398 protein-coding genes, 6 tRNA genes, 1 other RNA gene, 37 pseudogenes and 3 riboswitches (2 of these 445 cut by a window edge) are annotated in these 461,373 nt (G+C 43.6%); of the genes and pseudogenes, 280 read left to right on the top strand and 162 right to left on the bottom strand.

What is annotated here, in order from left to right:
* The 21 genes from flhF to P7F88_RS22850 all read left to right on the top strand — a co-directional run.
* Window positions 1–933, top strand: partial view of a flagellar biosynthesis GTPase FlhF gene (flhF, locus tag P7F88_RS22950; RefSeq protein ID WP_277828610.1) — the 3' portion only. Its footprint begins 573 nt before the window's first position; the window shows 933 of its 1,506 coding nt (coding positions 574–1,506); its start codon lies off the left edge, out of view; the stop codon is at window positions 931–933.
* 14 nt (window positions 934–947) lie between these two features.
* On the top strand, window positions 948–1,835 hold the full coding sequence (locus P7F88_RS22945) for a MinD/ParA family protein (RefSeq protein ID WP_277828608.1): 888 nt from the start codon (window positions 948–950) through the stop codon (window positions 1,833–1,835).
* Window positions 1,828–2,562, top strand: coding sequence for an RNA polymerase sigma factor FliA (locus P7F88_RS22940; protein ID WP_277828606.1), 735 nt, complete (start codon window positions 1,828–1,830; stop codon window positions 2,560–2,562). Before P7F88_RS22945 ends, P7F88_RS22940 begins: the two co-directional genes overlap by 8 nt.
* 44 nt (window positions 2,563–2,606) lie before the next feature.
* Window positions 2,607–2,975 (top strand): chemotaxis response regulator CheY, encoded by a 369-nt coding sequence (gene cheY / locus P7F88_RS22935; RefSeq protein ID WP_232767174.1) that lies wholly within the window; start codon window positions 2,607–2,609, stop codon window positions 2,973–2,975.
* Window positions 2,976–3,018: 43 nt separating this feature from the next.
* Complete coding sequence (locus P7F88_RS22930; RefSeq protein ID WP_277828604.1) at window positions 3,019–3,738, top strand: protein phosphatase CheZ; 720 nt, start codon at window positions 3,019–3,021, stop codon at window positions 3,736–3,738.
* Between the two features lie 9 nt (window positions 3,739–3,747).
* Window positions 3,748–5,982, top strand: coding sequence for a chemotaxis protein CheA (locus tag P7F88_RS22925; RefSeq protein ID WP_277828602.1), 2,235 nt, complete (start codon window positions 3,748–3,750; stop codon window positions 5,980–5,982).
* A gap of 15 nt (window positions 5,983–5,997) precedes the next feature.
* A complete protein-coding gene (locus P7F88_RS22920) occupies window positions 5,998–7,125 on the top strand; it encodes a protein-glutamate methylesterase/protein-glutamine glutaminase (RefSeq protein ID WP_277828600.1) in 1,128 nt (375 codons plus the stop codon).
* A 9-nt stretch (window positions 7,126–7,134) separates the two neighbouring features.
* The gene (locus P7F88_RS22915) at window positions 7,135–7,911 is read left to right on the top strand and encodes a ParA family protein (RefSeq protein WP_277828598.1); all 777 of its coding nucleotides are present in this window, start codon (window positions 7,135–7,137) and stop codon (window positions 7,909–7,911) included.
* Entirely contained in the window at window positions 7,904–8,986 is a 1,083-nt protein-coding gene (locus tag P7F88_RS22910) for a chemotaxis protein CheW (protein WP_277828596.1), read from the top strand. The genes P7F88_RS22915 and P7F88_RS22910 overlap by 8 nt, the downstream gene beginning before the upstream one ends.
* Window positions 8,987–9,020: 34 nt before the next feature.
* The gene (locus P7F88_RS22905) at window positions 9,021–9,515 is read left to right on the top strand and encodes a chemotaxis protein CheW (RefSeq protein WP_277828593.1); all 495 of its coding nucleotides are present in this window, start codon (window positions 9,021–9,023) and stop codon (window positions 9,513–9,515) included.
* Entirely contained in the window at window positions 9,515–10,030 is a 516-nt protein-coding gene (locus tag P7F88_RS22900) for a DUF2802 domain-containing protein (RefSeq protein WP_277828591.1), read from the top strand. Before P7F88_RS22905 ends, P7F88_RS22900 begins: the two co-directional genes overlap by 1 nt.
* Before the next feature lie 210 nt (window positions 10,031–10,240).
* Window positions 10,241–10,858 (top strand): cytochrome c biogenesis heme-transporting ATPase CcmA, encoded by a 618-nt coding sequence (gene ccmA, locus P7F88_RS22895; protein ID WP_277828589.1) that lies wholly within the window; start codon window positions 10,241–10,243, stop codon window positions 10,856–10,858.
* Between the two features lies 1 nt (window position 10,859).
* A complete protein-coding gene (gene ccmB, locus P7F88_RS22890; RefSeq protein WP_277828587.1) occupies window positions 10,860–11,528 on the top strand; it encodes a heme exporter protein CcmB in 669 nt (222 codons plus the stop codon).
* 142 nt (window positions 11,529–11,670) lie between these two features.
* Complete coding sequence (locus P7F88_RS22885; RefSeq protein ID WP_277829259.1) at window positions 11,671–12,408, top strand: heme ABC transporter permease; 738 nt, start codon at window positions 11,671–11,673, stop codon at window positions 12,406–12,408.
* An 18-nt stretch (window positions 12,409–12,426) separates the two neighbouring features.
* Window positions 12,427–12,633 (top strand): heme exporter protein CcmD, encoded by a 207-nt coding sequence (gene ccmD, locus P7F88_RS22880; protein ID WP_277828585.1) that lies wholly within the window; start codon window positions 12,427–12,429, stop codon window positions 12,631–12,633.
* A complete protein-coding gene (gene ccmE / locus P7F88_RS22875) occupies window positions 12,630–13,115 on the top strand; it encodes a cytochrome c maturation protein CcmE (protein ID WP_277828583.1) in 486 nt (161 codons plus the stop codon). The genes ccmD and ccmE overlap by 4 nt, the downstream gene beginning before the upstream one ends.
* Complete coding sequence (locus tag P7F88_RS22870; protein ID WP_277828581.1) at window positions 13,112–15,070, top strand: heme lyase CcmF/NrfE family subunit; 1,959 nt, start codon at window positions 13,112–13,114, stop codon at window positions 15,068–15,070. Before ccmE ends, P7F88_RS22870 begins: the two co-directional genes overlap by 4 nt.
* 3 nt (window positions 15,071–15,073) lie before the next feature.
* Window positions 15,074–15,628, top strand: a complete 555-nt coding sequence (locus tag P7F88_RS22865) for a DsbE family thiol:disulfide interchange protein (RefSeq protein ID WP_277828579.1) — start codon at window positions 15,074–15,076, stop codon at window positions 15,626–15,628.
* Entirely contained in the window at window positions 15,625–16,104 is a 480-nt protein-coding gene (locus P7F88_RS22860; RefSeq protein ID WP_277828577.1) for a cytochrome c-type biogenesis protein, read from the top strand. Before P7F88_RS22865 ends, P7F88_RS22860 begins: the two co-directional genes overlap by 4 nt.
* Window positions 16,104–17,327, top strand: a complete 1,224-nt coding sequence (ccmI, locus tag P7F88_RS22855) for a c-type cytochrome biogenesis protein CcmI (protein ID WP_277828575.1) — start codon at window positions 16,104–16,106, stop codon at window positions 17,325–17,327. The genes P7F88_RS22860 and ccmI overlap by 1 nt, the downstream gene beginning before the upstream one ends.
* Before the next feature lie 70 nt (window positions 17,328–17,397).
* Window positions 17,398–18,174, top strand: coding sequence for an MlaA family lipoprotein (locus tag P7F88_RS22850; protein WP_277828574.1), 777 nt, complete (start codon window positions 17,398–17,400; stop codon window positions 18,172–18,174).
* Window positions 18,175–18,262: 88 nt separating this feature from the next.
* Here P7F88_RS22850 and P7F88_RS22845 read toward each other — a convergent pair whose 3' ends face one another.
* From P7F88_RS22845 to P7F88_RS22830, 4 genes are all read right to left on the bottom strand, one after another.
* Window positions 18,263–19,525 carry an outer membrane protein transport protein gene (locus P7F88_RS22845; protein ID WP_277828572.1) on the bottom strand — a complete coding sequence of 421 codons (1,263 nt, stop codon included), beginning with the start codon at window positions 19,523–19,525 and terminating at the stop codon, window positions 18,263–18,265.
* Window positions 19,526–19,891: 366 nt separating this feature from the next.
* Entirely contained in the window at window positions 19,892–21,148 is a 1,257-nt protein-coding gene (locus tag P7F88_RS22840; protein ID WP_277828570.1) for an outer membrane protein transport protein, read from the bottom strand.
* A 294-nt stretch (window positions 21,149–21,442) separates the two neighbouring features.
* Window positions 21,443–22,159, bottom strand: a complete 717-nt coding sequence (locus P7F88_RS22835; protein WP_277828568.1) for a DUF3379 domain-containing protein — start codon at window positions 22,157–22,159, stop codon at window positions 21,443–21,445.
* Entirely contained in the window at window positions 22,152–22,727 is a 576-nt protein-coding gene (locus P7F88_RS22830) for a sigma-70 family RNA polymerase sigma factor (RefSeq protein WP_277828566.1), read from the bottom strand. Before P7F88_RS22830 ends, P7F88_RS22835 begins: the two co-directional genes overlap by 8 nt.
* A 512-nt stretch (window positions 22,728–23,239) precedes the next feature.
* Here P7F88_RS22830 and fadI point away from each other — a divergent pair.
* Window positions 23,240–24,546 (top strand): annotated as a pseudogene (fadI, locus tag P7F88_RS22825) (acetyl-CoA C-acyltransferase FadI).
* A complete protein-coding gene (gene fadJ / locus P7F88_RS22820; RefSeq protein WP_277828564.1) occupies window positions 24,546–26,654 on the top strand; it encodes a fatty acid oxidation complex subunit alpha FadJ in 2,109 nt (702 codons plus the stop codon). The pseudogene fadI and the gene fadJ overlap by 1 nt, the downstream one beginning before the upstream one ends.
* Before the next feature lie 135 nt (window positions 26,655–26,789).
* Here fadJ and crr read toward each other — a convergent pair whose 3' ends face one another.
* The 5 genes from crr to cysZ form a co-directional block, all read right to left on the bottom strand.
* Entirely contained in the window at window positions 26,790–27,299 is a 510-nt protein-coding gene (crr, locus tag P7F88_RS22815; RefSeq protein WP_277828562.1) for a PTS glucose transporter subunit IIA, read from the bottom strand.
* A gap of 41 nt (window positions 27,300–27,340) precedes the next feature.
* Window positions 27,341–29,068 (bottom strand): phosphoenolpyruvate-protein phosphotransferase PtsI, encoded by a 1,728-nt coding sequence (ptsI, locus tag P7F88_RS22810; RefSeq protein WP_277828560.1) that lies wholly within the window; start codon window positions 29,066–29,068, stop codon window positions 27,341–27,343.
* Window positions 29,069–29,222: 154 nt separating this feature from the next.
* Window positions 29,223–29,480: an HPr family phosphocarrier protein gene (locus tag P7F88_RS22805; RefSeq protein ID WP_275129855.1), complete on the bottom strand. Its 258-nt coding sequence runs from the start codon at window positions 29,478–29,480 to the stop codon at window positions 29,223–29,225.
* A gap of 300 nt (window positions 29,481–29,780) precedes the next feature.
* Entirely contained in the window at window positions 29,781–30,749 is a 969-nt protein-coding gene (cysK, locus tag P7F88_RS22800) for a cysteine synthase A (protein WP_277828558.1), read from the bottom strand.
* A 171-nt stretch (window positions 30,750–30,920) separates the two neighbouring features.
* Window positions 30,921–31,652, bottom strand: coding sequence for a sulfate transporter CysZ (gene cysZ, locus P7F88_RS22795; RefSeq protein ID WP_277828556.1), 732 nt, complete (start codon window positions 31,650–31,652; stop codon window positions 30,921–30,923).
* Between the two features lie 221 nt (window positions 31,653–31,873).
* On the opposite strand from cysZ, the gene zipA reads away from it, so the two are divergent.
* The 5 genes and pseudogenes from zipA to cueR all read left to right on the top strand — a co-directional run bounded on the left by zipA (window position 31,874) and on the right by cueR (window position 37,694).
* The gene (gene zipA, locus P7F88_RS22790) at window positions 31,874–32,734 is read left to right on the top strand and encodes a cell division protein ZipA (RefSeq protein WP_277828554.1); all 861 of its coding nucleotides are present in this window, start codon (window positions 31,874–31,876) and stop codon (window positions 32,732–32,734) included.
* Between the two features lie 133 nt (window positions 32,735–32,867).
* A pseudogene (gene ligA, locus P7F88_RS22785) lies at window positions 32,868–34,888 on the top strand (NAD-dependent DNA ligase LigA).
* Between the two features lie 460 nt (window positions 34,889–35,348).
* Window positions 35,349–36,401, top strand: coding sequence for a porin (locus tag P7F88_RS22780; protein WP_277828552.1), 1,053 nt, complete (start codon window positions 35,349–35,351; stop codon window positions 36,399–36,401).
* 84 nt (window positions 36,402–36,485) lie between these two features.
* Window positions 36,486–37,265, top strand: a complete 780-nt coding sequence (locus tag P7F88_RS22775; RefSeq protein ID WP_277828550.1) for a hypothetical protein — start codon at window positions 36,486–36,488, stop codon at window positions 37,263–37,265.
* 36 nt (window positions 37,266–37,301) lie between these two features.
* Window positions 37,302–37,694, top strand: coding sequence for a Cu(I)-responsive transcriptional regulator (cueR, locus tag P7F88_RS22770; protein ID WP_277829258.1), 393 nt, complete (start codon window positions 37,302–37,304; stop codon window positions 37,692–37,694).
* A gap of 21 nt (window positions 37,695–37,715) precedes the next feature.
* Here the strand turns inward: cueR and P7F88_RS22765 are convergent, their stop codons facing one another.
* From P7F88_RS22765 to P7F88_RS22745, 5 genes and pseudogenes are all read right to left on the bottom strand, one after another.
* Window positions 37,716–38,168, bottom strand: coding sequence for an NfeD family protein (locus P7F88_RS22765; protein WP_277828548.1), 453 nt, complete (start codon window positions 38,166–38,168; stop codon window positions 37,716–37,718).
* Window positions 38,169–38,177: 9 nt separating this feature from the next.
* A complete protein-coding gene (locus P7F88_RS22760; RefSeq protein ID WP_277828546.1) occupies window positions 38,178–39,101 on the bottom strand; it encodes an SPFH domain-containing protein in 924 nt (307 codons plus the stop codon).
* 143 nt (window positions 39,102–39,244) lie between these two features.
* Window positions 39,245–40,099 (bottom strand): thioredoxin family protein, encoded by an 855-nt coding sequence (locus tag P7F88_RS22755; RefSeq protein WP_277828544.1) that lies wholly within the window; start codon window positions 40,097–40,099, stop codon window positions 39,245–39,247.
* Between the two features lie 313 nt (window positions 40,100–40,412).
* Window positions 40,413–41,239, bottom strand: a pseudogene (locus P7F88_RS22750) (SDR family oxidoreductase).
* 1 nt (window position 41,240) lies between these two features.
* Window positions 41,241–42,148: pseudogene (locus P7F88_RS22745) on the bottom strand (TIGR01777 family oxidoreductase).
* Window positions 42,149–42,414: 266 nt separating this feature from the next.
* On the opposite strand from P7F88_RS22745, the gene P7F88_RS22740 reads away from it, so the two are divergent.
* The 5 genes from P7F88_RS22740 (at window position 42,415) to yfcE (ending at window position 45,288) form a co-directional block, all read left to right on the top strand.
* Window positions 42,415–43,149 carry a DUF1538 domain-containing protein gene (locus P7F88_RS22740; protein ID WP_277828542.1) on the top strand — a complete coding sequence of 245 codons (735 nt, stop codon included), beginning with the start codon at window positions 42,415–42,417 and terminating at the stop codon, window positions 43,147–43,149.
* Window positions 43,146–43,940: a DUF1538 domain-containing protein gene (locus tag P7F88_RS22735; RefSeq protein WP_277828540.1), complete on the top strand. Its 795-nt coding sequence runs from the start codon at window positions 43,146–43,148 to the stop codon at window positions 43,938–43,940. Before P7F88_RS22740 ends, P7F88_RS22735 begins: the two co-directional genes overlap by 4 nt.
* Window positions 43,930–44,280: a P-II family nitrogen regulator gene (locus P7F88_RS22730; RefSeq protein ID WP_277829257.1), complete on the top strand. Its 351-nt coding sequence runs from the start codon at window positions 43,930–43,932 to the stop codon at window positions 44,278–44,280. The genes P7F88_RS22735 and P7F88_RS22730 overlap by 11 nt, the downstream gene beginning before the upstream one ends.
* Window positions 44,277–44,678 carry a CBS domain-containing protein gene (locus tag P7F88_RS22725; RefSeq protein ID WP_277828538.1) on the top strand — a complete coding sequence of 134 codons (402 nt, stop codon included), beginning with the start codon at window positions 44,277–44,279 and terminating at the stop codon, window positions 44,676–44,678. Before P7F88_RS22730 ends, P7F88_RS22725 begins: the two co-directional genes overlap by 4 nt.
* 64 nt (window positions 44,679–44,742) lie before the next feature.
* Window positions 44,743–45,288 (top strand): phosphodiesterase, encoded by a 546-nt coding sequence (gene yfcE / locus P7F88_RS22720; protein ID WP_277828536.1) that lies wholly within the window; start codon window positions 44,743–44,745, stop codon window positions 45,286–45,288.
* A 72-nt stretch (window positions 45,289–45,360) separates the two neighbouring features.
* Here the strand turns inward: yfcE and P7F88_RS22715 are convergent, their stop codons facing one another.
* The gene (locus tag P7F88_RS22715; protein WP_277828535.1) at window positions 45,361–45,885 is read right to left on the bottom strand and encodes a regulatory protein ToxS; all 525 of its coding nucleotides are present in this window, start codon (window positions 45,883–45,885) and stop codon (window positions 45,361–45,363) included.
* Between the two features lie 13 nt (window positions 45,886–45,898).
* Window positions 45,899–46,762 carry a winged helix-turn-helix domain-containing protein gene (locus tag P7F88_RS22710; RefSeq protein WP_277828533.1) on the bottom strand — a complete coding sequence of 288 codons (864 nt, stop codon included), beginning with the start codon at window positions 46,760–46,762 and terminating at the stop codon, window positions 45,899–45,901.
* A 290-nt stretch (window positions 46,763–47,052) separates the two neighbouring features.
* On the opposite strand from P7F88_RS22710, the gene htpG reads away from it, so the two are divergent.
* From htpG to rfaH, 4 genes are all read left to right on the top strand, one after another.
* Complete coding sequence (gene htpG, locus P7F88_RS22705) at window positions 47,053–48,957, top strand: molecular chaperone HtpG (protein ID WP_277828531.1); 1,905 nt, start codon at window positions 47,053–47,055, stop codon at window positions 48,955–48,957.
* Window positions 48,958–49,185: 228 nt separating this feature from the next.
* On the top strand, window positions 49,186–49,830 hold the full coding sequence (gene adk, locus P7F88_RS22700; protein ID WP_277828529.1) for an adenylate kinase: 645 nt from the start codon (window positions 49,186–49,188) through the stop codon (window positions 49,828–49,830).
* A gap of 84 nt (window positions 49,831–49,914) precedes the next feature.
* The gene (hemH, locus tag P7F88_RS22695) at window positions 49,915–50,871 is read left to right on the top strand and encodes a ferrochelatase (RefSeq protein WP_277828527.1); all 957 of its coding nucleotides are present in this window, start codon (window positions 49,915–49,917) and stop codon (window positions 50,869–50,871) included.
* Between the two features lie 162 nt (window positions 50,872–51,033).
* A complete protein-coding gene (gene rfaH, locus P7F88_RS22690) occupies window positions 51,034–51,531 on the top strand; it encodes a transcription/translation regulatory transformer protein RfaH (protein ID WP_277829256.1) in 498 nt (165 codons plus the stop codon).
* Window positions 51,532–51,625: 94 nt separating this feature from the next.
* On the opposite strand, the pseudogene asnB reads toward rfaH, so the two are convergent.
* The 5 genes and pseudogenes from asnB to nagB form a co-directional block, all read right to left on the bottom strand.
* Window positions 51,626–53,301 (bottom strand): annotated as a pseudogene (asnB, locus tag P7F88_RS22685) (asparagine synthase B).
* Between the two features lie 224 nt (window positions 53,302–53,525).
* Window positions 53,526–55,104: pseudogene (locus P7F88_RS22680) on the bottom strand (cation:proton antiporter domain-containing protein); the annotation flags it as partial.
* Window positions 55,105–55,250: 146 nt separating this feature from the next.
* A complete protein-coding gene (nagC, locus tag P7F88_RS22675; RefSeq protein ID WP_277828525.1) occupies window positions 55,251–56,468 on the bottom strand; it encodes a DNA-binding transcriptional regulator NagC in 1,218 nt (405 codons plus the stop codon).
* 2 nt (window positions 56,469–56,470) lie between these two features.
* Complete coding sequence (gene nagA, locus P7F88_RS22670) at window positions 56,471–57,607, bottom strand: N-acetylglucosamine-6-phosphate deacetylase (RefSeq protein WP_277828523.1); 1,137 nt, start codon at window positions 57,605–57,607, stop codon at window positions 56,471–56,473.
* A gap of 14 nt (window positions 57,608–57,621) precedes the next feature.
* Entirely contained in the window at window positions 57,622–58,425 is an 804-nt protein-coding gene (gene nagB, locus P7F88_RS22665; protein WP_277828521.1) for a glucosamine-6-phosphate deaminase, read from the bottom strand.
* 252 nt (window positions 58,426–58,677) lie between these two features.
* Here nagB and nagE point away from each other — a divergent pair, with 252 nt between their 5' ends.
* A complete protein-coding gene (gene nagE / locus P7F88_RS22660; protein WP_277828519.1) occupies window positions 58,678–60,129 on the top strand; it encodes an N-acetylglucosamine-specific PTS transporter subunit IIBC in 1,452 nt (483 codons plus the stop codon).
* A gap of 118 nt (window positions 60,130–60,247) precedes the next feature.
* On the opposite strand, the gene P7F88_RS22655 is transcribed toward nagE, so the two are convergent.
* Window positions 60,248–63,025 carry an insulinase family protein gene (locus P7F88_RS22655; protein WP_277828517.1) on the bottom strand — a complete coding sequence of 926 codons (2,778 nt, stop codon included), beginning with the start codon at window positions 63,023–63,025 and terminating at the stop codon, window positions 60,248–60,250.
* Between the two features lie 246 nt (window positions 63,026–63,271).
* On the opposite strand from P7F88_RS22655, the gene sixA reads away from it, so the two are divergent.
* Window positions 63,272–63,736: a phosphohistidine phosphatase SixA gene (sixA, locus tag P7F88_RS22650; protein ID WP_277828515.1), complete on the top strand. Its 465-nt coding sequence runs from the start codon at window positions 63,272–63,274 to the stop codon at window positions 63,734–63,736.
* A gap of 41 nt (window positions 63,737–63,777) precedes the next feature.
* Here sixA and smrB read toward each other — a convergent pair whose 3' ends face one another.
* Window positions 63,778–64,308, bottom strand: coding sequence for an endonuclease SmrB (smrB, locus tag P7F88_RS22645; RefSeq protein WP_277828513.1), 531 nt, complete (start codon window positions 64,306–64,308; stop codon window positions 63,778–63,780).
* A gap of 63 nt (window positions 64,309–64,371) precedes the next feature.
* On the opposite strand from smrB, the gene prmB reads away from it, so the two are divergent.
* From prmB to P7F88_RS22625, 4 genes are all read left to right on the top strand, one after another.
* A complete protein-coding gene (prmB, locus tag P7F88_RS22640) occupies window positions 64,372–65,307 on the top strand; it encodes a 50S ribosomal protein L3 N(5)-glutamine methyltransferase (RefSeq protein ID WP_277828511.1) in 936 nt (311 codons plus the stop codon).
* 161 nt (window positions 65,308–65,468) lie between these two features.
* Window positions 65,469–66,554 (top strand): chorismate synthase, encoded by a 1,086-nt coding sequence (gene aroC / locus P7F88_RS22635; protein ID WP_277828509.1) that lies wholly within the window; start codon window positions 65,469–65,471, stop codon window positions 66,552–66,554.
* Window positions 66,555–66,627: 73 nt separating this feature from the next.
* Entirely contained in the window at window positions 66,628–67,158 is a 531-nt protein-coding gene (locus tag P7F88_RS22630; RefSeq protein ID WP_277828507.1) for an elongation factor P hydroxylase, read from the top strand.
* Window positions 67,159–67,167: 9 nt separating this feature from the next.
* Window positions 67,168–67,431 (top strand): YfcL family protein, encoded by a 264-nt coding sequence (locus P7F88_RS22625; RefSeq protein WP_277828505.1) that lies wholly within the window; start codon window positions 67,168–67,170, stop codon window positions 67,429–67,431.
* 52 nt (window positions 67,432–67,483) lie between these two features.
* Here the strand turns inward: P7F88_RS22625 and mnmC are convergent, their stop codons facing one another.
* Window positions 67,484–69,490 carry a bifunctional tRNA (5-methylaminomethyl-2-thiouridine)(34)-methyltransferase MnmC2/FAD-dependent 5-carboxymethylaminomethyl-2-thiouridine(34) oxidoreductase MnmC1 gene (mnmC, locus tag P7F88_RS22620; protein ID WP_277828503.1) on the bottom strand — a complete coding sequence of 669 codons (2,007 nt, stop codon included), beginning with the start codon at window positions 69,488–69,490 and terminating at the stop codon, window positions 67,484–67,486.
* A 141-nt stretch (window positions 69,491–69,631) separates the two neighbouring features.
* Between mnmC and fabB the strand changes: the two genes are divergently transcribed.
* The 12 genes and pseudogenes from fabB (at window position 69,632) to purF (ending at window position 83,867) form a co-directional block, all read left to right on the top strand.
* Window positions 69,632–70,843 carry a beta-ketoacyl-ACP synthase I gene (gene fabB / locus P7F88_RS22615; RefSeq protein ID WP_277828501.1) on the top strand — a complete coding sequence of 404 codons (1,212 nt, stop codon included), beginning with the start codon at window positions 69,632–69,634 and terminating at the stop codon, window positions 70,841–70,843.
* Window positions 70,844–71,051: 208 nt separating this feature from the next.
* Window positions 71,052–72,182 (top strand): 4-phosphoerythronate dehydrogenase, encoded by a 1,131-nt coding sequence (locus tag P7F88_RS22610; RefSeq protein ID WP_277828499.1) that lies wholly within the window; start codon window positions 71,052–71,054, stop codon window positions 72,180–72,182.
* 3 nt (window positions 72,183–72,185) lie between these two features.
* Window positions 72,186–73,199: an aspartate-semialdehyde dehydrogenase gene (locus tag P7F88_RS22605; RefSeq protein ID WP_277828497.1), complete on the top strand. Its 1,014-nt coding sequence runs from the start codon at window positions 72,186–72,188 to the stop codon at window positions 73,197–73,199.
* A gap of 199 nt (window positions 73,200–73,398) precedes the next feature.
* Complete coding sequence (locus P7F88_RS22600; RefSeq protein ID WP_277828495.1) at window positions 73,399–77,844, top strand: FimV/HubP family polar landmark protein; 4,446 nt, start codon at window positions 73,399–73,401, stop codon at window positions 77,842–77,844.
* 111 nt (window positions 77,845–77,955) lie between these two features.
* Window positions 77,956–78,754 (top strand): annotated as a pseudogene (truA, locus tag P7F88_RS22595) (tRNA pseudouridine(38-40) synthase TruA).
* A gap of 193 nt (window positions 78,755–78,947) precedes the next feature.
* Window positions 78,948–79,916 (top strand): acetyl-CoA carboxylase, carboxyltransferase subunit beta, encoded by a 969-nt coding sequence (gene accD / locus P7F88_RS22590; RefSeq protein ID WP_277828491.1) that lies wholly within the window; start codon window positions 78,948–78,950, stop codon window positions 79,914–79,916.
* Window positions 79,917–79,955: 39 nt separating this feature from the next.
* Window positions 79,956–80,783 (top strand): bifunctional tetrahydrofolate synthase/dihydrofolate synthase, encoded by an 828-nt coding sequence (gene folC / locus P7F88_RS22585; protein WP_277828489.1) that lies wholly within the window; start codon window positions 79,956–79,958, stop codon window positions 80,781–80,783.
* Window positions 80,784–80,823: 40 nt separating this feature from the next.
* A pseudogene (locus P7F88_RS22575) lies at window positions 80,824–81,230 on the top strand (glutamate ligase domain-containing protein).
* Window positions 81,220–81,437 (top strand): annotated as a pseudogene (locus tag P7F88_RS26550) (cell division protein DedD); the annotation flags it as partial. The pseudogenes P7F88_RS22575 and P7F88_RS26550, both read left to right, overlap by 11 nt.
* Window positions 81,438–81,497: 60 nt before the next feature.
* A pseudogene (locus tag P7F88_RS26545) lies at window positions 81,498–81,759 on the top strand (SPOR domain-containing protein); the annotation flags it as partial.
* A 63-nt stretch (window positions 81,760–81,822) separates the two neighbouring features.
* Window positions 81,823–82,314, top strand: a complete 492-nt coding sequence (locus tag P7F88_RS22565; RefSeq protein WP_277828484.1) for a CvpA family protein — start codon at window positions 81,823–81,825, stop codon at window positions 82,312–82,314.
* A gap of 38 nt (window positions 82,315–82,352) precedes the next feature.
* A complete protein-coding gene (gene purF, locus P7F88_RS22560; protein ID WP_277828482.1) occupies window positions 82,353–83,867 on the top strand; it encodes an amidophosphoribosyltransferase in 1,515 nt (504 codons plus the stop codon).
* 98 nt (window positions 83,868–83,965) lie between these two features.
* Here the strand turns inward: purF and P7F88_RS22555 are convergent, their stop codons facing one another.
* Entirely contained in the window at window positions 83,966–84,847 is an 882-nt protein-coding gene (locus tag P7F88_RS22555; RefSeq protein ID WP_277828480.1) for a LysR family transcriptional regulator, read from the bottom strand.
* A 228-nt stretch (window positions 84,848–85,075) separates the two neighbouring features.
* On the opposite strand from P7F88_RS22555, the gene P7F88_RS22550 reads away from it, so the two are divergent.
* The 5 genes and pseudogenes from P7F88_RS22550 to recR all read left to right on the top strand — a co-directional run bounded on the left by P7F88_RS22550 (window position 85,076) and on the right by recR (window position 90,325).
* Window positions 85,076–86,170, top strand: coding sequence for a response regulator (locus P7F88_RS22550; protein WP_422128585.1), 1,095 nt, complete (start codon window positions 85,076–85,078; stop codon window positions 86,168–86,170).
* 270 nt (window positions 86,171–86,440) lie between these two features.
* Window positions 86,441–86,986 carry an adenine phosphoribosyltransferase gene (gene apt, locus P7F88_RS22545; RefSeq protein WP_277828476.1) on the top strand — a complete coding sequence of 182 codons (546 nt, stop codon included), beginning with the start codon at window positions 86,441–86,443 and terminating at the stop codon, window positions 86,984–86,986.
* A gap of 9 nt (window positions 86,987–86,995) precedes the next feature.
* Window positions 86,996–89,217, top strand: a pseudogene (dnaX, locus tag P7F88_RS22540) (DNA polymerase III subunit gamma/tau).
* 159 nt (window positions 89,218–89,376) lie between these two features.
* On the top strand, window positions 89,377–89,709 hold the full coding sequence (locus tag P7F88_RS22535) for a YbaB/EbfC family nucleoid-associated protein (protein ID WP_277828474.1): 333 nt from the start codon (window positions 89,377–89,379) through the stop codon (window positions 89,707–89,709).
* Between the two features lie 16 nt (window positions 89,710–89,725).
* The gene (gene recR, locus P7F88_RS22530; RefSeq protein ID WP_277828472.1) at window positions 89,726–90,325 is read left to right on the top strand and encodes a recombination mediator RecR; all 600 of its coding nucleotides are present in this window, start codon (window positions 89,726–89,728) and stop codon (window positions 90,323–90,325) included.
* 60 nt (window positions 90,326–90,385) lie between these two features.
* Here recR and P7F88_RS22525 read toward each other — a convergent pair whose 3' ends face one another.
* Window positions 90,386–91,990 carry an NAD(P)/FAD-dependent oxidoreductase gene (locus tag P7F88_RS22525; protein WP_277828470.1) on the bottom strand — a complete coding sequence of 535 codons (1,605 nt, stop codon included), beginning with the start codon at window positions 91,988–91,990 and terminating at the stop codon, window positions 90,386–90,388.
* A gap of 173 nt (window positions 91,991–92,163) precedes the next feature.
* Here P7F88_RS22525 and fdxA point away from each other — a divergent pair, with 173 nt between their 5' ends.
* Window positions 92,164–92,487 (top strand): ferredoxin FdxA, encoded by a 324-nt coding sequence (gene fdxA / locus P7F88_RS22520; protein WP_277828468.1) that lies wholly within the window; start codon window positions 92,164–92,166, stop codon window positions 92,485–92,487.
* A gap of 196 nt (window positions 92,488–92,683) precedes the next feature.
* Here the strand turns inward: fdxA and rlmE are convergent, their stop codons facing one another.
* Window positions 92,684–93,304 carry a 23S rRNA (uridine(2552)-2'-O)-methyltransferase RlmE gene (rlmE, locus tag P7F88_RS22515; protein WP_277828466.1) on the bottom strand — a complete coding sequence of 207 codons (621 nt, stop codon included), beginning with the start codon at window positions 93,302–93,304 and terminating at the stop codon, window positions 92,684–92,686.
* A gap of 161 nt (window positions 93,305–93,465) precedes the next feature.
* Here rlmE and P7F88_RS22510 point away from each other — a divergent pair, with 161 nt between their 5' ends.
* Window positions 93,466–94,206, top strand: a complete 741-nt coding sequence (locus P7F88_RS22510; protein WP_277828464.1) for a TrmH family RNA methyltransferase — start codon at window positions 93,466–93,468, stop codon at window positions 94,204–94,206.
* Between the two features lie 124 nt (window positions 94,207–94,330).
* Here the strand turns inward: P7F88_RS22510 and P7F88_RS22505 are convergent, their stop codons facing one another.
* Window positions 94,331–94,798: a YcgN family cysteine cluster protein gene (locus tag P7F88_RS22505; RefSeq protein ID WP_277828462.1), complete on the bottom strand. Its 468-nt coding sequence runs from the start codon at window positions 94,796–94,798 to the stop codon at window positions 94,331–94,333.
* 141 nt (window positions 94,799–94,939) lie between these two features.
* Between P7F88_RS22505 and P7F88_RS22500 the strand changes: the two genes are divergently transcribed.
* Entirely contained in the window at window positions 94,940–95,197 is a 258-nt protein-coding gene (locus P7F88_RS22500; RefSeq protein WP_277828460.1) for a YkgJ family cysteine cluster protein, read from the top strand.
* Between the two features lie 164 nt (window positions 95,198–95,361).
* A pseudogene (locus tag P7F88_RS22495) lies at window positions 95,362–95,538 on the top strand (aquaporin); the annotation flags it as partial.
* 142 nt (window positions 95,539–95,680) lie between these two features.
* Here P7F88_RS22495 and P7F88_RS22490 read toward each other — a convergent pair.
* From P7F88_RS22490 to gap, 5 genes are all read right to left on the bottom strand, one after another.
* On the bottom strand, window positions 95,681–96,031 hold the full coding sequence (locus P7F88_RS22490; RefSeq protein WP_338405575.1) for a hypothetical protein: 351 nt from the start codon (window positions 96,029–96,031) through the stop codon (window positions 95,681–95,683).
* A 174-nt stretch (window positions 96,032–96,205) separates the two neighbouring features.
* Entirely contained in the window at window positions 96,206–97,147 is a 942-nt protein-coding gene (locus tag P7F88_RS22485) for a ChaN family lipoprotein (RefSeq protein ID WP_277828458.1), read from the bottom strand.
* 71 nt (window positions 97,148–97,218) lie between these two features.
* On the bottom strand, window positions 97,219–98,031 hold the full coding sequence (rlmA, locus tag P7F88_RS22480) for a 23S rRNA (guanine(745)-N(1))-methyltransferase (protein ID WP_277828456.1): 813 nt from the start codon (window positions 98,029–98,031) through the stop codon (window positions 97,219–97,221).
* Between the two features lie 157 nt (window positions 98,032–98,188).
* On the bottom strand, window positions 98,189–99,070 hold the full coding sequence (locus tag P7F88_RS22475) for a D-hexose-6-phosphate mutarotase (protein WP_277828454.1): 882 nt from the start codon (window positions 99,068–99,070) through the stop codon (window positions 98,189–98,191).
* A gap of 80 nt (window positions 99,071–99,150) precedes the next feature.
* Window positions 99,151–100,146, bottom strand: coding sequence for a type I glyceraldehyde-3-phosphate dehydrogenase (gap, locus tag P7F88_RS22470; RefSeq protein WP_277828452.1), 996 nt, complete (start codon window positions 100,144–100,146; stop codon window positions 99,151–99,153).
* A gap of 326 nt (window positions 100,147–100,472) precedes the next feature.
* Between gap and msrB the strand changes: the two genes are divergently transcribed.
* Window positions 100,473–100,892: a peptide-methionine (R)-S-oxide reductase MsrB gene (msrB, locus tag P7F88_RS22465; protein ID WP_277828450.1), complete on the top strand. Its 420-nt coding sequence runs from the start codon at window positions 100,473–100,475 to the stop codon at window positions 100,890–100,892.
* A 37-nt stretch (window positions 100,893–100,929) separates the two neighbouring features.
* Here the strand turns inward: msrB and P7F88_RS22460 are convergent, their stop codons facing one another.
* Complete coding sequence (locus P7F88_RS22460; protein WP_277828448.1) at window positions 100,930–101,775, bottom strand: DUF2989 domain-containing protein; 846 nt, start codon at window positions 101,773–101,775, stop codon at window positions 100,930–100,932.
* 107 nt (window positions 101,776–101,882) lie between these two features.
* On the opposite strand from P7F88_RS22460, the gene P7F88_RS22455 reads away from it, so the two are divergent.
* Complete coding sequence (locus P7F88_RS22455) at window positions 101,883–102,158, top strand: YeaC family protein (RefSeq protein ID WP_277828446.1); 276 nt, start codon at window positions 101,883–101,885, stop codon at window positions 102,156–102,158.
* Window positions 102,159–102,245: 87 nt separating this feature from the next.
* On the opposite strand, the gene ansA is transcribed toward P7F88_RS22455, so the two are convergent.
* The 5 genes from ansA to P7F88_RS22430 all read right to left on the bottom strand — a co-directional run bounded on the left by ansA (window position 102,246) and on the right by P7F88_RS22430 (window position 107,485).
* Complete coding sequence (gene ansA / locus P7F88_RS22450) at window positions 102,246–103,265, bottom strand: asparaginase (protein ID WP_277828444.1); 1,020 nt, start codon at window positions 103,263–103,265, stop codon at window positions 102,246–102,248.
* Between the two features lie 96 nt (window positions 103,266–103,361).
* The gene (locus P7F88_RS22445; protein WP_277828443.1) at window positions 103,362–105,590 is read right to left on the bottom strand and encodes a YjbH domain-containing protein; all 2,229 of its coding nucleotides are present in this window, start codon (window positions 105,588–105,590) and stop codon (window positions 103,362–103,364) included.
* Entirely contained in the window at window positions 105,590–106,357 is a 768-nt protein-coding gene (locus P7F88_RS22440) for a capsule biosynthesis GfcC D2 domain-containing protein (RefSeq protein ID WP_277828441.1), read from the bottom strand. The genes P7F88_RS22445 and P7F88_RS22440 overlap by 1 nt, the downstream gene beginning before the upstream one ends.
* A 7-nt stretch (window positions 106,358–106,364) precedes the next feature.
* On the bottom strand, window positions 106,365–107,051 hold the full coding sequence (locus tag P7F88_RS22435) for a YjbF family lipoprotein (RefSeq protein WP_277828439.1): 687 nt from the start codon (window positions 107,049–107,051) through the stop codon (window positions 106,365–106,367).
* Between the two features lie 92 nt (window positions 107,052–107,143).
* The gene (locus tag P7F88_RS22430) at window positions 107,144–107,485 is read right to left on the bottom strand and encodes a hypothetical protein (RefSeq protein ID WP_277828437.1); all 342 of its coding nucleotides are present in this window, start codon (window positions 107,483–107,485) and stop codon (window positions 107,144–107,146) included.
* A gap of 539 nt (window positions 107,486–108,024) precedes the next feature.
* On the opposite strand from P7F88_RS22430, the gene P7F88_RS22425 reads away from it, so the two are divergent.
* The 36 genes and pseudogenes from P7F88_RS22425 to P7F88_RS22250 all read left to right on the top strand — a co-directional run bounded on the left by P7F88_RS22425 (window position 108,025) and on the right by P7F88_RS22250 (window position 143,622).
* On the top strand, window positions 108,025–108,420 hold the full coding sequence (locus P7F88_RS22425) for a hypothetical protein (RefSeq protein WP_277828435.1): 396 nt from the start codon (window positions 108,025–108,027) through the stop codon (window positions 108,418–108,420).
* A 5-nt stretch (window positions 108,421–108,425) separates the two neighbouring features.
* The gene (locus P7F88_RS22420) at window positions 108,426–110,192 is read left to right on the top strand and encodes a polysaccharide biosynthesis/export family protein (RefSeq protein WP_435328353.1); all 1,767 of its coding nucleotides are present in this window, start codon (window positions 108,426–108,428) and stop codon (window positions 110,190–110,192) included.
* Window positions 110,193–110,194: 2 nt separating this feature from the next.
* Window positions 110,195–110,437, top strand: a complete 243-nt coding sequence (locus P7F88_RS22415) for a hypothetical protein (protein ID WP_277828433.1) — start codon at window positions 110,195–110,197, stop codon at window positions 110,435–110,437.
* The gene (locus P7F88_RS25700; protein ID WP_338405582.1) at window positions 110,326–110,844 is read left to right on the top strand and encodes an ABC transporter permease; all 519 of its coding nucleotides are present in this window, start codon (window positions 110,326–110,328) and stop codon (window positions 110,842–110,844) included. The genes P7F88_RS22415 and P7F88_RS25700 overlap by 112 nt, the downstream gene beginning before the upstream one ends.
* Window positions 110,845–111,012: 168 nt before the next feature.
* Window positions 111,013–111,330 carry a hypothetical protein gene (locus P7F88_RS22405; RefSeq protein WP_277828431.1) on the top strand — a complete coding sequence of 106 codons (318 nt, stop codon included), beginning with the start codon at window positions 111,013–111,015 and terminating at the stop codon, window positions 111,328–111,330.
* Window positions 111,297–112,391 (top strand): KpsE/RkpR family capsule polysaccharide export protein, encoded by a 1,095-nt coding sequence (locus tag P7F88_RS22400; RefSeq protein WP_277828429.1) that lies wholly within the window; start codon window positions 111,297–111,299, stop codon window positions 112,389–112,391. Before P7F88_RS22405 ends, P7F88_RS22400 begins: the two co-directional genes overlap by 34 nt.
* Window positions 112,391–113,197 (top strand): glycosyltransferase family 2 protein, encoded by an 807-nt coding sequence (locus tag P7F88_RS22395; RefSeq protein WP_277828427.1) that lies wholly within the window; start codon window positions 112,391–112,393, stop codon window positions 113,195–113,197. Before P7F88_RS22400 ends, P7F88_RS22395 begins: the two co-directional genes overlap by 1 nt.
* A gap of 35 nt (window positions 113,198–113,232) precedes the next feature.
* On the top strand, window positions 113,233–114,171 hold the full coding sequence (locus tag P7F88_RS22390) for a glycosyltransferase family 2 protein (protein WP_277828425.1): 939 nt from the start codon (window positions 113,233–113,235) through the stop codon (window positions 114,169–114,171).
* 63 nt (window positions 114,172–114,234) lie between these two features.
* Window positions 114,235–115,656 carry a mannose-1-phosphate guanylyltransferase/mannose-6-phosphate isomerase gene (locus tag P7F88_RS22385; RefSeq protein WP_277828423.1) on the top strand — a complete coding sequence of 474 codons (1,422 nt, stop codon included), beginning with the start codon at window positions 114,235–114,237 and terminating at the stop codon, window positions 115,654–115,656.
* Window positions 115,656–117,079 (top strand): annotated as a pseudogene (locus P7F88_RS22380) (phosphomannomutase). Before P7F88_RS22385 ends, P7F88_RS22380 begins: the two are co-directional and overlap by 1 nt.
* Before the next feature lie 42 nt (window positions 117,080–117,121).
* Window positions 117,122–118,282 (top strand): hypothetical protein, encoded by a 1,161-nt coding sequence (locus tag P7F88_RS22375; protein WP_277828421.1) that lies wholly within the window; start codon window positions 117,122–117,124, stop codon window positions 118,280–118,282.
* Between the two features lie 2 nt (window positions 118,283–118,284).
* Window positions 118,285–119,466, top strand: coding sequence for a hypothetical protein (locus P7F88_RS22370; RefSeq protein ID WP_277828419.1), 1,182 nt, complete (start codon window positions 118,285–118,287; stop codon window positions 119,464–119,466).
* A gap of 29 nt (window positions 119,467–119,495) precedes the next feature.
* Window positions 119,496–121,022: a coiled-coil domain-containing protein gene (locus P7F88_RS22365; protein WP_277828417.1), complete on the top strand. Its 1,527-nt coding sequence runs from the start codon at window positions 119,496–119,498 to the stop codon at window positions 121,020–121,022.
* A complete protein-coding gene (locus P7F88_RS22360) occupies window positions 121,022–122,017 on the top strand; it encodes a hypothetical protein (RefSeq protein ID WP_277828415.1) in 996 nt (331 codons plus the stop codon). Before P7F88_RS22365 ends, P7F88_RS22360 begins: the two co-directional genes overlap by 1 nt.
* Entirely contained in the window at window positions 121,909–122,280 is a 372-nt protein-coding gene (locus P7F88_RS22355) for an FkbM family methyltransferase (protein ID WP_277828414.1), read from the top strand. Before P7F88_RS22360 ends, P7F88_RS22355 begins: the two co-directional genes overlap by 109 nt.
* A gap of 19 nt (window positions 122,281–122,299) precedes the next feature.
* Window positions 122,300–122,689: a hypothetical protein gene (locus P7F88_RS22350; RefSeq protein ID WP_277828412.1), complete on the top strand. Its 390-nt coding sequence runs from the start codon at window positions 122,300–122,302 to the stop codon at window positions 122,687–122,689.
* 3 nt (window positions 122,690–122,692) lie between these two features.
* The gene (locus tag P7F88_RS22345) at window positions 122,693–124,072 is read left to right on the top strand and encodes a hypothetical protein (protein WP_277828410.1); all 1,380 of its coding nucleotides are present in this window, start codon (window positions 122,693–122,695) and stop codon (window positions 124,070–124,072) included.
* Window positions 124,073–124,083: 11 nt separating this feature from the next.
* Window positions 124,084–125,706, top strand: coding sequence for a glycosyltransferase family protein (locus P7F88_RS22340; RefSeq protein WP_277828408.1), 1,623 nt, complete (start codon window positions 124,084–124,086; stop codon window positions 125,704–125,706).
* An 11-nt stretch (window positions 125,707–125,717) separates the two neighbouring features.
* Entirely contained in the window at window positions 125,718–126,503 is a 786-nt protein-coding gene (locus P7F88_RS22335) for a hypothetical protein (protein ID WP_277828406.1), read from the top strand.
* Between the two features lie 181 nt (window positions 126,504–126,684).
* The gene (gene gmd / locus P7F88_RS22330) at window positions 126,685–127,824 is read left to right on the top strand and encodes a GDP-mannose 4,6-dehydratase (protein ID WP_277828404.1); all 1,140 of its coding nucleotides are present in this window, start codon (window positions 126,685–126,687) and stop codon (window positions 127,822–127,824) included.
* A 31-nt stretch (window positions 127,825–127,855) separates the two neighbouring features.
* Window positions 127,856–128,815, top strand: a complete 960-nt coding sequence (gene fcl / locus P7F88_RS22325; protein ID WP_277828402.1) for a GDP-L-fucose synthase — start codon at window positions 127,856–127,858, stop codon at window positions 128,813–128,815.
* Between the two features lie 62 nt (window positions 128,816–128,877).
* The gene (locus tag P7F88_RS22320) at window positions 128,878–129,333 is read left to right on the top strand and encodes a GDP-mannose mannosyl hydrolase (RefSeq protein ID WP_277828401.1); all 456 of its coding nucleotides are present in this window, start codon (window positions 128,878–128,880) and stop codon (window positions 129,331–129,333) included.
* Between the two features lie 29 nt (window positions 129,334–129,362).
* A complete protein-coding gene (locus P7F88_RS22315; RefSeq protein WP_277828400.1) occupies window positions 129,363–130,127 on the top strand; it encodes a hypothetical protein in 765 nt (254 codons plus the stop codon).
* Window positions 130,128–130,154: 27 nt separating this feature from the next.
* A complete protein-coding gene (locus tag P7F88_RS22310; protein WP_277828398.1) occupies window positions 130,155–132,302 on the top strand; it encodes a glycosyltransferase in 2,148 nt (715 codons plus the stop codon).
* 20 nt (window positions 132,303–132,322) lie between these two features.
* The gene (locus P7F88_RS22305; RefSeq protein WP_277828396.1) at window positions 132,323–133,114 is read left to right on the top strand and encodes a sulfotransferase; all 792 of its coding nucleotides are present in this window, start codon (window positions 132,323–132,325) and stop codon (window positions 133,112–133,114) included.
* Between the two features lie 20 nt (window positions 133,115–133,134).
* Window positions 133,135–133,959 carry a glycosyltransferase family 61 protein gene (locus P7F88_RS22300; RefSeq protein ID WP_277828394.1) on the top strand — a complete coding sequence of 275 codons (825 nt, stop codon included), beginning with the start codon at window positions 133,135–133,137 and terminating at the stop codon, window positions 133,957–133,959.
* 62 nt (window positions 133,960–134,021) lie between these two features.
* The gene (locus tag P7F88_RS22295) at window positions 134,022–134,309 is read left to right on the top strand and encodes a hypothetical protein (RefSeq protein ID WP_277828392.1); all 288 of its coding nucleotides are present in this window, start codon (window positions 134,022–134,024) and stop codon (window positions 134,307–134,309) included.
* Window positions 134,310–134,389: 80 nt separating this feature from the next.
* The gene (locus tag P7F88_RS22290) at window positions 134,390–135,244 is read left to right on the top strand and encodes a GT-D fold domain-containing protein (RefSeq protein ID WP_422128421.1); all 855 of its coding nucleotides are present in this window, start codon (window positions 134,390–134,392) and stop codon (window positions 135,242–135,244) included.
* Between the two features lie 29 nt (window positions 135,245–135,273).
* Window positions 135,274–135,885 (top strand): hypothetical protein, encoded by a 612-nt coding sequence (locus P7F88_RS22285; protein ID WP_277828388.1) that lies wholly within the window; start codon window positions 135,274–135,276, stop codon window positions 135,883–135,885.
* Window positions 135,886–135,895: 10 nt separating this feature from the next.
* Window positions 135,896–136,546, top strand: coding sequence for an ABC transporter ATP-binding protein (locus tag P7F88_RS22280; protein ID WP_277828386.1), 651 nt, complete (start codon window positions 135,896–135,898; stop codon window positions 136,544–136,546).
* 105 nt (window positions 136,547–136,651) lie between these two features.
* Window positions 136,652–137,746, top strand: a complete 1,095-nt coding sequence (gene wecA / locus P7F88_RS22275) for a UDP-N-acetylglucosamine--undecaprenyl-phosphate N-acetylglucosaminephosphotransferase (protein ID WP_277828384.1) — start codon at window positions 136,652–136,654, stop codon at window positions 137,744–137,746.
* 142 nt (window positions 137,747–137,888) lie between these two features.
* A complete protein-coding gene (gene cysD, locus P7F88_RS22270) occupies window positions 137,889–138,797 on the top strand; it encodes a sulfate adenylyltransferase subunit CysD (RefSeq protein ID WP_277828382.1) in 909 nt (302 codons plus the stop codon).
* Window positions 138,797–140,209 (top strand): sulfate adenylyltransferase subunit CysN, encoded by a 1,413-nt coding sequence (gene cysN, locus P7F88_RS22265; RefSeq protein ID WP_277828380.1) that lies wholly within the window; start codon window positions 138,797–138,799, stop codon window positions 140,207–140,209. Before cysD ends, cysN begins: the two co-directional genes overlap by 1 nt.
* 61 nt (window positions 140,210–140,270) lie before the next feature.
* Window positions 140,271–141,998, top strand: coding sequence for an SLC13 family permease (locus P7F88_RS22260; RefSeq protein WP_277828378.1), 1,728 nt, complete (start codon window positions 140,271–140,273; stop codon window positions 141,996–141,998).
* 5 nt (window positions 141,999–142,003) lie between these two features.
* Window positions 142,004–142,642, top strand: coding sequence for an adenylyl-sulfate kinase (gene cysC / locus P7F88_RS22255; protein ID WP_422128417.1), 639 nt, complete (start codon window positions 142,004–142,006; stop codon window positions 142,640–142,642).
* 23 nt (window positions 142,643–142,665) lie between these two features.
* Window positions 142,666–143,622 (top strand): DHH family phosphoesterase, encoded by a 957-nt coding sequence (locus P7F88_RS22250; protein ID WP_277828375.1) that lies wholly within the window; start codon window positions 142,666–142,668, stop codon window positions 143,620–143,622.
* 63 nt (window positions 143,623–143,685) lie between these two features.
* Here the strand turns inward: P7F88_RS22250 and sppA are convergent, their stop codons facing one another.
* Window positions 143,686–145,548: a signal peptide peptidase SppA gene (gene sppA / locus P7F88_RS22245; protein ID WP_277828373.1), complete on the bottom strand. Its 1,863-nt coding sequence runs from the start codon at window positions 145,546–145,548 to the stop codon at window positions 143,686–143,688.
* A 235-nt stretch (window positions 145,549–145,783) separates the two neighbouring features.
* Between sppA and P7F88_RS22240 the strand changes: the two genes are divergently transcribed.
* The 3 genes from P7F88_RS22240 (at window position 145,784) to P7F88_RS22230 (ending at window position 150,444) form a co-directional block, all read left to right on the top strand.
* Window positions 145,784–147,787: an NADPH-dependent 2,4-dienoyl-CoA reductase gene (locus P7F88_RS22240; RefSeq protein ID WP_277829253.1), complete on the top strand. Its 2,004-nt coding sequence runs from the start codon at window positions 145,784–145,786 to the stop codon at window positions 147,785–147,787.
* Between the two features lie 61 nt (window positions 147,788–147,848).
* Entirely contained in the window at window positions 147,849–148,397 is a 549-nt protein-coding gene (locus P7F88_RS22235) for an NAD(P)H nitroreductase (RefSeq protein ID WP_277828371.1), read from the top strand.
* A gap of 115 nt (window positions 148,398–148,512) precedes the next feature.
* Window positions 148,513–150,444 carry a DNA topoisomerase III gene (locus P7F88_RS22230; protein WP_277828369.1) on the top strand — a complete coding sequence of 644 codons (1,932 nt, stop codon included), beginning with the start codon at window positions 148,513–148,515 and terminating at the stop codon, window positions 150,442–150,444.
* A gap of 4 nt (window positions 150,445–150,448) precedes the next feature.
* Here the strand turns inward: P7F88_RS22230 and P7F88_RS22225 are convergent, their stop codons facing one another.
* Window positions 150,449–151,135 carry an SDR family oxidoreductase gene (locus tag P7F88_RS22225; protein WP_277828367.1) on the bottom strand — a complete coding sequence of 229 codons (687 nt, stop codon included), beginning with the start codon at window positions 151,133–151,135 and terminating at the stop codon, window positions 150,449–150,451.
* Window positions 151,136–151,370: 235 nt separating this feature from the next.
* On the opposite strand from P7F88_RS22225, the gene P7F88_RS22220 reads away from it, so the two are divergent.
* Together P7F88_RS22220 and P7F88_RS22215 are read left to right on the top strand one after the other, a co-directional pair.
* Window positions 151,371–152,024, top strand: a complete 654-nt coding sequence (locus P7F88_RS22220; protein ID WP_277828365.1) for an acyltransferase — start codon at window positions 151,371–151,373, stop codon at window positions 152,022–152,024.
* Window positions 152,025–152,121: 97 nt separating this feature from the next.
* Complete coding sequence (locus P7F88_RS22215; RefSeq protein ID WP_277828363.1) at window positions 152,122–154,167, top strand: methyl-accepting chemotaxis protein; 2,046 nt, start codon at window positions 152,122–152,124, stop codon at window positions 154,165–154,167.
* 73 nt (window positions 154,168–154,240) lie between these two features.
* Here the strand turns inward: P7F88_RS22215 and P7F88_RS22210 are convergent, their stop codons facing one another.
* The 3 genes from P7F88_RS22210 to ptsG form a co-directional block, all read right to left on the bottom strand.
* Window positions 154,241–154,912, bottom strand: coding sequence for an HAD family hydrolase (locus P7F88_RS22210; RefSeq protein ID WP_277828362.1), 672 nt, complete (start codon window positions 154,910–154,912; stop codon window positions 154,241–154,243).
* Window positions 154,913–155,242: 330 nt separating this feature from the next.
* Window positions 155,243–155,333 (bottom strand) — tRNA-Ser (locus tag P7F88_RS22205).
* Between the two features lie 210 nt (window positions 155,334–155,543).
* The gene (ptsG, locus tag P7F88_RS22200; RefSeq protein WP_277828360.1) at window positions 155,544–156,938 is read right to left on the bottom strand and encodes a PTS glucose transporter subunit IIBC; all 1,395 of its coding nucleotides are present in this window, start codon (window positions 156,936–156,938) and stop codon (window positions 155,544–155,546) included.
* A 403-nt stretch (window positions 156,939–157,341) separates the two neighbouring features.
* On the opposite strand from ptsG, the gene P7F88_RS22195 reads away from it, so the two are divergent.
* From P7F88_RS22195 to P7F88_RS22185, 3 genes are read left to right on the top strand one after another with little or no spacing between them, the layout of a single operon-like run.
* Window positions 157,342–158,070: a response regulator gene (locus P7F88_RS22195; protein WP_277828358.1), complete on the top strand. Its 729-nt coding sequence runs from the start codon at window positions 157,342–157,344 to the stop codon at window positions 158,068–158,070.
* Entirely contained in the window at window positions 158,063–159,565 is a 1,503-nt protein-coding gene (locus tag P7F88_RS22190) for an ATP-binding protein (protein WP_277828356.1), read from the top strand. Before P7F88_RS22195 ends, P7F88_RS22190 begins: the two co-directional genes overlap by 8 nt.
* Entirely contained in the window at window positions 159,562–160,872 is a 1,311-nt protein-coding gene (locus tag P7F88_RS22185) for an ABC transporter substrate-binding protein (protein ID WP_277828354.1), read from the top strand. Before P7F88_RS22190 ends, P7F88_RS22185 begins: the two co-directional genes overlap by 4 nt.
* A gap of 71 nt (window positions 160,873–160,943) precedes the next feature.
* On the opposite strand, the gene P7F88_RS22180 is transcribed toward P7F88_RS22185, so the two are convergent.
* The 3 genes from P7F88_RS22180 to P7F88_RS22170 form a co-directional block, all read right to left on the bottom strand.
* Window positions 160,944–161,020 (bottom strand) — tRNA-Pro (locus P7F88_RS22180).
* The gene (locus P7F88_RS22175) at window positions 161,021–162,832 is read right to left on the bottom strand and encodes a DUF3413 domain-containing protein (RefSeq protein ID WP_277828352.1); all 1,812 of its coding nucleotides are present in this window, start codon (window positions 162,830–162,832) and stop codon (window positions 161,021–161,023) included.
* Window positions 162,833–162,866: 34 nt separating this feature from the next.
* The gene (locus tag P7F88_RS22170) at window positions 162,867–163,085 is read right to left on the bottom strand and encodes a YejL family protein (RefSeq protein ID WP_277828350.1); all 219 of its coding nucleotides are present in this window, start codon (window positions 163,083–163,085) and stop codon (window positions 162,867–162,869) included.
* An 85-nt stretch (window positions 163,086–163,170) separates the two neighbouring features.
* Between P7F88_RS22170 and yejK the strand changes: the two genes are divergently transcribed.
* The 3 genes from yejK to asd all read left to right on the top strand — a co-directional run bounded on the left by yejK (window position 163,171) and on the right by asd (window position 166,276).
* Window positions 163,171–164,172 (top strand): nucleoid-associated protein YejK, encoded by a 1,002-nt coding sequence (yejK, locus tag P7F88_RS22165; RefSeq protein WP_277828348.1) that lies wholly within the window; start codon window positions 163,171–163,173, stop codon window positions 164,170–164,172.
* Between the two features lie 227 nt (window positions 164,173–164,399).
* On the top strand, window positions 164,400–165,029 hold the full coding sequence (locus P7F88_RS22160; protein WP_277828346.1) for a hypothetical protein: 630 nt from the start codon (window positions 164,400–164,402) through the stop codon (window positions 165,027–165,029).
* A gap of 134 nt (window positions 165,030–165,163) precedes the next feature.
* Entirely contained in the window at window positions 165,164–166,276 is a 1,113-nt protein-coding gene (gene asd / locus P7F88_RS22155) for an aspartate-semialdehyde dehydrogenase (RefSeq protein WP_277829252.1), read from the top strand.
* Window positions 166,277–166,397: 121 nt separating this feature from the next.
* Here the strand turns inward: asd and P7F88_RS22150 are convergent, their stop codons facing one another.
* A complete protein-coding gene (locus P7F88_RS22150) occupies window positions 166,398–167,240 on the bottom strand; it encodes an ion transporter (protein WP_277828344.1) in 843 nt (280 codons plus the stop codon).
* 561 nt (window positions 167,241–167,801) lie between these two features.
* Between P7F88_RS22150 and adhE the strand changes: the two are divergent.
* Window positions 167,802–170,473, top strand: a pseudogene (gene adhE, locus P7F88_RS22145) (bifunctional acetaldehyde-CoA/alcohol dehydrogenase).
* Window positions 170,474–170,592: 119 nt separating this feature from the next.
* Here adhE and P7F88_RS22140 read toward each other — a convergent pair.
* The 4 genes and pseudogenes from P7F88_RS22140 to znuC all read right to left on the bottom strand — a co-directional run bounded on the left by P7F88_RS22140 (window position 170,593) and on the right by znuC (window position 173,657).
* Window positions 170,593–171,273 carry an SDR family oxidoreductase gene (locus P7F88_RS22140; protein WP_277828342.1) on the bottom strand — a complete coding sequence of 227 codons (681 nt, stop codon included), beginning with the start codon at window positions 171,271–171,273 and terminating at the stop codon, window positions 170,593–170,595.
* Between the two features lie 245 nt (window positions 171,274–171,518).
* Window positions 171,519–172,021: pseudogene (locus tag P7F88_RS22135) on the bottom strand (VC2046/SO_2500 family protein).
* A 73-nt stretch (window positions 172,022–172,094) separates the two neighbouring features.
* Window positions 172,095–172,879 (bottom strand): annotated as a pseudogene (gene znuB / locus P7F88_RS22130) (zinc ABC transporter permease subunit ZnuB).
* Entirely contained in the window at window positions 172,872–173,657 is a 786-nt protein-coding gene (gene znuC, locus P7F88_RS22125; protein WP_277828336.1) for a zinc ABC transporter ATP-binding protein ZnuC, read from the bottom strand. Before znuC ends, znuB begins: the two are co-directional and overlap by 8 nt.
* A 75-nt stretch (window positions 173,658–173,732) precedes the next feature.
* Between znuC and P7F88_RS22120 the strand changes: the two genes are divergently transcribed.
* Entirely contained in the window at window positions 173,733–174,617 is an 885-nt protein-coding gene (locus tag P7F88_RS22120; RefSeq protein ID WP_277828334.1) for a zinc ABC transporter substrate-binding protein, read from the top strand.
* Between the two features lie 242 nt (window positions 174,618–174,859).
* A complete protein-coding gene (locus P7F88_RS26540; RefSeq protein WP_422128409.1) occupies window positions 174,860–175,495 on the top strand; it encodes an AraC family transcriptional regulator in 636 nt (211 codons plus the stop codon).
* A 514-nt stretch (window positions 175,496–176,009) separates the two neighbouring features.
* Here the strand turns inward: P7F88_RS26540 and argS are convergent.
* Window positions 176,010–177,743, bottom strand: coding sequence for an arginine--tRNA ligase (gene argS / locus P7F88_RS22110; RefSeq protein WP_277828332.1), 1,734 nt, complete (start codon window positions 177,741–177,743; stop codon window positions 176,010–176,012).
* Window positions 177,744–177,956: 213 nt separating this feature from the next.
* Between argS and P7F88_RS22105 the strand changes: the two genes are divergently transcribed.
* Window positions 177,957–178,550, top strand: a complete 594-nt coding sequence (locus P7F88_RS22105; protein WP_277828330.1) for a VOC family protein — start codon at window positions 177,957–177,959, stop codon at window positions 178,548–178,550.
* A 178-nt stretch (window positions 178,551–178,728) separates the two neighbouring features.
* On the opposite strand, the gene gloA is transcribed toward P7F88_RS22105, so the two are convergent.
* The 9 genes and pseudogenes from gloA to P7F88_RS22060 all read right to left on the bottom strand — a co-directional run bounded on the left by gloA (window position 178,729) and on the right by P7F88_RS22060 (window position 186,118).
* Window positions 178,729–179,145, bottom strand: a complete 417-nt coding sequence (gene gloA / locus P7F88_RS22100; RefSeq protein WP_277828328.1) for a lactoylglutathione lyase — start codon at window positions 179,143–179,145, stop codon at window positions 178,729–178,731.
* Between the two features lie 14 nt (window positions 179,146–179,159).
* On the bottom strand, window positions 179,160–179,798 hold the full coding sequence (nth, locus tag P7F88_RS22095; RefSeq protein ID WP_277828325.1) for an endonuclease III: 639 nt from the start codon (window positions 179,796–179,798) through the stop codon (window positions 179,160–179,162).
* A 39-nt stretch (window positions 179,799–179,837) separates the two neighbouring features.
* Complete coding sequence (locus P7F88_RS22090) at window positions 179,838–180,530, bottom strand: electron transport complex subunit E (RefSeq protein ID WP_277828323.1); 693 nt, start codon at window positions 180,528–180,530, stop codon at window positions 179,838–179,840.
* On the bottom strand, window positions 180,523–181,158 hold the full coding sequence (rsxG, locus tag P7F88_RS22085; RefSeq protein WP_277828322.1) for an electron transport complex subunit RsxG: 636 nt from the start codon (window positions 181,156–181,158) through the stop codon (window positions 180,523–180,525). Before rsxG ends, P7F88_RS22090 begins: the two co-directional genes overlap by 8 nt.
* 9 nt (window positions 181,159–181,167) lie before the next feature.
* Entirely contained in the window at window positions 181,168–182,214 is a 1,047-nt protein-coding gene (rsxD, locus tag P7F88_RS22080) for an electron transport complex subunit RsxD (RefSeq protein WP_277828320.1), read from the bottom strand.
* Window positions 182,214–184,579 (bottom strand): annotated as a pseudogene (rsxC, locus tag P7F88_RS22075) (electron transport complex subunit RsxC). The gene rsxD and the pseudogene rsxC overlap by 1 nt, the downstream one beginning before the upstream one ends.
* 8 nt (window positions 184,580–184,587) lie before the next feature.
* Window positions 184,588–185,165, bottom strand: a pseudogene (gene rsxB, locus P7F88_RS22070) (electron transport complex subunit RsxB).
* Window positions 185,165–185,746 carry an electron transport complex subunit RsxA gene (rsxA, locus tag P7F88_RS22065; RefSeq protein ID WP_277828318.1) on the bottom strand — a complete coding sequence of 194 codons (582 nt, stop codon included), beginning with the start codon at window positions 185,744–185,746 and terminating at the stop codon, window positions 185,165–185,167. The pseudogene rsxB and the gene rsxA overlap by 1 nt, the downstream one beginning before the upstream one ends.
* 297 nt (window positions 185,747–186,043) lie before the next feature.
* A tRNA-Asn gene (locus P7F88_RS22060) sits at window positions 186,044–186,118 on the bottom strand.
* A 511-nt stretch (window positions 186,119–186,629) separates the two neighbouring features.
* Here P7F88_RS22060 and uvrB point away from each other — a divergent pair.
* The 3 genes from uvrB to P7F88_RS22045 all read left to right on the top strand — a co-directional run bounded on the left by uvrB (window position 186,630) and on the right by P7F88_RS22045 (window position 190,725).
* Window positions 186,630–188,660, top strand: coding sequence for an excinuclease ABC subunit UvrB (gene uvrB / locus P7F88_RS22055; RefSeq protein WP_277828316.1), 2,031 nt, complete (start codon window positions 186,630–186,632; stop codon window positions 188,658–188,660).
* Window positions 188,661–188,933: 273 nt separating this feature from the next.
* Window positions 188,934–190,358, top strand: a complete 1,425-nt coding sequence (luxO, locus tag P7F88_RS22050) for a quorum-sensing sigma-54 dependent transcriptional regulator LuxO (RefSeq protein ID WP_277828314.1) — start codon at window positions 188,934–188,936, stop codon at window positions 190,356–190,358.
* Between the two features lie 25 nt (window positions 190,359–190,383).
* Window positions 190,384–190,725 carry an Hpt domain-containing protein gene (locus P7F88_RS22045; protein ID WP_277828312.1) on the top strand — a complete coding sequence of 114 codons (342 nt, stop codon included), beginning with the start codon at window positions 190,384–190,386 and terminating at the stop codon, window positions 190,723–190,725.
* On the opposite strand, the gene yvcK is transcribed toward P7F88_RS22045, so the two are convergent.
* Window positions 190,714–191,601 carry a uridine diphosphate-N-acetylglucosamine-binding protein YvcK gene (yvcK, locus tag P7F88_RS22040; protein ID WP_277828311.1) on the bottom strand — a complete coding sequence of 296 codons (888 nt, stop codon included), beginning with the start codon at window positions 191,599–191,601 and terminating at the stop codon, window positions 190,714–190,716. The two genes, P7F88_RS22045 and yvcK, sit on opposite strands and share 12 nt — an antisense overlap.
* Before the next feature lie 173 nt (window positions 191,602–191,774).
* A riboswitch (molybdenum cofactor riboswitch) is annotated at window positions 191,775–191,907 on the top strand.
* Between yvcK and moaA the strand changes: the two genes are divergently transcribed.
* The 11 genes and pseudogenes from moaA to P7F88_RS21985 all read left to right on the top strand — a co-directional run bounded on the left by moaA (window position 191,896) and on the right by P7F88_RS21985 (window position 202,798).
* Window positions 191,896–192,885, top strand: coding sequence for a GTP 3',8-cyclase MoaA (gene moaA, locus P7F88_RS22035; protein ID WP_277828309.1), 990 nt, complete (start codon window positions 191,896–191,898; stop codon window positions 192,883–192,885). It overlaps the preceding riboswitch by 12 nt.
* A gap of 49 nt (window positions 192,886–192,934) precedes the next feature.
* Window positions 192,935–193,447 (top strand): molybdenum cofactor biosynthesis protein B, encoded by a 513-nt coding sequence (moaB, locus tag P7F88_RS22030; RefSeq protein WP_277828307.1) that lies wholly within the window; start codon window positions 192,935–192,937, stop codon window positions 193,445–193,447.
* Window positions 193,448–193,452: 5 nt separating this feature from the next.
* Window positions 193,453–193,932, top strand: coding sequence for a cyclic pyranopterin monophosphate synthase MoaC (gene moaC, locus P7F88_RS22025; RefSeq protein WP_277828305.1), 480 nt, complete (start codon window positions 193,453–193,455; stop codon window positions 193,930–193,932).
* Window positions 193,929–194,174: a molybdopterin synthase sulfur carrier subunit gene (gene moaD / locus P7F88_RS22020; protein ID WP_277828303.1), complete on the top strand. Its 246-nt coding sequence runs from the start codon at window positions 193,929–193,931 to the stop codon at window positions 194,172–194,174. Before moaC ends, moaD begins: the two co-directional genes overlap by 4 nt.
* Window position 194,175: 1 nt before the next feature.
* On the top strand, window positions 194,176–194,640 hold the full coding sequence (gene moaE / locus P7F88_RS22015; RefSeq protein ID WP_277828301.1) for a molybdopterin synthase catalytic subunit MoaE: 465 nt from the start codon (window positions 194,176–194,178) through the stop codon (window positions 194,638–194,640).
* Window positions 194,641–195,441: 801 nt separating this feature from the next.
* Window positions 195,442–197,073, top strand: a complete 1,632-nt coding sequence (locus P7F88_RS22010; RefSeq protein ID WP_277828299.1) for an ABC transporter substrate-binding protein — start codon at window positions 195,442–195,444, stop codon at window positions 197,071–197,073.
* A 168-nt stretch (window positions 197,074–197,241) separates the two neighbouring features.
* Window positions 197,242–198,162, top strand: coding sequence for an oligopeptide ABC transporter permease OppB (oppB, locus tag P7F88_RS22005; RefSeq protein ID WP_277828297.1), 921 nt, complete (start codon window positions 197,242–197,244; stop codon window positions 198,160–198,162).
* Window positions 198,163–198,177: 15 nt separating this feature from the next.
* Window positions 198,178–199,080, top strand: a complete 903-nt coding sequence (gene oppC, locus P7F88_RS22000; protein ID WP_277828295.1) for an oligopeptide ABC transporter permease OppC — start codon at window positions 198,178–198,180, stop codon at window positions 199,078–199,080.
* A 15-nt stretch (window positions 199,081–199,095) separates the two neighbouring features.
* Window positions 199,096–200,067, top strand: a complete 972-nt coding sequence (gene oppD / locus P7F88_RS21995) for an ABC transporter ATP-binding protein (protein WP_277828293.1) — start codon at window positions 199,096–199,098, stop codon at window positions 200,065–200,067.
* Window positions 200,064–201,074 (top strand): annotated as a pseudogene (gene oppF, locus P7F88_RS21990) (murein tripeptide/oligopeptide ABC transporter ATP binding protein OppF). Before oppD ends, oppF begins: the two are co-directional and overlap by 4 nt.
* A gap of 251 nt (window positions 201,075–201,325) precedes the next feature.
* Window positions 201,326–202,798 carry an oligopeptide:H+ symporter gene (locus P7F88_RS21985; protein WP_277828291.1) on the top strand — a complete coding sequence of 491 codons (1,473 nt, stop codon included), beginning with the start codon at window positions 201,326–201,328 and terminating at the stop codon, window positions 202,796–202,798.
* 56 nt (window positions 202,799–202,854) lie between these two features.
* On the opposite strand, the gene P7F88_RS21980 is transcribed toward P7F88_RS21985, so the two are convergent.
* The 4 genes from P7F88_RS21980 to P7F88_RS21965 form a co-directional block, all read right to left on the bottom strand.
* On the bottom strand, window positions 202,855–204,330 hold the full coding sequence (locus P7F88_RS21980) for a peptide MFS transporter (RefSeq protein ID WP_277828289.1): 1,476 nt from the start codon (window positions 204,328–204,330) through the stop codon (window positions 202,855–202,857).
* Window positions 204,331–204,614: 284 nt separating this feature from the next.
* Window positions 204,615–204,699, bottom strand: a tRNA-Tyr gene (locus tag P7F88_RS21975).
* 89 nt (window positions 204,700–204,788) lie between these two features.
* A tRNA-Tyr gene (locus P7F88_RS21970) sits at window positions 204,789–204,873 on the bottom strand.
* Between the two features lie 89 nt (window positions 204,874–204,962).
* A tRNA-Tyr gene (locus P7F88_RS21965) sits at window positions 204,963–205,047 on the bottom strand.
* 318 nt (window positions 205,048–205,365) lie between these two features.
* Between P7F88_RS21965 and P7F88_RS21960 the strand changes: the two genes are divergently transcribed.
* From P7F88_RS21960 to P7F88_RS21950, 3 genes are all read left to right on the top strand, one after another.
* Window positions 205,366–206,463, top strand: a complete 1,098-nt coding sequence (locus P7F88_RS21960; RefSeq protein ID WP_277828287.1) for an efflux RND transporter periplasmic adaptor subunit — start codon at window positions 205,366–205,368, stop codon at window positions 206,461–206,463.
* On the top strand, window positions 206,463–209,576 hold the full coding sequence (gene vexH / locus P7F88_RS21955) for a vibriobactin export RND transporter permease subunit VexH (protein WP_277828285.1): 3,114 nt from the start codon (window positions 206,463–206,465) through the stop codon (window positions 209,574–209,576). The genes P7F88_RS21960 and vexH overlap by 1 nt, the downstream gene beginning before the upstream one ends.
* 164 nt (window positions 209,577–209,740) lie before the next feature.
* Complete coding sequence (locus P7F88_RS21950) at window positions 209,741–210,202, top strand: Lrp/AsnC family transcriptional regulator (RefSeq protein WP_277828283.1); 462 nt, start codon at window positions 209,741–209,743, stop codon at window positions 210,200–210,202.
* A 29-nt stretch (window positions 210,203–210,231) separates the two neighbouring features.
* On the opposite strand, the gene P7F88_RS21945 is transcribed toward P7F88_RS21950, so the two are convergent.
* Together P7F88_RS21945 and tesB are read right to left on the bottom strand one after the other, a co-directional pair.
* Window positions 210,232–211,539 carry an L-cysteine desulfidase family protein gene (locus tag P7F88_RS21945; protein ID WP_277828282.1) on the bottom strand — a complete coding sequence of 436 codons (1,308 nt, stop codon included), beginning with the start codon at window positions 211,537–211,539 and terminating at the stop codon, window positions 210,232–210,234.
* Window positions 211,540–211,649: 110 nt separating this feature from the next.
* Entirely contained in the window at window positions 211,650–212,510 is an 861-nt protein-coding gene (gene tesB, locus P7F88_RS21940) for an acyl-CoA thioesterase II (RefSeq protein WP_277828280.1), read from the bottom strand.
* Between the two features lie 119 nt (window positions 212,511–212,629).
* On the opposite strand from tesB, the gene P7F88_RS21935 reads away from it, so the two are divergent.
* Entirely contained in the window at window positions 212,630–213,088 is a 459-nt protein-coding gene (locus P7F88_RS21935; protein WP_277828278.1) for a YbaY family lipoprotein, read from the top strand.
* 23 nt (window positions 213,089–213,111) lie between these two features.
* On the opposite strand, the gene P7F88_RS21930 is transcribed toward P7F88_RS21935, so the two are convergent.
* Complete coding sequence (locus tag P7F88_RS21930; protein ID WP_277828276.1) at window positions 213,112–213,414, bottom strand: MGMT family protein; 303 nt, start codon at window positions 213,412–213,414, stop codon at window positions 213,112–213,114.
* A gap of 196 nt (window positions 213,415–213,610) precedes the next feature.
* Between P7F88_RS21930 and P7F88_RS21925 the strand changes: the two genes are divergently transcribed.
* From P7F88_RS21925 to P7F88_RS21910, 4 genes are all read left to right on the top strand, one after another.
* Entirely contained in the window at window positions 213,611–214,342 is a 732-nt protein-coding gene (locus P7F88_RS21925; protein ID WP_277828274.1) for a VP0952 family biofilm-associated protein, read from the top strand.
* 128 nt (window positions 214,343–214,470) lie between these two features.
* Window positions 214,471–214,567: signal recognition particle sRNA small type (ffs, locus tag P7F88_RS21920), an RNA gene on the top strand.
* 262 nt (window positions 214,568–214,829) lie between these two features.
* Window positions 214,830–215,207 carry a hypothetical protein gene (locus tag P7F88_RS21915; RefSeq protein ID WP_277828272.1) on the top strand — a complete coding sequence of 126 codons (378 nt, stop codon included), beginning with the start codon at window positions 214,830–214,832 and terminating at the stop codon, window positions 215,205–215,207.
* Between the two features lie 254 nt (window positions 215,208–215,461).
* Window positions 215,462–216,478, top strand: a complete 1,017-nt coding sequence (locus P7F88_RS21910; protein ID WP_225460373.1) for an IS110 family RNA-guided transposase — start codon at window positions 215,462–215,464, stop codon at window positions 216,476–216,478.
* Window positions 216,479–216,908: 430 nt separating this feature from the next.
* Here the strand turns inward: P7F88_RS21910 and P7F88_RS21905 are convergent, their stop codons facing one another.
* A complete protein-coding gene (locus P7F88_RS21905) occupies window positions 216,909–217,943 on the bottom strand; it encodes an IS110 family RNA-guided transposase (protein WP_277828270.1) in 1,035 nt (344 codons plus the stop codon).
* A gap of 265 nt (window positions 217,944–218,208) precedes the next feature.
* Entirely contained in the window at window positions 218,209–219,078 is an 870-nt protein-coding gene (locus P7F88_RS21900) for a LysR substrate-binding domain-containing protein (RefSeq protein ID WP_277828268.1), read from the bottom strand.
* 189 nt (window positions 219,079–219,267) lie between these two features.
* Between P7F88_RS21900 and P7F88_RS21895 the strand changes: the two genes are divergently transcribed.
* The 5 genes from P7F88_RS21895 to P7F88_RS21875 all read left to right on the top strand — a co-directional run bounded on the left by P7F88_RS21895 (window position 219,268) and on the right by P7F88_RS21875 (window position 224,941).
* The gene (locus P7F88_RS21895) at window positions 219,268–220,416 is read left to right on the top strand and encodes an S-(hydroxymethyl)glutathione dehydrogenase/class III alcohol dehydrogenase (RefSeq protein WP_277828266.1); all 1,149 of its coding nucleotides are present in this window, start codon (window positions 219,268–219,270) and stop codon (window positions 220,414–220,416) included.
* 82 nt (window positions 220,417–220,498) lie between these two features.
* Window positions 220,499–221,338: an S-formylglutathione hydrolase gene (gene fghA / locus P7F88_RS21890; protein ID WP_277828264.1), complete on the top strand. Its 840-nt coding sequence runs from the start codon at window positions 220,499–220,501 to the stop codon at window positions 221,336–221,338.
* A gap of 111 nt (window positions 221,339–221,449) precedes the next feature.
* Complete coding sequence (gene gshA / locus P7F88_RS21885; protein ID WP_277828262.1) at window positions 221,450–223,000, top strand: glutamate--cysteine ligase; 1,551 nt, start codon at window positions 221,450–221,452, stop codon at window positions 222,998–223,000.
* A 52-nt stretch (window positions 223,001–223,052) separates the two neighbouring features.
* The gene (gene gshB, locus P7F88_RS21880; RefSeq protein ID WP_277828260.1) at window positions 223,053–224,006 is read left to right on the top strand and encodes a glutathione synthase; all 954 of its coding nucleotides are present in this window, start codon (window positions 223,053–223,055) and stop codon (window positions 224,004–224,006) included.
* 194 nt (window positions 224,007–224,200) lie between these two features.
* Entirely contained in the window at window positions 224,201–224,941 is a 741-nt protein-coding gene (locus tag P7F88_RS21875) for a sulfite exporter TauE/SafE family protein (protein WP_277828258.1), read from the top strand.
* A 61-nt stretch (window positions 224,942–225,002) separates the two neighbouring features.
* Here the strand turns inward: P7F88_RS21875 and P7F88_RS21870 are convergent, their stop codons facing one another.
* The 3 genes from P7F88_RS21870 to P7F88_RS21860 all read right to left on the bottom strand — a co-directional run bounded on the left by P7F88_RS21870 (window position 225,003) and on the right by P7F88_RS21860 (window position 227,593).
* Window positions 225,003–225,923 carry a LysR family transcriptional regulator gene (locus P7F88_RS21870; protein ID WP_277828256.1) on the bottom strand — a complete coding sequence of 307 codons (921 nt, stop codon included), beginning with the start codon at window positions 225,921–225,923 and terminating at the stop codon, window positions 225,003–225,005.
* A 106-nt stretch (window positions 225,924–226,029) separates the two neighbouring features.
* A complete protein-coding gene (locus P7F88_RS21865; protein WP_277828254.1) occupies window positions 226,030–226,320 on the bottom strand; it encodes a putative quinol monooxygenase in 291 nt (96 codons plus the stop codon).
* A 175-nt stretch (window positions 226,321–226,495) separates the two neighbouring features.
* Entirely contained in the window at window positions 226,496–227,593 is a 1,098-nt protein-coding gene (locus tag P7F88_RS21860) for an L-dopachrome tautomerase-related protein (RefSeq protein ID WP_277828252.1), read from the bottom strand.
* Window positions 227,594–227,822: 229 nt separating this feature from the next.
* Between P7F88_RS21860 and grxB the strand changes: the two genes are divergently transcribed.
* Together grxB and P7F88_RS21850 are read left to right on the top strand one after the other, a co-directional pair.
* Complete coding sequence (gene grxB, locus P7F88_RS21855) at window positions 227,823–228,227, top strand: glutaredoxin 2 (RefSeq protein WP_277828250.1); 405 nt, start codon at window positions 227,823–227,825, stop codon at window positions 228,225–228,227.
* A 113-nt stretch (window positions 228,228–228,340) separates the two neighbouring features.
* On the top strand, window positions 228,341–229,132 hold the full coding sequence (locus P7F88_RS21850; RefSeq protein WP_277828248.1) for a glycine betaine ABC transporter substrate-binding protein: 792 nt from the start codon (window positions 228,341–228,343) through the stop codon (window positions 229,130–229,132).
* A gap of 242 nt (window positions 229,133–229,374) precedes the next feature.
* On the opposite strand, the gene P7F88_RS21845 is transcribed toward P7F88_RS21850, so the two are convergent.
* Window positions 229,375–230,079 (bottom strand): helix-turn-helix domain-containing protein, encoded by a 705-nt coding sequence (locus tag P7F88_RS21845; RefSeq protein ID WP_277828246.1) that lies wholly within the window; start codon window positions 230,077–230,079, stop codon window positions 229,375–229,377.
* A 326-nt stretch (window positions 230,080–230,405) separates the two neighbouring features.
* Between P7F88_RS21845 and P7F88_RS21840 the strand changes: the two genes are divergently transcribed.
* The 4 genes and pseudogenes from P7F88_RS21840 (at window position 230,406) to P7F88_RS21825 (ending at window position 232,538) form a co-directional block, all read left to right on the top strand.
* Window positions 230,406–231,290, top strand: coding sequence for a transketolase (locus tag P7F88_RS21840; RefSeq protein WP_277828244.1), 885 nt, complete (start codon window positions 230,406–230,408; stop codon window positions 231,288–231,290).
* Between the two features lie 30 nt (window positions 231,291–231,320).
* A pseudogene (locus tag P7F88_RS21835) lies at window positions 231,321–231,776 on the top strand (transketolase family protein); the annotation flags it as partial.
* Complete coding sequence (locus P7F88_RS21830) at window positions 231,768–232,223, top strand: transketolase C-terminal domain-containing protein (RefSeq protein WP_277829251.1); 456 nt, start codon at window positions 231,768–231,770, stop codon at window positions 232,221–232,223. The pseudogene P7F88_RS21835 and the gene P7F88_RS21830, both read left to right, overlap by 9 nt.
* A 24-nt stretch (window positions 232,224–232,247) precedes the next feature.
* Window positions 232,248–232,538: a putative quinol monooxygenase gene (locus tag P7F88_RS21825; protein WP_277828242.1), complete on the top strand. Its 291-nt coding sequence runs from the start codon at window positions 232,248–232,250 to the stop codon at window positions 232,536–232,538.
* An 85-nt stretch (window positions 232,539–232,623) separates the two neighbouring features.
* On the opposite strand, the gene P7F88_RS21820 is transcribed toward P7F88_RS21825, so the two are convergent.
* On the bottom strand, window positions 232,624–234,405 hold the full coding sequence (locus P7F88_RS21820; RefSeq protein WP_277828240.1) for a methyl-accepting chemotaxis protein: 1,782 nt from the start codon (window positions 234,403–234,405) through the stop codon (window positions 232,624–232,626).
* Window positions 234,406–235,042: 637 nt separating this feature from the next.
* On the opposite strand from P7F88_RS21820, the gene P7F88_RS21815 reads away from it, so the two are divergent.
* Window positions 235,043–235,972, top strand: a complete 930-nt coding sequence (locus tag P7F88_RS21815) for a patatin-like phospholipase family protein (RefSeq protein ID WP_277828238.1) — start codon at window positions 235,043–235,045, stop codon at window positions 235,970–235,972.
* Here the strand turns inward: P7F88_RS21815 and P7F88_RS21810 are convergent.
* Window positions 235,967–236,854, bottom strand: a complete 888-nt coding sequence (locus P7F88_RS21810; RefSeq protein WP_277828236.1) for a LysR family transcriptional regulator — start codon at window positions 236,852–236,854, stop codon at window positions 235,967–235,969. The two genes, P7F88_RS21815 and P7F88_RS21810, sit on opposite strands and share 6 nt — an antisense overlap.
* A gap of 230 nt (window positions 236,855–237,084) precedes the next feature.
* Between P7F88_RS21810 and P7F88_RS21805 the strand changes: the two genes are divergently transcribed.
* From P7F88_RS21805 to P7F88_RS21775, 7 genes are all read left to right on the top strand, one after another.
* A complete protein-coding gene (locus P7F88_RS21805) occupies window positions 237,085–238,272 on the top strand; it encodes an MFS transporter (protein WP_277828234.1) in 1,188 nt (395 codons plus the stop codon).
* An 83-nt stretch (window positions 238,273–238,355) separates the two neighbouring features.
* Window positions 238,356–238,955 carry an SDR family oxidoreductase gene (locus P7F88_RS21800; RefSeq protein ID WP_277828232.1) on the top strand — a complete coding sequence of 200 codons (600 nt, stop codon included), beginning with the start codon at window positions 238,356–238,358 and terminating at the stop codon, window positions 238,953–238,955.
* Window positions 238,956–239,107: 152 nt separating this feature from the next.
* Entirely contained in the window at window positions 239,108–239,986 is an 879-nt protein-coding gene (locus P7F88_RS21795; protein WP_277828230.1) for a radical SAM protein, read from the top strand.
* Window positions 239,987–240,299: 313 nt separating this feature from the next.
* Window positions 240,300–241,415, top strand: coding sequence for an alkene reductase (locus tag P7F88_RS21790; protein WP_277828228.1), 1,116 nt, complete (start codon window positions 240,300–240,302; stop codon window positions 241,413–241,415).
* 14 nt (window positions 241,416–241,429) lie between these two features.
* Window positions 241,430–242,521, top strand: coding sequence for an alkene reductase (locus tag P7F88_RS21785; RefSeq protein ID WP_277828226.1), 1,092 nt, complete (start codon window positions 241,430–241,432; stop codon window positions 242,519–242,521).
* 869 nt (window positions 242,522–243,390) lie between these two features.
* On the top strand, window positions 243,391–244,863 hold the full coding sequence (gene ltrA, locus P7F88_RS21780; RefSeq protein ID WP_277822935.1) for a group II intron reverse transcriptase/maturase: 1,473 nt from the start codon (window positions 243,391–243,393) through the stop codon (window positions 244,861–244,863).
* Window positions 244,864–245,429: 566 nt separating this feature from the next.
* Window positions 245,430–245,720, top strand: coding sequence for a hypothetical protein (locus tag P7F88_RS21775; RefSeq protein ID WP_277828224.1), 291 nt, complete (start codon window positions 245,430–245,432; stop codon window positions 245,718–245,720).
* 37 nt (window positions 245,721–245,757) lie between these two features.
* Here the strand turns inward: P7F88_RS21775 and P7F88_RS25695 are convergent.
* Window positions 245,758–246,244: pseudogene (locus P7F88_RS25695) on the bottom strand (GNAT family N-acetyltransferase).
* Between the two features lie 2 nt (window positions 246,245–246,246).
* Between P7F88_RS25695 and P7F88_RS21760 the strand changes: the two are divergent.
* The 8 genes and pseudogenes from P7F88_RS21760 to P7F88_RS21725 all read left to right on the top strand — a co-directional run.
* A pseudogene (locus P7F88_RS21760) lies at window positions 246,247–246,342 on the top strand (IS5/IS1182 family transposase); the annotation flags it as partial.
* 245 nt (window positions 246,343–246,587) lie between these two features.
* The gene (locus P7F88_RS21755; protein ID WP_277828218.1) at window positions 246,588–247,649 is read left to right on the top strand and encodes a sulfatase-like hydrolase/transferase; all 1,062 of its coding nucleotides are present in this window, start codon (window positions 246,588–246,590) and stop codon (window positions 247,647–247,649) included.
* Entirely contained in the window at window positions 247,597–248,073 is a 477-nt protein-coding gene (locus tag P7F88_RS21750) for a sulfatase/phosphatase domain-containing protein (RefSeq protein WP_277828216.1), read from the top strand. The genes P7F88_RS21755 and P7F88_RS21750 overlap by 53 nt, the downstream gene beginning before the upstream one ends.
* Window positions 248,074–248,130: 57 nt before the next feature.
* Window positions 248,131–249,033 carry a SphA family protein gene (locus tag P7F88_RS21745; RefSeq protein ID WP_277828214.1) on the top strand — a complete coding sequence of 301 codons (903 nt, stop codon included), beginning with the start codon at window positions 248,131–248,133 and terminating at the stop codon, window positions 249,031–249,033.
* Between the two features lie 152 nt (window positions 249,034–249,185).
* Complete coding sequence (locus P7F88_RS21740) at window positions 249,186–250,493, top strand: anaerobic sulfatase maturase (RefSeq protein WP_422128582.1); 1,308 nt, start codon at window positions 249,186–249,188, stop codon at window positions 250,491–250,493.
* Window positions 250,494–250,678: 185 nt separating this feature from the next.
* The gene (locus P7F88_RS21735; protein ID WP_277828211.1) at window positions 250,679–250,894 is read left to right on the top strand and encodes a hypothetical protein; all 216 of its coding nucleotides are present in this window, start codon (window positions 250,679–250,681) and stop codon (window positions 250,892–250,894) included.
* A gap of 174 nt (window positions 250,895–251,068) precedes the next feature.
* On the top strand, window positions 251,069–251,719 hold the full coding sequence (locus P7F88_RS21730) for a glutathione S-transferase family protein (protein WP_277828209.1): 651 nt from the start codon (window positions 251,069–251,071) through the stop codon (window positions 251,717–251,719).
* A gap of 104 nt (window positions 251,720–251,823) precedes the next feature.
* Window positions 251,824–252,135 (top strand): hypothetical protein, encoded by a 312-nt coding sequence (locus tag P7F88_RS21725; RefSeq protein WP_277828207.1) that lies wholly within the window; start codon window positions 251,824–251,826, stop codon window positions 252,133–252,135.
* A 33-nt stretch (window positions 252,136–252,168) separates the two neighbouring features.
* On the opposite strand, the gene P7F88_RS21720 is transcribed toward P7F88_RS21725, so the two are convergent.
* The 3 genes from P7F88_RS21720 to P7F88_RS21710 all read right to left on the bottom strand — a co-directional run bounded on the left by P7F88_RS21720 (window position 252,169) and on the right by P7F88_RS21710 (window position 256,728).
* Window positions 252,169–253,566 carry a glycoside hydrolase family 1 protein gene (locus P7F88_RS21720; RefSeq protein ID WP_277828205.1) on the bottom strand — a complete coding sequence of 466 codons (1,398 nt, stop codon included), beginning with the start codon at window positions 253,564–253,566 and terminating at the stop codon, window positions 252,169–252,171.
* A gap of 1 nt (window position 253,567) precedes the next feature.
* On the bottom strand, window positions 253,568–254,464 hold the full coding sequence (locus P7F88_RS21715) for an ROK family protein (RefSeq protein WP_277828203.1): 897 nt from the start codon (window positions 254,462–254,464) through the stop codon (window positions 253,568–253,570).
* Between the two features lie 758 nt (window positions 254,465–255,222).
* Window positions 255,223–256,728 (bottom strand): alanine/glycine:cation symporter family protein, encoded by a 1,506-nt coding sequence (locus P7F88_RS21710; protein ID WP_277828201.1) that lies wholly within the window; start codon window positions 256,726–256,728, stop codon window positions 255,223–255,225.
* A gap of 446 nt (window positions 256,729–257,174) precedes the next feature.
* Here P7F88_RS21710 and P7F88_RS21705 point away from each other — a divergent pair, with 446 nt between their 5' ends.
* Complete coding sequence (locus P7F88_RS21705) at window positions 257,175–257,567, top strand: hypothetical protein (RefSeq protein WP_277828199.1); 393 nt, start codon at window positions 257,175–257,177, stop codon at window positions 257,565–257,567.
* A gap of 106 nt (window positions 257,568–257,673) precedes the next feature.
* Here P7F88_RS21705 and P7F88_RS21700 read toward each other — a convergent pair whose 3' ends face one another.
* Entirely contained in the window at window positions 257,674–260,328 is a 2,655-nt protein-coding gene (locus P7F88_RS21700) for a cation-translocating P-type ATPase (RefSeq protein WP_277828197.1), read from the bottom strand.
* Between the two features lie 190 nt (window positions 260,329–260,518).
* Here P7F88_RS21700 and P7F88_RS21695 point away from each other — a divergent pair, with 190 nt between their 5' ends.
* The 4 genes and pseudogenes from P7F88_RS21695 to P7F88_RS21680 form a co-directional block, all read left to right on the top strand.
* A complete protein-coding gene (locus tag P7F88_RS21695; RefSeq protein ID WP_277828195.1) occupies window positions 260,519–261,709 on the top strand; it encodes a 4Fe-4S dicluster domain-containing protein in 1,191 nt (396 codons plus the stop codon).
* Window positions 261,702–262,526: an FAD/NAD(P)-binding protein gene (locus tag P7F88_RS21690; RefSeq protein WP_277828193.1), complete on the top strand. Its 825-nt coding sequence runs from the start codon at window positions 261,702–261,704 to the stop codon at window positions 262,524–262,526. Before P7F88_RS21695 ends, P7F88_RS21690 begins: the two co-directional genes overlap by 8 nt.
* Complete coding sequence (locus P7F88_RS21685) at window positions 262,526–263,362, top strand: NADH-quinone oxidoreductase subunit B family protein (RefSeq protein ID WP_277828192.1); 837 nt, start codon at window positions 262,526–262,528, stop codon at window positions 263,360–263,362. The genes P7F88_RS21690 and P7F88_RS21685 overlap by 1 nt, the downstream gene beginning before the upstream one ends.
* Window positions 263,346–264,548 (top strand): annotated as a pseudogene (locus P7F88_RS21680) (Ni/Fe hydrogenase subunit alpha); the annotation flags it as partial. The gene P7F88_RS21685 and the pseudogene P7F88_RS21680, both read left to right, overlap by 17 nt.
* A gap of 170 nt (window positions 264,549–264,718) precedes the next feature.
* Here the strand turns inward: P7F88_RS21680 and ppsA are convergent.
* The 4 genes from ppsA to P7F88_RS21660 all read right to left on the bottom strand — a co-directional run bounded on the left by ppsA (window position 264,719) and on the right by P7F88_RS21660 (window position 270,314).
* Window positions 264,719–267,124: a phosphoenolpyruvate synthase gene (gene ppsA, locus P7F88_RS21675; protein ID WP_277828190.1), complete on the bottom strand. Its 2,406-nt coding sequence runs from the start codon at window positions 267,122–267,124 to the stop codon at window positions 264,719–264,721.
* 220 nt (window positions 267,125–267,344) lie between these two features.
* On the bottom strand, window positions 267,345–268,340 hold the full coding sequence (locus P7F88_RS21670; protein ID WP_277828188.1) for a succinylglutamate desuccinylase/aspartoacylase family protein: 996 nt from the start codon (window positions 268,338–268,340) through the stop codon (window positions 267,345–267,347).
* A gap of 102 nt (window positions 268,341–268,442) precedes the next feature.
* Window positions 268,443–269,918: a putative basic amino acid antiporter YfcC gene (gene yfcC / locus P7F88_RS21665; protein ID WP_422128580.1), complete on the bottom strand. Its 1,476-nt coding sequence runs from the start codon at window positions 269,916–269,918 to the stop codon at window positions 268,443–268,445.
* A 207-nt stretch (window positions 269,919–270,125) separates the two neighbouring features.
* Window positions 270,126–270,314 carry a DUF2986 domain-containing protein gene (locus P7F88_RS21660; protein WP_277828184.1) on the bottom strand — a complete coding sequence of 63 codons (189 nt, stop codon included), beginning with the start codon at window positions 270,312–270,314 and terminating at the stop codon, window positions 270,126–270,128.
* Between the two features lie 74 nt (window positions 270,315–270,388).
* Between P7F88_RS21660 and P7F88_RS21655 the strand changes: the two genes are divergently transcribed.
* From P7F88_RS21655 to P7F88_RS21635, 5 genes are all read left to right on the top strand, one after another.
* Window positions 270,389–270,529, top strand: coding sequence for a hypothetical protein (locus P7F88_RS21655; protein ID WP_277828182.1), 141 nt, complete (start codon window positions 270,389–270,391; stop codon window positions 270,527–270,529).
* 416 nt (window positions 270,530–270,945) lie between these two features.
* Window positions 270,946–272,310, top strand: a complete 1,365-nt coding sequence (melB, locus tag P7F88_RS21650; protein ID WP_277828180.1) for a melibiose:sodium transporter MelB — start codon at window positions 270,946–270,948, stop codon at window positions 272,308–272,310.
* A gap of 84 nt (window positions 272,311–272,394) precedes the next feature.
* Entirely contained in the window at window positions 272,395–275,493 is a 3,099-nt protein-coding gene (gene lacZ, locus P7F88_RS21645; protein WP_277828179.1) for a beta-galactosidase, LacZ type, read from the top strand.
* Window positions 275,494–275,561: 68 nt separating this feature from the next.
* Window positions 275,562–277,676 (top strand): alpha-galactosidase, encoded by a 2,115-nt coding sequence (locus P7F88_RS21640; RefSeq protein ID WP_277828177.1) that lies wholly within the window; start codon window positions 275,562–275,564, stop codon window positions 277,674–277,676.
* A gap of 151 nt (window positions 277,677–277,827) precedes the next feature.
* Window positions 277,828–278,106 (top strand): hypothetical protein, encoded by a 279-nt coding sequence (locus P7F88_RS21635; RefSeq protein WP_277828175.1) that lies wholly within the window; start codon window positions 277,828–277,830, stop codon window positions 278,104–278,106.
* On the opposite strand, the gene P7F88_RS21630 is transcribed toward P7F88_RS21635, so the two are convergent.
* The 3 genes from P7F88_RS21630 to P7F88_RS21620 all read right to left on the bottom strand — a co-directional run bounded on the left by P7F88_RS21630 (window position 278,096) and on the right by P7F88_RS21620 (window position 279,461).
* Entirely contained in the window at window positions 278,096–278,653 is a 558-nt protein-coding gene (locus P7F88_RS21630) for a gamma-glutamylcyclotransferase family protein (RefSeq protein ID WP_277828173.1), read from the bottom strand. The genes P7F88_RS21635 and P7F88_RS21630 overlap by 11 nt on opposite strands.
* A 243-nt stretch (window positions 278,654–278,896) precedes the next feature.
* The gene (locus tag P7F88_RS21625; RefSeq protein ID WP_277828171.1) at window positions 278,897–279,037 is read right to left on the bottom strand and encodes a hypothetical protein; all 141 of its coding nucleotides are present in this window, start codon (window positions 279,035–279,037) and stop codon (window positions 278,897–278,899) included.
* A 202-nt stretch (window positions 279,038–279,239) separates the two neighbouring features.
* Complete coding sequence (locus P7F88_RS21620) at window positions 279,240–279,461, bottom strand: hypothetical protein (protein WP_277828169.1); 222 nt, start codon at window positions 279,459–279,461, stop codon at window positions 279,240–279,242.
* 220 nt (window positions 279,462–279,681) lie between these two features.
* On the opposite strand from P7F88_RS21620, the gene P7F88_RS21615 reads away from it, so the two are divergent.
* Window positions 279,682–279,858 (top strand): hypothetical protein, encoded by a 177-nt coding sequence (locus tag P7F88_RS21615; protein ID WP_277828167.1) that lies wholly within the window; start codon window positions 279,682–279,684, stop codon window positions 279,856–279,858.
* Between the two features lie 82 nt (window positions 279,859–279,940).
* On the opposite strand, the gene P7F88_RS21610 is transcribed toward P7F88_RS21615, so the two are convergent.
* On the bottom strand, window positions 279,941–280,084 hold the full coding sequence (locus tag P7F88_RS21610; RefSeq protein ID WP_277828165.1) for a hypothetical protein: 144 nt from the start codon (window positions 280,082–280,084) through the stop codon (window positions 279,941–279,943).
* Window positions 280,085–280,459: 375 nt separating this feature from the next.
* Between P7F88_RS21610 and P7F88_RS21605 the strand changes: the two genes are divergently transcribed.
* Window positions 280,460–282,460 carry a putative bifunctional diguanylate cyclase/phosphodiesterase gene (locus P7F88_RS21605; protein ID WP_277828163.1) on the top strand — a complete coding sequence of 667 codons (2,001 nt, stop codon included), beginning with the start codon at window positions 280,460–280,462 and terminating at the stop codon, window positions 282,458–282,460.
* A 131-nt stretch (window positions 282,461–282,591) separates the two neighbouring features.
* On the top strand, window positions 282,592–282,804 hold the full coding sequence (locus P7F88_RS21600; protein ID WP_277828161.1) for a hypothetical protein: 213 nt from the start codon (window positions 282,592–282,594) through the stop codon (window positions 282,802–282,804).
* On the opposite strand, the gene P7F88_RS21595 is transcribed toward P7F88_RS21600, so the two are convergent.
* Window positions 282,801–283,409, bottom strand: a complete 609-nt coding sequence (locus tag P7F88_RS21595) for a TetR/AcrR family transcriptional regulator C-terminal domain-containing protein (RefSeq protein ID WP_338405574.1) — start codon at window positions 283,407–283,409, stop codon at window positions 282,801–282,803. The two genes, P7F88_RS21600 and P7F88_RS21595, sit on opposite strands and share 4 nt — an antisense overlap.
* Window positions 283,410–283,547: 138 nt before the next feature.
* Here P7F88_RS21595 and P7F88_RS21590 point away from each other — a divergent pair, with 138 nt between their 5' ends.
* On the top strand, window positions 283,548–284,603 hold the full coding sequence (locus P7F88_RS21590) for an MBL fold metallo-hydrolase (RefSeq protein ID WP_277829249.1): 1,056 nt from the start codon (window positions 283,548–283,550) through the stop codon (window positions 284,601–284,603).
* Window positions 284,604–284,660: 57 nt separating this feature from the next.
* On the opposite strand, the gene P7F88_RS21585 is transcribed toward P7F88_RS21590, so the two are convergent.
* Together P7F88_RS21585 and P7F88_RS21580 are read right to left on the bottom strand one after the other, a co-directional pair.
* Window positions 284,661–285,632, bottom strand: a complete 972-nt coding sequence (locus P7F88_RS21585; RefSeq protein ID WP_277828159.1) for an SLAC1 anion channel family protein — start codon at window positions 285,630–285,632, stop codon at window positions 284,661–284,663.
* A gap of 109 nt (window positions 285,633–285,741) precedes the next feature.
* The gene (locus P7F88_RS21580) at window positions 285,742–286,365 is read right to left on the bottom strand and encodes a cytochrome b/b6 domain-containing protein (RefSeq protein ID WP_277828157.1); all 624 of its coding nucleotides are present in this window, start codon (window positions 286,363–286,365) and stop codon (window positions 285,742–285,744) included.
* Window positions 286,366–286,518: 153 nt separating this feature from the next.
* Between P7F88_RS21580 and P7F88_RS21575 the strand changes: the two genes are divergently transcribed.
* From P7F88_RS21575 to P7F88_RS21530, 11 genes and pseudogenes are all read left to right on the top strand, one after another.
* Window positions 286,519–286,950 (top strand): c-type cytochrome, encoded by a 432-nt coding sequence (locus P7F88_RS21575; RefSeq protein WP_277828155.1) that lies wholly within the window; start codon window positions 286,519–286,521, stop codon window positions 286,948–286,950.
* A 125-nt stretch (window positions 286,951–287,075) separates the two neighbouring features.
* Window positions 287,076–288,044: a glycosyl transferase family protein gene (locus P7F88_RS21570; RefSeq protein WP_277828153.1), complete on the top strand. Its 969-nt coding sequence runs from the start codon at window positions 287,076–287,078 to the stop codon at window positions 288,042–288,044.
* Window positions 288,045–288,463: 419 nt separating this feature from the next.
* Window positions 288,464–290,356, top strand: coding sequence for a methyl-accepting chemotaxis protein (locus tag P7F88_RS21565; protein ID WP_277828151.1), 1,893 nt, complete (start codon window positions 288,464–288,466; stop codon window positions 290,354–290,356).
* Window positions 290,357–290,493: 137 nt separating this feature from the next.
* On the top strand, window positions 290,494–290,892 hold the full coding sequence (locus tag P7F88_RS21560) for an ATP-binding cassette domain-containing protein (protein WP_277828149.1): 399 nt from the start codon (window positions 290,494–290,496) through the stop codon (window positions 290,890–290,892).
* Window positions 290,880–290,963: pseudogene (locus P7F88_RS26535) on the top strand (energy-coupling factor ABC transporter ATP-binding protein); the annotation flags it as partial. The gene P7F88_RS21560 and the pseudogene P7F88_RS26535, both read left to right, overlap by 13 nt.
* A gap of 6 nt (window positions 290,964–290,969) precedes the next feature.
* Window positions 290,970–291,254, top strand: coding sequence for an ATP-binding cassette domain-containing protein (locus P7F88_RS21555; protein WP_277828147.1), 285 nt, complete (start codon window positions 290,970–290,972; stop codon window positions 291,252–291,254).
* Window positions 291,229–291,843: an energy-coupling factor transporter transmembrane component T family protein gene (locus P7F88_RS21550; RefSeq protein ID WP_277828145.1), complete on the top strand. Its 615-nt coding sequence runs from the start codon at window positions 291,229–291,231 to the stop codon at window positions 291,841–291,843. The genes P7F88_RS21555 and P7F88_RS21550 overlap by 26 nt, the downstream gene beginning before the upstream one ends.
* Window positions 291,844–292,392, top strand: a complete 549-nt coding sequence (locus P7F88_RS21545) for a biotin transporter BioY (RefSeq protein WP_277828143.1) — start codon at window positions 291,844–291,846, stop codon at window positions 292,390–292,392.
* 19 nt (window positions 292,393–292,411) lie between these two features.
* Complete coding sequence (locus tag P7F88_RS21540; RefSeq protein ID WP_277828141.1) at window positions 292,412–292,885, top strand: peptide-methionine (S)-S-oxide reductase; 474 nt, start codon at window positions 292,412–292,414, stop codon at window positions 292,883–292,885.
* A 168-nt stretch (window positions 292,886–293,053) separates the two neighbouring features.
* Window positions 293,054–293,362, top strand: coding sequence for a hypothetical protein (locus tag P7F88_RS21535; RefSeq protein ID WP_277828139.1), 309 nt, complete (start codon window positions 293,054–293,056; stop codon window positions 293,360–293,362).
* Window positions 293,316–294,239, top strand: coding sequence for a C45 family peptidase (locus P7F88_RS21530; RefSeq protein ID WP_277828137.1), 924 nt, complete (start codon window positions 293,316–293,318; stop codon window positions 294,237–294,239). Before P7F88_RS21535 ends, P7F88_RS21530 begins: the two co-directional genes overlap by 47 nt.
* Before the next feature lie 68 nt (window positions 294,240–294,307).
* Here P7F88_RS21530 and P7F88_RS21525 read toward each other — a convergent pair whose 3' ends face one another.
* Window positions 294,308–294,859, bottom strand: coding sequence for a helix-turn-helix domain-containing protein (locus P7F88_RS21525; RefSeq protein WP_277828136.1), 552 nt, complete (start codon window positions 294,857–294,859; stop codon window positions 294,308–294,310).
* Window positions 294,860–295,128: 269 nt separating this feature from the next.
* On the opposite strand from P7F88_RS21525, the gene P7F88_RS21520 reads away from it, so the two are divergent.
* The 11 genes and pseudogenes from P7F88_RS21520 to P7F88_RS21470 all read left to right on the top strand — a co-directional run bounded on the left by P7F88_RS21520 (window position 295,129) and on the right by P7F88_RS21470 (window position 308,141).
* A complete protein-coding gene (locus P7F88_RS21520) occupies window positions 295,129–296,217 on the top strand; it encodes a NapC/NirT family cytochrome c (RefSeq protein ID WP_277828134.1) in 1,089 nt (362 codons plus the stop codon).
* A 31-nt stretch (window positions 296,218–296,248) separates the two neighbouring features.
* Complete coding sequence (locus P7F88_RS21515; protein WP_277828132.1) at window positions 296,249–298,693, top strand: molybdopterin guanine dinucleotide-containing S/N-oxide reductase; 2,445 nt, start codon at window positions 296,249–296,251, stop codon at window positions 298,691–298,693.
* A gap of 214 nt (window positions 298,694–298,907) precedes the next feature.
* Window positions 298,908–299,591, top strand: coding sequence for a response regulator transcription factor (locus P7F88_RS21510; RefSeq protein WP_277828130.1), 684 nt, complete (start codon window positions 298,908–298,910; stop codon window positions 299,589–299,591).
* 9 nt (window positions 299,592–299,600) lie between these two features.
* Window positions 299,601–301,004 carry an ATP-binding protein gene (locus tag P7F88_RS21505; RefSeq protein ID WP_277828128.1) on the top strand — a complete coding sequence of 468 codons (1,404 nt, stop codon included), beginning with the start codon at window positions 299,601–299,603 and terminating at the stop codon, window positions 301,002–301,004.
* Window positions 301,005–301,093: 89 nt separating this feature from the next.
* Window positions 301,094–301,738 (top strand): YbhB/YbcL family Raf kinase inhibitor-like protein, encoded by a 645-nt coding sequence (locus tag P7F88_RS21500; protein ID WP_277828126.1) that lies wholly within the window; start codon window positions 301,094–301,096, stop codon window positions 301,736–301,738.
* Window positions 301,725–302,963 (top strand): efflux RND transporter periplasmic adaptor subunit, encoded by a 1,239-nt coding sequence (locus P7F88_RS21495; protein ID WP_422128578.1) that lies wholly within the window; start codon window positions 301,725–301,727, stop codon window positions 302,961–302,963. The genes P7F88_RS21500 and P7F88_RS21495 overlap by 14 nt, the downstream gene beginning before the upstream one ends.
* 4 nt (window positions 302,964–302,967) lie before the next feature.
* Window positions 302,968–304,924, top strand: a pseudogene (locus P7F88_RS21490) (MacB family efflux pump subunit).
* 15 nt (window positions 304,925–304,939) lie between these two features.
* Entirely contained in the window at window positions 304,940–306,349 is a 1,410-nt protein-coding gene (locus P7F88_RS21485) for a TolC family protein (protein ID WP_277828122.1), read from the top strand.
* Between the two features lie 202 nt (window positions 306,350–306,551).
* The gene (locus P7F88_RS21480) at window positions 306,552–307,145 is read left to right on the top strand and encodes a patatin-like phospholipase family protein (protein ID WP_277828120.1); all 594 of its coding nucleotides are present in this window, start codon (window positions 306,552–306,554) and stop codon (window positions 307,143–307,145) included.
* A 122-nt stretch (window positions 307,146–307,267) separates the two neighbouring features.
* Window positions 307,268–307,726, top strand: coding sequence for a hypothetical protein (locus tag P7F88_RS21475; RefSeq protein ID WP_277828118.1), 459 nt, complete (start codon window positions 307,268–307,270; stop codon window positions 307,724–307,726).
* Window positions 307,727–307,895: 169 nt separating this feature from the next.
* The gene (locus tag P7F88_RS21470; protein WP_277828116.1) at window positions 307,896–308,141 is read left to right on the top strand and encodes a hypothetical protein; all 246 of its coding nucleotides are present in this window, start codon (window positions 307,896–307,898) and stop codon (window positions 308,139–308,141) included.
* A gap of 75 nt (window positions 308,142–308,216) precedes the next feature.
* On the opposite strand, the gene P7F88_RS21465 is transcribed toward P7F88_RS21470, so the two are convergent.
* A complete protein-coding gene (locus P7F88_RS21465) occupies window positions 308,217–308,966 on the bottom strand; it encodes a DUF481 domain-containing protein (RefSeq protein WP_277828113.1) in 750 nt (249 codons plus the stop codon).
* A 336-nt stretch (window positions 308,967–309,302) separates the two neighbouring features.
* Here P7F88_RS21465 and P7F88_RS21460 point away from each other — a divergent pair, with 336 nt between their 5' ends.
* From P7F88_RS21460 to P7F88_RS21445, 4 genes are all read left to right on the top strand, one after another.
* A complete protein-coding gene (locus P7F88_RS21460; RefSeq protein WP_277828111.1) occupies window positions 309,303–311,570 on the top strand; it encodes a CHAT domain-containing protein in 2,268 nt (755 codons plus the stop codon).
* A gap of 10 nt (window positions 311,571–311,580) precedes the next feature.
* Window positions 311,581–312,975: a hypothetical protein gene (locus tag P7F88_RS21455; protein WP_277828109.1), complete on the top strand. Its 1,395-nt coding sequence runs from the start codon at window positions 311,581–311,583 to the stop codon at window positions 312,973–312,975.
* A 35-nt stretch (window positions 312,976–313,010) separates the two neighbouring features.
* The gene (locus P7F88_RS21450) at window positions 313,011–313,631 is read left to right on the top strand and encodes an LPP20 family lipoprotein (RefSeq protein WP_277828107.1); all 621 of its coding nucleotides are present in this window, start codon (window positions 313,011–313,013) and stop codon (window positions 313,629–313,631) included.
* An 88-nt stretch (window positions 313,632–313,719) separates the two neighbouring features.
* A complete protein-coding gene (locus tag P7F88_RS21445; protein WP_277828105.1) occupies window positions 313,720–315,165 on the top strand; it encodes a hypothetical protein in 1,446 nt (481 codons plus the stop codon).
* Between the two features lie 80 nt (window positions 315,166–315,245).
* Here the strand turns inward: P7F88_RS21445 and cyoE are convergent, their stop codons facing one another.
* Genes cyoE through P7F88_RS21425 form a run of 4 tightly spaced genes read right to left on the bottom strand, consistent with a single transcriptional unit; the run spans window position 315,246 to window position 318,665 of the window.
* A complete protein-coding gene (gene cyoE / locus P7F88_RS21440; protein ID WP_277828103.1) occupies window positions 315,246–316,148 on the bottom strand; it encodes a heme o synthase in 903 nt (300 codons plus the stop codon).
* Window positions 316,141–317,199: a COX15/CtaA family protein gene (locus P7F88_RS21435; RefSeq protein WP_277828101.1), complete on the bottom strand. Its 1,059-nt coding sequence runs from the start codon at window positions 317,197–317,199 to the stop codon at window positions 316,141–316,143. Before P7F88_RS21435 ends, cyoE begins: the two co-directional genes overlap by 8 nt.
* Before the next feature lie 24 nt (window positions 317,200–317,223).
* The gene (locus P7F88_RS21430; protein ID WP_277828099.1) at window positions 317,224–317,811 is read right to left on the bottom strand and encodes a hypothetical protein; all 588 of its coding nucleotides are present in this window, start codon (window positions 317,809–317,811) and stop codon (window positions 317,224–317,226) included.
* Window positions 317,808–318,665 carry an SURF1 family protein gene (locus P7F88_RS21425; protein ID WP_277828097.1) on the bottom strand — a complete coding sequence of 286 codons (858 nt, stop codon included), beginning with the start codon at window positions 318,663–318,665 and terminating at the stop codon, window positions 317,808–317,810. The genes P7F88_RS21430 and P7F88_RS21425 overlap by 4 nt, the downstream gene beginning before the upstream one ends.
* Here P7F88_RS21425 and P7F88_RS21420 point away from each other — a divergent pair.
* A complete protein-coding gene (locus P7F88_RS21420; RefSeq protein WP_277828096.1) occupies window positions 318,562–318,783 on the top strand; it encodes a DUF2909 domain-containing protein in 222 nt (73 codons plus the stop codon). The genes P7F88_RS21425 and P7F88_RS21420 overlap by 104 nt on opposite strands.
* 3 nt (window positions 318,784–318,786) lie before the next feature.
* Here the strand turns inward: P7F88_RS21420 and P7F88_RS21415 are convergent, their stop codons facing one another.
* The 6 genes from P7F88_RS21415 to P7F88_RS26530 are packed head-to-tail and all read right to left on the bottom strand — an operon-like array spanning window position 318,787 to window position 323,439.
* Window positions 318,787–319,107, bottom strand: coding sequence for a YciI family protein (locus P7F88_RS21415; RefSeq protein ID WP_277828094.1), 321 nt, complete (start codon window positions 319,105–319,107; stop codon window positions 318,787–318,789).
* Between the two features lie 14 nt (window positions 319,108–319,121).
* Window positions 319,122–320,021 (bottom strand): cytochrome c oxidase subunit 3, encoded by a 900-nt coding sequence (locus P7F88_RS21410; RefSeq protein WP_277828092.1) that lies wholly within the window; start codon window positions 320,019–320,021, stop codon window positions 319,122–319,124.
* A complete protein-coding gene (locus P7F88_RS21405) occupies window positions 320,018–320,605 on the bottom strand; it encodes a cytochrome c oxidase assembly protein (RefSeq protein ID WP_277828090.1) in 588 nt (195 codons plus the stop codon). The genes P7F88_RS21410 and P7F88_RS21405 overlap by 4 nt, the downstream gene beginning before the upstream one ends.
* A 23-nt stretch (window positions 320,606–320,628) precedes the next feature.
* A complete protein-coding gene (gene ctaD, locus P7F88_RS21400; RefSeq protein WP_422128576.1) occupies window positions 320,629–322,230 on the bottom strand; it encodes a cytochrome c oxidase subunit I in 1,602 nt (533 codons plus the stop codon).
* Window positions 322,231–322,256: 26 nt separating this feature from the next.
* Window positions 322,257–323,207 carry a cytochrome c oxidase subunit II gene (coxB, locus tag P7F88_RS21395; protein WP_422128374.1) on the bottom strand — a complete coding sequence of 317 codons (951 nt, stop codon included), beginning with the start codon at window positions 323,205–323,207 and terminating at the stop codon, window positions 322,257–322,259.
* Window positions 323,188–323,439, bottom strand: a complete 252-nt coding sequence (locus tag P7F88_RS26530; RefSeq protein WP_422128372.1) for a cytochrome c oxidase subunit II — start codon at window positions 323,437–323,439, stop codon at window positions 323,188–323,190. The genes coxB and P7F88_RS26530 overlap by 20 nt, the downstream gene beginning before the upstream one ends.
* A 453-nt stretch (window positions 323,440–323,892) precedes the next feature.
* Here P7F88_RS26530 and P7F88_RS21390 point away from each other — a divergent pair, with 453 nt between their 5' ends.
* The gene (locus tag P7F88_RS21390; RefSeq protein WP_277828086.1) at window positions 323,893–324,693 is read left to right on the top strand and encodes a DUF2189 domain-containing protein; all 801 of its coding nucleotides are present in this window, start codon (window positions 323,893–323,895) and stop codon (window positions 324,691–324,693) included.
* A 78-nt stretch (window positions 324,694–324,771) separates the two neighbouring features.
* Here P7F88_RS21390 and P7F88_RS21385 read toward each other — a convergent pair whose 3' ends face one another.
* Complete coding sequence (locus P7F88_RS21385) at window positions 324,772–325,200, bottom strand: universal stress protein (protein ID WP_277828083.1); 429 nt, start codon at window positions 325,198–325,200, stop codon at window positions 324,772–324,774.
* Window positions 325,201–325,401: 201 nt separating this feature from the next.
* Between P7F88_RS21385 and P7F88_RS21380 the strand changes: the two genes are divergently transcribed.
* The 6 genes from P7F88_RS21380 (at window position 325,402) to P7F88_RS21350 (ending at window position 332,963) form a co-directional block, all read left to right on the top strand.
* A complete protein-coding gene (locus P7F88_RS21380) occupies window positions 325,402–327,174 on the top strand; it encodes an alpha-amylase family protein (RefSeq protein WP_277828081.1) in 1,773 nt (590 codons plus the stop codon).
* A gap of 311 nt (window positions 327,175–327,485) precedes the next feature.
* Entirely contained in the window at window positions 327,486–328,340 is an 855-nt protein-coding gene (locus P7F88_RS21375; protein WP_277828079.1) for a tyrosine-type recombinase/integrase, read from the top strand.
* Window positions 328,337–329,428: an IS91 family transposase gene (locus tag P7F88_RS21370; protein ID WP_277828077.1), complete on the top strand. Its 1,092-nt coding sequence runs from the start codon at window positions 328,337–328,339 to the stop codon at window positions 329,426–329,428. The genes P7F88_RS21375 and P7F88_RS21370 overlap by 4 nt, the downstream gene beginning before the upstream one ends.
* 291 nt (window positions 329,429–329,719) lie before the next feature.
* Entirely contained in the window at window positions 329,720–330,793 is a 1,074-nt protein-coding gene (locus P7F88_RS21365; protein WP_277828075.1) for a hypothetical protein, read from the top strand.
* Between the two features lie 150 nt (window positions 330,794–330,943).
* Window positions 330,944–331,810, top strand: a complete 867-nt coding sequence (locus P7F88_RS21355; protein ID WP_277828073.1) for a DUF6602 domain-containing protein — start codon at window positions 330,944–330,946, stop codon at window positions 331,808–331,810.
* A 625-nt stretch (window positions 331,811–332,435) separates the two neighbouring features.
* A complete protein-coding gene (locus tag P7F88_RS21350) occupies window positions 332,436–332,963 on the top strand; it encodes a hypothetical protein (protein WP_277828072.1) in 528 nt (175 codons plus the stop codon).
* A 350-nt stretch (window positions 332,964–333,313) separates the two neighbouring features.
* Here the strand turns inward: P7F88_RS21350 and P7F88_RS21345 are convergent, their stop codons facing one another.
* Window positions 333,314–334,342, bottom strand: a complete 1,029-nt coding sequence (locus tag P7F88_RS21345; protein ID WP_277828070.1) for an IS110 family RNA-guided transposase — start codon at window positions 334,340–334,342, stop codon at window positions 333,314–333,316.
* 109 nt (window positions 334,343–334,451) lie between these two features.
* Here P7F88_RS21345 and P7F88_RS21340 point away from each other — a divergent pair, with 109 nt between their 5' ends.
* Window positions 334,452–335,357 (top strand): AbiTii domain-containing protein, encoded by a 906-nt coding sequence (locus tag P7F88_RS21340; RefSeq protein WP_277828068.1) that lies wholly within the window; start codon window positions 334,452–334,454, stop codon window positions 335,355–335,357.
* A gap of 393 nt (window positions 335,358–335,750) precedes the next feature.
* On the opposite strand, the pseudogene P7F88_RS21335 reads toward P7F88_RS21340, so the two are convergent.
* A pseudogene (locus P7F88_RS21335) lies at window positions 335,751–336,679 on the bottom strand (IS110 family RNA-guided transposase).
* 100 nt (window positions 336,680–336,779) lie between these two features.
* Between P7F88_RS21335 and P7F88_RS21330 the strand changes: the two are divergent.
* The 3 genes from P7F88_RS21330 (at window position 336,780) to P7F88_RS21320 (ending at window position 338,638) form a co-directional block, all read left to right on the top strand.
* Window positions 336,780–337,316, top strand: a complete 537-nt coding sequence (locus P7F88_RS21330; protein WP_277828066.1) for a GNAT family N-acetyltransferase — start codon at window positions 336,780–336,782, stop codon at window positions 337,314–337,316.
* A 206-nt stretch (window positions 337,317–337,522) separates the two neighbouring features.
* On the top strand, window positions 337,523–337,843 hold the full coding sequence (locus P7F88_RS21325; protein ID WP_277828065.1) for a heavy metal-binding domain-containing protein: 321 nt from the start codon (window positions 337,523–337,525) through the stop codon (window positions 337,841–337,843).
* 12 nt (window positions 337,844–337,855) lie between these two features.
* Window positions 337,856–338,638, top strand: coding sequence for a phosphotransferase (locus P7F88_RS21320; protein ID WP_277828063.1), 783 nt, complete (start codon window positions 337,856–337,858; stop codon window positions 338,636–338,638).
* A gap of 27 nt (window positions 338,639–338,665) precedes the next feature.
* Here P7F88_RS21320 and P7F88_RS21315 read toward each other — a convergent pair.
* Window positions 338,666–338,785 (bottom strand): annotated as a pseudogene (locus tag P7F88_RS21315) (type II toxin-antitoxin system RelE/ParE family toxin); the annotation flags it as partial.
* Between the two features lie 173 nt (window positions 338,786–338,958).
* Here P7F88_RS21315 and P7F88_RS21310 point away from each other — a divergent pair.
* From P7F88_RS21310 to malE, 6 genes are all read left to right on the top strand, one after another.
* Window positions 338,959–339,588: a DUF1349 domain-containing protein gene (locus tag P7F88_RS21310; protein ID WP_277828059.1), complete on the top strand. Its 630-nt coding sequence runs from the start codon at window positions 338,959–338,961 to the stop codon at window positions 339,586–339,588.
* A 49-nt stretch (window positions 339,589–339,637) separates the two neighbouring features.
* Window positions 339,638–340,033, top strand: a complete 396-nt coding sequence (locus P7F88_RS21305) for an ACT domain-containing protein (RefSeq protein WP_277828057.1) — start codon at window positions 339,638–339,640, stop codon at window positions 340,031–340,033.
* A 40-nt stretch (window positions 340,034–340,073) separates the two neighbouring features.
* A complete protein-coding gene (locus P7F88_RS21300) occupies window positions 340,074–340,568 on the top strand; it encodes a GNAT family N-acetyltransferase (RefSeq protein ID WP_277828055.1) in 495 nt (164 codons plus the stop codon).
* 35 nt (window positions 340,569–340,603) lie between these two features.
* Entirely contained in the window at window positions 340,604–340,879 is a 276-nt protein-coding gene (locus tag P7F88_RS21295) for a putative quinol monooxygenase (protein WP_277828053.1), read from the top strand.
* A 16-nt stretch (window positions 340,880–340,895) separates the two neighbouring features.
* Window positions 340,896–341,477, top strand: coding sequence for an SDR family NAD(P)-dependent oxidoreductase (locus P7F88_RS21290; protein WP_277828051.1), 582 nt, complete (start codon window positions 340,896–340,898; stop codon window positions 341,475–341,477).
* A gap of 281 nt (window positions 341,478–341,758) precedes the next feature.
* Entirely contained in the window at window positions 341,759–342,937 is a 1,179-nt protein-coding gene (gene malE, locus P7F88_RS21285; RefSeq protein ID WP_277828049.1) for a maltose/maltodextrin ABC transporter substrate-binding protein MalE, read from the top strand.
* A gap of 36 nt (window positions 342,938–342,973) precedes the next feature.
* Here the strand turns inward: malE and P7F88_RS21280 are convergent, their stop codons facing one another.
* Entirely contained in the window at window positions 342,974–343,870 is an 897-nt protein-coding gene (locus P7F88_RS21280) for a LysR family transcriptional regulator (RefSeq protein ID WP_277828047.1), read from the bottom strand.
* 146 nt (window positions 343,871–344,016) lie between these two features.
* Between P7F88_RS21280 and P7F88_RS21275 the strand changes: the two genes are divergently transcribed.
* From P7F88_RS21275 to P7F88_RS21265, 3 genes are all read left to right on the top strand, one after another.
* Window positions 344,017–345,651, top strand: a complete 1,635-nt coding sequence (locus tag P7F88_RS21275; RefSeq protein ID WP_277828045.1) for a glycoside hydrolase family 13 protein — start codon at window positions 344,017–344,019, stop codon at window positions 345,649–345,651.
* Between the two features lie 121 nt (window positions 345,652–345,772).
* Window positions 345,773–346,990, top strand: coding sequence for a cyclic di-GMP phosphodiesterase (locus P7F88_RS21270; RefSeq protein ID WP_277828043.1), 1,218 nt, complete (start codon window positions 345,773–345,775; stop codon window positions 346,988–346,990).
* A 365-nt stretch (window positions 346,991–347,355) separates the two neighbouring features.
* Window positions 347,356–347,547 carry a hypothetical protein gene (locus P7F88_RS21265; RefSeq protein WP_277828041.1) on the top strand — a complete coding sequence of 64 codons (192 nt, stop codon included), beginning with the start codon at window positions 347,356–347,358 and terminating at the stop codon, window positions 347,545–347,547.
* A 38-nt stretch (window positions 347,548–347,585) separates the two neighbouring features.
* Here P7F88_RS21265 and P7F88_RS21260 read toward each other — a convergent pair whose 3' ends face one another.
* The 4 genes from P7F88_RS21260 to P7F88_RS21245 all read right to left on the bottom strand — a co-directional run bounded on the left by P7F88_RS21260 (window position 347,586) and on the right by P7F88_RS21245 (window position 350,489).
* Window positions 347,586–348,485 (bottom strand): AraC family transcriptional regulator, encoded by a 900-nt coding sequence (locus P7F88_RS21260; RefSeq protein WP_277828039.1) that lies wholly within the window; start codon window positions 348,483–348,485, stop codon window positions 347,586–347,588.
* A gap of 19 nt (window positions 348,486–348,504) precedes the next feature.
* On the bottom strand, window positions 348,505–348,996 hold the full coding sequence (locus tag P7F88_RS21255) for a GNAT family N-acetyltransferase (protein ID WP_277828037.1): 492 nt from the start codon (window positions 348,994–348,996) through the stop codon (window positions 348,505–348,507).
* Complete coding sequence (locus P7F88_RS21250) at window positions 348,971–349,522, bottom strand: GNAT family N-acetyltransferase (RefSeq protein ID WP_277828035.1); 552 nt, start codon at window positions 349,520–349,522, stop codon at window positions 348,971–348,973. Before P7F88_RS21250 ends, P7F88_RS21255 begins: the two co-directional genes overlap by 26 nt.
* Window positions 349,523–349,601: 79 nt before the next feature.
* Window positions 349,602–350,489, bottom strand: coding sequence for a DMT family transporter (locus P7F88_RS21245; protein WP_277828033.1), 888 nt, complete (start codon window positions 350,487–350,489; stop codon window positions 349,602–349,604).
* A gap of 196 nt (window positions 350,490–350,685) precedes the next feature.
* Between P7F88_RS21245 and P7F88_RS21240 the strand changes: the two genes are divergently transcribed.
* Window positions 350,686–350,853 (top strand): hypothetical protein, encoded by a 168-nt coding sequence (locus P7F88_RS21240; protein WP_277828031.1) that lies wholly within the window; start codon window positions 350,686–350,688, stop codon window positions 350,851–350,853.
* A 167-nt stretch (window positions 350,854–351,020) separates the two neighbouring features.
* Here the strand turns inward: P7F88_RS21240 and P7F88_RS21235 are convergent, their stop codons facing one another.
* From P7F88_RS21235 to P7F88_RS21225, 3 genes are all read right to left on the bottom strand, one after another.
* A complete protein-coding gene (locus P7F88_RS21235; protein ID WP_277828029.1) occupies window positions 351,021–351,836 on the bottom strand; it encodes a hypothetical protein in 816 nt (271 codons plus the stop codon).
* A gap of 54 nt (window positions 351,837–351,890) precedes the next feature.
* Window positions 351,891–351,997: riboswitch (cyclic di-GMP riboswitch) on the bottom strand.
* A gap of 99 nt (window positions 351,998–352,096) precedes the next feature.
* Window positions 352,097–353,356, bottom strand: coding sequence for a hydroxymethylglutaryl-CoA reductase (locus P7F88_RS21230; RefSeq protein ID WP_277828027.1), 1,260 nt, complete (start codon window positions 353,354–353,356; stop codon window positions 352,097–352,099).
* Between the two features lie 98 nt (window positions 353,357–353,454).
* Window positions 353,455–354,135: a glutathione S-transferase gene (locus tag P7F88_RS21225; RefSeq protein ID WP_277828025.1), complete on the bottom strand. Its 681-nt coding sequence runs from the start codon at window positions 354,133–354,135 to the stop codon at window positions 353,455–353,457.
* A gap of 153 nt (window positions 354,136–354,288) precedes the next feature.
* Here P7F88_RS21225 and P7F88_RS21220 point away from each other — a divergent pair, with 153 nt between their 5' ends.
* Window positions 354,289–354,597 carry a hypothetical protein gene (locus tag P7F88_RS21220; protein ID WP_277828023.1) on the top strand — a complete coding sequence of 103 codons (309 nt, stop codon included), beginning with the start codon at window positions 354,289–354,291 and terminating at the stop codon, window positions 354,595–354,597.
* Between the two features lie 87 nt (window positions 354,598–354,684).
* Here P7F88_RS21220 and napF read toward each other — a convergent pair whose 3' ends face one another.
* Window positions 354,685–355,197 (bottom strand): ferredoxin-type protein NapF, encoded by a 513-nt coding sequence (napF, locus tag P7F88_RS21215; RefSeq protein ID WP_277828021.1) that lies wholly within the window; start codon window positions 355,195–355,197, stop codon window positions 354,685–354,687.
* A 2-nt stretch (window positions 355,198–355,199) separates the two neighbouring features.
* Window positions 355,200–355,790 (bottom strand): molecular chaperone TorD family protein, encoded by a 591-nt coding sequence (locus P7F88_RS21210; RefSeq protein ID WP_277828019.1) that lies wholly within the window; start codon window positions 355,788–355,790, stop codon window positions 355,200–355,202.
* 201 nt (window positions 355,791–355,991) lie between these two features.
* On the opposite strand from P7F88_RS21210, the gene P7F88_RS21205 reads away from it, so the two are divergent.
* Genes P7F88_RS21205 through P7F88_RS21195 form a run of 3 tightly spaced genes read left to right on the top strand, consistent with a single transcriptional unit; the run spans window position 355,992 to window position 359,912 of the window.
* A complete protein-coding gene (locus P7F88_RS21205; RefSeq protein WP_277828017.1) occupies window positions 355,992–358,433 on the top strand; it encodes a DmsA/YnfE/YnfF family dimethyl sulfoxide reductase in 2,442 nt (813 codons plus the stop codon).
* An 11-nt stretch (window positions 358,434–358,444) separates the two neighbouring features.
* On the top strand, window positions 358,445–359,065 hold the full coding sequence (locus P7F88_RS21200) for a DMSO/selenate family reductase complex B subunit (protein ID WP_277828016.1): 621 nt from the start codon (window positions 358,445–358,447) through the stop codon (window positions 359,063–359,065).
* Window position 359,066: 1 nt separating this feature from the next.
* On the top strand, window positions 359,067–359,912 hold the full coding sequence (locus P7F88_RS21195; protein WP_277828014.1) for a dimethyl sulfoxide reductase anchor subunit family protein: 846 nt from the start codon (window positions 359,067–359,069) through the stop codon (window positions 359,910–359,912).
* A 135-nt stretch (window positions 359,913–360,047) separates the two neighbouring features.
* Here P7F88_RS21195 and P7F88_RS21190 read toward each other — a convergent pair whose 3' ends face one another.
* The 6 genes from P7F88_RS21190 to P7F88_RS21165 all read right to left on the bottom strand — a co-directional run bounded on the left by P7F88_RS21190 (window position 360,048) and on the right by P7F88_RS21165 (window position 363,776).
* Window positions 360,048–360,779 carry a substrate-binding periplasmic protein gene (locus P7F88_RS21190; RefSeq protein WP_277828012.1) on the bottom strand — a complete coding sequence of 244 codons (732 nt, stop codon included), beginning with the start codon at window positions 360,777–360,779 and terminating at the stop codon, window positions 360,048–360,050.
* Between the two features lie 364 nt (window positions 360,780–361,143).
* Window positions 361,144–362,109: a sensor domain-containing diguanylate cyclase gene (locus tag P7F88_RS21185; protein WP_277828010.1), complete on the bottom strand. Its 966-nt coding sequence runs from the start codon at window positions 362,107–362,109 to the stop codon at window positions 361,144–361,146.
* Window positions 362,110–362,275: 166 nt separating this feature from the next.
* Window positions 362,276–362,788 carry a BCCT family transporter gene (locus P7F88_RS21180; protein WP_277829247.1) on the bottom strand — a complete coding sequence of 171 codons (513 nt, stop codon included), beginning with the start codon at window positions 362,786–362,788 and terminating at the stop codon, window positions 362,276–362,278.
* Entirely contained in the window at window positions 362,752–363,303 is a 552-nt protein-coding gene (locus P7F88_RS21175; protein WP_277828008.1) for a BCCT family transporter, read from the bottom strand. The genes P7F88_RS21180 and P7F88_RS21175 overlap by 37 nt, the downstream gene beginning before the upstream one ends.
* On the bottom strand, window positions 363,284–363,553 hold the full coding sequence (locus P7F88_RS21170) for a BCCT family transporter (RefSeq protein ID WP_277828006.1): 270 nt from the start codon (window positions 363,551–363,553) through the stop codon (window positions 363,284–363,286). Before P7F88_RS21170 ends, P7F88_RS21175 begins: the two co-directional genes overlap by 20 nt.
* A complete protein-coding gene (locus P7F88_RS21165; RefSeq protein WP_277828004.1) occupies window positions 363,450–363,776 on the bottom strand; it encodes a BCCT family transporter in 327 nt (108 codons plus the stop codon). Before P7F88_RS21165 ends, P7F88_RS21170 begins: the two co-directional genes overlap by 104 nt.
* A gap of 414 nt (window positions 363,777–364,190) precedes the next feature.
* Here P7F88_RS21165 and yddG point away from each other — a divergent pair, with 414 nt between their 5' ends.
* The gene (yddG, locus tag P7F88_RS21160) at window positions 364,191–365,069 is read left to right on the top strand and encodes an aromatic amino acid DMT transporter YddG (RefSeq protein ID WP_277828002.1); all 879 of its coding nucleotides are present in this window, start codon (window positions 364,191–364,193) and stop codon (window positions 365,067–365,069) included.
* A 44-nt stretch (window positions 365,070–365,113) separates the two neighbouring features.
* Here yddG and P7F88_RS21155 read toward each other — a convergent pair whose 3' ends face one another.
* The gene (locus P7F88_RS21155; RefSeq protein WP_277828000.1) at window positions 365,114–366,262 is read right to left on the bottom strand and encodes an iron-containing alcohol dehydrogenase; all 1,149 of its coding nucleotides are present in this window, start codon (window positions 366,260–366,262) and stop codon (window positions 365,114–365,116) included.
* A 163-nt stretch (window positions 366,263–366,425) separates the two neighbouring features.
* On the opposite strand from P7F88_RS21155, the gene P7F88_RS21150 reads away from it, so the two are divergent.
* Window positions 366,426–367,316 carry an AraC family transcriptional regulator gene (locus tag P7F88_RS21150; RefSeq protein WP_277827998.1) on the top strand — a complete coding sequence of 297 codons (891 nt, stop codon included), beginning with the start codon at window positions 366,426–366,428 and terminating at the stop codon, window positions 367,314–367,316.
* A gap of 84 nt (window positions 367,317–367,400) precedes the next feature.
* Here the strand turns inward: P7F88_RS21150 and P7F88_RS21145 are convergent, their stop codons facing one another.
* From P7F88_RS21145 to P7F88_RS21135, 3 genes are all read right to left on the bottom strand, one after another.
* Complete coding sequence (locus P7F88_RS21145; RefSeq protein ID WP_277827996.1) at window positions 367,401–368,315, bottom strand: pseudouridine-5'-phosphate glycosidase; 915 nt, start codon at window positions 368,313–368,315, stop codon at window positions 367,401–367,403.
* Window positions 368,316–368,326: 11 nt separating this feature from the next.
* A complete protein-coding gene (locus P7F88_RS21140; RefSeq protein ID WP_277827994.1) occupies window positions 368,327–369,424 on the bottom strand; it encodes a PfkB family carbohydrate kinase in 1,098 nt (365 codons plus the stop codon).
* 102 nt (window positions 369,425–369,526) lie between these two features.
* Window positions 369,527–370,759: a patatin-like phospholipase family protein gene (locus P7F88_RS21135; protein ID WP_277827992.1), complete on the bottom strand. Its 1,233-nt coding sequence runs from the start codon at window positions 370,757–370,759 to the stop codon at window positions 369,527–369,529.
* Window positions 370,760–371,057: 298 nt separating this feature from the next.
* On the opposite strand from P7F88_RS21135, the gene P7F88_RS21130 reads away from it, so the two are divergent.
* From P7F88_RS21130 to udp, 6 genes and pseudogenes are all read left to right on the top strand, one after another.
* On the top strand, window positions 371,058–371,474 hold the full coding sequence (locus P7F88_RS21130; RefSeq protein ID WP_277827991.1) for a CBS domain-containing protein: 417 nt from the start codon (window positions 371,058–371,060) through the stop codon (window positions 371,472–371,474).
* Between the two features lie 61 nt (window positions 371,475–371,535).
* Window positions 371,536–373,002, top strand: coding sequence for an MATE family efflux transporter (locus tag P7F88_RS21125; RefSeq protein WP_277827989.1), 1,467 nt, complete (start codon window positions 371,536–371,538; stop codon window positions 373,000–373,002).
* Between the two features lie 197 nt (window positions 373,003–373,199).
* Window positions 373,200–374,618, top strand: coding sequence for an SLC13 family permease (locus P7F88_RS21120; protein ID WP_277829246.1), 1,419 nt, complete (start codon window positions 373,200–373,202; stop codon window positions 374,616–374,618).
* A gap of 19 nt (window positions 374,619–374,637) precedes the next feature.
* Window positions 374,638–375,960, top strand: a pseudogene (locus P7F88_RS21115) (ATP-binding protein).
* A gap of 1 nt (window position 375,961) precedes the next feature.
* Window positions 375,962–376,434: pseudogene (locus P7F88_RS21110) on the top strand (response regulator).
* A gap of 285 nt (window positions 376,435–376,719) precedes the next feature.
* Complete coding sequence (udp, locus tag P7F88_RS21105) at window positions 376,720–377,478, top strand: uridine phosphorylase (protein ID WP_277827987.1); 759 nt, start codon at window positions 376,720–376,722, stop codon at window positions 377,476–377,478.
* A gap of 62 nt (window positions 377,479–377,540) precedes the next feature.
* Here udp and P7F88_RS21100 read toward each other — a convergent pair whose 3' ends face one another.
* The 5 genes from P7F88_RS21100 to P7F88_RS21080 all read right to left on the bottom strand — a co-directional run bounded on the left by P7F88_RS21100 (window position 377,541) and on the right by P7F88_RS21080 (window position 383,993).
* A complete protein-coding gene (locus tag P7F88_RS21100; RefSeq protein ID WP_277827985.1) occupies window positions 377,541–378,101 on the bottom strand; it encodes a regulatory protein ToxS in 561 nt (186 codons plus the stop codon).
* Entirely contained in the window at window positions 378,088–378,939 is an 852-nt protein-coding gene (locus P7F88_RS21095) for a winged helix-turn-helix domain-containing protein (RefSeq protein WP_277827983.1), read from the bottom strand. Before P7F88_RS21095 ends, P7F88_RS21100 begins: the two co-directional genes overlap by 14 nt.
* A gap of 247 nt (window positions 378,940–379,186) precedes the next feature.
* Complete coding sequence (locus P7F88_RS21090; protein WP_277827981.1) at window positions 379,187–380,290, bottom strand: carbohydrate porin; 1,104 nt, start codon at window positions 380,288–380,290, stop codon at window positions 379,187–379,189.
* Between the two features lie 392 nt (window positions 380,291–380,682).
* Window positions 380,683–381,843, bottom strand: coding sequence for a Card1-like endonuclease domain-containing protein (locus P7F88_RS21085; RefSeq protein ID WP_277827979.1), 1,161 nt, complete (start codon window positions 381,841–381,843; stop codon window positions 380,683–380,685).
* Window positions 381,844–382,001: 158 nt separating this feature from the next.
* On the bottom strand, window positions 382,002–383,993 hold the full coding sequence (locus P7F88_RS21080; protein WP_277827977.1) for a methyl-accepting chemotaxis protein: 1,992 nt from the start codon (window positions 383,991–383,993) through the stop codon (window positions 382,002–382,004).
* A 254-nt stretch (window positions 383,994–384,247) separates the two neighbouring features.
* Between P7F88_RS21080 and hinT the strand changes: the two genes are divergently transcribed.
* The 7 genes from hinT to P7F88_RS21045 all read left to right on the top strand — a co-directional run bounded on the left by hinT (window position 384,248) and on the right by P7F88_RS21045 (window position 390,284).
* Window positions 384,248–384,598, top strand: a complete 351-nt coding sequence (hinT, locus tag P7F88_RS21075; protein WP_277827976.1) for a purine nucleoside phosphoramidase — start codon at window positions 384,248–384,250, stop codon at window positions 384,596–384,598.
* A 54-nt stretch (window positions 384,599–384,652) separates the two neighbouring features.
* Window positions 384,653–386,053, top strand: coding sequence for a COG3014 family protein (locus tag P7F88_RS21070; protein WP_277827974.1), 1,401 nt, complete (start codon window positions 384,653–384,655; stop codon window positions 386,051–386,053).
* Window positions 386,053–386,442, top strand: coding sequence for a YcfL family putative periplasmic lipoprotein (locus P7F88_RS21065; protein WP_277827972.1), 390 nt, complete (start codon window positions 386,053–386,055; stop codon window positions 386,440–386,442). Before P7F88_RS21070 ends, P7F88_RS21065 begins: the two co-directional genes overlap by 1 nt.
* A 12-nt stretch (window positions 386,443–386,454) precedes the next feature.
* Window positions 386,455–387,045, top strand: coding sequence for a penicillin-binding protein activator LpoB (lpoB, locus tag P7F88_RS21060; RefSeq protein WP_277827970.1), 591 nt, complete (start codon window positions 386,455–386,457; stop codon window positions 387,043–387,045).
* Window positions 387,046–387,083: 38 nt separating this feature from the next.
* Complete coding sequence (locus tag P7F88_RS21055; RefSeq protein ID WP_338405581.1) at window positions 387,084–387,932, top strand: phosphotransferase; 849 nt, start codon at window positions 387,084–387,086, stop codon at window positions 387,930–387,932.
* Between the two features lie 182 nt (window positions 387,933–388,114).
* Window positions 388,115–388,675 carry an alpha/beta hydrolase YcfP gene (gene ycfP / locus P7F88_RS21050; RefSeq protein ID WP_277827966.1) on the top strand — a complete coding sequence of 187 codons (561 nt, stop codon included), beginning with the start codon at window positions 388,115–388,117 and terminating at the stop codon, window positions 388,673–388,675.
* Between the two features lie 319 nt (window positions 388,676–388,994).
* Window positions 388,995–390,284, top strand: coding sequence for an NAD(P)/FAD-dependent oxidoreductase (locus tag P7F88_RS21045; protein WP_277827964.1), 1,290 nt, complete (start codon window positions 388,995–388,997; stop codon window positions 390,282–390,284).
* A gap of 44 nt (window positions 390,285–390,328) precedes the next feature.
* Here P7F88_RS21045 and P7F88_RS21040 read toward each other — a convergent pair whose 3' ends face one another.
* The 4 genes from P7F88_RS21040 to P7F88_RS21025 are packed head-to-tail and all read right to left on the bottom strand — an operon-like array spanning window position 390,329 to window position 395,849.
* Entirely contained in the window at window positions 390,329–390,880 is a 552-nt protein-coding gene (locus P7F88_RS21040) for a GNAT family N-acetyltransferase (protein ID WP_277827962.1), read from the bottom strand.
* 37 nt (window positions 390,881–390,917) lie between these two features.
* Window positions 390,918–391,754 carry a peptidoglycan binding protein CsiV gene (locus tag P7F88_RS21035; protein ID WP_277827961.1) on the bottom strand — a complete coding sequence of 279 codons (837 nt, stop codon included), beginning with the start codon at window positions 391,752–391,754 and terminating at the stop codon, window positions 390,918–390,920.
* Between the two features lie 51 nt (window positions 391,755–391,805).
* Entirely contained in the window at window positions 391,806–395,273 is a 3,468-nt protein-coding gene (gene mfd / locus P7F88_RS21030; protein ID WP_277827959.1) for a transcription-repair coupling factor, read from the bottom strand.
* A 6-nt stretch (window positions 395,274–395,279) separates the two neighbouring features.
* The gene (locus P7F88_RS21025) at window positions 395,280–395,849 is read right to left on the bottom strand and encodes a PilZ domain-containing protein (protein ID WP_277827957.1); all 570 of its coding nucleotides are present in this window, start codon (window positions 395,847–395,849) and stop codon (window positions 395,280–395,282) included.
* A gap of 193 nt (window positions 395,850–396,042) precedes the next feature.
* Between P7F88_RS21025 and lolC the strand changes: the two genes are divergently transcribed.
* The 6 genes from lolC to lolE all read left to right on the top strand — a co-directional run bounded on the left by lolC (window position 396,043) and on the right by lolE (window position 401,014).
* On the top strand, window positions 396,043–397,251 hold the full coding sequence (lolC, locus tag P7F88_RS21020) for a lipoprotein-releasing ABC transporter permease subunit LolC (protein WP_277827955.1): 1,209 nt from the start codon (window positions 396,043–396,045) through the stop codon (window positions 397,249–397,251).
* A gap of 75 nt (window positions 397,252–397,326) precedes the next feature.
* The gene (locus P7F88_RS21015; protein WP_277827953.1) at window positions 397,327–398,139 is read left to right on the top strand and encodes a GGDEF domain-containing protein; all 813 of its coding nucleotides are present in this window, start codon (window positions 397,327–397,329) and stop codon (window positions 398,137–398,139) included.
* Window positions 398,140–398,236: 97 nt separating this feature from the next.
* Window positions 398,237–398,653 (top strand): hypothetical protein, encoded by a 417-nt coding sequence (locus P7F88_RS21010; protein WP_277827951.1) that lies wholly within the window; start codon window positions 398,237–398,239, stop codon window positions 398,651–398,653.
* A complete protein-coding gene (locus P7F88_RS21005; protein WP_277827949.1) occupies window positions 398,650–398,901 on the top strand; it encodes a hypothetical protein in 252 nt (83 codons plus the stop codon). Before P7F88_RS21010 ends, P7F88_RS21005 begins: the two co-directional genes overlap by 4 nt.
* A 167-nt stretch (window positions 398,902–399,068) precedes the next feature.
* Window positions 399,069–399,764, top strand: coding sequence for a lipoprotein-releasing ABC transporter ATP-binding protein LolD (lolD, locus tag P7F88_RS21000; RefSeq protein WP_277827947.1), 696 nt, complete (start codon window positions 399,069–399,071; stop codon window positions 399,762–399,764).
* A 2-nt stretch (window positions 399,765–399,766) separates the two neighbouring features.
* Complete coding sequence (gene lolE, locus P7F88_RS20995; protein WP_277827945.1) at window positions 399,767–401,014, top strand: lipoprotein-releasing ABC transporter permease subunit LolE; 1,248 nt, start codon at window positions 399,767–399,769, stop codon at window positions 401,012–401,014.
* Window positions 401,015–401,158: 144 nt separating this feature from the next.
* On the opposite strand, the gene P7F88_RS20990 is transcribed toward lolE, so the two are convergent.
* Window positions 401,159–401,668: a DUF2062 domain-containing protein gene (locus P7F88_RS20990; RefSeq protein WP_277827943.1), complete on the bottom strand. Its 510-nt coding sequence runs from the start codon at window positions 401,666–401,668 to the stop codon at window positions 401,159–401,161.
* Window positions 401,669–401,670: 2 nt separating this feature from the next.
* Between P7F88_RS20990 and P7F88_RS20985 the strand changes: the two genes are divergently transcribed.
* The 4 genes from P7F88_RS20985 to P7F88_RS20970 are packed head-to-tail and all read left to right on the top strand — an operon-like array spanning window position 401,671 to window position 406,881.
* On the top strand, window positions 401,671–403,926 hold the full coding sequence (locus tag P7F88_RS20985; protein ID WP_338405573.1) for a DNA internalization-related competence protein ComEC/Rec2: 2,256 nt from the start codon (window positions 401,671–401,673) through the stop codon (window positions 403,924–403,926).
* 30 nt (window positions 403,927–403,956) lie between these two features.
* Window positions 403,957–405,708, top strand: a complete 1,752-nt coding sequence (gene msbA / locus P7F88_RS20980; RefSeq protein ID WP_277827939.1) for a lipid A ABC transporter ATP-binding protein/permease MsbA — start codon at window positions 403,957–403,959, stop codon at window positions 405,706–405,708.
* Between the two features lie 5 nt (window positions 405,709–405,713).
* Window positions 405,714–406,721, top strand: coding sequence for a tetraacyldisaccharide 4'-kinase (gene lpxK / locus P7F88_RS20975; protein ID WP_277827937.1), 1,008 nt, complete (start codon window positions 405,714–405,716; stop codon window positions 406,719–406,721).
* Window positions 406,702–406,881, top strand: a complete 180-nt coding sequence (locus P7F88_RS20970; protein ID WP_277827935.1) for a Trm112 family protein — start codon at window positions 406,702–406,704, stop codon at window positions 406,879–406,881. Before lpxK ends, P7F88_RS20970 begins: the two co-directional genes overlap by 20 nt.
* Window positions 406,882–407,028: 147 nt before the next feature.
* Here P7F88_RS20970 and P7F88_RS20965 read toward each other — a convergent pair whose 3' ends face one another.
* From P7F88_RS20965 to pflA, 6 genes are all read right to left on the bottom strand, one after another.
* Window positions 407,029–408,540: a SpoVR family protein gene (locus tag P7F88_RS20965; RefSeq protein WP_277829245.1), complete on the bottom strand. Its 1,512-nt coding sequence runs from the start codon at window positions 408,538–408,540 to the stop codon at window positions 407,029–407,031.
* A 35-nt stretch (window positions 408,541–408,575) separates the two neighbouring features.
* Window positions 408,576–409,847, bottom strand: a complete 1,272-nt coding sequence (locus P7F88_RS20960) for a YeaH/YhbH family protein (protein WP_277827933.1) — start codon at window positions 409,845–409,847, stop codon at window positions 408,576–408,578.
* 98 nt (window positions 409,848–409,945) lie between these two features.
* Window positions 409,946–411,880, bottom strand: a complete 1,935-nt coding sequence (locus P7F88_RS20955; RefSeq protein ID WP_277827931.1) for a PrkA family serine protein kinase — start codon at window positions 411,878–411,880, stop codon at window positions 409,946–409,948.
* 258 nt (window positions 411,881–412,138) lie between these two features.
* A complete protein-coding gene (locus P7F88_RS20950; protein ID WP_277827929.1) occupies window positions 412,139–412,639 on the bottom strand; it encodes a YfbU family protein in 501 nt (166 codons plus the stop codon).
* Window positions 412,640–412,778: 139 nt separating this feature from the next.
* Window positions 412,779–413,444: an energy-coupling factor ABC transporter permease gene (locus P7F88_RS20945; RefSeq protein WP_277827927.1), complete on the bottom strand. Its 666-nt coding sequence runs from the start codon at window positions 413,442–413,444 to the stop codon at window positions 412,779–412,781.
* Between the two features lie 78 nt (window positions 413,445–413,522).
* Complete coding sequence (pflA, locus tag P7F88_RS20940) at window positions 413,523–414,263, bottom strand: pyruvate formate lyase 1-activating protein (protein WP_277827925.1); 741 nt, start codon at window positions 414,261–414,263, stop codon at window positions 413,523–413,525.
* A 237-nt stretch (window positions 414,264–414,500) separates the two neighbouring features.
* On the opposite strand from pflA, the gene P7F88_RS20935 reads away from it, so the two are divergent.
* A complete protein-coding gene (locus P7F88_RS20935; protein ID WP_277827923.1) occupies window positions 414,501–416,381 on the top strand; it encodes a methyl-accepting chemotaxis protein in 1,881 nt (626 codons plus the stop codon).
* Window positions 416,382–416,412: 31 nt separating this feature from the next.
* Here P7F88_RS20935 and P7F88_RS20930 read toward each other — a convergent pair whose 3' ends face one another.
* From P7F88_RS20930 to P7F88_RS20920, 3 genes are all read right to left on the bottom strand, one after another.
* A complete protein-coding gene (locus P7F88_RS20930) occupies window positions 416,413–417,345 on the bottom strand; it encodes a lipid A deacylase LpxR family protein (RefSeq protein ID WP_277827921.1) in 933 nt (310 codons plus the stop codon).
* Window positions 417,346–417,483: 138 nt separating this feature from the next.
* Window positions 417,484–419,760 (bottom strand): formate C-acetyltransferase, encoded by a 2,277-nt coding sequence (gene pflB / locus P7F88_RS20925; RefSeq protein WP_277827919.1) that lies wholly within the window; start codon window positions 419,758–419,760, stop codon window positions 417,484–417,486.
* Between the two features lie 252 nt (window positions 419,761–420,012).
* Window positions 420,013–421,560 carry a DUF3360 family protein gene (locus P7F88_RS20920; RefSeq protein ID WP_277827917.1) on the bottom strand — a complete coding sequence of 516 codons (1,548 nt, stop codon included), beginning with the start codon at window positions 421,558–421,560 and terminating at the stop codon, window positions 420,013–420,015.
* Window positions 421,561–422,405: 845 nt separating this feature from the next.
* Here P7F88_RS20920 and P7F88_RS20915 point away from each other — a divergent pair.
* The 4 genes and pseudogenes from P7F88_RS20915 to P7F88_RS20900 all read left to right on the top strand — a co-directional run bounded on the left by P7F88_RS20915 (window position 422,406) and on the right by P7F88_RS20900 (window position 425,619).
* Window positions 422,406–423,175: pseudogene (locus tag P7F88_RS20915) on the top strand (ABC transporter ATP-binding protein).
* Between the two features lie 72 nt (window positions 423,176–423,247).
* The gene (locus P7F88_RS20910; protein WP_338405572.1) at window positions 423,248–424,015 is read left to right on the top strand and encodes an ABC transporter substrate-binding protein; all 768 of its coding nucleotides are present in this window, start codon (window positions 423,248–423,250) and stop codon (window positions 424,013–424,015) included.
* A gap of 183 nt (window positions 424,016–424,198) precedes the next feature.
* Window positions 424,199–424,939 (top strand): ABC transporter permease, encoded by a 741-nt coding sequence (locus P7F88_RS20905; RefSeq protein WP_277827913.1) that lies wholly within the window; start codon window positions 424,199–424,201, stop codon window positions 424,937–424,939.
* A gap of 2 nt (window positions 424,940–424,941) precedes the next feature.
* The gene (locus tag P7F88_RS20900; RefSeq protein ID WP_277827911.1) at window positions 424,942–425,619 is read left to right on the top strand and encodes an ABC transporter permease; all 678 of its coding nucleotides are present in this window, start codon (window positions 424,942–424,944) and stop codon (window positions 425,617–425,619) included.
* Window positions 425,620–425,750: 131 nt separating this feature from the next.
* Here the strand turns inward: P7F88_RS20900 and xthA are convergent, their stop codons facing one another.
* Window positions 425,751–426,557, bottom strand: a complete 807-nt coding sequence (gene xthA / locus P7F88_RS20895; RefSeq protein ID WP_277827909.1) for an exodeoxyribonuclease III — start codon at window positions 426,555–426,557, stop codon at window positions 425,751–425,753.
* Between the two features lie 285 nt (window positions 426,558–426,842).
* On the opposite strand from xthA, the gene P7F88_RS20890 reads away from it, so the two are divergent.
* The gene (locus tag P7F88_RS20890) at window positions 426,843–428,960 is read left to right on the top strand and encodes a methyl-accepting chemotaxis protein (RefSeq protein ID WP_277827907.1); all 2,118 of its coding nucleotides are present in this window, start codon (window positions 426,843–426,845) and stop codon (window positions 428,958–428,960) included.
* Between the two features lie 84 nt (window positions 428,961–429,044).
* Here P7F88_RS20890 and P7F88_RS20885 read toward each other — a convergent pair whose 3' ends face one another.
* On the bottom strand, window positions 429,045–429,722 hold the full coding sequence (locus P7F88_RS20885; protein ID WP_277827905.1) for a pseudouridine synthase: 678 nt from the start codon (window positions 429,720–429,722) through the stop codon (window positions 429,045–429,047).
* 340 nt (window positions 429,723–430,062) lie between these two features.
* On the opposite strand from P7F88_RS20885, the gene P7F88_RS26525 reads away from it, so the two are divergent.
* The 4 genes and pseudogenes from P7F88_RS26525 to P7F88_RS26510 all read left to right on the top strand — a co-directional run bounded on the left by P7F88_RS26525 (window position 430,063) and on the right by P7F88_RS26510 (window position 432,292).
* The gene (locus P7F88_RS26525) at window positions 430,063–431,175 is read left to right on the top strand and encodes an NADP-dependent isocitrate dehydrogenase (RefSeq protein WP_422128341.1); all 1,113 of its coding nucleotides are present in this window, start codon (window positions 430,063–430,065) and stop codon (window positions 431,173–431,175) included.
* On the top strand, window positions 431,156–431,743 hold the full coding sequence (locus P7F88_RS26520) for an NADP-dependent isocitrate dehydrogenase (RefSeq protein WP_422128339.1): 588 nt from the start codon (window positions 431,156–431,158) through the stop codon (window positions 431,741–431,743). The genes P7F88_RS26525 and P7F88_RS26520 overlap by 20 nt, the downstream gene beginning before the upstream one ends.
* 19 nt (window positions 431,744–431,762) lie before the next feature.
* Window positions 431,763–432,019 (top strand): annotated as a pseudogene (locus P7F88_RS26515) (NADP-dependent isocitrate dehydrogenase).
* Window positions 431,973–432,292 (top strand): annotated as a pseudogene (locus tag P7F88_RS26510) (NADP-dependent isocitrate dehydrogenase). The pseudogenes P7F88_RS26515 and P7F88_RS26510 overlap by 47 nt, the downstream one beginning before the upstream one ends.
* Window positions 432,293–432,392: 100 nt before the next feature.
* Here the strand turns inward: P7F88_RS26510 and cspD are convergent.
* Window positions 432,393–432,614: a cold shock domain-containing protein CspD gene (cspD, locus tag P7F88_RS20875; protein ID WP_277827903.1), complete on the bottom strand. Its 222-nt coding sequence runs from the start codon at window positions 432,612–432,614 to the stop codon at window positions 432,393–432,395.
* Between the two features lie 442 nt (window positions 432,615–433,056).
* Between cspD and clpS the strand changes: the two are divergent.
* Window positions 433,057–433,379 (top strand): annotated as a pseudogene (gene clpS / locus P7F88_RS20870) (ATP-dependent Clp protease adapter ClpS).
* A gap of 42 nt (window positions 433,380–433,421) precedes the next feature.
* A pseudogene (clpA, locus tag P7F88_RS20865) lies at window positions 433,422–435,697 on the top strand (ATP-dependent Clp protease ATP-binding subunit ClpA).
* 85 nt (window positions 435,698–435,782) lie between these two features.
* Here the strand turns inward: clpA and infA are convergent.
* The 3 genes and pseudogenes from infA to aat form a co-directional block, all read right to left on the bottom strand.
* Window positions 435,783–436,001: a translation initiation factor IF-1 gene (infA, locus tag P7F88_RS20860; RefSeq protein ID WP_001040192.1), complete on the bottom strand. Its 219-nt coding sequence runs from the start codon at window positions 435,999–436,001 to the stop codon at window positions 435,783–435,785.
* Between the two features lie 79 nt (window positions 436,002–436,080).
* A pseudogene (locus P7F88_RS20855) lies at window positions 436,081–436,778 on the bottom strand (arginyltransferase).
* A 1-nt stretch (window position 436,779) separates the two neighbouring features.
* A complete protein-coding gene (gene aat, locus P7F88_RS20850) occupies window positions 436,780–437,496 on the bottom strand; it encodes a leucyl/phenylalanyl-tRNA--protein transferase (RefSeq protein ID WP_277827901.1) in 717 nt (238 codons plus the stop codon).
* Between the two features lie 180 nt (window positions 437,497–437,676).
* Between aat and aroA the strand changes: the two genes are divergently transcribed.
* Window positions 437,677–438,957: a 3-phosphoshikimate 1-carboxyvinyltransferase gene (gene aroA / locus P7F88_RS20845; protein ID WP_277827900.1), complete on the top strand. Its 1,281-nt coding sequence runs from the start codon at window positions 437,677–437,679 to the stop codon at window positions 438,955–438,957.
* Between the two features lie 186 nt (window positions 438,958–439,143).
* Here aroA and P7F88_RS20840 read toward each other — a convergent pair whose 3' ends face one another.
* Complete coding sequence (locus P7F88_RS20840; protein ID WP_277827898.1) at window positions 439,144–439,392, bottom strand: YciN family protein; 249 nt, start codon at window positions 439,390–439,392, stop codon at window positions 439,144–439,146.
* 325 nt (window positions 439,393–439,717) lie between these two features.
* Between P7F88_RS20840 and topA the strand changes: the two are divergent.
* Together topA and P7F88_RS20830 are read left to right on the top strand one after the other, a co-directional pair.
* Window positions 439,718–442,349 (top strand): annotated as a pseudogene (gene topA, locus P7F88_RS20835) (type I DNA topoisomerase).
* Window positions 442,350–442,495: 146 nt separating this feature from the next.
* The gene (locus P7F88_RS20830) at window positions 442,496–443,296 is read left to right on the top strand and encodes an alpha/beta fold hydrolase (protein ID WP_277827896.1); all 801 of its coding nucleotides are present in this window, start codon (window positions 442,496–442,498) and stop codon (window positions 443,294–443,296) included.
* Window positions 443,297–443,298: 2 nt separating this feature from the next.
* Here the strand turns inward: P7F88_RS20830 and P7F88_RS20825 are convergent, their stop codons facing one another.
* The 5 genes from P7F88_RS20825 to torD all read right to left on the bottom strand — a co-directional run bounded on the left by P7F88_RS20825 (window position 443,299) and on the right by torD (window position 447,345).
* Window positions 443,299–443,634, bottom strand: a complete 336-nt coding sequence (locus P7F88_RS20825; protein ID WP_422128336.1) for a putative signal transducing protein — start codon at window positions 443,632–443,634, stop codon at window positions 443,299–443,301.
* 6 nt (window positions 443,635–443,640) lie between these two features.
* Window positions 443,641–444,327 carry a TVP38/TMEM64 family protein gene (locus P7F88_RS20820; RefSeq protein WP_277827894.1) on the bottom strand — a complete coding sequence of 229 codons (687 nt, stop codon included), beginning with the start codon at window positions 444,325–444,327 and terminating at the stop codon, window positions 443,641–443,643.
* A gap of 193 nt (window positions 444,328–444,520) precedes the next feature.
* Window positions 444,521–445,108, bottom strand: coding sequence for a TfoX/Sxy family DNA transformation protein (locus P7F88_RS20815; protein ID WP_277827892.1), 588 nt, complete (start codon window positions 445,106–445,108; stop codon window positions 444,521–444,523).
* A gap of 117 nt (window positions 445,109–445,225) precedes the next feature.
* Window positions 445,226–445,308, bottom strand: a riboswitch (cyclic di-GMP riboswitch).
* A gap of 154 nt (window positions 445,309–445,462) precedes the next feature.
* The gene (gene purR / locus P7F88_RS20810) at window positions 445,463–446,470 is read right to left on the bottom strand and encodes an HTH-type transcriptional repressor PurR (protein WP_277827890.1); all 1,008 of its coding nucleotides are present in this window, start codon (window positions 446,468–446,470) and stop codon (window positions 445,463–445,465) included.
* A 227-nt stretch (window positions 446,471–446,697) separates the two neighbouring features.
* Window positions 446,698–447,345 carry a molecular chaperone TorD gene (gene torD / locus P7F88_RS20805; protein WP_277827888.1) on the bottom strand — a complete coding sequence of 216 codons (648 nt, stop codon included), beginning with the start codon at window positions 447,343–447,345 and terminating at the stop codon, window positions 446,698–446,700.
* Window positions 447,346–447,605: 260 nt separating this feature from the next.
* Between torD and torR the strand changes: the two genes are divergently transcribed.
* Window positions 447,606–448,319, top strand: coding sequence for a two-component system response regulator TorR (gene torR, locus P7F88_RS20800; protein WP_277827886.1), 714 nt, complete (start codon window positions 447,606–447,608; stop codon window positions 448,317–448,319).
* A 71-nt stretch (window positions 448,320–448,390) separates the two neighbouring features.
* Here torR and elyC read toward each other — a convergent pair whose 3' ends face one another.
* Window positions 448,391–449,293: an envelope biogenesis factor ElyC gene (gene elyC / locus P7F88_RS20795; protein WP_277827884.1), complete on the bottom strand. Its 903-nt coding sequence runs from the start codon at window positions 449,291–449,293 to the stop codon at window positions 448,391–448,393.
* A gap of 16 nt (window positions 449,294–449,309) precedes the next feature.
* Between elyC and cmoM the strand changes: the two are divergent.
* The 7 genes and pseudogenes from cmoM to trpB form a co-directional block, all read left to right on the top strand.
* A pseudogene (cmoM, locus tag P7F88_RS20790) lies at window positions 449,310–450,091 on the top strand (tRNA uridine 5-oxyacetic acid(34) methyltransferase CmoM).
* A gap of 30 nt (window positions 450,092–450,121) precedes the next feature.
* Entirely contained in the window at window positions 450,122–451,459 is a 1,338-nt protein-coding gene (mukF, locus tag P7F88_RS20785) for a chromosome partition protein MukF (RefSeq protein ID WP_277827882.1), read from the top strand.
* Window positions 451,440–452,147: a chromosome partition protein MukE gene (mukE, locus tag P7F88_RS20780; RefSeq protein ID WP_277827880.1), complete on the top strand. Its 708-nt coding sequence runs from the start codon at window positions 451,440–451,442 to the stop codon at window positions 452,145–452,147. The genes mukF and mukE overlap by 20 nt, the downstream gene beginning before the upstream one ends.
* Complete coding sequence (gene mukB / locus P7F88_RS20775; RefSeq protein WP_277827878.1) at window positions 452,144–456,631, top strand: chromosome partition protein MukB; 4,488 nt, start codon at window positions 452,144–452,146, stop codon at window positions 456,629–456,631. Before mukE ends, mukB begins: the two co-directional genes overlap by 4 nt.
* Window positions 456,632–456,897: 266 nt before the next feature.
* Window positions 456,898–458,652, top strand: coding sequence for a sodium:solute symporter family protein (locus tag P7F88_RS20770; protein ID WP_277827876.1), 1,755 nt, complete (start codon window positions 456,898–456,900; stop codon window positions 458,650–458,652).
* Between the two features lie 125 nt (window positions 458,653–458,777).
* On the top strand, window positions 458,778–460,127 hold the full coding sequence (locus P7F88_RS20765) for a transporter substrate-binding domain-containing diguanylate cyclase (protein ID WP_277827874.1): 1,350 nt from the start codon (window positions 458,778–458,780) through the stop codon (window positions 460,125–460,127).
* Window positions 460,128–460,251: 124 nt separating this feature from the next.
* Window positions 460,252–461,373, top strand: partial view of a tryptophan synthase subunit beta gene (gene trpB / locus P7F88_RS20760; protein ID WP_277827872.1) — the 5' portion only. 102 nt of this gene lie beyond the right edge of the window; the window shows 1,122 of its 1,224 coding nt (coding positions 1–1,122); its start codon is at window positions 460,252–460,254; its stop codon lies beyond the right edge, outside the window.

The following is a 461,373-nucleotide window of genomic DNA, read 5'->3' as shown; positions in this document are numbered from 1 at the left end:
GAGTCAGAATCAACACAAGAGCTCGAATCTATGCGCGAAGAGATGAATTCAATTCGTCGCTTGTTGGAGCATCAGGTGTCAGGCCTTATGTGGCAAGAAGTTGAACGCCGTGAGCCACTACGAGCCATGCTGATAAAACGCCTTGAAAGAATGGGGCTTTCTTCGGAACTGTCTGATCAGCTCGCCTGTTACATACCCGAAGACACCAAACCAGCCCAGGCCTGGAAAGCGTTGCTTGGGCTTATCTCTGATCAGATTGTTGTCACAAAGACCGATATCCTGAAAAAAGGCGGTGTGGTTGCGCTTCTTGGGCCGACTGGTGTGGGTAAGACCACCACAATTGCCAAATTAGCGGCAAGGGCTGCAATGGAGTACGGCTCCGATAATGTCGCATTGGTAACTACGGATACCTATCGAATTGGTGCACATGAACAACTGGCAATTTACGGTCGGATTATGGGCTGCCCGGTAAGAGTTGCTAAAGATACCGTCGAGTTGGCCGAAGTAATATATCAGCTTAGAAATCGGCGACTGGTTCTTGTTGATACTGCCGGTATGGGTCAGAGAGATGTAAGGCTTTCCGAACAGCTAGATACACTGATGCAAAATAGCGGGGAAGCCATTAGCAGCTATTTGGTGCTTCCTGCTACAGCACAAAGAAAGGTGCTACAGGAAACCATTGAACATTTTAAACGCATCCCATTGTCGGGGTGTGTACTTACAAAAATCGATGAGTCATTAAGCCTGGGTGAGTTCATCAGCGTTGTTATCGAAAATTCATTGCCTGTTTCTTATATCGCAAACGGACAGCGAGTACCGGAAGATATCGTTATCGCTCAGCCAAGATATATGGTCGCAAAAGCAAACGAATTGCTTGAAAAATCAACAGAAAGCGAACCTCATTATTGGAACAGCGATTCTGAAGGATTCTAGCGGCGGACAAATTTATGACAAATAATATGATAAATGATCAAGCAAGCGGCCTCCGTCGCTTAACACAGCCTACACTTACTAAAGTTATTGCGGTAACTGGTGGTAAGGGCGGTGTTGGTAAGTCAAACGTTACGCTAGGTCTAGCGATTGCCATTGCCCGTCAGGGGAAAAAGGTAATGGTACTGGATGCCGATTTAGGATTAGCCAATGTCGATGTGATGCTAGGTATCAAGAGTAAAAGAAACCTTGGGCATGTTTTGGCAGGCGAGTGTGAATTAAAAGACGCTATTGTAGAGGGGCCGTATGGAATAAGAATTATTCCAGCGACATCCGGCACGCAAAGTATGACAGAGTTATCCCATGCACAACATGCAGGACTGATTCGTGCTTTCGGTTCTCTTGAAGAGGAGATGGATGTCCTTCTTATCGATACAGCGGCGGGTATTTCTGACATGGTGGTTAGCTTTTCAAGGGCTGCCCAGGACGTGTTAGTCGTGGTGTGTGATGAGCCGACGTCGATCACTGATGCATATGCGCTAATCAAGTTATTAAGCAGGGAACATCAGGTTCAACGCTTCAAAATTGTTGCAAATATGGTCAGAAGCTACCGTGAAGGCAGAGAATTATTCGCAAAGTTGACCTTGGTCACAGAGCGCTTCTTGAATGTGAGCCTCGAACTCGTAGCATGTATTCCATTGGATGATAAAGTTCGTCAGGCAGTTAAAAAACAAAAGATTGTGGTAGATGCATTTCCTCGTTCGCCAGCGGCACTTGCTTTGAGTTCTCTTGCAAATAAAGTGTTAACCTGGCCGATACCGAAGAGCCCAAGTGGTCATCTCGAGTTTTTTGTGGAAAGATTACTGATGAAAAGAGAATCGGTAGGAGAGCCTTTTGGTGAATAAGGCGCTAACATATGACCAAAAAGCGAACCTCACAAGTCAGAGGTCGTTTCTGGAACAGTATTCAGATTTGGTTAAAAGAATCGCCCACCACTTATTGGGGCGGTTGCCTCCTAGTGTCCTGGTTGACGACCTTATTCAGGCTGGAATGATTGGCCTGATAGAAGCACAGCAGAATTATGATGGCTCAAAAGGAGCCAGCTTTGAAACTTATGCAGGTATCCGTATTCGTGGCGCAATGTTAGATGAAGTGCGCAAAGGCGATTGGGTTCCTCGTTCCGTTCACAAAAACAACAGAACGATAAGTCAGGCAATTAATGAGCTGGAGGCAGCACTAAAAAGAGATCCGACAGACGCGGAAGTTGCCGCACATCTAAATTTAACACTTGAACAGTATCACTCGGCACTATCTGATATAAACTGCTCTCGTCTGGTTGGTATTGAAGATTTAGGGGTATCGGAAGACGTCATCACTCATGGAGACGATCTTAATGAGAATACGCCATTTCAGGGAGTAGCGGATGAGAACTTTCGACAAGCTTTAGTCGACTCGATCAAAAGTCTGCCTGAAAGAGAAGCATTAGTTCTTTCACTTTATTACGATGAAGAGCTAAATTTAAAAGAAATAGGTGAAGTTTTGGGTGTTAGCGAATCTCGCGTTAGCCAAATACTTAGCCAATCAATGCAACGACTACGTATTAAACTTAGTGCGTGGACCCAAAACGATTAATAACACTGACTTGAAACTCAGTGGAGGCAATTTTGAATAAAAACATGAAGATCCTCATTGTTGATGATTTCTCAACAATGCGCAGAATTGTAAAGAACTTACTACGTGACTTGGGGTTCAATAACACCCAGGAAGCGGACGATGGTTTGACGGCGCTGCCAATGTTGAAGAAAGGGGAGTTCGACTTTGTGGTGACCGACTGGAACATGCCAGGGATGCAGGGAATTGATTTGCTTAAGAACATTCGAGCAGATGAAGAGCTAAAACACCTGCCGGTTTTAATGATTACTGCGGAAGCTAAGCGAGAGCAGATTATTGAAGCAGCTCAGGCTGGTGTTAACGGGTACATCGTTAAGCCATTTACTGCAGCAACGCTAAAAGAAAAGCTTGATAAGATTTTCGAACGCTTATAACGCCATAGCGAGTAATCAATAAGCGTTGAAAGGGCTTATTTAGATGATTTCTTTAGAGCAAGCAAAACAATTGGTAGAACTGCTGGAAAATGACCAGCAGGAAGAAGCTGATCAACTTGTTTTATCACTACAAAAAGAGCAAGCAAATCCAATGCTAAAAGAGGTTGGTGAGCTAACTCGTGAGCTGCATAATTCGCTGGCAGAATTCAAATTTGACCCTCGAATGAGTCAAATTGCCAATGAAGAAATACCGGATGCCAGAGATAGGCTTGAATATGTGATAGCCAAAACAGAACAAGCCGCAAACAAAACCATGGATTCGGTGGATGCGATGCTTCCTATTGCCGACAAACTCCATGAAAGCCTTCTTTTGATTCGTCCAACGTGGAATCAGCTGATGGCAGGTAAAATTAACCTGTCTGAATTTAAAGAGCTTTGCCATAAGGTTGATGATCTTTTGTCTCAGGTAGAAGGCGATAGTTCAGAGCTTCGGGGGCAACTCACCGAAATTTTGATGGCCCAGGACTTCCAGGATTTGACCGGACAGATTATTACCAGGGTTATTACCCTTGTTCGGGAAGTGGAAGATCGCTTAGTCGAGATATTGACGACATTCGGTGTTGAACAAATAGAGAATAATACAGAAACAGCACAAGATGAGTCCACAAAGGCAGAAGGACCTATCCTGAACCCGCACGAAAGAGAAGATGCTGTTTCCTCACAGGACGACGTCGATGATTTGTTGTCTAGTCTAGGATTCTAGAGGTAAAGTATGAGCTACGAATTAGATGAAGATATCCTTCAGGACTTTCTGGTTGAAGCTGGTGAGATCTTAGAGCTGTTATCAGAGCAGCTTATTGAACTCGAGAATAACCCAGAAGATGCCGATCTGTTAAACGCAATTTTCCGTGGTTTCCATACTGTAAAAGGTGGAGCCGGTTTCCTTTCATTAACAGAGTTAGTCGACGCCTGTCACGGTGCTGAAAACGTTTTCGATATTCTTCGTAATGGCCAACGCAGTGTTACCGCTGATCTTATGGATACAATTCTTCAGGCTTTAGATGCTGTAAATGTAATGTTTGCGGCGGTTCAGGAAAGAGAGCCACTAACGCCAGCAGACCCAGCTCTACTAGAAGAGTTGCACCGCCTGAGTAAGCCAGAAAGTGCAGACGAGAAAGCTGCCGTTGCGGAACCTGAGCCAGAGCCAGTAATTGAACCAGAGGTCGAAGCTCCAGTTCCTGCTGCGGCGCCTTCAAGTGATGCTATTGATGCTGGTTCGATAGATGACATTACACAGGATGAATTCGAGAAACTGCTGGATCAGTTACATGGTAAAGGCGCTGCACCGGGTGCTACCACTCCTTCAGAGCCAGCTACGCCAAAAGCAGATACCCCTCAGCCTGCTGCACCAGCGGTCACCGATAGCGGTGATATTACCGACGACGAATTTGAGAAACTGCTAGATCAGTTGCATGGTAAAGGTGGCGCACCTGGTGGCCAGGCAGCCTCCGCACCTACACCTCCTCCGGTAGCCAAAGCGCCTGTAAATAATCCGGGTTCTGATGAAGACTTAATGACGGATGATGAGTTTGAGAAACTCCTCGATCAGTTGCATGGTACAGGCAAAGGGCCAAGCGTCGAAGAGTTAGACGCGGCAACCAAACCTGTTTCTGCAAACGCTGCCCCTGCTGCTCCAGCAGCACCAAAACCTGTAGAGCCTAAACCTTCAGCTCCAGCAGCTAAAAAACCAGCTGCATCAGCACAGGCTAAACCAGCGGCAGAAAAACCTGCAGCAACTAAACAACAAGCCCAACAGCCTAAGCCACAGGCAGAAGCAACTGTACGTGTAGATACCTCGACGCTGGATACCATCATGAATATGGTTGGTGAGCTAGTGTTGGTGAGAAACCGTCTGGTTAGCCTTGGCCTGAACCGCAACGATGAGGAAATGTCTAAGGCTGTAGCTAACCTGGACATTGTTACCGCAGATCTTCAGGGCGCGGTAATGAAAACCCGAATGCAGCCAATCAAGAAGGTGTTTGGCCGGTTCCCTCGAGTTGTCCGCGACCTGGCCAGGACGCTGAAAAAAGATATTGTTCTTGAGATGCGCGGTGAAGAGACCGACCTGGATAAGAACCTGGTAGAAGCACTAGCCGATCCGCTGATCCACCTGGTTCGTAACTCGGTAGACCACGGTATTGAGATGCCGGATATTCGTGAAAAAGCAGGCAAATCACGTACTGGTAAAGTGATTCTGTCTGCTTCTCAGGAAGGTGACCACATCGAGCTGGCCATCGTTGATGATGGTGGTGGTATGGATCCTGACAAGTTGCGTGGCATCGCGGTAAAACGTGGTCTTATGGATACTGAAGCGGCTACACGCCTGACAGACAAAGAGTGTTTTAACCTAATCTTTGCTCCTGGCTTCTCAAGTAAAGAGAATATTTCGGATATTTCTGGTCGTGGTGTTGGTATGGACGTTGTGAAAACAGCGATCAATACACTTAATGGTTCGGTTGATGTCGACTCTGAAATGGGTAAGGGCACGAAGATTACTATTAAAGTTCCTCTGACACTTGCGATTCTGCCTACGCTAATGGTTGGTGTTTGTGAGCAGCCATTTGCACTACCACTAGCTAGTGTGAACGAAATCTTCAACCTTGATTTAAGCAAAACAAACGTGGTTGATGGCCAGTTAACAATCATTGTCCGTGAAAAATCAATTCCTCTGTTCTATCTACAAAACTGGTTAGTGCCTAAAGCAGGCATGGTTGATCAGCGTAAAGGGCATGGTCACGTAGTTATTGTTCAGATTGGCAGCCAACGTGTTGGTTTCGTTGTTGACTCGCTTATCGGTCAAGAAGAGGTGGTGATCAAGCCGCTGGATGAATTATTACAGGGAACTCCGGGAATGGCTGGTGCAACTATCACAAGTGATGGTCATATTGCACTTATTCTGGATGTACCAAACCTATTAAAAGAGTACGCGACACGTTCTCGTATGTAATTGAAGAAGGGATTTATGGCAGTAAGAGTACTGGTTGTTGATGACTCAAGTTTTTTCAGACGCAGAGTAAGTGAGATTATTAACTCTGACGCTCGTCTTGAAGTCGTGGATGTCGCAACTAACGGTAAAGAGGCGGTGCAGAAGGCTAAAGAGATTAAGCCTGATGTCATTACGATGGACATCGAAATGCCAGTTATGGATGGCATTACTGCTGTTCGGAAAATAATGAAAACTCAGCCTACGCCAATATTGATGTTTTCTTCTCTTACTCATGATGGAGCCAGAGCGACACTTGATGCGCTGGACGCAGGAGCTTTGGACTTCTTACCTAAGAAGTTTGAAGATATTGCAAGAAACAGAGATGAAGCGACTCAGTTGCTGCAGCAGAGAGTGGCAGAGATAGCTCGTAAACGTGCATTTATGCGCAGAGCGCCTGTCACTTCGACTGCTACTACGGCAAGACGAACAACGACAACGAGCTCGTTGCGAACAACACCAGGTTCTGCGACCAGAGCGGCAAAACCAGAGCCTGTTGTTAACAATGCAAAGTTTCGTGCTAGTGGTAAGAAATATCAGTTAACAGCGATAGGCACTTCGACCGGGGGGCCTGTCGCGTTACAAAAGATACTGACTAAGTTACCAACGAACTACCCTCATCCTATCGTGCTGATTCAGCATATGCCGGCGACGTTTACGGCAGCTTTTGCTAGCAGACTTAACTCTTTATGTAAGATCCAGGTAAAAGAAGCAGAAGATGGCGATGTTCTTAAACCAGGTGTTGCTTATCTGGCTCCTGGTGGTATGCAGATGATGGTAGATGGCCGACCTGGAAGCGCGAGACTCAAGGTTCTCGATGGTGGTGACCGAATGAACTATAAACCATGTGTTGATGTAACTTTTGGTTCAGCAGCCAAGATTTATGGTGACAAGGTTCTTTCAATGGTATTAACCGGAATGGGAGCTGATGGCCGAGAAGGTGCCCGTATGTTGAAATCAGCGGGTGCGACAATCTGGGCTCAAGATGAAGAGAGCTGCGTGGTTTATGGTATGCCTCAGGCTGTGGCAAAAGCTGGGATCTCTACTGAAGATCTTCCGCTGGAGCGCATTTCCGAGCGAATGCTTGTTGAAGTTGGTCTGGCGTAGGAGTTTTTGATGATAGTCTGGAGCGTTGCAAACCAGAAAGGGGGCGTCGGTAAAACAACAACAACTGTTACTTTAGCAGGACTGTTGGCGAAAAAAGGCCATAGAGTGCTTTTAGTCGATACCGACCCGCATGGCTCATTGACGACCTATCTCGGGTTTGATTCTGATGCTGTGGCAAACAGTTTATTTGATCTTTTCCAACTGCCAGAGCTGAATCGAGAAAGTGTTCAACCACTCATCTTAAAAACTGAAATAGAGAACATTGATCTCGTACCGGCACACATGTCTCTGGCGACACTCGACCGTGTTATGGGGAATCGCAGTGGCATGGGGCTTATTCTGAAAAGAGCTCTGCTATCGGTACACAATGACTACGATTATGTGTTGATCGATTGCCCGCCTATTCTTGGTGTTATGATGGTGAATGCTCTGGCTGCAAGTGACCGTATTTTGATCCCGGTGCAGACTGAGTTCCTGGCGATGAAAGGCCTGGAAAGAATGGTTCGTACCTTAGCCATTATGCAGAAATCGCGTAATCGGGAATTTAAAACCACGATTGTGCCTACCATGTATGACAAGCGTACCAGGGCGTCACTACAGACCTTGACCCAGTTGAAGAAGGACTATCCAGACCAGGTCTGGGCTTCAGCGGTACCAATTGATACCAAATTTCGTGATGCGAGTTTAAAAAACCTTCCGGCTTCTCATTTCGCAGAGGGTAGCAGAGGGGTCTTTGCGTATAAACAGTTGCTAATTTACCTCGAGAGGCTGGCGGTTGATGGATAAAAAAGATCACGTCCTTTCCGGTGAACAGGCGCTGGATGAGTACTTCACTGCACTGCTTGAGGAAGAGCTGGTTGAGGATTTTGCACTTGCACAATCTTCTCCTGAGCAATCCTCTTCTGAACAGTTGCCTTCTGAGCAAGTGGCTGTACTCGAACCTCCTCATGAAGAAGTTGTTGAAGTGCAGGAGCCTGAAGTCGCTCTTGAAACTTCGGGTGCTTATGAAAAAGAACAAACATTTGTTCCGGAAGCAAAATTACAACCTGACTTTCATTCGTCCTATACTGAACTAGAGTATAACGAATTTGAGGTACCGGCCCTCGAAGATGTACAACGTTTGCTTGATAAGCTCGAAAGCACCGACTTTGCAGCTGATGTTTCAGGCATCATGGAGAAGAATACTGACGATATTGCTAAATCGGTAACCGAGGTTGAAGAGATTCAGGAATGGGATATTCCCGTTGTTGAACAGCTTGCTGAAGAGGTGATTAAAGAAGCGACTCCCGAGGTTGAAATATCTGAGGTACCGCAAACAGAGATAGTCGAAGAAGTTGTCGAAGAGCAGGAAGTAGAACTCGAAACTCAGACCGGTGGAATGGATACATACGACTGGCAGAGTACAGAACGCAGCGAAGATTTTCAGGTACTTTACTTTGAGGTAACTGGCGTTACTTTTGCGGTGCCATTGGACGAGCTTGGTGGTATTCACCGAATCGGAGATATGAGTCATCTTATTGGCAGACCAGGGTGGTACCTGGGATTGCAGACCAACAAAGAAGATCAGTTGGATGTTGTCGATACCGCTAAGTGGGTTATGGCCGAGAGATTATCCGATGATAGCCACAAAGAGGGTTACCAATACGTAGTTATGTTAGGCCTCAGTAATTGGGGGTTAGCAAGTACGGAACTAAAAGGTACCGAAACCTTAAACGCCGACAAGGTTAACTGGCGTACGCAGGCAGGAAAAAGACCATGGCTTGCGGGTATGGTAAGAGAGAAAATGTGTGCTTTAATTCATGTTGAAGCACTTATAAAAATGTTAAATGCTGGTCTGGACGTAAAATCTCTAGACAGTTGATAAATTTGTCCGCAGGACACAAAGAGGGAAAACCATGTCTCAAGTTAATGAAGTAGAAGCTAAAAAAGATCAGGCTAATGACGAAGTACTTCAGTGGGTAACTTTCCAGCTGGAAGAGGAGACCTACGGCATTAACGTAATGCAAGTGCGCGAGGTTCTGCGTTATTCAGAAATCGCTCCAGTCCCAGGAGCTCCGGATTACGTACTGGGTATTATCAACTTACGTGGCAACGTAGTTACTGTTATTGACACCCGCTCGCGTTTTGGTTTGATGGAAGGCGAAGTGACAGACAATACTCGTATTATTGTGATTGAGTCTGAGCGCCAGGTTATCGGTATTCTTGTTGATAGCGTAGCCGAAGTTGTTTACCTGCGTGCTTCTGAAATTGATACCACGCCAAGCGTCGGTACCGACGAGAGTGCTAAGTTTATCCAGGGCGTTAGCAACCGCGACGGTAAGTTGTTAATTCTTGTTGACCTGAATAAGCTACTTACTGACGAAGAATGGGCTGAAATGGCGCACCTGTAATGGTTGAGCTAGTTAACGCAAATACGGTACCGCTTATCATTGGTGGTGTCGTATTTGTAGTGTTTGTGCTTTTTATTTGGTTTAAAGGGCGCAATCATGCCCAACAACAGGCTGACAGGTTACGACAAGCTAACAGGCATATGGAGAAAGAGCTCCAAAAGGTCAACAATCAGCTCCTTGAAGTACGTTCAGTTGTGGTAGGACTTGGTCAAAAAGTCACTGAGCAGCAAGATGTTATTAAACATCTGTCTGAAAGAGTCACTGAACTAGAACATGTCGATTCGGACAGCAGGCTTTACTCCAGAGCAAGCAAAATGGTGCAGCTAGGCGCTGGCTTAGATGAGCTGATAGAAGAGTGCGAGTTACCAAAAGCAGAAGCTGAACTGATGATGTCACTGCAAAACAAAATTGCGGGTAAAGAAAGTGTCCCTCCGCTAAGTCGTCAGACGGCGGGTAAGATGAAAAGAGCTGCAGGTTCGCAATCAAATCACCGCCGAGAGCCGGTAAAAAGATAACTCCATGTTATCATGCGGTTAACAAAAAGAGCGTTTATGCTCTTTTTTTGTAACTACCCCTAAAGTATTATGTGCTCATACTTTTTTGTAATTTTGTGATAGCGCATGACATCAAAGAAAAAATATTTAAGTTTCCCGCTGCTTACGCACTGTTTGGGCTCTTTCGCACTATGTTAAGATAGCCGTCTTGCTTAATAAAATTTTACATACATGTTAGAAGTATCAAATCTTACGGCGATCAGGGATGAAAGGGTCCTTTTCGAAGACCTTTCCTTTACAGTTAATTCCGGAGAAATTGTCCAGATAGAAGGACGAAATGGTACCGGAAAAACCACCATGCTCCGAATTATAGCCGGGCTGGGTGATAAGGATGGCGGAGAGGTGTTTTGGAAACAGCTTTCGACTCAGGCTGATAGAGACGCCTTTCATCAGGATCTGCTGTTTCTCGGACACCAGACAGGTGTAAAACGGGAGCTGACAGGATTTGAAAACCTCTCTTTCTATCAGTCTATCCATCAAAAACACTCTGACAAAGAAGTTTTATGGCAGGCACTTGCTCAGGTTGGCCTTGCAGGTCGGGAAGATGTGCCTGTCGCCCAGTTATCCGCCGGTCAGCAGAGAAGGGTAGCACTGGCACGACTGTGGATTAGCGAGCAGCCTTTATGGATTCTTGATGAACCACTTACTGCTATCGATAAGCAGGGTGTTAAGGTTCTGGAGAACCTTTTCTTAGAACATGCAGAGAAAGGCGGCATTGTGCTTCTGACGACCCATCAGGATATGTTTGAAGACTCACCGAAACTCAGAAAAATAAAATTGGGTGAATAGTATGCTTAGTTCTATGGTGTCAATTATCCGTCGCGAGTTACTGATAGCATTTCGTCGTCAGGCCGACATACTTAACCCATTATGGTTTTTTATTATTGTTATTACTCTTTTTCCGCTAAGTATCGGCCCGGAACCTAACCTATTAGCTCGTATTGCTGCTGGTATTATCTGGGTGGCAGCTCTATTATCAGTGCTGTTATCAATGGAACGCTTGTTCCGAGATGATTTTGCCGATGGTGCCCTCGAACAGATGATGCTGTTTCCCGTGCCGCTGCCAATTGTGGTTATTTCAAAAGTAATTGCACACTGGCTGCTAACAGGTCTGCCACTTATACTGATCAGTCCGCTACTCGCAGTATTGCTTTCTCTCGATTTTACTACCTGGAAAACCGTCGTGCTGACGCTGTTAGTGGGTACTCCAACACTAAGCTTTATTGGTGCTATTGGTGTAGCGCTGACAGTAGGGTTGCAAAAAGGCGGAGTACTGCTTAGTTTGCTGATCCTGCCGTTATTTATTCCTGTACTGATATTTGCAACGTCAGCGATAGATGCGGCTAGCCTTGGTATGGCATATAACGGGCAACTGGCGATTATGGCTGCGATGCTGGTTGGCTCGATGACTCTGACGCCATTTGCGATTAGTGCGGCGCTTCGCGTTAGTGTGAATTAGTACTCCCAAACAATACCTTGGGGGTATTGCTACGACTAAAGTATTAGGATTAACCTTTAGCCTTAGCATAAATAAATTTATATCAGCATCATAACTATTATCAGGCTGGTATTGTGTTAATGAAGCAAGAGTGAGATTGACAATGTGGAAATGGCTCCATCCATATTCTAAACCTGAGACCACATACCGCTTATGTGGGAAACTTCTACCCTGGTTTTCTATTCTGACACTGGTCTGTCTGGGAACAGGAACCATCTGGGGGCTTGCATTTGCCCCTTCAGATTATCAGCAAGGAGATAGTTTTAGAATTATCTATATCCATGTCCCATCAGCAATCTGGTCTATGGGCGCTTACATGTCCATGGCGATCGCGGCGTTTATCGGGCTTGTTTGGCAACTGAGGCTATCTAATATGGCTGCAGCAGCAATGGCTCCGATAGGTGCAGTTTTCACATTTATCGCTTTGTTAACAGGTGCCATCTGGGGCAAGCCTATGTGGGGTGCCTGGTGGGTATGGGATGCGCGATTAACTTCAGAGCTGATTCTTCTTTTCCTATATCTTGGTGTTATTGCGCTCTACCATGCGTTTGATGACCAAAAAACGGCTGCAAAAGCTGCTGGCATCCTTGCGATAGTTGGTGTTGTGAACCTTCCAATTATCCATTTCTCTGTAGAGTGGTGGAATACCCTGCACCAAGGGGCCACTATTACGAAATTTGAAAAGCCATCTATATCCGGTGATATGTTGTGGCCGCTGCTATTAAACATTTTTGGTTTCGCATTCTTTTTTGCGAGTGTCACCCTGGTCAGATTCCGAAATGAAATTCTATCAAAAGAGAGCCACAGACCTTGGGTACAACAGTTGATAGCAAACAGATAGTGAGTGGGAGATAAGACTATGCATTTTGAAAACTTTTCTGATCTGTTGGCGATGGGCGGCTATGGCGCTTATGTCTGGAGCGCCTTTGGCATCACTTTTCTTGCTCTTTTCATTCTGTTGTGGAACAGCGTTTCTACAAGCAAGAAAATAACGAAAGAGATTAAAGCTAAACAGGCGCGTCAAGCTAGAATCGACGCGGCTAAAAATCTGGAGAACACCCTATGAACCCAAGACGTAAAAAGAGGCTGGGGCTTCTTCTTGCCCTGTTTTTTGGCGTAAGTGCAACAGTTGGACTTATCATCTACGCGCTAAATCAGAACATGGATCTTTTCTATACCCCAACTGAGATGGTTTATGGCAAGCCTGATGGTAGTAAACCAGAAGTAGGCCAGCGCTTGAGGATTGGCGGCATGGTTGTGGAGGGAACGGTAAAGCGTGATCCTTCATCTCTGAAAGTAAGCTTTGATCTAGCGGATGTTGGTCCGGCAGTGACGATTGTCTATGAAGGTATTCTTCCTGATTTGTTCCGTGAAGGTCAGGGTATTGTTGCTCAGGGCGTTATGACAGATGAGAAAACGATTGAAGCGTTCGAAGTTCTTGCTAAACATGACGAAGATTATATGCCACCGGAAGTGGCTGAAGCGATGGATAAGATTCATACACCACTTGAGTATTCCGAAGAGCAGACAAAAGGAACTGGTCAATGATTGCTGAGATTGGTCACTTTGCGCTGATTATTGCTTTAGGCATGTCGGTGTTGCTTAGCTTCCTTCCTCTTGTAGGTGCGAACCAGCGTTCTTCTATGCTGATGAGTACGGCTCGGCCGTTATCCTGGGGCATGTTCTTGATGCTCCTGTTTTCATTTGCAGTCCTGTTGTGGGCTTTTTATACCAACGACTTTACTGTGAGCTATGTTGCGAGTAACTCGAACACTGAGCTTCCCTGGTATTACCGCTTAACGGCTGTATGGGGAGCACACGAAGGTTCGTTGCTACTTTGGGCTTTGATCCAGGCTGGCTGGACTGTTGCGGTAGCAACATTTAGCCGTGGTATGCCACAGGAATCTGTAGCGCGAGTGCTGGCTGTTATGGGTATGATAACGGTAGGTTTCCTGCTGTTTATTATCATCACATCTAACCCGTTTGAAAGAACACTGCCATTCTTCCCAATCGATGGCCGCGATCTGAACCCACTACTTCAGGATCCGGGTCTTATTATCCACCCTCCAATGTTGTATATGGGCTATGTAGGGTTCTCGGTTGCCTTTGCATTTGCTATCGCTTCACTTATGTCGGGCCGATTGGATACCGCATGGGCACGCTGGTCGCGTCCGTGGACAATTGCAGCATGGCTGTTCCTGACTCTGGGTATCGCACTTGGATCATGGTGGGCTTATTACGAATTAGGCTGGGGCGGCTGGTGGTTCTGGGATCCGGTAGAAAACGCATCCTTTATGCCATGGCTGGCGGGCACAGCGCTAATGCACTCACTGGCAGTGACTGAAAAGCGGGGTACTTTTAAGGCCTGGACTGTGTTACTGGCAATTTCGGCATTCTCACTAAGCTTGCTTGGCACATTCCTGGTTCGTTCCGGTATTCTGGTTTCGGTTCACGCGTTTGCGTCGGATCCAGCTCGAGGTATGTTCATTCTGGGCTTCCTTGTGTTTGTTATTGGTGGTTCGCTGCTACTGTTTGCTCTGAAAGGTTCTTCAGTACGAGTGCGCAGCAACTTCGAACTGTTTTCTCGTGAGAATGCGCTGTTAGCAAACAATGTATTGTTGGTTGCAGCACTTGTTGTAGTACTTATTGGTACGCTATTGCCGCTTGTTCACAAACAAATTGGACTTGGTTCGGTTTCGATCGGTGCACCGTTCTTTAATACCTTGTTTACCTGGCTAATGATCCCGTTTTCGTTCTTGCTGGGTATTGGTCCTCTTATTCGCTGGAAGCGGGATAAGATTGGTCCACTTGTGAAGCCAATGGTAATTTCTGGCGTAGTGTCAGTGGTGCTTGGCGGCTTGATGGTAGTTCTACTGGGAGACGGATTTAAAGGTCTTGCCTTCCTTGGCTGGATAATGGCTATCTGGATCATCGTTCTGCACGGTTATGAAGTGTACCAACGAGCTACACACAGGCACAGTTTCAGTGTTGGTATCAAGAAGCTTCAGCGCAGCCATTGGGCGATGATGCTTGGCCATATTGGTCTTGCTGTATCAGTAATTGGTATAGCGATGGTACAGAACTATAGTATCGAGAAAGACGTACGTCTTGCTCCGGGAGAACACTTCCAGTTGCAGGAATATGATTTCTACTTTGCTGGCTTACGGGATAAAGATGGCCCTAACTACGACGGTTATATTGCTGATTTTGAAATCACTAAGAATGGTAAAGCGGTCACCACGCTTCATGCTGAAAAGCGCTTCTACCGTCACGCAGGTTCAATGATGACCGAAGCGGCTCTTGACCCTGGTATTACCCGTGATCTATATATCGCAATGGGTGAACGACTTGGTGAAGACAACGCCTGGGCGGTAAGGCTCTATTATAAGCCGTTTGTTCGTTGGATCTGGGCGGGTAGTTTACTAATGGCTCTGGGTGGAGCAATTGCTATCAGTGACAAGCGATATCGCTTCCGCAAAAAAGCGAAAGAAGTGGAGGCTTAAGAGATGAATAAAAAAATTCTATTTATTCCATTAGCTCTGTTTTTGGCCATGACCATACCTCTGCTTACTCAGCTGTTCAAAAACGCAGAGGGTGATGACCCGACGAAGCTGGAATCGGTTCTGGTTGGTAAAACGGTACCTGTATTTAAGCTTGAAGATCTGGCTGAGCCGGGCAAGTTTTATGATCAGTCGATCTTCAAAGGTGAACCGCTATTACTTAATGTTTGGGCTACGTGGTGTCCAACTTGTTACGCAGAGCACCAATATCTAAATGAGTTGGCTACCCGGGGTGTTAAGATCATCGGACTCAACTACAAAGATGAGCGTAACAAAGCGGTGGGCTGGCTAAATGATTTAGGTAACCCATACCTGATTAGCTTGTTTGATGGTGACGGCATGCTAGGGTTGGATCTTGGAGTTTACGGAGCGCCAGAAACTTATCTTATCGACGCAGACGGTGTTATTCGCTACCGCCATGTAGGTGATGTAAACCCAAGAAACTGGGCTGAAACACTAGAGCCAATGTATCAGAAAATGGTGAAAGGAGCGGCTAAATGAAAAAGTTCTTTTTAGTAGTATTGAGTTGCTTTTTTCTTTCTTCAGTGGCAATTGCTGCAATTGATGTTTACGAGTTTGATACCGAAGAGCAAGAGCAGCAGTTTAAAGATCTGAGTAACACGCTTCGCTGCCCTAAATGTCAAAACAACACTATCGCGGACTCTAACGCCGAACTGGCTCAGGATCTTCGCAAAAAAGTGTATGAGATGACGAAGGATGGTAAAAGCTCTGATGAAATTGTTGACTACATGATCGATCGCTACGGTAACTTTGTGACTTACAAACCGCCATTTACTGTTGCAACTTCAGTACTTTGGCTGAGTCCATTAGTTGTGGTTTTACTTGGTTTTGGCATCATTGTTATGCGTGGTAAAAAGAAAAAGGCTCAGGCTGCAACAAACGACGAGTGGAATGAAGACAAAGAAGCGCGTTTAAAAGCACTGCTTGAAGAAGACCAGAATGGAGATAAGAAGTAATGACAGTTTTTTGGTTTTCAACTGCAGTATTGATTGTTGCCAGCGCAATACTAATTGGTTTACCTCTATTTAAAACCAAAAGGTTTGACGATGCTGAGCGACGCGATGAACTGAACAAGGCATTGTTCAAAGACAGACTTACTGAGCTCGAAGAAGAAGCTTCAGAAGGTATTGCTACAGACTCTCAAGAGTTGGTAGCTGACTTAAAGCAATCTTTGCTAGACGATATACCACAGGATCAAGCTGAAGTACGTCAGGCTGAAACAGACTACAAACCTCTACATGTGTTTGTTCCTTCCATTCTGCTTCTTGCGGCGATTAGTTATGGAATGTACTCATCCTTTGGTAACCTCGATAAGGTGACTGATTGGCAGGATACGCTGTCAGAGCTTCCAAAACTAACGCAGAAATTAATGTCACCTAGTGATGAGCGACCTCTAACAGATGAAGAGATGGATGCGCTTACCCTAGGTCTACGTACGCAATTGCATAAGTCGCCTGAAGATGCGAATGGCTGGCTTCTGTTAGGACGAATCGCATTGGCGAATCAAGATGGCGGTACAGCTGAAGGTGCTTTTGGTAAAGCCTACAAGCTTGACCCGGAAAACCCGGACATTCGTCTTGGGTATGCCCAATCTAAAATGATGTCTCAGGATGAACAAGAGCGTGCTATGGCTCGTTCTATGTTGATTGGGTTACTCCAGGATAGCTATGTTGATCTTCGTATCTACTCACTGCTCGCGTTTGATTCTTATCAGAACAACCAGTTCGAAGCTGCTATTCGCTATTGGCGCATGATGCAGAAAATGATTGGGCCTGAAGATAGCCGTTATTCCATGCTGGAGCGCAGCATTCAGAATGCAGAAAATCAGCTTGGTAAGTCAGTTTCGACAACAAGTGTCCCGGTGATGATTAAACTGGGTGAGGGTATTCAACCAGGAAGCCAGGGTGTACTGATTGTTTCCGTACATGATGGAGCAGGTTCACCGATCCCTGTAGCTGCTGCCCGTTACCCTGTGGGTTCATTCCCTCGCACGGTTGTGTTAGATGATGGAAATGTGATGATGGAAGGGCAGTCAATTTCATCTCTTGAATCTATTATCGTACGTGCGCGCATTGATACGGATGGCAATGTTGCTAGTAAAGGTGGCGATTGGTTCGGCGAGAGCGTAGTAACGAAATTAGGTGAACAGGTTGAAATTACGATAGATAAGCAGTATTAATGCGTCTATGGATATAAATAAGGCTGGTAAAATCCAGCCTTATCTGTTTTTGGGATATATAAAAAATATAATGAACAGCGCATTTGGCAAATATATTCTTTCGTTACTTTTGGCTGGCTTTTTGGTGGGGTGTTCATCTGCGCCTTATGACGAACCAGAGCAACTGACAAACGAGGAAGTCCAGGAGGATGTCTACGACCCGTTTGAAGGCTTTAACCGGGCTATGTGGGCGTTTAACTATGACTATCTGGATCCGTACCTGGTTAAACCCGTATCGTTAACTTACGTAAATTACACTCCTACCTTCATCCGTTCCGGTATTTCCAACTTTTTATCTAACCTTGATGAGCCGGCCAGCATGATAAACGATGCCCTGATGGGTAACGGAGAACTTGCAGTAACCCACTTTAATCGTTTCTGGATAAACTCTACATTCGGCATACTAGGCCTGTTTGATGTTGCAGGGGCAGCAGGCATTACCAAAGAAGCTGAACGAGAATTTAGTGATGTGGCCGGGCATTATGGCGTAGGCAATGGTCCTTACGTGATGGTGCCAGGTTATGGTCCGGCGACAGTAAGAGATGTCGCAGATCAGGTAGACACTCTATATGTCCCACTTTCTCTTCTGAATTTCTGGGGGGCCGTCGGTAAGTGGGCTCTTGAAGGAATGGAAACCCGCGCTGCGTTGGTTTCTCAGGAGCCACTGCTAGAAGCTTCGCCAGATCCATATATCTTCACGAGAGACGCGTATATTCAGCATCAGGACTTTAAGGCTCAGATAGAGTCAGAGGATTATGATGAAGAAGATGAAGCGCTGTTAGATGAGTATCTGGATGAATTTGAATAAACAAAAAAGGCTGATTTCTCAGCCTTTTTTAGTATGGAACATTCCGTGATGAGCTAAAGCAAATGTCCGGAATCTAACTACTCGCTACTTAGAACTTATAGCTTGCCTGTGCGCCGAAGATCCAAACGTGGCTTGAAGTTGTGCCTTCGAATGTACCTAATGTAGACTCTTCTGTTACGCTCGCTTTCTTACCAATAATGTAAGTCACACCAGTGTCTAAAGTTAATTTTTCAGACCAGTCATAACCAGCTCCCACGCTCAACCATGTACGGTTAGTGTCCGGTATTGTGATGCTTCGTGTTTCATCTGTTACTGCTTCCATATCGTAAGCGATGCCTGAACGTAGCCTTAACTTTTTATTCAGTTGGTATGTTGTACCTATAGCAAAGCGGTAGTTATCGTCCCAGTTCTCTTCTTTAATTAGAACCGAACCAATCGCATCAACCTCTGCTTGTAGCTTCTTGAATGAACTCCAGTCTGTCCAGTTAATGCTACCATGTACGGCTAAACGATCACTTAGTTGATGATAACTAGCAAGTTCGGCTGTAGCTGGTAAGGTTAGAGGGAGGTATCCGCCAGAACTTACAGTAGTGTTCAGCTGGTTAACGTATACAGTTGCATTACCTTCAAGCTTAAGATCGACAGCAGACTTATAGGCAAAGCCAACACGGTTATCGTCATTGATCTGCCAGGCGACGCCCGCTTGCCATCCCCAATCAGTAGTATCTCCTTCAACAAAAGCCATAGTACCTGTGTAATTAGGGTTGACAGCTGCTGCGTAATTAGGGAAAGAAGAGCCTATTTTGCCTTCTGCCATAACGTAGCGAACACCAAAACCTGCACTAATTGCTGATGTGACCTGATAAGCCGTGTTTAGGTTCACTTCGCTAGTGGTGATTTGAGCCTGGTCACCATGATGGCTGCTCTCAAAATTTACGCCCAGGTTGGTCTCCATCGCATAGTTAGTACCAATTGCCAGGCCAATAGCGAACTTATCGTTATACCTGTGGGAAATATATGCGTTCGGGATCAGCCCATCTTCAGCATAGTCACTTGAAGAGGTAGCAATGCTGCCAACTCCGGGAATCGTCTCTGTACCCTCGATATCTACATTTGGGTCTACGTAAACCGCACCAACAGATACCTGTGTACCCTCAAGATACGTTAGCATCGCAGGGTTACGCCATTGAGCGCCAGCGTTATCCGCCATAGCGGCTTCGCCAGCGTAGGCACGTCCTAGGCCGGTAGCGGAGTATTCCGCTAACTGAAAACCAGCCGCGTTAGAGTGAGTAGAAACTGTGAGTAAGCTACAAGCGATAGAAGTAGCCAGAATAGACTTGTTAATTTTCATTATTGTATTCGCTGAAATTCCGTTTTTGCTTCTTTAAGCAGATTTATCCCATTTTTTAAGAAACCTTGCCAAGAAGCTTAATTAATAGGGGTTTAGTACGGGGAAGATTCTAAGGTTGGAGTATTTACTTTAAAAATACTATGAAACAATTTTGTAAAAAATGAAACAATGTGCTGTAAAAAAGACTAGTGGTAAAACATATGCCTAGAGCATATGCTCTAAAAAATTAATTTCAGCTAACAAATGTGCGGTAGAAAGGGAGTTACGGCTTACAGTCGTAAGTTTAAATGTGTGGTTTGGTGTACGCTGAAAATTAAAAGGGCTGATAAAATCAGCCCTTTATGACAGTCTATGTTTTAGCTATTCTTAGAAAGAACGGCTGTACTGTAGACCAATCAGGATAGCGTCAGCGTGTGTGGTACCTTCCATTGTTGATAGGTTAGGTATAGAGCCTAAAGTTGGATGTCCGCTACCGTAATATGGATTTGGTGTAGACTCACTTACATTTACATCTTTACCTACTAGGTAGGTGAAACCAAAGTCAATATCCGACTTCTCATTGATATGGTATGAGAAGCCGGCAGAGAACCAATGTCTGTCTGAATCAGGCACTGAGAACGAAGTAGTTTCGTCTTGGGCTGATTCGTCAAACATATAACCAGCTCGCAAAGTCCAGTCCTGATTCAAGTAGTATGTTGTACCAAGAGACAAGTGGTATGCATTTTTCCAGTTGTACTCTTTTAGAGTACTACCGTTAAGGGTTACAACATCAAACTCACTCCAGCGAATGAACTGAGCACTATAGTGTACTGCCCACTTTGAGTCTTCGATTCGGTGGTAACCAGAGAACTCTGCCATATCTGGTAAAGGAAGGGTAATTTCTTGATTACCATCTTTAGCATCTACATCTGGACTGTATCTATAAGCAAAGCCATAACGATTGTTCTCATTTGCTTCGTAAACAGTACCAACATTGAATCCAACACCCCAACCATCAGCACCGTCAACGTTTACGATACTAGAACCACCTACTGTAGGCAGGTTGTTGCTTAGAGAGCGTTTTAGTGTTCCTTGCCCATAAATGAAATCAATACCAGCACCAAGGCTCCATTTATCATCTATGCGGTATGAACCAGCAAGGCCTAGGTTCATGCTCAGGATTTCTGTCTCACCACCGTATTCAGAACCTACAAAGCTGCTACCAAACTCAGTTTTCGTACCAAAATTTGAATAAGCGTTAACACCCCAGGCAAACTTATCGTTGACTGGCACTACTAGGTGGATGTTTGGCGCGTAAGAGGTTGCACCTGCATCGTCATAGTTAGAAGATGTAGCCATAGCATCTGAGCCAAATGGCTTGTATTGGGCATCTTTAACTTCAATCATGGAAGTAATAGAAACAACACCAAGCGACAAAGATGTTTCATCAAAAAGTGCCATTGTTGCTGGGTTACGGGCCATAGAAGATGCGTTATCAGCAATAACTGCATCACCAGCAAATGCGCGGCCTAGGCCAGTCGCTGATTGAGAGTTAAGCTGGAATCCGGCTGCTAGCGCTTGCTGAGAGCTAAGAGCGATAACAGTAGCGATAATTGTTTTTTTAAACAGACGCGTATTACTCATTAGGTTATTTCCTTTTGTTTTCGCCTCTTTTAGCGGGCGTTTTTTGAGTTTTCACTCGATTTGGTGGCTGATACTAGACTGTAGTATATGCAGAAGAAATCCGACCATTGTCTAATTTGTTAACAAAATGCTAAAAGTGGTGGCTATGTAGCAGGAAAAGTGTGATAAATCGCACTTTTTAGAGCGTAAGCTCTAAACGGTTGTTTTAAAGAGATGATTAAAAAACCCTCAAATTGAGGGTTTTTGATGCTAAAACACGTGAAGTTCGTGCAACTATCAATATAAATGCGGCTTTCAATGCATTGGTTGGATGATAGGTGTCAGTGTTGAGGCAATTTTTTGTATATCCTCTCCTTCGCTACCAACCAGAATCATGCTGGAGTCTTTTACCGGGATCACAACACCGGACATTCCATCCTTATTGAAGTCGATTTCCTTCTCAGAGCCGATATTGGTTACAAACAGAGTAATCCTGCCTTTTTCTCCCTCAAACACCATATGTAGAGCATTAGAGGCGCCAAAACCGCAATGGTTAAGGTAGTAAACGTGATATGGAAACTCTTCTGTAAACTGATAAGAAAACGGAGCAAGCTTCATGTTTACTTGTTTCGATGTTACTTGTTCGTCCAGCCTATCAGTAAATGGCGACTCATGTTCCACATGCTCTATAGCTGTGTCTGCCAGGCTGGCGTATGCCGGGCTAACCAATAATGGAGACCAGTTCACCTGCCCAATAAGTACACCTGCAGTAAATGCTACTGTCGCAGCTATTGCCAGTGCGCGTTTGGTGAACGATGATTTCACTGGCTCAGATGTCTGATTGAATAGTATTCGATCTGCTAAATCATCCGGCACATCTACTTTAAAAGCATCTTCTAGTTTTGCATCGAGTTTAAAGACATCGTCAGCAAAACGTGCGTTTGCTTCACTGTTTTCTATCGCACTCAGTAGTTCTTTATCTCTGAACTTTGGCTCCGATAATATGCGACGACGAAATTCTAAATCATCCATTTTGAAGCCCCCTTACGTTTTCGTTGCTGTCCATCATTTCTTTGAGCTGGTTTCTAGCTCGAAATAGTCTTGTCATAACGGTGTTCTTGTTCAGATCCAGGATATCGCCTATCTCTTCTCCGCTAAAGCCACCGATTACTTGCAGAAATAATGGTTCCCGATATTCAATATCGAGTTTCATTATCTGCGCTTGTAACCATTCTTGCTGGTGATGGGCATCGTCGCTGACCTTAGTTTCTGCACTATGGTCATCGATATCTACCAGCTCCAACTGTTTCCTTTCGAAACGTCTTGCATTTTCCCTTCTGAGAATGGTGATCAGCCAGGATTTTGCGGCTTTATCATCCTGAAGACTATCAAGAGATTTCCATGCACGCAGGCATGTTTCCTGAACCAAATCTTCTGCGACCATTTTATCTTTACATAACCAGTATGCATATCGATAAAGATCTCTGTGATAAGCCCGTACAAGAGCTTCGTATTTTCTTTGCTTGTCCATATCAGAGTTGACCGGACTAGTCTTACTTTTCTTTCCGAAAAGATTAATAATCGACACCTGAGCCTCCATTTGCCCTTCAGTCGTCCCCGGTTTAATGCAAGATCACTTGTGGTAAATCGACCTAAAATTGATCTACTTCAAAATCTCACATCTCTATAGCGTTATAGTTAGTCATGTCATCTAGCTAGCTTTCGGGCTAGTATGTTGAGCAAGATGACACTTCCTTTTGAAGGCTGACTTTACTTTCTCCTAATCAGGAAACTGATTATTTCAATTGGCGTAAGTTAATTGTTTTATAGAAATTCCAACCACACAGATTCGTGTGGTTTTTTTTGCTTTATTTTCTTACTTTATAACATTTTAGCCATTTATTCACATGCTGTATCGTATCCGATTTAAACGCAGTGGTTAACATTTCACATCTCGCCTTTTTCTTTTTCTCTAATTTTAAGTTTATATTTTTCATTTGGTTACGATCGTCAATGAAATTAATCTCACGTTTATTTAAACGGATGTTTGAATAAATTAACAATTTCGTTACAATGCGTTCAGGTCAGACCTCTTTAGGTAAAGGAGAAGAAATGCGCAGACAAGAAGTCAAAACTCGTTCTGGTGAACGAATTGCGGTCGTTGCTGGTTTAAGAACGCCGTTTGCCAGGCAGAGTACAGAGTTTGGACAAGTTCCCGCTGTGGATCTTGGTAAAATGGTGGTGAGTGAGCTGCTTGCCCGTACTGAAGTTGATCCCGCTTTAATTGAACAGGTTGTGTATGGTCAGGTAATTCAGATGCCTGCTGCACCGAATATTGCCCGTGAAATTGTTTTGGGTACGGGGATGAACATTAACACGGATGCTTACAGTGTTACCCGAGCTTGTGCTACCAGCTTCCAGTCTGCCGTGAATGTCACCGAGAGCATTATGGCTGGTAATATTGATATAGGTATCGCTGGTGGAGCAGATTCTACGTCAGTGCTGCCAATTACTGTTTCTAGAAAACTTGCTTCTAGCTTGCTAGCGCTAAGCAAGGCTAAAACGTTGGGTCAAAAACTCAAGATCGCTCGCAAGTTATCACTAAGAGATCTGGCTCCAGTGCCTCCCGCTGTAGCTGAGTATTCGACGGGCTTAACCATGGGGCAAACAGCCGAACAGATGGCTAAATCTTATGGTATCACTCGTCAGGAGCAGGATGAGTTAGCTCACCGTTCTCATAGCAACGCGTCAAAAGCCTGGAAAGAAGGGCTGGTTCGCGATGAGGTAATGACTGCTTTCCCTGAACCTTACACCAAGTGGATCGGTGAAGATAACAATATACGTCACGACTCTCAGCTGGAAAGCTACGCTAAGCTGCGACCTGCATTTGACAGGAAGTTTGGAACGGTGACAGCTGCAAACAGTACGCCACTTACAGATGGTGCCGCAGCTGTTATGTTGATGCGTGAAGGGCGCGCAAAAGAGCTGGGATTAGATGTTCTGGGATACATTCGTTCCTATGCATTTTCTGCTATCCAGGTTGAGTACGACCTATTGATGGGGCCTTCATACGCCACTCCTATGGCTCTCGACAGGGCCGGAATTGAACTAAGTGACCTGGATCTGATTGAGATGCATGAGGCGTTTGCCGCACAAACTCTGGCGAACGTTAAAATGTTTGCCAGTGATAAATTTGCTCAGGAGCAGCTAGGACGCTCTAAAGCGATAGGCGAAATTGATATGGACAAGTTTAATGTTCTTGGAAGCTCAATTGCTTATGGTCATCCATTTGCCGCAACGGGTGCGAGGATGATGGTTCAGACACTTCGCGAACTAAAAGAAGAGGAGGCGGCTTAGCTCTTAATACTGCGTGTGCTGCTGGTGGATTAGGCGCGGCAATGGTATTGGAGGTTGAGTAATGAGCGAGATGAAATCACTAAGCTTTAGTATTGATGAAGATAAGGTTGGCTGGCTGTCACTTGATGTTGCTGACGAAAAAATGAATGTGCTTCGCGGTGACCTTATTGAGGAGATGGAGCTAATTCTTTCTGAGCTAGAAGCGGGTATGACCGACATCAAAGGGTTAGTTATCTGCTCTGGAAAGCCGGATAGCTTTATCGCTGGTGCTGATGTAAAGATGCTTGATGCTTGTGAGAGCGCTAAAGAAGCAGAAGAGTTGGCTGCAAGAGGCCAACAGGTTTTTGGTCGAGTTTCTGCGCTTAAGTTCCCAGTAGTATCTGCTATTCATGGCGTTTGTTTAGGCGGTGGTCTGGAAATGGCGCTCTCCTGCGATTACCGAATCTGTTCGGATGATGATAAAACCCGCTTAGGTCTACCGGAAGTTCAGTTAGGTTTGCTCCCCGGTTCTGGTGGTACTCAGCGCCTGCCTAGGCTGATCGGTTTGCTTCCGTCCCTAGGTGTTATTCTTACGGGTAAACAGCTAAGAGCTAAGAAGGCTAAGAAGCTAGGTCTGGTTGAAGAATCAGTACCCGAAAGCATATTGCTGGATGTAGCTAAAAAATATGCGTTAAAGAACAAGCGGAAGGTTAAGACCACCAATAAAGAGCGCATGATTTCCCGTAATGGCCTGGGTCGAAAGGTTATTTTTGATCAGGCATCAAAGAAGGCAAAGCAGAAAACTCGGGGAAACTATCCTGCTGCGGATGCCATTTTAGATGTGATCGAATATGGTCTGAAAAATGGTATGAAAAAAGGTCTGGCATACGAAGCTCAGGAGTTTGGTAAGTTGGTTATGACGTCTGAGTCAAAAGCTCTGCGCTCTATCTTCTTTGCTACGACAGAGATGAAAAAAGATCATGGTTCAGATGCTATGCCTAAAACTGTCTCTAAAGCCGCCGTGTTGGGCGGTGGACTGATGGGAGCGGGTATAAGCCATGTAAGTATCGCAAAGGCCAAAGTACCCGTGCGGATTAAGGACATTTCCAATGACGGTGTCCTAAATGCAATGAAGTACAATTACAAGCTGTTTGAAAAACAGAGAAAACGCCGAATTCTATCGAAAGCACAGGTACAGGCGAAGATGCTCTCTCTGTCAGGTGGAACGGACTTTACGAGTTTCAATAATACAGACGTTGTAATAGAGGCGGTGTTTGAAGATCTCAATCTTAAGCAGAAGATGGTTGCAGATATAGAATATAACGCCAAGAAAGAGACCATTTTCGCAACCAATACATCCTCTCTTCCTATCCATAAAATTGCAGAAAAAGCAGAGCGTCCGGAAAATGTAGTAGGTCTGCACTATTTTAGCCCGGCAGAGAAGATGCCGTTAGTGGAAGTGATTCCACATGAAACGACGTCTGATGAGACTATCGCGACAGTTGTTGAGTTTGCTCGCAAGCAAGGTAAGACGCCAATTGTGGTAAAAGACACCGCTGGTTTCTACGTAAATCGCATTCTCGCTCCTTACATGAACGAATCGGCGGAGATCTTGTTAAGTGGAGAACCAATCGAAGTGTTGGACGATTCGCTACTTAACTTCGGCTTCCCTGTTGGGCCAATCACCCTTCTTGATGAGGTAGGTGTGGATATCGGCGCCAAGATAATTCCTATTTTGGTTAATGAGCTTGGAGAAAGATTCCAGGGGCCGGACGTTTTTGACATTCTGTTAAACGACGATCGAAAAGGGCGTAAGAGTGGAAAAGGTTTCTATACCTATAAAGGTAAAAAGAAAGAAGTGGATAAGTCTGTCTACAAGCTTCTTAACCTAACTCCTGAGAAGAAACTATCAGAAGAGGACATAGCGTTACGCTGCATTCTCCCAATGCTAAATGAAGCCGTACGTTGCCTGGATGAAGGTATTATCCGCTCTGCTCGTGATGGTGATATCGGCGCTATTTTTGGTATTGGCTTCCCTCCATTCCTGGGTGGACCATTCCGATTTATGGATCAGTACGGGATCGAGAATCTGGTAAATAAAATGAACGAATTTGCTGAGAAGTACGGTGATCGTTTCGCTCCATGCGATGGTTTATTGACCCGAGCAGGAGTGGGGGAGGGGTTTTATTAGTCTGGGTGACAGGTGACAGGTGACAGGTGAGGCCTGTTACCTGTAAGACGAAGTCCGTCCTGTTACCTACAACCTAAATACAAAAATGCCCGCAAAAGCGGGCATTTTCAATCTTACTGATTACAAAGAGTAATCTTACTTAGTAACACGAAGAACTGGAGTTTCACCAACAGTTACAGAACCAGCAAGTTTGTTCAGCTCTTTGATTTCGTCCATGTTAGAAATAACAACTGGAGTAAGAGTTGATTTCGCTTTCTCTTCTAAGAATGCTAGATCGAATTCGATGATAGTGTCACCAGCTTTAACGGACTGACCTTCTTCAGCGATGCGAGTAAAACCTTCACCTTTTAGTTCTACTGTATCGATACCGAAGTGAACAAATAGTTCAATACCATCGTCAGACTCGATAGAGAATGCGTGGTTAGTTTCGAAAATCTTACCAATAGTACCGTTAACTGGAGCTACCATCTTGTCACCCGCAGGTTTGATTGCGATACCATCACCAACAATCTTTTCTGCGAAAACAACATCTGGCACATCTTCAATATTAACAATCTCACCAGATAGTGGTGCGATGATTTCAATTGCTCCTGCATCAGCGCTGTCGTCAGATACTAGCTTCTTCAGTTTGTCAAACAGACCCATGTCGTGCTCCTAAACGTTTAACTTTATTCTAATGAATTATATTAGCAGTTTGTTTTTTCTGCGATAAATTTTTCAACGTGCGCTTCAATTTCTGCAGCAGTTGCCATTTGCAGAGCTTCATCTGCCATTGCCTTAACTTCTGCGTAGTTCGCATTACGGATAACTTTCTTAATGCGAGGAATTGAAATACCGCTCATACTAAACTCATCTAGCCCCATACCTAGAAGAAGTAGAGTAGCGCGCTCGTCACCAGCCAGCTCACCACACATGCCTGTCCACTTACCTTCTTTATGAGAAGCGTCAATCACTTGCTTGATAACTGTAAGTACAGCAGGTGATAGTGGATTGTACAAGTGAGAAATTAGCTCGTTACCACGGTCAACCGCTAGAGTATACTGGGTTAAGTCGTTTGTACCAATACTAAAGAAAGAAACTTCTTTTGCAAGGTGGTGTGCAATAGCAGCAGCAGCCGGAGTTTCAACCATAACACCGATTTCGATTTCTTCGTCGAATGCCAGGCCTTCTGCGCGAAGTTCTGCTTTATATTCTTCAATTGCTTTCTTCAGTTCGCGAATCTCTTCTACAGAGATAATCATTGGGAACATGATGCGAAGCTTACCGTGAGCAGATGCACGTAGGATACCACGTAGCTGATCACGAAGGATTTCACGGCGGTCAAGGCTGATACGAACAGCACGCCAGCCCAGGAATGGGTTCATTTCCTGAGGAAGGTCCATATATGGTAGATCTTTGTCACCACCGATATCCATAGTACGGATAATTACAGACTGGCCATTCATTGCTTCAGCAACTTCTTTGTATGCCTGGTACTGTTCTTCTTCAGTAGGTAGTGCAGTACGGTCCATGAATAGGAATTCAGTACGGTAAAGGCCAACACCCTCACCACCGTTACGGTTGATGCCGTCACAGTCTTTAACTGTACCGATGTTGCCGCACACTTCTACGTGGTGATCATCAAGTGTTACTGCAGGAAGATCTTTCAGCTTAGCCAGTTCTTCTTTTTCTGCAAGGAACTCATCACGAATGCTCTTAGCTTCAGCTAGTTCTGCTTCAGAAGGGTTTACAATCAGTTTGTTGTTGATTGCGTCAAGAACTAGTGTATCGCCGTTTTTAACTTGCTTAGTGATGTCGTTAGTACCAACAATCGCAGGAAGCTCTAGAGAGCGAGCCATGATTGATGTGTGAGAAGTACGACCACCGATGTCACATGCAAAACCAAGAACGTAGTCTAGGTTGATCTGAGCAGTTTCAGATGGAGTCAGGTCGTAAGCAACCAGAATTACTTCTTCATCAATATCTGCCAGAGAAACGATGGTGATACCCAGAGCATTTTTAACAAAGCGCTTGCCGATATCACGGATATCCGTAGCACGCTCTTTTAGGTATTCGTCGTCAAGAGATTCAAGAGCAGAAGCTTGCTCTTCAATCACTGTGTGAATTGCGTTGTCAGCGTATAGCTTGTCATTTTTAATCAGAGAAAGAATCTCTTCTTCAAGCTCTTCATCTTCTAAAAGCATGATGTGGCCTTCGAAGATAGCTTCTTTCTCTTCACCTAGAGACTCAAGAGCTTTTTGTTTTACAACTTCTAGTTGCTGTGATGACTTGTTACGAGCGTCAAAGAAGCGCTGTACTTCAGCTTCAACCTGATCGTCTGCAACAGTGCCTGTGTTAAGTATAATTTCGTCTTCTTGAAGTAGCAGTGCCTTACCGAAAGCAACACCTGGGGATGCTAGAATGCCTGAAATCATCGCCGTACCTTAAACTGATATATTTGATGGAAGAGTGGTTGTACTTTTTGCCTTAGGTGATAAACCATTCAGCTCGTACATATTTCTATATGCTCAATCCAAACAAAGCCATTTTGTCGAACAACAAAATGGCTTTGTTAAGGATTTGGCGATATTAGTCTAGCTTGTCCATTAGAGCTACTAGGTGATCAACAGCCTGCTGAGCCTGAGGACCTTCTGCTGAAATAGTTACAACAGTACCTTTTACCAGGCCAAGAGTCTGAAGCTTGAATAGGCTCTTCGCACTTGCGCTCTTACCATTAGAAGTAACGTTGATGTCCGCGTCAAAAGACTTAGCTTCTTTTACGAACTGAGCTGCTGGACGAGTGTGTAGGCCGTTCTCTGCAGTGATTTCTACTTGCTTCTGATACATGTGATATACCCCAATATTGATTTGATTGTATTTTTTAAAGTATTAACCGACAACGTTTGCTGTTTGTATTGATCCTGCCACTATTTGGGTCTCAGATCATGGAATTTTAGCACTATGTCAGTCTTAACCTGGTTATAAGCATCATGTGCTTATAACGGAATATTATGTAGTTGTTTTATTTTGATGCTAGAAATAAAACAAGGCTGATATTACCAAAGGTGGGAGTAGCGTCAATAAAAAAAGCCCCATAAAGGGGCTTTTTAATTCAAAATTTGATTTCAACACATATTTGTTACGAAATTATTGCTCTGTTTCTTTTTCAGTAAATAGACCTGAGAATAGTGCTGTACTTAGGTATCGTTCACCTGAGCTAGGTAGAACTGTAACAATTGTTTTACCTTCAAACTCTGGTAATGCTGCGATACGATTTGCAGCAACAACCGCTGCACCTGAAGAAATGCCTGCCAGAATACCTTCTTCTTCCATTAGGCGGCGAGCCATTTCAATTGCTTCATCAGAAGTTACTGTTTCAACGCGATCCAGTAGTTCTAAATCCAGGTTACCAGGAATGAAACCGGCACCGATACCCTGAATTTTGTGTGGAGCTGGCTGAACATCATCACCCGCAAGCACCTGACTAATTACCGGAGATTCGGCTGGTTCTACAGCAACAGCGGTGATTGCTTTGCCTTTAGTGTTTTTAATGTAGCGCGCTGTACCTGTGATAGTACCGCCTGTACCAACACCAGCGATAAATACATCCACTTCACCATCTGTCGCTTCCCATACTTCAGGGCCGGTAGTTTGCTCGTGAATAGCTGGGTTAGCCGGGTTTTCAAACTGCTGAAGCAGGATATATTTAGTAGGGTCGCTTGCAACGATCTCTTCTGCTTTCGCAATTGCGCCTTTCATGCCTTTCGCTGCTTCTGTCAGCTCAAGGTTTGCGCCCAGTGCTTTTAGAAGCTTACGACGCTCAAGACTCATTGATTCAGGCATGGTCAGAGTGAGTTTGTAGCCACGAGCCGCTGCAACAAACGCAAGAGCAATACCCGTGTTACCACTTGTTGGTTCAACAATTTCAACGCCAGGCTTAAGTTTGCCAGACTTTTCTGCTTCCCAAATCATGTTCGCGCCAATACGGTCTTTTACCGAGAAGCTTGGGTTGCGTGCTTCAATTTTAGCCAGAACATTACCGTTACTGACTTTATTCAGGCGTACAAGTGGAGTGTTACCAATAGTTAGTGAATTGTCTTCGTAGATCTTGCTCATGTCTGAAATTCCTTTCGTTTTCGGTGGCGAGGTTTTACTTCTCTCGTGCTATGGATACAGAATAAGCGGGAACGAAAAATCAGGAAAGGATCAAAAGGTTATAAGTTATGGAGATCTGGTTATCGTCAGTGAAATCAACAACCAGATCTTATATCTGACAGGGTAAATTGATTATTTGTGGTTTAACTTAAACTCATTTACCCACATTGCTGTTGCGCCACAAACAGCTACAGGCATGACTATTAGGTTAAGGATTGGTACTGCAGTGAAAATAGCGACCATTGCTCCAAATCCATAAGCTTTTGATTGATTCTGTTTTAAATCATCTCGCATCAATCGAAATGGCACTTTGTGATTATCAAACGGATAATCACAATACTGAATCGCTAACACCCAGGATGAGAACACAAACCATAGCACTGGGCCTACAGTCTGACCTAAAGCAGGTATCAAGAGCAGGACAAAAAGACCAATGGCCTTTGGTGCAAAATACATTAACTTCTGCCACTCTCGTGCAAGGATTCTGGGTGTATCTTTTAACAGATCCAGTACGCCTGAGCTTGTGTCTGGTTTGCCACAAAGCTTTTCTTCTACCTTTTCTGCCAATAAGCCATTAAAAGGCGCGGCTATAAAGTTCGCGATGGTACTAAAAAAATAAGAGAAGGTACCAAGAATCGTAATCGTAAGGATTGGCCAAAGTAAGTAAGAGAGCCATGATAGCCAGTCCGGAACATAACCCATCCAGCCGGTAATCCAATCATTCAGATTGGAAAACAGGTAGAACATCGCCCCACCGAGCAATAAAATGTTTGCCAGTAAAGGAAATATGACAAAGCGGCGGATGCCGGGTGTCATTGCGATGCTAAATCCCTGGAAAAAATAACCAACTCCACTTTGTTTCATTAAACCGCCCTAAAATTTCTTTGTTGACCGAGGTAATCTGAGTATCCGGCTATTGTACTTGTATTGAAAAAGAAAAAAGCGTGCAGCGAATCACAAGGTTTCTTGAACATCTTGCATTAATTTGTTCAAAAACTTCATAGAGTTTTGGTAAAGTACGTTGATTAGCTAATAAAAATGATGTTCAGCGTCTGATAATGCTGGATCGATATGAGAAGTGAATAATGCAGGAATTGCGATTAGTACTCATTGTTGTAGGCGGCCTGGCCATCCTGGCGCTTTTGATTCACGGCCTGTGGTCAAATAAAAAGGAAGGCAAAACAAAGTTTGGCTCAAAAGCTGTAGAGTTAGATGATGACTTGCCAATGGATAGTCATCAGGAAATGCCGCTTGATGATTATGAAATCATCCGTAAACCAAAAGGTGAGCCAGGTTTTGGCGCCAAAAGAACTTTCGCTGACGACCCGCTGGAAGACCCTCTCGATTCACACCAGCGCTTTGAAGAACAACCTCTTGAAGAAGAGTTGCCTACGGTTAATATCTCTTCAGATAGCATTTTGGATGATCCAATTGTTATCTCTGAAGTAGATGTGCAGGAAGCGCCGGGGATTGATGTTGAAGGTGAAACACCTGCGGTATCAGAACCAGAAGAACCTGCTGAACCTGAAATGGAAGTTATCGTTCTGAATGTTCATACCTCGGATGATATTCCGTTTGTTGGAACCAGGCTGTTTGACAGTATGGAGCAGAACGGTCTGAAATACGGTGAGATGGATATATTCCATCGTCATAATGACCTTTCTGGCTCTGGGAAAGTACTGTTTAGTGTTGCTAACATGATGCATCCAGGAACATTAAAACATGATGATCCTGAAACCTTTACTACCATGGGTATCTCCTTCTTTATGACGTTACCTTGCTTTGGCGAAGCCGATCAAAACTTTAAATTAATGCTGAAAACAGCGCAGCAGATTGCAGATGACATGGGTGGCAATGTTCTGGACGATCAACGCCATCTGATGACACCAGACAGACTATCTGACTACCGCGCGCAGATCAGAGCCTTTAACGATCGAACAAAGTAACATCGATCAACATTAAAAAGTGTTAATACAAGGGCTCCTAAAGACGGGAGCCCTTGAAGTTTCTACTAATTAGTATAACCATCAATAAGAGCCACCCCGATGGCAACCTATTTCAAGATATAAGTGTATTGATATGTCCATAACCGCTAAAGAGAAAATCAGTCAACTCCGAGAATCTATTCATTATCACGGAGTGAAGTACTATGTTGAAGATAACCCTGAGATCCCGGATGCGGAATATGACCGTTTGATGCGGGAACTTTTAGAGCTGGAAGGTGAGCATCCTGAGTTAGTGACGATGGATTCTCCAAGTCAGCGAGTGGGTGGAGCGCCATTAGATGGTTTTTCTCAGGTATCTCATGAAATTCCGATGTTGTCTCTAGACAATGCTTTTAGTGATGAAGAGCTGGAAGCGTTCCAGAAAAGAGCTCAAGATCGCCTTATCGGTAGCGAAATTTCGCAATATTGCTGCGAACCTAAACTTGATGGTTTAGCTGTAAGCTTGTTGTATGAAAACGGTACACTTGTACAGGCGGCTACCCGAGGTGATGGTACTACAGGCGAAAATATCACCGAAAATGTACGCACGATCAATGCTATTCCACTCAAATTGCAGGGTGATGACTGGCCAGAAAGAATAGAAGTGCGTGGCGAAGTATTTATGCCTAAAGCGGGATTCGAAAAGCTGAATGATAAGGCTCGCGCGAATGGACAAAAAGTATTTGCAAACCCTCGAAACGCAGCAGCGGGAAGCTTAAGGCAGCTGGATTCTAAGATTACAGCATCACGACCGCTCAGCTTTTATGCATATAGTGTTGGTGTTGTCGAAGGTGTTGAATTACCGGGCAGCCACTATAATCGATTCCTGAAGCTGAAAAGCTGGGGATTACCTATGTGCCCTGAGACCAAGTTGGTTGATTCTTTAATCGATGTGAAGAGCTACTATCAGGACATACTAACTCGTCGTGATGGGTTAGCTTATGAGATTGATGGAGTGGTCATCAAGGTTGACGATGTTGAAATTCAGGAATCTTTAGGGTTTGTTGCCAGAGCACCGCGCTGGGCAATCGCCTATAAGTTCCCGGCTCAGGAAGAAATTACAACCCTTAATGACGTTGAATTTCAGGTAGGAAGAACAGGCGCGATTACGCCAGTCGCTAAATTAGAACCTGTGTTTGTCGGGGGGTTACAGTAAGCAACGCTACTTTACATAATGCTGATGAAATAGAGCGATTAGGCGTGAAAATCGGCGATACGGTAGTGATTAGGCGAGCTGGTGACGTTATTCCGCAAATTACTGGAGTTGTGCTAGAGCGCAGAACAGAAGATGCAAGAGAGATCGAGTTTCCAACCCGATGCCCGGTTTGTGAGTCTGAAGTTGAGCGTATCGAAGGCGAAGCAGTTACTCGCTGTACTGGTGGTTTAGTGTGCCAGGCTCAACGAAAAGAGGCATTAAAACACTTCGTTTCCAGAAAGGCGCTTGATGTCGACGGCCTTGGAGTAAAGGTTATAGAACAACTGGTTGACAAAGAAATGGTCGAAACACCAGCCGACCTGTTTAAGCTCTCTCCTGGGGTTCTTACTGCTCTTGATCGCATGGGGCCTAAATCCGCACAGAATGTTGTAGATGCTTTAAATAAATCTAAACAAACGACATTGCCGCGATTTTTATACTCTCTGGGAATTCGCGAAGTTGGTGAGGCAACGGCTGCTAACCTGGCTATGCACTTTAAGTCTCTCGACTGCATTGAATCAGCAACTCACGATCAGCTTATTAAGGTGCAAGATGTAGGTGAGATTGTTGCAAGCCATGTCGTGAGCTTTTTTCACCAGGATAAAAATCAATCTGTTATTCGTGATTTGATAGAACAAGGCATTCACTGGCCTGAAATTGAAGAGTTGTCTGAAGAAACACCTCAACCTTTAGCAGGGAAAGTCGTTGTTTTAACGGGCTCCTTATCACAGCTAAACCGAAGTGAGGCAAAGGCTGAACTGCAAGCATTAGGAGCTAAGGTTACAGGCAGTGTTTCTAAAAAGACAGATATCTTATTTGCTGGTGAAGCTGCTGGTTCAAAACTTACTAAAGCTCAGGAGCTGGGAGTTGAAGTAAGAGATGAACAAGCACTCGTTGACTTAATTAACTCCGTTAAATAAATCCATCCATATTTGCTAAAAAAGCACTCTTTTATGAGTGCTTTTTTATTGTCTATTCGATTCAAATTTCTTTTCGTTAATATGCGAGACATGTCTGATTAATTATCGGAAGGCGTTTTTCACTTCCAGTTAAACGGATTACTCATTAAAAATACTTATAAAACATGCACTAAAAATTACATTCGCATCAAAAATAAAAATAATCGAATGCATTTAATGTGTGTATGTGATTCGGATCAATGTTCTGTAAAAACTTTGCAGGCCATCATATTTTTTTAAAAGAAAAATAAGTTTTTGTTGGATATTTTGTTACGTAAATTTAGTCTATTTTACATACCGGAAGGTGGTAAAGCTTGATTTTTAAGACTTATCTCTGGGTATAAAAATAGTTTTTCTCTACGGCGGCCAACTAAAGAGAAAAAACTAAAAAACAGCTTTATAAATTTTTAGGAGTTATTCCATGGAAAAAATGTTTCGACGCACCCTTGTGGGTGCAGCAGTGGCAATGGTGTCTTCAGGTTCATTCGCAAATGAAACTGGTCAGGTTGGCATCATTTCAGATTTCAATGTTTCAGCGTATGGTGTTGCAGCTATTTCTGCGTTTTATCAGGAAGATGGCACGGGCTATGATTACGAGAACGAGTCTCGTATTGGATTTCGTGCTAATAAAGATATGTTCGATAACGTGAACGTATTTATGCAGATTGAGTCTGGCTATGTTGGTGATGATGGAGCCAATGGTAAGCTGGGCGCACGTGATACTTTTCTTGGTTTAAGTGGTGACTGGGGTAAAGTGCGTTTTGGTCGTATGTTGACACCTTTGTATGAAATCGTTGACTGGCCATATTCTAACCCTGGCTTAGGACGTGTATTTGACTGGGGTGGTGATGTTAAGGCTCATTACGACCGTAAAAGTGATATCGCTCGTTATGATTCACCAGCATTTGGCGGGTTTACTTATAGTCTTTCTGTTGGCCGTGGTGATACAGGTACCGATGGCTCACATCATGTTGGTGCTTCTATGCACTACACGGTAGCTGAGACTGTAACACTTCATGGCGGATATGAGTCGAATTCTAAGTATGGTGGTTCAGAAATCGACTCTACAGCTTATATTGCTGGTTTTGAAATTCCTCTACCAGGTGGTTTTGGTATCGCGGGTGCTTATAAGTACAACGAAGGTGAGTCCAAGCATGATGGTAAAGGTGCGGATGGCCACGGAGCAGCGGATTACAGTGGTCAGGAAGCAAAACAGTCTCAATACTCTATTATCGGCCAGTACTGGAATGGTCCATGGGGCTTCAAGCTAGGTTACGCATTTAACGAAGAGTCAGAAGTAAATGGCGTGAAGCTAAATGATGACGAATCTGTAATTTCGGGTCAGCTAATGTATGTGAAAAATGGCTTTGTTCCATACCTTCGTGTAGGTTCACACAATGCTTACAACGACGGTACTGATGGCAAAGACAAGGACAAAATGTTTGCACGTGTTGGTCTAGAATACGGCTTCTAATCTAGTTAATACACTTTGCCTTTTATTTGACGCTGGCATAGTACCAGCGTCTTTCTTATTTAACCAAAAGGAGTTTTAGGGCATATGCAAAAAGTTCTGACTGTTCTTTCTACTGTTTTGTTTGTCGGTTGTACTACTTTAGATTCCGACAGTAACTTTGATGATGCTATTGCGGCGGTTAACACGAAGCACAATTATAAACAGATAGTAGCCAAGCCTTTATCCCCAGTAGTAGAGACTCTTTTCGGAGCCAATTTGGTTGACTCAAAACTCACGTTGGTGGGGAACTACTCGCAGACGCATACCAATATACCGAGTTCATACGTAAAACTGGATGTAACTACGTTTAAATCATACACAAACTACAGCACAGTAAAATATAAAGAGGGAGTTGTCTCTGTTGAAGAATATGCTCCAACCGCAGAAACGTGTTCCGATAATTGTACTACGACCCAGTTTTTAAAATTTCCCGTAGATAACAGCGTACTAACTGAAGTTGGCGAGGATGGGCTTAATTTCGAGCTGAATAACGCCAACAATACAGCTAGGTATAACTTCCATATACCTGGTGGTTACATCAATGCAGTAACTGAACTTTTTGATCATGGTGCAGGTCAACCTGTAGTCACGACAGTTGCTGAAAAAGAGAGCAAGTCGAAACCAATAGATATGGTTGAATATTGGTATCATGAAGCTAGCTCCGAAAGCCAGTCACGTTTCACTAGCTGGGCGTTTGAGAACCGGGCGTCGATTTCACTACCGTTTTCTGCAACTAATAAACCTGAAGAAATGATGGAGTACTGGTTCGGCAAGGCATCAGTTGATGAAAGAAAGACTATTTTATCCTGGTTGGTAGTACAATAAGCGTATTGTCGAATATATGTGACTCCAACAAAAAAGATGAACATCAGCGAAATCGCAAAACTTACCAACCTGTCCTCAAAGTCGATTCGCTTATATGAAGACAAAGGCATTATCAGTGCGCCAATGCGTGCTGATAATGGATACCGCCAATATAGCCAGCAACATATTGACGAACTTATAATTGTTGCTCGAGCCAAAAGGGCGGGTTTTTCTCTTGATGAATGTAAAGCATTAGTAGAGCTGGCTCAGGACAACCAAAGAACAAGTGCTGCGGTTAAACAGAAAGCAGCGGATAAGCTTGTTGAAGTGGAACAGAAATTGACTGAGTTAAACGAAATTAAAGCGCAGTTAGAGAAGTGGATATCAGAGTGCCCTGGAAACTCTGAGTCTGAATGTCCAATTATCGATGACTTGAAAAAGGGGAGCTGACCCGGCTTCCCCTTCTAATTATTACTCGACAGGTTCAATGGTTAATACGATACCATCCACATCGACAACTTTAACCAGAGTCCCGGCTTTGATGTCCTGATGACATTTGGCTGACCAGGTAGTGTCACCTATACGAACCCGACAGCTTCCCTGAAGTACGTCGGCTTCAACACGTGTGGTTTTGCCAATCATCTGCTTCTCTCTTTGGTTGAGAAAACTATCCTTTTCAGAATCCTGGTCTTTTTTATGCTGATAACGCCACCACAACCAGGTGGTAAACAGTGAAAAACAAGCAAAGCTAACCCACTGTATCTGCCATCCTAAAGGCAAAACCGCCAGAATAAGCCCAACCACTATTGAAGATATACCAAGCCAGAGGAAGTATCCTGCAGTGCCCAATAATTCACCAGATAATAGCAACAGGCCAAACGCTAGCCAGTGCCAATGATTAACCTGCTGTAGTAACTCTATCAAAGCGGCATCCTATTTATTGTTGGTGTGTTGATCTTTAAACATTTCGGCAATGCCGGCGACAGAACCCATCAAACCAGCGGCATCCAGTGGAAGCATAATGATTTTGCCGTTTTCAGCCTGACCAATAGATTTCAGCGCATCAGTATAGCCTTGTGCAATAAAGTAGTTAACTGCCTGCATATCACCTTTGGCTATTGCGTTAGAGACCATTTCAGTTGCTTTAGCTTCTGCTTGAGCCTGACGTTCACGAGCTTCTGCCTGTAAAATAGCAGCCTGTTTATCACCTTCTGCTTTTAGAATTTCTGATTGTTTTTGACCCTCTGCTCTCAGGATTTCAGCCTGTCGAACGCCTTCTGCTTCTAGTACTTCCGCTCGCTTATTACGTTCCGCTTTCATCTGCGCATTCATTGCAGCGGTTAGGTCAGAAGGTGGCTGTACATCTTTAATCTCGATACGGGTAACCTTTACACCCCAAGGGTTTGTTGCTTCATCAACAATGGAGAGAAGTTTAGTGTTTATCATGTCACGCTGACTTAGCATCTCATCCAGTTCCATCGATCCAAGTACGGTACGAATATTGGTAAGTGTCAGGTTGCGAATGGCGTGTTCCAGATCATTCACTTCATAAGCTGCTTTCGATGCATCGACCACCTGTACAAAACATACCGCGTCAATCACAACGTTGGCATTATCCTTTGAGATCACTTCCTGAGCCGGAATATCAAGCACCCTTTCCATCATATTGATTTTTGATCCGATACGATCGATAAAAGGAATAATAAGGTTTAAACCTGGTTTTAGGGTCTGGGTATAGCGACCAAAACGTTCTACGGTCCAGTTATTTCCTTGCGGGACGGTTTTTACACCCGCAGCAATAAAGGCGACAGCGACAAAAATAAAAATCCCTATCGTAATGAGTGTATCTATAGCCATAAGACGTTCCTTCAAATTATTGATATTTAATATACTTAGGACAGAACTATTGTGGAACAGTTCCTGCGAACAGGCAAAAAAAAGCAGCACCAATTTACTTTAATTGGAGCTGCATAACATTTGTCGATTTACATAAATTTTAATCAGTACAATAGTGAGTAAAGCTGACGGCGATACTTACCTGCTACCGGATTGCCCTGACCAAGCGCTGTCAGTATATCCATAAATGATTTCTTAACTTCACCATCCAGAGCATTCAGATCTTTCATCAGATAACCCCAAAGTAGCTCTAGCGCCTCTTCGCTTCTTCCTGTCTGGTTGTACTGCAATGCAAGCTCACAAGCGACATTGGCGTTATCAGGTTCAGCGTTTAGTTTAGCCTCTAGAGCCTGAATTTCAGGGCTGTCTTTCGCTTGTTCATGAAGTTCTAATTTTGCGATTAAGCCTTTGTAATAGTTATCCTGATACTCTAATGGGATATTTTCTAGCAATGCTTTTGCAGCTTCGAACAGCTGTGTCTCGAGTAAACAATCTGCCTTTATAAGCTTAACTTCCGCTTTGTTTGAAAACTCTTCAGAAATACCCTCAAGCAGAGCCAAAGCTTCAGCATGAAAACCTTCTTTCATTTTAGTATGAGCCGCGCTGAAAGTAAGTTCGTCCTGACTTGGTAAGTGCTTAGTAAGCATCTCCGAAATAGCTTCAATAGTTTGTGGACCACCAAGGCCGTCTACAGGTTGACCATTAGAAAACAGTGCGATGGTTGGTAGTGCCTGTACACCAAACTGACCAGCGATCATTTGTTCTTGCTCACAGTTTAGTAGGGCGAGGGTAAATGCACCTGCGTACTGTTGAGCCAGTGTTTGTAACTGAGGAATAACGTCTGAGCTTTCAGGTACTGCTGGTGCCCAAAAATGGATCAGAACGGGTTTTTCCATTGAGCTTTCAAGGACAGGTCGAAAGTTTTGCTCGTTTAACTCAACGATGAATTCGGGCTGCATTTGGTTTTCCTTATTAAGTTCTTTCCTGTACTAAATAAGGTCTAAAGGAATAATAATCAAGTAGAAACAAAAAATGCTCCGTGATGGGAGCATCATTTTGTTGGTGCTACAGCGCCATAATCCATATGAGCGCAACACATACACCAATCCAGTTCAGTTGGTTTAATGTCATTCTACTTTCCGAGTTACGCTTTATTTCAAGAGTGATTTGGAGTTTTAGCCACGGGGGAGTTAGCTATTGGACGCATAATAATCGATATATATGATATTTTGATTACAAAGCGCCCACATTTATGACATTAATTCTCAGGGGTTACGCAGCCTTGTCTAGCACTCTATCCAGCACTCGTTCTGGAAGGATCCTCTTCAATATTGCAAACACTTTTGTTGGTGTGGTGATTCTGTATCTAAGCTTTGGTTTGTCCGATTCAAGAGCATGAACAAGTGGCTTGATGATAGATTCTGAAGGAAGAACAAACCGGTTGTTGGATTTTTCTTTGCTTAATCTTTCTAGCTGTTGTTTATAAGCCGCTTTATGAACGCTTGAATCGACATTTATCCACTGATGAAATTTTTCCAACGCGTTTGCACGAAACTGGCTTTCTATTGGCCCCGGCTCAATAAGGCTAATATGAATGCCTGAGCCTCTCAGTTCTAACCTGAGCGTGTCAGTATAGCCCTCTATTGCAAATTTGGATGCGTTATAAGCCCCTCGATATTTCATCGCTGCGAAGCCGAGTACGGAGCTGTTCTGAACGATTCTGCCTTCGCCTTTTTTCTCATATACGGAAGAATCTCTGCAACTAATTGATGCCAGCCAAAAAAGTTAGTTTCGAACTGTTCTCTTAAAGCCTGAATAGGTAAATCTTCTAATGCTCCGGTTTGACCATAGGCACCATTGTTAAAAAGGCCATATAAGTTGCCTTCAGAGATACGTACTGCTTCTCTGACACCTTGCGAAATACTCTCGTTACTTGATAAATCGAGCTGAATACATGTTAGGCCTTCTGCCTGTAATCTTGTTACATCTTCTTCCTTTCGACAGGAGGCGATAACTTTGTATCCACGTTTGTTGAGGGCGTGAGCACAAGTGTGCCCAATACCGGTAGAACAACCGGTAATCAAAACGAATTTATCCATTCTAGTTGTGGTCCATTATATTTTTTAGGGCAGGCTCTAATCTTGAGTAGGTGAAGTTGAAGCCTAATTCTGTCAAGTGTTTTGGTTTAGCCCTGATGCTATCGAATAATAAACAGCTTGCTTCACCCATTGCAAGGTTGAAGCACCACTTTGGTGTGTATAGGAATACGGGTTTTTTTAAGACTTTGCCGAGCGTTTTACTAAATTCGTAATTGCTGACCGGGTGAGGCGCACAAAAATTAAACTCGCCCTTGGCGTGAGGGGTTTCCAACAGATAGATAATACCTTTAACCATATCCTGAATGTGGATCCAGGGCATATACTGTTTCCCGTTGCCCAGAATGCTGCCAAAACCCACCTTAAAAGCGGGAAGCATCATTTTTAACGCGCCATTTTTTCCCAATACAATTCCGGTTCTGAGTAAGCAGACTCTGGTGTCATCATGTTCCGCTTTTTTTGCTATAGATTCCCAGATAGAGCAAGTTTGGTGGGTGAAACCTTCGTGATAGGTATGGAGACTCTCATCAAAAGGGTGCTCTTGTTGATCGCCATATATACCTACAGCAGAGCCACTGATGAATGTAGCGGGAGGTTTGGTACTTGCGTGGAACAGGTCAACAAGCTTTTCCGTGGTTTTCCATCTGCTATCACATATTTTTTCTTTTGGCCTTGTGTCCACCTTTTTCCTGCTATTGGCTCTCCTGCCAGATTGATTACTGCATCAAAGTGATTAAGGTCATGAAGCTCATCGAGGGTGGACAGGTATTGGATATTACCATTGTCTGCAAATTGAAGAGATTGTTTGGCCTTAGCGGGAGAACGTGTTAATAGAACAATTTTGTGCGTTATCAGGTGCTTGATCAGCTCAGAGCCAATAAAACCTGTTCCTCCCGTTATCAATATTTGCATATTACCTCCACAACTATAACGGTATAAGTATATACGTGTTTTTGTTGTCGTGAGTGGAATAAATACGTGTAGTTTGAGTGTGTAGAACGATCTTGTGTTAATCAATTAGGGGTAAATGTCTCATTATTGTAAATAAATGTGACTAAAAAACTGCTTCGCGTAGGATGAATCACACATTTATCCGGTGATATTTGCCACCATAAGTATTGTGAATATAAAGATTTCTTTCTGGCGTAAGGAAGCGCTATGACTTTGGGAGGAAGTGAATGGGGGCATTAGTCGCTTTATTTAAAGCTATGCTTGGTAGTTTAAGAGACCTCTTGCCTATCGTATGTGTCATTGGTTTTTTTCAGCTTGTTGTGCTTCAGGAACCACTTCCTAACATTCTTTCCATCCTCTTTGGTCTTCTTTTGGTTGTCCTTGGCTTGACGTTTTTTATCTTCGGTCTGGAGATGGGGTTGTTTCCAATTGGTGAGTCGATGGCACAGTCCTTTGCCCGTAAAGGGAGTGTTTTCTGGTTAATCCTATTTGCGTTTTGTCTCGGATTTGGTACTACCATCGCAGAACCCGCATTGACAGCGGTTGCCGCAGAAGCCGCTGAAGTGGCTGCAGAGGGAGGGCTGATACCTCATACAGAAGCGGAAATGGACGATTATGCTAATGGTTTACGAATTACAGTGGCTCTGTCGGTAGGAATTGCCATTGTCCTGGGGGTTATCCGAATCCTTAAGGGATGGCCAATACATGTAATGATCATATCCGGATACATAGGGGTCGTGATTCTTACCTGGTTTGCGCCACAAACGATAATCGGTATTGCTTATGATTCTGGTGGGGTGACCACGTCTACGATTACTGTACCGTTAGTAACTGCTCTGGGAGTAGGGCTTGCGTCAGCAATCAAGGGGCGTAACCCCATGATAGATGGATTCGGACTTATCGCGTTTGCATCTCTGTTACCTATGATGTTTGTAATGGTTTACGGGATGGTGCTGGCATGATCGGTTTTACTCAGCTTCTTGATACCTTTCTGGCAACAGTTCGGGATGTCGTGCCTATCGCGACCATTATTTTTGGTTTTCAGATTGCTGTGCTGAAAAAGCCGGTAGCGAACCTTCCAAGAGTCTTACTTGGCTTCTTCTACGTGATTTTAGGCCTTTCATTGTTTCTTCTCGGATTGGAATTGGCGCTTTTCCCTTTAGGCGAGACAATGGCCGCTCAGTTAACCGCCCCGGAGTTCCTGTATCAGTTTAAAGACAGTCTCACAGAATCTCTTAACTGGATTGATTATTATTGGGTGTACATATTTGCCTTTGCCATTGGTTTTAGCACCACTATTGCTGAGCCATCTCTTATTGCCGTAGCAATAAAAGCGAATCAGGTATCAGGCGGCGCTATAAGCGTTAACGGATTACGTATCGCGGTGGCACTAGGGGTTGCAGTTGGCATATCACTAGGTAGCTATCGAATTGTTGTCGGTGATCCGATTCATTACTACATCATCGTCGGTTATGTTGTCGTTGTGATTCAGACCTATTTTGCACCGAAACTGATTGTTCCATTGGCTTATGATTCCGGTGGGGTAACAACGTCTACAGTGACAGTACCGCTGGTTACAGCTCTGGGGCTAGGACTGGCATCTACTGTACCGGGAAGAAACCCTGTCATCGACGGGTTTGGACTTATCGCGTTTGCCAGTCTTTTCCCGATTATCTCTGTAATGGCTTACGCCCAGATAACTCAATGGCTTAATGATAAATCAGCCTCAAAGGAGAGTAATGATGCGCTTTAAATTAATTCTGGCCTTTGTTGAAGACGCAAAAACCGATGCCGTTATGGATGCTGCCAGAGAAGCTGGCGCAACAGGTGCGACGGTGATTAACAACGCCAGAGGCGAAGGCCTTAAGCAGAAGAGAACCTTCTTTGGGCTAACTCTTGACGTTCAGAAAGATGTGCTTTTGTTTGTAGTGGAAGAGCACCTTTCGCGCCATATCCTTGAGAAGATTAATGAAGTTGGAGAGTTTGACTCTGCGTCCGGGCAGGGTATCGCTATTCAGATAGATATTGAAGATGCCGTAGGTGTTGCGCATCAGGTCGAGACATTAACTAAAGTGGTAGAGGACGAGCTATGAAACACGAGGTCATTCGGGTTCGGGATGTAATGGCAAACACATATGTAATGGTCGATGGATTAACTACAGTGCAGGAAGGTATTCGTCTTGCTCGTCAGCATGTGGTGAAAGCACTCATTGTTGATAAGCGTAATAACGACGATGAGTTTGGTATTGTGTTGATGAACGATATTGCGAAAAAAGTGCTGGCAAAAAATCGATCACCGGAACGAACAAATATCTACGAGATCATGACCAAACCTGCGCTGTCGGTATCACCTGATATGAACGTCAAATATTGCGCACGCCTGTTTGAGCGTTTTGGTGTAAGCCGGGCACCAGTGATAGAAGGCGGAAAAGTTATCGGTATGGTGAGCTACAACAATATTGTAGTGAACGGTATGGCGCTAGAAAGCTGATTTCGGGCTGACAATCTTTAGGTTAAAATGCGAGTCAGGCTTTTAATTAATATAGGAATTGCGCATGAAGCTTTTTATTGCGTCTGACTTGCATGGCTGTCTACCAACCACTCTTGAAACCATCACTAAATATAGAGAGTCTGGGGCAGATCATCTGATTCTGCTTGGCGATATTCTTAATCACGGCCCCCGTAATCCGGTGCCGGATGGTTATCAACCAGCTCAGGTTGCCGAGCTTCTCAACGAGTATAAAGATCAAATTATTGCTGTCAGAGGTAATTGCGATAGCGAAGTAGATCAAATGCTGCTCGATTTTCCAATGATGATGGATGCCAGTTGGATTATTCTGGAAAGCGGTCAACGTATATTCCTGACACACGGGCATTTATACAATAGCGACAATCGTCCGATGCTCCGGAGTGGCGATATTATCGCACATGGACATACCCACCTTCCCGTAGCAGAGAAAGATGGCGAGCAGTTTATTTTTAATCCGGGGTCGGTGACTTTCCCTAAAGGTGGATTTGTCAGAAGTTATGGTCTTCTGGAAGATAACCAATTGAAAGTCGTTGCTTTTACCGGTGAAACACTAAAATCAGTCATGATTTAGAGTTAGCAAGTTGCTTATACAAAAATGCCTCTGTTTAAGCTGAACAGAGGCATTTTTTTATCGAAACTTTTCTTAGTTGGAAAAAAGTATTCTGGAGCCGTGATTCAGGCTAGTCAGGAGTATCGTGCGCCCATTTACTACGTCAATTCGTCGGCTCTGCTCTGCGTCAATGATAAACAACTCTTTCACTGCTTTTACGTGAGCATCTGTAAACACACCATCGTTTGGTGGAGAGATATCTTTAAATTCAGTTGGGTTGACCAGCAGATAGTCATCAGATAACTCCCAGGTGCCGGTTTCTGAGATCGTAAGTGCTTTGGTTTCAGTCCAATCATCGTTAAAAAGCTCAACATAAGAGACACGTATGTATGTGCCGTTAGGTAAGTATTTGCTGTTACTGTTAACACTGACTTTAGCCAGCGGTCCCATTCTATCTTGGGTTTCGTGCTGCACATCTTCAGACAGGTAAGTTTGCATTGTTGATTGCCACTCTCTCGACGAGAGAACCTGCTCTACTTTTACGTCGGAGCCCCAGTACAACCACGCGCTAAACGCAACGGACAGAGCCAGAATACCGAATGCTAATTTCTGTTTCATTTCTCTCTCCCGATTAATCGCACAACTGCGCAAGATCTTGTTGGCTCGCGACTAATTGTATTGTGACACTTTCGCTCGCGAACTCCTCTGAATGCACAACATTTAGCATCAAGTTATTTCGCGGACCTGCGGTAACGATCATTTTTTGAGGTCTACGCTCGTTTTCATGATTCTTCAAGTAAACGGTAACACACTGTTTTATCTGGTCGTGCCAGCTATCAAGCGGTGGGTGTCCTTCCGTTGTCATCAGCGGAACGTCTTCAATAGTATCTATTAATCTAAAACGTGCTTTGGCAGGCTCTAAAGTTAAGTAAACCGTTAACGGAATAATGATTGCCAGGACTAAAGCTATTTTTGCTAGCAGCGTTAGCGGCTCCTTGGCGTTAAAGGTTGCTGTTTTGCTTTCTAACGAAGCACCTTGCGAGGACGCAAGGCCAGCTGAGTTGTTTTCGGACAGCGAATGAGCAGAGACGCTTTTGTCTGAAGGTTCATCTTCAGTTACTTCTTCACTATACGCTTCAGGTTTAGCTGTTTCTGCAACTGAAACACTAGCAATAAACTGGTAACCTCTTTTCGGAACGGTTTTCACGAATGCCGGAGATTTAGTTGAATCGCCAAGCATCTTTCTCAAAGTAGAGATAGCCTGGGTCAGGCTGGAGTCGTCGACCTGAAAGCCTTGCTCTCGCCAAACAAATTCGTGCAGTTGATCGCGGCTTATCACCTGATTTGGTCTTTCGGCTAACATCAATAAGATACGACTCTCATTGCTTCCTAAGCGTGTGATTTCATTGTTTTTTGTTTGATCTGTCAAAGAGTTGTTGTTTGGATCAAAAACAAATCTTTGTGCAAGAATGTATTTAGTGCCTATCTGATTCATTGAAATCTTCTTTTTTAACCCTATATACCTATAACAGTGTGTAACCTGGTAAACAGAAAAAGCGGCTGTTTCAGTCGTTTTTACCTTCTTTGAGGTTATCAGCCGGAAGGATAATGAATTTTTACCATAAATGAATTCATTTTTAGTTATATTTACACGGAATTTACACAGAACAAGGTTATTTTACTATCCATGCGTGCAGTATACAACAAGTCGCCGCATGTATTGATGAAAATTATATTCATTTAGAAAATTTAACCGTCATAAAAAGCATAGTTTATGGAGCTAAAATGACTGAGACAGCAACTCAAAATAAAGAAACTCTTGGCTTTCAAACGGAAGTGAAGCAACTGCTTCATCTCATGATCCATTCGTTGTATTCAAACAAAGAAATATTCCTGCGTGAGCTAATCTCAAACGCATCAGATGCATCTGACAAGCTACGTTTTCAGGCTCTATCTCAGCCGGATTTATACCAGGGTGATGCAGATTTAGGGGTTAAGCTGACGTTTGATGCTGAAGCGAAAACACTAACGGTATCAGACAATGGTATCGGTATGAGCCGCGAAGATGTGATTGAGCATCTGGGTAAAATTGCTAAATCTGGCACAGCTGAATTTTTCTCAAAGTTGTCAGAAGATCAAAGTAAAGATTCTCAGCTGATCGGTCAGTTTGGTGTTGGCTTTTATTCTGCATTTATTGTTGCTGATGCAGTTACAGTAAGAACCCGCGCAGCTGGTCTTGACGTCAATAAGGGTGTTCAGTGGCACTCAGGCGGTGAAGGTGAATACACCATCGAAGATATCACTAAAGAGTCACGTGGTACTGATATCATCCTTCATATGCGTGAAGAAGGCGAAGAGTTCCTGTCTGAATGGCGTATCCGTGATGTTATCAGCAAATATTCTGATCATATCGGTATCCCAGTTTCTATCTGGACAGTAGAGAAAGACGAAGAAGGTAATGATAAAGGCGAAGGTAAGTGGGAGCAGATCAACAAAGCTCAGGCACTTTGGACTCGCAATAAGTCTGATATCTCTGAAGATGAATATAAAGAGTTCTATAAGCACGTATCACATGACTTCACCGATCCTCTTCTTTGGAGCCACAACCGCGTAGAAGGTAAAAACGACTACACAAGCCTGCTTTATATTCCTTCTAAAGCGCCTTGGGATATGATGAACCGCGATCATAAGAGCGGCCTTAAGTTGTATGTTCAGCGTGTTTTCATCATGGATGACGCTGAGCAGTTTATGCCGACTTATCTTCGTTTTGTGAAGGGCCTGATAGACTCAAATGACCTCCCTCTGAACGTTTCTCGTGAAATTCTTCAGGATAACAAGGTCACTCAGTCACTACGTAATGCATGTACTAAGCGAGTACTTACTATGCTTGAGCGTATGGCAAAAAATGACGATGAGAAATTCCTGTCATTCTGGAAAGAGTTTGGTCAGGTAATAAAAGAGGGCTTGGCAGAAGATTTCTCAAACAAAGAGAAGATTGCAGGGCTACTACGCTTTGCATCGACAGAGAAAGATTCAGCAGAACAGACCATCTCGCTGGCTTCTTACGTTGAACGTATGAAAGAAGAGCAGGATAAGATCTACTACCTGACAGCAGACAGTTACGCTGCGGCTAAGAACAGTCCGCACCTGGAGCAGTTCAAGGCTAAAGGTATCGAAGTTATCCTGATGATTGATCGTATCGACGAGTGGATGATGAGCTACCTGACAGAGTTTGATGGTAAGCAACTTCAGTCTATTACTAAAGCGGGTCTTGATCTAAGCAAGTTCGAAGACGAAGCAGAGAAAGAGAAACAAAAAGAGACGGAAGAAGAGTTCAAATCTGTAGTCGAGCGTACTAAAGAATATCTTGGCGAACGTGTGAAAGAAGTTCGTACAACCTTTAAGCTGGCAACAACACCAGCAGTCGTTGTAACAGACGACTACGAAATGGGTACGCAAATGGCTAAGCTACTTGAAGCGGCTGGTCAGGAAGCTCCAGAGGTTAAGTACATCTTCGAAATCAATCCGGAACACGAACTTGTTAAGCGTATGGCTGATGAAGCTGACGAAGAAGAGTTTGGCCGTTGGGTGGAACTGCTGCTTGGTCAGGCAATGCTTGCTGAGCGTGGTTCAATGGAAGACCCAAGCCAGTTCCTGAGTGCGGTGAACAAGCTTTTGACTAAGGTTTAAGAGCTTAAAACTTGTACAGATGATATAAATGCTAAGCAACAGGCCCGCATTCTGTGTTAGAATCGCGGGCCTGAATGTGAATGTATTTAAATTTACCAATAACAGCAATGCGTTAACGCTATAGCTGTGTTGGCAATGTCAATCTTATACCGAAACTTACCGTTGGCTTGGTAGCTTGCTGCTTTGATTGTGAGCTTCGGTATAAATATAAAATAAAGAGGATATAACATGCGCATCATTCTTCTAGGTGCTCCAGGTGCAGGTAAAGGCACACAAGCAAACTTCATCATGGATAAATACGGTATTCCACAAATCTCTACTGGTGATATGCTTCGTGCTGCTATCAAAGCAGGTACAGAGCTTGGTAAACAAGCTAAAGCTGTTATCGACGCTGGTCAGCTAGTTTCTGATGAAATCATCCTTGGTCTAATCAAAGAACGTATTGCTCAAGACGATTGCGAAAAAGGTTTCCTACTTGATGGTTTCCCTCGCACTATCCCTCAGGCTGATGGCCTAAAAGAAATGGGTGTTGACGTAGATTACGTTATCGAATTCGACGTAGCTGACGATGTAATCGTTGAGCGTATGGCTGGTCGTCGTGCTCACCTTGCTTCTGGTCGTACTTACCACGTTGTTTACAACCCGCCTAAGGTTGAAGGTAAAGATGACGTAACTGGTGAAGACCTTGTTGTTCGTGATGACGACAAAGAAGAAACCGTACGTGCGCGCCTTGGTGTTTACCATGAGCAGACTGCTCCGCTTATCAGCTACTACGGTAAAGAAGCTGAAGCAGGTAACACTAAGTACCTTAAATTTGATGGTACTAAGCAAGTTGCTGAAGTTAGTGCAGATATTGAGAAAGCACTAGCATAATTAACGGCTAAGTTTGCTATAGTAAAAGCGACCTAATAAGGTCGCTTTTTTTGTACCTGCTGATAATGGAAGCCAAGAAAAAAGATGGAACAGAAGAATAACAAGGGTGTTCTATTGGTGAATCTGGGGACGCCAGATGAGCCAACGCCTCAGGCGGTGAAACGATTTTTGTCCCAGTTTTTACATGATAAGAGGGTAGTGGATACCTCTCGCTGGATCTGGTGTCCGGTATTACATGGAATTATCCTGCCCAAACGCTCTCCCAAAGTAGCCAGGCTTTATCAAAGCATTTGGATGGATGAGGGCTCGCCTTTGATGGTTTATTCAAAGAGACAGGCACAAAAACTGGAGAAAGAATCTGGTTTACCTGTTGAGTTAGGAATGACTTACGGCAACCCAAGCATGCTAAGTGGTGTGCAAAAATTATTAGACAGGGACGTTGAGCAAGTAGTCGTGCTTCCTCTGTACCCTCAGTATTCCGGCACAACTACCGGAGCGGTTGAAGATGCGCTGGAAGGTGCTTTCGCTAAGTTAGAAAAAAGGCTGGAGCATACACTGGTTAAAGGCTATTTCGACCATGAACTGTATATCAAAGCGCTGGCGGAATCTGTTCGCAAGCACTGGAATGAAAACGGACAGGCTGATTATCTGCTCTGTTCTTATCACGGTATCCCTCAGCGATATGCCGATAATGGTGACGACTATCCAAAGGAATGTAAGCGAACAACTGAACTTTTAGCGCAGGAGTTAGGCTTAACGGATGCTCAGATTGGCATGAGTTTTCAGTCTCGCTTTGGTAAAGAAGAGTGGGTTAAGCCATACACTGATGCCACTCTTGAGTCATTGCCGGACCAGGGCATAGGTTCTCTGGATATTATTACCCCCGCGTTTTCTGCGGATTGTTTAGAGACACTTGAAGAGATCTCAGAAGAGTGCAGGGAAATATTCCAATCCGCTGGTGGAGGAGACTACCGATATATTCCTTGCCTTAATGACGATGACGTTCATATTCAAATGATGGCCGAATTGGTTTCTGTTTAACCTAATTGCTGGTTTACTAATCGTATATAACTGGTTTTATACGATTGAAATGTCGTTCACTTTATAAAGTGCTAACATATATATACTCAAGTGACCTCAAGATTCAGAGCTGCATCTTGAGGTCACTTGAATATAACAAGAACCATGGAAGTTGAAGAAAATATGAAACGTTGGTATTTGCTTTATTGCAAAAGAGGTGATCAGGCGAGAGCAACCGTACACCTAGAAAATCAAGGGGTAGAGTGCTATTACCCTGTCGTTGAGATCGAGAAAGTCATCCGGGGAAAACGTCAGGTGGTTAAAGAGCCTCTTTTCCCTTCATATATGTTTGTTTACTTTGACTATGAACAGGGGCCAAGTTTCACTACTGTGCGCTCTACTCGTGGTGTTGCTGATTTTATTCGTAAGGGAAAATACCCTAAAGAGGTTGCAGAGTCGCTGGTGGAAGAACTTCAAAACTTAGAAGAGAGTAGTGAGGCAATGCGCTGCGATACTCTGCCGGAGCAAGGGCAATCAGTTAAGATCAAATCTGGTCAGTTTGCGGGTATTGAGGCGATCTACCATGAGCCTGATGGTGAAAAACGCTCAATTTTGTTGGTGAACTTAATTAGCCAGACAGTGCCGGTAGCTGTTGAGAATAAAGATATAGAGCTTAAGTGATTATGATAGTTGCTTAGGTGCACTAGTGCTAAGGTATATATACAATCCATAGCAAAAGGGCTACCCGGTGGTAGCCCTTTTCGTATTTATAAACTTACAGCGTTTCGTAAGAGTCGTTGTGCACGGTTTTAACCGCTCGGCCTGATGGGTCAGCCATGTTCTTGAATGCTTCATCCCACTCAATTGCTTTTGCAGAAGAACAAGCGATTGATGGACCACCAGGAACACATTCCGCCGCTGATGGTAGCGGGAATAGCTCTTCAAAGATCTCACGGTACATATACGCTTCTTTGGTTTGAGGCGTGTTGTATGGGAAGCGGTAAGACGCCGTTTCCATCTGCTGATCGGTCACTTTTGCTTCCGCTGTGTCACGCAGAGCGTCAATCCAGCCATAACCTACACCATCAGAGAACTGCTCTTTCTGACGCCATGCAATAGATTCTGGTAGGTAGTGCTCAAAACATTCACGCAGGATGTGTTTTTCCATCTTACCGTTTGTTCCACACATCTTATCTTTAGGGTTTACGCGCATCGCTACGTCGATAAATTCTTTGTCAAGGAAAGGTACTCGACCTTCTACACCCTAGCTGCAAGTGATTTGTTCGCGCGAGCACAGTCAAACATGTTAAGGGCCAGAAGTTTACGAACCAGTTCTTCGTGCATCTCTTTATCGTTTGGCGCCTTATGGAAATACAGGTAGCCACCAAAGATTTCATCGGCGCCTTCACCAGAAAGAACCATCTTGATACCCATCGCTTTAATCTTACGAGCCATCAGATACATAGGTGTTGAAGCACGGATAGTCGTCACATCGTATGTTTCAATGTGATAGATAACATCACGAATCGCATCCAGACCTTCCTGAATGGTGTAGGTCATCTCGTGGTGAACCGTACCTAATTTGTCAGCAACTTCGCGTGAAGCTTTAAGATCCGGAGCGCCTTCAAGACCAACAGCGAAAGAGTGAAGCTGAGGCCACCATGCCGCTGACTTGTCGTCATCTTCTACGCGCATTGCAGCAAATTTCTTCGCTACCGCTGAAGTGATTGAGGAATCAAGGCCACCAGAAAGAAGTACGCCGTATGGTACGTCAGTCATTAGCTGGCGTTTAACAGCATCTTCAAGCGCTTTTGTTAGCTCTTCTTTGCTTGTTGTGTTGCCTTTAACCTCGTTGTACTCCATCCAGTCACGTACGTAGTAACGCTGTGGTTCAGAGTCTGCGCTGCCGTAGTAGCTACCCGGAGGGAACTCGCTGATAGTTTTACAAACAGGCGTTAGTGCTTTCATCTCTGAAGCTACATAGTAGTTGCCGTGTTCGTCGTAACCCTGGTACATAGGAATAATACCGATATGGTCACGGCCAACCAGGTATTGATCTTTTTCTTCATCGTAAAGAATGAATGCAAAGATACCGTTTAGTTCTTCCAGCAGGTCAGCGCCGTAATCACGGTAAAGTGCCAGGATTACTTCACAGTCAGAGTCTGTCTGAAAATCGTATTTGTCTGCGTATCTTTCACGGATCTCTTTGTGGTTATATATCTCGCCGTTTACAGCCAGAATAAGCTTCTTGTCAGGGCTGTAAATAGGCTGAGCACCACTATTCAGGCCAACGATAGCCAGGCGCTCGTGGGCAAGAATTGCTTTGTCAGAAGCGTAAACACCTGACCAGTCTGGTCCACGGTGACGAAGTTTTTTTGACATTTCCAGTGCGGTTGGACGCAAAGCTGAAGCGTCACTCTTGATGTCTAAGATGCCGAAAATTGAACACATACGATACAAATCCCAATATTATTCTGTCTGAATGTTTTTTCTTTATATGCTTTCAATTTGCCATCTCAACAAAAAAAGCAACCTTTGATAAAGAAAAAGATGACAATAACGCTTGTTAATTAGAAAATATTTAATAAAAATGCCATTTTATGAATAATATCTATGTGCTGTTCTGTTTTTTGTTCCGATTTGTTTGCTGAATGAGTCTCTCTAACCGCTGGAATCAAGTCTGGTTCTAGCCGTTCAAATACATGTCGGGCGAAACCACTACCTGCTTCTCGGTAGATATTAAATGCGGCGTTGATACCTTCGTCATATAAGCTTTCAACCTGATCCTGGTACTCAGCAATAGCTGCTGTCTGCCCCTGATAGCCGATATTTTTAAGCATATTCAATGCAAGTTGATTTCCCTGGTGGTGGGGCATTGCGAGCAATACAAGTTTTACATTTGCGGTATCAAGGATTCTTTCCCAAAAATCTGGGTCAGTAGCATCTTCGCAAATCACATTTCGTTGTTCATGAATGTGAAGGGCGGCGGCATCTTTGTGAACCTCTATGCCTAAGCATATTGGTCCGAAGCGCTCGGTTATTTCGTCGTACGCTCCCGCTCCAATCCTGCCCATCCCCAGAATCAGTACCTGAGCGTTGCCCGGGTTGATAAGTTGATCCCGTTGGTTCAGTGCTTCCGCAGAGTGCTCTTTCAACCAACGAGACGAGCGTTGGTAAATCTTGTTACTGAAGTTGTTTAATGGTGCTGCAAGGATAAATGATATTGATACTGCTAAGGCGATAGAAACCAGGATACTGCCATCTAACCAGCCCAATTTGTATGCAAGGCCGCCGACAATCAGTCCAAATTCGCTGTAATTAAATAGTGAGAACGCGGCAAGAAGTGAAGTACGTACACGGAATTTAAATGCGTTTAGTACCGCGAAATAGAGGAACCCTTTCACTGGCAACAACAACATAAAGAGAACAGCCATCGCCAGGCCGGCCCAGGTTGGTTGCTCTGCCAGGCCTATGTTTAGGAAAAAACAAACCAGAAAAAGCTCTTTAAGGTTAAACAGGGACTTTGAAAGTTCAGAGGCTTTTTTATGTCCGGCCAGAAGCATACCTAATATTAGTGCACCTAAATCCGGCTTCATACCGGTCAGGTTGAACAATCCAGCTCCCAATACTAATGCAGAGAAGACGCCAAATAACACCAGCATTTCGCCGTGTCCTGCTTTACTGAGCAGTTTGAATAAAAATGGCCTGATTAAGGGTAGAGCGAATAAACAAATCGCGTACCACTCAGGAAGCTTGCCCGTTGATACGGTAAGGAACAGCACAGCGAAGATATCTTGCATAACCAGGATGCCTATAGCTAGCGTGCCATAAGTTGAGTTCATCTCCCCCTTTTCCTGAAGAGACTTAACTGCAAAAACGGTACTAGAAAAAGAGAGTGCAAAGCCCAGCAATATTATCTGGTCGACACTCATATCGCCCAGAAACTGAACCCCAAAGCTTTCAGAACAATAAAAGAGATGGTGAAAAATGCGGTTGAAAGAAGGTTGTGTATTGTTGCTCCAGCCCAGATCTCTTTTGACAACAGGGTTTTTATGTCCAGCTTAAGACCGATAGTGAAAAGCAGCAGAGTGACCCCTAAATCCGCTAAAAGAACAATGCTATCGTTGCTTTGATATCCAAGAAAATTCAGGGAAAACCCGGCTAACAGAAAGCCAACCAGAGGGGAAGATTTAGTTTCAGGGCTATAAATCCTGAAATAAATGCAGCAGATATCAGGGTAACTTCTAAGGGCATTCCTTTATCTCCGAAGTTGTTTTAATTCATAAGATCGCACTAATTTGTGTGGAGAATGATATTAAAAAGGGTTGTTACTGTCCAAGTACAACCCTTTAAAAATTATATCAATTTTTGTGTTCAGCCAGTAAGCTAAGTATGGTGTATTACTCGTCTTCTAGCAGTTTTTGTAATAAAGCGCCATTTAGCATTGCTCTTTTTATCATAGCAAATGCTCCCATGGTAGGTTGGCTTTCCAGTTCGGATGCGACGATAGGCAAATCTTTATGAAAATCTTTTAAAGATTGAGTCTCCACATTTTTCTGTATTGCGGGAAAAATAATATCTCTGGCTAGAGTGATATCGCCTGCGATAACTATTTTTTGCGGGTTAAATAGGTTCACAGTGATTGCTATGGCCTTTCCTAGCATATTTCCGACTCTTACCAGGCTCTCTTTTGCAAGCTCGTCTCCTTTCAACGCGTGCTCGCAAACATCCCGCATAGTTATTACTTCAAGTCCGGCGAGTGATGAGTTGTAGCCTCTGGCGATAAGTTTCTTAATCCTTGAGATAACAGCAGGGTTGGAGGCAACGGTTTCAAGGCAGCCGAAGTTTCCGCACTGGCACTGTTCACCCAAAGGATCGATTTGAATATGGCCAATCTCACCGACGTTCCGGTTAAATCCTAAGAACACCTGGCCATTGACGATAATTCCCGAACCGGTTCCTCTGTGAACGCTGACCAGAATAGAATCCTGACAATCTCGGCTTGCCCCAAAATAATGTTCAGCAAGGGCTCGACCACGAATGTCGTTTCCGACGAAACATTCTACCTTGAACTGTTCTCTCACTTTATCAGCTAGCTCAAGGCTATCGATATCAGTGTTCGGCATGTATTCAACGATGCCGGTTTCTGGATTTACCAACCCCGGAAGGACGATACCTATAGCGATGAAATTCATAAGAATTTCCCGGTTTTCTTCTAGGAATACTTTTAGATGAGAGATTAAGCCCTCTAAAAGTTCGCCTTGATGTTCGTAGTGAAATTCGGCACTACCATCAGCAAGAACAGTCCCGCCAAGGTCAACCAGGCTGTAGTGAAGATAATCGCGACCGATACGAACTGCGATTGAGTGAAAGGGTTCGACTTCAGTCGTTAAAGAAATTGCTCGTCGACCGCCTGTAGAGGCTTGTTGGGCGACTTCTTTGATTAACCCGTGGGCAAGGAGCTGACGAGTAATTTTGGTAACACTCGCTGGCGCCAGTTGGCTGACGTCAGCGACCTGTATGCGGGAGATAGGGCCTTCTTGATCTATCAAGCGGTACACCGCTGCGCTGTTAAGCTGTTTGACTAAGTCTACGTTTCCTATCTGTCCGCTTGTCATATTTAAGTTTGCTCGTATTTACCGTTTACTACTGTCGCCTGAACGTTAAAGCTGTTATCAAATATAGTCAGGTTAGCAACCAGGCCATTCTTAATACGGCCAAGTTTGTTGTCTACGCCAATCGCTTTAGCGGGGTAGAGCGTTGCCATTCTGATAGCTTCGTCCAGTGCGATACCAACGTGCTCTACACAGTTTTGAATAGATTCTATCATCGTAACTGCTGAGCCACCTAGAGTGCCGTTTTCATCAACGCACTTTCCATCTCGGTAATATACTTTCTTCCCAACAAAAATAAAGTATTCCATACTGGCCCCGGCCGGAGCTGTGGCGTCCGTCACTAATACCAGCTTTTCACCTTTAATTTTATGGGCCAATCGAATATTGGCGTAATCCACATGGTAGCCATCTGCGATAATACCGGCATAAACATCAGGAGAGTCCAGCACTGCTCCAACAACACCTGGTTCACGACCAACCATAGGCGTCATTGCATTGAAAAGGTGCGTAGCGAAGGTAATACCCGCTTCGATACCCTTGCGAGCCTGGGCATAAGTTGCGTTTGTGTGGCCGATAGAAACGACAATACCTGCTTCATTAAGACGTGCGATATGCTCAGGGTCATTTTGTTCCGGAGCCAAAGTAACCTTAGTAATCAGGTCACTATTTTCACACATGAAGTCGACCATTTCTTTATCCGAACGGCGAATATAGTCAGGGTTGTGGATACCCTTTTTCATTACATTCAGATACGGACCTTCTAGATGCAGGCCTAGAGATTGATTTGGATTACGACTTTGGTATTCACGTTCTGCTTCAACTGCTTTGCGCATATCTTCATCAGATGAAGTGATCAGGGTGGGTAGATAGCTTGTACAGCCCGACTTCAGGTTCGCCTGGTGCATTGTCTGAAGCGTATCGGCAGTGATTTCGTCATTAAACATAACGCCACCACAACCGTTAAGTTGCAGATCTATAAAACCGGGACTTAGGTATGCACCATTCAGATCTTTGATTTCGATGTCTGATGGTACTTCATCTGCAGGGCATACTGACTTGATGTTCATGCCGTCAACAATAACGGCATGATTGTCCAGTACATCGCTACCCGTGAAGATTCGACAATTGGTTAGCGCATACATGCTTTTGTCCTCACTTATTTCAAGTCTTTAATATTTTCTGCTTCAAGCTCGGTGAAGTATTTAACCGTTTTCACTTTTAGTTCTTGTGTCGCAGGTTCGTCAGCAACAATTACTGCTTTTGTATGCAGCTGAAGGGCAGATACTGTCCATAGGTGATTTACTGAACCTTCGACAGCAGCTTCAAGAGCAAGTGCTTTATTGTGGCCCATAACCAGAATCATAACTTCTTCGGCATCTAAAAGAGTACCAACGCCAATAGTCAGTGCGTATTTAGGCACCTGAGAAATATCGTTGTCAAAGAAGCGAGAGTTAGCGATACGGGTATCTTCTGTCAGCGTTTTGATGCGAGTTCTTGAAGAAAGCGAAGATGCTGGTTCGTTAAATGCGATATGACCATCGTTACCAACACCACCCATAAATAGGTTGATTTTGCCATATGACTTAATTTTTTCTTCGTAACGACGACACTCTTCTTCGTGGCTTTCTGCATTACCATTCAGGAGGTTAATGTTTTTTTCCTGAATATCAACATGATTGAAGAAATTATTGTACATGAATGAACGGTATGACTCAGGGTGGTCTGCCGGGATGCCGATATACTCATCCATGTTAAAAGTAACAACGTGTTTGAAGCTTACTTCACCCTCATTATAAAGTTCAATAAGTCTCTTGTATGTGTTAAGAGGCGTCCCGCCTGTAGGCAAGCCTAATACAAAAGGGCGGTCTTCTGTTGGGTTAAATGCATTGATTCTATTAACAATATGTCGTGCCGACCAAAGGCCCACATCTTGTGCGGAATTTAATGGAATAAGTCTCACGATAACACCTCGAATTAAGTAAGTGAACGATTAAATATTAAGCGCTAAATTTTGTTATTTCGAATTATAAAATAAGTTTTATGATCCAGCTAGCAAAAATACGCAAATTCTCACCTTTGAGGTGATAAAAGTCACATTTAAGTTGCTTTTAATTTGCGGAGAGAATTTATCTGCCTAAACTGATAATAACTAAATTGGAGAGCAAAAATAAGTTTTCCAGATATAAACAATGTCCTATAGGGGGAACATACGGTGAATATTCTTGGTTATTTCCAAAAGGTAGGTAAGGCACTCATGGTGCCGGTAGCAACGCTACCAGCGGCAGCAATATTAATGGGTATTGGTTACTGGCTTGACCCAACGGGTTGGGGTGGCAACAATGCTCTTGCAGCATTCCTTATAAAGGCAGGCGCAGCAATTATCGATAACATGTCTGTACTGTTCGCAATTGGTGTTGCTTACGGTATGTCTAAAGATAAAGACGGTGCAGCGGCACTAGCTGGTTTCGTAGGTTATATGGTTATTACAACACTATGTAGCCCGGCTTCTGTAGAGTCTATTGGCCTTGTAACTATCGATGAAGAGTCTAAGTTAGCATTTGGTCGAATTGGTAACCAGTTTGTTGGTATTCTGTCTGGTATTGTTGCTGCTGAGCTATATAACCGTTACTACCAGGTTGAACTGCATAAAGCTCTTGCATTCTTTAGTGGTAAGCGTCTTGTTCCTATCCTAACTTCTTTTGCCGCAATCGCTATCTCTTTTGTACTGATGTTCGCATGGCCTGTTATCTTTAGCGGTCTTATCGGCTTCGGTGAGTCAATCGTTGGTCTTGGTGAAGTAGGTTCTGGTCTGTATGGCTTCTTCAACCGTCTTCTAATCCCTGTAGGTCTGCACCACGCACTTAACTCTGTGTTCTGGTTTGACATGGCTGGTATCAACGACCTTGGTAACTGGTGGACGCCAAACGCAATTGAAGCAGGTGTAGGTGTTGTTGGTGAAACAGGTCGCTACATGGCTGGTTTCTTCCCAATCATGATGTTTGGTCTTCCTGGTGCGGCTCTTGCTATCTATCACACTGCGAAGCCTGAACACAAAGCTCGCGTAGCATCAATCATGATTGCAGCTGGTTTTGCATCATTCTTCACAGGTGTAACAGAACCACTAGAATTCTCGTTCATGTTCCTTGCTCCAATGCTATACGTTCTACACGCAGCGCTAACAGGTCTATCTCTGTTCATCGCTGACATCATGAACTGGACTGCAGGCTTCGGTTTCTCTGCTGGTCTTGTGGATATGGTTCTATCTGCACAGAACCCACTAGCTAACAAGTGGTGGATGCTACTGGTACAAGGTGTTGTGTTCTTTGGTATCTACTACGCACTGTTCCGCACTGTAATCGTTAAGTTTGGTCTTAAGACTCCAGGCCGTGAAGACGAAGACACTGTTGAAGCAGCTGAAGCGGGCGATTCTAGCGAGTTAGCTAAACAGTACCTTGAAGTACTAGGCGGTCACGAAAACCTGGAAAACATCGATGCATGTATCACTCGTCTACGTCTGACAGTGAAAAACATTGAAGTAATCGACGAGTCTAAGCTGAAAGCTCTGGGTGCAATGGGTGTTGTTAAACTAGGTGAGAATAACCTTCAGGTTATCCTGGGTCCACTGGCTGAAATCATCGCAGGCGAAATGAAAAAAACTGCGTAGCCACTCCTAAAGCTATAAATTAATACTGAAAGCAAAACTAAAGAGCCTTCCATTCGGAAGGCTCTTTTTGGATCCGGATACTCGTTTAGGCTCACTTGGGACTGACGAGTTGAGTGCGTTAGCCCAGATCGGTATCCTTCGGTCTTAGCTGAAACTCTTCAATCGAACCAATCTCGTGACCCAACTCTAGTGGTTCTGATGCTTCGTGGGCACTCCCTTTAGTGTGCATGATCAATCGAGTGGCTGTTCGAGGTTTAAGGATATCAACGACAAAACGAATCATATCTGCACGTGTGAGAGTTTTAAGTTCCTGTAGCACTTTCTCTCTATGATTAAACTCGTAGTCTTTGTTCCCTATGGCAACCCAATAACGTTGTGCACGGCTACGCAAATTACTATCAGGAGCCGCTATCTGGTGCCAAAGTCCTTTTTTACTGCTGTGCCACTGATACTCGTTGAGTTCAAGAAGCACCATATAAAAGGCATTCAGAAACTCATCGATAGCCTTAAGTAATTCTTTTGGCGCTGCTTTTGGAGATTGCACATATGCAACTAGCCCGGGATGGCGGTTCAAAGGCATGTTACCTGTGCCAACCATATAGCCAAGTTGCTGTTTAGTCCGGATTTCGTGGAAGAAGGTTGCGGACATTAAGTGATTTGCCAATGTATAAAGGGCGACACTTCTGGGTTCCGTATCCGGTGATTGATGATAAACGACTATTGCTGAATCATCCTGATCACAGAAAACCTCACGCTGAAATGTACCCGCATCACCCAGAGTTACCAGAGGTCTCAGGGATTCTTCATATTGCTGATTATGAACCCTTAGTGCATCTTTTGTGATCTCTGCGACTTTGAGCGCATCTTCTTTTTGCCAGTCACCATAAACAAACATCTCTACATGCAATTCAGCTAACAATGCTTCGACAAAGCTCGCCAACTCATCCATTTCAATTGATTCAATGGCTTCAATCAATGCAGGGTAGGGAGGGTTGTTTGGCTGCAAAATCCCCGTCATCGCATTAAACAGCTGGGAGATAGGCCTATCCTGCGAGGCGTTATTCCAGTTTCTCAACATTTGCTGTTTGATATTGTCAAAGCGTTCCTGGCTGAAATCTCGTTCACCAAATCGCGTTAATATCATTTTTAGTAGCTCTGGTTGTTTCTGACTAAAACCGGAGATGGTGAGAGTAATGCCGCCCTGATGCGCGTAAATGTTGTAACCCATTCCTGCGATTTCAGCCTGATAGGTGCGCTTGGCCAAAGAATCAAGGAACATCTCAACGCATAAACGCATTTTGACTATCTTGCGAGGAGTAGATACCGCGTGCGGGCTGTCGATGGCAATATACACAACGCCTTTAGGAACCCGGAACTCTTTCTCCTGAAGGTACCAAAGCCTGAATCCAGGCAGTTCCTGAATCATTTCCGGGTGCTGAGCTTCATCCTGTATGGGTTTTGGATCCAGGTCATAACAGATAAACGGATTAATCTCAGGCAGTTGTAAAGCCTCATTGAGTTCCATTTGGCTCCAGCTTTCGATCTGTTCACTGGTTAACTTAGCGACAGAATAAGGCGTGAAATACCATTTAGCCTCTCGATCATAATGTTGATTTTTAGCGATCAAGGTTATTCGGCTATTTTTCGCTGTCAGCTGCTCCAACAGTGATTCCAGCAATGGCTGCTCATAACCGGCCATTTTGTAATCGCCAAAGATGATATCTTCCTCCGGATAATGTTGGAGGTTGATGACCAGATGGCTAACGAGATCTAAAGGTTTAGTGCTTTCCTGAAATCGAAATGCTGACTCGAGAACGGCCTGTTTTTCCTTGTAGCGCCATTCATCCAGCCCCTGTTGCTTTATCAGCTGAATATATTGGAATACGGCTTTAACCACGTTGTCGACATTCTCTACACCTGATGGTGTCAATGTCAGATTAACTGTGAACTCACGAAAATTACTGCCACTCACACCACCACCAGCTCCAAGTGACGTAATCCAGCCCGTATCCTTAAGGTAGAGCATGAGGCTCCCCTGGCCTTCATAGCCTATTAGATGGGCGATATACGACAGTGGCTTTGTATCGTAGTGCTGGTCCATGCAAGGCAGATTAAAAGAGACGACAAGTTTTCGTGTCTCTTTAACGGGCTCTATCTGGACATAAATACCGGATTCTTTATCGGTAACTATTGGTATATCAATCGCCTTATCATTTCGGTTGATATTGGTTATTGGAGCAAACATCTGATTTACCCACTGCTCCTGAATATCGAGCGGTTCAGAAGAGGCGATAGCCAGTGTCATAATATCCGCAGAATATTCTGACTGATAAAAATCAATGATCTCATCTCGGATAGAGCTTTCATCCCGGTCACCTAGTGTCTCCAGATTGCCAACAGAAAATTTTGCAAAAGGGTGAGCCTGATTAACGACTTCTTTGTGAACCTGATACAGGCGTCTCATATCATCATTTAGCTTTAGGCGATACTCGGAATCGACGGCTTGCCTTTCTTTGTCTAATGCTTCTGAATTGAATAACGGAGCTACGAAAAACTGGCTAAATCGGTCTAAAGCTTGTTCAAATGCTTTTGGAGTAATATCGAAGAAAAAGCAGGTGTTTTCTGTTCCGGTCCAGGCGTTGTTGGTACCACCATGCTGTGAAATAAATGCTTGAAATTCGCCAGTCTTCGGGTATTTTTCTGTGCCAAGAAAAAGCATGTGCTCTAAGTAGTGAGCAAGACCCTGGCGGTCGGATGGGTCATCAAAGTGGCCTACGCGAACAGCTAACGCAGCCGCAGACTTGGTTGCTGCACTATCTTGTATTAATAGTGTACGTAACCCATTGCTCAATGTTAGATATCGATACTGATTGGTGTCATTTGGGCTTAAGTGCACAGTGCTCTCCAGCGTTAGGTGATAGTCTAGGGTTGGAACTAAGCAACCTGATGTGTACAAAATCAGGTAATAGTTGTTGTTTTTCAAATAATAACAGTAATGCCTGACTTTATGGCATTGTTGATAGAATTATTTAAGTATTGAGTTTGTATATCAGCGCCAGCTATCAATTGTACGCAAAACGTATAACGATTGTATTAGTATAGTGTTTTCTCATCAAGCTGATGAAATTAAGGGTGAAATAATATGAAAGTTCTCATAATGCGCCACGGCGAGGCAGAACATTTTGCGGCAAGCGATGCAGAGAGAGAATTAACGGAAAGAGGCAGAGTCAACTCGCGTGCTGTTGCTAGAGCAGTGGTTTCACAAGGTATCAACCAGTTTGATTACGCTTTGGTTAGCCCTTATGTCAGAGCGAATCAGACCTGGGACAGCATCATTGAGAGTTTTTCTGCTAAAGAAGTAGAAACCTATGAGGAAATCACGCCATACGGTCAGTCTGACAATGCATATCAGTATATCTCTGCTCTTATCGAAACTAAGGGGCTGGAGAGCGTTATTATCGTCTCTCACTTGCCGTTAGTGGGTTATCTGACTTCAGAGTTTGTTACCGGTATGACGCCACCGATGTTTCCGACTTCAGGTCTGGTTTGTATTGAGTATGACCCGGAAAGTCGCAAGGGTGAGTTTCTTTGGCATGTTCACCCATAACTCTTCCCCATCGTGTTCCGGTCTGCCAAAAGGCAGGCCGTTTACTTTTCCGGGATAGAAAGCAGTACTAGCAGGGCACCATCTCCGCCAAACTCCAATGGTGCCTGGTGATAAGCCATCACGTCCGGGTGTTGAGCTAGCCACAAAGGCACCTTCTGTTTCAGTATGTGTTTTCCAATGCCATGCATTACGCAGGCACAGTGAACATTCTCTTTTACGCAGTGCGCAATCATGGCTCCTAGTTCCATCTTTGCTTCTTGTTGCGTCATTCCGTGCATATCCAGATAGACATCTGGCACATACACCCCGCGTCTCAATCTTTTTACTTCAAACTTGGATACATCGTCACGTGCGTAACGCGTTGGTCCTTCTTCATTAAGGTGAGGAACAAACTCATCAGAGAAGAAAAATTCGTTGTCTTTCGCTTCTCTGAAAGATCGTTGAATTTCTTTTGTTTTTGAATTTCTTTTTGGCTTCTGGATTATGGTATCCTGTTGCAACTTTTTTACGCCCTTTACTGCATCTTTAAACAGGGAAAAGTCATCTTCGAAGCTTTCGTCTTTGTTACTCATTTTACATCTTAAAATAGGTTTAAATCTTATTTGCAGTATTGTAGCGCTTTTTTGGAGGCAATTTTGGACAAAATTTTTGTGGAAGAAGTGGTATCAGAGCTCTATACCCTTCAGGATATGGTTCGCTGGACGGTGAGCCGCTTTAACGCAGCCGGACTTTTTTATGGTCACGGAACTGATAACGCGTGGGATGAAGCCGTTCAACTGATATTGCCAACACTTTATCTTCCTATTGATGTGCCTCCACATGTCCTTAACTCAAGATTGACGACCAGCGAGCGCCAGCGAATCGTAAATCGAGTTGTAAAGCGAATTAATGAAAGAACGCCTACTGCGTACCTGACCAATAAAGCCTGGTTCTGCGGATTAGAGTTTTATGTAGACGAGCGTGTACTTGTGCCACGTTCTCCAATCGGTGAGCTTATCGAGGCGCAGTTCCAGCCATGGTTAATCCAAGAACCTCAGCGCATTATGGATCTTTGTACCGGTAGTGGTTGTATCGCTATCGCATGTGCTCACGCCTTCCCTGATGCTGAAGTGGATGCGATAGATATCTCCACCGACGCGTTAGAAGTGGCAGAACAAAATATTCAGGATCACGGCATGGAACAACAAGTTTTCCCTGTGCGTTCTGATCTGTTCCGCGACCTGCCTGACGGTGATAAGTACGATATTATCGTGTCTAACCCACCTTATGTAGATGAAGAAGACATGAACAGCCTGCCAGAAGAGTTTACTCATGAACCTGAGCTTGGTCTTGCTGCTGGCACGGATGGTCTGAAACTGGTTCGTCGTATCCTGGCTAACGCTCCGGACTATCTGAATGAAAACGGCATTCTTATCTGCGAAGTGGGTAACTCAATGGTTCATATGATGGATCAATACCCTCAGATTCCTTTCACCTGGATTGAGTTTGAAAATGGTGGTCATGGGGTGTTTATGCTAACTCGCGAACAGATGCTGGAACATGCCGACGAGTTTAGCCTTTACAAAAATTAAATTCAGACTCCAACCTAAGACTACAAAATCACCAGCCTCGCGCTGGTGATTTTTTATGTTAATAGGGCTTTACATCGTTTGTTGATAAAGCGACTATGTCTGGCACGAAAAACAGAAAATTTAAGCTCGATATGTAAACCGAGCTTTACAATGAGGATGTAATGGCAGGAAATAGCATTGGACAACTTTTTAAGGTAACTACTTTCGGTGAAAGTCACGGTATTGCACTGGGATGTATCGTCGATGGTTGCCCTCCTGGATTGCAAATTGAAGAGTCTGATCTACAGAAAGATCTGGATCGTCGCAGACCGGGTACTTCCCGCTATACCACCGCACGTAGAGAACCAGATGAGGTCAAGATTCTTTCTGGTGTTTTTGAAGGCCAGACAACCGGTACTTCAATTGGTTTGTTGATCGAAAACACAGACCAGCGCTCAAAAGATTACTCTGAGATCAAAGATAAGTTTCGCCCAGGTCACGCTGACTACACCTACCACCAAAAGTACGGTGTTCGTGATTATCGTGGTGGTGGTCGCTCTTCTGCACGTGAAACTGCGATGCGTGTGGCAGCAGGTGCTATTGCTAAAAAGTACCTGAAACAAGAATTTGGTATTGAAGTAAGAGCTTATCTATCACAAATGGGTGATGTCGCTATTGATAAAGTTGACTGGGACGAAATCGAAAACAACCCATTCTTCTGCCCGGATGTAGATAAAGTAGAAGCATTTGACGAGCTAATCAGAGAACTGAAAAAAGAAGGCGACTCAATCGGAGCTAAATTGCAGGTTGTTGCAACTAATGTTCCTGTTGGTCTTGGTGAGCCAGTATTTGATCGCTTGGATGCTGATATTGCTCACGCTCTGATGGGGATTAATGCTGTTAAAGGTGTTGAGATTGGTGATGGTTTTGATGTCGTTAAACAAAAAGGCAGCCAGCACAGAGATCCGCTAACGCCGGAAGGCTTCACCAGCAACCATGCTGGCGGTATTCTGGGCGGTATTTCTTCTGGTCAGGATATTATTGCGAATATTGCGCTTAAGCCTACGTCCAGTATTACTGTACCAGGTGACACGATCACCAAAAAAGGTGAGCCAACCCAACTGATTACTAAAGGTCGTCATGACCCTTGTGTTGGTATCCGTGCAGTGCCAATTGCAGAAGCGATGTTGGCCATTGTTCTGATGGACCACCTTCTAAGACATCGTGGCCAAAACCAGGGTGTAACGACAGAAACACCAAAAATCTAAGTTTAGTGCTCTCTTCTTATCGGAAGAGAGCGTTTTCCCTTCTTGCTCAATCATTATTAAGATCGACGCTTAAATGCCACATCAATATCAAGACCTTATAACCATATTCAACCAGACATTTTATGAAGAGTTTAATACCCGGCTTGAACTGGGTGGCGATGAGCCCATCTACCTTCCTGCTGATGATAAGGTGAACTACCATCGGATCATTTTTGCGCGTGGCTTTTATGCCTCAGCTCTGCATGAAATCGCTCATTGGTGTGTCGCAGGTCCAAAAAGAAGGCTATTAGAAGATTTCGGGTACTGGTATGAACCAGATGGTCGAACTGAGCAGGTTCAGTCAGAGTTTGAGAAGGTCGAAATAAGACCTCAAGCCTACGAATGGATACTATCAGTGAGTGCCGGGTTTCCGTTCAACGTAAGCTGTGACAACCTTCATGGCGATTTTGAACCTGATAGGTTAGCTTTTATGACCAAAGTGCACTCTGAAATTACAGGCATTTTGGAAAAAGGTTTGCCGTCACGGGTCAAAGCGTTATCCGATGCATTGAGAGCTTATTACAACCAACCCGAATTGAACATTACTCAGTTTGAAGTCAAATAGAGAGTTAAAATGATTTTAGAATACGAAGAAAAACTGCTTGAGATAATTGACTCATCTGTAGAGTCGGCATCTGATGATGAACTCTTTGCTGGTGGCTATCTCAGAGGACATATCTCTCTGGCTGCGGCAGATTGTGAATCAGAAGGCACTGATGATATCGATGTTCTAAAGCAGAAAATAATTCAGAGCTTAGATGATGCTCGCTCTGAGTTATCTCCGGCAGACAGAATAGTGGTGAACGACTTGTGGGAAAAGCTTCAGTTAGAAGCTTAATGTTGTATTAAAGTTCCGAGCCCCAGATTTCTGGGGCTCGTTCGAAAAGTCACTATGCAACGGGCTTTCCTTTCAACAGCCTGCGCACCCACATTCTACCTGTATGAAGTTCCTCAAGCACATCTACCGGAAGAGGTAGTGGGTCATTACATATCTGTGAAGCTAACAATTCAGCAAGTAAAGGTGCAGAACTCAGCCCGCGAGAACCCAAGCCGATAAATCCAAATAAGTTGTCATATACCGGGATTGTTTTAGCGTTTTCCTGTTCGTTACGAAGGTTTGCATATTGAGCCAGCGTATCCTCATAGCGGCAAATGTTTCCGACAAATGGTAAGTGATCGCGGGTTACACAACGTATCCCTTGTCTGGAGTGATTTCCGCTGGTGTCTATTTCTTTAGGCCAGCTCAGTTCAGGCAAACACCTGGTAACTTTCTGACCGTTATCGATTTGTGCATCCTGATCAAAGTCTTGATCAATATTCTCGCGATCGTAACTTGCGCCAACACAGTGGTGTCCATTGACCGGATTTTGCGGTGTCAGATAGCCGTCATAGCAGAGAACGGTTTTCAGTTTTGATAGCGTTTCTGTTGTTGGGATATGGCTAACCTGGCCTTTAACGCTTGAAGCTGCAATACGTTTTGCCTGTTCAAACTGGCTGAACTTGTGACCATTAGCAATAACTACTGCCTGGTGAGTTTTTGCTTCACCGCTAATTGAGAGCGACCAGCTATTGTCTGCTGCCTGTTCAAGGCTCTCAACTGGGCTCTCAAACTGAACATCAAGTTGATCAGATTCAGACAGCTCTCTGATTAACCCTTGTGTAAGCTGTTTCGGACACAGCCACCCTCCCAGAGGGTAACTCACAGACTCGGTTCCTGTTTCCAGACCCACAGTTTCGGTAGTTTCATCAACAGAAAGCTTTTTAATCAGTTGCTCTACAAAGCCGCCATCCAACATTTTATCGAGCTTGTCGCCAGATTTTTCATTCCATGCCAGTTGGGTTACGCCGCACCAGTCGTGATCAAACTCGATTCGTTCCGCCGCTTGTTCAATGAACTGTCTGGCGAATATAAACGCAGGGGCAAAAACTCTGGATAATCCTGAGTGTGAACCATTTAGAAGAGGGTACACCGCACCCTGTCGGTTTCCCGATGCATTCATTGCGGCTTCTGAGTCTTCGCAATAAAGCGTCACCTTAACACCGCGTTTGGCTAATGTTGCTGCAAGGGTAGCGCTTGCAATACCTCCGCCGATAATTGCGACATCCTGAATATCGCCGTTGTTTGGTCTTGCATACCATGGTGCATTGTTGGTAAATGGCGTTTTAGCTGGAATGTGTCCGACGATCATATCCCGCTTAGTGCCAAAACCTTTTACTTTCTTCATCTCGAAGCCTGCTTCAATCAAGCCTCTGCGAACAAAGCCCGCTGCGGTAAAGGTAGCACAGGTACAATCTTGCTTCGCCAGTTTCGCCATATTGTTGAATAGCTCCTGATTCCACATTTCAGGGTTTTTACTTGGCGCAAAACCATCGAGGAACCACGCGTCTATGATTCCGCCATCATTAGTCGGAACCTTAGGCATGCAGTCTTTTATATCACCAAACCACAGGTCGAGCGTAATCGCACCGTCTGCCAGTACAATCCTGTGGCATTCGGGTACCGCTATTGGATAGTGTTTCTGAAGTTGAGCTGCATATTCAGCAAGTTCCGGCCATGCTTCGTGAGCTTTGATTAAATCTTCTTGTTTTAAGGGGAATTTCTCAAAACTGATGAAATGTAGCTCTTTTAACTCGGAATTCGGGTTATTTAGTCGAAATTTTTCAAACCACTGCCATACTGCTAAGAAGTTTAAGCCCGTACCAAAACCTGTTTCGCCAATAACAAAGCGACGCTGGTCATACGTTTGCCATCTTTCTGGCAGATGATTCTGCTTAAGGAATACGTACCGGGTCTCTTCCAGGCCATTGACGTTTGAGAAGTAGACGTCGTCAAAATGTTCAGAAACAGGGGTGCCGGATTCATTCCAGCCCAGATCAGCATTGGTGATAGAAGTCATAGGATTTGTGTACGGGTATAGTTAATCAGGGGATAGTTTAACGAAATTGGCTGGAATTGTACGGCTTTCAAGGAAAGCTGACCACTTTTACCTGACAACTTCGTTATTATCTAACGGTTTATGTATTTATAGGAATGTGAAATGAAACGCGCAGTCATCACTGGTATGGGTATTATTTCTAGTATCGGTAATAACGTTGAAGAAGTATTAGAGTCTCTAAAAGCAGGTAAATCAGGCATTAATTCGTCTGAGCAGTTCAAAGAAATGGGGCTTCGTTCTCAAGTTTGGGGTGATCTGAAAATTAACCCATCTGAGCATATCGATCGTAAAAAAATGCGCTTTATGGGTGATGCTGCGGCATTTGCATACCTTTCAATGGAACAGGCAATTGCTGATTCTGGTCTGACTGAAGATCAAGTATCAAATGAGCGCACAGGCCTTGTTGCTGGTTCTGGTGGTGCGTCTGCACTTAACCAAACGCTGGCAGTTGACACTATCCGTGAGCGTGGCGTTCGCAGAGTAGGCCCTTACATGGTGCCTCGTACCATGTCTTCAACGGTTTCTGCGTGTCTTGCAACGCCATTTAAAATCCGTGGCGTGAACTACACAATGAGCTCTGCTTGTGCAACATCTGCACACTGTATCGGTCACGCGCTTGAGCTTATCCAGCTTGGTAAACAAGACGTGATATTCGCTGGTGGTGGTGAAGAGCTTGACTGGACTCAGACCATGATGTTTGACGCGATGGGCGCTCTATCCACTAAGTACAACGAAACTCCTGATAAGGCTTCTCGTACTTACGATGCAAACCGTGACGGTTTTGTTATCTCTGGTGGTGGCGGTATCGTTGTTATCGAAGAGCTAGAACACGCACTAGCACGTGGTGCTAAGATTTATGGTGAAGTTGTTGGTTATGGTGCAACTTCTGACGGCTACGATATGACAGCTCCTTCAGGTGAAGGCGCAGTACGTTGTATGAAGATGGCGATGCAGGATGTAGACGGCGTTGATTACGTGAATACTCACGGTACTTCAACACCAGTTGGTGATGGTGCAGAGCTTAAAGCTATTCAGGAAGTGTTTGGTGGCAACAGCCCTGCGATTTCCGCAACAAAGGCGATGACAGGTCACGCTCTGGGTGCGGCAGGTGTGCATGAAGCTATCTACTCTACACTTATGATGGAGCACGACTTCATCGCTCCAAGTATCAATATCGAAACTCTGGATGAAGCAGCGGAAGGTTTGGATATTGTTACAGAGCGTCGTGATCAGAAGCTGACAACTATCATGTCAAACAGCTTTGGTTTCGGTGGTACAAACGCAACACTGGTTATCAAAAAATACGAAGGTTAATTCTCAGGGAAGTGACCTTTTGGGTTTCCAGAATCGATCAGGGAACTGATCAAACAGACGCAACCATATTCCTTTGAGAGCGGAATATGACCTTTTGTTCTGGATCTTGCCCGGTTGAGTATTCAACCGGGCATTTTTATATGGCGAATTACGGCGCTTTGCTGCACAATTCCATTCATCTCTTCCAAATCCAACAATAAGTATCCACATGAAAATTTTTATCGATGAGGCCATGCCCTACGCGGTAGACCTGTTTTCTCAGCTAGGAGAAGTCACCACAAAACCAGGACGGCAGATAACGGCAGACGATCTGTCAGATATCGACGCTTTAATGATTCGCTCTGTGACTAAAGTGAATGAAGCATTGCTGACCAAAGCAAACAAGCTGAAATTTGTCGGTACTGCGACGGCTGGTATGGATCATGTTGACCAGGCACTTCTGAAAGAGCGTGAGATCTTTTTTACTGCTGCTCCCGGTTGTAACAAGGTTGGTGTCGCGGAGTATGTTATCAGCGTATTGATGGTTTTAGCGCAGCAACAAGGCTTTTCCATTTTTGACAAAACCGTTGGGATTGTTGGAGCCGGACAGGTGGGTACTTATCTGTCTGAGTGTCTGTCCGGTATTGGCATTAATGTTTTGCTTAATGATCCTCCTAAACAAGCTGAAGGCGATAAGCGAAACTTTGTAGAGCTAGAGTACCTGCTGGAAAAGGCGGATGTTATTACTCTGCATACTCCTATTACCAAACAGGGCGACTATCCGACTCATCACCTGCTTGATAAGCAGAGGTTAGAGAGCCTTCGAGCAGACCAAATCCTGATTAACGCGGCCAGAGGGCCGATTGTAGATAACCAGGCGTTAAAAGAAAGATTAGCAAAGCAGGATGGCTTTAGCGCATCGCTGGATGTATTTGAGTATGAACCTATAGTTGATATGGAGCTTCTGCCTCTGTTAGACTTCGCGACCCCTCACATTGCCGGTTATGGCCTGGAAGGGAAGGCTCGTGGAACAACCATGATCTTCAACTTCTTCTGTGAGTTTTTAAATCGTGAACAGCGAGCCAGTGCATCCGAGCTTCTTCCTGTTGCACCAATTCCGGAAGTCACGCTGGAAAGAGAGTGGAATGAATCCACGCTGCACAATCTTATTCAGCTGATTTACGATGTGCGCCAGGACGATGCCATCTTCCGCAGAAAAATAGGTCCGGAAGGCGCATTCGATGAGATGCGTAAAAACTACTGGGATCGAAGAGAATACAGTGCTATCAAGCTAAAGGGTGGTAAGAGCTGTAACTTGTCACCATTGGCTAAGTTAGGTTTTCAAATTGAGGTTAAATAAAATATGAGTCAGGAATTCAATATCGCAGTTTTTGGCGCTACAGGCGCTGTTGGCGAAACCATGATTGAAGTACTTCAGGAGCGAAAGTTTCCTGTAGGCGAAATTTTCCTGCTAGCCAGCGAGCGAAGTGAAGGGAAAACCTATCGATTCAATGGCAAGACTGTCAAAGTTCAGAATGTAGAGAACTTTGACTGGTCTCAGTGTCATATCGCACTGTTCTCTGCTGGTGGTGAGCTATCCGAGAAGTGGGCTCCGATTGCTGCTGACGAAGGTGTGGTGGTTATCGACAATACATCACAGTTCCGCTACGAGTACGATATCCCATTGGTAGTGCCGGAAGTAAACCCAGAAGCAGTAGCTGAATTTCGCAACCGCAATATTATCGCCAACCCTAACTGTTCAACTATTCAGATGCTGGTCGCGCTTAAACCTATCTACGATGCTGTTGGTATCGAACGTATTAACGTTTCTACTTACCAGTCTGTATCAGGCGCAGGTAAATCAGGCGTTGATGAACTGGCGGGTCAAACAGCTAAACTGCTGAATGGTCGTCCGGCGGAACCTGAGAAGTTCAGTCAGCAAATCGCTTTCAACTGTATTCCACAGATCGATCAGTTTATGGATAACGGCTACACCAAAGAAGAGATGAAGATGGTTTGGGAAACTCAGAAAATCTTCAACGATTCAGCAATTACCGTTAACCCGACATGTGTGCGTGTGCCAGTGTTCTATGGTCATGCAGAGTCTGTTCATATTGAAACTAGCTCTCCGATTGATGCCGATCAGGTTGCGCAGCTTCTGGAACAGACAGAAGGGGTGGAAGTTTTCTACGGTGAAGAGTTCCCGACACAAGTACGCGATGCTGGTGGTAAAGATACGGTAATGGTTGGCCGAATCCGAAACGATATCAGCCACCATAGTGGCATTAACCTTTGGGTGGTTGCCGATAACGTGCGCAAAGGTGCTGCAACAAATGCCGTACAGATTGCCGAAGTTTTGATAAGAGATTACTTCTAAGCTTTAAACCAATCTACATAAGGAGCTCCAACAATCGGGGCTTCTTTTTTATTCAATCCTGTGAAATATGGTACAAAAAAACAAATAATTTGCCTTACAAGGCACATTTTTTCTGCCATCCCCTATAGTTTTATCGTATTGATCCGATATATTTAGCAGATCTCTATAATTTTTTAGAAAGCACATAGCCGAGTCTTATATGCACCATATTCTAAAGCGTCTTATCACGCCTTTAGCTATCTTACTGACGTCCCATGTCTCATTGGTCGGTGCGGAAACAATCCGCTTAGTTGGGCCAGATGGTAATATTCAGTCTTCTCCTCAGTTTGCTCAACCTGTTCCCCAGCGTTCATCAACTAATACTGAAAATCGCCTTTACGGACCAACTAGTGCAGATGAAACTTTATGGTCAATCGCAACTCGTTTAAGGCCTGACAACTCTGTCACGATTCAACAAACATTATTAGCTATTTATCAAATCAACCCTCAGGCATTTGATGATCAAAACATTCATGAGCTAATTCCGGGCAGTCGTCTTCGCATTCCTTCTCTGACACAGGTTCAGGCTGAAAGTACCGAAGAAGCAAGGCGCGTACTAGAACAACATCGACTTAAGCTACAACAGGTGCAAACAACACCACCCGTTACTACTGTCACTCCGGCAGCGGAACAAGATATCCAACAACCTGTTGTTCAGCAGCAATCAGTTGTAGAAGAAAAACAGGCAGAGGTTCCAGAAACTGTTGCACCAGCTGTAGAGGAACAGAATGACGTTAAGCCGTCAGTAGACAATGGTGTAGTAAAAAATCTTAAAGATAAACTGAGCAATTCAGAGGGTGAATTAGTCGCGCTTGAGGAGAAAAACCACAAGCTAAGATTGATGCTATCTGAGCTTCAGGGTGAAGTTGGCGTACTTAAAGATGAACTTGGTGACGAGAGTCGTATTCGCGAAGAGGTAGAGAAGCTTCTACAAGAAGAACGACTGAAACAGGCGGAAATGAAAGCGCTGGAACCAAGTGCGCTTGATAAACTTCTAGCAAACAAGATGTTGGTTGGGGTGCTTGCCCTTATCCCTGGATTACTTCTTGTTCTGATTATTGTTCTTCTGGTTACAAAACGTAAGTCTTCTGACGACGTGGCTAGCAAAGAGCCAGAAGAGTCTAATGTCATCAATCTGATGGATGATGACGATGACGAGATTAATCTGGATGAGAACATCGATGATGACCTTACCATTGAAGATGACCTGTTTGGCGAAGATTCGGATGACAATATCTTTGACCTTGAGGACGAAACACAAGAAGAAGCGTCTTCCGATGACATATTCGCCAACCTGGATGACAGCGATCTCGATTTCAATTTGGATGAAGGTGGTGATGAAGACCCATTCGCCAGCATTGATGACAACGGTGATCTGGACAATGTTGATACTGAGCTCGCAGATCTGGATGAAAGTGCCAATGGTATCGCGGTAAATGGTGATGATAAAGCTCTGAGCCTTGAAGAGATGGAACGTGCGCTGGATGAAGAGCCGCCAGCCACGGCCTCAGATACGTCAGGGCTTGGTGATTTTGATTTGTCTGATGAGGATGAAATATCTCAGGACGATCTGAATGAACTTCTTGCTACAGAAGATCCGGATGAAGCGCTGGATGGTGACGCACTTGATCAGTCTATGCTTGATGACTTATTTAGCAATGTTTCAGAAACGAGCGAATCTGACAGCGACGAAACAGAGTCCAACCTGGACTTTGACTCTCTTCTGAGTGAAGAGATGGATGAGGCAGACTTCGAGCTTTCTGATGCAGATGAGCTTACAGCAGAGCCAGTTCTTACAGATGACACAGATATCGATGACCTCCTCGCCGAGTTCGAGCCCAAAGAAGAGTCAACAGAAGAGCTAAAAGATGAAACAACAGACGACATTGATGATCTGTTGTCTGAGTTCGGCACTTCTGATATCGCGAGTCCGGATGATAGCAGTACTGATTTCCCTGATGAGATAAGCCTTCTTGATGAAGAACTGTCAGAGTTAGCAGAAGATAGTACCGCTCTTCTTGATGAGTTTATCGACGATGAAATCAGGCTAGATGACGATCTGGAACCAGAAATTAAAGAAGATAGCACTGAATTACTCGATGAATTGCTTGATGATGTAAGTAGCGAAGATGAGTCGTTTAACCTAGATACTGATAGTACTGAGTTACTTGATGAACTGATTACAGACGAAGAGTTAACAGAGCCTGATTTAGAAGACTTTAGTCTGGATGAAAGCAGTACCGATCTTCTGGATGATTTCATCACTGACGACGATTTTAAAGACGTAGAATCGGATGAGATTCGTTTAGACGAAGATAGTACGGACTTATTGGATGATCTTCTCAATGATGAAGAGCTTACCGACCCTGAGCTAGAAGCAAGTTTGGATGAAAGTGATTCAGCAGACCCTCTGGATGAGCCGATTACTCTGGATGAACCTGAAGGGCAGGATGTTGTTGAGGAAGAAACCCCAGAGGGACAAGATGAGCTGCTAGAGCCTTCTGAACTAAGTGAACTTAGCAAAAGTGACGAAGATATACCGGATGTGTTATTGGACGGCACCAGCCAGTTTGAGCAGTCTGATGATTCAGTAGCAACACCTCTATCCGATGAGTCTCTTGAGCCGATAGCCTCACCGGGAGAGCATGAAGAAGTTATAGAAGACTGGCAGGAACAAGCATACTCAAATGATCAGACAGTAGAGTCAGTTGAAGATGAGTTCGAGTTCAATCCGCAAATTGAGGGTGCAGAATACCTTGACGAGCTTGAGGAGATGGAACAACTCTCTGAAGAGCCAGAGCCAGAGCCAGAGCCAGAGCCAGAGCCAGAGCCAGAGCCAGAGCCAGAGCCAGAGCCAGAGCCAGAGCCAGAGCCAGAGCCAGAGCCAGAGCCAGAGCCAGAGCCAGAGCCAGAGCCAGAGCCAGAGCCAGAGCCAGAGCCAGAGCCAGAGCCAGAGCCAGAGCCAGAGCCAGAGCCAGAGCCAGAGCCAGAGCCAGAGCCAGAGCCAGAGCCAGAGCCAGAGCCAGAGCCAGAGCCAGAGCCAGAGCCAGAGCCAGAGCCAGCTAATGAATTTGGTGTTCCGCAAGATGATGATTGGTTGATAGATGAGCCAGAAGAATCAATGGCTGCGGAACAACCCGCAGAGTTCGATGAAGCTGCTCCTGAAATTAATGAAAACAGTGAAGAAGCGCACGAACCAGTAGAGGATGTACTGGATGGCATTAGCGACGAGGAGCTTGGTGAGTTTGACGAGCAAGCAGCGCTAGATGCATTCGATTTTGATAAGCCAGAACTTGAAACGCCTGACTTAGAAAATGTTCAGTCTGAAGAGCCAGTTGTCGAAGACGCAACTGAGGAAGAATTAGCGCCTCAGGAAGATGAGCTGCTGGAAATCAGCGATGAAGAACTTGGTGAGTTTGACGAGCAAGCAGCGCTAGATGCATTCGATTTTGATGAGCCAGAAGTTGAAACCCCAGATTTAGATGGTGTTCAGTCTGAAGAACCAGTTATCGAAGACGTAGCTGAGGAAGAATTAGCGCCTCAGGAAGATGAGCTGCTGGAAATCAGCGACGAAGAGCTTGGTGAGTTTGACGAGCAGGCCGCTCTGGAGGCGTTTGATTTTGATGAGCCAGAAGTTGAAACACCTGACCTAGATGATGTTCAGCCTGAAGACCCAGTTGTTGAATCAGAATTCGAGCCTCAGCTAGATGAGTTGCTGGAAATCAGCGACGAAGAGCTTGGAGAGTTTGACGAGCAAGCCGCACTAGATGCGTTTGATTTCGATGAACTAGAAGTTGGAACGCCTGACCTGGATGATATTCAGCCTGAAGAGCCAGTTGTTGAATCAGAATTCGAGCCGCAGCTAGATGAGTTGCTGGAAATCAGTGACGAAGAGCTTGGTGAGTTTAACGAGCAAGCAGCGCTGGATGCATTCGATTTTGATGAGCCAGAAGTTGAAACACCTGACCTAGATGATGTTCATCCTGAAAAAACCGTTGTACTGGACGAGTCGGCTAATTTAGCCGAACTTCTGGAAGACGGTGATGAGCAACTGTCAGCCCCAATGGCTGAACAGACACTCGACTCAGAAACCATAGACAGCGCCGGTATGGATATTGGCACTATGCTGGAAATGGGAGAAGATTGGGATGGCTTCAACCTGCCGGATGATAATCTCTCGGCGAGTGATGACATTCCAGAGGATCAGTCAGATGTTTGGGAAAACGAAGCTGAGCAGGCAAGCGCCAGTGACGAAAACTGGGGAGAGCAAGATGATCTCGGTAGCACGCCGGATTCAGATACTCAGTTTATGAGCGTTGAAGAACTAATGGCACAAGTTTCTGAAGGTGATGAGGTTGACCCGGATGAGGAGGAGTTAAACCTCGATGTAGGGCTGAACGAGTTCCCGGATGTAATAGGGGAGATCGAGCAGTTTGATGTTGATACTGACTCTGAAGGAGCTGGTAAGCTTGATCTGGCTAAAATCTATATCGAGATGAATGATGTGGAAGGTGCAATCAAGTTGCTTGAAGAGGCGATTGTCTATGGCGAGGATGAGACTCGAAAAGAGGCAAAAGATCCGATAGACAAATTGACTCAAGGCTAACCACTATATTTGGATATACACTTAACAAAGAGCGGCTTTTTAGTCGCTCTTTTTTCTTATATACTCTGCGACCTTCACATTCAGCGGCATTTATTTTTCAGGAAAACAGATATGCGGATAGCGCTAGGCATTGAATACGATGGTACCAAATATTCGGGTTGGCAAAGGCAGAGCCATGCCAATAGTGTTCAGGGTGAGCTGGAGAAAGCGTTATCCATCGTTGCTAATAAGCGTGTAGAAGTTCAGTGTGCCGGTCGAACGGACGCTGGCGTGCATGGTACCGGACAGGTAGTTCACTTTGATACTGACGTGATTAGAAAGCCTGTAGCCTGGACAATGGGTGTGAATGCCAATATGCCTAGGGATATCGCTGTTCGCTGGGCAAAAGAGGTGCCAGAGGAGTTTCATGCCCGATTTTCTGCCACAGCTCGTCGGTACCGATACATTATTTATAATCACTCTTTAAGGCCGGGTATTCTTCACTCTGGTATCAGCCACTACCATAATCCGCTGGATGCAGAAAAAATGCATGAAGCGGGGCAGTATCTGCTTGGCGAAAATGACTTTACTTCATTTCGTGCGGCTTATTGTCAGTCCCGTAGTCCGTGGCGAAATGCAATGCACCTTAATGTCACAAGACATGGGAACTATATTGTTGTCGATATTAAGGCAAATGCTTTCGTGCATCATATGGTGAGAAATATAGTGGGTAGCCTGATAGTCGTAGGGCAGGGCGATCAGAAACCAGAGTGGATTGAGTGGTTACTTGCGCAAAAAGACCGCTCGCTTGCAGGAGCTACCGCCAAAGCGGAAGGTTTATATCTGGTTGATGTTGATTACCCCGAAGAGTTTGCTTTACCGAGAATGCCGATTGGCCCACTATTTTTGAAATGATAATTTGAACTTATAGTCGTTAAAGATCTCAAAACCTTGAACAATATACATAAATTTTTACGGACTTTAGTATAAGTTCTAGCTGGATGAAATATAGGTACAACCAGTTTTTGATCCACAGTTCGTATAATTTGTGGTTTAATCCATCGGCTAAAACTGAATAACATTTCCTACGCGGATTGCGGAGGAAGAATAGAAAAAGGTCTTCCATGAGCTGGCTTGAAAAAATTTTAACAAAAAGCAGTATTGTAAGTTCTCGCAAAGCGTCGATCCCTGAAGGGGTTTGGACGAAGTGTACTTCTTGCGAGCAGGTGCTATATCACGCTGAACTAGAGCGTAATCTGGAAGTATGTCCTAAGTGTGGACACCATATGCGAATGAAAGCTCGCCGTCGTCTGGAAGCTTTCCTTGATGAAAACAATCGTGTGGAACTAGCGAATGACCTGGAACCACAAGATAAACTGAAGTTTAAAGACTCAAAGCGTTACAAAGAACGTATTGCGACAGCGCAGAAGAACAGCGGTGAAAAAGACGCTCTTGTTGTGATGCAGGGTGAACTGATGGGTATGCCAATTGTGGCGTGTGCGTTTGAGTTCTCCTTTATGGGTGGTTCTATGGGTTCTGTTGTTGGTGCTCGCTTTGTAAAAGCAGTTGAAGCAGCAATGGAAAACAACTGTGGTCTGGTTTGTTTCTCTGCAAGTGGCGGTGCACGTATGCAGGAAGCATTAATGTCTCTGATGCAGATGGCAAAAACCAGTGCAGCACTAGAGCGCCTTTCTGAAAAAGGACTACCTTTTGTTTCTGTAATGACAGACCCAACAATGGGTGGCGTTTCAGCAAGTCTGGCGATGCTAGGTGATATCAATATCGGTGAACCTAATGCACTGATTGGCTTTGCTGGTCGTCGTGTTATTGAACAGACAGTACGTGAAGACCTGCCAGAAGGCTTCCAGCGCAGTGAGTTCCTGCTTGAACATGGTGCTATCGACATGATTGTTGATCGCAGGGAGATGCGCCAGCGTGTTGCTAGCCTTGTTGCGAAGATGACAAATCAGCCATCTCCACTTGTTGTATCGGTTGACTCTGCACCACCAGCGGAAGAAAAATCTGCTGAGTCTGAAGCAGAATCAGGGGATGGTTATAAAGTACCAGTCGCACCCGACCAGGAAAAAGAGTAAAGTATTCATTAACAACCAATTCAATACAGTTTTGAGTTAATGAGTAAACACAATATTCCACAAGCCACATCGTCACTACCGATGTGGCTTGATTATTTAGAAAATATCCACACTAGTGCAATTGACCTCGGCTTAGATCGTGTAGAGGTAGTTGCTGATAAAGCCAATCTAAGAAAGCCCGCTCAAACTATCATTACCGTTGCTGGTACCAATGGCAAAGGTTCTACCTGCAGCATTATGGAAGCTATCCTGCTAGATGCCGGATACAAAGTTGGTGTCTACAGTTCGCCCCACTTGATTCGTTACAATGAAAGGGTTCGTATCGACGGTCAGGTTCTGCCTGATCAACGCCACTCACAAGCTTTTGCGTTTGTTGAAGAGCAGCGTGGTGAAACTAGCCTTAGCTTTTTCGAGTTCGGTACACTGGCTGCGTTAAAGCTATTTCAGGAAGAATCCGTTGATGTTGTCTTACTTGAAGTCGGTCTTGGTGGGCGCCTGGACGCAACCAATATCGTTCATCACGACGTTTCCATCATTACCAGTTTGGCTGTTGACCATGTGGACTGGCTTGGTGATGACATAGAAGTCATCGGTTACGAAAAAGCGGGAATATTCCGCTCAGACAAACCTGCGATATGTGGTCAACCTGAGGCTCCTGCGTCCGTAGCGGCTCATGCTGATGATATCGGAGCTAAGCTGTATCAGGTAGGTTATCAGTTCCAGTATCAAGAGCATATTGAATCCTGGGATTGGTACTGTGGTGCCTTTGATATGAAGAACCTTCCTAAGCCGTCTTTGCCATTACCTAATCGCAGCAACAGCATTAACAGCGCTGGGTGTTTCTGGACTGGAAATTACCGATGTTAATGTGGTTAACGGCTTAAAGAACGCCAAACTGGCAGGAAGAATGCAAAAGGTCTCTGGCTCTCCGGTAACGATTCTTGATGTGGCCCACAACCCTCACTCCGCTGGGTATCTGGCAGAGCAACTTCAAAAGCAATACCCTAATAAAGGATCCATTGTGTATTGGGGATGCTAAAAGATAAAGATATTGAAGCGACAATATCAGTTTTAAAAGAGGTGGTCAGTTTCTGGTATCTGGGTTCACTCGAGGGGCCAAGGGCAGCCACGGCAGATGAGTTAAAACAGTACACACCGTCAGACGCACAAGTATTTGGTTCGCCAACATTCGCTTACAAAGAAGCGCTTATAACAGCAGCAAAAGACGACATTATTATTGTTGCTGGCTCTTTCTACACTGTGGCGGAAATTTTGGTTTACCTTCAGTTACAAAGGAGTTCCGGTGGCAAGTAAATTCCAAAGTCGATTAGTTGGGACCATCATTTTGGTAGCGATAGGTGTTATCGTGCTGCCTGACGTATTAGATGGTCAAAAGCTTCACTACAAGAAGAGTTCGCTGCTATTCCCATAAAACCTGAAATTGATAACGGTAGTGAAACCTTTGAAGTGCTTGAGCCAATTGAAGTGGAAACGGAGCTACCAGAAGCCCCGGTGTTAGCTGAGGTGACTATCGGAGAAGAACAGTCTGAATCAGACACTGTTGTAGTCACTGAGAAACCAGTGCCTGGTAAGAATGAATACCAGGATAGCGCCTGGATTATCCAGCTTATGGCGTTAAAAAATGCAAAAAACGCGGAAACTCTGGTAGAGGATCTTACAGAAGCGTGGTTTTAGAGCATTCACAAAAAATGAGAATGGTTTTACGCGAGTTATTGTTGGGCCTGATGTATCTAAGGTAAAACTTGAGAGACAGATAAAAGAGCTGCAAAAAATTACTGGCTCGAAAGGTCAATTGCAAAAATTTAAACCACTAAATCCTTAAGAAAACGTTTGCGTCGCGCGATTTTCTGTTAAAATGCGCGCCAACTTTAAGATGTACTAAAAAATGAATTGGATAGATTTCGTCATATTAGGGGTGATAGGGCTCTCTGCTCTTATCAGTTTGATTCGCGGTTTTGTGAAAGAAGCTTTGTCTCTGGTTATCTGGGCAAGTGCTATATTTATCTCAAATCAGTATTACGAGAAGTTAGCAGTATATTTCACAAAAATTGAAGATGATTTATTCCGTAAAGGTGCGGCAGTACTGGTTCTTATCATATCTACATTAATTGTAGGTGCATTATTGAACTATGTTATTTCGCAGCTGGTCCAGAAAACCGGACTGTCCGGCACTGACCGGATACTGGGAATTGTCTTTGGCGCACTCAGAGGTGTTCTGATTGTTGCAGCGGCGCTCTTCTTTGTTGACGTGTTTACCACTATTCCGGGTGCAGACTGGTGGCGGGAGTCCGTTTTGATTCCTGAGTTCAGCAGAATAATTGAACCGTTTTTCGAACACTTAAAGGAAACATCAAGCTTTTTAACTAACACTATCTAACGGATAGTGTAAGCGTTCTTAGAATCGAGGATTTAGACATGTGTGGTATTGTTGGAATCGTGGGCACATCGCCGGTGAACCAGTCAATTTATGATGCGTTGACTGTTTTACAGCACCGTGGCCAAGATGCCGCGGGTATTGTTACCATAGATAGCAATCGTTTTCGTCTTAGAAAGGCGAATGGTCTTGTAAAAGATGTATTTGAAGCAAAACACATGCAGCGCCTGCAAGGTACAGTAGGTATCGGTCACGTTAGATACCCAACCGCTGGCAGTTCAAGTGCCTCGGAAGCGCAGCCGTTTTATGTAAACTCTCCGTTCGGTATTACTCTGGCGCACAACGGCAACTTAACTAATGCTGCTGAGATCAGAGAGAAGCTATTTGAGAAAGATCGTCGCCATGTGAACACCACGTCAGACTCTGAAGTTCTGCTAAACGTGCTGGCTCACGAGATTGACACGGTAAAAGGCAATGTGACTTCTGAAGACGTGTTCAGAGCGGTTACAAACGTACACAGAACCGTACGTGGTGCATATGCAGTGGCTGCAATGATTATCGGTCACGGCATGATCGCTTTTCGTGACCCTCACGGCATCCGTCCGTTATGTCTGGGTAAACGTCAGATTAACGGTAAGTTCGAGTACATGGTTGCTTCTGAATCCGTTGCTCTGGACGCGGTTGGCTTTGATTTTGTCCGTGATGTCGCGCCGGGTGAAGCGGTTTACGCAACGTTCGAAGGCGAACTGTTTACACAGCAGTGTGCTGATAATCCTCAGCTTAATCCATGTATCTTTGAATACGTATACTTCGCACGTCCAGACTCATTTATCGACAAGATCTCTGTTTACAGTGCTCGTGTTGAGATGGGCAAAAAGCTTGGTGATAAGATTCAAAACGAATGGGCTAACCTTGATATTGATGTGGTTATCCCTATTCCGGAAACTTCGAACGACATCGCCCTGCAAATTGCACAGAAACTTGATTTGCCATACCGTCAGGGTTTTGTGAAAAACCGCTATGTTGGCCGTACCTTTATCATGCCAGGGCAGCAATTGCGTAAGAAGTCAGTTCGACGCAAGCTAAATGCGATTCGCTCTGAGTTTAAAGGCAAAAATGTTCTTCTGGTTGATGATTCAATCGTACGTGGTACGACATCAGAGCAGATCATTGAAATGGCTCGTGATGCAGGTGCTAAGAAGGTATACATGGTATCGGCAGCGCCTGAGATTCGCTTCCCTAATGTATACGGTATAGACATGCCAACAGCCAACGAGCTGATTGCTCATGGTCGTGATGCTGACGAGATTGCCAAGCTTATTGGCGCTGATGCACTTATCTTCCAAAGCCTGGAAGATCTTGTAGCTGCTGTCGGTGAAGGGAACAAAGATATTACTCAGTTTGAAACGTCTGTATTCAATGGGGAATATGTAACAGGCGATATTGATCAAACATACCTCGATTTCCTCGATAAGCTTCGTAACGATGATGCGAAACTTCAAAAGGATATCCAGGCGGATCTGGCTAGCCTGGAGTTATACAACGAGGGTGCGTAAGGTCATCAGGCCATCGCAGCTTTCGAAGAAGTTAAAAAAGGCTTGGTTGATGTTCAACCAAGCCTTTTACGTATCTAATAGGCGAAAACCTGGGACGGCTATTTTTGTTCGTGATAATGGGTGACAAAGTCAATCAGCAAGCGAACCTTTTCTGGTTGATGGTCTTTGTGGTTGTACACCATATAAATATCACGAGGGTTGGCGCTCCAGTCTTCAAGGACACGGACCAGAGTCCCATGATCAAAGTATTCCTGGAGCATAATATCGGGCATTAATGTTACACCTAACCCGCTTGCCGCAGAACGCCTTACAACGTTGAGCTGATTCGCTTCAAAGCGGCCTTTGTCGGTATTGATGACGGTTTCACCATTAGAGTTTGTCAGGTGCCACTTTAGCAGTGGGTCACCTTTCAAAAGCGCATGGCGTGAGAGGTCTTCTGCGTGGTTAAGAGGGGCTGTTGACTGGCTCAGGTATTCTGGGCTAGCAACGAGAATGTCTTTCACTTCATTAATCTTACGGGCAATAAGGCTTGAGTCACGCTGGGGGCCCACGCGGAACATCACATCCCATTCGGTCGGGTCAATCTCTTCTGCCTGATTGCTCATATACAGTTCAATATTGATCTCAGGGTACTCCGCCATAAACCTGGTTAGCATTGGCAGGATTAAGCGCTTGGTAAGGTTAGATGGAGAACAGACCTTGACCTTTCCTGCGGCACCCTTACAGTCATCTGCAATTTCTTCTGACGTTGACGTTAGCCTTTTTAGAAGAGGGGAGCATTCCTGATAAAAACGCTCACCGGCTTCAGTAAGAGTCAGTTTTCTTGCATGTCGGTTCAGGAGCCTGAGATCCAGAGAGTCTTCAAGAGCCTGAATTCGCCTGGTAATGGTTGCCACTGGAATTAACGTTTTTCTTGATGTCGCTGTGTAGCTTCCATTTTCGACAACGAGTCGGAAAAGGTTTAAATCGTCAAATTTCATTAAAGTTCTTACACCATCTTTTTAAGTCCAGACAATTTACCGCTAACTCTTAATGAGTAGTTTGCTCAATATCAAAATGTGGCTCGGTTTCACAGGTTTACGTATTGACAGGTTAGAAAGCAGAAATCCATATGTTGTATATTTCGTGTTTCAAGGCTACTTTTTATAGGGGGAGTTGGGAAAGGTACATAAACGCAGTCTTGCTAATTCTGGTTTAATGAGGTTTCAATTATGAGTAGCTACGCAGGCTCTTCAGTTGCATCCAAGGATGTTTGTATTGATAAGCCTAACATTTTACTGGTCGATGATGATCCGGTTTTCCGTCGCTTCATAAAGGTGCTGCTTGAAAAAAGTAACTATGAAGTAACCGAAGCCGAACATGGGCTAGATGCTCTTAAGGAATTAAACGTTCGGGTTCCTGACCTTATTGTTTGTGATATCGCTATGCCGATTCTTAATGGTATCGAGTTTGCTGAAGAGGTGAGTTGGGAATATCCCGACACGCCAATGATAGTGGTGTCAGCAACGGAAGACATGAGCGATGTCGCAAAGGCGCTGCGTTTTGGTATCAAAGATTTCCTGACCAAGCCAATTACTTCTCCTCAACATCTTATTTCTGCTATTTCAAATGTTCTGGAAGAAGAAACGGATACCTCTTTAGCGCCTAAAGACTTTTCCAGCCAGTGGTTCCGCCTTGGAGATAAAGGAGAAATCCCTGCTGACAAAGAGCTTCACTGGCATTTGGAGTACCTCAAAAATAATCCGAGTGCGGCAAGGGATCTGTTAACTGCACTATTGCCAGATCGAGACGCCCGTCAGGGGAACTGGGTGTGCAGCTACAATCTATTGCAATCTTCAGAATCACTACCTTTAGTGTTTGATTATGCCTGGTTAATGGATGGGCAGTTTGCCTTTTATATTATTGATTCTGCATCCGACCATGGAAATGGAGTTGCTACGTCACTACTTGTTAGGGCTCTATTCAATGATAGTCTGCGCCGACAAACCATGAGGGTAGACAAGCTCAAAGAGTTCGTTGAAAACGTTGAAAAGGGAATTGAGTGTCTGGACAGCGTTTCATCCGTGAATGCTTTAGTAGGTATTGTTGATATGACAGATAGCACGGTAAGGATTTTACCTGCGGGTCTGGATGCGATTTGGAGTGAAGGTAAGCAGAATGTGCACGTAAAGGCAGGCAAACGTCTGGGTGAAGGTTTGGCAAACGTTGCGACAATAGAAGAGCTGAATATCACCAGCGGTGGCAAACTTAATCTTGCCAATCTGGGCGTCAGTCATTTTTCGTTGGATATTCGGCCAACATGAGTTGGTAAAAATTTGTCTTCAAGCAAAGTTTTACCATTTTATTAATAATTTGAACGTTTGCTTTTGTTAAGCTGGTTGCTCATTAAAACGAAAGACACTAACATAGCAGGGTTGTGCCCACTCTATTGAGTATAGAGTGGGCGTTTACTTTTATGCGCAGGATGAAAGTTCTACTTTCTGAGGCTTTGACGCTAAGAATCCACGCTTGTAATGCCAGAATAAAAACAATCAAAACTCAGGGACACAAGCCAACAACTGAATCTAAGAATCATGACTACACAAACAATTTCTTTAATTAAATCAAGCATCAAATCAATTCAAGACTACCCGAAACCAGGCATTTTGTTCCGTGATGTGACAAGCCTGATGGAAGACTCAAAAGCTTACCAGGCAACCATTCAGCTGCTGGTTGAAAAATACAAAGACATGGGCTTTACCAAGGTTGTTGGTACAGAGGCTCGTGGTTTCTTGTTTGGTGCTCCTCTTGCACTTGAGCTTGGTTTAGGTTTTGTTCCTGTTCGTAAACCAGGAAAGCTACCACGTGAAACGGTTGCAGAGTCTTACGAACTTGAGTACGGCATGGACACTCTTGAGATTCATGTAGATGCTATCCAGCCTGGCGACAAAGTACTTGTAGTAGATGACCTGCTGGCAACCGGCGGTACTATTGAAGCAACGACTAAGCTTATCCGTGGTTTGGGTGGTGTAGTAGAGCACGCCGCGTTTGTTATCAATCTGCCTGAGATTGGCGGTGACAAACGTCTGGAAGGTTTGGGCCTGGAAGTTTACAGTATCTGTGAATTTGAAGGTCACTAAAGGAAATTAATGAGTTATCTAGCATTAGCGCGTAAGTGGCGTCCTTCCCAGTTTGATCAAGTAGTAGGGCAGGCACATGTCCTAACTGCTTTAGAGAACGCCCTTAATCAAAACAAGTTACACCATGCCTATCTGTTTAGTGGCACCCGAGGAGTTGGTAAAACCACCATCGGAAGATTGCTGGCAAAAGGGCTCAACTGTGAAACAGGTATTACATCGACACCTTGCGGACAGTGCTCCACGTGTCGTGAAATCGATGAAGGCAGATTTGTTGACCTGCTAGAGATTGATGCCGCTTCCCGAACAAAAGTTGAAGATACCCGCGAACTGCTGGATAACGTTCAATACAAGCCTGCCCGTGGCAGGTTTAAAGTTTATCTTATTGACGAGGTGCATATGCTCTCTCGTCATAGCTTTAACGCACTCCTTAAAACGCTTGAAGAGCCACCGGAGTACGTAAAATTCCTCCTGGCAACAACCGATCCACAAAAGCTTCCGGTAACGATTCTTTCCCGTTGTTTGCAGTTCCATCTGAAGCCAATCAGTGCTGATGATATCCACGAACAGCTCGATTTTATTCTTAAAAAAGAAAACGTTTCCGCTGAGCCGCGCGCACTTGGCATGCTGTCTCATGCCGCCGATGGAAGTATGCGCGATGCACTAAGTTTAACCGACCAAGCGATAGCTTTGGGTAATGGTGATGTCTCGGTAGCTACCGTATCCACCATGTTGGGTAGTTTAGATACGGATCAAGCCATTCATCTTCTGGAAGCTATAAGCACTAAACAGGTTCAGACAGCGATGTCTGCACTAAATGAGTTTTCTAACAACGGTGTTGATTGGGAAGGGTTGCTTAAAGAGCTTGCTACTCAACTGCACCGGGTTGCTATGTATCAGGCACTACCGGGCTCATTGGATAAGTCACGACCTGATGCGGAAAAGATAGAGTTACTGAGTGGCCACTTAAGCCCACAAGATGTCCAGTTGTGTTATCAAATTGCGACTAAAGGGCGCGAAGAGCTGGCTCTGGCTCCGACGGAAAGAATTGGCCTGGAAATGGTTGTGCTTCGAATGATGGCTTTCCGACCTGCGGTGACCTCCGGTGCAACCAAATTTATAAATACATCTGCGCAGCAAGAGCCAGATACAGAACAAGCTATACCGGTAAAACCAACTCCTGAGCAGCCTGAAACACTACATAAGCCAGCGGTCGAAGCTGCGCCTGCTCAGCCAAATAAGGCTCCGGTGGATGTAAAACCGGCGGCAGAGATAATTCAACCTGTTCAGGCTCCTACTCAGCATCCAAAGGCACCTGTCGTTGAGGTTTCTGGTCCAAGTTATGACGATCTTCCTACTTATGATGAAGAAGACTATCAGCCAGTTCCGGAACAGTATCAGGATGTGCCCGCGCAGAGTGCTCTGGTATCGCAGCCAGCACAAGGTCAGTCGTCGCCAGTTCATCAACAACAGGCCAGTCAGCAGCAAGTCAATCAGCAACAAGTTCCATCAGAAGCCACCAGGCCTTCCTCAGTAGGTGGATTGCGACATCAGTTGCGTTCGCGCAGGGCGTCTTCAGGTCAGGCAGGTACAAGCACAGGTCGACCTGAAAAAAGTCTAAAGCGGCATCTCCGTCGTCAGTTCTTGAGCGGGTAGCTCAAAAGCATGGTACGTCTGGGGCTATGCCGCAAAATCCGATAACAGAGGTTCAACCAAAGGCTGATAATGAGCCTTATCAATGGAAGCCAACACAACCGACAGTTACTGAGCAAAAACAAGAACTGACACCGACAGAGATAAAGCAAGCGCTTGAGCATACTAAGACACCGGAAATGGTGGAGAAGCTGGTAAAAGAGTCGGTAGAAGCGGACAAGTGGTCTGCACTGATTCAACGCTTAAATACGGCAAAGCTTGTTGAGCAGTTAGCGCTAAACTCGGCGTTTAGTAAGCAGGGCAATACAATAGCTCTATCTTTAAGAGCCCAACAAGCCCACCTGAACACAGATAAGGCTCAGAGTGAGTTGTTGGAAGCACTTAACCAGGCTTTAGGTGAAGAGTGTACACTTACTATTGAGGTTGGTACTCAAGGGAAGACACCGCTGGAGATCCGCGAGGAGCTTTATCAGGGCAAACTTCAGTCAGCGCACCAGAGCCTGGCTCAAGATCCTAACGTGGAATTTATTGTAAAACGTTTCGCGGCCGAGCTGGACAGCGATAGCGTGCGCCCAATTTAGCAATTGAATAGAATACCGGGGTTGAAGAAGTGCTTTTCAGTCCACATATTTCAGGGATAGCGACCCTATAACGAACATCGCAAGAGTTAGGTCATTTACTAATCATGTACTGACCTGCGCAGTATTAACCATTTATTGAAACAAACAGAGAGATTACACATGTTTGGTGGCAAAGGCGGAATGGGCAACCTGATGAAGCAGGCCCAGCAGATGCAAGAGCGTATGCAAAAGCTTCAGGAAGAAATCGCAAATATGGAGATAACTGGTGAATCAGGCGCTGGTCTGGTTAAAGTTACTATCACAGGTAGCCACAGTGTACGTCGTGTTGATATCGATGAAAGCCTGATGGAAGATGACAAAGAGATGCTGGAAGATCTGATCGCAGCAGCGTTCAACGATGCTGCTCGTCGTGTTGAAGAAACTCAGAAAGAGAAAATGGCTTCTGTAACTGGCGGTATGCAACTACCACCAGGTATGAAGATGCCTTTCTAAGCAAGACTAAAAATTTATGCGTACCAGCCATATGCTGGAACAATTGATGGAGGCTTTACGTTGTCTGCCTGGGGTTGGCCCCAAGTCGGCTCAGCGTATGGCCTTTCATTTGTTGCAGCGAGACCGAAAAGGTGGTCTGCAGCTAGCGGATGCTCTGACAAAGGCAATGACGGAGATCGGTCATTGTGAAGAGTGCAGAACGTTCACTGAAGAAGAAGTCTGCCATATCTGTAACAACCCTAAGCGCCAGGAAAACGGCATGCTTTGTGTGGTAGAAAGCCCAGCGGATATCGCTGCGGTAGAAGCTACGGGGCAGTACTCTGGCCGTTATTTCGTGCTGATGGGGCACTTATCTCCGCTTGATGGAATTGGCCCTAGTGATATCGGGCTAGACAAGCTGGACTTCCGGCTAGAGCGAGGCGATATTAAAGAAGTGATTCTGGCAACCAACCCAACCGTTGAGGGTGAAGCAACAGCACATTACATTGCTGAGCTTTGCCATGCTCATAACGTTTCTGCCAGTCGAATTGCTCACGGGGTTCCCGTTGGTGGCGAACTCGAACTGGTTGATGGAACGACCTTGTCGCACTCCCTGCTAGGGCGACAAAAACTGTAAATAAAAAAAGCGCCACGCAGGCGCTTTTTTGTGTTAGTTAATGATTGTGTCAGTTACTAGCTATTTCTCAGTCATCGCACGAGCGACGGCTTCAGCTACTTTGATGCCATCAATACCCGCCGACAGAATACCACCTGCATAGCCAGCACCCTCACCAGCTGGATACAAACCTGGGGTACTGATACTCTGACAATCTTTACCTCGCTTGATACAGATAGGAGAAGAAGTACGAGTTTCAACGCCCGTCAACATACCATCTGGTTTAGAGAACCCTTTGATTTTCTTCTCGAAAGCAGGAATCGCTTCACGGATTGCTTCAGTGACATAATCTGGTACCACATTACTCAGATCGGCAAGTGTTATACCTGGTGTATAAGATGGTTGAACTTCGCCAAGTTCTTTACTTGACTTCCCTGCCAGAAAGTCACCAATAAGCTGAGCTGGCGCATGGTAGTTTTCACCACCTTCTTTAAATGCCAACGATTCTAACTTACGTTGAAATTCAATCCCTGCTAATGGATGGCCTGGGTAGTCCTCCTCTGGAGATATCCCGACCACAATGGCGCTGTTGGCATTACGTTCGTGTCGAGAGTATTGGCTCATGCCGTTGGTCACCACACGTCCCTCTTCTGAAGTAGCCGCTACCACGGTTCCTCCTGGGCACATACAGAAGCTATAAACACTGCGGCCATTTTTACAGTGATGAACCAATTTGTAGTCAGCCGCGCCTAGTAAAGGGTGCCCGGCATTGTCACCAAAGCGACAACGGTCGATAGCGCTCTGCTCATGCTCAATACGGAAGCCAACTGAAAACGGCTTTGCTTCCATATAGATACCCTGGTCATAAAGTGTTTCGAAAGTATCACGTGCACTATGGCCAACCGCCAGGATCACATGTTGGCTTTTCAGGTACTCACCATTTGCTAGATGTACCCCTTTCACCTGGTTATCGACAAGATCGAGTTTATCCACACGGGCACTGAAACGTATTTCACCACCAAGTTCGATGATTTTTGCGCGCATCTTTTCAATCATACCGACCAGCTTGAAGGTGCCAATATGAGGCTTACTGACATATTGGATTTCTTCTGGCGCACCTGCTTCAACAAACTCGTTGATCACTTTACGACCATAATGGTTAGGATCTTTGATCTGAGTATATAGCTTGCCGTCTGAGAAGGTTCCTGCGCCACCTTCACCAAACTGCACATTTGACTCAGGATTTAACGGCTGTTTACGCCAGAAGCCAAAAGTATCTTTTGTACGCTCACGTACAGCTTTACCACGCTCAAGCACAATCGGTTTAAAGCCCATCTGAGCCAAAATAAGCGCTGAGAACAGTCCGCTTGGACCAAAGCCGATCACAACTGGTCGTTCTTCTAAATCTTCTGGTGCCTGCGCAACAAACTTATAGCTCATGTCTGGCGTTTCTTTTACGCGGTGATCGTTAGCAAACTTTTCAAGCAACTGCGCCTGGTTCTCTGCTTCAATATCGAGCGTATAGATGAGCTGAATATTTTTGTTGTTGCGGGCATCATAGCCACGTCTAAACATTGTAAAAGACAACAGTTGCGCTTTTTTAATTTTAAGCTTTTCCAAAATGGCTTTTTCGAGCGCAAGCTCATCGTGATCGAGGGGCAGTTTGATGTCTGTTAAACGTAGCATAGTTAAATTACTCTTTGTATTTGCCGGACGGCCTTTCCGTCAGGGCAGGATAAGATCGAAATACGAAATTATGGGCGGAATTTTACACGAATTCATTCACAAAGAAACTTGTGTTTTGAAGGTTATTCTCTAGAATTACGCCACACTCGATGAATGAAAATATAGCGTTTTAAATGACTTTTGTAGTGACCGAAAACTGCATCAAATGCAAGTACTCAGACTGTGTGGCGGTTTGCCCAGTCGATGCCTTTTTTGAAGGCCCTAACTTTTTAGCAATCGATCCAGATATTTGCATCGATTGCTCATTATGTGCACCAGAATGTGCAGCTGCGGCTATTTATCAGGATACAGAAGTTCCTGCCGACCAGATTGAGTTTATCGAGCTTAACGCAGAGCTGTGTAAGATCTGGCCAAATATTACAGAGGTTATACCACCACCTGAAGATGCAGATGAGTGGAATGGCGTGGAAAACAAACGTCCGTTGTTGGAAAGGTAATAGATGCAATCTCAGGCTGATGACAAACCTTAATACCGTCATTCCGCTAGCCACGCGAACCTAAACAAATCAAAATCTTAGATCCCTGCCTCCGCAGGGATGACGAACTTTTTCAATAAACTCATCTATCCCTTTGCATTTTTATTAAGCTACCATTCTTTAAACTACAAAGGGGAGGGGAGTTAAATAACTTGGGCTAGCCTTTAAATCCTTTACCTACGACATATACCTCTCGAGAGCGTGGGCGCGAAGCGGCAGGTTTGCGAATAATGACCTTGTTAAAGGACGTTCGTACATCTTTAACATACTCGTCGTACCCAACCCCCTGGAATACCTTGGCACAGAAGTTACCGCCCGGTTTTAGCACATTACGCGCCATATCGAGAGCCAGCTCAACAAGATACATAGAGCTGTATTGGTCGGTGGTTTTTACTCCGCTCATGTTGGGTGCCATATCCGAGATCACCACATCAACCCCCTGGCCATCAATGGTTTGCAAGATACGTTCATAGACAGCTTCATCAGTAAAATCACCCTGAATAAAGGTGACACCCACCATGCCGTCCATATGCAAAATATCAGAGGCGATCACTTTACCATTATCCCCAACGATTGGAGCGACAATCTGCGACCAACCACCTGGCGCCGAACCAAGGTCCATAGCGATGTCTCCCGGCTTGATAAGTTGATCTTTCTCATTAATCTCAATCAGTTTGTAGCTTGCTCTAGATCGATAACCATCAACTTGCGCTTTTTTTACATAAGGATCGTTTACGTGTTCATCGAGCCATTTTTTGCTGGTTTTTGAGCGTGCCATAGATTGTTCGCCATGTTGGTAAAGTATAGGGAGCGCTATTGTAATCATGTCCGGTTGTTTTGCAAATATCCCCTGACTTTCAGTAGTGACATTTTACCAAACAAAAGAGTACAATCGCCGCGACGATTTGGTAAGGCACAACATATGAAACAGGGCCATTTATGAAACTGGATAATGCAAAGAAACTGCATCAAAAAAAATACCGTGAGAAATTTGGTCACTATTTAGTTGAAGGGGAGCACCTGATCCTCGAACTGGATAAAGCAGCACTGTCTCAGCCTTATCTAAAAAACACTCTCTTATATGTGACGGAAGAGTATCAAGATTGGGCACAGCAGCTCAATCACCCTTACACGATCACCACTATTAGTAAAAAACAGATGGCTGGGCTGAGTGATACCAAAACACCACAAGGTATCATCGCCTGTGTCCCTTTACCTACTCAGACAGAGAGAGCACCTTTGCAAGAAGGTGAGCGCTGTATCTACTTACATGAAGTGCAAGACCCCGGCAACCTAGGCACTATTTTGCGTAGCCTGGCGTGGTTTGGTCACTTTCGTTTGTTATTAAGTGACAACAGTGTCGACCCTTACAATCCAAAAGTAGTGCGCTCAAGTATGGGAGCTATTTTTCATATGCCTATTGAGCAAGGCGTTGAGCTATCTGAGTTAAATCAACGCTTTAAGCGTTTTGCCTATCTTGATATGCAGGGTGATAAGGTGAACTCGCCTCAGTTTTCTGACTATGATTGCTACCTATTTGGAAACGAAGCTCGAGGTGTGCCTAAGCAATCCTTAGCAGATTGTAATGCGCAGCCTTTTACTATCACAGGTAGCGGCAAGATTGATTCATTGAACCTGGCGAGCGCTGTCAATATATGCGCTTATCAGTTGTCGATATAAAAAGTTTCCTAAAAAGGAGGCTGAGTTTGTTGGCCAAGTCCGTCATCCCTGCGGAGGCAGGGATCTAAGGTTTGTCAATAAAATCAAAAAATTGGTTCAATAATGCAGCCGCTCAATACTATCACTAACCCTCGTCACGACTGATTTCCAGATACTCGCGATCGGGATGATTTAGGATGTGGTCCTCCCAATTTACGACATCAATCTCATAAACCACTTTATTACGCACGCTTTCGCCTGCAGCATGCATCGCGGATTTAGAGCCTGTGATTAGTGGATGCCATTCTGGGAGTTGCTGGCCTTCAGCAAGCAGACGATATGCGCAGGTGTCTGGTAGCCAGTGGAACTCGGGGATCTTATCTCGGCTGAGCTTCAGACACTCTTCGCCTGACTCAAAACGGTTAGGGTAGTCTTTACAGCTACAGGTTTTGCTGTTTAGCCAGCTACACGCGACATTGGTGTAATATACCTCGTCGGTATCTTCGTCCATTAATTTGTGCAGGCAGCATTTACCACAACCGTCACACAGAGATTCCCACTCGGTTTCAGTCATCTCTTCTAAAGGTTTTTCTTGCCAGAATGCTTGGTTCATTATTACTGCCTAACTATGGTGAAGATGGGCTGAGATTTATACTCTTCTACTGGTTAAAGTTCAAGCCCAATTCTGCTAAGATTGCCGCCCCTCGTTTTTAGGGGGCTTTCGAGTTGTTTTATAGGTTAGTTGAGGTTGTTTATGGATTGTCGTCTGGGTTGTGGTGCATGTTGTATTGCCCCAAGTATTACGTCTAGCTTTCCGCTGCATCCTAACGGGAAAAAGGCAGGTGAGCGCTGCAAACAACTTGATGAAAATAACCTTTGTAAACTATTCGGTAATCCGAAAAGGCCAGACGTCTGCCACAACTTTCAGGCTGCTGAATGGGTTTGTGGAGAAAGCAATAAGCAAGCCTTATCTATTCTAACTGAACTTGAAATTATCACCATTTCAGATTGATCGGTCTGAAGTATTTTTCACGTAATTTGAATACTTCTGTTTTTGTTGATAGTTGCCTGAAATCTAACCCTCTTTTCTAAAAAAACATCTTTTTACACTCATTTGTTAGTGCCTCTTTGTACCATGTGCGCCATGTTTCTTATGTAACCTTGGGTTAATGGATTATGAAAAAATATATGGCGGAACTGGTAGGCACTTTTTGGTTGGTGTTAGGTGGTTGTGGTAGCGCAGTATTGGCCGCAGCTTTTCCTGATGTTGGTATCGGCCTATTGGGTGTCTCGCTGGCATTTGGTTTGACGGTTCTAACCATGGCGTATGCGATTGGACGATGTCTCAGTTGTGGCTATTCTGGGTTGCACCGATTGTAGGTGCAGTTATTGGTGCGGTGATTTACAGAGTTATCGGTGCAGAAGAATAAGCACAACGACTTGAGGGAAGCAGTTTGCCTGCTTCCCTAAAATAGTTAACACTTACTGGCAGGTATTAAACGATAGCCAGTAACAAAGCTCCGATTGTCGCTGCACCTTTAAGGTAACTGCCTGCGGTATAGCTGCTATCATCTTTCTCTTCGATTTTGTCCGGGTGTTCCATACCCAGGGCACCATAAGTAAAAGATTTTACACTCGATTCCTCAGACTTCGCTTCTTTATCGATCTCAGAAAGCGCGGCAAGAAGCGCCTTTCCTTCTTCTGTCAGGACAAGTCCGCTTTTTTCTTGTTGCGCAGCCTTCTCTGTACCTTCTTCCGGGTTTTTTACCGGTTGAGAAGGCGCTTGAGTACTATTCGGTTGCGCTGAAATAGGCTTAGTAGCGCTATTCATTCCTACTGGCGTCATATTCGGCCCCAATGATTTTTGCTTACTACTTACATCAAAAGAGATACCGTTATCTCTTTTGATATCTATTTATCGGATAGAGATGGCAAAACTTTAGTCGCTTTACCCACTTTTCTACGCAATAACACTTGCTAGCTTACAAGCAAAAAACAGACCAGTGCTGGAATTGTGGGGTCATAGATTACAGGTGTTATCCTTTTTTCTTTCCATGATTTTATGAATGGCTTTGATTTTATTATCTTTTTTTACGTATCTGACCGGTGGTGTTAATACGTGTAACTGGTAATCAGGTGAGTCATGAGAAACAGTTTCAACCGGAGTAATAACGGCAATAGAGGTTTCTGGACGAATTCTTTTTATCGAGGCGGCAATTCCTAACCCCTCTTCAGTATGAAATTTACCTGCAATATGTAGAACCTTAGACCCTGATTCTTTATTCAGGTAGAGGGTGATGCTCTCTGCCATCGTTTCATCCCAGGTAACCTGAGCCGCATAGTTATTGATATTGTCTTCAGGTTTTCCGTGATGAAGTGAAGCCATAAACTTCTCTTTATAGGGAGTATCTGATGTATCTATATTGATAGCTACCTGTTCCCGCTTGTTCGCCGGGAGCGTATCAAGCCAGGGTAAGCCTTTTTGACCGATACATCGGACGATAGGTTTAGGTGCGTTTGCTGCAATAACATCAAGCTGTTGTGCTTTGGCGTACTCTATCAGTGGTCGATAGTCGCTCTCATAATTCGGCCATCCATTGGCTTTGGAGATTAGTGTTTGTTCACCGATATTCCCCGCCAGATAGTCATCTAATGTACTCTGCTTATCGCGGCTAAACTGTTCCATTGAAAGCGCCCAGTCTGGAGATTCTTCATGAAGTTGTTGTAATAAACGAGTCTGGAATGAATGAATAGCAGGGTGGGTGTGCCACTCACCAACAAGGACGACATCAAACTGGCTTAGCTCTTCTATTGTCCGGGATTCAGACAAAGGTTGACCATTGCCGTTATAAAGATGGTAATCATAATAGGTTTCCGGTTGTGCCTTGTTGATACCAGAGGGGCTATTGAAGCCAGTACAACCCGCTAATAAGGTGAGTCCTAATATTGAAATTGCCCGCATGGCTTACTCTCTACGGTGGTTAGCGACTCTTTTATACTAGAGCATAAACCGATGCGTGCTCAACTGGGAACTTAGTTACTTTTTTGATATACCCGAATCATAAAGTCGGATTCGCATTGGAAAAGCTCGACTGTCTTTAGTTCTTCACGAAACTCATCTGACGCTTTCCAGGCAAAAGGGGTCATTTGTAGCAAGTCGAACGCGAGTGGTCCTGATAATGACATCTGATAGTTGAGTTTTTCTTCATGAATTAGAGTAAAACCATCCAGATCTTCAGGTGATTCATCATGCAGGCGAACATCATCATAGATACGCTCTCTTAGCTGGTAGAGATGGCGAGCGGCAGGGGTAACGGTGATTACGGTGCCACTATCTTTTAAGCAGCGAGACATCTCTTCAGCTTTGCATGGCGCATAGATGCGTAAGATAGTATCAAGTGATTGATCTGCAAAAGGTAATCGGTGGCTGGATGCCACTGAAAAATGGCAGTTTGCATAGCGCTTAGAAGCATATCTTATGGCAACCTTAGAAATGTCGAGTCCATAGACCTCTGCCTGAGGTTTACTTTCGCTTATATGCAGTTGAACTTTATTTGTGTAGTAGCCTTCGCCGCAGCCAATATCAAGCAGGCTCTTGGCTGTATATTGGTTACAAATCTCTGCGACCCGGTTTGCCAGTGTTTCGTAGTGATGACTGTTTAGGAAATTACGTCTGGCCTGCATCATTTCCTTATTATCACCCGGATTCTTTGAACGTTTCTGGTTCGCAGGCATCAGGTTGACGTAGCCCTCTTTTGCCATATCGAACTGGTGGTTGTTTTCACACTGAAAGTTCGAATTTTTACTGATTAAAGGAGAGTGGCAAAGGGGACATTGATAGTACATATCTGTATTCTGTATTCCGGTGATGTGATTCTTTTTTCTATCGAGGACTATTCTCTCGTTCCCACGCTCTTGCGTGGTAATGCATACCAAAGCAAGCGGCATCAGCAAAAGCTAATGCATTCCGACGCAGGAGCGCCGGAACGAGATCGGGCTAGAGCTATTTTACCGAAATCTCGGTGATAAGTTGATAAGATTCTTCCGGCTGAAGTACCTTGCCTTCTTCAATGCTGTTAGCGTGCAGCGTTGACTCGACACACAGCATGGTTTCATAGCCATTGTCAGCCATATCACCCATGCCCTGAGCACCTTCAGCCCACGGATTCCAGATAACCGCGGAGTTATCTCCGCTATTACGAACTTCAATAGTACGCTCGTTTTTCGGGTCACGGATAGAAATAAGTTCTTCTGGTTGAGTATAAACACGGTCGACAGTATCGGTCAGCTGAAGCTCCGCACCGCCCTGGCAGATTTTACCGTCTTGTAGGCTATCGACATACTCTGCGCCCATACCCGTAGTCACTGTTTCGCGAATGTCTGCTACGTTGAAGTAGGTGTGTAGTGCGCCAGAGAACTTCCACTCTTTGTCGTCGGTATTAGTGACTTCAAGAGTGACCTTCAGCTTTTCAGAAACTTCAACATATAGGCGAGCTTCAAATGAGTTTGGCCATACAGCGCGTGTTTCATCGCTTTCATCAAGACCAAGGCACACAATAACGCCTTCTTCATTTTCTCTGTGTTCTACAACATACCATTCACTGGTACGTGCAAAACCATGAGCTGGTGCAGCCACACGGCCAAACCATGGCCAGCAGACAGGAATGCCACCTCGAATTGCTTTTTCCGGGCTAAAGTCAGCTTTTTCACTTAGCCAGATCACATCTTCCTGATCTGTTGGCTTAAATGAAAGAACGTGAGCGCCATGAAGGGCAACTTCGGCGTAAGCTTTGTCGTGAGCGATGCGAACGATTTTTGCGCCTTCGCGTTCTACGATAGTGACGCAATCAGCTAATGCGTTAACAACAGAGTTGAAATTTTCCATATTTGAACCTTAAGATAAACAAAAAGGCGACACAATGGTCGCCTTTTCTATAGCCTTTCAAAGAAAGTCTAAACTAATGCTTACTTAGAGATGTGAGCGATTAGGTCTAGAACTTTGTTTGAGTAACCGATTTCGTTGTCGTACCAAGATACAACTTTAACGAATTTGTCAGTTAGTGCGATACCAGCAGCTGCATCGAATACAGATGTGCAAGTTTCGCCGATGAAGTCTTGAGAAACTACTGCGTCTTCAGTGTAACCTAGAACGCCAGCCATTTCGCCTTCAGAAGCTTCTTTCATTGCTGCACAGATAGCTTCGTAAGAAGCAGCTTCTTTTAGGTTAACTGTTAGGTCAACAACAGAAACGTTTGCAGTTGGAACGCGGAAAGCCATACCAGTTAGAAGGCCTTTAACTTCTGGAAGTACAACGCCTACAGCTTTAGCAGCACCAGTTGAAGATGGGATGATGTTCTGAGAAGCACCACGACCACCACGCCAGTCTTTAGCAGAAGGACCGTCAACAGTCTTCTGAGTAGCAGTAGTAGCGTGAACTGTAGTCATAAGACCAGACTCGATACCGAACTTGTCGTTAAGTACTTTAGCGATAGGTGCAAGACAGTTAGTAGTACAAGAAGCGTTAGATACGATATCTTGACCAGCGTAAGTGTCGAAGTTTACACCGTTAACGAACATTGGAGTTGCGTCTTTAGAAGGACCAGTAAGAACAACTTTCTTAGCACCAGCAGTGATGTGCTGACGTGCAGTTTCGTCAGTTAGGAAGATACCAGTTGCTTCAGCAACAACGTCAACACCGATTTCGTCCCACTTAAGGTCAGTTGGGTTGCGCTCTGCAGTTACACGTACAGTGTTGCCGTTAACGATTAGGTTACCGTCTTTAACTTCAACAGTACCGTTGAAACGGCCGTGAGTTGAGTCGTACTTAAGCATGTACGCCATGTATTCTACGTCGATAAGGTCGTTGATACCTACAACTTCGATGTCAGCACGCTCTACAGATGCACGAAATACGAAACGGCCGATACGGCCAAAACCGTTAATACCTACTTTGATAGTCATTATAGTTGCTCCACAACTTAATTTTCTGATGAAAGATAAACTGGTAGTAAAATTACAAAACCCAGCAATTGACTGCAACAAATAATCGGTCTTTACTTGTTTAAAGTCAAAAAAATTCAGTACATTTTTTTTACTACTCGTAATAAACGATTGTTTTTTGTTCTTTGTTGGGGGATATGTAATCCAGCTACCTGTTTTTGGCTCTTGTTAAGGAACAAAAACCGAGAATCCAATCCGGCTCAAAGTATGTGCTACAAACCCTTATATATGCAAGCCTTTGTGCCATAATATCTGAATAATAATTGAGAATAGTACGTTAATTTTATATGACCATTAGTAATGAGAAAGTAGTAAAGTCCGATCAGAAGTGGCGAGAGCAGCTTAGTGAAGAAGAGTACAGAGTATGCCGGCAGAGTGGTACGGAAGCGCCATTTACAGGAAAGTTATTGCATAACAAGGAGTCTGGTGAATATCTATGTACCTGTTGTCAAGCGCCGTTATTTCATCATAGTAACAAGTATGATTCTGGTTGTGGGTGGCCAAGCTTTGATGCTCCGATTTCGAAGAATTCCATCCGATATATAGAGGACCGTAGTCACGGCATGATCCGTACGGAAATACGATGCAACGTATGTGATAGCCATCTAGGTCACGTTTTCCCTGATGGGCCGAAGACCACAGGCGAACGCTTCTGCGTCAACTCGGTGTCGTTAATTTTTAACAAAACTGAAAAAGAAGGCCAATAATTGGCCTTCTTTGTATTTTGATTACATATGGGGTTCGTTATTGTAAAGATTGTAAAGATTGTAAAGATTGTAATGATGGAATCATAGAGCTTCTGAATTTTTTCTTTTCTATAGACTCCAGAACGGATTCTGAAATATCCTGCAGGCGTTCGCGTTTCTGCTTATCAAAATTGTACAGTACGTTCAGGTTCCTGTCGGGAGCAACGGGTAAATCAAGCTCTTTCGCAACCATCACCCAGATGTAAGCGTGTTCGTTTCTCTCTAGACTCTGATTTACACTTGCAAGCGACTCTACAACATTGTTGATTAGAGTTTCATCTGTCGGCCCAAAGCTTAGCGCTTTGTGCAATATATTAACGGTTTTCTCTTTGTCCCGGACAATATAATAAGTCGCTAGTGCATACTGAAGTTCCGGAGTATCAAGCTGTTTTGTATTCTCATATTTTAAGAAACGACGTATTGCGCGGGAATCTCCCTGGGTCCACATAAAATAGAGGGCGGTTGGTGAGTCGTAGCTGCCAATCTCTTTAAGTAGCCGTTTCTGGTCGTCATAAGTATGCATTAGCGCGTTAAAACGGCGCTCTTTTTTATCCGCAACTTTGGTTGGTTCAATTTGAGCCACCAGGTCCAGACATTTTTGGTACTCAGAAACCAGATGAAACTCTTTTACCTTGTTTTGGACGATGGGATCATCAAGTACCTTTTTGCGATGCCAAATTAAATCGGTTCTGGCAACGCGGCATTGGCCGTCGTTCATATTGAGTTTGGCACAGTTGAGTTCAGGATATTTTTCGCAGAGTTGTTCTGTATTCAGTCTTGGTTCGAAACACCCTGATAATAGTAGGGTTGACGCAATCAAAGTTGTAAGCTTTATATCTATCATTATTGCCACTTGTGATCGGAGGCTCTATTTTCTTAGCCATATCTTGAATAAAGTGTAATTGCTGGTTACGTTCATGAAAAGAATTAGAACGATATTTAGGTGAAAGAGTGGAAGTAGAACAACTTATTGCGTCAATTACTCCTGAAGCGTATGAAAGACTGCAGTATGCAGTGGAAACCGGGCGCTGGCCCGAAGGAACAGAGCTGACACAGGAGCAGCGAGACTATTGCATGCAGGCAGTAATGCTGTATCAGTCCAAACATAACGACAATGCAGAGCATATGAGTGTTGAAAAGGGTGGAGAAATTAAATTTAAGTCGAAAGCTGAATTGAAAAGGGATTTCTCTCCGGAGCAGGCGGAGATTGCTAGGAATAAGGTTTAGATATGAATTCCCACGCAGGAGCGTGGGAACTAGTCTTATGGACTGCGTGGGAGCTAGATTTATGGAGCAAACAAGCTACGAAGCATTCTATAAACTCATTTCTCCGCGCAGGACTTTTTGCATTTCTGTTTTAATCTCGGTGTAAGAAAGGTCTTTACTCAACAGATAGTGCAACTTGGCAAGTGCAGCCTCGTGAGTCATATCGTATCCACTGATTACCCCTGATTCGGCAAGAGCACACCCGGTTGCATAACCTCCCATATTAACCTTACCCGCAAGGCATTGAGTCAGGTTTACAACGATAACGCCCCTTTTTGAAGCTTCTTTTAGGTGTGCGAGTAATTCTGGATTCTGAGGCGCGTTACCGACACCGAAAGTAAGCAGGATCATTGCGTTGACTGGCTGCCGAAGTGTGTTTCGTATTACCTCATGAGAAATTCCAGGATACATGGTGATCACACCGATAGGTTGTGGTGTTATCTCATGAACCTTGAACTCGCCATCTGGCTTTTTGTCCACTTCAACATTACTGTTTACCTGAATGTTAATACCCGCCTCAAGCAAAGGAGGAAGGTTTGGTGAGGTAAATGCGTTAAAGCCGTCTGCATGGGATTTGGTACTGCGATTTCCGCGCATCAACTGGTTGTTGAAGAACAGTGTCACTTCGTTTATCGGATAGTTAGCTGCAATATGCAGGGCATTTAACAGGTTTGCTTGTCCGTCGGAGCGCAGTTCCGCAAGAGGGATTTGCGAGCCCGTCACAATTACCGGCTTACCCAGATTTTCAAACATAAATGATAGTGCGGCTGCAGTGTAGGCCATGGTATCTGTGCCGTGTAGGATCACAAAACCATCGTACTTGTCATAATTCGCTTTTATATCGTCGGCGATTTGCTGCCAGTCTTTCGGGCTCATATCAGAAGAGTCGATCAATGGGTCATATTCATGAATCGTGTAGTCCGGCATCTCTGGCCTATGAAACTCTGGCATGTTAGCAAGCTGGCTTTCCATAAAGCCTGCAACAGGCACATACCCATTTTCTGACTTTTGCATTCCGATAGTACCGCCGGTGTAGGCGATATAGATGTGTTTTTTAGTGTTTGTCATTGGCGCTTTAACAACGTGAGGGGGATAACTGGCGAGATTATATATAAATTAAAGCGGTAAGCGACGTTGGTACGTGCTTACCGCTTAAGGTTATGACTAATTGATCGTTACGGGTCTTGTAAACCAAGGGGAGCGGCTATCGGTTACGTCAAATAACTCGTACTTTCTGTTTAGAATCTGGCCACCATCACGGGTTATTGGTTGCCAGTTAAACTCCGCTCTGGAGCGGCTAGGTTTTATCGTCAACATGTCCAATGGTAATGATATATAAAATCCTTTGGTGAAGCTGCCTTCACCAAACTCGTCAGCAGACAGATTAGTTATACTCGCATATGCGCCAGTAATCACACCCGAATCAAACTGTTTAGAAAAGTCGAACCTGCCACCTACGTCTTGGCCAAGGAATTTACCCAGGCTAACTTTGAAACGAGTGTTTCTAAGAAGTTCAAATTGAGGCATGTAGTAAACACTAACAAAGCCGGTTTCGCCTCTGCTCAAGACATAAGCGGCGCAACTTGGTGTCGGAACGCCATTCGGACATCCACCATCATACTCAAAATAGTCTTCGTTATAGATGGAGAACCAGTTGTCTGGGTCGCGTTGAGATATCAGGTTTGCATCGGCACTTACCGCCCAGTTTGAGCCTTCAGGACGATAAAGGATTTCACCACCGACACCGGCGAACATACTTTCAAGATAACCGCCATAGCCTTGTATGTAGATGCTATCGCTTAGCTGCTCGAACCAGGTTAATTGCAGATTACTCATACGCACAGGGTTGTCGTGAACGTAGTGCCTGAATAGTGTTCTTACTCGTGGTGTTGAAAAGTTGTTGATGTGAGGTGAGTCTTCGATATAGTTAAACTTATCGTAGTTATCCGCGAGATTAAAATAAAGAGCGCCCGATAACTCTAGGTTATTCGTTAAGCGATAACTCGCACTTGTGTTTACACCTATTGCATAAAGATAGAAGCTCTCTGGGCCACCAAAACTCTGGGATAGGCTTGGAGAGAAGCCGTAATCAAATCTATCGTATGTATTTCCGACTTGCTTTCCGTTATCCGAACTTGAGGCATCGGGGGCGCTAATTCTGGCGTCATCCAGTGAAGCGCCGATATAGCCATTGTTTGCTACCTCGTCAAAAGCGTCAGCATCATATTTGGTTTCTTTAAGCTTTAAATCGTAGTTACTTTCGACAAAGGTGTAGGTGTCAACAGTATCAGCTCTGTTTTGGGATAGTATCAGCGCTCCACGTTCATGGGCTAAATCGAGATCCCTATATTTGGTTTGCTCACCAACAACAGTGATCTCATTTTCAGAGACAATAACCTTGTTTTGCTTATAACCTGCATTCGATTCAAGCTGCTGTGCTACTTTCTCCCAATTCGGAGAGGAGTTTGACTTAGGTTTATAGTCAGGCTTAGGTGTATCGCGCCAAACCGAACTCATTGTATTAAAGTTGGTTTTGGCAGTTACTCCCAGAGTTAGCGTGTCGCCTCTTTGATAGCTCACTCTAATGTCTGCCCAATCCGAAGGTCTGTACACAATACCGAAGTTCCAGGGGGTATGTTGGGTCATATCAACATCGGCTTGCTGAACAGGAAAATCTTCCGAATAGTCGTTTCCTTCGTATTCAACCTTAAGAACCAAGGGTTGATAAGGAGTCTGATACTCTATTCCGCCAAAGATAGCTGCAGGTCCTTTAAACCATCTGGCGTAATCAACGGATCCTCCATTTCCTTTAAAGCTGTTATCCCGAACACAAAACTCGTCTCGTACCTTACAAAATGGGTTTGTAACTGTTCCTCTTTGGCCTAAGTATCCCCAGCCCATGCCTAGCGTAAAGTCGATGTTACCAAAGCGTTTTGTAGCAGCGACAAACTCGCCATCGAATAAGCCTGTACCGCCGAAGTCACGAACACCGACAGAAGTTTCTGGTAACCAGTAGCTCTCTTCCCAAAGCCTAACCTTAAAGTCGATGCCCTTATCCGTATATTTTGTGTCGCCACTGAAATCAGAATCCTGACTATAGAGCAGATCAGGAGCCTGAGTATATCTGATGGTTGTTTCGAACCAGGGCATTAATTGGAGAGAGACCGTTGCGTGGTGATAGTTATCATTGAATGTAGCCCCAAAACTAAACTCACCTTCAGGCGCAACCCGTCCAGAGGGTACCTGCATGAGGCCTACACCACCGAAGTCAGTTTGCGAGGTTTTTAGTGTCGGTGACTCAAAAGATTGAGCTATAGCCAATGAAGGGCTGATTGCAACCCCGATAGAAAGTAACTTAACTGATTTTGCGATAGTGGAAGTCTTTATACTCATTATTGAAAACTTCCTTTTTCAGGGTATTCCATATAGCTTAATAACTTTGCAACTTGTTGGTTTAAATTAGCATGCTCACTCGGAAGCGATTTGAATCCAGTATATAAAATACTTCCTGGTGCAAGGTAAATACTACCTGGACGCCAATACTCCTGCGCATAACTTGTTATGCTTCCATCTGGCTGAATAACGAATAGCTGCTCGGTATCGCTGTTTTTTGGTAGCGAGTGATCGATGAAATAGTCTGCAGGTTTAAGTTCAGGATTTAAAGGCTCACTTGCCAACGGCTGTATTGTTCCAACAAGAAGTACATCGTTTTCTCGGTTCGGAATAACTAACCTATATTTTCCTGACAGAATTGGGTCAAGCTCTGGCTCCAATCTAACCAGGTCGTTATCTAGCGAAATAAAGTGACGGTAGCCAAAGTTTGCTTTTTTAAGCAAAGAGGTGAGTAAATCAGCTTTAAAAGTGGATTCAGGATAGTATTTTGCCAAATACTCTAATTTCTCGAGAACGATTGTCTTTAGTCGCTTGATCTCTTCGTTTTGTGATGGTTCAAATAGTTGAGCGCCTAACCAATAGGGAGTTACCTTTCCTTGCTTTAACACAACCAAATTTGAGTCTGTTAGAACCTGGCTTAGTCGAACAGGTTGTTCATAGCTCAGTTTTAAAGACGAATTAGGTAGATTTACCTCTAGTGAAGTTGCATTTCCCATGAATGGCAGTAGTGAGATTAATACCAATATGGACTTAAACTTGAATCTCATTTGCATATCATCCATTAAAAGGTTTGAGAACGGTTATGGTGATTTTTTCCATTCCAGGGCCGATGTGTTGAATTGAGTGAACGACTTGATGCGTTTCTTTGTCCAGCCAAAAATGGTTTGTAAATTTGCGATCTAGTTCGGGAAGCAGGACGTGCTCCTGATAGTAATTAGTTTCTTTATTCCAGGCGGTGGATGAAATGTCCTGTTCTGATACAAACTGCCAACTAACGTTTGCTGAGAATCCATAGCGAAAATTTGGCTGCCAGGCATAGTTTGCTTCCCAATTGTACTGTCCTGGTTTTGCTCCCGGCATGGCTAATGGGTCGGCATTATTATCTTTTGGGGTTATTTCAGCCAGATTATCGCCGGGTAGTTTTAGAGTTTTAACCAGACGACCATTTTCCGTTACTAGCATCCCGTAATCTTGTGTAACCCACTTTAGTTGAGTTTGATTTAACGGCGAAGGTTCTGCTAACGCAAGCACCACAAAAATTTCTGCGCCATCACCAATAACTACATTACTGCTAGCGTAAGGTATGGATAGTATTTCCTCTTTCGATTTATTGGCATCTTCAAAACCGAATACGGCTTCTTTTATAGTGGCGTTTACGTCTTGATATTTTTGAGTACAGGCTATCGCTGATAAACACAATGCTGCTGTAGTGATGTTCCTGATAATTTGAATTAAATTCATTTTGTGATCTTGCTTCACTGCTAGAGATTTTGTCTCGGCTGTTAAAAAAAACCACCGACGGATGTCGATGGTTTTTATTGATAGTTACTAACTTAGTTTGTAGTACCAGTAGTACCAGTAGTACCGTCGTTACTATCAGCTGCAACAGCTACAACAGCACCAGCTACAACAACACCAGCAACAACCGTAGAGGCTGCTACACCAGTAGCCACACCTGCAGCCGCTGCGGTACCACCTGCAGCAGCACCGCCACCTGCAGCAGCACCGCCACCTGCAGCAGCACCACCAGTGCTACCACCTGCCGCTGTGCTAGTTGCAGTTGTGCTACCTGCTGTACCACCTGAGCCTGCTGAACCTGCCGTTGTTTCTTCGACTGCTGCCATTGCTGAGCCTGCAAACAAAGCTAGAACTAGAGCGGTTAAACTCTTTTTCATAGTTATTTCCTTATTAAACATCGATGTTTATACCAGTATAAATACTAGCTCATAAAATATAACAAACGATTTATTAAAAGATAAAGTAATTTTTATTATTAATTATTTAGTTAGCTAGATTCATATGTAACCATTCGACTTATCACGCCCTTGCTGACCGACCAGTAGCGTGTTAAATTAATCCCCGCTATTGCTGGTGCAAGTTGTGATCTGAATTTATATATAAAAATTAGATCGTTACAGTAAATTCATGGTTGGGTTTTATTTATATTGTAACAACTTACACATCAACAGCATGAGCACAAATGAAGTAATTCTTAGCTATAGCTAGGCTTGTGTCACATCAGTGCAACTAAACTGATTGACACCAAAGCATGCAATGAATTGGTGGCTATTAATTTATAATTTATCGCTTGTAAGGGATGTGAAAACTTAAGGGCGGTAGCGTGTTACGATGGATGAAATTGCTTAATTAGCTCATATCATCTGTCTCGGCTTTTTTATCTTACTTAGTACAGTAAGTTTATACGGTTATAATTGTGTCAATAAACGGACTTAAACTGCTTTTTGTTTCTATTCTTTTAACGTCAGTAACTGCTTGTTCAAGCGCTCCACGTATTGTTGAGGCCAGCCTGCCTTTAGTCACGGAACAAAATAATTTTGATGGTGCAGATTTGTTGCCTCAAAATTACTGGCCCCTTCTTGATGATGACTCCTCCCAAACTCTTTCCCACGAGCAATACCAAATAAAAATAGGCTCTAAATATACATCAGCTATGGGATTAGAGTGCCGGCCTCTTTATATTTCACATGAACTCACGACCAGAACACGAATCACCTGTGCTCAGATCCACAAAGACAACAGAGGCAAATCGATAAAAGCGTGGTACCTAACCAGAAATATCCTTCAAGACCCACAAGAAGTTGAGTTGTAATCATTATGTCGAACAAAATTAAGAACAGCTCGTTCACCTCTATTTTCTCGGTTGCAACAGTTATCACAGCTTCGTTGTTGTTTATTCAGACTTCGAATGCTGCACTATCTTTAAATGAGCAGCAGATCCCGGCTAATGCTACTCCTGCTCAAATACAGCAAGCTGCAAATATGGGAATGATACCGAATCAATCCCTTGAAACGGGAAGTTACACTCAAGAAAACCGCAATAACACTTTGTTACCAGGTGAAGTCGATGTCAGGCAACTGCTCCCGACGTCTGGCGAGGAATTACCACCACCTTACGGTGCAAATCTATTTGCTGGTGGCTATGAAACTGAACGGACAGATGGTTTAAACGACAACTACCTGATTGCGCCCGGTGATAAGATAAACATTTGGTTATGGGGCGCGGTGAATTACTCGGATATCACCACCGTTGATAACCAGGGCAATATATTTATTCCTAATATTGGGCCGATTAAAGTAAGTGATGTTCCTGCTAGCCAGGTGAACTCGTTAGTGACGGGTGAAATTAAAAAAATCTACACCAATAACGTAAATGTTTACGTTAACTTACTGACAGCAACCCCAGTGAGTGTTTACCTATCAGGCCCTGTTATCAGGCCAGGCCAATACGCTGGTATGGCGTCGGATAGTGTTCTTTATTATTTAAAGCGGGCAGGGGGCATTGATTCTGAGCGAGGAAGCTACCGGGAGATTGACATCATCCGTGATGGAGAAGTGTTTAAAACCATCGACCTGTACGATTTTATTCGATCCGGCAAGCTGCCTAGAATCAGTTTTAAAGATAGAGATGTGATTCTTGTTAAACCGCAAAAATCAGCGGTTGTTGTTTCTGGTGGTGTAAGGAATCCATTCCGATTTGAACTGCTGGAAACTGTCTCAAAAGGAAGTCAGCTAACCGATTACTCAAGACCACTTGCAAAGGTGAGCCATGTTGGCGTTATCGGCAACAGAGAAGATGGCCCATTCTCGGTATACATTACCTATTACAAGTTCAAAGACTTTGATCTCCAGGATGGCGATAAGGTTATTTTTAATGATGACTTACATGCACAAATCATCGATATTCAGGTATCCGGTAGTTATTTAGGCCCTTCTTATTTTGCTGTTAAGAATACGGCGCATCTGCATGACCTTTTACACTACATTCCAATAGACAAACACTTAGCTGATTTCGATTCAATATATATTCTCCGCGAGAGTGTTGCTCAAAGGCAAAAGGAGTTGATCGAAGACTCCCTTAACAGATTAGAGCGAACAGTACTTACAGCGCCGGCTTCTTCAGACGGTGAAGCTGCAATCCGGGTTCAGGAAGCGCAGCTTATTTTGCAATTTACAGAGCGAGCAAGGCAGATAGAGCCCCTTGGTAAAGTAATCGTTTCTGAAAACGGTAATACCGCAAACATTCTGCTGGAACAGGGCGACCAGATTGTAATACCGCCAAAAACGGATCTAATCCAGATTAGTGGTGAAGTGTTAATGCCTCAAGCTGTGGTTTACAACCCTAATGCTACCATTGATGACTATATCGCCTGGGCAGGTGGCTTTAGTGATAGAGCAAACGACACGCGTATCGCTATAGTACGAGCTAATGGGTTAGTTGAATTTACTGATGGTAAAGATATCCGTAAAGGTGACCAGATAATGGTGTTACCGAAAGTTGATTCTAAGACCATGCAGGCAGTTAAAGATATTACCCAAATTATCTACCAGATCGCTGTTGCGGCAAACGTGGTACTAGACTAACTGTGGCTGTAGTTAAAAAACGTTCAACCCTTCAGGTTTGGGGAGATGTAATATTTGCTATTTTCTTACGGGAAGTCAAAAGCAAATCAGATGATAAGTTTGGGGTCGCCTGGAGTGTAATATCTCCGGTCTCATTTATATTTATGCTCTCGTTTATCAGAGGAAGGATGGATGGTGGGGAAACTCATGGCATACCAACATTCTTTTTCATGGTTTTTGGCATGATGATGGTGCAGTTTTTTTAGGCACCATAGGCTCTGTTTCTAGAGCGATACAAAAAAATAAACCACTATATGCTTTTCGTCAGGTACAACCAATTAGTTCGGTAATCGCAATTTCTGGCTTTGAGTTATTAGTTAAGCTATTTGTAATTTTATTCATTATCGCGATCTCATATTTACTCAAGTTTAAGGGACAGATAAGTGACCCTTTGGAAGTTATTCTTGTTTTAATTAGGATTTGGCTTATTGCCACAAGTATTGGTGTCCTTTTTTCACTAGCGACGTGTTTTATCCCGGAAGTTAACAAGGTCAAAGAGATTTTGATGAGGCCTATTTTCTTTATCTCAGGTATCTTCTTTAGTTTGCAAGACATACCAATGGAGTGGTGGCCTTACCTTACCTGGAACCCCTGCTACACGCAGTTGAGTTAATACGATTTTCAGCATACCCACAATATGGCGATGCTGGTGTTAGCTTTTACTTTTTAGATTTGTGTACATTAGTTCTGACTTTTTTCGCACTGGCTTGTTATCAGATAAGCTGGAAACAAGCGATTAGCCGTTGAAATTAATAAGTAGTCGCGAGTTAAGATATATAGAATGGAAAATAATTTAGTTGAACAACGGTTTAATCAATTTAAGCAACAGGTTCGGGCCGAGGACTTCGATAGTATAGAGTTTTTAAAGGCCAAGGCGGAGCAACTGGAACATAAAGATCCGCAATTATCTCAACGAATTCTCGTTAGGGTAAAAAACCTTTCAAAAAATAGCGTTACAAATTCTGCCCCTGTTATTGAAAGAAGTGACAGTAAGCCAGAAGCCTTATTGGTATCGCGTGAAGCCGAATCAAAAAACACTAGTAAGCCGTCTGAAAAAAACGAAGCTTGTTTAAAGCAATTATATCCCCTTTCTTTCTGATGGTTGTACTACCTACCTTTTTATTCTCTTTTTACCAAATCCTCTGGGCAACTGAGCGGTATGAAAGTCAGGCTCAGGTTATCGTGCAACAACCTGACAGTATGGCAACTATGGATGCTTCCATGGCTGTGTTAACTGGCCTTGGTGTGCCAAGTGTTGGGGTATCTGATACCGAGTTAGTAAAGGCTTATATACTTTCTAACGATATGCTGAAGTACTTAGATGAAACACTCGATCTAAAAGCTCATTACAGTGATTCTAATATTGATGTATTTAGCAGCATGAAACCCGACGATTCCTGGGAAGATTTTCTGGATTACTACCAGAAACATATCGAGGTATATGTCGATTCCAACTCCAGTATTGTGCACATATATAGTCAGGCGTTTAATGCAGAGTATTCGCATAAGCTGACAGAAACGATTGTAGAAAGAGCAGAATGGTTTATTAACTCAATTGGTCACCAACTTGCAGAAGCGCAACTAGAGTTTATCAAAGGAGAGCATAAAAATACTGAACAACAGTTGGAGCTCGCACAAACCAACTTGTTGAGTTTTCAACAGCGATATAACCTTCTTGATCCTACTGCGGAAGGTTTGGCGATTCAGCAAATTACTTATGCACTAGAAGGGCAAATATCCGCAAAAGAAGCGGAGCTGAAGGGCTTATTGAGCATGATGAGTCTTGACGCCCCTCAGGTAGTTTCTGCTAGAAACGAACTAGAAGCTTTAAAGGCTCAGCTTAATAAAGAAAGAGCCAAATTATCCGATGACAATGAAAAAAATATACCAGTTAGCGAGATTCTAGCGAAATTTACCGACCTGAAAGTCAAGATGGAGCTCGCATTACAAGCTTATACCGCATCACAGATATCGTTAGAAAAGTCGCGCATTGAAGCTTATAGGCAATTAAAATACTTAGTGGTAGTTGAATCGGCAACGAAACCTGAAGACAGCAAATATCCTGACGCTCTCTATAACATCACCTTGTTTGCTGTTATTGCAGCGATGATTTTTGCAATCGGTAAGATCGTCATATCTACTATTCGAGAATTAAAGTGATGAGCTTACGCGAAGAGCTTCCGCATGATAAATCTATTTTGAGCACGCTCGACATTAAAATGAAAAAAAGCAGAGCAATTTCATTTGTAACGATTTCTCATGGTCATTTTGACTATGTGTCCGAGCTAGTTGAATCTATGATGCAGCATTGGTCTTCGCCTTTCGAGCTAATCATCGTTGATAACTTAAATAGTGATAAGTTTGAGTTGTTAATACAACAGCACTCTAAACAGCTCGATATAAGAAGATCGTCGATAAGGCTCTATAAGCATAAAAAACCAAGATCTTTTGGGGTTGGCAACAACTTTGCGATTAGAAAGGCTTCTAACGAGCACATATTTATAATTAACCCAGATACACGTTTTGTCGACTCGTCAATTCACGATTGGTTTCAGGAACAAGAGGATAAGCTTGAAGGGAGGCTTATTTATCCTCGACTTCTAAACGCAGATGGGACGGGGCAACAGCACTATAACGAGTGGCCCCATTTGGCTAATCAATTTGTTCGTTTAATTAAAGCTAAAGCTGGTCGATCCACGGCTCAAAGGCAAAGATCTAAGGATTGGTTTTTTGCTTCCGCGATCATCACAACAAAAAGAACATTTTCTCGGCTCAATGGATTTGAAGAACTGTTTCCCCTGTATTGTGAGGATGTAGATTTATGTTACAAGGCAAAATTGCTGAATATTCCTTGTGAGCATATTACCTATATTAAAATGATTCACCATCTTGGCGGTGAAGCAAAAACACAAGCACCTGACCAAAGCTATTGTATCCAATGTTTTATGGAGATATGTCCGGGTTAGAAACTTCATAAATATCAAACTTCTTAAAAATAGATATGACTCTGCCAAGTATTGATATCGTACTAGCGACATACAACGGTGCGGAGTTTATTGAGCAGCAAGTTCAATCTATACAAAATAATCGAAACTATGCACAGCTGATATCTAGTTTGATTGTTGTGGATGACGGCTCGAGCGATAATACACCAGAGATTATTGCTCGATTGATGAGCTATGATGAGAGGATTAAGTGGTTTGTTAATCCAAACCCTAATAGTGGGCCAAAAAACAATTTCGCTTACGGGCTGACTTTTACGACTTCAGAATTCGTTATGTTGTCAGATCAAGATGATGTTTGGCACCGAGACAAAATATATAAGTCTTATCTTGCCATAACCAGCGTACACCAAGATATTCCAGCTTTAGTGTTCACTGATAAAAGGGTTGTCGATAAGCACCTGAATACCATAGAGCCTAGCTATCTCAAAATGAGAAATTTTCCTACCAATTGGCATGAAAACACCTCGCAACTTATACAAGAGAATGTGGCATCAGGCTGTACGATGCTGTTTAACAGGGCTCTACTAAATAAAGCGACGCCGATAAATGAAAAGTGCTTTATGCATGACTGGTGGCTGGTGCTTGTGGCAAAAATAACCGGAAACGTTGTTTTTGTTAACGAATCACTTATTGACTACCGTCAACATGGTAAAAATGAGATAGGGGTTCGTGATTATAAAGTCTGGTATTTAGCTAAAAACTTCTTCTACTTTTTGAACAAGTTTGAGCGGAACTTCTGGTTAACGGTAGATCAGGCTGAGTTATTAAGGCAATACTTTAATACCGAAGAGTTAAACCAAATCTCTTTTACAAGGTGTAATCAGTACAGCTACATTAAGCGCTTAGAATTATTTTTCCGGGGGCAGATAAAACAACATACCTGGAAGGGGCAAATAGCTTTGCTGTGTACACTTTTACGTTCATATAAAAAATAAGGGTGAGATAACCTTAACTCTCATCCAATAACGGATATATAAATTATAAATCGGACATCTATTATGATACTTCCTGTAATTATGTCAGGTGGTAGTGGTTCCCGACTATGGCCATTATCTCGCAAGAAACACCCAAAACAATTCCTTCCCTTAGTAAGTAATAACACCATGTTGCAGGACACGGTTCTTCGATTAGAGGGATTAGACTGTCTGCAACCCACTATTATTTGTAACGAAGGTCACAGGTTTATTGTTGCCGAGCAACTTGATGAAATAAATAAGCTAGGTGGTGAAATTATACTTGAGCCTCAAGGGCGTAATACCGCTCCCGCTATTGCGTTAGCAGCCATTAACGCTATTTCTCACGGAAAAGACCCTTATCTTCTCGTATTAGCTGCCGATCATGTTATACGTGACATAGAAGCATTCCAATCTTCAGTGCTCAAGGCTTTAGAGTGTGCCGAGCAAGGCAAACTAGTTACATTCGGCATAGTGCCAGATAAACCAGAAACTGGTTACGGTTATATAAAGTCTGGAGAGCAGTGCCCCAATACTGAATGCTTTAACGTTGAGCAGTTTGTGGAGAAGCCTAACTTAGAAACGGCGTGCCAGTATTTAGAATCGGGTCAATATTACTGGAACAGCGGTATGTTTTTGTTTAAAGCAAGTGCCTATTTGTCTGAACTGAAAGAAAATTGCCCCGAGATAGTGAGTTCATGCCAAAAAGCGATTGATGGCTCTATTAGAGAATCGGACTTCACTCGCCTGGATAACGATGCTTTCTTATCTAGCCCTGATGATTCAATTGATTACGCTATTATGGAGCACACTCATCGTGCAGCAATGGTACCGCTTGATGCTGGTTGGAGTGATGTAGGATCCTGGTCATCAATATGGGAAGTTTCAGAAAAAGACGAATATGGATGCAGTGTTCGTGGTGATGTAAAAACTATTGATGTAAATAACAGCCTTATCGATGCAAGAGACAAAATGGTCGCTGCGATTGGCGTTGATAATTTAGTTATCGTAGAAACCAGTGATGCAGTGGTTGTAGCAGATCAATCTCGTGTCCAGGATATAAAAAAAGTAGTTGAAGAGTTACAGGCTGAAAAGCGTAGTGAGTCTATCGAACATCGAACAATCTATCGCCCCTGGGGGCATATCGACTTACTTCAGCAAGGTGAGAGATATAAATCCAAACAGGTAACCATTAAGCCGGGCTGCCGCCTGTCACTCCAAAAGCATTATCACCGCGCGGAACACTGGGTAGTTGTTTCTGGTACCGCAAAAGTGGAATGTGATAACCAGGAAAAAATTATCACGGAAAATCAATCTACTTATATTCCAGTTGGCTCTGCGCATATGATCGAAAACCCAGGCAGTATTCCGTTGGTTATGATTGAAGTTCAGACTGGTTCTTACATTGGATTGGACGATATTGTTCGTTTAGAAGATCTTTACGGTTTCGAGAAGGACAAATTTTAATGTCAGTAATAACAAACAATACTGCCGATGTGATCAAAGCGAGTAACATCGCATTCGGAACAAGTGGTGCTCGTGGCTTGGTTGTTGATTTTACGCCAGAGGTATGTGCGGCTTTTTCTCATGCCTTTATTGCTCTGATGAAAAGTGGCTTTAAATTTGAGTCTATTGCGTTGGCGATAGATAACCGCCCTAGCAGTTATAGTATGGCAATGGCTTGCGCTAAAGCGGCGGAGCAGGCAGGAGTAAGGGTTCAATACTACGGGGTGATACCAACACCGGCCCTGGCATACTACGCGATGCAGAAAAACATCCCCTCGATCATGGTAACGGGAAGCCATATACCTTTTGACCGTAATGGGCTTAAGTTCTATCGACCTGATGGCGAGATAACAAAACAAGACGAGCGTTCTATACTGACTGCTGATATCGCATTCGAACCTGTGACTGAACTGCCTAAACTTGAAGCGCGGGAAGATGCAGCTCAGGCATATATTCAGAGAAATACAGAGATTGTAAACAATAATGCATTATCTGGTAAGCGAATAGGGATTTATGAGCACTCAAGTGCAGGTCGTGATTTGTATGCAAATATCTTCTCTGCGTTAGGAGCGGAAGTTATCTCTTTAGAACGCACAGATTTGTTTGTTCCTATCGATACGGAAGCCGTTGGTGAAGCGGACAAAGAAAAAGCGCGTAATTGGTCTCGTGAGTACAACCTGGATGCTATTTTTTCAACCGATGGAGATGGCGACAGACCATTGGTGGCAGATGAGAATGGCGAATGGTTGAGGGGGATATTTTAGGTTTACTTTGCTCGGATATCCTTAGAGTGGAAGCACTTGCCGTGCCAGTTAGTTGTAACACAGCAATTGAATTATCAGAGAAATTTAAGCATGTAAGCCGTACTAAAATAGGCTCTCCATATGTAATCGCAGAGTTCTCGGCGTTGAATAAGGACTACAAAAAAGTAGCTGGCTTCGAGGCTAATGGTGGGTATTTAACAGGAAGTGATATCGATTTCGAAGGTAAAACAATTAAAGCTCTGCCGACTCGTGACGCAGTATTACCCGCTATATTACTTTTCGCCAATACCGACAGCATTGCGGGCATAGTTGAACAACTACCGGAACGTTATACTGCGAGCGATAGAATTAAAGAGTTTGAAACCGAACGAAGTAAAAAAATCATCGAGTTCGGTAAGCGCAATCCACAAGATTTAGTGGACAGTTTAGGCGTATCTAGCCTAAGCGTCGTGGATGTAAACGACCTTGATGGGCTTAGAATGACCATGCAAAATGGAGACATCATTCACTTGAGGCCATCTGGGAATGCACCTGAGCTACGTTGTTATGCTGAAGCGAGTTCACAACAACTAACGGAAAAATATGTGGCAGGTACTCTTAGCTCTGTCACAAGGCTGTAACGTCTCTTTCTAATGGGAATATCTCTAAGCGAGAAATAAATAATGGATCCAATCTTAGTCGTTGGCTTTAGCCAGAACAGCTGGAAAAAGAGCATCAATAATCTATTTACTACTGAACAACTAACAATAATGGATTTTGCCAATGATGCAGATCCGGCAAGTTTAACTAAAGCGGCAAGCAGTGCAAATAAAATATTAGTGCTAGCTAGTTTACCCGAAAATACTATCGCGAAAGAGCTGGCAAGCGCGAGCGAATCTGATTCTCTTGAAAAAACATTTCAGACTTCTGTTCAAAAATGGACAGACCAAAGCCAGCAACTGATTGAACTTGTTTTAGAGAATAGAGAAAAGTGTTTTGTTATTGCTGAAGAACTCTTGCAAGAGCTAGATGGCAATACAATTCAGCAGTTGGAAAATTTCTTTTCCTGCAAGATCTCCGAGAGCGAAATTAGTTATGAAGCTCCGATACCCGCGTATCAGCTAATTGCTTCTGCACTTTTGGGAGAAGGGCACTTTATATTTGATAATTACGAAGAGTTATCAGCCTTGTCCAACGTAGGGCAGTCAATTGAAGAGCACCATTCGCGGACAATAACGTTGGCTGAAAAAACAATTGCTCGTAAAAAACAGTTTTATAGCCAAATCTCGGAGTTGCATGGCACAAATAAAAGAGTAGAAGCTGATTTTACTCAAGTTAGTTCGGAGAATGAATTAGCTCTGTTACAGATTCAACAGCTACAAGAAGAACTAGAGCAAGTCGTTGTAGCTAAACAAAAACTGGACGCTACTGTTTTAGAGCAGGAAAGCTCAGAAGAGTTGTTGCAATTACAGGTTCAACAGTTGCAAGAAGAACTAGAACAAACATATATGGCTTTATCACAAAGTAATAAAGAAGCTGCAGCGCTAAAATCTGAACTGTCAGTGCTCCAGTCGAATCTAAAAACCAACGTTGATAACGAGGAAAAAGAGCAATGGCAAGCCAAGAGATCAGAGCTTGAGTCAGCCCAGTTGGATATTGAATCAGAAAATGAGCTTTTGCTTCTGCAGGTCCATCAGTTACAGGAAGAGCTCGAACATTACTATTTGAAAGCGAAAGAAGCAGAAAGTAAAAATGAGCAGCTCGAACATTTGCAATACAGCACTGATGTTCCGCCAACCACAGTTGAATTGTTGCGTGCATTAAGTTCTCCCTTATCAAGCTAATGATGAGCCCTCAAACAAGCAAAAAGCTTATCGTCGCGGATCCTGGACTAGAAAGTCTAAGCGGGCATCATGCAGCGGTGCTTGATGTGTTGAAAGAGCCGGGCAATAAAAATCTTGAGGTTGATATCTGGTGTAGCAATAGAGCAAGCCAGGAAGTTCAGGACTATGTTTCAAAAAGTGGCTACAGTGTTACGCCTTTTTTTAGTACCGAGTTTTATGGTTATTATTTTCAGCCTGCAAAGCTAGCTGAGCGACAGGTCGAGATAAGGCTATTAGCTTCTGAATACCACCGGATGTTAACAGCAGACCAAAATAACAGCTCAACTACTATTCTGTTTCACACAATGGATTGGTTCCACCTTTGGGCTTTATCATTGGCTGTGAAGCAGCATTCAATTAGTAAGAATGAATTACCGAACATGCTGGTATTGCTTATGTTCAACCCTCTTATCAAGTTGGGTGATGAAGTAACAACTCCGCTTTATAGTTCAGCTTGCCGTTATCTATTTCAGCACCCAACGATAAAAATGTACGCAGGAGATTATGAAACGGCTTCTCAGGTATCCAAGCTACTTGATATAAATGAATGTTTACCAGTTCACCCTTGCTTGATCTCAGGGGAAATAACCTACAGCCCAGCCTCGAAAACCAATAAATGTTTGCTCTATTGTGGTGATGCAAAAGCTAATAAAGGCTTTAATCAGCTTCCGGAGATCCTTGATACAATTTTAGGTGGTGGTGTCGATGAAAGCATTGAGTACGTCATTCACTATACCAACACTAGCATTGATCCAGAGTTAAAGAATACGGAGTCCAGGTTATTCCGCATTGCACAAGCATATAAAAGTTTGACGTTGGTTAAAGGCTTTATCTCACAATCAGAACTGGAAACTTTAATTAGTTCGAGTTCTTCAATGGTGATGAACTATGATCCGGTGGTATATCAACATAAAAGCTCTGGAATGGTTTGGCTAGCGGCGAAATACGGCACAGCCCTGATTTGTTTAACGGATTCGTGGCTAAACAGAGAAGCTGATCGGTTGGGTTTAGAAAATGTTCAAATATCACCAGAACATCTTGAAGGTGCACTCTCTTTTTTAAGTAAGAAAAAGCAGTTACCAACAACATATTACCGACAACTCTTTCAACCTTTTTCGCATTGGTTAAATGAACAGATAGGTTAATTGAGCGACAGTTTAACAGGCAAATTAATATGGATAATGAGAAGCTAAAACAAGTTAAGAGTTTAGATGACCTTCTTACATCGCTTACAAAGTGCTCTTCAAAATCTCAGGTAGGAAAGGTATTGTGGCTGGGAGTTGGTCAAGCACGTGAAGCTGAACAAATACTGGAGCTAAATCCAGAGAAGTTAGTTGTTGTAGAAGCGCTCACAGAGATATCAAAAAAATTAAAGCGTAAGTTCTCGAACAACCAGTCAGTTGACGTTGTTAATGACATAATAAGTAAAGACGGCAAATCGAATACATTTTATAAAGTAACACCTGCGAAGTTTTCTGGCTTAGTTGAACAAGCTAACCTAACCGCGTTATATCCTAATGCGAAAGTAGAAGTTTTTACTGAGCATCAAACAACCTCAGTCAATGATTTTATTGGTAGTTATGAGTTTGATGTCTCCAGGCTCAATATCCTTATTATGGAACTCAATGGCTATGAAACTGAGCTTGTTAAGAGTTGCAATAAAAGACTGATAAAGAGCTTTGATATCATTATTATTGGCAACGGAAATCATATTAACTCTGAAGTTCAAGCTAAGATATCAGAACGTTTAGAGGAATCATGTTTTTCTTCGTATGAAAGTGATAAGTACCTTGTATACAAGAAAGATTCCAAGCTAGTTGCACTTGGTGAATTTAGAAAGCAAATAGCCGACTTGCAAAACGAAAATCTGGATCTTAGGCAGATCAATGAAAACGCAGTTCAGCAGTTTTTTGTGCTTCAGCAAACGAATGAGCAGGTATTGAAAGAGAAACTCACAGCACAAGATCGCAGTCAGCACTTACAAACTAATCTTGAACAACTCAGAGTAGAAGTTACTAGCTTGCAAACGGCTAATAAAGATCTTCAAGAAATAAATGAGCACTCAATTGTACAGTTTCAGAAGTTAAAAGCTGAATGCGACCAATTGTTATCAGACAAGAATAAAGCTATTGAAGAGTGCTCTCTTCTACAAAACGAGCTGGAAGAAAATAGTCAGAACTTTGAGATAATTCATACTGACTTAAAAGCAACGAATGCAAAGTTAAGTCAGAAAAATACCGAACTTTGTTCAACTATTTCTGACATACAGGCTCATTTGGAGCATGAGGAAATAGAACACAATGATAAGCTTGCCCTTCTAGAGAGCCAATTAGCACAGCAAATAAAACGAACTGATGAAGAGCAACAAAGTCATCAAGCGCAAAAGAAGTTAGCAGAATCACTGAAGTTGCAATTGGATAGTATTCAAAAAGAAAAAAACGCTAACATCAACGACCTTAAAAAACAACTTGAAGAGCGAACAAAGCAGCGAGATGCAGAAATTCATTGGCATCAGGAAAACAAGAAATGGGCTGAGTCATTGCAGAAAGAAAACGAAAAATTGAAAAATGCACTGGAAGATAAAAAGACTAAATCCAAGGAAATGGAATTTAGGAAAGTAGAGTTACAGAATGAAATCACTATTTTTGAGGCGCAGTTAGAATTGATCAAAGATGTGGTTTTAAAAGATAGAGGGCTCTAATGATAGAACCTGAAAATAAACAGTTGACGTTATCCGATGTTAAAGTAAATTGGTATAAAGCCAACTGGAACTCATTAATTAAAATAGATGTATCTGACCATGCATTAAACCCCGATATAGCACAGATAGCCGCGCTAGTAGCGTACGCCTATCAACAGATTGGCGATACTAAGAACTGCAAAGATACCATAGAGCTTGCAATACAATATGGTTGTGACAGAAATCTGTTAAATCGGTTACTAATCTCCAGTTTGCACAATTCGATAGCTAAATTGTATGCAATTTCTGGTGAGGATGAAGCAAGTCTAGAACACTTTAAAAAATCGATAGAGATGATCAGTGAGAAAAGTCTATCAGGGCTTGAGTATCATGTGAGGGCTGTAAGCGAGATGGCTTCGATTGGTTTGTTACCTCAGGCTTCCTCCTTGTTAGAGACGGAATTCAAAAATATCAGCAACCCTGCTATAAAACAAAAGAATATTGAAGCTAAACTGAAAATTTTGGCTACTGAGGTTGAGCTAATTAACCACGAGATTTCTTTGGCTCATCAGAAAAAACAATTATATAACTATCTCGTTGATAATGAAGAGTTATATCTCAAAACAAAAAGTATAATTGACACTTCTAGGCTAAAAGAACGATCTCCTTCCCAATTGGGACAGGATTTGTGGGTGTTAGAGCAACTTGGTTACAAAGAAGGAGGGTTCTTTGTAGAGTTTGGTGCAACAGATGGCGTTTTACTTAGCAATAGCTACTTACTTGAAAAAGAATTTAATTGGCAAGGGCTGTGTGCAGAGCCAAACCCCAAATTTTATGAAAAGCTGAAGAATAACCGATCGTGTAAAGTAAGTTCAGCATGTATATCCGGCAAGAGTAACGAAAGAGTATGCTTTGTATTGGGGGAGAATATGGAGGGATTGAGGAATATGCCTCAAAAGGAACACATAAAGATAAGGTTGAAGCATATAAAGAAAACAATGAAACAATCGAACTGACGACTCAATCACTACACGATTTTTTGACAGAAAACCATGCGCCAAAAAATATCGACTATATCAGCATTGACACAGAAGGTTCGGAATATCAAATCTTGAAAGAATTTCCATTTCATAAGTGGGAAGTGAAGTTATTTACAATTGAACATAATTATGAGCCTCATCGAATTAAAATAAGAGAATTACTAGTTGGTAATGGATACGAAGTAATAGAACGAGAATGGGATGATTGGTATATAAATCATCGATTTATAAGTGCGTAAAGTTAATTAATGGATGGGTATGAAATACAAACATTTCGATGAATTAGTAAATTTAAACAGGATAGATGGGGTAAATGTTGAAGAGGTGCAGTATCATATCCATGGTCTGGTTCAAAAGATAGTGCTAGAACCATCTAGCCCTTCTATTAAGCTCTTTGTTCATATTGTAGGAAAAATAAAAAGCAAACAAAAAGTATCAGTTTTTTCAAACGATTCATTCAAATGGTTGGAATCTGAGTATAGAAAAGACCCCTCCAATTTCATGTTGGTTTTTATTTACGCTATGTCACTAAAAGAGCAAGGCGATGGAATCCGCTCACAGCATCTTTTGAAAAAACTGAATTATAGTGGCTGGAAAGATAAAGAATTAATAAATGATTGTTTGGAAAGTATTGATAAGGCTGGTTAATTAATGAATATAGTTACTTCATTTGCTTACTTCGATGGTGTTGATATTGAACCGATAAGAAAGGCTTTGATAGGGCATGTAGACAATCCTTTGGTGGAGAAGATTCATGTTTTATCTGAATCAGATGAAAGTGAATTACTTGATGAGTTAAATGAACTAGATAGCCATAAAGTGACCTTAGTTAAGTTTGATAGCAGACCAACATTTAATGATATTCTAGGTTATGCCAACAGCCTTTTTTCTCGTAATATAGGTTTGACTGTTTCTGTTATGAATGGTGATGTTAGTTTTAGTTGTTCCGAAGATATCGAACGCGCTAAGGCAGCATTGAGTAATATTAATGTAGGAAGTAATACTGTTTTAGCTTTGAGTCGATATGAAGCTTCGTTAGATAAAAAGGAAATTTGTCTATATACGGACGATGGTTTGCCAAATAGCTTATCGGTTGATGCTTGGGTTTTTAAGAAACCTATACATTTAGATAATGAAGCATTTTATTATATGGGTCAAATGAACTGTGATATGATGCTTAACTATGATTTGATTGATGCTGGTTACAATGTTATTAATCCTTGTCTAGATGTAATTGTGCTACATCATGAATCTGTTGCTAAAGATAATAGTTATTATTGTCTCCAAAACTCTAAAGAAAATACATTGCAGGCTGGTTTAAAACATCAGGCTAGTAGGGCCAACTTTAGTATGACTCATTATGGTATTCCATGGATTTTAGAGAGTGGAATACGTTATGGTTATATACCAAGACCATATAATTGGACTTTAAAAAACAGCATTGTAATCTTTCTGCCAGAAGGCGATACTACTAATATACTTAAATGCTTTGACATTATTGCTAAAAGCTATAATAAGAGTGTGTTTATTTTAGTAGAAGGAATTGTAGAATTAAAGCATATTGAAAAATTTAGAGAGGTACTTAGTAAAAACCATAATATATATATTATAGGTGTTGAAAGTTATGAGAAAATATTAAGAAGTAGCATTAATGGCAATTTGGGGGAACTAGATTCTTCTATTTTGATTAGTTCTACGCTTGCTCTGACAAAAAATATACTAGACTATTTTGATTGTGTGCTAGTAGATTTGCGGTATGTGAATTCAGATAATATTTGTTTTCTAGATAAGAAATTTCTTGGTTTAGATTTACATTGGTTTATGTTAGAACGTTATCAGGACTCAATTCATATTTTACCTGAAGATCAATATACTAAAGAGTATAAGTGCTCTTTAGTTACGTCTGTGTTTAAGTGTGAAGAGTTTATTCGTACGTTCGTTGATAATTGTGAAAGCTTAGAGAACTATTTATACACTGAACATTACTATATAACGTCTGAGTTAAATGGTAATGAATTGGATGTTTTTTAGAAGCGCATAAAATGAGTAATGTTAGAATAGCTTGGTTGCGTAAAGATCCTGGACTTTACGAGTGCTGGAATTTGGGAATTAAGCTAACTAATACCACATACATTTCAAATGCAAATGTAGATGATTTGCGCGATTGTCGTCATGTAACTAGTTTGGTAAGCCGCTTAGAACAAAACGAGAATTATAGCTTTGCTGCTTCAGGTTTGTATCCATTTTATGAATTTTCTGGTGATGTAATAAATCAAAGCGAAGGAGCTCCGTGGTATAGCGATCAAGTAGGAGATATCAGTTATCAAAGCTTGGGTAGCGTAGAGCTAAAAGATAATAAACCCACACTAACTCCACATAATATGCCCCACTGTATGCCTGTTTGGAAGCGCGAGCTTCACGAAAAATACGGATATTTTGATGAGTTAAAGTATGGCACCTATGCTGATTGGGCTTTTTGGTTGAAAGTTACTTTAAATGGTGAGCTTGGCTATATGTCTGGTGAAGGACTTGGGTATTATTACGTAAACCTTGAGTCTCATAACCGGCGGGGAACCAAGTTAGAAGAGCTTCATAAAAAAATAGAATTTGAATTTATGCCTTACTTTGTTGCTGGTTGTGATAACGAAAATCATAAACTTTTAACAAATATTGTCGACCCAAAACGCGAAGTTGGTGAGTGGGTATCAGGTGTACATAAAAAATTAAATATACATGGAGTCGATCTATCATATGGTGACCACAGAAATAGCTTCAACAATTTGATTGATGCCCTTTTACCTTTACACACAGATAAGGAAGCTATAATTTTTCTTCCATTCTTAGAACGATATTTCGTTTGGGGTGATTACCCTGGGGAGGCAGCTTCAGAGTCTCCCAAACCACTTGAGCGAGATTGGATTGGTATTCTTCACGTTCCATTTGATGCACCAGAGTGGTTCCATACTAATGTGTCCCCTGAAACTATTTTTGAATCTGAACTGTGGAAAGCATCGTTATCTAAATGTCGAGGGTTAGTTACTTTAAGTGAAGATTTAGCGAGAGACATTAACTTTAAATATCCGAATTTACCGACAGTTGCCGTTAAGCACCCTACAGAGTTTGATCGAGTGAAAGAGTTTGATCTAAGCCAGTTCAGGCTAAATCCGACTATTGTTCAGGCTGGTGATTGGCTGCGTAATCTCCAGGCTATTCACAAAATACAGCCAAAGGGATATAGAAGGGTAATGCTAAAGAAAAGGTTTTCAGATGCTTATTTAAGTAATGAAATAGAAGTGTTTGGAGATCATCAGGATGAAAATGTTGAAGTTTACACCATGATTCCTAACGATGAGTATGATGTGTTGCTAAGTCAATCGATAGTGATTTGTTGGTTGTATGCTACCGCTGCTAATAATCTAGTGTTGGAGTGTATTGCTAGGAAAACTCCAATTTTGATAAATCCTTTGCCTAGTGTAGTTGAATACTTGGGTGTAGATTACCCACTCTATATAAATGATTTGAGTGAGGTTGATGAGTTGCTTTCCCAAGACGGTATTATAGAGCAGACATACAACTATTTGGCAGGAAGAGATTTCTCTAACGAGCTATCCTATTCAAGTTTTTATAATAGTTTTAAAGAATCTGATTTTTACAAAAATTTATAAGGTTTTTAATTATGATGTATTTTATGTTTCACTTCGGTCGCTCAGGTAGTACGGTATTGACTAACTGTATTGGACAATCAGAAGACGTTTTCTGGCATGGTGAAATATTTTCAAGAAATGTGCATATTGGCTCTGGATTTGACGGTTCCCAATATAAATCTAAGCAAGGAGGTGGAAGTTTTAGCTTAGATGAATTTATAGATTACATTAAGGCTTGTAAAAAATATGCTCGTCCTTCTGAGGATATAGAGTATGGTTGTGAGATAAAAAGTTACCATTTTGAGTTGGGGTTATTTAAGTTTACACTTGATGAATGCTTAGAAAGATTAAGGGTAGAATTTGATTGTAAATTTATTTTTCTCGAGAGAAAAAATTCGTTAAGAAGAATATTATCATGCCTGATGGCGAATGAAACCAATGTTTGGCACAAATCTTCTAACAATGACAACGAAATATCGAAAAAATTGACATTAGATATAAACGCACTTCCAGATGCTGACCTAGGGTTTAAATCAGATTTGCATTCCACTTTATCTCATTCGGAAAAAGTAAATCGTAAGTACAAAGAATCTATACTAGAAATGCAAGGTATGTGCTTATCTTATGAGTTCGATTTAAAGAGTGATGTAATGATTGGAGTGGATAAGTTATCTAGTTTTATGAATCTGCCTGAATACAAGCCTGAGGTTAAATATAAAAAAACTAACCCTCAGGAAATAAGCTCCCTAATCACTAATTTCATAGATGTTAAGAAAGTATTGGAGTCGAGTCGGTTTGACTGGATGCTTCGCGATTAAAAACGAACAGATTATGTCAAGTTCGAAACGTCGTATAAATGGGGGCCTGTGTTGGGTTTGGCTAGCAGGTGTTATTTTAAGAAAATTCAATGCGATTATTTTGACTAAAACTATAATGTTGTCGCATTAATCCAAGAACTTAACCATGTAATTGCTATAATGTTTGGAGCGTAAGTAGCTAATGAAAAAAGCTTTAATAACAGGTGTAACAGGCCAGGATGGTTCCTATCTAGCAGAATTCTTGTTAGAAAAAGGTTACGAAGTACACGGAATTAAGCGTCGTTCTTCTTCTTTTAATACAGAACGTGTAGATCATATTTATCAGGATCCACATGTAGATAATCCAAACTTTGTTCTTCATTATGGTGATCTTACGGATACATCAAATTTGACTCGTATTCTTAAAGAAGTACAGCCAGATGAAGTTTACAACTTAGGCGCACAGTCTCATGTTGCGGTTTCCTTTGAGTCACCTGAGTATACAGCGGATGTAGACGCGATTGGTACACTGCGTTTGCTGGAAGCGATTCGCTTTTTGGGATTAGAGAAGAAGACACGTTTCTACCAGGCATCTACTTCCGAGTTGTATGGTTTAGTGCAGGAAATTCCTCAAAAAGAAACAACACCATTCCACCCTCGCTCTCCTTATGCTGTAGCGAAAATGTACGCATACTGGATTACAGTAAACTACCGAGAAGCGTATGGAATGTATGCGTGTAACGGTATTCTATTTAATCACGAGTCACCGCGTCGTGGTGAGACCTTTGTGACCCGTAAAATAACGCGAGCAATTGCTAACATCGCACAAGGACTCGAGGCTTGCCTGTACCTAGGTAATATGGACGCACTTCGAGACTGGGGCCATGCGAAAGACTATGTTCGTATGCAATGGATGATGCTTCAGCAAGAGCAAGCAGAGGATTTTGTTATTGCTACCGGTAAGCAGATCTCCGTACGCGAGTTTGTTCGACTTTCTGCTAAAGAGGCGGGCATAACGCTCGAATTCAGTGGTGAAGGCGTAGGTGAAATAGGTACCGTAGTGGCTGTAGAGGGTACTAACGCACCGGGTGTTAAGATAGGCGATGTCATTGTTAAAGTGGACCCTCGCTACTTCCGTCCAGCAGAGGTGGAAACGCTTCTTGGTGACCCTACAAAAGCAAAAGAAAAACTTGGTTGGGTGCCAGAAAACACAGTAGAAGAAATGTGTTCAGAAATGGTTGCTAGCGATTTGGATAAAGCTAAACAACACGCGCTTCTAAAAGAGCACGGATACACGGTGGCAGTTGCGAAAGAGAACACGCCAAACATTAAAATGGCTTAATTAATCAAATCTAAAAAGTTAAGTGACATTTATGAAAAAAGTATTTATTGCTGGTCACCGCGGAATGGTTGGATCAGCAATTGTGCGTCAGTTAGAAAAACGTAGCGATATTGAAATTGTTACGCGCGCTCGCAATGAGTTAGATTTAACCAATCAACAGGCTGTCTCTGAGTTTTTTACAGGTGAGGGTATCGATCAGGTTTATTTAGCTGCGGCTAAGGTTGGCGGTATTCATGCCAATAACACATATCCAGCCGAGTTTATTTATGAAAACCTGATGATTGAGTGCAATATTATCCATTCTGCTTACCAAAGTGGCGTGAAAAAACTGCTCTTCTTAGGGTCATCCTGTATTTATCCAAAAATGGCACCGCAGCCAATGCAGGAGGCAGCATTGCTAACGGACACGTTAGAAGAAACGAACGAGCCATACGCTATAGCTAAAATTGCTGGTATTAAGCTTTGCGAATCGTATAACCGTCAGTATGGTGTTGATTACCGCAGTGTGATGCCTACCAACCTGTACGGCCCACATGATAATTTTCATCCGGAAAACTCTCACGTGATACCAGCTCTATTGCGTCGATTCCATGAAGCAGCCCAGCGTGGAGACTCTGAAGTTGTCGCATGGGGGAGTGGTAAGCCAATGCGAGAGTTCCTTCATGTTGATGATATGGCATCGGCATCTATTCATGTGATGGAGTTAGATAAGGCGACATATGAATCCAATACCGAGCCGATGTTAAGTCATATTAACGTAGGTACTGGGGTGGATTGTACCATTCGTGAATTGGTTGAAACCGTTGCTAAGGTAACGGGCTTTAAAGGGGAAATAGTCTGGGATACAACAAAACCAGATGGAACACCTCGTAAGCTGATGAATGTTGAAAGGCTGGCTTCTCTTGGCTGGAGATACAGCTACAGCTTGGAAGAAGGCCTGAAAGATGCCTATCAGTGGTTTATCAATAATCAGGATAACTTCCGTAGTTAAAATCTAAATGGCTCCATTGTAAAGGTGGAGCCTTTATCCCTTCCTATTTACCATAAGCACATATGTTTCTAGATAAAACTACCTTTACTACTGTAATAGACTCAACACCACTTGTTTCTATCGATCTGGTTGTTGAAAATTCAAAAGGACAGATATTACTTGGGTTAAGGAACAATCGACCAGCTCAGGGCTATTGGTTTGTCCCTGGTGGTCGAATACGTAAAAATGAAACCCTTGATAATGCATTTGAAAGGCTGTGTCAGGAGGAGCTTTCTATTAACGTAACTCGTGAAGAGGCAGAATGCCTTGGTCCGTTTGAGCACTTCTATTCTGATTATGTATTTGGAAAGGATGTATCAACGCATTACGTAGTTATTGGCTATAAGGTGTTTGCTGATATCAATATAGAGCAATTGCCAGATGCACAGCACAACCAATACTGTTGGTTAGATAAAGAGCAAATGCTGTTACGAGACGATGTACATAAGCACAGCAAATGGTACATTGAGAAAAATTAAATATTAAGAATTAAATACAAGGAATTACCATGAGTCGCGCGAACAAAGATAGCGAACGTATTTTATCTGATATTCGTCACTTTCAGGCGATGGTTTCTAATGAAACGGCAAAAATCAAACAAGACATAACCCAGCATATCGCCAGAAGGGGAAGTGAAGAAACGGCAACAGAAGCATTGGTTGACCGAGTTGCTGAGCATTTAGCCAAACTCAATGCACGTATGCAGGTGGTAGAAACCGTATTGGCATCAGAGATTCCACTAAAAAGGGAAATTGCTGATTCAATGACGAAGACAATTCAGGCAAAACCAGCGGTTGCTCAACTACCATCTCTTCCAAAGAAATTAATTCTTAATACTCAGTCCTTTGCAACCAACACTAATATGGGGGAATCTGAGCTTACGGATACGGGGCTTAGTTACTGCTGGACTATGCAGGAGCCTACTACTCGTTTTAGAGCTAAGGTTTCTCGCGCTCAGAAGATGCAGGCTCGAATTCGCCTTGTTAGCGTTGTGAAAGAAGATTTAAAGTCGGATATCAAAGTACTTGTTGATGGTGAAACGGTACCGAGCCGTATTATGTTTGATGGCACTCTGGATTGCTTGATTGCAGACATCCCTGTCGCTAAAAACAAGGCCGATGAAACTTTGCTAGCGATACAGTTACCTGCTACATACTCACCAAAAGAGTTGGGTTCTTCTTCAGATGAGCGCAAACTAGGTATAGCAATCAATACTATTGAGTTTACGGAGCCTCAAAAGAAAGGGCTCAGCCGTATGTTTTCTCGTCGATAATATCGAGTAAGGTTTTATTTTTTCCTTATGTCATCTGCTTTATTTCAGAAAGTTCGATTTTTCTTACGAATTGTTTCGTTTGGACGTCTAAAAACTTTATATCGATTACTTAAGAACGAACCACCAAGCCATGTTTTAAAACAAGTAACTACTTATCTTTCTGCAAAAGGAAAGATCGACGGATACCTGTTCTCATCCTCGGTATTTGATAACAGCCATTATATTGTGGATTTGGAGCAGCCTGTTGACCTCCCGATAGTCGCTCCCAAGCATGACAGGGTACAGGTCTCTATTATTATCCCGGTTTACAATCAGTGGGAATATACTGCTCGCTGCGTTGAGTCTGTTGTTAATAGCGTTAAAGGGGTAAGTTACGAAATTATCCTTGCAGATGACTGTTCTGATGATGAAACAAGAAACGCGGCTAAGTTGCTCGAAAATGTGAATATCATAAGAGCAGAGAGTAATCAGGGTTTTTTACTTAACTGCAATAATGCAGCAAAGCAAGCCAGGGGCGATTATATTGTTTTTTTAAACAATGATACCTATGTGCATGAAGGTTGGCTGGAAGCTTTGGTTGATGTGGCTGAAAAAGATACCTCAGTTGGACTCGTAGGTTCAAAGCTGGTTTATGAAGACGGTACGCTTCAAGAGGCCGGAGGTATTGTTTGGCGAGATGCATCTGCCTGGAACTATGGCAATGGCGATAATCCCGGTAAGCCTGAATACAATTATCTGAAATCGGTTGATTATGTTTCCGGTGCCAGTATTTTAGTTCGCCGTTCTTGCTGGGAAGAGCTGGAGGGATTTGATACAAGATATGTTCCAGCGTATTACGAAGATACGGATTTTGCTTTTGCATTGGCAGATAAAGGCTATAAAGTTATCTATCAGCCTAAATCCGTAGTTACGCATTTCGAAGGTAAAAGTCATGGAACGTCGACCACATCTGGTCTAAAAGCATATCAAAAGGTGAACCAGAAAAAGTTTCGTAGCAAGTGGCAGCATAAGCTTAGTCATGCTCATATGCCGCATGGTCAGAATATTTTTCAGGCGCGGGATAGAAGTACAGATAGTCGAACAATCTTGATTATTGACCATTATGTCCCTTGGTTTGATCAGGATGCAGGCTCCCGTTCTACTTTTATGTATATTCAGTTTTTTTTAAATCAGGGATATCACATAAAGTTTATTGGCGACAATTTTTATCCGCATCAACCCTATACCGACATTCTCGAGCAAATGGGGGTAGAGGTGCTTTATGGCAATGAGTATGCGAATAACTGGCAAGGGTGGTTTTTGGCTAATCACTCGTGTATTGATGTTGTATATTTGCACCGTCCACACATCGCCCCTAATTATCTCGACTTCATAAAAGAAAACAGTTCAGCAAAGGTACTGTATCAGTGCCATGATCTGCACCATTGGCGCTTTGAACGTGCAGCGGAAGTAGACGATTGTGATGAAACCAGAGAGAAAGCAAAAGAGTGGTACGAAAAAGAACTAGCTCTTTTTGATAGTGTTGATGTTGGTTTAACCTTCTCTATGGATGAAAAACACTACCTTGAGGAGCAAGGGCTTAGTTGTGCTATAGAGCAGATTCCGTTATTTCTTTACGATAAGCCAATGATTAAGGACTGTATTCCTAACTTTAACGAACGTTCAGACTTTATGTTCGTGGGAGGGTTCAACCATTCACCTAACAGTGACGGAGTGCTATGGTTCTTGAACGAAGTTTTTCCACAAGTGCTTGAAGTAATTCCTGATATAAAGTTCCATATCATAGGCAGTAAAATGCCTGATTCGATTAAAAAATTTGAGTCTGAGAATGTGGTCATTCATGGATATGTGTCCGACCAGGCATTAGAACAGCTGTATCGAACTGTGAAGGTTAATATTGTTCCTCTTCGCCATGGTGCTGGTGTAAAGGGTAAGCTTATTGAGTCTTTTTATTTCGGTACTCCAACAGTTTCGACGGCAGTAGGTGTAGAAGGCATTGATGCAGAACGTTTTGGTTTAATAGGTTTTGATAAACCAGATACGTTTGCGTGCGAACTCATTAACTTATTGTCTGAAGAAAAGAGCTGGGTTCAACACCAAACAAAGCAGTCACAACTTTTCGAACAATCATTCCTGACGTCTAGTCAGGCTGAACGCCTAAAAAGCGTATTTTAATAATCAATTAGAGAGTATCTGTGAGTCAGGTTTTTATTTTTTCCGCGTGTTGGCGTACAGGTAGTACATTGGTTCAACGCTTCTTTAATACCTCAGATGATCTACTTATCTGGGGTGAACCCAATTTTCTTCTACCTTTTGGTAACGCATTTGACAAGTCGGTAGGGCACTTTAAATCAGTAGCGTGGCAACAAGAGGTTGTTGAGAAGCAAGGCTTCCAAAAAGCCTGGAGCCCGGTGTTAAATCCTAAGGTTGAAACTTTGTTAGAAGGGTATCGGGCTTTTTTTAACACAACTTATGGGTTGGAACTAACCAAGTTTGGTAAATCTCGTTGGGGATTCAAAGAGGTGAGACAAAATGCTTATCAGCATGCCTCAATGATGAAGCAGCTATTTCCAGATAGTAAAATTATATTCCACTACCGCAACCCTTATGACGTTTACGAATCGCTTTTAGGTACGGATTTCCACAAAAACTTCCAGGGGCCTTTTCAACCAATGCGCTTTTGGGCCAAAAATATGAGGGATTTTCTTGATTCAGAAAAAGTTGAAAAATTGGATGCGCTAGTCATATCACATGAAGAATTTGTAGCAGAAGCAACTTCCCAACAAGTTATGCAAGAGCTAGCTAATTTCACTAATACAAAACTAACCGAAAAGATGAAGGCGACTATACAGCTAAAAGTAGGGGCTACATCTCAACAGAGTGGATTAGATAAGCCAACGATAAATCGCTTAAATCAGGTCTTGCTTGAAGAGTTAGGTGAACAAGACAGAGAAAGAGTGATGAGTTTGTTTGGTGGCTTAAAGTAAACAGGTATCTTATGTCCTGGTTGAGCAGATTTCTAAAAATCAATGTTCACAAGAGTATTTCGCAAAACGGAAACAATAGCCGTCTAGAAGTAAAGAAACTGCAAAATGTAGTGGTTGCTCCCTATCAATATTTGCTTTCAGGAAAAGGGAAAATACATCAGGGAGGCCCGGTGTTCCCTGACTGGAACACGTCGCCGTATAGACATTACCGATGTGGCAAGCCAGTTGATAATTTGCCCGTAGTGCCTCTACAAGGGAATCCAACAATAAAAGAACCCGTATTTTGGTGTGGCGCTATATACCAACATTTCGGCCATCAGGTAAGTGAGTTTTCTAGCAGGATTCTAGTTTATAAATACTTTGCTAAAAAGATGAGGCTTAACGGTAAGTACTGCTTTGCTATTTCGGAATCAAGCCATTGGAAAGTAGTTGATGATCTTCCTACATTTTTTTTAGATATATTGGATTGGTTCAACATTCCGTATGAACAAGTATTATTGGTTCGTTCTCCTCTGTACGTTGAGCAACTATATGTCTGCCCGCAACAGGAACACCTAGGAGAGCCTTCTCCAACAAAAAGTGACTATATTGAGCTGTTAACTACTCATGCAGAACAGTCTTCGCCTGTCAGTAGGGTAAGTGAAGGTGGTGTGTTTGTTTCCAAAGCTGGCCTGCCAGATGCCCGTTTTGCAGCTGAAAAATACTTAGAAGAGTGCTTTATTAAAGCTGGGATTTCGGTAATAAAACCTGAAACTCTATCGTTAAAAGAGCAAATAAACGCCTATCTAGCACATGAAGATCTTTTTTTACAGAAGGGTCGGCTATTCATGGCCTCCAATTGTTAGGCAAAAACGTAAAAAATGTCCATGTATTGATGAGGCATAAAGGAACGTTCGCTGCAAATAGATTGATTCCGCGCAGTATCTCGGTAAATCATATCGCTCCTTTGGGCTTTGTGCATAAGTTTAATGGTACAGATGCGTTAGAGCATACAGGTTTGTCATTTGTTGACACTGTGGGTGTTGAGGGCTACGTACGCAGTTTAGGGTATGTAGACTTTAAGCTGGATTCTGAAGAGTATCGACGTTTAGCGATAGAAGATTTGCAAAAGTGGATGCAGCAGTATAATCAGGAGCCCGAGTCCATTAACAACCAATTACATACTTTTAGCGATTTAAGAAACCTTGTTGTATAAGAGGTAGCGGTGTTTAATATTAGTAATCCGTTAAGAAAAAAACAAAGAAACAAGAAAGGCTCAGCCTTACACAATATCAGATGATCCAAAGAGGTCGCCTCCTTTCTGTAAAGCTTTTTCCCAGTCGTCCTCATGAGCATGCTAATGAATTAAAAGAGCTAATTGTGCAAAAAATAGACCATGCGGAGCCATTTTCTATAGTTAGGCTGGGAGATGGAGAGGGTAGAATATTAGCGTATCCGGAATATCTGCATGAAGATACGATGAAGAGTGAAGTTTTGTTGTATCAGTTTGGGAAGCAAGTTAAACCTGCGCTTAGAAGAAAGTTTGGCAGGAGCTGGGTTAAGGAATCCATTGCCATTTTGTCCGAACACATGAACATTGCGATTTCATCTGCCGACGTAATCGGAGCACCAAGTCATTTACACCATAGTAAGCCTTTAAGCACCAGTAACCTTAATGCTAGATTGGCGAATTCAGTTGCAATTGAGTTTGCTAATAAGTCAGCTATTGAACATCCAAATAAACAAATTTTCGATGTGTTTATATTTAGAGCCTTCCAGAAACAAGGTCTATTTTTTGATGTTTTGAATAACTTAGACTTCTTAGGTGTAATTTCTCATACTGATAACTCTTCAATACTCATGAAGACGTTCCAGATTAAGCAATGTAAACATATAAAAATTCCAGGCCACCAGACATTTATGAAGTCTAAGAAGCTACATTTCCCTACAGAATATAAAACTGTTATTGATCAGATTTCGGTTCCTTATAAAGGTGCGGTTTTTTTAGTGGCAGCGGGTTATCTTGGGAAGCTATATTGCCATGAAATTAAATTGCGGGGCGGAATAGCATTAGATATCGGTTCAGTGTTTGACAGTTGGACTGGATTAGGTAGGCTTGATGCCATAAAAGATGAGTCCATGAGACTTTGAATTAAATACTCGAATATTAAGATTTATGTATGAACAATAAACTACTGCTAGCGGCTTTGACGATCATACCAAAGCGATTTCAAATCAAGGCGTTAAGTAAGTCCATCCAGTTTTTATTTAAGGATGAGCTTAAACAGATCGAATCTGGCTCTATTTCGTTATATCTGAAGGATATTGATAAGAGCTGGACCGTAGAGCTGTTTCCTGAACAAAAGGGGAAACAATCGGTAATTAAAGTAAATACCAGTTTTGAATCAGTTGTTCGTATGCAACGAAAAGCAGAGTTGATTCGTGCTTTAGAGAATGGTGAGTTGGAAATATCTACTTCAGTTCAGGATAGAGAAGTTTTAGTGAGTGCACTATATGCTTTAGAACAGGCTAAAATAGAAGCTTTGATAGACAAATGCTACTCGTTTTTACATATCAAACGCCCGCCAAGGTTGGATATTTACAAAGTTGTACCAGAAGATATTAAAGACGACTTAGATATCGACTTTTTACGTGATGAAGCTTTGAGAATGGAAGCTTCCGATAAGACACTTGCTTTGCGCTTAATGGAGCTGGCCCTTGAAGCAAGACCTAACGGCCCTTTGATTAGGAAAAAAGTTCTTCAATATCGTGCTGAACTAGCAGAAGTATAAGCTAGCCGTAATGATAGAGTTACAAAACCTAACCAAATACTACCCATCCGAACTTGGTAACCAATACGTTTTCCAGGATGTTAACTTTTGCTTTCCCGAAGGGCATAGCATCGCGTTACTTGGCTCAAACGGAGCAGGTAAGTCGACACTGTTTCGTATTATTGCAGGCAGTGAGTACCCCAATAAGGGACGTGTTATTACCAGTAAATCGATCTCTTGGCCAGTGGCTTTGGCTACAGGTATTCATCCGCAGATGACGGGGCGTGAAAATACACGTTTTATCGGTCGAGTAAATGGTGTGGCGGATCTCGATGAGTACGAAGAGAAGGTAAAAGATTTCGCTGAACTTGGTATTAAGTATGACTTGCCAGTTAAAAGCTATTCCAGCGGTATGCGATCTCGTCTGGCGTTTGGTACCTGTGTTGCTATTGATTTTGATGTCTATCTTATTGATGAAGCTACATCTGTAGGAGATCAAAAGTTCCGGAAAAAAGCAAAGCAAGCTTTATTGGATAAGAGCCGTAATGCCAGTGTCATTATGGTGAGTCACGATATAAAGGAGATAAAAGAGTTCTGCAATAGTGCAATTATTCTTCATCAGGGTGAACTAACCTTTTATCCTGATCTGGAAGAAGCTCTCGATATTTACAGTAAGCTTTAGGCTTATTATCTACTATTATTAATTGAAATATCTTATAGACTGCCATGTGCAAATAATTGTATGGTGTATTTGGCTAGGTGTACCTATAGAGAATAAAAAATATACATGTTGACTATTACGGCTTTAACTTTCATTTTGTCGACAATGTTTGTGTTAGGTTTAAGAAAAGCAGCGGTAAAACACGGATATGTTGATAGGCCAACGGCCAGAAAGGTTCATACTGGAGATATTCCGCTAGTTGGTGGTATATCTCTATTCTTTACTATACTTGCAGTTCTTGCTACCCATCCTGAGTTTTTGCCTCGTTCTGGAAACTACCTCTTCTGTTCAGCAGTTTTGGTCACCGTTGGTGCACTAGACGATAAGATTGAACTAGGTGCTAAGTTTCGCCTTCTGATATTAACCCTACTATCGGTGTGGCTAACATTTAGTCACAAAGCAAACCTTGTTCATTTAGGTGACCTTTTTGGTTTTGGGGATATATTTATTCCCAACGGTAAAGAGTTGTTCACGATCCTTGCTGTTATCGCAGCGATAACAGCTTTCAATATGTCCGATGGGTTGGATGGGCTATTAGGTGGTCTTTCTGCAGTAACATTTGGCAGTCTGGGTTATTTCTTTTTTCACGCCGGTCAAACGAACTTAGGCGCCTTCTGTATTTTATTCGTTGTCGCGATGTTGCCATACATTTTGTGTAATCTGGACATTGTCCCTCATCGCACTTTAAAGGTGTTTATGGGTGACTCCGGCAGTTATTTTATTGGTTTTACGATCATTTGGCTCCTTGTCGAAAGCACCCAATTTGCGGCTCCTATGACCAAAGAGGTGTCACTAAGGCCTGTCACTGCCCTATGGATAACGGCGGTACCCGTTATGGATATGGTCATGGTTATGCTACGGCGAATTGGTAAGAGACAATCGCCTTTAAAGGCAGACAAATTGCACCTGCATCATATTTTTCAAAGGCTAGGGTTCTCGTCCTCCAAAACTCTAATCACAATTGTCTCTTTCAGTATCCTCTGTGCTGCGTTTGGCATTTATGGAGAACTTACAGCGGTCCATGAGTATGTAATGCTGTACCTGTTCGTTGCGCTGTTCTTTGTATATTTTGTTGCAATGAGACATATCTGGAAGATAGTCACGACACTAAGAAGCTGGAAAAAGAAGAGAGAACTCCATCAGAAGAAGTTGATGAGATAAACGCTATTACTAAAGAATTGCTATAAGTTATAAACGATTCGCATTGGAGTTTATTGGGCTCGATGTTAGCCTTGTAACCGTATTCTTAATTCATGATGAAAATCATAGGTAATCCGTCGATTACTAAAGGCAAATAAAAACTATGGACAAAAAAAGATTAACTCACCTCAAAGCACTGGAAGCTGAGTCTATCCAGATTATGCGTGAAGTGGCAGCAGAGTTTGATAACCCTGTAATGCTTTACTCGGTTGGTAAAGATTCATCCGTGCTACTTCATTTGGCACGCAAAGCCTTCTATCCTGGAAAAATTCCGTTTCCGCTGATGCATGTGGATACCAATTGGAAGTTTAAAGAGATGATCGCGTTCCGTGATCGCCTTGCAAAAGAGTACGATTTCGATTTGATTGTTCACAAGAACCCACGTGGCCTTGAAATGAACATCAACCCGTTTGTTCATGGCAGTGCTAAGCATACCGATATTATGAAAACCGAGGGTTTGAAGCAGGCGCTAGACAAGTACGGTTTTGATGCTGCATTTGGTGGTGCACGTCGTGATGAAGAGAAGTCTCGTGCAAAAGAACGTGTGTATTCTTTCCGTGATAAAAACCACCGCTGGGATCCTAAAAACCAGCGTCCTGAGCTGTGGAACATCTATAACTCGAAAGTAGAGAAGGGAGAAAGCATTCGCGTATTCCCACTATCTAACTGGACGGAACTGGATATCTGGCAGTATATCTATCTGGAAAATATCGAGATTGTGCCACTGTACCTTTCTGAAAAGCGCCCAGTCGTTGAGCGCGATGGTACGCTAATCATGGTTGATGATGAGCGCATGCCTTTAGAAGAAGGCGAAGTGCCTGAAATGAAGATGGTTCGATTTAGAACTCTTGGCTGTTATCCGCTTACGGGTGCGGTAGAGTCTGAAGCGCAAACTCTGCCTGAAGTAATTCAGGAAATGTTGCTATGTACCACTTCAGAGCGTCAAGGTCGTGTGATCGACCACGACTCAGCGGGTTCTATGGAGAAGAAGAAGATGGAGGGGTACTTCTAATGTCTCACAGTTCAAATTTGATTGCCTCAGATATCGAGGAATACCTAAAGGTTCACGAGAACAAAGATCTGCTGCGTTTTCTTACATGTGGCAGTGTAGATGATGGTAAATCGACATTAATTGGCCGTCTGCTTTATGATAGCAAGATGATTTTTGAAGATCAGATGTCTGCTATCGAGAAAGATTCCAAGCGTTTTAATACGACGGATGAAGAATTCGATTTAGCTCTATTGGTTGATGGCCTGCAGTCCGAGCGTGAGCAAGGCATCACTATCGATGTCGCTTACCGTTATTTCTCGACCGAGCAGCGCAAGTTTATCATCGCGGATACTCCGGGGCATGAGCAGTACACTCGTAACATGGCGACTGGTGCCTCAACTTGTGACTTGGCGATTATCCTGATTGATGCCCGATATGGTGTTCAGGTTCAGACTCGTCGCCACAGCTATATCTGCTCGCTACTGGGTATTAAACATATCATTGTTGCTGTAAACAAAATGGATATCGTCGATTACGATCAGGAAGTGTATAAGAAGATCAAAGACGATTATCGTGAGTTTTCTAAAGAGCTTGCTTTTGATGATATCCGCTTTGTTCCAATTTCAGCACTTAAGGGCGATAACGTTGTAAACGAAAGCGAGAATATGACCTGGTACCCAGGCTCTCCGCTGATGAAACTACTGAACTCAGTAAACATTCGTAGAGACGACTTCCAGTCTTTCCGATTCCCGGTGCAGTATGTGAATCGTCCAAATCTGGATTTCCGAGGCTTTGCTGGCACTATTGCCGCTGGTGATATCCGTGTTGGTGATACCGTTATGGCCCTGCCTTCTGGAAAAGAAAGCAAAGTTGAATCGATAGTGACCTTTGATGGTGACTTGGAAACGGCCTCTACTGATATGGCGGTTACCATTACGTTGGAAGATGAAATCGATATCAGCCGTGGCGATATGATTGTTCGCCCACACGACAAGCCAGAATCGAGCGCAAACGTGATTGCGGATGTGGTTTGGATGACAGAAGAGCCTATGCATTTGGACAGGCAGTATCAAATTAAAGTCGGTTCGAAGTCTGTATATGGTGAAGCTCAGGCGATTGACTATAAAGTTAACGTCAACACCATGGAAAAAGAGGCGACTCAGCAGCTTGACCTAAATGAAATTGGCCGCTGCCAGTTCCACTTCACGGAGGAAGTTCAGTTTGATGCTTACGAGAAGAACCGTCACACAGGTGCGTTTATCATTATAGACAGGCTTACCAACGTGACTGTTGGAGCCGGTATGATTCGTGGCGCAGCTGAAGGTGGCTTGGTAAGTGCTAAAGCTCCTGCTGAATATAGCGAGTTCGAGTTAGAGCTAAATGCGCTTGTCTGTAAGCACTTCCCACACTGGGGCGCTAAAAAGCTAGGCTAATGCTCCATTGTCAGCCATCTTTACGGGTGGCTGACTGCTTACTGCTGACTACTCTTCACTTATGTCTTTCGAATCTATTTTTGTTATTACCGTCTTTCTTGCCACGATAGCCGGATTGATTAAATTTCAGCATCGCCCCGCCGCCGTTTTTGGTTGCGCTATGGTGCTGTTATTTGCATCTGGTGTTGTGTCAACGGGGGATGTTATTTCAAGCGCTTCTAACGAGGGCTTGCTTACTTTGATTTTGCTGATGACATGTTCATTGGCTTTAGAAAAAACCCGCCTTTTACGCTCAGTCGCCACCACGATTATTCGTGAGAAATACTCTGGAACCTGGCTACGATTGTTTGGTATGACAGCCATTACGTCGGCGTTTTTGAATAATACGGCAGTGGTTTCAACCATGTTGGCACCTATCCGAAGCAATCCCTATCACGCATCAAGCAAACTTTTACTACCTCTTTCTTATGCTGCCATTCTTGGTGGTACGCTAACGCTTGTTGGTACTTCAACCAACCTTATCGTGAATAGTTTGGTGATTGAAACGAGCCTGGAGCCTCTCCACTTTTTTGACTTCACAGCCGTTGGTGCATGCGTTGTGTTGGCCAGTGGTTTTGTACTGTGGTTAGTGAGTCGTTTTCTTCCTGAAAGAAATACTGAGCAGGAAAGCTACAGAGAATACTTTATTGATGCCAAGGTGTTACCTGGCTCTTCTTTGATTGGAAAAAGTATCGAAAAGAATGGATTACGACATCTGGAATCTCTGTTTTTAGTTGAGATTATTCGTGCTTCTTCTCCGATATCGCCAGTGTCACCGACAGAAGTGATTCAGGAAGGTGACAGGCTGGTATTTACCGGGGATATCACCAAGGTGATGCAACTTAACCAATTTGAAGGGCTGAGTATTTTTGCAGACCAAAATGGACTACCTATGGATAACCTTTCTGAGGTGGTTATCAGACCAGAAAGTGTGCTGGTAGGTAAAACGTTAAAAACCGTTGGCTTCCGGGCTCTTTTTGATGCGGGTGTGGTTGCCATCAGGCGAGATGGCGAACGCGTTTCGGGCAAGCTCGGTGAAGTTGAACTTTTGGCAGGTGATTATCTGGTGTTAGCGGCGGGTAACGACTTTAAGTCTCGCCACAATATCTATAAAAACTTTATTTTGCTATCGGGTGTTGAACCTGAATCGAAGCTAAGTGGCGCAAAAGAAACCTTAGTAGCGGTTGGCTTTGTTGGTACCTTAGTTCTTGCGGCTATTGGTGCGTTGTCACTGTTTAAAGGTATGTTTTTGTTGCTTGGTGCTTTGATTCTTTCGGGTACTCTGACTTCGCGAGAAATCATCAGACGTTTCCCAAGCGACCTATGGCTAATTATTGCATCAGCATTGCTACTTTCTAAGGCGCTTACAAATAGTGGTGTGCTGGATGGGTTACACGTTTTTCAGGAATCTTACCTAACGGAAATGACCCCAATAGGCGCGCTAATCGTAGTGTATGTGATGACCTGGCTCCTAACGGAATTAGTGACCAATAATGCCGCGGCAGCTCTGAGCTTTCCTATCGCTTATAGCCTCGCATTAAGCCTCGATGCCAACCCTATGGCATTTATTATGGCGGTTGCGTTCGGTGCCAGTGCTAGCTTTATCAGTCCTTACGGATATCAAACCAATCTAATGGTATTTAACGCAGGTTGTTATAAGATTTCTGATTTTGTGAAAATCGGTCTTCCGGTTAGCCTTGTGTATGGAATTACAGCGGTGAGTGCCATCGTCTGGGTATATGGAGTTTAATGGGTATGTCACCATATAAAGAAATTGAAACAGGACAAGAAAAATCATCGGATGTTGTTTGGCATCTGGCGAGTGTCTCTCATAACGAGCGAGCTAAGCTTAATGGGCATAAACCAGCAGTATTATGGTTTACCGGGTTAAGTGGCTCCGGGAAATCGACGGTGGCAAATGCTGTCGATAAAATGCTTTACGACCTGGGTTGTAAAACCTACGTGCTTGATGGCGACAATGTTCGTCATGGTCTAAATGGCGATTTGGGCTTTTCAGATGAAGACCGAATTGAGAATATTCGCCGAATTGGAGAAGTATCAAAGCTGTTTGTTGATGCAGGGTTATTGGTCTCGACGGCCTTTATTTCCCCGTTCACTAATGACCGCACTATGGTTCGAGATACATTGTCTGACGGCCAGTTTATAGAAGTCTTTGTCGATACTCCGCTGGAGATTTGTGAACAGCGCGACCCTAAGGGGCTATACAAAAAAGCGCGAGCAGGTGAGATTAAAAACTTCACGGGAATTGACTCGGCTTATGAGTTACCAGAAAAGCCCGAAGTTCATATAAAAACAGCCGACAAATCTGTTGAAGAGTGCGCTAGAGAAGTCATTAGTTACTTACTTGCGAATGGCTACGTGAAAGCCGCTTAACCAGAAAAGCAAAGGAATAAGCTTTGAATTACGATCTTTTTAACGGTGATGCGGATGGCATCGTTGCATTACTTCAATTGCGTTTAGATAAGCCGGTCGAAGCAGAATTAGTTACCGGTGTTAAGCGTGATATCAATCTGCTGGCAAAAGTTTCTCCTAAAAGCGGAGATAAGTTAACGGTTCTTGATGTCTCCATGCTTAAGAACAGCAAAGCTCTAGAAGAGGCACTGATTTCTGGCGCGAAAGTGTTTTATGCAGACCACCACCAATCTGGTGATATTCCAACGAGTTCGAACCTTGAAGCGCATATCGATCTGGATGCAAACTGCTGTACCGCATTGATTATAGATAGCTTGCTTGAGGGAAGGTATCACGATTGGGCCATCACCGCTGCATATGGTGATAACCTGATTGCGAAAGCGGATCAGTTAGCAGATAAAGCCGGATACGACGCAGAGCAAAAGGCACTGCTTAAAGAGTTGGGAACGCTGATTAACTACAATGGTTATGGCGAAAAAGTGGAAGACCTTCACTTTCATCCAGCTGATCTTTACAAAGCGCTCCTAAAATACCCGTCTCCATTTGATGCGATTGCAGACAAAGCATCTCCTTACTACCAATTGCAAGAAGCGTATCGGGAAGATATGGATTTGGCGCTATCAGTGAAACCGATGCACGAAAGCGACAAGTTAAAAGTTTTCGAGCTTCCAAATAGTGCGGCTTCACGCCGTATAAGTGGCGTATTTGGTAACTATCTGGCGAACCAGACACCGGATTCCGCGCATGCTGTTTTTACTCTGAACAAAGATGAAACCTATACCGTTTCATTGCGAGCACCTTTAAATAATAAAAAAGGTGCAGGGGAGATATGTGGTAGCTTCCCCACAGGTGGTGGCCGCGAGGCAGCAGCTGGTGTAAACGCACTACCACAAGATGAAGTTGAGAAATTTATTCAGATTGTAGAAAGTTACTATTTGTAGCTTCTAAAAGAGAGATAAACAAAAAGGGCGCAGATGCGCCCTTTGTCGTTTCATAGGAAACGATCAATCAACCGCACAATTTAAGCAAAACGCGTAATAACCTTTTGGATCGTTAAAGCTGCTAAGCAACTCCGCATCTTGTATTACTTTTTCCGTTATTGGCTGGAAAGCTTTAGGAATCATCGAAGAAACATCAATACCAACCGATGCTTCGACTCTATCCATTAACTGCTGAATAAACTCTTCTGTTGGTGTTAGTGATTCTTCTACCCAGTAGATATTGTAGTCTTCCAGTCCTGCAAGGTTTGCTGCGATTTCGATAGCATCATCAAAATCGCCCATCTGATCAACTAATCCGGCTTTCATCGCATCCTGACCAGTCCATACGCGGCCCTGTGCGACCTTATCTACATTTTCTACGCTGATATCTCTGTTCTCACTAACCAATCCGATAAAGCGGTTGTAGCCATTTTCAATGCCTAGCTGGATTGCTTCGCCAGCTTTGTCAGATATCCCTCTGGTAATGCCCATACCAGAGAAAGGCGTAGTACCAACACCATCACTGTAGATACCGTGCTTGTTAAGCCCTTTCTCAAAGGTAGTGATAACACTGAATATCCCTATCGAACCAGTAAGCGTAGTCGGTTGGGCTACGATCTTATCAGCGCTCATTGAAATCCAGTAACCGCCAGATGCTGCAAGGCTAGACATCGATACCACGACAGGTTTACCTGCATCTCGTAGCGCCTGAACTTCGTTTCGAATTACCTCCGACGCAAATGCACTACCGCCAGGGCTGTCTACTCGAAGCACTACAGCCTTAACCTTGTCATCTTTACGTGCTTTACGAAGAAGAGCGGAAGTAGTATCGCCGCCAACGGTGCCGCGTGGCTGGCTTCCATCAAGAATCGTTCCGCTTGCTACGATAACAGCAATGTCGTCTGAACTGCCGTTGAAGTCGCCTCGCACACGGGTTAAGTATTCGTAATAACTTACAGCTCTGTAGCTATCTTTATCCTTCACACCGAATGTTTCACCCATTGCCTTTCTGAACTGCTGCCTAGTGACTAACTCGTCTACAAGTCCAAGGTTTTTCGAAAGTAGCGCCAGATCGCCATTCACTTCTCTCAGTTTTGCCAGGAAATCATCCATTGACGGGTTAATTGCATTGGCCTCGATGTTTCGGTTTTCAGCAACATCGCTAATGTAAGCACCCCAAAGCTGACTTAGCCATGTACTAGCCGACTCTTTCGCTTCCTGTGACATATCATCGCGAATGAAGGGTTCGATGGCTGATTTATATGTCCCAACGCGGAACACATGAGTATTTACATCAAGCTTTTCTAGCAGAGACTTATAGTAAAGCGGGTACGAGCTATAACCTCGTAACATTATTGCGCCGTCAGGTGCCATGTAGATCTTATCTGCGTAACTGGCTAGGTAGTACTGACTTTGGTTATAAAGCTCGCCCACAGCAAAAACCGGCTTTCCTGTTGCTTTAAATTCTTTGATAGCTTTTGCAATGTATCTAAGCTTTGTCAGGTTGGTTTCTGACATCTCTCCGGTTGCCAAAATAAGCCCGGAAACTTGCTCATCCTCTGCTGCATGGCGAATAGTATCAACGATATCGAAAAGTACATTTTCTCGTGGAAGCTCTCGTCCAAACAGTGAGCCTGTAAATGAATCCATCGGATTAACGTAGGTTCTCTGCTCTACAATTGGACCTGAGAGGTTGAGCACCAGTGCAGAAGCCTCTTTGACTGGTTGAGGAGCAGCAGGCTTTTCTATTTGAGTATGGGTATAACCGATATAGATAGCAGCGAGTATCCCAAGAAAGATCAGGTTATAAACCGCGAGGCGGATGAAATTTATTAACATCCATATAAATTTAAAAAACTTACCAATGATTCGAAATACAGTTTTCATTCTATTTCCTGCAGACAGTGATTAGTGCCTGTTAATAAAGCGGTAATCAGATGGGACAATCCTACGACATTCTGAATCATCCAACAAATTTCTTATTCGATGCTCATGCATTTTGATACGCAAACACAGACAAAATTGATCAATGTTGCACAAATGTAAACAGTTGTTTGATTTTTGATCTCTAAGTGCCTATTCTGGTCTGACCATAAGTATAACGATGAAAGTGAAGTCTGCTATGTATCCAAATTTAATGAAGCCCCTGGATTTAGGTTTTACCCAGTTAAGAAACAGAGTACTGATGGGTTCCATGCACACGGGACTGGAAGAACATAAAGAAGGAATGGGGCGTCTAGCGGCGTTTTATGAAGAACGTGCCAAAGGCGGCGTGGGTTTGATAGTCACTGGTGGGTTTTCACCAAATCTACGTGGGCGTCTGCATCCGTTAAGCGCAGAATTTAGTAAACCAAAACATGCCAAAGAGCATAAAGTTATAACCGAAGCTGTCCATAAACACGGTGGCAAAATCGCGCTGCAGATACTTCACGCCGGGCGTTATGCGATGCATCCGTTCTCCCAGAGTGCTTCAGGGATCAAAGCGCCTATTTCAAAATTTGCTCCGAGTGAAATGAGTGAGCGTCAGATTAGGAAAACCATCGACGCGTTTGCTAATAGTGCCTCTCTAGCGCAGCTTGCTGGTTACGATGGCGTCGAGGTGATGGGTTCTGAAGGCTATCTGCTGAATCAGTTTATCTGTAAACGAACCAATATGCGTTATGACGAGTGGGGCGGTACCTATAAGAAACGCATTCGCTTCCCGCTAGAGGTGGTAAAAGCCATCAGAAAAGCGGTCGGCGAAGAGTTCATAATCATATTCCGACTTTCGATGCTGGATTTGGTTGAAGAAGGCAGCACATTTGAAGAAGTGGTGATGCTGGCTAAGGCGCTGGAAGATGCAGGCGTAACTATTATTAATACTGGTATCGGTTGGCACGAAGCGCGTGTCCCTACTATCGCTACTCAGGTTCCAAGAGCTGCATTTACCTGGGTAACCGAGAAAGTGAAGCCGCATGTCAACGTACCAATCGTTACTTGTAACCGAATCAATACTCCTGAAGAAGCCGAGTCCATTTTGGAATCAGGAAAAGCGGATATGGTCTCTATGGCAAGGCCTTTCCTTGCTGATCCGTATTTTGTAGAAAAGGCATCTAACGATAACGCAAATCTAATAAACACATGTATCGGGTGTAATCAGGCTTGTCTGGACAACATTTTTCAGGGTAAACGAGCGAGTTGCCTTGTAAACCCAAGAGCGTGTTACGAAACAGAATTAGAAGTGCAACCAGCTCAAATTAAGAAAAAAGTAGCTGTTGTTGGGGCTGGTCCGGCAGGCCTTTCTGCTGCTACGACAGCAGCGGAGCGTGGCCATCAGGTTGACCTGTTTGAAAAACAAGATCGAATAGGTGGCCAGTTCAGGCTTGCAATGCAGATCCCCGGCAAAGAAGAGTTCAGGGAAACCATTCGATATTTTGCCAACCGACTTGATGAAACCGGAGTAAACCTCAAACTCAATACCGAAGCCAGTCTTGATGTATTGAAAGATTATGATGAAGTCATCATGGCATCGGGTGTTGCGCCTAGAAAAGTTGATATTAAGGGGATTGATAACCCGAAAAAAGTCATCGACTACCAAACTCTGATTAAAGATAAGACGTATGTTGGCGAAAAAGTTGCTGTAGTTGGAGCTGGTGGGATCGGTATTGATATTGCGACCATGATAACCGAGCCAAACGGTCATCAACTTGTCGACTGGCTGCATGAGTGGGGAATCGACCCTGAGATGGCACATCCCGGTGGTTTATATCCATATCCAGATATGATCAGCGATAAAACCGTGTGGGTGCTACAGCGACGCAAAAGTCGGGTAGGTAAGGGGCCGGGTAAAACTACCGGTTGGATTCACAAACGCACACTTGAAAAGCGCGGTGTAAACCTGATGGGTGGAGTGAGTTATGAAAGTATCGATGATGATGGTTTGCACATAAAATTCAAAGGCAAGCAGCAGCTTCTGGATGCAGATAAAGTGGTGATATGTGCAGGTCAGGAGTCAGTGCGTCCTTTTGAAAGCGAATGGAAATCCTTTGGAGATAAGCTGCATGTCATTGGTGGTGCAGACAAAGCAGGCGAACTGGACGCAGTGAGAGCGATAAGACAAGGACTAGAGTTGGGAATTAAGATCTAAATAAGCTATATTGATAATTATTCTCATATAACTGTTGTCATCATATCTTAGAGGATTCCGAATGGATGCGCTGGATCTATTATTAAATCGTCGTTCAATTGCTAAGTTATCAGAGCCTGCACCTCAAGGTCAGGCTCTGGAAAATATTCTTAAAGCAGGCTTAAGAGCCCCAGACCATGGGGGGTTAACCCCGTGGAGATTTGTTATTTCTGAAGGAGATGGACTGGAAAAATTGTCTGATATCCTCGTTCGTGCCGCTGAATCTGAAAACAGCGATGAAGCTGTCGTCGAGAAATTGCGTAAAGCACCATTTAGAGCGCCAATGGTTATCACTGTTATCGCTAAAGTAAAACCGCACGACAAAATCCCGCCTCTCGAGCAGCACTTATCTGCTGGTTGTGCGGCTCAGGCAATGCAAATGGCTGCGGTAGCTCAGGGTTATCAGGGATTCTGGCGTTCTGGTTCATGGATGTTTCACCCTGAAGTTCATAAGGCATTTGGTCTGGGGGAGCAAGATGAAATCGTTGGCTTTCTCTATCTCGGAACACCAGGTTGTACTCCAATGAAAGTGCCTGAGCGTGATCTGACCCGATTTGTTGAATATCTCTAGCGTTGAAAATCTTGTACATTTAAATACAACTGTATAAATAACCAGTTTTTACTTGCATTTCTATGGCCGCATTCGATAATGTGGCCTTTCTATTGTTTGCCTTGTTAAATTCTTTATGTCACGACTGTTTATCGCAGAAAAACCGAGCCTAGGTCGCGCAATAGCGTCTGCTCTGCCTAATCCTCAAAAAAAGGATCAGGGATTTATTCGTTGTGGTAACGGTGATGTCGTGACCTGGTGTATTGGCCACTTGCTGGAGCAGGTCGAGCCAGACGCTTACGATGAGCGTTATAAAAAATGGAACATGGCCGATCTGCCCATTGTTCCAGAGCAGTGGCAGTTAAGGCCAAGAAAAAGCTCAAGCAAGCAATTAACCGTTATACGCAAGTTGCTTAAAGAGACAAACCAGATAATCCATGCTGGCGACCCGGATCGTGAAGGCCAACTTCTGGTCGATGAGGTGATCGACTATCTTAAAGTAAGCAAGACAAAAAAGGCCAGTATCGAGCGGTTGCTTATCAGCGACCTTAACTTGCCCGCAGTAAAGAGAGCGCTCAGTAAAATGCGCAGTAATCGCGAGTTCGTTTCTCTATCCGTTTCTGCGCTTGCGAGATCACGAGCTGATTGGCTGTATGGTATGAATATGTCTCGGGCATACACACTGCTTGGACAAAAAGCAGGTTATGGAGGAGTACTTTCTGTAGGTCGGGTTCAAACGCCAGTACTTGGCCTTGTTGTTAGAAGGGACGAAGAGATAGAGAACTTTGTCCCTAAAGACTACTTCACCCTGCATGCACTTATTCCTTATCAGGATGGCGCTGACTCTTTTGATATCAGGGCACGTTGGAAACCCAGCGAGGCATGTAAGCCATGGCAGGATGAAGAAGGTAGGGTGTTAAACAGAAAACTAGTTGAGAATGTTGCAGGGCGGATTAAAGGCCAGCCTGCAACGGTGACAGATTCAGAACAGAAAGAAACCAAGCAATACGCTCCGTTACCTTATTCGCTATCTGCGCTGCAAATAGACGCGGCCAAGCGTTATGGTATGAGTGCTCAGGATGTACTGAATGTCTGCCAGGCGCTTTATGAAAAGCACAAGCTGATTACGTATCCTCGTTCGGATAGCCGTTATCTCCCGAAAGAACATTATGCTCAGGCGGCATCTGTTTTAGGTGCGATCGAGAACAATGCCAAAGAGATGCAACAAGTGGTTTCTGGCGCTGATACCAATATTAAGTCTAAAGCGTGGAATGATAAAAAAGTGGATGCGCACCACGCCATTATTCCAACGCCTAAGAAAGCGTCGGTAAATGCGTTATCGGGTAATGAGATGAAAATCTATCAGCTTATTGCCCGGCAATACATCATTCAGTTTTATCCTCCGGCGGTATATGCAGAAGCCAGATTGGTGTTCGATATTGCTGGTGGAACATTTATCGCTAAAGGGCGGCAGTTAACGAATCCAGGCTGGAAAGTGGTCACAGGCAATAAACAGCAAAATGATGAAGGGATAGATGCTGTGCCGCCGCTGAAAAAAGGTACTGTGCTTACCTGCCGCGAAGGGGAAATCAAGGACAGAAAAACGGAACCACCAAAGCACTTCACTGAAGCCACTTTGTTGCAGGCAATGACGGGAATAGCCCGATTTGTTAACGATAAAGAGCTAAAGAAAATTTTACGAGAAACCGATGGTTTAGGCACTGAAGCAACCAGAGCCGGCATTCTTGATACGCTTTTCAAACGAAAGCTATTGAATCGACAGGGTAAAACCGTGCTGAGCACGGAGGCTGGACGAGGACTAATCCATGCTCTTCCAGCAGAGTCGACTTATCCTGATATGACAGCACACTGGGAGCACCAGCTCCAGTTAATGGTAGAGAAAAAACAGAGTTACCAACCCTTTATCGACACTCTTACAACCAGCGTTCAAGGGCTTATTGAACAGGTTAAAGTGTCGCCTGTTCCTGACTCTTTACGTTCGTTACCGCCGGTGCAGCGTAAGCCCTACCAGAAAAGAAAAAAGTTCACAAAAAAGAGTAAGTCATAATTATTTACCAGGGTAACTCGGTTCCATCATAATTCAGGAAACGGCCTGTATCTGAGCCAGTCAGGTTTTCGATAACATTGGCTAACCCATTTGCACTAGCTTGAGTGCTGATAAGTGCTCGTGGCCCACCCATTTCAGTTTGTACCCAACCAGGATGCAGGGCAACAGCCGTAAATCCTTCTGGTGAAAGATCATTGCTTAAGCTTTTTACCACCGAGTTTAATGCCGCTTTTGAAGAGCGGTAAATGTAGCCACCACCAGAGGTGTTTTCAGCCATACTACCTACTTTAGAAGAGATACATGCGATGCGTTTTTGGTCGCCTTTCATCAGCAAGGGATAGAACGCTTCCACTAATTTTAGTGGAGCGATGGTGTTGATCTCAAATACCTTACGCCATTCGTCTATATCGGTATTACCAAAACCATACCCTTTGGGTCCATAGTAGCCTGCATTGTTAATCAACAAGTCTATTGCCGGCAGTGTCGCAACTAAGTTGCTAAGTGCTTCGTAGTCGGTTACCTCCAACTGATAGCATGTCAAATTGGACTCATGCTCTGAGAGGCTAAGTAGCTCGGATGAAGAGTCTGTTGAACGAAACGTAGCGTGTACTACGTAATCTAACGATAAATATTCTTTAACCAAGGCAAGACCGATGCCACGATTAGCTCCGGTGATAAATACAGTAGGCATATTGAATCTCTATAGTGTTGAATCTACTCGATTTAGTATAGCGACTCCTTCGATTTAAGCTAGTTCTTACAGTAGGTTAGGAAAAATAAAATTACAAACTTCTAACGGTACGTAAGGTGCGAATAAGTATAATCAAAACCAGCTATAGGTGTATTTTAGTGTTAATTCATAGCTTATATGAATGATGTAAAAGGCTCCTCTTTGATCGGTGATTACTTTTGATGGATAAAGTATTTTGAAACATAAAATCAGGCTCATGACGGCGATTGGCATTAGCCTTTTGCCTACCAACAGGTTAAGAGTTTTCCTATATAAACTGCTACTCAACTACAGGATCTCTGATGCACATATCTCCTGGCTAACGCTCATTTGTGTAGAAAGTGCTGAGCTGAATGGTTGCAAAATCGGTATGTTCAACAAGTTTTCGGGCCCTATGTTATTAACCATTGGTCACGACACTGCAATAGATAACTTCAATACCTTTACTTGCGGGCGGTGGACTAAAGATCCAGAGTTTGCGGATGATGGCTATGAAAGAAAGCTTACCATCGGAAGTTCAGTTTTAATTACATCCCATCACTTCTTTGATATAGCTGGTAATATCACTATTGGAGACAACACCTGGATTGCAGGCAGATACTCTCAGTTCTGGACACACGGAGCAGGCAAGCTCGATAAAGATATCAATATTGGGGAGCGGTGTTATGTTGGCAGCTCCGTTAAGTTCGCTACTGGTTCTGGTGTAGGGGACAACTGCATTGTTGGGCTGGGTAGTGTTGTTACCAAGTATGTGAATGTCGACAATGCCATGGTTGCTGGTAATCCCGCACGAGTAATCAAAAGTAATTTCGACTGGAAGGCTGGTACTTATCTGATAGAGAAAAAATGAATTGGAAAATTCGCCAAGAATATAATTTTAATTAAAGTACTATCTGAGCTTATGTTAATATTTGTGGATAAAAGGAAATTATCTACTTGGTGGTAGCATGCTATTTAACAAACTTCGTCTGAGCACCAAACTTCTTGTTGGTTTTGCCATTCCTATTCTTGCAATATTATTGCTTTCTTTCCTTTCCAACTCATCGGTTCAGAACCTTTTGAAAGTTAATACTTCACTGACCGATGAGATGTCGATGGTGACGCGAGTAAACGCTATTCGCACTGAAATGCTCGAGATGGAATCGGGTATGCGGGGTTTTTTGATATCCGGTAAAGAAGGTTTCCTAAGCCGCTACACCCAAAGTTTGAGTGACTTTGAGCAACAGATTACTGAACTTAAAACCGCATATAGAAATGACCCACTACAGTTAGAACGTGTCGAAAAGATAGAAGAACTTCAAAAGATATGGCTACGTGAAGCTGCTGAACCACAAATAGAAATGCGGAAAGAAATTGCTCAGGGAGAGGCCGCAACTGAGCTTTATTTTAAACTGTCTGGACGCGATATCGGACCTAAGACAATATCGGAATTCCGCACAATTTTGGACGAAATGTTCACAGAGTTTGATGAACGATATGATCGTGATGGTTATGAATTACTCAACACAGTTTTGATTGCAGTGATAAACCAGGAAACTGGCCAGCGGGGCTTTTTGTTGTCTGGAGATGAAAAAGCACTAGAACCATATACGGAAGGTCAAAAAGCATTTGCTCAACAGGTTTCTGCGTTAAAAGAGCATCTGGCGGGTGCATATTACGATGGCAGTGAACTACTTAAAAAATTGGAGCAAGCTGAGTTGGTAGCTGAGAAGTGGCATAAAGAGTCTGCCGAGCCGGAAATAGATGCCAGGCATGCGATGAATCAAGTGAAATTAACTTTGAGTGACTTGACGGTGTTTATCGAGCAGGGGGCGGGTGAAAGGAATATGCTAGCTATCGCTCAGGTAATCGACCAGTTAGTGGATGCTGAAAACAGTAATGTTAATCAAGAGATCGAACACGCCCATGAATCTGCGAAATCGGCTTCAACGCATAGTATGTTGGTTGCCACAGTATCATTAATATTAGCGGTATATATGAGCTACTGGATCGTACGAGAGGTACTTCACATGGTAGGCGGAGAGCCATCAGAAATAGCGTCAATTACCAAACGAGTTGCTCAGGGTGACCTTTCCAATCAGGTTGAAGTCAAAAAGTATCCAAACAGTATTTTTGCATCAATAGTAATGATGACTACCCAATTACGCTCTACTATTTCTCAGGTAGTGAGTGCTACGCAATCACAATCTACAGCCGCCGAATCTTTAGCGACCATAGCAGAACAGACCAACAGTAATGTTCAAAACCAGATTCATTCTGTTGATCAGGTAACGGTTGCCATTGATGAAATGCAGGTAACAGCTTCATCGGTAGCTGACAGTGCTGCTAATGCTGCCAGTTCGGCAAATCAGGCAGATCAACTGGTTAAGCTTGGCTCAGAGAAAGCTGAGACAGCCGCCGGAGGCGTATCTCAGTTAGCGGATAGCTTGAACTCAACGTCTACCCAGATTGAGGATCTTGCCTCAAGTGCTGAAGATATTACCAACATTTTGAATGTTATTAAGGGAATTGCGGATCAAACCAACCTTTTGGCTCTCAACGCTGCCATAGAAGCGGCCCGAGCAGGAGAGCAAGGCCGTGGTTTTGCTGTTGTGGCAGATGAGGTGCGTGCATTGGCTAAGAGTACTCAGGAATCGACAGTCGAGATTGAGGGAATGATTTCGAAAGTACAACAGCAAGCACAGAGATCCGTTGAGTCGATGAACCAAGGCCAGAGCCAGGCTGGACAAATTGTCGCTGTTACTCATGAAGTGAATAACGCCCTGACGGATATTGAAAAAATGGTGGCAGATATTACAGATTTAACGAATCAAATTGCCAGCGCAGCTGAAGAGCAGAGCATTGCATCTAAAGAAGTGGGTAACCTTTCTGAAGAAATTCGTTCTCAGTCTATTCAAACAGGTCAGGGAGCAGAGGCAATAGCTAAATCAACACAAGACCTTAAAGGGCTGTCTGCTCAACTGCAACAAGAGATGAGTTACTTTAAGATTTAACTCCTTACCCGGATAAATAGAGACAAAACACCCCGACATTAAGTTTTGCCGGGGCTATAAATAGATAGTGATTTTAAACTGCCTTAGTAACGTCTATATATTGAGAGACTATCTCAGGTACTTCATTCAAATTAGTGACATGATAGTCTGCGATAGCAAACTCTGGCGTTAATTTTTCGGGAATCGCTATGGTCGTGATTTTTGCATTAACGGCAGCAGTCACTCCCGTTAGGCTATCCTCCAGAGCCATTGTGTCTTCTGGTTGGACTCCTAATCTACGGCAAACCTCTAGATAAACGTCAGGAAAGGGCTTGCCGTTTTCCACACTATCAGCACTCAATGCTAGCTCGAAGGTGTTGCTCAAGTTAAGTTTATCTAATACTGCGGTAATAATTGGTGGACTTGAAGATGTCGCTAGTGCAACTCTCATATTATTGTGATTTAGAAATTCGATAAGTTGATAAAGGCCTTCTCGTGCTTCAGCTACTGAGCTTATCAATGAAGCAGTTTCATTTAATAGCAAATCCGAGAAACTTTTATGTGAAACATCCAGGTCAAAACGATTTATCCAAAATGAAGAGATATCGTCTATCCGCTTTCCCATCGTATAACGAATGCAATCTTGTTCTGTAATGGTAACTTCAAACCTACTCAATAAGTCGATTTGGGCCGCACGCCAATGAGGCTCCGAATCAAGCAATACGCCATCCATGTCAAAAATAAACAGTTTTTTTCTATATAACATGATAACAACCTAAAATATCAGACTATACCGTGGTTAATTTGAGTATTTTACTGTGCCCTAAACGGAATGGCATGTTAATAAGTTTTACCAAATATGAATGGAAGCTCTTTACGAGAAACAGACAGTTAGTTTATGTATAAGCAGCTTGAAAGCTAACCACAAATCAGTTTCTACTGGCTCGATGGTGAGTGTACTGCTTGCCCAGTCGAAACAATGGGATGTGCAAGCTTACATAACATTGACTAAGTACAATTGTCTCACCTCATCGGTGTGGGTGATCTGCCGTACTTTAGATACGAAAAAGCCCTTGATTTCTCAAGGGCTTAAATGTGGCGGAGAGATAGGGATTTGAACCCTAGATACGCTATTAACGTATGCCGGTTTTCAAGACCGGTGCTTTCAACCACTCAGCCATCTCTCCGTGTGCGGGGCATAATATAAGGCTATGAAAACATTGTAAAGCCCTGTTAGTACTGTTTGATGAATTTATGTGCAGAAAAGCAGGAAAATTTTTTTAATTGAATAGGGAACAGAGCATATAGGGCTAACAAGCTAGAACAATAGTCTTTATTGGAGGCAACAAAAAAGCCGGGCTAAAAAGCCCGGCTTGATATTTCTAAAGGTTGTGGAATTAAGCTAATGCTTCCATCTGACCTTTGATGATTTCAGAGTGAGTACCAAATACGGCCTGGAAGTTGTCACCCTTAGCAAATACACCTGCCGCACCTAGTGCTTTCAGTTTATCAGTATCTACTTTAGCGCCATCGTTAACTGTTACACGTAGACGAGTGATACATGCGTCTAGGTCTTTGATGTTAGCTTTGCCGCCGAACGCTGCAGTGATTTCTTCTGCTAGTTCGCTGCTGTCAGTTTTAACTTCAACTTTAGACTCAGACTCGTCTTCACGACCTGGAGTTTTAAGGTCGAACGCTTTGATTAGCGCTACGAAAACGAAGAAGTAGATAGCTGCGTATACAAGACCGATTACTGGTAGCATCCAACCGTTAGTTGAGTTACCGAACAGTAGCGTGAAGTCGAATAGACCGTGGCTGAATGTAGTACCGTGCTTAATACCTAGCATAATCATTACTACGAATGCAGAACCAGCTAGTAGAGCGTGAACTACGTATAGTAGTGGAGCAACGAATAGGAATGCGAATTCGATTGGCTCAGTGATACCTGTTAGGAACGAAGTCAGTGCTGCAGAACCTAGGATAGAAGCTACTAGTTTTTGCTTGTCGCTCTTAGCAGTTACATACATTGCAAGACACGCCGCAGGTAGACCGAACATCTTGAACATGTAGCCACCAGCTAGGTTACCAGCAGTTGGGTCACCAGCAAGGTAACGTGGGATTTCACCAGTTACAACTTCACCAGCAGCTGTTGTGAATGAACCAACTTCGTAGAAGAATGGTGCGTTCCAGATGTGGTGTAGACCGAATGGAATTAGAGAACGTTCAACGATACCGTAGATACCGAACGCTAGCTCTGGAGACTGGTACGCTGCCCAGTGAGAGAACGCTGCGATACCAGCACCGATTGGTTGCCATACGATAGCAAGGATAGCTGCAACCACACACGCTGCCAAAGACGTTACGATAGGTACGAAACGCTTACCGCCGAAGAAGCCAAGGTATGTTGGTAGCTTGATAGTGTGGTAACGGTTAAAGAGTTCCGCTGCAACAAGACCCATGATAACACCACCGAATACACCAGTGTCTGTGCCAGGAGCCACAACACCAAGTACGCGTGTCATTGTTAGGTAACCAAGTGCTGCTGCTAGTGCTGCTACACCGTCGTTTTTAGAGAAACCAAGCGCTACACCGATTGCGAATAGTAGAGCCATGTTTGCAAACACACCAAGACCAGCCTCGGTCATGATCTGTGCAACGATCTCTGGAAGGAACTTAGCAACTTCTGAGTTACCACCGATACCTAGCAAGATACCTGCTGCAGGCATACATGCTACAGGGAGCATCAAGCTGCGTCCCATTTTTTGCATTGTACTAAAAACGTTCATTTTCAACCCCGATTGATTTTATAAATGTAATTTTTTACTAGTAACTAGTAGAAAATAAGAAACCAGCTCTAAAAGAGATGATTTAAAATCTAATGACAAAACCTACATCAGCAGAAGCATCTTCTGGAGTAAGTAGTTTTATCGAACGGTTATATATTAATTTGTTGAGATTTCAGTTAACGAGGGCAGGGTCACGCCCAATGTAACATAACGTAACAGAGTGCAATGCTACGTAATGGGTCGGTAAAATCATGGTAGACTTGAGTTACAAACACCCCCTATAGGTGTTACATAACGTGTATAAATGCACTATGTTTCATCTTGAGGTTACTTGAGTATACATATGTACTACTACATTTAACTATGCATAAAAAATAACAACAATATCAAAGTGGAATAGGATCAATTTATGTCTGTAAGAAAGCAAATTCTCGTGGTTGATGACGACCGGGAGATTCGTGAACTGCTTGATGAATATCTAACCAAAGCAGGTTACGCAGTTGTACTTGCTTCCGAAGGTGAGGAGATGAAGCGGCACCTTTTAGTCAGAGAACCCGATCTCATTCTTCTGGACATTATGTTGCCCGGAGATGATGGTTTCACGCTTTGTCAGTACATACGAAAATCATCTAATGTACCCATTATTATGCTAACGGCGGTTTCTGACGAGACCGACCAAATTGTGGGTCTTGAAATTGGTGCGGATGATTATATAGCAAAACCTTTCAGCCCTAGACAGCTGGTTGCTCGCATTAAGGCAATGCTACGTAGAACAAGAAGTCCGGAAGTTGAAGAAGATAAGCCAAAACCCAAAATCATCGAGTTCGCTCAGTGGAAGTTAAATACTATTACTCACCTTTTATCTAATACTGAAACTGGCGAAGAAGTAGAATTATCGGGTAAAGACTATTCTCTGTTGTTGTTATTCCTTGAAAGCCCGAATCAGGTTCTCGACAGGGATACAATTACCCAGGCAACGAAAGGTCGAAACGCCTTACCGACTGAAAGAGGTTTGGATGTTCAGTTGTCACGTTTACGCCAGCGTTTAGGTGACAGTGGCAAACATCCAAAGCTGATAAAGACGATGCGTGGTGATGGTTATATCTTATCTGCGGAAGTGAAGTATTACGATGATTAATAAAGAGGGTCAGGAATCAACGCCGTTACTTGTAGCCTTACGTAAATGGCTGTCCCCTCTTGTTCCGCGTTCGCTGGTATCACGAACACTTTGGCTCAGCCTACTCCCTGTTCTCCTGGCTCAGTTAGTGGCGACTAACATATGGTACAACAACTCTAAGTACCGGGATCTTCAGGGTTTAGACTCTACAGCGACCAGTATGGCGAGTAACTTTGTGTCAACGGCAAACTTTTTCCAGTCGTTGCCTTTGCAATACCGGCATGTTGTTTTAAATCAGTTGCGTAACATCGGTGGTACGCGTTTTTTTGTTTCCTTCAATGAAGAAGAGATTCAAATTGATCCGGCTAAAGATACCGAAATGCGTACGGTTGCAAAAAACGTTGTTCGAAGGGTGTTAGAGCAAAAATTGGAAAAGACCCCTTCGGCGGAACAGCTGAAAGTAGAGTTTTCAAGGCCAGAGACACTTCGCGTATTAACTAACGACACACTACTCAGAGATCTTCCTAAATCATGGGCTCACTACACGCTAACGCTAGAGCCACTTAATCCGCCTATTCTTGTGGTACAGATTCAACTCGCAGAGAATGAATGGCTGTACATTGCGGCATTATTGCCAGCGCCATATACCACGCTGGAAGACGAAGTGATTTCGAATCAGCAGATGTTTTTCATCTTCTTTATCACGGGAGTCTTGATGTTGCTTACCTATTTCATGATTCGTAAGCAAGTAAAACCGCTTAAACGACTAGCGCAGGCCGCTAACTCGCTTAGCCGCGATATCGATCAGCCGGCGCTCAAAGAAGAGGGCGCTTATGAGTTGGTTACGGCGACTCAGGCGTTTAACCATATGCAGAAAGCGTTGAAGCGGCATATTGATGATAGAGAGCGTTTGTTTAGCGCCATTTCTCACGACTTAAAAACGCCAATCACCCGTTTGCGTATTCGTTCTGAGTTAATTGAGGATGAGCAAAGAGAGCTGAAGTTTAATAAAGATCTCGATGAGCTCGAACTGATGGTGAAGGGCGCTCTTCAGATTGTGAAAGACACCGATATCCACGAGAACCTTGTCTTGGTTGATGTTATGGACATGCTCCATAACATTGCTGAGGTGCACAACACTCATCAAACTAAAGTCGTTTTTGATGGGACTGACATCGAACCATTACTGTGTAAACCCCTTGCGCTTAAGCGTTGTTTATCAAACCTGATAGATAACGGTGTGAAATACGGTAACAGGGTTACGGTTGTCGCTCAAGATACAAAAGAATGTCTGGAACTCACTATTATAGATGAGGGGCCAGGTATCCCAGAAAACAGGCTCGAAGATGTGTTCAAGCCATATTTCCGATTATCGGATGACAATACTGGTCATGGACTAGGGATGGGGATCGCAAGAAGTATTATCCACGCACACGGAGGAAAGTTGAGCATTTGTAATCATCAGGCTGGTGGGTTACAGGCCAACGTGCGATTGCCAAGAGATACAATTAAATGAAACAAAGAACAATGAAGCTATTCAGTATAAAAAGAGCTCCAACAGCCGCGCTATCGTTGATAGCAGCGTTGGTAAGTGGTTACTGTTTGGCGAGCGATGACTTTCCCCCATATACCAGTGAAAACGAAGTAGAGGTCCTTCACTGGTGGACTTCTGGAGGTGAAGCTCGATCCGCTGAAATATTGAAAAATGCTGTCGAAAAAAGAGGGTACGACTGGAAAGATTTTTCTGTCGCTGGTGGTGGTGGTGAAAGTGCCATGATGGTGCTAAAAGCCAGAGCTGTATCAGGGAACCCTCCTACATCTGCTCAGATCAAAGGTTACGATATTCAGGAGTGGAGTCAGCTTAACTTTCTGAGCAATGTCGATGATGTTGCAAAGAAAGAGAATTGGGACTCACTATTGCCGAAGTTTGTCGCTGATATCATGAAGTACAAAGGGCAGTACGTCGCAGCACCTGCAAACATCCACCGTGTAAACCTGCTATGGGCGAATAAAGGTATCTTTAATGAGCTGAACCTTGCTGTACCAAAGACGCTAGATGAGTTTTTCGAAGCAGCAGAAGTGATAAAACAAGCCGGATATATCCCTCTGGCACACGGTAGTCAGCCATGGCAGGATGCGACACTGTTCGAGGCAGTTGCTATTGCAGTGCTTGGTTCTGAAGACTACTACAAAGCCTTTGTGAAACACTATATGGATGTTTTGCAGGGTGATAAAATGGTAAAAGTCTTCGAAGCATTTAAGAAGATGCGTAGTTATACCGATGATAAGATCCTAGGTCGTGACTGGAACGTGGCGACCAATATGGTAATTAATGGCGAAGCAGCCATGCAGATCATGGGAGACTGGGCAAAAGGTGAATTTACTGTTGCAGGCAAATTTCCCGGTGAAGATTATGTATGTACTGCTGCCCCAGGTACTGCTGGCAAGTTTGCCTACAACATAGATAGTTTTGTGTTTTTTAAGTCTCACGATCCATCGCGTGGAATTGGTCAAAGAGAAGTAGCAAGCGCGGTAATGTCTAAGCAGTTCCAACAAGATTTCAATTTCAGCAAAGGATCTCTTCCAGCGCGTAACGATGTATCGATAGAAAAGTTTGATCAATGCGCTAAGTCGTCGATGAAGGCTTTCAAGCAAGCTGAGGGAAGTCCGGACATGCTACCAAGCATGTCAGCAGATATGTCGACAACCAGCTTTGTCAGAGCTGCAATTTTAGATGTTGTGAATGAGTTCTTTATGGATGCTGATGCTGATCCGGAGAAGGCAGCAAAACGATTAGCGAGAGCGATTAAAGCTGCTATGTAACATCACGTAACGTAAGCGTATATAAGAATGATAAAAGCCGCTATATCAATATGATAAGCGGCTTTTTTGTATGGTCGGGATGACAGGATTTGAACCTGCGACCACCGCGCCCCCAGCACGGTGCGCTACCAAACTGCGCTACATCCCGCTAATTTTGTTCTCTGGTATAGAATCTTTTCAGTTCAGATAATCCTTGCATCAGGATTGATAGCTTAGGTTTAGCTTCGCGCTGACGTTTATAATGCTTGTCATACACTTTGTAATTACCGAACTGATCGACCACAGTGGTGCTCTTGTCTGTCACCAACGCAATTTCACGGTTGTCACCAGCCAGAATCCACATGCGAGAAGAGTTGTTAAATAAGCTTCGGCCGCTGCTAAATTCTCTTGGCTTTGATGTTACACCCATCAAGTCCTGTAACAGTGTAGTCGATACATCAAAGTGACTAGACTTGTGTGAATACATGGTTGCCATTTTGCCCGGCCAGTGCATTACAAACGGTACTTTAAGTTGATAATCACTATAGTTAGTGTTTGAACCCCAGCTATTGGTATTAGTTTCATTAAACTCAGTACCATGATTTGAGGTGATAATGACTATGGTATCTTCCATCAGGTCATTTCCCATTAGGGTAAATAAGATATCACCGATATATTCGTCGGCTATTGTCGCGGCTTTCTGGTATGCACGGCTCAATCGTTGCTTAGGTGTACCCGCCAGGTCTTCAATTTCGTAGTCTTCGTACTTCTCAACGGTAGTAAGTTCAATATAACTAAACCACGGTTTACCCGGATTGCCCTCAATCCAGTTAGTCCAGTCTGTAATTGCTTTTGCATCTGAAGAATTAAGGCGATCTTCTTTCTCAGCAGTGACCTCTCGGGATTTAAAGATAGCCTCATAATAAAGGTCATCTTCAAACCCACTGCCGCTAAACAAGCCAAAGTCGTACCCTTTGTCTTGCATCGCTTCCAGAATTAACGGTGATGAGCCTTGAGACTTGATGCTACCCGCATAACTATTTGGTATGCCATAGAACAATCCAAATACACCGTAGCTGTCGTTGCTGGCGCTGTAATGGTTGTTGAATTTCTGGTTATTGTTCGCGAAGTTATAAGTTTCTGGCATAACTTCTGGAGTCATGGTATCTGAGCGAAGGTTGTTCACCATCACCATCAGTACATTTAGCTTTTGAGGGCGACTGCTAAATACTAAAGGTTCGGTTGGGTAACTGACGAGATCAACTTGTCCTTCGCTCTCTTCCATTCGCTTCAGGTACTCCTCTCTATCAAGAAGGCCGTGCTTCTCCATGAAGGTTTTTGCCGTCATAGGGTAAGAGAGAGGGAAGTTCGCTTTCTGGCTGGTTATCGGACCGTAGAAATAAGCATCAGCCCAAATGTAGACGAGGTGACTAGTAATAAAACAGACAAAAAACAACGCTGTAATAGGGCGTCCTACATGTTTATGGGATAGCTTACGCTGCTTACGCCAAACCCATTCGGAGAGCGCGAGTTGCAGAAGGAATATAATAGGAACGACAACAAAAAGTTGCTGTAACTCGATAGTGACCGAAGAGCTCGCTTCGCCTTCAAGTAAAAGTTCCCAAACCACGGGGTTCAGGTGCAGGTGTATTTGCTGGTAGGCTTCTGTGTCCAGCAGCAAAACGGTAAGCCCGATGGTCGCGAAGATAACCGCAATAAAACGATAAAGCTTGCGAGAAAGTACAATAAAGGTGAGCGGAAACAGTATCAACAGATACAGAGCAAACACCAGAAAGCCAAAGTGGCCAATCCAGGACAATGCGAGATAGCTTTGACCTAACAAAGTATCTGGCCACGGTGACTGAGTGATATATCGAGTACCAATTAGCATTGTGGCAATAATATTGAAGAAGGTGAACCAGTGCCCCCAACTTACTAACCTTGATACTTTGTCGCCGTACGAGTTTCCGCTATCTACCATTTATTCTACGTTCTTGATTTATTCTTTATGGAGTCTACTCATCTTCTACTGAAGAGAGTAAAGCCTGTGCAAATTTTTCGGCAATTGTTTTGCGCTGTCCAGCTGGTACTTTGCTATTAAGTACATTAGTTGCAATATTACCCGCGATCATAAGTGAAAGCTCTGAATTTGCGCCATGTTTGTCTAAAACGGCTGCAATCTCAGTAAGGATAAGTTCGATTTGGTCATCGCTATATTTTGAAGTAATCGGCATAGTGACTCTAATTAATGATAGTGAAAGCGGCTTATGATAACCTACTCTACCTCACAACTGAAACCCAAGCAGTGATTTTATAGCTATGAGCCTTAAACTTTCTAACGTTATCCTTCATCAGTTAGTAAAAAACGATCAGGATGAGCTAGTCGTTAAATACCGAAATGATGCCCTCGAACTTGATACCTTTTCTGAAAACCTGGTAGCGGAGCTACACAGAGTATTCAGCGCAAAAGCCGGTAAAGGCTTTGGTACTTTCAATTCTGACAGCGAATTTAAGTTGTGGTTGCAAGAACTTCGCCAGAACGATCACACTTTTTATGATTTCTCCCAAAAAAGTGCCCAAAGATTAAAAGACGAGCTTAAAAAATACCCATTTGCTGAAGAAGGCATCCTTGTACTTGCTGAATATCAGTCACTTGCAACAGATTATTTGTTTATCGCTTTGCTTCCATCCATGCAGAGTTTGAAGGTGAACGAAGAGCTAGATATTAGTGCAACAGACTATCTAGACATCAGCAAAATGGACATCGCGGCAAGAATTGACCTTTCTACTTATGAAACGGATTCTGACTCCAACCGTTATTTGTCTTATATAAAAGGTCGAGTAGGGCGAAAAGTCGCAGATTTCTTCCTCGATTTCCTTCAGGCCGAAGTAGGGCTGGACACGAAAGCTCAGAACCAGGTGCTGATGCAAGCTGTTGAAGACTTCTGTTCTGATTCACAGTTAAATAAAGAAGAGACGAACAGCTACAAGAAGCAAGTATTCGAGTACTGCAGCGATCAAATTAAAGCCAATGAAGAAGTTGAAGTAAAAGAGCTATCAGGAGAATTGCCAGCTGCTGATGACGGAACAAGCTTCTTTGATTACACCCAGGAGAGAGGCTATGAACTTGAAGATAGCTTCCCTGCGGATCGTACAACGGTAAGAAAGCTGGCTAAATATGTCGGTTCAGGTGGTGGCTTAAGCATCAACTTTGACAGTATGTTGTTGGGTGAGCGTATATTTTATGACCCGGAAACAGATACGCTGACTATTAAAGGTACGCCACCAAACTTGAAAGATCAGTTAACCCGCAATAGTTGATTCCGGTTTAAACATTTACGACTTAGATTAAAGAAGGTGAATATTTCACCTTCTTTTCGTTTCTCATTCAAAAAACACCAAACACGAACAGTCATCTAACATTCACTCTCTTTCTCTCAGTATCCTCTGAATATCTTAACTGGACGATCTATTGAGGTGTCTTTGTGGACCTAGTTCTAAAACCTAAGCAAATTTTAAAATTTTTCCTGCTTATCATAGGGTTACTCGTGGTGGCAAACATTTTCGGTGTTATCGCAAAACACTTTTTTAGTTTCCCTCATGTCAAGAGTTTTGTTCGTTTGGTTGATGTTGATACCGAAATGAGCATCCCTAGTTTTTACTCTTCGTGCGCTATGTTAGTTGCCGCTCTAGGGCTCTATTTTATTGGGTACATGCACTGTAAAAGAGGAGAAAAGTTTATTGCCTGGTTCGGGCTGGCGTCGATTTTTATCTACATGGCCATTGATGAAACCACAGCATTTCATGAGATGTTTGTACCTTCCGTAAGGCAATCCTTGGGTACTTCAGGAATATTTTATTTTGCGTGGGTTATCCCATATAGCGCTTTAGTACTGGTGTTTGGGGTAATTTACTTGAGATTTTACATGAGCTTACCTTGTGAAAGTAAAAAGTTGTTTGGTATAGCCGCGGCTACTTTTCTTACAGGTGCGCTAGGCTTCGAGATGATAGGCGGAGCGATTGCGTCCTCATCTGGCGAAAGCACCTTGTTGTACGCTGTGTGCTATACCATCGAAGAAACCTTGGAGATGCTTGGGATAGCAGCATTAATATATGCAATCTGTTCTTACATCGTAGCGACATTCCCAACAATCAGCTTATCGTTAGATAGTGACTGAACAGTAAACTACTGAAAACAGGCGTTTCAGCTAAAAAAATTATTTTTTAGCTGAAAAAAGCTTGTTTTCTTATCGGTAATTTATTAAAGATGGGGATACATTACTTATAAATTTACATGGAGCGAAGAAGTATGATGAGAGTAGGATTAGTTGGTTGGCGTGGTATGGTTGGTTCTGTACTGATGCAGCGTATGGTTGAAGAAAAAGATTTCGATCATATCGAACCAGTTTTTTATAGTACTTCTCAAGTGGGTATACCTGCTCCCAACCTTGGAAAAGATGCTGGCATGTTGCAGGACGCTTTTGATATCGAAAGCCTAAAGCAACTTGATGCTGTTATCACATGCCAGGGTGGTGGCTACACAGAGAAAGTTTTCCCAGCACTACGTCAGGCTGGTTGGAAGGGCTATTGGATTGATGCCGCTTCAACTTTACGTATGAAAGATGACGCCATTATCACTCTTGATCCGGTAAACCTTGCTCAGATTCAGCAAGGCATTCACTCGGGCACTAACACTTTTGTTGGCGGTAACTGCACGGTAAGTCTGATGCTTATGGGGCTTGGTGGTCTGTATGAAAAAGGCCTAATCGAGTGGATGAGTGCGATGACTTATCAGGCGGCTTCTGGTGCCGGTGCTAAGAACATGCGCGAGCTAATCTCTCAGATGGGTGTGATCCGAGACTCTGTTGCTGATGAGTTGGCTGATCCAGCAAGCTCTATTCTTGATATCGATAGGAAAGTGGCAGAAACAATGCGTTCTGGCGATTTCCCGACAGATCAATTTGGAGTCCCTCTTGCTGGCTCTTTGATTCCGTGGATCGATGTTAAACGCGAAAACGGACAGAGCAAAGAAGAATGGAAAGGCACTGTTGAGACTAACAAGATTCTTGGTCTTTCTGATAATCCTGTACCAATCGATGGTACTTGTGTTCGTATTGGTGCAATGCGCTGCCACTCTCAGGCGCTGACTATCAAGCTTAAGCAAGATGTGCCAATGGATGAGATCGAAGATATTATCGCTTCTCACAACGAGTGGGTTAAAGTGATTCCAAATGATCGCGACATCACATCTCAGGAACTAAGTCCGACTAAAGTAACAGGCACTCTTTCTGTTCCTGTCGGCCGCCTGCGTAAGATGGCTATGGGTAACGACTTCTTGAATGCATTTACTGTTGGCGACCAGCTACTATGGGGTGCTGCGGAACCACTACGTCGTACACTGCGTATTATTCTTAATGAGAAGTAAATAAGGCTACAGGACGGACTTCGTCCTACTGGCAGTAGGTAAAAAGCGTGAGGATTTAATTCTTGCGCTTTTTTTAGACTTCCGTAACCCGTAACCCGTAACCCGTAACCCGTAACCCCGTTCAATCCTCCACCGGCACCACTCTTTTATCTGGCTCTGCTAACTCACTACCACAGTGTTTGCAATGCATAGCATCTGACTCATGACCCGCTTTCATGCAGTTTGGACATTTCACCAGACTTTTATGTGAGTTCATCTCCTGGTTTAGCTCTGCAGTGATTATCCCTGTTGGAACAGCAAGAATTGAATAACCTAATAACATCGTCAATGCAGCGATTCCTTTTCCCAAAGCGGTTTGAGGAACCACATCGCCGTAGCCAACAGTAGTTATGGTTACAATTGCCCAATAAATACTCTGGGGAATACTGGTAAATCCATTCTCCGGTCCTTCCACCACATACACAATTGAGCCAAAAATCGTTACCAAAATGGCCACTGTGCTAAAGAAGATAAATATCTTACGGCGTGCCAGCAGCATAGAGCGCAACAAAATGTTTGAATCCTGAAGATAGCGAACCAGCTTTAGAATTCTGAAAATCCTCAATACGCGTAGTAAACGTATCACCCCCATATAGGTTGCAGACGGGAAGAACAGAGTTAAATAGGTTGGCAAAATTGATAAAAAATCGACAATTCCGTAAAAACTACGCGCATAAGCTTTGGGCTGTGGGGAACACCACAGCCTAACCAGGTACTCAATAGTAAATAGCCCGGTGAAGGTATATTCGATGTAGAGAAATGTGGACGACCAGCGATTACTGATGGAGGATATTGAGTCTAGTAACAGAACGACCAAAGAAGCCAATATGGCGATGATAAGTAAAATATCGAAAGCCTTGCCTGCTTTTGTATGGGTGCCAAAAATGATGACATATAACTGGTGTTTTAAAGGCCCGCTTGCCATTTTATCAAGTCCTGATTGAAGGTGTTACGAGGCATTATAACGGCAAATCAACACATCGGAATGGTATTCGATGACCTAACTTTTGGGTAAAAAGAGTGCGCTATTACCCAAAAGTGTTATCTGCAACACGCTTTTTCAAAAAACACATTTTGAGATCTGGTGATCTTAGTCACAATGACTATACTGCTTGTGGCACGAGAAAGTGGTGTTATTTGTATTAAATTTGTATAAACATGAAAGTTTTTTACACGATCTGTTGTAAATTGAATTAATAATAATCTCAATAAGTGCTTTTTGTTTGTAGTTTTGATGTCAGTAAAAACGCTTTAAATACAGCTGGTTGGCTATGTACCTGGTGCGTAACTAACCCAAAGGGATTAAATAAATTTTCATAACTGATCTGCGTCAATTTTTTTCATTGCGTGAAATATTATACTCAGTCCTGAAAACAATTTACTAAGTTTGTAGGGTTCTTTCATTTTTTATCAAAAGGTTATGAACTCAGTGACCTTACTAAATAGTTTTTAATTTTTAATTTTTTAATATTTATGGAGATTCATTATGCCTGTAACTAATATGGCTGAACTTGATGCTCTAGTAGCTCGCGTTAAAGCGGCTCAAGCAGAATTTGCTACATACTCTCAGGAGCAAGTAGACAAAATTTTCCGTGCAGCATCTCTTGCAGCTAACCAAGCTCGTATTCCTCTTGCAATGCAAGCGGTTGAAGAGTCTGGCATGGGTATTGTTGAAGATAAGGTAATCAAAAACCACTTCGCATCAGAATTCATCTACAACAAGTACAAAGATGAGCAAACTTGTGGCGTACTTGAAGAAGACGAAAACCTAGGCACAATCACTATCGCAGAACCTGTAGGTATCATCTGTGGTATCGTACCAACAACTAACCCTACTTCTACTGCGATCTTTAAGTCTCTTATCTCTTAAAGACTCGTAACGGTATCATCTTCTCACCACACCCACGTGCTAAGAACTCTACTAACGACGCAGCTAAACTAGTTCTTGATGCAGCAGTAGCAGCTGGTGCTCCAAAAGACATCATCGGTTGGATCGACCAACCTTCAGTTGAGCTTTCAAATGGCCTAATGAAGCACGATGACATCGCTCTTATCCTTGCAACTGGTGGCCCAGGCATGGTTAAAGCTGCATACTCTTCTGGTAAGCCAGCAATCGGTGTAGGTGCAGGTAACGTTCCTGTAGTTATCGATGAAACAGCTGACGTTAAGCGCGCTGTAGCATCTGTTCTTATGTCTAAGACTTTCGATAACGGTGTAGTTTGTGCTTCTGAGCAGGCTGTAATCGTACACAAAGACGTATACGAAGAAGTTAAAGAGCGTTTCGCTTCTCACAAAGCTCACGTTCTTTCTAAAGCTGAAGCGAAAAAAGTTCGCGACATCATTCTTATTGAAGGCGCACTTAACGCTAAGATCGTTGGCCAGCCAGCTCCAGCAATCGCTGAAATGGCAGGCGTTAAAGTTCCAGCTGATACTAAAGTACTAGTTGGTGAAGGTCTGGGTAAAGTTGCTTACGATGACGCATTCGCTCACGAGAAACTATCTCCACTTCTAGGTATGTTTAAAGCTGACGATTTCGAAGATGCAGTTGCTCAGGCAGTAACTATGGTTGAAATCGGTGGTATCGGTCACACATCTGGTCTTTACACTAACCAGGACACTAACGCAGACCGCATCAAGTACTTCGGTGACAAGATGAAGACTGCTCGTATCCTAATCAACATCCCTACTACTCACGGTGGTATCGGTGACCTGTACAACTTCAACGTTGCACCATCTCTGACTCTAGGTTGTGGTTCTTGGGGTGGTAACTCTATCTCTGAGAACGTTGGTCCTAAGCACCTAATCAACAAGAAAACTGTAGCTAAGCGAGCTGAAAACATGTTGTGGCACAAACTACCTAAGTCTATCTACTTCCGTCGTGGTAGCCTTCCAATCGCTCTTGGCGACCTAGAAGGTAAGAAACGCGCATTCCTTGTAACTGACCGTTTCCTATTCAACAACGGTTACGCTGACGATGTAGTTAGCCTGCTTAAAGCACAAGGCATGGAAGTTCAGGTATTCTTCGACGTAGAAGCAGATCCAACTCTATCTGTTGTACGTAAAGGTGCTGAAATGATGCAGAGCTACCAGCCAGATGTAATCCTTGCTCTAGGTGGTGGTTCACCTATGGATGCTGCTAAGATCATGTGGGTAATGTACGAGCACCCAGAAACAGCGTTCGAAGAACTAGCGATGCGATTCATGGATATCCGTAAGCGTATCTTCAAGTTCCCTAAAATGGGTCAGAAAGCTGAGCTTGTATGTATCACAACTACTTCAGGTACTGGTTCAGAAGTTACGCCATTCGCTGTTGTTACAGACGACGAAACTGGTGCTAAGTACCCACTAGCTGACTACGAGCTAACTCCTCAGATGGCTATCGTTGATGCTAACCTAGTAATGAACATGCCTAAGTCTCTAACAGCGTTCGGTGGTTACGATGCAGTAACTCACGCACTAGAAGCTTACGTTTCAGTTCTTGCTAACGAATACTCTGACGGTCAGGCTCTACAAGCTCTTAAGATGCTTAAAGAATACCTACCTTCAAGCTATGCAAACGGTGCTAACGACCCAATCGCTCGTGAAAAAGTACACAACGCAGCAACTATCGCTGGTGTAGCATTTGCGAACGCATTCCTGGGTGTGTGTCACTCAATGGCTCACAAGATTGGTAACGCGTTCCACTTACCTCACGGTCTTGCTAACGCACTACTTATCTCTAACGTTGTACGTTACAACGCGAACGATAACCCAACTAAGCAAACTGCGTTCTCTCAGTACGACCGCCCACAAGCACGTCGTCGTTACGCTGAAGTTGCTGACCACCTAGGCCTATCTCAGGCTGGTGACCGTACTGCTCAGAAGATTGAACGTCTTCTAGGTTGGTTGGACGAGCTTAAGACTAACCTGGACATTCCTAAGTCTATCCAGGAAGCGGGTGTAGCAGAAGCTGACTTCCTAGCACAGGTTGACGAGCTATCTGTAGAAGCGTTCGATGACCAGTGTACTGGTGCGAACCCTCGTTACCCTCTAATCTCTGAGCTTAAGGAAGTTCTGATTGCTTCTTACTTCGGTAAGCCGTACGTTGAAGGTGAAACTTTCGAAGGTACTACAGTAATCAAGAAAAAAGCTGACCAGAAGTCAGCAGAGAAGAAGTAATTCGAACTCAATAGAGTAAGAATGAAGTTATGAGATTTTTTCGCTAGCACGAACATCTCATAAATTAAAAGCCCTATCATCGCGATAGGGCTTTTTGACATTTTAGGGAAGTAAAAAGGTTAAACTTCTGCAGAGACGATTCGGCCGTTGAAGTAATCGTTGGAAACGATGTACTCGGTATTGCGGATTAACTCGTCATTGAGAATTGACCAATGGAACGATTCGTCATTCGCTGAATGAGAGAAAGATGGTACAACACCGCCGACACGAATATTGAACTGGTTTAGCTCCTTAGCCCAACTCTTTGTCATTCCTGACACGATCGATGATGCGTTATCAATCCCCAGCAGTTCTTTACTATCGGACAATGATAGGATATTCACTATAACCCCATTTTTTGCACGATCTCTCATCTGAGCGGAACAGGCTTGTCCATAGTTAAACAGCGAAGAAGCAAACGTTGCGTATTTTTTTGAGAAATCTTGCCCACTCACATCGCTAGTGAGTGCAGGAAATGGATTACTTGGCCAATAGTTGATAAGGATGTCGATCCCGTTTGCGAAGCTATCAGATATGAAAGTAAGCAATTCCTTCACACTGTGTTCGGAATGGTCAGGCAGCAGAAAATCGTGAATATTATCTGACATCATTTTACAGCGGGTAGTGACCTCTTCGAGCTTACTTGCGTCTGTATCGGACAAAACAATATGTGCGCCCAACTGGGCGAAATGACCAGCAAGTACACCTCCTAACGGTGAACCTGCTGATGTAATAAGAACGACAGAGTTTTTAATATCCATATACAGTACCAAGTCTGAAGACGACTAACCGAGCTAAAAAGAGCCTGAATTAACGGTCAAATAGAACATAATATTTTTCTTTATGTTCAATATAGGTACTGATCTGCTATTTAAGTTGTGAATAACATCATGAAAGAGCAATTGTAGGGTCGACTAAAGTGGTAGAGTTAGGGCTGCTTCACATTTGGTTGGTGGAATAAGAAACATATTCGCACAAATTATGGATGCTGGTAGGGTTAAGCGAGTCAAACTTGTGCCTGGATCTGGTAGGTTCTGTTTGCGACAACCAGTTTATTGTACAAATCGTTAGAATCCATTAAGGAGACAGTCTCTTTTGCTGCCAGTTTTTGCTCTCGGAGAGACAGGTTACGATAAACATCTTCACCAAGCCCTTCTGTGTATTCTGCTATGTAGGCTAATGCATCTGGACGTAGCCCGTTTTGCAGCTTGGCACTAGAGATTCCCGCGGAATGAAATGGCGGGATACAGCTGCACCACTTAAATAGGTTTCACTATCTGAGTTTAGAGGAGCTGTAGGGTTAACGCCTAATCGAATTCGTATATCATTTTCTGATTCTGAGGTTGTATCTAAGGATTGAAGTGGCTCGATTTCTCGTGCATCACCAGATAACATAGCCAAAAGCAAAGCAAAATCTGCTCTGTTCCCAAATTCAACAGCCTGGTTTATATGGCTGCCAAACTTGAGCTCGTTAACCTGTAAGTTGGCTGTACTTTCCTGAACTTGCATCACTAAAAAATCCGGTGGAGATAACTATGTATCGTCGCACCGGCCTGTTTCTTTAGCTTATTTTTCCGAGTTATTAGATTTTTTGCGGCTTAATCTGACTCAGGATAAAAATCCAGCGGCACTGATTACAACGGATGGCCCGGCTGGAGTGTCGAACTCCCAAGAGAGAGCGATACCACATAACACAGACATCGCACCTATTGCTGAGGCTATCGCGACCATTTGTTCTGGTGTGTTTGCAAAACGCCTCGCGGTGGCAGGAGGAATTATTAACAACGATGTAATGATTAATGCGCCAACAAACTTCATTCCTACCGCGATAACGACTCCGACCAATAGCATAAGTATCAGTCTAATCAGATCGACATTGATACCTTCTACTGCGGCTAGTTCTTCGTTAACGCTTGAGGATAGCAGTGGTATCCATAGCAGATACAGAATTGTCGAAACAACAAGGACACCCACGTAAATAAAATAGAGATCTTCTGGAGTAACAGCCAGCAAATCCCCAAAGAGATAACTCATCAAATCGATGCGCACGTTGTCCAGTAAGCTAATTGCCACCATACCTAGTGAAAGCGAGCTATGCGCTAAAATCCCAAGTAGGGTATCTGTTCCGACAACAGATTTCTTTTGTAATGCTACGAGAATCACCGCTATTGCCAGGCAACACACTACGAGAGCAACATATAAGTTCACGTCGAGTAGAAAGCCCAGAGAGATGCCAAGCAGTGATGCGTGTGCAAGCGTGTCACCAAAATAGGCCATTTTTCGCCACACCACAAAAGAACCAAGCGGACCAGATATAATCGCAATGCCCAAGCCAGCAAAAATAGCAGGAAGTAAAAACTCAATCATGATGGTGATGTCCGTGATCATGGTGGGAGCAAGACTCTAGGTCACCATCAACAGGGTTTCCCGACAAATCGTGATGGTGTTCGTGCCCGTGACGATAGAAAGCAAGGGAGCGATTAGCTATTGCACCGAACAATGATGTGTAGGATGGGTGTGAAGTAACATGTTCAGGTGTACCAGAACAGCAGATATGATGATGGATACAAACTACTTTGTCTGTTTTTGCCATGACAAGATGTAAATCATGCGAAACCATCAAGATTGCGCAATTAAATCTGTGTCTTATAGAATCAATCAAGTTGTATAGGTCTATCTGTCCCTGAACATCGACTCCCTGAGCAGGCTCGTCTAGAACCAGAAGAGAAGGGCGTCTTAATAAGGCTCTTGCAATGAGAACTCTTTGACTTTCTCCACCTGACAGCGAGTGCATGTTGGATTTTAAAAGATGTTCAGCGCCAACAAGTTTCAGAGAATCAACACGCTCCTGTTCACTAAACTTTCCTGCAAGCTTCAGGAATCTATCGACATTTAAGGGTAGTGACTCATTTAAAGTCAGCTTCTGAGGGACATAACCAATTGAAAGGCTATGAGTTTTCTCGACACTACCGGAATAGCTTTTGTTAAGCCCCAGCAGAACTTTTATTAAGGTGGATTTACCCGCACCATTGGGCCCTATAAGCGTGGTAATTTCGCCCTGATGGAGCTCAAGGCTTATCGCATCCAGTACCTTACGGTCACCAAAGGTAACATTGATATCAGTCATTCTGACTAACGCAGTCATGAATAAATCTCATTTACAAACACAAGCGTTATAATATAACATTCATGCGCTTTTGATACTACCTGGAGTTTTACGTTGAAAAGATTAACTAAACTGATGTTGGCACTTATGCTTGTCCCTGCTTTTGCTCATGCAAATCCAATCAATGTAACCGTGAGTGTTAAGCCTATTCAGCTTATTGTGAAAGAGATTACACAAGATACTACAAATTTGGATCTATTAGTTTCTACTAATGCTTCTCCCCATGATTATGCGCTGAAGCCTTCAGACATCAAAAAAATCAAAGGTTCAGATCTGGTTATCTGGTTCGGACCCGAGCTAGAACCATTTTTGGAGAAAGTACTACAGAATAATCAAAGTGCATTACCGCTTAGCTCAGATAAAAGATTAGTTTTGAGAGAGTTTGGTAGCGACCATGTGGATGATGGACATAACCACGGAACACACGATCCTCACGTTTGGCTAGGGCCAGATCAGGCAAAACAGATAGCCAGAATCGTCACCGATAAATTGTCTGAACTTGATACTAAGAATCAGGGAACATATGAGAAAAATTACAAGAAATTTGTAACCAATCTTGATCAAGTGTTGGAAGATATTTCAAATAAACTTGAGCCTGTTAAAAACAAAGGCTATTACGTTTTCCATGATGCTTACGGTTACTTTGAAGAATATTTCTCCCTGAACCATTTAGGGAAGTTTACGGTATCTCCGGAGAGGAAACCGGGTGCTAAGACATTGATAAAAATTAAAACAACGCTTCGTAGTGGTGATGTTCAGTGTGTGTTCTCTGAGCCACAGTTTAAGCCTACAGTGATTGCGTCTGTGACGCGAGGTAGTGATGTAAATGTGGGCCAACTCGATCCACTGGCAACGGATATTGTGGTTAAAAAATCCAGCTACTTTACTTTTCTGAATCAGCTGTCAGATAGTTTTTATGAATGTTTATCTGCTGAATAATAAGTAAGCTTAAGAAGAAAGAAGCATTTTATTCTTCTATTATATGGAGTTGAGCCGATGTATTCGCGCTCAACTATATGATTGATATAAATTTACTTTACGTTACTTTTTCACTCTTTGAACTTGTTGTTTATTGTCATACTCTTTGCTCGGATGATTACATTAGGGCTACCTGCCCTAATGCAGGCTCTTCTTTTTTAGTCCGGGGTTGCAAGTTGCGTAGGAACTGGTTGATCATATCGTTGGCAATTCTTATTGGTTTGATCTATGTGTTTTTTGCCATGACTCATCCCAGTAAAAACGCAGTGTTGCTTGTTTCCGCTACCCTGGTTGTCCTTTGCTTTTCTTTGTCTGCTTTTTATGTGAGTAGAACACTTAAACTGTATAAAGAGCTTGAGGAACAGTTAAAAGCTAAGGACTTGCAACTGTTACAGCAAACAGAACGCTTATCTAACTACGTAGGTTCGCCTCATCATTCACGCTATCCTGTGGATGACGAAAAAGAAAGTTCTGCTGATGATATTGATGCCTGGTTAAATAAGGTACTTGATCTTGTCGGTACTCGTTATCAGGATCCAGAGTTTGGCACATCTAGCGCATCAAAATGTCTGTTTTTATCCGAAAGAACTCTCCAGCGAAAGTTCAAGAATTTAACTAACCAAACTTTCACTGAGTATCTTACAGAGGTGCGTCTTAAAAGCTCATGCCCGCTATTAAAGCGAGGTGAGAAAGTGAGTGATGTGGCGCTTAACTCTGGATTTAACGATCCTTCCTATTTCAGCCAAAAATTTAAAAACCGCTTTGGCATTTCTCCTTCAAAATACGCTTTAACAAGCGATTCTAAATCAGAGTTAGATCCCTTAGAACATAGTGCCTGAGTTGGTGTTCTGCTTCTCTGATAACAAAATCTTGAAAAAGTAATAAACCATTCAGCTGAAGGTGGCCGCAGGCGTCCGCTTTTCCTTTGACAACTAAAAAGGTGAGAAAACAGACACGTTTGGTTAATGGGGATGTAGCAAAAAAAACGTGGTATAGCCGGGGGACCATACCACGGGTGTCAATGACACCTTCGCTTGCTGCCGGAGTGACATAGCTTAAGGCCATGCCACTTCTGGAATTCGGTATGAAAGGATGTTCTTTCGTATGCCGTTTACTATATGCGTATCGGTTTGGCTTCTCTATAAGATATGCGCCAACCCTGCATGACAAACACGACACGTCGCGCATTGTGCAATAGATGCACATAGCTAAATGGTTTGACGCATTTAATGTTTGTGTTTTTGACGATTTTGACTGAGGGAAAGGTTATGGATACGGAAGTAGACATGATTCACTTTAGTAGTGATGAAAAAAAGCATCCACGAAGGATGCTTTTTTAAACTTTAGCTGCAATTACATGCGCTCAAGAGTATCAATGCCTAGTAGAGACAGACCTTGCTTGATGGTTTTCGCCGTTAGCGCCGCTAGTTTCAGGCGGCTTTGCTTCACTGATTCTTCTTCAGCAACCAGAATAGGGCATGCTTCGTAGAAGCTTGAGAACTGGCCTGCAAGTTCAAACAGGTAGCCACACATGATATGAGGTTGGCCTTCGCGTGCAACCGCTTGTACTGCTTCTTCAAATTGCAACAACTTAGCGATAAGTGCTTTTTCTTTCTCATCGGTAATCTGTATATCACCTGTAAGCTCATCCATTGAGATGCCCGCTTTTGCGAATACAGACGCAACACGAGTATAAGCATATTGCATATATGGCGCAGTGTTACCTTCAAACGCCAGCATGTTATCCCAATCGAAGATGTAGTCGGTTGTACGGTGTTTAGATAGGTCTGCGTATTTTACAGCAGCCATCGCAACAGTATTTGCGATGTTCTTTTTCTCTTCTGAATCTAGTTCCGGGTTTTTGCTTTCAATCAGTTTCTGTGCACGGTCTTCAGCCTCATCAAGTAGATCTGCAAGACGAACAGTACCGCCAGCACGAGTTTTAAACGGACGACCATCTTTGCCAAGCATCATTCCAAATGCGTGGTGTTCCAGAGTTACTTCTTCAGGTACATAGCCAGCTTTGCGTACGATTGTCCACGCTTGCATTAGGTGTTGGTGCTGACGCGAATCGATAAAGTAAAGTACTCGGTCTGCGCCTATTGTTTCATAACGGTACTTTGCACAAGCTATATCTGTAGTTGTGTACAGGAAGCCACCATCACGCTTCTGGATGATAACGCCCATTGGCTCACCGTCTTTGTTTTTGTACTCATCTAGGAATACAACCTGAGCGCCATCGTCTTCCTGTGCCAGACCTTTCTCTTTCAGATCCGCTACGATACCTGGCAGCATGTCGTTATACATGCTTTCGCCCATCACGTCGTCACGAGTTAGAGATACATTCAGACGGTCGTAGTTACGCTGGTTTTGAATCATTGTGATATCAACCAGTTTCTTCCACATTTCAGCGCAGTATTCATCTCCGCCTTGTAGTTTCACTACGTAGTTACGAGCACGCTCTGCGAAAACTTCGTCTTCGTCATATAGCTTTTTAGACTCGCGGTAGAAAGCTTCCAGATCAGAAAGCTCCATTGATACTTCACCAGACTCTTGCTGAACACGCTCAAGGTTAGCGATTAACATCCCGAACTGAGTACCCCAGTCACCGATATGGTTTGCGCGGACAACTTTGTGACCCAAGAACTCAAGTGTGCGAACGACTGCATCACCAATGATGGTTGAGCGAAGGTGACCAACATGCATTTCTTTCGCTACGTTTGGTGCTGAATAGTCAGCAACGATGGTTTTAGTTTCTTCTTTAGCCACACCAAGGCGCTCGTCGGCAAGTGAAGCTTCAGCTGCTTTTGCCAGAAACTCTTCACTCAGGAAAATGTTGATAAAGCCTGGGCCTGCAATTTCGGTTTTGCTTGCGATCCCTTCTAAATCCAGAACATCCAGTACTTTTTGTGCAAATTCTCGGGGATTAGTACCTAGCTTTTTCGCTACTCCCATAACACCATTAGCCTGGTAGTCACCAAACTGTGGCTTTGCAGATTGACGAACAGCAGCAGGGCTTCCTGCTGGTGCGCCTGCGGCTTCGAGAGCCTGAGATACTTTGTCATTAATAAGCGCTTGGATATTCACTCGTTTTTCCTTCAATTTCTGGAAATGTATAGCTATGCAATAAAGTGGCTCTTAAATAAGGCCTTATGCACGCCTACTGTAATTTTGTTCATAAAAATGGGGCTAATAATATCAAGTTACGAAAGCTACTAACAGATGATATAAAGTAATTTTTCCACTTTTTTCGGCGTTATTGGTACTATCTGCTTCAAATGCTTTCGGTGGACAAAAATAATGTGTGATTTACTTTCTGAAAAACGTTTGAACCCAAAACAAATGCTATCGGATTTAATGAGTTTTAGCATGAGGATAGAAGGGCTTGCTCGTGATGTTGGAATTGATATCGAAGGGCTTGTCCCTGACCATATCGCCTTAAGAATCAATGATCAGAGCGTCGCAGAGCTAGCCCATAAGGAGTGGCTGAATTTCGGCGATGAAATATCGAATGCTGTAATCAACGGCCGACCAATTATTGTTATTGAACTTGCGGATAAACCCCTGTTCCTGGGGCAGACAATTGAGTGTCTGGAACTTCCGTATCCCGCTCCGGGGAAATCTTATCCTCAGGAGGGGTGGGAGCATGTTGAGCTTGTAGTACCTTCGGGTGCCGAAAGTGCGTCAGATTTTCTCGAAGAGTTGAAGCAGACATTTCCGAAAATGGCTGAGCGTTGGGATACCTATACTCGAGCAGGAATTAAGACAAAATTGTCGAGTCCAAAAGGGGAAGGGGAGCGTTTACCTAATCCTACCGTTGCATTTAAGAAGGACGGTATTTGCATAAAGCTTCACCCGTGGTCATTGAAGCAGATTGTAGAATCAGAGAAGTAATATAAATAAAAAGGCTACAAACTGTAGGCTTGAATAAACGCGTGATTCCCGCACTAGCCATGCGCCTTGGCGGGAATCTAGACAAATCAAAATCTTAGATCCCTGCCTTCGCAGGGATGACGAACTTTGTCAATAAACTCAGGCTACAGCTGCAGCTTTTTTACCTCGAAATACTCGCTTAGCCTTCAAGACCTGCAGATGCAGACTTATTCTGGATCAGCTCAATCATGTAACCATCTGGGTCTTTAACGAAGGCAATCTCAGTTGTGCCACCTTTTACCGGTCCCGGCTCACGAGTCACAATACCACCTGCTGCTTTGATTGCATCACAAGTTGCATAGATATCATCAAACCCAAGCGCGACATGGCCAAATGCATTACCCAGGTCGTATTCAGATGTACCCCAGTTATAGGTCAGTTCGATAACCGCACCATCAGATTCATCACCAAAACCAACAAACGCAAGAGTGTATTCGTACTGTTTGTTTTCATTGGTTCTTAGCAAGTTCATACCCATTACTTTGGTATAAAACTCGATAGATTTTTCCAAATTTCCCACGCGCAGCATGGTATGTAATACACGACCCTTAGACATATTTGATTCTCCCTTTAACTCTCTGGATAGACTTTATCTTTAAATTCACATAAATCTTCAATAATGCAGCTACCACAACGCGGCTTTCTTGCTACACAGGTATAGCGCCCGTGAAGAATAAGCCAGTGATGCACATCTAACTTGAACTCTTTAGGAACAACTTTCAGTAGTTTTTGTTCTACATCGTCGACCGTTTTACCCATGGCAAACTTAGTTCTATTTGATACCCGGTAGATGTGGGTATCTGCTATGGTTGGCCAACCAAATGCCGTGTTTAGAACAACATTCGCTGTTTTTCTGCCAACACCCGGTAATGCTTCAAGCGCTTCCCTGTTTTCAGGAACTTCTCCACCATGCTTATCAATAAGTATTTGGCAGGTTTTTATTACATTTTCAGCTTTAGAGTTAAATAGGCCAATCGTCTTGATGTACTCCTTTACCCCGTCGACACCAAGTTCCAGTATGCTCTTTGGTGTGTTTGCAACTGGATAAAGTTTGTCTGTCGCTTTGTTAACGCTAATGTCTGTTGCCTGGGCTGACAACAAAACTGCGATCAACAACTCGAATGGTGTATCCCAGTTTAGTTCAGTCTCTGGGTTCGGGTTGTTTTCCCTGAGCCGCTGGAGTATCTCAACTCTTTTTGTATTGTTCATTAAAGACTGCGTCCTGCATTTATACTGAGTATATTTTATTTAATTTGTAACTCGGGCTCGCTCAATAGCTGGCTTTTCTTCTTTTGGCTTACGCGACGCCATTTTGGAATCGATGATGTTTTTTAAAGCAATCAAGAAACCGACACCGATAAATGCTCCTGGCGGTAGTAGTGCCAATAAAAAGTTATTAGTGACTTCGAATACTTCAACTCTTAATACTGAAGCCCATTCACCCAACAGTAAATCTGCGCCATCAAACAGTGTGCCGTTACCTAAAATCTCACGCATCGCTCCAAGAGTAACCAGCACAGAAGTCATACCTAACCCCATCCAAAGGCCATCAAGAACAGCAGGTAGAGGTTCATTACTTGCCGCATAAGCTTCTGCACGGCCTAAAATAATACAGTTGGTCACGATAAGGGGAACGAAGATACCAAGCGATAAGTACAAGCCATATGCGTAGGCGTTCATCAGTAATTGAACGCACGTTACTAGTGCGGCAATGATCATTACGAAAACCGGAAGGCGAATTTCCTTTGGTACGTAATCCCGGACAAGAGACACTGTCAGGTTTGAAAACACCAGCACAAGGGTTGATGCTATGCCAAGTCCCATCGCATTTGTTACTGTAGAAGATACCGCCAGCAAAGGACACAGCCCTAGTAGCTGAACCAGAGCGGGGTTGTTTTTCCACAACCCATTAATAATTAGTTCTTTTTGTTCACTAGTCATTGCTCTCTCCACAGTCCAGTGGTTGACTAAAGATCCCGGTTTGGTTGGCTTTATAATAGTTGACGGTTTGTTTTACTGCTTTTACAACAGCCCTGGGGGTAATGGTAGCACCCGTGAACTGATCGAAGGAACCACCGTCTTTTTTCACCTGCCAGTCTTGTTGGTTGTCATCAGTAACTGTTTTACCGTTGAAACCAAATATCCAGTCAGTGATTCGGGTGTCGATCTTATCCCCAAGCCCTGGAGTTTCGTTATGTGTTAATACTCGCGAACCCGTAATAATACCGTTTACATCCATGCCAACAAGAAGCTTTATCGAGCCGTTATAGCCATCAGGCGCAATCGCCTCAATAGCTATGCCACTAGGCTCGCTATTAAGCGTTGCAATATAGGCAGGCATAGGCTCATTTGACCCGAGTAATTCAGACTTCACCAAAGTACACGCTTTATACAACTCATTATCATGCAGAGATGTTGGGATTACCTCGTTAAGTTGCGCCTTTAGCTGATTCCGCTCTTGCTCTGCTATCTTGTCTGCGGTGAGATAATTCGTCACAGCGACCAGACCAGTACAGGCACATGCAAACATTGCTAACGTAGCACCGTTATTTTTCATTGCGGTTAACATAAACTACCCTCAGTGCCCATAAGTTCTTGGTTTTGTGTAATGGTCGATCAAAGGAACCGCCATGTTTGCGATAAGCACTGAAAATGCGACGCCATCCGGGAATCCACCCCAACTTCTGATGATATAGACTAATACACCAATCAGAGCACCAAAAATGATTCGCCCCCTTACTGTCGTTGCTGCAGTCACCGGATCGGTTGCTATAAAAAACGCACCTAGCATTGTTGCTCCGGAAAACAGATGGAACAACGGTGACGCAGATACATCTGGTAGCACGATATAAAATACAGTGCTGATGATTAGCAATCCGCCAAGCACGCCAGCAGGTATGTACCACTGGATAATTTTGTTTTTGATCAGCAGTAGACCACCCAAAAGATAAGCCAGGTTTACTACGTTCCAGCCCAGTCCACCGATAAAGCCAAATTGTGCTCCGGATGAAACTTCACTTGGTGATATTCCCTGGCTAACCCCTGTTTTAAATGCATCAAGCGGAGTGGCCATGGTAATACCGTCGATACTGGTTCGAACTTGTTGCAGCGAGAATCCATCATCATCAAAACCTGTAAAAATCAGCTTCCATGCATCATAGAGGCCGCTATCACCCGGGCTTATAGACTCTGGTGACATCCAACTAGTCATCTGTACCGGAAAAGAGATAAGTAGCACAACATACGCGATCATGGCCGGGTTAAATGGATTTTGCCCCAATCCACCATACAGATGTTTTGCTATCACGATAGCGAAAAACAAGCCGATAACCATAATCCACCATGGGGAAAGGGGTGGAATAGCAACAGCTAAGAGAAGTGCGGTAACAAATACACTGACATCATTCAGCGCGGTCATGGGATTACGCTTGCGAAGTAGCATAACGCAACCCTCCATTAGAGCTGCTACAACAACTGCCAGTAGGATCTGTATTAAAGTACCCCAGCCAAAGTAGTAAGTCTGTGCTGCAATGCCTGGTATCGCTGCCAGAATTACCCACTTCATCAGATCCACAGTGCTTTTTCTATTATGAGCATGTGGAGAACTGGCGATAAAAAATGCCACTAGTTATTCTCCTCGTTCGCTTGCTTGTTTTGTTCTGCTGCTAGTTTTTTAGCTTTCGCTCTTGCAATAGCAGCAGCTACAGCTGCTTTTTTCTTGTCTACAGGGGACTCTGTACTTTCAGTTACTTCTGTTACAACAGTTTCCGGTTGTTCTGCCTGCTCTTGTTGTTTAGCTTGTTTTTTTGCCTTAGCTCGTGCGATAGCCGCAGCAACGGCGGCTTTCTTCTTGTCTACAGGAGATTCAGTAGGTTCTTCAGTATCTACTTTTTCAGCTTCAACTTGCTCATTAGATTGAGCCTGTTTTCTCGCTTTAGCCCTCGCGATAGCAGCGGCAATGGCGGCTTTCTTCTTGTCTACAGGAGTTTCAGAAGGTTCTTCAGTGTCTGCTTTTTCAGCTTCTACTTGTTCGTTACTTTTAGCCTGTTTTTTGGCTTTAGCCACTCGCGATAGCGGCGGCAACGGCGGCTTTTTTCTTGTCTGCAGGAGTTTCTGTAGTTTCTTCAGTATCTACTTTTTCAGTTCCAACTTGTTCGTTGTTTTGAGCCTGTTTTTTGGCTTTAGCCCTAGCAATAGCAGCTGCAACCGCATCTTTCTTATTGGCGGTTTCACTGCTTTCACTTGCGCTGGAGTCAGCTTCCGATAACGCTTTTTCAGCTTTACGTTCTCTGGCCTGACGTTTCCTCTCTTCTCGCAACCTGGCCATTTCAGAGTTGTCTGGTTCCGATGATCCCCCTGATTTAGCGGCAGCTTGTTTCGCCTTAGCTCTTGCAATAGCAGCTGCTACTGCTGGCTTAGGTGAATCTTTTTCAGGTTCAAGAGACGCTTGTTGTGCTTTTACGCGGGCGATAGCGGCAGCGACAGCATCGCCATCGCCTGACTTCTGCATGTTTTTACGTCGGTCGTCTGCAGCTTTCTTAAACTTGTTTTCTCTTTCTGCTTTGTCGCGCTCCAGACGAGCTTTCTTCTCTTCGAATCGTTGTTTTGCTCTTTCTGCTGCTTCTGCTTCTTCTTTTGCTGAGCGAATTTCAGCTTTTGCTTGTCGGTAATACTGAACCAGAGGAATTTCACTAGGGCACACGTAGGCACATGCGCCACACTCGATACAGTCAGAGATATTCAGCTCTTCACACTTGTCGTAATCTTTATCTTTTGAGTACCACAACATTTGTTGAGGAAGTAGAGAGGCCGGGCAAACTTCCGCACACTGTCCGCAGCGGATGCATGCCATTTCATTTCGCTGTGCCGGGATCTCTTTACGGGTCGGAGCTAAGATACAGTTGGAAATCTTAGTAATCGGGACCTCATCCGTCGGCAGAGTAAAGCCCATCATTGGACCACCGAGAATTAAGCGAGGATGTCTCTTTTCCGCATGGTAATCGAACTGTTTCAGTAGTGCTTTAACGGGTGTGCCGATTCGAGCCCAGACATTACGTGGTTGCCTGAACGCATTACCGGTTAGTGTCACAACACGCTCGATCAGTGGTTCATGGTTTATAACTGCTCTTTTTATCGCATAGAGAGAACCAACGTTTTGTACGAGTACGCCAACATCAGCAGGGATTCCACCTTTTGGCACTTCTCGGTTGGTCAAAATCTTGATTAGTTGTTTTTCGCCACCAGAAGGGTATTTGGTTGGTATAGCGCGAATAACCAGATTGTTTTGATTGATAGACGCTTCCTTAAGTGCCTTTAATGCTTCAGGTTTATTCTCCTCAATACCAATAACGACCAGCTTTGGTGTCAGGATACTTTCAACGACTTGAATACCCTGAATCAGCTCTTGTGCATGCTCTCGCATCAGCATATCGTCGGCTGTGATATAAGGTTCACACTCCGCGGCATTAACGATAAGGATTTTCTGTTTTTGCAAGTCCAGATTGTATCTTCCTTGCTGTAGGGAAGCCCGCGCCTCCCATTCCTGCTATCCCAGCATGGCGGATGATCTCAATGACTTCGTCGCTGGATAGATCGCTAAGCGTTCGCTCGTCTGCGTTTGCAATGGAGTCGTCCCAACGATCTTCACCATCCGATTGCAGAACGATGCTTACTTCTTTTAAACCAGAAGGGTGGGCTGTAACCCGAGGTTCAATCGCTGTAATAGTACCAGATGTCGGTGCGTGTAAAGGCAACATAAAACTAGCTGTGAAACGAGTTAGTTCCTGGCCTTTTTGAACTTTGTCACCGACCTTGACGGTTAAATCACCAGGGCGTCCGATATGTTGCTTTACCGGTAAGATTAGCTCTGTAGGTACATCTGCACGAGCAATACTATTAACGGTGGATTGGCGTTTGTTTTCTGGTGGATGAACACCGCCATGAAAATCCCAAAGTGAGCCGTGACGAATTTGTTGAATAAGTGTCGACATATTTCTTCCTATTCTCCGTCTTTACTATTTTGGCTATCGGTTACGTTCACGACAGGGATCATGTCCAGTTTCCACTTCCAGTTATCGATGGTGGTTTCCACCTCAATCATTTCAATACAATCTGTTGGACAAGGCGCGACGCATAGATCACATCCGGTACACTCATTTTTAATAACGGTATGCAGTGCCTTGGTTCCACCTACGATGGCATCAACCGGACAAGCCTGAATGCATTTAGTGCAGCCGATGCACATATCTTCGTGGATAAAAGCGACTTTTTTGACAGGCTCTTCAGCTTGATCAGATAAGTCGGGCTCAACACCCATAAGATCAGCAATCTTTTCAATGGCGGCCTGACCCCCGGAGTACACTTGGTGATGCTGTCACCGTTGGCGATGGCTTCTGCATAAGGACGGCAACCAGGGTAACCACATTGACCGCACTGGGTTTGGGGTAAAATTTCATCGATTTTGTCTACTATAGGGTCTGCTTCTACTTTGAATCGAATAGAAGCAAAACCTAATAGTCCACCAAAAAAGGCTGCTAATGCGACGATAGCAAGGATAGCGATTAGAATTGTACTCATTACAGTTTCACCAACCCTGTAAAGCCCATAAATGCTAATGACATTAATCCGGCGGTAATCATGGCAATAGATGCACCTCTAAAAGGCGTAGGCACATCGGCAGCAGCGATACGTTCACGAAGCGATGCGAAAAGAATCAGTACTAGTGAAAAACCAACTGCTGCGCCAAATCCATAGATAATAGATTCAACAAAGTTATGATTCTCATTGATATTAAGTAGAGCTACACCAAGCACGGCACAGTTAGTTGTAATCAACGGGATAAAAATACCAAGCAGGCGGTAAAGTGTCGGGCTGGTTTTATGAACCACCATCTCTGTAAACTGCACCACGACAGCGATTACGAGAATAAAACTCATGGTCCTCAAGTAGCCTATTCCCAAAGGCTGCAAGATGTATGTTTCTACCAGGTAAGCACAAACAGATGCCAGTGTAAGAACAAAAGTGGTAGCCAGGCTCATGCCTATAGCGGTTTCTAGTTTTTTAGAAACCCCCATAAATGGGCACAAACCAAGAAATTTAACGAGTACAAAGTTGTTAACCAGCACAGTGCCAACTAACAACAACAAATATTCGGTCATGATGATGTATGTTCGGGAATTTTGATCCCTCTATTATCGGGTTTTGAATCGCTAATAACAACCGAGGTTTAGCAGGGTTTTTAATTATTTGCGGGAAATTTACCCTTTAGGATAGTGTTTTATGATCGTGGATAACAGGTAGATGAGAATTAATATTGTTTAAAGAGTGTTTACTCAATTTAAATGAATCTAAATTAAAAACCATCAGAAATGAGAACCGGAACCACCAAAGATGAGAATTCGGTAGCCTATCGATACGAAAAAGCCGCAACAAATGCTGCGGCTTTTTCTGGAATTTGGCTCCCCTGCGGGACTCGAACCTGCGACATACGGATTAACAGTCCGCCGTTCTACCAACTGAACTAAGGGGGAATAGAGTAGGTGCGCATCTTAGCGATCTGAGTTATGCCTGTCAACGATCTTGAAGCAAGAAATTCCAAAAAAAGTACGAAAAAAGGATTGATATTTTTGGAGGCCACAGCAGAAAAAGGCTTGTGGTACTTATCCACGAATTTTGTGGATAAGTGTGTTAATGCTTTATTGATAAAGTTTTGATTGTAACAATTTAGAGTTATAGTACTAAAATAATCAATTGTAAGTATTTGTAAAGTAAAGATTAATCTTTGGTTGAATGAGTGTTTTAGGTGTGTGGTTAACTTATCATTGTCATCAAAACTAAGCCTATTTGCACCAAACTGGGGAAAACTAGTGGATGAATTAATTAGAAAGAACTGATGAATTTCAACTGAAGGACAAAAACTCTAACAGAAGTAAAAAACTAAATCCAACATTTGATTTATTTAGGTATATACTCTTGTAATTATCTGTATAGATACCCAGTAATATGGTGTTACGCTCAACAACGGAAGACTGCGATTAAATTATGAGTAAAGAGTACGAATTAGTTTCTGATTATCAGCCATCCGGCGACCAGCCTGCTGCGATTGACCAACTTCTTGATGGTTTAGACTCTGGGTTAGCTCACCAGACCTTACTTGGGGTAACTGGCTCTGGTAAAACATTCTCCCTTGCCAATGTTATCGCTAAGGCCAAACGCCCGGCTATATTGCTAGCGCCGAATAAAACGTTGGCAGCTCAGTTATATGGAGAGATGAAAGCCTTTTTCCCGAATAACGCTGTTGAGTATTTTGTCTCTTACTATGATTACTACCAGCCAGAAGCTTATGTACCTACTACTGACACATTCATCGAAAAGGATGCTTCTGTAAATGCGCATATTGAGCAGATGCGTCTTTCTGCTACTAAAGCGCTTATTGAACGCAAAGATGCGATCATTGTAGCCTCTGTTTCTGCAATCTATGGCTTGGGCGACCCGGACTCTTACCTGAAAATGATGCTTCATGTAACGCGGGGTGATTTCATCAATCAACGAGACATTCTTCGTCGTTTAGCAGAGTTGCAGTACAGCAGAAACGATATCACCTTTGAGCGTGGCCAGTTTCGTGTTCGGGGTGAGGTTATTGATATCTTCCCGGCTGAATCCGATCAGGATGCGGTTCGTATAGAAATGTTCGATGATGAAGTGGAATGTATAAGTTTGTTTGACCCACTAACAGGCGCGGTGTCTCAGCGCGATCTTCCCCGCTACACGGTTTACCCTAAAACACACTATGTAACGCCACGCGAACGAATTCTGGAGGCGGTTGAGAATATCAAAGACGAACTTAGGGACAGACAAACGTACTTAAAGGACAACAATAAGCTGCTGGAAGAGCAGCGTATTTCTCAACGTACCCAGTTTGATATCGAGATGATGAACGAGTTGGGCTTTTGTTCCGGGATAGAGAACTACTCTCGTTATTTAAGTGGACGTGCTGAGGGTGAGCCGCCACCGACACTGTTTGATTACCTTCCGCATGATGGCTTGCTGATCATTGATGAGTCACACGTAACGGTGCCTCAAATAGGAGCTATGTACAAAGGGGATAGGTCAAGAAAAGAGACGCTGGTTGAGTTTGGATTCAGACTGCCTTCTGCTCTGGATAACCGACCTTTGAAGTTTGAAGAGTTTGAAGCGCTTGCGCCACAAACTATCTTTGTATCGGCTACACCAGGTAACTATGAGCTAGAGAAATCAGATGGTGAAGTGGTCGATCAAGTCGTTAGGCCGACAGGGTTACTTGATCCTGAATTGGAAGTGCGCCCAGTAGCTACTCAGGTTGACGACCTATTGTCTGAGATTCGTATTCGGGCAGCGAAAGACGAACGAGTATTGGTAACCACGCTGACTAAGCGTATGGCGGAAGACCTTACTGAGTATCTTCATGAGCACGATGTAAAAGTCCGTTATCTGCATTCTGATATCGATACAGTGGAGCGAGTTGAGATTATTCGAGATTTGAGGCTGGGTGAGTTCGATGTGTTAGTGGGTATTAACTTACTCCGAGAAGGACTGGATATGCCAGAGGTGTCACTGGTAGCTATCCTTGATGCAGATAAAGAAGGTTTCTTACGTTCGGAGCGTTCATTAATTCAGACTATCGGCCGGGCTGCGCGAAATCTACAGGGAAAAGCTATACTTTATGCTGATTCTATTACCGGTTCGATGAAGCGGGCGATGGATGAAACAAACCGTAGGCGAGAAAAACAGAAAGCCCATAATGAAAAACTTGGCATTGAACCTCAGGCGCTTAAGCGGAATATCAAAGACATCATGGAAATTGGTGATATTGCCAAATCCCGTAAGCAACGTACCAGTAAAGCTGTTCCTCTGTCCAAAGTGGCTGAATCATCTAACAGTTACGATGTGCTTTCTCCACAGCAGTTAGAAAAAGAGATAATGAAGCTTGAAAGTGAGATGTACCAGCACGCTCAAAACCTTGAGTTTGAGCTCGCGGCTGAAAAGCGTGACAGGATAGAAAACTTAAAAAATCAGTTTATCCAGAATAGTTAAAGGTTAACTATTAACAACTTAAGTGAAAAAAAGCCAACCGAAAATTCGTTCGATTGGCTATATTCTGTGAATAATCTTTATTCACTAACAACGTCAGTTGGCTAGGTGACCCGTTAGGGTCATTTATATAACTGCATGATGCATGCCAACTTATTCACACTAAAAATAGGTCTGTGTACTCGATTTTCTAGATTTTCACTCCATAAAGTTGCAAAATGCAATGCAAGCTGCAATCATTTCGTAAAATGCAATAAAATTATATGTTGGCTATCGATGAATACTTCTGCAAATAACAAACGCACTAAACGCCTTTTAATGGTGGAAGATACCGCTTCAGTTGCTGCGCTTTATCGTTCTTTCTTAATGCCTTTGGGTATCGATATCGAAATTGTTGGTACAGGTAAAGATGCTATAGAAAGTGTAAACAGCAAAATCCCGGACCTTATATTACTGGACTTACGTCTCCCTGATATGACAGGGATGGATGTATTGAATCAGGTTAAGCAAGGCAACCCAGACGTACCAGTTATTTTTATGACCGCGCACGGTTCGATAGATACTGCAGTAGAAGCGATGCAGCATGGTGCTCAGGATTTCCTAATAAAACCATGCGAAGCAGACCGCCTGAGGGTTACGGTCAACAATGCGATGCGAAAAGCCGCGAAGCTGAAAACCGATGGTGATAGTAAAGTCAAAGGCAACAATAATTATCAGGGATTTATCGGAAGTAGTCAGACAATGCAGTCGGTGTATAAAACCATTGACTCAGCGGCTGCAAGTAAGGCGAGTATATTCATTACAGGAGAGAGTGGTACTGGTAAGGAAGTATGTGCTGAAGCTATCCACGCAGCTAGCAAGAGGCGCGATAAGCCATTTATTGCTATTAACTGTGCTGCCATCCCAAAAGACCTCATCGAGAGTGAGTTGTTCGGGCATGTAAAAGGGGCATTCACCGGTGCGGCAACTGAGCGTGAAGGCGCTGCAGAACTGGCAAATGGTGGCACTTTGTTTCTGGATGAACTGTGCGAGATGGACCTGGAGTTGCAGACCAAACTTCTTAGGTTTATTCAGACAGGTACTTTCCAGAAAGTGGGCTCCTCTCATATGAAGAGTGTCGATGTTCGGTTTGTTTGTGCAACAAACAGAGATCCCTGGACGGAGGTTCAGGAGGGGCGATTCCGTGAAGACTTATACTACAGGCTCTATGTCATTCCATTACACCTGCCGCCTCTTAGAGAGCGGGGAGAAGATGTTGTTGAGATCGCCTATTCGCTTCTCGGCTTTATGTCGTTGGAAGAAGGAAAAGACTTTGCTCGTTTTTCTGAAGAGGTTGTCAAAAGGTTTGTTAACTATGAATGGCCAGGTAATGTTCGTCAGTTGCAAAATGTTCTGAGAAATGCGGTGGTACTCAATCATGGAAAGGAGATCACACTTAACATGTTGCCACCGCCGTTGAACCAACCTAGCACAAAAATTGCATCGCTTAACACAATAAGTTCAGCAAATGGGAAATCAGATGAAGTGCTTACTGAGTTGTCGCCTTCGGATGTTTCCCCGTTGTGGTTGGTAGAAAAAAATACGATAGAACAGGCTATTGACGCATTTGACGGAAATATCCCCAAAGCGGCAAACGCACTAGAAGTCAGCCCATCGACGATTTATAGAAAAATTCAAAGCTGGACAAAACTCTCAGGATGATGAAGGGAAAGAAGTGACTTGTTATTTGAATTCTCATAAAGTTAACGATTTATGCCATGAGATAGGAAAAGATAATCTGCCCGTTTTGCTTGAAATATTTTTGAGTGAACTGGATGGATATCAGAGTGTTCTATCCGGTGAGTTGAAGGATCTGCAATCACCTTTGCAGGAAATTAGTCATGCGCTAAAAAGTAGTGCCGCTAGTTTTGGTGCTGATAACCTTTGTGAGTTAGCAAAAGACCTTGATGACAGAGCCAAAGCTGGGGAGAAAATTAATACTGCTGAGTACCGCGAATCGATTCTGGAATCTATCCGAGAAACAATTCGCGTATATCATTCACTAACGGATGATGGTTCAGCTTACTAGCTGCTCAAGAATAGCATCGTATAACTTATTTCTGTCGTGTCGCCAGTTTCTGTTTGGCGACGCGAGCTCTCTAACTGCTACGTTCCAGTCGCTGTTGAGTTCGGGGTGTTCAAACGCCGTCAACACGGTATCGACTTTTCTGCCCCGGCATGCTCTTTCGCACCATTCCAGCTTTTCTTTGAAACTCATTCTGCCGGCTGGTCCGTATTCCGGTGATAGATTTTCAATCATCACAATTTTTGCATTGGTGTTTTGGTTTATTGCGCCGCAAACCTCTGGCAATAGAAGTGGTGGCATGATGCTAGTTAGAAAGCTTCCTGGGCCAAGTATGATGCAGTCAGCGTCCTCAATTGCGGTTAATGCTTCTTTTGTTGCTGGTACTTCTGGATCCAGGCCTAGACGTTGAAGATCCTGTTCCATTTCGTCAACACTGGTTTCTCCATGCACCCATGTCCCGTCTACAGACAAAGCTTTCAGATCAGACGGATGCTCTGACATAGGCACAATATTAACATCTACGCTTAAAAGGTTTCTTATCAGTTGGATTGCTTCTAAGGGCCTAACTGAAAGGTTGTCTAATGCAGTTAGCATTAGGTTACCAAGGTTGTGTCCCGCGAGCTCTCCTGAACCTTTAAATCGGTATTCAAACATCATTGAACCAGTCGAAGGTTGAGTAATTAGCTGGTTGATGCAGTTGCGAGTATCGCCCCAGGCGATCCCCTGACAACTGCGTATGCGGCCGGTGGAACCACCATTGTCCGTCGTTGCGACAATACCTGTTGCGTTTTCGCCAAACTCACTAAGTGCAGCAAGCACACGTCCCAAGCCGTGTCCGCCACCGATGGCAACGATCTTTTTCTGTTTATAAATTGTCATTTAATTTAATAGTTCTATATTTGTTTTTAATCTGTAGGGATTCCCCATTCACAATTAATAAAAAATAAAATTGAAATGTGGGAAACACAACGTTTTTGCCACAAAACTCTGGCAGATAGCAAGTAAATCTATTACCTTTGTAACCAGCTGCTGTATTGATTACGTAAATCTTATAGCTGCCATAACTCCGAGCTTTTAGCGCTAAGTTGAAGAATATGTGTTAAGAGCCGTGGCATGTTGCCACCAGGGTTGATTTAGAAATGAGTCAGCCTCCCGTGTTTGGAAAGGTGTTCCGTGGCGAGACAATTCGAAGATAGTTTTAATCGCAAATTTTATTATTTGCGTCTTTCAGTTACAGATGTATGTAACTTTAAATGTACTTATTGCTTACCAGATGGCTATAAACCGTCTGGTCGTAAGAACTCATCATTTTTATCATTACCAGAGATCAAACGTGTTGTTAAAGCGTTTGCGGACTGTGGTACGTCCAAAGTTCGTATTACTGGTGGTGAGCCTACTTTACGCAAAGATTTCACCGAAATAGTTCATACCATTGCCTCGACTGAAGGTATTAAAAAGGTCGCGATGACCACCAACGGCTATCGCATGGAGAAGCACGTCCATGAGTGGCATGAGGCTGGACTGAGCAATATCAATATTAGCCTGGATAGCCTTGACCCAAGAATGTTTTACCAGATCACTGGTGAAAACAAGTTCAGTGAGGTAATGGCAGGGGTTGATAGAGCCTTTGAAGTCGGGTATCAGCAAATCAAGGCAAATGTGGTCCTGATGAAGGATCTCAATGCACAAGAACTACCCGCATTTATGAACTGGATTAAGGATCGCCCGATTCAGCTTCGATTTATCGAACTGATGCAAACCGGGGAAATGGATTCTTTGTTCCGCAAGCATCACCAGTCTGGTGTTAGCATCCAAAACAAACTTATTGCGGAAGGTTGGGTACAAAAAGTAAGAGAAGCCAACGATGGGCCTGCAAAAGTCTTTGTTCATCCTGATTATAAGGGTGAAATCGGACTGATTATGCCGTACGAAAAAAGCTTCTGTGAAAGCTGTAACCGACTGCGTATCTCTGCATTGGGTAAGCTCCATATGTGCCTGTTCGGGGAGCAGGGCATAGAGTTGCGCGAGTTGCTACAAGAAGACGAGCAACACGAAGAGCTTATTGCACGCATCCAACACGAATTACAGAACAAGTCCGTAAGCCACTTCTTGCATGATGGCAACTCGGGCATGACACCACATCTGGCATCCATCGGCGGCTAACTACCGCTGGATAACGTATACCAAAAAAGTTAAGAACATAGGTGAACTTATGGGACACGCTGTAAGCGAATTTAAGCCTGCAAATGTTGCAGTATTAACCGTATCTGATACCCGCACAGAAGAAAACGATACTTCTGGTCACTACTTTGTAGAACAGCTGAAAGAAGCAGGCCACAACCTGATAGACAAAAAAATTGTCATTGATGATGTATATCAACTGAGAGCCGCACTTTCGCAGTGGATCGCAGACGACAGCATTCAGGCTGTGTTAATGACTGGCGGTACGGGATTTACTTCTAGGGATAACACTCCTGAAGCGATTCTCCCTCTTTTCGATAAAGAAGTTGAAGGTTTTGGTGAGCTGTTCCGTATGCTCTCTTTTGAAGAGATCGGTACATCGGCTATTCAGTCTCGCGCTTTTGCTGGAATGGCAAATAAAACGGTGATTTTTGCTGTACCTGGCTCTCCGGGCGCTTGCAAAACAGCATGGACAAAAATCATTAAGCAGCAGTTGGATGCATCGCACCGCCCTTGTAACTTTATGCCACATCTAAAAGGTTAATCTCGATGTCAGAATTTACTCATATTAATGCCTCTGGCGAAGCGAATATGGTCGACGTTTCAGCTAAAACAGAAACTGTACGTGAGGCGAGAGCAGAAGCTTTCGTAAAAATGGCACCAGAGACGCTTCAACTCATTGTTTCCGGTAGCCATCACAAAGGTGACGTGTTCGCAACAGCAAGAATTGCCGGTATCCAGGCTGCTAAGAAAACCTGGGATCTTATTCCGCTTTGTCACCCGTTACTTCTTTCTAAGGTTGAAGTTCAACTTGAAGCAATAGAAGAGGAAAACAAAGTTCGTATCGAGTCTGTATGTAAATTAGCAGGTAAGACCGGTGTTGAGATGGAAGCGTTAACTGCTGCGTCAGTTGCTGCTCTTACTATCTACGACATGTGTAAAGCCGTGCAGAAAGATATGGTGATTGAAAATGTACGCCTGCTTGAAAAGAAAGGCGGGAAATCAGGACATTTTAAGGTGGAATCATGATTAAAGTTCTTTTTTTCGCTCAAACCCGAGAGCTCGTTGGGCAAGATGGCGTTGAGGTAGAATCAACTTATGCTACCGCTGAAGAGTTAAGAGCTGAGTTGGCCCAAAAAGGTGACAAATGGTCGCTTGCTCTGGAACCTGGAAAACTTCTTGTTGCTATTAACCAAACTATTTCTCCCTTAGATACACCAGTCAATGATGGGGATGAAGTTGCATTCTTCCCACCGGTTACCGGGGGCTGATATGTCGATAAGTATTACGGTTACTGAAGACGATTTTTCTGTTGGTGAAGAATATGGATTGCTTGCTGAAGGCTCAGAAGCTGGTGCGGTCGCGATGTTTTCTGGCAAAGTTCGCGATATGAACCTCGGAGACAGTGTTTTAGGACTAAGGTTAGAACACTACCCAGGAATGACAGAAAAGGCTCTATCTGAAATCTGTGAAGAAGCGATGAAGCGTTGGCCATTATTGAAGCTCAGAGTAATACACCGAGTAGGGGATCTGGACATCGGCGATCAGATTGTGTTTGTGGGTGTAACCAGTGCGCATCGCGGTGCTTCGTTCGAAGCTTGTGAGTTTGTGATGGATTACTTAAAAACCAAAGCACCTTTCTGGAAAAAAGAGCGAACGACAGAAAATACCCGTTGGGTGGAATCAAGAGACTCAGATCATTTAGCCGCGTCTCGCTGGGATAAGTCGGACAGCTAATAAACGTCACACGCTAAACTGGTATTATTATTTATTGAGCCTGCATATTTATGCGGGCTTTTTTATTAATTAATATAACGCAAGTTAATTGAATAAATATTAATCAACGTAACTTTGAGTATGAAAATATGAATAACGGCTTAAATAAAACCTCATCGAAATAGCCCTCATTTATTAATAAGCGCATAATTAATTACTGGGTTCAATATAATGTTAACAAGTTCGAATAATGACTATCAGTACTTTGATGTTTAGCTAACAGTATTTTTAACCGTATGATATGTAGTAAGTTTGAGGCAATTTGAAATACAAGCATCATTACATAAAGTTTACTTATGTAAGGTTATGTTTACATCTTGTGCCCTATAAAATTTATTATATTCGTGTGATTTGCCCATTGACGGTAATTTAAAAGTACAATATTTGAGTAGTTGAGAATTTATTTCATTAACACTTACATCAATAAGTTAATGATTCTATGAGAGTTGATTGCATTCGGTTGTCAAAAAATGTGATTTAGATCTCTTTATATTCTGCAAATTATGGAATGATTAGAACTTAATCGTGAATAAAACAGATCGTAGAGAATGTAACCAAAATATTGACCAGCTCTAAAATTTAAATGTTTATTTACTACAATTTTATGGCAAATTCCTTCGATTGTTGATAGCTTGTCACGCAATCTTCGATGAGCTTATGTGTTTTTGGAAAAAGATTAATCTAAAAACTTATAAATTCCCTGCCGTTCGGGGCTCGTTGAAGCGTCATGGATGCAAACAAAAATTACTTGGAGTTAATTGCATGTACAAAAACAAAATTACACAAGCCCTTTTATTAGGTGCGAGCTTAACTGTTGCAGCAACTTCTTTTTCTACTCTTGCTGCAGATGTTCCTGCTGGAACAAAGCTAGCAAAAGCTCAGGAATTGGTTCGTGGTAACGGTACAGAAGTAGCGTCTATCGACCCGCATAAAACGGAAGGTGTGCCAGAGTCACACGTAATCCGTGACCTACTAGAAGGTCTTGTAAACCAGGATGCTGATGGTAACACTATTCCCGGTGTTGCTAAGTCTTGGGAAACTGCAGACAACAAAACATTCGTATTCCACCTACGCGAAGACGCTAAGTGGTCTAACGGTGATCCAGTAACTGCTGAAGATTTCGTATACAGTTTCCAGCGTGCTGTAGATCCAAACACTGCTTCTCCATACTCGTGGTACCTGGAAATGACTCAGATGGTCAACGCTGCTGAGATCATTGCTGGTAAAGCAGACAAAGAAACTCTGGGTGTTAAAGCATTAGATGCTCAAACTCTAGAAGTTAAACTGACTACTCCTCTTCCTTACTTCGTAATGATGATGGGTCACACTACAGTTAAGCCTGTACATAAAGCGACTGTAGAGAAGTTCGGTGATCAGTGGACTAAACCTGGTAACTTCGTTGGTAACGGTGCATTCGTTATGGACAAGTGGGTTGTGAACGAGCGTATCGAAATGGTTCCTAATAAGCAGTACTGGGACAACGCTAAAACTGTTCTAACTAAGGTTACTTACCTTCCAATCGAAAACCAGGTAGCTGAGATGAACCGCTTCCTATCTGGTGAAATCGACTTCACAAACGAACTTCCTAACGAACACTTCCGTCGTCTGCAGAAAGATCACAAAGAGTCAGTCTCTATCCAGGGTAACCTGTGTTCATACTACTACGGCTTCAACAACGCGAAAGCACCGTTTGATGACGTACGTGTACGTAAAGCACTTTCTTACGCTATCGACCGTGACATCATCACTAAAGCACTGCTAGGTCAAGGCCAGAAGCCAGCATACTTCCTAACTCCGGAAATCACTGCAAACTTCAACCCAGAGCTACCTGCTTACGGTCAGCTGTCTCAGAAAGAGCGTAACGAAGAAGCAGCACGCCTACTGGCTGAAGCTGGTTTCGATAAAGGCAACCCACTGAAGTTCACTCTTCTTTACAACACGTCTGAAAACCACAAGAAGATTGCTGCTGCAATCCAGTCTATGTGGAAGAAGACTCTGGGTGTAGATGTCCAGCTAGAGAACCAGGAGTGGAAAACTTACCTGGATACACGTCGTCAGGGTAACTTTGACGTAACTCGTGCTGGTTGGTGTGGTGACTACAACGAAGCGTCTTCATTCCTGTCTCTAATGCAGAGCAATAACAGCTCTAACGATCCTAAGTACTTCAACGATGAGTACGACGCGATTATGGATAAAGCGCTACTGTCAACTAACGACGCAGAACGTGCTCAGCTTTACATTGATGCAGAGCAGAAGCTAGCGGCGGATATGCCAATAGCTCCTATCTATCAGTACGTTAAAGCACGTCTTGTTAACCCTCGCGTAGGTGGTTTCCCGGTTAACAACGCAGAAGATAAGATTTTCTCAAAAGACCTATACATCAAAGCTGAGTAATTCTTAACTACAATAAAACTATAATTTTCAGACACTGCATGTGGAAACACATGCAGCGTCTTTTTGTTTACTATTAATTTATTGCCTGACTGATTGAATTAAGTGTTTGTATACAAATAGTTTATTTAACCAGGCGGCATACGTCACAGACTGAACAAGAGTGAGTTTATGTTTAAATTCATTGCAAAAAGGATATTAGAAGCGATTCCAACGATGTTGGTATTGATTACGGTATCTTTCTTCCTGATGCGTTTTGCACCGGGTAACCCTTTTTCTACAGAACGCCCACTTCCTCCGGAAGTAATGGCGAACATTAATGCAAAGTATGGCCTTGATAAGCCGGTACATGAGCAGTACCTGACTTACCTGACTAACATTATTCAAGGCGACTTTGGTCCTTCATTTAAGTATAAAGATTTTACCGTAAATGAGCTGATTTCCGGTGCTCTTCCAGTATCTGCCAAAGTAGGTGCGGTTGCGTTTATCTTTACGGTGATAATGGGGGTATTTGTCGGAACCATTGCCGCACTCCGGCAAAATACATGGTTCGACTATATAGTGATGGCCACCGCCATGGTGGGGGTAGTAATGCCATCCTTCGTATTTGCGCCTGTACTTATCTATATTTTTGCGCTGAATCTCGGGTGGCTGCCTGCTGGTGGCTGGCATGATGGTTCTCTTTACTATATGGCGCTGCCTGTATTGGCGATGTCGTTCCTATACATCGCAACATTTGCACGTATTACCCGTGGTAGCATGATTGAAACGCTTAACAGTAACTTTATTCGTACTGCTCGTGCGAAAGGGTTGAGCTACCACTACATCATCGTTAAACACGCACTTAAGCCAGCGATGCTTCCGGTTGTTTCTTATATGGGACCAGCCTTCGTAGGTATCATCACTGGTTCTGTTGTTATCGAAACTATTTTTGGTTTGCCGGGCATCGGTAAACTATTCGTTAACGCTGCATTTAACCGCGACTACTCGCTAGTAATGGGTGTAACCATTTTGATTGGTTTCCTATTCATTTTATTCAACACTATTGTTGATATTCTGCTGGCGACAATCGACCCGAAAATTCGTTATTAATTGGGAGCGGATGACATGTTAACGAAAAAAGACAATCTTGAAGCGGTCGAGAAGTTTGCTGAAAACTTAGAAATCGAAGGCCGTAGCCTATGGCAAGATGCTCGTATCCGCTTTATGCGTAACAAAGCGGCGATGGTGAGCCTGGCTATTTTATTTTTGATGACACTTGGTGTTATCTTCCTGCCGATGATGGCAGAGTTTGCATACGATGATACGGACTGGTACGCCTTGCATGCAGCGCCTTCCGCTGAGCATTGGTTTGGTACTGACAGCCTGGGTCGTGACCTCTATGTACGTACTCTTGTTGGTGGGCGTATCTCACTAATGGTTGGTGTACTTGGTGCATTTGTAGCGGTACTTATCGGTACGCTATACGGTGCAACATCTGGCTTTATCGGTGGTCGTGTTGACCGCATTATGATGCGTGTTCTGGAAATCCTGTACGCTGTGCCATTTATGTTCCTGGTAATCGTACTGGTTACTTTCTTCGGTCGTAATATCGTACTGATGTTTGTGGCAATCGGTGCTATCGCATGGCTGGATATGGCGCGTATTGTACGTGGTCAGACACTGAGTTTGCGTAGTAAAGAGTTTATCGAAGCGGCACACGTTTGTGGTGTGAGCAAGTGGAATATCATCACTCGTCACATCGTTCCAAACGTACTGGGTATCGTTGCGGTTTATTCAACACTGCTTATCCCAAGTATGATTCTTACCGAGTCATTCCTTTCTTTCCTTGGTCTTGGTGTGCAAGAGCCGATGACCAGCTGGGGCGCACTGCTTCAGGAAGGTTCGCAAACAATGGAAGTGGCAATCTGGCAGCTTATGTTCCCAGCTGCGTTTATGGTTGTAACGCTATTTTGCTTTAACTATGTAGGTGACGGTCTTCGTGACGCGTTGGATCCAAAAGATAGATAAGAACTGGAAAGAATAATGAGCTTATTAGATGTCAAAGATCTGCGCGTAGAATTTACCACTCAAGATGGTATCGTAACCGCAGTTAACGATTTAAATTTCTCACTGAATCAAGGTGAAACCCTTGGTATCGTAGGTGAGTCAGGTTCGGGTAAATCCCAGACCGTATTTGCAATCATGGGCCTTTTGGCGAAGAACGGTATTATCAAAGGTAGTGCTAAGTTCGAAGGCAGAGAGATTCTTAATCTGCCTGAAAAAGAACTGAACAAGGTTCGTTCAGAGCAGATTGCGATGATCTTCCAGGATCCGATGACTTCACTTAACCCGTACATGAAAGTTAGCGACCAGCTAATGGAAGTACTGATGCTTCACAAAGGCATGGGCAAAGCGGAAGCGTTCGAAGAGTCTGTACGCATGCTTGAGGCTGTTAAGATCCCTGAAGCGCGTAAGCGTATCACTATGTACCCGCACGAGTTCTCTGGCGGTATGCGTCAGCGTGTAATGATTGCAATGGCGCTTCTGTGTCGTCCAAAACTACTGATTGCTGATGAACCAACGACTGCTTTGGACGTAACGGTTCAGGCACAGATCATGGACCTGCTGAACGAGCTTAAGAGTGAGTTCAACACTGCGATCATTATGATTACCCACGATCTGGGTGTAGTTGCTGGTTCTTGTGACAAAGTACTGGTTATGTACGCTGGTCGTACAATGGAATACGGCACGGTTGACGAAATCTTCTATAACCCAAGCCACCCGTATGCGGAAGGCCTTCTGAAGGCGATTCCTCGTCTTGATACTGAAGGTGAAATTCTTCCAACTATTCCGGGTAACCCACCAAACTTATTACACCTTCCACCGGGCTGTCCTTACCAGGAGCGTTGCCACCGTGTAACGGATCGCTGTAAGAAAGACGCTCCGATCCTGACGCCATTTGGCGATGGTCGTCAGCGTGCATGTTTTTCTGACTGGGAGGCTTGGAACAAATGAGTTTAGAAGCAAAATCAAACAACAAAAATCTGCTGCTTGATGTAAAAAATCTTAAAGTACATTTCAGCATCGCATCCAAGTCTGCCTGGCCTTGGTCTAAGCCTTCTAACCTGAAAGCGGTTGATGGCGTGAATGTACACCTTTACGAAGGTGAAACTCTGGGTGTAGTAGGTGAGTCTGGTTGTGGTAAGTCTACGTTTGCTCGCGCTATTATCGGCCTGGTAGAAGCGACAGACGGTGAGGTAGTTTGGCCTGGTCAGGATCTGACCAAGATGAACGAGGTGAAGCGTCGTGAAACTCGTAAAGAGATTCAGATGATATTTCAGGATCCTCTGGCGTCTCTGAACCCTCGTATGACAGTCGGTGATATCATCGCAGAACCACTTCAGACGTTCTACCCTGAACTTTCTAAAACGGAAGTGAAGGCAACCGCGTTAAGGAAATGATGGCGAAGGTAGGCTTGCTACCGAACGTTATCAACCGTTACCCGCATGAGTTCTCTGGTGGTCAGTGTCAGCGTATCGGTATCGCACGTGCGCTTATCCTTAAACCTAAGATGATCATCTGTGACGAACCAGTATCAGCATTAGATGTATCGATTCAGGCACAGGTGGTTAACCTGCTAAAAGAGCTTCAGGATGAACTTGGTCTGAGCCTTGTGTTTATTGCGCACGACCTTTCTGTTGTGAAACATATCTCTGATCGCGTACTGGTTATGTATCTTGGTAATGCGGTTGAGTTAGGTGAAGCAGAAGCGCTGTTTGCCAATCCTAAGCACCCGTATACAACGGCTCTGATGTCAGCAGTACCGATTCCTGATCCTAAGATTGAACGTACTAAAGAGATTCAAATGCTGGAAGGCGACTTTGCCTTCACCAATCAGCCCTCCATCTGGCTGTGTATTCAGAACGCGTTGTCCTAAGGCAACCGATCTTTGTGCACAACAGAAACCCCAGATTAAGGGTACAGACGTTCACGCAGTTTCCTGTTTGCACGTCGAAGTATAAATTCAGCCTGTGACGGGCTAGAGCGCGGCAGCTTCTAAAGTGTCGCGCTTTTTTTGTCCCTGAAAATCATCCGCTTTCCCAGAAATAACTCGATAAACATAATCTCCGCATATCGTATTGTTAAGTGACGCATTCATGAGAGCTATGTAAGTACTCAAATACGTGCCAATTATTCATTTTTTTTAAACCCTTCCCGGTGCTAGTATGCGCGCCCTGAAATTCTCACTAACTGAGTTTATTAAAGGTTTAATATGTGGAATAGACTTAATACGTCTTTGATGTTCTGTCAGTCGATGTACGGCCTGTCGTTTTACGGCGTAATGGTGGTTCTGACTCGCTTTTTTTTGGAAGAGCTAAATTACAGTGAAGCAGATACAATGATGGTCGTGGGGGCTTTTTCTGCTATTGGCCCTCTGTTTGCGATTGCTGGTGGCTTTATTGCAGATAAGTTCCTTGGTGCTTATCGCTCTCTTACTATCAGTTATGTAGGCTTTACTTTGGGGTACATACTACTCGTCTTTGGGTCGTCCGTACTGAATGTCCCTTTAAGCCTTTCAGGGATAGCATTAGCAAGCTACTCAGCTGGTTTGATGGCGCCTTCATTCCCAAGCCTTTATAGAAACACATTTGCATCCCAGGCAGATTTCGAAAATGGTTTTCCTGTTAACTATTCGATCAAGAATCTTGGAGCTGTTATAGGACAGTATACGTACCCGATGTTTATCTTTGTTCTTGGTTACAAAGGTAGCTTTATGATGTCGGCGGTAATGGCTTCTCTTGGCCTGCTAATTCTGGTGGTGTTCAGAGGTTCACTAGTAAAAGTTTCAGGTGATAAAGATCAGTCGCCAGTAGGTGTTAAGAATTGGGTGCTATTTTTGCTAACCTCTACGGCAATGATCGCACTAGTATTCTTTATGTTCTCGAATATGGATATTGGTAAAAACATTGTTTATGCCATTAGCCTGACGGCGATTCTTTACTTCGTATCCTTGATATTTAAAGCATCGAAAGCTGAGAAGATAAAGTTGGGTACTATCCTAATCATGATAGCGTTAACAACGGTATTTCTTGTTTATTACGGCCAGATCATGACCTCAATGAACATGGTTACTATGAACACTATGCGTGGTGATCTATTTGGATTTATTCCGATTGCACCAGAAGCGGCTATGGCTATGAATCCTCTTTGGTGCATGGTGGCTGGCCCTGTTATTGCCTACGTTTTTTCAAGCTTAGAAAAGCGAGGTGTGAACTTCACAACAGCAACTAAAGTTGCGATGGCATTCGTGTTAACAGCGATTGCATTTGGTGTGTTAACCGCATCAGTTCTTACCATTGGCGAAGACGTAGTACTTCAACCGGAAGTTTTCCTGGCTGTCCATTTCTTCCAGTCATTTGCTGAAGTAATAGTAGGCACGATGGTTGTTGCCTTTATTCTTTCTGTAGCACCTAAGCGAATCGAGAGTTTTTCAGTAAGTTTATATTCCGTAGCGATAGCGCTAAGCGGCATTATAGGTGCGGTTTTCTCAACATCGATAGCGATGGATGAAGAGCAGGTGGTTACTCAGCGGTTTGTACAAGAAGTGTATGGCGGTTATTTTAGCAAGCTAACGTTAGCAGCATTGGTTATGGTTGTTGTTGCTTTGGTGTGTTCTGCCATTATCCGAAGGCTGCTGAACAAAGCTAATCTTGAAGAGCACGAATTAGAAACCTCAGAAGCTTAAAATAGAAAAGGTCATCATCCTCGGGATTGATGACCTTTTATTTTGATATCAAGTGATTAATGCGCTTCAGATAGCTCCGGCTGCTCCGAATCATCATCTGCTTTCTCAAGCATTTTACGAATAACCACAGATGCAAGCAGTGCTATAGCGACCATTACAACAGCAAGGATAGTCAGCAGCTTAAAGTAATCACCATAAACAGTCTGTACGATTTCCTGAGTGATCTCCTGACCTTTTTCAAGTGCAATAGACGTTGAAAAAACAGCGCCTACGATGCCACTAAGCGCGATAGCTACAGAGAACAAGCTCACGGAGAAGTTTTCAATATGCTTCGGTGTTACCGATAGAATAAACGCAACAACCATGCTTCCCACAATAACTTCAGCAAACGCCTGGAAGAAATGAATAGCCAGGAATACTTCAGGACGAATAACCACATCTTCACCTACAGCCAGTACTGCAACAGTTAAGATACCAAAGGCAATTGCCGTAAGGATGAATGCAATTGCAATCTTAGTTGCTGTAGAAAGGCTGATGCCACGTTTCTCTAGAGATGAGAACGAGTAAGCAATGATTGGTCCTGCTACCATACACCAAAGAGGGTTCATCGCCATGGATGCCTCTGGCGCGATAGGGATGATGCCAAACAAATCACCGCGCATGGTATTAATGGTTACCATTGTCATAGAAGTCATCATCTGACCGTAATAAACAAAGAACGCGGTGGTTAATGCAACCACGATAAGGATGGTACCCATCTTGAGTGCATCAGATCTCTGTACCTTAAACATCAGTGAGATGAAGTAAAGAATCGCTGCAGCGCCGATGGCGTAAACGATGTTTTTACCGATCTCCATGTTCGAGAACATAAAGAATACCAGGCCGATCATGGCAGCAGATGTTATTGCAAACAATATCCAGTTTTTGTTGCTAACGGGTGCCTGGTCGAGCTCTGCCGCTGCATTAACGAGTGGCTTGCGGAAAGTCACTAGTGTGAAAAGCGCCAAACCTGCAAGGATTCCTGATAAAGCAAAGCTGCCGTTGAAACCAAGCACAAGAACAAGAAGTGGGAAGGCATACTGACCGATCAGAGCGCCGACATTGTTCACAGAGTAGTTTACCGGATAGCCATTTTCAAAATCTTCTTGCGATGAGAATGTGCGTTTGAAAAGACTAGGGTAGGAAGGGGACATCAACCCTCGGGAATAACTAGCCAGAGCAATACCACAAAGTGCCATTGGAACGTTTTTAGTAGAAGCGCCTAAGAAAAGGAGCGCATAACCTGAAGCAAAGCCAAGGTATGCTATTGTTAGTGAGCGGTACGCTCCAAGGAATTTATCAGCAATAAAACCACCGGCGATAGCAAACAGTGGGCCGATGGAAGAAAATGCACCAACTACCATCATGGTATCGGCTTCGTTGTACCCCAGCTCTTCAAGGAAGAATCGCGTTAGTATCACCATTACCCCGTAGAAGGATAATCCGAACATGGCCTGACAGAACATCATTGAGCCATTTAGTCTATTCCACATAATATTATCTCGTTGTTAAATTTATAGACAGAATAATAGTTATGAAATAGTACCATTTGGTGGTGATTAATAATTTATAGTATTTGATATTAATTATTATATAAAGCATTAGTTTTTCTAATGCTCTTGTAACTATCTGATTTTATGAGGATGTTTTTGAAGCGTATGGTGTTCCAAATATGAAATGTAAGATATCTATCGGTAGGATGAAAGGTTGGCGCGTTTTATAGATGATTAAATCTAATGAAAACAAAAAAGCCAGCTCGATGAGCTGGCTTTAAATATGGTGGAGGGGGACGGATTCGAACCATCGAAGGCGGAGCCGGCAGATTTACAGTCTGCTCCCTTTGGCCACTCGGGAACCCCTCCAGGGTATTTTTTCATGCTATAAAAAGCATACTTAACAACTGTTTTCCCAACACAAGCTATCAAGTGTTACCTATTAGATAGGTAGAAAATGGTGGAGGGGGACGGATTCGAACCATCGAAGGCGGAGCCGGCAGATTTACAGTCTGCTCCCTTTGGCCACTCGGGAACCCCTCCAGGGTGTATTTTCATGCTATAAAAAGCATACTTAATAACTGTTTTCCCAACACAAGCTATCAAGTGTTACCTATTGAATAGGTAGAAAATGGTGGAGGGGGACGGATTCGAACCATCGAAGGCGGAGCCGGCAGATTTACAGTCTGCTCCCTTTGGCCACTCGGGAACCCCTCCAGGGTGTTTTTCATGTTTTAAAAACATGCTTAATAAGCGCTTTCCCAACCTGCTCATCAAGTGTGGAGCGCATAATAGCAAACTCGACTGAGCTGTAAAGTGTTTTATTACAATTTTGGCTCGACTGCTTTAAATTTGGGCAAAGATGCTGAAAAGTGAACATTTACTCGTCGACATGCCAGTTAAAGCGTCACTTTTACCAATCGACTTTTTCGTTTTAGTAAGAAAAGTCCTGTATTTGATCACATTTACATTCCTTTACGTACAAAAGAATAATTGTTGATAGAATGGTGTTAGGAACAAAAAGAGTATAAGAATATGAAAAAACAAACTTTATTGGCTTTATGTTTGTCAGCCGCCATGGTTACCTCTTTTCCCACTAGCGTCATGGCTAACGGACCGGGAAAGCCATCAGGAGCTCGCTCAACGCTCGTTGTAACGGAAAAAGTAGATATCCATGAAATCTCTCAGTCACTCACGCTTATAGGCAAGCTTGAAGCGAAAGAGTCAGTGGTTATTTCTCCGGAAGTCTCCGGAATAATCTCTTCGATTAAGGTTTCTGCAAACCAAAATGTCACTCGTGGTCAACTTCTGGTTCAACTTAACGACGATAAAGTTCGAGCAGCACTTGCAGAAGCGGATGCCTATTTACGGGATGAAAAACGTAAGCTTGCAGAATTTAAGCGTCTTGCTAAAAGAGGGGCGATTACTCAGACAGAAATCGACGCTCAACAAGCAAGTGTTGATATTGCCAACGCCAGGCTAGAAGCTGAAAAAGCGAATCTCCAGGATATGAATATAGCCGCTCCATTTGCGGGAACAGTGGGCTTTGTTGATTTTAGCCGCGGTAAAATGGTCAGCCCAGGTGCAGAGCTACTCACTTTAGATAACCTATCTGTGATGCGCCTCGATTTGAATGTCCCAGAGCGTTACCTACCAATGATACAAGAAGGGATGCAAGTACAAGCAGCTTCTAATGCTTGGGGTGGTGAGTTGTTTACAGGTGAAGTGGTAGGTATCGATACCCGTATTAATAGCGAAACACTAAGCCTTCGAGTCCGTATTAACTTTAATAACTCTGGCTCAAAGCTCAAGCCAGGCATGCTAATGTCTGCGTTGTTAGAGTTCCCACCAATCAAAGCACCTATCATACCAGTACAAGCGTTACAGTATTCCGGTACAAAGCGTTACGTCTATATTGTTGATGAGAACAACAAGGCGAAAAGATCTGAAGTAATTTTAGGTGCCAGAGTAGGCAATGAGGTGGTCATAGAGAAGGGGCTGGATATTGGTGAACGTATCGTTGTACAAGGTCTTGTAAATATGCGTGACGGTGCAACAGTTCGGGAACTGAGCGCCAATAAAGCGAAATCTCAGGGTGACAAAACAGGTCAAAATAATAAGGACAATTCGTAATGTGGTTATCGGATACTTCTGTTAAAAGACCGGTTGCTGCGCTTGTACTGAGTATGCTGCTGGTTGTGTTCGGTATTGTCTCTTTTGATCGGTTAGCGGTAAGGGAGATGCCGGATATCGAAAGCCCTGTTGTTACCGTATCTACGCGGTACGAAGGTGCTTCAGCAACGATTATAGAAAGCCAGATAACTTCTGCTATCGAAGAAAGGCTTTCAGGGATCAGTGGCATCGATGAAATTTCTTCGACGACCAGAAATAGCATGTCGAGGATAAAAGTTACTTTTGAGCTTGGTTACGATTTGAACACCGGGGTCAGTGATGTGCGAGACGCAGTTGCCCGAGCCCAACGTTCCTTACCAGACGAAGCTGACGATCCAATTGTCTATAAGGACAACGGCTCGGGAGAAGCGTCTTTATACGTTAACTTGAGTTCATCAGAGATGGACCGAACCCAGCTTACTGACTATATCGACCGCGTATTAATGGATCGCTTCAGCCTACTTACTGGTGTTAGTTCCATTACGGTAACTGGCGGCTTGAACAAAGTGATGTATGTGAAGCTTAAACCCGAGCTCATGGCTGGGCGGGGTGTGACCTCTTCAGATATTACTACTGCATTGCGTGCTGAAAACCTGGAAAGCCCGGGAGGGGAAGTTCGAAATGACGCCATCGTGATGTCGGTACGAACAGCTCGCAGCTACAACCAACCTGAAGATTTCGATTATTTAGTAGTAAGACGTGCCAGCGACGGTTCTCCGATATATCTGAAGGATGTTGCGGATGTTTATTTGGGGGCAGAAAACGAAAGCTCTACCTTTAAAAGTGACGGTGTCGTTAACGTAAGTATGGGCGTTGTTCCTCAGTCAGATGCCAACCCGTTGGACGTTGCGAAAGCTGTTCGCCATGAAGTAGAAGAGATACAGAAGTTTTTGCCCGAAGGCACCCGATTAGCGATCGATTACGATTCAACGGTATTTATCGAGCGTTCAATTAGCGAGGTTTACAACACGCTGTTTATTACTGGCGGTTTAGTTGTTCTCGTTCTCTATATCTTTATTGGTCAGGCTAGGGCAACGTTGATCCCGGCTGTCACCGTACCGGTATCTTTGATATCTGCGTTTATCTCTGCCTACTTCTTTGGCTTTTCTATCAACCTGATTACCTTAATGGCACTAATTCTTGCCATTGGTCTGGTCGTAGATGATGCCATCGTTGTAGTGGAGAATATCTACCACCACATTGAGCAGGGTGAACCTCCGTTGTTAGCGGCCTACAAAGGTACCCGAGAAGTGGGCTTTGCAGTAATTGCAACAACTCTTGTTCTTGTAATGGTATTTCTGCCAATCTCCTTTATGGAAGGCATGGTAGGGCTGCTGTTTACAGAGTTCTCAGTGCTGTTGGCGATGTCAGTTATCTTCTCATCTTTGGTGGCGTTGACTCTGACCCCTGTTCTGGGGAGTAAGATTCTTAAAGCCAATGTAAAGCCAAATGTATTCAATCGTTTTGTAGACAAAATGTTTGGAGCTTTGGAAAGAGGCTATCGATTCCTGCTATCTAAAGCGATGCGAGTTCGTATCATCGCGCCACTAATCATACTTGGCTGTATTGGTGGCAGTTATCAGGTGATGAATATGGTTCCTTCACAATTGGCTCCTTCCGAAGACCGTGGTGTAGTGTTTGCGTTTGTACGTGGTGCCGATGCGACAAGTTACAACCGTATGGCGGGCAATATGGACCTGGTGGAACAGAAGCTGATTCCATTGCTGGGCCAAGGAATACTAAAGTCTTTTAGCATTCAGAGTCCGGCTTTTGGTGGTAATGCGGGTGATCAGACCGGATTCGTTATTATGATCCTGGAAGACTGGAACGATAGGACGGTAACAGCTCAGGAAGCGTTAGGAGTGGTTAGAAAAGCGCTAACTGGTATACCAGACGCTCGTGTTTTTCCATTTACACCCGGTTTTAGACGGGGCTCAAGTGAACCAGTCCAGTTTGTTTTAGGTGGTTCTAACTATGAAGAGTTGAGAAGTTGGGCTGAGGTATTAAAACTGGATGCCGAAGAAAGCCCAATGATGGAAGGTGCAGAGATCGATTACTCCGAGAAAACCCCAGAGTTGCTGGTAACAGTGGATAAGCAACGTGCGGCTGAGCTAGGGATTCCTATCAGTGATGTTTCCGACACTTTGGAAATCATGTTAGGCGGTAAGAGCGAGACGACATACGTTGAGCGAGGAGAAGAGTATGACGTTTATCTCCGAGGTGATGAAAATAGCTTTAACAACGCCACAGACTTAAGCCAGATCTACTTGAGGGCTGCGAATGGTGAGCTGGTTACAATGGATGCGCTAACGCAAATCGAGGAAGTGGCATCAGCAAACAGGCTATCTCACTACAATAAGCAAAAATCGATTACGGTAACCGCGAACGTTGTTGATGGGTATACGCTAGGAGAAGCTCTGGACTATCTCGATCAAAAAGCCATTGAACACTTACCGGGAGACATATCGGTAAGCTATTCCGGTGAGTCTAAAGACTACAAAGAGAACCAGTCTAGTGTGTTGGTAGTATTTGCTTTGGCATTGCTGGTGGCTTACTTAGTTCTTGCTGCTCAGTTCGAAAGCTTTATTAACCCGCTGGTTGTGATGTTTACTGTACCTATGGGCGTGTTTGGTGGCTTCCTTGGCTTATTTATCATGCAGCAAGGGATGAATATCTACAGCCAGATAGGCATGATCATGCTAATTGGTATGGTGACCAAAAACGGTATTCTTATCGTAGAGTTTGCTAACCAGTTACGTGACCGGGGAGTTGAATTTGAGAAGGCGATCATTGATGCTTCTGCACGAAGATTAAGACCAATACTGATGACAGCATTTACTACCCTTGCTGGTTCTATCCCACTGATCACTTCATCTGGAGCTGGTTATGAAAGTCGGGTAGCGGTTGGTACGGTAATTTTCTTTGGAATGGCATTCGCTACGTTAGTTACTCTGTTTGTTATTCCGGCTATGTATCGTCTGATATCTGGTTCAACTCAAGCCCCGGGCCATGTCGAAGCTGAACTGGACAAGCACTTGTCGCACGACAATAAAGGGCGCGCTAGTCATGGTTAATATCTAGTTCGATAATTACAGTTGTATAGGCGACACATTACTTACCCCACTTTTATAGAAGTGGGGTATTTTTATTCCTGCCCTTTTTAAGAATGAAATTTTTCTACTAAATAGTTAGTATGTGGTAATTGTTTCTAGTGTGCAAAAGGGCCAAAGAGGTAGCAATGAAGCTAGATAAAACGGATAGACAACTGCTTTCCATGCTGCAAAAGGACGGTACAATCTCATTGAATGAGTTAGCGGATGCTGTAAACCTAACCACAACACCTTGCTGGAAGCGGTTAAAACGCCTCGAAGAGAGCGGTGTTATTCGCAAGCGGGTTGCACTGCTAAATTCAGAGTTACTTGATCTCTCTTTTACCGCGTTTGTGATGATCAAAACAAGTAATCACTCCCACGAGTGGTATAGCCAATTTGTCGAAACCGTTACTCAGTTTACCGAAGTCATGGAGTTTTATCGGATGGCGGGCGAATACGACTATATGATGAAAGTTCAGGTCGCTGACATGAAACGTTTTGATGAGTTTTATAAGAAGTTGGTCAATAGCGTGGATGGCATCTCAGATGTGACTTCGACGTTTGCGATGGAGCCGCTGAAATATACAACGGCTCTTCCATTAGAGTGATTAATTTGTGGTTAGTATGTAGCAATTAGTTAGTTGCAGTGTTTGTTAACCATAATATCCAGGATCTGGACATCGGTTTGTGCCATTGAGCCGTTAGCCAGTGCACATAGGTTGCGAATAGAAGTGTCTACATCGTCACTTACGATGCCTTCACTGCCCGTCACATACACGCCATTTCTAGCCATTAAGCTCGCTTTTACCGCAGCGCCCGCAGAAGACGATACTTTCATTGCACATGCTGTTTTCGCACCGTCACAAATAATGCCGGAAATATCGCCGATCATGCTACAGATAGCGTTGCTTACCTGTTTGAAGTCTCCGCCAAGCAACCATGTCATACCCGCCGCTGAACCCATTGCAGCAGTGGTAGCTGCACATAAAGCAGAAAGCTTATTTTGATGACTTTTGATATAGATGGCCATCAGGTTAGAGAGCATTAATGCACGAATTTTTTGCTCTTTCGTTACCTTCAGAAAATCTGCGGTAACAACGACTGGCATAGTCGCTGCAATGCCCTGGTTGCCAGAACCTGAGTTACTCATTGCCGGTTTCATTGCGCCATCCATTCTTGCATCAGAAGCAGAAGATGTACGGGTGATCACTTCCGTTAACAATCCGCCTGATAGCAAGCCCTGTTCAACGTTTTTTTGGAAGGTGCTACCAATTTTTAAGCCATACTCTTTTTCTAAGCCTTCTACAGAAAGTGCATCGTTCAAATCGCCTGCTTGTTCGATAAAGCTGATATCCTCAATAGGAGCATTCAATGCAAAATCGTACACGTCCTGGGCATCAGCATTTTCAAAAGGATTATCGTGAACTGGGGCAACGTAGTGACAGGTTTCGGAGAAGGTGGTTATGCCGTTCTCTTCGATAGAGACAACTTTAGTATGGCTATCTGCAATGGTAACGGTGACGAACGAAGTGCCTTTTTTCACTGTCACTTTTGCATAAAGTATGTTGCTTACTTCAGCGACATCAACAGAAACACGGCCGCTGTCAATAATAGACTTCGCTTCGACAACATCGGCATCGGTGATGTTTTTCAGAACTTCTAATCCAGCATGGGCATCACCTGCAATAGCGCCAACAGAGGCTGCGATTGGCATACCAACCATACCTGTGCCAGGAACGCCGACACCCATGCCATTTTTCATCAGGTTAGGAGAAATAGACGCAGAGATAGTAACGTCGGATAAGTCCTCTTTGGACAAGCCGCCAAGCTTTTCGACGGCAATTGAAGCAGCCAAAGCAACAGATACAGGTTCAGTACACCCTAGTGCAGGCACAACCTCTCTCTTTACTACCTCAACAAACCCTTTCCACAATTGCTTATTCATCGAAACCTCTCAAATTCTTGCATTTCATCTTATGATGTAAATATATGTCGAATCTGAGAGGATTTTTTCGCTATTTTTGCTCTGATTTATTGCTCTTGGAGAAAAATTTTCTAATCAGTGAATCTCATAACACCTTCTTGTATTGCAGAAGCAACAAGATGGCCTTCTTTGTCGAAAATTTCACCACGAACCAAACCACGTCCGTTACTGGCAGTAGGGCTTTCTATAACATAGAGTAACCATTCGTCCATCTTAAAAGGACGGTGGAACCACATTGAGTGGTCGATGGTCGCCACCTGGAATTTTGGTGTCATCAGTGTCACTTTATGCGGGTGAAGCGCGGTCACCAGAAAACCCCAGTCAGAGGCGTAGGCCATAAGATATTGGTGGATAAGCTGATTATCAGGCACTTGTCCGTTCGCTTTTATCCAAAGGTACTGTTTTGGTTCAGCTTTAACGGGCTTGAGCGGATTTACGACATTAACCGGACGCACTTCAATAGGCTTTTCACCACAGAAAATCTCTTTAATTTTGTCTGGCAGGAAATCGGCTATCTGGCCTGCAAGCTCAGACTCTGAGGCGTAGTTTTCAGGACCTGGGATTTCTGGCATGGCATTTTGGTGCTCAAATCCTGGAGTTGAGCCGTGATAAGACGCAGTAAGGTAGAAGATAGGTCTGCCGTTCTGAATCGCTTTTACTCTTCGAGTGCTTAAACTACGCCCGTCGCGAAGATTCTCAACATCATAGACAATCGGTTTTTCTGGGTCACCCGGATACAGGAAGTAGCTATGGAAAGAGTGTACCGTTCTTTCATTGTCGACCGTATAACGAGCAGCGGAAAGGGCTTGTCCCAATACCTGGCCGCCATATACCTGAGGCAATCCTAGGTGTTCACTTTGCCCTCTGAATAGTCCTTTTTCTAGTTGTTCTAGTTTTAGCAGATCTAGTAACTCGTTAAGTGCTCGGCTCATCAGACCTCCGTTAATTTGGAAGCAAATAAATACTCTTAATGTGACTTAATTGCAATATACTGTTTCTTATTGATTGTGTTCATTGAACAAATTCAAATGATAGTACAAAGGGAATAGGGATGAAAAAAACACTTATTTGGTTTGCTTCGGTACTGCTTGCGATGGCTTTGGTTGGCTGTGAATCGACAAAACAGGAACAGCCTGTAACACCAGTAGAACCGGTGGTCGAACACAAAGAACCGATGATGAAAGCAGTAAAAGGGATGATTGCTTATCGGGAGCGTATTGCACTCCCGGACACCGCCGTGGTGATAATTACTTTAGAAGATGTTTCGTTGATGGATGCTCCGGCTAAAGTGCTGGCAAAGCAAACCTTCACAACTGAAGGGGAACAGGTTCCCTTTGATTTTGAGCTTAGCTACGATGCAAATGAAATTGAGAAAGGTCATCACTACAACATACGAGCATCGATAAAAATAGACGGTAAGTTACGGTTTACGACAGATACAGAGAATCTTGTGATAACAGATAAAAAACAGACAACCGAAGTGTCTCTGATGCTAATCGGTGTTCGCTAACCAAACTCCATTTAGTTTGAGGTTTATCCGTTCCAGCGATACAATCTCAAGCTTATCTTTCCATTAGCGTTAACGCCTATGCCTTCAGATTCCAGTAGAGATTTTTGGCGAAGGAAATCATCGCCTTTTAGAGATATCTCCCCCTTACTGTTAATGACTCTATGCCAGGGTAGTTTAGAACCTTCGGGAAGGTTTCCCAGAGCTTTTCCTACGTGCCTGGCATAACCTGGGTATCCGGCTAGCCTTGCTATCTCACCATAGGTTGTGACTTTGCCATGAGGAATCTGGTAGATAACAGCGTAAATCTGAGGCAGAAAGTTTTCCATAACACCATAAAGTTGTTCGTAGTTGCATGAATAATACATAGGCAATGGTAACGAAAGCAATGGCGGGTTGTGAGCAGAGTTAATTTAAAATTCACTCTTTTTTAACAACTAGTGAGATAAATCCAATCTTTGTTCCAAAAAGTTGCTTATTATAAAAATAGGTATTTCTGACAATTAAGTACAGTGGAGGTATTTAATGGTAATGTCTGTTATCCGATTTTTAACGACTGTACTTTTAACAGTTGTAGGCATCTATTCCCTGAGTTCTGTTCAGGGTGACCTTCCGCTTATCGCACTTCTTATTCCTGCGTTATGGTTGTATCCGCAGAGTGGCGTATATGGAATTCTTCTTATTGTGGCTATGAGTGCTTATGGTTTGGCACTCCCGCTTCAGGAACTGGCGCTCTCCATTAGTACCTGGATCCTTTTCCCTATTTTGATGGTGGCGTTTGACTCTAAGAGCACTAAAGTTGTCAAAATACTGCTCGGTATATGCGTGATGGCAATGTATACGGGGATAATCCTGGCGCAAGTAGATGGCAAAGTTACTGGTAGTGCAGGGGCTACAGTCGTCCAACTGCTTTCGGTTACATTAATCTGGTATGTTGCAATGAACTGGAGGTCTTCGCCCGCACACAGTTGGGGCGCGTTACTGTTTATTATACCGATGTGGATAGCCGGGTTGCAGTTTGCGGCAATGGTAGCTCTATCCGTTACCGGAATTATTTCGGTGTCTGAGTCTCTTAAGAAAATCGGAGAACTGGACTGGAGCAAGCTTATATATTGGGCGCTTCCTACCGTTGGCTTCGCGGCGTTAATTCTTAATCCTGAAGTTGAAATACCGGATCAGGTGCTGGTGGCCTGGATCTTCATGCTAGGCGCAGCATGGGCTACTGATTACTTTTTGAGTATGGAAACTCTGGAATAAGGACAAATATTAAGCGTTTGAACTTCAATATAGAAAATCGAGAGCTGAATAGCTTGCATTGGCGAAGGGGATGACAGATAATCCCCGCACTCTTTGGTCGTAGGCCATTGAAAAAGAATCTATGGAGGCTCTGGTCCTCCCGCAACAATACTCCGTTTAATTGGTCAGGTCCGGAAGGAAGCAGCCAGGGTGGACGACTTGTGTGCCGGGATGTGGCTGGGGCTTCCACCCATGAGAAAAGCCGCTTTTATCGCCTGATAGAAGCGGCTTTTTGCTATCTAAATCCTATCAATATCCTAAATATTTATTGTTTAGTACTAATTAGTGGTACTAAGAATTCGGAAATTTGTCGTAGTTCTACCCCGCGCCTCTTTGTCGATTCACATATCAGGTGGTACCTTCGGAGTTTCATAGTGAATGATGGCAACATAGGTGGAATGCAAATATGGGTTCCTTCTTCTATAAGCGTTACGGAGCACGGAGGCATATGAGACAACAATATCACTTTAGAGACTCGGCAAAGGGCTTACTTGCTTGGGACATATTTCGGCTAATTGAGCTTTCTCGTGAGTTACCTACCGTAGAAATACAGCTATCCGATATCAAAGAACTCGAGGAAGAGTTTTGGTACGACTTGGGTGGTGCACGCCCAACGTGCAAAAATGTTTTAGAGCATGCATCGCTAATCCAAAATGCAGACTTGTCGTATCCCATTATTTTGTGTCATGAAGGGCGAGTGATGGATGGTATGCATAGGGTTTGCAAAGCAGTGATGTTAGGGCACAGTTCAATTAGTGCGGTTCAGTTCCAGACATACTTAGAGCCAGACTATGTTGGTATTGCAGCAGATGACCTACCTTACTGATGCGCTGGATAACCGACGATTAAGGCATGGCTTTGCTTTACTCAGAGCAATCCGCAAATAACTAAATGGGCAGATTCACTGACACGGAATTGCCCCATTACGTTTCAGCGAGGTTTTGAACCGATAAATCCTGTCAGAATTTGCCCTACATTTCCTAATGCCAGGTCAAAATCGGGGCGCGCACGTTAATTAGATGGTACGCCCCACACCTAAACTACACTCAGCATAGTCGCTGAACTTCGGGAGGTGCCATCATGTCAGCTATCAAAACAATCGGTATCGATCTTGGTAAATCTACCTTTCACTTGGTAGGTCACGACCATTCTGGTCAAGAGCTATATCGACATAAATTTTCTAGGGCAAAACTAATTCAATTTATCTCTGTACATGAACCTGTAACCATAGCAATGGAAGCTTGTTGTGGTGCAAACTGGCTAGCTAGACGCTGCCAGGAATTTGGCCATGAGGTTAAGCTCATTCCACCTCAATACGTTAAGCCGTATGTTAAAAGCCACAAGAATGACTTCATTGACGCTGACGCTATAGCCGAAGCTGCGACAAGACCTAAAATGAGGTTTGTAACGCCTAAATCTGAGCAAGCGCAATTAGGAAGTGTGATTCGTCGAATTCGAACTGGCTACATTAGGGAAAGGACGGCTGTGATGAACCGAATTTCTTCAATTCTTGTCGAGTTTGGCTTTAGTTTCCCTCGTGGTCATGCAAATATGAAACGGCTTTTTCAGTGGCTTGCTGACACTGGGCAATCAGTTCCTCCACTACTTGTTTTTGAGTTACGAGAACAATTAGATCATTACAATCTCCTCAATGAGAAGATTAAAGAACAAGATAAGAAGATTGAAACGCTTAATGATGACAATGAGCTGTTTACTTTGCTGCAATCTATTCCTGGTATCGGGCCAATGACTGCTGCCTGTTGTCTGTCAGCAGTATCCAATCCAAAAGATTTTTCTAACGGTCGTAACTTTGCTGCTTGGATAGGATTGGTTCCATTCCAATACTCAACAGGTGGAAAATCGAGGCTTCTTGGTATATCGAAGCGGGGTAACAAAGAGCTTCGCGAACTGTTTGTTCACGCAGCTAGATCAGTGCTGTGGCGAGATGCAACTGCGGAGAAATATTTTGGTACATGGTTACTAGACTTGAAGCGTCGGAAGCCTTTCAATGTAGCTTTGGTTGCTTTGGCGAATAAGCTAGCCAGAATCGCTTGGTCAGTCATGGCAACTCATAAAACTTTCGAGATCAGAACATAAATCAAGTTTGCATATGAAAATGAAAGATGACAAAACGGTTAGACCACCAGATTGAAAACCTGTTGTCCAGAACAGCAACTAGAGTGCTTTCACATTTTTGAGGACAATCTGGCGCGGATCTCATCGTGGAGCTGGGGCTAAAGCAAAAAGTCTCAATTAGACTCCGAATACATATATGGTCTCCCCGTTTGCGCAAGTAGCATTTCGATGATAGGGACAGGTTAGCGGTCATATATTCGGTCTTTCATATTGAAGTGATAACTTCGGACCTTGATGAATCATTCGCACGTACCATCCTACTAATCATTGGCTCGGACTTAATATCCGATGTATTCGTCAGGTTTTGGGTACGTCGGTTTGACCTGTGTTTCATCTTAAATGCTAATCACACAAATTCGGTGATATTGAAAATTTCTAATTAATTAAATGGTTAGCAACAAACTAGCTTTTCAATAGGTTTATACTCCTGTTTTTTAGTCACAATTACCCATGCCATCCGTATCATTTTATTAGCGAATGCGATAACAGCTCGGTTAAAGCCCCTTTGCTCAACTAAGCGGTTAATCCAGATACTGAGTTTATCGGTCTTATTCTTGGCGTGTGCAACCACAGCTCTCGCCCCGTTAACAACTAAAGAACGGAGGTGGGAGTCACCCCGTTTACTAATACCCAGTAAGACATTTTTTCCTCCAGTGCTGTTTTGACGAGGGATTAGTCCTAAAGCTGCGGATGCATCTCTGCCGCGCTTAAACTGATGCCCATCTCCCATCCAGGAGGTTAAGGAAATGCTCACGATAGAACCGACACCAGGCATCGTTATCAAACGCTGACAAGTATCATTAGATTTAACAGTGGCTTCTATATAATCCTGATATTCACTCAGCTCCTTCTCGATGTCGAGTAATCGTAAATACTGGCGGTTAAGAAACTGGCGGAACACATCAGTTAACTCATTCTCAGCGTCTTCCAATATTCGAGGCACTTCGCTTCTGACTGTAGCTGCTCGCTGTGCCAGAACAATACCGTACTCGCTTAATAGGCCCCGCATATGGTTAATCAGTCTGGTACGTTCTACGTTTAAGAGGCGCCGCATATGCAAAATACTTTGCCGATCTTGCTGTTCAATCGTTTTAATTTCGACGGTACGTATAGCGCCATGCTGGGAAGCTTCCGCTATAGCTTGAGCATCGTTGTAATCATTTTTCTGGCCACGTAGATACCCTTTCACATGCTGAGGTGGCAGAAGTTGTACTTTGTGGCCTAGTTTTCTAATTTCCCGCCCCCAATAGTGTGCAGAGGAACATGCTTCCATGGCTATGACCGACTGCTCCAGGTTTGCAAAGTAAGGCAGAACCTGCTTTCGACTAAGCTTCTTTCGCGTAATTCGTTTTCCGAATTCATTCAAAACAACAAAATAGAAACTGTTTTTTGCTAAATCAAGGCCTATTGTCTTATGCTTAGTCATGGTCTTCCCCTTATGTCCATTCAAATAGAATTATTTCTATTTTGGCGCATTGCGACGCCGTTAGTGGGAGGGGGAGACCATTCCATCATTAGCGCAAACCAACTCCGTTATTTTGAATTTTTACTTGCAAAACGGGGCGTACCATACATTCTGGACAGAAACTGTAACTCACAACCTATGTTACTAAAAATTTCATATGCAGAATTTGCCGTTTGTTTGAAAACATGCAGTTCTGGCTCACCTTTTTAGGCGTCATTTTTTGGAATTAGCTCAGTTTTTCTGCCAGAAAGTCAACTAACAACCGAGCTTTGGGTGATAGATTTCTGTTGTGCGGATACAGTGCCCAGATACCCTCTTTTTCATCCCGGTAATCACTTAATACTTCAATTAACTTCCCGGAATCTAAAGCTTCCTGAACATAATATTCCGGTAGTTGAACCAACCCCAAACCACGAGTGGCCGCATTTAACAGTGCAAATCCTGAGTTACAGTGGATACGTCCTGTCACTTTAACGGATTTTTCGGTTTTATTTTCTCTAAAGCGCCAGTGCTGCGAAGAGCCGACTAAACAATTATGGTTTTCTAGTTCAGACAGGGTATAGGGGATACCATATTTCTCGAGATAATCCTGTGTGGCGCAGACAAACAATTGCCTCGACGCTAACCTCTTCGCGATTAGGCTAGAGTCTTTAAGACGGCCCAGGCGAATGGCTATATCCATTCCGGACTCGATAAGATCAATGGTCTGATTGGTTAAGTTAAGATCAAGGTCCACCTGAGGATAGAGCTCCAGAAAGTCATTAAGTAAAGGAGCGATATGGGACTCACCATAAGCGACAGGGGCTGTGACTTTTAGCAGTCCTTTCGGCGTCGATTGCATCTGAGTTACAGCCAGTTCTGCTGTTTCAAGCCCCTCGACCAAACTACGGCAGTGAAGATAGTAGATTTGCCCCGCCTCGGTGACGGATACTTTTCTGGTTGTTCTTAGCAACAACTTTACCGCCAGCCTTTCTTCCAGCATTGCAACTCGTCTGCTTATCTGAGCAACAGAGGTCTTCAGCTTTTTCGCGGCTTTAGTAAACGATTGTGTATCTGCCACAGCGACAAATTCTGTGACACCTTCCCAGTTTGCCATTTCTTACTCTCATTAAGGTACTCGCCGTTAGTCTAGCTATTATTACATATACGTAAAAGACATTTTTAATTTCACTGGATTATCAATCATCAGGAAAGATTTAAAATACGCCTAAATTAAAAGTTCACGAGTTCTAAGTGCTTTTCATCATTAGAACTTTATCTCGTTTTGAATTCGAAGGAATTAAGCATGTCATTAGATATCAAACCTGGTCAGGAATTTATCAAATCAAAAGCAGCCGTTGCATGGGCGGCGGGTGAGCCATTAAAAATGGAAGAGGTGGATGTTCAGCTACCTAAGAAAGGTGAGGTGTTGGTTCGCATCCTTGCAACTGGCGTGTGTCACACCGATGCTTTCACCCTTTCCGGTGATGATCCGGAAGGTATTTTCCCTTCGATTCTTGGACATGAAGGTGGCGGTATCGTCGAAATGGTCGGCGAAGGCGTGACAAGCGTTGAAGTTGGCGATCATGTTATTCCACTTTATACCGCTGAATGTGGTGAGTGTAAGTTCTGTAAGTCTGGCAAAACCAACCTTTGTCAGGCGGTACGAGAAACTCAGGGTAAAGGTCTGATGCCGGATGGTACAACTCGTTTTTATAAAGACGGCGAGCCTATCTATCACTACATGGGCTGTTCTACTTTCTCTGAATACACTGTTCTGCCGGAAATTTCTCTGGCAAAAGTAAACAAAGATGCGCCGCTTGAAGAGGTTTGCCTGCTAGGTTGTGGTGTGACAACGGGTATGGGCGCGGTTCTTAATACTGCAAAAGTACAAGAAGGTGATACAGTAGCTATCTTTGGTTTGGGTGGTATTGGCCTGTCGGCAATCATCGGCGCTCGTATGGCTGGTGCAAGCCGAATCATTGGTATTGATATTAACGAAAGTAAGTTTGAGCTGGCAGAGCAGTTAGGCGCTACAGATGTTATCAACCCTCAAAAATTCGATAAGCCAATTCAGGAAGTGATCGTTGAGATGACAGATGGTGGTGTGGATTATTCATTTGAATGTATCGGTAACGTGAATGTTATGCGTCAGGCGCTTGAGTGCTGCCATAAAGGCTGGGGCGAATCTGTCATCATCGGTGTTGCCGGTGCTGGCCAGGAAATCTCCACCCGTCCATTCCAACTGGTAACTGGTCGTGTATGGCGTGGCAGTGCATTCGGTGGTGTTAAAGGACGCTCTGAGCTGCCTGAAATCGTAGAGCGTTACATGGCGGGTGAGTTTGGTCTGCAAGAGTTTATTACTCACACCATGGGACTGGAAGATATCAACGACGCTTTTGACCTGATGCATGAAGGTAAGAGCATTCGTACTGTTATCCACATGGATAAGTAATATCAATAAAACGACAGACAATCGCTGCGTCGCACTCGCTAACACAGCGATTGTCACTACCAATTTTTAAGAGCCAGATACTATGACACTTGTAAATGTAAGCCAGCATAAGGTTGCCGGAGGCTGGCACAAGCAGTATACCCACGACTCCCGCTCTTTAGACTGCAATATGCGCTTCGCGATATTTTTACCTTCAGGCGCTTCAAAGACAAATCCTGTACCAGTCTTGTACTGGCTGTCAGGCCTGACATGCACCGATGAAAACTTTATGCAAAAGGCCGGAGCCTTTAAAAAAGCAGCAGAGCTGGGTATTGCCATTGTTGCACCTGATACCAGTCCTCGTGGTGATCATGTTGCTGATGCTGAAGGATATGACCTCGGGAAGGGAGCTGGGTTTTATGTCAACTCGACTCAAAAGCCCTGGTCAGAGCATTACCATATGTACTCCTACGTTCTGAAAGAACTTCCAAAACTTATTGAAGAGAATTTCCCTGTATCGGGTATCAAGTCTATCTCGGGCCATAGTATGGGTGGACATGGTGCTCTTGTAGTTGGACTCAATAACACTGAAAGATATCAATCTATTTCAGCCTTTAGCCCTATTACCAATCCGATGCAGTGTCCATGGGGAAAGAAAGCATTCACAGAATATCTGGGCAATGACTTTTCAACCTGGAAAACTTACGACGCATCCGAGCTATTGATGCTGAAAAAGTCTGACTTACCAATCCTGGTGGACCAGGGGGACGCAGACGAATTTATGGTGGAACAACTCAAACCAGAGCAACTGCTCAAAGCTGCAGAAACCAACGGTTCTGTACTTAATCTGAGAATGCAGCCCGGTTATGACCATAGCTATTTTTTTATCTCAACGTTTATAGATGACCATCTGGAATTTCATGCTAAGCATCTGAACACTTAGCCAGCTCTACCAGGCTCGGTTTGTTGAGTAATTAACAATAATGCGACTGCTAACTTTACAAAATCAACCCAAGTACATGGCACTTGGGTTATACCTATATGTATTTTCTTTATGACTAGTTTTTCTTTGAGATTGGCTCAGGTATGCCAAAATCCCAGTGTATTTAATAACCTCAAGCGTGGCATTGAAAGAGAGGCGCTGCGTTACAGTAAACAAAGCAGGCTTGCGAAAACACGGCATCCGGAAGCGCTGGGCTCTGCCTACGCAAATAAATGGATCACTACCGATTTTTCTGAGTCTCAACTTGAAATAGTCACACCAGTGTCGAGAGATATCAATACGTTATTCGCACAGTTGGAAGATATTCATCATTTTACCCAAGCCAATTTAGGCTCTGAATATATGTGGCCAATGTCGATGCCTTACAATGTGAGTGAAAGTGACATCGTCCTTGGGCAGTATGGTGCATGCAATGCCGGAAGGCTTAAGACTCTTTATAGAAAAGGGCTTAAGAGCAGGTATGGTAGTAAGATGCAGATCATTTCTGGTGTCCATTACAATTTCTCATTGCCTGAGTCCTTCTGGGATGAGCTTTTTGGCAAGCAATGCAAAGAGCAACGGCAAGAAGCTAAGTCTGATGCCTATCTGGGCCTGATCAGAAATTACTATCGCTTTGGGTGGCTGATCCCTTATTTTTTTGGTGCGTCTCCGGCAGTGTGCTCTTCATACGTAAACGAACAGGAGACGGACAAAGCGTTTCTTAAAGTTGAAGATACACTATATCTACCTTATTCCACTTCCTTACGTTTAAGCGATATAGGTTATTCAAATAACACTCAAGAGCAGCTTAACATCAGTCTGAGCAGCCTGGATGACTATTTGTCTGGTTTGCAAAATGCAACGCGCACATCTTCGTCAGCATTTGAGCAGATAGGTGTAAAGGTTGGCGGAGAATACCAACAGCTCAACAGCAATATTCTGCAACTGGAAAATGAGTTTTATGCACCGATTAGACCTAAGCGGGTTCCAAACAAAGATGAAAAAGTCTATGAGGCCTTAAGTCAACGGGGGGTTGAGTATATTGAAGTTCGCGCACTGGATATTAACCCATATAGCTCTGTAGGTATTAGTGAGGAACAGGTTCGGTTTTTGGACTTATTTTTGATTTGGGCGGTATTAAAAGACTCAGATTTAATGACAGAGCGCGAAAGAGAAAACTGCCTAAGTAACTGGAAAAAAGTGACTCATCAAGGCAGGAAACCGGGATTAAAGCTTCAGTGTGGAACTTATGGGAAAACTAAGACGCTACAGGAGTGGGCAACTTTGATAATCGGGGAAATAACCCATCTCGCCGAGGCTATGGATAAAGCAAACGGACAAACAGATTATCAATCTGTTTGTCACAGGCTAACCGAGGTAATTAACCATCCTGAATTGACAATAGCGGGTCAGTTACAGGCAGATATCGAAAAGGCAGGGGGAATCAAAGCATTTGGTTATGAAATGGGGACTAAACACGTAAATACACATTTAAGCCATCGCTACCGCTTCTATAGCGCGAAAGATATGGAAAATGAAGTCACCCGTTCATGGTATGAGCAAGAAGAGTCGGAAAAATCAGATCGGTTAGATTTTGATACTTTTCTCGTTGCAAATTTTTAAGGTGTAGTACTACAAGTTCGCTCTAGTGATCTTAGTTAATCGGGAGTAAATAATGATTAAACTCGGCATTGTAATGGACCCAATTTCATCCATTAACATCAAAAAAGATTCAAGTTTCGCCATGCTGCTTGAAGCGCAAAAGCGCGGTTATGAAATCCATTATATGGAAATGCAGGATCTTAGTCTGGAACAAGGCGTTGCCATGGCTGAGACAAAGATCGTAGAGCTAAAGGAAGATCCAAACGGCTGGTATGAATTCAAGTCAGAACAGACTATTGAGCTTTCTGAGCTGGATGCCGTATTAATGCGTAAAGATCCTCCGTTCGATACGGAATATATCTACGCAACTTACATTCTTGAGCGCGCCGAAGAGAAAGGCACACTAATCGTTAATAAACCTCAGAGCCTGCGTGACTGTAACGAAAAGCTGTTTACAGCCTGGTTCCCGGAACTGACTCCGACAACCATAGTTACCCGCAAAGCAAAAAGAATCCGCGAATTTCAGGATGAGCATGGCGATATTATCCTTAAGCCGCTTGATGGCATGGGTGGTGCGTCTATCTTCCGCGTAAAACAGGGCGATCCAAATGTTTCTGTTATCATTGAAGCGCTGACTAACAACGGCGAATACTACGCCATGGCACAGACTTTTGTTTCGGATATCAGCAACGGCGATAAGCGAATTCTGGTGGTTGATGGCGAGCCTATGCCTTACTGTCTGGCTCGAATTCCTGCCGAAGGTGAAACCCGGGGCAACCTTGCTGCGGGAGGTACAGGCGAACCAAGGCCATTAAGTGAGACCGATCTTAAGATTGCAAACGCAGTTGCCCCCACACTTAAGAAAAAGGGGCTTATCTTTGTCGGGCTGGATGTGATTGGTGACAAACTCACCGAAATTAACGTAACCAGCCCTACCTGTATCCGTGAGATAGAGGCAGCATTTGATATTTCCATCACGGGGAATCTGATGGATTCTATTGAAAAAAAGTTAAAAGATATTAGATAAATTCCCGCGACTTCACACTTGTGTTCTTATTATCAAACCATATTTGAAAGCGATTCAATTCATATAGTGTTTATCACTCTCTGAGATCACATTACCATTCACTAGGCATCCATCGGGGCTTCGCGAGGATGCCCCATTTCAGGCAGTTCAGAGCTACCTTTTTGTTCCCCCAGCTCTTTTTATGTGAGTAAAAAATGATTACAGATATTTGGTTTTATATTACTGCTATTCCGGCAGTGTTCTTTTATGGCATGGGTAAAGGTGGCGTTGGTGGTATTTTGGGTATGCTTTCTGTTCCACTTATGGCGATGAGTGTTTCGCCAGTGCAAGCCGCTGCCATACTGCTTCCCCTGCTATGTATCATGGATCTTATGGCGCTTATCTACCATCGACAAAACTGCAACTATGGTGAGCTAAAGTCCATGCTACCATTTGCTATTTTGGGCGTTATTATCGCTTCGTACTTTATGGGGAGTTTGCCCTCGTATATCGTTGAATTGATCATTGGTGGGCTGGCATTGACTTTTCTGGGGCAAAAGTTTTTACTTGGCCAGACTCAAGCGAGTTCGGCAATAAGAGGTTACGCTCTGAGTGTGCTTTCTGGGTTTTCTAGTACGCTGGTTCATGCGGGTGGACCTCCCGCCAGTATGTACCTGCTACCTAAGCAATTGCCTAAAGAGCAATTAATCGGTACCAGTGTTGTTTTCTTTGCCTTGCTCAACTTTATCAAGTTAGTTCCATATAGTTACATGGGACAGTTGGATGCACAAAACCTATTAACTTCATTCACTCTGATACCGATTGCTTTTTTGGGGGTTAGAACAGGTGTCTGGCTGGTAAAAATCATCTCACAAGAAATGATATATAAAATCAGTTATGCCGTTTTGTTTATTACAGGTTGTAAGATGCTCTACTCAGGCTTAGAAGCGATTTAACCTCAGCTCGGGCTAAGCGGTACTCCTCAGTACCGCACATTCTCTCTGGCTTCCAGTTGGGTTAATCCAGAATTCCTTTAGAAGACAACTGATTCAGAATACTCTCGGTCTTCTCTCTGAACAAATCACGCAGTTGCCTCACGCTGGGCGTGATTGATTGTCTGCTGGGGCAAATCAACCAAAGTTCGGTTGAAGTCGGCTTATACTCCGGCATCACATTTATCACTGTGCCGGAAAGCAGATCTGGTGCCATATCCAAACAAGACTTGATAGCCAGTCCGCTCCCAGAAGCGCACCAGCGTCTGACCAGGTCACCATCATTAGAAGCCCGGTTTCCTTTCAGCTTTATTTTGTAATCCTGTTTTTCATCAGAGAACTTCCATGTGTCCTGTAACGTATCTTGCAATTGGTAAAGCAGCGCATTGTGCGACAAGAGATCATTTGGCTGATCGGGAGTCCCATACTCCTTCAAATAATCAGGCGTTGCACATAGTAGCCGGGGCACATCGCAGATTTTGAAACCATACATACTTGAATCGCTTGGAGAACCATAGCGAAGGGCCATATCAACGGAATCACGGTAGAAATCGATGTTGCTGTCGCTGATATGACTTCTGAGAGTTACCTTCGGATTTGTAGCCATAAACTCATCAAGCCAGGGCGCCACCAGGTTCCGACCTAAATCAGAGGAAAGGGCGATGCGAATTTCACCATCAATATCGTCCTGGTCGTCCCGCATATTCTGCTTTGCCCGTTCAAGCATCTGCATTGCTTTTTCGCACTCAGGTAGATAGCGCTCTCCTGCACTAGATAATCTCAGTCGCCGGGTTGTACGAACAAAGAGCTCAGCTCCTAGTGTTGCTTCAACACGTTTTACTGCTGCACTGGCCGTTGCCGTGTGCATATCAAGGGCTGTCGCAGCAGCGGTGATACTGCGAAATTCTGCGACTGTAAGTACAACCTGCAAATCTTCAAGCTGCATATCTACTCTCTCTTATTAAAAATAACAAACCCAAGAGGGCCGACTATCAAATAGTCGGCCCTTGGTTCTCAATCAGTTGTAACGACTGTATATAACTTTAACTTATTTAAGCGATATGGTTCATTTCTTGTACAGTGAACAGTTCAACCTTACCATCTGTAGCTTCAATATAGTCTTTTAGGTGCTGGTTACCCATATGGATTTGCCACAACTCACGAGATTCCCAGTTTTCATAGAATACAAAATGCTTTGGGTTCTCGTTGTCTTGGTGAAGGTCGTAGTTGATGCAACCTTCTTCTGCACGAGTGATATCGATAAGCTTAAGTAGCTCAGTTTTTACCAGTTCAATGTTGTCTTCTTTTGCAACGATATTTGCAACGATAGTCAGTTTAGCCATTGTTCATTCCTCTGTAATAAAATTGTTTAACGTGACAACGGAGTTGATGGTAGCTCTGCCATCATTCGTTATAAAGAGTCTAACGATGGAATCATTTTCAAACATTATTTGATAATAGTTTTGGTGTAAAAAAGCCAGCAGGAATGTGCTGGCTATTAGTGTTATTCGTTTCTGATTACTTAGATAGTTTAATGCGAAGGATATGATATGGCTTGCTGCTACCTTCCTCGCCCTCATTTAAGGCAGGGTGAAGATGTAGCTGGTTCTGAGTCATATACAGATAGCCATTCTTCTTATCAATTGAAAAACCGTCAGCCCAATCAAGAAGTTTCTTATCCTGAGCCAGGATGCGGTAGCCATCTTGGTTTGAAACAGCAATAGCGTTTTTCTCAAGGTCACCCACATAAATATTGCCTTTAGGACCAATCATCATGCCATCACTTGGTTTCTTATTGCTGAAGTACTCAATACTGTCAGCTTGCTTTTTAACAGAAGCTTTTTCATCTGCCAGTACCGCAGCCGGGATACGGTATACCTTGTCACCGTTTACTGTGCCGAAGTAAACCCACTCGTTTTGCTCATCGATAGTAATCGGGTTAAGGCCAAGATACAGCGCCTCTTTGCTACCGTCCTTACGTTTTGTTCCCATAACTGAACCGTTGATCACGACTTTATGTTCAGGCGACATTAGTTCAGCCTGAGACTCCAGTACACGACGCGCTTTACCTGTTTCTAAATCGACAACAACAAATGCAGATTTTGATTCACCAACCAGGTTACCTAGTGTTGTATCAGCGATATACATCATATTGCGTTTGGTATCTAATGCGAAATCTTGAAGGAAGGAGTTTGCTACCGTCACACTTTTATCGATTTCGATAGCTTTAACCAGTTTGTTGTTTACGCTGTCCCACGCAACAATTTGCGCTGGAGTGGTTTGGCTACCCATATCAAGGATATATACGACACCATCTGCTGTGGTATCCACACCGATAACCGATGCAAGACCAACTTTACCTTTCTCCGGTCCGTCTGCCCAATCAACGGTAGGGAAGGGCTTTAGGTCACCATTTGCCATCAGCTCTACAACACGAAACTCAGGTGCATCCAGTGGTTGCATAGAAAGAATGATGCGACCTTCTGGCGTTACAGTCGGATTTCCTGGGCGGGTTCCATCTAGTTTTGCTACCACTTCTAAATTGCCTGTTGCGGCAGTTGCTGTGTTTAAAATCATTGCAGTGCTTAATGCAAGCAGAGTCTTAAGAGGTTTCATTGTATCGCGTCCTTTTTGGGTTAACTTTTGAGTTGACGCAATCGTAGAGTGCTAGGGGCAACAGAAAAACAGCTTCTTATTTGAAATATTATCCAACCAAATTTGATAATTGTTCCTACCTATAAAAATCACGTTCAGCCGTGCCTTTATTACGCTCCTTTTTTCAATTGAGAAAAGAAAGTGTTTCAAATAACCTGACCTACTTAGTTCAAGATATATGGAGTACCGTATGAAATTATATATCTATGAGCACTGTCCTTTTTGCTCGCGTGTCCTGTATATTGCCCGCAAGCTGGGAGTTAATTTAGAAGAAGTCGTTGTTGGATATGATGATGTTGAAACACCTACCACTCTTATAGGGAAAAAGAAGGTTCCTATCCTCGTTAAGGATAACGGCGAAGTAATGGCGGAAAGCGGTGATATCATTACCTGCTTATTAGACATAAAGATGAGCAATGAGGTTCGAACCCCAAGCAAACAAGCACTAGACTGGCAGTCACGGGCGTTTTATACATTAATTAGGATAGGTTATCCTCGCTGGTCTCAGTTTAAGCTAGAAGAGTTCTCGACAAAAGAAAGTCGCGCAGCATGGATAGAGAGAAAGCAGTCAGACACAATGTTTTGTATCCGGTAGTGATTGTCAAATCAGCTTTGAAAATAATTCAATTTTGAAACTGTTTTTTGCTCTACTTATTAGCAGTAGCATCGTTCCAACGTTAGCAAGTTGCTAAATATGAGGAACAATAAATGGCAAAAAAAATCACTATTGGTGTAACTGATCTCTCATTTCATCACACTACAGCGTCACTGGTTGCAAATGTATTAACTGATATGGGCTTTGAGGTTGAACAAGTCTTCTCTCCTCACCAGGAAAACTTTAAAAAGCTAAAATCGGGAGAGGTTGATATGCTCTCTTCCGCCTGGCTTCCATCAAGTCACGGCATTTATAAAGCAGATGTTGAGGAAAAGGTATCACTCATTGAACTTGGCCTACACTATGAACCTTATGCCCACTGGGGTGTACCAGGCTATGTTCCTGAAGATGAAGTGTCTGAAGTCGCAGACCTGGTAAAACCAGAAGTCGCTGACAAGATGATTTCGAAAATTCAGGGAATTAACTCGGGAGCTGGTATTACCCGCTTCTCTATTAAAATGATGGAAGAATACGGCTTAAGTGATGCCGGGTATGAGTTTTTTACCGGTACGGAAGATGACTGCTTCAACGCCTTCGAAAATGCGGTAGCAAATGAAGAATGGGTGATTGTTCCTTTGTGGAAGCCACAATTTTTACATTATCGATATGATATTCGCGAGATTAAAGAGCCTAAAGGCCTGTTGGGTATCGTAGACAGAGCGGTATTGCTTCTTAGAGAAGACAAAAAGGATCTGTTTACGGATGAGCAGGTTCGAAAATTGGATTCACTTCGTTTCTCAAACGACATCATAGCTGAACTGGACTATAAAGTTTGTCGTGAAGGGCAAGCGCGAGGTGATGTGACCCGTGATTGGCTAAAGGCTAATGGTTTCATCACAAAATAGAAACACTGCCATGATTAGTTCATGGCATTCAGACTGCTGAAAACATATACAAAGGTCTAGCTTTCAAGCTAGACCTTTGATCTAATAGGGGAACAGGAAGTAGTAGTATCCTGACATGCTCCAAGAACCGTCCCTCAACTGGGCATACTCAATGAAGATGTTATTTAGGAAACGGAATTTGAAGGTAAAAAGCCTCAAGGCTTCATTTATCTGGATTATCATTATCGAGCAGATTGAAGAGGTTATGAGTGCCGAACGTGGAGTAAAGATGTCCCTTGTAATATCCCAAGGTGATGTAAGAGAGGTCTTTTTTTTAGCTGCTCTCTGGTTCCAACCAAAGAAATCGCAGCAATGGCCTCACCTTTGTCGTACAGAGGTGCTGAGATATGGTATATGTCTGCGTCTTTCTCAAAGATATTTGTTGCAAAGCCTTCGTTATGAATTTTATTTATTTCTCTATAGAACTCAGAATTTAACTGACTGATATTATCCGTATTATTTTTATGACAAAATGCCTGAATTACTTTTCCGGTTGGGGTTTTGGTTGTTTTTTCTTTTATTCCTACAAAATCTTTTCTATTTAAACTATTGTTTTTACCTAACCCTTCAATACAAATGTACTCATTTAATCCACATGGGAGTGATAAAAGAACCAAATCAGGTGTCATTTTGGAAACCGCATCCAAGTGGTAGAAAAACTTGTTTTTAATTTTCTCATAGCAAGTATCAATATAGGGATGGAAACCGAAAACCCCGGTTCCTACGGTGTAGAGGTGATGTTGGCTATCGACATATCCCAAACTCGACAACGTGTTCAATATGCCGTGTAATGTACTCTTTTTCAACGATAGCTTTTGAGCAAGATAGGATAAGCTCAAAGGGGCGTTAGCAGCTGATAGTTCTTCCAATACCAGCATTGCTCGCTCTATCGATTGGATATGTTTCATATCACCCCTTTAGTTCAATCTGAGCCCCAGTTTTCTCCATAAACATGAATAAACTAACACTAAACTAAAGTTGTTAGCCATAACTATAAATACAAAATAGTTTTGTTATTTTAACAAAAATCCACACCATCTAATAAATAACATGTCAATGCTATAATTCGACATTACCGAATTTCAAAGGCTAAATAAATTATTCGTGATAAGCAAATTAAATATAGAATAGGAAGCTTTATTAATTAGCCGGAGTTAGTTCATTATTTTTATCGAATCAAGTTCATTAGCTTAATATGAACGCAAAAATAGAACTAATTTAGAGGTTATGAAATATGGATGAAAAGCAGCTTCTTGAGCTAGAAGATAAAGCCTACGAGTTACGTAAGCATCTTCTGACTCTGTGCAACCAGACATTAATGCACATTGGTGGTGATTTCTCCGTCGTGGAAGTTATGACTGTATTATGGCAATACGCGATCAAATACGACGCCAATAACCCGCAATGGGAACAACGAGATCGCTTTGTACTCAGCAAAGGGCATGCGGCAGCAGTTACCAGTTTCTCTCAGGCAATTCGTGGTTGTTACGATGCAGAAGACATTTATAAAGAGTACGCATCAGATAACGGTCGCTTTGGTATGCACTCGTGCAACCTGATTAACCCTTACGTTGATGTTTCCACCGGTTCACTCGGACATGGATTACCTGTTGCGGTAGGCCGGGCCAAAGCACTGCGAGACAAAGCCAGTGATAGCCGGGTTTACGTTGTTATTGGTGACGGTGAGCTGAACGAAGGCTCTATGTGGGAAGGCATTATGACTGCTGCACACTATAAACTTGGTAATGTAGTTGCCTTCCTTGATTACAACAAACTTCAGTTTGATGGTTTCACTAAAGATGTAATGGGAATGGATCCTATGACGGATAAGTGGAAGGCATTTGGCTGGAACGTTATTGAAGTTGACGGCCACGATATTAAAGCCCTGGTCGATGTCGTTGATCACCTACCTTCACCTCAGAGTGATGCACCTACTCTGGTTCTGTGCAACACAGTAAAAGGTAACGGCATTAGTTACATGGCAAACAGCAAAAAATGGCATGCAGGTCAGCTAAGTGATGCTGATTATCAACAGGCAATGAAAGATATTGAGCAGAACTATAAAGAAAAAGAGGAGAAGCGTAATGGCAGATCAGGCAAAAACTATGGATGTGCTTGAGTTTTTGCAGAAAGCGCAAGGGACGTTGCTGGTAAACATATCGTCGAGATGGGTGATAAATACGAAGACTTTGTCGTCGTAAATGCTGACTTAGGTGGTTCAACCCGCAGCACTGGTTTTATAGAGAAATACCCTGAACGCTCCTTTAATGTCGGTATCGCAGAACAAAACCTGGCAAGTTTCGCGGCAGGACTCGCTCATGAGGGACAGCATCCGTTGATAACCGGTATGGCTCCATTTCTTTCCATGCGTGCTTGTGAGCAGGTTCGAACGGATATCTGCTATGGAAAGCTGCCTGCTATTTTAATGGGGACAGGTGCTGGTTATTCTGCGGGGGACATGGGAGCCACCCACTGTGCTCTTGAAGACTGTGCCATCATGAGCAGCATGAACGGAATGACTGTACTTGAGCCTGGTGACCCATGGATGGTAAAGAAAATGCTTGATGCGGCCTACAAATTAAAGTCACCGGTTTACATCCGTATTGGCAGGGAATCAGCCGAACCTATTTATCAGGATGACTATGAATACGAAATTGGCAAAGCGCTTGTTCCTAAAGAGGGTGAAGACGGGGCGTTTATCGTCAGTGGTGTCTGTGTTCAGATGGCTTTGGATGCAGCTAATCGTCTGGAAGAAGAAGGAATTCGCGTGCGAGTTGTTGATATGCACACTATCAAACCTCTGGATACTGAAGCTGTTCGTAAAGCAGCACTTACTGGTCGGGTAGTAACCGCACAGGATCACAATCTGAGCGGTGGACTGACGGCTATGGTTGGTTCTGCCATAGCAGAGACAGGTATTGCTTGCCAGTTCAAACGTCTGGGCTGTCCGGATGAGTTTGTACCTATTGCAACCACACCATATCTGTACAGTAAAAACGGCTACGATACCGAAGGTTTGTATCAGAGCATGAAAGCAATGTTTACTAAATAACAAGGTTATTAAGGAACGAATAAGATGACGAATAAGACCGTAGTGGCAAGAATCCATGCTAGTAGTGAGCATTCAGCATCAGTGGAAAATTCACTAAAAAAACTGGCTCAGGAAGTACTTGATAAAGAGCCTGGCGTACTGGGATATAGCTTGCATCAGGATAATGAACTTCCGAACCTTTATATGATGATTGAATTGTATGAAAACGAGGATGCTTTTCAATATCACCTGAATACTGATCACCTTAAAGTCTTTCAGAAGGAAACTGACGGAAAGCTGGAAGAACTAAGCTGGAGGGAGTTAACACCCGTTTAACTTACCGACATTTTTCATTGTAGTTTAGCTTTGGCTCATTCATTACAGAGGGGGGAATCTCCCCTCTGATAGTATTTCTGCTAATCTAATCGATTTGAAACTCTGCTACCATTGATGAAAGTTGGCTATACATACTGGCGATAGTGTCTACATTTTTAGCGGAATGCTCGACGTTATCTCTCACTACATTAGCCATTTCACTGATCTTAAAGATATTTTTAGCAACCTCTCCCGTAACTCTTGTTTGTTCACTAGCTGCCGTAGCTATCTCTGAAGATAGGGAGTTCATTTCATTAATATGGTCAGTGAGGGAAGTCAGGCTAAGTGTAACTACTTCTGTTTCGCTGACAGCTGACTCTCCGGCCTGACGGGTCAACTCCATATTTGATACTATGCTATCGCTACTTGCCAGAAGGTTTTTTACCGCTTCATCTATTTCAACAGTGCTGGACTGTGTCCGGCTTGCTAAATGACGTACTTCATCGGCAACAACAGCAAAGCCCCGTCCCTGTTCACCGGCTCTGGCTGCTTCGATTGCTGCATTCAAAGCTAATAAGTTAGTCTGACCCGCAATCCCACCAATAACTTCCGTAATCGAACCAATGTTTTCTGTTTTGTCATTCATTGCAGAAACACTTTCTGCTGATTGTTGAACGTCCTTTACGAGTGACAATACATAATTCTGAGCACCAAGCACGATCTCTCTGGATTCACGACCTGTTTTATTAGCAGAATGAGCCAACTCTGCTGCATTATAAGCATTCAGAGATACATTTTTCGATGTAACACTCAGTTCCTCTATTGCACTAACGACTAACTCGGTCTGCTTTACATGTAAGGATAGAGCCTCCTGATTAGATAGCGCAGTTTCACTAACTTCGTTTATTACGACGCCTAAAGCTTCAGAAACAGACCGTATCTCCTGCATCATGTGTTGGTTGTTCTCGATCCACTGATTTATATGAATAGTAATGATACCCAAATCATCATGTTCATTGACTACGGATAACCGCTGAGTCAAATCACCCCTACCAGACGCCAGTTCAGCTAACTTGTTCCTCAACTGGATCACTGGTCGGTATAAAAAATGTAAGAGCAACAACATAGTACCAACTGCGACTATCGTTGACACAATAATAGATACAATCGCGTCACGCCTTACTGAACCAAGGAGAGCATAAGCATCGCGTTCTAATACTGCTATAGCCAGATACCAAGTATTGTTGCGAACAATTAACTTCTTTGTTAGCACAATTTCATTTTGTCCATCATATATCTGCTCAAAAGAGTCGATATCATGGGCTGCCAAAATGGATTGATAAAGCTTTGGTGCGAATTGCTGTGTCTTATCACCAGGTTTCACTGCACTTACATTTGAATATATTGCCGTGCCGTCTGCCTGAACGACAATACCATTTTTGGCAGAAGCAGCAGCACGATCGACCATTTCTTTAAGTAGCTCCATTTTGACAGTCGCCACAACTACTCCATCCGAAAAACGTTTGGCAATGCTAAATACCATCTCGCCATTTGCCATTGAAATAAAAGGGTCAGATACAGTCACTTGCTCAGTCAACTTAGCGCTTCTGTACCAAGAACGGTTTGTAACCTGATAGCTAGTTGGTGCTAGCTGATTTTTCCAGTGGGATCCAAAAGCCACATTATCATCAAACCCTACAACTACTGAATCTGCATTAATCAAGTTAGCCATTACAGCCACTGAACTTGCCATTTCATTACGGCTTTTCTGGCTTTCTACTAGTTTGGCAAACTCCGTGACACTATGACTTATATCATCGATTCTTTGTTGGAACATTTCAGCTTCGGTGACTAATGCGGTCTGCATTTGATTTTGAACTCTTTTCATAAGCAATTGCTCAGTATTGGAATAGGAAATATAATTACTAATAGCAACAGCTATTCCAACTAAAGTCATTGAAAATATTATTAACGACTTTCTGAAATTAAGTTTCAATGTCATGCGTAGTTCTCTGATATGCATTATAAATATTGCTTAACACTATCCTGTCACAAGCTGAACTCATAGTGGAAAGCATTGATTATATATATCGTAAAGATAATTAGAAATTGATAAACCACTTAATTGACAAAACACTTTTTTAAATAATACAAAGGCGCATTATATTTGCCGTTTTTACAAAAAACTTTTTCAGATATTGCTCTTTTTCATTTGAACAAAATAAAGATAATACGCTACGTATTCTTTGAACACACAATGTTAATGATTTACAAAAAAGCCCAAAGAAGTGATTCTGATTGCTAGCGCAAAAAATCTACAGGCTTGTTTGTTAATACTTATGTCGGGAAAAGGCATATAGTGACTTGTCTTCCTTGTCACTAACTTTCTACAGGTGACCTTGTGTCACCTCTTTTTTTAGGGGATATAAGAGAAGCGTGAAATTGGTCATTTTCAGTAATCTCACATAGGAATTAATGGCTAAAACTTGTTTCTTCTTAAGAAGAATTTTTTAAAAGAAAACGATATGAATACAAAGAAAATCAATACTGATCGAACTTCAGCTTTAGTTGTGGAAGGTGGTGCTATGAGGGGGATCTTTGCTGCCGGTGTACTGGACTATTTTATGGATTCTGATCATACCAAATTTGATATGGCTATTGGCGTTTCAGCTGGAGCATTAAACCTTGCTTCTTGGTTGGCGGGTCAAAGAGGCCGGGCATATGAGGTCATAACCAATTTTTGTAGACGGCCTGACTTTTTAAAATTCTCAAAATTGTTAAAAAATCAAAGTGCTATGAACCTGAATTGGTTGTGGAATATTAGTGAAACACATACTCCTTTAAATAAAGAAGCTCTGTTTAACAATGAGACCGAGTTTTATGCTGTTGCAACTTCCGTATTCACGGGTATGCCTATGTACGTAAAGGCAACACCAACAAATATTAAAGACTTACTTATTGCTACCAGTTCTCTACCAGTGTTGTTCAAAGATTGTCATAAGATAAATCAACAACTCGTCGCTGATGGTGGCTTAGCTGATTCGATTCCGGTGAAAAAAGCTTATGAGATGGGGGCTAGAGACATCACGGTTATATTGTCCAGACATTGGGGGTATTGTATGAAGCCTTCTAAAGCCCCCTGGGTTGTACGTTCTTTATTCCGACAGAATAAGGAGTTAGCGGATACAGTGCTTAACCGCTATCATTCTTATAATGAGGCTATCGAGTTTCTTATTAATCCACCCGAAGATGTTCATGTCACAGTGATTTCTCCACCTGAAGAGTTTGCTGTAAGCCGCTTAACGATGAATATCGATAAGCTGGAAGAGGGATATATCATGGGTCTTAAAGAAGCCAAAAAAGCACTGCGCCAAAACACGCATCAATTATGTCATGAAGGCAGCCCATTACCCATCTTGACTAATAATTTTTCACAACAAAATATACGGCTATAAGCTGATATTTTTTCTGAGAAAATCTATGAAAACGGACACTCTACATGCAACTGAGGAGGATTTATAAAAAACCGCGCTAATTTGCTCTCGATCAGGCACAGGAGTCCGCTCATTGACTAAAAGTGGCACCAAAGATCCTTGCTCAATATCTTTGTGAACCATGAAATTTGATAAACACGCAATCCCAATACTTGTTAGAGCCAATTTACGAACAGCTTCTCCGTTGCTCGCAGATATAGAAGGATCTACATAATTGCACTCTTTTAGCCCCCATTGATTCAAAACCTTTGGCCCACTAAATCCGATGATTGTATGCGTACTTAGGTCTTTAACTGATTTAGGTATCCCATTTTTTGCCAGATAGTCCGGAGACGCTACAATATGAAGCGGGCTTTTCCCTAAACTTCTCGCACTCAAAGTGGAATCAGGCATCTTACCAATTCTAATAGCAATATCAGTCTTGTTTTCAAGTAAATCAACGAACTCTTCATGAGAGGTAAGCTCCAATGTAATCTGCGGGTACTCTCGTTTGAACTTGTCTACCAGAGGTATAATTTGATGGATAATAAAGGGGCTTGCCGCATCAATTCTTAACTTACCTTTTGGGGTATCTCCACGGGTAAGTAGAGACTCTTCGGTTTGCTCGATTTCTAATAGGAATTTTCTAATAGAGCCTACAAAGTAATGGCCTTCATCTGTCAGTTGAAGTCGCCTTGTAGTCCTATTTAGCAAGGTCACACCAAGCTTTTGTTCAATTTTGTTGATGACTCGTGATACCTTTGCGACCTGGATATTCATCGCTGCCGCAGCAGCAGAAAAGCTCCCGTGATCAACTACCGCAACAAGGATTTCCAGCTCATCGAGATCGAGTCTGCATCTCAACTTCCTTACAAAAACATTCTGTTTAATATTTCAACAATAGTAACATTTGGACAGATAAGTTAAGTACCGTAAATTTTACAAAAGAATATTGTAAATTTTGCAAAAATCCCTTGGATGAAATTAATTATTTTTACAAAAGTCATTTGTAAAAATGGCTGTTTTTGCCTTTTATTTTTTTGTGAATAATAGCCCTCGAACTAAAAACATATCAGTATTTTTGAGAGGATTATATGCCTATAGCACTATTTGCACTGACGCTCAGCGCCTTTGCAATCGGTACGACTGAATTTGTTATTGTTGGTTTGATCCCAACAATGGCAACAGACCTTAATGTATCTCTGCCTTCTGCGGGGCTTTTAGTGAGTCTTTATGCATTAGGTGTTGCAGTTGGTGCGCCGGTATTAACGGCACTAACAGGAAACTGGAAACGAAAAACCGTACTTCTTGCCGTTATGGCCCTTTTTGTTCTGGGTAACTTGCTTGCCTGGCAGGCACCTGGGTACAGTACACTGGTTACTGCCCGCATATTAACGGGACTGGCTCATGGTGTGTTCTTTTCTATTGGCTCCACTATTGCCACCGGCCTGGTCTCTAAAGATAAAGCAGCAAGTGCCATCGCAATTATGTTTACTGGCCTGACTGTTGCTCTGGTAACCGGTGTTCCTTTAGGTACTTGGATTGGTCAGTCATTTGGCTGGCAGGCCACTTTTCTTATCGTTGCTTTACTGGGCCTGATTGCTCTTATTGGTAGTGCTTTTCTGGTACCTGGCAACCTGAAGCAGCCACCTGCGACCAAACTTTCTTCCCAGCTTAAAGTATTGACTAAACCACGCCTTCTGCTCGTTTATGCAATCACAGCTTTAGGTTACGGCGGTACATTTACGGCGTTTACTTATCTGGCTCCAATCCTTGAAAATGTAACAGGCTTTGAGTCAAGTGCGATTGGCCTAATCATGCTTGTTTACGGTGTATCTGTTGCTGTAGGTAATATCTGGGGTGGCAAGATGGCTGACAAGATGGGACCAACAAAAGCACTGACTTTTATCTTCCTTGCTTTGACTGCAATTCTATTGATTTTCAATGTAGCGGCAGTAAACAAGTTTACTGCTGTAGCAACCATCCTTATTTGGGGGGCCTTCGCTTTCGGTAACGTACCTGGTTTGCAGGTTTACGTTGTGAAACTAGCAGAAAAATACGCTCCTGACGCTGTTGATGTTGCTTCTGGGCTGAACATTGCTGCATTCAACGTTGGTATTGCTTTGGGCTCATGGGGTGGTGGTCTGGTAGTCGAACAGGCTGGTCTAATGCACACGCCATGGATTGGTGCTGTAGTTGTTTTTGTTGCTCTTCTGCTTACTCGTTTGAGTGCAAGGTTGGATAGTCGCACTCCTGTTGCCGCACCTGCCATGAGTTGGTAGGACGCAACAACTTCAATTTTATTACTTGGGTAGCCCTATAATTGGGCTACCTTTCTTTCCTGTTAGAACCCATGGAGTTCAAAGTGCCAACTTTATTTATTACCGGAGCTAATCGCGGCATTGGATTTGAATTCGTGAAGCAATATGCACATATGTCCTGGAATATAATTGCATGTTTCCGTAATCATAAATCAGCTAAAGAACTGGTTAAGCTTAGTGAACATTATCCTAATATCACTCTACATCAGCTAGATGTCAGTGACGAAAAGCAAATCCACTCACTCACCAGCAAGTTTAGCGGTAAACCGATAGATGTATTGATTCACAACGCTGGCGTTGATGGTGCTACGTGTGAAGAGCTGGGGAGTTTGACACAGAAAAACTTACAAGATGTATTTATGGTAAACACCGTCTCACCAGTTCTAATTACTCAGGCTTTATTATCAAACCTGCTAATTGGTACATACAAGACTATTGCAGGGCTTACCTCAATCCTGTCCAGTATCGATGACAACCATTCAGGAGGGAGACTTGGTTATAGAACATCAAAGGCCGCGCTAAATCAAACAATTAAAACGTTAGCATCTGATCTTTCGGAACTAAAAATTAAAGCCTTGGCTATTCACCCTGGCTGGGTAAAAACCAGTATGGGGGGAATGATGCCAAAATCACACCTGAAGTAAGTATCAAAGGAATGATTCGGTTGATTAATGATTATAGGCTGGATAATTCAGGCTCTTTTCTGACTTACGAAGGCAAACAACTCCCCTGGTAAGCCAAATTTAAAAAACTGCATTTAGAGAATAAATGGCACTATAACCTATGGAACAATAATATGAAGTATACCGGTCCCGTATATCGCCCGCCACTTGAAGGCCAAACTCCGCTTTTACAAGTGACTGTCGGATGTGCTCACAATAAGTGTACATATTGCAATATGTATAAAGAGGTTCAGTTTTCAGCAGAAAATAATGGGCAGATTGAACAAGATATTATTGAGCTTAAACGGATGTATGGCTATATCCCCAGAATGTTTCTGGTCAATGGTGATGCGTTTGTTTTAAGAGCTAATAAGCTACTCGATATTGCATCCTTGATAAGAAAACATGCACCGGAATGTAAAACAATAACGATGTATGCCTCTATCGATAATATCAAGTCTAAGTCAGATGAAGACCTAAAGTTGCTAAGGGATGCCGGAATTAATGACCTATATATAGGCATTGAAAGTGGTTGGGATGAGGTACTGGATAAAATAAATAAAGGCCATACCAGAGAAGAAGCTTATTCTCAACTTCAACGGTTAAATCGTATTGGGATGAATCATATTACCCTTCTTATGATTGGTGTTGCTGGGGCAGGTAAAGGTATAAAGAATGCCAGAGTAACAGCAGAATTTATTAACAAGACTCAGCCAGTAATAATCGCATTCAGTACTTTGGGTGTGTTTGAAGGCACTGAACTATGGCAAGAGCGTGAACAGGGGTTATTTACTGAAGCCACTGAACTGGAAAAACTGGAAGAAGAGATGGAGTTAATCGAAAATATCAATCTTGATGATGTCGGTTTCTTCGGAACACATCCGACAAATACAGTGCCACTTATTGGCAGAATTCCAGAAAACAAAAATGAAATGATTAGTGCCATTAAAAATACTATCACCAATGATATTGATGGAAACCTGAACAGTATAAAAGTAAGAACTGTACTTTAACTACTCTTCGAGATTAGGAAACAAAATGAATTTGCCAGGACTAATCATTTCATGCTCTATTATTTCATTGATTTGTGGAGTAATACTTATGTTCATTAACGTAAGCTTGGACATGAAGGATATTTACTTTGATTGGGGAAATGATGATGCAGAACATTTGAACGATATACTGATATATTCGTATTTCAAATCTACTACTGAGCGTTCCGATCTATTTTTGTAGTTACAACAAAATTGAATTGTAATTTTTGCTCTAAATGCCTGTTAAACATCTTGATATTATGTAGTTAACTTACATTAAAAGGCATTTATTATGACCACACCTCTGTTCCAGCCTATGAAGCTTGGAAAAATTACCCTTCAAAACCGTATTGTTATGCCACCAATGACTCGCTCTCGTGCGAGTCAGCCTGGTGATGTAGCCAATGATCTGATGGCAACTTATTATGCTCAACGCGCAACGGCTGGTTTAATCGTATCCGAAGGCACGCAGATTTCAGCAACCGCTAAAGGCTATGCATGGACTCCGGGTATCTATACTGCTGAGCAGATAGCAGGCTGGAAAAAAGTAACAGATGCAGTTCACGCAGAAGGTGGCGCTATTTTTGCCCAGTTATGGCACGTGGGTCGAGTGACTCATCCGGAAAATATTGGCGGTCAGCAACCAGTCTCTTCATCTGCTATCAAAGCCGAAAATGTTAAGGTTTTTCTTGATAATGGCACCGATGAGCCAGGTTTTGTTGATGTGGTTGAGCCTCGAGCAATGACTACCGAAGACATTAAGCAGGTTGTAGCGGATTATCGCCAGGCGGCACTTAATGCTGTTGAAGCAGGTTTCGACGGTATTGAGCTTCATGCGGCTAACGGTTATCTGATTAATCAGTTTATTGATTCTGAAGCGAACAATCGTACGGATGAATATGGCGGTATTCTGAAAAACAGACTGCGTTTCCTTGATGAAGTGGTAGCAGCCATGGTGGATGCAATTGGCGCTGATCGAGTCGGTGTTCGCTTGGCTCCGCTAACAACTCTTAATGGTACAGTGGATGCCAATCCTATCGAAACATATACCGCAGCAGCTGCATTATTGAATAAACACAATATCGTTTACCTGCACATTGCTGAAGTTGACTGGGATGATGCACCGGACACACCTATTTCATTTAAACAGGCTCTTCGCGATACTTACGAGGGTGTCCTTATCTATGCAGGTCGTTACAACGGTGAAAAAGCTGAACAAGCCATTAGTGATGGGCTGGCGGATATGATCGGTTTTGGCCGTCCATTTGTATCTAATCCGGATTTACCAGAACGTATCCAGAATGGCTACCCGCTAGCAGATCACGATCCAAGCACGCTATTTGGTGGTGCCGAAAAAGGCCTGACTGACTATCCAACATACAACGAACAGCCAACCTATTCAAAATAACGGGAGACATAAAGATGTTATTTGATTCTTTCAAATCCGGTAATTTCGCTGTTGATAATCGTATTGCAATGGCGCCAATGACTCGTTCACGTACATCTCAGCCAGGTGATGTGCCAAACGACATAATGGCTACTTATTATCAACAGAGAGCTACGGCAGGGCTGATAGTTACTGAAGGTGCACCTATTTCAGCTGTCGGTCGTGGTTATTCTATGACTCCAGGCATTTATACTAAAGAGCATATTGAGGGCTGGAAAAAAGTAACCAAAGCGGTACATGACAAGGGAAGTAAGATCTTTATCCAGTTATGGCATGTTGGCCGCAGAAGCCATTCTTCTATTTCTGGTGCACAACCAGTGTCTGCTTCTGCTATCAAGGTTCCGGATCAGGTGTTTGGTCCTCTTCCTGAAGGCGGCTTTGGTATGATCGAAACCGAAGCACCACGCGAGATGACGCTGGAGGATATCCAAAGTACAATTGCTGACTTTGTACAGGCTGCAAAAAATGCTGTGGATGCTGGTTTTGATGGTGTAGAGGTTCATGCTGCACACGGTTATTTGCTCGATACCTTTATGCGTCAGGAAAGCAATCACCGCCAAGATCAATACGGTGGCAGTCAGGAAAATCGTATGCGCTTTATGCTGGAAACCCTCCAGGCGATATCAGACGAAATCGGTAGTGACAAAGTTGCTGTTCGTGTATCACCTCATGTGATTGAAGGTTTTACTGAAGAAGATCCGGAAATTGTGGATGTGACGCTTAAGGCCCTTGAGAAAATGGCAGTAATGAATCTTGGTTATGTGCATTTTTCAGAGCGAATTTCCCGTTACGTAGAGGTTCCTGAGTCCTTCCGTGCGCAAGTGCGTAAGGTCTACCCGAATCCAATTATGATTGCAGGTAAACTGACGGCTGACGATGCTCAGGATCTAATTAAAAAAGGTTACTGTGACCTCGCAGCCTTTGGTACCCCATATGTTACCAATCCTGATCTGGTTGAACGTTTCAAGAACAACTGGCCACTTACTGAGTTTGATGCTGATGCTCGGTTAACCTTGTATGGTGGTGATGAAAAAGGTTTTATCGACTATCCTGCCTATTCTGAGTAATTTCAGCCAAGTTACACAAGCTTATCTAAATCAGCCAGAGCTATTCGCTCTGGCTGATTTGCGGCTTTGTACCTAACTCTAGCAACAGGCACTGCCAACTAATAACTAAAGATATGGCTGGCTAGTACACATCTAATCATTTTACGTTTCTCGGAAGTTTAGGAAGTTTTTCTCCGTTCTATCCATTCCATCTCAGGCACTGCGATCAGCGATACCTGATTGCGTTTGGGATACCAGAAGTTATCTGATGGATAGATTTAGGCCAAAGCGCGTAACTCAGAACTGTCCGTGCGACCTGAAGTCGTATGAAGCGTTGTTCACCACGATAAGAGTGAACCATCTGTATCACCAGATGACCCTAGGATTCTGAATAAAGCAGCGAATCCGACAATGTAACGATACTTGGTTGCGCTAGACCGAGTGGGAACTGAATCGTGAGAGGAGGTTCTTCCTGATAACCACAAATCGGGTAAGTGCTAGGGTGTCAGTATGATGAACGTAAGTGAATCCACGTAAGGCGCGTTATATGATGAAGCAGCGGAAGTGGTTAATACGCTGTGGCCAAAACGGCAATGAGAGTCGGAAAGAAGTTGGACAGTACTCTTTCGTGATCGCAGTACTCTCCGCACTATAGTGGGCATCTAAGCTGACATTTTACGTGACATATGGAACAGGGTAAGCCTGTATCACTCCCTTTGGGGAAAGCCGCTGTGGCCGATAGTGGTGCAGGTATAGGAGGTCGGAGAAAGCAAAGGCTGCATTGTAATGATGTTGATACAGGGTTGTCCCTGATCACGAAAGTGAGCCCACTTCCGACTGGTCTCCCTTTGCGAGAGAATTTGAAGAACTTTATTTAAGAGGAAAAGCAAATGGTGGTCTCGCAAGAGATTAGTGCATCTTCTGACGGTGCCCAATGGCAGTCTATCGACTGGAAACCCATTGAAGCGCACGTATTAAAGCTTCAAATGCGTATCGCAAAAGCAACTAGAGAAAAGAAATATCGTAAGGTGAAGTCTTTACAGTGGCTCTTGACTCATTCTCGCTCTGCTAAACTCCTAGCGGTTAGGCGAGTATCTCAAAATAAAGGCAGTAAAACGCCTGGAATAGATGGTGTCATCTGGAATACGGATGCACGCCGCATGAAAGCAGTGAATCAATTGAGTCGAAAGGCTTATCAAGCCAGACCACTCAAGCGTATCTATATCCCCAAAAAGAATGGCAAACTTCGACCACTGGGTATCCCATGTATGATAGACCGAGCGCAACAAGCACTTCACCTATTAGCATTAGAGCCAGTGTCAGAAAGTCTTGCCGACCCTAACAGCTACGGCTTTCGACCAAGACGCAGCTCCGCTGACGCAATCGGGCAGTGTTTTATCTGCTTGAGCCAAAAACAGTCAGCACAATGGGTTCTTGAAGGTGACATCAAAGCCTGCTTTGACAAAATCGGGCATCAATGGCTTATGGACAATGTCGCTATTGATAAGCGTATGTTGGAGCAATGGTTAAAGTCTGGCTTTGTAGAGAAAGGGCTGTTTTACGATACTGATGAAGGCACGCCTCAAGGTGGGATTATATCCCCAACCTTGATGTTAATGACGCTCTCTGGTCTCGAACGGCGTATTAAGTCTACCGCTCTTAAAAAGGGTACAAGAGCCAACTTTATTGGATATGCCGACGATTTTGTCGTCACCTGCGCCTCAAAGGAAGTGCTAGTGAACGACATCAAACCGTTGATTGCTGACTTTCTGGCAGAAAGAGGGTTAACCCTATCCGAAGAGAAAACGAAGATTACTCATATTGATGATGGCTTTGACTTTCTGGGTTTCAACCACAGGAAGTACAAAGGGAAATTGCTCATCAAACCGAGCAAATCCAACACGCTGTTATTCTTGAGAAATCTACGTGAACTTATCAAGAAGCACGCAACCATTCCTGTTAACGATCTTATCAGATTGATAAATCCAAAACTTAGGGGATGGGCGAATTACTATCGTCATTGCGTTGCCAAACAAGTATTCGGGTACATCGGCCACAGACTATTCCAAGCGCTATGGCACTGGGCAGTTAGACGTCATCCAACCAAGCCCAAAGACTGGGTTGTTCATAAGTACTTTCTCAATCGTAAAGGCCAGTGGCAATTTCACGGTTGGCAGAAAATCATGAACATGGACTGTCATTTCAATCTGTTCCAAATAGCTAAAGTGCCTATCGAACGACATGTGAAAATCAGGAGTGCAGCGACCCCTTTTGACCCCGAGTACCAAGAATACTTGGCTAAGCGAAAGTCAAAAAGGCGAGCTCGTAACTCTTGGATCGAACCTGTTCCTACTGCTTTATGAGTTGTTGGGTATCAAACGATGCCTTAGTGGAGGCTTGAGCCGTATGCAGTGAAAGTTGCACGTACGGTTCTTAGAGGGGCGGCACTTGGTAACAAGTGTCGTCTACTCGACAGAAACGATTTACATACGTTTGAGCTAAATTTGTGATCACCAAGCGATTCTGTCTAACTAGCTAACAGCAGCTATAGAACTACAGTTTGGTGTAATTTTCTTTCAGTACCACGCCTAATTTAACCCCGGATTAAGATTGTGACACTTTATGGTTTCAATTTGGGACACAATATAGTTTTAATGAACTGCTAACTTGTTGATTTTTAATTAGGTTGGTAGATGTCTTTTGGTTGCAACAACACCTTAGAAAAGCCGCTTTTATCTCCTGATAGAAGCGGCTTTTTGCTATCTAAATCCTGTCAATATCCTGAAGATTGATTGTTTGGTACTAATTAGTGGTACTAAGTTTGCGGAAACTTGTCGTAGTTCTACCCCGCGCCTCTGTGTCGATTCACGTAACAGGGATACCTTCAGAGTTTCATAGTGAATGATGGAAACACGGACGGAATGCAAACATGGTTGTAGAAATACAGCTATCCGATATCAAAGAACTCGACGAAGAGTTTTGGTACGATTTAGGTGGAGCACGCCCAACGTGCAAAAATGTTTTAGAGCATGCATCGCTAATCCAAAATGCAGACTTGTCGTATCCCATTATTTTATGTCACGAAGGGCGAGTGATGGATGGTATGCATAGAGTTTGCAAAGCAGTGATGCTAGGGCACAGTACAATTAGTGCGGTTCAGTTTCTGACATACTTAGAGCCAGACTATGTTGGTATTGAAGCAGATGACCTACCTTACTGACACACCTCAAAGTAAGAGCCTATGAGATGGTCGCGATTTAAGATACTTGCTCGTTAGGATGTCCCCACATTAAAGGAGAAGCATAAGGCCTGTTGATTCGCCTATACCATCAAGAGCCCCAGACGTTAGCTCACGAGCAAACCAACACTCTAAAGGAACTAATGTTTTCACTAGTAGTACGTTATGTGGTGTGTTGTAACGATTTCCATAGTGGAATGGTTCACCCATTACAAATATCACATCGGCATCTAACTCCTTTTTAGCCTGTACCATTAATCGTGTTGCGTAACCTTTTCTTTGATACTCAGGTAAAGCGGGGCTAGAACATAGCATTTTAGATGTGGTGCCTTATCAATCGTTATAGGCGCATAGCAAGCATGAGCAACCCCCTTATACACAGTTGAGTAACTGCCGTCTGCTATTAGATCATCGGCAAACTGAGCATATAGCTTTGCATGTCTTTCATCGTAAAGACCTCCTGCTTTAGAAAATGCTTCGTACTGAATTTGGTATGGTGTGTTCATTTCTGAGAAACCACAATGCTCAAATTGGGGAGAGCTACGCCAAGATTAAAGTACTCAATAAGCTTACAGGACTAGGCATGCCTAAAACTCGGTGTATTGCCTGGATATTAGGCAATTTGGGGATGTTCCGTTTGCCGTTGGAATTATGCCACATAGTCACTTTTACGAAACCATTTGGCTACCCTTGGGTTTTGTAAATGATTGAATAACAAGTTATTTTTTAGAATTATGTATGGTAAGAATATGTTGTTAATGTGATTCCCATTATGTAATGTTGCAAACTAAAATGCTTAGAAAATTTGATTCGAAGTTTAAATTATCTAAATAACAGAGGAATAGTTTAATGAAATATCTGGCTTATACCATTTCAGCTGTACTTGCAGTAGGAGCGTCTGCAATATCAACTAATGCTATGGCTGAGAGCAATAACGTACAACCCAATGTACTGTTAGTCTTAACCGACAATACGGGGTGGGGAGATTGGGGACCGTACAACGGAGGAGCTTTACGTGGAGCACCCTCCCCAAATGTAAATGCTCTAGCTAAACAAGGCATGACGCTACAAAACTTTAATACTGAAGCACAGTGCACGCCAAGTCGTTCCGCTTTGATGACGGGGCGTTTAGCCGTTAGGAGTGGCACACAATCAGTCCCTATTGGAGTCAAAGAATACGGTTTGTTGCCATGGGAAGTAACAATGGCTGAGCTCCTCTCTGATAAAGGGTATAGCACCGCGATCTATGGGAAATGGCACCTTGGCCGAACAGAAGGGCGTTGGCCTACTCAGCAAGGTTTTGACGATTATTATGGTGTTCCTAATAGTACCGATGATATTTTCCTTTCTGACACTGAAATATCTAAAAAAAATAGGATTCAACAAGATCACCAAAAAGAGTGGGAAGAAGTTGTTGCTGTTGACCCTGATAATATAACGTGGGTAATGAAAGGAACTCGAGATAAAACACCTGAAAGAGATATCCCGTTTGATATTAATGAGCGTAAACTCATTGATAATCGGCTGACTGAAAAAACATTAGCATTTATGGAAAAAAGTGTAAAAGAAAATAAACCATTTTTTGCTTACGTTCCTTTAACCTCAACTCATTTCCCCAGTCTTCCCTCCCCTGAATTTGAAGGAAAGTCTGGCCATGGGGATTATACAGACAAATTGATGGAAATAGATCATCATTTGGGTCAGATGATGCAGAAATTGGATGACTTAAAAGTAGCCGATAATACTATCGTCATTTTTGCATCAGATAATGGACCTGAATCACCTCATAATGGAGCTGGTCAATATAATGGTAGTCCAGGCCCATGGGCCGGAACTTATTTTACGGCAATGGAGGGGGTTGAGAGCGCCTTTCATCATTCGTTGGCCAGGAAAAATTCCACAAGACGTTAAATCAAATGAAATTGTTCATATTGTTGATGTTATGCCTACAATCATGGGAATGGTTAAGGGTGATATACCCAAAGATCGTATTATAGATGGCATCGATATGACGAATTTCTTTACTGGTAAACAGACGGAGTCTGGTCGTAAAGGGTTTGTTATTTATGTTGGTGATGACTTACGAGCAATCAAATATGGTAATTGGAAAGTGCACTTTGCTTGGGCAGAGGATAAATATGCCCCAGTTCAGCGCTTTTCGACTGTACCGAAAGTTGTTAATTTAATTCGAGATCAGAAAGAACAGATACAAGCGGCAGAACCTTATAACACATGGATTGCTTTTGCGGTTGAAAATGTCATAGGTGGTTATAAAGAATCGTTGAAAACAGAACCCAATATCCCCCCAGGTTCTTCAAATGATTTCAGACAGTAAATTAAACACTCCCACTTAGGGAGTGTTTGCATTTTAACCACTATTAGGGCAGGTAAAATGAACAGATATATAAAGCTAGCTCTCTCAATTTATGTACTTAGTAGCTCATCTGCTTTTGCAGATGGTTATATTGGAGGTGGAATGTATTTACCCGGTGCTGCCAATATCCGAGACATGGCTGTTCCTAGAGATCCTGGTTTTGTGTTCGAACTGTATAACATTTTCTACCAAGCTGACGAGGCTGATGGATTGCATGCTGGCGATACAGACTTATCTGTAGATACTACCGTTTTTGCAACAAATCCAGTCTTCTTATGGACAACAGACAAAGAGGTATTAGGGGCCAGATATTCTGCCTATATCGCTCCAGTCTATACTCATCAAGATATTAACAGTAATACATCGTCAGGAAATGGGAATACGTTCATACAGCCATTATGGCTTGGGTGGCAAGCGGATGAATATGATATTAGTGCAGGTTTAGGGGTTTATCTTCCTCACGGCGACAGTGATGTTGCTATGGATTTTTGGACAACACAAGCACAATTGGCTGGCTATTACTATTTTATGGACCAAGCTGGCGCACTAATGCTATCAGGGACTTATGAATGGCATACTAAAAATAACGCTAACGGTGTTACGCATGGCGACCATTTTAGCTTAGAGTACGGCTATAGCCAGTATTTATCGGCAAAATTTGAAATTGGTATTAAAGGTTACAGTCAATGGCAAACCGAGAGCGATAAACTACCTGAAGGCATTCAAGCTCTTAATGATAAATGGGGAATCAAGATAGGCAATCGTTCCAGAGTGCATGGGATCGGTTTTCAGGCTGGGTACTGGCTATCACAAAACTGGAATCTAGCAATTAACTATATGCTTGAATATGGTGCCAAGTCGCGAATGGAGGGGGATTTGGTTAGTCTGAATCTCACCTATTCTGGTGCCGCTGTGTACTAACTTCTCTTTATACTAAAGCTCGTCTCAGGTTTTTAAGGGGGACGAGCAGTTCCAACCCGATTTCGTTACTATAATTCGACACTTTTCCAATCATTGTCGCACCATTAGATGTAATGATATACCAATCAACAGGAATAACCATGTCAGAACAGTTGCCAGTTATTAACAGTTGTCGAGTGATGGCAAAACCATCGAGCAGTGTTTGTAATCTCGATTGTGAGTACTGTTTTTATTTAGAAAAAGAACATCTTTACCCAGAAAGAAAAGACGGCTGGAAAATGTCTGATGAAACATTAGAGGCTTATATAAAGCAACATATAGAGGCTCAGCATATCAATGAGGTGACATTTTCTTGGCAAGGTGGAGAGCCAACTTTATTAGGGTTAGATTTCTTTGAGAGAGTAATTGAGTTACAAGTAAAGTATGCTGTAGGAAAGACAATTAAAAACGCATTTCAAACCAATGGTATTCTACTTAATGATGCGTGGTGTGAGTTCTTTAAAAAACATCAGTTTCTTGTAGGACTTTCTGTTGATGGCCCACAAAGCCTTCATGATAAATATCGAGTTAATCGCTCAGGCAAGCCGACTCACGATCGAGTTCATGCGGCATTAAATTTACTAAAAAGGCACAAAGTAGACTTTAACACCTTAACGGTTATTAACGCTGAAAATGCCAAACACCCTGAAATTGTTTATGATTACCTGGTCTCAAATGGAGTTGAGTATATTCAGTTTATCCCTTTAGTTGAGCAGAAAGGAAATGAAACGACCTCAGATGGCTTGACGTTAATACATCCAAATTTGAATGTAGACTCCTACGTCACAGAGTGGTCTGTACCCTCAAAACAGTATGGAGACTTTCTCAATCGTGTGTTTGATATCTGGGTGAAAAGAGATGTTGGGCGAGTCTTTGTCAACATGTTTGATAGCACACTATCTACATGGTGTGGGCAAGGGGCTGGATTTTGTGTTTTAGCACCTACGTGTGGTCATGCCTTTGCCCTGGAGTCTAATGGTGATTTGTACAACTGCGACCATTATGTTTATCCTGAATACTTACTTGGCAATATTCATGACACATCAATCACTGAGATGAATAATAGCCGCCAGGCGATTAAGTTTGGGCAGGACAAGCATGATAAGCTGACATCTCAATGTAAAAAATGTGATTTTAGGTTTGCTTGTAATGGCGGTTGCCCTAAACATAGATTTATCAAGTCGGCTAGTGGTGAACCTCAGCATAACTATTTTTGCGAAGGGTATGAGGCGTTTTTCAAACATAGCTCAGAATATATGCAGATCATGCGGGAGCTCATCAACAGAGGCCAAGCACCCTCAGATATTATGTACTTAATCCATCAGAGAAAAATACAAGCCAGAACAAACTCGGTAGGAAGAAATGAACCTTGTCCTTGTGGTAGCGGTAAAAAATTTAAACGATGCTGTGCTTCCGTATAACGTAGCGTGTCATAAGCTCCATATTTAATTAAGCCTGTTCTATTTTTCTGGGAAGGAAAAACTGGCTATTCGCTCCTTTACAACCCTCAATCTTTGGGAATCCCCTTTGCATGGGTAGGGTTCTATTCGTTTGTTTATTTCAAGTACATTTTGGGTGGTTAAGGTTAAATGTTGGAGAAAATGAATTGACAACTCAGCTAACAAAACGAGCTGTAATGCTGCTGGATAATACATCAGACAACTTTGTTGTTACTCTCGAAAATGGTGAGCACAAACTAATGCATGAGTCTGAATTATCGGGAATTCTAAAGGACGGCCACCCTAAAGAACGGTATGGTTATGCTGATATTGAAAGGTGTTGGGATGGAGAAAATCTAGCTGGTTGTGACGATTATTGCTAGCCGCTGATTGCGGGATATTAATAACAGATTATGGTGCATCTTCCATATCAAAGTTCTATCCATCGTTTTTGTTGAAGTATTCCATCAAAACTATCCGTTAGTCTGGCGGAAAATAATCAGATATTGTATTTTCCAACCATAGGTAATTACAACACAAACAGCATGGAGGCTGCAATGCAACTGTTTATTGGCAACCAAAATTATTCAAGCTGGTCACTTCGTGCGTGGCTGATCTTCTCTCAATATAACCTGGATGTAGAAGTAACCAAACTGAAGCTATTTACCAAGGAATTTTACCAAACACTACACGGCATAACGCCAACTGCTAAAGTGCCAACCCTTGCGGATAATGGCGTCACAGTGTGGGATTCGCTTGCGATTTTGGAATATGTGAATGAACAACTCCTACAAGGTAATGCATGGCCAGCGGATGTAGCTGAAAGGGCTAAAGCCCGTGCGATTTCAGCGGAAATGCACTCCGGCTTTTTTGACTTAAGAAATGAGCTACCAATGAACATCAGAGCTCGCAGAAAGGTAGAGCTGAGTGAAGGCGCATTGAAAGACATCAAGCGTATCGACACTATTTGGTCGGAGCAAGCAGAACTCTACCCAGATGGTTGGTTATTTGGTGAGTGGTCAATAGCCGATGCGATGTACGCACCTGTCGCATTGCGTTTTTTAACCTATGGGATTGAGTTATCTGAGGGTGCGCGAGCATATCAACAAAAGGTCTTAGCGAGTGCTTCATTGCAACAGTGGCTGAAGGAGGCGAGCTTAGAGAGCGATATTGTTGAAGAAGATGAAGCTGGTGAAGAGCTTGGCTAGCAAGGCTTTCGTGGTTTATGAATACCTAGTTCCAACTAAGATATTTGTAAATCACGCTCTTTTACGGTAGGTTATGCAGCTTATGCTGTATGCGAGGAATCGCTATGACTACATATCAAGAGTTTAAGTCTGGCCTGATCGAAGTGTTAGATGAATATTGCTTTTATGAGTTGATAGAAGACACTGTCACCGACAAGTGTGGATCTACCTACTCAATGTATTCTAATGGGCAAATTCGCTATATGTTGCATTGGGACGCGGAAGAGGCTACAGGGCTCGTTGAGCGCTGGCAGGACTCAAAATGGAAAGCATTTAAAGCGACTGTCCCCAATACAAATAGCCTGCATTTCGAACAATCGCTGAATAAACTGCGCAAAAAACTAAGAAAACACATAGTTAAAACTACGCTGAACTAAAACGTGCCAGTGGTTTATTTATTCTAATTCAGTTTATTCGTGGAATGTCCCAGTCTTTGCCAAATCTTTAAACCAGAGACCATGCTTTTTCGGTATTCGGTTTCCGGTTTCAAGATCTAGGCGGAAGAAGCCATAACGGCGCTTAAATGAGTTAATCCACGACCAATTGTCGATAAACGTCCACTGATGAACTCCAAAACAGTTTGCACCTTCTTCAATCGCTTTGTGTAGTTGTACAAGGTGTTCTTTCATCAGGTCAGTACGAAAACTGTCATCAATAACCCCGTTTCCATCTGGCTCACCTTCAGAAACGATATCCATCGCGATACCGATTTCAGCTAAAAACCAGGGTATATTCCCGTAATTCTCTTTTACATTTATCGCGATGTCGTATATCGCTTTGGGCAGAATTTCGTTGTTATCCCGGTAAGGGTTAAAGCGCCCGTCGGGGTTTATATAGTTCTCGAAATATACTTCTGGAGTGAAATAATCCAACTCATATTTGGCTTCGCGCGCTTTAACCCTGCGAGGAACATAGTAGTTCACGCCGAGAAACTGAACTTTAGCTGAAGTAATAACTTCTATTTCTTCGGCAGTTGTTTCAGGGATTATTCGCTGTTCGTTCAATACTTCACAAAGTTCCTGTGGGATTTGGTTTTTCACCATAGGATCCAGAAAGCTACGGTTAAACAGCAAATCGGCGTACCAGGCCGCTTTATTGTCTTCTTCGCTGTCACTACGAGTGTAAGATGGAGTCAGATTCAGAACGATACCGATTTTCGAGTCTTTCAGTGCCAGTTTATGGAATGCGTGTACCGCCTTTGCGTGTGCCAGAATGATGTTGTAGCCAACTTGAACGGCGAGCTTACCGTCCTTTTTGCATGGGTAGTGGAAATCGTACAGATAGCCACCTTCAACCGGAACAATGGGTTCATTAAAGGTGATCCAGTATTTAACTTTGTGACCAAATAGTTCAAATGCTTTGACAGCGTACTTCACATATAGATCAACGACTTTCTTTGATTCGAACCCACCGTACTTCTCTTGAAGTTCTGCTGGCATATCGAAGTGATAAAGGTTGATCATTGGCTCGATACCATTGGCGATCATCTCATCAAGATAGTTGTTGTAAAACTCAACGGCATCCGGGCAAACCTCAGCGGTTTCAAAATCCTTTATAAGACGTGACCACTGAAAAGAGGTGCGAAAAGAGTTAAAGCCAAGCTGCTTCATTAACTGCACGTCTTCTTTGTATCGGCTGTAAGTATCGTTTACTAGCTGAGAACCAATACCGTTATAAAACCGATCTGGTGAAAGGCGGTGCCATAAGTCCCAAATAGACTCGTTGGCTTTGTTTGTTGCGCCTTCAGTCTGGGTTCCTGACGCGGCGGCGCCCCATAGGAAGTTCTCCGGAAACGTATAGGTTGTCATTTTACTTTCCCTGTCTGTTTAAAAAGTGTTTCAGTGCGCCAATTAGGTTTGCATCGTTGCCATATTTAGCAATGTTTATCACTGGTCGTACTCTCGAAATAGGAAGAGCTAACATCAATGCATCTAACTTTTCGTTTAACTTTGATATAAAACATGGTTGTTTGCTTACTGCGCCGCCAATCAGGATAAGCTCGGGGTCGACGGAGTATTGAATATTGTAGATACAATCAGCCAGGTACCGGAACCACTCTTCCACGATGGGAGATACAGTAGTGTGGTCGTCAGAATACATATCAAAAACAGCAATACCATTTAGCTGGTCTGAGGGTATAGATAGGGCATGTGAAACCTTCTGAACCAAAGCTCTGGTAGAGGCGACTTCTCCGAATATAATCGGTTTACCATCCTGATATTCGGCAAGCATAAAACCAAATTCTCCACCATGAAGGTTATGGCCTTTTTCAACTTGCTTGTTTGTTACGATAGCTCCACCAATTCCAGAGCCGATGACAAGAGTACAAAAATGTTTAGATTCTCGGCCTGCTCCGAGCCAGGATTCGGCCAACGCGGCACAACATGCATCATTTTCAAGCTCTATAGGCAGGTTAAATCTGTTCTGAAAAAGAGATCTAACATCAATATCATGGATATAGGGGAGTGAGCTTGAGCCATGTATGATCCCTGAATCAACGTCGACTGCGCCACATGTACTGATGGCGATTCCTGAAACATTGTATTTTGTGTTGTATGCATCAAATACCGGAGAGAACCGTTCAATCCACTCTGTATATGAACTCGCCTGGCTCTCAACGCTAAATTGCTCAAGGATATCCGCGTTTTCAGTCATAACGGCACACTTCACTGAGCTGCCGCCAAAATCTAAAACTAGATAGTTCAATTTCAATTCCGCCTTAACCGTTATGATTGTACGTTCAGTAAAAAGTATAACGATTTAAGTAGGAGCGAACTTTGGGGTGGTTAGCAAAAGAGTGGTTAATAAAAGAAAAGCCCCGATACTCGCGTATCGGGGCTATAGTCTTACTCGCAGCAATCCGGCTACTAAAAGTGCTCCATGCATCTAATCCATGATAGTGCGCTGATTTCCTTCAGCTTAATCCTTTCGTCGCCTTCCTAGCGGTGTCCTTGATCTTATCCTGATCAGCTAACAATCCTCGTTAGCTCACATCACTTACTTCCTGAGTGGTGTCCTTTACATCATCCTGATGTTCAGTCCCTGCCTCTTCCTGAGGTGTCCAGTTTGCTTTCCTTGCCGATCATTCATCCTGAATAACCGATTCTTCTTCCTGAAGATAACCTTTCCGTGGTGTTTTCCTTTTCCTGTGTCTGCGTCCTGCTGACACTATAAATATTACTCACACAGGCGATTTCGGCAAGGTAGGTGAGAAGGATTACTCTGGTGTAAATATTAAGAGAGTATCTTAAGTTATTGATATTTATTCATATTATTGCGTTTCTGTAATGAATTCTTATGCAAAGAAACTAGATTAACTTACACTTTTGTGAGAGATCTCGCACAAAGCAATTTGCTATTTTCCTAGTCAAAAACTGACATCAAATCGAAAAAAATGGCCACTACTTTTAATTATTAGTAGTGGCCATGTATTTAATACACTGTGAGCGTATTACCGTCGGTTGTTAGCTTACTTCAGAAGCGAGATCAGATTTACCTTCGGCTTTCGTACCACCTTTGGCTGCTTCTTCATTGCGCTTTTTAATTTCTTTCCAAAGATCAGCGTTCTTTATACCAAGCTTCTCTGGATCAAATATTGGGTTTAGTCCCGCTTTTTTCTGGGCTTCATAATCCTTAAGGCAAGCCAGAGCAGGTTTTTGCAGGATAAGTATTGCAACAATGTTTAGCCAAGCCATAAGGCCTACACCAACATCCCCTAAGCCCCATGCAACACCTGCGCTATGGACTGTACCGTATGCCACTGACACAAGGAACAGCACTTTCATGACCATGGTTAACCACGGACGGTGAGTTGTGCGGTTGATATAGGCGATATTGGAATCTGCCATATAGTAGTAAGCCAGCATCGTTGTGAATGAGAAGAACAACAGTGCCAGTGCAACAAAGCTCGCTCCAAAACCAGGCAGGGCAGATTCAACGGCTGCCTGAGTAAAACCAGGGCCAGCGCTTATTCCAGCTAATCCTTCTACTAACATTGTTCCATCGGTGCCATGCACGTTGTAGCTGTTAGTCGCTAACAACATAAATGCGGTTGCAGTACAAACAAATAGGGTGTCGATATAAACAGAGAAAGCCTGCACATAACCCTGCTTAGCCGGATGCGATACCTCAGCGGCGGCCGCAGGGTGTGGACCTGTACCTTGACCAGCTTCGTTTGAGTATACACCACGCTTAACGCCCCACTGGATTGCCATACCGATCATCGCGCCAAAGCCAGCATCGAAACCGAAAGCGCTCTTGATGATTAGGGCGATCATATCTGGAATCATCGAAGCGTTCATAGCAACGATAAAGACGGCAATCAGAATGTATGCCAGCGCCATAAAAGGAACAACGATTTCAGCAAATGCAGCGATTCGTCTTACGCCACCAAAGATGATAAAGCCAAGCCCAACGACAATGATTGCTGCTGTGATTTCAGGAGCAACTCCCCAGGCGTTTTCCATCCCAGAAGCGATACTGTTTGCCTGTACACCAGGAAGAAACAGGCCTGTAGCAACGGCTGTCGCTAAAGCAAAGATCCAGGCATACCACTTTTGTCCCATCGCTTTTTCTATGTAGTAAGCGGGACCACCACGATATTGTCCGCTCTCATCTTTTTCTTTATAGATCTGGCCGAGAGTAGACTCGATATACGCTGTTGATGCACCCAGGAATGCGACCATCCACATCCAGAAAACGGCACCCGGACCGCCAAAAGCAATGGCTGTTGCAACACCAGCGATGTTACCTGTACCCACTCGGCCAGAAAGCGACATTGCAAGTGCCTGGAATGAGGAGATACCCGAAGGTGACTTCTCACCTTTGAACATCAGGTTTAGCATTTCTTTAAAGCCACGGACTTGCATAAAACGGGTTCGAATAGAAAAGTAAAGTCCGGCACCTAAGCACAAGTAAATCAGAGCGGGGCTCCAGATTATACTATTTAAAAAATCAATAATTGCTGCCATATTGTTACGCCTTGATTGATAGTTTGTTATTTCAGTTTTGATGTTTAAAACATTGCAAATATGACGCCATTACGAGCGTTTGAATGTATATTCTTTGGTTTTATGCTTGAAAGGTAATTAATTTCACCTATATTTAAATTCTATGTTTTCAGTAGAATATTCTGCTAAATCTGCATTGTGTGATATTTAGCCGATGCACTATTTTGGGGCGTGTGTGCACTTTTGCACCGTGTGCGCTCTACAACTAGTTCTGATTATATGCTCTCTCGTGTGGGGAAGAAGCTACGAGTTAGTTCCGGTGATTGGTACTTGCCTAGCTTGATTTGAATCAATCAATTTGCTAATTGTTCAAGTGGTTGATTTTTGGAAGCAATATCACTATTGATTTGAAAGTAATAGTATATACACTCTCGTGTATATAAATATCGAATACTGTAGGTATTAACTTGAAACACTCACTGTCCAGAAGTTACGTTTTTAGAAAAATTACACCTTTATTTTGTGCTGTCATAGTAATGGGAATAATGGGTTGCGGTGAGGAACTTGTCCCTTTTGAGGGTGACTATAGTAATCAGAAGTTCACGTACTTTCTCTCCTTTAAAAATAGTGAAGTAACGATAAGCACGCCGGAGGGCAGTATCACCAAGCCATTTACTCAAAATAAAGATAATTTAGAAGTGCTTTATTGGGATCCCCTAGGTGAGGATACCAAACTGTATTTCGTTCAAGATGAGCTTAAGATGCGGTTGAGCTGTAATGAGTGTGCGAAATACAACCTACCGTCTAAGTGGGAGTTAGATGTGATGGGAATAGGCCGCGACAGATACAGCAAAAACTAGGCGCAATCGGGCAGAACTTGTATGGATTCTACGCTATTTAGCCGCGAATCTGATACTAAGCTTTGGGGGCGATGAAGCATAGCGTTTATCGTCCCTAATATGTTTCTCAGTGTCGCCTACGCCACCACTTATAAACCTCTTCTACCACCAATAAGCTTGACGCAATAAGCAGTAGTTCCATCGCCTGTGCCCATGACACTGGCTGAATTTCTAATACAGTGCTTAATCCGGGCACGTGCAGGGATGCTATGTGAATCAGCAGCGCACCGGGTACGGCGAGCATCAGGAATGGATTAGCATTGATTGGTTGTGAAAACAGTGAACGGGTTTCAGAGCGGGCATTTAATGCGCGGATGTTGCCAAAAAGCACCATCAATAACAAGGTCAGGTTTCTGGCACTTTCTACCGATTCGCCAGACTCTAGCGCTAAATAGTAGTTCACAAACGCCAGACCTCCCATCACCATTCCGGATAGCAGTACATGCTCAACCAGCTTTCTGTCGAATACAGGTTCGGCGGGATCGCGTGGCTTACAGGTGAGTTCATCGCCCTCTTTAGGTTCAAAGGCTAGTGCTACGTCTTGCAGTCCGTTGGCAATAAGGTTTAGCCATAAAAGTTGTACCGCTATCATCGGCATTGGCAAGCCAGCGAGCACCGTCAGGAAGAAAAGCAAGATAGCGGAAAAGCCAGTTGCGATGAGCAGAGCTATCACCTTGCGGATATTGTTGTAGACCACGCGACCTTGCTCGATGCCTGCAACAATTGAAGCAAAGTTATCGTCGGTGATAATCAGGTCAGCGGTCTCTTTGGCAACATCGGTTCCTCGTTTTCCCATCGCAATACCAGTATTGGCCCGGCGCATTGCTGGTGCGTCGTTGATCCCATCTCCGGTAACCGCAACAAAGTGATTCTGGCGCATAAAGCTATCCACAATCTGTTCTTTTTGCTGAGGTTCAATACGGGCAAACACCCTGGCGTTGCGTATCAAGGCGTCGGCTTGCGAAGCTCCGGTTTTATATGCCTTATGCAGCATCGGTCCGGTGACTACTTTGGCATCTTCGTCACACAGTTCCAGTTCTATAGCGATAGATTTAGCGGTTGATGGATGGTCTCCGGTAATCATGGCGACTTCGATACCGGCGGTGCGACATGAAGAGATCGCTGAATGCGCTTCGCTACGTACCGGATCGATCATCGCAACCATACCCAGAAAACACATCTCTTCAAGCTGGTGGTGACCTTCTACGACGACTTCCCTTTTTGCCAGAGCGATCAGCCGATAGCCCTGACTTGCCAGTTGCTCAAACTGGTTTTCGATAAGGGCTTTGTCAATCTCTACCGGGCCGTCGGGTGTTGCCATCTGATGACACATGGACAGCATTTTTTCTGGGCTTCCTTTTGCGTAGAGCCAATGAGTATCACCGTCTGAATTTACGCTTCCGCAATAGGCTTTTTCCGGCTCATAGGGGATCAATTCTAGCTGGAACTGCTGTTTGCGCAGTTCGGAAATAGAGAGCCCGACTTTCTTAGCAAGAACCAGAAAAGCAATATCGACGATATCACCATCGGATACCCATTCGCCTCCGGCATAATCAAGATGGCTTTCGTTAGCCAGAACACCGGCTATACATAGCTCTTGTAGCTGAGTCATCTCATTATGACCACGAATTTCACCTCCCGGTGCAACCCCTTCACCGGAAATACTAAAGTTTTTTCCATCTGGCAATACTGCCTTGCGGATAGTAAGCTCATTCACCGTTAGCGTACCGGTTTTATCGGAGCAGATGAATGTGCAGGAGCCGAGAGCTTCTACAGCAACCAGCTTACGGATAATGACGTTGTTTTTTGCCATACGTCTCATACCATTAGCCAGTGCAACGGTCAGCGCCACCGGCAATCCTTCAGGAATAACCGACACGGCCAGGCCAATGGTCATCAGTACAATGGCCTCGGCGTTGTAACCACCTTTCAGCAACATCATGACAGTCAAAGCCAGAATAGCGACAAATATTCCGCCAGCCACCTGATAGGTGAAGTTTTTGATGCGAATCATCAGTGGCGGTTCGGAGGTTCGTTCACGAGTGACGTGGCTGGCAATCTTCCCGATCTCTGTGTCGGTGGCTGTAGCGGTTACCATTGCCTGAGCACGGCCGTGCGTTACGATACTGCTGGCGAAACATTGATTCAATCGTTCAGGAAGCGGTGCATCTTCTGCAACCTCTGCAAGTGCATTTTTGCTGACTGCCAGAGACTCGCCTGTAAGCAGGGATTCATCGAGAGCAAGATTGTGGCTGCTGAGCAGCCGGACATCGGCAGGGACTTTATCGCCAGACGAGAGCAAAACCAGATCACCGGGAACCACTTCTTCTACATCTATGGTCATTCCAAGTCCGTCGCGCACAACATGGGTTTCACCTTTTACCATATTTCTTAGTGCGGCGGCTGAGCGTTGAGCCGAGTATTCCTGAATGGTGCCAATCACGGCATTTAAGAAAAGAACCGCCAGAATAAAGATTGCGCCTGAATATTCACGCAGGAAAAATGAAACCACTGCAGCGATAAGCAGGATATAGATAAAAGGGCTCAGGAACTGGCGTAATAGAATCTGTATGGGGCCAGCCATAGGTGGTTCCGGCAGCCGGTTAGGACCGTATTCTTTTAACCTTTTTTCCGCTTCTACCTGGGTTAATCCGGTGTATTGCTCTGCATCAGAAGCAGATGATTCCATATGTTTGTTTAACGAATCGGACGCCATATCCATAACTTCCTTTCCCACAAAAACAGCTTGCTCCCTTTTGTAATAATAGAAGTTGTTTTCTTCGACCCGGCGTAAATCACAGTCTTGTTTTTAATAAGATAAATCGATTTTTGAGTACCGGGGATTGCTCGTTGTTGCATGTCTTATACTGATAAATAGAACCTCTGTTTATATTTAACCGGAGTATCTTTTTATGAACTCTGATACGGATAACAGGAGAAGACCGAGCAAGCTTTGGCTGGCGCGGCAGAACTTTAGTTTGCTGTTCGAGGCGTTGGGCTCTCTGGGCTACAAAATTATTGCGCCAGTTATCCGCAATGGCGCAATCTTGTTTGATTCAGTTACGTCCCCGGGCGAATTGGCATGCGGGGTTAGAGAGAGACAGGCTCCCGGCAAATATTCACTTGATTCAGATTCTTCGGGGCACTTTTTTAGCTGGAATACCGGCCTACAGGGATTGAAGCCATTGCTTTTTAAACCTGAGCAGACGTTGTGGTCCTGTCGTGCTGAAGATTCTGGATTGTCATTTCATCAAGCACCGTTAGGTGCTGAAAAAATCGCGGTTATTGGCGTTAGAGCATGTGACCTTGCGGCGCTGGCATTGCAGGATAAACACTTTCTGTTTGGTCCATACCAGGATGAGTTTTATAAAGCGCAGCGAGAGAAGTTATTACTAGTAGCGGTCAATTGTAGTGCTAGCGGCGAGCAATGTTTTTGTGTTTCTACAGGAACGGGGCCGGAAGCAAAATTTTATTATGACCTTGTTCTGGATGAACTGGATGACGGCTTTTTGTTAGAGCAGGGCAGTGATAAAGGGCTGGCGGTACTCGATGCGCTCTCGCTAGAGCCTGCATCAGCAGAGCGATGTGCAATGGCTAAAGTACAGGTCAATGCAGCTGCAAAAAATCAGAACAAACAGATGCCGGATGAACGGAAATTGCAGCAACTCACGGAGCTGCTGGCAGACAGGCACTGGGAATCTATCGCTGAGCGGTGTCTCTCCTGTGGTAACTGTACTCTGGTATGTCCGACTTGTTTCTGTAGTAAGCAGGAATCAAAGCGCCATCTTTTTCCGGACGCTGAAGGTGGTGTGATCTCGGAGCAGGTCCGTTTGTGGGATTCTTGTTTCAGCGTTGAGCATTCACATATCTTTGGCAAGAACTTCCGGCCAACCATTTCATCTCGTTACCGGCAGTGGGTGACTCATAAACTGGCGAACTGGCAAAGTCAGTATGGACGCTCAGGCTGTGTTGGATGTGGCCGTTGTATCACCTGGTGTCCAGCTGCTATTGATTTAGTAGAAGAGGTACAGGATCTGCTAAAACAACTTCCTGATAGCGAGCATGAGAAAGCTGGTGGTGGTAAGGAGCAACATTATGAGTGATATGGTTCCTGTTCCTGCGACGCTGATTGCTAAGACCGAAGAAGTCGCAGATATAGTCACACTGTCTCTGCGCCTTGAAGGCGTTACACATTTTCCGTTTCAGTTTGGTCAGTTCAATATGCTTTCGGTGCCCGGAGTAGGTGAAGTGGCTATCTCAATAATGGGCTGGAAGGACAACTGTTTGCTGCATACGGTGCGTTCGGTAGGTCGGGTCACTCAAATTCTGACCAGTATTAAACTGGGACAGCAAATTGGTGTCAGGGGGCCCTTTGGCAAAGGGTGGCCTCTGGACTCAGCTATCGGTAAGGATTTGATTTTTATCACTGCGGGTCTGGGATGCGCGCCAGCGGTCGCTGCGATCAGTTATGCGGTGGAGCACAGGCAAAACTACAAGGATATTGTGATTTTGCAGGGAGTGAAACATCATCAGGATCTGCTTTGGCAGGATCAATACCAAACTTGGCGTGACAGAGATAACTGTCAGGTATTACTAGCTGCCAGTGAAGAGCAAAGAGACAAGAAGAAACGACATTGGCGCTTTGGCGTGGTTACCGAATTTATCAAAGAAGCCGTGTTTGACCGTCAGCATTGCGTAGTAATGATGTGTGGTCCGGAAATTATGATGAAGGCTGCAATACGAGATCTGGCCGAAATTGGCGTGAGCGATGAATCACTCTATCTCAGTATGGAGCGTAATTTTCAGTGTGGTCAGGGGTTCTGCGGTCATTGTCAGATTGGCCCTTTTTATGTCTGTAAAGATGGTCCTGTATTCCACTTTCCTCAGATCAAACCCTGGTTTGGTAAGGAAGGTTTCTGATGTCAAAGCTAACGATTTCCATTCATAAATTTACCTCGTGTTCCGGCTGCCAGCTGGGGTTTGTCAATTTGGGTGAGGCGTTGCTGACACTGCTGGATTACATTGAAATTACTCATTTTGTTGAAGGTGGTATCTACTGCCCGGATTGCACCACCGATATTGCATTTGTCGAGGGCAGTATTACGACTAAAGAAGACATTGAACGTCTGAAGTTAGTCAGGGATAACAGCCAGATTCTGGTTACGATCGGGGCTTGTGCGACCTCCGGTGGTGTTCAGGCTTTGCGAAATCTGACCCAGGTTTATGGCGAAGTATCTGCGGTAAAGCAGCAGGTTTATGCTTCACCACAGTTTATCGAGGCGCTTGGGCGCTCCGAGCCAGTTGCTAAGTTCGTTAAGGTGGATTATGAAATCTGGGGATGTCCGGTTTCTGGGGAGCAGGTTTTAGGCTTTCTGTCGCAAATACTTACCTTTTTCCGGTATAACCGGGGCGGGAATATAGCTCCTGAAAAAGAGAAGCTATGCCTGGAATGTAAACGTCGCGGTAACGTCTGTGTTTTGATAACAAAACAGTCTCCATGTCTCGGCGCTGTAACCAGAACGGGGTGTGGCGCGATTTGTCCTTCCTACGGTAAAGCCTGCTATAGCTGCTACGGCCCGTCAGAGCAGCCAAACTGTCGTGGCCTTGCTAATCGGCTACAGGGAATCGGCCTGCTTGAAAAAGAGATCGTTGACCGATTTGCTCAGTTTCATAGCAATGGCAGCGAGTTTAATCAGGAGATTGAGTACTGGCTGAATCAGGGACAAGAGGGAGGTCAGCATGAGCAGAACTCTTAAGATTAAGGTGCCGTTTATCACTCGGCTAGAGGGAGAAGCATCGCTTGAGTTGAACGCGAAAGGTGACCAGATAGAAACCCTGTTGCTCAGAATTGTTGAGCCACCACGATTTTTTGAACAGCTGCTGGTGGGTAAGAGTTATCTGGATGCACCTGCTTTGAGCGCCAGAATATGCGGTATCTGCCCGATGGCGTACGAACTGACCTCTATTCTGGCATTTGAAAAACTGTTCGACGCAGATATCCCGCAACCTATCACTCAGCTACGTCGTGTAATGAACCTTGCCGAATGGATTCAGAGTCACTCTTTGCATATCCACTTTCTCGCCCTGCCTGATTTCCTTGGATTCGGAAATGGACTGGGGATGGGCAAAGCACATCCCGAAGTATTTACCCGCGGCGTTAGAATTCAGGGATTCGGCAATCAGATAATGTCCTTGCTTGGCGGCCGAAGCGTTCATCCGATTGGCCTGAGAGTCGGCGGTTTTGAAGCTTTACCTGACCAAAAGCAGTTGACTGAGTTAAGTCAAAAGGCAACGGAAACACGCCTGCTGGCAGAACAACTGGTCTGCTATTGTTCTGCGCTTAACCGCCCTGATTATACAGATAGCTTTAACTATGTGAGCCTGAAATCCAACCATGAGTACCCGATAAACAGTGGCTGGATAGCCTCGGCATCGGATATGAATATAGAGGCAGAAGAGTATCAGGACTACTTTAGCGAACATCAGGAACCTCACTCCACGGCGCTCTACTCCACGTTAAATGGTCAGGAGTATTTGGTGGGGCCACTGGCTCGCTTTAATAATAACTATCGCCATCTGGACAGTGTGACGCTGAATCTGGCAAAGCAGGCTGGTATAGAGGGCGAATGCCTGAACATGTTTGACAGCATTCTTATCCGCGCTTTGGAAATTCACTATGCCTGTTATGAAATAGAGCGGATATTGAGTGGGTTAGAACTGCCGGAGCAACCGTATGTTGAAGTGACGCCCAGAGCAGGTAGTTGCTGCTACGCAACTGAAGCGCCACGCGGACTTATCTATCATGGTTATCATCTGGATGAAGAAGGGCGAATCCAGTCGTGTACCATTATTCCACCAACCAGCCAGAATCAGGCCCGGATAGAAAAAGATCTTAAGTCCTCTGTCGAGCAGTTCGGATTAAATCATAGTGACCAGGAACTCACGACATTTTGTGAGCAGGTGATTCGCAATTACGATCCCTGCATTTCCTGTTCGACTCATTTCTTAAAATTAAAGGTAAACAGGAAGTAGAGGGCGGGTGAAAAACAGCTATCCCGGAAATTGCCTAAGCGCTATTTTTCAGGCAATTACCCGGGATCTAACGTTGCTGATTAACGATCAGCCTCCAAATCCATCACTAGTTCTGTCATCGCGATAACACTATCCGGGTTAAGTGAGATAGAGCTGATGCCCTGCTCAACCAGCCAGCGAGTAATATCCGGGAAGTCAGACGGTGCCTGTCCACAGATACCGACATACTTATCCGCCTTCTGACATGCTTCAATCGCCATTTTCAGCATACGGGTTACCGCTTCATGGCGTTCATCGTATTGGGTTAGTAAACCGGAATCCCGGTCTACCCCAAGTGTCAGTTGAGTCAGGTCGTTTGAACCGATAGAGAAACCATCGCAGTGTTCAAGGAAGCGTTCTGCCAGAATAACATTGGATGGAATTTCGCACATGGTATACAGCTTGAGTCCGTTTTCCCCCCTGATAACGCCGTGTTTGGCCATTAACTCCTGAACTGATAACAGGTCTTCCGGAGTTCGTACAAATGGCAGCATCACAGCTAGGTTTGTCAATCCCTGAACTTCGCGAACATACTTAACAGCTGCGCACTCAAGAGCAAAGCAGTCGGCGAAGCTGGAATCGAAGTAACGTCCGGTACCACGGAAGCCTATCATTGGGTTTTCTTCATCCGGTTCGTAGGCAGCACCGCCCAGTAATGAACGGTATTCGTTAGATTTGAAGTCACTGAAACGGATAATGACCTGTTTTGGATAGAAGGCAGCACAGATTGCGCCGATACCCTCAGCCAGTCGATCCACATAGTACTGAGTAGGAGAAGGATATCCGGATATTTTCTCAGATAACTTCTGCTTCAGCTCGCCTTCCTGAGCATCAAATTCTATCAAGGCTTGTGGGTGAGTGCCTATCATGTTGTTGATTATAAACTCAAGCCGAGCAAGGCCAATACCGTCATTTGGTAGTTGGGCAAATTCAAATGCCATATGCGGATCGGCCACATTCAGCATCATCTTAGTTTCAGGCCGCTTACTGAAATCAATCTGATGTTCTGTAACCTCAAATGGTAGCAATCCCGAATAGACGAATCCTGCATCACCTTCGGCGCAACAGACGGTAATTTCGTCACCAGATTTGATTTTTTCAGTCGCATCAGCGGTACCCACCACCGCAGGAATGCCAAGTTCTCGGGCGATTATTGCAGCATGGCAAACTCGTCCGCCTCGGTTGGTAACGATGGCAGACGCTTTTTTCATGATAGGCTCCCAGTCGGGATCGGTAATATCGGATACCAGTACGTCACCCGGTTGCAACTTATCCATTTCTGATTTGTTGGCAATAATAGTGGCTTTACCAGATGCGATTTTCTTACCGACACTTTTACCTTTAACAATAGGTTTAATGCCGTCTTTGTTATCAAGTTTAAAGTTTGCGATAACGTTTTTGGATTGTTGTGAGTGAACCGTTTCCGGGCGAGCCTGAAGAATAAACAACTGGCCTGTCTGACCGTCTTTGGCCCATTCAATATCCATTGGCATATCCCGGCCAGCTTTTTCTGAGTAGTGTTGCTCAATAAGCATACCTGTTCCGGCAAGCGCCAGTACATCGTCATCAGAGATAGAGAACTGTCCGCGATCCTGCTCATCAACAGGAATGTTCATGGTGGTGGTGTGTTTGATATCTTCGTTCTGATACACCATTTTTATCGTTTTTTCACCCAGATGGCGTTTAACGATAGGACGGAACTGTTCCCGCAGTAGTGGTTTAAACACAAAGAACTCATCCGGTGACACGGCACCCTGAACAATATTTTCGCCAAGGCCATATGCGGAATTGATCAATACCAGATCCCGGAAGCCAGATTCGGTATCCAGAGTGAACATCACCCCCGCAGCGCCTAAGTCTGAGCGAACCATCTTCTGCACGCCGACAGAAAGGGCGACCTGACGGTGTTCAAACCCCTGATCGATGCGGTAGCTAATAGCACGATCGGTAAACAGAGAAGCCAACACTTTTTTACTGTAAGAAAGCAGTTCATCGATGCCAGTAACATTCAGATAGGTTTCCTGCTGTCCGGCAAACGAAGCGTTAGGCAGATCTTCCGCTGTAGCACTGCTGCGCACGGCTACATCTGTATTTTCGCCATATTCCTTTTCAAGGACAGCGTAAGCATCGGCGATTTGTTTTTTCATCTCTGGAGTAAAGTCACCGTTAAGAATTAACTGACGTACACGTGCCGCAACACTTTGAAGGGCATCAAGGTCAGTTTTATCCAGATTATCTAACAGTGGGTAGATTTTATCTTCCAGCTGGTTGTAGCGAAGGTATTCCCGGTATGCATCAGCGGTTAAGGCAAATCCATTTGGTAGTTGAATTGGGCTGGATTCCAGCAGTGCAGAAAGCTCACCCAGAGAGGCATTTTTGCCGCCGACCAGAGGGACATCGTCGATAGTCAGCTGATTAAACCAGTATATATATTGGTAGTTATCCATAATCTCTTCCTTAAAGTGGATATCACTATTTTCTAAAGGATTATCGAGTACTTCCGGTAATCAACGTTGCTTGGTACATCTACTTTAATTGTAGATTTGGCAGGAGTTACAGGCAGGTTAAAGAGAGATTTTTTTAGGGTTTTATCAATAGAGAGAAATGTGAAAGCGTGCTGAATAAAAAGCTTCTTACCTGTGTAAGAAGCTCTATATGTCTAGGCGTTTATTTGATTAAACGAACAACCAATGACCCCGGAGCGCGAACCGACTCAATATTGTGGCTTAAGACGGTACCTGATTCCGGAGCAAGGTAACGGTGAATTTCATCGCCAAATCCATCATGTTGAATAGCCAGTAAGTCACCTTCGTTTACCACATCCAAAAGATTCACCTGAGGTAATACGAAACCACCAACTTCCGCACGAATACTGATGGTTTTATTTCCTTCTAAGCAACTTACCTGAGCCTCAGGGCTTTCATCGATAACGTTGTGGTGTTTTAGAATATTGAAGATACCAGCGACCGCTCTGTCAATAAGATCTTGCTGAGTGTAACGTCCCATACCTATCTCGACGGTAATACATGGAATGGCATTTTTGTTAAATACGGTTTCCAGAACGCCACTATCACCAGGATCATTTAAGATAACGTCTGGATTCATCAGGCGTGCCATTTGCAAACACTGTTCTATTCGGTAATCAGCGAATACATAGAGTGGGTATGTTGTGCCACTGGTTTGAGTGTGCAAATCAATGACAAAGTCTGCATTAGGCTTGAGAAGGTTACCCCAAAGTGAGTGCAGGTATCGGTCTGTTTCGTTCCCCGACGCTTTGCCCGGAAAGTAGCGATTCAGGTTGGATGGCGAAGTATCCGGATCGGCCGGGAAGAAGTCACGGCTGTGATGAAGCATTCCGGTAGGGTTGATCCCCGGAACAATGGTTACGGTTCCTGCAAGCTCTTTCCCAACCAGATCGCGAGCCACTTTTTGAGCTGTCAGAATGCCGTTGTACTCGTCTCCGTGAACGCCAGCGGTAACCAGTATTTTTTTACCTGGCTTTGTGCCCTTGAAAACCATCACAGGCAAATGGTCCCACTGCGAAATAGCGTTGGTTGCAATGCGAAACCATAGTTTGTGTTCCCCTGGAGCTAAATCATCCACGTCAAGAGATTGGATAGTGTTATAACCCTGAATTACATCATCAAGAACTTGTGTTGCCATAAACTGTTCACTCCAAAGCGTTGTATGAGTTGTAAGTACATCTGTCTGGTAAATAAGAAAAGGTGAGAATCTATCCCACCTTTTTTCAAATTATTAAGTTAGCTAGGCGAATCCCATCATATGAGCCGCAATAACAACAATGCTCGATAGAGTAACCAGCAATAGGATAAATCGCCAACAGAACTTCGCCCAGTCTCCCCAATCTATGCGACACACTCCAAGCGTTGCCATCAAGGATGCCGAAGTAGGTACGATTACGTTGGTAAAACCATCGCCCAGCTGGAATGCTAAAACTGCAACCTGACGGGTTACACCTGCAATATCGGCGAGTGGTGACAACAGAGGCATTGTCAAAGCTGCCTGACCTGAGCCAGAAGTCACAAAGAAGTTAAAGATTGACTGGAACGCATACATCAACCAGGCTGCCACAACATCTGGCACACCGCTGATAAATCCACCAGCACTGTTAAGAATGGTGTTCAGAACGCTGGCTTCATCTGTGGTGCCGCCACCAAGTATCAGCATTACGCCTTTGGCGCAGCCTACAAGCAGAGCAGGAGCCAGCATGACACTTGCACCTTCTTTGAATGCGTCAGCTGCATCATTTAGTGTCATGCCATTTAAGCGGAATATCGCACCCAGAATGGCAACAACAAAACCCATAGTAAAGAATTGAGAAGCGATTTCCGGAATATACCATGCGTGTGCAACAACACCCCAAACCACCCAGATGGTTGTGGCTAGAACGGTAAGAATTACGAGTGTGTCGCCAAGGTTCCAGCGAGAGTCGTGATTATCCAGCTCTTTTTGACGAAAGTGATCATCGGTTTTGTAGCTGTAGGAAAGTTTTGGATTTGCTTTGACACGTGCAGCATAAAGCATGGTAAATGCGATACCTATCAGGGTAAATCCAAGCCACAAAGCCATACGAACAGTCATACCAGACAGTACAGGTATACCAGCAATGCCCTGTGCGATAGCGACTGAGAACGGGTTCATCCAGGAAGTAGCAAAACCTATTTGAGTAGCAACATAAGTGACCATCACGGTTGTGATGCCATCATAACCAAGACGTACCATCAATGGAGCGATAATGATAGCAAAGGCAACCGCTTCTTCGCCCATACCAAATACGGCACCACCCAAAGAGAACAAGAAAAACAGAGCAGGAATAAATAAAGATTCGTTACCTTTGGTTTTATCAATCAAACGTAAGATGCCGTTATCGATGGTTCCTGTGCGCATTACCACACCAAATGCGCCACCGATAACCAACATAAACATGATAACGCCGATAGCGCTGCCCCATTTGGAGCCGGATACCAGGCCTTCGAAAGGGAAGTTCATCAAACCAATACCGCCACCAGAGGCGAAAAGCCCAACGCTGTTATAGACTAATTTGCCGTTTTCATCCGTTGCATACGAAAAAGAGTTGGGATCGATAACCGTACGTGTTTTCTCAGCGCCATCAACCATATAAGTGACTTGTTGACTATCGAAGTGTCCGGCCGGGACAAAGTAGGTAACTGCGGCGGCAAGGATACCAATAATAAAGATTAAAATTAGGGTATCAGGCATTTGCCAGGATTGTTTCTCTGTAGCCGAATTTATTGGCTGAGAGTCTGCGTATAACATAAAGTATTCCGGTTAAAAAAGTTAACTGGAATAAAATATCTTTAAAACAGCATAAAATGTCAAATATAACCGATATATTGATACTAATTATTTAGAATTAATCATGTGTTGGTATATTAATCGATCTTAACTAATCATCTGAGTGATAATTCACTGTGCGTTATCGACTGTGTTAACGTCTTCACTCTGACCTTCCGTTTCTTGTTGTGCTGCTTCTAATTCCATTTTTTCACGCTCTGCTTTCGAAATGTATTTCGGCTTGTTGCTTTTGTGTAACTTAGCATTTCGCTTCTTCTGTTTGTTTTTTAAGATCTGGTTGATTTTCTTTTTTCTGTTCATTGGAATCTACTCTGGGCGACAAGGGAAGGGAGGATACCAGCTTCTTTCCGTTTGGCAAACTCAGATCCGTTGCTATGGATATCTGTAAAACTATTGACACTATCGGGCAGACTTCCGGTAACAATCTTTCTCACCTCGAGAATATTGCAAAAAAAGCCAATAAAATCGAACAGCAATCTGACAACCTGATGTCCCTAGGTAAGAGCTTCGGCTAAGATTTGGCCGGGCTTCATCATTCGCCCGTCGATTACATATGATAACGTTTCCAAAATTACCTCATCCATGCCATTCCCTTTATAAATAATGCTCTACCACCATATATAAGTAGCAGTTATAGGCGTGTGTAACCGTTTACACTGGCATGTGTGCGCAAACATTACTTGTAGGGGTGTAACAAAGTATCTTTTTGCGTACAAGTGTGAGAGTGTTCGCATTAACTAGCATTTTTGCCAATTAATGGGTTAGGAAAGGGGTAATTTAGGTGACTAGGATCACATCCCTGTTGTTATGTTTCGGTGTTGCTGGTGTAAACGTTTCCAAATGAGATCTGATTCACGGAATGTTAAGCTGAGTTGTACGAGTATGCTGACCACTTAGTAAGTATTACTCTAATTATAAGGTAGAAACATTTATGTCCGATTCGGCAATCACCCTTAAAACCAAACTTTCATATGGCCTTGGGGCATTAGGTAAAGATTTTGCCTGTGCGCCTATTTATATTTTCCTTATGTTCTATTTCACGGATGTTGCCGGTTTACCAGCAGCATTCGTTGGTACCATCTTCCTTGCTGCTCGTATTATCGACGCAATTACTGACCCGATGATGGGCATGATTGTAGATAACACCCGCTCTAAATTTGGTAAATTCCGCCCGTGGATTGTTATCGGTACTATCCTGAACGCGGTTGTTCTTGTGGCACTTTTCAGTACCCATATGTTTGAGGGCACGGCGCTTTATGTTTACGCGGCTGCGGCATATATTCTGTGGGGTTTAACTTACACCATTATGGATATTCCATACTGGTCAATGATTCCTGCACTGTCTGACTCTCGTCAGGAGCGTGAGAAACTGGTTGTATGGCCTCGTCTATTCGCAAGCCTTGCATGGTTTGTTACTGGTACTTACGGCCTGCATATCGTAGGTGAGCTAGGCAATGGCGATCAAGGTCAGGGTTTCTTCAACGTTGCTATGCTAATTGCTGTTCTGTTCGTAATGAGTGCATTCCTTATCGCTCGTAACGTAAAAGAAAAAGCGGCTCCGGCTCCAACAACTGAAAAATTCAATATTAAAGATGTGCTTGCAATCATCGGTCAGAACGACCAGCTAAAAGCTCTGATTGGTACCGTTCTTTCTTTCCAGATTGCTAACATGCTGGTGGGTGGTTTCGCAATTTACTACTTCACTTACGCATTGGGTAACGCTGAACTGTTCCCTGTATACATGATGGTTGCGGGTGCGGCTGAAGTTGCTGGTGTATTCCTGTTCCCTCACATCGCAGGTCGCCTGCCTCGTAAGCACCTATGGATGATCGCTTGTGGCTTCCCAATTGTTTCTTGCCTGATCCTTGTATTCATGGGTATGGCGGCTCCGGGTAACGCACTACTAATCGGTCTTTCTGGTGCAGCAATCAAGTTTGGTGTGGGTATTGCGAATGCGCTTCAGACAGTAATGCTTGCAGACGTAGTTGACTACGGTGAGCACAAAACAGGTCGTCGTAGTGAGAGTGTTATCTTCTCTATTCAGACAATGCTGGTTAAATTTGCAGGTGCGGCTGGTGGTTTCATCACAGGTGTTGGTCTGTCGGCTATCGGTTATGTACCAAACGTTGAACAGTCAGAAAGCACTATCTTTGGCCTTCAGGTGATGATGCTGGTAATCCCAGCGGTAATGATGACCATCAGTGGCATTATCTATAAACGCTTCTACCGCCTACACGAAGGCTTCAAGAAAGAAGACGTTGCACAAGAAGAATCACTGGAAGCTGTTAAGGCTTAATAAAAATTGATGTTGTTCTGACTCCATAATTGCCTGTCGGTTATGGAGTCATTTTGTTTAGTAGAGCTGTTTTTGGTAGTAAAGATGAGAACATTCGAAGATATTATTCGTGCGAGAGACTGGGAAAACCATCAGGTAATTAGCGCAAACAAGCTGACTCCTCACTCGCCACTAAATGCATATGCAAATGAGAAAGAAGCACTGACGGATAAGGGCTCAAAACACAAGATGTCATTGAATGGTGAATGGAAGTTTTCACTGTTTAATAAACCGGAAGATGTGCCAGCAGAGGCTATCGAAAGCGCGTTTGACGATGGTAGCTGGGAGAGCATTAAGGTTCCGGCAAACTGGCAAATGCAAGGGTATGACAAGGCGATTTATACCAACATCAAATACCCGTTTGATGATAAGCCACCGTTTGTTCCTTCTGAAAATCCAACCGGCTGTTACCGCACGACATTTAAGTTAGGTCGTGGCTGGGAAGCACGCAGTACAAGAATCGTGTTTGACGGTGTTAACTCTGCGATGCACCTATGGTGTAACGGCCATTGGGTAGGGTATTCTCAGGACAGCCGCCTTCCCGCAGAGTTTGACCTGTCGCCATATCTTCAAAGTGGTGAAAACCAGTTAATGGTAATGGTGATGCGCTGGTCTGACGGCTCCTATCTTGAAGATCAGGATATGTGGTGGCTGAGTGGCATTTTCCGCGATGTGACTCTAATTAGTAAGCCGGATGTATGCCTTGAAGACATCACTATCGAAACTGATCTGGACAAAACCTACCGGGATGCAACATTAAAACTTCGTACTCGCCTGAGTACAAAAACCACTTCGCATAAAGTGGTTGTAAAGCTATTTGATTCAGAGAAGAAGGTGGTTGGCGATAAGTCGGGCTACCTTAGCCAATGCGGTGAAAAAGTTATTGATGAAAAAGGCACATGGGAAGACATCTGTTTCCATGAAATCGACGTAAAAGAGCCACAAAAGTGGAGTGCTGAATCGCCTAACCTGTATCACTGTGTGGTTTCTCTTCTGGATGAAGATGACAACCTTGTCGATTGCGAGTCATACAGAATCGGTTTCCGCAGTGTAGAAATTACCGATGGCCTGCTTAAAGTAAACGGTCAGGCTGTACTGATTCGTGGTGTTAACCGTCACGAGCATCACCCGGAAGACGGGCATGCAGTAAGCATTGAAAGCATGCGTGAAGACGTATTGTTGCTTAAACAAAACAACTTCAACGCTGTTCGAACAGCTCACTATCCAAACCATCCGGCATTTTACGAACTGTGTGATGAATATGGCCTCTATGTAGTTGATGAAGCGAATATCGAGACTCATGGCCAGTTCCCGATGAGCCGTTTGTCGAACGATTCACAATGGATGGATGCATACATGCAGCGCATGATTGGAATGGTTGAGCGCGATAAGAACCACGCCTCGATCATTATCTGGTCACTGGGTAACGAGTCAGGTATCGGCTTTAATCATCACGCTATGTACCAATGGACGAAACAGCGCGACCCTAGCCGTCCGGTACAATATGAAGGTGGCGGTTCCGATACCGCAGCGACAGATATTATTTGTCCTATGTATGCTCGTGTCGATCAGGATCAGCCATTTGAAGCTGTGCCTAAATGGGCAATTAAAGGCTGGATCACTCGCCCGGGAGAAAACCGTCCTCTTATTCTGTGTGAATATTCCCATGCAATGGGCAACAGCTCTGGCAGTTTCAATAAGTACTGGGATACATTTCGTCAATATCCAAGGCTACAAGGTGGCTTTATTTGGGATTGGGTTGATCAGGGCTTAAGCAAAACTGATGAAGAAGGTAACCATTATTGGGGTTACGGTGGCGATTTCGGTGATGAAATTAACGACCGCCAGTTCTGTATTAATGGCTTGTTATTCCCGGACCGCACACCGCACCCATCACTGTTTGAGGTGAAAAAAGCGCAGCAGTTCTATCAGTTCGAGCTGGCAACAGAAGAAGCGCTGGCGATTAAGGTAACCAGTGAACATCTATTCACAACCAGCGATTATGAAACTCTGAAGTGGCAGGTGTGTGAAGAGGGTGAAGTGTTGCTTGATGGTGAACTTGAACTCGATATTGCCCCTCAAACGACATCGTTGCTTAAGCTGGCAGACAATATGCCAGAAGTGAGCAACGGCAAAGAGGCTTACCTGAATATCGAAATTGTATTGAACCGCGACGTTGCATGGGCAGCAAAAGGCCATGTAACTACAGAAGAACAGTTATCTCTTGCTGGTTCACTGTCTCTTAATGATGTGACGGAAAAGCAGCCCGAAGAAAAACCAGTGGTAGAAGAAAGCGAGCAATACATCCATGTTTCAATGGCTGATAGCAAGCTTACCTTTGATAAAGCTAGTGGTTCGGTATCTGAGTGGACGAATCAGGGTGAAGCCGTTCTGCTAAGACCAATGCGCGATAATTTTTATCGAGCACCGTTGGACAACGACATCGGTACCAGTGAAGCAGATTTTGTTGATCCAAACTCTTGGATTAGTAAGTGGGGCAGAGCAGGCCTTGATGTGCTAATGCGAGAGTGCCAGTCTGTTGAAGTAGAAGAGACGAGTCATAGCGTCGTTATTAAGGCTCAACACCACCATATTGCGAACGGAGAGGTGGTACTAATCTCTAACCGTTGTTACCAGATTACAGGTGACGGTAAAGTGAGCATTAATGTTTCTGTTGATGTCGCTGAAGGTCTGCCTTCATTACCGCGAGTAGGTACAGAGTTTGCGCTTCCGGTTCCTGCTTCAGAAGTTCAATGGTACGGAAGAGGTCCTCACGAGAACTACCCAGATCGCAAAACATCCGCTCATGTGAATGAGTATTCGTTGCCATATGAGGAGATGCACACTAACTACATCTTCCCGACAGATAATGGCCTGCGCTGTGATGTGAAGCGCGTTCAGATTGGTCGTGTTCTGGTAGAAGGTAACTTTAACTTCTCTGTAAGTCGCTATAGTCAGTCTAATCTTACTGAAGCAAAACACACCAATGAGCTGCGAGCGGACAATTGCCTGTATGTTCGCCTTGATGGTTTCTCTATGGGGATAGGTGGTGATGACTCATGGAGTCCGAGTGTGCATAGCGAGTTTCTTCTTGAAGCCTCACGTTATGAGTACGCTTATAGTGTTTCGATTACTGACAAATAAACTCTTACCCAATTTGCTCCGTGTTATTTGAGTAGATCACGCGGAGCTAAAAAATAAGTGAAAACAATATGGAACAAAAAGTACTTACCCTGAAAGGGACTGATACTGAAGTTGTGTTGAAAATCGCGGACTGTACTGAAATTCTTTACTGGGGAGAGGCTTTTGAAAGTCACTCAGAGAACGAAGAACAAACCCTTTCCAGAGCGATTCCTTATGGCCGTCTGGATACTGATATCCCTATGACGCTAAGCCCTGAGCTGGGTCGGGGTCTGTTTAGCAGCCCGGCACTGGAAGGGCACAGAAATGGTCAGCACTGGGCTCCGGTTTTTGTTAATCAGTCAGTAGAGCAGGAAGGTGACCTTCTGACGATTGAAGCGACGGACGCACAAGCGGGTCTGAAGCTGATAAGTGAGCTTAGTCTGGATAAAAATGATGTCGTTAAGGTTCGTCATACCCTGAAAAATGAAATGTCCGGCCCTTACTCTGTGAATCGTCTGGCAAGTACACTTCCCCTGCCAGAGCGGGCAAAAGAACTCCTGACTTATTATGGTCGCTGGGTGAATGAGTTTCAGCAGACGCGTACACTGTTAACTCAGGGCGGTTATCAGCAGGAAAACCGTCGTGGCCGTACTTCACATGAGCACTATCCAGCATTCATTGCTGGCACAAAAGGCTTCGATGAACTGCATGGTGAGAGCTGGGGCTTCCATCTGGCGTGGAGTGGAAACCATCGCATGCGTGTAGATGTAAAAGCGGATGGTCGTAGGTTTATGCAGGCAGAAGCACTATACCTTCCAGGCGAAATTGTTCTGGAGCAAGGTGAGAGCATCTCAACGCCTTGGCTGTATGCGACATACAGTGAAAACGGTCTGAACCAGATGAGTCATCACTTCCATCAACATGTGAGAGACAGCATCCTGGGTGACAGAATGGCTGATAAGCCAAGACCGGTTCACCTGAATACCTGGGAGGGCATCTACTTCGAGCACGATCCTGCCTACATTATGGATATGGCAACTCAGTCGGCCGAAATGGGTGTAGAGCGCTTTATTATCGACGATGGTTGGTTCCGAAACCGAAATGGTGATAAAGCAGCTTTAGGGGATTGGTATCTTGATGAAGGCAAATACCCAGAAGGTCTGGACAAGATCGTTGAGCATGTAAATGATTCTGGAATGGAGTTTGGTCTTTGGTTTGAACCAGAGATGATCAACAAAGACTCTGACCTGTATCGCGCTCATCCGGAATGGCTGTTAGCCGTGGATGGTTATGAGCAGCCAACTGGTCGCAACCAGTACGCGATTAACCTTCAAATAGATGAAGCTTTTGATTATTTGTTTGAGCGTCTGGATCATTTCCTTAGTGCCTACAATATTGCTTACATCAAATGGGATATGAACCGTGAGATAGTGCAGCCGGGTCACAACGGTTTTGCATCCGGGCACCGCCAAATCGAAAGGTACTACGAGTTGGTGGATAAGCTAATGGCTAAGCACCCGCAAGTAGAAATCGAGTCTTGCGCTGCTGGTGGCGGTCGAATCGATTACGAAGTGTTGAAGCGTACCATGAGATTCTGGGCATCGGACAACAACGATGCGTTAGAGCGTCAACAAATCCAGCGTGGTATGAGTTACTTTTTCCCGCCAGAAGTCATGGGCTGTCATATCGGTGCTAGACACTGTCACAGTACACGCCGTACTCACGACATCAATTTCCGTGGCCTGACGGCGCTGTTCGGACATATGGGTATCGAGCTTGACCCGGTAAAAGAGTCTGAACATGAGAAAGGGGGCTTCGTTAAGTACATTGAACTGCATAAACAACTGCGCCCATTATTACATAGTGGAAAAGGTGTAAGGTTTGAAACCGATGATGAAGCTCATCTGGCCTACGGTGTGATTGGTACTGATCAGCAAGAGGCTGTCATTATGATTGCTCAGCTTGCGATGCCAACTAACTCTCTAAGTAGTACATTGCGGATACCTGGGTTATTAGCTGGTGCTCATTACAAGATTACACTGTTGGATAGTCCGGAAAACTTTAACGATATTGTTAACAGGCAGCCATTATGGACGGAACAACCAGTGATATGCTCTGGTGACTGGTTAGCTAAGGCTGGGATAGCGGTTCCGGTTCTGGATCCTGAAACCGCAGTGTTGATCAAGCTGGAAAAAATAAGCTAAGTAATAGTTCTCAACAAAGCAGTTTCTCAAATCATAAAATGTAACAGGTCGGGCATTGGTTCCGGCCTGTTTTTTTATTGGATTTGCTTATTCTGTGCTATCTTTACCGCCACCGTAAGAAGCGCTTAACATGAATATCGTGGAGTATTAGATGTTGTTAGAGCAAGCACTAGAAGTAATTGAATATACCGATTCAGACCACTACGCAGAGGCTATCGATGTATTTAATAGGAATCATCTTGTTAATGGAAACATGCTTCCTTTTCTGGACGTGATTTTTGATATTGCACCAGTTCAACTGTGTCAGCAGCTAAAAAGCGTTGGTTTTAACGGCGAAGTTGCTATTTCGAAAGCGACTAGTGGTAGTTACGTTGTATATAACGCTCAACAGATTACCGAGCAAGAAGCCGTTGATAAGGTTAGTCTGTAATCCAGCAGGCTATCAACTCATCTATGCGTTCCTGGTGGTGGGATTCAACGCCCGCCACTCTCGAATAAACCGGATTATCCCTGTCATTCTTTAGCGGATGATGCCAGCCTTGGGTATGTTCCACAAAGTGGCGTGCAAAGGTATCTGAAATCTCTAAACATCCAGCCAGAACCGTATCAACATAGCTCATTACAATTGGAGAGTTAGTGCAAGGAGCATTGGCCTCTTCAACGATATAAATCCATACCGGCCCTTGTGGTTCATACCTATCTAGACATTCAATTTGCTCTGAACGCAACTCAACTCTATGGTAACCCGCCTCACGAATATCAAACTCTTTAAGCGCCATATCATCCACTTCAAGCAGCACTCCGTTAACTTCGCCATCACCACGAACCACCGCTACAGGCGAAGCCTTATAAGTGTCATCGATTTTGCTCCAGCTCCTTATCATACCGTGAACAACGGCAGGAACGGATCGACCAGTATGTCCTGTCAGAGTGCGAGAGGCTTCATTCATTAAGCTGCCATAACCAAATATGTACATAACAATCCTATAGAGCTGATTACGCATTTTGAGCGCTAATTAGTCAATAGTGCCATTTATTTTAAGAACTGCAATGGTGGATAGAGGTATGTTAAGAGGAGTTTGACAATAAGGGTTTGATAACAATAGGTAAATATTTACATATTTATAACAATAGTTGATGATTTTGAGTGTTTTATTGGTGCTAAAAATAGAAAGGGCGCTTAACGCGCCCATTTCCTATCTGCTATCTAGTTCCTTGGCTTAGATAACTGAAATCGCTGCAAGAAGGGAAACGATAGCTAAACCAACGATTCTGAACGCTAGTGGCGCTTCGCTAAATTCTTTTACGTCTTTTCTGCTCCAGTTGTAAAGTGCAGATTTTACTTCTTTGCGTGTTGCCATATGACTCTCCCCATGTAATCTCAATGTCTAGTGGAAACATATACATGGTATATACAATGTAATTTGAAAGCAATACATTTATTGAAATAAAAGTGAAATATAAGTGAAATATTAATGCTAGGGTAAATTCATGGAGGAAAGATCACATTTCACTCCATGAATTTATCTATATCCAATTGAAAACTGCTTAAAATTTGGTCAGTTAATGATGGGAGTCGGCTGGGTTAACAGAGAAATTAGATTCTCGATAAACGTCTGCAAACGTCTTTTGCTTCTGTTTTTTACGAGCAGATTTGCTGTAATGGGGTTGATGACCCTGGATCGCTTGTTCGTGAGCTCTGGCCGATTGTATAAATTCTGGGTCAGACAGGGCCTGCTTACGTAACTTGTTTATCTGCTCAAGTCTTTCAGTCAGCGATAACATATGTACCTCCTTTCTGCTTACCAATTAATACTGGCTATGTATACAGTATGGATCTGATGTTATGTTCTGTCAATAAATTACTGTTCATGCATACAGTAAGTTAGAATTTATTAACAATCCTAAATAAATCGGCGTCTCATTTATTAAGCAGTGTTACTTATGCGCAAAAGGTTGGGTGAAACTATATTTAAGATGAGCAAACGATGGATGGGAGCAGACTATGGAATTGCGTAATAAGCGTGGTGAAACGGCTCAACTTGCAGACAACCTGACTTTGAAAGAAGTCGTGGACATGGGTTTTTCAGTGGATATCTGTGATAAAGCGTTTGATCCGGAAGAGCACTGGCAAGCAGAAGGCAAAGAAAACAAGGTTAAAGGAGAGTTTCCTGAAAACTAGTAACGACAACAAAGCCAGCATATCGCTGGCTTTTGACTAGTGGTGAAATTGAAACGAGGTGAAGAAGTTCGATCAGAAAGCGTTAATCACTCGTTTCAAGACCTGTCATCATCAACAAATCTGCCGCAATGGCACCAGTAGAAATAGATAATCCAGCTAATATTACAACCACTGCATACTTGCATGCGAACAGTGATACAGCAATAGCATTTACTATGTTGTCCATACGTTTTACCCTCAATAATGTGTATGAGGGCATTTTATTGAATAAATAGCAGCTATTTTTTGATGTAAATTCGTATATTACGAATATTATTTTAGAAAATTACGAAAAAGTAGCACGTGATGTATTTTTACAATTGATTACACATTATTTTAATTTATATTGTTCGGTATAAAAAGGTAATAAGTCTAAAGTGGATATTTATCGTACTTTTAGTGATATTTATATTAACAGTCTGATATTGAAAGGAAATCAATTATCAATAGCGGCTAAATTATAAGTCTGAGGCCGTAATTCAATATTTGAATATCTAATGAAGCATTAAATATAGGCTAGACTTAATTACTGGCTCGTAGGAAATCTGGCAGTTTCAATGGAATGAAATTCACTTCTTTAAAGGTTCAGTTGGTATTAGCCATAGCTTTTGCATCAACATTGCTTTTTGCAATGGTGGGGCTTTATTCCCTCGGCAATAGCCTCCTTATTAAACGAACGCCAATCCTTGAAGCAACCGAGAAAATCAAAATTCACACTACGACCGCTCACCTTTGGTTTGAAGAGATCTTATCTGGTGATAATAATGTAGATATTAAAGCGGTGTGGGGGCACCTTGACAACGCTGATTGGTACATTGATGCCTTGCTAGATGGTGGAACAAATACTCAAGGGACATACTTTCCAGTCTACAATCAAATGCTGCGTGATCGGGTATTGTCAATAAAAGCCAAGAGTGCAGATTTCAGTAAAATAGAAAAAGTTAGGTATCAGAATGCCGATATGCCTTCAACTGATATTATTCTTGACGAGCAATCGGATAAAATATTTTTGGACTTAATTAAAGAAATAAATGAATTATCAAATGTAGTAAAAAATGATTACTACAAAAATACAATTAAATATCAATCCATTAGCTACCTGATTATAGGAATTGCGATCGCGGGAAGTATATTGTTGTTGTATGTTCTTTATATAAAACAGACAGCCTACCTGAGGTTATTCCGATCATTAAAATCGGCTAAAGAAGCGATAGAGCAAAAGAATGAAGACCTGCACAAACAGGCGCATTTTGATGCATTGACTGGATTACCAAATAGAGTGTTGCTTATCGATCGCTTAGAGCGAACTATTCAGCGAGCAAAACGATCATCCAACGCTTTTGCTGTTATTTTTATCGATCTGGACCATTTCAAAGAGGTCAATGATACCTTTGGTCATCATGCAGGTGATCTGTTGTTGCAGATGGTATCAAAAAGAATTCAGAGCACGATTCGTAGCGCAGACACAGCGGCGCGTATTAGTGGAGATGAGTTTATTGTTATTCTCGATGGTTTGCAGGACGCTGACGTTGCGATGCAGGCTTCCAGTAAAGTCGCAGGGCAATTAGTCCGTACGATTTCAAATGCCTACCGAATAGAAGAAAATACCGCATTGATTTCTGCCAGTATTGGTGTGGCAATATATCCAGAGGATTCAAAGTCAGCAGATGAGCTGATCAAGTGTTCAGATAATGCCATGTATTACGCTAAGTCATTGGGCAAGAATAATTTTCAGTTCTATTCAGGCGAGCTAAATCTTCGCTCGATTCGACATTCGGGAATTGAGAACGAGCTGAGAAGCGCAATTTTGAATGATGACTTTGTTGTACATTACCAACCAAGATGGTCATTCGATACATCAGAGCTTGTGGGTGTAGAGGCACTAGTAAGATGGAAGCACCCAGAGAGAGGTGTTATTCAGCCAGACGAGTTTCTTCCATTTGCAGAAACGGGTGGTGTGATCGATAAGATCGATTTAGCCGTAACCAACAAAGTCATTCAACAACTGGTTAAGTGGAAAGCAATCAGTTTCGAAGTTGGTTTCGTATCGATAAACCTTTCTAAATCGAGTTTTAAGCAGAAGTCTTTTATCTCTGACTTATGTAAGTTAATCAGTGAATCCGACATTGATCCTAGCCGGTTGGAAATTGAGGTGAAGGAACAGATTCTCGAGGATGACAAGTATATTCGGCATGTGTTTAGTCGTTTGAAAAGCTTAGGTGTTCGACTATCTCTGGATGATTATGGAACGGATACGGTTTCTATTAACAGTCTGAAGGACTACCAGTTTAATACGCTGAAAATAGATAGAAGCTATATTCACGAACAGGCAAAAAACCCAACTCTGGCTATTGTTCTGCAGAACATAATTAAGATGGCGGCGGATCTAGGTATTGAGGTTGTCGCGGAAGGAGTTGAAACGGAAGAACAGAAGAAACAGATGCAGGCATTTGGCTGTCGCTCTGGTCAAGGCTATGTCCTGACCAGACCTATGGACGCTGATTCTCTTGAATCGACCTTTTCTAAGCCGAAAAATAATGTGGTTCACCTTAGGCGGCGTTAAACAACTCGAGTAATCACAGGCGAACAAAAACACAAAATGCTACGAGTAGATTAAATTTTTATTATTGCATATACAAAATCACTCAATGATATATCATATGTATATACTTCAATTAAACTACTCGAAACTCAATGAACATAACAAATATTGATGGCAGTACCGTTGGTACCTTTGATGGTAAGGTTATAAAAAGTGTGGATGGTCATCAGTTATTTAAAATAAAGGACAACCATATCTACACAACAGAGTTCCCATCCAGACTGGTAGGAGAACTCGAGCAGGACGTTGCTTTAGATTTATGGGGCAACTATATGTTTAGCGTTTCCGATAAACCAGCTGGTTAGTCTAAAGAATAGTGACTTAGAAACATTGCTGCGCTTTCGTTCGCAAGCTTTGTCAGATCGCTCTCGCCAACACTACATTGCGTTCCCAAAAGAAGAGGCCAGAAACAGCTCCCTTTAAGAAGGTTGTGTAATTGGCTATTTGCAAATTCGAAGTCCATCTCCTTTAGCCTTCCGTCACTTACTGCGGCCTCTAGCCACTTATACAAAGCTGTTTCCCTCGCGGAGTACTTGACCATTTCTTTTTTTAGCGCTTCAGGGTTGTAGAAAAAATGCCCAAAAGCAACTCGGGACAACTCTATGTTTTCACGAGAAGAGATAATATTAGCTTCAGCCAACAGGATATCACTCAACTGAGCCTGGAGGGGGATATCTGAGTTATAGATTATGTCGATATCGATTGTCGCCTTTTGCCATAGCTCACTCAATATGTGCATTACCAGAACTTCTTTTGTTTCGAAGTGGTTGTAGACCGTTCTTTTCGAAACCTGTGCCATCTCAGATAGCTTATCCATGCTGGTTCCCTGAACGCCATATTCAGTAAATGCTTGTTTTGCTGCGCTTATTATCGCTTCTCGCTTAAGTTCACTTCTGGTCTTCTTAGACATTTCAATACCGCTATAACTTGTCGTTATTTTCATTTTACACTGAGGGGTTTACTTTTCAAATTTTAAATGTAAACTATTTAGTGTACTTTGAGTAAGAGTAAACGAATGAAAAAGTTAATCCTGTTAGGAGCATTTATTATGTCAGCTGCCATTGTTACTTCATGTGCTACGGATAAAGGTGCAGAACAAGCAAAAGGAAAATTTGTAAATACCGAGATCCGCTATGAGCCTTCAATGGGAAATATGTGGGACATCGCAAAGCAATATTTTGTCGTTAAGCGTGAAGCAGCGCAGCCGAATGGTGAGATCCCAGTCTATAAACTATCCAAAGAAGTTCTGGAGAGCCATTCTGAAGATGCGATCTACAGGCTCGGGCATTCGACTATTTTGATGAGACTTGGCGGCGAGTATGTTATGACTGACCCTGTGTTCAGTGACAGGGCGTCCCCGGTGCAATGGGCAGGGCCGAAACGCTTTCATCAGCCACCAATTTCGATTGATGAACTACCGGACATTAAAGTCGTTGTTATTAGCCATGACCACTACGATCACCTTGATAAAGCGGCCATTAAAAAGCTGGCAAATAAAGTAGAGCACTTCGTGACTCCTTTGAAAGTGGGTGACTATCTGATTGAGTGGGGAGTCGATAGCGACAAAGTAACCCAGCTCGACTGGTGGCAGGAAAAGCAGATCGATGACTTAAAACTGGTTGCCACACCTGCTCAGCATTTTTCTGGCAGAGGGCTGTTTAATCGTGATGAAACACTGTGGGCTAGTTGGGTAATTCAAAATGAGAACACCAACTTATTCTTTAGTGGTGATGGCGGTTACTTTGAAGGATTTAAGGAGATCGGTGAAAGATTTGGGCCATTCGATCTCACTATGGTGGAGTCCGGTGCATACAATGAACTATGGGCTGACATCCATATGCTTCCGGAACAAAGTGTTCAGGCACATATCGATCTAAAGGGTAAAGCTATGTTGCCTATTCACAATGGTACTTTCGACTTATCTATGCACGAATGGTACGACCCGTTTGAGGTTATTTCCGAAATTGCTTTGGAGCGAAATGTTCACCTTGTGACACCTAAGTTTGGTGAGTTGGTTTCGATAAAAGAGCCACAGGCAAGCTACGCCTGGTGGAGAGATGTTGAAGCTGAACTAAGTATGAAAGATCTGGTATTAGAAAAATAGCGGCAACTTAAGTCTACAAACACTGCTTTCGGCTACTGAAGTCTCAGTAGCCGTTTTTTATTCTGGCTTAAAGATCTGATCGTTCATGATGCCTACAATGGTTCGGTATACCAGCCAAATCAGCAGCAGCGTCACCAAAGCAAGTAAGATAATAGATAGTGATTGATAAAACAAATTAGGAAAGAAGCCTTTCATTTTCGCCGTTGCAGCGGTGAGTGCTGCTACCGGGAACGAATAGGCCCAGGACGAGATAAAAAAGGGCACTTTAATAAATCGGATAATGTTAGAAAACAGCACCATACTCATAAATAAAGCCGAGTAATAAAGCACCCTGGCAAATACATCCACTTCGCCAATAAGGTTTGTATAGGAAATAAATCCAACAGACGGTGGTGCCAAAAGAATAAACAGCATAGGTGTCATTCTTTCAGGTAAGGGCTCATGGAAAAACAGCCGATACATCACGATAGTCAGCAGCACGATCCAGAAAACAATCCCGATACTAAAGAAGAACCAGCTCACTTCGATGTAACCAAGGTGGCTGCCACCTAACGGAACAATGATGTTACCAACTACAGGAATAAACCAGCTAGGGTTGGCGTGAGCCAGATTATAGTGAGTATGATGTATCCAACTGCTGATTACATACACCGTCATACAGAGTTGAAGCGTCACGCCTATCAGCCATAACGTGTGGCTTAAAGCCAGGCTGGATTGCCAAACCGCAGAAAGCAAAAGAAAACTGATAGAGAATGCGGGGAAGAAGTTCAGTTTTACCGGGTGTTGTGTTTCTTTGATGACTGCTTGCGGATGCCGGATAATTTTAAAAGCATACACTGCGGTGATCGCAATCATAGCTAATGTCGCGATAGAACCAAACCACTGATAGGCATCCGGAGCAAAGTCTTGAGCACCTGCTTTCCAGGCCAATGTTAACCCACTCAAACCCATTACAATTGCAAAAAACGAAATAGGTAAGTAAACCAGTTTTGGCTGTTCAGTTTCACCCTCAGGACCCAAAAAACTCATAATTCCTCTCTAACAAAATATATATTAGTTATTTCTAAATAATAAGCCAGCTTGATATTTTAGTAAATGCTAAATTAATACATTGCTTAACTGAGACAGGTAACGTCTGTCACAGATGATAATAGTAGAACAGGTAGCTAATAATCAGCGTTACAACAAGAATTACCAGAGCAAGTAGATTCGATGCAAAGGTGACTGGCGGAAATGTACTGCCTTCCTGGATGCCAGTGAACATCGCTTTTACCAATGGTTTTGACTTCAGTTTGTAGACAAGGATGGCGAGAACATGCAGTACCGAGAATGCGATTAGTACTTTAAACAGATTCTCATGCACCAAAACGAAGACATCGAATAACTCTTCAGTTAGCCAGAGTTCCGAGTTCGGTAATGGGTCAAGCATGCCGGCCAAAGCTAATCCAGTAAAGCATTGTGCTAGCAAAAGAGCAACCAAGGCCAGAACCATAAGAGCGCCAGCTGGATTATGCCCCGGAGCCTCTGGGTAGTTTCCTTTCAGATACTGAATAACAACGCGTGGTGACTTTAAGAACTGAGAGAATCGGCTGGTCTCACTGCCAACAAATCCCCAGGTGATACGCCATAATAATAGGGAGAATAACAGTAGCCCTGCTATAACATGAGGCCCTTCTTCGGTAATCCCTGACACGATCAGTCCGATAAAAAGTACCAATTGTACCCAGTGGTATAAACGAGTAGGCAGGTCCCATACTTTCATAGCGATTTCCAATAGCTGACGTTACGTAAATTTTTGTAAACAATATCTTAATTGTGACTACATAATTTACATTACCATAAACTTTGTGTAACTATATTTATGATGTGAGCAAATAACAATCAGTCAGTTAATGGCATCATGGAGGAAGACATTGTGAAAAAACTACTAGTAAGCCTGTTAATTCCCTTTTCAATGACCAGCTTCGCTGCCGATTTTACGAAGGAGATCGAAGCGAGACAAGATGGATTTCAAATAGTTAAAGACAACGTTGAAATGGCTGGTGAGATGTTTGAAAGTGGAGCGATAGACTGGGCTTTACTTGCAACATATGGAAAGAATCTTTCAAACGCCTCAGGTTCGTTAAAAAACTTTTTTCCGGAAGGTAGTCAGGAAGGCAGTAACGCAAAATCTGCGGTTTGGAAAAGTAACGATAAGTTTATGATGGGCCTGGATAAACTAAATACAAGCTTTGAGCAGTTTTACGCAGCAGCTCAGAATCAGGACAAAGGCGCTGCTATGGCAGCATTTGATGAAGCTACTGGCACATGTAAAGCATGCCATCGTAAATTCCGAGTGAAAAAATAGACTGCTCTATATTCTCAAACAATATCAGTTATATAAAACGCCTCTAACCTTGATGTGGTTAAGAGGCGTTTTTTAATTTGGTATATGTTACATTCAAACAAAGTCAATAAATTAGCAGGAAGCGTATGACTGAGCCAAACAACAAAACAAGTACTATTCTGGATTGTATTCGTACCGTAGGTAGAGGAGAAAGAGGCAGAAAGCCACTAACATTCGACCAGGCATATCAGGTTATGGATGAATACCTGGATGGGGCTATAGGCGACGATCAGATGGCTATGCTGATGATGCTTATTCGTGTACAAAACGAAACCCACGATGAGATCGCTGGATTTGTAAAAGCTTTTCAGAACCGAGTGCCACAGATTGGAGCCGATATAGATTGGCCTTGTTATGCGGGTAAACGCCAGAGTGCAGGCCAGCCATGGCACCTGATTTCAGCGCGGCTACTGGCCGATAATGGCTATAAGGTTCTTTTGCATGGTTATTATGATAAGCAAAGTGGCCGGGATCATGCAGAAAACTATCTGGAAGAGCTCTCTATTCCCATTGCTAAAGATGCAACCGAAGCCAAAGCACTGTTAGATTCGGGGAATATTGCTTACTTACCTTTATCAAACTTTGCGCCTCAGGCGGTTACTATGCTCGGTTGGAAGAATAGGTATGGTTTAAGAACACCGATTAATACTGTTGTTCGAGCGCTTAATCCCGGAGATGCTAAGTATGGTTTACGTGGTAGCTTTCACCCTGGCTTTCAACAGTTACATGCAGAAGTGGAGCAGAGTGTCGGAAAAACCAGTCATGCCGTGATTTCTTTTAAAGGTGCGTCAGGAGAATCTGAGTACAATCCAAAAGTCAGTCAGACTGTATGGCGAAGTGATAGTGAAGGCGTCACTTCTCACTACTGGGCAGAGATGATGCTGTCTGATATCCCGCTACCAAAAAATACGCCAATGAAGACTAAACCGGAAGATAAGGTTTTGATGGCGAATACTGTTGTATCGACAACCGCGGCTGTGTTGTATACAGAAACAAACAACAGAGACAAAGCGTTTGAAAAAGCCTTCAAGTTTTGGAAAGCTTGGGTAGCTTGATACTCACTCCTAAATAATCAATGTATCAATATATCAATGTTGTCATTTGACAACATTGAACATTTAAATATGAACCATTTTGCTCATTTCGTTCCATAAATGCTCACATTTCAACATAAAATTTAAAGCGTTCTACCGCCTGGTGATGTTTGCTTATCTTTATTAATTTGCTGTTAAGTAGTTGTTGTTGCTGAATAACAAATAGCATACAGAACTTTACGAATCTGAAACCTTGCTTGTGCCAACTTGTAAGAAATCAAACTCTCAACAAGAAAGATAAATAATTTGTTGCATAAATATACTGCCCATGTTGTATTTGCCAAATAAATAACACAAATCAGATTGTCAATATTGATTTGTGTAATAAAAAATCCAGAAAAGCTCAACATCGATAAATAATTGGTTGGTAGGTAATAAATATGACAGAGCAGCGTTCTTTATCCATACGGGTAAAGCTATTCTTACTGTTGACAATAAGCGCCGTATTAGTCGGTGGTGTCGTAGCAAGTTTGAGCTTTACAAAAATTAATCAAATCTCTGAAGAAAGTAGTCTTTCTAAACTTGTGGACAGCAACAGGGAGATAACGTCTTCTGTTAATGCTTATGCAAACTCGATAAAAACATCTCTAAACTTTTCAGTAAAAGTTTACGATGAAAGTAAGTCTTATGCTGAACAGGGAGAGTTTTTTAAATCTTTGAACTCCAGTACCAACTCGATAGTGTCTTACGCTGGTCTGGTTGGTATAGGAATAGCGAATATAACCGGTGAGTTGATTCCACTGGACAAACTGGATATCACAAAAAGGGAGTGGTATCAGTGTGTTATGAATACACGAAGCTTCTGTATCACGACACCGTATAAATCTATAAATGGCAACATGGTTATTGCATGGGCGCATCCTATCGAACGTAATGGTCAGATCATTGGCATGTTGAACGTAAACAAAGAAATGAATGACCTTTCTGAGTTAGTAATCGGTACTATTCATGACTCTGCATACCATACATCGGCTTTCCGAAAAGATGGATTCATTATCGGCAGTAGTACCAAAGAAGATGTGGGTCAAAACCTCTTTGAGTTAACGGGTAGTTCAGAATCTGAGCTTAAGTCTCGCCTAAACCAAATTGTTTTAGTTGACGGATTTTATACCTATATCACTTTTGCTGAAGACGCAGAACTCTATGTGGGCGTTCGAGTTCCGGAAGCTTATATTAGAGAAGCAGCAACAAGTGCAGCGTTTACATCTGTTATTGCGGCGGTGATTGTGATTGTCATTACTCTACTGTTTGCAACTATCTTCCTTAGACGAGCCTTTGGCCTGCCATTAGCGCAAATGACAAAAGTGGCTCAGAGCATTTCATCTGGCAACCTGAACAATGAGATAGATTTAAGCAAGTACAAAAATGATGAAATTGGTACGCTTGCCCGATCATTCTCTGACATGCAAAAGTCTCTGAGCGAGACTGTGCATTTGCTTAACCACTCTGCTGAAGAATTAGAAAGCGCATCTGGCCTGGTGGTTGGTGCGTCTCAGCAAAATTCTTCGAGCATGCAAAGTCAGCAGCATGAACTATCAGCACTCGTCGCTTCGATGGAGCAGATGCAAGCGAGTGTTAACGAAATTGCAGAAAGTGCCGCCGAGACTCAGTCTGTTACTCAGGGAGTAACAGAAGTTTCTCAACAGTCCTACTCTTTGGTGGAGAAAACGATCGAATCGATTCGTTCGGTAGAAGCTGAAAATGAAAGCATAAAGGGTAAAATAGAAGCACTGAAAGGTGATAGCGCGAAGATCAGTACTATCCTGGACGTAATTGTCGGTATCTCTGAGCAGACTAACTTGTTGGCTTTGAACGCAGCAATTGAAGCAGCAAGGGCAGGGGAACATGGTCGTGGCTTTGCGGTTGTTGCAGACGAAGTTCGAAATCTGGCGCAAAAGACTCAGGTTTCTTCTGAAGAGATCAACACAATGATCAAAACTATTCAGGAACGCAGTGATGACCTCACCAATGCGATTGAGGGTAGTGCGAACATAATAAGTCGTACTGTAGAGATGTCGGATCAGGTTGGCCAGTCAATAGGGCAGGTGAACGAATCAATTCAGAATACCTACAATATGAATGCTCAGATAGCCAGTGCGGCAGAAGAGCAGAATATTGTTACGCGAGAACTGAATAACAACATTACCGCGATTAACGATTCTTCTATGGCTGTAACAAGCGAATCAGAACAGACGGTGGAAACTGCATCGTCACTTAATGACGTTACCACTAGGCTGACAGAGCTAACCAGACGATTTAACGTGAGCGCATAGCGTTTTCTTACTGGGTCGCTGTTTTTGCTGTGACCCTTTATCCCCTCCATATTCTTCTTTTCTAATTGGTTTACCGACCAATATCAAGTTGATACTATGCGGCGCTATAAGCCTTTAGTAGTTTCGAAAAATATTATATGAACAGTATTAGCAGCGGTGAAATACATACAGATTCTGATGGCAGTTCCATCAAGTTGCATCAGGTCACCCTAGAAATAGAAGGGAAGAAAATTCTGAATGGAATGTCTTTCGAAACAGGGGTTAAGCGTCTTGGTGTTATTGGACGAAACGGCTCGGGGAAATCGACGTTATCAAGAGCGCTGTCTGGGTTGATCGAAGTGAAATCTGGCTTGCTTGAAGTTGCGGGTATTAACCCATACAAAGATCGAAAAGCGGCATTACAGGAAATTGGCCTGTTGTTCCAGAATCCTGACCACCAAATAATCTTTCCTACCGTACTTGAAGAAGTCGTGTTTGGACTTCGCCAGTCAGGACAAAAAAAGCCGAAGCAGAAAAAAATGCACTGGACATTCTGACTACCTTTGGCAAAGAGCACTGGAAGAATGTTCACACGTCTACTTTGTCTCAGGGGCAAAAGCATTTAGTATGCCTTATGGCTGTTGTAGCAATGAAGCCCAACCTGATTATCCTCGACGAACCTTTTGCCGGGCTTGATATCCCAACCAAAAAGCAGCTGCAGCGGTATCTGGATAAGTTTCCAGGTAGTCTGATTCATATCAGCCATGACCCTGCAGATTTAAACGCTTACGAGCAACTATTGTGGATTGAAGCCGGAGAGGTGGCTGCATTGGGAGATCCCGATGAAGTATTACCAATGTATTTAGAAGAAATGCATAAAATTGGAGACAGTGATGATATCTCTAACCTCTCCCATTGAGACAAGGGCTCATCATTGGAAGGCAGGATATAAACTCTGCGCTCTATGCCTGACAACTCTTGGGCTATTTTTTGTTGAGAATCCGGCTTTTCACGGCGTGTTCTTAGCTGTAGTTATTTCGCTCTACGCTCTACCAGGGAAGGTATTTTTTAGAACTGGCTTGCGCCACCTGAGTGTTCTTTGGCCATTTATTGCAATTGTCGCTGTCTGGCACCTGTGGACTTTAGAATTAGAGCAAGGAGCTGTCATTATTTTGCGTCTGTTATCCACCGTTGCTTTAGCGAATCTGGTAACGATGACGACTCGATTGTCTGACATGATTGATGTTGTTCGTTTTCTGGCTACCCCTTTTCAACGACTCGGGCTCAATACACGAGCTTTAGAGCTTTCCATTGCTCTGGTTATCAGAATGACTCCTGTTTTGATTTCTAAGGGGCAAAACCTTTCATGGGCCTGGCGCGCACGCTCAAATCGTCGTTCAGGCTGGCGAATTATATTACCTTTTACGGTTCTTGCTCTGGATGATGCAGACCATGTTGCTGAAGCGCTTCGTGCTCGCGGTGGCATTAATACTATGGAGAATAAATAGATGGAAAAAAATGTTGCTTATGCCGCTTTGTTTGCTGCTTTGATTGCTGCGCTTGGGTTGATTCCGAAAATAACACTGGCATTTGGGGTTCCAATCACTGCTCAGAGCATGGGTGTGATGCTATGTGGAACGATATTGGGCGGTAGGCGTGGTGGTTTGGCAGTGTTGCTTTTCTTGCTGCTGGTTGCTATCGGACTACCGTTATTGTCTGGTGGACGAGGTGGCTTAGGCCTGTTTTTTTCTGCTGGCGGTGGCTTCCTGATTGGATGGCCTGTATCGGCATTTATTACCGGGTTAATCGTTGAAAAGTGGCGTAGTGGTTCTCTTGCTGTTGTCGCTACAGTCGCTTCAGTTATTGGCTGTATTATTGTTATGTACATGTTTGGTATTGCTGGTATGGCAATCGTGCTTGAGAAAACACTGCTTGAATCAGCGGCTCTTGTAACGGTGTTTATACCTGGCGATATTATTAAAGCTGTGATTGCTGGCGTTCTGACTGCTGCTATCGGCCGAGCTCGTCCAGCAAGCCTGCTATCCAGAGCTGGTTAACTTGTACTGGGATAAAGAGATGGAAGAAGTTTACTTTGCTGGTGGATGTCTTTGGGGCGTTCAGGAGTTTATGCGCCATTTACCAGGCGTTATCTCTACTGAAGCAGGTAGAGCGAATGGCTCATCAAATACAACCAAAGGTGAGTATGACGGCTATGCAGAATGTGTACGCACGCAGTTTGATCCAGAGCAAGTTTCTCTGGATCGCCTGATGGATTACTTCTTTGAGATCATCGACCCCTATAGCGTAAATAAGCAGGGAGAAGATGTCGGAGAGAAGTACAGAACCGGTGTTTATAGCGCTCAGAAAAAGCACCTGGAGACCGCGAAAGCGTATATATCCAGAAGGAGTGACGCGGACAAAATTGCTGTGGAAGTGCTGCCTTTGCGTAACTACGTTAAGAGCGATGATGAGCATCAGGACCGCTTAACACTTCATCCCAATGACTACTGTCATATTCCACTAGATATTCTTCATAAATATAAGTGCTAGCTTATCTATGTATTTGGCTTTGTAGTTGTGTTCCATAAATGATTTAATATCATTTCTAATGATCATAATCGATAAATTGTTTTGATTTGGTTTCGAGTTTGAGTATATTGGTCGTCATTGAGAACACATTGTTTTGATGATTAACGAAACTTTATTTGAGATAAAATTATGAAAAAAACTCTACTAGCTTCACTACTGTCAGTAATTGCTCTAAATGCTAATGCAGAACTTATCCAACACACTGATCAAATCGGTGAGGTTCAATTTACAGGTTCTACTTATGAGCTTGGTAAGCACGTAGGTGAAGTGGCTGGCGATCAGGTTGAAAATGCTATCGAGCGCTTCAGCGACACTCTAGGTCAAATGCTTCCTGGGCTGAGCGCAGAGTCTCTATCCAAGTCTTTCGATGAGCAGAAAGTGTTCACGAAACTTGAAAAAGCAAGCCCAGAATCAGCTTTACATCCGTGGTCTTGCTGACCAACTAAACACAAATCCTAACTTGCTTCTGGCGGTAGCGATGTCTGACGAAGCTATCCTTGAATCTCAGCGCAACGGTGGCATGGGTTTCCTGCAGGCTGAAAAGCCAGCACATGATCCAAGTGCTCCAGCTAAGTGTACTTCTATGTCTGTTGCGGCTGTTGGCGACAAAGCATGGGCTGCATCTAACTTCGACTACATGGGCGTGAATTACACTGGTCTGTTAATGCTTAAGCACACAGACACAGATGGTAAAACTCGCTTGATCCAGACTTGGGCTGGACTAATCCCTTACGGTGGTGTGACAAAAGGCGCTCAGGTTATGACTATGAATACTATGGCTGACCAGGGTACTCTGCGTGAAAAAGACGGTGGCGAGATCCTAAGTGATACTGCGACTCCTTCTTTCTACCTAAGCTGGGATGTATACAACACCGAAGATTACGCTGGTATCAAGTCTGTATTCGATAAGTACCCAGAGTACACGGCGTTCTTCACATACACTGTAGCTTCTGCTAACCAGCCTGCGATGAACATCGAGAACACTTACGGCGGTAAAGTTAATTACTCTGAAGGTGAGTATAAAGCACACGCTAACCACTCTATCTACAGTGAGCCAGCAAGCTTTGTTGACGAAGCATTCGCAGCACATTCTCTTGCTCGCCAAGACGCAGTTAGCAAGTTCATGGCGAACGCAACAGTGGATACTCCAGAGTCAGAAGTACGTGAGCTTCTTCAAAGCAAACCACTTTGGAAAGGTCGTGGTGAGATGATGGGTACAGTAACAAACACTTACTACAAAGTAGATGGCAAGAAAGTTGACGTATACTTCCAGACTGACAACGAGCACGCACCAGTACACATGACTAACTACTAAGCCATAGTTAGACACAAAAAACGTTAAAGCCAGAGGTGATTTGCCTCTGGCTTTTTTCTTAATTGGCTTTATTCATAATTCACTATGATCATCACATGTGCATCAACATCTTTAGAGTTGATGTAGGTGTGAGTATCTTTAGAGTCAAACGTTAACGAACTGCCTGACGTTAAAACGTAGCTTTTACCACTCACTACCATCTCTAGTTCACCATCGGTAACAAATAACTGCTCGGTGGTGCTCGTTTTATGACTGTTTGGGTCGGAGTAGTTGCATCCTGGTTTAAAAGTGCCATAGAACACTTCGTATCCGCTAGTTGGGGAGAATGGAAAGACACTGTGGATGATAAATTGATTGTTATCATCCGTTAGTGGGATCATGTCGTCGATGTGTTTTACATCGTAAGTTTTGTTTGAGTTATCCAGCAGGGTTTCCAGCTTGATTTTCAAACCATTAGCAATTTTCCATATCGTTGCGATAGTCGGCATCGACTCGGAACGCTCAATCTGGCTGAGCATGGTTTTACTTACCCCTGTGCGTGAAGAAACTTCACTCAGGCTAAGACCCATTTTATTTCGTATATTTTTGAGTTTTTCGCCCAATGCTGAAAAATCTTCCATAATATTTACCCGGCATAATTCGTACAGCGTTCAATATAGTGAACGTTTGTATTTACTTCAAAGCTTCCAAATGAAGTGGCGTTGTTTTCTACTCGAGCTTTAATTATTCGACAAAAACAATACCTCAACAGGGTAAAAATTCACCTTATCAATAAAAAGATGTGATCCGTGATATTGATCATTTTGTCCGCTATGACGTACAATCCGTTCGTCATATGGATACGCTGTACGTAATAGGGAACGAAAAAACTAACCATGGTGAAGCAAACATGAAAAAAACATTAGTAATTCTGTTGATTGGTCTGGCAATTGGCTGGGTTACGCTCGGCGGCACACAAGTAATAATGCACACGACCTCAGATACCGAGTTCTGCCTTTCCTGTCACTCTATGCAGATACCCTATGAGGAATATCAGGGCTCTAAACATTTCTCGAATGCGAAAGGTATTAGGGCTGAGTGTTCCGATTGCCATATCCCTAAAGATCCAATTGATTATGTCTGGACTAAAGTTCGTGCTTCGAAAGATATTTATCACGAGTTTGTGACGGGCAAGATCGATACAGAAGATAAGTTCGAAGAGCACCGTATGGCAATGGCTCAAACAGTGTGGGATCAGATGAAATCGAACGACTCTGCTACATGTCGCTCTTGTCATGATTTTGGTGCAATGGATACCTACGAGCAATCAGATAACGCAGTAAAAATGCATGAGTACGGAAAAGAGAATGGCCTAACCTGTATTGATTGCCATAAAGGTGTTGCTCACTTCCCGCCAGTTGCAGAGATGGATTCAGAAGCATACGACAACCTGAAGGCAGAAGCTGAAAACACATCAGAATCAGCGAAGCATGTTTACACGGTAAGCAGTGCTGAAATGGGTGAACTTGGTCGTATTAATCCAGCGGTAGCGCTTGATGTGATAAGTGCAAATGGTAACGAACGTCAGGTTCTTCTCAATGGTTATCAGATGCAAGGTGCCGAGCAGGTTCTCTACATGGGAGAAGGGCAGCGTTCAATTATCGCATCGCTGACTGAGGCGGGTCAGAGTGCACTGAAAGTTGGTGAGTTCAAAGAAGATGAATACGGAAACAAATGGCGTAGCGCTGAACTTACTGCAACGATAGACGCTCCGGTATTACCGTCTTCGGATCCCCTATGGGCTTATGCAGAAGAGCTGGACAATGTTTATTGCTCTGCTTGTCATGCAAAGATTTCGGCTTCCCATTTTACGGTTAACGCCTGGGGGCCGGTAGCAAAAGGTATGGGAGACCGTACTGATATCTCTGAACTTGATTTAGAAATCCTAACGAAATACTTCCAGAACCATGCGAAAGATATCGCTGGAGCTGCTCACTAATTTTGATTATTAAAACAAAAGGAACAATACTATGGACAATATTACTCGCCGTAGTTTTCTGAAAGGTACAGGTGCCACAGCAGGTGCATTGGCGATTTCCTCGCTCGTTCCTATGAGCGTAAACGCGAAGACAAAAGGAAAGGGTGTGCTTACTGCCTCTCGCATGGGACCGTTGTATGCGGTTGTTAAAGATGGAAAGCTGATTTCGACAGAAGGTGCACTTCCAAAGACGGTACCAAATAGCCTGCAGCTCACTGGTCCGGATCAGGTTCATACTAAAGCGCGTATCAAGTACCCAATGGTACGTAAAAGCTATCTGGAGAATCCTGAAAATCCAGCTAAACCGCGTGGCAAGGATGAGTATGTACGTGTTTCTTGGGATGAAGCGCTTAAGCTTATCCACGATCAGCATATGCGTATTCGAGGTAAGTACGGTGACGAATCTGTATTTGCCGGTTCTTATGGTTGGCGTTCTTCTGGTGTCCTTCATAAAGGACGCGAATTACTTCGTCGCTATATGAGCCTGGCTGGTGGTTACACAAGTCACCTGGGCGACTACTCGACAGGTGCTTCTCAGATCATCATGCCTCACGTAATGGGTTCGATTGAAGTATACGAGCAGCAGACTACGCATCCTGTTGTTATGGAAAATTCAGACGTTGTTGTTCTTTGGGGCATGAACCCGATGAACACCCTTCGTATCGCGTGGACGTCTACAGAAAACTCAGGCATTGAGTTCTTCCATCAGCTTAAGAAGTCGGGCAAAACATTAATCTGTATCGATCCAATGCGCTCTGAAACCATCGATTTCTTCGGTGATGCAGCACAGTGGATTGCACCTCACCCATATACAGATACTGCGATGATGATGGGCATTGCGTACTCACTTGTTGAACGCAACAAACACGATAAAGCGTTCCTGGATAAGTACACTGTTGGTTATGACAAGTTCGAAGAATATTTGTTAGGTAAAACTGATGGCACTCCAAAAACTCCAGCGTGGGCGGAATCGATCTGTGGTGTACCTGCGAAACAGATGGAAGTGCTGGCGGATATCTTTAGTGCCAACCGCACTATGTTGATGTCTGGTTGGTCGATGCAGCGTCAGCAAAACGGTGAGCAGCGCCACTGGATGTTGGCAACGCTTGCGGCAATGCTTGGTCAGATTGGTCTGCCGGGTGGTGGTTTCGGTCTTTCTTATCATTACTCAAATGGCGGTAATCCAACTCGAGATGGTGGTGTGCTTCCTGCAATGGGAGCGACGGTTGGTAAGTCTGCTAAATCGGGTGCTCGTTCAGAGTCAAAAGAAGCCGTAAACGCTGTTCCAGCTGCTCGTATTATTGAAGCCATTGAAAATCCGGGCATGAAGTACATGCACAATGGTCATGAAATGACGTTCCCTAATCTGAAGCTAGTATGGTGGACTGGTGGTGGTAACTTTACCCATCATCAGGATACCAACCGCCTGATTAAAGCATGGCAGACACTAGAGCTTTCCGTAGTATCGGAAATCTACTGGACAGCGGCAGCGAAACACGCGGATGTGGTTCTTCCTATTACCACTTCGTTCGAGCGTAACGACCTCACCATGACTGGTGATTACTCGAAGCAGCATATTGTACCAATGCCGAAAGTGGTAGAACCTCAGTTCGAAGCATTGAATGACTTTGAAGTATTCGCTCGTATGTCTGAACTTCTGATGCCAGGCAAGGGTCGCGCTATCTTTACTGAAGATAAAGAAGAGATGGATTGGCTGAAGTACTTTTACGACGAAGCGGCGAAAGGCGCAAAACGTGCCCGTGTACGTATGCCTAAGTTCCAGCAGTTCTGGGAGAAGAATGAACTGATCGAGATGAAGCCGAACAAGAAGAACGCTAAGTTTGTTCGCCACGAGAAGTTCCGTAAAGATCCGGTAATGAATCCGCTGGGTACGCCTTCAGGTAAGATTGAGATCTACTCGAAAACTATCGAAGGCTTTGGTCTAGAAGATTGTCCTCCACACCCAACCTGGATGGTACCGGGAGAGTGGGCAGGTAACGCGAAGAAAGATGAGCTAACACTGATTACTTCACACTCGGCACACCGTCTGCATAGCCAGTTTAACTACGCAAAACTGCGTGATGAGTATGCTATTGCAAACCGTGAACCGATAACTATTAATACCGAAGATGCGAAGGCTCGTGGTATTAAACATGGCGATTTGGTCCGTGCTTACAACGACCGTGGTCAGATTCTGGTTGGTGCTCAGGTTACTGATGGTATTAAACCAGGAACAGTATGTGTGCACGAAGGCGCATGGCCAGATATGGATGAAAAAGGACTTTGTCGTAACGGTGGACCAAACGTTCTGACTCGCGATATCCCGGCATCACGCTTGTCCAATGGTTGTGCAGCAAACTCTTCTCTGGTTCGTATTGAGAAATACACTGGTGAAGCGCCAAAACTAATGGCGTTTACACCACCTAAAAATGCTTAATGGCTAGCTGAGATTTTCTCAGGTGTTTCAAGGGAGCGAAAGCTCCCTTTTTTTGTTCGGCTTATATCTTACGTTAGAATTTTCCCCATTCTGTCTAGTGACACACTAGAGCTTCTATTTGTTAAATACTCAAAAATGACAAATTTGTCATACTTGTTGCGAGTCTTGAGCTTCCAATGACATACTTTCAGTATTGGTCAGAGGATTGAGCTCTATGAACATTTTACTTGTTGAAGATGAACAGAAAATCGCAGATTTTGTGTGCGAAGGTTTGCGTGCAAAAAATATGAGTGTTACTCACTGTGCTGATGGCAATCAGGGCTATGAGGTTGCATGCCAAAACAACCATGATGCAATTGTCCTCGATATCATGCTCCCGGGGCGTGACGGGTTGGATATCCTTCGCTCTCTTCGCCAATCAGGTATTGATACTCCGGTTATCTTGCTTACCGCTCGTAATGAACTGGGTGATCGAGTGCAGGGGCTCGAATTGGGAGCCGATGATTACCTGGCAAAGCCATTCTATGTCGAAGAGTTAATTGCCCGAATCCATGCGTTGCTAAGGCGGCGTGAAGGTACTCAGCAACATGTGGTTAAGGTAGGTTCACTGCAACTGGATTGTATTAGTCGAAGTCTCAATTGTAATGAACAATCTATAGAGCTCACTAGCCGGGAATTTACTCTGCTAGAGTATCTGATGCGTTCTCCGAATCAGGTTTTTACCCGAGGGCAGCTTTTAGAGCACGTGTGGGGATATGATTTTGATCCTTGTACTAATGTTGTCGATGTTTGCATCAAACGAATTCGCCGTAAGATGGCTTCTTTGGAGAGCGCCGGAAAAATGGTTGGTGCAATTGAGTCTGTCCGTGGCACGGGTTATCGATTGAGTCCCCGGTAAGGTAATCCTATGTCTTTTCTCACCCGTATTTTTTCCATATCAATTTTTACTGTCTGTGTGGTGCTCTCTATAGTGATCACTTTAGGCTGGTCTCGCATTATGAAGGTAGAGCATGAGCACCTTGATTTTCGCCTCTGTATGGAAGCAAAACGAATGGTGCCGCGACAAGGTCTGGATAAGTTTGAACTCGTAGGCAACCGTCCGATTAATGACCTGGTAGATAAGCTTCGTATCAGTTCTCCCAGCCAGCTGATGCTGCTGGTTCAATCTAGTGACAGTGACATCCTGATGAAATCGGATGGCTCTGAACCTCAGCGACTGATAAATAAATTTGAACGAAGTGATAACGATACAGCTGCATTAGCATCAAAAGATGATAATCAACCCAGTCGTCGCTGTGAGTTTATCTCCTTCGAACATGATAGTAGTGAGTGGCGGGCCAGTTATTTTTCAGCCCCTGAAGCAGAAAGCCTTGTTGCTGTCGATGTAGAAGCAACAACCAGCGAATTGAGAGAAACTCTACAAACTGCGCTTATCTTTGTCATTCCCTTCTCCTTGCTACTCAGTATTCTGGGTGCATGGTTTATTGCGACCAATACCATCAGGCCGATAGATCGACTGCAAAAGTCGATGAGTAAAGTGACACAAAAAGATCTGAGCCACCGTCTGCCTGAGTATAAAGAAGACAAAGAGTTCAAGGTGTTAATCGACGCATACAACACAATGCTGGATCGACTTGAAGAGAGCTTTCAGCAAACCTCGCGTTTTACCGCAGATGCCGCTCATGAACTGAAAACACCGCTTACTGTTCTGAGAGGGAAACTTGAACAGGCGGTTATTACTGAAGACTCATCTCAAGTTGACCTCAATGCCATTTTGGATGAAGTCGGTCATTTGTCTGCAATCACTCGCAAACTGCTGCTCCTGTCACAGGCTGATGCCGGTTCTATGGCGCTTCACCTCGAAGCAATAAACTTGACTGAGTTGCTAGAAGAACTTACTGCCGATATGGAGTTATTCTCGGAAGAGTTGGTACTGGAATGCTCGATTGAACAGGGATTAATTCTTAAGGCAGATACCGTTTTGTTGAGGCAATTGTTTAATAACCTTCTGACTAATGCAATGCGTTATAGCCTTCAAGAGAAAGGCGTCACCATTAGCGCCAACCGAAGTGATTCCGCCATAGAGGTGGTGATAAGCAACTTTTGTCAACCAATGTCAGAACAGGTCAGAGAGCAACTTTTCGAACGATTCTATCGTGGCGAATTGGAGCACACCCAAGGTATATCCGGTAGCGGTTTGGGGTTAGGTCTGGCTCGTGAAATTGCCCGGGCTCATGGCGGTGACCTCATTCTGGAACCTAGCCAGGCAGATATCGTAACTATGCGGTTATTTCTTCCAATCGTTAAATGACAGCATTGTCATACATAGCCAGCTCCTAATCGATAGACTGAAAGTAACTCACCAGATAGTTATTATTTATCGATAAGGAGATTGAGCTTATGAACGCCAATATCATGGTTCCCGTTGTAAGTTTGATGTTATTGACTCCAATGGTAACTCAGGCCAACGAGTCCCTTACGCTGACCAGCACAGCATTTACAGATGGCGGTGAATATCCGGTTCAGTTTACCTGCGAAGGTGAGAGTATCTCACCACCTTTAAGTTGGAGCGGTTTACCTGACGGTGCACGGTCATTGGTTGTCATTATGGATCATAAGCCAGGTCCCAAACCAAAACCGAAGGACAGAAAGGAACACAAGCCAGAGCCTTCCAGCAATGCAGTAAACACACCACCACCTCCGCCACCAAAACCAAATGAGCCGGATGGCCTTCATTGGTACTGGACTATGTACAACATTCCTGTGGATGTTTCGGGTACACCAGCCGGGAAATCTGTGGGAGTAGCTGGCAGCAATGGTGTTAACCATCAAAATGAATATGCTCCACCATGTTCCAGAGGCCCAGGCCCAAAAGACTATACCTTTCATCTCTATGCGCTTTCTGAGCCATTAGTTTTGGCACAAACGGACAACGTTTCTGAAGCCACTCTAAGGGAAAAAATGCAAGGTGTGGTATTAGCTTCTGACTCACTAACAGTCAGCTTCGAAAGAAAACAGAGAGTCTTAAATGATAAAAAGCATTAAAAATACATTAATAGCCTGTCTTATTCTTGGCGGTGTCGCTGCAGGTTTTGGTTATAACTCTACGTTTGCTAAGCAGGCTCAACCCCAACTGGTCACCGACTTTGTTAGGCGTGGCAATATTGAAAGTGTTGTGTTGACAAACGGGGTGTTATATCCGTCAAAGCTGGTTAGTGTTGGTGCCCAGATTTCTGGGTTGATAGAAAAATTGGATGTACAGCTAGGCGATGAAATTGAGCAGGGTGATTCCATTGCACAAATCGACAGTTTGGCGCAACAAAACACCCTGAAGGAAGCAGAGGCTTCCCTCAAGAGTATCAATGCCCAATACCGTGCGAAGCAGGCTCAAATTAAAGGAGCTCTGTCTGAATTTAAACGAAAGAAACAAATGCTGGCAGATGGTGCCACTTCTCAGTCGGAATATGATACCGCTGAGTCAACACTGGCGGTCTATCGTGCCGAGCTGGAACAGCTGAGCGCGGAAAAGGAGAAGTCGCTTATTAGCGTAGACGATGCCAAGCTAGATCTTAGTTATACCACCATTAATTCACCGATTGATGGCACCGTGATTTATGTCTCGGTTGAAGAGGGGCAGACGGTTAACAACAACCAAGGCACACCAAGCATTATTGAACTCGCTCAGTTGGATGTGATGACCGTAAAAGCACAGGTTTCGGAAGCAGATATCATCAACATAAGAGCCGGACAAGAAGTCTATTTCACCATTTTGGGGTCTACTGGAAAGAAATTTCGTGGAACCTTGCGTGCCATTGAACCTGGGCCGACATTGCTTACTGGTGACGACAGTGATCTGAAAATCGGTGACGATGAAGCTATCTATTTTAATGCACTGTTTGATGTAGAAAACCCGGATAAGTTACTGCGCATAGGAATGACCGCTCAGGTATCTATTGTTCTTGAAAGCGCAGAAAACACACTGCTTGTGCCTTCGCAGATACTCACTCAGAAACCCGGCCCAGCCACCGCTTATCAGGTTCCGGTGAAAAGTGGTGAACAGGTTGAGTACCGTGATGTTGAGGTTGGGATCAACAACAAAATATACGCTCAGGTACTGTCTGGGTTAAACGATGGTGACGAGATTGTCCTTAGTCAATCAATGAACAAAGAAGTGTCAGGCTCAGGGTTTTCCTTAAGCGGTTCGAGTGGTTTACCAAGACAAGGTGGGCCGGGCGGGGGTGGACCTGGTCTGGGAAAAGGTATGAGGTGATGGCATGAGTGAGACACTATTGAGAGTCGAGAGCGTCACCCGATCTTTTGCCGCTGGAGAGCAGGAGTTAACGGTTCTAAAAGATATCGATCTTGAAATACAACGTGGAGAGCTGGTGGCAATTATCGGCGCGTCCGGTTCTGGTAAATCAACCCTTATGAATATCCTCGGCTGCCTGGATAAGCCAAGTAGTGGTCGTTATTTCATCAACGGTCAAGATACTTCCTCTATGAGTGAGGATGAGCTAGCCGCACTGAGGCGTGAGCACTTCGGGTTTATTTTCCAGCGTTACCATTTGTTGGGTGATTTAACCGCTGTCGGAAATGTAGAGGTTCCGGCCCTATATGCCAATGAAGACAAAAGTTCTAGGCAGGAAAAAGCAATAAAGCTGCTAACTCGTCTTGGGCTGGAAGACCGGTTAGACCATAAACCAAGCCAGCTCAGTGGTGGGCAACAACAGCGTGTCAGTGTCGCGCGAGCACTGGTTAATGGTGGTGATGTCATTCTTGCTGATGAACCTACAGGTGCGTTAGATAGTAGCAGTGGCGAAGAAATGATGAAGCTGATTCAGGAGCTTCATCACGATGGGCACACGATTATTTTAGTGACACACGACCCACATGTCGCGAGCTTTGCTGACCGTATCATCGAGGTGAAAGATGGTGAAATCATTGGTGACAAGAAGAACTGTGCGAAAGCGGCTAGTCATTCGGATGCTGATTCTAGAAGTTTCGACAGAGGAATCAAACACTCGTCGTGGAATTAATTGGAACCGTTATTTTGAAGCTTTGAAGATGGCATTGGTGGCGATGTCTAATCACCGCCTGCGTACATTTCTGACCATGCTTGGCATCATCATTGGTATTGCTTCTGTAGTATCTGTAGTCGCCCTTGGTACAGGATCGCAGCAAGCAATTCTGGATAATATCGCTTCTATGGGGACCAACACCATCGAGATAAAACCCGGAACCGGACGCGGAGATCGCCGTTCAGGTCGGGTTCGAACGCTTACTGCTGAAGATGCCAACGCGCTTAAGACGCTCCCTTTTGTTGATAGTGTGACGCCAACTGTCCGGGCGAATGTTGCTATCCGTTATGCCAGTGAAACCGTATCGGGCTCTGTTCAGGGGGTTGGTACAGAGTACTTCCGGGTTCGGGGTTACACCTTAGCCGAAGGTCAGTACTTTGGTGAGGAGAGTGTCGATTCGCTTGAGCAGGTTGCTATTATCGATGCAAACACCAAAGAAGAGCTTTTTTCTGACGGTGAAGCATTAGGCAGTGTTATTTTCCTTGGCCGCCTGCCAGTTAGAGTCATCGGGGTCACTGACCCGATTGAAAGTGTGTCTGATAACAGTGAAGAACTGAATATCTGGCTACCTTACACAACAGTGTCCGGGCGTATTTTTAGGCAAAACTACGTGAGCGATATTACGGTAAGAATTGAGGATAATGTCTCCAGTGATGCCGCCGAACAAGGGATTATCAGTCTTCTAACAATGCGTCACGGTATCGTCGATTTTTTTACCATTAACACAGATACCGTGCGTAAAAGCATAGAGAAAACATCCGAGACAATGACATTGCTTATCTCTGCTATCGCTTTTATTTCACTGGTCGTAGGCGGCATTGGCGTGATGAACATCATGCTGGTTTCGGTGACAGAGCGAACCAGGGAGATCGGTATTCGGATGGCGGTTGGTGCTAGGCAGACGGATATTATGCGTCAGTTTTTAATTGAGGCGGTTTTGGTCTGTTTTTGTGGTGGAGCCATGGGTATCGCACTTGCTTACTTTGTCGGTATGGTCTTTACCTACACAAACTCTGAGTTTCAGATGATCTACTCCGCTTCTTCTATCGTTGCAGCTTTTGCCTGTTCTACATTAATTGGTGTGCTGTTTGGTTATCTTCCTGCACGAAATGCCGCAAAGTTAAACCCTGTTGATGCGCTTTCCAGAGACTAGGGTAAGGAACATATTATGAAAACAAGATTAAAAAACCCCTTAGCTTTGGTGCTTTGTTCAGTATCGCTTTTTGGGTGCAGTACTATGCGTAGTGACTTTGAGCAGCCAGAACTAGCAATCCCGGAAAACTGGTCTCAAGATCGTCTTCAATCACAACAGACGTCAGCTACGGCAGTAGAGCAGCTGGATAAATGGTGGGAGTTGTTTGACGATCCACAATTAGATGACTTGATTGAGCAGGTATTGCAGTCAAATAGTGACCCGGCTAAAGCCACGCTGACTCTTAAAAAAGCAAGACTGGAAGCCGGGTTGAGTGAAAACAACAAAATACCCGAACTTGGCTTTTCACACACTTCATCGTTCGAACATGATATAGATGATAACTCTTCCGATACCAGTTTTAGTTCCAGTTTATCCTTGAGCTATGAGCTGGATTTATGGGGGCGTGTTGATGCAGCAGCTGATGCGGACGATTGGAATGCGAAGGCTAGTTACGAAGACAGAGAAAGCACAGCTCAGAGCCTTGCAGTGACCGCTGCAACACTTTATTGGAAATTAGGTTATCTCAATCAAATGATCGCGCTAACCGAACAGAACATCGAAGGTACTGAAAGAGTCGCAACACTGACCAGGCGTAAGTTTGATACAGGCTCCGCAACTCGATTAGAGGTGCTCGAATCAACACAGAGTCTATATGGTCAGCGGGTACAGCTCAGCCAGTTACAGCAAGAGCTATCCGAGACAAAACTTTCGATTTCGATGCTGTTAAATCAGCCGTTACAAGAATCTGGCTTTAATATCGAACAACTTTCCACATTACCAGTGCCGGATATTGCACCAGGAGTACCTTCAGAGCTATTACTTCGCAGGCCAGATATCAAGGCTGCCCTGTACGCACTGAAATCATCACTTGCAACAACAGATTCAGTAAACGCAGGTTATATGCCCACTTTAACCTTAACCAGTTCACTGAGTACTTCTTCATCTGATTTACTGGAATTACTGGAAAATCCTATAGCTAAATTGGGAAGTGGGCTTGTTTTACCCTTTTTGGAATGGAACGAGATGGAATTAAACAAAAATATCTCTGAGCTCGATTATCAAATGGCGGTAATAAACTACAGAGATACCGTGTATTCAGCAATGGAGGAGACGGCGAACCTGCTTAGCGCAAAACAGCACTATCGTTACAAAGGCGGGATATATAAAGAGCAATACACTAATGCCAAGGAGATAGAGGCCATATATTCCAGCAGATATCAATACGGAGCTAGCGACATGATTGACTGGATTATAGCGATGGAATCTAGGCGCAGTATTGAATCTTCGTTTTTGGAAAACAGATACAACCAGTTTGTGATTCAAGCAAAGCTTTATCAGTCGCTTGGTGGGAGTGATATTGCGCCTAAAACTTTTACTCAATAGATATATACTTGTAGCAAGAAACGATATCTTTTTTGATATAGGTGCTCACTTGCGACTAATCATTGCTTTCATATTAATTATATTTATCTCAGGGTGTGCCACTTATGGTACCCCTGTAAATAAACCGTTAGAAGCTACTCAATATCCTTCTAGCCGATATTCATATGCTAACTCCGTAAATAGATATAATTCTGGTGAGTTTATGATTGTCGTATCAATATCTGGTGGAGGAACCCGAGCGGCCGCTTTTTCATATGGTGTAATGAAGGCTCTTAATGAACAGCTGGTAGACAAAAATGGCGAGTATGTCACTGTTCTTGAAGAAGTTGATAAAATTAGTTCTGTATCCGGGGGAAGCTTTACAGCTGCTTACTATGGTTTGTATGGTGATAAACTGTTTACTGACTTCGAAGACGAATTTCTTTATGACAATGTCAGTAGTTCATTAATATGGCGTTTAATGAACCCGCGCCTTTGGCTTTCAACCTCCGGTATAACACAAGAAGCGGTCTCCTATTATGAGAATAAGTTATTTAAGGGAGCGACGTTCGCTGATATCAATCAGGATGAGCGACCATTAATAGTTATAAATGCTTCAGACCTGGGTGGAGGTGTTCGTTTTTCATTTATTCAAGAGTACTTCGATCTGCTTTGTTCTGATTTGTCCAGTTATCCGATATCCCAAGCTATCGCGGCATCTTCGGCTGTTCCAATCGTGTTTAATCCAGTTGTGCTAGAAAACTATTCAGGATGCGGTGACCAGAGTATTTTGACGTTCACCGACCAAAAAAATTAAACTCGGTTACAAAATCGACTTTAAAAGGATTAGAAGGGTACTCTGATAAGTCTCGAAATAAATATATTCATCTTGTAGATGGAGGGATAACAGATAACCTCGGACTATTGTCACTTTACGATATGATGGCAATAAGAGGTGGTAGAGCCAGTTTTTTTGAACAAATTAACGCGGAAGTAATGCCTTTTGTTGTATTTATTTCCATAGATGCTTCTGTGAATTCGGATACTTCGTTAGGGAAGTCAACCAAAGAGCCGGGAATAGTCGATACCCTTAATTACATGAGCGATATTCAGATTCACCGTTATAACGATATAACAAAAAATCTTATGCTGAGTACGCTCAACCAGCGTTCTGAATATGCTATGTCAGATAATACTCCGGTAAGCAGTTACTTTGTTGATATCAACTTAACCAATATTAAAGATATAGAGAAGAGATATTATTTAAACAATATACCTACAGATCTAAATCTTGAAAATGAACAAGTTGATGCACTAATTTCGGAAGGCTATCACCAGATATTAAGTAATCCAGAATTTAATCGATTTTTAGATGACGCAAAAATCGGTGAAGTGTAGCTCTCATTGGTTCAAGCAATACAGTTAAAGATAAGTCTTAATCACAGGCCAGATACCACCAGTCTATGGCTGGCGGTAATTACTAGGTATCCTCGGGTTACTGTATTTTCCGTCGCTTTTTGTGGTTACAATGCGGTATGGCAAAACGACAAAATTATAAATACTTACTATGAATGTTGATATCAATGCATTGAAACACCACCAACTGGTCGAAGATGGCGAGCTGGAGGGGTGTTACATTCATCAGCCTGTACAAGGTAGCCGAGAAGACGACGAGCCGGTTTTGGCAGAGCGTCAGGCACTGGAAAGGATGGGATATAAGGTAATACAGGTTCGGGCTAAAAGTGGGACAACAACGTTTGCAGAGGCTATGCAAAAGCTTGCGAAGAAGATTGGTCACCAGCCCAAGGGATAGGTGAAAACTTATCCCTTGTTTGATCTAACTAAGGCGAAAAGGGCAGTGCTAGTTTAACGCAAAACCATACAACTGCTAGAAATCGTAACTTAAACTCATAGTGGTATAGATTTCATCGTGATCTTTATCGGATGCGACATTGGTGTTGTAGATGTATTTTGCGTCTAAGACCAGAGAAAGATCCTCCATCAGTTTATTCTTAATACACGCATCGGTAGTATATTTAGTGTTTGAATCACCATATTCCACTTTGCTGCCACCACCAATTGAGAAGCTCTTGCTCAGTTCTTTGGAGCCTTTTATATAAGCGGAGCCAATCATCTCACTGACTTCGTCGTATGGATAATCTGGGTCATCTGCTTGACGTTTGGTATAGCGGAAACCAGGGCCTACACCTAATTCAAGTTTAGTTTTCTTTTCATCGAATAGCTTGTAAGCCAGACCAGTATTTAAAGTGTACGTTTGACGGTAGGTTTCATATTGATTATAGATGTATTCGTTTTCGATATATCCAGACCATTCATCACCCAAATCATAGCTCGCTTTGTAATACAGCGAATACTTGTTCGTACCTTCGTCGCCTTCTTCGTTGGTATAGTAGCTGCTAAATTTAAAATCCTGGGTTAATTTATTTGGTTTGTAAGTTAACCAGAATGCTGAGTTAAAAGACATGGATGTGTTGCTGGTTTCCGAATAAAACAGGCCAACTTTAGCTCCAGCTTTTAATGTATCGTCTTTTTTATCTTGACCGTTTGAGTTATCTGCGAATACACATCTTGAGGAGAGAGTAAGTAGGACAGTGGCGGTAAATAGTTTTAATTTCATTAGGTTAACTCCAATTTCCCCCGAACTTTAATACAAAATCTGCCTCTGGTGTCAGATGAAAGCAAAATATTAGTGGAATATGCTGCGGTGAATTCGCAGTGGAAATAAATCAGCTTTGTTGATCTCGGTCTAGTTATTTTCTGTTTATCCCCCGTTCGGGGGATGAGATTTTCCTCGATAAGAGGACACTAAAGCATTATATGGCTGCTTCAATTATTTATTCTCATTGGATGTTATGTGAGAGGCTCTATGCGCTATCTAAAGATCATTTCAATCTTATCTATTTTGCTTCTTACAGGGTGTACTAGTTTGACGGTCATCCAGGGAGCATTTGCAATGAAAAACGGAACTCAGTCCGAAATGATTGAAAAAATGGGAGGGAGGGCTGCGTTTGAGAAACTTGATGCGCTTGAGCTTTCAATGTTGTGTGGAATGTACGCTACCAGCGGTAAAATTAACACTTATATAGATTGTGCTGAGGTATTTGTACGGCGCTTCAAAGATAGTACTGATGCTGCAACTCACTTTATGGTAGTCAATACACATGAAGGTTTAGCTCTATCTCTGAATGGACTTGGTCGTTACTCAGATGCTAACCAGGCTATCGATAGGGGCTTAGAAATTCTCGAAGAAAAAAATCTTCGTGATCACTCTATGTATGGCGAGATGATTCGTACCGCTGAAATCGAGTTACACGGATTTAAGGCTGTTATAGCACGTCAACTTGGAGACGCCAGGACAGAGCAAGAGTCGTTACAATTTGTAGATAACTCAATGCCTTGGCTTGATGATCAAGTCGTGGAACTCCGTCAAAAGACCAGAAAAATACTCGCCCAAGTCTATTTCTCTCTGGAAGACTATGACAAAGCAGCAGATCTAGCCAAAAAGCTGCCACCGGATCCCGAGGTTGAATCCGGTTGGGATAAAGTGACAGATGGTGTCGATGCTGTACTAACCTTAGGACTATCTGTGGCCCTGGATGCTTATGAAGAAAAGAAAATGGAGGAGCTCGAAGAAGAGCTGGATCTAGCGTTTGATACAAGTTTGTATTTTCAGGGTAGGGCCGACCTTGAGGGGGGTAGATATGAAGAGGCGCTAGTTAACTTTAAGAGGCTAGAAGGATACACATCAATATCTAAAGACTTCAACCTGCACTGGATGTACTGGTTTGATTATGCCAGAACGTATTTAAACTTAGGTGATCAAGAGCAGGCTATCACGACACTGAGAAAATCGATCGAAGTGATTGAGTCTCAACGCACCGATTTCAATAGTGAAATGGGTAAGATGGGGTTCTCAAGAGGGAAGCAACAGCCATATGAGTATATGGTTAACTATCTGATTGAACAGGGTGACTTTGCTGAAGCCTTTGCTTATGTCGAGCGAGCTAAAGCCAGAGCGCTTGTTGATTTGATGGCATCACGCGAGGACATAAGCTTTGGAGAAAGCGATGAAGCCGAACAGTATTTAGCTCAACTCAATCAATTTGAGTCTCGTATTCAGATGGGGGCAGAGTCGGCTCCAACGAACGATACGAGAGGATTAGTACCAAAGAAACAATTGAAGAAAAAGTATCCTGAACTTGCCTCGCTGATTAGTGTTGATACGTTGTCCAGTGACGAGGTAGGGAACCTCCTCAAAGACGGAGAAGTACTTGTTGAATATTATTTATCCGAAGATAAGTTGTATGCATTTGTTCTGGATGGAGCGCAGTTAAACGTATATCCACTCGATAGTCGCAATCTAGACCAGAATATCAGGGATTTTCGCACAGCTCTAAATAAACCAGGTAAAGAGTGGATTAAACCTTCCAAAGCGTTGTACCGACAACTTCTCAGGCCTTTTGGAAAAAGAATTCACAATAAAGATCTGATCATTGTTCCCCACGGTCCTTTGCATTACCTTCCGTTTGCCGCCCTACACGATGGGAGACGCTTTGTTGTCGACAAAGCCAGAATCCGATTTATGCCAAGCGCATCTGTAATGAAGTATGTGGGTCACAACCAAAACATTTCGGATAAGATTTTGATTCTGGGTAACCCGGATCTAAATAACCCTGAAACTGATTTGCCTGGAGCTGAAATTGAAGCTCAGGCTATAGCAGGGTTGTGGTCAAGTGCTGATGTTAAGTTGAGAAGTGAGGCGACTGAAACCACAATCAAAAACGATGCTGCCAATTACGGAATATTCCACCTGGCAAGTCACGGCATTTTCAATGCAGAAACACCATTAGAGTCCAGCTTATTGTTGGCTCCGGATAGCTATAACGACGGGCATCTCACCGTGGCTGAAATCTATGGCATGAGCTTAAATGCAGATCTGGTGACACTATCAGCTTGTGAAACCGGGCTGGGCGATATTGTTAGTGGTGATGATGTCGTTGGGCTAAATCGCGGGTTCCTATATGCAGGCGCAGACTCTATTCTTTCCAGCCTCTGGCCTGTTGAAGATAAACCAACCGCTTACTTTATGACTTCTTTTTATGGTTACCTTAAAGAGAATGAAAAAGTTAAAGCGTTACAGTTAGCTCAAATCAAAACGCGTAAAAAGTACCCACATCCGTCACGCTGGGCTGCATTCCAGTTGACGGGAGCATCTGACTAATAGGAATGGTATGAATCGAGCTTTATTATCCTCTATTCCACTTGTTTTGTGTTTAGTAGCCGCTGGCCTTAACGCCCGAGTTTTAGAGGGAGAGGGCTATGGGAAGACTGTTGATAGTGCCAAAGTTGCAGCGGTGTCTGCGCTTGCTAACAGCATCTACGTTGACGTAGAAAGTAAGTCTTCTGTTTATCAGGATAGCAAAGGAACGGATGACTTTAGTTTTCAGGCAAATCTAACCACCAATATTCCCATCATCGGGGTAAAGTATCGCTGTAATCAGGATAGAGGTGAACATTTTTGTTCTGCGTTGCTATATGAGAGAACGGCATTGCCTCTGTATCAAACTCAGATCGCGAATCACGCTAAACTCATAAATAGTAAGTACGCTTCGTTACCATCTTTAGATCAGAATGCTCAACTTGATACCTTATATTCAATCCTTGCGGAGCTAAATCAATATGGAAAGCTCAGTCTTGTTGAGCGATTTTTGTCGGGTCGGGAAACAAATTTAACCACACCTTCAGTTAGTATCGAGCAAATCAACGCTACGATCGATGACCTGGAAGGCTCGGTATCCAGCCTTGAAGTTGCTGCAAAGCTAATAGGCAGAAGGTTAAAGTACGAGAAAATCTATGTAACCCCCATCACGCTATCTAACTCACGAGAAGTGACTCCGTTTTCATCTGCTCTTACCGAGCAGTTAAAGACAAAAATAAACTCGGTTCACAAAAGAAACCTGGCTAACTATTTTCTCAATGGAAGGTATCAGCAAAGCAAAAGCGGAATTAGAGTCAGCTACAATCTTTCGGACCAGGAGGGGAATACTGTCGAGGCGATTGTAGTTAGTATGCTGCCGCAAAGCTATAAAGACTACAGAACCACTCCTCTTGCACCTGACTTTGATCAGCTACTGCATCATGGCTATGCGGTTTCAAGTGAATTTAAGACGAGCCTCGCAACCAACAAGGGGATGCGTAATCTGGTTTTTCACAATGGTGAAGAAGTAGAACTCCTAATGAAAATGAATAAGCCAGGCTATTTCTACCTGGTGGGGCATACAAAAAACACGGAGAGTGAACAGTCCTACCTAATTGAACTAAATGAAGCCCATGGTGACAGGCGATTTATAGGGTATACGAATGCTGATGATGTCAATAAGTGGGTATCTTTGGGTGAGTTCGTCGTTGAAAAGCCTTTCGGCTTAGAAAGTATTCAGTTGCTAGCATCTACGAACGATTTGGTAGGAGCTCTACCATCATACAAGTATGTATCTAACAGTGGCTACTACGTGATCTCCTACAAGATAGAGCAAGGAGTAAGGATGACTCGTGGACTCAAGAAAGTTAAAAAAAGTGAGTCCAGCAGTACGGAATCAGTTTTGATGTTTACGACAGAAAACAAATAATCAAATTTAACAATAGAGTTAAAAAGGTGGTCAAAATGAAAGTAAGTAAGTCTATTATCGCCCTAGTTTGTGCTGGTGCATTAGGGGCTTGTAGCAGTACATCTAATGAACCTCAGGGTCAGGTTTCAACTAACCAACCTGTAGAAAAAAGCTGGTGTACCTTTGACGACGGAAAAACAGAAGCTCCCGAGTTCTTTTGCACAGGTGCTATCGACAACTTTGCCGTAACTGGTCGAGGCTCCTCCCCTAAATCTGATGCTGGTATGAATTATATGATGCAGCAGGCAGCGCTCGCCGCTCGAGTAGAACTTGCGCAAAACGTCCGGACTCAGGTTAGCAATATGGTTAAGAATTATCTCGGTACTACTGGTGTAGCAAAGAGTGAGACTATTGATGCTGCTGCCTCTAGTACCTCAGAATCTATCACTGATGAGTCTTTGATGGGATCTCGTATTGTTCGACGTATTATTGGCCCAGAAGGTGAAGTTTATGTCTGGGTCGCAATAGATGAAAATAACCTTGTTGCAACCGCTCAAAATGCGATTCGAACAAGTATGGCTAACGATGAAGCTGCATGGCAGAAATTCCAGGCTGAAAAATCTCATGAAGAGATGGCAAAAAAAATCGCTGATCTAAGAAACCTGAACAACAACTAAGGCTGGGTTCTGGTACGACTGACAAGCATCTTTGCCAGTCGTACCAGAGTGTTACTTCCATTGCACGGTTTGCTGTAGGAGTACTGTTATGAAAAATAAAGGTTTGGTTTCTGCGACGCTAACAATGGCTCTGTTGTGTTTGAGTAAAGCATGTTTCGCTAATGAAGAGTTTGAAACGTGGAAGAAAAATCAAAGCAGCGACTTTAACTCTTACCTTAGTGCAGAGCAGTCAGCGTTTAAAAAGGCACTTGAATCTGAATGGGAAAGTTTTCTGCTATCTCAACCAGAACAGCTATATGAGCAGCCAAAGTTAGACGAGCCACCTATAGCTAAGGATACTCCAGATGAGAAAAAAGAAGATAATCAGGAACCAAGTATTTCCCCACCGTCAATTGACACGCCTGAGCCGTCGCAGCCACAACAAAATCCGTCTTCACCGCCAGTTGCTCCTGACTACGAGGATATCGCTTATTTAGGCAAGGTCTACCAGCTACCAAAAATCAGCCTTAGTTATCTTCCATTAAGTGCTGAGGCTATAGATATATCAAACGCATGGGAAAGCTTATATCCCGATATCATGAAAGTAGTGAGTCATATTAGCGAGGCTTCAGAGACGAAAGCACTTTCTGATTGGGGGCTTATATCGTTGCTTGATCTATACTCGGAAAGTCAATCTCATGGTGATGAAAACGGACAAAAACTTCTGCTCTGGGCATTGCTGATGGAACTGGGCTTTGATTGTAGAATCGCGTACAACCAAACCAACCTGTTTGTTTTGATGCCAAGTATGCAAAAAATATATGGTAAAGCTGCATTAAACATGGATGGACGAGACTTCTATATTTTGAAAGGCGGTAGCCCTGAAGGCTCACTGTACACGCACACTACGACGTTAGATAACCCGAAGAGTTTTGACTTTTCATTTCAGAATCAGCCTGCTGTATATGAGTTCTCATCGCAAGCGAAGACGTTATACGACGCCTATAGTGGTCTAGCAGTAACTTACCAATCATATTCGCAATTGGCTTCCTATTATCGCTCTCATCCTTCTCTCGATTTTGTCTGGTACTTTCGGGCTCAGCCGAGTGGTCGTCATTACGAATCCTTGGTAGCAGACTTAGAGCGAGAGCTTGAAGGGCTTTCAGAGCTTAGTAAAGTGAATAAGCTTCTCAGCCTTGTTCAGCATGGTTTTGAATACCTGCGCGATGATGAACAGTGGGGAGAAGAATACTATGCGACTCCGATGCATACCTTGATGCTTGATGCTGTTGATTGCGAAGACCGCTCCTTTTTATTTGCATTTCTTGTAGAGCAAGTCGTTGGATTAAAAACTGTAGGCCTCAAGTATCCCGGCCACCTCGCGGTAGCTGTCGAACTAAATGAGAACCACCCAAACCCCGAGGCTGATTATGTCGATGTAGACGGGCACAAATTTTATGTTTCAGACCCAACCTACATAGGAGCAAGTGTCGGTCAGGCTATGACGATATTCGATGGTATTGCGCCTTCTGTGATCGACAAAAACATTTTATGACAAGCCTTACTACTGGGCTGCATTCCAGTTAACGGGTACGCCTGATTAAAGTAATGGGCAACAGTAGTAGCCTAACGGAATCAATACACATAGTGATCCGTCAACAACGCCACAAACAGCAGCATCAGGTGATAGATGGAAAACTTAAACGTCTGGATAGCTGTTTTTTCATCACTACGATACTTGAGTTTCCAGGCGTGGTAGATAAATCCTCCGCTAAGAACGATGGTTGAAGCGAGGTAGATCATTCCGCTCATACCAACTAATACAGGGAATAGGCAAACCAGAAATAGCAAAATTGTGTATAGCAGGATACTGGTTTTGGTGTATTCAACACCATGAGTCACGGGGAGCATCGGGATGTCAGCTTTTGCATAGTCATCTTTGCGGTGAATAGCGAGCGCCCAGAAGTGAGGCGGTGTCCAGGTAAATATCAACATCACTAACAGCCACGCATTCGGATGAAGCTCCCCGGTAACGGCCGTCCAGCCTAATAGCGGTGGCATTGCGCCTGCGATGCCTGCAATCACAATATTCTGAGGCGTCGCGCGTTTTAAGTACATGGTATAAACTACTGCGTAGCCCAGCAAACTCACAAATGTAAGCCATGCAGTAAGCTCATTAACCCCAGCAAAAAGAATGGCGAAACCCAAGGCACCTATTGCGGAAGCAAACAGAAAAACATCGACTGAATTTAAGTCACCAGAGGGCAGTGGTCGTTTGTGCGTTCGAACCATCATGGCATCGATTCTGCGGTCAATTAGGTGGTTGTATGCCGCTGCGGAGCCAGCCATTAGGCCAATACCAATTAGTCCCAAAATGGTTTCCTGAAGTGGTAGCGCCGCTGGTACGGCTAAACACATTCCTACTACTGCAGTTAGCAACATCAATGCGACCACTTTAGGTTTGGTTAGTGTTAAATAGAGCCGCCAGCGGGAGACTTCGAGCAGTTCGGCGTTTTGTGTCGATAGGATTTTACTCATTGGAGCCTCCGGTATTTCTGACTAGATATTTATTTAGTGTTTCCGTTCGTTGCTTGGAGTTTGATGTGGCAAAAATCAGATAATTGATCTGTACAGTGCATGCCAGTAGCAACGCACCACCAAGGTTATGCAGTACCGCAACGCTAAGCGGCAGGTTAAATACAATATTGCTGACACCCAGGCTGAGTTGGATAAGAAGCAACCCCAGCAGTAGAGCGGAGATGCGCTGGAATCCATCTTTTTTGGCCAGTTTCCAGCACAATATCCCTACGGTGAAAAATGTCACGATGGCACCGAAGCGGTGGGTAACGTGAATGGTCATCCTTGCCGGGTATTCCAGAACGCCAAACTCATAGTTTTCGTAGCCCGGTTGGTAAAGCGTAAAAGCGTTCCGGAAATCGAGAAAACTGATCCAGTCGCCCTGACAAATTGGCAGGGTAGTGCACATCAACGCGGCATAATTTGAGGATGTCCATCCTCCAAGAAAGATCTGGATTATTACAACAAGCAGAGCAAAAGGTGCCAGAAAACGAAGGGAGATTTCGGTTGTTGTTATTGTTGTTGTCGGCACCGTTGTAGTGAACCTTGCATGGAGTAACACCAGAAGGCAGAGGAGCGTGAAACCCCCAAATAGATGAGCCAGTACGATAATTGGCATTAGCTTTAGGGTCACCGTCCACATACCAAGCAGTGCTTGTGCAATGACAAGTGTGCTCAAAGACACTGGCAGCAAGATTCCTGCGGTTTTTGCTTTTAACGCCAGGTAAGTAATCGCAAATATCAGCAGACCTAAAGAACCAGCAAAATACCTATGAACCATCTCTGCCCAGGCTTTGGACTGATCAACCGGGGTGGAAGGGAAAAGTTCCGTAGCCTTTTGTATTTCTCCGGTGCTGTTTGGAACCGTTAGTTGTCCATAACAGCCAGGCCAGTCTGGGCAGCCTAAACCAGCATCGGTTAGCCGGGTGTAGGCACCAAGTACGATAACACCCAGGGTAAATACAACCGCGAACCTCACCAGCCAGACTAAACGCATTTCCTTTACACCCATATTTAACTCCTGAACTTTTAGCCCTTACCCCACACGTGAAAGTTTGAGAAGCTTACGCAAGTCTGAAAGCAAATCTTTGCTCTGCGCCTGCAACTCGTTTTCGCTGTTGATAGCCGGATACTTCATAACAAGCTGACCAAGCGGATCGGTAATAAGGTACTCAGAGGTACTCACTTTGTTTAAAAGTTCTGTATTGACCTCGATGGTTGTCAGCCCTGAGGTATCAACAGCCTTATCGCTGCTATTGGTAACTAAGACAACAGGAGAAACGCGTGGCTGATATTTACCGAGTGCGACATGACTCTGTTTAAGGATGTGGAGCTGTCGTTGGCAAAACGTGTCACAGTGTTCTGGTAAAACAAAACCGAGATGCCAGTTGTGTTCAACCTGGCTGGGGATGGAAATCTCTAAATCAGAATAGGTCAGCCTTGGTTCAATCAGTTCTCCTTTGTTGGTTACACCAGACTGATACCAGTCCTGTACAAGGATGACTTTGGCAATGATCGCTGGAAGCGCAAACAGCATTATCAATGCCATTAGTATAAAGCGTCCTCTGTTGCGAGTTCTCTGCTCGCGACCGTTGGATTGTGTATCGGTAATCGAAGCGTTCATGCGTTGCTCCCTGTCTTTTTGCGTGTAGTCCTGATAAACAGAATGACCATCAGAAGTAACCAAACCGCAGCCATCGAGAACCACTGGAAGGCATATCCATAATGCTTGGCTGATGCCATAGGTAATGGTTTCCATGGTTGTGGAAGTGGCCAGGTACCTATTGAGATTGGTTGAAGAACATAAGGTAATAATGGTAAACCTAACTCTTTCTCTAGCTGCTTGAGGTTCAGATTCTGGATGCGAAAGTGCGAAAGGTTTTCCAGCATCAGGTCAAAACTCAAAGGGTTGGCCATACGTGAATAAAGCCGCCCCTGAATTTCACCATTGGGGATACTAAGTGAGACTTCTGGTAGAACCCGCCTGTCCACATTACCGGCAATAAAGCCGATCTCTGCTAAGAGATAATCGGAAGAAAACGCAGTCTGCACTACCTGATACACCAGATACCCGGCCTTGCCATCGTGTACCTGATTATCAAGATAGATTCTGTAATCGTCAGGTTTACTGTACACAGTAGTCGTAACTCGGAGTCCAGTAATATTGTTGTAGTTACCTGCTATAGATTCTAACGGTACAAACGGTGCATCAGCTCTATGTGCCAGCTGCTTTTCAATCGCGGTTTTTTCCTCACCTCTGCTTACTTGCCATAAACCCAGTTTGACCAACGCTGTAAATACAACCAAAGTTAACAGAGTCAAAACAACAAAAGATGCACGTCCCGCAACTGAGGTCGTGACAGGAGAAGCAGATATGTCTCTGGTGCTAAAAGTCGTTCTTGTATTGCTGTTACTTTTCATCATATTCAATTTGGTAAAAGCGCTTATCCAAATGGTCAGGGAGTCGGAATCCGACAATCAACCCCCTATGAGCCACTATCTTGGCAGGAGGCTGATGCTTTCGGCCCTGGTCGTTATCCTGCTTATCATTGCTCTAACCTCCGGTTGGATTGCCCCTAACCCGAGACCTTATTAATTATTACTGTATGTTCATCTCCACCAATTCCGACACTTCCATAGAGCCGCACATTTCCAGAAACGGACATAAAGATGCATGAACAAGAGCATGTTCGATAGATTCGGCTTCGATGATGGTGTAGCCGGACATTCCGGTTTTACCACCTTCTCTTACTGAACCATCTGGGCTTACTATGTGAGTATTAGTCACTGGATTGGCTGGGCTAACAACAGAATCACCAAGCGAAGCAAGCCACTCTTTGTATCTCTTCATCTGCTTTTTGCTCTCTTCATGTGAAGCTGGTGGATTCCCGTCAATGTATACAAGCAAATATCGAGGCATAACGTCTTCCTCTGTCAGAGAACATAAACAAAGACAAACAGGCACAGCCAGACGACATCGACAAAATGCCAGTACCAGCTACCAGCCTGAAAGGCGAAGTGATTGGTCGAGGTAAAGTGATCGTAAGCAATTCGCCCCAAAAGAACCGTTAGAATGATGGTGCCAAGCAAGACGTGCATTCCATGAAACCCGGTCAACATAAAGAAGGTATTACCGTAAATGCCTGACTGCAAAGTCAGGTTCATTTCCTGATAAGCATGAATGTATTCTTCCGCCTGATAGAACAGGAACAGGCCAGCCAGAACGATAGTTATCTCAAGCCAGAAAACCAATGCGGTACGGCGATCTTTCTCCAGACTCACATGAGCGAAGTGCAAAGTAACCGATGAGGTAAGAAGAATAATGGTGTTCATCAGTGGCAAACCTTGCCAAGGCATTGCTTCAGTTGTGATACCGGAAGGCGTTAAGGTTAATGGCCAGATAGCTTCGAAGGCAGGCCATAAAACTTCATGGGTCATCGCATTGTTATCTGCACCACCGAGCCAGGGAACAGCAAATATACGTGCATAAAACAGTGCGCCAAAAAACGCGCCAAAAAACATCACTTCAGAGAAGATAAACCAGCTCATTCCTTGTTTGAAGGAACGGTTTATCTGCCTTGAATACAAACCAGAAAGGGATTCGGCAATTACGCTGCGAAACCAACCAGCGAACATATAGAGCAAGACAAAAAAGCCGATAGTTAGAATCCACTTCCCGACAATACCCGTGGCACCGTCAGATGCTGTTCCTTGCACGGTTAAGCCGGCTCCGACAGCAATAAGGAATAAAGCGATAGCGCCAACTATAGGCCAGCTACTTTGTGCGGGTACGTAATAGGTTGGGTGTTTAGAATCAGAAGTATGAATACTCATTTGATTCTCCTTTCGTTTAGCACTTGATTAAATGCCAGTTGTTCGGTGTCGGTGACCTTGTCACTTATGTCGAATAGCGTGTATGAAAGCGTCAGGGTATTTACTGAATCGGGAATATCGGGTTCGATATAAAAGATCAGCGCCAGTTCAGTACTTTCCCCGGCTGCTAATGGTTGTCGATTGAAGCAGAAACACTCCATCTTATTGAAGTAGGTTGCTGCCTGACCCGGGGAAACAGAAGGAACTGCCTGTCCGACAACAGCGTGATCCGAAAGATTCTCAATCAGGTATGCGGTCTGAATCACTTCACCGGGGTGGACGGATAAAATCTTCTCTTTTGGTTTTAGCTTCCAGGGCATACCTGGTGGAATATGAGCCATTAGTTCGACCGTAATAGAGCGAGACATATCAACCGGCATACCGTGAGGCTGAACCGCTGCGACTTCGCTGGTTTTCCCGTTGATACCTAAAACATCACACATCACGTCGTAAAGTGGCACTAACGCAAAACCAAAGCCAAACATCGCAATGGTCGTTGCAATGAGCTTTAGGGTTAGCTTGTGGTTTGCCTTTTTGGTATCCATAACGTGGCCTTGATTGTCACTCGTTAATCAATCTTGGGCGGCTTTTCGAAGGTATGATGCGGAGCCGGGCTTGGCACCGACCACTCCAAACCTTCTGCTCTTTCCCACGGTTTAGCGCTGGCTTTTTTGCCACCACGAATACACTTAATAACAACCCAAAGGAACAGCAGTTGTGATACTCCAAATGCGAATCCACCAATAGAGACTATCTGGTTAACATCTGCAAATTGAATGGCATAATCGGGGATGCGCCTTGGCATACCTGCCAGCCCCAGGAAGTGCATAGGGAAGAACAAAATGTTGACCGAGATAACCGACGTCCAGAAATGCCACAAGCTTAGGCGTTCGTCATACATATGCCCCGTCCACTTCGGCAGCCAGTAATAAGCCGCCGCCATTATTGAGAACACTGCGCCGGACACCAGAACATAGTGGAAATGGGCAACCACAAAGTAGGTGTCGTGGTACTGGAAGTCGGCTGGGGCAATTGCCAGCATCAGACCAGAAAATCCGCCGATTGTGAACAAAACGATAAAGGCGATGGAGAATAGCATCGGTGTTTCGAAGGTCAGAGAACCCCTCCACATTGTTGCTACCCAGTTAAACACCTTAACGCCAGTCGGAACTGATATCAGCATGGTGCAGTACATGAAAAAGAGTTCAGCAAACACCGGCATGCCAGTAGTGAACATATGGTGCGCCCATACAAAGAAAGAGAGTAGGGCGATACTCGCTGTGGCATAAACCATAGAGTGATAGCCGAAAAGTTTTTTACCAGAAAACGCTGGGATGATTGCTGACATAATTCCGAATGAAGGTAGGATCATGATGTACACTTCCGGGTGACCAAAGAACCAGAATATATGCTGGAACATTACTGGGTCGCCCCCTCCGGCAGCGTCAAAGAAGCTGGTACCAAAGTATTTATCGGTAAGCACCATGGTTACCGCTCCTGCCAGCACTGGCATCACAGCAATCAACAAAAATGCGGTAATTAGCCAGGTCCAGACAAACATTGGCATCTTCATCCAGGTCATACCCGGCGCACGCATATTAACAATGGTCACGATAACGTTTATTGCTCCCATGATGGAGCTGATACCCATGATATGAACCGAGAACACAAAAAGGGCAGTACTGTCAGGGGCATAAGTGGTGGAAAGCGGTGCATAGAAGGTCCAGCCGAAATTGGGGCCGCCACCTTCAGTAAACAGCGAAGCGAGTAGAATTAAAAAGGCGAACGGAAGAATCCAGAAGCTCAGGTTATTCATCCTCGGCAGTGCCATATCAGGCGCACCAATCATCATAGGAATCATCCAGTTAGCCAGCCCGGTAAAGGCGGGCATCACTGCCCCAAAGACCATGATTAAGCCATGTACTGTTGTCATCTGGTTGAAGAAGTTTGGGTCAACGAGCTGAAGCCCTGGTTGGAACAACTCTGCCCGGATGACCATTGCCATCGCACCGCCTGTAAAGAACATCGCCAGACTGAATAACAGGTAGAGAGTGCCTATGTCCTTGTGGTTTGTTGAATATACCCAACGAGCCCAACCCTTAGGCGTGTGATGTTCGTGATCGTTCGCGATGGTTCCTGCGGTAACCGATTCAGACTCGGCAGCAGCCATTTTCTCTTTGTGGTCAATGGAAGGTTTCATTGAGCATCCTCCGGATTATTACTCTCCAGACTATTAGCACCGGCATTTTTGAACTCGTTAATATCAGAGGCTTGTACCAGGTCTCCGGTTTTGTTGTCCCACGCATTACGCTGATAGGTAATGACCGCAGCAATTTCTTTTTCGCTGATCTGATCGACAAAGGCTTGCATTGCAGTACCCGGTCTGCCATTTACGATAGTGTCGATGTGGAGCGATACATCTCCCGTCGCAATGGCACTTCTGTTAATCGCAGGAAATACGCTCGGTAATCCTTCACCATTTACCTGATGGCATACAGCGCAACGTTCTGTGTAGATAGTCTCACCAAGAGTCATTAACTCTTCCATCGACATAGTGCTCGTTAATGCCGCCTGTGCCTGAGCGCGTATTTCGGCTAGCTCTTGCTTCTTATCAATGAGCCACCGATCGTAGTCGCTTTGGGTCATTGCGTGTACAACGATAGGCATAAACCCATGCGCTCTGCCGCAAAGTTCCGCACACTGTCCCCGGTAAATTCCAGGCTTGTCTATCCGGGTCCAGGCCTCATTAATAAATCCGGGAATGGTGTCTTTTTTAACGGCGAAGTCCGGCACCCACCATGAATGAATTACATCGTCAGAAGTGAGCAGGAAACGGATTTTTTTATTGATCGGCAATACAAGGGGGTTATCCACCTCAAGCAAATAGTGCTCACCTTTTTCGGCATCGCCTTCAATTTGCTCTGGCTTAGTGCTTAGCAAGCTCAGGAACTCTATATCTTCGTTAAAGTAGCTGTAATGCCACTTCCATTGAGAGCCGGTAACTTTGACAGTAATGTCCGATTGAGAGGTGTCTTCCATAGCAAGAAGTGTTTTTGTCGCCGGTATAGCCATACCTATAAGAATAAGAACAGGGATGATGGTCCAGATAACTTCCACTTTGGTATTTTCAGTGGAAATCAGCAGCAACCGCGCCTTTGGATTTTCTGTGTTTGAAAATGGAATAGAACATAATGCCGAATACAACAGCAGCGATGGCGCAGCAGATATAAAAGATGAGCATGTGAAGCTCATAAACTTTTTCACTGATATCAGTCACGCCTTTGGTAAGGTTTAGCTCTGATTCTGCATGTACTGTTGACGTTGTTATCGCGAATACGGCATAAGCGAACAACAGCCGGATGGTCGGTTTCTGGTGCACTCGGTCTCTCCCTGACACTCAAATCCATCTTTTTTAAGTTCACTCCTTAACGGGATTGCCGAAAAGAAGTAATCTCACGTAGTTAGCTGATTGTTATTTTTATGTTAATTAAGGCTAGGTGCGAAATGGGAATTGTTCAAGAAACTGATAAAAATGTTAATGTTGAAAAATATAACTTATTGAATATTATGGCTGGGGATTAATAAAAGTAATGTTGTATTTGATCTTGGTGTTTATTTGAACAATAGTTAAATAAATGTTAATGCGAACTGGTGATCGTGATCCCAAGTATAGTCAGTTTCGTACTAACGACTAATGTTGATGCACTGCTATATAAGATAACAACAAGAAAATGTCGTAGGCCGAGCATCGAATCGACTGTGACGCGCTTTGTTCAATGTTCTTTGTTCAATACTGGCGCTTCACTTAACGAGAATCGATCAAGGAGGATATATGCCTCGTACGGTACATCCATCAGACTTACACAGTAAGAAAAAAGAGTCGTCTACGCATGCAGAATATGCAAAGACAATCCCATGTAACCAACTCAGTGTCTCTGCTCCTTTCCATTGGTTGTCACTGGCACTTCATGACCTGATCCGAATGCCTTTGATAAGCGCGTTTTACGGACTCTGCTTTATGGCAGCGGCAGTAGCTATTGTCCTGCTTATACAATGGCAGGGTACCCATCTGGTTGTATTGCCCGCTCTTGTAGTGTTTATGTTGATTGGCCCATTCCTGGCGCTCGGCTTGTACGATGCAAGTTGGGAGCGTGAGCAAGGGCATGATGCAAGTCTATTCCACTCTATGAAAGCGATAGGCCGAAACTCATCTTCTCAGTGGGCATTTGCCGTTCTGCTCGCCGTAGCGATGATCTTCTGGATGCGAATTGCAGCACTTTTACATGCTGTATACCCATCCGTTCAGGGAGCACCGCTTGCTGACTTCGTTCCATTCCTTGTAATTGGTTCTGTGGTCGGATTTATTCTGGCTTGTGTCGTCTTTAGTATTTCCGCATTTTCAATGCCATTAATGCTCGAACGTCAGGTAGATATGATGAGCGCCGTATTTACTAGCTTCAACGCGGTGAAATCCAATATTCCAGCGATGATTGTTTGGGCGGCACTTATCTGTGGAGGTGTGTTACTCGGATTTGCTACATATGGAATCGGAATGCTGGTTACGATCCCTCTGTTAGGTTTTGCGACATGGCACGGTTACAGAGAAACCATCAAACACGATCATCATGTATAACCAATAAGTTGTTTAAAGTAAGTGCCCCGGCTTGATTCCGGGGCATTTACTTTTCTATTTTTAGTTAAGTGGGAAGAGTCAACTTAGTGGGATAACTAACATATCGACAGGAATAGACTTGAGCATTCTTTTGGCAGAAGAATTTACGGTATGCCAAAAGTCCTGATGGTGTCCGGATACGATAAGATCAATATCGTAAGCCTCAACAACACGCTCTAGTTCTTCAGATAGTCCACCACAACTTATCAATGTATTTTCAACGTCGCACGATACATTGTTTTTAAGTGCGGTTAGCTGGGCGTGTAATTTCTTCATCAACGGATTGTCATCGTTTTCTGCTACTAATGAATTAACGATCTGGCGAGTAAAGTCGTCGTCTTGTACAACATCGACGTGGATAAGAGAGAGTTTTGCACCTACAGCAGAAGCAAGCCCGGCTGCTTTATCAACCAATATGCTACTTTCATCACTTAGATCGACTGCAACAAGTATATGTTTATAAGTCATTAGATTTTATCCTTATTGTTATTGTCTATACATTTAATTCTAGATAAGCAGAAATAATATGCCGAGAGCTTGGTTCGATAATTGTTATATCAAGATCACATATTCAGTATCTACGCCCTTAAATTGACGTTGTAGGGATGAGTTTCCTGAAAATTACTTAAATTAACCTAAGAGCACGTTGGTATGTAAGGCTAGATCATAATGAAAAAGAAGAACGTTTATCAGGTATTTACTCGCTTGTTCGGAAACTCAAATCAAAGCAATGTACCTTGGGGAACCATTGAGCAAAATGGTGTTGGTAAATTTAGTGACTTCACCGTAAAAGCATTAGCAGAAATTCGCAATTTGGGCATCACGCATATTTGGTATACGGGGGTACCACATCACGCAGTGATTAATGATTATCAAGAGTTTGGAATAGAGAATGACCATCCTGCTGTAGTGAAGGGGCGGGCTGGTTCACCTTATGCAGTCAAAGACTATTATTCGGTTAATCCTGACCTTGCGGATAACCCGGCGAAGCGAAATCAGGAGTTCGACGAATTAATCGAAAGAACACATAACGCTGGAATGAAGGTGATCATTGATATCGTTCCTAACCATGTCGCGCGTGTCTATAAAGGGTTGAATAATCCTGAAGGTATCAGTGACTTCGGTGTGGAGGACGATACCGGGTTTGAATATCATAAAGACAACAATTTCTACTACATTCCGCGGCAGGAATTTGAGCTACCAGATGCTCTAACTAATGAACCACCTCTTGGAGGGGAGGCTCATCCATCATTATCTGAACCATACACTGAGTTTCCGGCGAAATGGACGGGCAACGGCTCCCGACTGGCAAAACCAAATCACGATGACTGGTATGAAACAGTTAAGGTTAATTACGGTGTAAGACCGGATGGGACTAAGGATTTCGATAGCCTATCCGAGGAATATAGATTCAAACCTTTTAGCGAACATTATGATTTCTGGCTAGATAAAACGGTTCCTGATTCCTGGGTTAAGTTTCGGGATATTGCCTTATATTGGATTGATAAAGGTGTCGACGGTTTCCGCTACGACATGGCCGAGATGGTGCCGGTTGAGTTCTGGAGCTACATGAACTCGTCGATTAAGCAGAAGAATCCAGATGCCTTTTTGATGGCGGAAGTTTATCAGCCGCATTTGTATCGGGATTATATTCAGCTTGGCAAAATGGACTATCTGTACGATAAGGTGGATCTTTACGACAGCCTTAAAGAAGTGATGCAAGGGCATGGTTCAACCCGAGAGATCGGCAGGATTCAGCACGAGATGCGTGATATTGAACATCATATGCTCCACTTCCTTGATAACCATGATGAGCAAAGAGTCGCGTCACCGGAATTCGCTGGCAGCGCAGAAAAAGGAAAACCAGCGATGTTGGTGTCTGCTTGTTTGTCCTCCTCTCCAACCATGATCTACTTCGGGCAGGAAGTCGGTGAGCCGGGAGCTGGGGCCGGTGGTTTTGGCAAGCCTTCGCGAACATCGATCTTTGACTATGTTGGAGTGCCACATCACCAACGTTGGATGAATGGTGGCAAGTTTGATGGCGGACAGTTATCAGATTCTGAAAAAGAGTTGAGAGATTTTTACCAGAAGTTACTTAACCTAACGTTAGAAAGCCCTGCATTGAGTGGTGAGTACCACGACCTATACGGAGCAAACTTCGATAACTTCGGTGATATGCAAGATAGTCTTTTTGCATTTGCACGTTCTAACGCCGATCAAAAGCTTATGTTTGTCGCGAACTTTAGTGCAAACAAGGAGACAGAACTTAACTTAATGATACCTCAAGAACTGATAGAAAAATGGCTCCTGAATGAAGGCGAACACCGAGTTGTGGATCTCCTGAATGACAAAGCCTACACGCTAATTGTTGATAATCAGGGAGCCAGGCTACTTATCAATATTGAACCATTAGCGGCTATGTATTTGAGTTTGGCTATTTAGCAGCTTTATGACGGTAAAGCAGGCATAGCTTGCCTGCTTTGCTTGTAAATTCATACAGTAGAAGGCTGTTAGTAAATATTAGTGTGATAGACGGACTGTTTCCGTATTTGTTCTCTTGGCTTCACTATCTTAACTCTTAATAATTAATTGGTTATATAGCAAACTCTTTCCTCTATTTGTGTGATAGATTGATGAGATAGACGGAAAGAAACCGTTTAGAAAGCGTTGAACTAAACCGCTTCGCGGAGAACGATACGTAACCCCGAATACTGTCCACACTTATGGTGTATCCATTGAATGAGGAATACACCATGACCCCTTTAAGACAACAGTTTCTCGATGAAATGGCGGTTCGCCGTTTCTCTCCTAAAACACAGAAATGCTACCTGCATTGGGTAGTTGAACTCTCCAAAACTTACGCCATGTCACCAGACCTTTTGAGTGATGAACAGATAAGCTCGTACTTACGCTCCTTGTCTAAGGACAGGAAACTAAGTGGCAGCACTTGTTCTCAGGCACTCAATGCCGTCATGTTTTTCTACCAAAAGGTGCTGAAACGAGAGTTTCAAGAAAGACTGGTTCCACCAATGAAGCGAGCCTGCACAATACCTGAGCTACTCAACCGTAAAGAAGTCAGAGACATCATCAGTCACTGCCGAAGCCTGAAGTATCAGAGTGCATTAGAAGTATGCTATGGCTGTGGATTGCGAGTGAGTGAAGTCGTTAACCTTGGTGTTAGAGATATCGATGGAGAGGCAAAGCGTTTGCACATTCACCAGGGCAAAGGAAATAAAGATCGGTTCGTTCCCCTCAGTGACAGTCAGTTGAATCACCTTCGTAACTATTGGCGTCACTACCATCCTACAGTGGCGCTGTTTCCTAGTCGGGAGCCAGAAAGACCGATGGACATCAGTGCTCTGCAAAAGTGCTTTAAATCAGCTAAAGCCTCAGCAAGGGTTGATAAACGAGGAGGAATTCATGCGTTACGACATGCGTATGCCACCCATCAATTAGAGGCAGGAATGCCATTGAATATTCTTCAACGTTACCTTGGGCATTCAAGCATAAAAACGACGTTAAGGTACACGCACTGGATAGGTCACTACCACGAGCAGTCAGATGGAAATGAGTTTGACTTAGTCGGCAGACTTTGGGAGGTCGAATGAACATGTTATCTCCCTATCAAACGATATTAAGCCAAGGTCTGGATGAGCTAGACAAAACTTCCATTACCCCAAGGCAATGGCAAGTTCTTCATCATCTTCGAGATTGTCGAACGGAAAGGATGGGAAGCTACGATTGGCGGTGCAACTACTGTGGTTATGAAACCACATGGTACTGTTCATGCCGGGACAGACACTGTCCAAACTGTCAGGAGCAGATGAGACAACGATGGTTGCTAAAACGAAGTAAGGATATTTTACCTGTGGCCTATCATCATTTGGTTTTTACCTTGCCTCATGAGTTTAATGCTCTGGTAAAGGTTTATCCGAAAGTGGTTTACCAATGTCTGTTTCACTCGGCTTGGGCAACGTTAACTGCTTTTGCGAATAAACGTCATCACCTTGCAGGGCAACTTGGTGCCTTGATGGTTCTGCATACATGGGGAAGGAATCTTAGCCAGCATACGCACATACATTGCTTGTTACCAAGCGGAGTCTTGACTAAGGAGGAGCGGTGGCAACCTACAAAGAAAGATCATTATCTGTTCCCCGTTAAGGCTCTCTCAGTTCGTTTTAAGAAGGAGATGTTGCAACGGATGCATTCAGCGCTGACGACCCATTTAAACTTATTGTCAGATGTCAGGAAGAAAGCATGGGTTGTTTATAGCAAACCCGTGCTGAAAAGAGCGGAGTCGGTAGTGGGTTATCTCTCCCGATATTGCAATCGAATAGGGTTAAACCCTAACCAGTTGAGCTATCAAAGTGATGGTCGTGTTGGTATGCATTATAAGGATTATCGCAGTGGAGAAATGAAAAAGATGTCTTGTACCGCAGGGGAAATGTTGAGGCGGTTGCTTCTGCATGTGCTACCTAAAGGGATGATGCGCATTCGTTATTATGGGTTCCTGGCGAATGCTGTGAGGGTAAAAGCGATAGCGACGATCAGACAGAGTTTACATGATAGAACAGTAGAAGCTTCGGAACCTGAAAGAGAGTTACCTTGCTGTCCAGTCTGTAAGCGGAAAAGCATGATGATGACGAGCATCATAGTCAGACCGTCGATGAACGTACTACACTATCGAACGGGCTAGGCTATTGATAAATTGGGTGTTTATATGCGCGTTGTTATCGTGACAGAGGGGCATGGTTCGCTTTAATATTAATGGTATAACGAGTATAGTCATTACGGTTTAGAGGAGAAAAGTGACCCAAAATATACTCTGTAACCGTTATCTGTGGCAGCTAACAGGCACTGCAAAAAGTTAATCCAGAAAAGCAAATTCCATAGATAGTAGAGGTTCAGTTCAACAGGTATTTATCCAGTGTGCTACGACACTGGATAAATACTTAAGCGTTAGCCCACTTATTTGAGTTTGATATATATGAAAAGAATAAAAAGAAACCCAGAGAAATTTGAACCAATTGATCTTTTTAGTTCCATTGGCTTGGAATATAACTACAATTTGCAGAACCCAGAAGATAGGGACGATTTCGTTCAAAGAGTTTCGGATTCTTTGACTTCAGCTCAAAGCAATGAAAGGGTGCTGTTCGGGAAAAGAGTCGAGTCTTCTTTTCCTATTGTTGTAGGTGCTCTAGGTAAAGTATCGTTTATCAAACAAGAAGACTCTGGTACTAGTTTCTCGACAAATGAGAAAATTAAGCTTCCTGATTACAGAGTTACAACTGCGACCGGTGAGCAATACCTTGTTGAAGTAAAGAACTGTCATTCTGAAAATGTTAATTACGAATATCCATTCCGCAATGATTATCTTGCGGAGCTGCAAGCATATGCTGAAATGAACAAAGTACCTCTAAAGTTGGCTATATACTTTTCAAAATATAATCAATGGGTTCTGCTTGACCCTAGCTCTTTGATTAAGCAATCAAAGCGTTATGTAACTACTTTCATTAATTCAATTGCTAAAAATGAAATGGGTACATTTGGAGATGTATTAATCGGTGCCAAGCCAAAACTAGAGTTTGTCATTGTCAATGATACTGATAACACAGATCCAATAGGAGATGATGGTCAAACAGTAATTTTGATAAAAGAAGTAAGGCTCAAGTGTGCAGGTGTTGAGCTTAAAGAAGAGTTAGACAAGAGTATTGCGTTTTATCTCACTCGATATGGTGACTGGATTGAGTCTTCAGTTACCCCAGTAGTGAGTGATAATAAAGTTGAATCTATCATTTTTACATTTGAGCCTGAGCATCCTTCTGATAATTATGGGTTTGATATGATTGGCTATTTAAGCTCTATGATAAGTGCTGCTTACCGAGAGCGGACAATCAGAGACGACAAGATTGTTGCAATTGATGCGAACGTAGATCCCGCTCAGTTTAATATTGGATTTCCTGATGATTATAAAAGTGACGAACTACCGTTATGGCGCTTCCATATTCAACCAAACTTTGAAAAGGAAATAGAGAAAATTTCTTTGGAATCAGTTGGCTAACAAACAATTTAAGAGTGATTCAGCACGCTTGGCATTTTTGGTTTGGATTGAGTTTTGTGTTTACTATGGTCAAATTAAGTTTCGTGGTAGCGTGCTTCACACCTTAATTGGGCGTTAGGCTATTAACTATAATCAACGGGAGGAGTGATATTGGCTCATCATATTTTTGAAAAATTAATGGATAAAAAAATCAGTGACTTTGTACATTCAATGAAAGAACTAGCGAATGAATGTTTTTACGATCCTGAAAATGACTCGTTAATTCACCCTGGGGAGTATGGTGTATTCAAAGAGCAGATTTGTGCTGGTTTATTAAGTTTATTTATTCCTGAAAACTATGGGTTCGGAAGTGGATTTATTATTACACCAAATGGTTCGACAAGTACTCAATGTGATTTGGTGATTTATGATAAAAGTAAGATGTTAAATATCAAAGCGTCCAATGAACATCGATTTTTTCCGGTTGATCCTGTTTTAGGTGTCGTGGAAGTAAAAAGTACACTTTCTAAAACTGATTTCAAGAAAGCTATAAATAAACTTTCTAACATCAAGAAACTAAGGGAAGAGTGCGATGGAATGACAACTTTTGGTTCCAATGCGGATTTTAATCCTGAATTAAATTTCAAAGATCAGATTTTCTCAGTTTTGATTTGCAATAAACTAAATTTCAATCTCGAAAATATATCTAATGAAATTTCTGACTTGTATGACTCTGATGTGAATTTAAATCATAGGCACAATCTGATACTAAGTATTGAAGATGGCATTATTTATTACCATATGAGAAAGAACATAGCAGATGAATTTAAAACAATACCTCAAAGTTGGTCATATCCTACTCTCTGTGGATTCGGCTTAAAAAATCGTTTTGATCCATCATATGAAGAGTCAAACTATCATTTCAAAACATTCTTAACCTACTTTTCACAAGCTATGCATGAACACAATTCATTTATGACATATTTACCTTCTTATTTCGTTGATGAAAGTGTAGAACGCGGAAAGATTGAAGATTAGCCTAACAAACAATTTAAGAGTGATTCAGCACGCTTGGCATTTTTGGTTTGGGTCTAGTTCAGTGATTACGGTGGTCATAACAAGTGTTGTGGTTGCGTGCTTCACACTTTAATTGGGCGTTAATAGGCTACTGAAAAACATAAAGTTTGTGGCTAGGTGGTTCTGTGTTTGTGGTGAGTGTTTGGGCTTTTAGGTAGCCAAGCAATCGCTTTGGTTCAGGTTGGTTCTTTGGTGCTTTCGCCATTTTAAGTCATCGAAAGGGCTAATATGCCACCAACCATTTTCGGTCTTTCCACATCACCAAGTGGCAATTAGCGTTGCCGATACTTTTGTGGGTGGCGGTTCCTCGGCAAATTTGTTTTTTGCGCGAGCTTCAATTCGGTTTCTGGTTATTTCAGGTGGTCAGTAGCCTGCATGTATTTAGCTTCTCCGCCGTTTCGGGTGTTGTGCAGTAGTGAACACCAGTAGCGAGGTAAGTCCTTTATTAACAAGGCGCTTAACGGGACAAAAAACGTTTGGCATTTTTGGTTCTGGTTGGTTTTGGTGTTATCGTTGTTTTTATTGAGGTTATTGGGTGTTTTTTGCCCATTAGCTAAGCGTTAGCAATCCCATGTAGGAGGTGGTATTGGAAAGTGTAATTGTTGCTTTGGTGTCGGTGTGTCTAGGTTGGTTGTTGTCTCAAGGTACGGAGTTAGTAAAATCTCGCAGGAAAGTTGCTAGGATCAAGAAAGCAATTTTGGCTGAACTCTGCGATATTAAGAAGTATTCAGATATAGCAATTGAACAGTGCTGTGAGTTTAGAGATAGTCTTGGGTCAAACAAATATGGAGTCATTGTTCCTCAGCCAATTAAGTCAGTAATTTTTGATGAGCATTATGTTTCTGTATATGCGGATTTTTCGTCAGAAGAAAGGTTCGCTTTAGGGATTGTTTATGGACATGTAGAGAACTTTAATTCAATCTTGCCAAAAATTACCGAAGACAATGTAATAACTTGTTTTGGTGATCTGTATTCTGCATCTCTTTGGTTGCAAGCGAGCATAAATCAGTTTCAATTACACCCGAAAGTTCATATTTCCCTAGACGAATCTGAAGTCACAAGAATCAATAGTGAGCTAGGAAAGTACCTAAAGGCGGTTGGTCTGTTAAAGTGAATTGCTAACAAACTGCTCAAGATGGACTGTCAACGCTCGGCAATTTTGATGCTAGTTTGGTACAGTGTTTACGGTGGTTTGTTCAAGCGCGGAGGCTATGCGTTGTCAGCCACTTAGCAAGGGCTACATGGACTCCCTCTTTTGTCAACAATAGCTACCGCTGACAACAGTGGATCGGACAGCAGCTCTACATTCGGTGTTTCATCGGATTTTACCCGTCACCCTGATGATATTCGCTTGATGCTGGCCTCATCCGTTAGACAGTGTTTTCCACTTTCTTGCTAAACAGGCTTTAGCATCTCGGTCTGACCATATTGTCATCAATGGCTATTGCTTTGACTCGGTAAGGGCTAACCGCTTATATAGTTAGCGTTATACTCGTTGTCTGTTGTTAATAGTGCCCAAATTATTCGAGCGTTTTTGGCTGCTAGGGCGACAGCCGCTCGTTTGTATCCTCGTCTTTCAACGAGCTGTTGTATCCATAAACTGTTTCTATCGGTTTTCTCTTTACAGCGGGCAATGACAGCTCTCGCACCATGAATAAGCAGAGTACGAATGTGCTTTTCGCCTCTTTTACTGATACGACCAAGATGTACATTACCACCTGTCGAATATTGCCTTGGTACTAATCCTATCCACGCCGCGAATTGGCGACTGGTACCAAACTGTTTGCCATCACTGACGGTTGCGACTATAGCTGTTGCGCTGTGCTCCCCAACCCCAGGGACGGCCATGAGCTTGGCTGCTTGCTTCATTTCCTTACTCAGGTGATAGACTTTTCTATCATAGCGAAGGATTTCTTCGTTAAGGTGGCGGATGTTGTTTACTAAATCACTCAGTAGTTCCCGAGCAAGAAAAGGAATGCCATTTTCGGCATCTTCGAGAATATCGGGCACCATTTTCTGAAGTGGATAGCGACCTTGAGGAATGATGATGCCAAACTCGGACAGTAAGCCACGAAGTTGATTAATGGTCGCGGTTCGACTTTTTACTAGACTATGCCGTATTCGATGTAGGCAAAGTACGGCTTGCTGCTCTTCGCTTTTAACCGAGACAAATCGAGTTTTTGGCTTAGAGACAGCTTCACAAATGGCTTCTGCATCATTCGGGTCGTTCTTCTCGTTTTGTCGGTATGGAATGACAAACTTAGACGCCATAATTTTAGGCGTATGACCCAGCTTTTTAAGTTCTCGTGACCAGTGATGAGCACCTGAGCAGGCTTCCATCCCAATAATACACGGTGGAATATTGGCTAATGTGTCTAAGAGTTTGTTTCTTTTAACAGTTTTGCGTAAGACGCACTTGCCATATGCATCTACGCCATGAATACTGAATACATTCTTGGCAAGATCAACGCCAATAGTTTGAATGGTGGACATAGTAACCTCCAGATTCTAAGCGTATCCATAGTTAACTATGGCACGCTGCGGCTCGGGTAGAGGGAGTCCATATCATTCGTTATGCATTAAATTTGAGTTTGGTAAGTAAATGAAGTTAATCGAAGAAATTATCCAGCTGTTAAGCTCTGGAGAAAGTAACTTAAAAGTAGCATTGTTAAAAACAAAAGTACTACTTCATCAGTTAGGCGAGAAAGAGCTTCTAGATTGGGTTGATAGTGAGCTCAGAGGATATGGAAATCGTGAGTCTGTCCCCTCCTATAGGAAGCTGCATCTTACAGTTAAAGGCAATTTGAGTAATTCTGTATACAGATACCAGAATCAAACTCTGCCTTTAATGCACTTAGATGATGAAATACGTGAAAGGCTAGACACTAAGTACTTGATGGACAGCATTGCTGTTGTCGAGCAGTATTCAACTCAGGAAAATTTACAGGTAAGTATCGCACCTGAGTTCTATCCACTCCTGTCTGAGGGTTTTGATGATAGCTATGGTGTAGAAACCGCTTGGGCTGTTCATTCTGCTGGTGCGATGACGCAAATATTGACAGAGGTTACGACTCGACTTTTGGATTTCGTTTTGGAGTTGTCTGAAAAATTTCCAAATGAAATGGAGTTGAGTGATATGAAAACAAGAGCGAAAGAGGTTGGTGTGTCAGATTTATTTAACAATGCAGTTTTTGGTGATAATGCCACTATCGTAGTTGGTGATTCAAATACTCAAACTATTCGTAATACTGTAAGCAAAAATGATATGGCTTCCTTAATCGAAGTCCTCAAACAAAATAAAGTTAGTGATGAGGATATAGAGTCACTTCAAGTTGCAATAGAAACCGACAAAGGTAGTGCGGAAGTAGAATCTGGTAACTTTGGTTCAGCCGTATCGGGCTGGATGGGCACAATGGTTTCTAAAGCAGCATCGACATTATGGGATGTTAAGGTTGGTGCTGCTGGTAGTCTATTGGCCACAGCTATCGGCAAGTACTATGGGTTTTAATGCATAACAAACAATTTAAGAGTGATTCAGCACGCTCGGCAATTTTGGTTTGGGTCAGGTTTCGCGTTTACGGCGTTCCAGTTGAGCGCCTTGGTTGCGTGCTTCACACCTTAATTGGGCGACATGGATTCCCCCGGTTGTCAAACGTCCGCTAAACTTCAAGTGATGGGTTTTGGACTGCCGCTCTACATTCGGCCTACTTATCGACGATTTGCATACGTCGTGGCCCTGATGACTTTGCGCGACTGCGGTGCCTTATTCGTTAGATGACATCAAAATGTGTCCGCCGCATTAACAGGCTCTCCGCTAGTGGTCTTAACCTATCTCCATCCATTGCGTCCGCTATGACCCGGTGGGTGTGACTCTTGTTACGCTGCTTAAGACGAAAAGATTTTAGGCAGCGTAATTTTTATATTCTGTTTGATTGTGTAGTAGTGACCAGATGATACGAGAGTTTTTAGCAGCCAGTGCAACAATGGCTCGATTCATCCCCCTTCGCTCTAATATGCCTCTACACCATTGGCTCAACCTGTCTTGTTTATCTCCCAGATTGGAGATAACTGTTCTCGCTCCATGAACTAAAAGTGTTCGAAGGTACTTGTCGCCATGTTTGGTTATTCTGCCAAGTCGTGGTTTTCCGCCTGTGGAGTATTGCTTGGGTACTAAACCTAACCATGCTGAGAAGTCCCGACTTTTATCGAACTGGGAGCCATTGCCTATTGATGCCAATATTGCGGTTGCTGATTGAGTATATCGAGATGCTGATAGGCATCATGAAGTACAGCTCTTGCCAGTTGAGGAAGTTCATTTTCAGCATCTTCAAGCATTAGCGGTACTTGTTTCATTAAGGATGAACGACCGACAGGTATAACTAAGCCGAACTCAGAAAGCAGTGCTCTAATACGATTCATGATAGCGGTTCGTTCACGAACCCAATGCTCCCGCATTCGGTGAACAGACAATATGGCTTGTTGCTCGGGCGATTTAACCGGAACAAATCGAGTAGAGAGGCGCTGAACCGCTTCGCAGATAGCAACGGCATCATTGAGGTCGTTCTTGCCCTTAGTTCGATAAGGCGCGACATACTTGGCAGCCATGATGCGTGGTTCATGTCCGAGTTTTCGAAGTGTCCTCGCCCAATAATGTGTACCACCACACGCTTCAAGTCCTATACGCATAGGTGGCATATTTGCTATTGTAGTCAGCAAGTTAGAGCGGTTAACGGATTTGCGGATTAGAACTTTACCATTCTGGTCGACAGCATGAAGACTGAAGTGGTTTTTAGCTAAGTCGATACCGCAGAAAAAAGAATAATCAGACATGGTGCCTCCGGTTTTAATAATGACCACATAAGTGTGGCTGATCCTCGGGAGGGGGAATCCATGTCATTCGTTATACCTCACAAAGGAAAAGGAACTTTCGATGTTTAAAATCGAGACTAAACGTCTGATTATTTGGGATATGACTCCGAACGATGAAGATGCTTTTGTTGCTATGTCTCAGGATGCTAAATATCAGCGTTTCTATGATGAAAGCGACTGTGACCCTAATAAATACCGAGAGTTAACAAGCTTGTTTATCGCTCAGGCTTCTGAGAAACCAAGAAAATCATACCAACTAGCCGTTGAATGTAAGATGTCAGGTGAGTTCATTGGGACTGTCTGTTTACGCCTAGAGGATAATCAGCAGGCTTCAATGGGATGTGCATTTTCCAGAGTCTCTCAAGGGAGCAAGTTAAGTTATGAAGCAGCCTTAGCTCTGGCAGATTTTGGTTTTTCGGAGTTGGAAGTTCATCGTATATATGCGGAGACAATCAGTAAAAACTTACCTGCAATTAAGCTCTGTAAGTCTCTAGGTATGCGCCAAGAAGCGCAATTTAGAGAGCACCGTTTTTTCAAAGAGCAGTGGTGGGATACAGTGGTTTTGGCAGTCCTTCGAACAGAGTGGAGCAAGGCATAACAAACGACTATGGCGTCAATAATTAATTTTTCGCGATGTTTTTATTCCACAATTCCACACGACACCGCCTTTCCATCTTGTCACTTTCTTCAGCTGTTCTACCGCAAGAAAATGTTCATAAGTAACTCTAAAAACCGGGTCACATTGCTGGTATTTTTGCTATTGTAGTCAGTAGGATATTGCTCATTATGCTCTAAGGGGGAAGTATGATTTATACAACAACTGAAACGGTTCCAGGAAAAGAAATCGAGGCTGTATTGGGTATTGTTAACGGGAATGTCGTTCAGTCTAAACACGTTGGCCGAGATATCATGGCAGGTTTGAAAGGCATTGTCGGAGGCGAACTTAAAGGCTATACCGAAATGTTGATGGAAGCCAGAAATATAGCGGTAGAACGATTAATACAAGACGCTCAAAAGTTAAATGCAGATGCGATAGTGGGAATACGATTTACAACCAGCTCTGTTACCGATGGCGCATCAGAAATATTGGTTTTTGGTACGGCGGTTAAGCTACGAACAGCTTAAATAAGGATATCGATGGAAGAACTTCAAGGTGGGCGAGAAGGTCAGATATTTCGTTCCGAAAACAAGATTTATCGGCCAAGCGGCAAATGGTCTGAAACGATTCACCGCTTGTTGTCGCATATTGCCGAAAATGGCTTTGATGCAGCGCCTAAGCCTTATGGTTTCGACGAGGAAGGTAACGAAATATTGTCTTATGTCGAAGGGGATGTGTTTAATTATCCGCTGAAGGGTGATATCGCTACAAATGAAGCGCTGACATCTGCGGCTAAACTAATTCGCTTATACCATGATGCATCTAGCTCGTTTCTATCAAAATATTCGAACGAACCTCTGGAGTGGATGCTTCCCAGTCGAGAGCCTGCCGAAGTTATCTGTCACGGCGACTATGCTCCTTACAATGTTTCTCTTATTGGCCCCGAAGTTGTGGGTATTATTGATTTTGATACTGCCCACCCAGCGCCGAGAGTTTGGGATATCGCTTATGCGGTGTACTGCTGGGCTCCATTCAAAACCGATAATGTTGATGCGCTGGGAGACATAGAATCTCAGTCAAAGCGAGCTAAGCAGTTTTGTGATGCTTATGGATTGCCAGAAATAGACCGTTCGGATTTAGTAAAAGCAATGACTGACAGAATTCAAGCTTTGGTAGATCACATGCACAATGAAGCCAGTAATGGTAACCGGGCTTTCATCGAAAATATCAAAGATGGGCATCATTTAGCTTATCTGGCCGACATCAAATACCTTCGGAGTCATGAACAGTATATTACTGATGTTTTGGTGGGGGATAGATAACCATAGACAATTTTGTCTTGAGTAAAATCAGTAGAACCTTTTCACATCTCGATAGAAGTTCTCGTGAGAGCCTAGGGTGATAAGCTCTAGGGTTAGGGTTCCATCTTCATAGCTGTAACCAAGTAAGGTCAGTTGTTTTACCGATTTTAACACTAGGAGTTTGGAGTACAGCTGTGATTTTACTCAAAACTGTATGCCTTAAGCTTGCCCGATTCTTTTTCAGCCTTGAGCCTAGAGTCCTGCTTAGGGGTATTTGTAGCTTTTATCGGCTTTAAATTGATGCTACGTATATAAAAACGAATAACAACAGGAATAAAACAATGATAGATTTTACAGTTGGCAAGTGGATCTTTGAGCCGAAAGTTAGTGAAGTAACCAAAGATTCAGTATCGATAACAACCGAGCCAGAAACTGATTTTTGGCAGCGTTCTTACTATGGATTCCGCAATGATAATGCGCCGGCTTTGCAGGTTGAATCTGATGAAAACTTTACCTTTAGTACGAAAGTGAGTTTTGACTATCAAGCCCAGTTTGATCAGTGTGGGGTGATTATCTATCTTGACAATGAAAACTGGTTTAAAGCATCCATAGAGTATGAAAACGAGGCGTTCTCAAGGTTAGGTAGTGTTGTGACGAACTCTGGTTACTCCGATTGGGCAACGTCAGATATCCCATTACCGAAAGAAATTTGGTATCGCTTAAGCCGCCGCGGACCTGACTTTTTAATTGAGTCTTCGTTCGATGGTGTTAACTTCAAACAGATGCGAATCTTCCACCTGCACAAGCTTGGTGAGACGACCATGGAGATGGGTAGATCCAATCCGCCTTTACCAGCTACAAATAAGGTGAGCTTTGGTGTGTACGCATGCAGCCCTTTGAAGTCATCATTTACCGCTACGTTTACGGATATGAGCCTGGAGCCTTGTAAGTGGCTAGCGCACGCCGTTTAACCTCCATGCGAAGTAGTTAAGAGTGTTTGAAATATAAGGAAGTATCAAGATGTCAGGGATTACCGATTTAGATGAGCTACTTCGCTCAATGAGCCCAAAGTTAGTCGAATCTGAGTTTGTATTTTGTACTGTTTCTGGATCGCTTACGGAGTATACCGAGTTAAATCCAGTTGCTACATTTATTGAGCCTGAAGGGCTAACACTGGTTATCGAAAGGTCAGTTGCAGAAAAGCATGGCTTACCTTTTGAAGGGGCATATAGCCAAATTACACTAACGGTTCATTCGAGTTTGGAAGCGGTTGGTCTTACAGCTGCTGTTTCAAGTAAGTTGGCTGAAAAGGGCATCAGCGCAAATGTAATTGCAGCTTACTATCACGACCATATCTTTGTTCAAACCAGTAAAGCTCAGGCGGCAATGTCAGCTTTGAACCAATTTAGTTGTTGAATAAGTGCTTGAATAAGTTGTTAAGCGTCAAGGAGGACGAATGAAAATCAGGACGGTTAGAGATAGCGACTTAGGCGCGATTACCGAGATATATAATCATTTTATTCAAGAGTCGACGGCGACTTTTGAGGAGCAGCCACTAGTTACGAATGACTTATCTCAACGAGTGCAAGAAACTCTTGCTTCCGGCTTCCCCTGGATAGTGCTGGAAGTAGAAGGTGATGTTATTGGCTATGCATACGCAAAACCCTGGCACACCCGTTCGGCTTATCGGTTTACTGCTGAGTCTACGATTTATATGGCTTCCAATACGGGAGGTAAGGGATACGGGCGCAAGTTATACCAGGAGCTAATGAGTCTTCTGGAAGCTAAGGGAATTAAGAATGTTATGGGCGTGATAACTCAGCCAAATCCAGCCAGTGTCCACTTGCACGAGTCGATCGGATTTAGAAAAGCCGGCGAGTTCAAAAACATTGGTTTCAAGTTTGGTCGCCAGCTTTCAGTAGGGTATTGGCAGCTAGAAATGGGCTGCTAGCTAGAAAAAGTAGCAAACAATATATAAGGGCAGTAATGACCAAAGTTATTCTCAAAGGGCATATTATTGTGCCCGAAAACGAACTAGATGCTGTAAAAGCCGAGCTAGTAACACATAAAAGACTCACCAAAGAAGAGCCCGGCTGTCTTATATTTAACGTTACTGAAAGCCCTGATAATCCGCTTCGGTTCGATGTGTATGAAGAGTTCGTAGATAAAGCCGCTTTTGAAGCTCATCAAAAGCGTGTAAGTTCATCGCGTTGGGGCAAGGTAACGGTCAATGTTGAGCGTTACTACAGAATCTTCGAGTAAATATAGAAGGGTTGATATGAAAAAACGAGCAATAGTTACCGGCGGTAATTCCGGACTAGGGTATGCCATTGCGCAGGAGCTTTTGGCTTTAGACCTGGAAGTAATCCTTACAGGAAGAGATGATGAGAAACTAATTCAAGCGAAAACTAGCCTTGGCAGTGATTCTGTATCATACGCTGCATTTAATGTGGCAGATGAGTCCGCTATCGACAACTTTTTCAAAAATTTAGATTATCCAGTAACTTATTTGTTCAATGTTGCTGGGGTAGGAGTATTTGGAAGTATAGAAGAGATTAATCGGGCTGATATTGATAGGTTACTTGAATCAAATCTTATCGGCCTTATGCTGATGACCTCTGGGTTCATTAAAAAGTTTGGAAATGAAGAGATTCGAATCATTAATGTTATGTCAACTGCGGCTCAGGTAGGAAAGAAGAGTGAAGCGATGTATTGCGCTGCTAAGTGGGGGGCAAGAGGTTTTACTGAAGCCTTGAAAACAACTTACAAGGGTTCAAATATATCAGTGCTTGGTGTTTACCCTGGGGGATGGATACAGCCTTTTGGCAAAACGATGGCAGAGACGTGTCCTCTTTCATGAAACCATCTGATGTGGCTCAGCAGATAGCAGTTAACGCAGTACACAGCAAGTCAATTAACATTACTGATTTGGTAATTGAGAGAGCTTGATTGCATGTAAGTCACACTTCTTTGATCTTTACGCTATAGCTCAGTTTATTAAATAAGCCCTAATTTTGAAATCTGGCACATTTCTATCAAGTGTTATAGTTTTTCTCTATACAAGAGTTTTGATTTTCTATTTTTTTATCCGTCATGCAATGGGTAGATTGAATTCATGATTAATATCCATGGATTGTAAAAATGAAAAAGTTAGTGAAATCTATATCTGTGTGTGCCCTCGCCGCGCTTACAGTGACACCCGTTGCCGCAATGACTGAAGGCGAGTTAATGATCTGGATTAATGGTGATAAGAGTTATGAAGGCCTGGCTGAAATCGGTAAGCAGTTTGAAGCGGACACAGGTATTAAAGTCATCGTTCAGCATCCGGAGTCCCCTGAAGAACGATTTGAAAAGGCAGCGGCTCAGGGAATGGGACCCGATATCATTTTTTGGGCACATGATCGTTTTGGTGGATATGCAGAAGCGGGTCTTCTGAAAGAAGTAAAACCTTCCAAAGACTTTAAAGAAAAGTTAGTTGATTTTAGCTGGGATGCAGTGACGGTAAACGGCAAACTGGTAGGCTATCCAATCTCTGTAGAAACTCCATCTCTGATCTATAACAAGGATCTGTTACCAAATCCTCCGAAAACATGGGAGGAGCTGGCATCTATCCATGAAAAAATGCAAGCCCAGGGCAAGCAGTCCATTATGTGGGATGTTAAGAATGCTTACTTTACATGGCCAATGATTTCTTCAGGTGGCGCTTATGCTTTCGCGCCTGTTGAAGGTGGTTACGATGCAACTAAAACTGGAGTAAATAATGAAGCCGGCGTTTCAGGGTTACAGTTCCTTGTTGATATGGTTAATAAAGGGGTGGTAAACCCGGATATGGATTATTCTGTATCTGAAGCTGCTTTTAGCCGCGGAGAAGTTGCAATGACCATTAATGGCCCTTGGGCATGGGGCAACCTTGATAAACTAGGCGTGAATTACGGCGTTGCAGAGTTGCCAACACTAAACGGTGGTAAAGGCAATCCGTTTGTTGGTGTACTGTCGGCAGGTATCAACTCAAGTAGTCCGAACGAGGATTTGGCGGTCGAGTTCTTAGAAAACTATTTGTTGGTTGATGACGCGTTAAAAATTATGAACGACGATAAGCCATTAGGGGCTGTAGCACTAAAATCGTTCCAGAAAGTGCTGGAAAGTGATGAGCGAATTAAAGCAACCATGACTAACGCTCAAAATGGTGAAATTATGCCAAATATTCCAGGAATGACAGCGTATTGGTTCGCGGAAGGCGCTGCTATTGAGAACGCAATTCTTGGAAAACAAACAGCAAAAGAGGCGCTTGATACCGCAGCTAAGCAAATCGTTAACTGATTTTTCATGTCTTATGACCTTGGACTTTCGCCGGAGTCATACTCCGGCTTTTTTGTGAATCAGGTTAATGAGTTCTTCTGTTGGCTCTGTCAAGCCAGTCACCTTAGTGTAAATCCCTACCTGACCCACTTGTTTCGTATTCAGGAACAGTAACTCTAACCCTTCTTGCTTAAAAATATGGGCCATCTCAGAGGTATAAGGCATAATCGCATTGCTTGTTTTTAGCATCTTCTTACTCGCCGATAGCGAGTCCAGTTCATAAATTACTCGGGTGTTTTGAGCATCTGTTGTGAACAGCTGAGCGCTTTCCTCGGTGAGGATATCACCGTGTCTGGCGTGGTCAGGTGTCACTTTTATAAGTGGGTAATCCTTTGATTTATCCAGGATATCGTCGGAACCAAGAAGAGGGTGTTCTGGACGAGCATACCAAGCTTCTTGTTCCTGAAATAATGGCGTGAATTTTACGCGGTATTGTTTTTTTATCCCGATAATCTCATGGCCAACAAATAGGTCGATATCATCATTTACCAAATGATGAAGCATGGATAGCCCGTTTCCGAACTCGATATGCAGGGAGCTATTCGGATAGGTCTTAATAAATTGCTCTACAGCATCGGAGCAAAAACATTCCCACCAGGCTTCTCCGATACCCAGCTTAACTTTGCCACCACTTCTTAACTTCATATCCTGAAGTTGGTGAACAATCTGGGCATGTTTCTCTTTCACTTCTTGAACATAACGGAAATAAACCCAGCCATATTCGGTGAGTTCAACCCCTTTAGACTTGCGAATAAACAGTTTTGTACCCAGTTGCTCTTCTAGCTTTTTTATCGCAGTTGTGAGCGACGGCTGGCTGATAAACAACTTCTCGGATGCGGTTTTGATACTGCCTTGTTTAGCGACTTCATAGAAGTAACGATATTGCTTGTCCATTTTATGCTGCCCTAATTTTTAGGTAGGTGCAGGATAATGGGTGATATTGATTTTTTCTATAGCCGATTTCAAAGAATCAATTATTTATCGTATCGACACTTGGTTATAGTTGGCACTAAGAAAGATATGTGAATTAGGTGAGAAAAATGGAAAAGCGTTGGTGGCATAACAGTGTGGTATATCAAATCTATCCACGAAGTTTTTGTGATTCGAACAATGATGGTATCGGTGATCTGAAAGGAATCATTAGCAAACTAGATTACCTGAATGAGCTGGGAATCGACGTTATCTGGCTGTCACCGGTGTATCAGTCTCCTATGGACGATAATGGGTACGACATATCAGATTACCAGGCGATAGCTCCTGAGTTTGGATCGATGGATGATATGAAAGAATTAATAGAGCAGGGCAAAAAGCGTGGTATCCGCATTGTAATGGATTTGGTGGTAAACCATACTTCCGATGAGCACCCCTGGTTTGTTGAATCCAGAGAGAACCCGGACAGCAAGTACCGTGACTTCTACATCTGGCGCAATGCGAATGAAGATGGTTCCGCACCAAATGATATACCTTCGATTTTTGGTGGTAGTGCCTGGCGGTGGGATGAAACCAATCAGCAGTACTACTTCCACCTATTTTCAAAAAGGCAACCGGATCTGAACTGGGAGAATCCGGAAGTTCACAAGACGGTTTTCGATATGATGAACTGGTGGATTGATCAGGGCATTGGTGGTTTCCGTTTGGATGTTATCGACCTTATCGGGAAAGAGATAGACAAAGGCATCACCGGGAATGGCGAACGGTTGCATCCGTTAATTCAGCAGATGAACAAAGCGACTTTTGGCGACAAAGATCTGCTTACAGTAGGCGAAACCTGGGGAGCCACTCCGGAGATTGCCAGGCTGTACAGTAATCCAGAGCGTAATGAGTTTTCTATGGTGTTCCAGTTTGAGCATATTACCTTAACCTGGAAAGATGGAGAGAAGTGGCAACCACAACCGCTGAATCTGATAGACCTAAAGCGAGTGCTTACTAAGTGGCAGGTCGAGCTGGAAAATGAGGGTTGGAATTCCCTGTTCTGGAACAACCATGATTTGCCTCGAGCGGTGTCCAAGTATGGGTGCGAAAATCAATACAGGGTGGAATCCGCCAAGATGCTGGCGACGACCCTACACTTTATGAAGGGAACACCTTATATCTATCAGGGCGAAGAGATTGGAATGACCAATGTGTCATTCGACTCACTGGACAAATACAAAGACATTGAAACCCTAAACTTCTACAAAGAAAAGACGGAGTCGGGTGTGAGTCATGAACATATGATGAACGCGATTCATGAGAATGGGCGTGATAATGCTCGTACACCTATGCAGTGGAATAGTGGTGTTCATGGTGGATTTACAGAAGGACAGCCCTGGATAGACGTAAACCTAAATTATGAACACATAAATGTGGAACAAGCTCTGGCAGATAAAAGCTCTATTTTTTATCACTATCAGTCCCTTATAGCGCTACGCAAAGTCCATTCGGTGATTGTATACGGCGAGTTTATTCCTCTGGCGGAAGAGCATCCTGATGTTTTCGCTTACGAGCGCAAAGATGATGCGGAGCATATGGTCATTGTGAGCAACTTCAGTTCACAGGTCCAGCGCATGGTGCTACCAGAGCATTTGCAAAACCTAGACACCAAGTGCCTAATTTCTAACTATCAAGCGATAGAAAGACTGGAAAGAGAAATAGAGTTACGTCCGTTTGAATCCTTTGCTGTCAAGTTAAAGTGACGGTAACAAAATAATGTACGGGTTATCAGAATTTAAATATTACTCTGACACCGTTGCCTTGCTGGAGCTATACTGAATTTATAAATAAAAATAATGAGTTATATTTGGTTTCAGTTGAGTAATGAAAAAGCTATATAAACCAGAAGATTCTGTTCGAATTGCTATAGAAAATCTTCAGCTAGGCATGTTTGTTACGGCTATCGAACGCAGTACGAAAGTTAGCTTAGAAGTCGCGGGTGTGGTGTCTAATGAAAAATCGATCGCTCAGCTCGTAGAGAGTGGGGTTAAGTTCGTCTATGTGGATGTAAAGCTTTCTGCCAAAGAGTGCAAGTTTATTATTGCAGAAGATCCAAAAGCTAAAGATACCGAAGAAAAGCCGCTTGAAGCTTCAAAGAAACCTAAAACTCAAAAAGTTGCGCCATCGGTAAGTAACCGTAAAGCGAAGACACTGGTCACTGAAGCGCGAACACTCGCTAACAAGTTGATACAGGACACTTTTGAAGGGAAGTCGGTAAATATTGATGCTGTCGAGAGATGGGCAGATGACATTATTGATACCGTGCTTGAGAGTGATGGTGCAATCATGTTTGTTTCCGCACTTCGAAGTAAAGATGCTTATCTGCTCGAGCACTCAGTTAATGTTGCCTGCCTGCTCATTACCTTTGGAAAGTTTCTGAAACTTGGTAAACAAGAGCTCAAGCACTTAGCGATAGGTGGGATGATTCACGATCTGGGCAAAACGAAGGTAAAAGATAACGTACTGAACAAACCTGGAAAGCTGACTGATGATGAGTTTGAACATATGAAGCTTCATCAGGTATTTGTGTCAGAACTCATGGAAGATATCCCTAGTTTAAGTAAGACAAGCATGGATGTGTGCCTGTTGCACCACGAGAAGTTAGATGGGACTGGATATCCGAAGGGGTTAGCCGACAGTGAAATTTCATTATATGGTCGAATGAGTGCAATCGTTGATATCTATGATGCGTTAACTGCAGAGCGTTGTTATAAGCATGGTATGAGTCCGTCGGATGCCTTCAAAATACTTCTGAGTATGACTCCGGCAAAGCTGGATCAGGAGCTGGTATACAAGTTTATAAACTGCTTAGGCATTTATCCGGTTGGTTCATTGGTAGAGTTAACAGATGGTAGCGTTGGCATAGTTGAAGCAAAAGAACAGAAAGCGCCAGCAAAGCCAAAGGTGAAGTGTTTCTATTCAAATAAGCACAAAAAATTTACTGAAGTTAAGTCTCTCAAATTGATTAAAACTGAACTCTGTGTCGAAAAAGCGCTTGCTCCTAAAGCATTAGGAATTGATCTCTCACCATTTTATGATTAGGTGGTGCTCTCCTCGCTACGATTAAAACGGCCTGTTGTTATCACATTAAGCAAATATTCCGTGTAGTTATTTTAAATATATTATGTTATAACATAACAATATTGAGTTGGGCATTTGGATAAAGCTTGCTGTACGTGTTTCATCGGTACGATCTTGCTAAAACGGTGAGGGGACTGTGCTAGTGTGATTAGCTACCGGGTTCGTACAATCTCAATATAAGGCGATACCAGAAATGGTGTCGCCTTTGTCTTTTTAAATAGGTTTTGCTTATTGATAAAATAGGATTAATCTATTTCTAATATCACCTTTCTTTAACAATAATGATTGATATCAAATTGCGAGATATGTTGAACGGAAGGTGAGTGATGACGCAGTTAGGAATTTCTTTTATCTACATGTTTTGGATGGCATTTATTATTGCTTTATCTTTCTTTGCAGTAGAGTTTGGATTGTTTGTCAGGCCAGAAGTTAGGGTGACTACAATGAACGGAGCATGGCCTTCTCAACCAGGAAATGAAGACTCGAACAGGTATCGATTGGCAAGTTTTAAAGCCTGATGGCCATCAGGCTTTATTAATGCATATTTGCGATGGCATTACTTTAATGCACTGCAGAAGCTAACATCAGCAATATCGTTTTCTTGATCGTAGCTGTGGTATAGCTCAAAACACGGACGGTCGTCCATTTCTAAGCCAAGTTCAACTATTTGAGAAATATGCTCGTTCCATGCCGGACCATATTGAGATTTGTCTGTGATGGTTTTACGCATGGTGCCATATTCACCGCCTTCAAACTCCTTGAGCTCAATATCGCCTGAAGCCTTCACTTCTCTATTTAGCATAAGGCAAATATCTGTACGGCATTTATCCGCGGGTGTCACTTCAGGATTGTCGTGATAAACGAAAATGTACGTAGAATCAGCGACACCTTCTGCCGCAGCCCACTGATAGAGCTTTTCTACTGCTGGTTCATAGTTTTCTCCGTACGGCCCTGTTACACGAACATACGCCAGAGTGCATTTCTCGAAAACTGTCTTTTCCATTGTGATTCTCCTTAGTGTTGATGTAGGAGAAGTATAGAAGCCAGAGTCAGAGCCGGCGTTTCCCTTTTTGCGGAGTTTGTTTCCTATCTTGCTATTTCGTATTACCTCGGAAAAATGCTCGATGCTCTCGCACTCTCTGATATCGGTAGGTGAAAGGTCGAAATACTTTTTAAAGGCCTTGGCAAAATTTTGCGAGCTCGAGAAGCCATACTCTAAGGCAACATCAATAACAGGAGGCTTTCGATAGAAAAGATCCTGCGCTGCCTGTTGCAATCTCAGTCGACGTAGATACTCGTTGAGGGTTTCGCCTGTAACCGCTTTAAAAACACGATGAAAATGATACGGTGAAAGCGCCGCAAGGCTTGCCACTTTCTCCAGGTTGAGTGATGAGTTGTAGTTCTGCTCAAGATAGCGAATGACAGGCTTAAGCTTTAAGTCATAGTTTGTTTTCATCGCGAGTGATTCCTGGTTGCTATTCCTTTAACCGAGCCATATGGTAGACAGCAACATACTCCCCATTTCGGAATGCATAATCCTTAGATTGTCCTTCAACTTCAAAGCCAAACTTTTTATAAAGGCGAATTGCTCTCTCGTTGTCGGTGTATACCGTTAATTCAAGACGTCTTAAATTCAACCAGTTATCTGACAAGTCGATGATAGTTTTTAGCAGTGCACTGCCAACGCCTTTTCCTGCATTACTGTCTTTGACACCCATGCCAAAGGAGCCAACGTGTCTTCTTCTTGGGTTTGAGCATACTTCAAAACCAATATTGCCTACAATATTACCGTCAACTAGCGCAACATATGAATACACATTTTCAGGGGTGTTTCTTAGCCTCTTTTCCCATGTTTCTATTGAAGGGTTAGGTAGCTGCAGGGTTTCGCTATATGCTTGCTCGTTTTCGTAGATCTCTTTTACTGCTTTGGCATCTGAGGCCTCAGCTCTTCTTATTTCGATTTCCATCTTTATACAATCCATATACTGCGTGATCCAAAATCCGGTCGCCAACTCTTTCGTGGTAAGTGATTATGCCTTCGAGAGTCATTCCCAGTCGTTCACATACTGCTCTGCTGGCAGAATTTCCATCCGCAGCACAAATTTGAACTTTGCTGATATCAAGCTTATCAAAGGCATACTGTATAAGGTGCTTACAACAACGAGTGACAATACCGTTACCCTGATACGGTTGTGCTAGCCAGTAGCCGATTTCAACCATTTCTCTGTTCTGGTCTATGGTATTAAAGCTGATATTACCGACAATTGTTCCTTTATATCGCATAGCGCAAACCAGGCTTTTGCCATCGGCGTAATCATGGAGTGACTGTTTAATAAAAGCTTTGAAATCTTCTTCTTTACTGCATGCTCTAGGCCACTGTAACCACTCCGAAAGGTTGTCATAATTCTGTTTTGCCAGTTCGACATAAATAGATGCGAAAGACTTCTCAACCAGACAGAGCTCTAACTCTTCATCAACTTCCCAACTGAACATTGCTATGGCTCCTTTTTTATTGTATTTGAGTATGCGAGCCGCTCAGAATCTCAGATAACGTAATGGAATGAAAGGGAAATTATGGCTTTCGCCCAATAAATACCAATAAGATTCCGCCCAAAATAACGATAGAAGCTACGAATAGCTGAATTGTCATTGATTCCCCAACGATTATAACGCCACCGATAGCAGCAATAGCTGGCACAGATAACTGAACAATAGAAGCTTGCAGCACGGAGATAATAGGCAGAACCGAATACCAGATAGCATATCCTAATGCAGATGCCACAGCCCCAGAGCCGATAGCAAGATAGATTCCCTTTAATGCTATATCTGACGTATTTACGAACCAGGGTAAGAGCAAAACTGCGAGCGCTGTAGCTCCGATAAAGCTGACCGCCATGTTCGAAGTAGCAGAGAGTTCAAGAGCATTTTGTTTTCCCAGAAGAGTGAATATCGCCCATGATATGCCGGAAAAAATCATAAGAAGAGCAGGGATAAGAGCCGGACTTGAGGCTGATGGAAAGAGCAGGTAAATAAACCCGATAAGCGCTAGCATCAGGCCAAATGCTTCTATCCAGTTAAACCGGTTTCCTGTGCTTAGGTGATACCCGATCATTGCAAGCTGGACGGACGCAAACAGGACTAATGCGCCTGTTCCTGTTTCCATATCTATATAGGCATAGGAAAAGCTGGCGGCATAGCAGAAAAGCATCAACGAACTTAAGCCCGATTTGGGTACCAAAACTAATAATTGCTTAAGATTTATCTGCTCTTTGTTGTGAAATACAATCAATAAGGCAAGCATAACTGCTCCGGATACCAACCTCACTAGGGTAAACAAACCTGCATCCATACCTGTGTCTTTTAGAGCCAGACGGCATAACACTGAGTTTGCTGCGAATGCGGTCATTGCCAGAATAACAAGCGTAGTGGCTTTTATGCTGAGTTGATTTAGAGTTGCCATTGAAACACTTTTTTACGATTAATCTTGTATAAATATTGACGGTATGCTGTTCAGAAAACCAGCTTAATTAAGAAGAAGTTATGCGTATTGGTTATATGTGTTGATGAAAAAGTAGTCAAAATATAATCCCGGCCACACCGTGCTACCGATCAACTTAACTATACTTATAGCAAAGAAGTAGCGCGGAGGAGTCATTATGGATTTCGTGGAAAAAATGCGATTGCGTGGTAAAGCTGAAGAGGATCGTTTTTTTGCTGAGTTAGACAGGCAATTAATAGAAGCGATGCATGAAAAACAGAAGATGGAAGAAGAGTCCAAACGTTTTAAACCGGAGGGCGATGACTTTGGCAATCAAAGTAAGTAGCGTACATTTTTATTCTCTTCTCGACGCTAATCTAATCTGACGAAACGGGCTATGTTCGCTAGCTTTCGTAGTTCGCTAGTTCTCGTATTCTATTTTTTCTGTTTTGTTTTTTCAACCAGCCCTGTTTACATGAAAGCGCCCCTACAAAGGAGCGCTTAATAGGCGGTCTAGAAACCGCAAGCCTCAAGCCTTGTCGATGCTACATTGATAGTGAATGTGTTTCCTATGGCGAAACCACCAATTACACCTGCGCTGTACAAGTAAACCTCTCTGCCACGGTAATAGGGGTAAAGTACTCTATCGTGTAGCTGATGATTCCAGTTGGTACCGCGTAAACTGACGGTTGGAATGGATGACTGCATATTTACATATAGATGAATAGTTGGTGAGTTTATCCACGAGCCGTTGGTCAACAAGAAGCTACCAGTTCCCGGGATACTGGTATTGACGTAAAGGCCATTCACAATAGTATCTAACCATAACTCTATGCCAGGGTGACTTATACAGTTACCGATTTCCCATCCATGTTGGCCATGGCGAGAGACGATTGCTACCCAGTCACCGGGCTGATAGTTTAGCGAAGCAATGTCACTTCCCATATTGATCAGATCCGGAGAGGATGTTTCAGTCCAGGTAATACTTCTATCGAGTGAAAGGCCTTCCAACACCGATACTCTGTTTTCGACATCCATAATAAGAGCGGCATTAGCAGCTATCTGCGCTTCGATAGCCAAATCGTTGGCAATTCTTGCCGCTTTCTCAGCCGCAAGTTCAGCTGAAAGTGTTGCATCTGCTGCTGCGCGTGTGGCAGCTTCAGCTTGATCTGCAGCGATTCGGGCAGCTTCTTCTGCTGCAATAGCAGTTTCAAATGCCTCTTGTTGCTCAATAAATGGTTGGCCCTGATTACTGCCGTTGCTCGCCGCGACGGCGGCACTCATGAACAGCCCAACAAATAAGATAAGTATTGATATTAACTTTTTCATTTCCGGTTCTCCCTGTTCGTCGGACATAAGTGCAGATAGCACTTTCCCAGACAATTAGGCAGCCCGGCGATCCTGGAGTCCATGAGTGAGAAGCTTATCAAGGAGGGCGAGGATCCGTGGCTTTGCGTCCTGAGCTTTTACTGAGTTTGCTTTTTACATAGCCTGTAATACGAGCATAGTTTGTAATAATAGAATTATCAGTGAACTAATGTAGTAATTACAGGCTCTGAGGTTGATCTAGATTAAATGAAAGGGCGAATTTAGCGAGCCAGCTTATGATGCGCCCGGGCAAAGTGGCCCGCACAAAATGCACCGACGATAGAGAGCTCTCCCGCAAGACATAGCGCTGCACACACTTCTGATAGCGCTTGAGATTTACCATTTCCGTGCAAGCCCATAATATCCAGGCATGCCTTTTGGCTCGGAAGACCTGTTCCACCGCCAACGGTGCCTAACATCAGGTTTGGTAAGGTAACGCTAGCGTACAAGCCTCCATCACGATCGACTTCCATTCGTGTTACACCAACTGCCGATTCTGCAACACATGCCGCATCCTGACCACACGCGATGTAGAAGGCTGCCAGCGCATTAGCATAGTGGGCATTAATCCCAATGGTGCCGCTTAGCGTCCCACCAACAGTAGTCATCTGGCCAAACTGCTGCATTTTTTCTGGGGTAGTATGCAAATACTGAGCTATCAGTTCTGCTGGAATATGTGCTTCTGCGGTGACTTTCTTGCCACGAACACTACGCAAAGTCTGGGTATTAGCCTTTTTATCACCAGACAGGTTGCCATCAAGAAATGCATACTCAGGCTTAACCGGGCTATTGGCCATAATGAATTCAAACACCGCGTTGGTAGCGATGGTCACCATGTTTTGTCCTGAAGCATCACCTGTCAGATAATCGAAGACAAGATAGACATGGTTGCCTTCGATGTTCATGTTGATATCGGTCAGCTTTCCGTGTGAGGTCGTTGATTCTGCTATCTGCTTAAACTGGTCATATTGTGTGACAGCCCATGCAACAAACTGTCCAGCTTGCGTTAGATCGTAAAAAGCAAATCCAGGCGTACGGGTGACGCCTTCATTTAGCAGCATAGCGCTGACACCACCAGCCGCTGTCAGCAACTGAGAGCCTCTGTTGTAAGATGCCACCAGAGCAGCTTCCGTTGTCGCTAGAGGTATAAGATAATCATCGTTCGCAAACAGACCGTTTACCCTTAATGGCCCTGCCAGCCCAACAGGAAGCTTAACTGTACCAATAAAGTGCTCGATATTTTTATGGTAAGCATCCGTTTGTTGAAAAGTATGCTCATCCAGCAGTTCTGCTTTGATGTCTGGACGGTTCAATGCCTCCCAGCGACTTTGAATATTTTTATCCGAAAGTCGGGGACTGCGAATCAGCCTGTTCTGAACTTTGTGGTGTTTTGGAGAAAGGTTTTCTTTCAGTTCATCGTTTGATAGATCGCCGCTTAGAAGGGGAATATAGTCGCGGCGATGAAGTTCAAATTTAGGCATTGCTTATCCAGAATATATTTTTGCGCTGATTCTACTCAATTCTGAAAACGGCACAAGTGATGTGAAGTCACTTGAGTATGATGCTTAACATTGTTTTGTCATTTTTTCGTGAAGGGGCCAAAGAAAAGGTCGGCCTGGTTCTCCCGCCATAGTTCGTGGTTTTCCATTACCTTTGAAAATAGGTAGCTTTGCAGGTAGCGGTTTAGCCATGCACGTAATTTAGGGTAAGGACTTTGGCGAAACCATTGTTTTTCGATACGGGCAAACTTACGCAAAAAAGGCATCAGAGCTATATCCAGTAAGCTTTCTTGTTCGGAAAATAAGAAAGCGTGTTTTCCAAGGCGCTCTTCAAGGTGTTTCAGCTGAATTTCGCATGCCTGACGACACTCAACCAGATTATCTTCATGATACCGTTTAGCGCAGCTATAGGCATTGAGAGCAGGAATAAAGTGATGCTCAAAGTCAGCAATCAGATGGATAATTTCAGGTAGTGCGTTTTGATCATTGACGCATAAGAGACCGTGAGGGTCGCTTTGAGACAGAGCCCAAACCATTATTTCTAAACTTTCTTCAATAACCATCGGTTTATCGGAACCCGGTGTTTCTACAATGAGCACTGGCACGCTACCTTTAGGAGATGCGTAGAGCATTTCGATGGGCTTGTTGTCCAGCTTTATTGACCGAATGCGTACTTGTTGGTTTGCCCTAATTAGGGCAATGCGTGCACGTATTGCATAAGGACAGTTGTGCAGAGAATAGAGTATTGGGGTACTTGTCATTGTTATTACACTTTACTGAAAGGCAGTGTTTAAGGTTAGCGTTGTTTTGCGATTTTTTCATGATATCTGGCAAATAGAACTACAATTTATAAAGGGTTTATAGATTCTAATCTGGGTCGTGACTTAAACACTTTTCAGGGGAAGGAGTAGGGTATGAACATGACAAAATCGGATAAAATTGAAGCGGCACTAGAGGTATTTTCTAATACAGATCTTATTCGTGAGCTTGGTATTAAAGCCGCAGATCTCTCGGCTATACGCAGTAACGTAGATACAGTAGTTGCCGAGCTTGAAAAAGCGGAACTTCGTATAGGTATGTATGAAGTAAATGGCAGACATTTCGAAGAACCGATAAAAGGTCCGGCTTCATTCGAACTGCAATCAGAAATCGATATCCATAATGAGCACACTGGCGACAATAAAATCAAGCGTGATTATTTAATCAATGTTGTTGGGGAGTAACCCTAAACGCATTTTGTTTTAGTGTGAGCCTCTCTTAAAGTATGAAGTCAGCAAGTTGGGGTAAGCGCCCCGGCACAATGAGCTGGCTCAAGCAATAAATTGCATTGATATCGCACCGACATAACAGCTGCTGCGACATTGTCCGCAGCCTACGCACAACTCACTATTGAGTACTGGCAGTTCACCGTCTTCAACCGTAATGGCAGAGAATGGGCAGCCAGACTCACACTGATTGCACTCAAGCTGCAAGTAGTTATCACACCCTTTCGAAAATATGGGGCGAAGACTGATGTTCACATCTATCGATGTGTGCAATGCGCCAGTTGGACAAGCCTTTACGCACTCTTCACACAAACTGCACTCATTGTAATCAAGGTTAAGGCGAGCAAGTTCGCTTTCTATTTCAATGACACTATTTGGGCAAGCATCTCTGCACTTTTCGCAACCATCGCATAAACGGCAGAACAGAGCCTCGTCCACTGCATGAGGCGGACGAGGGGCATCACGAAGTGTCGCCTCCGATTCATCAGAAATGTTTTGAATCGGTTTTGACAATCTTGAAAGAAAGCCTCTTCGGTTTTTATTTATCAATTCAGACATTGTTAATTTTTCTGATTGGGTTTAGCGTTGTTAATATATAATTTTCTTTTGTCTATAGTGAGGTTTATATCATTAACTAATTTCTGAAGCCATTCATTAACATTATTTGTCAGGTTTTTATAATACAAATTATTTGATTTATTATTTAATAGTTCCAAATATACAAATCCCCACGGTAAAAAATGTTTTTCCATCAACATTACACCAGCCTCTTGATTATTTTTTTCAAGAAGAAAGGCAAACGCTAAAAGCATCAGACCGAAATGATCTTCTGGTTCACGCAGGCCGGTATCTAGAGCGACTTCGTTTTGCTCTAAGAAACGGCGATAGGCAATGGTAGATTCACCAAATAGTACTCTTTCTTTATCAAGATACACTGAGCCCCATGGTGGCACTGGCATATCACCAACTCCTTCAAAAAGTTCTGAAAAATCATGGTTAAGCTGTTCTTCATCTTGTTCGAACAACGCGTCTAGAGTGGCTTGGGTTAGAACATGTTCATCAACTAATGCTGACACTATTTCAATTTGCTCCTGTTTTGAACATTTTTGATAAAAAAGAGTGCCTAATAATTTAGCTGTATCGATAATCATTATTATTTCCATGTATTTAATTCTGAGTCATTGTATTCATATTTAATAGATTTTCTTTGGGTCGCCTTCAAGTTTTTTACGACGAATATGATTGTAAATAATAATAGTTGACCACCATCAAAAGATCTTAATCTTGTTAGTGTTAATTAGGCGGGGTACCTATTAAGTATTATATGTTAATAATATAACAGGCATCATTATATGAATAATAAAAAAGTAGAATCTGGAGTAATGAATCTTACGCGTCGAGGCTTTATTAAAGCGTCATCGGCGGTAGGTAGTGCTGCAGCGTTAGCAAGCGGGATAACCTTGCCATTCACATCTAAACCAGCTTCAGCTGCTCCCTCCGGCAATACTGAGGAAAAGGTTGTCTGGAGTGCATGTACTGTAAACTGTGGCTCGCGATGTCCACTACGTATGCATGTGCAAGATGGTGAAATAAAGTACGTCGAAACTGACAATGTTGGCAGCGATGAATACGGAAACCATCAGATACGAGCGTGTTTACGTGGTCGCTCTATGCGCCGTCGCGTTTACAATCCTGACCGCCTGAAGTATCCAATGAAACGCGTTGGTAAACGTGGCGAAGGTAAGTTCCAGCGAATCAGCTGGGAAGAGGCATACGACGAAGTCGCAAATACCATGAAGCGCCTAATCAAGGATTACGGCAATGATTCCATTTATCTGAACTACGGAACCGGAACACTTGGTGGTACTGTAACCAAATCGTGGCCACCCAAAGCAACACTTATCGCTCGATTGATGAACTTGTGCGGTGGTTACTTAAACCATTATGGCGACTATTCAACAGCACAGATAGCAAAAGGCCTGAACTACACTTATGGTGGCTGGGCATTTAATAACTCATTTTCCGACCTTGAAAATACCAAGCTGAACATTCAGTTCGGTAATAACCCGGCAGAAACAAGGATGTCTGGCGGCGGCCTTATCCACCACTATGTGGAAAGCAAGAATCGCTCTAACGCAAAAACTATCATCATCGATCCACGTTACACTGACACTGCTGGTGGCCGTGAAGATCAGTGGATACCAATTCGCCCGTCTACAGATGCGGCGTTAGTTGCTGGCCTTGCCTATGTAATGATTACAGAAGACCTGGTAGATCAGGAGTTTCTGGACAAGTACTGCGTAGGTTATGATGAAAAAACGCTGCCAGCTTCAGCTCCTAAGAACAGCGACTACAAGTCTTACATCCTGGGCAAGGGGGAAGATGGTGTGGTTAAAACACCTGAGTGGGCGTCGAAAATAACTGGGATTCCAGTAGATACTATTGTGAAACTTGGCAGAGAAATGGGTACTAATAAACCTTGTGCCACCCATCAGGGTTGGGGGCTACAACGCACCGCGAATGGTGAATTAGCTTGCCGTGCTATTGCAATGCTCTCTTTACTTACTGGTTCTGTTGGAGTTGCTGGGGGCTCAACTGGTGCACGTGAAAGCGATATCAACATCCCATTTGTTCGCTTCCCTCAAGTGCCTAACCCAATTAAAACATCCATTTCCATGTTCTTGTGGACAGACGCTATTTACCGTCATCAGGAGATGACCGATCTAACTGATGGTGTCCGAGGTGCAGAGCGCCTCAAAAATCCTATCAAGATGATCTGGAACTACGCTGGTAACTGCCTGATTAACCAGCATGCAGATATCAACCGCACCCACGATATTCTTCAGGATGACAAAGCCTGTGAAATGATTGTGGTTATCGATAACCACATGACATCTTCGGCGAAGTACGCAGACATCATACTTCCAGATCTGACAACGTCTGAACAGGATGACTGGTGTATGGATGGTAAGGCATCCAATATGCCGTATTTCATCTACGCTCAGAAAGCTATTGAGCCTCAGTTTGAAGCGAAGAGCATTTATGAAATGTGTACTGAGCTAGCGAAACGTATGGGAGTAGAACAGGAATTCACCGAAGGTCGCACGCAAGATCAGTGGATAGAACATCTTTACGCAGAAACTCGTAAAAAAGACCCAACCCTTCCAACTTTCGAAGAGATGAAAGAGATGGGAATCTACAAACGTAAATATGATCGTCACTACATCGCGTATGAAGCATTCCGCAAAGATCCTGAAGCGAACCCGCTAAAAACGCCGAGTGGTAAGATCGAAATCTATTCCGAGCAACTCGCAAATATCGCGAAGACATGGAAACTTAAAGAAGATGAGGTAATCCATCCTCTGCCTATCTATGCAGAGTCATTTGAAGGTCATACCGATCCGCTTACCAGCAAGTATCCATTGCAGCTAACGGGTTTCCATTATAAATCTCGCTGTCATTCCACGTATGGAAATGTCGCTGAAATCAAAGCAGCAGCAAGACAAGAAGTTTGGATAAACCCAATTGATGCTGAAGCGCGAGGTATTAAAAACGGTGACCTGGTGAGCATCTTTAATGACCGTGGTGAAGTTCATATTGCCGCAAAAGTGACACCACGTATCCTCCCACACGTTGTCGCGCTTGGTGAAGGTGCATGGTATGCGCCCGATGGCAAAAAGGTCGATCATGCCGGTTCTATCAACGTATTAACTACGCAGCGCCCAAGCCCGCTTGCTAAGGGTAACCCTCAGCATACGAATCTTGTTCAAATTAAAGCGCTGAAGAAAGCATAAGGTAGGTTGAAATGAAACAATACGGCTTTTACATAGATTCAAGTAAATGCACAGGTTGTAAAACTTGCCAGCTTGCTTGTAAAGACTATAAAGATTTAGACGTAAAACAAAACTATCGCCGTGTATACGAATATGCCGGTGGTGGATTTGTTCAGGATGGTGATACATGGATACAAAAAGATGTGTTTTCTTACTATCTGTCTATCGCATGTAATCACTGTTCCAATCCAGCGTGTGTTGCTGTGTGCCCATCTGGTGCAATGCATAAGCGTGAAGAAGATGGCCTGGTAGTGGTTGATGAAGAGGTGTGTATCGGATGTCAGCACTGTAGCAATGCTTGTCCATATGGCGCGCCGCAGTTCAATAAGCAGAAAGGCCATATGACCAAATGTGACGGTTGCTATGAGCGAGTCGCTGAAGGTAAACAACCTATATGTGTGGAGTCTTGCCCACTTCGAGCATTGGAGTTTGGTGAGATAAATGAGTTGAGAGAGAAGTATGGCGTAAATGCGGATGTGGCTCCACTTCCATCATCTCTATTAACCTTGCCGAACATCGTCATTAAACTAAACAAAAATGCGAAACCTACTGGTGACACCAGCGGGTTCCTAGCAAACCCGAAGGAGGTGTAAGATGATTTTTCATGAGTGGTCTTTGATCTTCTTTACTGTACTAGCTCAAACCGCAGTTGGTGCGTACCTTTTGATTAGCGCGCGAGCGCTAGTAATGGGTTACGACGAAGACAAAATAAACAGCTACAAAGTTCCGATGTTCATCTTGTGGTTAATTATGGGTGTTGGTTTTATTTTTTCTACAACTCACTTAGGTTCGCCTTTGCGTGCATTCAATGCTTTTAATAAGCTTGGATCTGCCTGGTTGTCCAATGAAGTATTCTTCGGTGCCGCATTCTTTGCCGTCGGGGGTATCCAGTGGCTCCTTTCTGTACTGAAAAAGGGTGGTGCAGGCGCACAAAAGGGCTTGATGGTTGCAGCAATGGTACTTGGCGTTATCTTTATGTATTCCATGATTAAGGTATACATGATCGATACCGTACCTACCTGGAATAACATCTACACGCCTGTGAGCTTTGTGATGACAATGGTAGTCGCTGGCTTGTTGCTGTCTCAGTTCGTTATTGTATTTGCAAAAGATAGCCGTTTTACTGTAGACCGCAATATTGCAATGATTGCAGTTATCACTATCGCCATTAGTTTGTTAGCTACGGTTGGCAAAGCTAACCTGATTGGTGATATTCAGTCCTCTGTCGTTAAGGCTTCTGAGTTGGTGACCGGTATGGGAATATACCTGGCTGTTCAGGTTGCTTTGCTGATGTTTGGTTTGTTGATTTGGATTCTACCTCTTATCAATAAGTCATCAGTTAATCCAATTAACCTGGCTGTGGCATTAGTTCTAGTTCTCGCTTCAGAGCTAATAGGTCGCGGACTTTTTTATAGTTTGCATATGACATCCGGCTTGTAATAGCAGACAGTCATAATGTATTACAATTAAAGCCTGACACTAAGTGTCAGGCTTTGTTTAAGGCGTTACTTGTTGTCAGCTGTTATCCAGGGAAAATCAGGCTGTTCAACCTTGCTGAACTCCTTTATTGTCTCATCAGAAAAGTCTTTGCTGTAGTATTTGTAAAAAGCGCCTTCTTTTTTCATTGTATTGAGGGTTTCCTTGCAATAGGTTCACAGTCTCATCTGAAGTCTCTTTTGAAACGGCATAATAGAGATATTTAGTATCGATTGTGTATACAATTTTAATATCCGACAAATAGTCACGGTCCGCTTGTATATCCCATAAAAGTGCGTTGGCGCTACTAATCCACAAATCAACGCGCTTTCTGGCTAACAACTTAATGCAGTCAAAGCTTCGATATTGAGTCTCGATATTTTCGAACCCATTCTTTTCAAGAAAAGCCAGTTTTGCATCTCCAAGATAGCCACATATTTGTGGTACTTTCTTTGCGTCTTCGAGGTTATTTAACTCTATATCCGAATCTTTATGGGCATACATAACCCATCTGACTTTGAGAAGGGGGCCAACCCATTTGGCATCATTTTCTCTCGCTTCAGTTCTGGTAGTCGGAAAGAGAGCGACGTTGGGCTCACTCTGCATTATCGAATAGGCTCGTCGCCAGGGATAGACTTCGATGTCATTGGTTTGATTCAGTCGCTGTATTAACTCACGGGTTAGTTCGGATTCGTTGCTGAAAGAGCGGCCTTCTGTATCCATGCTTGTAGTCGGTTCTGTGATAAAACGAACTTCATCGCAGTATCCTACTGGAGCCAAGAAAGCAACAACCAGTGACAGAGACATTAAACTTAGGCGACAACTTTTCATTATTATTCTTCACCCACCTCAACTGAATACCTAATCTACTTAAAAACATAGCATAAGATGGAGATAGAACTTAGTTTGAAACACATAAATGGGAAGGAGATATGGCCTGGATAGGAATTCCCCAAAAACAAAAAGGGCCAATTCAATTGGCCCCGTTGCTATTTTCTGGAAATCACTTCTTTGATTGTTCTTTCCAGTATTGATGTCGGCAGCGTTGTAGCTGCATTCTTCTAGTCTTCTTCATAATAAAGTCTCTTGTTATTGTATTTTTTATATTATGTCTGTTTCACAAATATGAATATCACTTAATGTCTGTTTGCTATCAAGAATATTTCAGAATAAAAGAGAACTGCATCACATAAGATTAGCGACTTTTGCGTTTGAGCATTTCCTTATCAGCTTTATCTATCAACTGTTCTATATGCAGTTCCCCATCGTACGTTGTTCCGCCAATAGTTACGCTAAACTCGGGTTGATTCTCAGGATGATGTCCGTTCACTGCTTTCGTAAGTTCAGCTTCCATTGTAGATAAGTCACCTGAGTCATTAAGTAACATGAGAACAACAAACTCATCACCGCCCATTCTCCCTACGACATCGGAGTCACGGACATGCCCTTTTAATGATTGCGCAACACTTATTAGTACTTTGTCACCTTCGTGATGTCCATATTGATCATTGATTGTCTTAAACTTGTCGACATCGATATAAAAAAGCCCAAGAGATTGACTCATTCGCTTAGCTAAACGAAGCCTTTGTTCTGCTAATGTTTCAAAGCCACGACGGTTGCTTATGCCGGTCAATGGATCGGTAACAGCGAGTACCTGTACTTCACTATAAAGATCAAGCAGAGCCAGATCAGATTCCAAAATATCTTTAAGCTGGTGGATCAGCTTAATGTAGGTTTCGCTGTAGTCGGTAACTTCATAATCCATGACACAAAATGTCCCGAACGGATCACCGCTGGGCCAGAAAACCGGGACACCAAGATAAGAGTTAAAGCCATCATTATGTACTTCAGGGTTAGTGTCCCAGCTTGGATCAACTTTGGCATTATTTACGTAGAGCTCTTGCCGCGATTCAACAATCTTTCTGCAAAATATATTGACGTCCGGTTTAATAATAATACCGGAGGGGTAGGGGTTGGTTTCTTGTTGGCTGCATATGGTGGTTTGAAATCCTTCTGGCGTATATTGAACCAGAAAGCCAGCAGGGGCACTAAATAGCTCGGCAAGAAGATTGACGGTTTGTTGCCATTTGTCTAATGATATCAGGTCATTAGGGCTATCCAGTAGGAACTGGTCTTTGTTCATTCTTGAATGCTTAACCATTAGTTTACCCCTGAGTATCATATTCTCAATCAATGAAATAATATCTCTATAATCTGGTAAATCAATGATTAATTATTGGCCAATCACCTGATCTTGGGCATTAAGACACTAATTATCGGTAAAAAATAGGGTGCCATTTGGCACCCTGTCAGACGATTTTTGTGTCTTAACGCTCCTCGGTGCGCATACCCATTATCAGGCTAACACACATTAGAAGCAGAACAATAGTAAACGGTAATGCGGTAGAGATAGCGCCAGCCTGTAAGGCTTGAATCGCTTCTGTTCCACCAATCCACAACAATGCTGCCGCGATTGCACCTTCAACAACTGCCCAAAAGACGCGTTGTGGAACAGGTGCATCGACCTTACCACCTGCTGTAATGCTATCAATAACCAGTGAACCAGAGTCTGATGAGGTGATAAAAAACACCAATACCAACAAGACTGCAATAATAGACAGAGCAGTGCCAAATGGCATGACATCAAACATCTGGAACATCGCTAGTGGAACATCAGTTAGCCCATGAGTACCAAGTTCACCAACCTGATTGATAACCTGATCAAGCGCCAGACCACCAAATACCGACATCCAGATCAGTGTAATTGAAGTTGGAACCAGTAGGACGGCAACGATAAACTCTCTTACCGTACGGCCGCGAGAAACACGCGCGATAAACATACCCACAAATGGTGACCAAGAGATCCGCAGGCCCAGTAGAATACAGTCCAGCCCTGGAACCACGCCTCATCTTCACGGCCAATAGGGTTACTTAGTGGGATGATATTTTCAATGTAAGCCATTAACGTGGTTGGTATAGAGCCGAAAGCGACGGCATAGCCGACAAGCGCAACAAAAATTACCAGCAAGAAAGCGATGATCATATTGATGTTACTAAGTATCTTTACGCCCCCTTCAATGCCACGAATTACCGATATAACTGCCAGCAAGGTGACAACCGCTATCACAATAAGCTGAAGAGTAAGACCTGAGTCGATGCCGAATACGTGGTGAATACCGCTTGCAGCTTGCTGAGCACCCAAACCAAGAGAGGTAGCAAGGCCAAACAGTGTTGCTAATACTGCCAAGATATCAACAATATGACCAGCCAAGCCCCAAGCGCGATCACCAAGCAGAGGATAAAAAATAGAGCGGATAGAAAGAGGAAGGCCCTTGTTATAGGCAAAGAAGGCCAATGAAAGCGCAACTATGCCGTAGAATCGCCCATGGGTGCAGACCCCAATGGAACATGGTTGCTCCAAGTGCAAGCTTCGCGGCTTCTGGTGTATTAGGCTCTACATTTAATGGTGTTTCGTACCAGCCGGTAAAATAAGCAACGGGCTCAGCAACGCTCCAAAACATAAGACCAACACCCATACCGGCAGCAAATAGCATTGCTAGCCAGGACATGAAAAGAGTGGTCTGCGGTCGCATCTTTGCCACCAATTCTAATTTTGCCGAATGGTGAAACGATAAGAGCAAGGCAGAAAATAACAAAAATATTACCGGCCCAGATAAACAACCAGTCGAAGGCTCCAATAATCTGCCATTTGAGGCCATCTAGTACCGATTTTGCCGATTCAGAATCAACCAGTAATGTTCCAATTAGAAACAGAACAATTAAGCCAGCACTTGTTCCGAATACTGGATTGTGAACATCAAACCCCATTTTTGGACGTTGTCCTGCCCTACGGTGTAGTCAGTACTATCTATACTGTATTTATCTACTCCTTTAGTCATAGTTCCTCGCTAGTCTTATTAAAAGTCAATCGAACTCACAATTAAAACGTTAGTGTTCTTAGTATTTGCTCGGTTTGAAATTGTTACGGATTCTACACTTTTGATATCGAAATTTCATTAGAGGCATGAAAAATCTATTGAAATAATGCGTGTTCTGGATTGGACGAGTGCTTTTTGCACTAGGATGAAGTTTTCAAATGGATTGAGTTCAAATTAGTAGCATGAATAGGTTGGGGGCATGCATTGGGGCTGTAGATTGAAAGATTAGCAAAAACATTCTAGCGACTTTCGATTCAACCATGTATCTTACCAATCCACTTACCGGACTGTGTCTTAAATAAAGATGTTGGCATCATACAAATATAATCTATACGGTATTACCGCGATCCTCCTTTGGGCCTGTCTGGTTGGCATGTTCAGAAATGTCACTGAACAGCTCGGACCTATAGGTGGAGCGGCTTTGGTTTACACCTGCTCGTCATTGTTTTTAATGCTGTCTTTGGGTATTCCTAAACTAAGGCAATTTTCAAAATCGTATATCGTAGTATGCGGAGCCCTTTTCGCTGCCTATGAAGTGTGCTTTTCTTTGGCTCTTGGTTTCGCATCAGACAGGCTTCAAACGGTTGAAATCGCAATAGTCAATTATCTATGGCCTTCTCTAACGGTCCTATTAGCCGTCTTTGCGGGAAGCAAAAAGGTCAGTCTTTGGGTATATCCCGCAATTCTGCTTGCGTTCTTCGGTGTTACCTGGAGCATCATAGGCGATGAAGGTCTTTCGTTGTCACGACTTATCGCGAACGTCAGCTCCAATCCGCTAGCCTATCTACTTGCCTTCGCTGGTGCGATCATATGGGCTGTCTACTGCAATTTAACAAGGCGGATGTCAAATGGACAAAACGGTATTACTCTGTTTTTTATTTTTACCGCTTTATCTCTATGGATTCAGTTTTTTGTTACTGACACTAAGTTACCTGATCTAAACTGGAGTGTGGCATTTGATGTAGCACTAACAAGCATCTTTATGGGGAGTGGTTATGCGCTTTGGAATGTTGCGATTATTGGCGGCAACATGCTTTTTCTGGCAACGCTTTCTTACTTCACTCCAATATTATCTACGTTTTTCTCGATCATTATTTTGGGTATCACTGTGTCAGGCACCTTTTGGCAGGGCGTCATTATGGTAACGGTAGGTTCACTGATATGCTGGCGCGTAACGAAATAGCGCCCTGTTTTGGGCGCATACATATTTGTCGACGTTACCTTGGGTTAAGCAATCGCAGACTCTAGGATCTTACGACTTTCTTCTAGTGTAATTGCCTGATGCTCTCCAAGTGCAACCATGCCGTGAGCTTTTAGCCGACCAACAACATCATCAACCGCTTGCTCTTTTTCGCTGCCATGTTCGGTTAGTTGTGTTGCAACACCAACGCTGTGGTAGAAGGCTTCGATCGCTTCGATGGTTTTTTCAGCAAGGTCTGCACTCGCTTCAAGACCAAATACATTTTGACCCATCTGCTCAAGTTTCGCTCTTTTTGTATCAATCTGATTTCGATACAGAGATGGTTGAATGATGGCAAGAGAGCGACCATGGTCAACGCCATAAAGTGCTGTTAGCTCGTGACCAATCATATGTGTTGCCCAGTCGTGCTTCACGCCAGAACCAATCAGACCATTTAACGCCTGGTTTGCTGTCCACATCAGGTTTGCACGCCAGCTGTCATCACGCTCTTCGAACGTATTACCAAGTTTAATCAGGTTCTTAAGAAGCGTTTCAGCATAACCGTCCTGTACCATGATATCTGGTGCCTGAGTAGTCACGTATTGCTCACAGATATGAACCCACGCATCAACAATACCGTTTTGAAGCTGGTTCACCGGAAGAGATTTCATCGTGTCCGGATCCATTACTGCAAAACGAGGCTGTACCGCTGGAGACAAGAATGCCAATTTGTCTTTTGTTGCCGCTTTAGTAATAACCGCACCAGCGTTAGACTCTGAACCTGTTGCCGGCAGTGTTAATACTGCTGCTAATGGTACCGCTTCGGTTACGGTGTGCTTACCCGTCAGAATATCCCAGCCATCACCTTCATACTTAGCAGCGGCAACAGCATATTTAGAACCATCGATAACAGAGCCGCCACCAACAGCCAGTACGAAGTCGATGCTTTCGTTTTTGATGATCGCCACCGCTTTGTCCATCGTTTCTGCAGTCGGGTTTGGCTCAACGCCTGAAAATTCTTGCCACTGATGATCGGCTAGTGCTTCGGCTACCTGGTCATATACGCCATTCTTTTTGATTGAGCCGCCACCATAAATAACAAGAACTTTACTGTCGGTTGGAATTTGTTCTTTAATAGCTGCAATCTGTCCCTGTCCGAATAGGATGGTTGTTGAGTTGCCATAGATAAATTGCATCACATTTCTCCGTTGTTTTAGTCGTGCATCTAAATTAATGTTCGAACGTACTATTGCATAATAGTGGGTTATAAAGTGTAAAGGTAGCCACATTTCTTTCGTTTTCTTGCCTAAAAATATCAAATTTGTTAATTTTGATTTAAATGAAGGAGAAAGTGACCAGATGCAAATAGCTAAGTACATGAATGCTTATGTTGATGAAAAGCAACTACATGAGCTTGAGGGTATAGTTAAAACAAAGGTGCCTGGCGTTAAGTTTTATCGTTCTTCTTACGCTGCAGAAAGAATACCTTTGATATACCAGTCAGGCATTATTTTAATGGGCCAGGGCTATAAAAACATATATCTTGGCGATCATAAGATGAGTTATGGTCCAGGAGATTATGTGGTGCTGGGCGTGCCGCTACCTATCGAATGTGACTCAGAAATGGAAGATGGAAAACCCATCCTCGGTATTACCATTGATGTCACACAAAAGATGCTTCATGAAACCATCAATCATATTAAGAAGCATGAGACAATTTCAGAAGGAAGCAAAGCCAATGAGCAATTGGGGCTGCAATGCATGAGTTTGTGTGATCCGCTGGAAGAGACCTTTCTAAGGTTGGTAAAGGTATTAAAAAATGATGCCGAAGCAGAGTTCCTGGGTGAGGGGATTGTAAGAGAGATTGTGTATAGGGTTTTAAGAGGTCCTATGGGACACATCCTTTACGACAGAGCAAACACAGATGGTAACTATGCTAAAGTTGCCAAAGCGCTTGATATTGTTCATTCAAAGTTTTCTCAAGCAATTACTGTTGAAAGCCTTGCTGAAGAAATTCATATGAGTGTTCCGGCGTTTCACCGTGCCTTCAAGTCGGTGACCACAGAGTCCCCTCTCCAATACTTGAAAAAGGTGAGGCTATCTAAAGCCAGAGATCTAATTATGTTAGAGGGTTTTCGCGCATCCGATGCTGCACGTAAGGTCGGTTACAACAGCCCATCGCAGTTTAGTCGGGAGTTCAAGCGTCATTTCAGTTACTCTCCTAAAGAGAGTTTTGCCAGAGCATCATGATCATATTTACCCTGAATTTTCATTGCTGAGAGAGTGCGATCAAAAAAGCTGCCGCGAGGGCAGCTTTGGGCGCCTTTTTAGCTCTTACTTGCAGTAGTTAACGGCAATCTGAGACGCTAAACGAGCGTTATTCAGTACCAACTGAATGTTTGAGTCCAGGCTGTCACCACCAGTTAGTTCACAAACGCGAGCTAGCAGGAATGGCGTTGATTCTTTACCTGCAATACCTTTTTCATCCAGTTCACGCAGCGCCGTTTCAATGGCAAGTGCAATTGCCTCTGGTGCCATTGCGTACTCTTCAGGGATCGGGTTAGCGATGACTGCGCCACCTTTTAAATCCATCTCCCATTTGGCTTTAAGTGCAAGAGCAATCTCTTCTGCTGTGTCCAGGCGGTAGTCAATAGAGTGCTCACTTTCACGAGTGTAGAACGCAGGCAGGGTATCAGTCTGGTAGCCAATCACTGGTACGCCTTGAGTCTCAAGGTATTCGCGAGTTAACGCCAGATCAAGAATAGATTTAGCGCCAGCACATACTACAGCAACATCTGTGTTTGCCAGTTCCTGAAGGTCTGCCGAAATATCAAATGTTTCCTGAGCACCGCGGTGAACACCACCAATGCCACCAGTTGCAAATACTTTAATGCCTGCCATAGCCGCAAGGATCATTGTCGCGGCTACTGTAGTAGCACCATCTTTTTTGCCAGCAACAATAAATGGAATATCACGACGGCTAACTTTAGTCACAGCCTGACCCGCTTTACCCAGATGAGTAATTTGCTCTTCGCTCAGACCAACCTTTAAGCGACCTTCGATGATCGCGATAGTCGCAGGAACAGCGCCCTGTTCGCGAATAGTGTTCTCTACAAGAAGGGCGGTTTCTACATTTCGAGGGTAAGGCATACCGTGAGAAATGATAGTAGACTCTAATGCCACAACTGGCTGGTTGTTTTTTAGTGCTTCAGCTACTTCTGGCTGAATATCAAGATAGTTTTCTAGCATGAAAGTTTCCTCTAGACAGTTTTTTGCTCGATGTAGTTGAGTACTGCCTGTTCTGACATAGATAAGTTAATAGTTTTGTCTGCGACTAGCGCAAGTTTTGCTGCAGCAAGAGAGAAGTTAACGGAATTCTCCCAGTTCCACTGCCGCATAAATCCGTGGGCGAGTCCTGCCATTAAAGCGTCACCAGCTCCGGTAACGTTGTTTACCTGAGTCTCGCCTGGTGGTATGAATTCTTGAGTGACGCCGTCACTTGAATAAGCCCCTTTACTTCCCAGACTGATAAGAACGTTTTTTACACCTTTCTCGTGTATTTGTCTGGCAACGTCAGGAAGATCTTCTTCGGACTCTATTTTATGTCCGGTAAGTAACTCGGCTTCAGCTAAATTAGGTTTTAGCGTGTGAATTCTGTCCAGGTATGGCAACAGCTTTTGAGCTTTGATGGTAGATACCGGGTCAACAAATATGGGTTTATCGCCATAGACACTAAACAAGTAGTCCAGAGCTTCTTCACTAAGGTTCGCATCTAGCACCAGCATGGATGCTCTGGAGATCACGCCTTCTTTTCTTTCAAGCTTCTCTGGGGTGAGTGAGTTGATTAACTCCATATCATTGAGTGCCAGCTTCATTTCTCCATTGCTATCATGGATGGAAAGGTAGCTACTCGTTGTCGCGCCTGAAACGGTCAGGCAGTGATCAACGCCTACACCAGCATTCACACATGCTTGTTTTAGTTGGACTCCCCACTGGTCATCACCAATGGCGCCAATAAACTGAACGGTGCTTCCTAGGCGGCTTTGGTTTTCAGCGATATTCCTTCCAACGCCACCGGCACTACTTGTTAGTTTGCCCGGGTTAGAGTCTCCGTCTATCAGTGGTTTATCGGCTTTACCGCACAAATCCATGTTTGCGCCACCTATCACCAACGCGTACTGCTCAGGTGAAAGAATATAGCCTTTCCCTTTGATGAAGCCTTTACGAGTCAGGTTCATGATATGCACAGCAACCGCACTACGGCTAAGCTCTAGCTTATCCGCAAGTTCTTGCTGAGGAATCAACGGGTCTTGTTTAAGAAAATTTAGAATTTCTTGTTCACGCTCAGTAATAAACATATGTTTTCTCTCTAAACATTTGTTTGCATGCTAAACTGAAATGATAGACCTATGTAGTGAACAAGTCAAAAACTTGGTTAGCTGTCACAAATTTATTGCTAGTCAATCCATTGAGTTTAAAAAATCCTTAAACGCATCACTGTTATTTAGCTGTTTTATCCCTTCCTCGATCAGGCTATCCACAACCGGGGCGTCCAGCTGCATATCAGTGGGGATATTATTCATATATTCATGAATCTCAGGATCGGCAATATCCGAAAGATTTATGTCAACAAAGTGCACCTTAACACCATGCGCTTGACCGAAACGATAGAGTGACTGTTTGTAGTAAGATTTAGAAACATCGTTGAGACGGTGAATTTGAACATCGGTCATCATCGTTATCATCTCTACGATGCCAGGTGGTTCGGGAGAAGAGTGTAATGTAGATGTTGGTGTGGTCGACGCATTGACTGATATGGCTAGTACACTAGAGTTAACTTCAGTTTGAATGGCGTCAAAGTAGTCCTTTTTACTTAAGCTGAAAAAATCATACATGGCGAGTAATCCCAGATTATCTGTGATACCACCATCAACCAGGTGAACATACTGTATTTCTTCTTTGTTTGAGTAGTTGTTCAGCGCTTTAGCTGTCGCCTTGGTTAAGTCGTTTGTATATTTTTCGTCGTTGAGATCAAGAAGATCCTGTCTTCCACAGCCAGTATGATTTTTTAAAACAACCGGGTCGAAAACAATGGGTACTGCAGAAGAAGCCGCTACTGCGTTTGCTACGGGGTAGCTGGAGATATTAGAACAAAGTAAGTTGAAGTACTCCTGCGTAAACGAAAAGCGAACTTCTCCACCTAAGTCTGTGGCATTAATGATAACCAGCGGGCTGTTTTCCTGGTCAAAATCTGCAAAAGTAGCGCCTTTAAACAGTTTTTTCTGGTAGTAACTTATTGCTCTATTACTTTCAGGGCCAGAGCTGAGCCAAGACCTCGGGTTTAGTGTTCGCCAGAAAAGGTCTTTACCTACCTCGGCGTAGAGAAAGTCCTTTTCGAAATCAGTGAATATTTTATCGCCAAAAAGTCCGTAGTACGCCGCAGTAAAACTGCCACCAGAAACCGCGCTAATAAAGTCGACTTCTTCTAGTAGTGAAATTTCTTCCTCGTTCTTTTTGACTGGCACTTCCTTTAGAGCTTTGAGTACTCCATAAGAGAGCGCAGCTGCGCGAGTCCCACCTCCAGACATGGCGATAACGACAGAATATTTGCCATGGTTGCGCCTTGCGGAGGTGCTAGCCATAGAGTAAAGGTCGGTTACTTTTGTATCGTAATGTAATCGCTGATTTCCCATAGACGCGAATACATTACACGTAAAAATGATAGAGCAAGTGAACAGGACAGTGAGAAAACGCAACGTTAAACTTCCTTATGACTCATCTTTAATGCGGCATTTAGCGTTCAGTATACCGTTTAAAAATCACCCTGTGAATTGAGTGCTTCACAATCATTGATTGTATCTATTGATGAAATTGCTTATTTCCATTTAGCTAAATCAAGAATTTAGACCAAAATTATAGTTAGCCAGATATTGGAAAGTGTCTACAATTAAAGTAACTGTGCGATTACGCGGTATTTTGGAGATTGATAATATGGACTCAATTAAAGTTAAAGACTTCATGGAACAGCGAGCTGTAAGGTTTACACCTGAAATGTCTCTTACTGCTGCGCTAGATAAAGTAATGACTTCGCAGCACCTGGGTGGGCCGGTAGTGAATGAAAATGGTGAGGTAATCGGCTTCTTATCCGAACAAGATCTACTCGATAAGCTAGTGAAGGTAAGCTACTACTGCCAGGATACGCATATTGTGAGTGATTGTATGCATCAGGATGTTTTAACGGTTTCACCGGAAATGGGCATCATAGAGTTGGCTGAATTGATGAAGGTAGGCAAACCAAAGGTTTATCCAGTTGTTGATGATAAAAAATTAGTCGGTATCATTACAAGACGAGATGTTCTTAGAGCGATAGGACAGAGCCTGGATGACTGTTTCCAGCATCCGGTTTAAGCTGTAGGAATGTAAAAAAAGGCGCGAAGAGCGCCTTTTTTAACGATTAACGGGGGAGGTAATGGCAGATAACAACGCAAAGTTCGTTGAAGGTTCCACTATGAGGCATATCCTGGTAATGACGGGATCGGCATCGGTGGGGCTGATGGCTATTTTCCTGGTCGATCTGTTGGATATGTTTTTTATCAGTTTGCTCGGTCAGGTAGAACTTGCTGCGGCTGTTGGTTTTGCCGGAACCCTGATATTCTTTTCGACCTCTGTTTCTATCGGCACATCGATTGCAATGGGCGCACTGGTGTCGCGAGCCCTTGGCGCGAGAGATAAAGATTATGCCCGACAGATAGCAGCAAGTACCATGAGTGTCGGGGTCGTTATCAGTTTGATCGTGACCTTCCTTATGTTCCTCCACATCCCTGAACTGCTTAATGCTATTGGTGCCGAAGGATTTGCGGCCGAAAGGGCAGAAGCGTACCTGAGAATTCTACTACCTAGTAGCCCGGTGATTGCATTGGCGATGACGGCAGGGGCCGGGTTACGCGCAGCCGGTGATGCTAAGCGTTCCATGTGGGCTACGTTATCTGGTGGTATTGTTAACGCTCTTCTCGATCCTATCTTTATTTTCGGCTTTGGCTGGAATGTTGAAGGCGCTGCTTTGGCATCGGTTTTCGCAAGGTTTACTGTGCTTTTCTTCTCTATCTACCCACTGATTAAAGTGCATAACCTCGTAAGTTTTCCGCGTCTCGCAGCAGTGCGCAGTGATATTAGAGCTATTATAGCCATCGCTATTCCAGCAATAATAACCAATACCGCAACGCCGATAGGTAATGCAATTGTCACAACCGCGATAGCTGAATTTGGCGAAGATTATGTCGCTGGATTTGCTGTAATAGGGCGATTGATGCCAGTGACATTCGCTGCGATTTTTGCTCTGTCTGGAGCGGTTGGGCCTATCATAGGTCAGAATTATGGTGCAGAGCGACTGGATAGGGTGAAACAGACCCTGAACAACGCGCTGCTCTTCGTTACCCTCTACTGTATTTCTGTCTCTGTGATTTTGTTTTTATTGCAAGACCATATTATCGCAGGATTTAACCTCACAGGGGATGCTGCGGTTATTCTCTCTGCATTCTGCACTTACGTAGCTTTGACTTTTGTATTTAATGGCGCACTTTTTGTTGCTAATGCTTGTTTCAATAATCTCGGTAAACCATTTTATTCGACGTCCCTGAATCTGGGTAAAGCAACCTTGGGGACTCTGCCTTTTGTCTACTTTGGTGCGCAGTGGTTTGGCGCGCTTGGCGTAATATATGGGCAGGCTTTAGGAAGTGTTTTATTTGGTATACTAGGTTTTATTGTATTACGTAAACATATTTCAGATTTGATGGCAGATATCAAAATCGAGCTTGATGAAGAAGATCCGGCGACAGCCAGCGTCAATATGACACCATTTTGTTCGTCAGATTGCGTATGTGTAAAAGATATACCTGTCAAAGAGTTAGATGGTGAAGAAAGGCCCACAACAAGGTAATTTATCAATAAAGGCAATTTTGGTAATAAAAACCATATAAATCGTAATTTTTTTCATCGGTTGCCTGAAACTTGATCTATAGCCGGAGTTTTAATCTAAAAATAGCAACATAATAGACGCAGAAACGATGGATCTGGATTCAACGATAATCTAAATCCATTTTAACTTTAGACTCCAAAATGGAAGTAAATTTAGTCATGCGTCAATACAGCAAATATATTATTCCGCTGATAATCCCTCTAATCATTTTACTAATGCCGTTATCGGCATTTCCTTTTGAGGGTATTACAGTCGTTCAACAGCGCGTTATCGCGATTTTCCTTCTTGCCGCTTTATGTTGGGTGTTTGAACCAATACCAATCTATGCCACGTCGGTTGTGATTATTGTTCTGGAGCTGCTACTGCTCTCGAATAAGGGGCTGATCTTTTTCCGCCTTGGTGCAGAAGAGCCGACTTTTGGTACTTTATTAAGCTACAAAGATATTATGGCAACCTTTGCCAGCCCGATTATTATGCTTTTCCTCGGTGGTTTCTTTTTAGCGATGGCCGCGACCAAATACCGTTTGGACGTAAACCTGGCAAGGGTATTGTTGAAGCCGTTTGGCTCAGATCCAAAGTTTGTGATGCTAGGACTGATGCTGATCACCGGTATCTTTTCCATGTTTATGTCTAACACTGCGACCACAGCGATGATGCTTTCTATCCTGACTCCGGTTATTGCTGTGTTTGGCCCTAGAGATCCGGGACGTGTCGCGTTTGCGCTATGCATTCCGGTTGCCGCTAACATTGGTGGTATCGGTACTCCAATTGGTACACCACCAAACGCGATTGCTCTGAAGTATCTTGTGGGCGATAGCCTGATCACCTTTGGTGAGTGGATGGCATTTGGTGTTCCTTTTGTTGTGATTATGATGGCACTGGCGTGGTATCTGATTAACTTCCTATATAAAGCAGAGCAACAAACGATCGAGCTAAACATTAAAGGTAAGTTCCTGAAGACACCAAAAGCTATCACGGTTTACATTACGTTTGGTTTGACCATCCTTCTATGGCTAATGGGTTCTGCTCACGGCATGAACTCGTACACGGTTGCTCTTATCCCTGTCGCTATCTTCTCTATCACTGGCATTATCAACAAAGAAGACCTTAAGAAAATCTCATGGGACGTTTTGTGGTTAGTATCTGGTGGTATCGCACTTGGTTTAGCACTAGATAAAACAGGACTGGCGAAACTGGTTGTGCATAGCATTCCTTTCGACGCTTTCTCTCCTTATGTTGTGTTGTTCGGTGCTGCATTCCTGTGTTTGTTAATGGCCAACTTTATGTCTCATACAGCAACGGCAAACTTGTTAATGCCGATTATGGCTGCACTTGGTGCGTCAATGACATCGCTGGCACCTCTCGGCGGCGAGATGACACTAATCCTTGTTGTAACATTTGCTGCTTCACTGGGTATGTCTTTGCCTATCAGTACGCCGCCAAATGCTCTGGCTCATGCTACAGGTAATGTTGAGAGCAGCCAGATGGCACGCGTTGGTGTGATTCTAGGTGTGGTTGGTGTGCTGGGAAGCTTTGTACTAGTTTGGTTGCTTAATGTTGTGGGCTTCATAGGCTAAACAAGGTTATCGAATAAGTATGGAAGCTTTTAAGCTAAGTCGTTTAATTCGTTACTACTTTTCCAATCAGGAAAGATCGATTGAAGTAGAAGCGAATTCCCCAGTGTTTAATCAGGGGAGCCTAATGATCGCCTTTATTATGTTCAAAGTGGCACCCTGGAAGGGTTTGTTACTGACGATGGTGCTCACTTAACCAAGATCTTTACGGCGACGGAAGGGGCTTTTATTGGTGTTTACAGCTTTTCTCTTCTGAAGGGGTCTCATCATCATCGGTGATTGCCAAAGAGAAATCGGTACTCACATGGATAGATAGGGATACCAAAGCTGTTGCTCCGGATTGTTATGGCGATATCAATGAGCAGTTTTCGCCAGTGTTGATTCATGAGCTTAGAAACCGCCAAATGCGAACTGTGAGAGAAGCGAAAGCGAAAGAAGAAGCACTGCAGAAACTCTACACGGCAGAGCAGATGACCACACTTGGTCAACTGGCGGCGGGTATTGCTCATGAACTCAATAACGCCATCGGCGTGGTAAACAGCAAAACCGAGCGACTGGAGCATGTGGTTTCACACTTGCTGCAAGAGTTGCACCCAGAGGCAATGGACTTTCTTAGTCAGGGGCTTGTGCATGGTCAAGCAACCAGTTCATCAGAAGTTCGTAAACGAGCCAAAGAACTGGAGTCCAAATATAAGCTATCAAGAGATACCGCTAAGGGGATGGCGAGAGCCGTTCCTACAGGGGCTATCTCAAAACACTGGCTGGAAAACCCGGGAGATGCAGTTAAGTTCTGGGGGTAGGGCGCGATCTACGAGATATGCGCCTTGCAGCAAAACACTCTGTTGGAATCGTTAAATCAGTGAAGCAGTTGGGACGAACCGATATAGACACGGATGAGTGGCTTGATGTTAATGAATCGATAAATAAAGCGATATCGCTTTTACAGAGCGATCTGCGTAGGGTTTCTGTTCATATTAGCCCTGCGGCGTCATTGCCTAAGTTTAAAGGCTCTTCAACGGAACTTGTCCAGGTTTGGGCGAACATAATGAAAAACGCGTGTGATGCGATGGAAAGGACGGTTGACCCTTCCATCGAGATTTCCACTCGCCATGCAAACAACCGAATATTAATTACGATAACCAATAACGGACCAGAAATAGACGAAGCGACACGCCGAAAAATATTTCAGCCAAACTTTACCACCAAAAAAGGCGGTTTGTCGTTTGGGCTTGGTTTGGGGTTATCTATTGTGAAACGAATAATCAGTGGATATGGCGGCACGATTGCTGTGAAGAGCAACGCTGAAAAAACCATATTCAGAATTAAATTACCAGTCGAGGAATAATATGGAGAAGTTGAATCTAATCTGTGTAGATGATCAGAGAGAGGTACTAAGTGCGGTATTGCAGGATCTGGAGCCTCTTAGTAGCTGGATCAATATTGAGGATTGTGAGTCAGCCGATGAAGCCCTTGAGTTAATGGATGACTTCGATGCTGAGGGTGAGTTTATCGCCCTGGTGATTTCCGACCATGTGATGCCTGGCAAAACTGGTGTCGAACTACTTACTGAGATTTCTCAGGACACCCGTTTTACTGAAACAAAAAAATCCTGTTAACAGGACAGGCGACGCATCACGACACTATTACGGCAATCAACCTTGCGCGTATCGAGAGCTATTTTGAGAAGCCGTGGTCTGCAGAAGAGCTGATTAACACAGTTAGAAGGTTGGTGACTGAGTTTATTTTTGATAAGGGGCTGGATTACACCGATTATCAGAATGAATTAGATCAAAATGTTGTCTTGACCAGACTACGTTAGTTTAGTTTATTAAGCGCAGATTTATCATATGATCCTGGAGTTATCTCCAGGGTCTACACTTGTCCAGGGGGAGGCTCACTACCGAAGACATTTATCGTTTTCTGTTTGTTTTGTGGCCTGACAACTATTAAAAGTGTGATGCAAACCGTTTAATCGTGTAATAGTGAAATTTCATTCATTGTTATGTGTGATGTATATCACTTTAATAATTCAAATCATGAGCTACAGTTTTCTGGTATCCCCTAATAATTACCGGCGTCGAAACGCCACTCAAAGGAGCCAACTATGTCTCAAGCTGTTTTCCATCTGGGTATTACTGAAGCCGACCTTAAAGGTGCGACAGTTGCAATTATTCCTGGTGACCCTGATCGCGTGCCTAAAATTGCTAACGAGATGGAGAATCCAGTACAGCTAGCGCGCCATCGTGAATACAACGTTTATCTCGCTGAGCTAGATGGCACTCCAGTGGTTATCTGTTCTACTGGTATTGGTGGTCCTTCTACTTCTATTGCGGTTGAAGAACTTGCTCAGTGTGGTGTTCGTACTTTCCTACGTGTAGGTACTACAGGTGCAATTCAGCCAGATGTAAATGTGGGTGACATGATTGTTTCTACTGGCTCTGTTCGTCTGGACGGCGCTAGCCTCCACTTTGCTCCTATGGAGTTCCCTGCAGTTGCTGACTTTGAAGTTGCTACAGCGATGAAAGCAGCCGTTGAAGAAACAGGCGCAACGGTCCATATGGGTGTTACTGCATCGAGTGATACGTTCTACCCGGGTCAGGAACGCTACGATACTTTCTCGGGTCGTGTGGTTAAGCGCTTCCAGGGCTCTATGCAAGAGTGGCAGGACATGGGCGTTCTGAACTTTGAAATGGAATCTGCAACGCTGCTGACAATGTGTGCTAGCTCTGGCCTAAAAGCCGGCTGTGTAGCCGGTGTTATCATTAACCGTACTCAGAAAGAGATCCCTGATCACTCAACTCTAAAAGAGACAGAAGCTCGCTCTATTAAGGTAGTAATTGAAGCTGCTCGTAAGATGCTTTAACCTGCTCAAGTAATGCGCTGAAATTGAGGAAGGTTGGCAATTGCCAACCTTTTTTCATTGATCTACTGGTGCGCAAGGTATTTGGAAGAGTCCAAGGCATTGCTTAGGTCAATGCATTCATCAAGACACTTAGAAAGGACCATTCCGCGGTTGCTAACGGTTTCCACTAATAAACTATCGTTCGTGAGATCGCGAATATGCCATCCTTGCGAAGTATGGAAGATAAACTTCTCGACTTGGTCAACTTTTTTGTCGAGCTTATCCTCATCGTGATAATGAATCTTATCAAACAGCAAATACTCGTTTTCAGTTTTCCAGTGGCCTATCGCGACTAAGTTCACGGATGTCTCTTTTTCTGGCACATCAATAACTGACGACCGAATAAAAATGTGATTGTCTAAAAACTCATATTTATTATTTACCAACACATCCAACTTTTCGGTTTCGCCCCCTTTCTCTGGTAGGTAATCAATAGTAACACTTACCTTTGAGTACCATTCTGTTTTGGCGAGTTTATGATCCAGCTTAGAAGAGTTGGATACCCAATAAAATACCGAGCCTAGAATTATGCTGCTTAATAACAGAAGTATATTGGGAGTGTTAATCAGTTTAGCAATCTTCATAGAATTCCTGTTTATCGTTGGCCCGAATAGATTTATTTAAATGCTGGTATGGTGAATCAAAAACTAGGTGCAAAGATGCCTGGCCAGTAATGTTTTCTGTGATTAACACCATTCTGGGAGCCTCAAGCACAGCGGGTTGCTCTGCAAGGTAACTGTTTACACACTTTTTAGAACTGGATAATAAAGATTCAGGTAGTGCGTTACGGGTAGAGAATATTTGAGTATCACCGACATGATCTAATATATACAACTCATGGCCGCTACTTATTACTCCCATATCATGATTGGAGGTTAAGTGAGCAGCACTCGTAAGGATGCTTAACAGAAGAAAAAATGAAGCCAGAGCTAATCGTTTTTCCGATCTTATTTTTAACCATACCGCCACGGATTTGTTGAGAAATCTGCTTAAGCCACTTTTTTGTTGCAATGGGTCAATAGAAATTGAATTTTCACTTTTATCCTTAGCAGGCAAAGTATCGTCGTGTTCATCCTCTATTTCTACTTTAGAAGTAAATGTGTAGCCATAATTTGGAACGGTAATAATACACTGTTGCTCTAGCCCCCTCTCGCCGAAAGCCTTACGCAATTCATGTATAGCCTGGACAAGGCTAGAGGTTTGTACAACCCGGCCAATATCATTCCAGACGTATTTAATGATTCTTTGTTTTCTTAGTTTCTGCCCCGAGTGAGTGGCTAAGAAGTAGAGTAGCCTAGAACTTGACTCACTCAGAACAGTTTTATTGCCTTTTAAGCAGTCAATAAGTTCGTGTCGTTTCGGCTGAAACGCGTAGCGATCATCAATCAGTATGGTCTTATTTAGGTTAAATATCAGGGCCATCGATAAGCTTCATATTGTTTAGTAGGTAATAACAATCACAAATTATATCAGTGGTGGTTATTATAGGAATTGAATGCATACACAAATGACATGCAATTGACGTAAGATGTTTATTGTCAGGATGATGTTAGATCTTGATGTTATTAATTGCCGAAATGGGTTAATGATTTGGGAAATACGAGATATCGCCGATTAAACGTAAAGTAGCGATATCTCGTCCCTAGCCATTTCTGTTTTATTTTAAATATTAGAAGAAGTACTTAAATCGTAAGCGGTAACCTTTATCGTCGTGTTCCGCGAACTCGCCTGTAGTCAGGTCATCATCATCGATGCTAGACAGGTAAGCACCTACGTACATAGAGAAATCTTCAACATCAAGCACATTTGCAAAATGATAAGACGCATACCATGAGGAGATAGAGGCATCACCTTCTAGAGTACCTGTAGATATTTCATTGATCTCATATTCGTTTTCACCCTGGATATAACCGATACCAAAGCCTTTATAAAGAACGTTTACCCCTAATGTAGAGTTAGTTTCATCAACAGCATCAAGGTGTGCGTAGTTTAGGTTGATGGACAGGTCATCAAGGCTATAGTTTGCGGTAACACCGTAACCAGTTCGATCAGATACATCCACGCCAGAATCAGTGGTGATAGCATCACTAATCAGGTTGGTTTCCATCGAAGCAGAGATATTAAAGTTACCTGCCTGATAAGAAACAACAGGACGCAGCAGGAATGAGTCTTCATTATAGGTAACGTCTTGCCCGTGATATTTTGCACCGTCGAAGAGAGCTGTACGATCACCAAACATTGTGCCAACCTCAACATATAGGTTGCCAAACTGCTGACTATACATCGCCTGACCTTCAGCACCGCGACCACGAGCTTCTTTTAGCTGGTAGGTATAGAAAGCGTCGTCTTGATAAAGGTCGTTTGAAGTGTCCCCAGAGTATTCAAGGAAGGTATCTTGCCCAACAGGAAACATATCGGTGCCTTCGAAACGACCCATTTTGATGTCCCATCCACCTTTCTTACCAAAGGCAAACCAGGCATCGTCAACACCCATTGCGCCACTTGTATCAAATACCGACTGAGCCTTAAGTTTAAAATAGTGGTCGGACTCAGTATAGCGTTCACCTGCAAACTCCATTAGGACACGGCCTGACTGGTCAAAACCTTCACCGCCAACTTTTGAATCTTTGTCTCGGTAGTTAAAGTCAAACTCGACATCGCCACCAATAGAAAACTTGCCTTGGTCTGTGTCTACAACGGCGATACCAGCATTTGCGTATAATGCCGCAGAAACCAATACCGCACCGATGGAATATTTAAATGCTTTTCTCATAATTAACCCTATAAAAGAATAGTTTAGTTTTTATTTTGTTTGGTTTGAACCAATGAATTTTCATAGGGATTTTCTGAGTTAACTGTTAAATGAACAATCGAGTTAGATGATTCGTGGAGTATTAATCACGTTGATGCGATTGGTGTTTATATCTATAACAATCAGCTGCTTAGATATAAAAAATAGTAAATTTGGATTAATGTGAGTATCAAAGAGTGTTATGAAGCTATCGGGATAGGCTTGGCTGGAAAGGAGTGGAGTAGTTTTTTAGGAAATAATGTTTGTTTATCCTGAAAAGTATCGAACTAATCTTCAAGAAAGCAATAATGCCGATTTTAGAGCCAAAAAAAGGAGCCTTTTCGGCCCCTACATTTCTTTAGGTGAATATGCGGTCAAAGCTCTTCGTGACCACCTGCTCCGTCAAACCACTCTCTAAGGTGTGACTTAAGCTCTTTAAGCTCATCCGGGCCAATCAGTGCCAATCCCAAATCTTCTGCACGAGTGATATCGTTGTGACGCAGTGGACGGAAACTAACCAACATTGCGCGAGCCTGAAGGCCACCAAGAAGGTCTCTCAGAGATTCAAGTTTGTATAGCGTGTCGTCACCATCGTCGCGCATACCTTTTGTTTTACACTCGATGATGTGCAGCTTATTGTTTACAACCGAAGCGACATCAAGTTCGTTTCTTACTTCACGCTCGCCAAGCTGACGATACACCTGAACATTCAGCGATCTGTCCTGAATAGTCGGTAGTTCATCCTGGATTTGTTTCACTGTGCTGTGTACCAACGTTTCCAACCATTCACCGTTAGAAAAGCGTCGTGCATCTTCACTCTTGAAGATCAGTGTACCGTTGCTGTAGTCAGCCAGCTCTGTAGCAACCAGATCTTCGAGCAACATATTCAGCTCGCGATAGCCTTGCTGTTTTTCGGTAAGTTCAACGTCCAGTTTTTGTTCTTTGCGGCAGGTAGTTGCAAGATAGTTAAGAGTAGCAAGGCCTGGGCCTAACTCGAGGGCGTTTCCTGCCCACTTTTGACCAAGTTCATATAGCTTCTGGTCAAGGTGTTCTGATACTTCCTGTTCGTTAAATTCGGCTCTTGCGCCAAAGATAGTCAGGTAGTCTGAGATGGTAATTTTATCTGCAAGTTGTGTATCAGGGATCTCTTCAGGGTAAAGCCAGCACATTTTGTCGCTGTTTGGCTCAACAACAAAAATCTCCCAGCGATTTTTCCGGAACATCTCGTAAACGGTGAGAAGTCGGTGTCTCAACCCACAGCTAGCATTAAGTTTAAATTCTACGCCTCGGGAAAGTAAGTCAGTTTCCAATTTCTGAATGGCTTCTCTAATCAATGTAGTATCAACGATAGAGGGGATTTGGAAAAACTCAGCCTTAATATCTCTTTGACTTAAAACGGACTCGAGTCGTTTAAACATATCATACTGAGATTCGTCGCCAATAAAGACAATGTGCTTGCAAATAGCACGATGATCTAAAAGGGGTGTAACAAGCCTTATCGGATCTTGATCAATGATGCCTACATGAACGGCCATATCATGTCCTCTTATTTTTTAAGTAATGGCCAGCAAAAGTAATGACGGAGAAGTTGCTTAGCTGGCCTATAACTAAGATATGGTATTAATCCCATAAAAAACAAGGGAGAATTATAATAATCCTCCCTTTTCTGACCATTAATTAACAATTGCTGATATTAAAGTTTAAACTGATGTACCAAACCAGCCTGCTCATTCGCAAGTTGCGTAAGGTTGTTATTCACCTCAGCGATTTCAGACATCGCTTCGTGACTCTTCTCAGCAATATGGTTGATGTCTTCCAGGCTTCGGGCGATATCAGACGTTGTTTCACTTTGTTCCGCTGCAGCTTGCGATATGTGAGTGCTCATCTGGCTGATTTCCAGAATCAGTGCCTGAATTTCTTCCATGGAGCTGTTGGCATCGGATGCCTGAGCTACAGATTTCTCCATATCCTGCATACAGCTTTCTATTACTTTGCTCGCACTTGAAGAGCTAGCTTGAAGATTACTGATCATATCTTCAATTTCCGCGGTTGATTCAGAAGTACGCTTCGCCAGTACCCGTACTTCGTCAGCAACCACCGCAAAACCACGACCTTGTTCACCTGCGCGAGCGGCTTCGATAGCAGCATTGAGTGCTAGTAGGTTAGTTTGTTCGGCAATATTTTGAATAACATCCAGAATACTTCCGATCTGACCACTCATCTGCTGAAGTTCTGATACCGCACTTACTGATTCATTCAGGCGTGTTTCAAGTTGATTGATTGTCGTGATGTTAGAGTTCATCACACTGCGACCTGTATCTGCCGCTACTTCAACCATGTTTACTTTTTCAGTTGTGCTTTGTGCGCTCTGCGCAACTTCAACAACAGAGTGCTCCATTTCCGTCATCGCTGTCGCGACACTGGCGGTTTTTTCTCGCTGGTGGCCTAATTGTTCCCTCGCATCCAGAGAAGTACTCTGGTTTTGATTCGTTGCTGTTGTCAGGTTATCAGAACCGGCATTTAACTGAGTCAATATGTTATGTAGATTGTCTGCCAGGGTATTGATATGCCCGCTAACACGAGAAAACTCATTATTGTTTCGAATCTCGATTCTCTGGCTAATATCACCGTTTGCGAGGCTCTCCAGCGTGCTTAGAATTCGGGTAAGAGGTTCGCGTACGCTGTGTGCAACGTGATACCCAATACCGCCAGCCAGCAATACCACAGCGATTCCGATGACAACCGCTTTCATCACGCCGTTATCATAAATAGCACCGGCTTCTTTCAAAGAAGTATTAAGTTCTTTTGCGGCGAGTTGATTAAAGTGATCCATGATCGCCATGGCGCTATCAACTTGCTGAGATAGACTGGAAATGTTTTCGTAGAGCTTTCTCTGAGCAACGATATATGCATAGTGCTGATCGAGAACACCACCAGCTTTGCCAATATCTTTGGTGAAGGCTTCCACGCTATCCTGAAACTCTTCTTTAATTTCCGGAGACTGGGCGGCTAATCCATTAAAGGCATAGTTCAGGTGCGAAACGGCTTTTTTATTGACAGCGACTGCCTTCTTTACCAACTCAGTATCAGAACTGGCTAACGCATCGACGGTAACTGCGGAGGCTTCTTCAAGCTTAGAGAAATAGCTTTTAGCCATCAACTTTACAGAAATGCTCGACATGCTTGCAACCATCTCTTTCATGCCAACGGTCAACTCGACATTTAACCTTTGGAAATCACGGGTAGAAGCGGCTACTTTACTTTCTGCGTTAAACATATCGATATAGTTGTTCATCGCAACTTGTGTTTCAGAGAAATAACCATTCTCGATTATCTTAAGCTGTTCAATGTGTTGTTGAGCTTCTGGATAAACTTTGCTGGCCTTTTCTAACTCTGAAAAAATGTCACTAAAGTTATTTTGGGAGTCAGAAAATTGAGCTCTAATTTGTTCCAATTTTGTAAGATCATCAGAGGTCAAAAAGTCTTTAAATAATTTGTCTGATGAAAGTAATTGTAAACTCGTTTTGTTTGAAAGGGATACAAAGGGCAGTGAGCTCTGAGTAACGTTTCCAAATTTGGTGTGTATATCGTTCATACCATTCATCATTAGACCTATAGTAATGATGAACATGATGACGATTAATGAAAAACCGGCGTACATTCGCCTGATGACAGAGCCTTTCATTATTCTCTCCTACGTGGTGCGATAAAAAGATAAAAAACAGAAAGCAAATAGGCTTTCTAATACTAATAAAAATATAGTTTATGCATCCTATAGGTAAATCCTATGTAAGGATATGATTACAATCTCAATTCTGAACTTAATATTGAACTGAATTTTAAAGTTGGACTGCGTATAGCGTTGTTATTGTGATCTCGGTTAGCTTAGAGCATACTTAAGTACTTATTAACTAAGGATAGAACTTATTGGAGTTATATATGTCTGAGGAAACAATATTCAGTAAAATTATACGAAAGGAAATCCCGGCAGATGTTCTTTATCAGGACGACCTGGTAACGGCGTTTCGTGATATTAACCCTAGAGCTCCCAGTCACATCCTTATCATCCCGAACAAACTGATTCCGACGACGAATGATGTCGAAGCAGAAGATGAATTGGCTATGGGTAGATTGTTTACAGTAGCTAAGAAACTGGCGAAAGAAGAAGGTATTGATGAAGACGGTTATCGCCTGATTGTGAATTGTAATTCACATGGCGGGCAGGAAGTTTATCACATCCATATGCATCTTTTGGGTGGCCGGCCACTTGGTCCACTATTGTTAGGTTAAGTATTTAGGCTCCCCATATCAACCGGGATTGGGAGTCTGTTTTTGAGGTTTTTAGTGAAGAAATTTTTTCGACTCACTTTGGTAACATTGTGTGCAGGTACGGTTAGTGCCTGTGCAACATTATCAGCCGGAAACCTGTTCAGTCACTATTCGGTGCAAAATGGCGCTGTCTATTCCGCTGTTAAATCCGGGCAGTACCAGAAGGCGGAAGATTTGCTACCAGATACGGTTGCCGGTGACATCCTGGATAACATGGAAAAAGGGCGGGTAAATTTTCTTAATGAGCAGTTTGAACCCAGCCAGTCCTTTTTCGAGTTAAGTGAAACTGCGGTACGTCAGCAACAGGATCAGGCAGTTGTCTCTATCTCTGAGACAGCGACAGACATAGGTTCACTTGCCGTGAATGATAACCTGACAAGCTACGTTCCTGCGGACTATGAGCTTGGATTTCTACATTTGTACTTAGGCTTGAACTATCTCCACAAAAACTCGCTTGAAGGGGCGTTAGTAGAAGTTCGTAAAGCAAATCAGGTACAGGAAAGAGCGAAGCAAACCCGGGAAAAAGATCTTGAATCCGCTGCGCAAGATATGCAGAAAAATGGTATGGAGGCCAGTTTAGGCTCGATACTATCCCAGTATCCGGATGCAGGTAAAAAACTTCAGGCAGTTCAGAATGGGTATCTATTGTACCTTTCAGCTCTTCTATATGAGACAGCAAATGAACTAAATAGCGCGTATGTGGACTATAAAAGAGCATTGGCCGTATTACCTGATAACCATGAAGTTATTCAGGGGACATTGAGAGTTGCCCGCAAAATTGGCATGTGGGAGGACCTGAAGCAGTTAACCAGTCAATATGGTGAACCTGAGCAGTTGGACGACGGTCAGGCCCGTATTATTGTTCTGGACGAGCAGGGAGCTGTATTTGCTCGCCAGGGTTGGAAACAGTCTTTACCCGTATGGACGAAGGGAAATACAGCCTGGTACACCTTGTCTTTGCCTTACTACCCAAAGCAGGTCTCGGAACACTATCCTCGTCTGATAGTTGATGGTAAAAAACTGAATGATTCGTTGCTGGTAGACGTGAATTTAATGGCTCAACAAGATCTTACGGAACGTATGCCGACTATAGTTATGAGACAGGCACTACGAGTTGTTGCCAAAGAGCAGATTCGCCGCGAAGCATCGAGTGGTGAAGGCAATGCAGCCGATATTGGTAATGCTTTGTTTAATGTATGGAATATCCTAACCGAACAACCGGATACCAGAAGCTGGCAGACTCTACCAGCGGAAGTGTATAGCAGTTCACGGCTTGTTCCGGCTGGAGAGCAGTCACTACAGTTGAATGGTGAAGAGTATAAGTTATCAGTAGAAGCAGGCCGTACTGCTTTGATCTGGATGTCAAGACAGGGTAACAATGCCGTTATGTGGCATAAGCAATTAGGAGCGTTGTGATGAAAAAATTGATATTGGCATTTGCAGCCGTATTAGCTATTGCAGGGTGTGCTGGCAAAAACACGGCTGGATTGCGAGTGGATGGTGATACTCAGAACGTACTCTTTGGAGATAATGTACTGGGTGGACGTTTGAGTATTGAGAATATTGCAACCGTTGATGTTGATGGCCACACACGTGGAGCCGTAACAATGTCTAGCCAGTATACAGGCGATCAGCACCTGCAGTATCGCTTTTACTGGTATGACAACGATGGTGTTGAAGTAAACTCAAAACAAGCTGCGTGGAAGCAGACTATCGTGCATGGCTACGAGACGATTACAATTTCAGAAGTCTCTATTAACCCGAATGGTAAACAGTTCCGCGTTCAAATTCGTCAGGCGGACTAAAGAGGAAAACAAATGAAAAAAGGTGTTATTGCGCTACTTGGTTTAGCGGTTATTTTAGGCGGCTGTTCTAACAAAGTTAGCTATGGTGACGCTCAAGCTGTCGAAACGACGACCATCGATTTTGGTTCTAGTGATTTGCAGAAGATAGCGGCAGAAATGGTAGACAGCATGCTTATGTCTGGTTCTGTTGCTTACATTACGCGTGACTCACGCCCGATTGTTTTTGTTGAAACCATCAAAAATAAAACGGCGGAGCATATTGATACTGAATCCATTACGGACTCTGTAAGTACTAAGATGCTGAACTCAGGAAAATTCCGTTTTGTTGATATGGACAGAGTTGAGTCAGTTAGAAAGCAACTTAACTTCCAGAACAATGATGAACTTGTCGACCAAAGCAGTGCGATTCAGTTTGGTAAAATGGTAGGTGCTGAGTACATGTTGTATGGAAATCTTGCGAGCATCGTTAAACAAGCTGGCAACGATAAAGACGTATACTACAAGATGACCATGCGTTTAATGGATCTGGAAACTGGCTTGATCGAGTGGGCAGATGAAACCGAGATCCGTAAGCAAGAATCAAAGAGTCTGCTAGGACTATAAAATACACTTCGTATATGTAGGAGACTTCAGTGGCCAAAATGACCTGGAATGAAGCTTGTTTGCTGGACCAGTCGTTATTGTCGCTGGAGTCTTTCTTTTCTGTTAAGCCTGTCATAGCGGAACTTCTCACCGGAGGACTGACGAACCGCTGTTGGAAAGTGAGTTATGACAAAAAAGCTTACGTTTGGCGCCCGGTATCTGCTGTCACCAATACTTTTGGTATTTCCCGTATGCGCGAGCATCGACTGCTAGAGGCTCTCTCTGTAAGCCATGACGGTCAACTGGCACCATCACCCGCTTATCTGAATGAACAAGGGCTTCTTGTTGAATGGATTGACGGAGAAGTTGCGGAAAATGTTCCGTTAAGCCATGCCGAGTTAGTCGGGACCTTGGCTCGAGTGCATTCCATTAATATCCACAATAAGCCGATACCTCTGTTTTCTTATACTGCGAAAGTCGACGGTTATTGGCATCAACTCAATCATCTTGATTACTCTCCGGAATATCAGGAGCTCTATCAATCATATCGAGAACTGCCCAATATCGAGCAGGTCGATCCTTCTTTATGCCACCTTGATTTAGGTGGTTACAACATCATAAGGACGGAGTCAGGAATTCGGGTAATAGACTGGGAATATTCCGGTGTCGCGGATCCCAGGATGGATCTGGCCATGACAATAGATGTTGCTGACATGGATATGCCGCGAGTCGTATCGGACTACTGTAAGCTAAGAAAGATAGATAACGTTGATACCTGGTTTCAGGGAGTAAACCAATGGATTCCCAGAAACCGAATGATGGCGATGCTTTGGTATTTGCTTGGCTATCAACATTGGAAGGAAGAGCACTATCTGGAAGAGGCATTAAAACTAAAATCTCAATTTTAATGGGTACAATACGTATACTCAGTTGATTTCAAAATGCTAGATTCAGAGTTATATCAGAAGCGTTAGTTCCAGAAATATTTGTAGGAATGGTAATAATAATGTTTCAAAAGTTACGATTCGTGATAGATTTAAATTATTGGCTAGCGCATTAAAACAGTGCCTACAAGGAGTGGGGAGGTACCATGATTATATATTTACACGGCTTTGACTCATCTAGCCCCGGTAACCATGAAAAGGTTTTGCAGCTTCAGTTTATTGACGAGGATGTCAGGTTTATCAACTACAGCACGCTTCATCCGAAGCATGACATGCAGCATCTTCTGAAGGAAGTAAATAAAGTCGTCGAGCAATCTGATGATCCAAATCCGATTATTTGTGGTGTAGGGCTTGGTGGTTACTGGTCTGAACGTGTTGGTTTTCTGTGTGGAATTAAGCAGGTGATATTCAATCCTAACCTGCACCCAGAAAGCAATATGGAAGGCAAAATTGACCGACCGGAAGAGTATGAAGATATTGCGACCAAGTGTGTGTCTCAATTCAGAACTAAAAACAAAGGACGTTGCCTGGCGATTCTTTCTAAAAGTGATGATGTTCTGGATAACCAACAGACAGCTTCAGAACTGCAGGACTATTATGAAATAGTCTGGGATGAGACCCAGGAGCATAAGTTCAAAAAGATTTCCCAGCATCTTCAGAAAATGAAAGCATTTAAAGAGCAGGAACCAGAAGCCCTTTCTGAATAACATCCAAACCGATTTGTTTAAACCAGCCCAATCAAGTGGCTGGTTTTTTTGTGTAAATTTACGGTAAATCTCCTTCGTAAATTGATCTGGCGCAATTATTTCTTGCCCTAAAAAAATACCTAGCTATAATGCGGATATAAACTTTTTTGACATAAATCAAAAAAAGTTGAGTGAGCAGAACGCCGAACAAGAATAAAGAAGGTGCAGTTAAAGCACCCCCAAAGCAAGTTAGTCAGTGACTGAAATAAACAGAATTCTAGCGATTGCAGCTACGTGTAGCTTCAGTCGGAAAAATTTAAGTCTTTAAAGGAGTACAGTTATGACTCGAATTATCGTTGTAGGCGGTGGTGCAGGTGGATTGGAGCTGGCGACTAAGCTTGGACACAAGTTAGGTCGCAAAGGAAAAGCTGAAATCACATTAGTGGATCGCAAAGCCAGCCACCTTTGGAAACCTCTTTTACACGAGGTGGCAACAGGGTCACTGGATGAAGGTGTTGATGCGCTAAGCTACCGTGCTCATGCTAGAAACCACGGTTTTAAGTTTCGCTTAGGTTCTCTAGAGGACATCGATCGTGAAGGAAAGCACATTACTCTGAGTGCCGTATACGATGATAAAGGCGAGCAGGTAATGCCAACCAGGCAGTTTCCTTATGACATTTTGGTAATGGCAATTGGCTCAACGTCGAACGACTTCAATACTACTGGTGTTCGCGAAAACTGCATCTTCCTTGATAGCCCGGAACAGGCTCGTCGTTTCCGTGAAGAGATGAACAACGAGTTTCTGAAGCTGCACTGGAAGAACTACAACGGCACAGTTGATATCGCTATTGTTGGCGCTGGTGCAACGGGCGTTGAACTTAGCGCTGAACTTCACAATGCAATAAAAGAGTTGCGTAACTATGGTTTTGACGACCTGGATTCAAGCAAGCTAAACGTGAACCTGATTGAAGCGGGTGAGCGTATATTGCCGGCACTTCCTCCACGTATTTCATCCTCAGCACATAGTGAGCTTACCAAGCTAGGGGTAAATGTTCGCACCGCAACAATGGTAACAAAAGCAGAAGAAGATGGCTTAACTACAAAAGATGGTGAAAAGATCCCGGCTCAGATTATGGTGTGGGCTGCAGGTATCAAAGCTCCTGACTTTATAAAAGATATTGCGGGCCTTGAAACCAACCGCATCAATCAGCTTGTTGTTAAGGATACGCTGCAGACAACTAGAGATGAAGATATCTTTGTTATCGGTGATTTGGCTCAGTGCACGCAGCCTGATGGCTCCTTTGTTCCGCCACGTGCTCAGGCTGCGCATCAGATGGCTGATCAGGCATTTAGTAACATCATGGCGAAGCTAAACAGCAAGCCGATGAAACCATATATCTACAAAGACCATGGTTCGCTGGTATCGCTAAGTAACTTCTCGACAGTAGGTAGCCTGATGGGCAACCTGACCAAGGGTTCAATGATGGTGGAAGGACGTATCGCAAGAGCGGTATATATTTCACTGTATAGAATGCACCAGATGGCGCTGCACGGGGTATTTAAAACCGCATTGATGATGCTGGTAGGACGCATTAACCGCGTATTGAGACCAAACTTGAAGCTACACTAAGTGGTAAAATTAAGCCGGGATGTATTCCCGGCTCATCTGCTATGTCATGGACTTCTTTTCTTACGGAGTAATAGAAAAACCAGACCATCACGAGGCTTGCCATTAAACACAAAGCGGTTTTTAGCCAGACATTCCTCAACGGCACCGCATTTTCTGGCGATGATGTGGCTTGGTATATTGTTCGGGTCACATATGATTTCCAGCCTCGTTAAGCCGAGCTTTGCAAAGCAGAATTCAATTAAGGCATCAAGCGCTTCTTTGCCGTAGCCTTGTTGCTGAAAATCGTCGCCTATCCAATAGCCGATACATGCCATATTCGCGATACGCTGAAACTCAGTGATAGCGACCATACCAATGAGTTTATTATCAGTTCGACGGTATACGCCGAAACCCAAAGCGGTTTCTTTCATCCAGTTTAACCGGTTGGCGAGGATAAATTTCTCCGCATCTTGTAGCGAGAAGTCGGGATATACCCAGTCCAGCCATTGGTATAAAGAAGGAGATAGTGATATTAGGTCTGAAAGCGCCTGCGCTTCGTCTGTGGTAGGAAGTCGCAGCACTAGTTTTTGAGTGATAATGGTAAAATCAGACTTCATATATACAAAAGAGCTCCCGTAAAGGGAGCTCCATCAATTAGCTTTCATTGGTTGGGGCGCGACGCACCTGAATAACGATACCCATAAGCGGATGATCCAGATAGTGTATCTCACCGCTTCGCATTCTGCGCTTTTGGGTCATACGGTAGTTTTTCAGGAACTCTTCAACCCGGATAGTTGGTTCAACCGCTTCCATGTGACCAAACTGAACCGTGTCGTTAACAGGCTCAACAGCTGGCAATGCGTTATCAGTGGTACTTTTGGCATTAGCTTCATCAAGTACAACTGATGCGTCAGGCTCGCTTACCTCGTCCTGAACGATAACTTCTCTTCTCCATGGAGATTTAAGATCTAACTCAGTTTCCAGAAACAGGTAATGCTGAACATAAACCTGGAACTTACCATCAAGCTGATAAAGCGGGTTATCGATAGTGGTTTCGTTCTCTACACTATCGATAGTGACTTTGATATCGTCGTGCTTACTTGAACCATCAGGATTAAAAGAGTCAGAATAATCCTTTCCTGCCAGAATATGAAAAACCGGAGCAGATGCCTTTGGCTGATCGCCTTGTCTCCATGCAGTATGAAGTAATACTTCGAAACCAGCGTGCTTATCTAGCGCCTCTTTTTCCTTAAGAAGTTGGTAATCTTCGTAAGGTAGTAGCTGTACCCCTTTAAGCTCTCGGTACTGGGCGTTACTCAGAACACTTGCTCTGCTTAAATCAATCGCAGGTAACTCATCAGGCCAGGATTCGTTTACAGACTCAGGTTCAACTGATCTTTTAAAGATAATAACTTCAACATCAAACTCTCTTTCTGACGCATATACGCTCAGAGATACTATCGAGAGAAGAAGTGCTATTATTTTTTTCATTTTTACTCCAATTACGGGTACATACCGTCCTTATTGGCATAGTCTAACATCCTATGCTGGTGTCGCTATTCTATTTTTCTCAAATTGTTCAAGCATATCAGAGATAAATCGAATCCGTTCCCTTCTATCGGTCAGAGAAACCATAAACTTCAGTTTGGTTGGTCCATCCATACCGTACTTGCGAGGAGCGGATTGCAGTAGTTTAACCAGATAGGCTGGATTGATGTCAGCATTTGGATAAAACTCTATGTAACCACCTTTATCATGCGCCTCTATCTTTTTGACCTTTATCTTGGCAGCCGCTAGCTTTATTTCACCAACAGAAAGCAGGTTTTTAGTTGCATCCGGAAGCGGACCGAACCGGTCGATGAGCTCAACCTTCATTTCGGCTAACTCATTTTCATCATTGACACTAGCGATACGTTTGTAGGTTGAAAGCCTGGTGTTGATATCCGGGATATAGTCATCAGGAAGAAGCGCAGGAATTCGCATCTCCACCTCGGTTTGCTCCCGAAGAAGTTCATCCAGCGATGGCTCTTTTCCATCCTTTAGCGCTTGAACCGCTTGCTCTAGCATCTCCATGTAGAGGGTAAAGCCAACGGACTGTATCTGACCGCTCTGTTCATCGCCAAGCAGTTCACCCGCCCCACGAATTTCAAGGTCATGAGTTGCCAGTGTGAATCCAGCACCTAGATCTTCCAGCGAAGCTATGGCATCCAGTCGCTTTACAGCATCTTTTGTCATGGCTTTGGGATGTGGTGTTAACAGGTAAGCATAAGCCTGGTGATGCGAGCGTCCAACACGCCCTCTAAGTTGGTGTAGCTGAGCCAACCCAAGATTATCCGCTCTATCCATAATAATGGTGTTAGCAGTAGGTACATCGATACCTGTTTCGATGATGGTAGTACATACAAGAAGGTTAAAGCGCTGATGGTAAAAGTCGTTCATGACTCTTTCCAGTTCACGCTCACGCATCTGCCCATGTGCGGTAGTAATGCGGGCTTCCGGGATCAGTTTCGCGAGGTCTTCTGCGACTTTATCAATTGTTTCCACCTGGTTATGTAGGAAGTAGACTTGCCCACCACGCATGATTTCACGCAGTATAGCTTCGCGGACAACGCTGTCTTCACGTTGACGCACAAAGGTTTTTATCGCAAGGCGTCTTGCTGGTGGGGTTGCGATAATGGAAAGATCACGCATACCACTCATCGCCATATTTAGTGTTCGGGGGATCGGTGTTGCGGTTAGCGTTAGGATATCCACATCCGCGCGCATCGCTTTTACTTTCTCTTTTTGACGAACGCCAAATCGGTGCTCCTCGTCGACGATTAACAGCCCAAGATCTTTAAACTTGATATCGCTTTGAATCAGTTTATGAGTACCGATAATAATATCGACCTTACCTTCAGCGACATCGGCCAAAATTTGTTTCTGTTCTTTCGCAGTCTTAAAGCGAGACAACACTTCAACTCGGATAGGCTGATTAGCGAATCGGTCTCTGAAGTTTTCAAAGTGTTGCTGAGCGAGTAGGGTGGTTGGAACCAAAACAGCGACTTGTTTTCCGTTATCAGTAGAGACAAACGAAGCTCGCATTGCTACTTCGGTTTTCCCAAAACCAACGTCACCACATACCAGGCGATCCATGGCTTTTGGCTGACACATATCAGACAGCACGGCATTGATTGCCATAGCCTGATCATCGGTCTCCTCGAATGGGAAGCTTGATTTAAAGGTAGCGTACTGGCCTCTGTCTAACTCAAACTTATAGCCAGGCTTAAGTTCTCGTTTCGCGTAAACGTCCAGCAGTTCTGCCGCGACATCGCGAACTTTTTCTGCGGCACGCCTGCGTGCTTTCGCCCATGCTTCTCCACCTAGTTTATGGATTGGTGCTGATTCTTCAGCACCACCCGAGTATCGGCTAATTAAGTTAAGCGATGAAACCGGAACATAGAGTTTTGCTCCGTCCTGATACTCAAGTGTCACGTACTCGGTTGTCAGGCCTCCAGCCTCTAGGGTCTGCAGGCCGATATAGCGTCCAATACCATGGTCAAGGTGAACCACTGGTTGGCCAGGCTTAAGCTCAGCAAGGTGGCGGATTACCGTGTCGCTGTTTACTGCACGTTTATCTTTCTTTCTGCGCTGAATAACGCGATCACCCAACAGGTCACTTTCACAAATCAGTGCAAAGTCAGGATCGTTATGGGTAAAGCCGTGCTCAGCAGAACCAAGTATCAATGAGTGTTTTGCATTGCCCTGAATCGCTTCGCTAAGGGAGTTCATCGCTGTTGGCTTCAGTTTAATTCCCTGAAGAAGTTCAAGTAATGCTTCTCGGCGGCCTTCAGATTCAACAGAGAAAACCACCTTGCCCTGATAACTTTCAGTAAAGCGCCTTAGCTCTGCTAAAGGCTCTTTAGATTGCTGTTTCGCGTGCAACTTTGGTAGCGATTCTAATGCAGGATTAATCCTTCCGGCTTTTTCGGTAATAGCTTCAACCGTTAAATTGACCTGCGGGTAAGTTTTCAGGTTGGAGAATAACTCGTCTTTTTTCTGCCAGAGAATGTGTGGCTCTAACAGCGGGCGTAGTGGATCTATTTTTCGCTGATCGTAGCGATAATCAACGTCGGCCAGAAATGCATCAACAGAAGACTCTATATCACCAACGGTGACAACCAGCGAACCGTCAGAGATGTAGTCAAACAGGGTCTCTGTTTGTTCAAAGAAAAGCGGTTGCCAGTATTCAATACCCGCCGGCCAGGTGCCTTTGGTGACTTGCATATACACAGATTCCGGCTCACGTCTTACTTCGAACTGTTGACGCCAGCGTGAACGGAACTCTTCTATCGCTTCGTTACTGGTTGGGAATTCATGTGCAGGTAGCAGGCGAATCTCTTTGATCTCTTCAATGGTACGTTGGCTTTCAGGATCAAAGGTTCTGATTGTATCTATTTCATCATCAAAGAAGTCGATTCTGAATGGCGCATCACTGCCCATTGGGTAGAGGTCGATAATGGAACCTCTGCTCGCATATTCGCCGGGCCCAAATACCTGGTCGACATGTCGGTAACCGGACTTTTCTAACTGAATGCGTAGTTTTTCTAAAGAGAACAGATCGCCGGCTTTCACCATCAGAGCGTGCTGCATAAGGTATTCACGTGGAGACTGCCTTTGCAGCAAAGTACCCACAGGAATAACGGTTATTCCGCTATTTTGGGTCGGTAGTTGATAAAGTCTGGCGATACGGTCAGAAATAATATCCTGATGTGGAGAAAAGTTATCATAGGGCAGCGTTTCCCAGTCGGGAAACAAGCTGATTTCTGCATTAGTAAACTGCTCCAGCTCACTTTGTAGTTTGAGGGCCATCTGAGGGTCCGGTACCACCAATAAAGTGTGCCCGCGGTGCTGTTCTGATAGCTCTGCAACTGCGATCGAGAGGGAAGCCCCCTGCAGATTACCGATGTGCTTTTTGTCTCCCGCTTTAGATGGGGAGACAAGAGAAAAAATAGATGAGATTTTAGACATGACTTTTTATTTTGATTCGCGCTCTATAGAACGCTGACGTAATAGTTTTTGTTGCTGATACAGTGCTGCTTTGATGAGAAGGTCCTGATCGACATCTCTAAGCATCTCGTAGATGACAGTTATTTCATAACCAGCGTCTACTTCTTTGCACTTTGCGACTTTTGCGTAACAGTATATCGCAGCAGCGGGGTGATCCAGAAATAGTTTTGCCCTGACTAACTGACCAACTTCTACTTCATCCGCATTGATAAATGAAAACTGACTGGCGCCAAAGCTTGTGGTGTACTTCCGCATTTTTTCGTCGTCTTGCTGAGCCAGCATAAAAGTCAGCAGTAAGTTCAGTTTGCTGTTCTGATGATCGATAAGGTGCATCAGGTTTTTAAAATCACTGTTCTTAAGTTCTGCCATTGCGCTATCAGTTAAGGTGTCAAGTTGGCTGAACTCACTGGCAACGATAAAAGGTGCAGGTATTTCAGACACGAATGTGGACTCTGTAGGTAACGTAAAGCCACTTTCCAGAAGTTCTACATTTACTGTAAGTTTGTGGTGTACCGTGAAAAATTCTTGCTGCTCCATATCTCTTGCCTTTTTATTATCTTAACCTTTTGATTATCGTTAAGTTAGCGCAGTAATCAAGGGAGATGTACTTTCATGAGGTCTGTACTACGTTTTGTTGGTCAGGTTTTCGATAATTCTGATAAATAAGCCTGTAAACCCGTGGCGTTAACCGCTACATTACCTCTAATCATAAATTCTCGGTTTTTTAGTTATGTTTCATCCCGTTTCGGCGTTTATCGGGCTTCGTTATTTGAGAGGTCGCTCCGGTGACAGATTTAGCCGGTTTGTTTCTTATATGTCTACTGCTGGCATCACCATTGGTGTACTGTCACTTGTTACCGTTTTATCTGTGATGAATGGTTTTGAAGCGCAGTTAAAAGGCCGGATACTGGGAGTTTTGCCTCAGGCTGTTATCCATCAACAAAATGAAAAAACAGAATTATCGGGAACACCTCCGTCATTTATCCAGAATATTGGTCATGTTCAGTCAGTGGCACCTTTAACCCGAAGTGAAGCCATCATCCAAAGTTCTAGTCAGCTTACTGCGGGTATTTTGATAGGAGTGGAACCTGTAGCCGATGAGCCCATTGGACGCTACTTGATGTCTGGAAGATTGTCTGAACTTGAGGCTGGTGAATATAACGTCTTTCTTGGCCATACTCTGGCCAGAAACTTAAAGGTCGCTCCTGGCGATAAAGTCCGCCTAATGGTAACCAGTGCCAGCCAGTTCACACCGTTAGGGAGAATTCCCAGCCAAAGAAACTTTACTGTAGCCGGGATTTTTAATACGGGTTCTGATGTTGATGGACAGCTTATGGTTGTGAACATCAGAGATGCAGGAAGATTGTTAAAGCTTAAATCCGATCAAATCTCCGGTTGGAGACTGTTTTTTGATGACCCTTTTGTTGTTTCTGAGCTCTCACAGAACTCATTACCAGATGATTGGTTCTGGAGTGACTGGCGCGATCAACGCGGAGAGTTGTTCCAGGCGGTCCGCATGGAAAAAAACATGATGGGGTTAATGCTTGGACTTATTGTAGGAGTCGCCGCGTTTAATATCATCTCTGCATTGATTATGGTGGTGATGGAAAAGCAGTCCGAAGTGGCAATTTTAAAAACTCAGGGCATGACCAGCCGACAAATATTAACAATTTTTATGGTTCAAGGTGCAAGTAGTGGCATAATAGGGTCGATAGTTGGTGGCGTCATTGGTGTTGTTATTGCTAGTAATCTCAACAGCATACTGGAATCAATGGGGGTTGCACTTTTCGGTACCGGAGGTCGATTGCCTGTTTTAATAGAGCCAGTGCAAATAATTACGGTTATTGTGTTAGCGATACTTCTGAGTCTACTCGCCACGCTGTTTCCATCATACAGAGCTGCCTCAGTTAGCCCGGCAGAAGCATTAAGATACGAATAAAAAGGTAATAAGCTCGTTTCAACGTACTCGTTTCAAAGTAATAGGCAGTTGGTTTTCATGGGCCATGGATAGAACATGAAGAGATTAACAATAACGTCGTGTGGGTCTATTCTGTTGCTAGGATTACTAGTCGCTTTTGTACCTACCGCATCAGTTATTGAGTTGTTGAACAATAGCATAAGTCCACTATTCGTCTACTGCATTTTTGTAGTGTTTATTAACCTCTGTGTATGCATTGCCTGTTTATTGTCTGAAAATAAAACGCTTAGATTGAATAACCAGAAGCTGGAAGAGAAAGTTATACAGTGCTCTCGAAAAGAGAACGAACTTAATTTAATTAAAAGTGAGTTACTGGATTCAAATAGGAAGTTTGAAGCTCTGGTAGGCGTGGATCCACTTACAGATTGCTTAAATCGAAGAGCCTTCTATGCCAAGTTCGATGAACATATTCATCAGGCTCTTAGATATAAACACAATATTTGCTGTGTAATGGTTGATTTAGACCATTTTAAAAAGATCAATGATGTGCACGGTCACTTAGCTGGCGATGAAGTTTTAAAAGGTGTCGCTTCTATTATTCGTTCCCACATTCGGCGGACAGATTTCGTTTGTCGTTACGGTGGTGAAGAGTTTTGTATTGTCCTGCCTTTTGTAAATGAAAAAGACGCCAAAGTATTGATAGAGCGTATTCGGGAAGCCATCGACCTTTTCCGTTATTCTGATATGGAGATCACCGCAAGCTTTGGCATTTCATCAATGGAGTGTGGCCTGAAGGATTCTAGAACTCTTATTTTGGCAGCGGATGAAGCACTTTATGTTGCCAAATCCAACGGTAGAAATCGTGCTATCAGTTATGGTGAGTTAATCCATCAGGCTGTAGCGGACTAATGTTGATTCTTAAATATAAATTGTTTTCATCACATACGCTTACAAAATAGGCTGTTATACTTAGAGAAGTGTAATTGGTGCATACGGTAATAATGATTTGCAGATTCTAAAGTTTATTATTATTGGATTGACGCTCCTTATTCTTATTTTGATCGCTATATTTGGGATTGATATAGATGTAGAGCCTCAGCAAGCAACGGAAATTACTTCTTTTGAACTAGAAGAAGTTGAAGAGCCTGTGGTGATTGATGAACTGCCTGAGCCTGAAGAAATCAAATTAGAACTTACTCAGGAGTTAGTTCAAACATACCCGTTTCTTGGCCTGTTACCCGAAAAACCAATCCCTTATGATGTAAACAGAAATGGCTTCAGAGACGATCTGGAAATATATATCGCACAAAAGTTTCCTCATTCTCCGCATATGCGTGCTGTCTATACCCAATTTTCAAAAGCCATAATTAGAGCTTATACCGATGGGGGCAGACCAAAACTTCAAGACAGGTTACTCTCTTGAAAGAAGAAAAACATGCTATCAAGTGTTTTTTTGATTCAGGCTTTACTGAACAAGATTTAAGATCCTTGAAGCAGCTTATCCTGGTAGATGATACAAAAACTGAAAGCTATCAAGTGGTAGTTAAGCTAAGAGAAGAAATACCAGATGACCTCCTAGCCAGTATTGAACCTCCTGAAAACAGCTGTGATCCTATTCTAATGGAGAATGAACGTATGCTTCAGAGCTGGACGCCTGATAAGCAAAATTAACCCATTTGCTTTTAGTCTGGCGCTTTATCTAACCTGTTGCTGACAAGTATGCTTTGAATCACCACTGCATAACGTCTAATATACCCCGATTGATGTTTAACTCATTCTTTGTGATATAAAAATCGTCATTCGTGTAACACATTGAATTAAAATAACCGGGTTTATCTATGAGCAACCTCATAAAATGCTGTTCTGTCCGTAAAACATACCGTGAAGGTTCAATGGAGACAGAGGTTCTGAAAGGAGTCAGTTTTGAACTCAAGAAAGGGGAGCTCGCTTCGATTATCGGTAGTTCAGGTTCTGGTAAAAGTACATTGCTTCATATTTTAGGTGCTTTGGACGATGCATCTGAAGGTGAAGTCGAATTTTTGGATCAAAACCTGTCGCGCCTCTCTTCCAATAAGCAGGCAAAAATTCGCAACAAGCATATCGGTTTTGTTTACCAGTTCCATCATTTGCTTTCTGACTTTACAGCGGTTGAAAATGTGGCAATGCCACTGCTGATTGGCGGTGAAGGAATTAACAGTGCTAAGAAGAAAGCATCAGATTTATTAGAGAAGGTTGGGTTAAGCCACCGTATGGAGCACAGACCTTCGGAATTATCGGGCGGCGAGAGACAGCGTGTAGCGATAGCTAGAGCGTTAGTCAATCAACCAGCGTTGGTGTTGGCCGATGAACCTACCGGAAACCTGGACCACAATACAGCACTTGCCATTTATGACCTGATGCGAGAGTTAAACCAGCAATATGGAACAGCGTTTTTGGTGGTGACTCATGACGGGGAGCTTGCAGGAAAGATGGACAGACAGCTGCATATGAAAGATGGCTTGCTGGTAAGTAACCAGCAAACAACGGAGGAGTAACGGTGTTCTCTTCACTTTCATTTTTCATTGGTGGGCGATTCAGCAAGGCAAAACAGAGAAATAAGATGGTTTCTTTTATCTCTGTCTCTTCAACCATCGGAATCGCAGTTGGGGTTGCCGTCATTATTATCGGGTTATCTGCGATGAACGGTTTTGAGAAAGAGCTTAAAAATCGAGTTCTTTCTGTGGTCCCTCACGGAGAATTTGAAGCCGTTGATGGCCGAATGCATGATTGGCAAAACGTAATAGAAGCGGTCAACCAGGATGAGCGAGTAGAAGCTTCAGCTCCTTACGTTCGTTTTACTGCACTGGCAGAAAGAGGGCAAAAGCTCAAAGCCCTGGAAGTTCGAGGTATTGATCCAACCTACGAACTGGATGTATCCACATTGCCTGAGTTTGTTACTGGTATGAACTGGGGAGATTTTAAGGCTGACAATCAGCAGGTGATATTAGGTAAAGGGATCGCTGATAATCTGGGTGTTAAGTTAGGTGATAGTTTATCTCTGATGATCCCCGTTTCCAGTGGGACTGTTGATAAGGTACAGGCCCCGAGGCGAGTTAGAGTTCGTGTAACTGGTCTGTTGGAGCTCGGTGGACAGCTTGATCACAACCTGGCGCTTATACCGCTTGGAGATGCTCAGAAATACGCGAGGCTTGGTGATGCGATATCTGGGGTTTCCATTAAAACTAACGATGTACTCAATGCGCCGACAATAGTCAGAAGTCTGGGAAACAAGATCCCGGTATACGTCTATCTGAAAAGCTGGAAGCAGAAATATGGCTTCCTATATCGTGATATTCAGATGGTAAGAACCATTATGTATCTGGTTATGGTTTTGGTTATTGGGGTCGCTTGTTTCAATATCGTTTCTACGTTAATGATGGCGGTGAAAGATCGAGCTTCTGAAATTGCAATACTCAGAACCATGGGGGCGACAGACGGCCTTATTCGCAGGATTTTCGTCTGGATTGGTGTCCTGTCGGGCGTGCTGGGAAGTATTGTTGGTAGTGTATTTGGTGTTTTGGTAGCGTTGAATCTTACATCGATTATCAAAGGTGTTGAAGCGCTAATCGGGCACCAGTTCCTTTCCGGAGATATCTATTTTGTCGACTTTCTACCTTCACAGGTAAGCAGCATGGACGTAGTTTTGGTGTCAGGGACTGCAATTGCGCTTAGCTTGCTGGCAACCTGGTTCCCAGCACAGAAAGCGAGTCAGATGAATCCAGCGACCGTTTTAAGCTCCAAGTAGCTACCTAGCTACACCACAAACAAAAAAGTGGAGCCCCTAAACTCGTTAGGGTCTCCATTTTTCTAAGTCTTAGATTTTTACTTATTCTTTTTTTCCTCAGCCTCATTTGGAACTCTCAGATGAGGAAATAGCCGCGCGATTTCTTTAACGTATTTGACGTTTCTGCCAGCTTCGGACAACAGAGTATCGCCAGAGTCCTCGAATGCCGAAATAGCCAATAAGGCTACATAGTGTTCCGCAAAGCAGGCAGCCAAGTAAGAATGGAGGTCCGATAGTACTCATCTGTTCAGCTAAAAATTGCCAAGAAAGTTCAAAATGGAATTGATGAGCGGGGGTGTGCATGATCCAGGTGCCAACCTTATAGCAGAAGTAAAACATGATTGGCATTGTGACTGGGTTACTTACCCACACAAGGGCTACAGCAAGCGGTAAGTTTACACTGAATACAATAGCGAGACCGGCGGACATTATCATCTGACTAGGAAGAGGAACAAATGCCATAAACAGTCCCAGCGCAAATGCACCAGATGCGGAGCGTCGGTTCAAACACCACAGGTTTGGGTTGTAAAGCACATTACCAAAAATTTTTAATGCTTTCTGCCGCTTTATCATCTCATGGTCGGGCATAAAACGTTGGATAAGTTTTTTTGGCATAAATGAAAATGACTCTCTTAAATTACTGCTGGAATCTGTTCGTTTTTTCGCTAATTAGCATTTCCGGACAGTTCTGGATTACATTTCCTAACTTCCTGTCGATACTATTTCTATTACTTGTTCAAACGCTAATTTATCGCACCAGTTTATTTCGGTGGACCGTTGGAATAGTTATCGCAATTTTCTCCCTAACAATACACGTTAACCATTACAACTTGAAAGTCAGCACTCTGTTCCAAGCCGGGGAGAATATTACCATAAATGGTCGAGTTGACAGCCATTTTAAACAAATAAGTCATGGATTAGGGGCTACTTTTTTGGTCGATTCTATAAACGGACAAAAACTAGCCTTCTGGCAACGGCCCAAAGTAAGAATATTGTTACCGGCTACCTGTCTTGTGGAATACGGCGAGCGTTGGGTATTTAGCACGAGAATAAAGCCAGTCTATGGTCGCCTTAATGAGGCTGGATTTGATAAAGAAAGATATTATGCAAGCCAGGGCTGGGCGGGAATCGCGATTGTTAAAGAATGTTTCCGTGAGGCTGCATCCCATTCGTATAGGAATATGCTCCATAAACGTCTTTCGGACTTGTCGGACAAGCTGGATAACTACGCGTTGATCAAAGCGCTTAGTTTTGGAGACCGAAATGATGTTACTCCGGAGATGTGGCAACAGCTACGTAGCAGCGGTTTAACCCACCTTATAGCGATCTCTGGTCTACATATCGGTATTGCCTACTTTATTGGTTGGAACCTCGGAAGAGCATTTCGAACAATAGGCTCATTTAGCCCTGTAAATGCTCTTCATCTCCCTGTTATTTTGGGCCTTGCGTTGGCGTTATGTTACGCCTGGTTGGCGGGGTTTAGTATTACAACCCAGAGAGCTTTTACCATGTGCTTGTTGTTGTCGGTTTTCAATATGCTGAGGTTGAACTACAGCCCATGGTTCAAACTTTTGCTAACGCTATCTTTGTTGCTGTTGCTTGATCCGTTTGCCAGTATGTCTTCAAGCTTTTGGCTTTCGTTTTTTGCAGTCTCTATTCTTGTCGTTCTCAGTACTCACCATCTAACGATGTCTTTGAGTAAGTTCAGGCTGGCACTTATTGTTCAGTTCGCTTTGATTGTTTTAATGGTACCGATCTCTATCGCGTCTTTTGGCGGAGCTAGCGTCTACTCTCCATTTTTTAATCTGTGGGCGGTGCCTTATTTCAGTTTTTTTGTGGTTCCGACCGTTTTCCTGGCATTACTCTGCAGCATCTTTTCTCATGGACTTTCTGAGTTTGTCTGGCAACTGTGCGATTTATTGCTTCAGCCTGTAGTCTGGAGTATCGCCGCAGCAGAAAGCGGCTGGCAGCACTTACCAATCGACTTGATCTGGCCACTGTTTGGTGTGATTTTTATCTGGCTTTTATCCCCGGTTCTCACGGTTCGCAACTACCTGACATTGTGTGTCGCCTATATGTTTTACTTGAATTCTCCGGAAAAACGGGAGGGCTGGCGGATAGATGTGTTGGATGTCGGGCAGGGTTTAGCAGTGTTAATTGAGAAGAATGACCAGCATTTACTTTATGACACTGGTAACCGCTGGGAGGGAGGAAGTATTGCTGAGTCCATTATTGCTCCTATTCTTAATGGTCGAGGAGTTGAATACTTGGATACCTTGATTCTCAGCCATCTCGATTCAGACCATGCTGGTGGTAAAAGTTTTATCGAGCAAGAGTTTCAGCCTCAATTTAGAATCTCCAGCCAGCTACTGGAAGGGTATCGCCCTTGTATGAAAGGTATGACCTGGCAATGGCAACAACTTAGATTTGAGGCATTGTGGCCGCCAAAGATAGTAAAGCGGGCATACAATCCGCATTCATGTGTGATTAAAGTTTCGGATTCAACCAGTTCGATTCTGCTTACAGGAGATGTTGAACTCATTAGTGAATACTTGCTGGTCAAGGAAGAGGGATTGGAGGCCGACCTTATGCTGGTACCTCACCATGGAAGCAATACGTCGTCTTCGAAGTACTTTCTGGATTCTGTTTCTCCTTCGGTCGCTATTGCCTCACTGGCAAAGGGAAACCAGTGGGGAATGCCGCACAAAAAGGTATATCAACGTTACCAGGATCATGGGATAGAGTGGCTGGATACTGGGGAATCTGGTCAGATTTCAATCTATTTCGATTCTACTGGCTGGAACATCGAAAAAATGAGGGAAAACCAATCCGTTACTTGGTATAGGCAGATGCTACGTAAGGGAGTAGAATAGTCAGATTATTTTCATCAATAAAACTAATCTATGTCTACAAACCACGAAGATGCCACTACCTGGCAGACATTCAAACGACTTTGGGAAATTATTCGATTATTTAAGTCCGGACTTGTTGTAGCGGTTATCGCTTTAATCATAAACGCTGTGTCTGATACTTATATGATTTCTCTGTTAAAACCTTTGCTTGATGAAGGGTTTGGCAGTGCCGAATCGGATTTTCTGCGAACGTTGCCACTTATCATCTTTGGAATGATGCTGATAAGAGGAATCAGTGGTTTTATCTCTACATACTGTTTGAGCTGGGTTTCCGGTCAGGTAGTAATGAGAATGAGACAAAGCATTTTCAGACACTTTATGCACATGCCGGTGGCGTTTTTTGACCGGGAGTCGACCGGAGCGTTGTTGTCCCGAATTACGTACGACTCAGAACAAGTAGCCGCTGCAACCAGTCAGGCTTTGGTAAGTATTGTTCGTGAAGGCGCAAGTATTATCGGTCTGGTTGTGCTGATGTTCTGGAATAGCTGGCAGCTCTCTTTAGTGCTGTTTGCGGTTGCTCCTGTTGTTGCTTTCGGTATCAGTGTGGTTTCTAAGCGCTTTAGAAAGATATCGCAGAATATGCAGACAGCGATGGGTAAGGTTTCTTCCTCTGCCGAGCAGATGCTTAAAGGACATAAAGTCGTACTAAGCTATGGTGGCCAGGATGTTGAAGGTCAGCGATTCGACAACGTAAGTAATCAAATGCGCCAACAGACCATGAAACTTGTTTCTGCGCAGGCAGCAGCAAACCCGATTATTCAGATCATTGCCTCTGTCGCGATAGTTGTTGTGTTGTACCTAGCGAGCATTGACTCAATTAAAGAACAGCTTACTCCGGGTACGTTCACCGTTGTATTTTCTGCAATGTTTGGCTTAATGCGTCCTCTAAAAGCGCTTACCAATGTGACTTCGCAGTTCCAGCGTGGTATGGCTGCAAGCCAGACTCTGTTTTCGTTAATGGATCTTGAAACGGAAGAAGACAAAGGTACTTATAAGCTTGAAAAAGCCAAAGGTAATATAAACGTTGAAGAGGTCACCTTCACCTATCAGGGACAAGAGAAACCTGCATTGAGCAAGGTCAGCTTCGATATACCGATTGGTAAAACAGTTGCTCTTGTCGGGCGCTCAGGATCAGGTAAAAGTACTATAGCGAACCTGTTTACTCGCTTTTATGAAGTGGATAGTGGCTCAATTAAGCTCGATGGCCACGATATCCGAGACTATAAGCTGGACAATCTTAGACAGCAGTTTGCTCTGGTGTCGCAAAATGTCCATCTATTCAATGACACTATTGCTAACAATATTGCCTATGCAGCAACCGAAAATTTTTCTCGCGAGCAGATAGAGCGAGCGGCGAAATTGGCCTATGCGATGGACTTTATTGAAAAAATGGAAGATGGTCTGGATACCGTGATTGGTGAGAACGGAGCCAATCTTTCCGGAGGCCAGCGCCAGCGAATCGCTATTGCACGAGCGCTACTTCGTGATGCGCCTGTACTTATTCTGGATGAAGCGACCTCTGCTCTGGATACTGAATCTGAAAGGGCTATACAGTCTGCTTTGGACGAACTTCAGAAGAACAAGACCGTTTTGGTTATCGCCCACCGCCTGTCGACAATTGAAAACGCTGATGAAATTCTGGTTGTGGATGAAGGTGAAGTGATAGAGCGCGGTACTCATTCTGAACTGCTCCAGAAAGAGGGTGCTTATGCTCAACTGGCTAAAGTCCAGTTTGGTGAGTAAATCCGATGATTGAAAAAATCTGGTTTGAAAACCATATCGCTGGAAAATTGCTGTGGCCACTTTTGTGGCCTTTGAGTCAGCTATTCAAGGTGATAAGTCGTTCCAGAAAAAACAACTATCAAAATGGCAATAAAGAGAGTTATCGGGCTCCGGTTCCTGTGGTTGTGGTTGGTAATATCACTGCAGGTGGGAATGGGAAAACACCAGTGGTTATCTGGTTAGTTGAACAACTCCTACGGGCAGGGTACAAGCCAGGTGTTGTTTCCCGTGGCTATGGTGGTAAAGCTAAGCACTATCCACTTTATGTGGGCGCTGATACATCAGTAAAAGAGTGTGGTGATGAGCCTAAACTTATTGCTAAACGAACAGGAGTCCCTGTTGTCGTTGACCCGGTTCGAAAAAACGCGGTCAAACTACTGCTTGAACACGATGTAGATATCGTTATCACCGATGATGGCCTTCAACACTATGCGTTGCAGAGAGATATCGAATTTGTGGTTGTAGATGGTCAGCGACGTTTTGGAAACCAAAAATTCATCCCATTGGGCCCTTTGCGTGAAGGGTTAGAGCGGCTAAGCGATGTCGATTTTGTGGTTACAAATGGCGGTTTTGCTCACGACGCCGAGTTACCTATGCAGTTAGCTCCCGATATGGCAGTGAACATGATAACGGGCGAAAAACGCCTGGTGACAGAACTGGATAAATTAGTCGCTTTTGCGGGTATAGGTCACCCTCCGAGATTTTTTAAAACTCTACAGGAATTGGGTGCAGACCTTGTGAAAACGCAAGGCTTTGCTGATCATAAAGATTTTGAGCAATCCGAGCTTGATGCTTTGCAAAAGCTCGGAGATAACGTCATTATGACGGAAAAAGACGCAGTAAAATGCGACAAATTTGCCAAAGAGAACTGGTGGTACTTACCAGTGGCTGCTTGCTTCAAACCAGAAGATGAGCAGAAAATAATGAATAAAATAGAACGAGTTAGGAAAGAATATGGATCATCGTCTGCTTGAAATCGTCGCTTGCCCAGTATGTAAAGGTAAACTTATCTTTGACCGCGAAAAACAGGAACTGATCTGTAAGCTGGACAGGTTAGCCTTTCCGATAAAAGAGGGCATTCCAGTATTACTTGAACCAGAGGCTCGGGTAATGGAAATGGATGAACGTCGATAGCTTAAATTGTAAAAACTAGTTCATTGTCAATCCGTATAGCGAGGAACGAGCGTAGTACGGAATCTGGCTAAAAAAGATCCCGGACTTCACTTTAGCTTGTCCGGGATGATTTTTTAGCAACAAGTCATTCAATATCCACCGTCTTTCTTAGGTTTCCGGTGTAGTAACCCCCTGTTTAGGACAAGTACCAAGAATGTTCCTCCTCCCGGTATCTGAAATCTCTTCAAGAATCACGTCAAAGCCCCACAAGCGATACAGGTGTTTAAGTACCTCATCGTAGCCGTCGGCTAATGGGATTCTGTCGTGTGGGACATACTGTAGAATCATAGAACGGTCGCCACGAACGTCGACATTCCAAACCTGTATGTTTGGTTCAAGGTTGCTCAGGTTGTATTGAGACGCCAGCTTTTCTCTTATTTGACGATACCCGAGATCATCGTGGATAGCACTGACTTCAATAAAGTTCTTTCTGTCATCATCCAATACAGAGAACAGTTTAAAGTCGCGTATTATTTTTGGAGAGAGATACTGAGCGATGAAACTCTCATCCTTAAAGTTGTTCATTGCAAAATGAACGGCATCAAGCCAATTACTACCTGCTAAATCCGGGAACCACTCCTTATCTTCGTCGGTTGGTTCTTCGCAGATTCGGCGGATATCCTGAAACATAGCAAAACCCAGCGCATATGGATTGATACCACTGTAGTAGGGGCTGTTATACGCAGGCTGCGCGACCACATTGGTATGGCTATGCAAAAATTCCAGTATGAACTTATCTGTCACGACTCCCTCATCATACAGGTGATTAAGGATGGTGTAGTGCCAGAAGGTTGCCCAGCCCTCGTTCATTACCTGCGTCTGTTTTTGCGGGTAGAAATATTGGCTTACCTTACGCACGATACGGACAATTTCACGCTGCCACGGTTCAAGCAAAGGTGCGTGTTTTTCTATAAAGTAGAGAAGATTTTCCTGCGGCTCCTGTGGGAAGCGCATCTTCTCTTCTTCTGTTTTTTCTTTGGACTTTGGCACGGTACGCCAGAGTTCATTGACCTGTGATTGCAGGTATGTCTCTCGCTCTTCCTGACGAACCTTTTCTTCCGCGATTGAGATTTTCTCTGGTCGCTTATATCTGTCGACGCCAAAATTCATCAGAGCATGACACGAGTCGAGAATCTTTTCGACTTCTTCGATACCGTGTTTCTCCTCACAATCGGATATGTAGTTTCTGGCAAACAGTAGGTAGTCGATTATTGAGCTCGCATCTGTCCAGGTCTGAAACAGGTAGTTTCCCTTAAAGAAAGAGTTGTGTCCGTACGAGGCGTGGGCGATTACCAGGGCCTGCATGGTGACACTGTTCTCTTCCATTAGATAAGCGATACACGGGTCAGAGTTGATGACTATCTCGTAGGCCAGTCCCATCTGTCCGTGTTTATAGTTCTGTTCCGTCTGGATAAACTTCTTGCCAAACGACCAGTGATGGTAGTTTATCGGCATACCAATACTGGAATACGCATCCATCATCTGCTCTGACGTAATAACTTCTATCTGATTTGGATAAGTGTCCAGTCGATAGTGTTCAGCAACGCGCTTTATTTCCTGGTGATAGTCTTCCAGCAGGCTGAAAGTCCAGTCTGGTCCGTCAGGCAAGGCGTTATCTATTTTTTTGTTTTGTCGCCATAGGTTCTCCCATTCCCTTAAGCCGTCTCTTTCTGGAACAACTCCCTGAAGACAGGGAAAATGTCGTCCACACTACGGATATTCTTCATTGCGAAGTTACCAAACACTTCTTGTACCTTTTCATACTCGTGCCAAAGTGTTTGATGGGTTCTGCGGGTGATTTCGATGTATGAGTAATACTGACAACTAGGAAGCAGGTTCTCTTCGAGTATCTCTCTACATTTAGGTGAGTCATCGGCCCAGTTGTCTCCATCAGAGGCTTGAGCAGCGTAGATGTTCCATTGACCAAGTGGATAACGGTCTTCTACGATTTTTTTCATTAATTTCAGTGCACTGGACACAATGGTTCCGCCAGTTTCCTGTGAATAGAAAAACTCGTGCTCGTCCACTTCTTTTGCCTGAGTATGGTGACGAATAAATACCACCTCGACGTTCTCATAGGTCCGGGTCAGGAACATATAGAGCAATACGTAAAACCGTTTTGCAATGTCTTTAGTTGCCTGATCCATAGAGCCAGAAACATCCATCAAGCAAAACATAACGGCCTGACTGGATGGAACAGGGCGCTTTTCATAGTTTTTGAATCGTAGGTCGAAACTATCTAAAAACGGTACCTTAGATATCTTGTCGCGAAGCTCCTGAATCTCCTGTTTGATTTTCTTCTCTTCCAGCGGTTGTGCTGGTTCGTTGTTCTTAATACGTTCCAGCTCTTCTTCCAGCTCGTTGAGCGCACGACGTTTCCCCGCTGTCATCGCCGTTCTTCGAGCAAGGGATTGCTGCAGCGAGCGGACGATTGCGATATTTGAAGGATTACCCGCGGTTTGGTAACCGGCGCGAGTGGTTTTCCATTCGGTGATTTTGTTGATCTGATTTTTTTCCAGATTAGGTAGCTCAAGATCTTCGAATAGGATATCCAGGTACTCATCTTTGGATATCTGGAATACAAATTCATCCTGACCTTCGCCATCGGGGCTGGCATCGCCTTCTCCAGCGCCACCACCGCCTCCGCCACCTTTCGGGCGTTCCATTTTGTCACCGGTAATAAACTGGTCATTTCCCGGGTGAACTCGTTCGCGGCGCCCACCCTGACCCTGATGAAACGTTGGCTCTTTGATATCTTTATGCGGTATCGCGATATCTTCACCGGTTTCGGTATCAGTGATTGAACGTCTGTTAACTGCGTCAGCAACGGATTCTTTGATTGCTTCTTTATGGCGTCGCAAAAAGCGCTGTCTGTTTACAGTACTTTTGTTTTTGCCGTTAAGTCGGCGGTCAATAAATTGTGCCATGAGTTACTCCTTGTAAACGCCTCCGCGTAAACACTTACTGCTGCATGCGTTTTTAATACAGCAGCAAGTACTTCGCTCACACAATAAAGTTTCATGTGTTAAGAGGATTTACGTACTCGTAAATACCACTCAGACAGCAATCTGACTTGTTTCTTGGTGTAGCCTTTTTCCATCATACGAGCGACAAAGTCATCGTGTTTCTTCTGGTCGTCTGTCGATGTTTTCGCGTTAAACGAGATAACCGGAAGCAGTTCTTCGGTATTCGAGAACATTTTCTTCTCGATGACAGTGCGAAGTTTTTCGTAACTGGTCCAGACAGGATTGCTACCGTTATTACTCGCTTTGGCACGCAGTACGAAGTTAACGATTTCGTTTCGGAAATCTTTCGGATTACTGATGCCTGCTGGTTTCTCTATCTTCTCAAGTTCATTGTTAAGCGCAGCGCGGTCAAACAGCTGACCGGTTTCAGGGTCACGGTACTCCTGATCCTGAATCCAGAAGTCTGCATAGGTAACATAGCGGTCAAAGATATTCTGTCCGTATTCTGAGTATGATTCCAGATAAGCGGTCTGAATCTCTTTACCGATAAACTCTATATACTTAGGTACCAGATAACCTTTCAGGAACTCAAGGTAACGCTCTGCCATTTCTGCTGGGAACTGTTCACGTTCAACTTGTTGCTCTATGACGTAGAACAGGTGAACTGGGTTAGCCGCCACTTCACTCTGGTCGAAGTTAAATACGCGAGATAGGATCTTAAACGCGAAGCGGGTAGAGAGACCTGCCATGCCTTCATCAACACCAGCAAAGTCGCGATACTCTTGATAGCTTTTCGCCTTCGGATCCGTGTCCTTCAGAGTTTCGCCATCGTAGACTCGCATTTTCGAGAAGACAGAGGAGTTCTCTGGATCTTTGATTCGAGAAAGAATACTAAACTGTGCCAGCATATCTAGAGTGCTTGGTGAACAAGGCGCTTTGGAGAGTTCACTGTGTTCAAGAAGCTTTTTGTAGATTTTTACTTCTTCGGAAACGCGCAGACAGTATGGTACCTTCACAATATAAACGCGGTCTAGGAAGGCTTCATTGTTTTTGTTGTTGCGGAAAGTCTGCCATTCAGATTCGTTGGAGTGCGCGAGGATCATGCCGTCAAACGGAAGTGCGGACAATCCCTCGGTACCGTTGTAGTTACCTTCCTGGGTTGCAGTTAGTAGTGGGTGCAACACCTTAATCGGTGCCTTAAACATCTCCACAAATTCCATCAAACCCTGGTTAGCTTTACATAGTGCGCCAGAATAGCTGTAGGCGTCAGGGTCGTCTTGTGAGAAATGCTCTAGCTGACGAATATCAACCTTACCTACCAATGATGAGATATCCTGGTTGTTTTCATCACCAGGTTCGGTCTTCGCTACCGCGACCTGATCAAGAATAGATGGACGTACTTTGACTACTTTAAATTTGGTTATGTCACCACCGAACTCATGTAATCGCTTCGCTGCCCATGGAGACATAATTGAACGAAGGTAGCGCCTTTCAATGCCGTACTCTTTTTTCAGTACTTCGGCGTCTTCGCCAACGTCGAACAGACAGAATGGATGGTCATTTACTGGGCTACGTTCGCCATTGGCTGAGAGTACATAGATAGGCATTTTTTCCATTAAGGATTTCAGTTTCTCTGCCAGTGATGATTTACCGCCGCCTACTGGGCCCAATAGATAAAGAATCTGCTTACGTTCTTCTAGCCCCTGAGCTGCGTGCTTCAGGTAGGAAACTATCTGTTCAATAGAGTCTTCCATACCATAAAAGTCTTCAAACGTTTTATAGCGGGAAATAACACGGTTGGAAAAAATACGGCTCAAGCGAGGATCTTGTGCCGTATCTATCATTTCTGGTTCACCAATGGCAAGCAGTAGCCTTTCCGCTGCATTCGCATACGCGCTTTTATCTTCCTGACATAGTGTAAGAAATTCTTGTAATGTAAGTTCTTCGTCTTTGGCTGCTTCGTAGCGAGCCTGATAGTGGTCAAAAATACTCATCGCCAAACCCTCTAAATCCTTCAAACAGACTGCAGCGTTAATTGCTTGTCCTTCAATTAATAAGCCTAGTCTCAATTTCGGATATTTGCTTAAAAAATAATTATTTATTTACTGAATGCATTCATGGGGTTATTGGTAGAACAGGTTTTAAAACCACAGGAAAAGTGATTTTATTGGGCGAAAAAGGCGTTTTCAGAAACAAGATAAAGAGCCGATTAACGGCTCTTAGAAAAAGTTCATATTAATGACTGCTGCGTTTTAAGCATTGAAGATTTGAGTAAACTCGGTAGCAGACAAGTGATACTGTCTCGGGCAGTTTTTCCAGGTTGTTAGCATTCGACGGTATTTATCGAGCATCGGCATCTGAGCGTTAAAGTGGTGGTCTGCTTTGTCAAACTGAGGGTATAGCCCTTCAGAGTCAACCAGAAAACGTACATAGTGCACAAGTTGAGATTCACTCGCAATATCAAAGCCCAGGAATTGCAGACGGCGCTGGTCGACTTTGCCGCGCTCTTCTTCGGATAGCATGCGATTAGATTCCTGCATCGCATGATACATCTCCATAATGTTGATGATTTCGCGACACTCTTCTTCTGTTAACTCACCAAACTGCTTGTCCAGCTCACGCATCTGTAGGCTATAGCCGCGTTCAACGATGGTCTGCAGGCGTCGGTACTTAGTTGCGTTGTCTGGGTTGAGCTGAGACATCAGGTAGTACTGGTTAGACAGAATAAGTCGTTGAGCGTTAGTCATTTCCATTATGGGACCTCAATAGTATTTATTTAGTAATGGTTAGCCTTAGATTACCAGTATTTAGCCGGGCAGCAACAAGTTATCAACAAAAGTTGAGAGTACTTAATAAATTTTTGATAAAGGCTGAGGTTACTTCAATAAATAACTACTTCCTATATTGAGTGTATATGTAATCTTTATCCGAAAATGTACGTAACCATTCTGGTTTAAACACAGCCATGATTGCAGCGGCCATTCCGTTTAATAAACCTTCTGGAAACGCAAGCAAAGGCAGAAAGATAAAGTAGTTATCGCTGATGGTTTGCCAGTCGTAATTTCCTTGCCATAGCTGATAACCTGTATTCGTTAGCAGGTGAACACTTCCGGTCAACGCGCCGTTAAGAAAGCCAGCGACAAAAATAAATATGAAGATATTTTTTGGTAGGTAGTGGAAGCTTAGGTAATAGATGCCATAACTCACTGATATAGGGATAAGGCAGGATAAAAACAGATATTCAGCCAGGGTATCAAATGGAATTTGGGTAGTAATAGCAAGAGCAAACGCAATAGGAATAGTAAGCAAGAACGCGGTGCGCATGCCGAAAATTAGGGTAAAGATAGTTAGCCCAAGAAAGTGAATCAGAAGCCCTTCTTTGACGCCTGCTTGCGCACTCCATAAGAAAAAAAGACCTATGGTGGTGAAAAAGCAAAAATTTTGAAAAGGTTTATCAGTAAGAAGTTTAGGCAGAAACGCGTGACGAAAGTCTTTTATACACAACCCGATAGCGATAAAAACGGCTATATAAGGAAGAATATAAGGCGTCAGTTCCATTGAGAGTTCCTTTCTCAATACTCACTTAATGAAAAAAAGTGCCGGGGTTAACCGGCACTGAGAATATACTTGAGTGTATTAGTATTTTACGTTGTTGTTGTATTGTTTAAGAACGCCAACGATTTTTTCCATTGTCTCTTTAGTTGGTGGTTCCACACCTTCTAATGGGTAATCATGCCCCAGCGCTTCCCATTTGTGTGCACCAAGTTTGTGATAGGGAAGCAGTTCGACTTTTTCGATATTGTCCATATCTTTGATGAACTCACCCAGCATATGTGCTGATTCTTCATCGTCAGTATAGCCAGGTACAACAACGTAACGAATCCAGGTTGTTTGGCCAATTTTATGGAGGTACCGAGCAAAATCCAGAGTTCGTTTGTTGGATACGCCTATAAAGTCATGATGAATTTCGTCTTTCATATGCTTGAGATCCAGCATAACCAGATCAGATGCTTCAAGTACTTCGTCGATAACATCAGTGTGTTTTCGAATGTACCCATTTGTGTCTAGGCATGTGTGCATACCCTCTGCTTGTGCTGCACGGAAAAAGTCTCGAACAAACTCGGGTTGAAGCATGGCTTCACCACCAGAACAAGTAACACCACCGCCTGAAGCGTTCATAAAGTGCTTGTAAGATTTAGCTTCGTTAATGATTTCTTCGACAGTCACTTCTTTACCACCGTGAGTATCCCACGTGTCGCGGTTATGGCAGTACATGCAACGCATCAAGCAGCCTTGAAGAAAGACAATAAATCGGATTCCGGGACCATCAACGGTTCCGCAGGACTCAAATGAATGGATTCGTCCAGTTGCAGACATATATGCTCTTCTCATAATTATTTATCTGCCCGTTATTTTATTACAAACCGAGCTCTTTAAATAGAGCGCATTAAGGCATGTTACTTGCTTTTTTATTAATTGAGCACTTCAATTTTATATATTGAGCTTGTCATCAATGAGATATGTTATATAAATGTATCAATAAGTGTAAAAACAAATAAGCGAATACGAGCGCAAAAAATACGAAAATACCGCGCAGGCGGATAAGGATAAAACATGGATGTAGTCGCAATGTCGCAAAAACAGAAAATGATACTGTTTCTCGGCGTGTTGTGTATCGGTTTTATATGTTTAGCCGGATATACCACCGTTAGCCTGAACAGCGTTAACGAACTTTATAAGAAAAATAATCAGGTTACTATTGGTGCAGAGCAAATTACAGCGACAGAAGTGGAGCTGTTGAAGTTAGCGGCATCCTTGTCTGCGGTAACGAGTAGCGATGTTAATAAAGTGGAAAATCGGGTGGAAGCCATCAGCAAAGGTGCTGAAGAGGATGCACTATTTTTGCGCACATTAATGCTTAAAAATGGTGCAAGCGAATTGGAGCAGTCGGTACAGAGTTACCAGAATGCACTTTTACCCTGGTTAAGCATGCGGGGTGAGCTAGGATTTAATGCCGATGATGGTATGCAGGGCAAATTAAAATTACTGGCGAGTGTCATTGAGGAAAAAATCAAGGAAACGGGGATGGTGAGCCTTAACTCAGATTTCCAGGCGATGGTAAAAGCAGAACAAAATTACCGTTTGAGCCCTAACGAACAAAACCTCAAACTATTTAACAGAGCTAAACTATCCTTTGTGAATATATCTAACAGCTATGCCATGCTTGAGCTTTATGAAGAAGAAATAGCGAGTTTCTCCGATACCGTCGAACGTATGGAAGCCATTCTGGCAAAGATTGACGACGTAGAGTCGGCATTAGTTTCTAGCCAGGAAGCAGTACTTAAAAACATCAGTGATATTGCAGAACAGTTAAGTGGGATCGTTGCTAACAATCAGCAAATGGCACAAGATGCACTAGATAGCGCAAAGTGGTCTGTATTGGCGGCTTGTCTTGCACTCGCAGCGCTAACGATTACTATTTTTGGTTATATTGGCCTGTCAATGCGGCGTTCACTTGGACAGACTTCCGAGGTGCTGGATAGGATGTCCTCAGGCAATCTCTCGTCCAGGTTAACGGTTGGAAAAAATAGTAAGGATGAGTTTAATCATCTGGCTATGGCGATAAACCATACCAGTGAAAATCTTAGTGATCTTATAAAGGAAGTTCAGTCTCGCAGTGATGCGCTTTCAGACAATGCTCAGGCTCTTAATAACGGCCTTGATTCTATGGCCAGCAGCCAGTCTGAAATCACTAACCAAACTCAGATAATTGCTGCTACGACGGAAGAAGTTAACGTTACTGCGGAACAGGTTTCAGGAAGCCTTGATTTGGTTGCAGAGGTGAGTCACTCTTCTATGTTGTCAGCAGAAGAGGGTGGAAAGACTATTACTCTGGCAATTGGATCGCTTGAAGAGGTAAGTAGCATACTAAATAGTGCAGCCGGACATATTCAACAGCTTGAAGAAGCTTCGCAAAAAGTGGATTCGGTAATGGAAATAATCACAGGAATTGCAGAACAAACTAACCTATTAGCCCTGAATGCCGCTATCGAGGCTGCAAGAGCAGGCGAGCAGGGAAGGGGCTTTGCTGTAGTTGCCGATGAGGTTCGTAGCCTGGCTGTCAGGACGGTTGAAGCCGTAGATGAGATCTCCGGTACTATCGAAACTATGAAGCATGAAAGTGGAGAAGTGATCCAGTATATCTCAAGCTCTAAAGAGTCAGTGGAGCAAGGTAAACAGAGAGGAGAAGATGCAATTACAGCCCTCAATGAGATCACTACTAAAGCAAGTGAAGCCAATAAACAGACAAATGTCATTGCTAGTTCGATTAACGAATTGGTGAAGGCTAGCCAGTCTATGACGGAAAATATGGCTCAGATTTCACAAGCGATGGCGGAGCTGGAAAATAACAGTGAGCGTTTGCGTGAAAGTAGCCAGATTGTAGATGTTAGCTCATCTTCATTAACTGAGGATTGCAGGCGATTCACTGTTTAAATTAGAGCTAGGGGCAGCTCAGATAATAGAATCAGAAGCGCATAAATGCAGAGAATGATGCGTTGCTGGCGATATCAGATGCTGCCTCTTTGTAATCTTTAGTCTTTGAAGCAACGGTGATGTTAATACCCATATTATTCCAGTAGGCCACGCCACCAAAGACTATGGTTGCTTGAAGGTTTTGAATATTAATGGGATACGTTTCTCGCATTGTATCCCCTTCAATAGTGATATCGTTGAATCTATAGCGGCCTTCTATACCTGAGAAAAAGAAGGTTCCACTAGTTGAACCTTTGGCCATTGCAGCAGCAGAAAAGCTCCCTTCATTGCTTGGCGTTATTGTGCCAAAACTATCAGAAAGGTTAGATCCCCAGCGCCAGATCAGGCCTGTGGCCACCTCACTTCTGAAGTTACCGGCTTCAGCCCTAAAAAGGGTTGAAACTTCCTGTTTCTGAGACGGTACGGAGACGAGATAGTGTCCTTTGTAAAGAGCACTGCCAACTATCTGGTTGTCTATCTGGTAATCCCATCCTCTGGGGTCGGTTGAATCGGTTATTCCATGAATAAATTTCTGTCCCTGATCAGCATATGAATCAGGCCCTGTTGTGCCCAACATCAGACCGAATTCGTGTAAACGGATTGCTGTTCGGTTGATGATGCTGCCTTGCGCATACAAAAGGCCTGCATACGGGCGTTCGTTAGGTTGGGGGGTAGTTGCATCCAGATTAGATGGTGTCCAAATCTTTTGACCCAACTGCATTCTCCAACGTTGTGCTCCTAACCACTCTGAAGATAGATCGGAGCTTAAATCTAAAACAACGCCGCTAGTGTAATCTTCGTCTGTGCCAAATATTCCATCATTGTCTACGATTAGCGCTACGGACGTACTAAACGCACCGGCGTTGAAGGAGAGAAATATTGATAGAAAACCAAGGAGGGGGAACTTTGGCGACTTTGAAAACATAGCAACAACCCAACAGCAGCAAAACTCATATATAGTACAGCGGATTGAGGGGGACAATCAGAGATGCGATTTATTTGCTATAGATAACAAAAAGCCCCGCTATTCATAAGCGGGGCTTGGCTTAACTATTCAGCTGAATTATAGAGATTCAGTGAAAGTACGTGCGATTACGTCTGCTTGCTGCTCTGCTGTTAGAGAGTTGAAGCGCACTGCGTAACCAGATACACGGATAGTTAGCTGAGGGTACTTCTCTGGGTGCTTAACTGCGTCTTCTAGAGTTTCACGGTTAAGAACGTTAACGTTCAGGTGCTGACCGCCTTCGATACCAGCTTCGTGGTGGAAGTAACCATCCATCAGACCAGCTAGGTTAGCTTTCTGAGAAGCGTCATCTTTACCTAGTGCGTTAGGAACGATAGAGAAGGTGTAAGAGATACCATCTTTCGCATCAGCAAACGGTAGTTTACCTACTGAAGTTAGAGATGCTACAGCACCTTTCTCGTCACGACCGTGCATTGGGTTCGCACCTGGAGCAAATGGAGCACCAGCTTTACGGCCATCTGGAGTTGTACCAGTCTTCTTACCGTATACCACGTTTGAAGTGATAGTCAGGATAGACTGAGTAGGGATAGCGTCACGGTAAGTCTTAAGCGCACGAATCTTGTTCATGAAGATAGTAACAAGTTCACAAGCGATGTCATCAACGCGTGGGTCGTTGTTACCAAACTTAGGATAGTCGCCTTCTACTTCGAAGTCGATTGCGATGCCATCTTCGTCACGAACTGGTTTAACAGTTGCGTATTTAATTGCAGATAGTGAGTCAGCTGCAACAGAAAGACCGGCGATACCACAAGCCATAGTACGCATAACGTCACGGTCATGTAGAGCCATTAGAGACGCTTCGTAGCTGTACTTGTCGTGCATGAAGTGGATGCTGTTTAGTGCAGTTACGTACTGCTTAGCTAGCCAATCCATGAAGTGATCCATACGATCCATTAGGTCTTCGTAGTTCAGTACTTCGTCAGTTATCTTGTCCATTTCTGGACCAACCTGGATCTTAAGCTTCTCATCGATACCACCGTTGATGGTGTAAAGCATAGTCTTAGCCAGGTTTGCACGAGCACCGAAGAACTGCATTTGCTTACCAACAACCATTGGAGATACACAACATGCGATTGCATAGTCGTCAGACTCCATGTCTGGGCGCATTAGGTCGTCGTTTTCGTACTGGATAGATGAAGTATCGATAGATACTTTAGCACAGAAACGCTTGAAGCCATCTGGAAGACCTTCAGACCAAAGAACAGTGATGTTTGGCTCTGGAGAAGGACCCATAGTGTATAGGCTGTTTAGGAAACGGAAGTTTGTACGAGTTACAAGTGTACGTCCGTCAAGACCCATACCACCCATAGATTCTGTTGCCCAGATTGGGTCGCCAGAGAATAGCTCATCGTACTCAGGAGTACGTAGGAAACGAACCATACGTAGTTTCATTACGAAGTGGTCGATCATTTCCTGTGCTTGTTCTTCAGTGATCTTGCCAGCAGCGATATCACGCTCGATGAAGATATCAAGGAAAGTAGAAGTACGGCCAAGAGACATTGCAGCACCGTTTTGAGACTTAACAGCCGCTAGGTAACCGAAGTATGTCCACTGGATAGCTTCTTGTGCAGTTTCAGCTGGGCGGCCGATATCACAACCGTACTTAGCAGCCATCTCTTTGATCTGGCCTAGAGCGCGGTGCTGCTCAGCGATTTCTTCGCGAAGCTGCATAGTCAGCTGTAGGTCTTCGCCATTTTCGAACTTCTCTTGAAGAGAAGAGAACTGAGCGAACTTGTCCTTCATTAGGAAGTCGATACCGTATAGAGCAACACGACGGTAGTCACCGATGATACGACCACGACCGTATGCATCTGGAAGACCGGTTAGAACGCCAGACTTACGACACTTCATGATGTCTGGAGTGTAAATGTCGAATACGCCCTGGTTGTGAGTTTTACGGTACTCAGTGTAGATTTTCTTAATCTGAGGGTCTAGCTCACGGCCGTAAACTTTACAAGAACCTTCAACCATGCGGATACCACCGTTAGGGATGATAGCACGCTTAAGAGGAGCTTCAGTCTGTAGACCAACGATGGTTTCTAGATCTTTGTTGATATAGCCAGCATCGTGTGCAGTGATGGTAGAGATAACATCAGTATCGAAATCAACAGGAGCGTGAGTGCTGTTTTCCTGCTTGATACCTTCCATTACCTTTGCCCAAAGCTTGTTAGTTGCTTCGGTACCTTCAGAAACTAGGAAAGATTCATCACCTTCATACGGTGCATAGTTCTTTTGAATAAAGTCACGAACGTTAACTTCGTTTTGCCATTCACCTTCAGCAAAACCTTCCCAAGCTTTAGCAAATTGCTCTGCCATGATATACCTACCTTTTTAGTAGAAAAAAATACGCACTGTTTTTCGCTGCGTTGCAGCTAGTACCCTGGGGAGGATACGCAGTACACTCTTTAAATAAAAAACAATATCTATATAGAAGAAAAGCGCGTCTTATACATACATATTGTGTCTTTTGTTGAGTCCTTCAAGGCTTGATTCAAATAATACTGCAATTTTTAAAAAAATACATAAAAAAATGGGCAGTACTCGAAGTACCGCCCATTTTTGTGATTATTATAGCAGAGCAGGAATTCCGTACTGGCCTTCAAGCATACCTACAGCAAGCATAGCAGCAAGACAGATAATCAGCACGACACTAGGAATAATGATACGGTCTAGTGTGCTCAGCTTTTGTGGACGCTCTTTATCACCAATTAAGCCGTTGTTGTCCAACAGCATAGTTAATGCCCATGCTAGAACAGGGTTGGTTACCATAGCAGCAAATACACAGATACCCGCAGACTGAGAGTCTTTTGCGTCTTTAATCATCTGCATACCAGCTTCTAGTAGAGGTAGAGATACGCCAACCAGTAGAGCAACACGCATTACAGGAGGCCATACAGCTGCATCCATTGGGTAACCAACGATAGCGATTAGTATAACCAGCGTACCTAGTAGGATGGAACCAGCAGGGATTGGTCGTTTAGCGATCGCTGCCGGGATCATGTACGTACCCCAGCTAGATGTGATGTTACCACCACCAACAGCAGTACCAACCATCTGACGGATAGAACACATTGTCATTGTGTCATCAACGTCCATCAATACTTTTTCAGTACGCTTAGGATAGTTCAGTTCCTGGAAGATACGGTGACCAAGGAAATCTGGTGACCACATTGCTACAGCCAGAATCGCAAATGGTAGTGATGCGATAAAGTGCTGAACATTTGGTAGACCAAGCTGCCAGCCTGTCTCAGTAGAGCCCCACCAGTAAACTGGGTTCAGGTTTGGTAAACCAGGTTCAGTAGTAAATACTAAGTCAAAGCCTGCGCCAGTAGCCATAGCGACAACAAAGCCGGTAACAGCACACAGAGGAATTGCCAGCCAACGTTTACCAAGCTTAGCCAAAATTGCGTAAGTAACAATGGTGATGCCAAGAACGATTAACGCCACATAGCCCATGTCACCAGCAGCGACACCTTCAGCTTCACTACTTAGGCCATTTGCCCAGTTAATTAGCGAATTGATCTGGCTCATTGAACCGGTGAAACCAAGGAACACCAACAGGCCACCCGCAACACCTTCACTGGTGAGGTTCACAAGTCGTGAGCCACCTTTTACAGCACTCAGAATTAGGCCGAATACACCGATCAGGATTGCCAGCGCAAGAGGGTGAGCACCTGCCATAGCGATTACGAAAATCATCGGAATCATTGGGCCATGGTTACCCGCAAGGTTTGCTCTTGGGTTAATAAAGCCAGATGCCAGAACACAGAAAAGAAGTGCAGGGATAAGCATTTCAACACGAGCGACTTCGATAGCCCATGCTACGTCTAGGTTAACGTGGTCCCATTTTTCTGTCAGGCCAGCTGCCCAAGCCATCATTACCGCAGAATACATCGCGATGATGCCGATAGTACCTGCGATAGCAGGAACAAAATCTTCAAGCTCAAAACGGAAGTCACGGCCAGGCAGGTTTAAACCATAGCGGCGTGGCTTCATGATCTGTAATTCGTGGTCTAGGTAATCAGAGCGGCTAGAGAACTCAGAAGCAGGACGGTGTAGCTCCGAGTAGCTCTTGGTCTCGATATCTGAGCGGTCGTTATTGACTACGTCTGACATAGATTCCTCATATATAAAGTTAGAAATTTTTAAAATGTGTATTATCTAAACGCGAAACCGTTCCCGGTAAATTGCTGGTCACAAATGTAACACATATATTATGTGTTTAAATGTAATTTATATGACCTAAAAGGTGCTTTATTCGCGATATAAACCATGGCGCAAGAGTCTAACAATCTACCTAAATTGGGTGATTGATCTCGATCACTTTATAAATCTTTGTGAAAGAAAACTACAAAAAATAGAGAGATTGTGCATACAACTCTCGCCTTTTTTGTAACCATCTTTCAGTAAATTTACCCCAATAGAATTGGTTACTTTCACTATTCTTAATATGATCTTTATCAGAAAAATCACACTTCAGGGTGTTTTTTATCCAAAATACTGTTTTTAAAGCCCAAGATCACAAGTTGTCACCTATGAGTAAGTGACAAGATGCTGTTTTTTGCCCAACTAACTTATTTGTTAGTTGGGTGTATTATTTTGCTTGGTGTGATTTATTGGGTGAATGATGTCGCTATGCAGTATAAATTCAGTGGTTGATTTTGCTTACGGCTGTTAGCTTGGGATTTATTAGTGAATTTGTTACTGAGGAAGATTGGAAATATTCGCGTGCGTGCTATTTTATTCATCTTTTAATAGTTATATAGTCTGTTGGTGCATACAAATTCAGAAGTATTGGTTATATATTGTATGCATTGTGGTTAATAATTTGTTGCATGTTCCTTTGGGTGATGCTAGGTTGTATCGAATATGTACAGAGGTCGGAGTACCTCGGAAGCCAAAAATAGTAGGCTTCTTACCTTTGGTGAACACCCAAAAGCGAATACAGGGAGTAGTAGCGCATGAATGATGTCGCGGCGCTAGACATTAAAGATCTTCATAAAACATTCGGACAGAATGAAGTACTGAAAGGCATATCACTGGAAGCACATAAAGGTGATGTGATTTCTATTATCGGTTCTTCTGGTTCTGGTAAGAGTACCTTCCTACGCTGTATCAACTTGTTAGAAACTCCGACCGCCGGAGAAATCTGGGTTAATGGTGAACTTATTCAGATGAAGCAGAATCGCTCTGGCGAGTCTGTCCCTGTCAACGAAAAGCAAGTGCAACGCATTCGCTCCAGGTTAGCGATGGTATTTCAAGGTTTTAACCTCTGGTCTCATATGACAGTACTTGAAAATGTAATTGAAGCACCAGTACATGTTCTTGGCGTACCAAAAGCTCGGGCAATAGAAAACGCTAAACAACTACTACAGAAGGTAGGTTTGTACGAAAGAAAAGACTACTACCCTGGGCATTTGTCTGGGGGCAGCAACAGCGTGCAGCTATCGCAAGGGCGCTTGCTGTAGACCCAGAAGTTATGCTTTTCGACGAACCGACTTCAGCATTAGACCCTGAGCTGGTTGGTGAAGTTTTGGGTGTAATGCAGGATCTGGCACAAGAAGGCCGAACCATGCTGGTGGTGACACATGAAATGGCGTTCGCCCGTGATGTTTCTAACCATGTAATGTTCCTTCACCAGGGGCTAGTAGAAGAGCAAGGACACCCAGAAAAGCTGTTTACAAACCCTGAATCAGAACGATTGCAGCAATTTATTTCTTCTATTTACTAAAAGTATGGGTGAGCTTTCACCGGTACAAATACTACAAAAACAAACACAACACTCAATCACAGGAGTATGGAAATGAAAAAGTGGTTACTGGCAGCAACTATCGCTGCGACGGCATTGTCAGGCGTAGCTCAGGCTAAGGAATGGAAAGTGGTACGCTTTGGTATTGAAGGTGCATATCCTCCTTTCAGTAAGACTGAGGCTGATGGCTCACTAAGTGGTTTCGATGTAGACATGGCTAACGCGCTTTGTGAAGAAATGCAGGTGAAGTGTAAGATCGTACCTCAGGATTGGGACGGCATTATTCCTTCTCTTTTAGCTCGTAAATACGATGCGATCATTGCAGCTATGTCTATCACTGAAGAGCGTAAGAAGAAAGTCGATTTTACTGGTAAGTACGCACAGATCCCTAACAAGTTCATTGCAAAGAAAGGCGCAGGTCTGGATTTTGACAAGCTTGATGGTGTGAAGATCGGTGTTCAGCGTGCAACAACTCACGATAAGTACCTGACAGACAACTTCAAGAACGTTGAGATTGTTCGTTACGGCTCTTTTGATGAAGCTTATCTTGACCTTGGTAATGGCCGTATCGCTGCGGTATTGGGTGATGCTTCTGCACTTGAAGAGGGTGTAATTAACCAGGCTGGTGGTGATGCGTATGAGTTCGTAGGTCCATCTCTGACTGATCCTAAGTGGTTCGGTGAAGGTATGGGTATCGCGGTTCGCAAGCAGGATAAAGATCTGACAGCAAAACTGGATGCGGCTATCAAAGCACTACGTGCAGACGGTACATACCAGAAGATTCAGGCTAAATACTTCAACTACGATGTATACGGCGATTAATTAACATTAGTCGTCATTCCTGCGAACGCAGGAATCTAATTTAGATCCCGGATAATTGCTTAGGCAATTTCCGGGATGACCGTTCTCTTTTTAGATATTTTAGTATTGATTCGACAGCCAGTTTAAAGGCAGAGCTAGCTATCGCATTGATACTTATAAAATAAAGTATATATCGGATATAGAATGTTTGATTTACAGGGATACGAAGCTTCGATATTAAAGGGTGCTGTGCTGACTATTGAAGTAGCACTATTGTCCCTTTTATTGGCTGTTGTTCTTGGTATGGCTGGTGCTTTAGCAAAGCTGGCTCCGTATCGTTGGGCACGTGCAATCGCGACACTATATACCACTATTATCAGAGGGATTCCCGATCTGGTTCTGATGATGCTGATTTTCTATGGTGGACAAATCCTGCTTAATAATAGCCTTTATTCGATAAACGAATGGCTAAATGAGTGGATGACCTCTTCAAATCCCGATCATGAGTGGACGTCATATTTACCAGACTATATCGATGTAAGCCCGTTTATCGCAGGTATTTTAACTATTGGGTTTATATTCGGTGCTTATATGGCGGAAACATTCCGAGGTGCCATTATGGCGGTTGATGCCGGTGAGATGGAAGCTGCGAAGGCATATGGTATGAGTGGACCTTTGGCGTTTCGTCGCATTCTCCTTCCTCAGATGATTCGTCACGCCTTACCCGGTTTTGGTAATAACTGGCTGGTTCTACTTAAAACGACTGCTCTGGTTTCTATTATCGGGCTTGAAGATATGGTTCGTGTTGGCTCACTTGCGGCTGGCTCAACTAAGATGCCGTTTACCTTCTACATGGCAGTATCCATTATCTTCTTGTTCTTTACGGCAGTATCAACTGGAATGTTAAAACTGGTTGAGCGCAAATTCAGTATTCATACGAGGTAAATATGGACTTTTCTTTAGTAATTGAGAGCTTTCCTATATACCTTGAAGGGTTATGGACAACCACCTGGCTTGTCGCTCTATCATTGATTATCGGGTTGACGATTGCGATACCGTTGGCGATTGCACGAAACAGCTCAAACTATTTCATTATGCTGCCATCATGGGCATACATCTACTTTTTCAGGGGTACACCACTCCTTGTTCAGCTGTACCTTATTTATTACGGTATGGATCAGTTTATCGCCGTTAAAGACACACTTTGGGAGCATGCATGGTTTTGTGCATTAGTATCGTTTGTTCTGAATACCTCGGCTTATACTGCTGAGATCATTCGTGGTGCAATAAACGGACTACCAAAAGGTGAAGTGGAAGCCGCGAAAGCTTACGGTATGAGTACCTGGAAGACATACCGAAGAATCATTTTACCGAGCGCGTTGAGAAGGGCGTTACCTGCTTACAGCAACGAAGCGGTATTTATGCTTCATGGCTCGGCAGTAGCTGGTATTGTAACAATTCTGGATTTAACCGGTGCCGCTCGTCTGGTTAACTCCCGCTACTACGCACCGTTTGAATCTTTCCTGACAGCGGGAATGTTCTATATGGGACTGACCTTTATAATTCTTTGGTGCTTTAAGCAGGCAGAGAAGAAGTTTTTGGCTTATCTTAAGCCATTGAGTTAATACTAGGTTACAGGTTACAGGTTACAGGTTACAGGTTACAGGTTACAGGTTACAGGTTACAGGTTACAGGTTACAGGTTACAGGCCCGTAACCTGTAGAACGAAGTTCGTCCTGTCACCTTTAACCAATAATTACTCAAATGTTGACCAAATCGGAGCATGGTCTGAAGGCTTTTCAATTCCCCTCAGTTCATAATCAATGTCAGACTCTACACACTTGGCGGCCAGTTTAGGCGTTGCCAAAATAACGTCGATTCTAAGTCCGCGGTTATCATCAAAACCACGCGAGCGGTAGTCAAACCACGAGTACCTGTCGGTAACTTCTGGCTGAAGCTTGCGGAATGTATCCTCGAATCCCCAGTCTGTTAAGGTTTTTAGCCATTCTCTTTCTTCTGGCTGGAAAGAGCACTTACCCGTTTTTAACCAGCGTTTTCTGTTTGGCTCACCGATGCCGATATCTGCATCGATAGGGCTGATGTTAATGTCCCCCATAACAATGAGCTGCTCATCATTATTATGATGTTCATTCAGGTAGGTCATCAGGTCCTTATAGAATTGGCGCTTGTAAGGGTATTTAGTCTCGTGAGAAATGTTATCACCCTGAGGGAAATAACCGTTAAGCACGGTGACTTTCTCGCCTGAATCATCCTCAAACGTTGCCATGATCATACGCTTTTGGTGTTCCTCATTATCAGTAGGAAAGCCTTTTTGAATAGACACTGGCTCTTTTTTGCATAGCATTGCTACGCCGTAATGCGCTTTTTGCCCATGGAAATAGACCTTATAGCCCATCGCCTCAACATCTTCTACCGGGAAGGCGTCATCATGAACCTTAATCTCCTGAAGACCAATAACATCCGGTTGATGCTTGTCTATCAGCGCCTGAAGCTGGTGAAGTCTTGCACGTAGGCCATTTATATTGAAGGAAACGACTTTCATTAATTATCCCTTTATCGTTGAGTCTGAGAGCATGCTATTCGTTTGGCGGAGTTGTGACAAGAGAAAGGGTGGTTGATCTCATTTCAAAATTAGCTCAATAGCGATTTGGTTTAACGTGCTGGTGTAATGGATATGCGATGTTTATGTTAAAAATGTGATAGCCATTAATGTTTGAGTGTAAACCTTTACACTATTTGAGCGATTTGCCGATAAGGCTTTTATAATGCAACAGCTCAATTAAGTCCTAAAATTATTATTAATACATCGCGCCAAAAAGGAATTGAAATGCGTTCTCTATCAGTTCATTGGAAAATTACCTTGCTCTCTGGTTTATGCCTGATTCTGACTTCTGGATTACTTATTGGATTTTCGATCTATAGTGCATTAAGTAATCAAAGTACTATCAAAGACTACAGTTCTGACTCTGTTATTGGTAAGTCTCAGCAATTGCTACAGAGCCAGGCGGCATTAAATGCAACCGAATCTATTCAGTATCTCGAAGAGGCTTACCATCGTGCAGAAGTAATGGTCGAGACAGCGAAGCTCTTACAATCTATGGCAGAGGATAATTTTACGCCTAGTGAAGATTTGAGAACTTCGTTGGATGAGTCAATCCGGGGTATGGTCGAGAAGTTCGATACTATTCAGGGCGCTTATCTGGTGTATAAAAGAGATGCTCTTGATGGTGAAGACGCCAATTACCACAATGCAGATTATGTCGGCTCAAACGAGGTGGGACGTTTTGCAACCTATTGGGCGACATCTCTGGATGGAACCGATGTTCTGCCGAATGTTATCTATGAGGCAACAATGGAAGAACCTAGTAATCGGGAGCGTTTCGTTTGTCCTCTAGAAACAGGAAGCGTTTGTATTTCTACCCCAAAATTTAGTGACTTTGGCGAAATCAGCAAGCTAACGACTTCCATTACTTTCCCTGTTCATAAAGAAGATGAGGTAATTGGTTTTCTTGGGATTGATATCAAGTTAGACAGACTGGATACGATTGTCGCCGATACGGACAACACCTTGTTCAATGGAACGGGCAATGTGTCTATATTAACTGAAACGGGAATGCTTATCGCATCTGATGATAGCTCTATCGAAGTTGGTGTCGGGTATCAGAGTCCAAACGTTTCTTCGGGTGAAGTTAGTTCACTTATAGGGAGTAAGAGTGCCAAAACAGTCTGGAGCAAGGATAACCAATGGCTGATGGTTTATACCCCGGTGTCAATAGCGAATCAGTCTTGGGGCGTACTATTAGAGATGCCACGGGATGAGGTGCTAAAAGACGCGACAACTTTGGATGGCGTGATCACAGCTCAAATCAGCAAAGGCGTCACTACTGAAGTTACTGCAGGATTAGCTTTTGTTTTAATAGGACTGGTTATCATATGGTTAGCTGCTATCAACTTGGTTAAGCCAATTAAGCAAGTGGTTGTCCGATTGAATGATATCGCTTCTGGTGAAGGTGATTTAACCCAACGGCTGGAGGTTAAATCTGACGACGAGGTAGGTCAGTTAGCAAAAGGCTTCAACCTGTTTCTCGATAAACTGCAGGGTACGATAAAGCAAATCGTAGAGACAACACACTCTGTTGCAAATACCACCAGTCAAGCTGAAGAAGCGGCGGCTGTAACAAGAAGCAGCAGTGAGGCTCAGTTTAAAGAAGTCGATTTGGTTGCGACAGCATCTGAAGAGATGACACAAACGTCCGGTCTGGTTTATCAGAATACAGAACTTGCGGTTGGCGCAGCAAACAAGGCATCTGATGCCGCAACGCGCGGTCAGACAGTGATAGAGCAATCGGCAGCTGAAATGGACAAGCTGGTAGAGCGAATGAGCGAGGCAGTGCCAGTCGTTAACGAGCTTGCTGAAAACAATACGTCTATTACAGAGATTCTGGAGGTTATTGAAGGTATCTCTGAGCAGACCAATCTATTGGCTCTAAATGCGGCTATTGAAGCGGCGAGGGCAGGCGATCAGGGTAGAGGTTTCGCTGTAGTGGCTGACGAGGTACGTAACCTGGCGAGCCGAACACAGGACTCTGTATCAGAGATCCGGGAGGTGATCGGTAAGGTTCAGTCTGGCACTCGAGATGTTGTAGAAGCTATCGATAACGGCAATCAGTTAGCAATTGATACTTCTGAGCAGGTCAAAAACGCTGTCCATCAACTTCATGACGTATTTGAGTCTATTGCTGAAATCAACGATATGAACAGTCAGATTGCTCGTGCAGCGGAAGAACAAAAAGCGGTGGCTGCAGAGGTAAACCAAAGCGTGGTGAATATTCGAGATCTAAGTGGGCAGATTTTACAGCAGGCCGAATCTTCTGAAAACGTTGGACGAGAGATAGCGACGCTGTCAGCAGAGCAGCAAGATCTTGTTAATCAGTTTAAGGTGTAGGTTCTCGGTTACAGGTTACAGGTTACAGGTTACAGGTTACAGTATGACCCCGTAACCCGTAACCCGTAACCCATAATCTTCAAACTACATTTTTATCTCTTTCCATTCGCCTGGTTTTAACGACCCAATAGCCTGACCGCCTATTGCATGACGGATCAGGCGCAATGTCGGAAAACCAATATTGGCTGTCATTCTTCTCACTTGACGGTTTCGACCTTCAATGATTGTAATAGAAAGCCATGTGGTTGGGATTGCTGCTCTGAACCTAACAGGTGGGTTTCTCTCCCAGACATCTGGCTCTGGCATGAGCTCTACTTTTGCAGGAAGGGTCATTCCGTCTTTTAGCTCGACACCTTTGCGTAGTTTGTCGAGATCGTCTTCCGTCGGTGCGCCTTCAACCTGGACCCAATAAGTTTTTTGGGATTTTGATTTAGGTTGGGTCAATTTTGCCTGTAGAATGCCATCGTTTGTCAGGATCATCAGCCCTTCGCTGTCACGGTCAAGACGCCCGGCGGCATAAACCCCTTTTTCAGGAATAAAATCGGCCAGTGTTTTTCTGCCAGAATCATCGGTGAACTGGCTTAGGGTATCGTACGGCTTATTGAATATAATCACCTTTCTCTCCGAAGGTGAAATCGGCTTTTTACCAGGAGCTGACTTTTTCCCTCTATAGCCGCTGTTAGAATGTGTTTTCTGTTTTAAACGACGAGCTTTGGAAGGTTGCGAACGCTTGCGAGACGTTTCTCCTGAACGAGATATCATGTTAACTATCCTGCAATTATGTAAACAAAGTGTTTAATAATGTTTTATTGATTAGTGTTTTACGCTATGATTTGGGCGCCTGGATTCTGAGTCTCTAAATTAAATTGTGTACTTTTTGGTCACTTGAGCCGGAAAACAGGAAATATGCACAGAATAATAGACTAACAAGGCTCGATTGTTTAATTATATGTGCAGGAAAGTACGTGTGCAGCAAAGAGGAGGCTGCATGGTACTAAGGCGCTTGCCGATTTCATAAGGATGTAAGGTTAATTCGCAAGTGTTAAATCAATACAGGCAACACGCATCCATATTAAGCCTGTTAGTTAAATAGGGAAATTTCATGCCTAATAAAAATCCAACTATTATTTATACCATTACCGATGAAGCCCCGGCGTTGGCAACGCACTCACTATTACCGATTATTCGCGCCTTTACTTCCTCATCTGGTATTGATGTTGATACCCGTGATATTTCACTTGCAGGACGAATTATTGCTAACTTCCCTGAGTATCTGTCAGAAGAACAAAGAATTGGTGATGCTCTGACTGAGTTAGGCGAGCTTGCAAAGACACCAGAAGCAAACATCATTAAGCTTCCAAACATTTCTGCATCTATCCCGCAGTTAAAAGCCGCAATTAAAGAACTTCAGGAGAAAGGCTTTGCACTTCCTGACTATCCTGAAGAGCCAGCAGATGCGAAAGAGCGTGAAGTTCAGGCTGTTTATGACAAGATCAAGGGCAGTGCGGTAAACCCGGTACTGCGTGAAGGTAACTCAGATCGCCGTGCACCAGCATCTGTTAAGAATTATGCGAAAAAGAACCCGCACTCAATGGGCGCCTGGTCTGCTGATTCAAAATCTCATGTTTCTCACATGGACGGCAACGACTTCTTCGGAAGTGAAAAATCAGTCACTATTGATGGTGCAACAGAAGTAACCATCGAGTTTGCTAAGCAAGATGGTAGCGTTGATGTGCTGAAAGACAGTTTTGCCCTTCAGGATAAAGAGATCATTGATGCCTCTGTGATGAACAAAGCCGCATTAGTAGATTTCTTTGAGGCGCAGATTGCTGAAGCGAAAGAGCAGGACGTTCTGCTTTCTCTGCATATGAAAGCGACCATGATGAAGGTGTCAGATCCGGTTATCTTTGGTCATGCTGTTAAGGTTTACTACAAAGACGTATTTGCAAAATACGGCGAATTGTTCGAAGAGCTTGGTGTTGATGTAAACAACGGTATTGGTGATGTATACACCAAGATCGCTTCTTTACCTGCGGATCAAAAAGCTGAAATTGAAGCAGCGCTTCAGGCGGTTTACGAAACTCAGCCTCCACTAGCAATGGTTGATTCAGATCGCGGGATTACAAACCTTCATGTGCCTTCAGACATTATCGTTGATGCGTCAATGCCTGCAATGATCCAGTGCATCTGGCCAGATGTGGGGGCCGGACGGTAAGCAAAAAGATACCAAAGCGATGATTCCAGATCGCTGTTACGCGGGCGTTTATCAGGCTGTCATTGAGTTCTGTAAAGAAAATGGAGCCTTTGACCCAACAACTATGGGTACTGTTCCTAACGTTGGCCTAATGGCTCAGAAAGCCGAAGAGTATGGCTCTCACGATAAGACCTTTATTTTGCCTGAAGCGGGTAAAGTCCGTGTGGTAGATGCGTCTGGTTCCATTTTGATTGAACAGGATGTGGAAGAAGGTGATATCTTCCGTATGTGTCAGGTAAAAGATGCTCCAATCCTTGATTGGGTTAAGCTTGCTGTGACTCGTGCTCGTGCAACAGGTGCTCCTGCGGTATTCTGGCTTGACGAAAACCGCGCGCATGATGCGGAGCTTATCAAAACGGTGAATGCTTACCTTCCACAGTTCGATACTGAAGGACTAGAGATTAAGGTTCTTGCTCCGGTAGAGGCAACGCAGTTCTCTCTTGTGCGCATGAAAGATGGTCAGGATACAATTTCTGTAACTGGTAACGTACTGCGTGATTACCTGATCAGATCTGTTCCCAATCCTTGAGCTTGGTACTTCTGCGAAGATGCTTTCTATCGTTCCGCTAATGAACGGTGGTGGCCTGTTTGAAACCGGTGCTGGTGGTTCTGCTCCTAAGCACGTACAGCAGGTCGAGAAAGAGAACCACTTGCGTTGGGATCTCTAGGTGAGTTCCTAGCACTAGCGGCTTCTCTTGAGCACCTAAGTAACGTATCTGGCAATGCTAAAGCAAAAGTTCTTGCTGATGCGTTAGATAGTGCAACTGGTAAGTTCCCTGGACGAAAACAAGTCTCCATCACGTAAAGTGAATGAACTTGATAACCGTGGCAGTCACTTCTATCTGGCTACATGTGGGCTGAAGCGCTTGCAGCACAAACTGAAGACGCTGTTTTGGCTCAACAGTTTGCTCCAATCGCAGAGAAAATGGCCAGCAACGAAGAGGTTGTCGTTAAGGAGCTAAATGACGCTCAGGGAGTGAAAGGCGAGTTAGGTGGCTACTATGCGCCTGATGATGCTTTAACATCCGCACTAATGCGTCCAAGTGCCACGTTGAACGCCATAATCGATTTAGTGTAATTTGCTGACTTAGTGTAAGCCAAGACTAAATAAACAAAGAACCCGCAAATTGGCGGGTTCTTTCTTATCTGCGTTAAATTGTAATTATTGGTTGGCAGCGTTATTTGGCTGGTTGTCCTTCAACTGGCATCACAGAGCTTGCGTGATAACCTTTCGGACCTTGTTCAACTTCGTATGTTACCTGTTGGCCTGCTTTTAGTGTTCTATAACCATCCATTTGAATGGTTGAATAGTGAGCAAAAATATCGCCGTCTTCACCCTCTGGGCAGATAAAGCCAAAACCTTTAGCGTTGTTGAACCACTTAACTGTACCTGTAGCCATGCGTTACATCCTTCTGCATTTTAAACTGATGTTGTCATCGTCGATTTAGCTAACCGACCAACTGTTAGTGAATATAAATTCAGGCGCTGCCAAAATCTTAATCACTACAGCACACAATTTAACCAATAGATTTGAGCAGTCAATAGATCGGAAATCGAAAATTCAACATATTTCTAAAGAATTCAGTTTTGAGATTAACAAAATACTAACTTTGTGATCCATTGTGCAAACTTATGAAACATGACAGTAAAGTTAACGTTATGGTTAGCTTTTAAGCGTTTAGATGTAAAAAGCTAAGGATGGTAATCTTTGATTTGCAGGGATACAATTAGTGCATTAGTCTGTAAGTTAAAGAAAAGTTATTTTTAACTTGCAGAGAAATTGGATTCGTAAGTACTTGAGAAGAGTACAACAGATAACTTTTCAATTAGTTGAAGTAGAAATGAGTAAACCATACGAGTGGATAACACCAGACTCTGATCTGTTAGAGCTGGAAAGAACAAAGGTCAAACCGCCATCGATGTGATAACGTCGTACTTAACAATGATGACTATACACCAATGGATTTTGTAATTGATATTCTGGAACGTTTTTTCTCTATGGATCTCAGAGAAAGCAACTCAGATTATGTTGAAAGTTCACTATGAAGGAAAAGCGATTTGTGGAACTTATTCCGCGGAAATCGCTGAAACAAAAGTGATGCAGGTCACCACGTATTCAAGGGAAAACGAACACCCGTTGTTGTGTACGATGGAGCAAGCATAAACCTGAACATCACATTCGAAGCCGTTCATTGGGGAGGTATTTATGCTTAACAAAGAATTAGAGACGAGCTTGAATGGCGCATTTGCCAGAGCCCGTGATAAACGACACGAGTTTATGACGGTCGAGCACCTCTTACTAGCGCTTCTTGATAATCAGGCGGCTAGAGAAACCCTGAAGGCATGCAATGCAGATGTGGAAGTTTTGAAAGCGGAACTCGATACATTCATTGATCAGACCACACCGCTAATCCCTGAAAATGATGAGACAAGGGAAACCCAGCCAACACTCAGCTTCCAGAGAGTATTACAACGGGCAGTATTTCACGTTCAGTCTTCCGGACGGAATGAAGTATCTGGCGCCAATGTGCTGGTTGCTATTTTTAGTGAGCAGGAGTCTCACGCAGCTTATCTCCTTAAAAAGCACGATATTAGTCGTCTGGATATTGTTAACTATATCTCCCACGGTATAACCAAAGCTTCCAACAGTGATGAAGAAGATTCTTCATCAGATGTGTTTGGCAACAATGACAGTACACCTGAAGATGTTCCTGCAGAAGAGCGCCTTGAAAGCTTTGCCAGCAACCTGAATCAGGTAGCGAAGCAAGGGCATATCGACCCATTGATTGGTCGTGATAAGGAGCTGGAACGTACTATTCAGGTGTTGTGTCGTCGCAGAAAGAATAACCCTCTTTAGTTGGTGAAGCTGGTGTAGGTAAAACCGCGATTGCGGAAGGCCTTGCATGGCGAATTGTCGAAGGCCAGGTTCCAGAAGTGATTAAGAATAGCGTTATCTATTCGCTTGATATTGGTTCGCTCCTTGCGGGAACTAAGTACCGGGGTGACTTTGAGAAGCGCTTTAAAGCGATTCTGAAGCAGCTTGAGAAAGAAGACGACGCCATCCTGTTTATCGATGAGATTCACACTATCATCGGAGCGGGCGCGGCATCAGGTGGTCAGGTTGATGCTGCGAACCTGATTAAACCTCTGTTGAGTAGCGGTAAACTACGCTGTATCGGTTCTACTACCTATCAGGAGTACAGCAATATCTTTGAGAAGGAGAGGGCGCTTTCTCGTCGCTTCCAGAAGATTGATGTTGTAGAGCCATCTCTGGATGATACAACCAAGATCTTGATGGGCCTTAAGCTGAAGTATGAAGCTCACCATGAAGTGCGCTATACCAATAAAGCGCTTCGTGCGGCGGTAGAGCTTTCTGCTAAGTACATCAATGAAAGACACCTTCCTGATAAGGCGATCGATGTTATCGATGAAGCGGGTGCGAGAAGCCGATTAGCTCCGGCGAGTAAGCGTAAGAAGACGGTTGGTGTTGGTGATATCGAGGCGATGGTTGCTAAGATGGCTCGAATTCCTGAAAAGTCTGTCTCATCTTCTGATAAAGATGTGCTCAAGTCACTAGATGACAAGATGAAGATGCTGGTGTTTGGACAGGATGATGCCATTGATGCGCTGTCAGAAGCGATCAAGCTCACCCGTGCCGGCCTTGGTGAAGAGAATAAACCTGTAGGTTCCTTCCTGTTTGCTGGCCCAACAGGGGTTGGTAAAACAGAAGTGACGGTTCAGCTTGCGAAGCTGATGGGTATCGAGCTGCTTCGTTTTGATATGTCTGAATATGGCGAACGTCACTCAGTAAGCCGCCTGATTGGTGCGCCTCCGGGTTACGTTGGCTACGATCAGGGTGGCCTGTTAACCGATGCAGTTATCAAACATCCGCATGCAGTTGTTCTGTTGGATGAGATTGAGAAGGCGCATCCGGATATCTTTAACCTGCTTCTTCAGGTGATGGATAATGGTACGCTTACAGATAACAATGGTCGTAAAGCAGATTTCAGAAACGTAATTCTGGTAATGACGACCAACGCAGGTGTTGCTGAAACCGTTAAGAAATCGATTGGTCTGATTCAGCAAGATCACAGCCATGATGCGATGTCTGAAATCAAGAAGGTGTTTACACCGGAATTCCGAAACCGCCTGGATAATATCATCTGGTTCAATAGTCTGGATGAGCAGGTAATCCATCAGGTCGTTGACAAGTTTATTGTCGAGCTACAGGCTCAGTTGGATGCTCGTGGAGTATCTTTGGAAGTGTCAGAAGATGCACGCCACTGGTTGGCTAAGAAAGGCTATGACAGGTCAATGGGAGCGCGCCCAATGGGACGTGTGATTCAGGAGAGCCTGAAAAAGCCACTTGCGAATGAACTGTTGTTTGGTTCACTAGTGAATGGTGGTACCGTGAAGGTCGATCTTGGCAAAGATGAACTTGAGTTCCACTACCTGAACGAGGAAGAAGAGGCGGTTCATTAATACAGTTGGAAGCTAGAACTTTAGAAAGCAATAAAAAACGGAGCTTTTAGCTCCGTTTTTTTGTGTCCAGAAAATCTATTAAAGATTAACGAGCACGGAAGACGATGCGGCCTTTTGAAAGGTCGTATGGAGTCATCTCTACAGTTACTTTGTCACCAGTAAGGATACGGATGTAGTTTTTACGCATCTTGCCAGAGATGTGTGCTGTAACTACGTGGCCGTTTTCCAGCTCAACGCGGAACATTGTGTTTGGCAGAGTATCAAGGACAGTGCCTTGCATTTCAATTACGTCTTCTTTAGCCATTTAATCCTCTTTAGAAACTTGGCAATAGTTAACGGCTCAAAGGCCTTTAACGGGAATAAAATAAAAGTTGGGGCGTATTCTACCCTTGCCAACGGTGATTTACTAGCCTTTGATGACGATGAAAACGTACTTTGTAGTTCATAGCTGCACATTCGTCGATTTGGTAACCCAGATAAAGCCACTGTTTTCCCGTCTGCTCGCAGAGTGCTATTTGGTATAAAACACCAAGTGTACCAAGGGAAAGAGGGTGATTTGGATCGAAAAATGTGTAAAACGCGCTGGCACAATTATCCATCAAATCAGTGACAGCAATTAGTATGAGTTTATCCTCATCATAAACGTGCAAAAACTGGGTATTTAGCCATTCACAACTGGCAAACTGGAAAAACTCGGCTCTTTTCGGGGATACATGGAGCCATTACTATGCCTCTCAGTAATATAGAGGCTATAAAGCTCAAACCAGTTTTCGTCCATTTCGTTTTTCAGCTCCCACCTTAGATGGGAGGCTTTGTTAATCAGCCTTTTTTGACTTTTAGATAGTTCAATATCAGAAATCGATAAACGGATTGCTTGACATTTGTTACATGAAGGGCAATGCGGTGTATAAATTGTTCCGCCACTGCGTCTGAAACCATTAGCCAGTAGTAGTTCGTATCCCTGGTTGCAATGGATAGTCTGATCTAACGCGACTGCAACCCTCTCTTCTTCCCCTTCAAGGTAGTTACACGGATTAGTGGTCGACAGCCCAATTCTTATCTGCTGAGTTTCAGGAATCATGTTATTTCTCTTCGGTATCCGTTAGCCATTGGGTATTAAAACAATCGGGGCTTATACTTTTATTCTTTAGCTTTTCTAAGTGTACAAGATAATCCTGCCTTGAGATTTCAAATGCTCCTAACGATTCGGTATGTGGATTAAGTACCTGACAATCCAGAAGCTCGCCTCCACATGCAGTGAAATGCTCACAGAACTTCCATAGCGCAATCTTTGAAGCGTTACTCTTTTTGCTAAACATGGACTCACCGCAGAATATCCCGCCAACAGCAATACCGTACATGCCGCCTATAAGCTCGTCAGCGTCCCACACTTCAACGGAGTGACATTTTCCCAGTTCACTTAATACCTGATATGCAGCAAGCATATCAGCGCCTATCCAGGTTTCTTCTTCCGGCCTTAAGTCTGCACAAAGGCGAATCACTTCTTTAGTTGCTTTGTTAATACTCACCCGATAACCAAATTTTCGAAAATAGCGCTTCAGGCTTCGTGACGGTCTGAACTCTCTAGGCAAAAGGACGGCGCGAGGGGAAGGGCTCCACCATAAAATGGGTTCATGAGGGCTATACCAGGGGAAAATCCCCTGATTATAAGCTGCAACTAACCTTTCGGGCCTGAGATCTCCCCCCATTGCCAATAGACCGTTGGGGTCAGATAAGGCGTCATTCGCAGGTGGAAAAGCTAAGGAATACGAGTCGAGTTCGGGTAAATAGATAGTCATAGAAAAGCTGTAGCACTTGTGATCACTAGAGTATATACCAAAAGCAGCGGTGATAATTAAGGGAATTATGATTAGCACTAGCCTTAGCTACTATTTTTGGTTAGTCTGCGTGTACGAAGAATTAAAAGGCTCGCGTAACCAAACCTACCTAGCGGGCACCTCAAGGATCATAAGTTTTAAATGGAAAGCTTAACGTTGCAACCGATTCACCAGGTTAACGGTGAAATCAATCTTCCGGGCTCTAAAAGCGTATCTAACCGCGCCCTTTTACTTGCTGCTTTGGCGAAAGGGACGACTCGCCTGACCAACCTTCTTGATAGTGACGATATTCGTCATATGCTTAATGCTCTGACAAAACTGGGTGTTACGTATCAACTATCGGAAGACAAAACCGTATGTGAAGTAACCGGGCTGGGTAAGCCATTCGTTGCTTCTGAAGCTCTAGAATTGTTCCTGGGTAATGCGGGAACGGCAATGAGACCATTGGCGGCCGCGCTTTGTCTTGGCAAGGGTGAGTTTGTTCTTACTGGCGAACCTCGAATGAAGGAGCGCCCGATTGGTCACCTTGTTGATGCGCTTAAAGAAGCAGGCGCTGAAATCGAGTATCTGGAGAACGAAAACTACCCGCCTCTTAAGATTAAAGGCACTGGTCTTAAATCTGGGACTGTGTCGATTGATGGCTCTATTTCCAGCCAATTCCTGACTGCATTTTTGATGTCAGCGCCATTGGCTGAAGGTGAAGTGACAATCAAAATAGAAGGTGAGCTGGTATCTAAGCCATATATCGATATTACGCTACACATCATGAAGCAGTTTGGTGTAGAGGTAATTAATAACGACTACGCTGAGTTTGTTATCCCAACAGGCCAGAGCTATATTGCTCCGGGTGATTTCCTTGTTGAGGGAGACGCTTCTTCTGCGTCTTATTTCCTTGCCGCAGCTGCTATCAAAGGTGGTGAGATCAAGGTTACCGGTATTGGTAAAAACAGTATCCAGGGTGATATTCAGTTTGCTGATGCACTGGAAAAAATGGGTGCAGAAATAGAGTGGGGTGATGACTACGTGATCTCTCGCCGTGGCGAACTAAAAGCCATTGATATGGACTTCAATCATATCCCGGATGCCGCAATGACAATTGCAACTGCAGCATTGTTTGCCGAAGGCACAACTGCGATTCGCAACGTGTATAACTGGCGAGTAAAAGAGACTGACCGCCTAGCTGCGATGGCAACAGAATTGCGTAAAGTGGGTGCTGAAGTTGAAGAGGGTGAAGATTACATCATTGTAACTCCGGCTAAAGAGCTGAAGCACGCAGCGATTGATACATACGATGATCACCGTATGGCGATGTGTTTCTCGTTAGTTGCATTAAGCGATACACCAGTGACAATCAACGATCCTAAGTGTACGTCTAAAACCTTTCCGGATTACTTTGATAAGTTGAAAAGTTTGAGTAAGTAGTTGCTCCGTAATTTTTGTCCCCACGGTCCTTCGTGGGGATATAGCTCGCACTCGCTTCTTGTTCCCATGGTCTCCGTGGGAATACATACCAAGATCTAACGGACACTATTAGTATCATTATATGAGATTTTCTTTTTCTTTCAGTTAGATATGCGTTACCACGCAGAGCGTGGTAACGAGGTATGCTTAACTTTCTAAAGTAAACTCTTTTGAAAGGTGATGAGCCAGATACTTAAACATATTAAACACAGCGGTGGTTTTTGGTGTAGGCAGGCCGTTATCATCCAGGAAGTAGTTTCCTTTGAATACAAGAACATCGTCTTTTTCTTCTACCGTTTCCGCTCTCATTCCTTCTAAATAGTCGTCGTGTTCCTGAATAATTTGGTTTGCAATCAGAAGAAGTTCAAACTCTGAGATGGATTTCTTTTCGCTCATGTGTAGTACCTTCACTATGTTAATGCAGCACAGTTTATTCTCTGAAAGCGAATTTTCAACTTTTTATGTGATGTCTCAGAGCCCTTGTTTTGTGACCCGCACCAGAAATAACTATCGTATGATTATGAATTTATAACTTCGCGTGAATAATATGTCCCGCCAATATTTAACGCACAAAATAGCGGTGAGAAGTCAACCAATCAAAGCATAAATATAAAAAAACAGGTTGACCTAACATAAATCTCGCTCAATATTAAAAAAAGAAGCAATGTATCAAGGGTGGAGTGCAATACACCCATCGTAAGATTGAGGACACTTAAGTCAAATGGGTAAATCACTCGTTATAGTGGAGTCGCCAGCCAAGGCAAAAACCATAAACAAGTACCTTGGTAAAGACTACGTAGTTAAATCTAGTGTGGGTCACGTACGTGATCTTCCAACTGCGGGTCAAAGTAGTGGTCAGAAGGCTGCCGCGATTTCGACTAAAGGTATGAGTCCGGAAGAAAAGGCTCGTATCAAGAAAGAAAAAGAGAAAACTGCACTAATCAAAAAAATGGGTATCGACCCGTTTGACGGATGGGAAGCGAATTATCAGATCCTTCCTGGTAAAGAAAAAGTCGTTGCAGAACTCCAGAAACTGGCAAAAGACGCTGACAACGTTTATCTCGCGACCGATTTGGACCGCGAAGGGGAGGCTATCGCTTGGCACCTTCGTGAGATCATCGGTGGCGATGAAGAGCGATATAAGCGTGTTGTGTTTAACGAAATCACCAAAAACGCTATCCAGCAAGCTTTCCAGAAACCAGGTGAGCTGAATATGGATGGGGTTAATCGCCCAGCAAGCGCGTCGTTTTCTTGACCGTGTTGTAGGCTTTATGGTTTCGCCTCTGCTATGGAAAAAAGTGGCGCGTGGGCTGTCTGCGGGTCGTGTTCAGTCGGTAGCGGTTAAGCTACTGGTAGAGCGTGAGCGTGAGATCAATGCGTTTATTCCGGAAGAGTTCTGGGATATCCATGCGGATACCAAAACTCAGGATAAAACTGACTTCCGCCTGATGGTGGCACAAAAAGACGGCAGTGCTTTTAAACCAGTTAATGAAACTGAAACTAAAGCAGCGATGTCTGTGCTGGAAAACGCACAGTATGAAGTTTGTAAGCGCGAAGACCGCCCAACAAGCAGCAAGCCTTCTGCTCCATATATCACGTCTACACTGCAGCAAGCGGCGAGTACTCGCCTTGGCTTTGGTGTTAAAAAGACAATGATGCTGGCCCAGCGTTTGTATGAAGCGGGTTACATCACCTATATGCGTACCGACTCCACCAACTTGAGTGCAGAAGCGGTAGACGCTGTACGTGGTTACATCACTTCTGAGTTTGGCGACAAGTATCTGCCAGCTAAGCCTAACCTGTACGGCAGCAAAGCGGGCGCACAAGAGGCTCACGAAGCGATTCGTCCTTCTAGTGTCGATGTGCTGGCTGATGACCTTCAGGGCATGGATAGCGACGCTCACAGGCTTTATGCGCTAATCTGGAACCAGTTTGTTGCGTGTCAGATGACGCCAGCAAAATACGACTCAACAACGGTGAGCGTAAAAGCAGCGGAATACACCCTAAAAGCTAAGGGTCGTATCCTTAAGTTTGATGGTTGGACAAGAGTTCAGCGTCCGGTAGGCAAGAACGAAGATCAAATCCTTCCTGCGGTTCAGGTTGGCGATAAACTTGATCTACAAGCGCTTGACCCTAAACAACACTTTACTAAGCCACCTGCACGCTTTACTGAAGCAGCATTGGTTAAAGAGTTAGAGAAGCGTGGTATTGGTCGCCCATCGACTTACGCATCTATCATTTCTACCATTCAGGATCGCGGTTATGTAAAAGTTGACCAGCGCCGTTTCTACGCGGAAAAGATGGGCGAAATTGTTACCGACCGTCTGGACGACAGCTTTAACGACCTGATGGACTACGACTTCACCGCTCGTATGGAGCAGAAGCTAGACCAAATCGCCGAAGGTGATGCGGGTTGGAAGGCGGTATTGGATGATTTCTTCACGGACTTTACTGGTGACCTTGATAAAGCGGAACTCGGCGAAGATGAAGGCGGCATGAAGCCGAACCATATCGTTGAGACCGATATTGAGTGTCCGACTTGTGGCCGCCCAATGGGTATCCGTACAGCATCGACAGGGGTGTTCCTGGGCTGTTCTGGTTATGCGCTGCCACCTAAAGAGCGTTGTAAGACAACGATCAACCTGGGTGATGAAGAAGGCATCATCAACGTTCTGGAAGAAGACGTTGAAACTGCTGCACTTCGTGCGAAGAAACGCTGCCCTATCTGTGAAACAGCAATGGATGCGTACCTGATCGATGATAAGCGCAAGCTTCACGTGTGTGGTAACAACCCTAACTGTGAAGGCTATGTTGTCGAACACGGTGAGTTCAAGGTTAAAGGCTACGACGGCCCGGTTGTCGAGTGTGACAAGTGTGGCTCAGATATGGTGCTTAAGAATGGTCGATTTGGTAAGTATATGGACTGCACCAGCGAGACCTGTAAGAACACCCGTAAGATTCTGAAAAACGGTGAAGTGGCTCCGCCGAAGGAAGATCCTGTTCATCTGCCAGAGTTGCCGTGTGATAACTCGGATGCTTACTTTGTTCTGCGTGATGGTGCATCAGGCTTGTTCCTGGCTGCGAGTACTTTCCCTAAATCTCGTGAAACCAGAGCGCCGCTTGTTTCTGAACTGGTAAGGTTTAAAGACCGTATTTCTCCGAAGTTCTACTACCTGACGGAAGCACCGACAGAAGATCCTGATGGACGTCCGACTGTTGTGCGCTTTAGCCGTAAGGCGAAGGAAAACTACGTTCGTACAGAAATTGATGGTAAACCATCTGGCTGGACTGGTTTATACGTTGACGGTAAATGGGAAATTACCGATAAGCGCAAGAAGCCAAAAGCTAAATAGTTAACCCAACTATGAGAAAACGGGCAGCAATTAAGCTGCCCGTTTGTATTTGGGACTACTTGGTGAGATCAATGAGTAAAGTTTTACTATATTTGTGATAAGCTCATACTCATTTTAAAAAACGTAATCATTGAACAACGGGAAAAATGTCGGAATCTTTGCTTTTTCACAAAACCTATCTGCACCCTACCAGTAATGAGTGGGTAGTTTTTGTGCATGGTGCCGGAGGAAGTTCTTCCATCTGGTTTAAGCAAATCAAGGCTTATAGGCAACACTTTAATCTGCTTTTGGTTGACCTGCGTGGTCATGGGCGTTCTTCAGAATTCATTAAGGATATTATTTCCAGTCGATATACCTTTAAAGAGGTGACACTGGATGTGCTTAAGGTGCTTGACCACCTGAAGATCAGTTCGGCTCACTTTGTCGGCATGTCTCTGGGAACCATTATTGTTAGAAATATCGCTGAGCTGGCTACGAGCAGAGTGAGTTCAATGGTGCTGGGAGGCGCGGTAACACGCCTTAATACACGCTCACAGGTTCTGGTTCAGCTCGGGAACTTCAGTAAGCATGTTGTTCCTTATATGTGGCTATATCGCCTTTTTGCATACATTGTCATGCCTCAGAGAAATCAGAAAGAGTCGCGGCACCTTTTTGTAAGGGAAGCCCGGAAGCTTTGTCAGAAAGAGTTCAAGCGCTGGTTTATTCTTGCTGCGGAAGTAAATCCTTTAATGAGATACTTCAAAGACAGGGAGTTGCCTATCCCGACTCTGTATTTGATGGGCGAGAAAGATTATATGTTTATTCAGCCGGTTAAAGAGATGATTAAAGCTCACCACCAGAGTTACCTTTTCGAGATCCCTGACTGCGGACACGTTTGCAATGTAGAACGGCCTGATGAATTCAATCAGAAATCGATTGAATTCATCAAAAACGTAAGTCTAGTTTAGGGCTAGAAGGCGTTAATCAGACACGGTTTCCGGGGCTTCCTGACCACATTGCCAGCAAGCTCCGAATTGTCCTTCGTTTTCTTCCCACACTTAACACAATCCCAGTTTGATAGTGAATCTGATGATTGTTGCCTAAAAGATTCAATAAGGCTCAGAGCTTCATCCATTTTCGATGTGTCACAGAGCCATACGTAAGGGTCTGTGTCATCAGTTAGGGGTAACTCGCCCTTTAGTCCGAAAATGCCGTCTCCGCGAACCTCAGAGAAGATATCTTCGCTGTTGAGAAGCTCACATACGATATGAGCTTCGGTAGGGTTCTTAGCACTGTATATTTTCATGGTGTGTTAACTATTTTGAGGTTCTTTTACGGGTTTGACTTTTCCCATAATCCACTTTGCAACAATAGGGAATAAACCGAGTAAAGCAAATGACAGTAATACATTAGGAGACACAATTCCGGACAAGCTGTCTATCGTGGCCAACTGTGTACCGGCATTCAGATATACCATGGTTCCTGGCAGCATACCTAACTGGCTGACCAGATAAAATCTTACCGTTGAAATTGGCGTTAGTCCCATTAACAGATTAATCAGGAAAAACGGGAATACAGGAATCAGTCTAAGCGAGAAAAGATAAAATGCTCCGTCTTTTTGTACGCCCTGGTTAATAGCGTTCAGCTTAGAGCCAAACTTACTTTGCACCCAGTCCCTTAGCAGGTAACGGCTACTCAGGAAGGCCAAAGTTGCACCAATGGTGCTGGCGAATGATACTAACAACAGGCTCAGTGAAAAGCCAAAAAGGGCAGCACCAAGCAAGGTAACAACCGCTGCACCGGGTATAGAGAATGCCGTAACCAGCACGTAAGCAAAGAAGTAGATGAGCGCAGATACTAGCTTGTTGTCGTTAATCGTGCTGGTTAACGCTGCTTGTTGAGCTTTGGCGTTCTCAAGAGTCAGATACTGTCCGAATTGAGTTGCAAGTAATACGATTGTCGCAACAAGCAGAATTCCGATAATCAGCTTTTTATTCATAGTTAAAACCTGTTAGTGATGTAGCTTAAGTATACTCAAGATGCATTTTGAGGTCTCGATTATATATGACAGGGGAATAACGAATTTAATTTCAATAAACACAGGTTTTTTAATAGAAGTGTTCAGATAGCAAAAAGCCGCTGAATAAAATCAGCGGCTTTGGGATAATAATACGGTTATTAGATCGAGTAGATTAGTCCAGTCGCTTGATCAGTTCATCCCTTCGCTCTTTAGAGATAACAGACCAATGTGTTCCGTTTAAAGCGCCTTCCAGAGCCCAGAGTAGCTCCAGGCTAACGCCTGAGTTAGTCTGTTTTATCGCCTTATAGGCACCCACAGAACCTGCTTGTTTTAACTCTGCTACAGAGGCGATACCTGCTTTCTTTAGCATTCGCTCTGTGCCTAGTCTTAGATTCGGCAAGTCTTTCAGGCGGGTCGGTTTTTCCTCTGCCTGAGAGGCCTTCTCTTGTTTGGCAAGGTTGAGTGCATTTTCAGCAAGCTTAAGGATGTTATCTGTGTTTTCCCAAATATTTTCAGGTAAAGCGTAGTATTTGGTTACAACAGGAAAACCACGTTTTTTATAAACATATGGTTCATAACCTGCAGATTTAAACTCTTCGATTGTTGAGTCGCTAGAACGAATATGAAGAGCATCGTTTACGACGAGAGCAAACATCGCTTCGTCAACGAAGATTCCGAAACCACCGAACATCGAACGCGATTTGACCTGGCCAAATGTTTCGAATAGCTTCAGTGAGTCTTTAAGTATTGGTTTATCCATTGCGTTTGTCTCGGGTTAAAAAATTGCTTCAACCAATTTGATACCGAGAAATTAGCAAATCTGTGTGATCTGTTGTCAGAAAATCGTAAAGTATAGGCCTTACGTTGCTAATTTGTTTTCGGCAACCCCGCTACCTTTCCTGTCGGTTAAGGCCGGTGGCTTTGCGTCCCATCCTTTCGAATGGTTTGCCCTGGTCATGACGTCATAAATATAGGCAATGTTTGGACAAAGATCACGTATTAAATCAACTAGCGTGATCGTTGTCACAAACCATATACCGTATGATATACAAGTGATTGAGCGCATCTCCCCTGAAAAACAGGAGTGAAGAAGCAATAATTATAGTCTTTGGGACTAGTTTAGCTTTTTTACGCTCTTTCGGGAGATGATTTCAGGGTGCATCTCAAAAACGCGACGGTCATGTTCTTTGTTTTTAATGCGTGCGAGTAAAATCTCGAAGGCATTTTTTCCAACACGTCGCTTAGGCTGGTGCACTGTTGTCAGAGGTGGAGAGAAATATCCCGCAAGATCGATATTGTCGTAACCAATTACAGAAATATCCTCTGGGATACGCATCCCTTTTTCCTGAAGTCGGCTCATTAGGCCTAATGCCATGATGTCATTAAAGCAGAATACCGCAGTTGGTTTTTCGTCTAGGGCCAGGATTTTATCTGCGGCTTCTACCGCCATATCACACTCAAAGTTACCTTCGATAATGTTGTTAGGATTGAACTCGATATCGAATTCTTTCAACGCCCTTTTATGACCTTCAATACGTTCGATACACAGGGTTTTATCAAGGTGACCAGACAGGCAGAAAATATTTTTATGGCCATGCTCCAACAGATACTTGGTTGCCAGATATCCGCCTTCTTCGGAGTTATCTATGATTTTATCTGACTGGTTTACGCTGCTGTCGCCCCAATCCATTATCACTTTTGGTATATCAGCGTGGCCTTCAAGCATTTCCTGTAGCTCGGAAGTGAGATCTGAACAAAGAACAAAAATGCCGTCCACGCGTTTTTCAGCAAGAAATCGCACGTAGTCGCGCTGTTTCTCATAAATGCCGCCTGTATTACATAAAATTAGCGTGTAACCCTGTCTGTAACAGTAGCTTTCAAAACCATCTATGACTTCGGCAAGGAATGGGTTGGTTGATTGTGTCACCAACATGCCTACTGTCTTAGTTGTATTGCATTTCAGGCTTCGTGCTACCGCACTAGGTGCGTAGTTCAGCTCCTTTACCGCTTCCATCACTTTTTCCTGAGTAGCTTCTGCAACGAAACGAGTTTTGTTAATAACGTGAGAAACGGTAGTAGTAGACACACCCGCTAAACGTGCGACATCTTTAATAGTGGCCATATATTTTTTGTCCTATCTGTACTGCATCTAAACGCCTGTATCTGTCTACAAGTTTATCAGCAGTTTCTCTGTTTGCGTAAAAACACAAAAAACCGCTTATAAAAGCGGTTTGCAGAAATAGTTATATTTTATCGATTGCGGACTGATTTTAGACGCAAATGCAAGCGGTGACAACGCAATTGATAGGGGCGTTGTCACATTTATTGCTTGGCAGGTAAGTGAATATGTTATTCGCCGCCTAAATAGGCACAGTCTAATTGGCAGAAATCGACTAGCAGAGATGCAACACCTGCGTAAAAGCCAAACTCATCGTGTTGAACGCATTTTTCTTTAAACTGTGGGAACCAACTCAATAGGTACTTTTCGATAAAGGCTTTCTGGTCTAATAGTGCATCGTTGATATGTTCTAGCTTCTCTAGCTCGTTGGAGCGAATAATCATATTGCCAAGAAAATCGAGTTCCAAAGCGATATGGTCAGCCGGCTCATTAAGGCCTTCTTTTATCGCGATGCCTTTTTCCTCCATCAGCGCAGCCATTTCCTGAGCGGGTTTATCGTTAAGTAAACCAGATTCACCAATGTACATAGAAGCATAAGGCAGTGCGGCATTTTTATCTGACGTCAGGAATAGTTCACAGAAATCGGCTGCCAGCTCTAACTGAGCGTCTTCACGGGTCTGCAGTCTATTCAGAGCATCAACAACCTTGTCTACTGAGCCTTTCAGCTCTGCATTTTCGCTCAAGCCAGTAAGAAACGATCGGATATCCGGGGTTTGATAAGCTTCTAGCTCCTGTTCTGTTAATTCTTTAGCGAATAGACTCGAAAGCCACCAGTATATTTCTGCACGCTTTTCATTGAATGCTTTTGTTTCTTCCATTGTTGGATTCCTAAGGCAATTTGTTTGTTATAAGTGTAAACAATAAATATTAATAAAACTAACTATTGAAATGAAAAAATATGACAGAATATTTTTAAAAATTAATGCAATGTCAGAGATTTGCGTTGTGTCAATAAACACGGATGTTTTAGGCAAATTACCTATATTTAGCTAGAATTGTGAAGAGTTATGAATAAAATACGGCCGAAATATTGATAAGATTATTGATCGCTGTTGCCGATAAATAAGAAGTGGTGAACATGAACAGTCACGTATTAGTTGTTGAAGATGATGTCGTTACCAGAAGTAAGCTAGTCGGTTACTTTCAAAGTGAAGGTTATATGGTGAGCGAAGCAGAAAGTGGCGAACAGATGAAAGAGATCTTATCTGAAGAGAACATCGATCTGGTGATGTTGGATATTAATCTACCGGGGGAAGATGGCTTGATGCTAACACGGGAACTTCGTGGTCAGTCAGATATCGGTATTATCCTGGTAACAGGCAGAACCGACAGCATAGATAAGATTGTTGGCCTGGAAATGGGGGCTGACGACTACGTGACTAAGCCGTTTGAGCTTCGGGAGCTTCTTGTCCGAGTGAAAAACTTACTATGGCGTATTTCTCTCGTTAGGAATAACTCAGCAAATAACCAGGCAGAAGAAGAGAAAGGTAACATAATCTATTTTGGTGACTGGACATTTGATATTCAGAGAAGGGCTTTAAGTCGCGATGGTGTTCCGGTTAAATTAACCAAAGCTGAGTATGAACTGCTGGTGGCTCTATCTTCTTATCCAAATATTGTTCTAAGCCGAGAACGAATAATTAATATGATAAGTCATCGTGTTGATGCGCCAAACGACAGAACAATTGATGTACTGATTCGACGTATGCGGGCAAAAATGGAGTATGACCCCAAAAATCCTCAGATATTTGTCACCGTTCATGGTGAAGGTTATATGTTTGCCGGGGATTAATTGGTTTCCTGAGTAAGAAAAGTGTCCAAATTAATTAAGGTCGGCTAGTGCCGACCTTAATTATTTAGTGTTTAGTTTTTATCTCCAAAAACCTGAGTTTCCAGATCTTCGGTAGATATTAAGTTATCCCTCAAGTCAGCCCAGATTATTCCCAGTTTCTCATGCCAATACCTTTCACTTTGTTCAAGGTACCTTGCACTTGGCGTGTATTTTGTCCAGGCCTGATGGATCTCTGTTTGCGCCAGATAGTTGGTTGGAGCCGGAATTGGGTTCATGCCTGCTGCATGGAACTCGGCTAACGCTCGGGTCATATGGCTGGCCGAGGTAACAAGAACCAGGCTATTTTGTTTTACAAACGCAGCCGCTTGTCGGGCTTCTTCCCAGGTATCCTTGGCGGTTTCCAGTAATACGATATCCGTTTTGGTAACGCCGAGAGCTAACGCGACTCTTGCTAACATTTTAGCGTGGCTCATTTCTGCACCAGCTGCATAACCGGATAAAATAAGCTTAGCTCCGGGGTACATACGCTGGATACGAATCCCTTCAATTAAACGCATAAGTGCGGTTCTGCTCAGTTCAGATGTCGGTGGAATTTCATGATCCACTACATGACCACTACCCAGCACCATCACATAGTCGACAGCTTTCTCCTGTGGCAGAAAACCGATATGCTCCCTTTCCATGGGCATTAATAGCTTGGTTGAAACGGGTTGGAAAGAGACGAGGAAAATACCGGTTAACGAGATAAATACAAACAAGACTCCAAACCGATGACGGGTGGAGAACATGATTAGTGCAAGGCCTATAAATCCGATAATTAATAGCGCGGGTAAGGGCATTGCCAGAGACGATAGTACTTTTTTCAGCTCAAACATTATTAAATAGTCCGAAAAATCATCACTTAACTGTAAAAATACAGCATAACGCTTTATTCCTGATATTCCTATGACAGAATATGCGGCACGATAGAACATGATAACCTAGAAAGCCGTGACTGAAGATCGTAATTTCGACGACATCGCACACAAATTCGCAAAAAATATCTATGGCTCAGACAAAGGAGCTATACGTCAGACCATTGTGTGGGAAGACCTGACAGAGGCACTTAAGTCTCTTAACGCTGATGAAAACAAACTTCATATCTTGGATGCCGGAGGTGGTTTGGCGCAAATGTCTCAGAGAATTGCTGAGAGTGGTCATCACGTATCTTTATGTGATATTTCCTCTGAGATGTTGCAATTAGCCAGAGAAGACATCGAAAAGCACGGTCTCACCTCTTCATTCGATTTTATCCATTCTCCGGTGCAGGCCATAGAAAAACACCTAAATGGTAAAACTGACATGGTGTTGTTCCATGCTGTCATGGAGTGGTTGGCTGATCCAAAGTCAGCTTTAGATGTCGTTTTGAATCAGGTTAAAACAGGCGGTATTGCCTCGGTTATGTTTTATAACCATCACGGACTGGTTCTTAAAAATGTGATTTGCGGGAATATACCCCATGTTCTGGATGGAATGCCGCACCGAAAAAGGTTTAAGCTTCAGCCTCAAAAGGGCTTAAAGCCAGAAGAGGTTTATCGCTGGATTGAAGAGGCGGGTTTTGAAATTTGTGGAAAGTCGGGCATTCGTTCATTTCATGACTATATTGGCAATATGCAATACATGGGTGACTACGAACCTGAAGATGTGTTGGAGCTGGAAAAAGGCTCTGCCGACAGGAACCGTACTTGTCCCTCGGGCGTTACATACATGTATGGGCTCGAAAGACCGTGTAGTCACGGCAAAAAGATATAACAGGAATAAAAATGAGTGATATGACTCAGGCTGTCGCCGATAAAACCATTGATGAAATGGTTGATTGGGTTCAACAGCATGAATTCTCGCTCAATCTCTCTAGTGAAAGGCTCGCGTTTCTTATCGCGATTGCCGTACTTAGTAACGAGAGATTTGATGAGGAATTGGGTGAGGGAGAACTGCACGATGCGTTCAAGATCATCACCCGACAGTTTAACACTACCGGAGAAGCAAGTGCTTTTCGGGCGAACAATGCTATTAACGAACTGGTTAATCAGCGCCTGCTCAGCCGCTTTACCAGTGAGCTGAATGAAGGTGCAAGCATCTACCGAATGTCTCCACTCGCGGTAGGCATCTCAGATTATTACGTTCGCCATAGAGAGTTTTCCAAGCTAAAGCTATCGATTCAGCTTTCGATGGTAGCTGGGGAAATGTCTAAAGCGACACAGGCGGCCAGAGAGAGCGGAGACCAGAGTCATTGGCGTAAAAATGTATACGCGGTGCTTAAGTTCTCTGTCGCTGAAATTTTTGACCAGATTGATCTCAATCAGAGAGTCATGGATGAGCAGCAACAGGAAGTGAAACAGCAAATTGCCGACCTGCTTAACAAAGACTGGCGTGACGCAATTAATAACTGTGAAAGCCTACTAACTGCAACATCAGATACTTTGCGAGAGCTACAAGATACGCTGCAGGCTGCCGGAGACGAAATTCAGGCTCAGATAATCGACATTCAGGAGACCATTTATGGTATCGATGAGCTCGATTTTATCGGAGAAATACTGTTTAGCCTGCAGACGAAACTGGACAGGCTGATTAGCTGGGGACAGCAATCCATTGATCTCTGGATTGGTTATGACCGACACGTTCATAAATTTATCCGTACTGCGATTGATATGGACAAAAACCGCGCTTTCAGTCAAAGATTAAGGCAATCGGTAAAAGATTACTTCGACGAACCATGGTGCCTCACCTATGCCGATGCAGAACGTTTAACGGACATGCGTGATGAAGCTTTGGTGCTTCGTGATGATGAAGTAACCGGTCATGCACCAGCTGAAGTGGAATACGAAGAGTTCCAGCAGGTTAACGATGAGTTGACCGAGCGTATAGCTGCAATGTTGACCGTACATAAAACTAACGGCGCACCAATCGATTTAGGGTTGATTCTGAAGGATTATCTTGCTCAGCACCCTGAAGCGCATCATTTCGATTTAACCAGAATTGTTATTGACCAGGCGGTACGCCTTGGTTATTCAGAGTCGGATTATCAGGCAATACAGCCTGACTGGCAGGCAATCAACGATTTTGGTGCAAAGGTACAAGCAAATGTCATTGACAAATATTGATGAATTCTTGCCAGCAGAGTTGGCAAAAGCAATCGCAAATCCTCTTTTCCCTGCACTGGATAGTATGCTGCGTGCAGGACGTCATATCTCAAGTGAGGATTTGGATAACCACGCGTTCTTAAGCGATTTTGAAACCGAACTGGCGCTGTTTTATCAGCGTTATAACACGGAGCTGGTAAAAGCGCCCGAAGGCTTCTTTTATCTAAGACCTCGCTCCACAGCGTTGATTGGCAGAAGCGTACTGTCTGAACTGGATATGCTGGTGGGTAAGGTGCTTTGTTTCCTTTACCTGAGTCCGGAGCGTATTGCTCACGAAGGTATATTTACCAATCAGGAGTTGTACGAAGAACTATTGTCGCTGGCTGATGAGAAAAAGCTGATGCGCCTGGTTACTAACCGTGCGACTGGTTCTGATCTGGATAAAGAGAAGTTGTTCGAGAAAGTTAGAACTTCACTGCGCCGCCTTAAGCGTATCGGTATGGTTATTTCCATTGGTGAAGAAGGCAAATTCAAAATCAGTGAAGCCGTGTTCCGCTTTGGCGCAGATGTACGCGTGGGCGACGACATGCGTGAAGCTCAGCTTCGCCTGATCAGAGATGGTGAAGCGGTTATTAAACAGAAGCAGGAAGAGATATTTCCGGCACAGAGTGAATTGTTCAGCGAAGAAACCGGGGAAGACCAAGCATGATTGAAAGAGGTAAATATCAATCACTGACCATGATTAACTGGAACGGTTTCTTTGCACGTACGTTCGATATCGATGGTTTGGTGACAACACTTTCGGGTGGTAATGGCGCAGGTAAGTCAACCACAATGGCGGCATTTATCACCGCGCTTATTCCCGATCAGAGCTTACTGCATTTCCGCAACACCACTGAAGCTGGCAGCTCCCAGGCCTCTCGCGATAAAGGCCTGTATGGTAAGTTGCAGCCGGGTGTCTGCTACGCAGCACTCGATGTGGTGAACTCACGTAAGCAGAGATTGTTGTTTGGCGTTAAGCTACAACAGGTAGCGGGTCGGGACAAAAAGGTAGATATAAAGCCATTTGTTATTCAGGGCCTACCAAGCCACCTAAAGCCTACAGATATCCTTATAGAAGCGATGGACGATGGCAAAGCTCGGGTACGTTCGCTTGGTGAAGTTAAAGAAACGGTCAGTGAAATTGAGGGCGTGCAGTATAAGGCCTTTAACTCGGTGGTGGATTACCATTCGCAGATGTTTGAGTTTGGCGTGCTGCCGAAGAAACTTCGTAACAGTGGTGACCGCTCAAAATTCTATCGCCTGATTGAAGCTTCACTTTATGGTGGTATCTCCAGTGCGATCACTCGTTCGCTTCGTGATTACCTGCTTCCTCAGAATGGTGGGGTGAAAAAAGCATTCCAGGATATGGAGTCAGCACTGCGCGAAAACCGTATGACTCTGGAAGCGATAAAAACGACACAGGCCGATCGTGACCTTTTCAAACATCTGATCACCGAATCAACCAATTATGTTGCGGCAGACTATATGCGTCATGCCAATGATCGCAGAAACAAGCTTGATAAGGCGCTGTCTGTTCGTAATGAACTGCTTAACTCTCGCTCATCTTTAATCGAAAGCAACGCTTTGGTTAATCGAATTCGCGAAGAGCTTGAGCAGTTGGTAGATCAGGAATCTAACCTTGAACAAGACTATCAGGCAGCTTCTGACCACCTGCAACTAGTGCAAAATGCGCTACGTCAGCAGGAGAAGATTGAACGCTATCAGGAAGATCTGGAAGAGCTGAGTGAAAGGCTTGAAGAGCAGGTGATGGTGGTTGAAGAAGCGCGCGAACGCGTTGCTGAAGCTGAAGAGCGTGCCCTGGTCAGCGAAGAGGAAGTAGACAGCCTTAAATCACAACTTGCTGATTATCAGCAAGCTCTAGATGTTCAGCAGACTAGGGCATTGCAATATCAACAGGCAGTCCAGGCGCTTGAAAAAGCTCGTCAGCTAACCAGTGATGATTCGCTAAGCCTTGATACTATTCATGCGACATTGAATTCACTTAAAACAGAAGAGCGCAATAAAACTGAGCAGCTGCTGGCACTTAAGCACAAGCTGGATATCTCCTCTGCTGCCAGTGAGCAATTTGAAAAAGGTCTGGCACTAGTAAAAAGTATTGTTGGTGACTGCGAGCGTACCGAAGCTGTACAGCATGCACGAGAAGTTATCGAGAAAGTTCGTCAAGCGGATAACCTGCTAGCGAACGAAGCTCAATGGCGAGCACAGCATCGGGATCTGGAACGAGATATCCATCGTCAACGTCAGGCTAAAGAGTTGGCGCAACAGTTCCAGAAACAGAATAACGTGAATATCGTTGATGAGCTAACTCTTGAAGAGGAGCGTGAGCGACACCTGGCTAATATCGAGCTGATTGAAGCTGATCAGGAATCGGGTCGTGATCTTCGTTTAGAGTGCAAGCAACAGGAACAACAACTCCAAAGCGAGATCACCCATCTTGAGGCGATTGCTCCGGGTTGGATTGTTGCTAACGACGCTCTTGAGTACTTAAGAGAGCAGAGTGGTGCAGAGCTTGCGAATAGCCAGTCGGTTATGACTCAAATGCAATTGGTTCTGGAGCAGGAAAAGCAGCAGTCGATTGACAAAGATAAGCTGGCTGAACGCAGAACGGTTCTGGACAGCGAGATAGAGCGATTAGCATCACCGGGTGGTGCAAACGATCCGCGCCTTAAAGGGCTGGCAGACACCATTGGTGGAGTGCTTTTATCGGAGATTTACGACGACATCACCATTGATGATGCACCGTATTTTAGTGCAATGTATGGTCCGGCACGCCACGCGATAGTGGTTTCCGACCTGACAGGCATTAAAGAGAAATTAGTTAGCCTGGATGATTGTCCGGAAGATCTCTACATTATTGAAGGTGATGTAGACGCATTTGACGACAGCTCGTTTGATGCAGAAGAGTTGGAAGGTGCGGTTTGTGTTCAGTTCAATGAGCGACAAATCCGTTACTCCCGTTTCCCTGAAATCCCGCTATTTGGCAGAGCAGCTCGAGAACAGCGTCTGGAATTGCTAAGAGAAGAGCGTGAAGAGGTTGTTGAGAAGCATGCAAAAGCAGCGTTTGATTCCCAGAAGCTACAACGTATCTTCAAGAACTTTAACGATTTTGTTGCTAATCATATCCAGGTCGCGTTTGAGCCTAGTCCGGAAAACGAACTTGCGCGTCTGCGTGACACTCGCACCAGGCTACTTGGTCAGTTAAGAGAACTGAACGACAAAGAGCAGCAGCAAAAGTCACAGATTTCAGTCAGCCGTCAGGCGATCACTCTACTGGATAAACTGGCTTCGCAAATCAGACTCATCGAGGATGATACTCAAACAGAGCGCTTTGACGAGCTGACAATAAAATTGGAACAGTTATCGGAAGGCAAAGCCTTTGTATCGCGACACGGTAAAGCAACAAAAGAACTTGAGGGTCTGGTGACTGCCCTTGAAGCGGATCCTAAGCAATTTGATGAACTTAAAGATGAATATCAATTTGCAGACGTTGCTCTGAAAGATCTGAAGTCGAGATTGTTCGCGTTGGAAGACGTCTATGAGCGCAGAAACTACTTTGCATACTCTGATTCAGTCGATCTCCTGAATAAGAGTAGCGAGCTAAGTGAGCAGCTAAAATCTAAGCTCGTTAATGCAGAACAGGTGCGAACTCGTTCCAGAGACGCTCTAAAGCAGCAACGTGAACAGCTTAGTCAGTATAATCAGGTGCTTGCTTCCCTTAAGAGTTCGCATCAAGCCAAGTCTGAAACGGTTCAGGAGTTCCGTATGGAGCTTCAGGAGTTCGGTGTACATGCAGACGAAGGAGCGCAGGAGCGCGCAGTAAACCGCAAGGATGAGCTTTACGAACGTCTTCAGGTTTCTCGTTCCCGCAAGACTGAGTACGAGAAGACAATTACTTCGACAGAGCTGGAGATGAAAGCTCTGGTTAAGAAGGCTAAAAAAGCAGAGAAAGGGTACCGCGAGTTGCGAACCTTCGTTGTTCTTGCCAAAGCTGGGTGGTGCGAAGTGCTCCGCTTGGCGAAGGACAATGATGTTGAGCGCCGATTGCATAAGCGTGAGCTGGCTTACCTGAGTGCAGATGAGCTTCGCTCAATGTCAGATAAATCTTTGGGTGCGCTTCGTCTTGCCGTAGCAGACAATGAGTTGCTTCGTGATGCACTACGTGCCTCTGAAGATAATGCTCACCCTGAACGCAAGGTGTTGTTCTATATCTCTGTTTACCAGCATCTTCGCGAACGTATTCGTCAGGATATAATTCGAACCGATGACCCTGTTGAAGCAATTGAAGAGATGGAAGTAGAGCTTGCTCGTCTTACAGAAGAGCTGACCCAGCGTGAGAATCGACTGGCTATTAGTTCCGACTCTGTTGCCAGCATTATTAAGAAAACGATCCTGCGCGAGCAAAACCGAATTCGAATGCTGAATCAGGGCTTATCCAATATTCACTTTGGTCAGGTGAAAGGGGTTCGATTAAACGTTAATGTGCGTGAGAGCCACGAAGTGCTTTTGAATGGTCTGTCTCAGCAACAGGAACAACACAAAGATCTGTTCGAGAACGCGAGATTCACCTTCTCTGAGGCGATGGCAAAACTGTTCCAGCGCGTGAACCCGCATATTGATGTTGGTCAGCGCTCTCCACAAGTCCTTGGTGAGGAGCTTCTTGATTACCGAAATTATCTTGAACTGAGTATTGAAGTTAATCGTGGTTCAGATGGCTGGCTACAGGCAGAATCTGGTGCGCTTTCAACGGGTGAGGCGATTGGTACTGGTCAGTCTATTCTTCTTATGGTAGTACAAAGCTGGGAAGAAGAGTCTCGTAGACTCAGAAGCAAAGATATTGTCCCATGTCGCTTATTATTCCTTGATGAGGCGGCACGACTGGATGCTAAGTCAATATCAACTCTGTTCGAACTATGTGACAGGCTGGATATGCAGTTACTGATCGCTGCACCTGAGAATATCAGCCCTGAAAAAGGGACGACGTATAAACTGGTACGTAAAGTCTTCAAAGATCATGAGCATGTGCATGTGGTTGGTTTAAGAGGATTTGGCAACAAGCCAGAGGGAGTTGAACCAGATCTAAATTCGGATGGGTTGGCATTACAGCAAGACTCAGAAGTGGCGACGAATTAACATTAACATTCAAAGCTAAACTTAAATCAAAGGGCGCTCCATGCGCCCTTTTGTATTACATATGATTTGGAATTCAGTTTAAATACTTTGAGAGCCAAGTAAGGCATGGTCGAATTATTAAGATGTTGTGCCTTTATTGTCAGGTGATTGTCAGTTTTTTCAACTAAGATTAGGCGGTCACATATGCGTTATTTGTATTACAAAAATACTTTTGTTTGGGTTATTATAGTCGAAGGTAAATTGCTAATTTTAAAAAGGCTGAAAAAATGACTATCGATACTCTTGTAGTTCTCGCCTACTTCTTCTTTTTGGTTGCTATTGGCTGGATGTTCCGTAAGTTCACAACATCCACTAGTGACTACTTTAGAGGAGGAGGCAAAATGTTGTGGTGGATGGTAGGTGCAACTGCTTTCATGACACAATTTTCAGCATGGACGTTCACAGGTGCCGCAGGACGCGCATTCAATGATGGCTTTGTCGTTGTAATTTTATTCCTGGCCAACGCGTTTGGCTATTTTATGAACTACCTCTATTTTGCTCCAAAGTTTCGACAGCTACGTGTTGTTACTGCAATTGAGGCTATCAGACAACGTTTTGGTAAAACGTCTGAGCAGTTTTTTACCTGGGGTGGTATGCCTGATAGCTTGATTTCCGCAGGTATCTGGCTAAATGGCCTGGCTATTTTTGTTGCGGCAGTATTTAACATTCCTATGGAAGCGACGATTGTAGTAACTGGCCTGGTTCTGATGCTTATGGCAGTAACCGGTGGCTCCTGGGCGGTTGTCGCTTCTGACTTTATGCAGATGCTGGTGATCATGGCCGTAACGATCACTTGTGCGGTTGCAGCGTATTTCCATGGTGGTGGTCTGACGAACATTGTGACCAACTTCAATGGTGACTTCTTCATGGGTAATAACCTGAACTACGTCAGCATCTTTGTTCTGTGGATTGTGTTTATCTTCGTTAAGCAGTTTGGTGTGATGAACAACAGCATCAACGCGTACCGTTACCTATGTGCTAAAGACAGCGAAAATGCGCGTAAAGCTGCAGGTCTGGCTTGTATCCTAATGGTTATTGGTCCACTAATCTGGTTCCTTCCGTCATGGTATGTTGCTGCATTTATGCCTGATTTCGCGGAAAACTATGGTTCTGTAGGCGGTGACGCTGCGTATTTGGCATTCGTTCAGAATGTAATGCCTGCTGGTATGGTTGGTTTGTTGATGTCTGCGATGTTCGCCGCGACCATGTCCTCCATGGACTCAGGCTTGAACCGTAACGCAGGTATCTTCGTGTGTAATTTCTATTCTCCAATCATGCGTCCAAACGCATCGGAGAAGGAACTGGTTGTCGTCAGTAAGATTACGACCATTATGATGGGCTTTATTATCATCGCCATCGGCCTGTTTATTAACTCATTGCGCCACCTGAGCCTATTCGACATTGTACTGAATGTTGGTGCATTAATCGGTTTCCCAATGCTTATTCCTGTGCTACTTGGTATGTGGATTCGTAAGACCCCAGACTGGGCAGGTTGGTCAACATTGCTGGTAGGTGGTCTTGTATCTTACATATTTGGTATTGCTCTTCAGGCTCATACTGTAGAGAGCATTCTGGGTCTTGGTTCAGACCAGGCGTTTACTGCACGTGAGTGGGCAGACCTTAAAGTTGGTTTGAGCCTAGCCGCACACGTTGTATTTACTGGTGGCTACTTCGTACTAACAACACTGTTCTACAAAGGCTTAACACCAGAACGTGAAGCCGAAGTTGAAGAGCTGTTTAAGAACTGGAACACACCTGTGGTTTCTGACAGCGAAGAGCAGCAGAACCTGGATACAAAGCAGCGTTCAATGCTAGGTAAGTTAATTAGTACTGCTGGTTTTGGTATCCTGGCAATGGCTCTGATACCGAATGAAATGAGTGGCCGTATGTTGTTCTTGCTATGTGGTTCAATCGTTCTGGTTGTTGGTATCCTTTTGGTTAACGCGTCAAAAGGTGGCAAGCGAGACTTAGCGACTGCTTAATAAGAAAACACTTCTATCGAATCAAATGCCGCTGACAATCAGCGGTATTTTTTTGCCAATTATTCCTCTTTATAGGCTTATTAATCTTATACTCAAAGTAAGTGTTTTATTATTTAGCAGTTGTGATGCTCGTTATACGTTTATTTCTACTAACAGTTTTACTACTAACTGGAACAACACCATTAGCTCAATCTTCAGAAGAGAATGAGAAAATCGTTGTGGTAAATTCTAAATCATGGCCGCCGTTTTCTTTTGTCGGAGACAACGGGGAATCAAAAGGGATTCTCTATGACTTATGGATGGAAGTCGCAAGACAGCAAGAGATCGATATTCAGTTTGTAAACACTGACTGGGCAGACACGCTTGATAAAATACGTTCAGGAGACGCAGATTTGCATGCCGGGCTTTTTCGGTCTTCTGAGCGAGATGAATACATGGACTTTTCAGTACCGATCGACATTCCTATCGCAACGAGGTTGTTTGTTGCTTCTGACTTAGACGTCGAAAAACTTTATGAAATGGGTGAGCATCAAGTTGGAGTGACCAAAGGTGGTTTTGCCGAAGGATTTATTGAAGCAAATTATCCCGAAGTGCTAATAAAAAGCTATCCCAATTCGAAAGAGATAATTGAAGCCGCAATACAAAGAGAAATAAAAGTATTTGCGATGGATTATCCTACAGGGATGTACTTCCTGCATAAACACGGTTACCCCACGGAGTTCAGAGCTGTTGAAACACTATATATGGAACGGCTTCGGGCGGGTGTGCCAGAGGGTAATAGAGAATTGCTGAAACTAGCGAATAAAGCACTGACGGAAATGCCCGAGGAAGAGTTCAACCGCATCTTAAGCAAGTGGATACAGTCAGATAAAGCACTTCCGCGCTGGATTTTACCCGGATTCTTGTTCTCAGTCGCCTTTCTGCTTTTTAGTTTTACCGTTTTCTATATCTTAATGCTCCGTAAGCAGGTCGACGCGAAAACTCAAGAATTACGTACCCTGTCAGAAATCGATGCCTTGACAAAAATCTCTAACCGACAGAAGTTTGAGACCTGCTTTGAGTGTGAACTTACTCGCTACAAACGTTATAAACAGGTTTTTTCTCTTATTTTAATCGATATCGATGACTTCAAATTGGTGAACGATATTCACGGTCACTCTGTTGGTGATGAAGTTCTGATATCACTAGTAGATCTGCTGAAAACCAACATACGTGAAAGCGATATGATAGCCCGGTGGGGAGGCGAAGAGTTCGTTATTCTATGTCCGAATACCGATAAAAACTCAGCAACTCAGCAGGCGATAAAATTACAGGAACTGATCTTGTCGCATGAGTTCCCAGTGGTAGACAGATGCACGGTCAGTTTTGGCATTGCGGAAGTGACTGAGTCAGATGATACGCAAGATGTTTTTATCCGTGCAGACAAAGCGCTGTACACTTCAAAGGAAGAAGGCAAAAACACGGTAACCAGTTAATCGACCTAGCGTACTAGTGAACTAGATCAGGTTCACGGTTTGATTATTTTCCCAGCATAGCTACTGTCCCAATCTTATATCCCGTTGTAGTCTGTTTTAAATTCAGTTGCTAATGGATAACAAGATGAAAAACAGTTTTGAGCACACTTTACCTAACGAAGACGGCTATTTTGGCGAATATGGTGGAAGTTTTATTCCACCACAACTTGAAGCCATTATGCAGGAGATCAACAAAGAGTATCAGGTTTGTCGTCAGGACTCCGAGTTTCAGCAAGAGCTCGCACGTCTATATAAACACTTTGTTGGCAGACCTAGCCCTATTTTTCATGCACAAAACCTTTCTGAGAAGTATGGTGTTGATATTTACCTTAAGCGTGAAGATCTGAACCATACCGGAGCTCACAAGATAAACCATTGCCTGGGCGAGGCGCTTTTAGCTAAGAAAATGGGCAAGAAGAAGCTGATCGCTGAAACTGGCGCAGGGCAACATGGTGTCGCACTTGCTACAGCTGCAGCCCTCGTCGGCCTTGAGTGCGATATCTATATGGGTGAAGTGGACATCGCAAAAGAGCATCCGAACGTAGTTAGAATGCGTATCCTTGGAGCAAATGTTATTCCGGCTACTCATGGACGAAAGACTCTGAAAGAAGCAGTGGATGCGGCGTTTGAAGCCTATTTGAAAGATCCTATCACTCAACTTTATGCTATTGGCTCAGTTGTGGGTCCACATCCTTTCCCTATGATGGTAAGGGATTTCCAGTCTATAGTGGGTAATGAAGCTAAAATCCAGTTTAAGGAGATGACAGGAAAACTGCCAGACAACCTTGTTGCTTGTGTGGGTGGTGGTTCAAACGCACTTGGTCTGTTTACTGCGTTCCTTGACGATGAAAATGTCGCAATTCACGGCTGTGAGCCTGCAGGGCGGACACTAGAAGAAGAGGGTGAACACGCTGCGACACTGACACTGGGCGAACCAGGTGTTATGCACGGCTTTAAGTCCTATATGTTGAAGGACAGCGAAGGTGAACCTCAGGAAGTCTATTCTGTGGCTAGTGGCCTTGATTACCCATCGGTAGGGCCTCAACACAGTTATCTGAAAGATATTGGCAGAGTCAGCTACGGAACGGTAGATGACAAAGAGGCGATTGATGCATTCTTTGAGCTTTCACGTCTGGAGGGGATTATTCCTGCTATCGAATCTTCTCATGCCGTTGCTTATGCATTCAAACTGGCTAAACAAGGCGTT

The organism is Vibrio hannami (assembly GCF_029589055.1).
Taxonomy (GTDB): Bacteria; Pseudomonadota; Gammaproteobacteria; order Enterobacterales; family Vibrionaceae; genus Vibrio; species Vibrio hannami.
Note: the sequence above shows the minus strand (reverse complement) of the source record. Positions and strands in the feature narration are given on the sequence as shown.

What these genes read in the sequence shown, in the direction of transcription:
- P7F88_RS22945 (WP_277828608.1), top strand. Translation starts at nt 948, where the DNA reads ATGACAAATAATATGATAAATGATCAAGCAAGCGGCCTCCGTCGCTTA.
- cheY (WP_232767174.1), top strand. Translation starts at nt 2,607, where the DNA reads ATGAAGATCCTCATTGTTGATGATTTCTCAACAATGCGCAGAATTGTA.
- P7F88_RS22930 (WP_277828604.1), top strand. Translation starts at nt 3,019, where the DNA reads ATGATTTCTTTAGAGCAAGCAAAACAATTGGTAGAACTGCTGGAAAAT.
- P7F88_RS22925 (WP_277828602.1), top strand. Translation starts at nt 3,748, where the DNA reads ATGAGCTACGAATTAGATGAAGATATCCTTCAGGACTTTCTGGTTGAA.
- P7F88_RS22920 (WP_277828600.1), top strand. Translation starts at nt 5,998, where the DNA reads ATGGCAGTAAGAGTACTGGTTGTTGATGACTCAAGTTTTTTCAGACGC.
- P7F88_RS22915 (WP_277828598.1), top strand. Translation starts at nt 7,135, where the DNA reads ATGATAGTCTGGAGCGTTGCAAACCAGAAAGGGGGCGTCGGTAAAACA.
- P7F88_RS22910 (WP_277828596.1), top strand. Translation starts at nt 7,904, where the DNA reads ATGGATAAAAAAGATCACGTCCTTTCCGGTGAACAGGCGCTGGATGAG.
- P7F88_RS22905 (WP_277828593.1), top strand. Translation starts at nt 9,021, where the DNA reads ATGTCTCAAGTTAATGAAGTAGAAGCTAAAAAAGATCAGGCTAATGAC.
- P7F88_RS22900 (WP_277828591.1), top strand. Translation starts at nt 9,515, where the DNA reads ATGGTTGAGCTAGTTAACGCAAATACGGTACCGCTTATCATTGGTGGT.
- ccmA (WP_277828589.1), top strand. Translation starts at nt 10,241, where the DNA reads ATGTTAGAAGTATCAAATCTTACGGCGATCAGGGATGAAAGGGTCCTT.
- ccmB (WP_277828587.1), top strand. Translation starts at nt 10,860, where the DNA reads ATGCTTAGTTCTATGGTGTCAATTATCCGTCGCGAGTTACTGATAGCA.
- P7F88_RS22885 (WP_277829259.1), top strand. Translation starts at nt 11,671, where the DNA reads ATGTGGAAATGGCTCCATCCATATTCTAAACCTGAGACCACATACCGC.
- ccmD (WP_277828585.1), top strand. Translation starts at nt 12,427, where the DNA reads ATGCATTTTGAAAACTTTTCTGATCTGTTGGCGATGGGCGGCTATGGC.
- ccmE (WP_277828583.1), top strand. Translation starts at nt 12,630, where the DNA reads ATGAACCCAAGACGTAAAAAGAGGCTGGGGCTTCTTCTTGCCCTGTTT.
- P7F88_RS22870 (WP_277828581.1), top strand. Translation starts at nt 13,112, where the DNA reads ATGATTGCTGAGATTGGTCACTTTGCGCTGATTATTGCTTTAGGCATG.
- P7F88_RS22865 (WP_277828579.1), top strand. Translation starts at nt 15,074, where the DNA reads ATGAATAAAAAAATTCTATTTATTCCATTAGCTCTGTTTTTGGCCATG.
- P7F88_RS22860 (WP_277828577.1), top strand. Translation starts at nt 15,625, where the DNA reads ATGAAAAAGTTCTTTTTAGTAGTATTGAGTTGCTTTTTTCTTTCTTCA.
- ccmI (WP_277828575.1), top strand. Translation starts at nt 16,104, where the DNA reads ATGACAGTTTTTTGGTTTTCAACTGCAGTATTGATTGTTGCCAGCGCA.
- P7F88_RS22850 (WP_277828574.1), top strand. Translation starts at nt 17,398, where the DNA reads ATGAACAGCGCATTTGGCAAATATATTCTTTCGTTACTTTTGGCTGGC.
- P7F88_RS22845 (WP_277828572.1), bottom strand. Translation starts at nt 19,525, where the DNA reads ATGAAAATTAACAAGTCTATTCTGGCTACTTCTATCGCTTGTAGCTTA.
- P7F88_RS22840 (WP_277828570.1), bottom strand. Translation starts at nt 21,148, where the DNA reads ATGAGTAATACGCGTCTGTTTAAAAAAACAATTATCGCTACTGTTATC.
- P7F88_RS22835 (WP_277828568.1), bottom strand. Translation starts at nt 22,159, where the DNA reads ATGGATGATTTAGAATTTCGTCGTCGCATATTATCGGAGCCAAAGTTC.
- P7F88_RS22830 (WP_277828566.1), bottom strand. Translation starts at nt 22,727, where the DNA reads ATGGAGGCTCAGGTGTCGATTATTAATCTTTTCGGAAAGAAAAGTAAG.
- fadJ (WP_277828564.1), top strand. Translation starts at nt 24,546, where the DNA reads ATGAGCGAGATGAAATCACTAAGCTTTAGTATTGATGAAGATAAGGTT.
- crr (WP_277828562.1), bottom strand. Translation starts at nt 27,299, where the DNA reads ATGGGTCTGTTTGACAAACTGAAGAAGCTAGTATCTGACGACAGCGCT.
- ptsI (WP_277828560.1), bottom strand. Translation starts at nt 29,068, where the DNA reads ATGATTTCAGGCATTCTAGCATCCCCAGGTGTTGCTTTCGGTAAGGCA.
- P7F88_RS22805 (WP_275129855.1), bottom strand. Translation starts at nt 29,480, where the DNA reads ATGTATCAGAAGCAAGTAGAAATCACTGCAGAGAACGGCCTACACACT.
- cysK (WP_277828558.1), bottom strand. Translation starts at nt 30,749, where the DNA reads ATGAGCAAGATCTACGAAGACAATTCACTAACTATTGGTAACACTCCA.
- cysZ (WP_277828556.1), bottom strand. Translation starts at nt 31,652, where the DNA reads ATGAAACAAAGTGGAGTTGGTTATTTTTTCCAGGGATTTAGCATCGCA.
- zipA (WP_277828554.1), top strand. Translation starts at nt 31,874, where the DNA reads ATGCAGGAATTGCGATTAGTACTCATTGTTGTAGGCGGCCTGGCCATC.
- P7F88_RS22780 (WP_277828552.1), top strand. Translation starts at nt 35,349, where the DNA reads ATGGAAAAAATGTTTCGACGCACCCTTGTGGGTGCAGCAGTGGCAATG.
- P7F88_RS22775 (WP_277828550.1), top strand. Translation starts at nt 36,486, where the DNA reads ATGCAAAAAGTTCTGACTGTTCTTTCTACTGTTTTGTTTGTCGGTTGT.
- cueR (WP_277829258.1), top strand. Translation starts at nt 37,302, where the DNA reads ATGAACATCAGCGAAATCGCAAAACTTACCAACCTGTCCTCAAAGTCG.
- P7F88_RS22760 (WP_277828546.1), bottom strand. Translation starts at nt 39,101, where the DNA reads ATGGCTATAGATACACTCATTACGATAGGGATTTTTATTTTTGTCGCT.
- P7F88_RS22755 (WP_277828544.1), bottom strand. Translation starts at nt 40,099, where the DNA reads ATGCAGCCCGAATTCATCGTTGAGTTAAACGAGCAAAACTTTCGACCT.
- P7F88_RS22740 (WP_277828542.1), top strand. Translation starts at nt 42,415, where the DNA reads ATGGGGGCATTAGTCGCTTTATTTAAAGCTATGCTTGGTAGTTTAAGA.
- P7F88_RS22735 (WP_277828540.1), top strand. Translation starts at nt 43,146, where the DNA reads ATGATCGGTTTTACTCAGCTTCTTGATACCTTTCTGGCAACAGTTCGG.
- P7F88_RS22730 (WP_277829257.1), top strand. Translation starts at nt 43,930, where the DNA reads ATGCGCTTTAAATTAATTCTGGCCTTTGTTGAAGACGCAAAAACCGAT.
- P7F88_RS22725 (WP_277828538.1), top strand. Translation starts at nt 44,277, where the DNA reads ATGAAACACGAGGTCATTCGGGTTCGGGATGTAATGGCAAACACATAT.
- yfcE (WP_277828536.1), top strand. Translation starts at nt 44,743, where the DNA reads ATGAAGCTTTTTATTGCGTCTGACTTGCATGGCTGTCTACCAACCACT.
- P7F88_RS22715 (WP_277828535.1), bottom strand. Translation starts at nt 45,885, where the DNA reads ATGAAACAGAAATTAGCATTCGGTATTCTGGCTCTGTCCGTTGCGTTT.
- P7F88_RS22710 (WP_277828533.1), bottom strand. Translation starts at nt 46,762, where the DNA reads ATGAATCAGATAGGCACTAAATACATTCTTGCACAAAGATTTGTTTTT.
- htpG (WP_277828531.1), top strand. Translation starts at nt 47,053, where the DNA reads ATGACTGAGACAGCAACTCAAAATAAAGAAACTCTTGGCTTTCAAACG.
- adk (WP_277828529.1), top strand. Translation starts at nt 49,186, where the DNA reads ATGCGCATCATTCTTCTAGGTGCTCCAGGTGCAGGTAAAGGCACACAA.
- hemH (WP_277828527.1), top strand. Translation starts at nt 49,915, where the DNA reads ATGGAACAGAAGAATAACAAGGGTGTTCTATTGGTGAATCTGGGGACG.
- rfaH (WP_277829256.1), top strand. Translation starts at nt 51,034, where the DNA reads ATGAAACGTTGGTATTTGCTTTATTGCAAAAGAGGTGATCAGGCGAGA.
- nagC (WP_277828525.1), bottom strand. Translation starts at nt 56,468, where the DNA reads ATGACAAGCGGACAGATAGGAAACGTAGACTTAGTCAAACAGCTTAAC.
- nagA (WP_277828523.1), bottom strand. Translation starts at nt 57,607, where the DNA reads ATGTATGCGCTAACCAATTGTCGAATCTTCACGGGTAGCGATGTACTG.
- sixA (WP_277828515.1), top strand. Translation starts at nt 63,272, where the DNA reads ATGAAAGTTCTCATAATGCGCCACGGCGAGGCAGAACATTTTGCGGCA.
- smrB (WP_277828513.1), bottom strand. Translation starts at nt 64,308, where the DNA reads ATGAGTAACAAAGACGAAAGCTTCGAAGATGACTTTTCCCTGTTTAAA.
- aroC (WP_277828509.1), top strand. Translation starts at nt 65,469, where the DNA reads ATGGCAGGAAATAGCATTGGACAACTTTTTAAGGTAACTACTTTCGGT.
- P7F88_RS22630 (WP_277828507.1), top strand. Translation starts at nt 66,628, where the DNA reads ATGCCACATCAATATCAAGACCTTATAACCATATTCAACCAGACATTT.
- P7F88_RS22625 (WP_277828505.1), top strand. Translation starts at nt 67,168, where the DNA reads ATGATTTTAGAATACGAAGAAAAACTGCTTGAGATAATTGACTCATCT.
- mnmC (WP_277828503.1), bottom strand. Translation starts at nt 69,490, where the DNA reads ATGACTTCTATCACCAATGCTGATCTGGGCTGGAATGAATCCGGCACC.
- fabB (WP_277828501.1), top strand. Translation starts at nt 69,632, where the DNA reads ATGAAACGCGCAGTCATCACTGGTATGGGTATTATTTCTAGTATCGGT.
- P7F88_RS22610 (WP_277828499.1), top strand. Translation starts at nt 71,052, where the DNA reads ATGAAAATTTTTATCGATGAGGCCATGCCCTACGCGGTAGACCTGTTT.
- P7F88_RS22605 (WP_277828497.1), top strand. Translation starts at nt 72,186, where the DNA reads ATGAGTCAGGAATTCAATATCGCAGTTTTTGGCGCTACAGGCGCTGTT.
- P7F88_RS22600 (WP_277828495.1), top strand. Translation starts at nt 73,399, where the DNA reads ATGCACCATATTCTAAAGCGTCTTATCACGCCTTTAGCTATCTTACTG.
- accD (WP_277828491.1), top strand. Translation starts at nt 78,948, where the DNA reads ATGAGCTGGCTTGAAAAAATTTTAACAAAAAGCAGTATTGTAAGTTCT.
- folC (WP_277828489.1), top strand. Translation starts at nt 79,956, where the DNA reads ATGAGTAAACACAATATTCCACAAGCCACATCGTCACTACCGATGTGG.
- P7F88_RS22565 (WP_277828484.1), top strand. Translation starts at nt 81,823, where the DNA reads ATGAATTGGATAGATTTCGTCATATTAGGGGTGATAGGGCTCTCTGCT.
- purF (WP_277828482.1), top strand. Translation starts at nt 82,353, where the DNA reads ATGTGTGGTATTGTTGGAATCGTGGGCACATCGCCGGTGAACCAGTCA.
- P7F88_RS22555 (WP_277828480.1), bottom strand. Translation starts at nt 84,847, where the DNA reads ATGAAATTTGACGATTTAAACCTTTTCCGACTCGTTGTCGAAAATGGA.
- apt (WP_277828476.1), top strand. Translation starts at nt 86,441, where the DNA reads ATGACTACACAAACAATTTCTTTAATTAAATCAAGCATCAAATCAATT.
- P7F88_RS22535 (WP_277828474.1), top strand. Translation starts at nt 89,377, where the DNA reads ATGTTTGGTGGCAAAGGCGGAATGGGCAACCTGATGAAGCAGGCCCAG.
- recR (WP_277828472.1), top strand. Translation starts at nt 89,726, where the DNA reads ATGCGTACCAGCCATATGCTGGAACAATTGATGGAGGCTTTACGTTGT.
- P7F88_RS22525 (WP_277828470.1), bottom strand. Translation starts at nt 91,990, where the DNA reads ATGCTACGTTTAACAGACATCAAACTGCCCCTCGATCACGATGAGCTT.
- fdxA (WP_277828468.1), top strand. Translation starts at nt 92,164, where the DNA reads ATGACTTTTGTAGTGACCGAAAACTGCATCAAATGCAAGTACTCAGAC.
- rlmE (WP_277828466.1), bottom strand. Translation starts at nt 93,304, where the DNA reads ATGGCACGCTCAAAAACCAGCAAAAAATGGCTCGATGAACACGTAAAC.
- P7F88_RS22510 (WP_277828464.1), top strand. Translation starts at nt 93,466, where the DNA reads ATGAAACTGGATAATGCAAAGAAACTGCATCAAAAAAAATACCGTGAG.
- P7F88_RS22505 (WP_277828462.1), bottom strand. Translation starts at nt 94,798, where the DNA reads ATGAACCAAGCATTCTGGCAAGAAAAACCTTTAGAAGAGATGACTGAA.
- P7F88_RS22500 (WP_277828460.1), top strand. Translation starts at nt 94,940, where the DNA reads ATGGATTGTCGTCTGGGTTGTGGTGCATGTTGTATTGCCCCAAGTATT.
- P7F88_RS22490 (WP_338405575.1), bottom strand. Translation starts at nt 96,031, where the DNA reads ATGACGCCAGTAGGAATGAATAGCGCTACTAAGCCTATTTCAGCGCAA.
- P7F88_RS22485 (WP_277828458.1), bottom strand. Translation starts at nt 97,147, where the DNA reads ATGCGGGCAATTTCAATATTAGGACTCACCTTATTAGCGGGTTGTACT.
- rlmA (WP_277828456.1), bottom strand. Translation starts at nt 98,031, where the DNA reads ATGTACTATCAATGTCCCCTTTGCCACTCTCCTTTAATCAGTAAAAAT.
- P7F88_RS22475 (WP_277828454.1), bottom strand. Translation starts at nt 99,070, where the DNA reads ATGGAAAATTTCAACTCTGTTGTTAACGCATTAGCTGATTGCGTCACT.
- gap (WP_277828452.1), bottom strand. Translation starts at nt 100,146, where the DNA reads ATGACTATCAAAGTAGGTATTAACGGTTTTGGCCGTATCGGCCGTTTC.
- msrB (WP_277828450.1), top strand. Translation starts at nt 100,473, where the DNA reads ATGACCATTAGTAATGAGAAAGTAGTAAAGTCCGATCAGAAGTGGCGA.
- P7F88_RS22460 (WP_277828448.1), bottom strand. Translation starts at nt 101,775, where the DNA reads ATGATAGATATAAAGCTTACAACTTTGATTGCGTCAACCCTACTATTA.
- ansA (WP_277828444.1), bottom strand. Translation starts at nt 103,265, where the DNA reads ATGACAAACACTAAAAAACACATCTATATCGCCTACACCGGCGGTACT.
- P7F88_RS22445 (WP_277828443.1), bottom strand. Translation starts at nt 105,590, where the DNA reads ATGAGTATAAAGACTTCCACTATCGCAAAATCAGTTAAGTTACTTTCT.
- P7F88_RS22440 (WP_277828441.1), bottom strand. Translation starts at nt 106,357, where the DNA reads ATGAGATTCAAGTTTAAGTCCATATTGGTATTAATCTCACTACTGCCA.
- P7F88_RS22435 (WP_277828439.1), bottom strand. Translation starts at nt 107,051, where the DNA reads ATGAATTTAATTCAAATTATCAGGAACATCACTACAGCAGCATTGTGT.
- P7F88_RS22430 (WP_277828437.1), bottom strand. Translation starts at nt 107,485, where the DNA reads ATGAAAAAGAGTTTAACCGCTCTAGTTCTAGCTTTGTTTGCAGGCTCA.
- P7F88_RS22420 (WP_435328353.1), top strand. Translation starts at nt 108,426, where the DNA reads ATGTCGAACAAAATTAAGAACAGCTCGTTCACCTCTATTTTCTCGGTT.
- P7F88_RS22405 (WP_277828431.1), top strand. Translation starts at nt 111,013, where the DNA reads ATGGAAAATAATTTAGTTGAACAACGGTTTAATCAATTTAAGCAACAG.
- P7F88_RS22395 (WP_277828427.1), top strand. Translation starts at nt 112,391, where the DNA reads ATGAGCTTACGCGAAGAGCTTCCGCATGATAAATCTATTTTGAGCACG.
- P7F88_RS22390 (WP_277828425.1), top strand. Translation starts at nt 113,233, where the DNA reads ATGACTCTGCCAAGTATTGATATCGTACTAGCGACATACAACGGTGCG.
- P7F88_RS22385 (WP_277828423.1), top strand. Translation starts at nt 114,235, where the DNA reads ATGATACTTCCTGTAATTATGTCAGGTGGTAGTGGTTCCCGACTATGG.
- P7F88_RS22375 (WP_277828421.1), top strand. Translation starts at nt 117,122, where the DNA reads ATGGATCCAATCTTAGTCGTTGGCTTTAGCCAGAACAGCTGGAAAAAG.
- P7F88_RS22370 (WP_277828419.1), top strand. Translation starts at nt 118,285, where the DNA reads ATGAGCCCTCAAACAAGCAAAAAGCTTATCGTCGCGGATCCTGGACTA.
- P7F88_RS22365 (WP_277828417.1), top strand. Translation starts at nt 119,496, where the DNA reads ATGGATAATGAGAAGCTAAAACAAGTTAAGAGTTTAGATGACCTTCTT.
- P7F88_RS22360 (WP_277828415.1), top strand. Translation starts at nt 121,022, where the DNA reads ATGATAGAACCTGAAAATAAACAGTTGACGTTATCCGATGTTAAAGTA.
- P7F88_RS22355 (WP_277828414.1), top strand. Translation starts at nt 121,909, where the DNA reads ATGCTTTGTATTGGGGGAGAATATGGAGGGATTGAGGAATATGCCTCA.
- P7F88_RS22350 (WP_277828412.1), top strand. Translation starts at nt 122,300, where the DNA reads ATGAAATACAAACATTTCGATGAATTAGTAAATTTAAACAGGATAGAT.
- P7F88_RS22345 (WP_277828410.1), top strand. Translation starts at nt 122,693, where the DNA reads ATGAATATAGTTACTTCATTTGCTTACTTCGATGGTGTTGATATTGAA.
- P7F88_RS22340 (WP_277828408.1), top strand. Translation starts at nt 124,084, where the DNA reads ATGAGTAATGTTAGAATAGCTTGGTTGCGTAAAGATCCTGGACTTTAC.
- P7F88_RS22335 (WP_277828406.1), top strand. Translation starts at nt 125,718, where the DNA reads ATGATGTATTTTATGTTTCACTTCGGTCGCTCAGGTAGTACGGTATTG.
- gmd (WP_277828404.1), top strand. Translation starts at nt 126,685, where the DNA reads ATGAAAAAAGCTTTAATAACAGGTGTAACAGGCCAGGATGGTTCCTAT.
- fcl (WP_277828402.1), top strand. Translation starts at nt 127,856, where the DNA reads ATGAAAAAAGTATTTATTGCTGGTCACCGCGGAATGGTTGGATCAGCA.
- P7F88_RS22320 (WP_277828401.1), top strand. Translation starts at nt 128,878, where the DNA reads ATGTTTCTAGATAAAACTACCTTTACTACTGTAATAGACTCAACACCA.
- P7F88_RS22315 (WP_277828400.1), top strand. Translation starts at nt 129,363, where the DNA reads ATGAGTCGCGCGAACAAAGATAGCGAACGTATTTTATCTGATATTCGT.
- P7F88_RS22310 (WP_277828398.1), top strand. Translation starts at nt 130,155, where the DNA reads ATGTCATCTGCTTTATTTCAGAAAGTTCGATTTTTCTTACGAATTGTT.
- P7F88_RS22290 (WP_422128421.1), top strand. Translation starts at nt 134,390, where the DNA reads ATGATCCAAAGAGGTCGCCTCCTTTCTGTAAAGCTTTTTCCCAGTCGT.
- P7F88_RS22285 (WP_277828388.1), top strand. Translation starts at nt 135,274, where the DNA reads ATGAACAATAAACTACTGCTAGCGGCTTTGACGATCATACCAAAGCGA.
- P7F88_RS22280 (WP_277828386.1), top strand. Translation starts at nt 135,896, where the DNA reads ATGATAGAGTTACAAAACCTAACCAAATACTACCCATCCGAACTTGGT.
- wecA (WP_277828384.1), top strand. Translation starts at nt 136,652, where the DNA reads ATGTTGACTATTACGGCTTTAACTTTCATTTTGTCGACAATGTTTGTG.
- cysD (WP_277828382.1), top strand. Translation starts at nt 137,889, where the DNA reads ATGGACAAAAAAAGATTAACTCACCTCAAAGCACTGGAAGCTGAGTCT.
- cysN (WP_277828380.1), top strand. Translation starts at nt 138,797, where the DNA reads ATGTCTCACAGTTCAAATTTGATTGCCTCAGATATCGAGGAATACCTA.
- P7F88_RS22260 (WP_277828378.1), top strand. Translation starts at nt 140,271, where the DNA reads ATGTCTTTCGAATCTATTTTTGTTATTACCGTCTTTCTTGCCACGATA.
- cysC (WP_422128417.1), top strand. Translation starts at nt 142,004, where the DNA reads ATGTCACCATATAAAGAAATTGAAACAGGACAAGAAAAATCATCGGAT.
- sppA (WP_277828373.1), bottom strand. Translation starts at nt 145,548, where the DNA reads ATGAAAACTGTATTTCGAATCATTGGTAAGTTTTTTAAATTTATATGG.
- P7F88_RS22240 (WP_277829253.1), top strand. Translation starts at nt 145,784, where the DNA reads ATGTATCCAAATTTAATGAAGCCCCTGGATTTAGGTTTTACCCAGTTA.
- P7F88_RS22235 (WP_277828371.1), top strand. Translation starts at nt 147,849, where the DNA reads ATGGATGCGCTGGATCTATTATTAAATCGTCGTTCAATTGCTAAGTTA.
- P7F88_RS22230 (WP_277828369.1), top strand. Translation starts at nt 148,513, where the DNA reads ATGTCACGACTGTTTATCGCAGAAAAACCGAGCCTAGGTCGCGCAATA.
- P7F88_RS22225 (WP_277828367.1), bottom strand. Translation starts at nt 151,135, where the DNA reads ATGCCTACTGTATTTATCACCGGAGCTAATCGTGGCATCGGTCTTGCC.
- P7F88_RS22215 (WP_277828363.1), top strand. Translation starts at nt 152,122, where the DNA reads ATGCTATTTAACAAACTTCGTCTGAGCACCAAACTTCTTGTTGGTTTT.
- P7F88_RS22210 (WP_277828362.1), bottom strand. Translation starts at nt 154,912, where the DNA reads ATGTTATATAGAAAAAAACTGTTTATTTTTGACATGGATGGCGTATTG.
- P7F88_RS22195 (WP_277828358.1), top strand. Translation starts at nt 157,342, where the DNA reads ATGTCTGTAAGAAAGCAAATTCTCGTGGTTGATGACGACCGGGAGATT.
- P7F88_RS22190 (WP_277828356.1), top strand. Translation starts at nt 158,063, where the DNA reads ATGATTAATAAAGAGGGTCAGGAATCAACGCCGTTACTTGTAGCCTTA.
- P7F88_RS22185 (WP_277828354.1), top strand. Translation starts at nt 159,562, where the DNA reads ATGAAACAAAGAACAATGAAGCTATTCAGTATAAAAAGAGCTCCAACA.
- P7F88_RS22175 (WP_277828352.1), bottom strand. Translation starts at nt 162,832, where the DNA reads ATGGTAGATAGCGGAAACTCGTACGGCGACAAAGTATCAAGGTTAGTA.
- P7F88_RS22170 (WP_277828350.1), bottom strand. Translation starts at nt 163,085, where the DNA reads ATGCCGATTACTTCAAAATATAGCGATGACCAAATCGAACTTATCCTT.
- yejK (WP_277828348.1), top strand. Translation starts at nt 163,171, where the DNA reads ATGAGCCTTAAACTTTCTAACGTTATCCTTCATCAGTTAGTAAAAAAC.
- asd (WP_277829252.1), top strand. Translation starts at nt 165,164, where the DNA reads ATGAGAGTAGGATTAGTTGGTTGGCGTGGTATGGTTGGTTCTGTACTG.
- P7F88_RS22150 (WP_277828344.1), bottom strand. Translation starts at nt 167,240, where the DNA reads ATGGCAAGCGGGCCTTTAAAACACCAGTTATATGTCATCATTTTTGGC.
- P7F88_RS22140 (WP_277828342.1), bottom strand. Translation starts at nt 171,273, where the DNA reads ATGGATATTAAAAACTCTGTCGTTCTTATTACATCAGCAGGTTCACCG.
- znuC (WP_277828336.1), bottom strand. Translation starts at nt 173,657, where the DNA reads ATGACTGCGTTAGTCAGAATGACTGATATCAATGTTACCTTTGGTGAC.
- P7F88_RS22105 (WP_277828330.1), top strand. Translation starts at nt 177,957, where the DNA reads ATGTGTGATTTACTTTCTGAAAAACGTTTGAACCCAAAACAAATGCTA.
- gloA (WP_277828328.1), bottom strand. Translation starts at nt 179,145, where the DNA reads ATGTCTAAGGGTCGTGTATTACATACCATGCTGCGCGTGGGAAATTTG.
- nth (WP_277828325.1), bottom strand. Translation starts at nt 179,798, where the DNA reads ATGAACAATACAAAAAGAGTTGAGATACTCCAGCGGCTCAGGGAAAAC.
- P7F88_RS22090 (WP_277828323.1), bottom strand. Translation starts at nt 180,530, where the DNA reads ATGACTAGTGAACAAAAAGAACTAATTATTAATGGGTTGTGGAAAAAC.
- rsxG (WP_277828322.1), bottom strand. Translation starts at nt 181,158, where the DNA reads ATGTTAACCGCAATGAAAAATAACGGTGCTACGTTAGCAATGTTTGCA.
- rsxA (WP_277828318.1), bottom strand. Translation starts at nt 185,746, where the DNA reads ATGACCGAATATTTGTTGTTGTTAGTTGGCACTGTGCTGGTTAACAAC.
- uvrB (WP_277828316.1), top strand. Translation starts at nt 186,630, where the DNA reads ATGAGTAAAGAGTACGAATTAGTTTCTGATTATCAGCCATCCGGCGAC.
- luxO (WP_277828314.1), top strand. Translation starts at nt 188,934, where the DNA reads ATGAATACTTCTGCAAATAACAAACGCACTAAACGCCTTTTAATGGTG.
- yvcK (WP_277828311.1), bottom strand. Translation starts at nt 191,601, where the DNA reads ATGACAATTTATAAACAGAAAAAGATCGTTGCCATCGGTGGCGGACAC.
- moaB (WP_277828307.1), top strand. Translation starts at nt 192,935, where the DNA reads ATGGGACACGCTGTAAGCGAATTTAAGCCTGCAAATGTTGCAGTATTA.
- moaC (WP_277828305.1), top strand. Translation starts at nt 193,453, where the DNA reads ATGTCAGAATTTACTCATATTAATGCCTCTGGCGAAGCGAATATGGTC.
- moaD (WP_277828303.1), top strand. Translation starts at nt 193,929, where the DNA reads ATGATTAAAGTTCTTTTTTTCGCTCAAACCCGAGAGCTCGTTGGGCAA.
- moaE (WP_277828301.1), top strand. Translation starts at nt 194,176, where the DNA reads ATGTCGATAAGTATTACGGTTACTGAAGACGATTTTTCTGTTGGTGAA.
- P7F88_RS22010 (WP_277828299.1), top strand. Translation starts at nt 195,442, where the DNA reads ATGTACAAAAACAAAATTACACAAGCCCTTTTATTAGGTGCGAGCTTA.
- oppB (WP_277828297.1), top strand. Translation starts at nt 197,242, where the DNA reads ATGTTTAAATTCATTGCAAAAAGGATATTAGAAGCGATTCCAACGATG.
- oppC (WP_277828295.1), top strand. Translation starts at nt 198,178, where the DNA reads ATGTTAACGAAAAAAGACAATCTTGAAGCGGTCGAGAAGTTTGCTGAA.
- oppD (WP_277828293.1), top strand. Translation starts at nt 199,096, where the DNA reads ATGAGCTTATTAGATGTCAAAGATCTGCGCGTAGAATTTACCACTCAA.
- P7F88_RS21985 (WP_277828291.1), top strand. Translation starts at nt 201,326, where the DNA reads ATGTGGAATAGACTTAATACGTCTTTGATGTTCTGTCAGTCGATGTAC.
- P7F88_RS21980 (WP_277828289.1), bottom strand. Translation starts at nt 204,330, where the DNA reads ATGTGGAATAGACTAAATGGCTCAATGATGTTCTGTCAGGCCATGTTC.
- P7F88_RS21960 (WP_277828287.1), top strand. Translation starts at nt 205,366, where the DNA reads ATGAAAAAACAAACTTTATTGGCTTTATGTTTGTCAGCCGCCATGGTT.
- vexH (WP_277828285.1), top strand. Translation starts at nt 206,463, where the DNA reads ATGTGGTTATCGGATACTTCTGTTAAAAGACCGGTTGCTGCGCTTGTA.
- P7F88_RS21950 (WP_277828283.1), top strand. Translation starts at nt 209,741, where the DNA reads ATGAAGCTAGATAAAACGGATAGACAACTGCTTTCCATGCTGCAAAAG.
- P7F88_RS21945 (WP_277828282.1), bottom strand. Translation starts at nt 211,539, where the DNA reads ATGAATAAGCAATTGTGGAAAGGGTTTGTTGAGGTAGTAAAGAGAGAG.
- tesB (WP_277828280.1), bottom strand. Translation starts at nt 212,510, where the DNA reads ATGAGCCGAGCACTTAACGAGTTACTAGATCTGCTAAAACTAGAACAA.
- P7F88_RS21935 (WP_277828278.1), top strand. Translation starts at nt 212,630, where the DNA reads ATGAAAAAAACACTTATTTGGTTTGCTTCGGTACTGCTTGCGATGGCT.
- P7F88_RS21930 (WP_277828276.1), bottom strand. Translation starts at nt 213,414, where the DNA reads ATGGAAAACTTTCTGCCTCAGATTTACGCTGTTATCTACCAGATTCCT.
- P7F88_RS21925 (WP_277828274.1), top strand. Translation starts at nt 213,611, where the DNA reads ATGGTAATGTCTGTTATCCGATTTTTAACGACTGTACTTTTAACAGTT.
- P7F88_RS21915 (WP_277828272.1), top strand. Translation starts at nt 214,830, where the DNA reads ATGAGACAACAATATCACTTTAGAGACTCGGCAAAGGGCTTACTTGCT.
- P7F88_RS21910 (WP_225460373.1), top strand. Translation starts at nt 215,462, where the DNA reads ATGTCAGCTATCAAAACAATCGGTATCGATCTTGGTAAATCTACCTTT.
- P7F88_RS21905 (WP_277828270.1), bottom strand. Translation starts at nt 217,943, where the DNA reads ATGACTAAGCATAAGACAATAGGCCTTGATTTAGCAAAAAACAGTTTC.
- P7F88_RS21900 (WP_277828268.1), bottom strand. Translation starts at nt 219,078, where the DNA reads ATGGCAAACTGGGAAGGTGTCACAGAATTTGTCGCTGTGGCAGATACA.
- P7F88_RS21895 (WP_277828266.1), top strand. Translation starts at nt 219,268, where the DNA reads ATGTCATTAGATATCAAACCTGGTCAGGAATTTATCAAATCAAAAGCA.
- fghA (WP_277828264.1), top strand. Translation starts at nt 220,499, where the DNA reads ATGACACTTGTAAATGTAAGCCAGCATAAGGTTGCCGGAGGCTGGCAC.
- gshA (WP_277828262.1), top strand. Translation starts at nt 221,450, where the DNA reads ATGACTAGTTTTTCTTTGAGATTGGCTCAGGTATGCCAAAATCCCAGT.
- gshB (WP_277828260.1), top strand. Translation starts at nt 223,053, where the DNA reads ATGATTAAACTCGGCATTGTAATGGACCCAATTTCATCCATTAACATC.
- P7F88_RS21875 (WP_277828258.1), top strand. Translation starts at nt 224,201, where the DNA reads ATGATTACAGATATTTGGTTTTATATTACTGCTATTCCGGCAGTGTTC.
- P7F88_RS21870 (WP_277828256.1), bottom strand. Translation starts at nt 225,923, where the DNA reads ATGCAGCTTGAAGATTTGCAGGTTGTACTTACAGTCGCAGAATTTCGC.
- P7F88_RS21865 (WP_277828254.1), bottom strand. Translation starts at nt 226,320, where the DNA reads ATGGCTAAACTGACTATCGTTGCAAATATCGTTGCAAAAGAAGACAAC.
- P7F88_RS21860 (WP_277828252.1), bottom strand. Translation starts at nt 227,593, where the DNA reads ATGAAACCTCTTAAGACTCTGCTTGCATTAAGCACTGCAATGATTTTA.
- grxB (WP_277828250.1), top strand. Translation starts at nt 227,823, where the DNA reads ATGAAATTATATATCTATGAGCACTGTCCTTTTTGCTCGCGTGTCCTG.
- P7F88_RS21850 (WP_277828248.1), top strand. Translation starts at nt 228,341, where the DNA reads ATGGCAAAAAAAATCACTATTGGTGTAACTGATCTCTCATTTCATCAC.
- P7F88_RS21845 (WP_277828246.1), bottom strand. Translation starts at nt 230,079, where the DNA reads ATGAAACATATCCAATCGATAGAGCGAGCAATGCTGGTATTGGAAGAA.
- P7F88_RS21840 (WP_277828244.1), top strand. Translation starts at nt 230,406, where the DNA reads ATGGATGAAAAGCAGCTTCTTGAGCTAGAAGATAAAGCCTACGAGTTA.
- P7F88_RS21825 (WP_277828242.1), top strand. Translation starts at nt 232,248, where the DNA reads ATGACGAATAAGACCGTAGTGGCAAGAATCCATGCTAGTAGTGAGCAT.
- P7F88_RS21820 (WP_277828240.1), bottom strand. Translation starts at nt 234,405, where the DNA reads ATGAAAAGAGTTCAAAATCAAATGCAGACCGCATTAGTCACCGAAGCT.
- P7F88_RS21815 (WP_277828238.1), top strand. Translation starts at nt 235,043, where the DNA reads ATGAATACAAAGAAAATCAATACTGATCGAACTTCAGCTTTAGTTGTG.
- P7F88_RS21805 (WP_277828234.1), top strand. Translation starts at nt 237,085, where the DNA reads ATGCCTATAGCACTATTTGCACTGACGCTCAGCGCCTTTGCAATCGGT.
- P7F88_RS21795 (WP_277828230.1), top strand. Translation starts at nt 239,108, where the DNA reads ATGAAGTATACCGGTCCCGTATATCGCCCGCCACTTGAAGGCCAAACT.
- P7F88_RS21790 (WP_277828228.1), top strand. Translation starts at nt 240,300, where the DNA reads ATGACCACACCTCTGTTCCAGCCTATGAAGCTTGGAAAAATTACCCTT.
- P7F88_RS21785 (WP_277828226.1), top strand. Translation starts at nt 241,430, where the DNA reads ATGTTATTTGATTCTTTCAAATCCGGTAATTTCGCTGTTGATAATCGT.
- ltrA (WP_277822935.1), top strand. Translation starts at nt 243,391, where the DNA reads ATGGTGGTCTCGCAAGAGATTAGTGCATCTTCTGACGGTGCCCAATGG.
- P7F88_RS21775 (WP_277828224.1), top strand. Translation starts at nt 245,430, where the DNA reads ATGGTTGTAGAAATACAGCTATCCGATATCAAAGAACTCGACGAAGAG.
- P7F88_RS21755 (WP_277828218.1), top strand. Translation starts at nt 246,588, where the DNA reads ATGAAATATCTGGCTTATACCATTTCAGCTGTACTTGCAGTAGGAGCG.
- P7F88_RS21745 (WP_277828214.1), top strand. Translation starts at nt 248,131, where the DNA reads ATGAACAGATATATAAAGCTAGCTCTCTCAATTTATGTACTTAGTAGC.
- P7F88_RS21730 (WP_277828209.1), top strand. Translation starts at nt 251,069, where the DNA reads ATGCAACTGTTTATTGGCAACCAAAATTATTCAAGCTGGTCACTTCGT.
- P7F88_RS21725 (WP_277828207.1), top strand. Translation starts at nt 251,824, where the DNA reads ATGACTACATATCAAGAGTTTAAGTCTGGCCTGATCGAAGTGTTAGAT.
- P7F88_RS21720 (WP_277828205.1), bottom strand. Translation starts at nt 253,566, where the DNA reads ATGACAACCTATACGTTTCCGGAGAACTTCCTATGGGGCGCCGCCGCG.
- P7F88_RS21710 (WP_277828201.1), bottom strand. Translation starts at nt 256,728, where the DNA reads ATGGCAGCAATTATTGATTTTTTAAATAGTATAATCTGGAGCCCCGCT.
- P7F88_RS21700 (WP_277828197.1), bottom strand. Translation starts at nt 260,328, where the DNA reads ATGGATATGGCGTCCGATTCGTTAAACAAACATATGGAATCATCTGCT.
- P7F88_RS21695 (WP_277828195.1), top strand. Translation starts at nt 260,519, where the DNA reads ATGAACTCTGATACGGATAACAGGAGAAGACCGAGCAAGCTTTGGCTG.
- P7F88_RS21690 (WP_277828193.1), top strand. Translation starts at nt 261,702, where the DNA reads ATGAGTGATATGGTTCCTGTTCCTGCGACGCTGATTGCTAAGACCGAA.
- P7F88_RS21685 (WP_277828192.1), top strand. Translation starts at nt 262,526, where the DNA reads ATGTCAAAGCTAACGATTTCCATTCATAAATTTACCTCGTGTTCCGGC.
- ppsA (WP_277828190.1), bottom strand. Translation starts at nt 267,124, where the DNA reads ATGGATAACTACCAATATATATACTGGTTTAATCAGCTGACTATCGAC.
- P7F88_RS21670 (WP_277828188.1), bottom strand. Translation starts at nt 268,340, where the DNA reads ATGGCAACACAAGTTCTTGATGATGTAATTCAGGGTTATAACACTATC.
- yfcC (WP_422128580.1), bottom strand. Translation starts at nt 269,918, where the DNA reads ATGCCTGATACCCTAATTTTAATCTTTATTATTGGTATCCTTGCCGCC.
- P7F88_RS21660 (WP_277828184.1), bottom strand. Translation starts at nt 270,314, where the DNA reads ATGAACAGAAAAAAGAAAATCAACCAGATCTTAAAAAACAAACAGAAG.
- P7F88_RS21655 (WP_277828182.1), top strand. Translation starts at nt 270,389, where the DNA reads ATGGATATCTGTAAAACTATTGACACTATCGGGCAGACTTCCGGTAAC.
- melB (WP_277828180.1), top strand. Translation starts at nt 270,946, where the DNA reads ATGTCCGATTCGGCAATCACCCTTAAAACCAAACTTTCATATGGCCTT.
- lacZ (WP_277828179.1), top strand. Translation starts at nt 272,395, where the DNA reads ATGAGAACATTCGAAGATATTATTCGTGCGAGAGACTGGGAAAACCAT.
- P7F88_RS21640 (WP_277828177.1), top strand. Translation starts at nt 275,562, where the DNA reads ATGGAACAAAAAGTACTTACCCTGAAAGGGACTGATACTGAAGTTGTG.
- P7F88_RS21635 (WP_277828175.1), top strand. Translation starts at nt 277,828, where the DNA reads ATGTTGTTAGAGCAAGCACTAGAAGTAATTGAATATACCGATTCAGAC.
- P7F88_RS21630 (WP_277828173.1), bottom strand. Translation starts at nt 278,653, where the DNA reads ATGTACATATTTGGTTATGGCAGCTTAATGAATGAAGCCTCTCGCACT.
- P7F88_RS21625 (WP_277828171.1), bottom strand. Translation starts at nt 279,037, where the DNA reads ATGGCAACACGCAAAGAAGTAAAATCTGCACTTTACAACTGGAGCAGA.
- P7F88_RS21620 (WP_277828169.1), bottom strand. Translation starts at nt 279,461, where the DNA reads ATGTTATCGCTGACTGAAAGACTTGAGCAGATAAACAAGTTACGTAAG.
- P7F88_RS21615 (WP_277828167.1), top strand. Translation starts at nt 279,682, where the DNA reads ATGGAATTGCGTAATAAGCGTGGTGAAACGGCTCAACTTGCAGACAAC.
- P7F88_RS21610 (WP_277828165.1), bottom strand. Translation starts at nt 280,084, where the DNA reads ATGGACAACATAGTAAATGCTATTGCTGTATCACTGTTCGCATGCAAG.
- P7F88_RS21605 (WP_277828163.1), top strand. Translation starts at nt 280,460, where the DNA reads ATGAAATTCACTTCTTTAAAGGTTCAGTTGGTATTAGCCATAGCTTTT.
- P7F88_RS21600 (WP_277828161.1), top strand. Translation starts at nt 282,592, where the DNA reads ATGAACATAACAAATATTGATGGCAGTACCGTTGGTACCTTTGATGGT.
- P7F88_RS21595 (WP_338405574.1), bottom strand. Translation starts at nt 283,409, where the DNA reads ATGTCTAAGAAGACCAGAAGTGAACTTAAGCGAGAAGCGATAATAAGC.
- P7F88_RS21590 (WP_277829249.1), top strand. Translation starts at nt 283,548, where the DNA reads ATGTCAGCTGCCATTGTTACTTCATGTGCTACGGATAAAGGTGCAGAA.
- P7F88_RS21585 (WP_277828159.1), bottom strand. Translation starts at nt 285,632, where the DNA reads ATGAGTTTTTTGGGTCCTGAGGGTGAAACTGAACAGCCAAAACTGGTT.
- P7F88_RS21580 (WP_277828157.1), bottom strand. Translation starts at nt 286,365, where the DNA reads ATGAAAGTATGGGACCTGCCTACTCGTTTATACCACTGGGTACAATTG.
- P7F88_RS21570 (WP_277828153.1), top strand. Translation starts at nt 287,076, where the DNA reads ATGACTGAGCCAAACAACAAAACAAGTACTATTCTGGATTGTATTCGT.
- P7F88_RS21565 (WP_277828151.1), top strand. Translation starts at nt 288,464, where the DNA reads ATGACAGAGCAGCGTTCTTTATCCATACGGGTAAAGCTATTCTTACTG.
- P7F88_RS21560 (WP_277828149.1), top strand. Translation starts at nt 290,494, where the DNA reads ATGAACAGTATTAGCAGCGGTGAAATACATACAGATTCTGATGGCAGT.
- P7F88_RS21555 (WP_277828147.1), top strand. Translation starts at nt 290,970, where the DNA reads ATGGCTGTTGTAGCAATGAAGCCCAACCTGATTATCCTCGACGAACCT.
- P7F88_RS21550 (WP_277828145.1), top strand. Translation starts at nt 291,229, where the DNA reads ATGATATCTCTAACCTCTCCCATTGAGACAAGGGCTCATCATTGGAAG.
- P7F88_RS21545 (WP_277828143.1), top strand. Translation starts at nt 291,844, where the DNA reads ATGGAAAAAAATGTTGCTTATGCCGCTTTGTTTGCTGCTTTGATTGCT.
- P7F88_RS21540 (WP_277828141.1), top strand. Translation starts at nt 292,412, where the DNA reads ATGGAAGAAGTTTACTTTGCTGGTGGATGTCTTTGGGGCGTTCAGGAG.
- P7F88_RS21535 (WP_277828139.1), top strand. Translation starts at nt 293,054, where the DNA reads ATGAAAAAAACTCTACTAGCTTCACTACTGTCAGTAATTGCTCTAAAT.
- P7F88_RS21525 (WP_277828136.1), bottom strand. Translation starts at nt 294,859, where the DNA reads ATGGAAGATTTTTCAGCATTGGGCGAAAAACTCAAAAATATACGAAAT.
- P7F88_RS21520 (WP_277828134.1), top strand. Translation starts at nt 295,129, where the DNA reads ATGAAAAAAACATTAGTAATTCTGTTGATTGGTCTGGCAATTGGCTGG.
- P7F88_RS21515 (WP_277828132.1), top strand. Translation starts at nt 296,249, where the DNA reads ATGGACAATATTACTCGCCGTAGTTTTCTGAAAGGTACAGGTGCCACA.
- P7F88_RS21510 (WP_277828130.1), top strand. Translation starts at nt 298,908, where the DNA reads ATGAACATTTTACTTGTTGAAGATGAACAGAAAATCGCAGATTTTGTG.
- P7F88_RS21505 (WP_277828128.1), top strand. Translation starts at nt 299,601, where the DNA reads ATGTCTTTTCTCACCCGTATTTTTTCCATATCAATTTTTACTGTCTGT.
- P7F88_RS21500 (WP_277828126.1), top strand. Translation starts at nt 301,094, where the DNA reads ATGAACGCCAATATCATGGTTCCCGTTGTAAGTTTGATGTTATTGACT.
- P7F88_RS21485 (WP_277828122.1), top strand. Translation starts at nt 304,940, where the DNA reads ATGAAAACAAGATTAAAAAACCCCTTAGCTTTGGTGCTTTGTTCAGTA.
- P7F88_RS21480 (WP_277828120.1), top strand. Translation starts at nt 306,552, where the DNA reads ATGATTGTCGTATCAATATCTGGTGGAGGAACCCGAGCGGCCGCTTTT.
- P7F88_RS21475 (WP_277828118.1), top strand. Translation starts at nt 307,268, where the DNA reads ATGATGGCAATAAGAGGTGGTAGAGCCAGTTTTTTTGAACAAATTAAC.
- P7F88_RS21470 (WP_277828116.1), top strand. Translation starts at nt 307,896, where the DNA reads ATGAATGTTGATATCAATGCATTGAAACACCACCAACTGGTCGAAGAT.
- P7F88_RS21465 (WP_277828113.1), bottom strand. Translation starts at nt 308,966, where the DNA reads ATGAAATTAAAACTATTTACCGCCACTGTCCTACTTACTCTCTCCTCA.
- P7F88_RS21460 (WP_277828111.1), top strand. Translation starts at nt 309,303, where the DNA reads ATGAAAAACGGAACTCAGTCCGAAATGATTGAAAAAATGGGAGGGAGG.
- P7F88_RS21455 (WP_277828109.1), top strand. Translation starts at nt 311,581, where the DNA reads ATGAATCGAGCTTTATTATCCTCTATTCCACTTGTTTTGTGTTTAGTA.
- P7F88_RS21450 (WP_277828107.1), top strand. Translation starts at nt 313,011, where the DNA reads ATGAAAGTAAGTAAGTCTATTATCGCCCTAGTTTGTGCTGGTGCATTA.
- P7F88_RS21445 (WP_277828105.1), top strand. Translation starts at nt 313,720, where the DNA reads ATGAAAAATAAAGGTTTGGTTTCTGCGACGCTAACAATGGCTCTGTTG.
- cyoE (WP_277828103.1), bottom strand. Translation starts at nt 316,148, where the DNA reads ATGAGTAAAATCCTATCGACACAAAACGCCGAACTGCTCGAAGTCTCC.
- P7F88_RS21435 (WP_277828101.1), bottom strand. Translation starts at nt 317,199, where the DNA reads ATGGGTGTAAAGGAAATGCGTTTAGTCTGGCTGGTGAGGTTCGCGGTT.
- P7F88_RS21430 (WP_277828099.1), bottom strand. Translation starts at nt 317,811, where the DNA reads ATGAACGCTTCGATTACCGATACACAATCCAACGGTCGCGAGCAGAGA.
- P7F88_RS21420 (WP_277828096.1), top strand. Translation starts at nt 318,562, where the DNA reads ATGTCTCTGGTGCTAAAAGTCGTTCTTGTATTGCTGTTACTTTTCATC.
- P7F88_RS21415 (WP_277828094.1), bottom strand. Translation starts at nt 319,107, where the DNA reads ATGCCTCGATATTTGCTTGTATACATTGACGGGAATCCACCAGCTTCA.
- P7F88_RS21410 (WP_277828092.1), bottom strand. Translation starts at nt 320,021, where the DNA reads ATGAGTATTCATACTTCTGATTCTAAACACCCAACCTATTACGTACCC.
- P7F88_RS21405 (WP_277828090.1), bottom strand. Translation starts at nt 320,605, where the DNA reads ATGGATACCAAAAAGGCAAACCACAAGCTAACCCTAAAGCTCATTGCA.
- ctaD (WP_422128576.1), bottom strand. Translation starts at nt 322,230, where the DNA reads ATGGCTGCTGCCGAGTCTGAATCGGTTACCGCAGGAACCATCGCGAAC.
- P7F88_RS21390 (WP_277828086.1), top strand. Translation starts at nt 323,893, where the DNA reads ATGCCTCGTACGGTACATCCATCAGACTTACACAGTAAGAAAAAAGAG.
- P7F88_RS21385 (WP_277828083.1), bottom strand. Translation starts at nt 325,200, where the DNA reads ATGACTTATAAACATATACTTGTTGCAGTCGATCTAAGTGATGAAAGT.
- P7F88_RS21380 (WP_277828081.1), top strand. Translation starts at nt 325,402, where the DNA reads ATGAAAAAGAAGAACGTTTATCAGGTATTTACTCGCTTGTTCGGAAAC.
- P7F88_RS21375 (WP_277828079.1), top strand. Translation starts at nt 327,486, where the DNA reads ATGACCCCTTTAAGACAACAGTTTCTCGATGAAATGGCGGTTCGCCGT.
- P7F88_RS21370 (WP_277828077.1), top strand. Translation starts at nt 328,337, where the DNA reads ATGAACATGTTATCTCCCTATCAAACGATATTAAGCCAAGGTCTGGAT.
- P7F88_RS21365 (WP_277828075.1), top strand. Translation starts at nt 329,720, where the DNA reads ATGAAAAGAATAAAAAGAAACCCAGAGAAATTTGAACCAATTGATCTT.
- P7F88_RS21345 (WP_277828070.1), bottom strand. Translation starts at nt 334,342, where the DNA reads ATGTCCACCATTCAAACTATTGGCGTTGATCTTGCCAAGAATGTATTC.
- P7F88_RS21340 (WP_277828068.1), top strand. Translation starts at nt 334,452, where the DNA reads ATGAAGTTAATCGAAGAAATTATCCAGCTGTTAAGCTCTGGAGAAAGT.
- P7F88_RS21330 (WP_277828066.1), top strand. Translation starts at nt 336,780, where the DNA reads ATGTTTAAAATCGAGACTAAACGTCTGATTATTTGGGATATGACTCCG.
- P7F88_RS21325 (WP_277828065.1), top strand. Translation starts at nt 337,523, where the DNA reads ATGATTTATACAACAACTGAAACGGTTCCAGGAAAAGAAATCGAGGCT.
- P7F88_RS21320 (WP_277828063.1), top strand. Translation starts at nt 337,856, where the DNA reads ATGGAAGAACTTCAAGGTGGGCGAGAAGGTCAGATATTTCGTTCCGAA.
- P7F88_RS21310 (WP_277828059.1), top strand. Translation starts at nt 338,959, where the DNA reads ATGATAGATTTTACAGTTGGCAAGTGGATCTTTGAGCCGAAAGTTAGT.
- P7F88_RS21305 (WP_277828057.1), top strand. Translation starts at nt 339,638, where the DNA reads ATGTCAGGGATTACCGATTTAGATGAGCTACTTCGCTCAATGAGCCCA.
- P7F88_RS21300 (WP_277828055.1), top strand. Translation starts at nt 340,074, where the DNA reads ATGAAAATCAGGACGGTTAGAGATAGCGACTTAGGCGCGATTACCGAG.
- P7F88_RS21295 (WP_277828053.1), top strand. Translation starts at nt 340,604, where the DNA reads ATGACCAAAGTTATTCTCAAAGGGCATATTATTGTGCCCGAAAACGAA.
- P7F88_RS21290 (WP_277828051.1), top strand. Translation starts at nt 340,896, where the DNA reads ATGAAAAAACGAGCAATAGTTACCGGCGGTAATTCCGGACTAGGGTAT.
- malE (WP_277828049.1), top strand. Translation starts at nt 341,759, where the DNA reads ATGAAAAAGTTAGTGAAATCTATATCTGTGTGTGCCCTCGCCGCGCTT.
- P7F88_RS21280 (WP_277828047.1), bottom strand. Translation starts at nt 343,870, where the DNA reads ATGGACAAGCAATATCGTTACTTCTATGAAGTCGCTAAACAAGGCAGT.
- P7F88_RS21275 (WP_277828045.1), top strand. Translation starts at nt 344,017, where the DNA reads ATGGAAAAGCGTTGGTGGCATAACAGTGTGGTATATCAAATCTATCCA.
- P7F88_RS21270 (WP_277828043.1), top strand. Translation starts at nt 345,773, where the DNA reads ATGAAAAAGCTATATAAACCAGAAGATTCTGTTCGAATTGCTATAGAA.
- P7F88_RS21265 (WP_277828041.1), top strand. Translation starts at nt 347,356, where the DNA reads ATGACGCAGTTAGGAATTTCTTTTATCTACATGTTTTGGATGGCATTT.
- P7F88_RS21260 (WP_277828039.1), bottom strand. Translation starts at nt 348,485, where the DNA reads ATGAAAACAAACTATGACTTAAAGCTTAAGCCTGTCATTCGCTATCTT.
- P7F88_RS21255 (WP_277828037.1), bottom strand. Translation starts at nt 348,996, where the DNA reads ATGGAAATCGAAATAAGAAGAGCTGAGGCCTCAGATGCCAAAGCAGTA.
- P7F88_RS21250 (WP_277828035.1), bottom strand. Translation starts at nt 349,522, where the DNA reads ATGTTCAGTTGGGAAGTTGATGAAGAGTTAGAGCTCTGTCTGGTTGAG.
- P7F88_RS21245 (WP_277828033.1), bottom strand. Translation starts at nt 350,489, where the DNA reads ATGGCAACTCTAAATCAACTCAGCATAAAAGCCACTACGCTTGTTATT.
- P7F88_RS21240 (WP_277828031.1), top strand. Translation starts at nt 350,686, where the DNA reads ATGGATTTCGTGGAAAAAATGCGATTGCGTGGTAAAGCTGAAGAGGAT.
- P7F88_RS21235 (WP_277828029.1), bottom strand. Translation starts at nt 351,836, where the DNA reads ATGAAAAAGTTAATATCAATACTTATCTTATTTGTTGGGCTGTTCATG.
- P7F88_RS21230 (WP_277828027.1), bottom strand. Translation starts at nt 353,356, where the DNA reads ATGCCTAAATTTGAACTTCATCGCCGCGACTATATTCCCCTTCTAAGC.
- P7F88_RS21225 (WP_277828025.1), bottom strand. Translation starts at nt 354,135, where the DNA reads ATGACAAGTACCCCAATACTCTATTCTCTGCACAACTGTCCTTATGCA.
- P7F88_RS21220 (WP_277828023.1), top strand. Translation starts at nt 354,289, where the DNA reads ATGAACATGACAAAATCGGATAAAATTGAAGCGGCACTAGAGGTATTT.
- napF (WP_277828021.1), bottom strand. Translation starts at nt 355,197, where the DNA reads ATGTCTGAATTGATAAATAAAAACCGAAGAGGCTTTCTTTCAAGATTG.
- P7F88_RS21210 (WP_277828019.1), bottom strand. Translation starts at nt 355,790, where the DNA reads ATGATTATCGATACAGCTAAATTATTAGGCACTCTTTTTTATCAAAAA.
- P7F88_RS21205 (WP_277828017.1), top strand. Translation starts at nt 355,992, where the DNA reads ATGAATAATAAAAAAGTAGAATCTGGAGTAATGAATCTTACGCGTCGA.
- P7F88_RS21200 (WP_277828016.1), top strand. Translation starts at nt 358,445, where the DNA reads ATGAAACAATACGGCTTTTACATAGATTCAAGTAAATGCACAGGTTGT.
- P7F88_RS21195 (WP_277828014.1), top strand. Translation starts at nt 359,067, where the DNA reads ATGATTTTTCATGAGTGGTCTTTGATCTTCTTTACTGTACTAGCTCAA.
- P7F88_RS21190 (WP_277828012.1), bottom strand. Translation starts at nt 360,779, where the DNA reads ATGAAAAGTTGTCGCCTAAGTTTAATGTCTCTGTCACTGGTTGTTGCT.
- P7F88_RS21185 (WP_277828010.1), bottom strand. Translation starts at nt 362,109, where the DNA reads ATGGTTAAGCATTCAAGAATGAACAAAGACCAGTTCCTACTGGATAGC.
- P7F88_RS21180 (WP_277829247.1), bottom strand. Translation starts at nt 362,788, where the DNA reads ATGTTTATCGCGCGTGTTTCTCGCGGCCGTACGGTAAGAGAGTTTATC.
- P7F88_RS21165 (WP_277828004.1), bottom strand. Translation starts at nt 363,776, where the DNA reads ATGGGGTTTGATGTTCACAATCCAGTATTCGGAACAAGTGCTGGCTTA.
- yddG (WP_277828002.1), top strand. Translation starts at nt 364,191, where the DNA reads ATGTTGGCATCATACAAATATAATCTATACGGTATTACCGCGATCCTC.
- P7F88_RS21155 (WP_277828000.1), bottom strand. Translation starts at nt 366,262, where the DNA reads ATGCAATTTATCTATGGCAACTCAACAACCATCCTATTCGGACAGGGA.
- P7F88_RS21150 (WP_277827998.1), top strand. Translation starts at nt 366,426, where the DNA reads ATGCAAATAGCTAAGTACATGAATGCTTATGTTGATGAAAAGCAACTA.
- P7F88_RS21145 (WP_277827996.1), bottom strand. Translation starts at nt 368,315, where the DNA reads ATGCTAGAAAACTATCTTGATATTCAGCCAGAAGTAGCTGAAGCACTA.
- P7F88_RS21140 (WP_277827994.1), bottom strand. Translation starts at nt 369,424, where the DNA reads ATGTTTATTACTGAGCGTGAACAAGAAATTCTAAATTTTCTTAAACAA.
- P7F88_RS21135 (WP_277827992.1), bottom strand. Translation starts at nt 370,759, where the DNA reads ATGGGAAATCAGCGATTACATTACGATACAAAAGTAACCGACCTTTAC.
- P7F88_RS21130 (WP_277827991.1), top strand. Translation starts at nt 371,058, where the DNA reads ATGGACTCAATTAAAGTTAAAGACTTCATGGAACAGCGAGCTGTAAGG.
- P7F88_RS21125 (WP_277827989.1), top strand. Translation starts at nt 371,536, where the DNA reads ATGGCAGATAACAACGCAAAGTTCGTTGAAGGTTCCACTATGAGGCAT.
- P7F88_RS21120 (WP_277829246.1), top strand. Translation starts at nt 373,200, where the DNA reads ATGCGTCAATACAGCAAATATATTATTCCGCTGATAATCCCTCTAATC.
- udp (WP_277827987.1), top strand. Translation starts at nt 376,720, where the DNA reads ATGTCTCAAGCTGTTTTCCATCTGGGTATTACTGAAGCCGACCTTAAA.
- P7F88_RS21100 (WP_277827985.1), bottom strand. Translation starts at nt 378,101, where the DNA reads ATGAAGATTGCTAAACTGATTAACACTCCCAATATACTTCTGTTATTA.
- P7F88_RS21095 (WP_277827983.1), bottom strand. Translation starts at nt 378,939, where the DNA reads ATGGCCCTGATATTTAACCTAAATAAGACCATACTGATTGATGATCGC.
- P7F88_RS21090 (WP_277827981.1), bottom strand. Translation starts at nt 380,290, where the DNA reads ATGAGAAAAGCATTTAAATATTCCATCGGTGCGGTATTGGTTTCTGCG.
- P7F88_RS21085 (WP_277827979.1), bottom strand. Translation starts at nt 381,843, where the DNA reads ATGGCCGTTCATGTAGGCATCATTGATCAAGATCCGATAAGGCTTGTT.
- P7F88_RS21080 (WP_277827977.1), bottom strand. Translation starts at nt 383,993, where the DNA reads ATGAAAGGCTCTGTCATCAGGCGAATGTACGCCGGTTTTTCATTAATC.
- hinT (WP_277827976.1), top strand. Translation starts at nt 384,248, where the DNA reads ATGTCTGAGGAAACAATATTCAGTAAAATTATACGAAAGGAAATCCCG.
- P7F88_RS21065 (WP_277827972.1), top strand. Translation starts at nt 386,053, where the DNA reads ATGAAAAAATTGATATTGGCATTTGCAGCCGTATTAGCTATTGCAGGG.
- lpoB (WP_277827970.1), top strand. Translation starts at nt 386,455, where the DNA reads ATGAAAAAAGGTGTTATTGCGCTACTTGGTTTAGCGGTTATTTTAGGC.
- P7F88_RS21055 (WP_338405581.1), top strand. Translation starts at nt 387,084, where the DNA reads ATGACCTGGAATGAAGCTTGTTTGCTGGACCAGTCGTTATTGTCGCTG.
- ycfP (WP_277827966.1), top strand. Translation starts at nt 388,115, where the DNA reads ATGATTATATATTTACACGGCTTTGACTCATCTAGCCCCGGTAACCAT.
- P7F88_RS21045 (WP_277827964.1), top strand. Translation starts at nt 388,995, where the DNA reads ATGACTCGAATTATCGTTGTAGGCGGTGGTGCAGGTGGATTGGAGCTG.
- P7F88_RS21040 (WP_277827962.1), bottom strand. Translation starts at nt 390,880, where the DNA reads ATGAAGTCTGATTTTACCATTATCACTCAAAAACTAGTGCTGCGACTT.
- P7F88_RS21035 (WP_277827961.1), bottom strand. Translation starts at nt 391,754, where the DNA reads ATGAAAAAAATAATAGCACTTCTTCTCTCGATAGTATCTCTGAGCGTA.
- mfd (WP_277827959.1), bottom strand. Translation starts at nt 395,273, where the DNA reads ATGTCTAAAATCTCATCTATTTTTTCTCTTGTCTCCCCATCTAAAGCG.
- P7F88_RS21025 (WP_277827957.1), bottom strand. Translation starts at nt 395,849, where the DNA reads ATGGAGCAGCAAGAATTTTTCACGGTACACCACAAACTTACAGTAAAT.
- lolC (WP_277827955.1), top strand. Translation starts at nt 396,043, where the DNA reads ATGTTTCATCCCGTTTCGGCGTTTATCGGGCTTCGTTATTTGAGAGGT.
- P7F88_RS21015 (WP_277827953.1), top strand. Translation starts at nt 397,327, where the DNA reads ATGAAGAGATTAACAATAACGTCGTGTGGGTCTATTCTGTTGCTAGGA.
- lolD (WP_277827947.1), top strand. Translation starts at nt 399,069, where the DNA reads ATGAGCAACCTCATAAAATGCTGTTCTGTCCGTAAAACATACCGTGAA.
- P7F88_RS20990 (WP_277827943.1), bottom strand. Translation starts at nt 401,668, where the DNA reads ATGCCAAAAAAACTTATCCAACGTTTTATGCCCGACCATGAGATGATA.
- P7F88_RS20985 (WP_338405573.1), top strand. Translation starts at nt 401,671, where the DNA reads ATGAAAATGACTCTCTTAAATTACTGCTGGAATCTGTTCGTTTTTTCG.
- msbA (WP_277827939.1), top strand. Translation starts at nt 403,957, where the DNA reads ATGTCTACAAACCACGAAGATGCCACTACCTGGCAGACATTCAAACGA.
- lpxK (WP_277827937.1), top strand. Translation starts at nt 405,714, where the DNA reads ATGATTGAAAAAATCTGGTTTGAAAACCATATCGCTGGAAAATTGCTG.
- P7F88_RS20970 (WP_277827935.1), top strand. Translation starts at nt 406,702, where the DNA reads ATGGATCATCGTCTGCTTGAAATCGTCGCTTGCCCAGTATGTAAAGGT.
- P7F88_RS20960 (WP_277827933.1), bottom strand. Translation starts at nt 409,847, where the DNA reads ATGGCACAATTTATTGACCGCCGACTTAACGGCAAAAACAAAAGTACT.
- P7F88_RS20955 (WP_277827931.1), bottom strand. Translation starts at nt 411,880, where the DNA reads ATGAGTATTTTTGACCACTATCAGGCTCGCTACGAAGCAGCCAAAGAC.
- P7F88_RS20950 (WP_277827929.1), bottom strand. Translation starts at nt 412,639, where the DNA reads ATGGAAATGACTAACGCTCAACGACTTATTCTGTCTAACCAGTACTAC.
- P7F88_RS20945 (WP_277827927.1), bottom strand. Translation starts at nt 413,444, where the DNA reads ATGGAACTGACGCCTTATATTCTTCCTTATATAGCCGTTTTTATCGCT.
- pflA (WP_277827925.1), bottom strand. Translation starts at nt 414,263, where the DNA reads ATGTCTGCAACTGGACGAATCCATTCATTTGAGTCCTGCGGAACCGTT.
- P7F88_RS20935 (WP_277827923.1), top strand. Translation starts at nt 414,501, where the DNA reads ATGGATGTAGTCGCAATGTCGCAAAAACAGAAAATGATACTGTTTCTC.
- P7F88_RS20930 (WP_277827921.1), bottom strand. Translation starts at nt 417,345, where the DNA reads ATGTTTTCAAAGTCGCCAAAGTTCCCCCTCCTTGGTTTTCTATCAATA.
- pflB (WP_277827919.1), bottom strand. Translation starts at nt 419,760, where the DNA reads ATGGCAGAGCAATTTGCTAAAGCTTGGGAAGGTTTTGCTGAAGGTGAA.
- P7F88_RS20920 (WP_277827917.1), bottom strand. Translation starts at nt 421,560, where the DNA reads ATGTCAGACGTAGTCAATAACGACCGCTCAGATATCGAGACCAAGAGC.
- P7F88_RS20910 (WP_338405572.1), top strand. Translation starts at nt 423,248, where the DNA reads ATGAAAAAGTGGTTACTGGCAGCAACTATCGCTGCGACGGCATTGTCA.
- P7F88_RS20905 (WP_277827913.1), top strand. Translation starts at nt 424,199, where the DNA reads ATGTTTGATTTACAGGGATACGAAGCTTCGATATTAAAGGGTGCTGTG.
- P7F88_RS20900 (WP_277827911.1), top strand. Translation starts at nt 424,942, where the DNA reads ATGGACTTTTCTTTAGTAATTGAGAGCTTTCCTATATACCTTGAAGGG.
- xthA (WP_277827909.1), bottom strand. Translation starts at nt 426,557, where the DNA reads ATGAAAGTCGTTTCCTTCAATATAAATGGCCTACGTGCAAGACTTCAC.
- P7F88_RS20890 (WP_277827907.1), top strand. Translation starts at nt 426,843, where the DNA reads ATGCGTTCTCTATCAGTTCATTGGAAAATTACCTTGCTCTCTGGTTTA.
- P7F88_RS20885 (WP_277827905.1), bottom strand. Translation starts at nt 429,722, where the DNA reads ATGATATCTCGTTCAGGAGAAACGTCTCGCAAGCGTTCGCAACCTTCC.
- P7F88_RS26525 (WP_422128341.1), top strand. Translation starts at nt 430,063, where the DNA reads ATGCCTAATAAAAATCCAACTATTATTTATACCATTACCGATGAAGCC.
- P7F88_RS26520 (WP_422128339.1), top strand. Translation starts at nt 431,156, where the DNA reads ATGTGGGGGCCGGACGGTAAGCAAAAAGATACCAAAGCGATGATTCCA.
- cspD (WP_277827903.1), bottom strand. Translation starts at nt 432,614, where the DNA reads ATGGCTACAGGTACAGTTAAGTGGTTCAACAACGCTAAAGGTTTTGGC.
- infA (WP_001040192.1), bottom strand. Translation starts at nt 436,001, where the DNA reads ATGGCTAAAGAAGACGTAATTGAAATGCAAGGCACTGTCCTTGATACT.
- aat (WP_277827901.1), bottom strand. Translation starts at nt 437,496, where the DNA reads ATGACTATCTATTTACCCGAACTCGACTCGTATTCCTTAGCTTTTCCA.
- aroA (WP_277827900.1), top strand. Translation starts at nt 437,677, where the DNA reads ATGGAAAGCTTAACGTTGCAACCGATTCACCAGGTTAACGGTGAAATC.
- P7F88_RS20840 (WP_277827898.1), bottom strand. Translation starts at nt 439,392, where the DNA reads ATGAGCGAAAAGAAATCCATCTCAGAGTTTGAACTTCTTCTGATTGCA.
- P7F88_RS20830 (WP_277827896.1), top strand. Translation starts at nt 442,496, where the DNA reads ATGTCGGAATCTTTGCTTTTTCACAAAACCTATCTGCACCCTACCAGT.
- P7F88_RS20825 (WP_422128336.1), bottom strand. Translation starts at nt 443,634, where the DNA reads ATGAAAATATACAGTGCTAAGAACCCTACCGAAGCTCATATCGTATGT.
- P7F88_RS20820 (WP_277827894.1), bottom strand. Translation starts at nt 444,327, where the DNA reads ATGAATAAAAAGCTGATTATCGGAATTCTGCTTGTTGCGACAATCGTA.
- P7F88_RS20815 (WP_277827892.1), bottom strand. Translation starts at nt 445,108, where the DNA reads ATGGATAAACCAATACTTAAAGACTCACTGAAGCTATTCGAAACATTT.
- purR (WP_277827890.1), bottom strand. Translation starts at nt 446,470, where the DNA reads ATGGCCACTATTAAAGATGTCGCACGTTTAGCGGGTGTGTCTACTACT.
- torD (WP_277827888.1), bottom strand. Translation starts at nt 447,345, where the DNA reads ATGGAAGAAACAAAAGCATTCAATGAAAAGCGTGCAGAAATATACTGG.
- torR (WP_277827886.1), top strand. Translation starts at nt 447,606, where the DNA reads ATGAACAGTCACGTATTAGTTGTTGAAGATGATGTCGTTACCAGAAGT.
- elyC (WP_277827884.1), bottom strand. Translation starts at nt 449,293, where the DNA reads ATGTTCTATCGTGCCGCATATTCTGTCATAGGAATATCAGGAATAAAG.
- mukF (WP_277827882.1), top strand. Translation starts at nt 450,122, where the DNA reads ATGAGTGATATGACTCAGGCTGTCGCCGATAAAACCATTGATGAAATG.
- mukE (WP_277827880.1), top strand. Translation starts at nt 451,440, where the DNA reads ATGTCATTGACAAATATTGATGAATTCTTGCCAGCAGAGTTGGCAAAA.
- mukB (WP_277827878.1), top strand. Translation starts at nt 452,144, where the DNA reads ATGATTGAAAGAGGTAAATATCAATCACTGACCATGATTAACTGGAAC.
- P7F88_RS20770 (WP_277827876.1), top strand. Translation starts at nt 456,898, where the DNA reads ATGACTATCGATACTCTTGTAGTTCTCGCCTACTTCTTCTTTTTGGTT.
- P7F88_RS20765 (WP_277827874.1), top strand. Translation starts at nt 458,778, where the DNA reads ATGCTCGTTATACGTTTATTTCTACTAACAGTTTTACTACTAACTGGA.